This window comes from Phytohabitans sp. LZ39, from assembly GCF_059359075.1.
Window position 1 is genome coordinate 1 of record NZ_JCADBM010000003.1, and the last position, 461,373, is coordinate 461,373.

Consider the following 461,373-nt stretch of genomic DNA (forward strand, 5'->3'; position numbering starts at 1 on the left):
GGTCCGCGTCAGCTGCGGACCGTATGCTCCCGCGGGCACCGCTCCCGGCCGGCGGCTCGCCAGGGCGAGCCGAAATCCCCGGCCGTCCACTGCCAGGCCCGCGGGGCAAGCCCCTACCAACGACATCCCGACGCAGCGTCACCAGCATCGGGGGTCGGGCCTCGAGATCTAGGAGACCGAGGGTTGATATGGCGCCCTAACTCTCCAAGATCTGGCATCGGATCCTGTTCACGCCGCTGCGGCGGTTACCCGTGGTGACAGTGCCTCTGTCCGGTCTGGTGCCGGTCGCCTCGGCAAGGGGCATTGTGGACAAACCGTGCGCGGGGTGAGCGTGACCAGCGGCGGACGGGTCAGGCCACCCGGGCGGCGGTCGGGACCACGACGGACGTCGCGCGGCAGCTCAAGCCTGCTTCGAATCGAGCTTTCGAGACCGCGGCGACCCTGACTCCGAAAGGTCTCTAGATTTCCTGCCTCCACACCCGACAACCTCCCGGTAGCGGCGACCCCAATGCAGGGTGGCCCCTCCAGGGAAGCAGAGCAAACGCATCCCGAGCGTACCCACCCCAGGCCGGGGCCGCATGGCCCGGCGCAGCCGCCGGGGTAACCGTGACCCACGGCGGACGGGTGAGGCCGCGGGAGCAACGGCACGGACCACGACGGGCATCGCGGTAGCTCACATCTTCTGTCCAAGTGGATCCAGAGGCCGAAGCAACCCGACTCCGAAAGCTCTCTCGCAAGGCCCCGACGGCGGCAGTTCTAGTGCCCACAGGGCGGGTCCGCCCCAGACGGCGACGGTGAGCGCGGCGTCGTCGGGTGTGGTGACCGTGGCGGGGGTCAGGTGGCGGGCCGCGCGGCGACGTCAGCCGGGCAGGCCAGGCAGTGGTGCCGAGTAGAGCCAGGCCCGGAACAGCGACGCCAGCGACCGGCCGGCCAGGCGCTCGGCCAGGGCGGTGAACGCCGGGGTGGTGACCGTGCCGTGGCGGTGTTCGGCGACCCAGCCGCGCAGGATCCGGAAGAACCGCTCGTCGCCCACCTCGCGGCGCAGCACGTGTAGGGTGAGCGCGCCGCGCTTGTAGAGCCGTTCGTCGAACATCCGGGCCACGCCCGGGTCGGCGATCCGCAGGTCGGCCGGGCGGGCGGCGAGCCGCGCGTGCCACATCCGGGCCAGCGCGTCCACCGGTGGGCCGCCGGAGACCCCCGACCACAGCCACTCGGCGTACGTCGCGAAGCCCTCGTTGAGCCAGATGTGGCGCCAGTCGGCCACCGTCAGGCTGTTGCCAAACCACTGGTGGGCCAGTTCGTGCGCCACCAGCCGCTCGTGCGTGCGCCGCCCGTCGACGTGGTTGGCGCCGAAGACGGACATGCTCTGCGCCTCGATCGGGTCTTCGAGGTCGTCGTCGGTGACGACGACGGAGTACTCGGCGAACGGGTACGGGCCGAAGAAGCGCTGCATCGCCTCCATCATCTCGCCCTGGCGGCCGAAGTCGTGGGCGAACCGCTGCCGCAGCCGTGCCGGCACCGCCGCCCGCTGCGCCGGTCCGCCACTGTAGAGGTTGACCCGCTCGTACCGTCCTATCTGGACGCTCACCAGGTAGGCGGGGGTCGGCTCCGGCAGCTCGTAGACCCACGCGGTGGTGCTCGCGCTCCGCCGGCGGTCGGCCAGCTTTCCGGTGGCGACGACGGTGTACGGCGTCGGCGCTGTCACCGCGATGCGATAGCTCGCCTTGTCCGCGGGGTGGTCGTTGCACGGAAACCAGGACGGCGCGCCGACCGGCTGGCTGGCGACCAGCACGCCGTCGGTCAGTTCGTCCCACCCGATGTCGCCCCACCGCCCGCGGACCGGGCGGGGGCGCCCGCCATAGCGGACCTCGACCCGGAACTCCGCACCCTCGTCCACCGGGCGGGCCGGCCGCACCCGCAGCTTATGGCCCACCTGGGTGAACCGCGCGGCGACGCCGTCCACGAGCACGTGGCTGACCCGCAGCCCGGCCAGGTCGAGGCTGAACCGGGACAGCGCCTGGGCGGCGACCGCCGTGACGACCGCCCGGCCGGTCAGCCGGTTGGTGACGATCCGGTAGTCGAGGTCGAGGTCGTAGTGGCTGGTGCGGTAGCCGCCGTTGCCGTGTTCCGGGAGGTACGGGTCGCCGGAGCGCTCCGCACCGGGCTGGGCGGCGGCGGTCATTCCCGGGCGCGGGCCGGCCAGGCGGCGATCGGGTTGCCGAGCCAGCGCGTGTCGGCCGGCACGGTGTCACCGCGGGTCACCAGCGAGCCGGGGCCGACCGTGGTCCGCGCGCCGATCGTGGCGCCGGGCAGCACGATCCCGTGCGGGCCCAGCGTGGCGCCGGGCGCCAGCGTCACCTCGTCCATACTCATGATCCGATCATGGAACAGGTGGGTCTGCACGACGCACCCCCGGTTGACGGTCGCCCCGTCGCCGAGGCGCACGAGGTCCATCTCCGGCAGCCAGTACGTCTCCAGCCACACCCCGCGGCCGATCTTCGCGCCCATCGTACGCAGCCAGCCGGTCAGCACGGGAGTGCCGGTCGCCGCCGGGACGAGCCACGGCACCGCGAGCACCTCGACGAACGTGTCGGCGAGCTCGTTGCGCCACACGAACGAGTCCCACAGTGGACGGTCGCCGGCCCGGAACCGCCCGACCAGCAACCACTTCGTCGCGGTGGCTGTCGCGGCGGCCAGCACCGCGGCGGCGAGCAGGACGGCGCCGGAGAGCGCGCCGGCGGCCACCGGGCCGAGCGCCCGCCAGATCGCCGCGAGCGCGCCCAGCACGACCACCGCGAGGGCGCCGGCGCACGCCACCGGTACCAGACGGAAGAGCTCGACCACCGCGCGGGCCGCCTTGAGGCGGACCGGCGGGGCGTAGGTGCGGCTGCTGTCCGCCTCCTCCGGTGCGCGGCGCAGCGGCATGGGCGGCATGCCCAGCCACGACGAGCCTTTCTTGGCCTTGCGCGGCGCCGAGGAGAGCACGCCGACCAGGCCCCGCTTCGGCACCGAGTGTCCGGGCGCGGCCATCCCGGAGTTGCCGAGGAACGCCTGCTTGCCGATCCGGGTGGGTGCCACGTGCAGCCAGCCCTGCCGCAGCTCGTACGTGGCTACCATCGTGTCGTCGGCGAGGAACGCGCCGTCGGCGACGGTGGTCATCTTGGGCAGCGCGAGCACGGTCGAGGCCTCCACGCCGCGCCCGACCTTGGCGCCGAGCAGGCGCAGCCAGGCGGGGGTGAGCACGCTGGCGTACAGCGGGAAGAGCCCGACGCGCGCCATCCCCATCAGCCGCTCGGTGGCCCACACCTGCCAGGCCACCCGGCTGTGCACCGGGTGGTAGCCCGCGCGCAGCCCGATGCTCAACGCCCGCACGGCGACGAGCACCAGCAGCGCGTAACCGGCGACGTAGGCCAGCGCGGCGAGCGGCATGGCGGCGAGCGCGCCGGTGACCGCGCCGCCGAGCGTGGCCGCGCCGGTGGACGCGCGGGCCAGGATCGCGATCCCGGGCAGCGCGGCGAGGGCCGGCAGGATGCCGAGCAGGAACGAGGTCACCCCGTACATCGCGACCCACCGCCGGGAACGGGTCGGGCGGCGGTCCGGCCAGGTGTGCGCGCTCTTGCCGGCGCGGGTGGCCGGGGCGCCAACCCAGCGCTGGCCCGCCGGCACCGAACCGCGCACGGTCGAGCCGGGGCCGATCTCCGCGCCCTTGCCGACCCGCACGCCGGGCAGCAGCGTGCTGCGCGCGCCGATCCGCGCACCGGCGCCGACCCAGGTGTATCCGATGTGGACGGCGTCGCCGTCGACCCAGTAACCGGAGAGGTCCACCTCCGGCTCGACGGCCGCGCCCCGGCCCAGCTTGAGCAGGCCGGTGACCGGCGGCGCCGAGTGCAGGTCGACGTCGCGCCCGATGTCGGCGCCGAGCGCCCGCGCGTACCGGATCATCCAGGACGCGCCGGCCACGCTGGTGGCGCCGCTCAGGTCGGCGAGCCGCTCGGCGGTCCACAGTCGCAGGTGGACACTCCCGCCGCGGGGGTAGCTGCCCGGCCGTACGCCGGACAGCAGCAGCCGTGCCCCGCCGGCCGAGATGGCGATCCGGCCGACCGGGCTGAAGAGCACGAACCAGCCGAGCGCCACCCACCACCAGGAGACGGCCGGCGCCCACGGGGTGCCCAGCAGCTTGGCGACGGCGGCCAGCACGGTCAGCCAGCGCAGGCCGACGATCGTCAGCAGCGGCGCCATGAGCAGGGTCTGGATGGCGCCGGCCCGGCGGGGCGTGGGCGCGATCTCCCGCCTGGTGGTGACGCTCGCGGTCTCGCGCTCGTCGAGCGCGGACGCCAGGTCGTCGAGGCGCGGGCGCTGGTAGAGCTCGCCGACCGACACGTGGGGGTGGCGGGTGCGAATCCAGGCGACGAGCTGTGCCGCGGCAAGGCTGCCGCCGCCGCTGCGGAAGAAGTCGGCGTCCGGCTCGGTGGGGCGCACGCCGAGGATCTCGGCCCACCCCTCGGCGAGCCACTCCTCGGTCGGCGTGAGTGCCGCCGGGTCGGCGTCCACTGTGGGCAGTGGCCAGGGCAGCGCGTCGCGGTCGACCTTCCCGGAGGTACGCGTGGGCAGCGCGTCGACGACCGCGAGCAGCGGCACCAGCGCGGCGGGCAGCTGCTCGCGCAGTCGGGCGGCGGCCGCGCCGGCGTCGAAGGCGGCCCCCTCCAGGACGGTCACGTATCCGACGAGGAGCTGGTTGCCGGCCTTGGTGCGGCGCACCGCCGCGGCCGCGCCGGCGACGTCGGACAGCGCCTGGAGCGCGGCGTCGACCTCGCCCAGCTCGATGCGGCGGCCGCCGAGCTTGATCTGCTCGTCGTTTCGGCCGACGAAGACGAGCCCTTCCGGCTCGGCGCGCACGATGTCGCCGCTGCGGTAGGCGCGCGCCCAGCCGAGCGAGGGCAGCGGGGCGAACCGCTCCGCGTCCTTCGCCTCGTCGAGGTAGCGGGCCAGCCCCACGCCGCCGATCACCAGCTCGCCCGTGGCGCCCATCGGCACCGGCTCGCCGGCCACGTCGACGACCGCCAGCGCCCAGCCCGCGAGTGGCAGCCCGATCCGCACCGGGCCGTCGCCGGTGAGCCGGGCGGCGCAGGCCACCACGGTCGCCTCGGTCGGCCCGTACGTGTTCCAGACCTCGCGGCCGGGGACGGCCAGCCGCTGGGCGAGCTCGGGCGGGCACGCCTCGCCGCCGAAGATGAGCAGCCGCACGCCGTCGAGCGCCTCCGCCGGCCACAACGCGGCGAGCGTCGGCACGGTGGACACCACGCTGATCCGCCGCTCGGCCAACCAGGGGCCGAGGTCGACGCCGCTGCGCACCAGCGAACGCGCGGCCGGCACCAGGCACGCGCCGTGCCGCCAGGCCAGCCACATCTCCTCGCACGAGGCGTCGAACGCCACCGACAGCCCGGCGAGCACGCGGTCGCCCGGCCCGATCGGCGCCGCGGCCAGGAACAGCTCCGCCTCGGCGTCGACGAACGCCGCGGCCGACGCGTGGCTGACCGCGACGCCCTTCGGCTTGCCGGTCGAGCCGGAGGTGAAGATGATCCAGGCGTCGTCGTCGGGGCGCGGCTCGTTGCCGGCCGCCCGGATGCTTACCGCGCCGCCGTCGCCGAGCACCGCGCACACGCCGGCCTCGGTGAACACGAGGTCCGCGCGCTCGTCGGGGTCGTCGGCGTCGACCGGCACGTACGCCGCGCCGGCCGCGAGCACGCCGAGGATCGTGATGTACAGCTCCGCGGTGCCCGAGGAGATCCTGATGCCGACCCGGTCGCCGCTGCCGATGCCCACCGCCGCGAGCTTTTCGGACACGGCCGCGACCTCGGCGGCCAGCCGGCGGTAGTCCAGCACCTCGGTGCCGTCGTCGATGGCCGGCGCGTCCGGGTGCCGGGCGACCGTCTCGGCGAAGATGTCCAGCAGCGTACGGGGGTCGGGCGCACGGTCCGACGCGAACACAGCCGGGGCGGCAACGGGCAGCACGGGAGTCAGGGTCATCGCGCACCTTTCCGGACGGACGCCAGAAGGGGCGCGCGGCCAGCCGATAAGCCTACGGCAGATGAACTGGACGTAACGCCCGTATGGCGCTTTCGTGTTCGCCGCCACACCCGGCGTGTGCTCAGACACGCACCCCGACGACTAGGCCGGAGGCCCACGCGATGGTCGTCGACCGCAGCCTCGGCACCTGCGGCAGGCTGGTCAGGAACGCGGCCACCCGCTCCTCGTGCTCCGCCGGCCAGGTGGGTCGCGAGAGCAGGTCGTCGCCGATGTAGAGCCCGCCGGGCCGCAGCAGGCCGAGCACGTCGTCCATGCGGTGGAACTTGCCCGGGAGGCAGTCGACGAACGCCAGGTCGAACGGTTCACCGTCGTATGTGGACAGCCACCGTTCGGCGTCGGCGGCAACGCGGCCGGCACGCGCGCCGGGGTGTCGTCCATCGTCAGGCTTGGCCCGCGGGGCGCTCGTAGACGATCTCGAGGCCGTCCTCTTCGTCCCACTGGTCGCCGACCTCGACGAAGCCGTACTGCGCGGCCAGCCCGTAGGAGGGCTTGTTGTCGGGCCGGATGCTCACCCGCACGGTGCGCACTCCCGGCTCCCGCGCGGCCCGCGCCAGGAGCGCCTCCAGGGCGGCGCGCGCGTAGCCACGGCGGCGGTAGGCCGGGTCGACGGTGTAGCCGATCTCCACCATCCCGGCGGCGTCCGGCGGCCCGTGATAGCCGGCCCAGCCGACCGCGACCTGCCGCCGCTCGTCCCAGATGATCCCGGTCACCCAGGCGCCGGTGGCCGGGTCCTCCTCGTACTGCCGCAGCCGCATCCCCCACACCGACCGGGCGTCCGGACCGGCGATGAAGGCCGAGAGCGGCACCGGACTGGCCGCGTTCGCGGCGGCGAGGTCACCCTCGACGAGCGCCCGGAACGCCGCCCCGTCCAGGTGCACGATGCGCACCACCGGCCGCGATTCACCATCACCCTGATCAGTCATCACCGCCGAGCATCCCGCACCGGAACGCCCGACGACACCGATTTACGAAGGGCGACCGATTAGCCTCATGCCCGAAGGCCGCCGTCGCGACGTCTCTCAAGCGGATTCGCCCCCGTCCGCGTCACCTGCGGACCGTATGCTCCCGCGGGCGCCGCTCCGGTCGGCGGCTCGCAGCGCTCGCCGAAACCCCCGACCTCCGCTGCCAGGCCCGCGAGACAAGCCCATGTACGGACGGCCTTTCCTGGTCAGCGTTCTGAGGCAGCAAATCCCCGCTTTGTTGGCAACGCTCGCCTCAGAAAGCGGGCGACGCTACCGGCGCGCCATGTCGGGCATCTTCCTCGATCGGTGTGAGAGATCGGGGCACGCCAGCAGATCGTGGTACGCAACTGCCCTCGACTTCGGAGTTTTGAGACGGCGTGTGGCGCAATGCCTTCCCCAGCTCAGAGACCCCGCGCCGAGGCCGCCAGACTTAGCAGGGAACGTCTGCGACCAGGAGTCTTGTGCCGCTCGCACCGTCGCGGCGGTCACTCGCGGCGACGAAGCCCCGGTTGTTGGTGGATCGCCGTTCCGAGAGCAGACATCGTGGACAGGGGTGGGTGCGGCCCGGCGGCGGATGGGGTGAGGCCGCTGGCTGCGGCGGTGCGGATCGCGACGGATGTCGCGGGCCGGTGACGCCATGTAACCGATAGCCCGGTGGCCGGAGCGGACCTTGCCAGCGGGGAGCATACGGTCCACCGCTGACCAGGACCCGGGAAAGGATCTGCCGGCAAGTTGTCGGCGGAAACGGTCATGACCCACGCGGCCAGCCCCGCCCTTGCCGCAGCCAGCGGGCGTAGCCCGAGCCGTGCCGTATGCCGTCGTCCACCCGCACGGGGAGCAGACCAGCGCCGGGGCCGCCACGACCCGCGCACCGTGACAATCAGACGGCGGCTGGCGGCCCCGGCGCTGGCCTGCTCGGCTCAGCCTGGACGACGGCATACGACACGGCTCCCACCGCAACCACCCACCAAGAAGAGTGAACAAGCCGGGGACGGCCCGGCCGGAGCCCGAGACCCCGCCGGAGGCGCAGTAACCGCAACCACAAGCGAGCCGAAACCGCAGAGCAAGCGGACAACCGGCTCAAACTCCGATTTGGGGCCTGCGGCCCGGCTCAGCAAGGCTTCGCAAGCCCCGGCGTCCACCACGACGCCTTCCAGATCCTGACCGATTGTCCCGTCACGTGGGAGATGCGGAACGCGGCGGCCGCATCGCGTGATCGTTAGCCCGATAAGGGCGTGGTCTTCGGCGTGTCGCGCCCTAAACGGGCTAACGATCATGGCGCCGTCCACATGCTGAGCCGCCTCCCCAACCAGTGGGAAGGTGGCCGGCGATCCGCCGGTCATGGTGTTTCGCGGCCAGCGTGCGAAGCCCGAGGCCCCGCCGGAGGCGCACTAACCACCACAAACGAAGAAGCGACGGGCTTGCACCGCGGAGGTGGCAGTGGAGGCCGGGGATCTCGGCGAGCGCTGCGAGCCGCCGGCCGGAGCGGTGCCCGCGGGAGCATACGGTCTACAGGTGACGCGGACATGGGCAAATATGTCTTTGGAAACTTACTAAGTCGACTCCGAGAGATCTCGGGGTGGCCTGGCGGCCTTGGCGGCTATTTCGAGGCCTCGCCGGGGAGGGGGCTGGTGTCGACGTAGCGGACCTCGTAGAGGCGTTCGGCGAAGCGCCAGCCGGCCGGGGTGCGCTCGTAGCGGTCGTGGTACAGGGAGTAGTTGAGGTTGGACCGGCCGTCGTGGAAGCGGCCGAACTCCGCGATGTACGCGCGGCCGGTGGCGGTGTCGCCGTCGAGCTGGATCGTGCCCGGATGGGCGTTCTGCACGAAGTAGGCCCACATGCCGCGCAGGCGTTCGACGCCGGCGCGGATCTCCTCGCGGCTGGCGAGCTCCACGTCGATGTGCGGCATCCGCCAGGCGCCGTCCTCGGTGAACAGCGACGCGAAGCGGTCCCAGTCGTGCGTCATCGACGCGTCGGTGAACTCCGCGCGCAGCGCCTCGATCTCGACGCGGTCAGCGATGGCCTGGAAGTCGTTCATCGGTGTGCTCCTTGTCGAATCGATCGGTTTGAGTCCCACCGGGTACGACGACGCGACGCCTCGTAATGTGAGGTGGGCGCCAACCTCACATTCCCGTGCGGTGTCTCGTCGAACCTGTGAGGGACGGCCGCGACCGAGGGAGAACCACCGATGAGCAGGCAGGACGAGCCGCTCGACCCGACGCTGAGCGCGATCATGAGCGAGCGGCGCCAGCTGATCAGCTTGGCGTACCGGCTGCTCGGCTCGCTGGCCGACGCCGAGGACGTCGTGCAGGAGACGTATGCCCGCTGGTACGCGATGGCGCCGGAGCGGCGGGAGGAGATCGAGACGCCCGGCGCCTGGCTGACCACGGTGGCCAGCCGGATCTGCCTCGACCTGCTCGGCTCGGCGCGGGCCCGGCGCGAGCGCTACGTGGGCGAGTGGCTCCCGGAGCCGGTGCCCGGGCCGGCGGAGCTGGTCAGCGGGCGTGCGGCGGCGATCGGCGCCGACCCGGCCGACCGGGTCACGCTCGACGAGTCGATCAACATGGCGTTTCTCGTCGTGCTGGAGTCGATGACGCCGGCCGAGCGGGTGGCGTTCGTGCTGCACGACGTCTTCCGCTACTCGTTCGCCGAGGTGGCGAAGATCGTCGGCCGTACCCCGGCGGGCTGCCGCCAGCTGGCCTCGTCGGCCCGCCGCCGCATCCAGGCGTCGCAGGCCCCCGCAACCCCGCCGGCCGAGCGGGCCGGCATCGTGCGGGACTTCCGGCAGGCGTGGGAGGCGCAGGACATCCAGGCGCTGATCGACATCCTCGACCCGGACGCCATCGCGGTCGGCGACGGCGGCGGGCTCGTCACCGCCGCGATCGAGCCGATCGTGGGCGGCGAGCGGGTGGCCCGCTACTTCGCCGACCTCGCCGGCCGGGCCACCGGCATGCGGCTCCTGGAGCGTACGGTCAACGGCCAGCCGGGCCTGGTCGGCGAAGTCGACGGCGCGGTGGGAGTGGTGATCGCCTTCGACGTGGTGGACGGCCGGATCAAGCACATATGGGCGGTGCGCAACCCGGAGAAGCTCCGCCCGTGGAGCGCGAGCTGACGCCGGTCACCCGCCCGTGGGGAAGTTGGCGCGGAAGACGCCGTCCGGGTCGTGCCGCCGCTTGATGTCGCGGAGCCGGGCCAGCGCCTCCGGGCCGAACGCGTCCGCCACCGTCTCCTCCGGGTCGAGGAACGTGAAGGGCTTGCGGCCGCTGGTGGGCAGCGACCCGGCCAGTGCGCGCCGCTTCGCGACGACCGCCGCGGGGTCGGTGGGCAGGCCGAAGAGGTAGAGCGCGTACGGCTCGGTGAGCGGGCCGTGCGGGCTGTCCGACGGAGCGGCGAACGCCCCGCCCAGGTGCCGCACCTGCACGCTCAGCAGTGGCGCGATCGGGCTCTCCAGCAGCGCGCCGACCGCGGCGTCGTCCAATGTGGTCAGCAGCTCGGCGTGGGACAGGCCCGCGCTCGGATCGGTCGGCTCGGCGGTGATGGAGCCCAGCTCGGTGACCGGCATGACCTTCCTGCTGTCGGAGAGCGGCGCCGGCAGGCCGTCCAACGGGGACAGCAGGTCGCGCGCCTCGTCTTCGGCGCCGAGGTAGGTGGCGTCGACGGCGACCATCGGCGGCGCGCCCGGGAAGTGCAACAGGTCGAACCAGACGGTCAGCTCGTCCGGGGCGGTCGCGGTGATCCGGCGGTAGGCGTCCGCGACGGCCGGCGCGTGCTCGGCGGTCCACAGTGTCCGGCCACCGTAGAGGGTGGGCGCCGGGTGCAGGGCGATCTCCAGCGCGGTGACGATGGCGAAGTCGCCGCCCCCGCCGCGCAGCGCCCAGAAGAGGTCCGGCTCGGTGTCGGCGGTGACGTGCCGCGGCCGGCCGCCGGCATCGACGACGTCGAAGGCGGTGACGCTGTCGGCGACCCAGCCGTGCTTGCGGCCGAACCAGCTCAGCCCGCCGCCGAGTGCCACGCCGGTGACGCTGACTACCGGCGAGCTGCCGGGGAGCCCGGTCAGGCCGTGCGGCGCGGCGGCGGCTTGGAGCCGGCCGGAGGACACGCCCGCGCCCACGCGGGCGCGGCGGGCCACCGGGTCGACCTCGATCGTGTCCAGCCGGCGGGTGCGCAGCAGGACGGTGCCGCCGGTGCGGCCGGTCGCGCCGTGCCCGTTGGGCTGGGTCGCGATGGCGAACCCGGTGGCGCGGGCGTGGCGGACCAGCGCGGCGACGTCGTCCGCGTCGGCGGCCTCGACGACCGCCGCCACGGGCTGCTCGACAGCGAGATTCCACGGCCGGCGGGCCGCGTCGAAGTCAGGCGTGCCGGGCAGCCAGACCCGGCCGCGAACATTATCCTGGATATCCAACATCTAGAATTGCCCTCCTAAAAACCGCGCAGTGCCGCGAACCTGTTCACCGTGTTGCCGGGCGTGGCGGGATATGCGCGCTCCACGTCGGCCTTGAGGTCGGCCAGGGTCTGCCCGGCCAGCTCGCGCCGCCAGGCCAGGTCGCCCCGCCGCATCGCCCGCGCGACGAGGCACGCCTGGCGGTAGTCGACCGCGGGATCGGCGCCCGGCCCGCGCTTGAGCAGCTCCTCGCAGCGAAACGCCTCCTCCGGGCCCTCGATGGCCACCACCACGTCGAGCAGCGTGATCCGCTCGGGGCTACGGGCCAGCTGGAAGCCGCCGCGCGGGCCGGACGTCGACGAGACGATGCCGGCGCGGGCCAGCGCCTGGAGCTGCTTGTTGAGGTATGCGGCGGGCAGCCCGTAGAAGGCGGCGAGCTTGGCCGCGGGCACGGCCTGACCGGCCGGCAGCCAGCTCATGTTGAGACAGCTGTGCAACGCCCACTCGACGCCCTCGCTCATCCGCATACCTGGACATTACATGTCCAGGATTAGCCGCGCAAGGTGAAACCGATCTGAAGTCACGCGGGTCTATGTTGAGCTGTCATGACAGGGTTTAGCAGGTCGCGTGCCGTCGCGGTGGTGGCCGCGCTCGCCCTGGCCGGGCCGGCGGTGGCAGCACCGCCGGCCGCCGCGCAGGCCGGGCCCGCCGCCGCACCCAACGCCGTCATCACCTGGAACGTCCACGCCCAGACCGCCATCTACGAGGTCGCCCGGCAGTCGCCGACCGCGACCGCGCGCAGCTTCGCCATGGTGCAGGGCGCGGTGTACGACGCGGTCAACGCGATCGCCGGTACCCCGTACGAGCCGTACCTCGTCGCGCCCCGCGGCCGGCCCGGCGACTCGACCGCGGCCGCCGTCGCCGCCGCGTCGTACCGCGTGCTGCTCTCCCTCTTCCCGGCCCAGGCCGACGCGCTGCGCGTGCGGTACGACGAGTCGCTGGCCGCGATCCCGGACGGTCCTTCCGAGCGCGGCGGCGTCGCCGTGGGTGAAGCCGCGGCCGTCGCGATGATCGCCGCCCGGGTCGACGACGGCGCGTTTTCCGACGCGACGTGGCGGGTCGGCACCGAGCCGGGCCAGTGGCGGCCGACCCCGCCCGACTTCCTCCAGGCCGGCGCCTGGTTCGCCACGTTGAAGCCGTTCGTGATCGGCGACCCCGACGACTTCGACACGCCGGGGCCGCCCGCCCTGACCAGCACCGCCTACGCGCGCGACCTCAACGAGGTCAAGGCCGTCGGTTCGGCCACCAGCACGGTACGCACAGCGGACCAGACCGAGGCGGCGATCTGGTGGGACGACTACCGCATGGTGGAGTGGCAGATCACCCGCCAGCTCGCGGCGACCCACCGGCTCAGCGCGCTCCAGACCGCCCGCATGTTCGCGATGGTGGACATGGCCGCCGTCGACACGCTGATCGCCTGCTACAAGGAGAAGAAGTTCTGGAGCTTCTGGCGGCCGGTGACGGCGATCCCGCTCGCGGACACCGACGGCAACCCCGCCACCACCGCCGACCCGGCCTGGACGCCCTTGCGGACCACGGCGCCCTCGACGGAGTACCCCTCGGGGCACGCCTGCTTCACGTCGGCGACGATGACGGCCCTGCGGTCGTTCTTCGGCCGGGACAACCTCTCGTTCAGCGCCTACAGCGCCGACTCCGGCACCACCCGCCACTACGGCAGCCTCGCCGCGGCCGCGGCCGAGCTGGTCGGTGCCCGGGTCTGGGCCGGCGTGCACTACCGCACCGCGTCCGTGGACGGCGATCGGCTCGGCCGGGTCGTCACCCGGGACGTCCTCGGTCAGGCGTTCGGCCCCCGGTGATCGCCCGCGGCTACCCGGGATGACGTGGGAGTCCATCGATCTCCTGCCAGTGTTCGACCGGCCACGTCGAGTCTGGGTTGTCATGGGGCAGATGGTGGTGCGCTTCGCGGGCGAGGGTAGTGGCGTCGCCGGCCTCAGCTGGGGCCAGCTCGAGATCCTGGGCGCGATGAAGCGCCAGCGGGCCTGGCTGGCGCTGTCGCACTGCGAGCCGCTGCCGGCCGGCACCACGCTGGACGACGTGGCCGGCTGGCTGCGCTACCTGATGGGCCGCCACCAGGTGCTCCGCACCCGCCTGCGGTTTCCCACCGGCGGCCCGGCCGTCCAGGAGGTGCACGCCTCGGGCGAGACCACTGTGGACGTCGTCGAGGCGGGCGACGAGGACCCGTCGGACGTCGCCGACCGGATGGCGTACCGGTACGCCGCCCGCGATTTCGACTTCGCCGGCGACTGGCCGATCTTCCTCGCCGCGATCCTGAAGGACGGGGTGCCCGCGTACCGGGTGCTGACCGTCTGCCACGTCGTGTGGGACGCGTTCGGCGCGCTCGCGGTGCTCGCCGACCTGCGGGAGCGGGACGCCCTGGGTGGCGCGCCGCCAAAGCCGGTCACCGCGATGCAGCCGCTGGAGCAGGCCCGCTGGCAGCACTCCCCCGCCGGCCGGCGGCACAGCGAAGCGGTGCTGCGCCAGTGGGCGGACGTGCTGCGCCGGGTGCCCGCCCGGCGGTTTCCGGCGCCGGTCGACCGGGGCGAGCCACGGCACTGGAAGCTCCGGTTCGACTCGCCCGCGGCACACCTGGCGATCCAGGTCATCCGCGGCCGCACCCGGGCGGGGACCGCGCAGGTGATCCTCACGACGTTCCTCGTGGCGCTGGCGCGGGTGACCGGCATCCATCCGCCGGTCACCCGGATCGCGGTCAACAACCGGTTTCGGCGCGGGCTGGCCGACTCGGTCAGCGTCACCACGCAGTACGGCCTGTGCGCGGTCGACGTCGCCGGCGTCAGCTTCGACGAGGCGCTGGCGCGGGTGAGCCGGCGGGTCATCGCCACGTTCAAGAACTCCTACTACGACCCGGTGGAGCTGGCCGCGCTCGTCGACCGGATCAGCCGCGAGCGGGGCGAAGAGGTCGACATCGACTGCTACTACAACGACCGCCGGCTGACCGAAGTGGACGAACCGGTCGCCGAGCCGCCGGCGCCGGCCGACGTGCGCGCGGCGCTGCCGGCGACGACGTTCACCCACGAGCCGCTGACCCGGCGGGGCAGCGAGCGGCTGTTCGCGGCCGTCGAGGAGGCACCTGGATCGTTCCACCTCACGCTGGAGGCGGACACCTGGTACATGCCGCGCGAGGCGATGGTCGACTGTGCCCACGCGATGGAGGAGACCGCGGTGGCGGCCGTCCTCACCCCGGCACCCCTGTCGCTTTCGGAGTCGGGTGGCTTCAACCCCTGAATCCCCTGATCAGACAGAGATTTTGAGCTACCGCGACGTCCGTCGTGGTCCAGACCGCCGCTCCCGCGGCCTCACCCGTCCTTCGTGACGCCCAGCTCGTCGGCGATCATCTGGAGCGAGGTACCCGCGAAGCGGCTTCGGCCACGGCGCCCGGGTGGTCACCGCCGCCGCGATCATCATGATCAGCGTCTTCTCCGGCTTCATCCTCTCGCCGGAGTCGATCGTCAAGTCGATCGGTTTCGCGCTCGGCGTGGCCGTGCTCTTCGACCCGCTGATCGTGCGGATGACGATCGTGCCCGCGGTGATGACGCTGCTCGGCAAGGCCGCCTGGTGGCTGCCCCGCTGGCTCGACAAAACTACTGCCCAATGTGGACGTAGAGGGCGAGAAGCTCCGCCACCAGCTGGACGAGGTGCCCGCACCGGTCGAGCGCGAGCTGGCGACGACTCAAGTCTGATTGATATCGATCAATTTCCGTGTCACGCTGGTCGCATGCGTACCCGCGTGGTTGCCCTTGCCCTGACGACCCTGCTGGCGGCCGGTGCCGTCCTGACCGCACCCACCGCCGCGCAAGCGGCGGTGGGCTGCGGCATCACCTACGAGAAGCAGTGGGACAACGGCACCACCTTCGGCGTCTCCATCATGATCGACAACACCGGCGACGCGATCGACGGGTGGACCCTCGCGTTCACGTTCCCCGGCAACCAGCGGATCACCACCAGCTGGCCGGTGACCTGGTCCCAGGCGGCCGGCAGCCCCCAGGTGACCGCGACAAGCAACGCGCCGTGGAACGCGCGACTGGCACCCGGCCGCCGGATCGCCATCGGCTTCAACGGGACATACACCGGCGCCAACACGATGCCCACCGCGTTCACGCTCAACGGGACGCCGTGCCGGCCCGTCGGCCCGCCCAACACCCAGGTACCGACGGTCGCGCTCACCAGTCCCGTGCCCAACCAGGTGTACCGCTCGACCGACCCCATCCAGCTGGACGCGACGGCGAGCGACGACCACGGCGTGGCCCGCGTCGACTTCCACCTCGACGGCCGGCTCGTGGCCAGCGACACCACCGCGCCGTACACCACCACGCTCACGGGCGTGCCCGCCGGCCAGCACACCGCGCAGGCCACCGCGTACGACGACGGGACACCGCAGCGCGCCGCCGCGACGCAGGTCCGGTTCTGGGTCGACGGGACGCAGCCGCCGGCGGCCAACCCCTATGTGGGCGCCCGCGTGTACGTCAATCCAGAGTGGAGCGCCAGGGCGCTCGCCGAGCCCGGCGGCGAGCGGGTCGCCGACCAGCCGACGGCGGTGTGGCTCGACACCATCGCCGACATCGAGGGCGGCGCGGGCGCGATGGGCCTCGCCGCGCACCTCGACGAGGCGGTCGCCCAGTCCGGCGGGCAGCCGATGGTCGTCCAGCTCGTCCTCTACGACCTGCCCGGCCGCAACTGCGGGCGGATGGCGTCCGAAGGCGAGCTCGGCCCCGACGACCTGCCCCGCTACAAGGCGGAGTTCGTCGACCCGATCGCCGAGATCCTCGGCCGTCCGGCCTACGCCAACCTGCGCGTCGTGACGGTCGTCGAGCCGGACTCGCTGCCCAACCTGGTCATCAGCACCGGCACGCGACCCTTCGCGACCCTGCTCTGCAACGCGATGGCGGCCAACCGCGGCTACGTCGACGGCATCGGCTACGCGCTCGCCAAGCTCGGCGCGGTGCCGAACGTCTACAACTACCTCGACCTGTCGCACCACGGCATGATCGGGTGGGAGGACAACCTGCGGCCCACGATCGACCTGATGGCCCTGGCCGCCCGCGCGTCCGGCAGCACCACGGCCAACGTGCGCGGGTTCGTCACCAACACCGCCAACTACTCGGCGCTGCGCGAGCCCTTCATCCCGATGGTCCCGCCGTACACCTACACGAAGTGGGTGGATTGGAACCAGTTCAACGACGAGCTGACCTTCGCCCAGGCGGTGCGGGTCCCGCTGGTGCAGGCCGGCTTCCCCGCGGGCATCGGCCTCCTGATCGACACCTCCCGCAACGGTTGGGGCGGGCCGACCCGCCCGACCGGCCCGTCGACGTCGACCGACGCCAACTGGTTCGTCGACGAGTCGCGGATCGACCGGCGGATCAGCAAGGGCAACTACTGCAACCAGACCGGTGCCGGCCTCGGGGAGCGCCCCACCGCCGCGCCCGTGGACGGCATCCAGGCCTATGTGTGGATCAAGCCGCCGGGCGAGTCGGACGGCGCGAGCATCCCGATCCCCGGCGCCGCCTTCGACCGGATGTGCGATCCCACGTACGACGGCCCGCCGCGCGGCAGCAGCACACCGTCCGGCGCGCTGCCCGGCGCACCGCCGTTCGGCGCGTGGTTCCCGGCCCAGTTCCGGCAGCTGATGCAAAACGCGTACCCGCCGCTCTAGGCCGGCTTGGGTGCCCGGCGCGGTTGGCCGCCGCACCGGGCCCCAAACGATCGATAAAGTTCAGTACGATCCGTAGACATGACGGATACCCAGCGTCCCGTGCGCGACTACCCGTTCAACGCGCCCGACCGGCTCCGCCTCGATCCCTTCTACGCCGAGCTGCGCCGCACCGAGCCCCTGACCCGGGTGCGGTTGCCGTTCGGTGAGGAGGCGTGGCTGGCCACCCGCTACGCCGACGTCCGCACCGTGCTCGGCGACCCGCGCTTCAGCCGCGCCGCCAGCGTCGGGCGCGACGAGCCGCGGATCACCCCGCGCCAGATCGAGGGCGGCATCCTGTCGATGGACCCGCCCGAGCACACCCGCCTGCGCCGGCTGGTCGCCAAGGCGTTCACCGCGCGGCGGGTCGAGCAGCTGCGCCCCCGGGCCCGGGAGATCGCCGACGGCCTCGTCGACCGCATGGTCGAGGCCGGGCCGCCGGCCGACCTGGTCGAGCGCTTCGCCACTCCCCTGCCGATCACCGTGATCTGCGAGCTGCTCGGCGTCCCGGTCACCGACCAGGACCGCTTCCACGTCTGGTCCGAGGCGATCGTGTCGACCACGTCGCTCACCCCTGAGCAGATCAAGTCCTACCTGGACAGTCTCTGGGCCTACATGGCCGGCTTGATCGCCCAGCGCCGGGACACCCCGACCGACGACCTCATCAGCGCGCTGGTCCGGGTCCGCGACGAAGACAACGACCGCCTGACCGAGCAGGAGATGGTGCGGCTGCTGGCCGGCCTGCTGGCCGCCGGGCACGAGACCACCGTGACGCAGATCCCCAACTTCGTCTACGTGCTGCTCACCCACCCCGACCAGCTGGCACAGCTGCGGGCCGACCCCGACCTGGTGCCCACGGCGGTCGAAGAGCTGATGCGCTACGTCCCGCTCGGCGTGGCGTCCTCGTTCGCCCGCTACGCCCTCGAAGACATCGAGCTGGGCGGCGTGCTCGTCCGCGCCGGCGAGCCGGTCATCGGCTCGGTCGCGTCGGCCAACCGCGACGACGAGGTCTTCGCCGAGCCCGACACGCTCGACCTCACCCGCTCGGCCAACCCGCACATGGGTTTCGGCCACGGCGTGCACCACTGCATCGGCGCACAGCTGGCGAGGATGGAGCTACAGGTCGCGGTCGCCACCCTGATCGACCGCCTGCCCGGCCTGCGTTTCGCCGGCCCCGAGGAGGACCTGGAGTGGAAGAGCGGCCTGCTGGTCCGCGGCCTCAAACGGATGCCCGTCGCATGGTAGCTCCACAGTGGAGGATTTCGGTCGACGCCGCCCGGTGCATCGGCTCAGGCACCTGCGCGGGCACCGCCCCGGAGTGGTTCACGCTGGTCGACGGCGTCTCCACCCCGGCCAGCGACCACGCCGACCCCGACGAGGCCATCACCGACGCGGCCGAGCTCTGCCCGGTGATGGCCATCTCGGTGCACGACTCCACCGACCGCCTGATCGCACCCGAGCCGCTGTAAAGAGCTTCCGAAGTTGGGGTGACGTGGCCTGAGTTCCTATTGGACAGAGATTTGAGCTACCGCGACGTTCGTCGTGGTCCAGACCGCTGCGCGGGGCCCCCGGGAAACCTCACCCGTCCGCCGCTGGTCGCGCTCACCCCTGGCGGCGGTCGACGTTTGTCCACAATGCCCCGCTCCCGGATCGGCGATCCGGGAACGCGACAGGGGTTTCGTCGCCGCGGGTAACCGCCGCGGCGGTGTGAGCGGCGCGAGATTCGAGATCTAGGAGAGTTTAGGCGCTATTTCAACCCGAAGTCTCCTAGATCTCGAAGCCTCGTCCCTTGGCTGGTTACGCTGCGTCAGGATGTCGGAGGTAGGGGCCTGCTACTGGCCGCGAAGACCCCGGGGGGTTGTCGCGCGGACCTGGCAGTGGACGGCCGGGGGTTTCGGCTCGCTCCGCGAGCCGCCGGCCGGGAACGGTGCCCGCGGGAAAGCACCCCAAGAAAACGCTCCGCTGCGCTCCACGTTTCCCCGGGGACCCCGAGCAAACGGTCCGCAGCTGGCGCGGACGTGGGCAAATATGCCCTCGAAGGAAGCTCACGCCGGGCGCCGGCCCTGGATCAGATAGCTCTAGTCGTCGTCGTCATCGTCATCGTCGTCGCCATCGCCGCCGCCGGGGCAGCCGGTGAGCGCGACAAGGCCGGCCAGCGAGCCAGCCGCCAGCAGCGTCCGCCCGAAGAACGCCCGCCGCCCGATCGTCGCGCCCTGGTCTTCGTTCGTCTCGTCCATGCCCGGCATTCTGACAGCGCGAGGAGGTCACCGGAAGCCTCACGCGCTCCGCGGCTCGGGGTTAGCTGACGGCGGTGGCGGCGGCGCGGCCGGCTGTGCGGCCGGAGAAGAGGCAGCCGCCGAGGAAGGTGCCCTCCAGGGAGTTGTAGCCGTGCATGCCGCCGCCGCCGAAGCCCGCCACCTCGCCGGCCGCGTACACGCCGGGCAGCGGCTGGCCGTCGGCGCGCAGGACCCGGCCGGACAGGTCGGTGTGCAGGCCGCCGAGGGTCTTGCGGGTGAGGATGTTGAGGCGGACGGCGATGAGCGGGCCCGCCTTGGGGTCCAGGAGGCGGTGTGGCGTGGCGACCCGGACGAGCCGGTCGCCGCGGTACGAGCGGGCGCCGCGGATCGCGGTCACCTGGGCGTCCTTGCTGAACGGGTTGGAGATCTCGCGGTCGCGGGCCACCATCACGCGCCGCAGCTCCGCGGGGTCGATGGCTGGGCCGCCGGCCCGCTCGGCGAGGTCGTTCATGCCGGCGACGAGCCTGGGCAGCGTGTCGGCCACGACGAAGTCGGCGCCGTGCCGCTTGAACGCCTCGACCGGGCCGGGTGCGCCCGGCCGCACCCGCTGGAGCACCTGCCGGACGCTGCGGTTGGTGAGGTCGGGGTTCTGCTCGGAGCCGGAAAGCGCGAACTCCTTCTCGATGATCTTCTGGGTCAGCACGAACCAGCTGTAGTCGTACCCGGTGGCCATCAGGTGCCGCAGCGTGCCGAGCGTGTCGAAGCCGGGGAACAGCGGCGCGGGCAGCCGCCGGCCGGTGGCGTCGAGCCACAGCGACGACGGGCCGGGCAGGATGCGGATGCCGTGGTTGGGCCAGACCGGGTCCCAGTTTTGCAGGCCCTCGGTGTAGTGCCACATCCGGTCCGGGTTGATGATCTGGCCGCCGGCCGCCTCGGTGATGGCGAGCATGCGGCCGTCGACGTGGGCGGGGACGCCGGCCACCATGCGTTTCGGCGGCGGGCCGAGGCGGGCCGGCCAGGCTTTGCGTACCAGGTCGTGGTCGCCGCCGATGCCGCCGGAGGTGACGATCACGGCCTGCGCGGTGTACTCGAAGTCGCCGGTCTCCACGCGCGAGCTGGTGGTGCCGCGCGGGGCGTCGCTGGGCTCCAGCACGCGGCCGCGCACGCCGGTGACCTCGCCGCCGGTGGTGACCAGGCCGTCGACGCGGTGCCGGAACCGCAGCTCGACAAGCCCGCGCGCCGCCGCCTCGCGCACCCGGCGGGCGAACGGCTCGACCACGCCCGGACCGGTGCCCCACGTGATGTGGAAGCGGGGCACCGAGTTGCCGTGGCCGTCCGCCGCGCCGCCGCCGCGCTCGGCCCAGCCCACCACCGGGAAGAGCCGGTGGCCCATCGCGCGCAGCCAGGCCCGCTTTTCCCCGGCGGCGAAGTTGACGTACGCCTCGGCCCAGCGCCGCGGCCACTCGTCTTCGGGCCGGTCGAAGCCGGCGCTGCCCAGCCAGTCCTGCCAGGCCAGCTCGACCGAGTCGCGGATGCCCATCCGCCGCTGCTCGGGCGAGCCGACCAGGAACAGCCCGCCGAACGACCAGAACGCCTGGCCGCCGAGGCTCTGCTCCGGCTCCTGGTCGAGCAGCACGACCCGGCGGCCCGCGTCGGCGAGCTCCGCGGTGGCGACCAGCCCGGCGAGGCCGGCCCCCACCACGATCACGTCAGCGTCCATGGAGCGTAACCATAGGCTAGGCGATCTGGTACGCCCGCAGCACTGTCTGCTCCAGCGTGTTGCCGGCCGTGTCGGTCACCTTCGCCCGGAGCGCGGCGTGCCCGTCCGCCGGGTGCCGCACGGTGGTCGTCCACTGTGGACCGAAGCGCTTCACCTTCGCCGCCTGCCAGGTGCGGCCGTCGTCGTACGAGACCTCCACGGACAGCTTCCGCACGGCGACGGGTCCGGTCCCCTGCCTTTCCAGGTACACCGGGAAAGTGAACGAGCGGCCGCCCGGGGCCCGGTTGCGGAGGTCGACGGGCGGGGCGAAGCGGGCGGTCAGCAGCGGCAGCGCCGTGCCCTCGTCGGCGGCCGCCGAGCGGAACGTCCAGGCCGCCGACACCTTCGTCCACTGTGGCCACCAGTCCACCGAACGGCTCGTCTCGGCCACGAGGCGGTACCTGCCCGGCTCGGCCGGCACCTCGAACCGGGCCTGGTCGGGCACGTCCGCGGTGCCGACCAGCGCGCCGTCCCGGTACAGGCTGATCGCGCCGGTGTCGGTGCCGTCCTCGCTGAACGGCACGCGGGGGCGGCCGGCACCGTCGCCGTAGAGCGGGAGGATCACGTCGATCGCGCCGCCGTCGCGCCACGCCCACGGCCGCGGTCCGGACTCGGTGCCCGTCTCACCCCGGAACGAAGGGCCGGCGACCGCTCTGTTCCACGCGATCCGGTACGTGCGCCGGGGCGCCAGGGTCACCGTGTCGCCGAGCGAGTCCCGCGGACCCCAGTAGCCGTGGGCACGCAGGTGCCAGGTGCCCGGCGAGAAGTACTCGATCCGCTCCCGCGGCGCCCGCGCCGGCACCGACCAGCCACCGCCGAGGGACGAGCCGAAGAAGTCGGTGTCCGCGACGACGTAGCGGAGCGAGTCGGCGACGTTGTCGTGGTACGCGGTCCGCACCGCGGCCAGTTCTCTGGTGCGCGGGCGGTGCACCTGCGGCGTGGTCACCTTCCCGGTCACGCCGTACGCCAGCTCGTACCGCAGGCTGGGCCACGGGCGGCTGGCGTACTCCACTGTGGTCTGTCCCGCCTTGACCAGCGCGGCGAGCCGCGCCGCCGTCGGGCCGAAGCCGCGCAGCGTGGGCAATGCCGGAGCCGGCTCGTCCGCCGCCAGCGGGACGTCTTCCAGCACGTTCACCATGGCCATCCGCGCGCCGGCGTCGCGGATGTACCCGGTCCGCCGGTACGCCTCCTCGTAGCTCGTGTCGCCGGGGATCTCGAAGAGCACGAGCTTGCCCTTCGCGTCGATCTTCGCCAGGTCTTCGGGTGTGCCCTGGCCGCCGTAGACCATTTGTGGGGTGGCCGCCTCCTCGGGCGTGGGCGAACCGGAAAGCCAGCCGGTGGCGACCTCGAAGCGCTCGCCGTCGTCGGCGAACAGCTCCAGCTCCGGCTCCATGGCCCGCCGCGACTGTCCAAAGGCGAACGTCGCCGAGCTGGTCCCCGGCAGGGTCGCCGCGTACGCCTCGTGGAAGCGCGGGTCGAGGCCGGTGAGGAGGCCGAACGTGCAGTCGCAGTCGGCGATCCGGGTCAGGATGTGCGTCTGCGCGCTCCCGCCGCGGGCGGCCGGGTTGTCCACTGTGGTCGACACCGGCTTGCCGTCGCGGGCGTCGAAGGTCTGCGCGACGTCCCGGTCGAGCACCAGTTCAGGGTGGCTGACGAAGCTGTACGTCGGCTCCCGCCCGGCCCGCGGCGTCTCGATCGTCGTGTGCACCGCGTACCGCCCGGCGGGCAGGCGGATCGTCCCGGACAGTCCCCAGTAGAAGAAGTCGCTGTCGTCGAGGTCGTAGATGGTGACGCTCGGGAAGTCGCCCTCCGGTGGCGCGTTGCCGTCCCGGTCGACGAGCTCGACCGCGAGGTCGAACATCGGCGGCTCCTGGAGCACCGAGACCGCGGTGCGGGTGGCGACGGCACCGCCGGCCTCGCGGGCCACGACGACCCCGCCGTACGTCCCCGCCGCTCCGTCCACGGTGGACACGACCGCGTCGACGGTGGCTGTCCCGCCGGCCGGGACGGTGACGGTGCCGGCCGGCAGCGCGAGCATCCCGGCGGGCGCCGGGGCGCCGTCGCGGCGGGTCAGCGCGGCGCTCAGGGTGAGCGTCACCGGCGCGTCGCCGGTGTTGCGCCAGGTGATCGCCTGCTTGCGGGAGGCTCCCTGGTTGGGCCACCGCAGGTACGTCGAGAAGCTGCCGGTGGCGGTGACCGCGGCGGCGGTGGCCCGGCCGGCGTCGACCCGCCCGGTGCCCACCGTGTACGGGCTGGCGTCCGCGACCTCGTCGGCTGTGCTCATCAGCCCGTCCTTCAGCTCGCCCGGCCCCCACGCCGGGCGCAGCTGGGCCAGCAGCGCCGCCGAACCGGCCACGTGCGGCGTCGCCATCGAGGTGCCGTCGAGCCGGTGGTACGCCTCGCCTTCGGCCGGCCACGCCGCCAGGATCCCCTCACCCGGCGCCGCCAGGTCCGGCTTGACCGCGCCGTCACCCACGCGCGGCCCGCGGTTGGAGAACTCGCTCGGCACGTCGCTCTTGCTCACGCTGCCGACGGCGAGCGCCTCGGTGGCGGCCGCCGGCGCGGAGACCCACTCGTCCGCGCCGTCGTTGCCGGTGGCGGCCACGAACAGCGTGCCGTACTCCCGGGTGAGCGCGCCCACCGCGGCGGAGAGCGGGTCGGTGCCGTCGCTGCCGTACCCGCTGCCCAGGCTCATGTTGACCACGTCGGCGCGCGCCTCCCCCGCCGCCCACTGCATGCCCGCGATGATCGAGTCGAACGTGCCGTTGCCGTCGTCGTCGAGCACCTTGCCGACCGCGAGCGTCGCATCCGGCGCCACGCCCCGGTAGCGGCCGCCGGAGGCGGCACCCGACCCGGCGACCGTCGAGGCGACGTGCGTGCCGTGGCCGTTGCCGTCCTCGACGCTGCCCTTGCCGGAGAAGTCGCGCGCCGCCGCGACCTTGCCCGCGAGGTCCGGATGGTCCGTGTCGACGCCGGTGTCCAGCACCGCGACCCGCACACCCTTGCCGGTCAACCCCTTCGCCCAAGCGGCCGGCGCGCCGATCCGCGGGACGCTCTCGTCGAGGAACGCCTTCGCCTTCCCGTTGAGCCAGACCCGCTCGACACCGCCGCCGCCCGGCGCCAGCTCCCGCCACACGCGGCTCGCGTCGGCCTTGCCCGCGTCGAGGGCCGCCATCCGCACGCCCGGCAGGCCGCGCCGCACGGCCGCACCCCGCGGCGCGGCACGCTTGGCCGCCGCCTGGTCGGTGTACCGGACCAGCAGCGGCAGGCTAGACACCCGCGCGTCGTCGTAGCCCTGCCGGACCAGCCCGGTGACGTTGAACAGCTGCCAGTCCAGCCTTCCGGACCGCACCAGCGCCGCCGCGTCGGACGGCAGCACGTACCGGTCGCCGCGCCGCGTGATCTGCTGGAACTGCACCGGCCGCGCCCGCCGCGCCGGCTCCACCACGACGCCGGCCCGAGCACCCACGCCGCGCACGAGCACGCGGTCTCCGGTGATCAGTGTGACCCACGATCCCCCGCCGTCCGCCGGACTCCGGCCGGCGGCCTCGGCCTCGGCCCGCCCGGCCGGCCCCGCGACCACGCCGCCGCCCACCACCACGGCCAGGAACCCCGCCAAGAACGCGCGTCTTCTCATCGGCCCTCCCCTGTCTTCGGCTGCACTCATCTGTACTTCGCCGAAGGGCCCCTTCGCGTTCCCGACCGCGCCGAGAAGGCTCATACCGTGGGCTTTACGGCACGTCCCCGCCCGCGAGCAGCAGGCTGCGCGCCGACTGGTAGGGGCAGCCGGCGGCGTCGAAGGCGTCGGCCGTGGCGCGCACCCGCTTGGCGTCGCCGTCGAGCAGCGCCTCCGCCCGGTCCACGATGGCGCCGGCGACCGGGTTGCCGGCCACGACGGCCCGCGCGGCGGCCACGCGGTCGGCGGCCTCGGGGCTCCTGGCGAGCACGGCGGCTTCGGCGCGCAGCGCCACGTACCAGTGCAGCCAGATCCAGGTAACCCACCGCCACACCTCGCTCGGCTCGGGCGCGAGCCGCTCCGTCGCCCGCTCAACCTGTCCACTGTGGAGCATCTCGATCGCGTCGAACACCGCACCGTAGCCGTACGTGTACGGCGCGCCGATGTCGAGGCGCTGGAGGACCGCCTGCCACTCCCGCCGGGCGTCGTGGTCGCCACGCAGGCCGTACACCATCGCCACGGCGGACACCGCCGGCGCGAGGTACGACCGGTCGGGGTGTCCGGCCCGCCGCCACGCCTCGAGAAAGCGGGCGGCGACCGCCTCGTCGACCTCGCCGGCGAACGCGTCGGCCACCAGCAGCCAGCTCGTGGCGCGATGCCCGACCTCCGCCAGCAGCGGGTGGTCCGCGAGCTTCCGCGCCCACCGGCGGGCGCCCGGCAGGTCTCCCGCGCCGAGGGTGGCCTCGGCGGCGATGCCGAGCGCGTCGATCAGCTCGTGGGTGCCGGCTGGAGTGTCCGATGTGGACGAGAGCAGCGTGACCCGGCGTCGGGCCGTGGCCGCCGCGCCGAAGGTGTCACCGCCCCAGCACTGCGCGCCCAGCAGCGCGTCGAGCGCGGCCGACTCGGCGAGCGGGTCGCCGGTGCGGCCGGCCAGCTCGACCGCCCGCGTGGCACGCGCGAGCGTCTCCGGCACGTCGTTGTCGGGCGGCCCCTGGACGGCGCCGAACGCGTCGGTGAGCACCCCGGCCTCGGCCAGCGCCACCGCCGCCTGGGCGGCCGGGTCGTCGCCCGCCAGCTCGCGCGCCTCGGCGATGAGCGCCACCGCCTCCTCGCGGGTCGGCACGCGCACGAACCTCCCGGAGAAGCGGTACGCGTTGGCGGCGGCGGTCGCCAGGTCGGTGGCGGCGCCCGCGGTGTCCTCGCCGCGGCGGGCGGCGTCCGCGGCCGCGAGCTGGAGGCGGTGCATGTCGTCGCCGCGCATCCGGCAACCGGCGACGGCCGCGGCCCGCCGGAGCATCGACGCGGCGGCGGCCGGGTCGTCCGCGAGCGCGGCCGCCTGCTCGTAGCGCTGCTGGGACTCGCCGACGAGCTGGCGGGTGAACGTCAGCTCCGCCAGGTCGCGGGCGAGGCGGTGCGCCTCCGCGCGCTGCTCCGGCCGGTCGGCCGCCCACCCGAGCGCGGCGCGCAGCTCGTCCGCCACGGCGTCGAAGCGGGCCCGCCAGTCGTCCCGCACCACGGCGAGCCCGGCGGCGTTGGCCAGGCACCAGCGCAGGTGCCGGGACCGCGTGTCGACGAGCTCACCGGACTCGGCGAGCCGCTCCGCGCCGTACTGGCGGATGGTCTCCAGCGCGCGGTATCCGGCCGTCACCACCAGCAGGCTCTGCTCGGCGAGGCGGGCCAGCCCGTCCGCGGCGGCGCCCACCTCGTACCCGGCGACCTCCGCCGCCGCCGCGACCGTGAACGGCCCCACGAACACCGACACCCGCCGCAGGAGCGCCCGGTCCTCGGGCTCCAGCAGCGCGTGGCTCCAGTCGAGCGCCGCCCGCACCGAGCGGTGCCGCTCGTCGGCGCGGGAGCCGCCGGCCAGCATCCGGAGCGGGTCGGACAGGCCGGCGGTGAGGCCGTCCAGCCCGAGCGTCGACCACCGGGCGGCGGCCAGCTCGATCGCCAGCGCCATGCCGTCGAGTCGCTCGCAGAACGCGGCGATGTGGTGGCGCACCCCGGGGTCGGGCGGCGATCCCACCGCGGCCGCCCGGTCCACGAACAGCGCGACGGCGTCGAGCCCCAGGGACAGCGGCGGCACCTGGTACACGCGCTCGAACGGCACCATCAGCCGGGCCCGGCTGGTCGCCAGCACCGTCAGGCGGGGGCACGCGGCGAGCAGCCGCTCGACGAACGGCGCCACCCCGTCGCGTACCTGCTCGCAGTTGTCGAGCACGAGCAGCGCCCGGCGGTCGGCCAGCGCGGCGACCACCGACTCGTCCAGGCCGCGGCCGGGCTGCTCGCCGAGGCCCAGCGCGCCGGCGACCGCGGCCGCCACCATGCCCGGGTCGCTGATCGGGACAAGATCAACAAACCAGACCCCGTCCGGGTACGCGCCGGCCGCCTCCCCGGCCACCGCCAGCGCGAGCCGGGTCTTGCCCACCCCGCCCGGGCCGAGAGCGGTCACCTGGCGGTGCGCGGCGAGCATCTCGGTCAGCTCGGCCCGCTCCCCCACCCGGCCCACGAAGGACGTCAGCGGCGCCGGCAGCACCGGCGCCGGCGCGGACCGCTTCGCGCCGGCCCGCTCGGCGAGCGCCCGCCGGTCCGGCACCTCCAGCTTGCGCAGCAGCGAGGAGACGTGGCTCTCCACGGTGCGCACCGATATGTACAGCCGCGCACCGATCTCGGCGTTGCTCAGATGGTCTCCGAGCAGCGCCAGGACGTCCGCCTCCCGGGCCGAGATCTCCACGGCCCCATCCTTGCGTACCGGGATTCCGTGGTCGCCTCCGTGGTCAGCACGGATTCGGAGGACCCCCGCCCGCGGCGAAGCTATGAGCACGTCCGATCCATTACCCGAGGAGAAACGATGATCAAGACCGTTTTGCACCCGGTGTCCGACCTCGCCAAGGCCAAGGCCGTGTACGCCGCCCTGCTCGGCGTCGAGCCGCGAACCGACGGCTCCTACTACGTCGGCTTCGACACCGAGGGCCAGCACATCGGCCTGGTGCCCGGCGGCGGCCCGCAGGGCATGACCTCGCCGGTGGCCTACTGGCACGTGACCGACATCGAGGCCACGCTGGCCGAGGTGACCTCCGCCGGCGCCACCACGAAGGAGCCCGTGCGCGACGTCGGCGGCGGCCGCCTGGTGGCCACCTTCACCGACCCCGACGGCAACGTGCTCGGCCTGATCCAGGACCGCTGAGGAGACACCGCCATGACCGCCGTCGCCACCCCCGAGGCACACCAGTCCTACCCCGAGGTGCTGCGCGACCGGCGGGTGGCTGGACTCCTGCTCGGCGACCTGCTCGCCAGCGTCGGCACCGGCATGATCCTCGTGGCCATGCCGGTGCAGACCCTCTCCATCCACGGCGGCGTCCCCAAGGCGATCGCCATCGGCATGGTCGAGGCGGCACCCTTCGTCATCTCCACCATCCTGGCCCTGTCCATCGGGCTGGGACGGGTGCGGATACCGCCGCGCACACTTCTGGTCGCCGACTGCGTGCTGCGATCGCTGACCTTCGCGACCCTCGGCGTCCTCGCGCTGACCGGCCACCTCACGCTGCCGGTGCTCATCGCCGGCCTCCTGATCGGCGCGACATTCCGCATGGCCGGGTCGAGCAGCCGTCGCCTGCTGGCCACGTCGATGGTGGACGAAACGGGCAGGTTCGCCGTCAACGGCCTGCTCGGCCTCAACGCCACCTTCGCCCTGTACATCGTGGGCCCGGTCCTGGGCGGCCTGATCGTCGCCTCGACGAGCCCCGGCGTCGCGCTCATCTGCGACGCCGCCGGCGCGCTGATCCTGCTGGCCGCGGTCGCCGCGGCGGTGCCACGCGCCCGCGCGGCCAAGCAGCCCGACATGCCCCGGCGCCCACCGTCGCACGAGTCCGGCTGGCGCATCCTGCGCCGCCGCCCGGTGGCCGCCCGCCTGCTGTTCGTCGAGTTCTTCTTCAACTTCCTGTACATGCCCGTCGAAATCGCCCTACCCCTCTACGTCCGCGCGAAGCTGGACGCCGACGCGGCCGCGCTCGGCCTGATGTGGGGCGCCCTGGGCGTCGGCGCCTTCGTCGGCGCCGCACTCGTCAACCAGCTGCGCCACCTCCCCCAACGCCACCTGCTCATCGTGATCATCGCCCTCTGGGCCCTCTGCCCGATCGCACTCGCCTCGGTGCAGAGCCTGACCGCCGCGATGGTCGTATTCGGCCTCGGCGGCCTGGTGTGGGCACCGTTCACCCCGGTGGTCTACAGCTTCCTGCAATCCGGCCTGGCGCCCGAAGAACAACAACAGGTGGTCACCCTCTGGACCACCGGCGCCACCGTCGCCGCCCCGCTCGGCCTCGCCGCCGGCGGCCCCCTCATCGAGCTGGCCGGCACCACCGGCGGCCTGGTCCTGTCCGGCGCGCTGACCCTCCTGCTGGTCCCGGTCGCCGCCTTCGCCGTCCTCCGCCGGACCGAACCCAAAAGCCAGATCTGAGCTACCGCGACGCCCGCCGTGGTCCAGACCGTCGCTCCCGCGGCCTCACCCTCCGCCGCTGGTCACGCTAACCCTGCGCGCAACGAGGGGCGGGTGAATGTGAGCTCGCGACACGCGGTGGTCGACGTTTGTCCACAATGCCCGCTCCCGGACCGGCGATCCGGGAAGGCGACAGGGGGCTTGTCCCGCGGACCTGGCAGTGGACGGCCGGGGATCTCGGCTCGCCCTGCGAGCCGCCGGCCGGGAGCGGTGCCCGCGGGAGCAAACGGTCCGCCGCTGACGCGGACGCGGGCAAATATGCTTCGAAAGAAAGCCACGACGGGCGGAGGGGATTGACGTTAGCCTATTGGTATGGGTCGTCGTGTCTTGGCTGTTCTCGCGCTTGTCGTCGGGCTGACGCTTGCCGGTTCCAGTGCCGCGCACGCTGTGGAAACGCGGGTGTTCCGGGGTGAGGGGACGAGCAGCTTCGGCCCCGGGATCGCCTACTACTACGCCCTCGGAGACGCGTTGGGGCAGGCTGGCGACGCGGGCTTCGAGAGCGAGCAGTGCCATGTGGTCGACAGCGAGGACTTCTGGCCGATGGTGGTCTACGTCTACCTGGAGTGCACCCGCTGACGCCCGCCGTCACCGCGCCGCGTAGGTGAGCCGGTAGCGGCCGATGCGGATCTCGTCGCCCGGGGCCAGTGCGGCGGTCTTGACGCGCTCGCCGTTGACGTACGTGCCGTTGAGACTGTCTAGGTCGGACACGGTGTAGCCGGTCTCCTGGCGGTGAAACTCGGCGTGCTTGCGGGAAACGGTGGCGCCGTCGAGCAGGATCTCGTTGCCGCCGTCGCGGCCGCAGGTGACCACGTCGCCGTCGAGCACGAACACCGCGCCCGCCCCTGGGCCCTGGCGGATCTGGAGGACCGCGGCGCCGGCCGGCGCGCCCACGGGCGGTGCCTCGGCCTCGTCGGCCACGCTGAGCTGGATCGCTTCCATCTGCGTGGTCTCGTCGAGGTCGATCACCCGGTACGCGGAGGTGGGCGCCGGGTCGGCGATGTTCCACCGGACGGTGGGGCTCTGCCGCGCGGCGTCCGTGACGCCTTCGGTGGCGAGCACGGCGTCGCCGCAGCGGATCGGGATGCCGGTCTCCTGCGCGAACGCCACCGCCTCCAGCAGCGCCGCGGGCACCCGCACACCGTCGCCGACGACCAGCACCACCTGGGCCGGGGCGGACGAGGCCTCGCCGATCTCCACGTGGCGGGCGGGCGCACCGACCGCGTCCAGGAGGTCACGCACCAGGCCAGCGCTCACGCCCGCGCCCTGGCCGGGGCGCGCCGCCGCCGGGGCGGTGAGCCGCAGGTGGCGGCCGCTCGCCGGGTCTTCGAGCACCACCGTCGCCGGCTCGTGCCAGGACCCCGATCGCACCGTGACAACACTCAACTCCGGCATGCGCATCCCCAACCCGCTCGATCCGACTGCGTCGAGGGTAGGGCCCCCACCGCCGCGGTGCCCACCCGGCCCATATCGGCGCTGGTCTCAGGAGGGCGCGCTGTCGCCGTCGCGGCGGCGTAGCTCCTCCTCGCGGCGGCGCAGGTCGGCCTCCCACTTGCGGAGCAGGTCCTCGTCTTCGCGCCGCTCGCGGGACTTGCTCCGGAGAAACTCCGGGTCATCGTCCGGGGCGAGCGGCCGGGGGCGCTCGGACTCCGGGAAGCCACTGCCCGGGCGCCAGGTGCCGGCCCGGCCCACCCGCCGGTTCTGCGGCCGCCCGGCGACGAACCAGACGATCGGCCCGATCGGCGGGAAGAGCAGGATGATGAAGACCCACGCCACCTTGGGCAGGTTGCGTACCGCCGACTCCTCAGTGGACAGACAGTCGATCAGCGCGATGACGACCAGCACCAGGTCGACGATGAACAGCAGGCCGTAGAGACGAATCACGCCGGACATCATGCCGCGTGAACACGGCGCCGTGTGCCCCGTCCGGCTGGTACGCCGGCCGACCGGGTGAGGCTAGGCGCCGTGCGTCTCCCGCCACGACAAGCTGGCCAGGCGGGCCGCGGTGGGGCATGCGCGGATCCTTCACGCAAGCCGGTCTGATCGAGGGCCGGGGCGCGGAGGCTGAGGCCGCGGGAGCAGCGGTCTGGACCGCGGCGGACATCGCGGTAGCTCGATTCCTAGCTCGTCGCGGCGGCGGCTACCGCCGCGGCGAACTCTCGTGGGGACTCCATCGGGACGAAGTGGCCGGTGTCGCTCAGGCGGTGCAGCCGGAGGTCGGCGAAGTACTGGTCGAGCCGGTCGGACCAGGCTGGCGGAAACAGCGGGTCGTGGTCGGGCCACAGCACCGTGGTCGGGGCGGCGAGACGCTCCGCGGGACGTTCGGCGGCGACCCTGGCGAGCGCCCCGCCGCTGGCCCGATACCACCCGAGCAACGCCGTGAAGGCGCCCGGCTCGGCGTACAGCGAGACGAGGTGGTCGATGTGCTCGTCCGGCACGGTGAAGCCCGGCCCGGCCCAGTGCGTCCAGAAATGCCGGAGGTAGGCGCGCACCGCGTCGGGCCGGCCGTCGATGAGGTCGGCGGCCAGCGGGAGCTGGTTGAAGGCCGGGAACCAGAACTCCCGCTGGGCCGCCGGGCTCAGGATCCGCTCGCCCATCCCGGGCAGCGGCGGCGTCAGCACCAGGGCGCGGACCAGGTCCGGGCGCGTGCGTGCGACCGCCACCGCGACGCGGCTGCCGATGTCGTGCCCGCCCAACACCGGCCGGTCGAGGCCCAGCTCCTCGATCAGGCCGATGACGCCGCGGGCCTGCGCGTCCGGGCCGTAGCAGGCGCCCGACTCGTCGTGGTGCCGGTCCGACTCACCGAAGCCGCGCAGGTCCGGCACCACGACGTCCATTTCGGGCAGGTGGCAGAGGACGGGGCGGTACTCGGTGCGATCGCCCGGCCACCCGTGCAGCAGCACCGCCGCCACGCCGGCACCGCCGCGGTCGTACGACAGCCGGAACCCGTCGACCGCCCTGCTCAGACCCACGGGAGCGCTCACTCGCCGTTGCCGTTGCCGCCGTCGAAGTCGTCGCGGTCGATGACGCGGGTGAAGTCGTCGCGGTCGATGGTCCGGGTGAAGTCGTCCCGGTCCAGGACGTCGTCGCGGTCCACGGTGCCGTCGTCCAACGTGGACACGGCCGGGGCGTCGTGGGGCGCGGCGGGCGCGCTGACGCCCGACAACACCGCCGCGCCGACCGCGGCCGTGACCACTAGTGCCGCTCGAAGCATGGGAATCCTCCTCTGCCGTACCGGAGAACCCAGCATGCGGGGCGGGCTTCATCGAAACCGCATCACCTCGTCCTGTCAGGAGCTCGTGAGGATGACGAGCCGCTGGGTGGCCCGGGTCATCGCGACGTAGCGGTCGACCGCTCCCTCGATGCCCTCGCCGAACGTATCCGGGTCGACGAGGACGACGAGGTCGAACTCCAGCCCCTTCGCCAGCTCCGGGGTCAGCGACCGCACGCGCGCCGTCTCCCGGAACGTGGGGTCGCCGATGACGCAGGCGACGCCCTCCGCGTGCGCGGCGAGCCAGCTGTCGAGGATCTGGTCCCGGTCGGCGACCGATCCGTGTACGACCGGGAGGCCGTTGCCGCGGATCGAGGTGGGCACGTTGGCGTCCGGGAGCACGGCCCGGATGACCGGCTCGGCTTCCGCCATGACCTCCTTCGGCGTGCGGTAGTTGATGGTGAGGGAGGCCAGGTCGATCCGGTCGAGCCCGATCCGCTCCAGCCGCTCCCGCCACGACTCGGTGAACCCGTGCCTCGCCTGTGCGCGGTCCCCGACGATGGTGAAGCTCCGCGACGGGCAGCGCAGCAGCAGCATCTGCCATTCCGCGTCGGTCAGCTCCTGTGCCTCGTCCACCACGATGTGCGCGAACGGGCCGGCGAGCAGGTCCGGCTCGGCGGTGGGTGCCGCCGTCTCGTCGACGAGTTTGTCCCGCATGCCCTGCTGGTTCAGCATGATCAGCACGCCTTCGCCGTCGTCGTAGGTGGTGGACGCGAGCAGTTCGTCGACCACTGTGGACATGCGCTCGCGTTCGGCGGCGAGGGTAGCGTCGGCCCGGCGCCGGCGCCGGGACTCCTCCGGGTCGCCGAGGCGCTGCCGGGCCGCGTCCAGCAGCGGCAGGTCGGACACCGTCCAGGCCTTCGCGTCCGCCCGCTGGAGCTTCCGCACGTCGTCGGTGCTGAGCCAGGGAGCGCACTTGCGCAGGTAGGCGGGCACCGACCAGAGGTCGCCGACGAGCTCGGCCGCGTCGAGCAGCGGCCACGCGCGGTTGAACGCGGCGGCCAGCTCCCGGTTCTGCCGCAGCGACCGGCGGACCAGGTCGGTGGGCTCGCCGCCGTCGTACTTGTCGACGAGGATCGTGAGCAGCTCCTCCCAGACCTCGTCGCGGGCCTCGTTGTGCGGGGTGCCGGGTCCCGGCGCCTCGAACGCCTCGGCCCAGTCGCCGGCGCTCAGCCGGATGTCGGACTCCTGGGTGGTGACCGTCATCCCCTTGGTGGGCGGCTCCTCGTAGAACCGGACCGCCGCCTCGATCGCCTTCACCAGGTCGGCGGAGGACTTCAGCCGGGCCACCTCCGGGTCGGCCTCGACCCCCGCCGCGGCTCCCTCGGCGACGAGGTCCCGCAGGGTACAGGTCTGCACGTCCTCCTCGCCGAGGCTGGGCAGGACGTCGCCGACGTACGCGAGGTAGGGCTCGTGCGGACCGACGAACAGCACGCCGCCGCGCCGGTGCCCGAGGCGGGGGTCGGAGTAGAGCAGGTAGGCGGTGCGGTGCAGCGCGACGACGGTCTTGCCGGTACCCGGACCGCCGTCGACGACGAGCGCGCCGCCGGACCCCGCGCGGATGATGGCGTCCTGGTCGGCCTGGATCGTGCCGAGCACGTCGCGCATCCGGGGCGACCGGGTGCCGCCCAGGCTGGCGATGAAGGCGGACTGGTCGTCGAGCGCGGCGTGCCCCTCGAACCCGTCCGGGGTGAACACCTCGTCCCAGTAGTCGCTGATCCGGCCGAGGTTCCACCGGTAGCGGCGGCGGCTCGCGAGACCCATCGGGTTGGCGTGCGTCGCCGCGAAGAACGGCGCGGCGGCGGGCGAGCGCCAGTCGAGCAGCAGCCGGCGACCCGTGCTGTCGGTGAGCCCCTGCCGTCCGATGTAGACGGGCTCGGGGTCGTCCGCACTGACGATGCGTCCGAGGCACAGGTCCAGGCCGAACCGGCGCAGCGCGCGCAGGCGAGCGGTCAACCGGCGGACCTCCTGGTCGCGGTCGAGCGCCCGGCGACCCTTGCCGGCGGGCGCCCGGCGCTCGGCGTCGAGGCGTTCGGTCAGGTCGGCGAGCGCCTGCTCGAGGCTCTCCGAAATCGCCGCGAAGTGCTGCTCGTCGCGGGCGATCAACGCCGGGTCGGCCTTTGCGGAAAGGCGGTCGGAAAGGTTGAACACGCTGATCGTCAGGTTCACGTAATCGGCCCCCAATTTCACGGATCCCGGCTTCGACCTGCGATTTTGCGCCACAACCGGGGTCTTGCCGCAAGCCCCCGGGTGCGGTATACGTTAAAGAGGGAAAGGAGACGACTCCTTTCCCTTTGTCATTCCCGCCAATCCACGAGCGCCGTGGGCTTGCCCCGCGGAGCCGGCAGTGGAGGCCGGGGATTTCGGCTCGCTCCGCGAGCCGCCGGCCGGAGCGGTGCCCGCGGGAGCAAACGGTCCGCAGGTGACGCGGACGCGGGCAGATCAGGTCTGTGGTGCCGTGCTCGCGCGGACGGTGAGGGTGGTGGCCAGCTCGACGCCGACCCGCGGCACCTTCTCACCGCGGCCGAGCGCGAGGGCGAGCTCGGTCGCGGCCACGGCCATCTCCGTGAGCGGCTGGTGGACCGTGGTCAGCGGCGGGTCGACGAGATAACGTTTGCGCCCGGCCGCGCCGCCGCCCAACCTGGCGCCGCCCCGCGGCGTTTATCCGGGCGAAGGGGGCGCTCATGGACCGGTACGAGGGGTTGCGCGAGTTCGTGGTCGCGCGCGGACCCGCGCTGTCGCGCACCGCGTACCTGCTCACCGGCGACCACACGCTCGCCGAAGACCTGCTCCAGCACGCGCTCGCCAAGACCGCCGCGCACTGGCGGCGGGTGGTCGAGGGCGGCAACCCGGAGGGGTACGTGCGCCGGGTCATGGTCAACGAGCGCACCTCCCGCTGGCGCCGCCGCCGCTACGTCGAGGTCAGCGACGCCGCCGCCGGCGACCTGCCCGGCCCGGCCGACGAGGCGGAGGCCGCCGTCCGGCGGATCAGCCTGCGCCGCGCGCTCGCCGCCCTGCCGCCCCGCCAGCGGGCGGTGGTCGTGCTGCGCTTCTTCGAGGACCTCTCCGAGGCGCAGACCGCCGAGGCGATGGGCTGCTCGGTCGGCACGGTGAAGTCGCAGACCCACGACGCCCTCGCCCGGCTCCGCGCGTTGGCGCCGGACCTGCTCGCCGACCTGGCACCGGAGGTGACCCCGTGACCACCACCCGACTCACCGAGGCGCTCGCCGATCTGGCCGAGGAGGCCGGCACGTACGCGACGGCCGACGGCGTCGTGGCCGCGGCCGGGCGGCGCCGGCGGCGGCGGGCCACCGCTCTGGCCGCGGTGGCGGTCCTCGCCGTCTCGGTCGGTTCCGCCGCCGTGTGGGCGCGGGACTCCGCGCCCGACCGGGTGGTCAGCCCGGAGCCGGGCGTGTGGGTGTCCTGCGCCGAGCAGGCGCCCAAGCCGCCGCCGGGCAACGTGAGGGGCATGATGGACCTCCCGCGCCTGCCGGCCGACTTCGTGCCGGCGTCGGTGGTCATCTGCCGCGGCGAGGGGCGCGGCACCGGTCCCGTCGTGGGAAACGAGTACCGCGGCACGGACATCGCGGCGCTCGTCGCCGCCCTGCGGCTGCCCGATCTTCCCAAGACCCCGGGACGCGACGTCGCGTGCACGTTGGAGGCGATCAGCTGGCCGTGGCTGGCGCTCGTCGACTCGGCGGGCCACTTCGTGCGGCCCAGCCCTCCGCGTACCCCGTGCGGCAAGCCGCGTGCCGAGGTCCAGGAGGCGATCACGGCGCTGAAGCTGACCCGCGTCGACTCGCGCGTCTACGACGCGCACCTGGCACCGGAGCCCGCCGCCGCGCGCTGCGAGGCGACCTGGGGCGACCACGTGTGGATCGAGTCGCGGCGGGCGGCGCGCCCCGGCCCGGCCGGCCGGCCGCTGGCCGGCGCGGCGACGGTCGGGCTCTGCGAGTACCACGTCTCGGCGGACGAGCGGGGCAGGACGTTTCCCACCGGAGACTTCGCGCGCGGCCGGGTGCTGCCGCAGCCGCGGCGCGACCTGATCGAGGCGGCGCTGTCGACCACCGGCCCGGCCGAGCCGTGCACCGGGCCGGCCAGCCGGTTCGCGGTGCTGATGCCGCAAGGCGGCGGGTACGGCGAGGTGCAGGTCGAGCTGGACGGGTGCCGGCGCGTCCTCTCCTACCCCGGCCGGGGCAAGGACCCGGTCGTGTCCCAGGGCGGCCCGGAGCTCACCCGGCTGCTCGACGAGTCGTAGGGCTTCAACCGCCGAGCCATGACGGCAGTGGATGGTCGGCGTAGAACGCCCGCAGCCTCGTGACGGCGGGACCGTCCGCGCGGACGGCGTCGTCCTCGTCCCGGAAACCGAGCCAGCGCAGCGCGTTGTGGCCGAGGAAGTCGTCGCGCGCGCGGGCGCCGAACGCGCTCTCGACCCCGTCGCGGAACCGGGTGAGCGCGTCGTGGTGCCCCGGGCCCAGCGTGTTCATCCAGTAGTCCGAACCGAACATGATCCGCCGGCGGCGCTTGCGGCCGGTCGGGTCCCCGCTGTCCGGACCGCCGAGCGCCCAGCCGAGGAACGCGTCGAACCGCCGCCGGTAGTCGTCGTCGTAGGCGTAGCGGGAGTTGCCGACGTCCGCGTACACGTGTGGATAGCTGTCGATCAGCCGCAGGAAGCGGGCCGGCCAGCTCGTCGCGGTGGGTTTTCCCGGATCGCCCACGCCCTGTAGATGTCCGAAGTGGCCGAAGCAGAGCCGCAGCTCGGGAAACTCGCTCAGCACGCCCGCCCACCCGGCCGGCGACGCCAGCTCGTCGTAGCCCTTGTCGAACCCGTTGCTGCGGGCGGCGTGCGTCAGGATCGGCACCTCTTCGGCGGAGCAGTACGCGTAGAGCGCGCGGAGGGCGGCGTCGAGCTTCAGCCCGACCCGCTCGCCGAAACGGGCCCCGTTTCCCAGCGGCAGGAAGCCGGACGGCGGGTACAGCTTGACGCCGGCGAAGCCGCCCAGCTCGACGGCGTGGCGGACGATGTCGATCGCGCGGGTCACGCCGTCCAGGTCGAGGCGGGCGGAGGACCAGGGCCCGGACGGCACGGTGAGCCGTCGCGCCCGCGCCCGCCGGTAGACGAGGCCGTCGTGGTAGCGGTCGCCGTCCGTCGCCATCGCCGGGTCGGCGTAGGGCACGTACCCGTTCGGTGCGCCGTCGAGGACGTCCCACGTCGCGAGCTCGGAGCACTCGATCTCGCGGTACGGGCAGAACGCCACCAGCGGGTGGATCCGCACCTCCGGCGCTCCCGGGATGCCGCCGGCGACCGAAAGCTTGGACACCAGAGAGTGGATCGTCACCTGATTCGCGACCGGTGTGGAGGGCCGGTCCCGGGCGGTGCGGTCGAAGTCGACGAGGGCGGGCACGAAGAGGCGGGCGCTCGGGTAGGTCGCGGCGACCTCGGCGGCGACGAGGTAGCGGTGCCGGGTGACCAGGCGCAGCGCGGCGACATAGCGGTGGACGGCGTCCTTGACCGACCGGGCCAGCCCGAAGAGGTCGGAGATGCCCTCGAGCCCCTCGTCACCCGGGGCGGGCGGCGGCGCGACGCCCGCGGGTGCGTCGTCCGCGTCCTCCAGCCAGGCCCGCAGCTCGTCCAGCTGCTCCGGTGTCGCGCCGGCCAGCCGGTCCGCGAGCAGCGTCTCGGTATCGGCTGGGACTCCTTCCAGGACGCCGCCGGCGGGCTGTTCGGCGAGCGGCCACATCGACACCAGACGCGCGTCGAGCTCTTCGTCGGAGATGAGCTCCTGGCCGCTCTCCGCCTCCGGGACTTCCGCCAGGCCTTCGAGCCCGCCGGTCCGCGCGGCGATGAGGGCCGCCAGGCGCTCGGCCTCCTTGGAGCCCGGCGCGGCCCAGGCGGTGAGCCGGTCGAGCGGCAGCGAGAGGACGCCGGTGAGCACCGAGGGCAGCGGCGTGAGCCGCCGCTTGACGAACCCGTCGATCGGCAGGTCCTCGGCGTTGAATACGTGGCTGTGGCAGTCGACGACGACGGGTTCCACGGCTACCCCCGGCGGCGAGAAGTGGCAGGCACGAGCGTACGCGGGGTGTGGCTCGATGGTCACCGATTGTCACGAAAGAGACCGTCGCGCCGACTGGGCCGACCCTCGACATCACCCGCACGCCCTTCCTTCAGACCAACATTTCCCGGGTCCGCGTCACCTGCGGACCACCGCTCCCGCCGGAGACCGCGGCGGCCGGCGGCTCGCAGGGCGAGCCGAAATCCCCGACCTCCGCTGCCAGGCCCGCGCGACAAGCCCAGCGAGCTCACCACTCAGACCGACGGCCGGGATTCGGCTCGCCTGGCGAGCCGCCGGCCGCAAGCGGTGCCCGCCCGCCGGTCAGAGGCGGCGGATCTCGACGTTGGCGAACGCGACGCGGAACGGCGGCTCCTCGTCGCCCGCGTCGGGGAAGATGCCCAGCACGACCCGGCCCTGCGTGAAGGTGCTGTCCTCGACGGTGCCGACCCGCTCGCCGTCGCGTTCCACGGCGAGGGTCGTGCCGCGGGCCGAGACGCCGATCCGGGTGGCGGTGTCGAGCGGGATCGGCTCGGTGAGCCGCATGGTGTGCAGCACCGTAACGGTGGCGCCGTCCCCGACGCCGTGGGTGGCGAGCTCGATCTCGTCCGCGCAGACCCGCACCAGGTAGCCGGAGGTCGCGGCGAAGCGGAACCACATCGCGGCGCAGCTGCCCGGCGCCTGGAGCCGCACGTCGACCGCGGCGGCGACGTTCGTGTAGGCACCGGTCGGCCCCGGGCACCGGTACGGCCCGGTGTTCTCGCGGGTCACCACGAGCGCGCCGTCGAACGCGCAGGTCGTGCGCTGCTGCACGTCTTCGCGCGGCTGCCACAGCCCGGCTTTGGTCAGCGGGTCGCGGAGCAGCCGCGGCCCGGGCGAGGCCGACACCGAGGGCGTGGGCGTCGCCGAGGGTGTCGCGGCGGGCGAGCTGGCGGACGGGGTCGGGGTCGCCCCGGCGCTCTGCGACACGGCGGCGGACGGCGTCGGCAGCGCGCCGGTGTCGTCGCGGTCGGGCAGGGGCACCACGCCGGTCACGATGCCGGCGACGGTCAGCGACGTGACGAGCGCCGCCACCGCCAGCACCACGTTGGCGAACCTGCCCCCGCGCCCGCCGGCACGCGCCGGCGGTGCCGCCGACGGCGGTGGCGGAGCCGGTGCCGGCGGCGGTGGTGCCGGTGCCGGTGCCGGTGCCGGGAGCGAAGCCGCTGTGGGAGGCGGAGCCGGGGTGGAAAGCGGAGCCGGGGTGGCGCCCGGTGTGCCACCGGCCAACCGGGTGGTGTCGTGGCCCACCTGCGCCGCGGGCGCCTGCCCCGCGGGCGCTTGTGCCGTGGCCGCCTGCGCCTCGGCCGCGGCGGCGAGCAGTGCCGGCTGCTCGGCGAGCGCCGCCGCGACCGCCGGTGGGCGCTCGCCGCCGGGAGCCAGCAGCATGTCGAGCAGCTGGCGCGAGGTGGGCCGGGCGGCCGGGTCCTTGGCCAGCGCGCGCTCGACGAGGTCGCGCAGCGGCGGCACAAGCCCGGCCAGGTCGGGCGGCTGGGTGACGATGCGCGTGGCCACGATCGGCGGGGAATCCACGCCGAACGGTGGGCGGCCGGTGCCGGCGTACGCGAGCACCGCGCCCCACGCGAAGACGTCCGCGGCCGGGCTGACCAGCTTGGCCGCGTCCGGGCCGAAGCGTTCCGGCGCCATGTATCCGACGGTGCCCAGCAGCTGGTCGGTGCGGGTCTGCTGGCTGGTCGCCTCGACCGCCCGCGCGATGCCGAAGTCGATGACCTTCGGGCTACCCGGCGCGAGCAGGACGTTGCTGGGCTTGAGATCCCGGTGGATCACGCCGGCGCCGTGGATCGCGGTCAGCGCGGTCGCCGTGCCGATCGCCAGCGAATGCAGGTTGGCCGGGCTGAGCGGCCCCCGCTCGGTCACCACGTCGGCGAGGCTGGGACCGTCCACGTACTCCACGACGAGGTAGGGCGTCTCGTGGTCGGGATCGGCGTCGAGCACCTCCGCCGTGCAGAACGGCGGCACCTGCCGCGCCCGTTCGACCTCGCCACGAAACCGGCGGCGAAACTCGTCGTTGGCGGACACGTCGGCCCGGATCACCTTGACGGCGACCGGTTTGCCGGCGTCGAGGGCCAGGTAGACGGTGCCCATGCCGCCCTGGCCGAGCCGACCCACCAGCTCGTACCGGCCCAGCCGGCGCGGGTCGCCGGGGCGCAGGGGCGCCGCCTTTACGGTCATCCGCTCTTCACTCCGCTCACGTCGCCATCCCGCGGGACGGCCCCGATGCTACGGGCGGCGGCAAGGTCCACGGTGTCGCGTCCGGCGGCGCTCAGCGCGACCACCTCCACCGGATCGCCACCGCGCAGGAGTACATCCGGCTCGATGGCCTTGAGCTGCTCGGCGAGGTCGGCCTCCGGGTCGCGGCTGAACCGGGCGAGCACGGGCGCGCCGAGCCCGCGGGCGCGTACCGACTCCGCCAGGCCGGCCAGCTCGCCCATCGCGGTAGTCATCCCGAGCAGCTCCTCGGACAGCCCGCTGCCCACGTCGAGCGGCCGCGCCGGGTAGGGCACGAGGCGGCTGAGCACCACCTCGCCCGGCCCGTGTCCGCCGGCGGCCGCGCCCCGCTCGGCCAGGTCGGCGGCGAGGTCGACCAGCGCGGCGTCGGGCGGCGCGCCGTCGGGCAGCGAGACGAGCACGCGGTAGCCGGCCGGCGGTGCCTGCGGCCGTTGCGCGGCGAGCGCGTCCCGTTCGACCATCCGGCGCGGGTAGACGAGGTTGAGCAGCGGACCCGCCATGGCGGTGGTGACCAGCGCCATCACCACCATCATCGAGAACAGGCGTTCGTCGAGGATGCCGAGGTGCAGCCCGACCGTCAGGATGACGATCTCGGTGAGCCCGCGGGTGTTCATGAGGATGGCGAGCGCGCCGGCCGGCTGGTTGCCCACCCCGTTGAGCCGCGCGCCCGCGTACGCACCGGCGAACTTGCCGCCGATCGCCACCACGAGGATCGCGGCGAGCTCCAGCAGGCCGGCCCCGCCGAGGGTGGACAGGTCGACCCGCAGTCCGGACAGGACGAAGAACGCGGGCAGCAGCAGCAGGACGCTGACTTGTTCCAGCCGTTCGAGGATCTCCACGCGCAGCAGGTCCGCCCGGCGCGGCATGACGGCGCCGAAGAGGAACGCGCCGAAGATGGCGTGCAGGCCCATCCACTCGGTGGCCAGGCAGGAGAGCAGCAGGCCGACCAGCACCACGGCGAGCAGGTCGGGCGTGAGCCGCCCGGCACGCGCCCGCGCGGCGTCGAGGCGGGCCAGCAGCGGACGCACCACGAAGAACATCAGTAACGCGTACGGCACGCAGAGCAGCGGCAGCCACGGGTTGGCGGTGTCCGCGCCGGCGACGGCGACCACGACGGCGAGCAGCGACCACGCGGCGATGTCGTCGACGGCGGCGCTGGCGAGGGCGAGCCCGCCGACGGGTGTGCGCACCATGCCGCGGTCGGTGAGGATCCGGGCCAGGACCGGAAACGCGGTGACCGCCATCGCCGCGCCGATGAAGAGGGCGAACGGCACCGTGTCCGAGACGTCGTGGCGGCCGGCGAGCCAGAAGGCCAGGAGCACGCCCAGCCCGAGCGGCACCGCGATCGACCCGATCGACACCGAGGTGGCGATCCGGCCGCGGCCGCGCAACGAGGCGTGGTCGAGCTCGTAGCCGACGATGAACATGAACAGGACCAGGCCGAGGTTGGCCAGGCCGGACATCGCCGGAAGGATGTCGGCGGGCAGCAGCCAGCCGCTGACCGTGGTGCCGAAGAGCGTCGGTCCGATGAGGACACCGGCGAGCAGCTCGCCGATCACCGGCGGCTGGCCGACGAGCCGGGCCAGAGCGCCGAAGACCCGGGCCAGCACGATGATCGCCGCGACCGCCAGCAGGAAGTGGACGAGGGCGTGCCCGCTCACCCGGAACCCTCCAGGCGCTCGGCCACCGCCGCGGCGGTGGGGCGGTCGGCGCCGAGGCACTCGCGTACCAGGGTGGCGACCGGCTCCGGCAGGTCGTCGCTCAGCCGGGGCGGCGTCGACACCACGCGGCGCAGGACCAGCAGGCCGTCGTCCTGGGGCAGCGTGCCGTAGATGCCGGTGCCGCTCACCACCCGGTGCAGCAGCACACCCAGCGACCAGACGTCATGCTCCGGCCGGGGCCGCTCCCCCAGCAGCAGCGCCGGGTCGACGAACTCCACCGAGTCGAGCGGACCCATGCCGGTGATCGTGACGCCCTCGGCGAAGACGTGCGCGAGCCCGAGGTCGGACAGGCGCGCCCCGCCGCCGTGCAGGAGCACGTTGCCGGGCTTGACATCCCGGTGCACCACGCCGGCCCCGTGCAGGTCGGCGACGGCCCGCGCGGCGTGTGCCACCGCCCGCAGCGCACCGGCCCGGTCGAGCGGCGCGGCCGGCGCCGCCAGCGAGCCGCCCGGCAGGTACTCGGTCGAGTAGTAGAAGACCCCGTCCTGCTGGCCCGCGTCGTACGGCGCGACGAGGTACGCCGAGCGCACCGAGGCGAACGCCCGCAGCTCGCGGGTGGCCCGCCGGAACGCCACCTCCGTCGACTCGGCCGCGAGCACCTTGACCGCCACCTCGGCCGCCTCGACGGGCAGCCGGGCCGGCCGGTGGGCGAGGAAGTACTGGCCGTGGTTGCCCGAGCCCAGCGGCCGGATGAACTCGTAGTCGGCGATGCCGCGCATGTGTTCCCCTGTGGTGTTCATGGGTTTCGGTGCGATTCGTAGCGGAGCCAGCGCAGGCCGAACGCGACCCGCGTGCCGGGCGTGATCTCGGCCGGCACGCCCGGCTCCAGCCGGCGCGGGTGCGGGTCGCGGGGCGGTTCGAGGACCGTGCCGTTGGCCGATCCGAGGTCGACGACGCGGACGGTCCAGCCGGTGAGCGTGATCCGCAGGTGCTGCCGCGAAACGCCGCTCGCCGATCCGGTGACCCGCAGCGGCCGTGCCCCCCGGGCCACCGCCGGGTCGCGGTGTGGCTCGCGGCCCACCACGTAGTCGGCGTCCAGGCGAAACGTGGCGCCGTCGTCGAGCAGCAGCACGCCGAGCGGCGGGCGCGGCCCGAGGACCGTCACGTGGGTCAGCTGCGCCATCGAGATGCCGCACAGCTGGCAGTACGGAACGGCCGGGTCGTTGAAGTGGCCGTTGGCGCAGTGCACGCCCTCGACGAGGAGCTGGGTCGGCTCGTCCCGGGTGGCTATCACGGTGGGCGCGTCCGTGTACGCGGGCAGGAGCAGGACCGCCTCGAAGGGCGCGCTCCGGTCGGGCTGTCTCATATCAACCGTCCACCGTGGAAGCGCCAGCGCGGGAACGGGACCCGCATCGGCCCGTTCGCGACGAGCCAGACGGCCAGCCACACCGCGGCGAAGTGCACCGCGTACGCGGCGAGCGGCGGCGCGGTGTCCACTGTGGGCACCGCGCCGCGGTCGAGCAGCAGCCACAGCAGCACGCCCTCGGGTACCGCGGTCAGCAGCCCGAAGAGCGACGGCCAGTCCTTCTCCCACCGGAACTGCATGAGCAGGTGGTAGAGCAGCTCCCAGCCGACGCCGAGCACCGCCACGGCGGCGAGGACGGCGAACGTGGTGCGGTAGTGGGCACCGACGAGCGGCGTGACGACCGCGGTGACGGCCGAGCCCACCACCAGCAGGAGGATCAGCCGGGTCTGTATCCGGCCGAGCAGCACGGGCACCATCTCTCATCCCTCCCGGACCGGCCGGCCGAACGCCCAGCGCACCCACTGCGCGGTGGAGCGGACCGGGCCAATGCGGCGGCCGAACCCGCGCCGGGCCAGGTCGTCGGCGATCTCCTGGGCACCGATCTGGAGCCCGAGGAACGTGTCGACGCCGGGGAAGTATCCGCCGAGGGTGGCCGCCCCGGTGGCGTACAGGGCGCCGTCGCCGCTGGCCGTCCCCTTGACCTCGAAGTGCCGCTCGACCTCCAGCCGGCCGAGCGGGTTGCGGCCGGCGCCGCCGTTGGTCAGCAGGTCGGCGAGCACGCGGTGCTCGGCGATGTCGGCCTCCAGCCCGGTGCAGTCGATGATGTAGTCGGCGCCGACCTTCCGGGTGCCGGCCTCGCCGGCGACCAGGCTGACCAGGGTGCCGTCGGCGGCCGGCTCGACCCGCTCGACCGTGCCCTGGCTCGCCTCGTACCAGCCGCCTTCGCGGCCGGCGCGCATCTGCTGCTGCCACCGGCGGCGCTTGGGGGTGTTGGTGCCGCCCATCCGCTTGTACTCCGCGGCCCGCTCGGCGCCGTCGAGCCGCCGCATCTTCGCCTTCAGCTGGCCGCCCCACACCGACTTCGGGTAGTTGAAGCCCTGGTACGCCCAGCCGTCGCCGCCCTTGCGCCGCGACCACAGGTGCGGGCCGTGCGCACCGGCGACGAAGGTGCGGAAGATGTGCACGATCTTCGTCTTGAGCCGGTACCGCTCGCGGTCGTCCATCAGCCGCTGCAACACCCGCGAGGCGACGATGCCGCCACCGCGTACCACCACCGTGCCGGGCCGGGTGCGCAGTGCCTCGTAGACGTGCTCGTGCGGCTCGTACGCGTTGACCACGCGGGTGAAGTCGCCGTACTTCTCCCGGAACTCCTGGAGGTCGGGGAGGAAGCGCAGCCCCGGGTACCCGACCGCCAGGTGCACGAACCGGGACCGGTAGACGACCCGGCGCGTCGGGCCGGCTTCGCGGGGCGGCGTCAACACCGTGAAGTACCCACCGCCGGCGCGCCGCCGCACCATCCGGGCCACACCCTTCACCAACATCTCCGGGTACCCGATGCGCGCCGACTCGCGGGCCATGCTCGCGAAGACCGCACCGACCCGCGGCGTCCAGTAGTCCGCGAAGATCGGCTCGCCGAGCACGTGCAGCAGCGGCCGCACGGTCTTCTCCCGCCACGCCTCACTCAACGCGTACGACGGGAAGCCCCAGATGTTGTCCGGCCGCGACGACGAGTCCGACCGGATGCGCTCCGGCCCGGGGATCTGTGAGACCCGCGTCAGGTACTCGTACGTCTGCCACGGATGGTCGATATTGGACAGTGCCCGGATGTCCGCGCTCGGCACGCCCGCGATCCGCAGGTAGTCGACGAGCACGAACGAGCCGATCCCCCCGCCCACCGTGACCAGCGGCACGTCGTGCACCGGGATGCCGGCCTCCGCCACCAGCTCGTCCGACCAGATTGCGTTATCCAGCAACGCTTGCGTGAGGTCACCCCGACCTCTCACATCTTGTTCCGGCATACCCCGTCCCCGTTCCGTCCGCCAGTGCCACGAGCCGCGCGTCGCAAGCGCCGCCAGTCTCGTCCGCCCGGGGTCAAGGCGGTGTGAAGTAGCTCGATCCCGCACAGTCATGCGCCCGACAGTGTCTAATGTTGCCGCTGTGATCGAGGAGGACAGGTGGGCGGTGGGCGCGGGCGGGGTGACCGGCGTTCGGGGTGACCACTGGCTGGACAGCCCGGCCGGGGACGCGATCGCCCGCGGCCTCGCGCGCAACCCCGCGGCGCCGCTCGACCTGCTGCTGCGCCTGCTCGACGCGCACCCCGACGCCGTTCCCGCGGCGTTCCGGCGGCGGGCCGACCTGCCGCCCGCGGTGGTGGAGGCGGCCGCGCGCCATCCGTCGGCGCGGGTGCGGGGGGCGATCGCGTCCAATGTGCACGTCGATCCGGCGGTGCGGCTCCGCCTGCTGGACGATCCTGAGCGTCGCGTCAGCGAGCTCGTCCGTGACGACCGCGTGCTGGTGCTGCCACACCGCGCGTTCCATCGGTGGGTCGACCGGCTGGTGTCGTTCCTGCGGCGCAACATGATCACGCTGGCCGAGCTGCGCGACGAGGTGTTCGAGATGGGGGCCAAGGACGCGCGTGCGGTGCCGGCGCTCGCCGCGCACCCGGAGCCGCTCGTCCGGGCCGCCGCCGTCGAGCTGCTCGACCGGTCCGACGGCGAGTCCGCGAGGTTGCGCCAGGCCCTGTCGCGCGACCCGGCGCCGGAGGTGCGGGCGGCGGTGGCCCGGCTCGACGCGGAGCGGGAGCGGGTGCACGAGGTGGCGGACATCCCGCGCAACGGTCATTTCTTCCGCGCGATGGTCTACCGGCGGCGGCTGTCGCCGGCGCTCGTCGCGCACGTGCTGGCCACCGACCCGGGCGACCTGATGGGCGGCGTGTCGGCGATGGCGGACAACCCGCACCTGCCGCCGGAGACGGTCGAGGAACTGTTCGCCCACCCGGCGGCGGACGTCCGCGCCGGCCTCGCCCGGCGCACCGACCTGACCCGGTCGCAGCTGGCGCGCCTGGCCGCCGACCCCGACGTGTCCGTGCGGACCGCGGTCTCCACGCATCCCGCGTTGAGCGAGGACGAGCGGGCCCGGATCGACATCGACGTCACCACCGCGTCGGAAGGCGAGCCGGATCCCCTGGCGTGGCCGCTGGCGGAGTCGGTGCGGCTGGCCGCGTCGGTCAACCCGCTGCTGCGCCGCCGGGCCGCGGTCGACCCTCGCCTCCCGGCCGAGGTCGTCGCCGCGCTGGCCGACGACCCAGACCTCGGTGTGCGGGCCCTGCTCGCGCAGCACCACCCGGCCGCGCCGCCGGAGCTGCTGCTGCGGGTGTTCCGCGAGTACCGCGAACCGGGCAGGTTTCGGCTGCCGTTGCTGCCGGGGTTCCCGACCGGCGGGCTGGCCGCGCTGGCCGGCGACGACGATCCGGCGGTGCGGCGGCTCGCCGCCCGCGACCCGCTCGCCGATCCGGCGCTGGTCGACCGGCTCACCGGTGACCCCGACGCCGGGGTGCGCAGGGCGATGGCGGCGTGCCCGCGACTGCCCGCCGACCGGATCCTGGCGCTGCTCGACGACGCCGAGCTGGCCGAGTACGCGGCGGCCAACCCGGCCCTGCCGGTCGACGTGATGTACGCGCGGCTCACCTCGTAGCGGCGTTGCTACGATACGCGCGCGCATCCGGCAACGAGCCCTCCTCCGCGGCGCCGCGGGTGCCCCGGCGGCGCCTACTCCGGGCCCGCCTGTGAGGAGACCAGATGACCGAGTACGTCGACATCCGCACCGCCGCCGGCGACGTCGTGCCGTTCGAGGTGGCCGACCCGGACGAGCCGGTGCCGGCCGGCCGCCGCGCGGACCGCTCCGACGAGCTGCTCGAGCAGGGCGTGGCCCGGCTCAAGGCGGTGGCGAGCAGCGTCACCGCCGGGCTCGCCGAGCTGGCGGAGCCGCCGGAGCGGGTCACCGTCGAGATCGGACTCAGCGTCACGGCCGAGGCGACCTTCGTCGTCGCCCGCGCCGCCTCGACCGCCCAGATCCGGGTGGTCGTCGAGTGGGGCCGATCGGACGCGCCGTCGTGATCCAGCTGCGCATGGGTGTCGCCGACGTGGCCCGCACCCGGTTCGGCTACTCGCCGCTCGGCGAGGTGGTGCAGAGCCTGTACCAGCTGTCGTCCCGGCGGGTCTCGCCGCTGCACCGGCCGTGGTGGGAGGCGACCCGCGGCGGCCTGCGGCCCGTCGACATGGAGCTGCTGGCCGCGGTGGTGCCGGCGCGCGCCTACGTCGCGGACTTCCTGTTCCGCGCGGCGAGCCAGGGCGCCGGCGTGGACGGGCAGCTGCGGCTGGTGGCCGAGTCCGACCCGGCCGCCGTCCGCCACGAGCTCGAAGCGGTGTGGCGGGGCCGGCCGATGCCCGAGCCGGCGCGGGCGTTGATCGGCGAGGGTGCGGCCGGCGCCCGGCGGCTGGCCGACGTGCTGTGGGGGTACTGGTCGGCGGCGATCGAGCCGCATTGGCGCCACCTCCACGCGGTGCTCCGCGACGACGTGGCCTACCGGGCGGGTCAGCTGACCGACGGCGGTGTCGACGCGCTGCTGTCCGGCCTGCACCCGGAGGTCAGCGTCCGCGAGGCGGTGCTCCGGATCGACAAGCCCCGCCACTCGGTCGACCACGACCTGGCCGGCGACGGGCTGATGCTGTTCCCGTCGGTGTTCGGCTGGCCCAACCTGATGGTCGACAAGGCTCCCGGCCGGCCCGCGACGCTCGTCTACGCGGCTCGCGGCGTCGGCACGCTGTGGGGGCGCGGTGAGCGGGAGGCCGGCGAGGCGCTGGGCGCGCTGCTCGGCCAGAGCCGCGCGGCGATCCTCGCGCACGTGGCGTCGCCGCGGTCGACCACGGAGATCGCCGGTGAGCTGGGCCAGAGCCCGCCGTCGGTGAGCTTCCACCTGTCGGTGCTGCGGCGCAGCGGCCTGGTGCGCTCGTGGCGGTCCGGGCGGCGGGTGCTCTACCAGCGCACCCAGCTCGCCGAGGGACTGCTCTCGGTCGCCGAGCGCGGGTGATTCCAGCACGGTCGAATCGTTGGTCCCGGAGGCGGCGCCTGGGCACGGTAAGTGCCATGCGAAACCCCACTCGTCGCAACCTCCTCCAGACCGCCGCTGCCGTCGGCGCCGTGGCCGCGCCGCTCGGCTGGGCCGGCGAACCCGCGTCGGCGGCATCCGGCCTCGTGACACCATTTCGGCTGTCGATATCCGACGCCGCCCTGCGCGACCTGCGGCGGCGGCTGGACGCGACCCGGTTTCCGGAGCCGGAGACCGACGTGTCGCAGGGCGCCCCGCTGCGGCGGGTCCGCGACCTCGTCGAGCACTGGCGCACCAGGTACGACTGGCGGCGGGTCGAGGCGCGGCTCAACGGATTCGGCCAGTTCCGCACCCAGATCGACGGGCTGGGCATCCACTTCCTCCACGTACGCTCCCGCCACCGCGACGCCCTCCCGCTGCTGCTGACCCACGGCTGGCCGGGGTCGGTGGTGGAGTTCCTCGACGTGATCGGCCCGCTGACCGACCCCACCGCGTTCGGTGGCAGCGCCGCTGACGCGTTCCACGTGGTGGTGCCGTCGATGCCCGGCTTCGGCTTCTCCGACAAGCCGGCCGCGCCCGGGTGGAACGTTCCACGTATCGCCGGCGCCTGGGGCCAGCTGATGGCCCGCCTCGGCTACCGCCGGTGGCTGGCACAGGGCGGCGACTTCGGCGGCTCGGTGACCCACGAAATGGCCAAGCAGGCGCCCGCCGGGCTGGCCGGCGTCCACCTCAATTTCTTCCCGGTCTTCTCGCCGCCGGTCAGCGACCCGCCAACCGCGGAGGAGCAGCAGGCGCTGGACAAGCTGCGGCGGTTCTTCGACGACGGCGCCGGGTTCGTCTACCAGCAGTCCACCCGCCCGCAGACCCTCGGCTACGGCCTGACCGACTCCCCCGCCGGCCAGGCCGCCTGGATCTTCGAGAAGTTCATGGCGTGGACCGACAGCGACGGCAACCCCGAGCAGGTGCTCGGCCTCGACCGGATGCTCGACGACATCATGCTGTACTGGCTGCCCGGCACCGCCGCCTCCGCCGCGCGCATCTACTGGGAGGACGCGCGCACCGCCGCCACCCCCGACGACTTCCGGGTGCCGGTCGGCTTCACCGTCTTCCCCCACGAGATCGTGCCCACCCCGAAAATCTGGGCCGAACGCATCTACAAGTCCCAGCTGATCTACTTCAACACCGTCGACCGGGGCGGCCACTTCGCCGCCTTCGAACAACCCGCCGTCTTCACCGACGAGGTGCGAAAGTTCGCCCGCCTGCTGCGGTGAGTAAAACGGTTGCGGGCGGTCCCGGCGTTCGGTGATCCTGCCCGCATGGACCTCGCGGACGCGGCGAAAGCCTGGCAGGACGACGGCTTCGTGATCCTGCCAGGCTTCGTCCCGGCCGGCGAGCTGGCGGCCGCGGTCGGCGAGCTCGACCTGCTCTTCCCCTCCGCCGAAGGCTTCCACGACGGCACCGACCCGCGACGCGAGCGCTTCCTCGGCGACGAGTTCGCCGGGATCGACACGTTTCCGTTCGCCAGCACCGAGGTCAGCCTGCTGGCCGTCCACCACCGCATCCTGGCGCTGGCCGAGGCGCTGCTGGGCGGCGGCGACATCCTGCTCCAGTCGGCCGAGGCGTGGGCCAAGTTCACCGGCGCCTGCGACTACGACCAGGACCTGCACCGCGACTACCTCAACCACACCATCCTCGTGCCGAGCACGACGCCGGGCTGCCAGCAGGTGGAGATGTTCGTCTTCCTCCACGACGTGCCCGAGGAGCTCGGCCCGCCGCACCTCGTCTCCCGCCGGCACACCGCCGACCTGCCGGCCGTGCCCAACTGGTATCTGCGCCCGGGCCGGGAGAGCGACTGGCGCTTCGACGACGACAGCGGCAGCCCGCGGCTCTACCGCGCGGAGGTCTCCGGCGCCGGGCCCGCCGGCACGGTCATCGCCTTCGAGCCGGGCACCTTCCACCGCGGCACCCAGCTGACCGCACCCCGCGGCGCCCGATACAGCATGCAGGTCGGCTTCCGCCCGGCGAGCGTCCATTGGGGACAGCGGGTCGCCTGGGCGGCACGGAGCTTCACCAGCGAGTGGTCCGCGTTCGTCGGCCGGGCCAGCCAGCGCCAGCTGGAGGTGTTGGGCTTTCCGCCCCCAGGGCATCCATATTGGACACCGCAGACCCTGGCCGGCGTGGCCCTGCGCTATCCCGACCTCGACCTCACACCGTGGCGCGCCTAGCCGTCCATCGCCGTGACATTTGCCCATGTCCGTGTCAGCGGTAGATCGTATGCTCCCGCGGGCACCGCTCCCGGCCGGCGGCTCGCAGACCGAGCCGAAACCCCCGGCCGTCCACTGCCGGGTCCGCGGTGCAAGCCCACGGGCTCCGGCTTCGGTTGCTGGTGCGGTCAGTGCGGCGCCTCCGGCGGGGCCTCGGGCTTCGCACGCTGGCTGCGGCTTCGGGGGTTGACCCGGCCGCGAAACACAAATGACCGGCGGATCGCCGGGCCCACCTTCCCACTGTTTGGGGATATGGCTCAGCATGTGGGCGGCGTCATGATCGTTAGCCCGATACGGCTGTGACACGCCGACGACCACGCCCCTCTCGGGCTAACGATCATCGAGGGCGGTGGACGCCAGGGCTTGCGGAGCCTTGCTCGCCGGGCCGTCTTGTAGATCGTGGTCATCTGGACCCCCTCCAGGGGGTCTAAACGACCACGATCACCAGGACTTCCCCACCCTCGCCGCCGACCAAGGCCTTGCGACACCACTCTGGACACCCAACCCGGGCCCGCACACAGGCACCCAGACCGCCCTTCCGCGAGGGCACGAATGGGCGACCGCGGGCTTGCGGCGCGGACCTGGCAGTGCGGGTCGGGGATCTCGGCGAGCGCTGCGAGCCGCCGACCCGCGCGTTCTCCGGCGGGAGCGGCGGTCCGCAGCTGACACGGCCCGGGAAATCTGTTTCGAAGGAGCGCTACTTCACTTGGCCGGCCAGTCGGCGTACTTGATGTCGCCGTGCCGCGCGCCCTCGGTGACCGGCACCAGGGACTCCTCGAGGACCTCGGCGCCGAAGTAGTGCGCGTGCGGGTCGGTGACCACCTCGCGCGGGTCGCCCAGCCTGGCCAGGGCGTCGCGGAAGAAGTCGTCCATCCGGACGCGTTCGGGGCCACCCACCTCGACGTGGCCGTTCAACGGCGTGCCCACCGCGACCCGGGCGACCGCCTCGGCGACGTCGTCGCCCGCGATCGGCTGGAAGGCCACCGGCGGGATGACGACCTTGCCGTCCTGGGTGGCCTCGTCGGCGATCCGGCGGACGAACTCGAAGAACTGCGTCGCGTGCACGATCGAGTAGGGCACCCCTGAGTCCTCGATCAGCTTCTCCTGGGCGACCTTCGCCCGGAAGTAGTCGTTGCCCGGTTTCCGGCCCGTGCCTACCACCGAAAGGGCGACGTGGTGGCCGACGCCCGCCACCTTTTCCGCGGCGAGCAGGTTGCCGGTGGAGGTCTCGAAGAACCGCAACACCTCGGCGGCCTCGAACGACGGCGAGTTGGACACGTCGACCACCACCGACGCGCCCGCCAGCGCCTCGGGCAGGCCCGCGCCGGTGAGGGTGTCGACGCCGGTGTTGGGCGACGCCGCCACCGCCTCGTGGCCCTGCTCGGTGAGCTTCGTCACGAGCTTGGACCCGATGAGGCCGGTTCCGCCGATTACCACGATTTTCATGAGTTGCCCTTTCCCTGTGCGCTCTGGTCACCAGCTAAGACAGGGCGGGCCACCGGTCTGTGACAGCCCCGGCGAAGTCATCTCCCGAAGGCGCTGGCCGGTCCCCCCGTGCGGACCGGCCAGCGTGCGTGCCCCCGGTGGTCAGGCGTCGTTGCGGATCCACCTGCGCGGCTTCGACCCCGGCGGCACGGCGATGAGCCCCGACGAGGCGGTGCGCGGCTTCCTGGAGGCGCTGGAGGTGCCGGCGGCGCGGATACCCGTCACCCTGGCCGCGCAGGCCGGCTTGTACCGCAGCCTGCTGGCCGACCGCCGGGCGCTGGTGGTCCTCGACAACGCCCGCGACCCGGAGCAGGTGCGCCCCCTGCTGCCGGCCGCACGCGGCTGCGCCGTGGTGGTGACCAGCCGCGACCAGCTGACCGGCCTGGTGAGCGTCGACGGCGCCCACCCGATCGCGCTGGAGGTGATGAACACCGCCGAGTCGCGGCAGGTGCTCGCCCGGCGCATCGACGGCGCCGGCTGGCCGCCGAGCCGGACGCGGTCGAGCCGATCGTCCGGGCCTGCGCCGGCCTGCCGCTCGCACTGTCCATCGTGGCCGCCCGCGCCGCGACCCGCACGCGGCTCACGCTCGCCTCGCTCGCGGCCGAGCTGCACGACGCCCGCGACCGCCTGGACGCGCTGGCCGGCAGCGACCCGGCGGCGGACGTCCGCGCGCTGTTCTCCTGGTCCTACCGGGCGCTGGACACCGGGACGGCCCGACTCTTCCGCCTGCTCGGCTCCGCCGCCGGCCGGCGTAGCGCCCGAGCCGCTGACCGACTACGCCGGGGCGATGGCGTGGTGCGCGGCGGAGCGGGCCACCCTCGTCGCGCTCATCTGCCAGCCGCACCACGAAGACCGGTACCGGTGGCGGCTGGCCTGGACCATCGCCAACTTCCTCGACCGCCGGGGGCTCTGGCACGACCTCGCCGCGGGCGACCTCGGCGCCGCGCGCGACAGCATGCGCGGCGCGGTCGACATCCTCGACGAGCTCGGCCACCCGGACGCCGACGTGGCGCGCGGGAGGCTGCGCGAGCTGCTCTGAAATTTTGAGCTACCGCGATGTCCGTCGTGGTCCAGACCGTCGCTCCCGCGGCCTCACCCGTCCGCTGTTGGTCACGCTCACCAATGATCGTTAGCCCGGAACCCGTGTGACACGCGGGCGCGAACGCGGGTTTTGGGCTAACGATCACCGACGCGCCGTGGACACCGGGCTTGGCGCGGACGGGGGCATACCGGCAGCTTGACAGCCGCCTTCCGGAAAGCCAGCATGGGAGCGCTTCCATAAATCGTTCTCTATGCATGAGGGGCCCCATGAAGCGTTCTGCCGCACTCCTCCTCGCCGGCGCGGTAGCCGCCGGCCTCACCGCGGCGGTGTTGCCGCAAGCCATCGCCACGGCAGCGGCGGGCTGCCGGGTCGACTACACGATCGTGAGCCAGTGGCAGGGCGGCTTCCAGGGCGACGTGAAGATCACCAACCTGGGCGACCCGATCAGCGGGTGGTCGCTCGGGTTCGACTTCGCCAACGCGGGCCAGCGGGTGACGCAGGGCTGGAACGCCACCTGGACGCAGTCCGGCACCCGGGTCACCGCCGCCAGCTACGGCTGGAACGGGTCGCTCGCCACCAACGCCGCGACGAGCATCGGCTTCACCGGCTCGTGGTCGGGCGCCAACCCGGTGCCGGGCAGCTTCTCGCTCAACGGGACCACCTGCACCGGCACGGTCGGCCCGACGACCGGCGCACCGACCACGCGGCCGCCGACGACCGGCCCGACCACGCCACCGCCGCCGACCGGGACCACGCCGGTCGCGATCAACGGCCAGCTGCGGGTGTGCGGCGTCAACCTGTGCAACCAGTACAACCGGCCGATCCAGCTGCGCGGCATGAGCACGCACGGCATCCAGTGGTTCGGTAGCTGCTACAACAACGCCTCGCTGGACGCGCTGGCCAACGACTGGAAGGCCGACCTCTTCCGGGTCTCCATGTACGTGCAGGAGCAGGGCTACGAGACCAACCCCACCGCGTTCACCAACCAGGTGAACAACCTCGTCGACATGGCCACCGCCCGCGGGCTGTACGTGCTGATCGACTTCCACATCCTCACGCCGGGCGACCCCAACATCAACCTCCAGCACGCGCGGACGTTCTTCGCGAACGTGTCGGCCCGCCACGCCAACAAGAACAACGTCATCTACGAGATCGCCAACGAGCCCAACGGGGTGAGCTGGTCGTCCATCAAGAGCTACGCCGAGCAGGTCATCCCGGTGATCCGCGGCAACGACCCGGACGGCCCCGTCGTCGTCGGCACCCGCGGCTGGTCCTCGCTCGGCGTCTCCGAGGGCGGCAACGAGAACGAGGTCGTCAACAACCCGGTCAACGCGCAGAACGTGATGTACGCCTTCCACTTCTACGCCGCCTCGCACCAGGGCCCGTACCGTGACGCGGTGACCCGCGCGGCGAGCCGCATCCCGCTGTTCGTGACGGAGTTCGGCACGGTCGACTACACCGGCAGCGGCCCGTTCGACCAGGCGAGCAGCACCACCTGGCTCAACCTGCTCGACTCGCTGAAGATCAGCTACGCGAACTGGACCTTCTCCGACCACACCGAGAGCAGCGCGGCGCTGCTGCCCGGCACGTGCAACGGCGGCAACTACAGCGGCAACGGCGTGCTCAAGGCGTCCGGCCAGTTCATCCGCGGCCGCATCATGACCCCGGACAACTTCCCCACCAGCTGAACACCGCCCCTCCGCGAGGGCGCTCCACGAACGTGGGGCGCCCTGTCGCGCGGCTGTCGCGGGGTGAAGCGAGCGTGAAAGCGATCTGAAAGAGCGCGCCACGATGATGGTCGCGGATCCCTGCGCCAGTCACTTCAGACCGAGGAGGCACCCTTGCGGGCCAGAATGACAGCGATCCTGTCCGCCCTGGCGACGACCGTCGCGATGGCGGTGTCCGGCACGCCGGCCGTGGCCGCGCCGGCCACCGAGTACGTCGCCAAGCTCCGGGTGGGCGGCGGTAGCAACACCGAGTTCTTCCGGATCCACCTCGTCGACGCCAACGACATCACGGCCGCGTTCGCGAGCCTCAACAACCAGAGCAACCAGTTTCCGAACGGCCTCATCGTGCGCACCGGGCCGGAGTACAACATCGGGTACAGCTGGCACCTCGACCCGAACGACGTGGAGTTCGTCGACTTCAGCATCGAGGTCTGCGACGGGCTGCCGTCCGATGTGGAGAGTGGCACGCTCACCAGCGACCGCTACTGTCCGTGGTCCGCGCGGGTGGTCAAGATGACCCCGCTGCCCTAGGGAGCTGGCGGCGGCCGTGCCGAGCGAACCCGGCACGGCCGCCGTGACAGCCGGTCAGCTCAGCGGCTCGATCCAGATGTTGCGGTACTGCACGGGGTTTCCGTGGTCCTGGAGGCGGATGGATCCGGTCGCCGGTCCTTCGGGGATGCTACCGCCGGTCGGGCCGGTGATGGCGACGTCGTCGTGCACGCGCACCCCGTTCCAGACCAGGGTCACGCGGGCGTTCTCCGTCTTGTTGCCGGCGCTGTCGTAGCGGGCGGCGCGGTACTCGATGTCGTAGCTCTGCCAGGTCTCCGGCGCGGTCGCGGCGTTGACGTCCGGCGGTTTCTGGAGGTAGATGGCGCCCGCCTCGTTGTTGTCGCGGGTCGGGTCGCCGTACGAGTCGAGGATCTGGATCTCGTACCGTTCCTGGAGGTAGACGCCGCTGTTGCCGCGGTTCTGCCCGGTGACCTCCGGCGGGAGCAGCGGCACCTTGAACTCGACGTGCAGCCGGAAGTCGCCGAAGGCCTGCTTGGTGCGCAGATCGCCGTTGCGGACCTCCATCGCACCGCCCTCGACCCGGGCCCACGACGCCATCCGCCCGTCGGTGTGCTGCCACTCGGACAGGTCGCCGCCGGCGAAGAGCACGAGCCGCTCGCTCGGCTTGCGCACCGAGATCAGGTCGAGGTTGACGTGGCCGGTGTCGGTGGCGTCGACCCGGTACTGGATCGCGTTGACGCCCCGGCGCAGCGTGAGCCGCTCGGTCTTGGTCGCCCACTCCTCCCACGTCACCGTGGACGGCAGCAGGGTCTGCTTGACCTTGCGGCCGTTGACGTACACGCTCACGCTCTTCTCCCCCGAGAACGGGTTCGGCCCGTTGCTGTAGCGCAGCCCCACCTCGTACTCGCCGGCCTCGCTCACCTCGGTGTGGATGGTGGTGGAGGCGTTCAGGTTGCCGTACCCGGCGACGAAGCCGACGCCCGAGTAGCCGCGGTGGTCGGTGGCGAGGCTGGCGCCGCCCTCGCGGTTGCTCTCCTCGGCCTCGTAGAAGACCTGGTCCGGCTGCGGGCCGGGGATGTTGTTGAGGGTGTACCAGGCCTCGGTGTTCCACAGCTCGTCACCGTTGGCGGCGGTGAACGGGCGCGGCGAGCGCAGGTGGACGACGCGGTCGCGCTTGAGGCCGTCGACCGTCAGCGTGACCGTCTTGCGGTCCTGCGAAACGCGCACCCCGGTGACCGCGAGCGTCTCCTCGTCGACCTTCGGGCCGCCGTACTGCGGCGTCGGCGCGTACCGCCACTGCGAGAGCCGGTAGCCCTGCGCGATGTTCTGGATGGTGGCGGTGGAGAGCGGCCGGGTGTACTCGATCTTGAACCCGTCCCGGGTGGCGCTCATCGACTTCATGTCGAAGGCGTTGGTGCCGTTGGGAGTCAGCTTCTGGAGGCCGTGGCGGAGCTTGCCGGCCTGGCCCCAGTTGCCGTCCGAGCCCAGGCCGCCGACGTAGATGGCGCCGTCGGGGCCGATGGTGACCCGGTTGACGCCGGCCTCCAGGCCCTGCGTGTGGCGGAAGACCGCGCCCTGGTACTCGCCGTGCACCTTCTCCAGGTAGGCGCGCTGCAAGCCGCCGTAGGTCACGTCGCCGATGAGCATCTGCCCGCGGAACGGTCCCTTCTTGAGCAGCACCGGCGTGCTCGGCGAGTTGGCGATGTCGTTCTGCGGCAGCCACAGCACCGGCTTGGTGACCGGGTTGGCGTCGAACGGCCCGTCCGGGTTGGTGTAGTGGTTGAAGAAGCGGTCCTGCTGGATGTGCACGAGCTTCGACGAGGGCAGCCAGCCGCCCTGGTTGTCGGTGACGAAGAGCTCGCCGTCCGGGCCCCACCCGAGGCCGTTGGGCGTGCGCAGGCCGCCGGCCACGTACGTCACCTTGCCGGTGCGCTTGTTGACCACGATGCTGGTGCCCCGGTTCTTCGCCGGCTGGGGGTCGGTCGTGGCGCCGCCGAGGTTGATCGAGACCGACAGGTTGAGGTAGAAGTTGCCTCCCTTGTAGAGCATGCCGAAGGCGAACTCGTGGAAGTTGCCGCCGAACGGCCACGTCGCCACCGTGCGGTGCTCGTCGGCGACCTCGTCACCGTTGGTGTCGCGCAGCTCGGTCAGCTCGTGCTTCTGCGAGACGTAGATGGTGCCGTCGACGACGGCGAGGCCCATCGGCTCCTTGAGGCCGCCGGCGACCTTCTTGTACGTGACCTGGCCGGCGCTGGTCTGCCCGGTCACGTTGTCCACTATGTACACCTCGCCGAGCAGCTTGTCGCTGCCGCCCCAGGTGGCGATGACCAGCCGGCCGTCGGCGGTCCAGTCCATCGCGGACACCTGAGGCTCGAAGCCGGCGGGGCGCAGGTCGGTGAGCGTGTAGTCGGGGTGCACCGAGTCGAGCGGGAGGCCGTCTCCCGGCGCGTCGTCGACCCCCTGGCACGCCTTGTAGCCGGGCGCGGTCACCCGCACGACGCCGGCGTCGGTGCTCAGCACGGAGGTGGGCACGACGGCGAACCCGGTGGCGCCCGGCGGTTGCCACGACAGGGTGAGCTGCTGGCCCCCGCCCGCCTCGAAGTGCTCGACGCGCAGGGCGTGATAACCCTGGGTCAGCGTGATCGTGGCGTCCTTCGACGTCGCACCGTGCAGGCCGTCGTGGTCGATCACCAGTGCGTCGTCCAGGTACAGCCGGGAGCCGTCGTCGCTGGTCAGCCGGAACGTGTAGGCGCCGTCGGCGGGGATGTTGACGTTGCCGACGACGTGGGTGAGGAAGTTGTCCTCGAAACCGAAGTCGGCCGCACTGGTCCAGTCGACGACCGGCATCAGCTTGTCGACGTTGGGGGTCTGTCCGGGCTTGAGCGTGCAGATGGTGGAGAGCGGCACCCGTACGTCATACGTACGCAAAGTGACGCCCGGCTCCTGGGGTGGCAGATCCGCGGCCCGGGCGGCGTCCGGCGCGATGCCGGCGGCGGTGAGTGGGCCGAGGAGCGCGAAGCCGAGGAGCGCGGCCAGGCGTCTCACTCTCGCGGGGCGGGGCATTCGGTGGCTCATCGGGAGTGTGCCTCCTTGGACGGTGCTCGGTGGGAGCCGCCGTCGAGCCCCGCGCCGAGGGTGCCAGCCCGGTAGCGGAGAGTGAACCTCGATCGTGGCGGCAGTGGACATCATCGGCCACATTTTTCGACACCGCCAGATCTTTAGAGCGATAATCTCAAACTTTTATCCGTACAGATAAAAGTCGCTACCGATGCCGTCAGGCCAGGAAGTCCAGTGCGGCGTCGCGGTAGCGCTCGACCTTGTGCGGGGCGAGCACGCCGATCCCGTAGTTGGTGTACGGCACCTCGCGATACCCGGGGACGCGGGTCGCGGAGCCGTAGGGCGCGCCGAAGTCGCCCAACGGGTTGTCCGCCCACACCACGTTGGTATGCACGGGATGGTGGCCGTCGTCGAAAACGGGCGGGAGCGGCTCGAAGCCGGCCTGCACGCAGGGGCGCGCGTTGAGCGCGTTCGCCTCGCCGATGACCAGCGCGTCCCGCCCGTGGCGGTCGACGATCAGCGCGTTGGCCAAGAGCATGAGCACCGACGCCACGCTCAGGTCGACGATCGGCTGGAGCTGCTTGCGGTCGATGATGGTGTAGGTGGGTTCCAGCCCCCACGGCCAGACCGCCATGACGAACACGCACATCAGCCGCCCGTCCGGGCCGTTCATCCCGAAGACGTAGTTGCCGCCGGTCGAATACCCGTGGCCGTGCGCCATGTCGCGCGCGGTCCCGGCGTCCAGGTAGAAGAAGTGGGTCAGCAGCCGCACGAACATCGGCACGTCGACGCCGCCGAAACCCCAGTCGCCGAACGGGTCGTTGCACACCAGGCGCAGACCGTGCCCGCGGGCCCGCTCCAGCCGCGCGTGGGCGCGCTCGTGAAAGACGGGTTCCAGTTCCCGCTGGTACATCCGGGCCTGCTGGATCTGCTGGAACACCTCGTCGCGGATCTCCCGTGGCGGCAGCCGGTCCGGCGTGTTCCGGGCGATCCAGAGGCAGGTGAGGCCGCGCCCGTCGACGACCGCGGGCGCCTGGCTGACCTCGATCGCCGTGTCGAACGCCAGCCGGTCGGCCAGCTCCCGCGCGGGCACCGCGCTGTCGACGAGGCCGCGCAGCGACCACCTGCTGCCGCCCGCGCGCCGCGTGTACTCGTCGAGCTCCGCGCAGGCGCGCAGATAACCCTCCACCGTGACCGGCCCGGTCAGGTAGGAGCGGACCCGTCCCATCGCGTCGATGCCCTGGTGGCGCACGTAGCGAAGGGTAGGCGGGCGGGCCTGTCACCACCCTTTCGCCGACCTGTCACACAATGTGCCGGTGACCCGCGTCCGCCTGCTCACCGTCAACGCGCTCATCCGCGGGCACGTCCGGCCCCGGCTGCGCGCGCTCGGCGCGATCCTCGAAGAGTCGGCCTACGACATCGTGTGCCTCCAGGAGGTGCTGCACCCCGGCAGCGTGCGGCTGCTGCGCCGGCTCACGCCCGCCTTCGGCCACGGCTACGCGAGCGGCTTCCCGTTGCTCCACGGTGGACTGTTGCTGCTCTCCCGCTGGCCGCTCGTGCGCCGGCGCTTCGTCCGGTACCCGATGGGCGGCCCGCCGCGCCCGGAGCTGCTGATGCGCAAGGGCGCGCAGGTCGCGGTCGTGGACACCCCGGGCGGCACGCTCGCGGTGGTCAACACCCACCTGTCCGCCAACCGCGACGGCGACTGGGCGCCGGACAACCGGTACACGCGGATCGCTCGTCGCGAGATGGACGCGCTGGCCGGACTTGTCGCGGCGCTTGACCCGGATCTGCCGGTGGTCGTGGCCGGCGACTTCAACGTGCCGCGCGACTCGCCGGTCTTCACCGCCTTCGCCGCGGCGGCCGGCCTGCGCGACGTGCTCGCCGGTGACACGGCGCCCACCTACCGGCCCACAGCACGGTTTCCGGCGCCGCCGGCGCTCGACCAGGTGCTGGTCCGGTCCACACCGGACCGGTCGCTGGACGCGCGGGCGCGGCTCGTCTTCCAGGACGCGGTGGCACTGCCCGGCGGGCGCACGGCGTACCTGTCCGACCACTACGGCATCGAGGCCGACCTGACGATTGCGTGATCTAGCAAGGAAAGTTGTCGATCACGTCGCGGAGGCAGACAGTCACTCCTTCCTGTGCTTGGATCGGTCGGTGTTACGGGGGAGGTGAGTTCGGTGGTGGTTCGAGCCTTGGCGGCCCTGGTCACCGCCGTCGTCGTCGGGGCGCTCACGCCCGGCCCGGCGATGGCGGTGGCAGACGAGCCGGAGTGGCACCGCGCGACGTGCTTCGGCGGGGCCATCGACTCGATCGAGCTGACGGTGCAGGCCACACAGCGGGGCCAGGCGTTTCTGACGCTCAGCGGGCATCTCGACTGCGGCTCCGGCGACAAGCGGGCCAGCTTCGCGTGGGCCCACTACGAAAGCGACGAGCAGGTGGGCACCCTGAGTCGCAACGATCTGCGGCGCTACCGACACGCGTCGCTGACGCCCTTCTCGGAGGGTCGGTACGTCAAGCACGGTGCCGTCAACTTCATGGCCTGCGTGGTCACCGACTACGACGTGGTCATCGACTGCGTGCAGGTGTCGCGTGACCTCTCGGCGCCGGCGGTCGAGGTGACACGGCTGCTCGAGAAGGACGCGACGTACAGCCGCGACGTCACCATGCAGGACGGCGACGTTCGCCCCGCGTGCGGCGGCTGCTGGTAGCTGGCGCGGCGGCGACAAACATCGGCCGGCCCGGGTGAGCGGCTGCCGAAGGCCGTGGGCCACCGCGCTAGTGGGCCGGCTCGATCTGCGCGAGCGGTGCCAGCACCGACTCGGCGGCGCCGGTGACGAAGCCGACCGGATCGGGCTGCGGCACGCGGAGATGGACGTGACGCACGCCGAGCGCGGCGAGCTTTTCGGCGTTGCGGAGAAACTCGTCGCGGTCCTGGATCGGGTCGATGTCGTTTTGCACCGTGATCCGGATGTCGGCGATGTCGCGCCCCTCGCGCTCGCAGTGGCGGCGCAGCACGTCGATCTTGTGGCGCACCTCGTCGATCCCGGTGACGGTGAGGTTGCAGGCGTCGGCGTACTTGGCGACCATCCGGAGCGTCTTCTGCTCGCCGTTGCCGCCGATGAGGATCGGCGGGCGTGGGCGGCGCAGCGACCGCGGCCGGTTGAGCGTCTCGGCGAGCGTGTAGTGCCGGCCGCGGTACGGCCCGTCGTCGTCGCTCCACATCTGGAGGCAGACCTGGACCGCTTCCTCCATCCGCTCGAACCGCTCCGCCAGCGGCGGAAACGGCACGCCGAGCCCGAGGTGCTCGCGTTCGTACCACGCCGCGCCGATGCCGAGCACGGCCCGGCCGCCGGACAGCACGTCGAGCGTCGTCACGGTCTTGGCCAGCAGGCCCGGGTGGCGGTAGGTCACGCCGGTCACGAGCGTCGCCAACTGGATGCGGGAGGTGTGCGCGGCGACGAAGCCGAGCGCGGTGTAGCCCTCCAGCATCGGCTCCTCGGCCGGCCACATCTTCTCCATCTGGAAGAAGTGGTCCATGACCGTGAACAGCGCGAAGCCGGCCTCGTCGGCGACCTTCGCGGTGTCGGCCAGCAAGGGCGCGATCACCGCGTCGCCGCCGGGGTTGGTGAAGTGTCGGAAGTGGATGCCCGCGTCCATGCGGCTCACCCTAATAGAGCTTTCCGGGGGCCGGCGGGCTACGAGCCGAGGAGCACGAAGTCGCCCAGCGCGGGCGGCTCTTCTCCGCCGCCCCAGTACTCGCCGTTGCCGCCGACGAGCTCGATGCCGTGGTTGCCGCCGACCCGGCGCAGCAGGTGGGTAAACGCCCTCTGGCCGGGCTCGTGCCGGAAGAACGCCTGGAACTCCGCGTACCCGCCCACGCCGCCGACGGCCGCGACCTCCTTGCCGTCCTTGCCGTTGATCATCGCGTTGCTCGTCGACGAGCGCGGCGGGTCCTGCCCCGCGCGGCCGCCGTCCACCGAGATCGCCAGCCACCGCCACCCGTCGGGCCCGGTCGGGCCGGACAGGCTCTGCACGCCCGTGATCCGGCGACCGTCCTCGGTGATCCGGTCGAGGTTGGGCACGGCCCGGGGCTGCGAGCCGTCGGGCCTGGCCACGATCACCGCACCGGCCGGCGTGACGAACGCGATGGCGGTGCCGTCGGCGGACCAGACCAGGTGCCGGGCGTCGGGGAGGTTGCGCCGCAGCGGGGTGAAGCGCCCGTCCGACAGGTCGACGACGCCGACCACGGCACGCTTCGCGCCGGCGCCGACGTCGCGGACGATGAGCTGGCGCGCGTCCGGCGACCAGGCCGGGGCGAGCTGGTCGCCATCGACGCCGCGCCGCAGGATCCGGTCGTTCTCCCGCCCGGCCAGGTCGGCTATGTGCAGCGCGCCGTCCCCGGTGACCCAGGTGACCCACTTGCCGTCCGGCGAGACGGTGGCGTTGCGCGCCGCCTCGGGTGGTAGTTCGCAGCGGTAAACCGGTCGGACCATGCCCGGTTGCCAGGAGACGAGCCGATACTTGCCGGTGGCCAGGTCCGGGTGCCGCGCGAGGTAGAAGAGCTCGTCGACGGTCGGCTGCGGTGTGTGGGTGGCCCAGCCCTCCGGGTCGCGCCAGGGGGGCCGCTGCTCGGCGACCGCGCAGCTCGTCGAGGCTTCGACGGTGCCCGGCAGGGGCGCGTCTCCCCCGGCCGGGGCGAACACGCGTGCGGTGGTGAAGATCGTCGCACCGACGAGCACCGCGGCACCGGCACCGGCGGCGGCCGCCCGGCGCATCGCGAGCCGGCGGGCCGTCGCGCGTACCCGGTCGCTCAGGTCGACGAGTTCCACGTCCGAGGCCAGCGTGTCGAGCGCGTGGCGCAGGAGGTCGGTCACTGTTCGCGCCTTTCCGTGAGGGAGCTGAGTTCGGGAGCCACGACGCGCAGGCGCGCCAGCGCCTTCGAGGTCTGCGACTTGACGGTGCCGATCGTCACGCCGAGCAGGGCGGCGGCCTCCGCCTCGGTGCAGTCCTCGAAGAACCGCAGCACGAGGACCGCACGCTGCCGGGCGGAGAGCTTGAGGAGGGCGGCCCGCATGGACAGGCGCAGGTCCGTCGCGGCCATCGCGTCGGTGTACGCGCCGCCCCGCGGCTCGGGCGGCTCGGCGGTCACCCACTCCGGGACGCGGCGGCGCCGCCAGATGGAGATCTGACTGTGGTACATGACCTTGCGCGTGTACGCCTCGAGGAAGGCCGGATCGCGGAGCCGGCGCCACCGGCGGTACGCCTTGGCGAGGCTCGTCTGCACCAGGTCCTCGGCGAGGTGCTGGTCGCCGGTCAGCAGGTAGGCGGCGCGCAGCAGGGCCGGCGTGCGCACCTTGACGAACGCGTCGAAGTCTCGCACCTCCGCCGCCGCAGGCAGCCTGATCTCCTCTTTTGCGGACAGTTCCCAGGTCACGCGGCTCTCCGATGTCCGGCGTCGGGGTGACTCATCTTCTTGCGCCACCCCTGACGCCGGAAAGCCCTTCGACGGTTGCCGCCGACCGGTGCCAAACCGCGCGACCCAGCCGTCACAGTGTTACGCGCATCGACAAACATCGAGAAGACGGCCGCCCCCACCAGCGATGATCGTCCACGATGGACACGTTAACGCGGGCACATTAGACTCCTGGTCTATGGGAGCGCTCCCAAGGCGCGCCCACCACAACGGAATACACGGGGGAGGACGTCGATGCGCGTCGGTAGAAGCGTGCTCGCGGCGGTGGTGTCGCTCGCGCTCGCGTTGGGCGGTGGTGCGGCCGCGCGGGCAGATCCGGCCACACCGGACGGCTGGCGGGTAAAGCGCGGCGACAAAGGGTTCGAGCTGATTTGGCACGCACCGAAGCGGGTGCCGATCGGCGACGCGATGGTCACTTTCCACGCCGGTGACCGACTCTTGGGGCAGCCGGTGGCGGCGCGCGACCAGCGCACGTTCCGCCTCGCCGTCGACGGCGTGGCGGCGCGCGACCTGGCCGGTCTCCAGGTCCGGGCCGGGGGCCGCCGCCTTGACGTGCCGGTCGCCGACCGTCCGGGCGCGGTCGCCGGGAAGGCTTTCGCGGCGGCGCAGCTGCCGCCCAACCCGGTCGACCCGGGCACGCCCGGCTCGTTCGCCACGATCTCCGGCGAGTACACGCTGCCGGACATCCAGCTGCCCGGCTACACCGCGCCGGTGGAGATGCGCGGGCTCGTCGTGGCGCCGCAGGGCGCGTCGGGCCAGCGCCCGCTGGTGCTCTTCCTGCACGGCCGGCACGCCACCTGCTACCAGGGCACGGCGGAGCCGACACTCGACTGGCCGTGCCCGGCCGGCTGGACGCCGGTGCCGAGCTACCGCGGCTACCAGCGGGCCCAGCAGCTGCTCGCCTCGCAGGGGTACGTGACCGTGTCCATCTCCGCCAACGGCGTCAACGCGCAGGACGGTGTCATCGCCGCGCCGCGCGACGGTGGCGCGCAGGCCCGCTCGTCGCTGGTCCGCACCCACCTGGCGCGCTGGGCCGACTGGGCCGGCACCGGCCGCCCGAGCGCGCCCGCCATCGTGCGGTCGGCGCCGGTGACCGACATGACGCGGGTGCTGCTGTTCGGCCACTCGCGCGGTGGCGAGGGCGCCAGCCGGGCCGCGGTCGACAGCCTCACCCCGCCGCCGGCCGGCCAGGACGGGTACACCGGCACGGTGCGCTGGCAGATCCGCGGGCTCGCGCTGGTCGGACCGACTGCCCTTTCGCAGAACCCGGCGCCCGACGTGCCGTCGATGACGATCCTGCCCAGCTGCGACGGTGACGTCGCCGACCTCGAAGGCCAGCAGTACGTGGACGCGACCCGCCGGGTCGGCCGCGGCTTCGCCTTGCACAGCGCGGTCTTCGCGATCGGCGCCAACCACAACTACTTCAACACCGAGTGGACGCCCGGCCTGTCGGCGGCGCCGTCGTTCGACGACTACCCCAGCCCGCACGACCCGGTGTGCCGTTCGGTCTCCCCCACCCGGCTGACGCCCGACCAGCAGCAGAAGGTCGGCGCCACCTACGCCGCCGCCGCGGCCGCGACTTTCGTGGCCGGCAACGACCAGGTGCGGCCGCTGCTCGACGGCTCCGGGTTCCGGGCCCCGTCGGTCGACCCGGCGGTCGTGCTCAGCCACGCGATCGGCGGCAACCGCACGCCGCTCCTGGTGCCTGAAGCGTCCACAGTGGTCAGTGGTACGGGCGGCGTGCTGTGCGAGCAGGTGACGACCTGCGACAACTCGCGAGCCCCGCACTTCGACCAGTTCGGGCCGGTCCGCCCCGAGGCCGGCCGTTACGCGGTGCGGGTGCACTGGACCGCGCCGGGCACCCCGGTCAGCCTCCGGCCCCCGGCGGCGGTCTCGCTGTCCAACGCCCAGGCCGTGGCCCTGCGGGTGGTCGTGCCGGCCGGCTCGCCCGGCACCCAGTTCGACGTCGCGATCACCGACAGCGCCGGCCGGCGGGCCACGCTCGGCACCACCACGCTCGACCCGATGCCGTCGCCGACCCAGACGTCGTACGACTGGGCGCAGGAAGTGCGGATGCCGCTGACCAACGCCACGGCCGCCGGGCTCAACCTCGCCCAGATCGCGACGCTGGAGATCGTGCCACGCGCCGGCGAGACGTGGGCCCGCGTCTGGCTGATCGACGCCTGGGGCTGGCGCCCCGGCCTGCCGGCGCCGCAGGCGGCCTCGCTGCCCCGCGTCGACCTCGGCGAGCTGACCGTCCAAGAAGGAGACTCCGGCACCGTCACCCACCAGGTGCCGGCCCGGGTCACCGGCAGCGGCAACGGCCAGGTACGCGTCTTCGTCGTAGACCCGGTCACGGGCACGGCGACGGCGAGCGTGGTCCCGGTGCCGCCGGGCAGCACCAGCATCGCCATCCCCATCCAGGTCACCGGCAACACCCAGCCGGGCGACGGCCGCACGTACATCGTGGCCGCCAAGGCCATCAGCGGCGCGTCGGCCGGCGACGTCTACGGCGTGCTGACCGTCCAGGACGACGACGCCTAGCCCGCGGGATAGAGATTTTCGGGCGCCCCACACCTTTCGGAGTCGCGGTGGCTTGGATCCACATTCCTGTTAGGACCGAGATTTGAGCTACCGCGACGTCCGTCGTGGTCCAGACCGCTGCTCCCGCGGCCTCACCCGTCCGCCGCTGGTCGCGCCCACCCCGGCGGCTGCGCTGAGCCTTACGGCTCTGGCGCCGTACGCACGACGGCGTGAACGCGGCGGTGCGCTCAGCTGACGCGAACCCGGGAAACCTGTCTCGAAAGGGACCCTGACTCCGAAAGGTCTCTAGATCCGTGGGTAGAGCGGGGTATAGCCGAAAGTACGGCGTGGACCGTCTTTGGCCGCTGTGGAAGGGCGGTGGCACGCCCATAGCTTGAGGTCGTGACTGCCGATCTGCGGACGCCACCAGCGGGACCCACCGCCCCGACCGCGCGGGCGTTGGGTCCCGACCTGGCGCGCGGCTTCATGCTGCTGTTCATCGCGCTGGCCAACTCGCACTACTTCCTGCGCGGCTCCCCGGTGCTGGGCGGCTACCCGCTGGACGGCTCCGCCGTCGACTCGGCGGTCGCGTGGCTGATCTCGACCTTCGTCGACGGCCGGGCGTTTCCGATGTTCGGGCTGCTGTTCGGCTACGGCGTCGCCCACATCGTGCGCCGCCAGGAGGGGCGCCGGCCGCGTGACGTGCGGCGGCTGCTGTGGCGGCGCGGCGCGGTGCTCGTCGTGGTCGGCCTGATCGACGCGATGCTGTTCTTCGTCGGCGACATCCTCACCGCGTACGGCGTGCTGCTGTTCGTCGGCGCCTGGATGGTGCGCTGGAAGGACCGCTGGCTGCTCCTGACCGGCATCCTGTTCTTCGTGCTCGTCTCGCTGCCGGGCGAAGGCTCGCTCGCGATCAGCCGCGAGGGCCCGGACGCGTCGATGCTGGCGAACGCGGACACGATGTTCGCCGACCGGCTGCCGGTGGCGCTGTTCGTCGCCTTGGGCGGACCCATCGGCTTCATGTGCCCGTTCGTGATCGGCCTGCTGGCCGGCCGCCGCCGCGTCCTGGAGGAGCCGGAGCGGCACCGCGCCCTGCTGACCGTCGCCGCCACGGTCGGGATCGGCGCCGCGGTGGTCGGCGCCCAGCCGCTGTCGCTGATCCACGCCGGCGTCCTGAGCATCCCGGACCGGTCGGCACTCGAACTGCTCGGCCCCCTGCACGACAGCACCGGCGTCCTGGGCGGCATCGGCTACGCGGCCCTGCTGTCGCTGATCGCGCTCCGGCTGCGCGACCGCCGCGGCGCGGTGGTCGAGGCGATCGCGGCCACCGGCCAGCGTTCGATGACCTGCTACCTGGCGCAGTCGCTGGTGTGGGCCGCGGTCTTCACGCCGTTTCTGCTTGACATGTCCGGCACGCTCACCGTCGCCGGCACCGCCCTCCTGGCGACCGCGACCTGGACCGTCACCGTCGTCCTCGCCGACCACATGCGCCGCGCCGGATACCGCGGCCCCTTCGAGGTCCTCACCCGCCGCGTCACCTACGGCCGCCGCTAACCACCCACGCCCTCACCGCCCCCAGGCGCCCCCAGCGCCCCAAGAGGGCAGCCCTCTTGGGGCGGGGCGGGTGCGGGGCGGGCGAATCCGCTTTGTAACTAACCTGGTGGCGTGAGTGTCGACCTGGTTCTGCTGCGCGGCGTCTCCTACCGGGGGCAGGAGGTCACCGGGCAGCGGATGCGGGGGCTGCTCGCGCTGCTCGCCGGCGACCTGCGCACCGGGTGCAGCACGAGCCGGCTCGTCGACGGGCTCTGGCCCGAGGAGCCGCCCGCCAACCCGGTCAAGGCGCTCCAGGTCCTCGTGTCGCGGGCGCGCTCGCAGCTCGGTGCGGGGCTGATCGCCAGCACTCCCACGGGATACCGGCTGGCCCTCGCCGAAGACCAGGTGGACAGCGGCGCGCTGCTGGTGCGCGCGGCGGCGGGCGCCCGCCAGCTGCGGGCCGGCGACCACGCGGCCGCGCTCGCGCACGCGGAGGCGGGCCTGGCGCTGTGGGACGGCGCCCTCGCGGACGGCGCCGGGCTCGACGACCCGGTGGGCGCGCTGCGGGTCGAGCGGATGGCGGCGTACCGGTCGCTGGTGCGCGCACGGGCGCTGGCGCTGGCCCGGCTGGGGCGGCACGCCGAGGCGGTCGACGCGCTCGCCGGGCTGGCCGCCGAGCTGCCGCGTGACGAGGAGGTGCTGCTGGAGCTGCTGCGCTGCGAGGCGGCCACCGCCGGGCCGCCGGCGGCGCTGGCCCGGTACGAGGCCTACCGCCGGTCGTTGCGCGACGAGCTGGGCACCGACCCGGGGGCGGCGCTGCGGGAGGCGCATCAGCGGCTGTTGCGGGGCGACGCGCCGGCCGTCCGGCGGGGTGTGGCGGCCGAGCCCAACCAGCTGTTGGGGCGCGACGAAGACCTGGCCGCGGTGGCCGCGATGGTGCGGCGGTCGCGGGTGACGTCGATCGTCGGGCCCGGCGGTCTGGGCAAGACCCGCCTCGCGAACGCGGTCGGCCGGGACGCCGAGCAGCGGGTGGTCCACGTCGTGCCGCTGGCCGGCGTCACCACCGACGACGACGTCGCCCGGCAGGTGGCCTCCGTGCTGGGCGCCGCGGAGCCCGAGCTGGCGTCCGCGCTGGGCACCGGACCCGCCCTGCTGGTCCTCGACAACTGCGAGCACGTGATCCGTGGCGTCGCCGAGCTTGTGCGCGAACTGGTGTCGGCGCTGCCCCAGCTGCACGTGCTGACCACCAGCCGCACGCCGCTGGGCCTGTCGTCGGAGTCGGTGTACGCGCTGCCGGAGCTGAGCCTGCCGGCGATGGTGGAGCTGTTCACGCAGCGGGCCAAGGCGGCCCGCCCCGGCGTCGACCTGCCCGCCGACACGGTGGCCGAGCTGTGCCGCCACCTGGACGGGCTGCCGCTGGCGGTGGAGCTGGCGGCGGCCCGGGTCCGGGTGATGACGGTGGCCGACATCGCCGCCCACCTCGACGACCGGTTCGGCCTGCTGCGCGGCGGCCCGCGGGACGCGCCGTCCCGGCACCGGACGCTGCACGCCGTCGTCGCGTGGAGCTGGGCGCTGCTCGACCCGGCCGGGCAGGCGGCGATGCGCGCGCTGTCGGTCTTCCCCGGCGGGTTCACCGCCGACGCCGGCCGGCACCTGCTCGGCGGCGACGTGCTGGACACGCTCGAAGACCTCGTCGACCAGTCGCTGCTCAAGGTGTTCGACACCGGTTACGGCGCGCGGTTCACGATGCTGGAGACGGTACGGGAGTTCAGCGCGGCGCAGCGGGCCGCGGCCGGCGAGGACGACGGTGTCGCCGCCGGTTTCCTCGACTGGGCGCGGGATTTCGGGTTGGCGCGGCACGACGCGGCGTTCGGGCCCGACCCGGCGTCTACTGTGGAGCAGGTCCGGGCCGAGCGGGACAACCTCCAGCTGGCGCTGCACCAGGCGGTCGCGCGGGCCGACGGCGCCACGGTGGCGGCGACGACCGCGGTCCTCGGCGCCCTGTGGCTGATCGAGTCGGACTACGCCCGGATGCTGGCGCTGACCAGCGAGTCAGCCTGGGTGCTGTCGCACTACCGGCCCGGCCCGGAGCTCGTGGAGGCGACCCGGACGGCGGCGACGCTGTGCACCGGGTTCACGTTCAGCGCCGAGGGGCCGCGGGCGGTCCGTTCGCTGGTGACGCTGCGCCGGCTCCCGCCCGCACCGCCGGACACCCTGGTCCGGGCCGCGGCGCTCGTGCTGGCGGCGGTGCCGGACCTGGTGGCGGCGGACCCGCGGCTCAAGGAGATGTGCGGCAGCGACGAGCCGCTGCTGGCCGGCATCGCCAACGCCGTCGCCGCCTACATGTGGGAGTACGAAGGCGATCCCGACCGCGCGCTGTCCACGGCCGAGCGCGCGCTCGCGGTCCTCCGCGTGCAGCCGGTGCCGTGGGCGCGGCTCGTCGCCCACGCCCGGGTCGCCGACCTGCACATGCAGGCCGGGCGGGGCGCGCTGGCCCTGCCCCACCTCGAGGCCGCGATGCGGATCCTGGACGACGTGGGCATCCAGCACGAGACGCTGGGCATCCGGCTCGGCATCGTGCTGGCCAACCTCCAGCGCGGCGCCATCGACCTGGCCGAGCGGCAGCTGGCCCTGGTCGAGCCGGATCAGCCCGAAGACGCGGTGGAGCTGCGCTCGTTCAACCTCGTCGTGCGCGCCGAGATCATGCTGGTCCGCGGCCAGAGCGAGGCGGGCCTGCGGGTGTGGCGGCGGATCGCCGGGATGGTGCGCGAGGCGGTGGAGCGTGACCACCTGCCCGGCATCGAGAGCTGGGCGCTGGAGGTGGAGGCGGCGGCCGTCATCGCCCACGTCCGGCACGGCAAGGTCGATCTCGTCGCACCGCTCGTCGCCGCGCTGCCGGCGCGGCTGTCCACGCTGCTGGCGGCGCTCGCCGCGAAACGGTCGTCCCTGACCGGCTTTCCGCTCGGCGGCGCGCTGCTGCTCGCACTGGCCACAGTGGACCTGGATCGGGGCGCGACCGCCTCCGGGATACGCCTGACCGCGCTGGCCGAGCGGTTCCACTACCTGCGTGGCTTCCGGCCTGCCATGTCGCCCGAGGAGGCACGCCGGACCGCCGAGCAGGCCGACAAGGCGGCGTACGCGGAAGCTGTCTCCACCTACGCCGCCGTGCCCCCCGACGAGCTGCCCGCGGCCGCCACGGCCGCGCTGCGGGAGCGACCTCAGGCCTGACGGTTGTACAGCCTCTTCGCCCACAGGTAGCTGAGCAGCGCGATCCCGACCGACCAGCCGACCGCGACGGCGGCGCTCGCCCCGATCCCGGTGCCGAGCAGCAGCCCGCGGACCGTCTCGATGTTCGGCGTGAACGGCTGGTACTCGGCGAACCAGCGCAGCCCCACCGGCATCGAGTCGGTGGGCACGAAGCCGCTGCCCAGGAACGGCAGGAACACCAGCGGCTGCGGGGTGTTGCTGGCGCTCTCCACGGTCTTCGCCGCGAGGCCCAGGGCCACCGTGAGCCAGGTGAGGGCGAAGGCGAACATCGCGAGGACGCCGACCGCGGCGAGCCACTCCACCACGGTCGCGTTCGGCCGGAACCCGATCGCGAGCGCGACGCCGACGACCGCCACGACGGCCACGAAGGTCTGCACCATCGCGCCGGCGACGTGGCCGGTCAGCACCGAGACGCGGGCGATGGCCATCGTCTTGAACCGGGCCACGATGCCCTCGGTCATGTCCATCGCCACGGATATCGCGGTGCCCATGGACACGGCGGCGACCGCCATCATGACGATGCCCGGGGTCACGTAGTCGACGTACGCGCCGCGACCGCCCGAACCGGTGCCCAGACCGTTGCCGAGCGTGCCGCCGAAGACGTACACGAACAGCAGCAGGATCAGCACCGGCACGGCCAGCAGCTGGAGGGTCAGCGCCGGATAGCGCCGCATGTGCGTGAGCTGGCGGCGCACCATGGTGGCCGAGTCCGCCAGCGCATAGGACATCGTGCTCATCGAACGGCCTCCATCTTCTTCTCCGTCAGGGACAGGAACACGTCGTCGAGGTCGGGGGTGTGCACGGTCAGCTCCGCCACCTCGATGGAGGCGTCGTCGAGCCGGGCCAGCAGTGCCCGCAGCGAGTGGACCGCCCCGTCGTGCGGCACCTGGAGCAGGAGCGCCTCGTCGTCGCGGCTCACCGCCCCGAGCGTGCGGGCGGCCAGGTCGAGCTCGGTGCGGTCGGCGAAGCGCAGGTTGATGTGCCCGCCGGGGATGCGGCGCTTCAGCTCGTCCGGCGTACCCTCGGCCACCACCCGGCCCTGGTCCAGCACGGCGATCCGGTCGGCGAGCTGGTCGGCCTCCTCCAGGTACTGCGTGGTCAGGAAGATCGTCACCCCGTCGGCCACGAGCTCCCGGATGATCTGCCACAGCTCGCGGCGGCTGCGCGGGTCCAGTCCCGTGGTCGGCTCGTCCAGGAAGATCACCCGCGGCGCGCCCACCAGCGTCATCGCCAGGTCCAGCCGCCGCCGCATGCCGCCGGAGTACGTGGCGGCCAGCTTGCCGCCCGCCTCCACCAGGTCGAGCCGCTCCAGCAGCTCCGCCGCCCGCCGGCGGCCCTCCCGCCGGCCCAGGTGGTGCAGGTCCGCCATCAGCCGCAGGTTCTCCTCGCCGGTCAGCAGCTTGTCGACCGCGGAGAACTGGCCGGTCATGCCGATCGCGGCGCGTACCGCGTCGGGCTCGCGGCGCACGTCGTGGCCGGCGACCTCGAACTCGCCCGCGTCGGCGCCGATGAGCGTGGACAGGATGTGCACGATCGTGGTCTTGCCGGCACCGTTCGGGCCGAGCAGCGAGAAGGTCGTGCCCGCGGCGACGGACAGGTCGATGCCGTCGAGCACCACCTTCTCGCCGTACGACTTGCGCAGCCCGCGCACCGCGATCGCGGGCCGGTTCAGGTTTGCTGTCATGCCCGAACGGTCCCCGGGCCCGGTTTCACCACGGCAACGCGACGGCTACGTCGCGCATATGCGGCGGGGCTGACCGCCAATGACAGGCGGATGCAAGACAAGAGTGCGGTTTCACATCGCAAGTGCGTGTGGCTAGGCTACCGCTGTGACGGTGTTTCGGATCGGTGAGGCCGCCGAGCTGCTCGGGGTCAGCGCGGACACGGTGCGCCGCTGGGTCGACGCGGGCCGGGTCGCCGCGGGCCGCGACGAGCACGGCCACCGGGTGATCGAGGGCGTCGACCTGGCCGCGTTCGTGCGTTCCGGCGCGGACGAGCGGCCCGAGGAGTCGTCGGCGCGCAACCGGCTGCGCGGCATCGTCACCGCCGTGGTCAAGGACACGGTGATGGCGCAGGTCGACATCCAGGCCGGGCCGTTCCGGTTGGTGTCGCTGATGAGCCGGGAGGCGGTCGACGACCTCGACCTGCGGGTCGGGTCGGTGGCCGTCGCGGTGATCAAGTCGACGACGGTCGTGGTGGAGCGCTCCGCCCCCGCCGTCGCACCCAGAGGGAGGACCAGCTCGTGAGGATCCTGTCCGCGCTGACCGCCGTGGCGCTGCTGGGCCTGGCCGGCTGCGGCGACGGTGACGCACCGGCGGCGCCGGCGGCCGCTCCCGGTGTCACGGGCGGCGTCACCGTCTTCGCGGCGGCGTCCCTGACCGAGTCGTTCGACCGGATCGGCGAAGACTTCGAGGCGGCCTATCCGGGGACGAAGGTGACGTTCAGCTACGCCGGCAGCTCGCAGCTGGCCACCCAGATCAACGAGGGCGCACCCGCCGACGTCTTCGCGGCCGCCTCCCCCGCCACCATGAAGACGGTCACCGACGCCGGCAACGGCGACGGCACCCCGGTCACGTTCGTGCGAAACCAGCTCGTCATCGCCGTGCCCGAGGGCAACCCGAAGGGCGTGACCGGCCTGGCCGACCTGACCCGGTCCGGGGTAAAGGTCGCGCTCTGCGCGGAGCAGGTGCCGTGCGGCGCCGCCGCGAAGAAGGCGCTGGACGCGGCCGGCGTCCAGCTCACCCCGGTGACGCTGGAGCAGGACGTCAAGCAGGCACTGTCCAAAGTGAAGCTCGGCGAGGTCGACGCGGCGCTGGTCTACCGCACCGACGCCAAGGCAGCGGCGTCCGATGTGGACGGTATCGAGTTTCCCGAGTCGGCCGGCGCCGTCAACGACTACCCGATGGTGGTGCTCGAAGACGCGCCCAACAAGGCGGCCGCGCAGGCGTTCGTCGCCTACGTGCGGTCGGACGAGGGCATGGCGGTGCTGACCGCGGCGGGGTTCCAGGCGCCGCGATGACCGTCGCCACGCCTCGCCGGGTCGCCGGGCGGGCGCCGCTGCCGCTCGTCGTGCCGGCCGGCCTGGGTCTGCTCTTCCTGGTGCTGCCGCTGGCCGGGCTGCTGATCAGGGCACCGTGGACCACGCTGCCCGAGCGGCTCACCGAGCCGGGCGTGCTCACCGCGCTGCGCCTGTCGCTCCAGACGGCCACGCTGGCCATGTTGCTCTGCCTGGTGCTCGGTGTGCCGCTCGCGTGGCTGCTCGCCCGAGTCGAGTTTCCCGGCCGCCGGGTGGTCCGCGCGCTCGTCACCGTCCCCCTCGTACTGCCACCGGTGGTCGGCGGTGTCGCGCTGCTGCTGGTCTTCGGCCGCCGCGGCATCGTCGGCGGCTGGCTCGACTCCACGTTCGGCGTCACGCTGCCGTTCACCACCACCGGCGTCGTGCTCGCCGAGGCGTTCGTGGCGATGCCGTTTCTCGTCATCGCCGTCGAGGGCGCTCTGCGCGGCGCCGACACCCGCTACGAGGAGGCGGCCGCGACGCTCGGCGCCGGCCGCTGGACCACCTTCACCCACGTCACCCTGCCGCTGGTCGCACCCGGTGTCGCCGCCGGGGCGGTGCTGTGCTGGGCCCGCGCGCTCGGGGAGTTCGGCGCGACCATCACCTTCGCCGGCAACTTCCCCGGCCGCACGCAGACCATGCCCCTCGCCGTCTACCTCGCGCTGGAGACCGACCTCCAGGCGGCGATCGTGCTCAGCCTCATCCTGCTCGCGGTGTCCGTCACCATCCTGGCCAGCCTGCGCGACAAGTGGATCACGAGCCCATGACCACCGGCCCCCTGCTGGACGCGCACCTCGTCGTCGACCGGGGTGGGTTCCGGCTCGACATCCGCCTCGCCATCGACGAGGGCGAGGTGGTCGCGCTGCTCGGCCCCAACGGCGCCGGCAAGACCACCGCACTGCGCGCGCTCGCCGGCCTCCAGCCCCTCACCGCCGGCTACATCACCCTCGAAGGGCTCGACCTCGACCGCCCGGACCGTCGCGTGTGGACACCGACCGAGCGCCGGCCGATCGGCGTCGTCTTCCAGGACTACCTGCTCTTCCCGCATCTGTCCGCATTGGACAATGTCGCGTTCGGCCCGCGCCGGCAGGGTGTCGGCCGCCACGACGCCCGCGCGCGGGCCGCCCGCTGGCTCGACCGCGTCGGCCTGGCCGACCACACCTCCCGCAAGCCCCGCCACCTCTCCGGCGGCCAGGCGCAGCGGGTCGCGCTGGCCCGCGCCCTCGCCGTCGACCCCGCGCTGCTGCTGCTCGACGAGCCGCTCGCCGCCCTCGACGCCCGCACCCGCCTCGACACCCGCGCCGAGCTGCACCGCCACCTGGCCGAACACCCCGGCGCCACCCTCCTGGTCACCCACGACCCGCTCGACGCGCTGGTCCTGGCCGACCGGCTCGTCATCGTCGAGCATGGCCGGGTGGTGCAGGAAGGCGACGCCGCCACCATCACCGCCCAGCCCCGCACCGACTACGTCGCCCGTCTCGTCGGCCTCAACCTCTACCGCGGCACCGCCGACGGGCACACCGTCCACGTCGGCGACGACTTCGCGCTCGCCACCGCCGACCGGCTCGACGGAGACGCCTTCGTCGCGTTCGCACCCGCCGCGGTCGCCCTGCACCCCGAGCGGCCCGACGGCAGCCCGCGCAACGTCTGGCCGGCCACCATCGCCGGCATCCAGCGCCACGGCGACAACCTGCGCATCCAGCTCGACGGCCCGATCGGCGTGGCCGCCGACATCACGCCGGCCGCCGCCGCCCACCTGCGGCTCGTCCCGGGCCAGCCGGTGTGGGTCGCGGTCAAAGCCGCCGAGACGCGCGCGTATCCCGCGGCCGGTTGACGGAGGGCCGTCAGTCCAGCGCCTCGAACATGTCGGTGAGCATCGGCGCCCCGGCCGGCCGCTCGGGCCGGGCGACGACCCACCACTCGCGGCTGACGAGCCGCTTCCAGCGCTCGAGGTCCGCCGGGTCGTCCGACATGACGTGGTGCTGGCTGCGGTGCTCGCCGAGGCCGGCGACGACCCGGTCGGCCACCGGCCGGCAGTCGACGGTGATGCCGATCTCCTCGTCCGGCACGCCGCGCATGTGGTAGGTCCGCGTCGGGTCGAAGACGAACAGCCCCATCGACGCCCGCTGTGCGTTCCACCGCCGGAAGACGGATTCGGGCAGCGCGCCGTGACACAGCCGCCGGAAGCCGCGGTCGGCCCGCGCCGCGAGCCGGTCAAAGGCGGTGTCGGTCGCGGCCCCGATCGCGATGTGGTCGGGATGCCCGAAGATGCCGTCCGGTCCGAACGTGGCCACCACGTCGGGCCGCTCCTCGGCCAGGATGGCGGCGACGCGGTCGGCCAGCTCCTCGGGCGGCACGCCGCTCACCGCCCCGTCCTCATAGCCCAGCCACTCGTGCCGGTCGGGCACCCGGCCGAGCGCCCGCCACGCCGCCTCGTCCTCGCCCCTCCGGATGGCGCCGAGCGTCTCCCGGGTCGCCGCGAACCCTTCCCGGATGTCACCGGCGCCGCCGTCGGTCGCGAGCACCAGCACAAACCTGAAGTCCGGGTCGTCGGCGTGCAGCGCGACCGTGCCGGCGATCCCATAGGCGTCGTCGTCGGGATGGGCGAAAACAGCGACAAGCGTTCGCGGCACCGCCGCATCATCCCACCCAAAACGTCGGATTTAGGCCGCGACACGTTTCCACACATTGACGCCCTCGAGAGATTTGAGCTACCGCGACGTTCGTCGTGGTCGCTGTCCGTTGCTCCCGCGGCCTCACCCGTCCGCTGTTGGTCGCGGTTACCAGTTGCTGTCGAGCTGCCCCGTTCGTGCGCCCGGCGGCGGCCGGTGGGCCGGCCTCGGATGCCCCTGTTTGCGATCTCGCCGCGTATTCGGCAGCGGGCATTGTGGGACAAACACCGCTGCACCGCGGGCCGCGCATCCGCCGAGCAACGGGCGACCGCGGCCAAACCCGAGGGCGAGCCGCGGGAGCGGACCAGACCACGGTCGACCTACGGTGAGTGGCAATGGTCTGGACCACGCAGGCGTCGTGGTAGCGCGGATCCCTTTGTTTTACCGGTGTTGGGGGTGAGCCATCGCCTCGGCCCGGGCGGGGCGGTGCACGGCGCGGGCGGGCAGGACACCTAGCGCGACCACCGCCGCGAAGCCGAACAGCAGGTAGTGGGCGGAGGTCAGCAGGTCTGGCGCGCCGAGGTTGACCAGCACGCCGGCGAGGGCGGCGCTGAAGGCGTTCGCGATGATGAGGACGGTGTTGATGCCGGCCGCGGCCTTGGCGCCCTCCTCCTCGCCGTCCGCGCTCGCCATCGCCGCCACCGTCAGGTGTGGGAAGGCGATGCCGATCCCGGCGCCGGCGGCGAAGAGCGTCGCGACCCATGCCGCTATCACCCAGCCGCCGGGCAGTTCGCGTTGGAGGGCGGCGTATCCGACCAGGCCGGCGGCCAGCAGCAGCGGGCCGGCGACGACGAGGGCGCGCACGGTGGTCGGGCGGGTCGCGTTCGCGGACCAGATCTGGTTGAGCGACCAGCCCAGCGACAGCGCGGCGCCGAGGAAGCCGGCGGCCAGTGGGCCCATGCCGCCCAGCTCCTGGCCGAACAGCGGGATGAACGCCTCGGTGCCGATGCCAAACGCGAGCACGCCGACCGTCACGTACACCCACACCAGGCGCGAGCCGGGCGCGAACGTCACCGCGGGCAGCACGCGCGTGCGCGCCGTGCGTTCGTGCCGCAGGAACCACGCCACCAGGCCGGCACCGGCGGCGAGCGCGGCCGCCGTCGCGAGTCCTTGCGGCAGCACGCTCGCGAGGCTGACCGCGGCGACGGCGGCGGTGAGCAGTGCCAGCGAGGGAACGGGGACCCGCGCGTCGGTGCGGTTGCGGCCGGTGTCCGGGATCACGCGGCGGACCAGCAGCGTCAGTGCGAGGGCGACCACCACGAGTACGACAAACGCCGGCCGCCACGCACCGAACTGACCGAACAGTCCGCCGACGGCCGGGCCGGCGACGTTGCCGACGCCCCACATCGCGGACACGAGCGCGGCACCGCGGGCCCACAGCCGTTCCGGGAGCGCGCGCTGGGTCAGCGCGTAGCCCAGGCCGGCCAGGAGCCCGCCGCCGAGGCCCTGGATCGCGCGCCCGACCAGCAGCACGGCCATCGACGGGCTCAGCGCGCTGACCGCCGATCCGGCCGCGAAGAGCAGGAAAGCCAGCGTGTACGCGGAGACGGCGCCGCGGGTCGTCAGCGTGCGGCTCACCAACATCGACGTGATCACCGAGGCGACCAGGAACGTGGTCATCGTCCAGGCGTAGTAGTCGGCGCCGCCGATGTCGTCGACGATCGTGGGTAGCAGGCTCGTCGTCAGGTAGACGTTGCTCGCCTCGAGCAGCACGCCACCGGCCAGCACGGTCGCGACCGGCGCGAAGCGCGGGCCGAGCAGCTCCCGCCAGCTACCGGGCTGTTCCATCGTCGATCGGGTCACGGCTCTGAACGTAGGACCTCAACCTCGCTTCAGGTCTAGCCGCGCGTTAAATGCCGCGCGTCACACCGCTCGACCGGGTTGAATCCGGATACATGACGCTACCCGCTGGATGGACCATCCGCCGGCCGACGCTCGACGACGTCGCCGAGATCCTGGCTCTGGTGCACGCGAGCGACCTGGCCGCCATGGGCGAGCCCGACTTCAGCGCCGACGACGTGCGGGAAGCCCTGGTGGGCAGCGCCTACATCTCCCCCTCGCGCGACTCCTTGCTCGCGTACGCGCCCGACGGCGCGCTCGGCGGCTGGGCCTACCTGGAAAACGACAACGGGGGCGACCACGAGTTCGTCGAGGTGTACACGCATCCGGAGACCGGGCAGGCGGCGCAGGCGCCGCTACTCGCGCTCACGCTCGCCCGGGTGGCGGAGCGGGCCCGCGAGTTCGGCCACGCCGCGATGACCGTGCGGGCCGGCGCGATCCCTACGGAAAAGGGGTACATCGCGACGCTGCGCGACGCCGGGTTCGAGTTCGTCAAGCGGTACGCGCGGATGCAGCGCTCCCTCGCGGACGTGCCGGCCACGCCGCCGCCCACGCCCGACGGGGTGTCGATCCGGCCGGTCGACCCGGGCGACGACGGCGACATGCGGCTGTTCCACCGGATCCTCGACACCGCGTTCCGGGACACGCCGGACTACCGGCCCCGCACGTACGAGCAGTGGCGCGAATGGGTCGACGGCCAGCCCTCGGTGGCCTGGGACGAATGGCTCGTGGCCACCGCCGACGGCACGCCCGCCGGCATCCTCCAGTCCTCCAACCAGTCCCTTGAGGACGATGAGGGCTGGGTCAAGATGCTGGCCGTGGCGCGCGAGCACCGCCGCCGTGGCATCGGAGAGGCGTTGCTGCGCCGGGCGTTCGCGCTCTACGCGGCCAAGGGCCGGGCGAACGTCGGGCTCGGCGTCGACCTGGAAAACCCCACCGAGGCGGCCCGCCTCTACCACGCGGTGGGCCTGACAGCGGTGTACGAGGCCGACATGTTCGAGCGGACGGTGACCGCGGCCTGAGCCCGGCCTCGGACAGCGCGGCGCCGGGCCCTTGACGGGGGCGGGCGGCGTGGTTGACACTGCCCAAACCGGAAATCGATGTTCACGCTAACAGCAGGACGGTCGACATGCGCGTTCTCGTTGCCACCGTCGTGGCGGCGGCTGCCCTCGTCACGGCGCCGCCCGCCGCTCGGGCCGCCGACGTCACGGACGGTCTCGCGCTCTGGTACAAGCTGGACGCCACCTCCGGCAGTGCCGCAACCGACTCGTCCGGGCACGGCCGGCACGGCACGGTCAACGGCACCGCGGCCTGGGGCGACGGGCTCGGCTTCAACGGCACCGACACCTACGTGCGGCTGCCCGACAACGTCGTGGGCGGGCTCGACTCGATCACCGTCGCGATGGACGTCTTCGTCGACCCGGCTCAGGCCACGCCGTACTTCATCTACGGCTTCGGAAACTCCAGCGGCGCCAACGGCAACGGCTACCTCTTCGCCACCGGCGACCAGCTGCGCACCGCGATCGCCTCCGGAAACTGGTCGACCGAGCAGAACACCCGGCCCGCCGCCGGCCGCAACCTCTTCCGCGGCGCATGGAAACACCTCGCCTACACGCAGACCGGCACCACCGGCGTGCTGTACGAAGACGGCGTGGAGGTCAGCCGCAACTCCAGCGTCACCATCACGCCCGGCTCGATCGGCGCCGGCCTCACCACGGCAAACTACATCGGTCGCTCGCTCTACTCCGGCGACCGCTACTTCCGCGGAAAGGTCCGTGACTTCCGGGTGTACGAGCGGGCCATCAGCGCCACCGAGGTCGACCAGCTCGCCACCCCGGCCAACACCCGCGCGGTCGCCGACGACACCGCGGCCCTGAGCCTGGGCGACACCAGCGGCGTCACCGGCGACCTCGCGCTGCCGGCCACCGGCCGCTACGGGTCGCGCATCACCTGGGCCAGCAGCGACACCTCAGTGGTGTCGGAGACCGGTGCCGTCAGCCGGCCGCCGGCGGGCGGCCAGGACGCGCGGGTCACGCTCACCGCCACGCTGACCCGGGGCGGGGTCAGCGACACCAAGACGTTCGAGGTGACCGTGCTCGCCGACTTCGACGACGCCACGAAGGTCGCCCGCGCCGCCGCGGCGCTCACCGTGCACAACCTCGACGACGTACGCGGAAACCTCACGCTCCCGGCGGGCGGCGACTACGGCACCGCCGTCACGTGGTCGTCGGACCGGCCCGACGTCGTCTCGCCGACCGGCGAGGTGCACCGTCCGGCCGCCGGCGCGCCGGCCGCCTCGGTGCGCCTCGTCGCGACGGTGACGCTCAACGGGGCCGAGACCGCGCGCACGTTCACCGCCGTGGTGCCGCCACTGCCACCCCGGCAGGACCTCAAGGGGTACATGTTCAGCTACTTCACCGGTGAGGGCACGGCCAACGGCGAGCAGGTCTACTTCGGACTGAGCCACGGCAACGACCCGCTGCGCTGGCGTGAGCTCAACGGCGGCGAGCCGGTGCTCACCTCCACCCTCGGCGAGAAGGGGCTGCGCGACCCGTTCATCATCCGCTCGCCGGAGGGCGACAAGTTCTACCAGATCGCCACCGACCTGCGGATCTTCGGTAACGGCGACTGGGACGCGGCGCAGCGGACCGGCAGCAAGTCCATCATGGTGTGGGAGTCGACGGACCTCGTGCACTGGACCGACCAGCGGCTCGTGAAGGTCTCCCCCGACACCGCCGGCAACACGTGGGCGCCGGAGGCATACTACGACGAGAGCCTCGGCGCGTACGTGGTCTTCTGGGCGTCGAAGATCTACGCGGCGAACGACCCGGGCCACACCGGCGACACCTACAACAAGATGATGTACGCGACGACGCGCGACTTCCACACCTTCAGCGAGCCGAAGGTGTGGGTCGACCCGGGATACTCGGTCATCGACTCCACTGTGGTCAAACACGGCGGCACGTACTACAGGTTTACCAAGGACGAGCGAAACAACACCTCCAGCACCCCGTGCAGCAAGTTCGTCCTGGAGGAGAAGTCGACGACGCTGCTCGACCTGAGCTGGAGCTTCGTGGCCGACTGCATCGGCAAGGGCTCGATCAGCCAGGGCGAGGGCCCGACCATCTTCAAGTCCAACACCGAAGACAAGTGGTACCTGTTCGTCGACGAGTTCGGCGGGCGGGGCTACATCCCGTTCGAGTCGACCGACCTGGAGTCCGGGGTCTGGACGATGTCGACGGGCTACAGCCTGCCGTCGCGGCCCCGGCACGGCACGGTGCTGCCGGTGACCCAGGCCGAGTACGACCGGCTCCTGCGCGCCTACGCGGCGGACCAGCTCGTGGAAAGCGTCGAAGACGTGGCCGTGCGGACCAAGGTGGGCACCGCGCCGGTCCTGCCCGCGACCGTGGTGGCCCGGTACGCCGACGGCGTGTCCCGCCCGGCCGCGGTGACCTGGGACGCGGTGCCGCCGGCGGCGTACGCGAAGCCGCGCACGTTCACCGTCGGCGGCGCGGTCGCCGGCAGCGACACGGTGCGCGCCACGGCCACCGTCACGGTGACCCGGCGCGCGCCGGAGACGCCGAACGACCTGGTGGTCCACTACAAGTTCGACGAGACGGACGGGCGCGTCGCGCGTGACTCCTCCGGCCACGGCTACCACGGCACGTACGCCCGCCCGCCCGCGTGGGGCGCCGGTGTCCACGGTGGATCGTTCGTCATGTCAGGTGGAGCCAGCTCGCCGTACGTCAGCATTCCGAACGGCGTGCTGAAGGACGCCGACAGCGTCACGGTCTCCGCGTACGTCAAGTGGCCCGCGTCCACGACCGTCAACCAGTGGCTCTTCGGGCTCGGGCCGGACAGCGACAAGTACCTGTTCGTCTCGCCGTCCAACGGCAGCCGGGCGTTCTACTCCGCCATCACCACCGGCAGCTGGCAGGCCGAGTCGAAGCTGAGCGGGTCGGCGTTCCCGTCCGGCAGCTGGCAGCACGTCGCCGTAGTGGTCGACGGGGCGGCCCGCGCCGCCACCCTGTACCTGAACGGCGTGCCCGTGGCGCGCGCGGCAGACGTGCCGGCGAAGCCCGCCGACCTGTACGACCCGGCCAAGCCGTACTCCGGCTACATCGGACGGTCGCTGTACGGCGCCGACCCGTACTTCGCCGGCGAGGTCGACGACTTCCGGATCTACCGCCGGGCGCTGCCGACGTCGGAGGTGCTGGAGCTGGCCGGCAACACCACCGGGATCGCCGCGGTCACGCTGCCGGAGCTGAAGGTCGACGCGCTCGTCGACGACGCGGCGAGCCGGGTGGTGCTGCCCGTCAAGCCCGGCACCGATCTGCGTGCGCTGGCGCCGCACTTCGTGCTGGCCCGGGGTGCGAAGATCAGCCCCAAGTCGGGGAAGGTGCGCGACTTCCACAAGCCGGTCACGTACACGGTGACCGGCTCCGACGGCCGCAGTCGCACGTGGACAGTGACCGCCACGGTGATGCGCAGCCCGGTGCTGCCGGGCCTCTACGCCGACCCGAACATCGCCTACCTCGACGGCCGCTACTACATCTACCCCACCACGGACGGCTTCGCCGGGTGGAGCGGCACCCAGTACAAGGCGTTCTCCTCGACCGACCTGGTGCACTGGGAGGACCACGGCGTCGTGCTCGACCTCGGCCCGGACGTCACCTGGGCGGACAACAGCGCCTGGGCACCGGCGGTAGCGGCGCGAAACGGCAAGTACTACCTCTACTTCAGCGGCGGCATGGCCACCGGCGACACCCGCAAGCACCTGGGCGTGGCGGTCGCCGACTCCCCCACCGGCCCGTTCCACGACGCGCTGGGACGCCCGCTCGTCCCGGCCGGCACCTACAGCGGCCAGATGATCGACCCCGCGGTCTTCACCGGCCAGGATGGACAGTCCTATCTGTACTGGGGCAACGGCAACTCCTACCAGGTGCCGCTCGACGACGACATGGTGTCGTTCGACCCGGCGCGGGTCCGCACGTACCACCCCGCGAACTACAACGAGGGCTCGTTCGTGGTCGAGCGTGACGGCGTCTACTACTTCATGTGGTCGGAAAACGACACCCGCGACGAGAACTACCAGGTGGCGTACGCGACCGGCGACTCCCCACTCGGCCCGTGGAGCGAACGCAAGGGCGTCATCCTCCAGAAGGACCTCGCGCTCGGCATCAAGGGCACCGGCCACCACTCGATCATCCAGGTGCCGGGCACCGACGAGTGGTACATCGTCTACCACCGCTTCGCGATCCCCGGCGGCGACGGCACGCACCGGGAGACCACGATCGACCGGCTCGAGTTCGACGCGGACGGCGCCATCGAGAAGGTGGTGCCCACACTGGAGAGCATCGACCCGGTGGTCAACCTGGCACCCACCATCACACAGGCGGCCGGACCGGTCGGCCCGGTCGCGCTCGGGGCGGAGGTCACGGTGACCGCGGGCTTCGCCGACGGCAACCGTGCCGACCGGCACGCGTGCACAGTGGACTGGCAGGACGGCCGCGTCTCGGCCGGCACCGTCACCACCGGCACGTGCACGGCGTCCCGCGTCTACGAGACGGCCGGTGTCTACCGCCCGACGGTCACGGTCACCGACGGCCGCGGCGGCACGGCCACCACCGCCGCCGGGTACACCGCCGTCTACGACTCCGGCACGCCACACGTCGCCGCCGCCGGCGTGATCGACCCGCGCGGCTGCGGCGAGGCGTTCGGCCTGGCGGCCGGCACGGCGGCGGGCCCGGCCCCGATCGCGCTCCGGCTAGCCTTCCGCGGCAAGGAGTTCGCCGCCACGTCGTACGACCGGCTCGCACTCACCCGCACCCGCGCGGAGTACCGCGGCACCGGCACGATCGACGGCGCCGGCGGCTACGCCTACACGGTGACGCTCACCGAGGCCGGCCGCGTCACCGTGACCCTCACCGACGCCCGCACCGGCCGCACCGTCCACGAGGCCCGCGGCCCCCTGACGGGAGGCGTCGTCATCGCCCGCTGAAGTCCAGATTTGCCCACGTCCGCGCCAGTTGCGAACGGCATGCGCGGGGTTCCCCGGGGAAACGTGGAGCGCCGCGGAGCGTCTTCTTGGAGTGTTTCCCGCGGGCACCGCTCGCGGACGGGCGAGGTCGTGGCCCCGCTGTCCACTCGCACCACCGACCCCAGCAAGATCTGTCAGCTTCAGGCCGCCGCGGCGACGTGGGATTGAACGGCGGACCCGGCTCCCCTCCGGAAGCTCCGCTAGGGACGGATCCGTGCGGTCTTGATGAACGGCGCCCTGGAAACTGGCCCCGACAACGCAAGGCCAGTCACCTGGAGGCAACATGAGAACACGGGTTTCGCGCCTGCTGTTGGGCTCCGCGGTCGTCGCGGCCGGGGTCCTGGGCACGGCCAGCGCGGCGCACGCGGTGCCCACCGGCTGCTCGTTTCTGACCGGGCAGCCGGCGGACACGGCGGCGGTGCAGTGCACGTCCGGCACGGGGGAAGTGCGCGTGGTGGTCGAGTGCACCATCTTCCCGCCCGGCCGGGATCCGATCAGCACCCTGCACCTCGGTCGGTGGGTCGGCGTCGGCGCGATCTCCAGGGCCGAGTGCCGCGGCGGTCCCGTCCTCACGGACCGCTGGTTCGAGGTGCGCTGAGGATCAGTTGGCGCAGATCAGCTGTGCCCGCACCCACCACGTGCCGGATGTGGCGTTGTTTTCGTACGCCTGCACGTGCGATGTGAGCGGCAGCGCCGGGGTGGTGAGCCGCATCTGGTCGACCACGATGTCGCCGAGGTCGGCGGCGGTGTTGGCGCCGGCCACCATCCCGGCGCCGTGCGCGCGGGTGCCGGTCAGGCACTGGGCGTCCTCGTCCTTCGGCGAGGCGGAGCTCTGCTCGAAGCCCTGCGTCTGGCGCATCGCCATGGTCGGTGCCGGCGGCCCGCAGACGGCGTACGCCGTGATGCCCCAGCCCGCCGCCGGGATGGTGGCGCTCCGGTCGAAGGTGGCCGCCACCGTCACTCCCTTGTGGGCGGTGTCGAGGACGACGCTGTTGACGAACGCGTTGCCCGCCGCGCCGTCGAGGAAGAAGCCGCCGCCGTAGGCCTGGCCGCTCGCGCACTCGACGCGGGCGCTCTGGCTGCGGTTGGTGCTCTTGGCGACCTGCTTGAGCTCGCGGTGCATGCCCTCCACGTGCGGGCCGCAGATCGCCTGCGCGACCACCGACCAGGCCGTGGTGAGGCCCGCGTCGGCGTCGCGGTGGCGGCCAGCAGCGCGAGCGCCCGGCGTCTACTCGGTTTGGGGTTCATCCGTCCATCGTGGATGAGTGGCTTCATCGATCCGGCATGACATCGTTCATCGCCGCCAGGACGGTCCGGGCGCGCTCCTGGAGTATCCGTAACCCGATGCGATCGGCCGCGGTGAGCGCGCGCCGGCCGTACTCGACGGCCTGCTCGCTGCGGCCGAGGCCGTGACTTGCCGCGGCGAGGCCGATGAACGCCTCGATATGTGGGTAGCGTTCCTGGTCCGTGCCTGCCCGCTCCAGTGCCCGCCGGTGCAGCGCGATCGCCTCGCGGTCCTGGTGGAGGCGGTGGTGGACGGAGGCCAGCGTGTTGAGCGCGTCCACCTCGATCCGGATGTCGCCGAGCTCGCGGGCGTGGGTGAGTGCGGCGTGGGCCAGGTCGAGCGCCCGCCGGGGTGCGCCGCGATCGCGGTGCACCTCGGCCAGATCGCGCAGGGTGGTCGCCTCCACGCCGCGGTCGCCGATCTCCCGGGCGATCGTGAGGGCCCGGCTGAGATGGTCGAGCGCCTCGTCGAGCCGGCCGGCGGCGTGGCAGATCAGGCCGAGCGCGTCCAGCGACGCGGCCTCGCCCTCGCGCGATCCGGCCCGCCGGCGCAGGTTTACCGCCTGGGCGGCCGACTCGATGGCCTCGGGGAGCCGGCCGAGGTACCAATAGGTGCGGGCGAGGTGGTGGAGGGTGAGGGCCTCGCCGTTGAGCCAGCCGCCCCGCCGGTAGAGGGCCAGTACCCGCTCGTAGACCTGGGGAGCCTCTTCGATCTTGCCGGAGTCCCGGTACGCCGTGGCGAGTACCCCGAGGGCGGTGGCCTGGCCCTGCACCCAGCCGGCGCGTTCGGCGAGGGTGAGTGCCCTGAGGCAGAGCTCGATCGATTCCGGGTACCGGTACTCGCGGTGTTCGAGGTTGCTGAGGGTCAGCAGCAGGATGGCCCGTGCGCGGAGGTCGTCCTCGGCCTCGGTGGCGCGGAGCCCGGCCCGTGTCGCGCGGGCCAGGTCGACCGAGTGCAGGCGCAGCAGGAAGTAGCCGCGCAGCGTGTCGGCGAGCAGCCAGGCGGTCGGCCGGGGCCCGTGCTCGGCGGTGTACACGATCACGGCGACCAGGTTGGCCCGCTCGGCGTCCAGCCAGGCGAGTGCCGCCTTGTCCGAGGCGAAGTCGGGGCCGGGTACGTCGACGGGCGGCACGGGCAGGCGGAGGCGGTCGGGGTAGAGCAGCTTCGCCGCGGCGTCGGCGCCCGCCAGGTACCAGTCGAAGAGCCGCCGCAGCGCCGCCTGCCGCGCCTCGGCGGTGTCCTCGACCCGCGACCGGCCGGCCGCGTACTGGCGGAGCAGGTCGTGACTGGTGTAGCGGCCGGCCCGGTGCTCGGTGGACAGATGCGCGGCGGCGAGCCGTTCCAGGAGGCGGCCGGCCGCCTCCGCCGTGGTGCCGGCGAGCGCGGCGGCGGCGTCTGCGGTGAGGTCGGGCATCGGCGCCAGGCCGGCGAGCCGGAAGAGGCGCCCCGCGTCCGGCGCCAGCGCCCGGTAGGACAGCTCGAAAGCGGCCCGCACACCGGACTCCTCGTCATCGGCCTCCAGTGTGGACAGCGGGTCGCGGCGCAGCTCGGCGACGAGGTCTTCGACCCGCCACTCTGGATGGTCGAGCAGCGTGGCCGCGGCGAGGCGCAGCGCGAGCGGCAGGTAGGAGCACATCCGGGCCAGCTCGGTGGCGGCGCCGGGCTCGGCCGCCATCCGTTCGCCGCCGACGATCCGCTCCACCAGCAGCTGCGCCTCGTCGGCGCCGAGCACGTCGAGGCTCAGCCGCCGGGCGCCGTCGCGGGCGGACAGGCCGGACAGCCGGTGCCGGCTGGTGACCAGCACCAGGCACCCCGGGCTGGCCGGCAGCAGCGGGCGGACCTGCGCGGGCTCGGCCGCGTTGTCGAGCAACACGAGCACGCGGCGTTCGGCCAGCAACGAGCGGTAGCGGGCGGCCGCGGTGCTCTCCTCCGCCGGGATGTCGCCGGCCGGCACGCCGAGGCCGGTCAGAAACTGCGCCAGCGCGTCGATCGGCCGCACCGGCTCGCTTTCGGCGTGGCCGCGCAGGTCGACGTAGAGCTGCCCGTCCGGGAAGCGTTCGGCGACCCGGTGTCCCCAGTGGACCGCCAGCGCGGTCTTGCCGATGCCGGCCGTGCCGGTGATCGTCGAGATCACCATCGCGGTCTCCCGGCGGTCGCCTCCGGGCAGCAGCTCGTCGAGCTGCTTGAGGTGCTCGCGGCGACCGGTGAACCCGGCCACGTCGGCGGGGAGCTGGCGGGGAGTCGGCGCGGCCGGTGCCGGCGCGACCGTGGTGTCGTTGTTGAGGATCGCGGTGAACTGCCGCTGGAGCGCGGGTGCCGGGTCGAGCCCCAGCTCTTCGGCGAGAAGGGTCCGCAGCTGGTGGTACACCTGAAGGGCGTCGGCCTGCCGGCCGCCGCGGTGCAGCGCGAGCATGAGCTGCCCGACAAGCCGCTCGCGGAGCGGGTTGGCCGCCACGAGCTCGGTGAGGTCGCCGACCACCTCGTCGTGGCGACCGAGCCGCAGCTCCAGCTCGCAGCGCTGCTCGATCGCCGTCAGCCGTTGCTCGTCCAGCCGCGCCGCCGCCGCCTCGACGGCCTGACCGGCCAGGCCCAGCAGCGCCGGCCCCCGCCACAGCCGGAGCGCCGACCGCAGCGCGTCGACCGCCTCGGCGAGCCGGTCGTCGGCGGCCAGCGCCGCCGCCCTCGCGACCCCGTCTTCGAAGACCTGGGAGTCGAGCTCACCGGGCCGCGGCTGGGCCCGGTAGCCACGGCCGTCGGCGACGATCGTGGCGCCGGCCTCCCCCAGCTGGCGGCGCAGCGCCGAGATGTCGTTTTGCACCTGCCGCCGCGCGGTGGCGGGCGGGCGCCCGTCCCAGATGGCGTCGATCAGGTGGTCGAGCGAGACCACCTGATCCGGATGGGTCAGCAACATCGCGAGCAGCGTGCGCGGCCGGCGGCCGCCCAACGCCACCGGGCCCGCTTCGCCGATCACTTGCAGCGGCCCCAGGATGCGGAACTCCACCCACTGCCCTCCGGGTCAGTGCCTGCCGTCCCAATGACGGACATCACTGTACAAGTGGGCGATGGTGAATGGGTAACCCGATCAACAGCCGCCCCGGATGCCGGGCGTTCGGGTGCCCGGCATCCGGCGTCGGTCCACGTCGGTCAGGTCAGCTCACCGCTGATCGGCTCGCCTCCTTCCGGGGTGGGGCAAGCGCACTCGAACTCTTCCGGTTCCGGGATCTGGTCGGCGAGCCATTCGCCGGGCGCGTCCATGATCGAGCCGTCGGCCAGCCCTTCGACCAGCGAGTTGTACATCTCGGGATAGTCCTGCTGTGCGATCCAGGACAGGCCGTTGAGGACGTCGCGGGCCACGCCCGGAGTGGCTCCCCGCTCGGCGATCCAGGTGTTGCCCATCGTGAACCACCAGCCGGCGCCAGGCGGGCCGACGGAGACTCCGGGCAGGATGGCGACCGTGCCGCGGAAACTCAGGACGCCGGTCTCGCGATCCTCGCTCAGGCTCGCGCAGACGGTGACCGAGGCGCCCCCGATGCCGCCGGATCCGCCGCCCAGGCACACCCCGGGGCCTTCCAGCTCCTGGAGGCTCTGCGCGTTGGTGATGAGGCCTTCCAGCGTGAGCGCGTCGCTATTGATCCGGCCGCCGGACAGGGTGACGAGCTGGCCGTAGTTTTCGGCCGTCACGAGGTAGCAGCCGTCGATGGAGGTGCGCAGCAGCCGGGACGCGGCCGTGGCGCAGACGCCGATGCCCGGTACGTCCGTGCCGTTCTTCAGGTCCTCGTACGCCTGCCTGATCGCGTCGAGGACCGAGCCCTCCAGCGGCGGCGTGCCCGCACCCTCCTGGCTCGGCGACGCCTGCATGTCGGCGATCATCGCGCCGACCGCCGCACCGACCTGGCTGGCCGCCGACGTCGCGGACGGAGCGTTGATCCACGTGCCGCCGCTGTTCTGGCACTCGATCTCGCCGGTCGCGCACTCCAGCGGGATGAGCCCGCTCGGGTCGGAGAACGCCGCCGGGTTGTTGAGCCCGTACGCGTACGGGTTGATGGATTGCGGGTTCGCGATCTCGAAGAGCGGGTCCGGCGAGATGAACCGGCCGAGTCCGGGGTCGTAGTAGCGGGCGTTGAGATAGTTGAGACCGGTGGCCTTGTCCTCGACCTGGCCGATGAAGCCGCGATCCGTGGCGGTCGTGTCCGCCGTGCGCGGCCTGCCGTAGGGCTGGTAGGCCCGGACCTTGCTCGGCGCCGCCCCGCCGCTGGGCACGGTGAGCTGCACCGAGCCCTGGTTGTCGGTGGCAAGGTACTCGACCCCGCCGGTGGTCCGGATCGCGGTCTGGTTGCCGCCGAACGCGTACGTGCGCACCGCGCTCGCCGAACCGGAGGACGGCTTGGTGACCTCGTGGTCCTGGATGTACAGGGTCGCGCCCTGCGGGGTGCGGCGCAGCAGCCGCGCCCCGTCCGCGTCGTACACGAAAGAGGAGTCGCCGTCCGGGTCGTCGACCAGGGTCAGCCGCCGCTCGGCGTCCCAGGTGAGCGTCTCGGTCTGGCCGCCGGCCGTCCGGGTGGCGAGGTCGCCGGTGGCGTTCCAGGTGTAGGTGCCCGCGCCGGCGGCGGTGGGCGCGTGCGGCCGGGCCGTGCCGGCGGCCGGGTAGGTGTAGGCGACCGGGGTGGCGCCCTCGACGCGCCTGGTCAGGTTACCGTCCACACTGTACTCGTAGGTGTGGTTGTACGGGTTGGTCCCGGTGCCCGGCGTGCCGGCCGCGCACGTCCCGCTCGTGGTGAACGCGCGGGTCAGCCGTTGCCGGTCGTCGTGGTCGAAGCACTCCCGCCAGGCCTGGGTGTCCAATGTGGTGTTCCGTTCGACGACGTTGCCGAACGCGAGGTCGTAGCGGAACTGGATGTCCTGGATGGTCGTGCTGCCCGCGCCGCTGCGCAGCCGGGCGAGCCGCTGGTCGCCGTCGTAGTCGAAAACCCGGCTGAACGGCGTCGCCCGCGGGCCGGACAGCAACCACACCGGCCGCGCCCGGTCGTCGCGCGCGGCGCCCCAGACGTACTCCTCGGCACCCACCATCGTGCTGGGCAGGCCGGTCGCGCTGTACGTCGTGGTGACCGTCTCGGCCGCCAGCCCGCCCACGGCCGGGTACGTGAGACGGGTGCGATGGTCGGCGGAGTCGTAGCCGTAGCCGACGGTGTAGCCGCCGGACAGGCCGGTGATTCCCGCGGGCACGGTCCAGGTGCGGCCGGTCTCCCGCGACCGGTCGTCGTAGCCCGCGACGTCCACCACCCAGTCGCCGCTGGCGTCGAAGCGGGTGGACCGGTTGAGCAGCCCCTCCTCGCCCGGTGCGTCGTACTCCCATCGGGCCAGCAGCGGCCCGGACGCGGAGTCTCTGCGACGCTCGGTCTTGCGGTCGAGCGCGTCGTAGCGGGTGTGCAGCTGGACGCCGGCCGCGTTGGTGGAGCGGATCTCGTTGCCGACCCCGTCGAAGGCGTACGACCAGGTGCCCATGTCGGGATCGGCCACGCCGACCTTGCGACCCGCCATGTCGTATGTGTTCGTGATGGTGTTTCCGGCCTGGTCGCGTACGGTGGTGAGCCGGTCGGCCGCGTCGTACCCGTAGGCGGTGGTGCGCCACGACGCGCCGTCGAGCTCCTCGGCCCGCACGATGCGGTCGTGGGCGTCCTTTACCGTGCGGACCACTCCCCCGGTGGGCGGGTCCGGCGTCTTCCGGATGGTGTCGTGGGTGTACTCGGTCGCGACCGACCAGCGGTACGCGCCGCCGGCCCGGTGGATCTCCCACACCGGCCGGCGCAGTTCGTCGTAGGCGGTGAGGGTGTCGTTGGCCCATCCGCCGGCCGGCGCCGGAAGTATCCCGGAGCCGGGTGCGCCGGCGACCGCCTGCGGCGGCGACACCACGGAAACGAGGCCGCGGTCGTCGTAGACCGTCTCGGAGACGAGCACCTTGCCGGCCTCCGGCGACTGCTTGTGGGTCTGCCGCTCGCGCAGCATGGTGTCGTACACGACCCAACCGTCGACGTACCGCGGCGAGCCACCGGCGGAGTCGAGCAGCTGGCGGGTGCGCACCACCGGCACCCGCGACTTGTCCATCGCGATGTCGTAGGAGAACTGGAACGAGGCGGGTGCGCCGGCGGCCTGCTCGGTGGGGCGCCGGACGGTCAGCGACCGGCCCAGCGCGTCGTACGTGTGTGTCGTCTTCTTGCCGCGGGCGTCGGTCTCCACGCCGGGCGCGCGCCGCAGGACGAACCAGTCGGTGCGCTTCGTGTGCCCGAGGTGGTTCTTGACGGTCGTCGTCTCCGGGTAGCGGATCGCCGGCGTGTACGTCGTCGTCATGGTGTGACCGTTGGGGTCGGTGACGGTGAGCGGGCGGCCCAGCGCGTCGAACGTCGTCGTGGTCGCCGCCCACGTGGGCGCGGCGGTTATCTTGTCGCGCTTTCCGGTCTGGTTGCCCTTCGTGGGCGCGCCGCCGAAGGCCCCGCCGTCGTAGGCGTACTCGGTGCGCTTGACTTCCGCGCCGGTACACGTGGCGTTGGCGTAGCGGGTCACCGACGCCGGAAAGTCCAGCAGCCACAGGTCGGTGTTGAACGCGGGGACCGTCCGGGTGCACCGTTCGTCGCCGCTGACGTTGGTCCAGCCGTGCTCGACGAGCTGGTCCGGCGTACCCAGCAGGCCGTTGACGACCGTCTGCGTGCGGCGGCGCAGGTAGCCGCCGTCGGCCGGATTTCGACGCCTGTCCACCCTGTCGTTCGGCACCACGAACCAGGCGTCGTCGAGCGGGTCCGGTGTGGCGGTGACGTCGACCGTCCTATGTGCGTGGAACCCTTGCACCACGCCGGACTCGACCGTGCCGTCGGCGCGCAGGGACACCTTGTCGAGGACACCGCCGGCGAGCCAGTTCTCGTCGGGGACGTTGGCGACCGTGCCGTCGATGCTGGAGATCGTGGCCACCCGCGAACCGGGGCCGGGGAACGGGTCTCCGGCCAGCCGGTCGCGGTGCATGCCGCGGTACATGCGGAACCGGGTGCGCGTGCTGCCCTGGCTCACCAGCGCGTCCTGGTAGCCGCGCCACTCCGACCAGCTCTGCACGCTGTTGGGGACGAACTCGTCGCGGTCGTGGTGCCACGCGCCGTTGGGCAGGCCGGCCGCGACCTGGTCGCCGTACCGGTACTCGGTGACCATCGGCGTGCCGCCGCCGAGCGGGTCGCGCTCGTCGATCCTCGTCACGAGGTACTTGTGGAAGACCGCGAAACCGCCGGCGCCGCCCTCGGGTTTGTGCCAGTGCGGGAAGCAGTTGCGCGTGTTGAGATGCCAGTTGGGCGGATCGGGCAGCGGGCTCGGGCAGGGGTGCGGCCGGCCGTAGGTCACGGTGGTCTGCCCGCCGTACTCGTTCGTCACGACACCCACGCGGTAGTGCGGCATCGCCGACAGGCCACCGCCGGTGTCGATCCGGTTGTCCAGCCGCACCGGCGAAAACGTGGTCTCGGGCATCGTCAGGGCGGATGCCGCGGTCAGCCCGGTGCGCTGGACGGCCGTCAGGAAGAGTTTCTGGTCACCGGTGCGGCCCGGGTCGGGGTCGGGCAGGCCGTGCGCCAACCGGAACTTGTCGACGTCGATGAACCTGTCACCGTCGTTCACGCTCGCCACGACTTCGCTGTATCGCAGGGCGGTGAAGAACGTCGGCGTGTGCTCCGCGCAGGGCGCGGCGAAGCACATGAGATCGACGGGCGTGTCGGGAAAGTCGCTCGCCGTCGCCGCCGTGGGCTCCTGACACGTGTGGTCGAGCGCCAGGCACCTGAACCCGGTGTCGAACTTGACCTCCGCCGAAGGCTCGGTCGCCGACAGCGGCGCGCGGCGCTTGCCGTACTTGATCATTTTCAGCACGCCGGACCGCACGTACTCGGTGTGCTCGAACCCGGGCCAGCCGTTGAGGGCGGAGTAGTGGTTGATCTCCTTCTCGTACTCGAACTGCTGCACGTTCTCGTTCGGGTCGATGACGAGGTCGAGGTTCCAGCGCCACGCCTGTGAACACCACGACACCGGTGTGACGGTGCTGCACGGCTCGCCCGCGTCATCGCCGAACACCGGCACCGTCCACGCCGAGTTGGTCTCCACGCCGACGTCGGGATTCTCGCCCCTGCCGAAGAAGTACCGCACGCCGTCGGGGGTGGTGACCTTCCAGTACTCGCCGTCGTTGTCGCCGTTGGGCGCCCCGGTGAGCTGCTCGACCTTCCACCGCTGGTCGTCGCGCATCCGCCACTGCTTGGGGCTGGAGCCGGGCACCGGCACGAGCTCCGAGGCCTTGCCGTTCAACGAGATCGTGGCGTTGTCCGACTTCCAGCACAGGTCGGCGTAGACCTGTCCGTCGTCCAGACAGGAGGTGTAGCGACGCTCCACAAAGGAGTCGGCGAAGTCGCTCCAGCCCAGACCGTTCGGGCCGGGCTGCGTGTTGCGGCCGGAGACCATGCCGTCGACGGCGCCGGACGAGTAGTTGAGCCGCACCTCCGGCGTGGGGCCCGACGGTGCCTCGGCGATCGGGATGTCATAGCGGTACGTGAACTCACCAGACCCCGTCCTGACCTGCCAGTCGCCGGAAAGCTCGAGCGGGGTCGCCTTGAACGATCCCTCTTCGCCTTCCGGCGCGGCGGTCACCGCCAGGACCGGGGCGTCGGCGGCGAGCGCGGTCAAATCGCGGACGTCCGCGACCAGGCGGCGCTGGTCGCGAAGATTTCGGGAGGGCACCGCCGTGCCGCCCCGCGCGCAGCCGCGCGGCGCCTTCGCGGCGACCGCGCACGCCGGCAGGGCGACCACCCGCAGCCGGTCCGCGTAGCCGCCGCCGTAACGCTCGGCGAAGGACGAGTAGTCGACGGAGACCTCGACCGGCAGCGCTCCCGCGCCCAGGGCCGCCCCACCCGGCCCCGAGACGCGGAAGGCGAACCCGGAGACCCCCGCACGGGCCGCGAGCTTGTGGTCGAGCACCTCGACCCGCAGCCGCCGCCCGGCCGCCGCCGCCGACTTCGCGCTCAGCGCGACCGGCGACGTGCCGGCCCGCGTCGCGCGCGCGGTCAGGGAAACCTCACTCGCCCCCGGAGCCGGCAAGGCGGTCGCGGTGGGCGCGGTGCCCGGCCGGCTGCGCACGAGCGGCGCCGAACCCGTCGCCTTCACCGGCGGCGAGCCCGGCTCGCCGCTCCGGGCGTCCGCCGCGGCCGCCCGCCAGTCCAGCCCCGGTGCCGCCGGCCCGGGATCCGGTGCCGCGGACGCGGACGGCGGCGAACCCGCCGTCAGCGAGATCCCCACCACGAGTGCCACTAGGCCGGCTATGAGCGGATTTCGTCGCAGCATCGTGGTCTCCTTCGCGTACGCGGGCGCCAGATGGCTTTCCGGCATTCAAATGCCTCGAACAGTCCCGGACAACGAATCCGCCGTCGACTTTGCACAGATTTAGGCTTCGGCCGCGCGCCACCACTTGTCGGTTCCCCAATGTGCCCGTGATCTGATTGCGGTGCGGGCGGCCGGTTTCGTACCCTCCAACGACCGCGCTCGACGGAAAGGCTCGCCGTTGTTGGAAAGCGACTCGGCCTCAGGCAACACACCGGAGGACGATTCGGGGGGCGTCAAGAAAAAAGAACCATCCGTTTATACGATTCTTCAACGGGTCAGCGTCGTGATCGGCCTGCTCGCGATAGTGCCACTCACGCGTATCTGGGACCGAGCCTGGTGGATACGCGTGCTGGGTGCGCTGCTGGTCCTGGCGTTGGGTGCGGCGTCCGTGCCCATCGTGGTCAGCCGCGTCCCGCCACGCTGACGGCGATCCTCGCCACACTGAGAGGATCAGGCAAGGCGCCGGGAGCATCGTTCTAACGTTTTGCCTGTTCACGGTGATTGCATGGGTTGGTCGATATCCCAGACCTCAGGAGAACAACCCATGACCGTCAAGCATGGCTTCCACGCCACCATGACCGCGCTGCCGGGCAAGGGCGACGAGGTGATCGCGCTGCTGCTCGACGCGCCGTCGCTGGCCAATGTGGACTGTGTCGTCTTCCTCGTCGGCCGCTCGGCCAGCAACCCCGACGTCGTGTACGTCACCGAGGGGTGGACCAGCCCGGAGGCGCACAGCGCCTTCTTCGCCACCGAGCCGGCACAGGCGCTCGTCGCGAAGCTCCAGCCGCTGATGGCCGGCGAATCCCGGTACACCGACGAGCTGCCGGTCGGCGGCAAGCCCGCTTTCTGAGAGAGGCAACCACGATGACGTCGCCACGCCCTGGCTTCGACCCCGAGCTGAGCGCCCTCCTCGCCGGCATGCCGCTCGTGCCGCGGCTCGACACCGAAGCGCTCGCGCAGATCCGCCCCTTCTCGTCGACGCCGGTCGAACCGTTGCTCGACGGCCGCGCCATCGACCGGCGCGAAGTCACCGTCCCCCGCCCGGACGGCGCGCGCGTTCCACTGTCGATCCTCAGCCCCGCCGGCCGCGCCACCCCGGCCCCGTGCGTCTACTGGATCCACGGCGGCGGGATGGTGATGGGAGACCGGTACTCCCAGATCGACATCCCGCTGGAGTGGCTGGACCTGCTCGGCGCGGTCGTAGTCTCGGTGGACTACCGGCTGGCGCCGGAGGTCGGCGGCACCACGCTCGTCGACGACTGCTACGCCGGCCTCCTCTGGGTCGCCGAGCACGCCGCCGAGCTGGGCATCGACCCGGCCCGCGTCGTCGTCGCGGGTGCCAGCGCCGGCGGTGGCCTCGCGGCCGGCGTCACCCTCATGGCCCGCGACCGCGGCACCCCGCCGATCGCCGCCCAGGTCCTGATCGGACCCATGCTCGACCACCGCAACGTCACCACGTCCAGCCGCCAGTACTCGGGCGAGCCAGGGGTCTGGACCCGCGAGATGAACGACTTCGGCTGGCGCTCGGTGCTCGGCGAGGCGACCGGAACGGACGTGCCCGTGTACGTCTCGCCCGCGCTGGCCGACGACCTCACCGGCCTACCCACCACCTACATCGACGCCGGCTCGGCCGAGGTCTTCCGCGACGAGGACGTCACCTACGCCACCCGGATCTGGGCGGCCGGCGGCCAGGCCGAGCTGCACGTGTGGGCCGGCGGCTTCCACGGGTTCGACGCGCTGTATCCCAAGGCGGCGATCTCGGCCGCGGCCCGGCGCGCCCGCACCGACTGGCTCACCCGGACACTGGCGTCCTGACCGCACCGGTGACCGGCCGGCCGGGCCGGTCACCGGTTTCGGGTGTTCGTCGTGATCGCACGACATGGTGCGTCGACCGATAACCGCGCTTGACGGAAACATCGATGTCCGTTAGACCGTTTGGGGAGACTCGCATCGGTCACATGGAGGACAACGTGGTCCCACGCCGCATCGCCGTCACGGTGCTCACCGCCGGCCTGCTCCTCGCCGCCGCCGCCACTCCGGCACACGCCGCCACGACGCCACCCGACGTGACGAAGGGCCCCTGCCAGTACACGAAGACCCCGGACGAGCCCGCGGCGCGACCGGTCCCGCTGCCGCCCGACCCCCGCCACACGCCGGACCGCGGCACGGTCACGACCACGCTGATCACCAACCTCGGCCTCATCCCGCTCACCCTCGACCGCGAGCAGGCGCCGTGCACCGTGCAGAGCTTCCGCCACCTGGTGCGGCACGGCTTCTACAACCGGACGATCTGCCACCGCCTCACCACCTACCCCACGCTGAAGGTGCTTCAGTGCGGCGACCCGTCGGGCACCGGCTCGGGCGGCCCCGGATACCGCTACAAGGACGAGCTGCCCACCGACCTGCCACCCGCGCCCACCGACCCGACCGGCGCGCGCAAGGTCTACGCCCGCGGCGTGCTGGCCATGGCCAACGCCGGCCCGGACACCAACGGCAGCCAGTTCTTCCTGGTCTTCGCCGACTCGGCACTGCGGCCGAACTACACCATCTTCGGCAGCGTGCGCCCGCTCGGCCTGCGCACCCTCGACCGCGTCGCCGCCGGCGGCGTGGCACCCACCCCCGAAGACCCGGCCCCGGTCGACGGCGCCCCCGCCCTCCGCACCGAGATCTGCCTGGCGATCTAGAGACCGCCCGGAGTTGGGGGGTGGCTTCGACCCCTGAATCCCCCTATTTAGACAGAGATTTGAGCTACCGCGATGTCCGTCGTGGTCCGGACCGCTGCTCCCGCAGCCTCACCCGTCCGCCGTTGGTCGCGCTCACCCCTGCGCGCGACCGGCCGGCAGGAAAGGGGGCGGGGTGACGGGGCTCGCGCCGGGCGGTGGTCGACGTTTGTCCACAATGTCTGTTCCCGGATCGGCGATCCGGGAAAGCAACGGGGTTGTCGTCGCCGCGGGTAACCGCCACGAGGGTGTGAGCGGCGCGAGCTTCGAGATCTAGGAGAGTTTGGGCGCTATTTCAACCCTAAGCCTCCTAGATCTCGAAGTCTCGACCCATGAGCTGGTAACGCTGCGTCAGGATGGCGCAGGTAGGCCCCGCGAAGACCCCGGCGGGGCTTGTCCCGCGGAGCTGGCAGTGGACGGCCGGGGATTTCGGCGAGCGCTGCGAGCCGCCGGCCGGGAACGGTGCCCGCGGGAGCATACGGTCCGCCGCTGACGCGGACATGGGCAAATATGCCTCGAAGAAAACGCCACGACGAGCGCGACCCTCACCCCGAAACGGGAGCCCTGCTGCCCTCTTGGGGCGGTGTGGGCGCACGGGTCAGCAGTCGGCGCCGACGCTGACCTCGACGCGTTCGCGGCGTCCGTGTGCCTCGACGACAAGTGGCACGCAGGTCGGCGCGCGCACTGTGTAGCCGCCGGCGAAGGCGAGCCATCCGCTGCCGCTCGGGCACGCGGGCACGTGGACCGCGGTGGCCTCGGGGGCGGGGCTGCCCCAGCCGATCCGGGTGCCGGCGGCCGCCTCCGGCGCGATCGTGATGTCGACCTCGGTGTTGGCGCGGACGACAAGCCCCTGCTTGGCGAAGAGGCGGCCAGGCTCGCCCGACTCCTGCGGGGTGAGCGTGCCGGCCGGCAGCGCGACCGCGTCCAGCACGATCCGATAGGCGTCATCGGTCGGCGGGGTGCCGCCGAGATCGTGGGCGCACGGCACGGCCGGGGGTTTCGGCTCGTCGGCGTCCGAGCAGCCGGTTGTCAACAATCCGCACACCACAACCGCCAGTACCGCCACGTTGTCCACGCATGGACGACACGTGCCTGTTCCAGATGGTTCCGGATCCAAGCAGATGGCAACTCTTCAACCAACGGTTACCGGTTCGACGTCAAGATTCATATAAGGGGGCTCCTAAGATCACCGCGTGCGGTGGCGACGGCTCCTCGTGTATGGCATTGCGGCGGTGCTGGTGGTGGCCTCCGTCACCGCGGGCTACTCCTACGGTGCCTTCTACGGGTGGTGGGCCCAGCCCACCGTGCGCGACGCCCCCAAGGCCGAGCCGGCGTCCGTCGAGACGGTCGCGAGCGGGCTGCGCATGCCGTTCGACATGGCGTTTCTGCCCGACGGGTCGGCGTTGGTCACCGAGCGGGAGAGCGGCCGCCTGCGCAAGGTGACCGCGGACGGGCAGGTCACGGAGGTCCGGACGATCGCCGACCTCGCCCATCCCGTGCAGGGCGGGCTGCAAGGGGTCGCCGTCTCCCCCTCCTACCAGCGGGACGGCTGGATCTACGTCTTCCACACCACCGCGCGGGACAACCGGGTGAGCCGCCTGCGGCTGGACTCGCAGGCTCCCCTCGAGCCGGTCCTGACCGGCATCACTCCCGGCGAGATCCACAATGGAGGACGGATCAGGTTCGGCCCGGACGGCATGCTCTACGTGACCACCGGCGAGGCCGACGACCGCCCCAAGGCGCAGGATCGCAAGGACCTGGGCGGCAAGATCCTCCGGGTCACGCCGGACGGGAAACCCGCGCCGGGCAACCCGGACGAGGGCTCCCCGGTCTACGCGTGGGGCCTGCGCGACCCGCAGGGAATCGCCTGGGATGACAAGGGTGAGCTGTACGCCTCCGAGTTCGGCCACCACAACCTCGACGAGCTCAACCACATCGTGCCCGGGGGCAACTACGGCTGGCCCGAGCTGGAGGGCACGGGTGGCGAGCCCGAGTTCACCGACCCCGTCGCGACCTGGAAACCCGCCGACGCGTCACCCAGCGGCATCACCTACCACGGCGGCAAGATCTGGGTCGCCTGCCTGCGCGGGGAGCGGCTCTACCGGATCAACACCGACGGCTCGTCGGCGGAGCAGCTGCTGACCGGCGAGTACGGCCGGCTGCGGCAGGTGACGCCGGCGCCGGACGGGTCGCTGTGGGTGCTGACCAACGGCCACGCCGCCCCCGACTACGACCTGATCATCCGGGTGACCCCGTAACGTACGAGCCGGGCCCGGCCGAGAACGCGAGCTGTCGCGTCATTGACACCGGAACACGAATTCACCGTCATGATCGCTTGTTTCGGTTCCGCCCGTACCCCCGAGAGGGGGATTGTGGCTGGTCGGGTCATGTCGGAAATGGCGGCCCGGTTTGTATGATTGCCCGCGCCGGATGGGAGACCGGGTGGGCGAAGACGTGGCAGGCAAGGATTTCTTCATCAGCTACGCGCGCGACAATCGCGTATGGGCTGATTGGATCGCCGCGGAGTTGGAGCGGGCCGGGTATTCGACCGTGTACCAGGCGGCGGACATTCGACCGGGTCACGATTTCGTACACGAGATGCAGAAGGCGTCGGAGTCGGCGCGGCGGACGATCGCGGTGTTGTCGCCGGCATACCTGGCCTCGGCGTTCACCTCGGCGGAGTGGCACGCGGCGTTCACCCAGGACCCCACGGGTGACAAGGGTCTGCTCATCCCGGTCCGGGTGCAGCCGTGCGCGCCGCCGCGGCTGCTGGCCGCTCGGGTGTACGTCGACCTCGTCGAGGCCGACGAGGCCGTCGCGCGGGACAGACTGCTCGCCGCGGTCGACCCCGTGCGGCCCCGGCTGGCGCCCGCCGGCTTTCCCGGCCGGCCGGCGGCATCGCCGTTTCCGGGGGCTCCGCCCGGCCCGGCGGAGCCGGCGCGGCGGGACCGGCCGGCGGCGGGATGGCGAGCGCTGAGCCGCCTGTGGCCACTCGCCGTCCTGGTGCCGATCCTCGCCGTGGTCGCCTACCTGGCGCGGGAGTCGGTCCCGAGCGGCTGGCTGGCGGGAGCCGCGATCGGGAGCGTCCTGGCGCTGGCCGTCTTCGCCCGGCTCACGTCCGGCAGGTACGGCCTCCCGTCCGAGGTGCCCTATCCGGCCGCGCGGCTGACGGTGCTCGAGCAGATACCGCGGGACGTGTCCAGGTTCACCGGTCGTGAGGACTACCTGGCGACGCTGGACCGGCTCGTCGAGCACCCCGCCGGCGCGCCGGCGACGACGGTGATCGCGGGGATGGCGGGCGTCGGCAAGACCGCCCTCGCCGTGCACTGGGCGCACCGGATGCGGGCCCGGTTCCCCGACGGCGTGCTCTACCTGGACCTGCACGTTCACGGGTCGGCACCACCCGTCGAGCCGGCGGATGCCCTGGATCGGCTCCTCCGGGACCTGGGCGAGAAGGCCGGCGACATCCCGGCCACAGTGGAGGAACGCGCCGTCTGGTACCGCTCCCGGCTGGCCGGGAGGCGGTTCCTCGTCGTCCTGGACGACGCGGTGAGCGAGGAGCAGGTACGGCCGCTCCTGCCCGGTTCGGGGTCGTGCGCGGTGGTGGTGACCAGCCGCGCGCGCCTCGCGGGGCTCGTCGCCCGGGACGGTGCCACCCGGCTCGACCTGGACCTGCTGTCCCAGGAGGAGGCTGTCACGCTCCTGGAGCGGGTCATCGGAGCCGAGCGGGCGTCGACCGAGCCGGCGGCCGTGGACCGCCTGGCCACGGCCTGTGCCCGGCTCCCGCTCGCACTGAGCATCGCCGGGGCGAGGGTGACCGCCCGTCCCCGAGGCGGACTCGCCGAGCTCGTCGAGGAGCTGGCCCAGGAGGGTCGGCTGGCCGCGCTCGAACTGGCCGGGGACCCCGCCGACCAGATCCGGACCGTCTTCTCCTGGTCGTGTAGCACGCTGCGCCCGGATGTGGCACGGATGTGGCGGCTGCTGGGACTGCACGCCGGCCCGCACATCGGCGTGCCCGCCGCGGCGGCGCTCGGCGACGTCCCGCCGGCCGAGACCCGGCGGCTGCTCGACACCCTCGCCGGCGTGGCCCTGCTGAAAGAGGTCTCCCCCGGTCGGTACGAGATGCACGACCTGCTGGACGCGTACGCCGCCGAACGCGTCGCGACGGAGGAGAGCGCCGAGCAACGCGCGGCCGCCGTGGCCCGGATGCTCAGCTGGTACCTGCACGCCGCCGACGCCGCCGCCGCGACCGTCGCCCCGCACGCGCGGCGCCGTGCCCTGGGGACGCCGGCCCACCCGGTACCGGTCTTCGCCACCCCGGTCGCGGCCCTGGACTGGTGCGAGGCCGAGCGGGAGAACCTTCTCGCCGCCGCCCGTCAGGCGTCCGCGCACGGCCACGACGCGGTGGCGTGCGACCTGGTACCGGTGCTCTGGTGGGCGCTGCACGAGCGGCGGGGTTACTACGGCGACCTGCTGGAGTCCGGCGGGCTGGCCCTCGCCGCGGCCCGGCGGCTGGCGGATCGGGACCGGGAGGCCGCGGCCCTGGACTGCCTCGGCAGGGCCAGCCTGTACCTGGGACACCGCGCGGACGCGACCGTCCACTTGGAACAGGCACTGGCGTTGTACCGGGAGACCGGCGACCCGCACCGCCAGGCCCGCACGCTCAACACCCTCGGGCTCGCCCGCACGGACCGGTCCGCCGTCGGCCTGCACCGGCAAGCGCTGGCGCTGTACCGGGAGACCGGCGACCGGCACGGCGAGGGCGGGACGCTGCTGTACCTGGGCTACGCCTACCGCGACCAGTACCGGCGTGACGAGGCGTTGAAGCACTTCCAGCTGGCCCTGGACGCTTTCCGGGAGGCCGGTGATCCCCACTCGGTGGCGCACGCGCTGGTCAACATCGGGTTTGCCCGTCTGGGCACGGCCCAGACCGAGGCGGTCGCGGCTCTGGAGCAGGCGGCCGACCTCTACCGGGAGTCCGGCGACTGGGCCAGCGAAGCGAACGTGCTGACCTACCTCGGACAGATCCACCGGGACGCCGGCAAGCCACAGGTGATGAACGACCGGCTCCAGCAGGCGCTGGCGAGGTCCGCCATGACCGCCGGCCATGTCGGTGGCGTGGAGATCGCCCGCCGCGGAGTCGGCTACTGGCGGCTGGGTGAGTACGAAGCCGCGGTCACCCACCTCCAACGGGCGTTGCCGCTCCTACGCGACGCCGGCAACACTCGCGACGAGGCCAATACCCTCCTCGTCCTCGGCGTGTCACATCGGGAACTGCACCGGTTCGACGAGGCGGCCGCCGATCTGGAGCGGGCACTGGCGCTGTACGAGGACGCCGGCGACCTGGAAGGCCAAGCCGAAGCGCTGCACAGCCTCGGACGCGTCTGCTTCGACCGGGGCGCGTCCTGGCGCCGGCGCCGCCGGATCGGCCCGGCGATCGACTACTACCAACGGGCCCTGGTCCGCTACCGCCGGATCGGCGACCCGTACCGCGAGGGACTGACCTGGATCCACCTGGCGGCGGCCTGGCGGTCGCGTGGTGACAGCCTCGCCGAGTACTGCCTGCGGCGGGCCATCCCGTTCTACGCCGACGTCCACGACCCGGTGCTCGCCGCCGGGTTCCGGCGGGCGTTCAGGTCGATCAGGCGTTGGCGGTGGGCCGCCGTGGGTGCGCTGCTGGTGCTTCTCGCGGCGGCCAGCACGGCCAGCGCCGCGCCCCCGTCGGCGGGAGGCGCGGCCGGCTTCGTCCGGGCCGAGCTCCCGACCGCGGCCCGGTACCGGCCCGCCGCCTACTACCTCTACAACTCGGCCGCCTCGGGGGACGTGGAGGTCCGCCGCGACGGTGCCGGAAGCTACCGGGTCAGGTTCGGTGGACTCGGTACGGCCGGCGGCATCGCCCACGCGACCGCCTACGGCGACACGAGCAACTTCTGCGCGGTGGCGGGCTGGGCACCGGAAGACGACGCGGAAGTGGTCCGGGTGCGGTGCTACGGCCCGACAGGAGAGCCCGCGGACACGCGGTTTGTGGCCAACTTCGCCGCGGGCCCCGCCGGCACCGGCCGGATGTCCTACCTGCTGGCCGACCGGCCCACGGACGAGCGGCACCAGCCCGACCGCCACCACCGGTACGACTCCACGGGACGGACGGGCTGGGTCGAACGTCGGGCCACCGGCCGGTACGAGGTGTTCGTGCCCGCGTCGGCGGGCCTTCCCGGCGGTTCGCAGTTTTATCAGGTCAGCGCCGTCGGCGCGGCGGCGCACTGCAAGCTGTCCGCCCTGCCGTCCCCTTCTGGTGTACAGGGCGTCGACTGCCGGGATCCGTCGGGCAAGCCGGTCGACGCGCGGTTCGCGTTGAGCTTCTCCTGGCTGACAAGCTTCGTCGGCCGCGCGGATCGACCCTACGAACACCTGCACCTCGGGACGGATCGCGAGAGCCTCGAAACCGGGCTGTTTCGCGACATCTGGTGGCAGCGGAGCGACGACGCCTACCAGGTCGTGGCATATGCGGCCGGCTCCTCCGACGCGCACTGCCACATCGTCGGATGGAGCTCCGTCTACACGATCCCGGTGTCGAGAGTGGGATGCTGGTCCGCCGCTACCGATCGACCGACCGCCTCGGCGTACGTCACCGGGGCGATCTGGTGAGGGCCGCCGCCGCGGTGGGTGGACATCGCGGCGGCGGCCGGGAAGTGGCGCGCGTCAGGTGTTGCGGCTGGCCGGGTCGACCCGCGCGTACGTGAGCAGGTCGGCCATCGTGAACTGCCCGGAAAAGCGGGCCGGGAGCGTGGGGCGCCAGCCCGGCTGCACCTTCAGGTAGCTGCCCGGGTCGAGCTGCGCGATGCCGATGAAGACCTCGGCGCAGATCCGGGCGCCCACGGCGCCGAGCATGCCGCCGCCGGCCTGGAGCTGGGCTTCCTTGAGGATGTAGTAGAACAGCGGCGTGTTGGCGTCCAGGCCGAGGCCGTAGCCGGCCAGCTCGGTGAAGTTGAAGGCGCCGAGCGCCGGCGCGCCGATGGCGGCGGCGATCCGCTGGCCCGACGGGATGCCGAAGGTCAGCTGGCGCAGGAGGTCCCGCGCGATGAGGTTGCCGCCGGGCGAGCCGGCCGGCGGGGGTGGCAGCGGAAAGCCGAAGATCGGCGTGGAGTGGCGCACGTCGATCCACTTGCTCCAGCGGACCTGGCCGTCGAAGAACTGGAACCAGAACTCGTAGTCGAGGTACCGGCGGGCGGCCCGCTTGCCGCCGCGGATGTCCGAGGGGTCGGCGCTGCCGTTCTGTCCCGCGTCGAAGAGCAGGGCGTAGAACGGGTTGCCGCCGCTGTTGCCGGTGCTGTTGACGAGGTACGACGGCCGCGGCTGGCTGTGCCCGTAGCGGTACGCCGCGGCGGCGAACTCGACCGGGATGAAGGTCGGCCCGGGCTCCGGGCGGTAGAACTGGCGGCCGCCGTTGAGGACCGTCGAGACCACGCCCGGACCGGCGATCAGCGGCAGGAACTCGTTGAGCACGATCCACTGGTAGTGCCAGGTGACGAGCTGGCGCGCGGCGGCGAACACTTGCGCGGCCGGTGTGCCCTGCGCGCGCACCAGGTCGACGACGCGATTGTGGAAGAGGATGAACGCCGCCGTGATCTGCCCGATCGCCAGGTTTTCGTCGTTGCGCGGGTCGAAGACGACCGCGGTGCCGTTGGCGTTGCGGGCCAGGTCTTCGAACCGGCCGCCCGACTCGATCCGCAGCTTCGCCGGGTCGGCCGAGTCGTAGAGCTGCGGGCTCCCGGTCGGGCCGTTGCCGTACAGGGCGTCGAGGTCGAGGGCGGGCGTGCGCCTGTTGGGCACGGTGGTCGGGTCGACCGGGGTGCCGAGCGGCGCGCTGTTCTCGAGCGTCAGGTCGTGGTCGACGAACTGCCCGAAGTAGGTCATGCCCTGCGGGATCGAGAAGTTGTCCGGGTTGTTGACGCTGTGCTGCTGGAGGTCGGCGAGCGCCTGGGCGCCCACGCTCATCGGGTCGCGGGCGTCCATCGGACCGCCGACGCGCGCCATGTCGACGAGCGCGTTACGCATCTGCGTGGTCGCCGAACCGAACGGCGGCAGCGACGGGAACATCCGCCCGAACCGATCGGAGAAGGCCGCGGACGCGGGTGACGCGCCGAGCAGGGCTCCCCCGGTGCCGGCCACCAGGGCGCCGGCACCCATGCCGGCGATGAGCCGGCGCCGGCTGATGCCGCTGGTGCTTGGGTTGTGTAAAGCCATGGCGGCAGTGTGGGCCGGCGCCCTCGAGACCCGATGGAGAGCCAACCGCGCGTCAGTGAGCGAGCATCGCGTCGACCAGCGACGTGTCGTGCTTGCCGGTGCGGAACAGCGGGTGGTCGAGCGTCGCCCGCAGGAACGCCCGGGTGGTGTGCACGCCCGCGCCCTCCACCACGCACTCGTCCAGCGCGCGGCCCATCCGGGCCAGCGCCTGCGCCCGGTCGGGCGCCCACACGACCACCTTCGCGAGCAGCGAGTCGTAGTCGGGCGGGACCTGGTAGCCGGGGTACGCGTGGGTGTCGACGCGCACGAACTGGCCGGCCGGCGGCTCGAAGCGGGTGAGCCGCCCCGGCGTCGGCACGAAGCCCCGCTCCGGGTCCTCCACGTTGATCCGGCACTCGATCGCCGCGCCGCGCGGCACCACGCCGGCCTGGGTCAGGGCCAGCCGCTCCCCCGCCGCGACGAGGATCTGCTGGCGTACCAGGTCGACGCCGGTCATCAGCTCGGTGACCGGGTGCTCGACCTGGAGCCGGCAGTTGACCTCCATGAGGTAGAAGTCGCCGTCGCCGACCAGGAACTCGAACGTACCGGCGCCGACGTACCCCACGCCGAGCGCGCCGGTGACCGCGGCGGCGGTCATCCGCTCCACGAGCTGCGGCGGCAGGCCGGGCGCCGGCGACTCCTCGACGAGCTTCTGGTGGCGGCGCTGCACCGAGCAGTCGCGCTCGCCGAGGTGGACGCCGTTGCCGTAGCGGTCGGTGAGCACCTGCACCTCGACGTGGCGGGCCGACTCCAGGTAGCGCTCGATGTAGACCCGGTTGTCGCCGAAGAGCAGCTGTGCCTCGGCCCGGGACGCGGCGAACGCGGCGGGAAACTGGGCCGGGTCGCGGACGATGCGCACGCCCCGGCCCCCGCCGCCCGCGACCGCCTTGATGATCAGCGGGAAGCCGACCTCCCTGGCCACCTCGCGGGCCCGGCCGGTGGACTCCACCGCGTCGGTGGTGCCGGGCAGCACCGGCAGGCCGAGGTCCGCCATGATGCCGCGGGTGCGCGCCTTGTCGCCGAGCGCCGCCATCACCGCGGGCGGCGGCCCGATGAACGTGATGCCGGCCGCCTCGCAGATCTCCGCGAAGTCGGGATCCTCCGAGAGGAAGCCGTATCCGGGATGGATCGCCTCGGCGCCGGTGCGGCGGGCCGCCTCGATAATGGCCGGCGCGCTGAGGTAGCTGCGCCGGCTCGGCGGCGGTCCGATGTGGACGGACTCGTCGGCGAACCGGACGACCGCCGAGTCACGGTCGGCGGTCGAGTAGACCGCGACGGTGCGGATGCCGAGCTCCCGGCAGGTCCGGGCGATCCGCAGCGCGATCTCGCCCCGGTTGGCGATGAGGATCGTCTCGAACACGGCTACACCTCCGCTGGTGCGATGGCGATGAGCCGCTCGCCGTACTCCACCGGGGTCCCGTCGGGCACGAGGATCTTCACGACCTCGCCCGCCTGGTCGGCCTCGACCGGGATCATCATCTTCATCGCTTCGAGGATCGCGACCTGCTGCCCCACCTTGACCCGGTCGCCCTCGCGCACGAACGGCTCGGCGCCCGGCTCGGGCGCGTGGTACAGCGTGGCCACGAGCGAGGAGCGGATGTAGTGGATGCCGGCGTCGTCGTCATCGGCGGCGGGCGCCGGCGGCTCGGCGGCGGTGGGTCCCGCCACCACCGCCGCCGCCTCCGGCCACTCGACCTCGACCACCACGTCGGCGTGCTGCACCCGGACCCGGCGCACCGGCCCGGGCGTCGCGCCGACGAGCCGGGCAACGCTCCGGCAGGCGGCCTCCAGCGGGTGGCTGTCATCCATCCGTCCGTCCCCCCATCCTTCGGAAGCGGGCCCGGCGCTGGGCCAGCAACTCCTCGCGGTCGGCGCCGGCGAGCTCGGCCAGCGCCCCGGTGACCGCCCGGTGTACGGCCGCGGCCGTGCCGCCCGGGTCGGCGGACGCGCCGCCGGCCGGCTCCGGCACGACCCCGTCGACCACGCCGAGCGTGACGAGGTCGCGGGCGCGCAGCCGCAGCTGCACCGCGGCCTCGTCGGCGCGCGCCGCGTCGTTCCAGAGGATCGCCGCGCAACCCTCCGGGCTGATCACCGAGTACGTCGCGTTCGACAGCATCAGCACCCTGTTGCCCACGCCCAGTGCCAGCGCGCCGCCGCTGCCGCCCTCGCCGGTGACCACCGCGACGACCGGCACCGTGAGGCCGGCCATCAGCCGGATGCTCTCGGCGATGGCGATCGCCTGCCCGTTCTCCTCGGCGGAGACGCCGGGGTAGGCGCCGGGCGTGTCGATCAGCGTGACGAGGGGTACGCCGAGCTTGTCGGCCAGGCGCATCAGCCGCATCGCCTTGCGGTAGCCGGCCGGCGTGCCCATCCCGAAGTTGCGGTCGGCGACCTCGGCCACCGTGTGCCCCTTCTGGTGGCCGATCACCACGACCGGCCGGCCGTCGAGGATGCCGACGCCGCCGACGATCGCGTTGCAGTCGTCGGCGAGCCGGTCGCCGTGCAGCTCCACGAAGCCGTCGACGAAGTGTCCGATGTAGTCGAACGTGGTCGGCCGGCCGAGGTCGCGCGACCTCGCCACCACGTCCCAGGCGGCGTCGTCGGGCAGCGCCTCCGCGTCGCGTACCACGTCGTCCGTCACGGCCGCACCAGGCGCGGACCGGTCCGCGGCCGCGAAGGCCAGCAACCGGCCGATGGTGGCCCGCAGGGCCGACCGGGGCACCAGGTCGTCGAGCATGCCCCGGGCGAAGAGGAACTCGGCGGTCTGGAACCCGTCGGGCAGCGGCTGGCGCAGCGTCTGCTGGATGACCCGCGGCCCGGCGAAGCCGAGACGCGCGCGCGGCTCGGCGAGGATGACGTCGCAGAGCGTGGCGTACGACGCGGCGACACCGCCGTAGGTCGGGTCGGTCACCAGCGAGATGGTGAGCACGCCCGCCGCGTCGAGCGCGCCGAGCGCCGCGGACGTCTTGGCCATCTGCATCAGCGACAGCGCACCCTCCTGCATCCGCGCGCCGCCGCTGGCGCTGACCAGCAGCAGCGGAGTGCGGGTGGCGAGCGCCTCCTCGGCGGCGCGGGTGATCCGCTCGCCGACGCCGGCGCCGAGGCTGCCGCCGAGGAACCTGAAGTCCATCACGGCGGCGACCAGGGCGTGCCCCTCCACCGTGCCGCGGACGCAGACCACCGCCTCGTCGAGGCCGGTGCGCTGGCGCGCGCCCTCCATCCGGTGCGGGTACGGCCGGGTGTCGACGAACCCGAGCGGGTCGCCGGACGCGCCGACCGGTGGCAGCTCCTCCACCGAGTCCGTGTCGAAGATCTGCTCGATGCGCTGGTGCGCGGTCACCCGCTCGTGGTGGTTGCACTCCGGGCAGACACCGAGGTTGCGCTCGACCCGCCGGTGGTAGAGCAGCGTCTGGCAGCCCGGGCAGAGTAACCAGCTCTTGCCGACCGGCGCCGTGAGCGTCGCCGTCATGACGGCACGCGTTCCGCCGCGGCGGCCTCGACGATCTCCTTGATGCGCGCCTGCTGCTCGCGGGTCGCGCGGTTGAGGTGGGCGGTCATGCCCTCGTCGTCGGTGTGCGCGCCGGCGCGCAGCTCGAAGTCCTGCACCCACCGCATCCGCACGCCGCCGTCGACCTCGGTGTACTCCCAGAACAGGTTCATGTACTTGAAGGCGCCGGTCTCGATGCGGCGGGCCCGCACGACCCGGTCGGCCAGGTCGGGCACCCGCTCGGAGACCCACGACCACACCCGCCCCTGCGGGTCCGGGTGCATGGTGAGCCGGAAGAGCACCGCACCGTCCTTTTCGGACAGTACCTCGGTGCTGGCGTACTCGCTGAACAGCTTCGGCCAGCCCGGGACGTCGTTGGTCATGTCCCAGACGAGCTCGAAAGGCGCGTTGATGACGACGGCGTTGTCCGTGTGTCCGGCCATGAGGTCACTGCTCCGCGATTCGCTGGTTGATGTAGTCGACGGCGATCCGCGGCGTCTTCATGATCGACACCGCGTCGTCCGGGATCTTGACCTGGTACTCCTGCTGCATCTTGGCGGCCAGTTCGAGCAGGGCGAGCGAGTCGTAGCCGAGGTTTTCGAACGACTCGTCGAGCGTCGCCGGGTCGGACCAGTCGGTCTCCTCCACGACGCCGGCGCTGCTCTCCAGGACGCGGCGAAGGTCTTCGATGCTCAGGGCGCTCATGAGTTTCCTCCCGTCGGTCGCTGCCACCCGTCGCGCACCCCGCCGACCTGGGGTACCGGCGACTCGGGGTGCGGCACCTCCTCGGTGTCGACGTGACCCAGCTCGGGGCGGGGCGCGAGGGGGCTGATCTGGAAGACGATCAGGGCGTCGTGGGAGCCCGGGTTTTCGATGCGGTGCCGCTGGCCGCGGCGCACCATCAGCGCCTCGTCCGCGGCGAGCTTGACCTCGGTGCCGTCGATCCGGATGAGGACCTCTCCCCGCACCAGGTAGCAGAACTTGTCGGAGTACGGGTTGTACTGCTCGGCCAGGAACTCACCCGGCTTGAGCCGCACGGTGCCCATGAAGCCCGCGGTCGCGTCGACGGTCTTCGGGCTGAGCAGGATCCGCACCTCGCCGCCGATGCGGTTGATGCCCGGCACGTCGGTGGCGGCCACTTTGACGATCGGTTGGCGGTGCATGGCTCACTCCTTCTCGGCGACGAGGACGCGGAACGGCAGGTCGGTCGGGTGGACGGTGGCCGGGCCGAAGCCGGCGGCGGAGAGGACCCGGTTGTAGGCGGCCACCGAGTGCGACTCGCCCTCGTGGGTCCAGACCAGCATCAGCACCGAGAACAGGTACGGCGCCGGGTCGAGCGCCGGCGACTCGTCACCGGTGGTGAACCCGACGATGACCAGCCGGCCGCCCGGCTTGACCGCGGTGCCGAGCCGGCCCACCAGCTCGTGCACCCGCTCCTCGGAGAAGTGGTGGGTGACGTTGGTGAGCAGCACGACGTCGTACGGCCCGCCCAGCTCGGCGGTGAACATGTCGCCGGGCAGGAACCGCGCGCGGTCGCGTACGCCGAGGCGCTCGGCGTGCTTTTCGGTCACGGCGAGCACGTTGGGCCAGTCGAGCGAGGTCACGACCGCCTGCGGGTGGTGCTGGGCCAGCGTGTAGCCGTAGACGCCGTGTCCACACGCGACATCCAGCACCTTGAGCTCGGGCTGCTCCTTGGCCCACGGCGCGAGCGCCTCGGCCATCACCTCGGCGGTCGGGTGGGCCACCTTCGTGGCGTAGGCGGCGAAGTCCTCCCAGTACGTGTACTCCGGGGTCTCGGCGTGCACGTCGAGCACGGTGCCGCCGGCGCGGACCGCGGCGCTGAGGTCGCGCAGCGCGTCCCACTCCCAGTCGCTCGACATCACCTTGACCATGCCGCCCAGGTAGTCGGGGCGGTCGCGGACGAGGTGCTCGGCGGCGACGGGGGTCAGCGAGAAGTGCTCGCCGGTCCGGTCGACGAGGCGGATCGCGGTCAGCGCGTCCAGCAGGATGCGGGCGCCGCGCGGGTGGATCCCGAGGGTGCTCGCCAGCGCGCCGGCGGTCGCGGGAGCGGTCGCGAGCGCGTCGAAGACGCCCAGCTCGACGCCGGTCCGAAGCAGGCTCGTCTTCTTGTAGGCCTGCATCATGTCCATGAGATCATGGCGGGCGAGCGCGGTCTTCACGAGATGCTCCCTGTCTCGGGGGTCCAGGTGTAGAAGGGCGTGGCCGTCGAGTCGCGCAGCTCGCTCATCCGCTCCGGCGCGTACCGCTGGAGGTAGGTGGCCAGCCGCCGGTTGACGTCCTGGAAGTCGTCCCGGGCCCGGGCCGCGAGCAGCTTGTCGTAGACGTCGGTGTCGGCCTCGATCAGGTGCATGTAGAGGTCCTGGTAGCGGAAGAGGGTGCGCCGGGAGATGCCGACGACGTGCGGCATGTCGCCCTTGTCGTGCTCGGTGAAGAGCTCGGCGACGGCCCCGGCGTGCTGCGGCTCCATCCGCATCACCATGAGCCCGCGGTACGACATCTCACGCACCCCGCAGGATGCCGGTGAGCACAGTGGAGAGTGCGGCGGCGGGGTCGGCGACCGCGCCCGGGCTACGCCACGCGAGGATGCCGTCCGGCCGCACCAGCAGCGCCCCGTCCGTGGTGACGCCGCAGGCGGCGAGCCAGGAGCCGTCGTCGGCGAGGTCGCCGCCGGGTCCGGCGGTGAACGTCTTGAGCGGCACGCCGCTCTTGGCCGCCGCGTCCAGCCACGCCTGGTTTCCGGGCGCGGTGACCAGGGACCAGCCGTCGGTCAGCACGTCGATCGTGGAGATCTTGGCGCCCTTGTGGGTGACCCACCCGTGCGCGGCCCGGCTGCCCGGCTGGCCCGGGAAGGTGAGGTCGCGGGGCAGCACCTCGCCGTTCTCCGCCGCGCCGACGACCGCCTGGGAGTAGTAGCGGTAGCCCATCGTCACGATGACGAAGTCGCGGTACGCGGCCTTGTCCTCGTCGGCGAGCTGGCCGCGGGTGCGGAAGAGCATCCACGCCTGGTCGGCGGTCGCCGCGCCGACCGGCCGCCGCTCCGCCTCGTAGGTGTCGAGCAGGCTGGCGTCGGCCCGGCCGGCGAGCACGTCGGCCAGCTTCCAGGCCAGGTTGTGCGCGTCCTGGATGCCCGCGTTGACGCCGAAGCCACCGGCCGGCGGGTGCGCGTGGCAGGCGTCGCCGGCGAGGAACACCCGCCCGACCTGGTAGGCGTCGGCCACCATGTGCCGCGCCTCCCAGGGCATGTGCGACTCGACCTCGACGTCGAGCTCCGGGTCGCCGGCGGCGATCCGGGCCAGCTCGACGCAGCGCTCCTCGGTGAAGTCGGCCGGCGACTGCCCGCGCTCCGGGTAGTAGTTGACGCCGAACATCCAGCGGCCCGGCTCGATGAAGAGCAGCAGGCCCTGCGCGAGCCGGTTCATCAGGTAGATGAGCGTGAAGCGGGGTGCGGTCTCGGGCAGGTCGACCTTGGCGCGGAAGATGATGCTGACGAAGTTTCCGGCGGCGCCGTTGCTCCGATTTCCAATGTGGAGCATCTCGCGGGTCGGGCTGTTGACGCCGTCCGCCCCCACGACGTACTTGGCGCGGATCGTCCTCGTCGCGCCCGTCGCGCGGTCCTGGACCGTGGCCGTGACGCCGTCGGCGTCCTGGTCGAGCGCGACCACCTCGGTACCGAAGCGGATCTCCGCGCCGTGCCGCTTCGCCGACTCGTACAGCAGCGGCTCGTAGTGGTCCTGCCCGCACCAGATCGGCCAGCTCGGCGTGAACTGGTCGTAGTCGACGTCGTGCGCCTCCATCACGAACGACTTGTCGAGCTCGGCCAGGGACGACGCGCCGAGCATCACCAGCGGGGTGGCGCGGCCGGAGCGGACCAGCTCGAGGTCCTTGCCCGGACCGACGATCTTCATGCCGACCTCCTGCACGGCCGGCTCCAGGCCGACGGTGCGGAAGATCTCCACGGTGCGGGCGTGCAGGCCGGTGGCCCGCGGGATCGACGACAGTGCGGCGCGGCGCTCGACCACGAGCGGCGCGACGCCGCGGCGGGCCAGGAAGAGTGCCGTGGACAGTCCGACCGGGCCGGCGCCGATGACCAGGACGTCGGTGCTCTCGTCACTCATTTCGCGTCCTCCGTGTAGACGACCTTGTAAAGGTGGCGCTCCGGCGTCGCGATCGCGCGTACCTGGCCGAAGTGCGGGTGAACGTCGGGGTTCTGGTACATCCGGTTGAAGTGCTCTTCGCTCTTCCACTGCGCGTAGTTGACGACACGGGTGCCGTCGAGGCTGGCGTGGATGTTCGCCGAGACGAAACCGTCCACCTTGGACATGACCGACTCGGTGGCCTCGACGAGGATGTCCACGAGCTTCTGCTGGTTGGCGGGATCCACCGTGAAGACGTTGACCATCGTCACGACGGGCTGGTCGATGCTGATGTGTGCCATGGCTCCCCTTCAGATCGGACGGGCTTCGAGCAGCGCCCAGCCGTAGGCCGCGGGCGTGTTGACCAGTTCGAACCCCGCGGCGCCGAAAATCGCCTTCCACTCGCGCAGATCGCGTTCCTTGCCGCCGAAGAGGACGAGCATGTCGATGTCGATGATCTTGGAGTGGTCCCACTGGTTGAGCGGCGGCACGATCTGGTCGATCGCGATCAGGCGCGCGTCGGCCTCGCCGATCGCCGCGCGGATCCGCTTCAACAGGGCGACGCAGGTGTCGTCCGGCCAGTTGTGGACGATCGACTTCAGGATGTACGCGTCGGCGCCGACCGGCAGCGGGCTGCTGAAGAAGTCGCCGCCCACCACCTCGACCCGCTCCGCCACGCCGTGCTCCTTGAGTAGCGGCTCGGCGTCGGCGACGACCTCGGGCAGGTCGAAGAGCACACCGGTGCCGGCCGGGTGGCGCTGGAGCATCTTGGCCAGGAAGTAGCCGTTGCTGCCGCCGATGTCGGCGATCCGCCCGAACCGCTCCGGCGCCAGCTCGGCCGCGAACCGGTCGGCGAGGCGGCGGCTCCAGTGCGCCATGAAGCCCTCGAAGAACCGGTTCACCTCGGGGTGGGTCTGTAGGTAGTCGTAGAAGCCCATGCCGAAGACCTTGTTGAACGCCGGCTCACCGGTGCGGACGCTGTGCATGATCTCCGCGTACGGCAGCCGGTTGAAGTCGTGGAAGCTGAACTGCACCATCGGCCGCAGCCCGCCGATCCGGGCCGACGTCAGGCCCTCGCCGAGCGGCGTTATCGCGAACGTGCCGTCCTCCTGCTCGGCGAAGATGCCGAACGCGGCGGCAGCGCGCAGGATCCGGCGCAGCGCGTCCTCGTGCGTCTCCGTGTCGGCGGCCAGCCGGCCGACCGGCTGCGGGCCGTCGACGAGGCGGTCGGCGATGCCGAGCTCGGTCACCACGTAGATGACGTGGGCGATCTGCTTCGCGCTGCCCAGCACGGCGATCTGCCGTTCACGCAGGTCGAGCGCCTGCTTCTGGTCGAAGTTCGCGACGGCCGCGAGGCTCGCGTCAGTCATCGGGGAGTCCTTTCCGGAGTGTGGCGGCGGACGACCATGGCGGCGTTGAAGCCGCCGTATCCACGGGCGAGTACAAGTGCGGCCCGCACCGGCGCCTCCCGTGGCGCGTCGCGGACCAGGTCGAGGTCGATGCCCTCGGCGAGCCGCTGGACGTTGGTGGTGGGCGGGATGACGCTGTGCCTGATCGACAGCAGCGCGGAGACAAGGTCGAGCGCGGCCCCGCCGGAGTAGAGGCGGCCGGTCATCGTCTTGGGCGCGGTGACCGGCACGCCGAACGGCCCGAAGATCCCGCTGATCGCCTCGGCCTCGATCCGGTCGAGCTCCACGACGCCGGCCGCGTCGGCGAACACCACGTCGACCTCGCGCGGCTCCAGGCCGGCGTCGGCGAGCGCGATCTCCGCGGCGCGCCGCAGCCCGGGCCGCCGTCCCGAACCTGGCCGCGGGTCGAAGGTGGCGCCGTAGCCGGCGATCTCCCCGTAGACCTCGCCGCGGACGGCCGCGGCGTCCTCCAGTACCAGGATCGCTCCGCCCTCGCCCGGCACGTAGCCGGTGGCGCCGGCGTCGAACGGGAGGAAGGCGGCGTCCGGCTCGCGCGAGGTGCTCAGCCGGCCGTTGGGGATCTGCGCGGTCCAGCCCCACGGGCACAGCGACGCGTCCACCCCGCCGGTCACCACGAGCGGGATGCCCTTGCGTACCTGGCGGCGCGCCTGGGCGACCGCGTCGAGCCCGCCGGCCTGCTCGGTGACGAGCACCCCGGTCGGTCCGCGCATGCCGTGCCGGATCGAGATCTGCCCGGTGTTGACCGCGTAGAACCAGGCGAACGACTGGTACGCGCTGACGTGCTCGGAACCCTTGCTCCAGAGCTTCTCCAGCTCGCGGTGGCCGAACTCGAAGCCGCCCGACGCGCTGGCGGTGACCACGCCCATGCCGAACTCGGGCAGCTCCTTGGGGTCGACGCCGGCGTCGGCGAGCGCCCACTCGGCGGCGCTGAGCGCGAGCCGGGTCATGTGGTCGGTCTGCGCGAGCAGCCGGCTCGGAATGTGCGCGGCCGCGTCGTAGCCGGGCACCTCCCCGGCGAGCTGCGCCGGGTAGCTCGACGGGTCGAACCGGGTGATCGGCCCGATCCCGCCGCGCCCTTCGACGGTGGCGGCCCAGAACGCGTCGCGCCCCAACCCGTTGGGAGCCGCGACTCCGACACCGGTGACGACGACAGCGCGAGGTGCGCGCGCCGCTCCTTCGCCGTCGTGGTCGAGGCCCGTAGCCTCGCGACTCCCGCTCATTCGCCACGCGCCAGGATCATCGCGCTCTGGAACCCGCCGAACCCGCTGCCGACGCTCAGCACCACGTCGAGGCGCTTCTCGCGGGCGACGAGGGGCGTGTAGTCGAGGTCGCACTCCGGGTCGCGCTCGTGGAGGTTGGCCGTGGGCGGCACCACGCCGTGCCGGATGGCCAGCGCGGACGCGGCGATCTCGATCGAGCCGATCGCGCCGAGCGAGTGCCCGACCATCGACTTGATGGAACTGACCGGCGTCCGGTAGGCATGGTCGCCGAGGCTCCGCTTGAACGCCGCCGTCTCGTGCCGGTCGTTCTGCTTGGTGCCGGAGCCGTGCGCGTTGACGTAGTCGACCGAGTCGGCGGGCAGCCGCGCGTCGCCGAGCGCGACCCGGATCGCCTCGGCCATCTCCCGCCCGTCGGGCCGCAGGCCGGTCATGTGGAACGCGTTGGAGCGCGAGGCGAACCCGACCAGCTCGGCGTAGATCTGCGCGTTGCGGCGGCGGGCGTGGCCCAGCTCCTCCAGCACGAACATCGCCGCGCCCTCGCCGAGCACGAACCCGTCCCGGCTGTTGTCGAACGGCCGCGACGCGTGCTCGGGGTCGTCGTTGCGGGCGGTCGTCGCCTTGATCGCGTCGAAGCAGGCGAGCGTGATCGGCGAGATCGGTGCGTCGGTGGCGCCGGCGATCATCACGTCGGCGGAGCCCTCCCGGATCAGCTCCATCGCGTGCCCGACCGCGTCGAGGCCGGAGGTGCAGCCAGTGGAGATCACCGTGGCCGGCCCCTCGGCGCCGACCTCCCACGCCACATCGCGGGCGAAGGAGCTCGGCACCAGGTAGTCGTAGAGGTGCGGGCTGGCGTAGCGGTGGTCGGTCAGCCACTGCTGGCCGCCGTCGCTCACCACGACGTACTCCTCCTCGAGGCTCATCGTGGCGCCGACCGCTGTGCCGACGCTGACGCCGACCCGGGTGGGGTCGTGCTCGTCGGTGGCGAAGCCACTGTCCACGAGGCACTCCCGCGTGCAGACGACCGCGAGCTGGGCGGCCCGGTCCATCCGCCGGATCTCCTGCGGCGAAAGGCCTTCGGCGGCCGGGTCGAAGTCGGCCTCCGCCGCCACCCGCGAGCGGAACGGGCTCGGGTCGAAGAACGAGACGGTGCGGGTGGCCGTGCGGCCGCTTGTGAGCAGCTCCCAGAACGCCTTCGCGCCCAGCCCACCGGGCGCGATGACGCCCATTCCGGTGATGACCACCCGACGGTCAGATGTGTTCGGCATTGACGATCCTCCTGGCCGCGATGTCCGCCTCCGCACGGTCCGCGGGACGCGGTCGCGCCCTCATGGCCTGCGTTGCAGGACGCTAGGGACGGGGCGTCGAACGATGCTGGAGCGGCGGTCGAGGCCGCGGTCTCATGAGGCCCGGGTCAGCTGGAGCGGCCTCGGCACGCCGGCGGACAGGACCTCCCGCTGAAGCCGCTGGAGGTCCGGCGAAGGGTCCAGGCCGAGCTCCTCGCTGAGCACGCGCCGGTAGTGGTGGTACGCCTGGAGCGCCTCGCCACGCCGCCCGGACCGGCTCAACGCGATGATCAGCTGGCGGTGAAACCACTCGTTGAGCGGGTACGTGCCCACCAGGTAGCGCAGCTCGCCGATCAGCTCACGGTGGCGGCCGAGCGCGATGTCGGCCTCGATGCGCAGCTCGACCGCGCGGATCCACTCCTCCTCGAGGTGAGTCGCGTGCGCCTCCAGCGCCGGACCGAACTCGACGTTGGCGCCCAGCGGCCCGGTCCACAGCGCGAGCGCCCGGCGCAGCACGGCGGCGCCCTCCTCGTGGCGGCCGGCCTTCATGTGGTTGCGCCCCTCGTCCAGCAGGGCCTCGAAGATCTCGGCGTCGAGCTGGCCGGGCTCCACCTTGAGCAGGTAGCCGCGGGCCCGGCTCTCGAGCAAGGTTCGACCCGGGCCTTCTATACCTTCTCGGGCGAAGAGCTTTCGAAGGTGGTAGATGTACGTCTGAACCGTGGTGGCCGCGCTCCGCGGCGGGTTGTCGCCCCAAAGCTCGCGGATAATCGATTCGCCCAGCACGACCCGGTTGGCGCGCAACACAAGCAAAGCGAGCACAGTGCGAACTTTTGGTGGCGTCGGAGTGCAGATCCGTCCCTCATGGACCAGTTCCAAAGAACCTAGAATCTCGTACTTGACCATGGCGCTCCCCCGCTCTCGTAGCGCTTCTCGACACGCTCTCAAGCTATGGAGATAGCGGGGTCACACGTAACGTTCCCAAGGCGCTACCACCCGCCTCCTTCCGAATCCAGAAGGTGTCGAAAGTTGTACGGCGAATGATCCTTGCGGGGTGTATCAGTGCGGGCTCGGCTTGCTGTTGAGCCGGTCGTGCGGCAGGGTGACCAGCGACGCCGCCACCGCCTTGTTGACCGCGTCGATCCGCGACACCGCACCGAGCTTGGCGAAGATGCGCCGCAGGTGGCTCTTCACCGCCGCCTCGCTCAGCTTGAGCCGGCGGGCGATCTGCGCGTTGGTCATCGCCTCGGCGGCGAGCTGGAGGATGTCCAGCTCGGCCTGGGAGAGGATCGCCGGCTCGGCGTTCTGCACCTGCACCAGGCTCTGGCCGGAGACGGAGAGCAGGATCGAGCCGGTGCCGTCGCGCGCCTTGCGGATCGCGGCGACGAGCTCCTCGCGGCCGACGCTCTTGAGCAGGTAGCCCCGCACCCCCTCCGCGATCAGCCGGCGGAGCAGGTCGGGGCTGTCGTACATGCTGAGGATGACGACGGCGGTGCTCGGCGAGGCCTCGCGGATGCGGCGCACCGTGACCACCGGGTCGTCGCCGGGTATCGCCACGTCGAGCAGCACGACGTCGGGTCGCAGCCGCGCCGCCTTGGCCACCGCGGCGGTCGAGTCGCCGGCCTCGTCGACGACGCCGAGGTCGGGATGCGCGTCGAGCACGGCCCGCAGGCCCTCGCGGACCAGCACATGGTCGTCGACGAGCAGGACGGAGATGGGCCAGAGGGAGGACCCGTCTTCGGACCGCGCCATGGCGACCTCCCCCAACCCGTCTGCTTCGCGGGCCCACGCCGCCGCTGCCACGTTAACGTGCGCCGTGGCGCCCCTCATATCGTTCCCACGACATGAGGGGCGCCACACACCTTTACGTGGCGAATTTCATGCGGGCGGCGCGAGGTGGAGCAGTTCGCCGGTACCCAATCCCTTGTTAGCGATAAAGATGCCACCATCCCGGGCGATCGCAAACGACATAGGACTTTCCAGACCTTCACTGGCGAGCAGGGTCCGGCTGCCATCGCGCTCGATCCGGGTCAGCGCGCCGGTCGGGTCACCGGAGTCCAGACCGTTCTTGGCGATCTCCAGCACGACGAGCCGGCCCCGCTTGTCGAACGCGATGTCGATGATGTTGGTGAACCCGGTCGCGTAGATGGTCGGCGCCGAGCCCGGCTTCAGCCGCCACACCCGGGCCCCACCGCGGGGGAACGGGTGACCGGTCAACTGTCCGATGTAGAACGCACCGTCCGGGCCGCGGGTGATGGTGACCGGCACGAACTGGATCGGCACCGTCGCCCCCGGCGGCAGGCCCCACTCCGGCGGCGCCGGCACCTGCTCCTCCGGCCAGACGTGCTCGGTGGTGACCGAGCCGCCGGGACGGATCCGGAGCACGTCGTTGGCCGCCGCGTCAAGCGCCAGCAGGTCGCAGCCGTCACTCACGACCGCGTACGGCTGGCTCTCCGGGATGACACCGTCGGGGTTGTGGGCGCCCTCGTGCGCGTTGAGGTCGCCGAGGATACGCCAGCGGTTGGGGCCCTGGATCTCCAGGATCGTGCCCATCGCGGCCCCGGCCGGGCCGAGCAGGTCACGGTACTCCGGAGCGGTGCTGAAGCCCATCGCGACGAGCATCTTGCCGGCCCGGTCGAACGCCAGGTCGTGCGCGCCGTAGACCGAGAAGCCCTCGCCGGTGCTGCGCAGCGACGGCAGGCCGGTGACCACCCGCTTCTGGCGGCCGTACCGTACGGCCGTGATCGCCCCCGTCGCGCCGTAGCAGAGGTCGGTCCCGAAGGTGCCCGGAATGCAGACGTCGTCGCCACCGAGTCCGGCCTCGGCGACGAAGACGGTGCCGGCGCGGTCGATCACGACGCCGCGCGGGTTGTCGAGGTTACGGGCGACGACGGTCAGCCGCCCGGATTGAGAGGTGGCCGCGGCGGCGGCGGGCGCGGCCGCGCCGGCGATAAGCACCGCCGGTAGGGCCACCAGCAGCGTGCGCCGCATCGCATTGCGCATGGGTTCTCCTCAGCATGCGGGGTGTGGACGCGAACGACGCTGACGGCGCCGCCTCAAGGGCGGATGGAGGCAGGCTCGACGGGCCAGGGCTCACGCGTCGGCGAGAGCCCCGGCCCGTCCGGCCGCCGTCCGACGTCGGGGGAGCGTGGGACGGCGGCGCTGGGCGGGTGCGGCTACTCCGGCTGGTTCGGCGTGCCGCGGCCCAGCTGGTACGGCGTGGAGACACCCTCGTACATCAGGTGCATCACCATGCCGTTGGCAGCGTGGTCGAGATTGTGACAGTGATCCATCCACATGCCCGGATTGTCCGTACGGAAGGCGATCTCGTACACCTCGCCCGGGATGATGTCCAAACTGTCTATCCACCACGGCGAACCCGTCGCCGCCACCCCGTTGCGGGACAGCACGAGGGCGTGGTGGCCGTGCAGGTGCATCGGGTGGTTCTGGTGGCTCCGGTTGACGATCTTCACCTTCACCAGCTCGCCCTCGCGCACCATCAACGTCGGCGTGTCCGGGAAGCTGTGCCCGTTGATGATCGGCACCAGGTGCAGCCCGCCGTCGAAGAAGGACAGCCGGTCGTCGAGCAGCTGGGTGAAGGTCCGGTCGAAACGCGAGCCGGTGTCGAACGGGCGCTCGCCACCGGAGCCGTACGTGAGCGGGTCGAAGGTCGGGCCGTCGCCGACCACCTCGGGCGTCGACGAGTCGCCCGGCGGGGCGAGCACCAGGCCGCGGTCCTCGCGGGCGAGGTCGGTGACCCGGACGGCGTGCGACGGCATCGTGAACGTCACGTCGTACCGCCCGCCCGCCGCGAGCCCCAGCCGCGGGTCGGTGAGCGGCGTCGGCCCGGACACGTCGACCCCGTCGATCGCGACGACCCGCACCGGGGCGCCGTTGACCACGAGCTGCCGGGGCCGGCTGTCCGTCGCCGGGTTGTTGTCGGTGTTGATCAGCCGCAGCCGCACCGGCGTACCCGGCGCGATCTCCTGCCGCTGGAGCGTGTCACTGGTGCCGAACGCGACGATGTTCTCGTCGGGCGTACGCCACTCGTGCGGCATCACGACGACGTCGCGCTCCCCCGCCGGCGGCCCGGCGGCGGGCTCGACGATCAGCGCCCCGAAGAGCCCACGCCGGACGGCCTCCAGCGGATTCTGGTGCGTGTGGTACCAGAACGTGCCGACCTGCTCGGCCACGAAGCGGTAGGTGTGGCTGCCGCCCATCGCGACCGCGTCCTGCGTGGCGCCGGCCACCCCGTCCTCGCCGTTGGGCACGTCGAGCCCGTGCCAGTGGATGGTGACGTTTTCGTCCGGCATCTCGTTGCGCAGGGTCACCTCGACGAGCTCGCCCTGGCGCACCCGGATCTCCGGGCCCGGCGACTGTCCATTGTAGGTGAGCGCCTCGATCTCGGTGCCCGACGCCAGCCGCACCTTCGCCTTCCGCGCGGTCAACGTGTACGTCTTGTCGGGCGTGCCGGTCTGCGGCCCACGCAGTTCGTCGACCGACACCACCCGCCCGGCCGGTCCCGCGGCCCCGTGGCTGAGCGCGGTGCCGCCGCCGTAGTCGACGTTGCCGTGCGCGTTCATGCTCATCGTGTCGGGCAGCCGGCTGCTGCGCGCGACGAACACCACCGTGCCCACGAGGACGACGAGCACCACCGCGACCTGGACCGCGGCCCGCAGCGCCCGCGCCCCCGGGCCCCGGCGGGCGAAGCCGTCGGCGCGGACCGCGCGCAGGCGGTATCCCTGCCAGATCCACAGGAGCACCGCCGCGAAGACGATCGGCAGCCCGTGGGTGAGAACATCGTCGACATAGGACGGCACCGGCCGCGAGATGTAGGCGAAGTAGACCCCGACGACGGTGGCGACGGCCGTAACCTGGAACGGCACCACGAGCACCGGGTCCGCCGCGGCGGCCCGGACGGCGGCGTCCGGCGCCTCCACGTCAGCCGGCTCGGTGCGGGCCAGCGCCCGCAGCCGCGGCACCGACCAGACAGCCACGGCGAGCATCGGCAGGAGCAGCAGCGGCATCTGCACGATCACCCGGTTGTCCGCGAAGATCCAGTCGACCGACAGCATCAGCCCGATCGCCACACACTTGATCACCAACACCACGAGCGCGGCGATCAGCAGCCGCGAGAGCGCGCGGGCGCTACGCCGCAACGCCCGACGGGACGGCCGCCACGCGAGCCGCGTGGCGAAGATCGCCGCCGGTAGCCAGATCAGGAACAGGACACCAGCAAGGATCCCGTCCAGATTCTCCCCGATTTCGAACACGCGCTTCCCCCATCGAAATAGCCGCAGGGCTACGGTATGGACGCGCGCGGTCAAGGGGCATCCGGCGACGACCGGCAGCCCCATACGGCGATCGCCGTACATACCCAGCTACACCGAAACACCCGCCGTAGCCCCGGTCCGCGCCACCTGCGAGCGCGCCCAGCTCTTTCGCGGCCCCTGCGCCATCCTGACGCAGCGTCACCACCCCAGGGGCGAATCTAGAGACTTTTCGGAGTCGAGGCGGCCGGGCGCTAAGTTCCTTTTAGGACAAAGATTTGAGCTACCGCGATGTCCGTCGTGGTCCAGACCGCTGCTCCCGCGGCCTCACCCGTCCGCCGCTGGTCGCGGTAGCTCAAAATCTCTGTCTAAATAGGGCGGTCGAACCCCGACTCCGAAGCATACGGGCCGCGATCCAAGACGGACGTGGGCAAAAGGGGTGTCAGCCGGGTGCGACCAGGCCCGTCTGGTAGGCGAGCACGACGAGCTGGGCGCGGTCGCGGACCCGGAGCTTGGCCATCGCGCGGTGTACGTGGGTGCGGGCGGTCGCCGGGCTCATCGAGAGCCGCTGCCCGATCTCCTCGTTGGTCAGGCCGCCGGCGACGAGGCTCATCACCTCGCGTTCGCGGTCGGTGAGCACGGCGAGCCGGGCGTGGTCGGCCGGGGCGTGGGGGGCTCGGCTCACCAGGGCGCTGACCAGGCGGCTGGTGATGCGGGGCGAGATCAGCATGTCGCCGCCAGCGACCACGCGCACGGCCTGCCGCAGCTCCTCGGGCTCGATGTCCTTGAGCAGGAAGCCGCTGGCGCCGGCGCGGAGCGCTTCGAAGACGTACTCGTCGAGCTCGAAGGTCGTGAGGACGACCACCCGCGTCGCCGGAAACCTGGCGACGATGGCCGCGGTGGCCTTGACGCCGTCCATGACCGGCATGCGGACGTCCATGAGCACGATGTCGGGACGGGTCGCGGCGACGGTCTCGACCGCCTGCGCGCCGTTGGAGGCCTCGCCGACCACCTCGATGTCGTCGCTGTGGTCGAGCAGCCCGCGGAAGCCCGCCCGGACGAGCGTCTGGTCGTCGGCCAGCACCACGCGGATGGTCACGGTGACTCCTCCTCGATCGGCAGCCGGGCGAACACCCGGAAGCCGCCCGCTTCTCCCGGCGCGGCGGTCAGTGTGCCGCCGGCCGCCTCGGCGCGCTCGCGCATGCCGGCGATGCCGTGGCCGGGCTCGACCAGGGTCGCGCCGACGCCGTCGTCGACCACCTCGACCTCGACGGCGTCCATTGTGTACGCGATGCGGACGTCGGCGGTGGTGGCCTGTGCGTGCTTGACCGTGTTGGTCAGCGACTCCTGCACGATCCGGTACACGGACAGCGCCACCGCGGTCGGCAGCGGGCGCGCCTCGCCGGTGACCACCGGCCGGACCGTGACGCCCGACTGCTCGGCCACCGCGTAGACGCGGGCGAGGTCGGGGACGGTGCCGGCGTCGCGGAGCATGCCGACCACCGAGCGGATCTCGGTCATCGCGTCGCGGGCGGCGCCACGGATGCTGCGCAGCGCGGCGCGCGCGTCGGCGGGACGGCTGTCGAAGACGTCGTCGGCGAGGCTGGCCTGCACACTGATCGCGGCGATCGTGTGACCGAGCAGGTCGTGCACCTCGCGCGCGATGCGCAGCCGCTCCTGGGCGACCTCGTGCTCGCGCTCCTGCCGCATGACGGCGAGCCGGTGCTGCGCCTCGGCGAGGCGCTCCCGGCGGCTGCGGATCGTCTCGGCGAGCAGCACGACGGCGGCGAGCAGCGAACCCTCCTCGGCGGTGGCCGCGAGCACCGGGAAGAGGCCCTGGCCGAGGTAGAAGTATCGCACTATCAACTCGAGCGTGACGAAGAACCCGGCGACGGTGAGCGCCCAGGTGAGCCGTCCCGCCGCGGCGACCGCGTAGAGCGCGGCGGCCAGCGGCAGCGCGGGTGGGATGCCGGGGTACTCGAGCGCGTAGTAGATCATCAGCGCGGCGACGGAGCCGACCAGCACGAACAGCGGCCAGCGCCGGCGCCACAGCAGCAGCAGTCCGATCACCGCGCCGATCGCGTACGCGCGCGCGTCGGGCGGCCGCGCCCCGGGCTCGTCGGCGGTGTGGATCGCGACCGCGACCACCGCCGCCACCACGACCGCGAGGATCGCGTCGACCGCCATCGGGTGGAGGCGACCCGCTCCGACGAACATGACGCAACAGTACGGTCACCGCCCGTGGACCGCGGCCCCGGCGTTCACCGGGAGCCACGGTCCGGGGCGGAGAGCCTCAGCGGCCGAGTTCCAGCAGGGTCTGACCGGACTCGATCACGGTCGTGCCGGTCACCTTCAGGCCGACCTTCTCGCCCAGCTCGGCGTACTCGCGCCAGGTCCGCGCCTTGCCCGCCATCAGCGAGAGCAGCCGCAGGTCCATCTGGGTGATGAACATCAGGCGGGCGGGGTCGTCCGGGAAGTTGTCGTTCTCGTCCGCCACGAGGATCTGGACGACGAGCACCTTGCCGTTGTCGCCGACCGCCTCGGCGACCCGGCCGAGGATCTTCTCGGCGCCCGCGTCGTTCCAGTCGTGCAGCACGTTCGACAGGATGTACACGTCGGCGCCTGCGGGCAGCGGCTCGAAGATGCTGCCCGCGACGGTCTCGACCCGGTCGGAGATCCCCGCGGCCTCGAAGCGGGCCCGGCCCTGCTCCACGACACCGGGCACGTCGACGACGGTGCCGCGCAGGTGCGGGTTGGCCTTGAGGATCTCGGTGAGCAGCGCACCGGTGCCGCCGCCGACGTCGATCACGTGCTTGGCCGCGCTCCAGTCGTAGCCCTCGACGACCTTGCCGAAGTAGCTGGCGTGGGTGGCCATCAGCGCGCCGAACGAGGTGGCGCGGTCCGGGTTGGCGGCCAGGTCGTCCCAGAACGCGATCCCGTAGCGCTCCGGGTAGGCGGCGTCGCCGGTGCGGATCGAGTGGGTCAGCGAGCTGAACGTGCCCTCGATCCGGCCCGCCATCGAGTCGACGTCGAGCCACGGCCGCTGCGCCGCGGGGTGGTCCTTCTTGAGAAACTCGGCCGCTTCGGTCAGCGCGTACACGCGCGGCCCGACCTCTTTGAAGACGCCGCGGACCGCGAGGTAACGCATCAGCCGGTAGAGCGCGTCGGGGTCGGCCTTGGCCGCGACGGCGAGCTCGTCGAGCGTGTTGGTACCGGCGGCGATCAGGTCGGCGAGGCCGAGCGTGGCCGCGGCCCGCACCGCCCACGGCGTGATCGTATCGGTGAGAGCGTAAAGATTGACCCGATATTCCGTCATGGCGGGGAGCCTGGACCGCCGCTCTGGAGCGCCGCTCGAACGCGGGTCCAGACCACCGCGGTGCACCCGGCCTCCATTGGGTTTCGAGCCACGCGGTGCACGCTCCGCCGGTAAACGGTAGCCATGCGGAAAGGGAGACGATGGGCGCAAGCCAGCAGGAGCGCTCGGCGCTCGAAGTAATCATGGACCTGTTGCAGCAGAAGTGGGTCTACGAGCTGTTCGGCGAGATCGGCGCCCGCCAGAAGGCGTCGGCGGCGCACGTCGAGGAGCTGCGCGAGGTGGACGCGGCCGCGCACGTCTTCTGGCCGTTCCAGGCACCGCCGTTTCCGATCATCACGAAGTCGGCGAGCGGCTCCACCCTGACCGACATCGACGGCAACACCTACCTCGACTGCCACATGGGGTACGGCGCGCAGGCCCTGCACGGCCACAACCCGGAGCCGGTCGTCGAGTTCGTCCGCGAGCGCCTCGCCACGGGCACCGGCAACGGGTACACCAGCGAGCTGGAGCTCGAGCTGGCCAACCTGCTGCGCGAGATCACGCCGCACAACGAGAAGTTCGTGTTCCAGCACTCGGGCACCGGCGCGACGCAGGGGGCGATCCGGCTCTGCCGCGCGCACACCGGGCGGCGGATGGTCGCCAAGTTCGAGGGCACGCTGCACGGCTCGCACGACCTCGCCGTGCACAACACGGCACCGTGGTACCACGGGCACCCGGCGCTGCCGTTCCCGAAGATCAACCCGGACGGCACCATGCCGCTGATCTCGGCGTACACCGGCGTCCTGCCGGCCGAGCCGCGCGACCTGCTGATCCTTCCGTACGACACGGCGCAGGCCGTCGCGCTGATCGAACGGCACGCGGACGAGCTGGCCTGCGTGCTCACCGAGCCGGCCGCATCCTCGTTCCCCTTCGAGGAGACGACGATCCCGATGATCCGCGAGGTCGCGATCGCGTCCCGGCGGCTCGGCGTGCCGTTCATCCTGGACGAGGTGCTGACCGGGTTCCGTTCCGGGCTCGGCGGCGCGGCGCAGAAGTGGGACATCCCCACCGACCTGACCACGTACGGCAAGGTGATCAGCGGGCTCGGGCTCCCGCTCTCCGCGATCGGCGGGCGGGCCGACATCCTCGACCACACCCAGACGTCCGGGCAGGCGTTCACCGACTACGGGCAGAAGACCGGCCTCCAGGGCAGCCACACCGGCAACTACCTGTCGGTGGCGGCGTCGATCGCGACGCTGCGGCTCCAGCAGTCGAAGGGGCCGGGCTACTACACCGAGCTGCGGGCGAAGGTCGACCGCGTGCAGGCCCGGCTGGCGGAGTTCCGGAGCCAGCACGGCATCCCGCTGCGGATGGTGGGCTTCGGCGACTACGTCGGCTGCTTCCAGTTCCTGCCGTCCGACTCCTACACGGACTACCGGGTGTACTCGCGGGAGCTCAACCCGGCGACGTTCATGCTCAGCCTGCTGCTGCGCAAGCGCGACATCTACATGCTCGGCATGCCGCTGTGGTTCGCGGGCAGCGCGCACACCGACGCCGACGTCGACCGGATGACCGACGCGGTACTGGAGAGCACGCTGGAGCTCGCCGCCAACGACTTCCCGTTCGACCTGGCCTGGCCGGCGACCGACGGTCCGGCCTGGGAAGACGACGGCTCCTGGTCGTAGAAAGGCAGTTCCGCGTCGAGGGCCCGGGTCGCATCATGACCCGGGCCCTCTTCGTGTGCGGTACACGAGGGTACGTAAATACCCGTACTTGACTAATCGCACGCGACATCGTGTAGTCGAAGAGACGGCTCGCCCCATCTCCTGGAGGACCCGCGATGACACAGAGTTGGACCGACGATCAGGGCGCCGCACCGCCAAATCCGCGCAGGTGGCTGGTCCTGGCCGTCATCCTGGCCGGCGCGTTCATGATCTTGATGGCTACGACGATCGTCAATGTAGCCATCGCGCCGATCCAGCGCGACCTGGAGGCGACCTACACGACGATGGAGTGGGTCATCGCGGGCTACGCGCTCGGGTACGGCCTGCTGCTGGTCCCGGCCGGCCGGCTCGGCGACCGCTACGGCCACCGCAAGCTCTTCCTCATCGGCGTGGCCGGCTTCACCGCCGCCTCCGCCGCGTCCGCCTCCGCGACCAGCCCCGGACAGCTCATCGCCTTCCAGGCCGTGCAGGGCATGATGGCCGGCGTCCTCAACCCGCCGATCCTGGCGCTCATCCAGTCCACGTTCCCGGCGAAGGAGACCGGCAAGGCGTACGGCATCTACGGCGCGATCAGCGGCATCGCCACCGCCAGCGGCCCGCTCCTCGGCGGCCTCCTGATCGCCTGGGACCTCAACGGCTGGGACTGGCGGCCGGTCTTCCTGCTCAACGTGCCGATCGGCATCGCCACGTTCATCGCCGCGGCGGTGCTGGTGCCCGAGTCACGGGGCCGGCGCGGCGGCCTGGACCTCATCGGCATGCTGCTCGTCTCGGCCGCCGTCCTGCTGCTCGCGGTCCCGCTGGTCGAGGGACAGCGGCTCGACTGGCCGGCGTGGACGTTCGTCTCGATGGCCGCCGCGATCCCCGCGCTCGTCGCGTTCGCCGTCTGGGAGCTGCGCCGGGCCAGGCGCGGCCGGGTACCGCTGGTGAGCATGCGGCTGTTCGCGCACCGCTCCTTCACCGCCGGCGTGGCGATCAGCCTCTGCTACTTCGCCGGGTTCATCGGCCTGCTCTTCGCGCTCTCGCTGCACCTTCAGATCGGCCTGGAGAAGTCGGCGCTGATGGCCGGCCTCATCCTGCTGCCGTACTCGTTCGGCACGCTGGTCGGCGCCGCCATCTCCGACAACGTGGCCAAGGCCATGGGCCGCGCGGTGCTGCTGCTCGGCGCCGGCATCGTGATCGTCGGCATGGTGGGCATCATCGCCACGATCCACTGGTGGGGCTCCGACGTCGAGCTGCTACCCGCCCTCCTCTTCGCCGGCTTCGGCTCCGGCCTGGTGATCGCGCCGAGCGTCGAGATCGTGCTCGCCGGCGTGCCCTGGCAGGACGCCGGCGCCGCGAGCGGCGTGCTCGGCGGCGCCCAGCGGCTCGGGCAGGCGATCGGCGTCGCCGTGGCCGGCGTCGTCCTCTTCGGAGCGCTCGGCTCCTACGCGCCGAACGCGGCCGCCGACGCCACCCCGCAACTCCAGACGTCGCTCGTCGCGGCCGGGGCACCGCCGGCACAGGCCGAGGCCGCCACCGCGTCGTTCACCGACTGCTTCGTGCGACAGTCCCGGGCGTCCGACCCCACCGCCACCCCGCCCGGCTGCCCCCAGCCCGACGGCGGTGCCTTCGAGGCCGCGGCGGAGTCGGCCCTGGCCACGAACTTCAACCGCGCCGTGCAGTGGACGGTGGCCGCGGTGCTGGTGGGCGTGATCCTGACGTTCCTGCTGGTCTTCCTGCTCCCCCGCCGCCCCGACCAGCCCTGGGCGGACGCCAGCACCCCGGAGTGGCGAGTCACCCCCGCCGCGGCCGAAGCCACATCCTGACCGCCCGCGGGCGTTTTCGGGTCCGGCCCCGCACGGGGTCGGACCCGAAGCGCTCTTTTGAGACTGCCCCGTTCGTGCGCCCAGGCGGCGGTCGTTTGTCCACAATGTCCCTTGCCGAGGCGATGGGCGCCAGGCCGGACGGTGGCGCAGTCACCGGGAGTCACCGCCCCGATGTTGGTGACGGTGCGTCAGGATGTCGGCGGTGGCCGGGGGCTTGTCCCGCGGAGCTGGCAGTGGACGGCCGGGGATTTCGGCTCGCCCTGGCGAGCCGCCGGCCGGGAACGGTGCCCGCGGGAGCATACGGTCCGCAGCTGACGCGGACCTGGGAAAATCTGCCTCGAATCACCTGCCAGGACCCGCGCGTGCGGTCCGCGGGCGACACGGGCGAAGGCAGCGGCGGTCAGTCTGGGCTGACGGTCATCGGGGTGGCTTTGTCGGCCAGCAGCTCGGGGAGCTGGTCGAGCAGCTCGTCGTGCCACGCCAGCTCGGCCCGCAGGCGCAGCTCGGTGTGGCGAAAGCCGGTCCACTCCAGGCCGCGCAGGTGTGGCGCGGCCTCCTTGCGCAGCTCTTGCCAGGACGCGAGCTGGGCGGCGAGATCTTCGCGGCGCCGGGCGAGGATCGCACGTAGCGCGTCCTCGCCCAGGTCGATCGCGTTTTGCAGGGCCAGGTCGACCGGGTCGGGGCGCAGCCTCGTGTCGCGCAGCGCCTCGTCGCGGTGGCTGATCAGCTCGGCCCGGCCGGACTCGGTGATCGCGTAGATCGTCCGGGCCGGCCGGTTGCCCTCCTGCTCGGTGCGCAGCGCCTCGATGACGCCCTCGACCTGCATCCGGTGCAGCGCGCCGTAGAGCGAGCCAGGCTTGACGTCGCTCCACAGCTCGGTGCGGTCGATCTGGGCCGCGCGGCGGATCTGGTGACCGTGCATCGGGCCACCCCGTGCCAGCGCCCCGAGCACGAATAGGCGAGTACTATTCACGGGAATAGTCCAACACGAGTGCCCGTGTGCGGGCAAGCTCGACGAACGGCCAATCGATCCCTGCTCTATCCACTATGGACGGGCACCCGCGGCGAGATGAGCGACGCCGCGATGGCCTTGTTGACCGCGTCGATGCGGGAGACGGCGCCGAGCTTGGTGAAGATGTTTCGCAGGTGCCGCTTGACGGTCGCCTCGGAGAGGGAGAGCCGGCCGGCGATCTGCGCGTTGCTCATCGCCTGGCCGACCAGCTGGAGCACCTCACGCTCCCGGCCGGAGAGGGCGCCGGCCACTGGGCCCTGCACCTGGGTCAGGCTCTCCCGCGAGACGGCGAGCAGCACCGGGGCGTCGTCGGCCCGGGCGTTGCGGATCGCGGCCACCAGCTCCTGGCGGGTCGAGTTTTTCAGCAGGTAGCCGCAGATGCCGAGGGCCAGCAGCTCGCGGAGCAGCTGGGGGCCGTCGTACATGCTCAGGATGATCACGCGGCTCGCCGGCGCGACCGCCCGCATGCGGCGGACGGTGGTGGTCACCTCGTCGCCCGGGATCTGCACGTCGAGCAGCACGATGTCGGGCTGCCGGTCGCGGACGGCGGCCACGGCGGCGCCGCTGTCGCCGGCCTCGCCGACCACCGCGAGGTCGCGCTGGGCGTCGAGGATCTCGCGCAGGCCGTCGCGGACCACCACGTGGTCGTCGACGAGCACGATGCGGGTCGGTTCGAGCGCGACGGCGGTCACCGGGTGGCCCCTTCGCTGACCATCAGGGGCGCCACGAGCTCCACCGACGTGCCGCCGGTGCCGGCGCTGCCCAGCGCGAGCCGCCCGCCCAGCGCGGCCGCCCGCTCGGCCATCGCGCGCAGGCCGACCCCGCGTACGCGGGCCGTGTCGAACCCGACGCCGTCGTCGACGACGGTGGCCCGCAGCTCGTGTGGCGCGATGTCGACGACCGCGCGGATCGAGGTGGCACCGGCGTGCGCCAGCGCGTTGCGCATGGCCTCGCGGACCACCAGGAACACCTCGTCGAGCGCCGGCGGCGGCACCCACGACTCGTCGCCGTTGATCACCACGTCGACGCGGGTCTCGCCGGCGTCGACAGTGGACAGGAAGTTGGCCAGCGCGGTGTCCAGCGAGCCGAGCGGCTGGGCGAGCTGGAGGTCGGTGGTGAGGGCGCGCAGGTATCCGACCGCGTCGTGCAGGGCCTGGCGGGCGGTGACCACGCGCCGGTCGACCTCCTCGTGGCGGCGCTCGATCGCGAGCTCGTGCGCCTCGAGGTTGCGGTAGGCGGCGCTCAGGCTGTGACCGAGCCGGTCGTGCAGCTCGCGGGCGATGACCGAACGCTCGCCGACCTGCGCCTCGCGCACCTGGTTCATCAACGCGGAGGCGTGGCGGGTGCTCGCGTCGAGCAGGCGGGTCAGCACGACGCGGGTCAGCGCGCCGGCGACGAGCGCGATGAGCGGCGCGGGGTCGGAACGGCTGTCGAGGTCGGCCAGGACCAGGTCGGCGAGCGCGGACACCGCGCGGAAACACTCCCGCGGGTGCAGCTCGGCGCCCTCGGGTAACGGGGGCGGGACCACCGCCAGCGGGTCGGGCGGGGCGTCGCGGAGGTCGACACAGACCTGGCGGATGATCGAGTCGGCGTGGGCGACATAGCGGTCGGTGAGGCCGGTGTCGCCGACCAGGTCGTGGCCGGCCGCGTCGAACCGGCACCGGTACGCCGCCAGTATCGGCTGGCGCCGGTGCCAGAGATAGTCCGCGGCCGTGTCCCGCAGCGTGTCGCTGTGCTTGTCCATTCTGGATCCCCCCGGTTTTCGCTCTTCGCGCACTTCCACTCGCCGCCGCTCAGCTCCGGCACCAGGAACCCGGCAACCGGAACACTCTGATCCGATCAGCCCCCCGAGAGTTGTCTCAACCGAGTACTCGCATGAGTCTACGGCGCCGTCTTAGGCCGCCGAAAGCATCGAACCGTGGCTTCTAGTAATCGACACAGAACGAGAGGTGAACTTAATGAAACATGGTGCAAGTTCGATGGGAATTAGGCCCTATGGGCCCTAATAGCCACCATCTCCGGCAGACGCGACCAGCTCTCGACGGTCCATCGAGGACGCTCCGCGACAGTTCGCCTGACCTTCGACCGGTTAGGAGCTCCATCCATGGTGAGCAGACGCAGCGTCATCACCGTCGGGGCGACCGCGGGTGCGGCCGCCCTCGTCACGACCGCGACGGCCGCCGCCGCCCGCGGCGAAACCCCGCCGCGGGCGGGCGGCCCACACGCCGGGCACGGCGCCGCGGCACACCAGAACACGGCGAGGGGCGCCCACCTGGCGGCCGCCGCCGCACCCTTCACCGTCCGCATGCCGATCCCGGCGGTACAGCAGCCGGTCGCCTCGGTGGGCAATACGGACTTCTACGTCGTCACCACCCGTAGGACCAGCGTCGAGATCCTGCCGGGCACGCGCACCGAGGTGATGACCTACGACGGCAAGTTCCCTGGTCCGACGTTCAAGGTGCGTACCGGCCGGCTGGCCGTCGTCGTGCACACCAACCAGCTCGACATGCCGACCGCGGCGCACCTCCACGGTGGACACGTGCCGTCGAGCAGTGACGGGTTTCCGACAGACGTGCTCGTGCCGGGCCGGAGCCGCGTCTACAACTACCCGAACAAGCAGCGGGCGGCGACCCTCTGGTACCACGACCACGCGCACCACATGGAAGCGGAGCACGTCTACCGCGGCCTCGCCGGCTTCTACCTGATCGAGGACCCGGCCCAGGCCGAGCTGCGGCTCCCGTCCGGCGACTACGACATCCCGATCATGCTGCGCGACGCCCGGTTCGCGGACGACGCGAGCCTCGTCTTCGAGCCCGACGACTTCGAAAACCGCAACACGATCCTCGCGAACGGCAAGCCGCAGCCCTACTTCCGGGTCGCCGCGCGCAAGTACCGGCTCCGCTTCCTCAACGGCTCCAACCTGCGCACGTTCGCGCTGCGGCTCGGCAACGACACCGAGGTGGCGCAGATCGCCAGCGACGGTGGTCTCCTGGCCGCGCCCACGCCGGTGCGCGGGTGGGCGATGTCGCCCGGCGAGCGGGTGGAGGTCGTGGTCGACTTCAGCCAGTTCCCGGTCGGCAGCCAGGTGCTCCTCCAGGACGCCCAGGCCGGCCCGGTGCTGCGCTTCGACGTCACCCGCACCGCCGCCGACCGCAGCAGGGTGCCCGACCGGCTCAGCTCGATCGCGTCCCCGCGGGCCGCGACCAACGAGCGCGCCTTCACCCTCAGCCTCGACCCGCAGACGTTCCAGTTCGTCATCAACGGGCAGGCGTTCGACCCCAACCGGGTCGACACCGAGATCAAGCGGGGTACCACCGAGGTGTGGTCGATCACGAACGGCGACACCATGTTCGGCATCCCGCACAACTTCCACCCGCACCTCGTGCAGTTTCGGGTGCTCGACCGAAACGGTCAGCCGCCGTCGCCCGGCGAGTCCGGCTACAAGGACACGATCGCGGTGGCGCCCGGCGAGACGGTTCGCATACAGGCAACATTCGGCGACTACCTTGGTCGCTATGTCTACCACTGCCACATGATCGACCACTCCGCGGCCGGCATGATGGCGCAGATGTCGATCGTCCCCTGACGCCCACGGAGGGTTCCCGTGCCATCGGCAGAGAAGACTGTGCAGATCAACCAGTCCCCCGACACCGTGTTCGCGTTCCTCGCCCAGGGCGAAAACGACATGCGGTGGCGGCCCAACGTCCTCGACATCAAGCACGTGTCCGGCGACGGCGTCGGCGCCCGCTACAAGCAGGGCCTCCGCGGCCCCGGCGGCACCCGCATCCCGGCCGACTACGAGGTGACCAAGTTCGAGCCGGGCAAGCGGCTCGCGTTCAAGGCCACCGGCTCCGTCCGCACCGAAGGCGAGTACACGCTGACCCCGGCGAACGGCGGCACCTCGCTGACGCTGAAGCTGGCATGGCAGCCGAGCGGCGTGTCCCGCCTCCTGAGCCCGATGGTGAGCAAGTCGTTCGAGGAGGAGATCGCCTCCCTCGAAGGCTTGCGCGAGCTGCTCGAAAAGGAATCCTGAGCGCCGTGTCCCGGAGGGCTCACCCGGCCCTCCGGGACGCGGCCTCACCCTGCGCGCTTTGTCCCGGTCGGCCCTTCGGGTTGGTCCCGTTTCCGCGTGTGGAGCAGGGCCGCGACGGCGAGCGCCGCAAACGCATGTCGTGGGGTCGGCGTCACTCCTCGCCGGCGGTGCGCATCGGGACCACCAGGTAGCGCAGGTCGAGATCGGGCGCGGCGGTGAACGCGGTCGCCCGCATGCCCTCCTGCACCCGCATCGACACCGTGCGCCGGGCGAACGGGCGCAGCGCGTCGGTCAGCAGCCGCGCCTGGTAGGAGCGGGTCAGATGGTCGCCGCGCACCGACGCCTTCACGGTCTCCTCCGCCTCGCCGGTCAGCGGGTCGCTCGCCCGCACGACGAGGATGCCGTCGCGGGCCTCGATCACGACGCGGCTCTGCTCGCCGCCGTATGGCGCGGCCCGGTCGAGCGCGCCGGCCAGCTCGTCGGCCTCGACCTCGATCGTGCACTCCGGGGCGATGTCGAGCAGCCGGTCGAGCTGCGCGTCGGGAAACGGCGTGCCGAGGCTCGGCACCACGACGCTGCCCTGCGCCCACGCCAGCCCGAACATCCGCGCGTCGGCGTGCACCACCACCCGCTCGGCCCGACCCGCCTGCTTGACCATCTCGGCGAGCACCACCGCCGGCACGAGCGCGTCGACCCGGGCACCCTCGGCCGCCGGCCGCCACGGCACGGACGCCGCGGCCATGCGGTAGCGATCGGTGGCCAGCAACGCGATCCGTGTGCCGTCGGAGCGCAGCCGCACACCCGTGAAGATCGGCAGCGCGTGCTCCCGCGAGGCCGCGCCGGCCACCGGCGGTGCCACCTGGCGCAGGTCGGCGCCGCTGACCTCGCCGACCAGGGGCGGTAGGCCGGCACACGGCGGATACTCGCCGCCGACGCGGGGCAGCGCGAAACGGGCGGTGGCGGTGCGCACCGCGAGGCGCGACCCCTCGACGCTCAGCCGCACCTCCGGCGTGGCCAGCGCGGCCAGCGTCTCGGCGAACGCCCGCCGCGACACCACCGCCGAGCCCTCCACGTGCACGGTGGCCGACACGCGGGCGCGCGCGGTCAGCTCTCCGTCGGTGGCGGTGAGCAGCAGCCCCTGCCGGTCGGCGCCCAACAGCACGCCGGCGAGCGCGGGCTGCGACGGCCGGGCGGGCATCAGCCGGGCGATCCGGCCGGCGGCCTCGGCGAGCGAGGCGGCATCCGCGGTCAGGTCGAGCACGTCGGTGGTCACGCCGGGCAACCTACGCCGGGGGTACGACACTCCACTCCGGCAGCGGTTCGCGCTGGGCGAGCCAGCTGAGCGGCACGCCGGTCACGCCCGGCCGATCGCCGACGCCGGTGTGTGCCGCCACGATGCCGCCGGCGATCGCGGCGGTGGTGTCCACGTCTCCCCCGGCCTCCACGCAGGCCGTCACCGCGCCCGGGTAGTCATCCAGGAACGTGGCGGCCACCCACACCGCGAACGGCACCGTGTCCTGCGCCGTGACCCGCGACCCGTTGCCCAACTCGTACGCCGCCTCCGCGACCGAATGGCCCACCAGCCGCCCGGCCCGCGCGACCCCGCGCCGCACCTGGCCGTCGACGAGGAACGGCGTCAACATCTCGACGAACCGGGCCGGCTCCGGCCGCACACCGGACAGCCGGGCGGCCGCGGCGTGCGCTGCGGCGGCCGCCACCACGACCGCGCCCAGAATCCCCTCCGGATGTGCGTGCGTCACCTCCGCCGACCGGATCGCCTCCTCCGCCGCCCGCCGCGGCTTGTCGGCGTAGTACGCACCCAGCGGCGGAACCCGCATCGCGGCACCGTTTCCACACGAGCCCTCGCCGCCGAAGGCCGAGCCCGCCGCCTCCCGCCACGGTCTGCCGTCGCGGATCTCGTGCAGGATGACGACCGCACCGGCGCCGTAACCGCGGTAGGGCTCGCACCGATCCGCGAACACCTCCGCCAGCGCGTCCTGGTCGATGCGCCCGCGATCGTGCAGCTCGGCCACCACGGAGCAGGCCATGTGCGTGTCGTCGGTCCACTCCCACACGCCCTCCGGCGGTCGGCCCGCCTTCAGGTCGGCGAGCGACCGGCCGACCATGAAGAACTGCGCGCCCAGCGCGTCACCGACCGAGAGCCCCTGCAAGCTGTCGAGGCTCAGATGCCGACGCGCGTCGTCGTAAAGGACAGTCACCATATCGCCTCGATCCTTCCTCACTCCCGGCCGCGCGTCAGCATCCCGATCTGGGCTACGGCGATGCGGGAGCGGCGGTAGCTCAAATCTCTTTCCAGGCGGCGGCGACCAACGCGGGAAGGATCTCGGCCGCGGGGCCGCGCAGGTTGACCTCGCAGACGCGGTCCAGGGGCGTCGGCTCGGGGTTCACCTGGATCACGGTGGCGCCGGAGCGGGCCGCGAGGCGCGGGATCTCGGCGGCCGGGTAGACGACGCCGGAGGTGCCGACCGTCAGCAGCAGGTCGCAGGCTACGGCGGCGTCGACGGCCGCGGTCAGCGCCGCCTCGGGCAGCGCCTCGCCGAACCAGACCACGCCGGGACGCACCAGCCACCCGCAGTCGGCGCAGCGGGGCGGTGGGATCCTGCGGCCCTCGCCGACGCCGGCCGCCAGCTCGGGGACGGGTGCCGGGTGGGCCGCCTCCGCGACGCACCGGGGCGCGAACAGGCTGCCGTGCAGGTGGACCGGGGCCCGCGAACCGGCTCGCTCGTGCAGGTCGTCGACGTTCTGGGTGATGACCACGGTGCCTGGGACGCGGGCCTCGATCGCCGCGGCCGCCAGGTGTCCGGGGTTGGGCTCGGTGTGGAGGACCCGTGCGCGCCGCCACTCGTACCAGCCCCAGACCAGGTCGGGATCGGCGTGGAACGCCTCCGGGGTGGCCAGCCGCTGCGCGTCGAACTGAGCCCACAGCCCGGTGAGGTCGTCGCGAAACGTGGGCACGCCGCTCTCGGCCGAGATCCCCGCACCGGTGAAGACCACGATCCGACGGGCGTCGCGGAGGAGCCCGGCGGCGGAGGGATTCAGTAGGCTCACGCCGTGAGGATAGGTGTGCTGGGTGCCGCCCGCATCGCCCCGGCGGCGCTCGTCAGGCCCGCGCGTGTGGTCGACGGCGTCGAGGTCGCCGCCGTCGCGGCGCGGGATCGGGGCCGGGCCGAGGCGTTCGCCGCGCGGCACGGCGTGCCCGTCGTGCACGACTCCTACGCCGACCTCGTGGCGGATCCCTCGCTCGACGCGGTCTACGTCCCGCTCCCCAACGGCCTGCACGCACAGTGGACACTCGCCGCGATGGAGGCCGGCAAGCACGTGCTGTGCGAAAAGCCGTTCACCTCCAACGCCGCGCAGGCCCGCGAGGTGGCGACCCTCGCTGATTCGTCCACTGTGGAGGTGATGGAGGCTTTCCACTACCGCTACCATCCGGTCGCGCGGCGCATGCACGAGATCGTCCACAGTGGTGAGCTGGGTCCGGTCCGGCGCGTCGAGACGGCGATGTGCTTTCCACTCCCCCGCTTCTCCGACATCCGGTACGACTTCGCGCTGGCCGGCGGCGCGCTCATGGACGCCGGCTGCTACGCCGTCCACTGCCTGCGCCTGCTCGCCCCGGGCCAGCCGGCGGTCACCGCCGCGAAAGCCGTGACTCTCCGGCGCGACCCGCGCGTCGACCGCGCGATGACCGCGGAGCTCAGCCTTCCCGGCGGGGCGACGGCCCAGGTGCGTACGTCGATGTGGTCGGCGCGGCTGCTGCGCATCACGGCCAAGGTCTTCGGCGAGCGCGGCACGCTGACCGTCGTCAACTTCGCCGCCCCGCACATGTGGTCACGCTTCACGGTGACCGTCGAGGGCCGGCGCCGCCGCGAGCGTTTTCAGGGCGAGGCGACGTACGTGCACCAGTTGCGCGCCTTCGCCGCCGCCGTGCGCGGCGAGCCGACCAACCTCACGCCGCCGGCCGACTCCGTCGCCACCATGGCGCTGATCGACGACATCTACACGGCGGCGGGGCTTCCGCTTCGCGCCTAGCGGGCTCCTTCCGCACCGGCGCGGTCCATCACGCCGTGGCCAGTCCGAAGGTGGCGACCGCGCCGGCGACCAGGCAGGCCACCCCGGCGGCGAGGATCCAGCCCGGCTCGGCGAGCAGGGTCATGGCGAGGCCGGCGAGCACCGTCACACCGGCGAACGCGGCCAGCGGAAACCGGCGCCGCGGCGCGTGCACCGGCGCCACCGGAAGGTCGGCCGCCGCCTCCGCGGGGTCGAGGTGGCCGCGGAGGAAGAGCCGGAAGAGCAGGATCAGCGAGGGCACCAGCACCACCGCCCCCACGGCCACCGCGGTGACGACGGCCTCCAATGTGGAACGGCTCGCGGCGGCCTGCTCGATGGTGAGGCCGGGCAGGAAGCGGGGCCGCTGCGCGAAGGCCCAGCCGGCGACGATGGCCGCGACGGCGAGCGCGGCCGAGGCGCGGGCGGCCTCGAAGCGGGCGCGCCAGACCAGCGCCAGCGTGGCCACCCCCGCCGCGACCGAGATGGCGACCATCAGGGCGCCGCCGCCGCGGGTGAGGCCGTGGTACAGCTCGGGCGCGTCCTGCCGGACGACGACGAGCCCGCCGAGCGCCAGCGCGCCGGCGCAGAGCCCGGAGACAAGTGCCCGGGCGCGAAAGTCGCGTTCGAGCGTGCCTTCGCGGAGGCGGTGCGCGTCGGCGGCCAGGTAGACCGCGGCCAGGTACGCGCCGGTGGCCACGGCGAGGGCCCCGACGAGGATCGACGTGGGGTTGAGCCAGCTGGTCACCAGGTCGCCCGCCGCGTTGCCGACCGGCACCCGCCCGGAGGCGATGCCGCCCACGACGGTGCCGAGCGCGAACGGCGTGAGGATCGACGAGACCGCGAAGAGGTTTTCGATCGGGCGGCGGCCGGGGGCGTCTTCGAGCTGGCCGCGCAGCGCGTACGAGGCGCCGCGCAGGATGATGCCGACCGCGGCGATGAACAGCGGCACCGCGAGCGTGGACGTGATCGAGCCGAACGCGACCGGGTACGCGGTCCAGCACACCACGAGCACGAAGACGAGCCACACGTGGTTGGCCTCCCACACCGGTCCCATCGCGTGGCGGGCGTGGTCGCGGGTGGCGGAGGGGCTGGCCCGGCCGGCGCCGGCGAGCAGCCCCCACAGCCCGGCCCCGAAGTCGGCGCCGGCCAGCACCGTGTACGCGGCCAGGCCGGCGAGGATGAACACCGCGGGCAGCTCAGCCATCCCAGTCAGCCTCCAGCGGCACCTTGCTGAACCGGTGCAACATCCACCCGACGCCGGCAGCGAGTCCGATGTAGACGATGACGAGCGTGGCGTATCCGACGGGGATGCCGGACGCGCCGGTCACCGCTTCGGAGGTGCGCATCACCCCGTACACGATCCAGGGCTGCCGCCCGACCTCGGTGGTGATCCAGCCGGCGATGAGCGCGACCACCGACAAGGGTCCGGCGGCCACGACGGCCCAGTAGAACCAGCGCGGCCTGGGCAGCCGCCGGCGTCTGAGGCGGACGTAGAGGTAGACGGCGCTGATCAGCGCGAGCAGCAGGCCGATCCCCACCATGACCTGGAACGAGTACCGCACCACGTTGACCGGCGGCTGGTCCTCGACCGGCACGGCGTCGAGCCCTTGCACCGTCGCGCCGGGGTCGTGGTACGCGAGCAGGGACAGCAGCCGCGGGATCGCGACGCCGTACACCACCTCGTTGCCGTTGTACCAGCCGAGGACGTGCACCGGCGCGCCGCTCCTGGTTTCGCCGAGCCCCTCCATGGCGGCCAGCTTCACCGGCTGGTGGTGGGACACCTCGCGGGCCGCCCAGTCGCCGATCACCACCTGGAGCGGCGCGGCGACCGCGGCCGCGGAGAGCGCGACGGTCAGCGCGGTGCGGTGGTAGCGGTCGCGGCGCCCGCGCAGCCATCCCCAGGCGTACGGGGTGGCGAGCAGGAAGCCGGTGACGATGTAGCCGGCGAAGTACATGTGGACGAACTCGTGCCAGAAGAACGTGTTGCCGAACAGCGCCTCCCACGGATCCGCGGCGACCGCCCGGCCGTCGCGGAGCGTGAAGCCTTCGGGGTGGTTCATCCAGCCGTTGACCGCGATGACGAACAGCGAGCCGGCGACCCCGGCGAGGGCGATCGGGATGCCGGACAGGAAGTGCAGGCGCGGCCCCAGCCGGTCCCACCCGTACACGTAGATGCCGATGAAGATCGCCTCGGTGAAGAACGAGAACCCTTCGAGGGTGAACCCGAGCCCGAACACGTTGGCGAAGCGGGCCATGAACTCCGGCCACAGCAGCCCGAGCTCGAAGCTGAGGATCGTGCCGGTCACCACACCGACGGCGAACAGCCCCAGCATCACCTTCGACCAGCGCCGCGCGAGCGTGCGGTACAGCCGGTCGCCGGTGCGCAGGTAGCGCCACTCGCAGAAGAGCACCAGCGCGGGGAGCGCGATGCCGAAACAGACCAGCGGGATGTGCACCGCCAGCGACAGCGCCTGCATCTGCCGTGCTTCGAGCAGGTAGTCCTCGATGCTCACACCCCCAAGCGTCCGGCTCCCGGCCACGCTAACGCCGCGGCACGCCACCCGCGCGGTGAACGGACGAACTGCCGATGGACACCTTGGACAGGCGAGTGCGGGGTGAGACCGTGTGTGGCATGAAATTCGACGTGTACCGGTTGGTGCTTCCACTGGTGCCCGAGGCGGTCGCGCTCGTGGCCGGCCTGTTCGTCTTGATCGCATTCCGGCGCCGGCTCGGCGCGGCGGCTGCCCCGGCGTTCGGCGGTGTCGGCCTGCTCGCGCTGGCCACCGCCGGCGAGGTCGTCTGGACCTACTGGGTGCTGTCCCGCGAGTGGGCGCCGGTCAACGTCGCCCCCGAGGACGGCTCGATCCCGATGCCCACCGGCCTCCAACTCGCCCGAGACCTCGACGAGCCGGTGCGCGTCGCGCTGCTGATGATCTACCTGGTCGGGCTGGTGCTGCTCGCCTCGGCCCTCTTCGCGGGCCGCCGTGCCGCGACGATGGCGGGCAGAGCCCGATGACCGATCAGCTACCCCTCCTGCACGCCCTCACCACGGCGGCCGTCTGCGCGGTCGGCCTGGCGGCGGCGGTATTGCTGCGGCGCCGGCTCGGCCGCGCGGCCCTGCTGGCGACGGCGGGCTTCGTCGTGCTGGCGGTGGCCCAGGTCGCCTCCTACCTGTGGATCGACCACCTCGCCGGCACCTTGCCCGGCGCCGCCCCGGAAGAGCTAGAAGACATCGTCAACCGCGCGGCGTGGGTGCGCGCGGTGTCCGGCGCCGTCTCCGCCGCCGCCCTGGCACTGCTGCTCACGGCCCTCCTGACCGGCCGCCAACCCGCCCCCGAAGAGAGCGCCGTCGGAGGTCGCCGCTGATCGACGTCGCCGCCGCACACCAGAAGGTCACTGCTGCACCGGGCGGCCCGGGGCCATCCCGGCGCCGCGGAGACCGCCGCGCTCCTCGCCGCCGCCATCGACAACCCGCGCCTCCACCTTTCGGTGGCCGAGCTTGTGTAGCGCCGCGGCGGCGAGCCCGAGGGCGACGGTGGAGGCGATCGCGCGGACCAGGTTCCAGGTCACCCACGGTCCCTCGTACGCGGCGCGTACCCGGGCCGGGTCGGCGATGGCGTCGGGTGCACCGGCGGCGGCGAGCTCCTCGTTGAGTGGCACGCTGACGCCCATCGTCAGGGCGAGGCCGCCGACGCCGTAAGTGACCGCGGCGAGGACGAGCAGGATCGTGGCCGGGCTGCGCCACCGTCGCAGGCCCAGCAACGCCGCGAGCGCCGTCACCGCGAGCGCGCCGAAGAAGCTGACGGCGAAGCCGGCGTTGCGGACGTTGGCGTTGATCGCCTGCATGGTGGCGATGAACGTGCGGTCGTCGGTCTCGGCGAGCCCGACCATGACCGAGCAGGCGTACGCGTAGAAGAAGCCGGCGATCAGCCCGAGCAGGACGACGGCCACCCAGGTGACGGCAAGTTGTTTCCGCATATCCGAACCGTACGGTACGGTTCGGCTATGACGGCATCCGGTGAACCCCCGAGAACGCCCCCGAGATCCACGCGCGGGGACGGGCTCGACTCGGAGCCGGCCGCCCGGGGCGGCCAGCGAGCGCGACCAGCAGAGTCCCGCGGCGAGGCCCGGCGGCAGGCCATCCTGGACGCGGCCGCGCGGATCCTCGAACGGGACGGCATCGCGGCGCTGTCCACCCGGCGGATCGCCGAGCAGGCGCACGCGTCGAAGGAGACAATCTACGCCCACTTCGGCGGCCGGCGCGGCCTGCTGGCGGCGCTCGTGCTGCGCCAGTCGACCGACACCAACGAGCTGCTGCGCGCGGCCCTGGACACGCCACCGGCGCGGCCGGTGCGCCCGGCCCTGGAAGCGGCGGTCCGCGCCCTGCTGGCCCTGCTGACCGGCGAGCGCTCACTGGCCCTCAACCGCGCCGCGATCGCCGGCGTGCCGGGCGATCCCGAGCTGGCCCAGGTGCTGCACGCCAACGGCCGGGCGACCACCGGGCCGCTGTTCGAGGCGGTCCTCGCCGAGGCCACGAGACGCGGCGAGATCGCCTGCCCCGACCCGGCCGAGGCGTTCGGCGTGCTCTTCGGCCTGGCCGTCCGCGACACGCAGATCGCCGCCTTGCTTGGCGCCAGCACCCCGCGAGTCGTCGACGGGCGCGCCGCCGACGCCGTCGACCTCTTCTACCGCCTGTACGGCACGGGTCAGACGGCGGCGAGCAGCGCGTCGAGCGGGCGGGGCAAGGCATCCCGGTCGACCGCGGCCTCGACGAGGAGGCGGGCGTAGCGCGACTTGCGCCGCGCGCCGCTGCCGAAGAAGCGCCGCATCTGCGCGTCGAGCTCCCGGCCGCGCCAGGCGGGCTGGCTCTGCAACGAGCGGAACGAACCCAGGTCGCCCTGCGACTCGAACAGCTCCTCGACGTCCGCGGTGCCCACGGCCCGGATCAGCTCGTCTTCGAGGTCCTGGACGCAGACGTGGAAACCGAGGTGCTCGACGTCGCGAAGCCCGCGCCGGAAGATCTCCTCCTCGTGCAGGTCGCACAGGCCCGCGAGCCGCATCCCGGCACGCAAGCCGGTCAGGAATCGGCCGATCGCGTGCGCCCCGCCGATCGGCACGACGACGATCCGCTCCGCCTCCAGATCCCGGCCACGGCGCGCCGCCGCCGTCTCCACCGCGATCTGGTCGCTGATGCCCTCGACGAGTACGGCGGTGGTGGCGTCGCCGAGCTTCGCCACGGCGCGGGCCGTCGCCTCGATCGGGGCGGTCGGACCACTCACGTAGCCTTCGAGCGCCCGGCGGGCGAGCTCACGGCGGTCGGCGACGTCCATGCCGCATGATGGTCGACCCGCGCGGCGGCCGACAAGCCATTAACGCGGTGTCAGAGCCATCCCTGGTCGCGCGCGAAGATGATGGCCTCGGTGCGGTTGCCGACGTCGAGCCGCCCGTAGAGGGCGCGCAGCATCCGAAACATCATCCGCTCGGAGTAGCCCGCCCGGCTCGCGACCTGGGCCATCGTCTCGCCGCGGGCGAGCTCCCGCAGCCACTCGATCTCACGCTCCAAGGGCACCTCGCGGCGCTGTCGCCGGCCCGGGTCGAGACACGCCCGCAGTACGGCGATCGGCAGTACGGTGCGGCCGTCCGCCACCGCCGCGCACACCTCACGGATCTCGTCCGCCGCCGCGTGCCGTGGCACGGCACCGACCGCACCGGCGTTGAGGGCGCGAAGGTACGCCGGGACGGTTGGGTCGTCCAGCACCGCGATGACGGCCACCCGCGACCGGGACTGGCACGTCTCTTCCAGCAACGTCCAGTCCGCGGCGTGGCGCAGGGTCAGCAGGACGAGGTCACCGGCACCCGCGCGCACCCAGGCCGCGAGGTCGTCGGGGGCGTCGTGGGCGAAGCCGGCGCGCTCCAGGACGTCGCTGAGCCCACCGCGAAACATCGGTAGCGGATCGACGATGGCGATCCGGACCGACATGACCTTCATGCCCCCAAGGGAGTCGACGCCGAACGCTGCACATGCTCGCTGCCGTCTGATCGGGTGGCAACACAACGCACCGTCACGTGCGGACTTCGGTCATGAATCCGACCATCATGGCAGCTCCCTGCCACGACATGCGTCATAGACCGGCGCGATGGACGCCACGTAGCGTCACTGTCACACGATGTCGTCGGTCGGCTCGGTTTCCCTCGCCGGGAGGGCTGCGATGGTCAACGACGGTGGCGACGTTTGGCGTCCCCGGATCCGGCGCAAGGCCCGCAAGCCGCGTCGCGGTTCCTCGCTGGGCCCTCTAATCGTTCTTGTGATCGTCGTCCTGGTGCTGATCATGCTGTCGAAGGAATCAGGCGGCTAGGCCTTCGTTCGCCCGGCGGACGCCGGCCAGGATCTCGGGGTCGCCGAGCAGCCGCAGCATCAGCCGGATGCGGCTGATGCTGCCCCGTGCCCGCCCGCCCGAGATCTCCCGGGCCAGTCGGACCGCCTCGACCGCGGCGCCGGCGTGGCCGGGGTTGTCGGTGAGTGCCAGGCCGCACAGGGCCAGACCGTGTTGCTCGTGGACGGCGTAGTCCCGGCCGTCGTGCCGGAGCCGCGAGCTGGCGCTGACGTAGGCCCGCGAGAACGCGACGTAGGCCCGGTCCGGGTCTCCCTGCCGCAGCGCGACGATGCCCTGGAGGCTCAGCGCGCCGACCGCCCTCGGCGGGCCGGCGTACAGGCGACTCGCGGCGTTGACCGCAGCGGCGGCGTCGTCCGTCCGCTCCAGCACCGCGTACGCCAACGCGAGGTTGAGGTACGCGCTCCGGGTCAGCTTCGGGTTCCGGGTCTGTATGCCGATCTCGGCCGCCGCGACCGCCGGCGCGACCGCCCGGTCGGGATCGCAGTCGTCGACGAACGCCGCAGCCTCCTGGTCCAGGCACTGCCCTTCACGGAGGACCTCGCCGGCGGCGTTCGCCAGCGACCGTCCTTCCCGCGCGGCGGCCAGCGCTTCGGTCCACTCGCCGAGCTGGGCGTGCGTGAGGGCCCGGTCGAGGCAGAGCAACGACCGCAACGGTCCGCTCTCCCTGGCCGGCAGTCGATCGATCGCGCGCTGAGCCTCGGTGTACTGCCGCAGCGCCGCCGGGAACTCGCCGATCTTGGCCAGGCACAGGCCGAGGCTCAGCCGGGCGCCCACCTCCTCGACCCCCATCCGGCGCAGCCGGCACTGCCGTACGGTCCGCCGATACAGGTGCAGCGCGCGGGATATCCGGCCTTCGTCGTACCAGGCGCTCGCGAGCTGAAGGCGCAGCACGATCCGATCGCCGCTCAGCCGGCCCTTCAGCCGCATGGCGGTGGTCAGCTCCTCGACCACCAGCGCGTAGTCCTCCTGCTGCTGGCGGGCCGCGACGAGGTACGACAGGTTGTGCGCCTGGTCGTCCGGGTCGGTCAGCAGATGCTTGAGCTCCGTGCGCCACCGGATCAGCACGTCGCTGTTGCCGGACGGGATGAGGTGCTCGTCGTCGAGCTCGGTCATGAGGTCGAGCGCGCGGTCGTAGTCGCCGGCGCGGATCCGCAGGTGCACTTCGGCGAGCCGCGGCCGCAGGTCCTCCACGCCGGTGACCCGGCCGATCGAGGTGTGTGCGAAGTAGTCGGCGGCGCGTAGCCGCAGCGCCGGCACGCGCTCGCCCGGCGGCATCGTCGACAGGACCAGGCGCTGGTCCGGCTCCGGCGGCAGGAAGTACTGGCCGTCGTCGTGCCGCACGACACCGCGCCGGTGCAGGTCGCCCAGGACCGCGCGGCTGTCCGGAACCGGCCCATAGGGACGCAGCAGATAGGCGACGGCCGCCGGCTCGACGGCACGTTCGTAGACGGCCAGCGCCTCCACGACCCCGCGCTCCACCTCGCTCAGTCCTTTGTAGATCCGCTCGAACAGCACCTCACCGGGAGGCTGCTGGTCCTCGCGGAGCCGCCGATCCAGCTCGGACACGAGGTCGCGCACGGACCCGGACGGCGCCTTACGGCAGACCGCGGCGAAGAGCTCCAGCACGCGCGGTACGCCGCCGGTCAGGTCGTGCACGGCGCGCAGCAGGTCGTCGGGCGCGTCCGCGATGCCCAGCGACCGCAACAGGTCCATCGCGAACGGCGCGGGAAGCCCGTCGCCGAGCGGGACCTCGGCCGCCCGGTTGCCCAGGGCGCGCAGCAACGCCTCCGGACGCTGCCTGGCCACGACGACGAACTGGAACCCGGGCCGCTCGGCGTGCAGCAGGCCGAGCAGCGTCTCCCGCAACTCCCGGTCGCGCAGGTCACCGTCGCGGTCGAGCTGTTCGTCGGCGTCGTCGAGGATCACGACGACCCGCTGGCCGGACAGAGCCGACATCACGTGGTCGAGCTTGCCCACCCACGGCACCGGATCTTTCAGCCGCAACCGCAGGCGCGCCTGTGCCTCCGGGTCCTCGACGAGCGCCGCCAGCTTGTCGAGCAGCACGCCGGCTCCGATGTCCTGGTATCCCGCGCCGGACAGGTAGAAGAAGCCGTCGACGGCGTGGGGCGACTTGTCGCGGGCGAGCTGCTGCCGCAACCGGTAGATCAACGCCGTCTTGCCCGAGCCCGGCCCGCCGACGACCGCCACCAGGCCCTTCGTAGTATCCGCGACCGCGTCCTCGAGGCGTTTCAGCTCGACGTCGCGATCCCGGAAGCCGGTCGCGATCACGACCGGTACCTCGTCCACGTACCGCAGCGCGGCACCGACCGCCGGGCGCGACGGCATGTCGGTCGGGCTCGCCGCGGCGCCAACCACGGGCGGCGCCTTCGGCTCGACGGCGGGCGGCGTCACGCGCGGCTCCCGCTCGCCGGGCGGCACGTCCGGGACGTCGCGCAGCCGGAGGAACTCCCGGACGGCGTGCCCGGCGACCTGGAAGAACCACCGCTTGTCCGCCGGATCCACGCTGTCGTACGTGAGGTACGCCAGCGCCGCGGCGGCGAGTGAGAGCAGGCGCTGATGCCGCCACTCCAGCCGCACACCGTCCGAAATGGACCCGCAGCCCCGGTGGATCTCCCGCAGCGCGTCGGCGACCCAGATGTTCAGCGCCGCCGGCCGGTCCGCCCGTGGGTCGAGCACGAACCGGCGGAGGCTCTCGCGTGTCGCGGGGTCGCCCGGCGCGCGTTCGAGCTCCTTCGCCGCGACCGACATCGTCAGCGTCGCGATGTCTCTGGTCAGCGGCGCGTCCAGGGAGAAGGCGGAGAGGTCGATCAGCTTCATCGCCGTGAAGAGCGGCGGTTCGGGTGGGTCGACCGGCACCAGCGCGTTGTCGAGGTGCAGGTCGCCGTGTGCGCGGCCGGCCAGGTACTCCATGCGGAAGTCGTGCAGCTGGGAATCCGGCTCGGCCATCCGGATCGGGTTGGGGATCAGTCCGGTGCCCATGTCGATCCAGCGAGCCACACCCACGTCGAGGCCGGGCCACAGCGCCTCGGCGACGGCCCGGATCTTCACGAGCGAATCGCGCAGCTCGATCCGGAGGTACTCGTCCGCGACCGTTGCCAGGATGAACGGCGCGTTGGCGTTGGGCCAGAGCGGCACGTTCCACTCGTCGATCAGGATGCGCGTGAGGTGCCCGCACGCCTCCGCCCGAAACTCCTCCGAGACCTTCGCCAGAGTCGTCGCGCCGTCCAGGCTCCCGGCGGGATCCTGGAACATGATGTGGCGGCCGTCGTCCACCGGCTGACGCGTGCCGTACTGCTGGACGAGTCGACGGCGGGCGAAGTCTCGGGCCGCCGGGTCCGTCAGCGCCCGCCGGTGCCGCCCCGTCTCCCCGCTGTACGGCCCGGCCGGCAACACCTTGGCGATGAGCTTTTGGCCGTGCGGGTTCGGCTCGCTGCCGGCGAGCATCAGCCAGATCGCGATCAGGCGGGAGCCGGAGTAGCCCCGCGCCTCCCAGCGGAAGCTCGGCAGGCGCACCCAGCCGTCCTGGCCGGCCGCCCACCGCCGCAACGCGTTCGCGACGGCGTCGTCGTCGACGAAGGCCCGGACCTCCGCGAACTCGGCGTCACGCTGTGCCGGATCCATCGGCCGCGGCTCACGGTGCGGCGGGCGTGAAGCGGGCCTCCAGCTGCTCCTTCCGGTACTGGAAGTCCGCCTCGTCACGGTCGTGGTAGCGAAGGAAGAACCACCTCGGCGTGCGCGGCTGCTGGCGGCGCATCTGGAAAAGCAGATCCTGCACCCGCCGGGCGAACTCGGTCCACTCCGGACCCGGCGCGAGCGGCTTCTTGGCGTGCTCGGTCACGAGCGCGTGCACGCGGGTCCGCTCCCGGGTGTTCGTGATCTGCGACCGGTAGCTGTCGAGGCACACGAGGAGGAGGCCGAGCGACGGGACGAACCAGTTGCTCATCAGCTCGGTGATGCTCAGCTGGGCGACGATGCCGACGGTGATCCCGGCGACGCTCCAGAGCACCGCGAGCGCCAGCAGCAGCCGCGCATAGCGCCGCCGGACCCGCGACGCCCACGCCAGGTCCTGCTCAAGGCAGAACAACGTGTCGTAAGGCGGTGGGACGTCGGCCACGATGTAGTACGTCCGGTAGCGGTTTTCGTCGCCGCGGTACTGCCGGCTGAGCTCGCTCACCTCGTCTTCGGTCACCGGGTCGCCCACCGCCACCTGGTTCCACGGGAGGTCGAACAGCTCCTCGGCCAGCATCTCCTGGAGGGTCGCGCTGGTGCGCTGGTGTCGCGCGGCCCACGGCGCGACGGCCGTCGCGTAGACCACGACCCAGACCGCGCCGAAGACGGCGACCGTCGGCGCCGCCTCGGGCACGATCCGCGCGACGACGCCGAGGCTCGCGGCCAGCGCCGACACGGCGAGGCTGGCGGTGTGGGCCCGTTGCGCCCGCTGGTGGGAGGCGGCGATGGCCCGATGCAGGACGATGGCGCGCCGCCGCTGCTGCCGCTCGACGAGCCGCTGGGTGTTCGCCATGCGAAAAGTGTCCACGAGGACACCGACGGTATTGAATGCCTACAAGGCTGAAGGAATACGGCCGATCATCCGGTACGCGATTCGCGGATCATCCCCGACCGGAGTGGCAACGCCACCGTGACCAGCAGGGCCGCCGCGAGGGCGCCGAGCAACGTGTACCCGCCGGCGGCGAACGCGGCGGTCGAGCTGAGGGCGGCCACGGCGGCCAGTCCCCACACGGCCGCGTCGACGGCGCCTTCCACGCCGGACCGGTCCGCCGCCGCGAAGCCGTCGGCGAGGCTGCCGCTGCCGCCGACGAAGCAGAGGTTCCACCCGTACCCGAGCTGGAAGAGCGCCGCGACGCGCAGGCCCTCGTCGCCGGGCGCGATCGTGAGCTGCACGGTCGCGACAAGCATGGTGAGGAGCCCGGCGAGCATGATCGGGCGGGCGCCGAACCGGTCGAGCAGCCAACCGGTCAGCGGTGACAGCGCGAACATGCCCAGCGCGTGCGCGGACAGCGCGGTGCCGACCGAGCCGAGCGGGGCGTGGTGCTGGTGCATGCCGAGCGGTGCCGCGGTCATGAGGCCGCCCATCACGACCTGGGCGGTGGCCATCACGGCCAGGGCCGAGCGGGCGGTCGGGGTACGGGTCAGCACGCGCAGCGGCACGCGGGTCCTCGTCTCCTCGGGCCGTGCGCGCGGCAGCGCGAGCGTCGCCGCGGCGGCGAGGGTGGCGGCCAGCGCCGCGAAGAGGAACGCGTCCGCGAGAGCCAACCAGCCGAGCAGCAGCGGCCCGCCCACCGCGCCGAGCGCGCCCGCCCACACGACGACGCCGATCGCGAAGCCGTGCCGGCCCGCCGGCTGGTGCTCGGCGGCGGCGTAGCGGGACAGCAGCGCGGCCGCGTTGCCGAGCCCGATCAGGAGCATGGCGGCGCACAACGCGACGACGTGGCCGCCGCTCACCGCGGGGACGGCGAGCAACCCACCCGCGGCGGCGGCCGCGTAGCCCCAGGTGAGGCTCGTCCGCCAGGCCCAGCGCCGGCGCGCCCGGGTCAGCAGCATCGCGCCGAAGCCGGTGCCGAGGATGGCCGCCGTGTTGGGCAGGGCGGCCAGGGCACCGCCGACCTGGTCCGCCGCGACGATCGTGCTCACCGGGCTGGCCGTCGCCAGCGCGGCGTTCATCAGCGCGGCGGCGACGAAGAGGATTACGGTCATGGATTTACGGTAGGAAGGACCATGGTTCGCCTACAGAGGCTGTGGACACCCATGCGGCCCCGCCGCCTCTTGATTGGAAGGCGGATTCGCGGGACGCTTTCCACATGAAGGAGCTGGACCAGACCGACTGGCGCATCCTCGCCGAGCTACAGCGCGACGGCCGCCTGTCCTACAACCAGCTCGGCCGCCTGGTAAACATGTCGTCGCCCGCGGTGGCCGAGCGCGTCCGCCGGCTCGAAGAGTCCGGCGTGATCGCCGGCTACCAGGCCCGCGTCGACCCGGCCAAGGCCGGGCTGCCGCTGACCGCGTTCGTCCAGCTCCGCTGCGAGCACGGGCGCTGCCTGCTCAAGACCACCACCGCCGGCGACTTTCCCGAGGTCGTCGAGATCCACAAGCTGAGCGGCGGCTTCTGCTCGATGCTCAAGGTGCGCGTCGCGTCCATGTCCCACCTCGAAGGGCTGCTGGAGCGGCTCGGCGAGCACCGCGAGATGCACTCGCACGTCGTGCTCTCCACCCAGTACGAAAACCGCCCCGTGCAACGCCCCGCCGAGGAGCGGCCAACCACCCAATCGGCCGGCTGGAGCCACTAGACGTCCGGCAGGATGCCTCTATGGATGATCCGACAGAGGCGCTGGCCGACCGGCTGTTTCGCGACGCGCTCGGCGCGCTCGAGCTCTACACCGTCTACCTCGGCGACCGGCTGGGGCTCTACCGGGCCCTGCACGAGGGCGGTCCGGCCACCTCGACCGAGCTCGCCGACCGCACCGGCACCGCCGAGCGGTACATCCGGGAGTGGCTGGAGCACCACGCCGCCAGCGGCCTGCTGGAGGTCGACGACGTCGCCGCCGGCCCGCTCGACCGCCGCTACCACCTGCCGGCCGCGCACGTCCCGGTGCTGGCCGACCGCGACGACGTGCGGTTCGCCGCGCACCGGGCCATCGACATCGTCCGCGGCGGTCGCCCGCTGCCCGACCTTGTCGAGGCGTTCCGGACCGGCGGCGCTCCCCCGCGCCTGCCCTGGGAGCCCGAAGGGCGGGCCGCCGACAACCGCCCGACCTACCTCGCCCACCTCGGCGCCGAGTGGCTGCCCGCCATCGCGGACGTCGACCGCCGGCTCCGCGCCCAACCGCCGGCGCGCGTGGCCGACCTGGCGTGCGGCATGGGATGGTCGAGCATCGCCATCGCCCGTGCCTACCCACTGGTCACAGTGGACGGTTTCGACCTCGACGCGGCCGCGATCGCCGACGCCGGGCGCAACGCCGCCGCCGAAGGGCTGGCCGACCGGGTGTCGTTCTCCGTCGCGGACGCCGCCGCCCCCGCGCTGTCCGGCCGCTACGACCTCGTCACGATCCTGGAGGGCTTCCACGACATGGCCCGCCCCGTCGACGTCCTGCGGGCGGTGCGCTCCATGCTCGCCGACGGCGGCTCGGTCGTGATGATCGACGAGAAGGTCGCGGACGAGTTCACCGCGCCCGCGCCCGACCTGGAGCGCTACCACTACGGCTGGAGCGTGGTCACCTGCCTGCCCGGCGCCATGGGCGACCCGGAGACCGCGGCCACCGGCGCCGTGATGCGCACCGCCACCCTGCGCCGCTACGCCGGGGAGGCCGGCTTCCACTCCGTCGAGGTGCTCCCCATCGAGACGGCGACATGGCGTTTTTACCGGCTGTTCCCCTAGCCAGGACACCTCGTCTGGCTAGACTCCGGCCGGGAAGAAGGGGGAACGCCGTGTCGATCCGTGCCCGCGCCGTCCGTCTGGCCACCGCCGCCGTCCTCGTCGTCGCCGCGCTGCCGATCGCCACGGCGGAGGCGTCCGCGCACGGGCGGGGTGACTCGGTGCGGTTCGCGACGTTCAACGCCTCGCTCAACAGGGGCGCCGCGGGCGCGCTGCGGGCCGACCTGTCCACCCCCGGTAACGCGCAGGCCGGCGCGGTCGCCGAGGTCATACAGCGGATCCGGCCGGACGTGCTGCTGATCAACGAGTTCGACTACGACCCGGAGGCCGCGCGGCTGTTCCAGGACAACTACCTGTCCGTCGGCCGCAACGGCTCGACCCCGATCCGCTACCCGTACCGGTTCATCGCGCCGAGCAACACCGGCGTCGCGTCCGGGTTCGACCTCAACAACGACGGGCGTGCGGTCACCGACCCGGCCGTGGCGGGCTACGGCGACGACGCGCTCGGCTTCGGCGCGTTCCCCGGCCAGTTCGGGATGGTCGTCTACTCGCGATACCCGATCGAGTCGCGCGACGTGCGGACGTTCCAGACGTTCCGGTGGAAGGACATGCCGGGCGCGCTGCTGCCGGACGACCCGGCCACCGCCGGACCCGCCGACTGGTACTCCCCTGCGGAGCAAGCCGTCTTCCGGCTCTCCTCGAAGAGCCACTGGGACCTGCCGGTGCGGGTCGGCAAGCGCACCGTGCACTTCCTGGTCAGCCACCCCACGCCGCCGGTCTTCGACGGTGCCGAAGACCGCAACGGCCGCCGCAACTTCGACGAGATCCGCTTCTGGGCCGACTACGTGCGGCCCGGCCACGGCCGCTACATCTACGACGACAAGGGCCGCCGCGGCGGGCTGCGGCCGGGGTCGCGGTTCGTCATCGCCGGCGACCTGAACTCCGACCCGCGTGACGGCGACAGCATGCCGGGCGCGGCCCAGCAGCTGCTCGACAACCCGCGGGTCAACGCCTCGTTCGTCCCGACGAGCGGCGGGGCGGCCGAGGCCAGCGCGCTACAGGGCGGCGCCAACACCACGCACCGGAGCGACCCGGCGCAGGACACCGCCGACTTCGCCGACGTGCCCGGGCCGGGCAACCTGCGCGCCGACTACGTGCTGCCGTCGCGCGGGCTGCGGATCCGCGGCGGCGGAGTCTTCTGGCCGGTCGCCAGCGACCCGCTGTCCCGCCTGACCGGCACGTTCCCCTTCCCGACGTCGGACCACCGCCTGGTCTGGCTCGACGTCACCCGGTGAGCCCGGCCTCTGGATCCCTGACCAGAAGAGGATTCGAGCTACCGCGACGTCCGTCGTGGTCCAGACCGCTGCTCCCGCGGCCTCACCCGTCCGCCGCCGGTCGCGCTCACCCCGCGCGCAACCGGCGGGGAGAAAGGGGGTCCGCGAAGACCCCCTTCCGGGCTTGTCTCGCGGACCCGGCAGTGGACGGCCGGGGATTTCGGCGAGCGCTGCGAGCCGCCGGCCGGGAACGGTGCCCGCGGGAAAGCACCCCAAGAAAACGCTCCGCTGCGCTCCACGTTTCCCCGGGGACCCCGCGCAAACGGTCCGCAGCTGACGCGGACGTGGGCAAATATGCCTCGAAGCCACGCCACGACGGGCGGCGACCCTGACCCTGAAAGGTCTGCTAGCGCAGGGCGTCTTCGAGGCTTTCGGTGAGGGCCTGGAGATCCTGGGCGGTCACCCGGTGGAGCCGGCGGCTGGTGCGGGCGCGGAAGGCCGTCAGGATCTCGTCGACCCGGGTCAGGGCCGCGGTGTCGACGGCCTCGGCGGCGAAGTGGTCCTCCAGTCGTCCGACCGTCGCGGTCAGCTCGTCCAGCGCGTCCGCGAAGGCGACGTCGCCTTCGACGAGTCGGGGTTCGAGCTTGTCCCGGACCGTCTCCTTGAGCGTCTTGAGGCGCTTGCGGGTCTCGAGTAGTCCCTTGTGGAGCGTCGCGCCCTTCGCGCGGACCTGCCGGCCCAGCGCCTCGCCGAGGGTGGCGCCCGGATCGACGGTGATGAACCGGTCGAGGACCTCTTGGGAGGCGATCACGTCGGGCCCGGTGGGCACCTGCACGGCCGCGTCACCCACCCCCTTGGCGGGGTCCATCCGCACGGTGAACTCGACCAGGTCGTGCATCTCCCCGTCGGCGATCGCGCTGACCCGGTAGACCCGCTCCTGGAGGGCCATGCCCCGCTTGACGGTCATGGTGGTGTAGACGTACTGGACACCGGGCGCGGCGTTGGCCTGGAGCTTCGGCAGCCACGCCTCCAGCGACTTCTCGTAGCGCTGGTTGACGAGGAACGGGGCGTGCACCACCCCGTACGGTGCGTCGAAGCCCAGACCGGGTGAGCCGGCCCCGTGTGCCCGCTCGGTCTTCGCGGCGGCGAACTCGGGCCCCATGTCGGTGGCGCCGTGGATCGAGTCCTCGCCCTGGCTGACGGCCCGCGAGGCGGTGACGGACTCCGAGACCGCCATCTCCTCGACGATGGCTTTGCTGCCCGGATCCCGCCACACCCGGTAGCCGGACGGGAAGACGAGCACCTCGCCCTCCTTCAGCTCGGGGAACTGCCAGCCCGGTCCGTCGACGGCGTCTTCGATCGGCTTGATCTCGTCGGCCTTCACCGCGCGGTGCGTCCACGCCTTCCCGGTCGTACCGACCGGACTGCCCTCGAGCGGAGCGCTGGACACCCTGTTCGCGAGCTCGGGGCGGATCCCGGGGTACACGCGGCTCGCGGCCTGCGCCGCGGACTCGGCGGACAGGCGGACGCCGGCTTCCTCGGCGGCGCGGAGCATCTCGTCGGGGGTGTACCCGGGCGGCATGGCCTCGCTGATCGCCCGCTCTCTGGCCGCCGCCGGCAGTCCGGCGTCGCCGAGCTGCTGGTCGAGCGCCTTGAGGGCGTCGGCCAGTTCGTCCGACGTGGTCGCCGCGCGGGCCGCGGCGCGGCTCGCGACGGCGGCGCGGAAGGTGCGGGCCGTCCCCGCCGCACCCACCCCGGTCGCCACGATCTGCACCGCCAGCCACAGGGCGGAGGGCTCCACACTGGACACCGCCTTCGCGATGTCGAGGTCGGATCCGGCCGCGGCCTTGTCCAGCTGGTACTCCGACCACGCCTCGCTGAGCAGGTAGATGTCGATGCCGATCGCCAGCGCGTCGGCGGTCAGGATCGCCGCGGCGACCACCAGGCTCTGGCCTCCCGTGGGGATGGCGGCGAGCAGCGACAGCCCGATCCCGACCACGGTGAGCGCCGTCTTCCACCACGGGTCGTCGTCCGCGGCGGCGATCGCCTCGTCGAACAGCCTGGCGCGCATCGAGCCGGGCGGGATGGACTGGAGCTGGCGAAGGAGCCCGACGATGGCGTCCTGTTTCCAGATCGAGGTGTCGCCCGCGAGCAGCGCCTCCTTCACGTCCAGGATGTTGCCGAGGGTTTCCCGGATCCGGACGCCGTACTCCCAGTCGGTCGGATCCTCGGCCAGGTCGCGCAGGTCGTCCCACTCGTTGCGGGAGACGTACGCGGACAGGACCGGAAACTGCTGGGTCTGCGCCAGCTCGGCGTTCAGGAGGTCGGCCCGCGCCTGCGCCTGTTGCGCTTGCAGCGCGCTGATCCGCGCACCGAGGTTTTCGGCGAGCATGGGGTCGGACTCGGCGGTGTTCAACCGGGACTCCAGCGCGCCGATCTCCCCCGCCACCTGGAGAAGGCGGTCACGCTTGGCGACCAGGTCCGCCGCGGCCCGCCCGAGCCGCTGCTCCTCTTGGAGGTGGTCCTGCCGGGTGTCCCGCAGCGTGTAGTGGCGGTTGGACACCCAGCCGTACCGCTGGCTCTCCTGCTCGGTCTGGGCGAGGCTCGTGGCCAGCGCCTGGAGCATCAGCGCCTTGCCGACCTGCTCCGCCTGCCTGACGATCGTCTCGTTTTCCGCCTTGAGGATCTGCCACTGCTGGGACACCAGCCGGGCCAACGCGGGCGACGGAAACACCGGCGGGATCTGCGGCTGCCCGCCCATCGGGTACGCGCCCGCGGACGCACCCTGGCCCATCCAGTACAGGGCCTTGCCGAAGGTGGTGGACATCAGGTCGACGTCGTCGACGACGCGCTCGGTGTAGGCGGTGCCGCGCGTGGTCACCAGCGTCTCCAGGACGTACCGCACGTGCTGGGCGTCCTCGGTGAGCTCCATCCCGGCGGTGGCGTACGGGCGCGGCCCGGGGGTCGGGGTGTCCCGGGGCAGGTCGCGCGCCATCGCCTGCGTTTCCAGCAGGTCCCGGTTGGCTCGTACGGTGTCGCGGTTGGCCAGGTCGGGCCGTGACAGTGCGGCGTCGGCGGCGGCGAGCTCGGCTCGCAGCTCCTCGTCCGGCAGGCTCTCCGCCGCCGTGGCGGTCATCGACGAGTTGAGCGCCATCGGCTCGTAGCGCTCGATCCACTCGTACCCGGCCGCGGTCTGCGCGCGGACGTGCCGCAGCTCGTGCGCGAGCACCCGGTTGCGAAGCGGCGGCGCGGCACCGGCGACGACCGACGACAGCACGACATGCGGACCGAAGGCGAAGGCCAGGGCACCCACCGCGGCCGCCGCCTGGTCGGCCACCCCACCGGTGTGCACGATCGGCGGCGCCGCCTGCCGGCTCGCCTCCGGCGGCGGGGGCGTGGCCCGCTCGGCCTGACGGTCGGTGCCCACCGGAAGAGGGCCGGGGCGATCGACGAGCCGGGCCACGGCGCTGTTGCTGACCCAGGACACCGGCGGGGCGGCGGGCCCGGGCGCCGGCGTCTCGTCGACGGGCCGGTCGCGGGCGTGCTCCGCGCGTCCGCCCCTCATCACCTCACGGTACCGGCGCCCTTCGGGAAGCGGTGGTACCTGCGGGCAGCCATAGGGGCACGGTCCGGCGGACGGATCTTCGGGGTTCAATCCGGGCGAACCCGGATATACAGCAAGCACCTGCTTCCTCGATCATCGACGGTACGGGCGTCTATGTCAGGGGAGGCACGGGAGATGCGCGTGACGGGGATCGGTGGGCGGGTTGTCGCGGCGGCGATGGGCCTGGCCCTGCTAGGGGTGAGTGCGGCGTGCGGCGACGACGCGGGCGACGCCCCGGCCGCTCCGGCTGACACGACACACAGCACGCACGGCTCGGGTTCGCCACCTGCACCGCCGGCGCCGGCGCGGGACGGCGAGCGCTTCGTGACGCTGAAGATGCCGCGGCCGTACACGCCAGCCGCGCCGAACGGCGGCACCGACGAGTACCGCTGCTTCATCGTCGATCCTGGACTGTCCACGAAGAGCTACCTGACGGGCAGCCAGTTCCTGCCGCAAAACTCGGCCATCGTGCACCACGCCATCTTCTTCCGGATCACGCCGGAGCACGTGCGAGAGGCCAACGAGCTCGACAAACGCACGCCCGGCGAGGGCTGGCAGTGCTTCGGCGACTCCGGCGTCGACGACGACGCGTGGGTGGCCCACTGGGCGCCCGGCGCCAACGAGGTGCTGCTGGACGAGGGCCTGGGCTACGAGATGCCGCCGGGCAGCCAGATGGTCATGCAGGTGCATTACAACCTGCTCGCGATCGACGAGAAGACCGGCGACACCGACCAGTCGAGCATCAGGTTGCGCGTCGCCGACGGCAGCAGCCCGATGACGCCGCTGGCCACGCTCCAGGTGCCGGCGCCGATCGAGCTGCCGTGCACCGCGCAGGAGAGCGGCCCGCTGTGCGACCGCGACGAGGCGATCAAAGACGTGACCCGCCGCTTCGGCGAAGACGTCGGCTCCACCGCCGCGCAGCTCGTCGAGTGGTGCAGCAAGGGCAAGCCGGTGCCCGGGCCGACCCAGCACTGCGACATCCCGATGGAGGCCGGTGCCACCATCCACGCCACCGCCGGGCATATGCACCTGCTCGGCCGGTCCATCAAGATGGAGCTCAACCCGGGTACCGCCGGCGCGAAGACCCTGCTCGACGTGCCCCAGTACAACTTCGACGACCAGGCGATCCGGCCCCTGGCCAGCCCGGTCGAGGTGAAGAAGGGCGACGTCGTGCGGGTCACCTGCACCCACGACGCCGGCCTGCGCAAGATGCTGCCCCAGCTCAAGCAGCTGCCGCCCCGGTACGTCGTGTGGGGCGACGGCACCAGCGACGAAATGTGTTTGGGCCTGTTGATCGGCACGCGATCATAGGCGGCATGGATCTTTTGCCCGTAGCGCCGCTGGCCGAACTGCGCCAGCGGCGCAGCGAGAAGTGGCTGCGATACCCGCCGGACGTGGTGCCGCTGTTCGTCGCCGAGATGGACTTCGCGCTGGCGCCACCGGTCACGGCCGTCCTGCACGAGGCGATCGACTGCGGCGACACCGGCTATCCGGTGGCCGAGCCGGTGCTCGGCGAGGCGCTGGCCGGGTTCGCCGCCGACCGGTGGGGCTGGCGGGTCGACCCGGCGTCGGTGACCGCGGTGGCCGACGTCGGAGTCGGTGTCGTGGAGGTGCTGCGGGCGCTGCGCCGTCCCGGCGACGACGTCGTGTTCTGCCCACCGGTGTACCCGCCGTTCTACGACTGGGTGCCCGAGGCCGGCGGCCGCATCGTGGAGGTGCCGCTGGCCCGCGAGGCCGCCGGTTGGCGGCTCGACCTTCCCGCCCTGGAGCGCGCGTTCGCGGCCGGCCCGGCGGCGTTCGTGCTGTGCAACCCGCACAACCCGGTCGGCCGCGCGCACGCCCCCGACGAGCTGGCCGAGGTGGTGCGGCTCGCCACCGCGTACGGCGTCACGGTGGTCAGCGACGAGATCCACGCGCCGCTCGCGCTGCCCGGCGCGGCGTTCACCCCGCTGCTCACCCTGCCGGGCGCCGCGGAGGTCGCGGTCAGCGTGGTCTCCGCCAGCAAGGCGTGGAACCTCGCCGGTCTCAAATGCGCCTCCGTCGTGACCGCGGCGCCGGCGATGGCGGCCGTGGTCGACCGCTTCCCGGCGGAGACCTCCGCGCGGGTCGGCCACCTGGGCGTGCTGGCGTCGGTGGCCGCGTACACCGAGGGCGTCGCCTGGCTCGACCGACTGCTCGCCACGCTCGACGACCGGCGCACCCTGCTCGGCCGGCTACTGGTCGAGCGGCTGCCGATGCTCTCCTGGTGCCGACCGGAGGCGACCTACCTGGCCTGGCTCGACTGCACCGCTCTCGGCGGCGGCGACAAGGCGTGCGAGCTGTTTCTCGACAAGGGCCGCGTGGCGCTGGAGCGGGGCAGCCGGTTCGGCGCCGCCGGCGCCGACTTCGCCCGCTTCAACCTCGCCACCAGCCCGGAGATCCTCGACGAGGTCACCGCCCGCATGGCAGCCGCCGCCCGCTAGCGCCGGCCCGTCCCCAAGAGGGCTGCCCTCTTGGGGAGGGAGAGGAGGGCGGGCGGGTGCGGTGGGCTGGATCCGCGGACCTGGCAGCGGAGGCCGGGGAAGTCGGCGAGCCCTGGCGAGCCGCCGGACGGAGCGGTCTCCGGCGGGAGCGACGGTCCGCGGGTGACGCGGACCCGGGCAAGAAATATGTGTAAAGAAAGCAGGCTAATCGATGTTTACCGCGGCTATACACGTTGCGTAAAGTCGCCCGCATGTGGAGTCGGGTCAGCGTCGCCGCCGCCACGGTGGGTGTGCTGGTGGTCTCGGCCGCCTCGCCGTCGGCCGCCACGGGCAAGCCAGTCGATCGGCTCATCCGGCACATGAGCCTGGAGGAGAAGGTCGGGCAGCTCTTCGTGGTCGAGGTGTTCGGGCAGGACGCCGACACCGTGAGCGCGGCCGCCGCCGCCAACAACCAGCGGCTGTATGGCGTGAGCACGCCGGCGCAGGTCATCGACAAGTACCAGCCGGGCGGGGTCATCTACTTCACCGCGGCCCGCGGCCCGGACAACCTCCAGAGCCCGCGGCAGATCGCCACGCTGTCCAACGGGCTCCAGGCGGCCGCCACGCGGCAGCGCACGGGCATCCCGCTGCTGATCTCCACCGACCAGGAGGGCGGCGCGGTCGTCACCCGGCTCTCCGCACCGGCCACCGCGATGCCGGGCAACATGGCGCTCGGCGCCGGGCGGTCGCGGGCCGACGCGCGCCGCTCGGCCGAGGTGATCGGCACCGAGCTCGACGCCGTCGGCATCAACCAAAACTACGCGCCGGTGGCCGATGTCAACGTCAACCCGGCCAACCCGGTCATCGGCGTGCGGTCGGTCGGCGAGGACCCGGGCCTGGTGGCCGACCTTGTCGCCGCGCAGGTCGACGGCTACCACGACGGCGGTGTGGCCGCGGTGGCGAAGCACTTCCCGGGGCACGGTGACACCACAGTAGACAGTCACTTCGGCCTGCCCGAGGTGACGCACACCCGCGCGCAGCTCAAGGCGATCGACCTGCCGCCGTTCCGGGCCGCCATCCGCCGCGGCGTCGACACGATCATGACGGCGCACGTGGTGCTCCGCTCGATCGACCCCAGCGGCGCGCCCGCGACGATGTCCAAGCCCATCCTCACCGGGCTGCTCCGCGGCGACCTGCGCTACGACGGGCTCATCGTCACCGACGCGCTCGACATGGGCGGGGCGACGGGCACCTACCCGCCCGAGGTGGCGCCGGTCGAGGCGTTCAAGGCCGGCGCCGACCAGCTCGTGCTCGCGCCGCAGATGGACGTCGCGTACAACGCGGTGCTCGACGCCGTGCGGAGCGGCGAGATCTCCAAGCGCCGGCTCGACGACTCGGTGCGCCGGATCCTGCGGCTGAAGACCAAGCGCGGCCTGTTCGCCGACCCGTTCGTCGACGCCGCCCTCGCGGAGAAGGTCGTGGGCGCGCCCGACCACCTCCTCGACGCGCAGGCCATCTCCGACCGCACGACCACCCTCGTCAAGAACGACGCCGGCCTGCTGCCGCTCGCGCCGGACCCGCGCGACGTTCTCGTGACGGGTTGGGGCGTGACGACGACCGCGACCATCGGGGCCGCCATCAGCCGCCGCGGCCAGACCGTCACGGTGGTGGAGACGGGTCTGACACCGACCCAGGCGAGGATCGACGCGGCGGTGGCGGCGGCCGCGGCCACCGACCTCGTGGTCGTGTCGACCAACAACGCGGCGAACGTCGACGCCACAACCGGGCTACCCACCGCGTCCGCGGCCGCCCAGCAGGCCCTTGTCGCGGCGCTGCTCGCGACCGGCAAGCCGGTGGTGGTCTCCGGGATGCGCAACCCGTACGACATCTCCCGCCTCACCACGGTGCCCACCTACCTGGCGACCTACGGCTACACGGCCGGCTCGATCGAGGCGTTGGTACGGGTGCTCTTCGGCGAGGTAAACCCGCGCGGGCGGCTGCCGGTCACGATCCCGCGGGCGGACGGGACGGGCGCGCTCTATCCGTTCGGACACGGCCTCAGCTACGGCTGACCGGCCCGGATCTTGCCGTCGAGGCGGGGTCGGGCGGCGCCGTCGACCGCGGTGCAGATGCCGTACACGCGGGCGTAGGTCGTCCAGCCGTTGACCCGGCCGCGGTTGTTGCTGATCTGCACGCGGCCCGCGCCGGCGTCGAGGGCCGAGACGAGATGCAGGTAGACCGTCCCGGCGACCTTGGCCAGCACGATGTCGCCGACGGCGAGCTTGGCCGGGTCGACCGGCGCGACCGTTACCAGCTGTCGGCTGTGGATCAGCGGCACCATCGACGACCCGGTCGGCCGAAACTGGACGGTCGCACCCTGCGCGACCCGGCTCGCCATGCTCTCCAGCATCCCCATCACCCGGTAGCGTGCCCGATCGCCATGAGGACGACCACCGGTTTACGCGGCGCGCCGCCCCACGCGTCGCGCCGCCTTGCGCGGCCCGCTGCTCTGCACGGTGCGCGGCCCCACGCGGCGCGCCGCCCCACGCGGCCCGCCGCCAAGATCGCATAGCATGTGCGGGTGCGTTTCGAGGTCTGTGTCGACAGCGCTGACGGGGTGCTCGCGGCACAGGCGGCCGGCGCCCACCGGGTCGAACTGTGCGCCGCTCTCTCCGAGGGTGGCGTGACCCCCAGCGCCGGCGCGATCGCCACCGCCCTCGACGTCGCGACCATCGACGTCAACGTGCTCGTCCGCCCGCGCGGCGGCGACTTCGTCTACGACCGCCACGAGATCCGGGCGATGCGCCGCGACATCGAGGCCGTCGCGGCGGCCGGTGCGCACGGCGTCGTCATCGGCGCGCTCACCGCGGACGGCGACGTGGACCTGGCCGCCTGCCGGGAGCTGCTGTCCGATGTGGACGGCCTGTCGGTGACGTTCCACCGCGCCTTCGACATGGCCCGGCGTCCCCGCGAGGCGCTCGCCGCGGTCGCCGACCTCGGCGCCGACCGGCTGCTGACATCCGGCCAGGAGGCGACCGCGCTCGACGGCGCCGCGCTGATCGCCGAGCTTGTCACGGCCGCCGGGGACCGCCTGGTCGTGATGCCGGGCGGCGGCGTGACGGCCGGCAACGTGCGGCGCCTGATCGACCTGACCGGGGTGCGCGAGGTGCACTTCACCGCACGTACCACTGTGGACAGCCCGGCCCGCCACCGCAACCCGCGGGTCGCGATGGGCAGCGCGTCCGGCGCGGACGAGTACACCCGCCGCCGCACGAGCCGGGCGGCGATCGAGGCGCTGATCCGAGCCGCCGGCGTCGAACGGTAGAGCAAACCCACGAACAGTTTCGCGGTTTCTGTTATCCGCGGAGGTCCCGGGGCGTCTACCAAGTACTCGCGCACATACCGACGATTGACTATATGGTCATATGTCAGTATCTTGGAAAGCGCTTTCCCGCCTGACGCCACACCAGGTCGCCGTACCGCCGGGCTGCGGCGCGACGCGCGTCCCGGCGGGAGAAGGCCCGCCTCCACACCGGCCAGGGCAACCGGCGCCGGAGGCGCACCAGACCTAAGGAGAGCACCATGCACAACAGACGGCGCCGTGCGGCGCTGTGGATTTCCACGGGCACGGCGGCGGCGCTCGCGGCCGCCACGGTCGTGGTCACCGCCGGCGCGGCCCAGGCGGCACCCGGTTGCCGGGTCGCGTACTCGGTGGGCTCGCAATGGCCCGGCGGCTTCAGCGCGAACGTCAGCCTCACCAACGTCGGCGACCCACTCACCTCGTGGACCGTCACCTGGTCGTTCGCGGCCGGGCAGACCGTCAGCCAGGGCTGGAACGCCACCTTCACCCAGAGCGGCGGCAGCGTGCAGGCGGCGAACGTGACCTGGAACGGCTCGCTCGCCACCAACGCCACGACCTCGTTCGGATTCAACGGCACGTGGAACAACAGCAGCAACCCGGTCCCGGCGAGCTTCGCCGTCAACGGTGTGGCGTGCACGGGAGGCGTAAACCCAACGACGCCGGGCACCACTCCGCCCACCACACCGCCGACGACGCCGCCCACCACTCCCCCGACCACGCCGCCGCCGTCGGGCAACACGCTCTACGTCTCGGCGAACGGCAGCGCCAGCGCACCCGGCACCGAGGCCAGCCCGACCACGCTCGCCTCGGCGATCACGCGCATCCCGGCGGGCGGCACGATCTACGTACGGGGCGGCACGTACAACCTCGCGCAGACGGTGACCATCGCACCGGGCAACAACGGCACCGCCAGCGCCCGCAAGACGCTCTCCGCCTACCCCGGTGAGCGGCCGGTGCTCAACTTCTCCGCGCAGGCCGAAGACACCGCCGCCCGCGGGCTCGCCGTCAACGGCAACTACTGGCGCGTCTACGGCCTGGTCGTCGAGCGCGCCGGCGACAACGGCATCTTCGTCGGCGGCAGCAACAACATCATCGAGCGCACGGTGACGCGCTTCAACCGCGACAGCGGGCTCCAGCTCTCCCGCATCGCGTCGGACACGCCGCGCGACCAGTGGCCGGCCAACAACCTGATCCTGAGCGCCGAGTCGCACGACAACGCCGACTCCGACGGCGAGGACGCGGACGGCTTCGCGCCCAAGCTCACGGTCGGCTCCGGCAACGTGTTCCGGTACACGGTGTCGCACAACAACATCGACGACGGCTACGACCTGTACACCAAGTCGGACACCGGCGCGATCGGCGCGGTCACCATCGAGGACTCGATCGCGTACGACAACGGCACGCTCAGCAACGGCGGCCAGGCCGGCAACGGCGACCGCAACGGCTTCAAGCTCGGCGGCGAGGACATCGCGGTCAACCACGTCGTGCGGCGCACCATCGCCGTGGGCAACGGCAAGCACGGCTTCACGTACAACCGCAACCTCGGCAGCATCACGATGTCGAACAACCTCGGCGTCGACAACACCGAGCGCAACTTCAACTTCGACGGCGGCACCTCGGTCTTCCGCAACAACACGTCGTGCGACAGCGGTTCGAACGACCGGATCATCGGCAACAGCGACAGCTCCAACCAGTTCTACGCCGGCTCGAACGGGTCCCGCTGCTCCTCGTACACGGGCGCGCTCGGCTGGTCCTTCGCCGCGGACGGCCGCCTCATCGTCACGTTCGGCGGCAGGCCGGTAACGCTCTAACCCACTCCCACGGAGACGTAGCCATGCGCATGAAATCGACGATCGCCTCCGCCGGCCTGGTGGCCGCGGCGGTGCTTGTCCTGCCACCGACCGCGGCCAGCGCCGCACCGACGCGGTACGAGGCCGAGACCTCCCCGGCCGTCTGCTCCGGCACCATCGACTCCAACTGGGCCGGCTACTCCGGTAGCGGCTTCTGCAACGGCACCAACTCCACCGCCGGGTACGCGCAGTTCACCGTCAACGCCGCCAGTGCCGGCACGGCGACGCTGGGCGTGCGGTTCGCGAACGGCACCACCGGCGCCCGCCCGGCCAACCTGCTCGTCAACGGCACGACCGTGCAGAGCCCGTCCTTCGAGGGCACCGGCGCCTGGTCGACGTGGGTCACCAAGACCCTCACCGTTTCGGTCAACGCGGGCAGCAACACCATCCGGCTCAACCCGACCGCCGCGGCCGGTCTGCCCAATGTGGACTATCTCGACTTCGAGGTGGGCGGCACCCCGCAGCCGACCGGCGCGCTGTACGTGGCGACCAACGGCAACGACGGCAACGCCGGCACGCTGGCGGCGCCGCTGCTGACCATCCAGCGGGCGGTCGACCTGGTCCAGCCCGGCCAGACCATCTACATCCGCGGCGGCACGTACGCGCCGAGCACGAACATCCAGATCCTCAAGAACGGCACGTCGAGCCAGCCCATCACGATGCGCAACTACAACAACGAGCGCGTCGTCCTGGACGGCGAGAACATGCCGTACACGCCCGGCGCGGTCGACTCCTCCATCCCCCGGCCCGAGCGCGGCGCCATCCACATCGAGGGCGACTGGTGGCGGCTGATCGGCCTGGAGATCATCCACGGACCGTACGGCGTCTTCGGCCTCGACTCCAGCAACAACTACTACGAGCGCCTGGTCACCCGCGACAACTACGAGTCGGGCTTCCACCTCTTCCTGACGTCGAACAACAACCAGATCATCAACCTCGACTCGTACGGCAACTTCGACCCGCGCAGCAACGGGGAGAGCGCCGACGGCCTGGCCATCAAGGAAGGCTCCGGCACCGGCAACGTGGTGCGCGGCGCCCGCCTGTGGAACAACTCCGACGACGGCCTCGACTGGTGGATGTTCTCCTCGCCGATCCTGGTCGAAAACAGCCTGGCGTGGGGCAACGGCTTCAACCGGTGGAACCTGCCGGACTACGTCGGTGACGGCAACGGCTTCAAGCTGGGCGGCAACGGCGTCGCCGGCAACCACACCGTGCGCAACAGCATGGCGTGGGACAACGCCCGCAGCGGCTTCATCGACAACAACAACCCGGGGCAGCACCGGATCGAGCGGTGCACGGCGTGGGACCACCCGTCGGGCGGCTTCTTGTTCGACCGGTCGGACAGCACGCTGACCAACAACCTCGCCGTGGCCAACGGCACCAACGTCAACCTGGGGTCCAACTCCAGCGGCAGCGGCAACTCCTGGGACATCGGCGGCACCTGGTCGCTGGCCAACACCAACCCGAGCACCATCACCGGGCCGCGCAACGCGGACGGCTCGATCCCGTCCTCCACGTTCCTGCGCCCGTCGAACGGCGCGGACGTGGGAGCACGCTTCTGAACCGACCCTGAAACGGCGGGACCGGGCACCGGCCCGGTCCCGCCGCCGCGTTCAGCGCTCGGTCCACTCGTCCGGCAGGTCTTCGGGCCGGAGCGTGGTCAGGTCTTCGGCGGTCGGCGTCGCCGCGCCGGCCAGACGGTTCGCGTGCTCGGCCACCATGATCTCGAACGTGCGCCGCGCCGTACGCCCGTTGCCGAAGCCCTCGCCCCGGCTCATGGCCGAGTAGTAGCCGAGCAGGTCCTTGCGGGTCTCGTCGGACAGCGCGTAGTCGTGCGTGTTCGCCTGCATCTCGGTGATCCGCACGAGCTCCTCCGGGCTGTAGTCCGGAAACTCGATGACCTGGCCGAAGCGCGACCGCAGCCCCGGGTTCGCGGCCGTGAACCGGGCCATCTCCCCGGTGTATCCCGCGGCGATGACGACCACCTCGTCACGGTGGTCCTCCATCAGCTTCACCAGCGTGTCGATGGCCTCCCGGCCGAAGTCGCGGCCACTGTCCTCAGGGGACAGCGCGTACGCCTCGTCGATGAACAGCACGCCGCCACGGGCCTTGTCGAACGCCGCCTTCGTCTTCACCGCCGTGCCGCCGACGTGCTCGGCGACGAGGTCGACCCGGGCCACCTCGACAAGGTGCCCCTTGGCGAGCAGGCCCAGCGCCGCGAGGATCCGACCGTACAGCCGGGCGACCGTGGTCTTCCCCGTGCCCGGGTTGCCGGTGAGGACGAGGTGGCGGCTGAGCGGCGGCGTCTTGAGGCCGGCCGCGCTGCGGCGCTGCCCGACGACGATGATGTCGACGAGCGTGCGCACCTCGGCCTTGACCGCGGCCAACCCGATCAGCCGCTCAAGCTCGCCGAGCAGCTCGTCCACAGTGGCCGGTTCGCCAGGGAGCGGGCGGCCCTCCAGCAGCCCTTCCAGGGCGTCGTGGCGCTCGCGGATCTCGCCCACCACCGCGAGGGCCTTCGCCTTGTCGGCCGGGTCGGTCAGGGGCGCGCCGGGCACCGTGGCCGCGAGGTCGCGCAGCGCCTCGACGCGGTCCTCGATCTCGGCCAGCAGCCGCGCGGCGGCCACCCGCGCGTCCGGATCGGACAGTTCGGCGTCGCGCTTGAGGTCGACCAGGGCACGCACCTCGTCCAGGCCGTCTTCGAGCCCGTCGACCATCTCGTCGAACGGCTGCGGCGCGTCCTCGTCGTCCGCCACCTGGACGGCGACGTCGGCGGACACCGGCGCGCCCGCCTGGATCCCGACGTCGTCCGGCTCGCCGTTGGCGTACGAGGCGCAGGCGGTCAGCTTGGCGTCGGCGTAGATCTGGAAGCCCTGCTCGGCGTTGTCGTGCGCCACGCAGCCGGTCAGCACCGTGTCGCCGCCTTCGACGTAGAAGCCCGAGCTGCGGCCGCCGCTGACCTCGCACCCTTCGAGGAAGGCGCGACCGCCGTCCACCCAGAAGCCGGGCCGCTCGGGCCCGGTGACCCGGCACCGGGTGAAGCGGCCTTCCCCGCCGGTCACCTCGAACCCCGTGTTGTCGCCGTCTTCGATCGTCACGTCCTCGGCGACGAGCGTGGCCCGATCCGACACCATGAGGTGCCCCGCCCCGCGACGCACCGCGACACCGGTGAGCGTCACCCGCGACTTGTCCGCACAGTCGACCGCGCCGTAGTCGACATCCTCGATGCGCCCGCCGGTGACCGTCGCGGTCGCGCCCCGGCCGAGCGTCTTGACCGCCCAGTCCAGGCCCGTGATCGTGCAGTCGGTCAGGGTCGCCGCCGCATGGGCGCGGATGTCCAGGCCGTCGCCGCCCTCGCCGCTGATCGTGCAGCTGGTCAGCTCGACGCTGGACTCGCGGTCGCTGACCGAGACGGCGACCAGGTCCATGTCGCGCAGCGTCGTGCCCGTGAGCACGACCCGGCCACCTCCCGTGACCTCGATCCCGTAGCCGGCGGCCTGCTCGACCAGGCAGTCACGCAGGGTCACCACCGTCCCGGCGTCAGAGGACAGCAACCCGTTGTTTCGAGGCTGCGACACGGTGCAGCCGACGAACTCCGGTGCGGCGCCACGGCTCGCGACGACCGCGTCGGAGGAGGACTCGACGAACTCGCACCCCTCGTACCGCCCGCCCGCGCCCTCGATCTCCAACGCCCGGTAGGACCCCTCGACCCGGCAGCCCCGGAATGTGGGAGCGGCGCCCGCCGCGACCTTGACCGCGGCCGCGCTGCCCGACCCGATCAGGCACCCCTCGACGAGTGGGGACACACCCGGACCCTCAACCACCAGGGCGTTGCCCCACCCGTCGTCGCCGACGGCGATCGTGATGCCACGCACGGCGGCATTGGCGCGCACGGTAAGCGGCCCGTCGTTGTTGGCCAGGCCCACGGTGCCCGTGCCCTCGACCGGCCGCAGCTCGATGGCCCTGTCGACGACCACCTGCTCGATGTAGGTGCCACCGACGACCTCGACGACGTCACCGTCCCGGGCGTCCCGGACCGCCGCGCCGATCGCCGAGTAACGGCGCCCGTCGACCCGCAGCACCCGGGGACCGGCCTCTTCTTTACCGCGCAACCATGCCACGGGCCGGGAGTCTACTGTCCACGATCAACTTCCCGCAGACCCGAGTACCTATGGGCCGCGCGGATGACCGCGCCCGACAATCTAGAGCCCTTTCGGAGTCGGGGTTACGCGCGTGGCGGCGCCCCGGCAGATTTTCCCCCGTCCGCGTCAGCTGGAGACCGTACGCTCCCGCGGGCACCGCTCCCGGCCGGCGGCTCGCAGCGCTCGCCGAAACCCCCGGCCGTCCACTGCCAGGTCCGCGAGACAAGCCCCGAAGGGGGCCTTCGCGGGGCCTACCTCCGCCATCCTGACGCAGCGTCACCAGCCAAAGGGGACGAGACTTCGAGATCTAGGAGACGTGGGGTTGAAATAGCGCCCTAACTCTCCGAGATCTCGAATCTCGCGCCGCTCACCCCGTCGCGGCGGTTACCGGCGGCGACGAAAATCCGCAGCTTTCCCAGAGCGCCGATCCGGGAACGGACATTGTGGACGAACAGCGACCGTCGCGGCGGCCCAACAGGGGTGAGCGCGACCAGCGGCGGACGGGTGAGGCCGCGGGAGCGGCGGTCTGGACCACGACGGACATCGCGGTAGCTCATATCTTTGTCCTAAAGGAACTTAGCGCCCCGCCACCTCGACTCCGAAAAGGCTCTAGATCGCGCGGGATGGGCGGTGGGTGCGCCGCCCATCCCGGGCGGGGTGGTCAGGGTGTGGTGCAGGTGGGGGTCAGGCCGGCGGCGCTGCCGCTGCCCTGGAAGCCGAACTCCACGGACTGGCCGGCGGCGACGCTGCCGTTCCAGCTGACGTTGGCGAACTGGACGGTGCCGCTGCTGGCGGACGCAGTGGCGCCCCAGGTGTTGGTGACCGACGCGCCGGCCGGGAGGGCGGCCGTGACCCGCCAGCCGGTGAGCGGGGTCGAGCCGGCGCTCACGCGGACGGTGGCGACGAAGCCGCCGGTCCACGAGTTCAGCGACACCGACGCGGTACAGCCGGAGGGGTTGGGTGGCGGCGAGGTCGTCGGTGGCGTCGTCGCGGGGGTGGTGGGCGGTGGGGTGGTGTTGCCCGGTGGCAGCAGCGTGATGGTGAAGGCGTCGTCGGCGACGGTGTGCGGCAGGTTGACCGTGGTGCCGTTGTTGGAGAGGGTCACGACGGTGTCCTGGATGACGACCGGGCCGCCCGGCACGGCGGCGCCGCCGTTGTAGGGGATGCGTTCGGCGACCACGCGCACCCGGTTGTCCTGCACGACGCCGCTCGTGGTGTCCAGGCGCTGGAGGTTGACGGCGATGTTGCCGGTGGTGCCGCCCCCGCCGACCAGGATCTTCGCGTTGCCCGCGGTCTTGGTGGCGAACGCGTCGTAGGCGGCGCTGGGCGTGACCGAGGCGATCGTGCCGGTCTGTCCACCGTAGAAGCGGTAGGCCCACCACTCGCCCTTCGGCTGGTGCACGCCGGCGGAGTTGTGGACCAGCAGGTTGCCGAGGTCGTTGTGCAGGTTGCCGCCGCTGGCCCAGTTGGCGCGCAGGCCGTCGGCGCCGGCCCGTTCCAGGCGGGCGATGTACCAGGCGCCGTCACCGGGGTTCTGCTCGTTGGACGCGCCGTACTCGTTGATCTGGTACGGCCGCGGGTGCGGGATGCCGCGGGCGTCCAGTGTGGAGTTCGCCGTCGCCACGTTGGCCACCGGGTCGCTCGGCAGCGCGTGCCAGCTGAAGATGTCCGGGATCGTGTTGGTCGACTTGACGAAGTCGAGGTATTGGACCCACCAGCCGCCGGTCGACGGCACGCCGGCGATGCTCGGCCCGACGATCAGGTGGCTGGGAAACGCGGCGCGGATGCGCGGGTACGTGCGACGCCACAGCTCGAAGTACTGCGACTGCGGGCGGTTCCAGAACAGGCCGAGGTTGGGCTCGTTCCAGATGTCCCACTGCACGGGCGCGCCGGTCGCCCGCACGTCGTTGATGAGCCGGGTGAGGAAGGCGTCGTAGTCCGCCCAGTTGCCGTTGTCGCCGGGGAAGCGGGAGATCGGGTAGCCGTCGGCGCCCCACAGGTCGTGCGGCAGGATGATGAACTCGCCACCCAGCGAGCGGGTGCGCAGCAGCTGGGCGCGGGTCGCGTTCCACCGGCGGTCGTACTTGCCGGACACCCAGCCGCCCGGGCTGTCCAGCTGGGCGCCGCCGGCGCGCATGTAGCGGAACTTCACCTCCCGGTAGAAGTTGTCGGCGGGCGCCGCCGCGTTTTCGGTCATGCCGTAGATCCAGCCTGAGGCGCGGTAGGTCGGTGCGCCGCCGGCGTTGGCGAAGTTGACGGATATGGACTCGTCCGCGGCCTGCGCCGTCGGGGAGGCGGCGACGGTGGCGGCGGCGGCAAGCGCCCCGATCGCCAGCGAGGCGGCCAGTAGGCGGCGCACGGACCGCCGCCGGAATGCGATATTCACAGATGACTCCCGTCGAATCGGTTCGCAAAAAGCCTAGGCCTGACGATGACAGACGTCAATATCGTCAGGCCTAGGCTATTTAGAAGCGTCGAACCGATTCTGCTACTGGGCGTAGGGCGTAATGCCGATCTTGTCGATGTGCGGCGCGTAGCGGGAGCCGCCGGCCGCGTTCGCCGGCACCTGGAGTCCGAAGAGGACGGTGGCGACGGTGAGCGCCGCGGCGGCCAACTTTCTATTCATGTCGTTGGACCCCTCTGTACGGAGGCGGCGGCGAGGATGAGGTAGCTGCTGGCGGTCCAGGTGTAGGCACGGTCACGCAGGCCGGTGCCGGACTCGGCGTCGAAGTTCTCCGCGAAGCCGGACTTCTCGCACAGGGCGCGAAACCGCTGGCTGATCTCGTCGGCGAGGTCGGTGTGGCCGGCGCGGCGCAGCCCGTCCTCGATGAGCACTGTGGACGGTGCCCAGATGGGACCGCGCCAGTAGCCGTCGGCGGCGTAGTGTGGTGAGTCGACCGGTTCGGTGGCGAGGCCGTGCGCGGTCAGGTGGGTCTCGATCCGGCGGGCGAGCGCCGCGCTGACGTCCGCGGGCAGGCCTTCGCCGAGGGCGATCGGCATGAGGCCGAGGAGGCTCGTGCTGGCCCGGCGGAGGCCCGTCTCCGGGCTGCGGGCGTCGAAGCGTTCCCCGTTCCACAGCTGGTCGAGCATCGCGGCACGGACCCGATCCGCCTCGGCGGACCAGCGGCGGGCGCGGGGCTCACCCAGCTCCATCGCCAGGTCGGCCAGGCAGCGCAGCTGCATGACCAGGAAGGCCGCGAGGTCGGCGGTCTCGACGACCCGGCCGCCGTCGAAGGTGGTGGCGTTATCCCAGCCGCTGTCGTTGCCGTGCTGGTAGTGCGGCAGCTCGTGGCCCGGCACCCGGCGGGCTTCCAGCCAGAACTCGGTCCACCGGGCCAGCCGCTCGTACGTCTCGGTCAGGGCCGCACGGTCCACCGGCAGGTCGAGCCGCCGCCGCAGGTGCCGCAGGGCCCAGCCGTGGATGGGTGGCTTGACGTAGTTGTAGAGGATCTCCGAGTGCGTGACCGAGTCGGGCAGCGCGCCGCTGCCGTCCTGGTGGTCGAACGGGAGCTGGAACTGGTGCCAGGCCAGCTCCGGATCCCCGGCGGCGAGCGCGATGGCGTTGAAACAGTGGTCCCAGCTCCAGACCTTGTCCATCCAGTGCTTGGACATCAGCACCGCGGGCCGGGCGAGGAAGCCGGCCGGGTCGACGGTGGCCGACCACAGCACGTACGCGGCCAGCTCGGCGGCGGGCGTCTCGGGGCCGCGCCACGGTGCGACCGCGTCGACGAAACCGGCGAACGCGGCCGCCGCCGCACGGTGCACCTCCTCGAAGGGGACCGTCGCCGCGTACGGGCGCCGGGCCGCCTCGTACTCCTCGACGACAATCTCCCACGGCTCGTCCGCCGGCAGGGTCACGGACCTCTCGGCCTCCCCCAGGGCCTCGATGCCGGTGGAGGCCACCGGCGAGCCGGCGAGGAGGACCGTGAGACGGTAGCGGCGGCCGGTCTCGTACGAGGTGAAGACGTGCGAGCCGTCGACCGGGTCGCGATAGAGGTAGGTGCCGCTGAACGGGGTCAGCGTGGCCGCGGCCGCCCCGACCCGCATGCCGAGGCCGTCGCCGCGCAGCCGGATCGTGTCCGGGCTCTCGTAGGCGAGCTGGACCCGGCCGCCGTCGTGCCGCCAGGTCAGCAGCGCGGGCGTGGCGACCACCTCCGCGGACGTGGACGGCGTGAACCGCAGCACGGCGTGCAGGCCGGTCTGGTGCGAGACGAGGTGCAGATCTTCGGCGTACGTCTTCTCGGCCACCACCGGTGAGAGGTCGAGCCAGGATCCGCGGTAGCTGAACGGGATGTCCTGGATGGAGAACATAGGTGGCAGCTCACTTTCTTAGTCCTTGACCGCACCGGCCGTCACCCCCGCGGCGACGTAGCGCTGGGCGAGCACGAGCAGGATGGTGGCCGGGATGGAGGCGATCACGGCGGTGGCCATGATGGCGTTCCACTGCTGGTTGTTGTTGCCGATGTACTGGTAGATGCCGAGCGTGATCGGCTGGTGGTCACCGCCGCCGTCCAGAGTGGACGCGAAGATGAAGTCCGACCACGCCCACAGGAACGCGAACAGTGACACGGTGACGACGGAGTTGCGGCTGACCGGCAGCACCACCGACCAGAAGGTGCGCAGCCGGCCGGCACCGTCGACCACGGCCGCCTGCATCAGCTCCTCCGGTATCCCGGACATGAAGGCGGTGAAGATGAGCACGCCGAACGGCACCGCGATCGTCGAGTCGGCCAGGATCAGGCCGGGGACGGAGTTGAGCACGCCGAGGTTGAGGTAGATGGCGTAGAAGCCCATCGCCATGATGATCCCGGGGATCATCTGCGCGATCAGCAGCACGAAGCTGAGCGCTCCCCCGCCGGGCGGGCGGAGCTTGGCCAGCGCGTACCCGGCCGGCGCGGCCAGCGCCACGGTCAGTGCCACCGTGCCGAGCCCGACCAGCAGGCTGGTGCCGAGGTACGGCAGCTGCTGGTCCAGTACCGCCCGATAGCCCTCCAGCGTGCCGTTCACCGGAAACAGGTGTGGCGGATCGGCCCGCATGTCCTGGTCGCGGGTGAACGACACGTTGACCATCCAGTAGACCGGGAACAGCATGACCGCGGTCAACACCAGCCCCACGACTGTCCTGAGGAGACGCTTCATGCCCGCTGCCTCCGCTGGATCCGGATGTAGATCAGCCCGAAGACCAGGGCCATGACGATCAGCAGGTTGCCGACGGCCGCGCCAGGCCCGAACGAGGGCAGCAGGTTGCCGAACCCGAGCCGGTACGACCAGGTCGCGAACGTCGTCGAGGAGTCGGTGGGACCGCCCCTGGTCATGATCCAGATGATGTCGAAGACCTTGAGCGTGTAGATCAGCCCGAGCAGCAGGGTGATCGCCGACACCGGGCGCAGCAGCGGAAACGTGATCCGCCAGAACCGCTGCCACCCGGTCGCCCCGTCCAGTGACGCCGCCTCGTACAGGGTGGCCGGCACGGCCTGGAGCCCGCTGTAGAGCACCACGAGGTTGAACGGGATACCGATCCAGATGTTCGCGATGATCACCGAGACCAGCGACCAGTCCGGCGAGGTGAGCCAGTTGACCGGGCCGACGCCGACCACGCCGAGGGCGGCGTTGACCACGCCGGCGTCGCTGTTGAGCATCCACGACCAGGTGGACGCCGACACGATCAGCGGCAGCAGCCACGGCACCAGGAACAGCGCCCGCAGTGTGCGGGACAGCGGGAAGTGCTGGTGGAAGAAGACCGCGAGCGCCATGCCGATGCTGAACTGGAAGGCCAGCGACGCGAGCGTGAACACGACGGTGTGCAGCAGCGCGGGCCCGAAGGTCGGGTCTTCCAGGATCTTCCGGTAGTTGTCCAGCCCGGCGAACGGCGCTCCACCTTGGACGAACGAGCGGACCGTGTACTCGCGCAGGCTCAGCTCCACGTTGCGATAGAGCGGGTAGGCGTAGAAGGCCAGGAGGTACAGGACCACCGGAGCCAGGAACGCCCACGCCGCCCAATCGCCGGTCTTACTTCGTCGCACCGGCAGCCGTCGCCTGCGCGGCGGACAGTGCCTCCTGCGGCGTCTTCGCGCCGCTGAGCGCGGCCTGCATCGCCGTCCACAGTGGCTCGGAGATCTTCGGGTACTTGGTGCCGAGGTTGTCACCGGTGCGGCCCTTGGCGGCCTTCACCGCCTCGACCCAGACCTTCAGCTTCGCGTCGGCGGCGACCTGCTTGTCCTGCACGGCCGCGACCGGGGCGATGTACGACAGGGTGGTGTCGGTGGTGAGCAGGTTGTCCGCGTTGGTCAGGCAGGACACCAGCTTCTGCGAGGTGGCGTACCGGTCCGTCTTGCTCTGCACCGGGATCGAGACGAACTCGCCGCCGGTCGGCGCCGGCGCCGTCCCGCCCGAGCTCGCCGGGATCGGGATGATGCCGTACTCGAAGTCGAGCTTCTCGGCGTTGGCCAGCTGCCAGGTGCCGTTCTCGCTGAACGCGTAGTCGCCGCTGGCGAACTCCTGCCAGCTGGTGGTCTGAGTGTTGTTGATGACCGAGTTCGGCGCGTATCCGTTGCGCAGCCACTCGGTCCACAGGGTCAGCGCGGAGACCGCCTGCGGCGAGTCGAGCGCGGTCAGCTGCGCGCCCGAGCCCCAGAACCACGGCAGGAACTGGAAGCTGCCCTCCTCGGTGCCGATCGCGGAGAACGTGATGCCTTTCTTCCCCGCCCCCTTCACCTTCGCCAACGCGACGGTCAGCGACGTCCAGTCCTTGACCGACGCCACGTCCACGCCCGCCTTGGCCAGCAGGTCCTTGTTGTAGTACAGGGCGAGCGTGTTGGCGCCGATCGGGACGCCGTAGGTCTTGCCGCCGCTCTGCCCAGCGCCGAGCAGGTTGGGCTCCATCGCCGACGTGTCGAGCTTCGTCTCCTCCGTGGTGGTGAGCGCGCCCGCCTCGGCGAGCGTGGAGATCACCGGGTTGTCGATGATCAGTACGTCCGGCGAGTTGTCCTGCTGCGCGGCGAGCAGGGCCTTGTTGGTCAGGTCGGTGGTGTCGTAGCCGGTGCGCTCGACGGTCACGCCGGCCGAGGTGCCGCAGCTCTTGAGCAGCTTGACCCAGGCGGAGTCGTCGTTGAACTGCGGGTACGGGTCCCAGATGGCGTACGTGCCGCCCCCGGATCCTCCGGTCGAGCCGTCGCCGTCGTCCGAGGATGAGCAGGCTACCGCGCCACCGGCGATGGCGACGGCGACCAGAGCGGCGCCCAGGCCGCGCCATGTCTTCATATGGATGCCCCTAGCGAATCGGTTCGCGGAATCGGTTCGCCAGAACATAGGCCTGCCGTCAGGCGACCGTCAAGAGCCCGTTGACACTCACGGCCGATCGGCCGTACGCTCCGCAGCGAACCGATTCGCTACGTGCTCTAAGCTGCTGGTCGTGAGGAGTACGCCATGAACATCGGCGAGATCGCCCGGCGGGCCGGAGTGTCCCGCAGCACCGTCTCGTACGCGCTCAGCGGCAAGCGAGTCGTGTCCGAAGAGACCCGCCAGCGCATCCAGGCCGTCATCGACGAGCTTGACTACCGGCCCAACGCCGCGGCCCGCGCCCTGAAGGAGGGGCGCACCCGCACCCTCGGCCTGGTCATCCCCCCGGCCAGCCTGCGCCTCACCGACATGCAGCTCGGCTTCGTCGCCAGCGTGGTCGAGGCCGCCGCCCGCGTCGACCTCGACGTGCTGCTATCCCCGTCCGGCGGCGACCACGACCGCTCTTTCGAACGGATCGTCAGCGGCCGGCGGGTCGACGGCGTCATCCTGATGGAGATCCGCCTGGAGGACGAGCGGGTCACCCGGCTACAGCAGACCGGCCTGCCGTTCGTCACCATCGGCCACACCGCCCACCCGCACGGCACGTGCTGGGTCGACGTCGACTACGCCACCCTGATCGCCCGGTGCGTACACCACCTCGCCGACCTCGGCCACCGCCACATCGCTCTGGTCAACCGCTCCGCCGAGCTCGTCGCCGCCGGCTACGGACCGGCACAGCGCGCGCTGACCGGGTTCACCGAGGCGATCGCCCAACGTGGACTGACCGGCGTCGACCTCTGCTGCGCCGACGACGCGGCCGGCGGCGAGGCCTGCCTCGAACAGCTGCGCGACGAACACCCCGACGTCACCGCCATCGCCACCATCAACGAGGCCGCGCTGCCGGGCATACAGCGCGCCCTGGAACGCGCCCGCGTCGTCGTCCCCCGGGACATGTCCATCGCGGGCGTCGCAGCCCGGCACTGGGCCGAGGACTTCCGCCCGCCGCTGACCGCGGCGGACGTGCCCACCGAAATGGGCAACCACGCCGTCGACCTGCTGCTGGAACGCATCGCCACCCCCGACGCACCACCCCGGCACCTGCTGCTCACCCCGCCGATCTCGCTGCGCGCGAGCACCGGCCCGGCACCCACCAGGTAAGCCACCGCCCCCACTCCGGGACGAGCAGTTCTCCGCTCGTCCCGCGATCCCTCCTGGAGTTCGCCATGCGACGTGCCCTCCTCACGACCCTCGCCCTCGCCGCCGCCCTCCTCACCAACGCCGCGCCCGCACAGGCCGCGGACGAGTCCATCGCCGTCAACTTCTCCGTGGCCGGCGGCTCCCCCACGTACCGCGCCTCCGGCTGGATCTACGGCATGACCGAGAACGCCTCCGGCCCCGCCGACCACTTCTACCGCGACGTCAAGTTCCGCTACATGCGGGCCGGCGGCGCCCAGCTCGGCCAGCCCGGCGGCTGGGTCGCCGGCACGTACGACCGGCGCTGGAACTCGACCCTCGCCCAGGCCCGCCGCACCATCGCGCTCGGCGGGCAGTTCGTCATCCTCCCGCACGACCTGTGGGGCGCCGACGGCTACCCGATCTCCCGCTTCCCCGGCGACAACGGCAACTGGAGCGACTACGACGCCTTCCTCACCAGGCTGATCGGCGACGTGCGGGCCGCCGGGATCGCCGTGCAGTGGGACATCTGGAACGAGCCGAACCTCGGTCTATTTTGGAACCGCCCGCAGGCGCAGTACTTCGAGCTGTGGCGGCGCACGTACCAGCGCCTGCGCGCCGAGTTTCCCAGCCACCTGATCGTCGGACCGAGCTGCGCCTGCGTGCCGTCGACCGGCGGCTGGTGGGTGCAGTACCTCGACTTCGTCCGCGCCAACAACGTCGTGCCGGACATCGTCAGCTGGCACAGCCTGCCCGGCGACCCGGTCGCGAACGTGGGCGTGGCCAACTCCACATTGAACTCCCGGGGCATCCCACACCCGCGCCCGTACCAGATCAACGAGTACGGCTCCACGAGCGAGCAGAACCCCGGCGACGGCTCCTGGTACATCGCCCGCCTCGAGCGTGCCGGCGCCGACGGGCTGCGCGCCAACTGGGCCAGCACCAACAACCTGCACAACGACCTCGGCAACCTCCTGACCCGCAACTCAGCCGGCCAGCACCTGCCCAAGGGCGAGTGGTGGGCGTACCGGTTCTACGGTGGACAGACCGGCACGATCGCGTCCGTCACGCCGAGTACCGCGTACGACGCCTTCGCGACCAAGGCTTCCGGCGTGGCCAAGGTGCTCGTCGGCGGTGGCGGCACCACCGGCAACATCGCCGTCAACCTCCAGCGCCTCGACACCACCAGCGGCATCGTGCAGAACAACCAGGTGCGCGTCGTCGCCCAGCGCATCCCGTACAACGGCGGCGGCGCCGTGCAGGGCCCGATCACCATCGCCAACACGGTCGTGACGCTGTCGGGCAACGCCACCACGGTCAACCTGCCGCACTCCAACGCCGACGACACGTTCAGCATCACGCTGCTGCCGCCCTCGGACGGCGGCTTCCAGTCGGTGGCGGTCGCCCAGCACTCCCAGCAGTGCCTCGACAACACCAACCTCGGCACCGCGGACGGCAACCAGCAGCAGCAGTACTACTGCGAGGGTGGCGACCAGCAGCTGTGGAACTTCCGCCCGGTCGCCGGTGTCGCCAACACCTACACCGTCGTCAACCAGCAGAGCGGCAAGTGCCTCGACGTCAACGGCGCGTCCACAGCGGACGGTGCAGCGGTGCAGCAGTGGACCTGCGGCAGCGGCACCAACCAGCAGTTCACCCTGCGGAAGGTGACCTACGGCGGCAACGACGCCCACGACTACCAGCTCGTCGCCCGGCACAGCGGCAAGTGCGTCGACGTCAGCGCCATCTCGACCGCCGCGAACGCCCGCGTCCACCAGTGGACCTGCAACCCTGCCGGCCAAGGCAGCCCCCTCAACCAGACCTGGCGCCTCTGGGGCCGCTGAAGGCAATTGCCGGCTGCCGCGACGCTTGGCCTATCGGGCTTGCACCGCGGAGATGGCAGCGGAGGCCGGGGATTTCGGCTCGCGCCAGCGAGCCGCCGGCCTCCGCGGTCTCCGGCGGGAGCGGCGGTCCGCCGGTGACGCGACCCGGGACCTGAACTGGTTCTTTTAGCCGTAAAGGGCAAAGGATGGTCGATCAGGCCCAGCCGTTTCGGGCGGCGACCCAGCCGAGCTGCATGCGGGACTCGACGCCGGCGAGGTCGAGCAGGTGGCGCACCCGCCGCTGGAGTGTGCGCAGCGACAGGTCGAGCTGGGTCGCCACGGCCTGGTCGGTGAGCCCGGCCAGCAGCAGCGCGAGGATTTTGCGGTCGAGCTCGCTGGGCCCGTCGCGGTCCCGTTCGGCGAGGCCGTCGCCGGTCGGCTCCAGCGGGTACGCGCGCCGCCACACGTTCTCGAAAAGGGCGTCCAGTGCGGAAAGCAGGCCGCTGCGGTGCAGCAGGACCGCGCCCGGCTCGCCGCCGGGCTCGGCGGCCAGCGGCACCAGGCCGAGGTCGTCGTCGGCCAGCACGAGCTTTATCGGCAGCGCGTCGACCACGCGTACCTCGACGCCGTTGCGCAGCGAGGACACCGTCTCGCCGACCGCGCCGGGCTGGGCGAGCACCGAGCGTTCCGCGACGACGCGAAACCGTACGCCGCGGCCAACCGCCGCGTCCTCGGCCGGGTTCTCGCCGGGCGGCACCGCCACGAACGGTGCGGTGACGAAGGTCCGGATCTGGGTGCGGGCGGCCGCCTGCACCTGGAGGAACCGGTGGCGGATGGCGTCGACGCCGCTGACCACCTCGATGAGCTCGTCGAGGCTGCGCCCCGCCACCGCCGCCCGATGCTCCTCGGCGAGCGTGACGAGGGCCCGTTCGGCCGCCCGCAGCTCGTCGCGGCGGGCGCCGAGCAGCGCGCCGAGCGCCATCGCGGGCGGCGCGGCGGCGTACGCGTCGACACCGGTGGGGATCGCCAGGCCGAGGTCGACAAGGCGGGCCAGCGCCGCCTCCGCACCCGGCCCGCCGAGGTCCGCGGCCGTCGCGGTGGGCACGCCCAGCAGCGCGCGGTAGGCGGACTCCTCCTCCTGGCTCAGCCCCAGCGCGGCGAGCATCGGCGCGCCCGCCCACCCGTCGAACGGCCTCATCGCAGCCCGTACGCCCGGACGATCTCCTGACTGATCCGCCAGCCAGTGCCGGTGGCCGCGGACGCGCGCAGGGAGATGTAGCCGTGCTTCGGCGGCTTGAGGGTGCCGACTCCGTTGTGGAGGGTGACCTTCCGCCACGTGGCGCCGTCGTCGTACGAGACGTCGAGGGACAGCGAGGTGACCCGGCCGGTGCCGGTGCCGCCGGGCTGCGGGCCCGCCGTCACGCCGATCCGCTGGGTGGTGCCGCCCTTCACGTCGCCGCGCAGGTCGGTCTCCAGCCGGTAGTCGAGTTGGAGCAGCGCGAGCGGGACGAAGTCGTCGGCGTCGTTGGAGCTGGAGACGAAGTCCCACTCGGTGTGGGTGCGCGTCGACAGCCGCCACCGCTCGGCCGGGCGGGACGCGTCGAGCACCAGGCGGTACGGCAGCGTGCCGGCGGGCACCTCCGCCCACTGGAGGTCGGCGCCTTGCGTGTTCTCGTGCAGCAGTTTGCCGCCCTGGTACAGCTTCAGGTGCGTCGGCAGCTCGCCCCACTCCATGTAGCCGCCGTGCTCCAGCGTCTCCCCGGACGGGCTCCACGCCTGCGCGTTGACCGTCAGGTAGTCCCGGTACCGTCCATTCTGGACGCCGAAGGTGCGGCTGAAGGCGGGGCGGGTGGCCGGGGCGAACCAGTCCAGCCGCGTCGTGGTGCCCTTGCGGTAGGCGTCGTGGTACGAGGTGTCCGTCCAGATGCCCTGCTGGTGCGACTCGTGCCAGACCTGGTCGGGCGTGACCCACTCGGTGCGGGTGCCGGCGTACCACTCCCGCTCGCGGAAGCCGACGCTCGGCGTGAACGTCATGTCGTACCGGAAGCCGGCCCCTTCGCCGTCCTCGACCGCGTGGTAGCGCGCGTCGATCCGAGCCAGGTCCCGATGGCTCGGCTCGTAGGTCAGGGGCCGGTCCGGCACCGCGCCCGCGTAGTTGCGGGTCAGGTCGTAGACCGTCGTGGTGTACGGCCGCTGGGTGACGCCGAGGGTCAGCCGCTCCGTCTTGGCCAGGGCGACAAGCGCGGCGCCCGCGTCCCGGTGCACCGAGGCGACCGGGATCGGCCGCTCGCCGACGTACTCGCTGAGGACGCCGGGAGCGTCGTTGACGACGAGCAGCACCGCGGCACCGGCGGCGACCGCGTTGGCGGCGCGCTCCTCCGGGCCGACCGCGTCGCTGCGGGTGACCACGACGATCTTGCCCTTCGCGTCGACGCCGGCGAAGTCCGCGCCGGTCCCCGCGTAGACCACCTTGTGCCGGCCCGAGCCGCCGGTCAGCGTGGAGCCGGGCTGCACGGTGGTGTCGCCGAACCAGCTCACGGTCAGCGGCGGCTCGCCCTTGCGCCAGCGGGTGGCCAGTGTGAACGCCGACCGGGTGCCTTTCTTCGTCGGCAGCACGTAGAGGTCGTCGTACCGTACCGGGATCATGTACGCGTCCCGGAACTCGCCGCCGTCCGCGTACTCGACGGAGAAGTCGAGCTTGACCTGGCGGTCCTCGGTGCGGCCGGGCGCGGCGGTGTCCAGCAGGCGGGCCCGGCGAGCGTCCAGCACCACCTGCGCCGGTCCATCCAGGACGGTCTCGGGCGCCACGAGCAGCGCCAGGCCGAGCGCGTCCGGCCGCTCGCCGCGAACGTCCAGATAGGACGCCGCCGAGTACGTGCCGGGCGGCAGCCGCAGGGTCAGCGCGCCGTCCACGTCGTAGGCCGAGGGCCAGAAGTCGCCGGCCCGGTTGAGGACCACCCGCGCCTTGGCCGGCCGGCCGTCCCGGTCGACGAGCTTGACGGTCAGGTCGTAGCGCTCGTCTTCCTTGACCAGACCGAGGGCGGTACGCGTGACCGGCTCGCCGGTGGCGGCGTCGGTGCCGGCGAGGTAGCCGGTGTGGCGCCCCGGGTCCGCCGCGGTGGGGTCGCCGGTGACGGTGACGTCCACGGCGCCCCCGGCCGGCACGGTCACCTCGCCGGGTGCGGTGAAGGGCGCCGCGGCCGACAGCCGCAGCGTGCGCGCGGCCGCCCCGTCGTTGGTGAACGTGACCGTCCTGGCCACCGGTCCGTCGCCCGGCTCGTGCGGCCAGTCGAACGCTCCGAAGTAGACGGACCCGGTCGCCGTCACCGCGCTGGTGACCGCGGCCGCCACGTCGAGCCGGCCGGCGCCCACCTCGTACGGCGTGTGGTCCACGCCCTTCGCGGTGCTCATCAGCGCGTCCTTGAGGCGCTGGCCGGACCAGTCCGGGTGCCGCTGCGCCAGGATCGCCGCCGCGCCAGAGACGTGCGGCGTCGCCATCGACGTGCCGCTGATCGACCGGTACATCCCGGTGCCCTCGGGCATCTGCTGCGAGCGGGCGGCGTTGATGTCGACGCCCGGCGCGGCGATGTCCGGCTTGACGGCGCCGGTGCGGAAGACGGGGCCGGTGCTGGAGAAGTACGCCAGCGCGTCCTGCTTGTCGACCGCGCCGACGGTGAGCGCGCTCGCGGCGGCGGCGGGCGCGCCGATCGTCTCCGGCCCGGAGTTGCCGGCCGCGACGACGAAGAGCGTGCCGTACCTGGCGGAGAGTGCGTCCACCGCGGCCGACATCGGGTCGCTGCCGTCCGTGGGAGCGGCGTCGCCCAGGCTCATGCTGACCACGTCGGCGCCGGACTCGGCGGCCCACTGCATGCCGGCCAGCACCCACGAGTCCGCGCCGTAGCCGTCGTTGCCGAGCACCTTGCCGACGATCAGGTCGGCGCCGGGCGCCACGCCCTTGAGCGCGCCACCGGACGCCGCGCCGGTGCCGGCGATCGTCGAGGCGACGTGGGTGCCGTGCCCGTCGACGTCCGAGGTGTCCTCGCCCGGCACGAAGCTGACCTTCTCGCCGACCTGGCCGGCCAGGTCCGGGTGGGTGGCGTCCACGCCGGTGTCGAGCACCGCCACGGTCACGCCGGTCCCGTCGTACCCGGCCGCCCACGCCTGCGGCGCGCCCACCTGCGGCACGCTCTCGGACAGCGCCGCCTCGACCCGGCCGTCGAGCCACAGCTTCGTGATGCCGCCACCGCCGGCCGCGGCGGTCCAGAAGTCGCGGGCCCGCTTCTTGTCCGCGGTGAGCGCGGCGCCGCCGACGCTGGGCAGCTGGCGCACCACCCGGCCGCCGGCGGGTGTCGCGGCCCGCTTCCGGGGGTCGAACGTGGCGATGAGCGGGACGGTCGCGGTCTTCGCGTCGTCGTACCCCATCTCGACGAGGTCGGTGACGTTGAAGAGCCGCCGGTCCAGCCGGTCGGCGGAGAGCAGCGGCAGCACCTCGTCGGGCAGGACGTAGAGGTCGCCGCCGCTCTCCTGGACGTGCACCCCGCCGGTCGCCTCGTCGGGCCGGTCCACCTCGGCGGTCTGCTCACCGCCCGCGTGGGTGGTGACGGTGACGACGTCGCCGGTGACCAGCGTGACGGTGTGGGTGGCCGTCGTCGCCTGGCCCACGGGTGTGCGCGGCGCCGCCTGGGCGGGCGCACCTCCAGCGCTTCCCGTCGCGGCGAGGGTCAGCGCGACGAGGCAGGTGAGGATCTTCGTGCGGGGCATGGCAGAGGTCTACCGTGCCGCCGGCCACCGCGTGAATAGTCCGCTCGTGGCGGAGTTGCGCCATGGCGCGATCCCGCCACCGGCGCCGCCCGGCCCGGTCAGCACCGCCGCGGGTTGAGCCGCCGCGGCGCCGGGGACGTAGAGAGAAACGTGGGTAGAGCGCTGGCACGACGGGTGGTCCTCGTCGCCGTGGCGGCCGGGCTGGTCGCGATGCACCAGCTCGCCGGCGGGCCAGCCGCACACACCCGGCCGGCGCCCGCGGCGCACGCGGCGCTGGTGGCACCCGGTCACTGCCCGCACGCGGAGGGCGACGACTGCCCCGATCCATCGCACAGCCATCCGGGCCAGGTATGCCAGCCCCACCAGGGGTCGAACGGCCCCGATGGCATCCCGGCCCTGGCCGTGGCGCCCGCGCCGCCGGTCGAGCCGCCGTTGCTGAGCGCGCGGACGGCCGCGTCCGAAGCCGGGGACGGCAGCGGTCGCGGGCCGCCGGGTCTGGCAGAGCTCTCGCTGCTACGCGTATAAGCCGACTCCCCGCCGACCACCGACACGCCACATCGGGTGCTCGGTCGTCGGCCGCTGCCCATGACATCGCGACGATGACCTACAAGGAGTCGATCAACTATGCGTGACAACGCAGCCATTCGCCGCGCGGGCGGCCTCGTCTCGGCGACCGCCCTGCTCGTGTTCGCCGCCGCCTGCGGCGGTGACGCGGACGGCGAGAGCGGTCACACCGGCCAGCGGCAGCCGGGCGCCGACGCCAGCGCGTCGGCGGGCGTGGCCGGACACAACGACGCGGACGTCCGGTTCGCGCAGGGGATGATCCCGCACCACCAGCAGGCCGTGGAGATGGCCGAACTCGCCGGCACCCGCGCGGCCAACCAGCAGGTGAAGGCGCTCGCCGCCAAGATCGCGGGGGCGCAGGCGCCGGAGATCAGCGTGATGACCGGGTGGTTGGCCACCTGGGGCGCACCGATGCCGTCGACCACCGAAGGCGGTCACGACATGGGAGGCAGCCACGCGGGAATGATGAGCGACGCCGACATGGCCGGTCTGGAGAAGGCCAGCGGCGGCGAGTTCGACCGGATGTTTCTGGACATGATGATCCGCCACCACGAGGGGGCACTGTCGATGGCCACCGCTGAGCAACAGCAGGGCCAACAGCCGGACGCCAAGGCCCTGGCGAAGAAGATCGAGGCTGACCAGACCGCCGAGATTCAGCAGATGAAGACCCTGCTCGGCACCCTCTGACCGGCCCGGGTGGTCCCGGCGTCCACCGCGGGCGCCGGGACCACCCCAGCATTCACACATGTGAATTGAATATGTACGATCGGCGCGGGAGCCGCCAAGCCGGCGCGGGCAGTCTTCCCCTACCCGCTCACTCGACGCTGGAGCGTTTCATGCAGGCTTCGAAGCGGGCCAAACAGCTCGCGCTCGGCGCGGTCGCCATCGTGGCGGCCGCGTTCACGATGATCGTCATCGCCCAGGCCAACCCGGCCTCGGCGCACGGCTCCACCACCGACCCGCCGTCGCGTAACTACGGATGTTGGGAGCGCTGGGGTGACGACCACCTCAACCCCACCATGGCACAGACCGACCCGATGTGCGCCCAGGCCTGGCAGGCCAACCCCAACACCATGTGGAACTGGAACGGGCTGTTCCGCGAGGGCGTGGGCGGCAACCACCAGGCCGCGGTGCCGGACGGCCAGCTGTGCAGCGGCGGCCGCACCCAGGGCGGGCTGTACGCCTCGCTGGACGCGGTTGGCGAGTGGGTGGCCAAGCCGATACCGAACAACTTCACGCTGACCATCACGGACCAGGCGAAGCACGGTGCCGACTACCTGCTGATCTACATCACCAAGCAGGGCTACAACCCGGGCACGCCGCTCACCTGGGGCAGCCTGGACCTGATCCAGCGCACCGGCAGCTACCCGACCACCGGGCTCTACCAGGCCCAGGTCAACGCGGGCAACCGCACCGGCCGGCACGTCGTCTACACGATCTGGCAGGCGAGCCACCTCGACCAGCCGTACTACCTGTGCAGCGACGTCACCTTCGGCGGCGGCACCAGCACCACGCCGCCCGTGACGACTCCGCCCGTGACCACGCCGCCGGTCACCACCCCGCCGGTCACGACACCGCCGCCGGGCAACGGCGCGTGCACGGCGGCGTACGCCAAGAGCAGTGAGTGGAGCGGCGGCTTCAACGCCACCGTGACGGTCACCGCGGGCAGCGCCGCGATCAGTGGTTGGACGGTCCGGTGGACCTGGGCCAACGGCCAGAGCATCACCAGCTCGTGGAACGCGACGCTGACCGCGAGCGGCGCGGCGATAACCGCCGCCAACGCCAACTACAACGGGCGGTTGAACGCCGGCCAGAGCACGAGTTTCGGGTTCAACGGCACCTGGAACGGCACGAACACCGCGCCGACGCTGACCTGTACGGCCAGCTGACGTAGGGCGGCGGGGCGGCACCCACCGTGCCGCCCCGCCGCAACGGCACCGCGCCCGCGGCTCCCGCGGCCTGCCTAGTCGAGGAGTACGCCCGGGTTGAGCAGGCCGGCCGGGTCGAGGGCGGCCTTGATCCGGCGCATGGCGGCGATCTCCTCCGGTGCTCGGGAGAGCGAGAGCCAGGGCGCCTTGGCCCGGCCCACGCCGTGCTCGGAGCTGATGCTGCCCCGGTGCGCGGCCACGAGGCGCAGCACGGCGTCGGTGACCTCCTCGGCGCGCTCTCCGGCGTCGAGCACGTTGACGTGCAGGTTGCCCTCGTTGAGGTGGCCGAACAGGATCGCGCGGGCGGCGGGCGCGACCGCCGCCACCGTGGCGGGCAGCTCGGCGACCAGCGCGGACAGCTCGCCCAGGGGGACGCACACGTCGAGCTTCGTCGGCACGCCGGCGGTGCTGATCGCCTCGGTGTGCGACTCGCGGTAGGACCACAGCCGTTCGAGGCCGGCGCGGTCGGACGCCACCGTGGCGTCGTCGACGGCCTCGCAGGTGGAGAGCATCTCCAGCACGTCGTCGGTCGGGTCGGTGCGGGCGGCGCACTCCAGCACCACGTAGGCGCCGGCGGCGTCGGCGAACGGGGCGGGCAGCTTGGCGTACGAGCGGACCAGGTCGAGGCCGTCGGGGTAGAAGATCTCGGCCGCCGACAGGCTGGGCAGTCGCGCCCGGGCGGCCGCGAGCAGATCCAGGGCCGCGTCGGTGCCGGCCACCGCGACGAGGGCCACCGCCCGCGCCGGCAGCAGGGGTACCAGCCGGAGCCGCGCCCGCGTCACGATGGCGAGCGTGCCCTCGCTGCCGGCCAGCAGCTGGGTCAGGTCGTAGCCGGTGTTGTCCTTGGCCAGCCCGGTCAGCCTGGTCAGCACGGTGCCGTCGGCCAGCACGGCCTCGAGGCCGGCGACCTGGGCGCGCATGCTGCCGTGCTGGAGCACGCGGATGCCGCCCGCGTTGGTGGCGATCATGCCGCCAACCGTGGCGGCCGAGCGGGCGGCCAGGTCGACGCCGAAGTCGAGCCCGGCGGCCCGCGCGTGGCCTTGGAGCTTCTCCAGGGTCACGCCGGCGCCCGCCGTCACCTGGGCCTCGACCGGGTCCACCGGGTCCAGCTGGCTAAGCCGGGTGAGGCTGACCAGCACTTCGCCGCCGGCCGGTACGCCCGCACCGACGAGGCCGGTGTTGCCGCCCTGCACCACGATCGGGGCGCCGGCGGCCGCGCAGGCGCGCACCACCGCCGCCACCTCAGCGGTGCTGGCCGGCCGCACGACGCAGCGGGCGCCGCCGGTGAAGCGTCGGGTCCAGTCCGTCTCGTACGGCGCGCGCAGGTCTCCGTCGACAAGCACGTGCGCCGGGCCGACCACCGCCCGCAGCTCGTCCTCCAGGTCGCTCACGAGAGGACTCGCAGGCGGATGGTCTGCTCCATCTCGCGCAGCCGGGTGAGCACGTCTTCGGAGTAGTCGACGCCGACGTCGGTCAGCAGGTAGCCGTGCTCGCCGCGGGTGGCCAGCAGCTGACCCTCGATGTTGACCGCGTGCTCGGCCAGGATGCTGTTGACCTGCGCCAGCACGCCCGGCGTGTTGCGGTGCACGTGGGCGATGCGGTGGGTGCGCGGCTGCTGCGGCAGCGCGATGGTCGGCAGGTTGACACTCAGCGTGGTGTTGCCCTCGCTGACGTACTGGGCCAGCTTGTTGGCCACGAACCCGCCGATGTCGGCCTGTGCCTCCTCGGTCGAGCCGCCGATGTGCGGGGTGAGGATCACGTTGGGCAGGCCGCGCAGCTCCGACTTGAACTCGTCGCCCCGACCCTTCGGCTCCTCCGGGAAGACGTCGACGGCCGCGCCCGCGATGTGGCCGCTCTGGAGGTGTCGCCGCAGCGCCGGGTAGTCGATGACGAAGCCGCGGGACAGGTTGAGGAACAGGCTCCGCGGCCGCATCTTGGCGAACTGCTCCTCGCCGAAGAAGCCGCTGTTGCCGGGGCGGCCGTCGACGTGCAGGGTGACCGTCTCGGCCACCTCCAGCAGCTCGTCGAGCGTGTCGCAGCGCTTGGCGTTGCCCAGCGCGAGCTTGTCGGCGGTGTCGTAGAAGTACACCCGCATGCCGAGGTTTTCCGCCAGCACGGACAGCTGGGTGCCGATGTTGCCGTACCCGACGATGCCGAGCGTCCGCCCGCGGACCTCGTGGCTGCCGGTGGCGGCCTTGTCCCACACACCCTCGTGCATGGAGTTGTTCTTCTCGACCACCCGGCGGGCGAGCATGACGATCTCGGCGAGGGCCAGCTCCACCACGCTGCGGGTGTTGGAGAACGGCGCGTTGAAGACCGCGATGCCGGACCGCGCGGCCGCCGCGAGGTCGATCTGGTCGGTGCCGATGCAGAAGGCGCCGACCCCGAGCAGGTGCGGGCTCGCCGCCAGGACCCGCTCGGTCACCTGCGTCTTGGACCGCACACCCAGCAGGTGTACGCCCCGCACGCGCTCGATCAACTCCTCCTCGTCGAGGGCGGAGGAAACTGTCTCGACGGCGCATCCCGCGGCACGCAGCCGGGAGACGGCGTCGGGGTGGATGCTCTCCAGGAGCAGTGCGCGCAGCGTTTCGTGGCCGGCCATGACGTCCAATCCAGTCGCGGATCTCGGCTAAAAGCCCAGGTCCAGATCGTAGTCAACGGCGGTGCCAGCCCCGCAGCTTGGTGGGGTTGAGGGTGATCCAGAGGACAGCGACACGCGCGCCGACCTGCTCGACCGCGACCACCGCCACGGCGTGTCCGGCGCGGCGGAGCGCCAGCCCGGCACGGCCGTTGACGGACTCGACGGTCAGCTCGGTGCCCGGCCGCCCGCACAGCAGCACGGCGACGAGCCGCGCCACCTCCTCCGCGCCGTGGACCGGCCGCCGGGGTGCGGGCACCACGCCGCCGCCGTCGCACACGGCGACGGCGGCGGCGTCCAGGGCGGCCCGGAGCGCGACGACGTCGCCTACCCGGCAGGCATCGGCGAACCCGCGCACGACATCCTCATGCGGCTCGCGCATACTCGCGCCGGGCACCCTGCTCCGTTTCGCCACCGGTCACGAACGCCTCCCGCGGCTCCTGCACCGCGGCCAGCGAGACGATGTCGCGGCCGAACACCGCGGCGGTCAGCCAGATCGCCAGCACCCGGACCTTCCGCTCCCAGCTCGGCACGGCCAGCACGTGGTACCCCCGGTGCATCAGCCAGGCCGGCAGCCCCTTGATCACGATGCGGCGGTACTGGAAGATGCCCCGGCCGAGGCCGAGCGTGGCGACCGTGCCGAGGCTGTGGTGCAGGTAAGGCTTGGTCTTGCGCCCGCGGAGGCTGGCCACGATGTTTCTGGCCAGGAGCTTGCCCTGCCGCACGGCGTGCTGGGCGTTCGGCACCGTGGCGACGCCGGGCCGGCCCGCGGCCAGGTCCGGCACGGCCGCGTCGTCACCCGCGCCCCAGGCGTCCGGCACCGGGTCGCTCTCGGTGCCGACCCGCAGGTCGGCCCGCACCGTCAGCATCCCGCGCTCGTCGATGGGCAGGTCGGTGTGGCTGCGCACCATCGGGTTGGCGGCGTTGCCGACGGTCCAGACGATCAGGTCGGAGTCGAACTCCACGCCGGTCGAGAGCACCACGTGGCCGTCGCGCGCGGAGACGACCTGGGCGTTGAGGTGCACCTGTCCCCCGCGCTTCTCCAGCGACCGCACTACCCACCGGCCGGGCTCGTCGGTGACCTCGGGAAGGATCCGGTCCCGCGCCTCCACCAGGTGGAACCGCAGCTCGGCCGGGTCCACCTCGGGGTACCTGCGCAGCAGCGACCTCGCCAGGGACAGCAGCTCGCCGAAGCCCTCGACGCCGGAGAAACCACCGCCCACGAACGTCACGGTGAGCAACTTTCGGCGCAGCGGCCCCGGCTCGAGCGTCGCGGCCCGGTCGAAGGCGGTCAGCAGCCGGTCGCGGATCGCCACCGCCTCCTCCACGTGCTTCATGCCGATCGCCTGCTCCGCCACGCCGGGAACGGCCAGCTTGCGGGTGACCGCGCCGGCGGTGACGACGATGATGTCGTAGCCGAGCGCGAACTCGGGACCGTCGGCCGGCCGCACGGTGGCGGTCCGGTGCGCGTGGTCGACGGCCACGACGGTACCCGTGACGAGCTTGGTCTTGTGGAGGTGGCGGCGCAGCGACACCGCGGCGTGCCGGGCCTCGACCGACCCGGCCAGCACCTCCGGGAGGAAAGGCTGGTAGGTCATGTAGGGCCTCGGGTCGACCACGATGACCCGCGCCTCGTCCCGCCGGAGCTTCTTCTCCAACTTCCACGCCGTGTAGAAGCCGGCGTATCCGCCACCGACCACCAGGATCGTCCGCATCTCGTCCTCACTTCTCTCGTGTCACCAGCTATGACCGGACAGCACGCTGGTTTGTGACACGGGAGCGGTCAGGCCGGCAGGGACACCCCCGCGATCTTGGTCGGGTTGAACATCCACATCACCTGGTCGATGCCGTCGGCGGACGCGTTGACGGTGAGGACCGCGAACACCTTGCCGTCGCGGCGCAGCACGGCGGAGGTCTGCCCGTTGGTGCTCGCCCACTCGACATCGACGCCGATCCAGAACCAGCCCGCGACGGCGGTGACGAACTTCGCCACCCGCCCGACGCCGACCACCGGGCGCCGGGACACGCGCGCCGCGCCATCGCCGTCCGAGTAGCTCGTCACGTCCGCCGCGAACAGCCGTTCCAACCCGCTCATGTCGCCGGTGCGGGCGGCCTCGACGAACGAGGTGAGCAACTCCCGTTGGGCCGCGGCCGTGGCGGGGGCGCGCTTTTCGCCGGCCATGTGTTTGCGGGCCCGGCTGACCAGCTGGCGTACCGCCGGCTCGGTGGCCTGGAGGATGTCGGCGATCTGGGCGTACGGGTAGTCGAACGCCTCACGCAGCACGTAGGCGGCGCGCTCGTTGGGGGTGAGCCGCTCCATCAGCAGCAGGGCGGCGAACTCCAGGGCCTCCCCGCGCTCGGCGCCGAGGTAGGGGTCGGCGCTGGTGTCGACCGGCTCGGGCAGCCACGGGCCGATGTACGTCTCGCGGCGTACGCGGGCCGACTGGAGCGCGTTGATGGCCAGCCGGGTCGTGGTGGTGGCCAGGAACGCGGCCGGGTTGACCACCGCGTCACGGTCGGTCGCCTGCCACCGCAGCCAGACGTCCTGCACGACGTCTTCGGCCTCGGCGACGCTGCTGAGCATCCGGTACGCGATGCCGAACAAGCGCGGCCGCAGGCTGGTGAAGACGGCTGCCGCCTCGTCCAGATCCGCCACGCGACCAAGATTACTGGCCGCGCCCCGCTCAACCGGCGCCGTGCGCTTGATCTCTCACCGCGCCGAGCCGCAGGTGCGAGAGCACGACCGGGTCGATCCGGCCCGGCACGAGTCGCTCCTCCAGGTTTTCCACGCCGGCCCACGCGGCGAGCGCGGCGTCCAGGCCGTCGCCGCCCGGTGGGTGGCCGGTGGCGGCCAGCAGCGCGGCGACCTCCTCGGCGAGCGGGCCGTCGAGGTCGAGCAGGTCCGCCGGATCGGACCGCCCGAACAGCAGGCCGTGGATGTCGAGCAGCCGGCGCAACTCCGCGACCGGGTCCGGGTGGTCGTCGACCCGCAGGTCGATCAGGACGTCGCTGCCGCCGCCGTACCCGCCACCCTTGGTGACCACGAGCAGCGCGGCGCTCTGCCGCCCGCGCCGGTCGCCGCCGGCCCGGTCCCCGGCGCCCAGCGCGGCGACGAGCCGGGCCGGGAAGGGCTCGGCGGCGGCGCCGAGCCACGCGTCCCGCATCGCGTCGACCACCTCCGGGCCCACGAGGATGTTGCCCTGCGCCGCCCATCCGGGCCCGGCCGCACCGCCCGCCCAGTCGTGGCATCCGCCGCCGGTGAAGGTCGCGCCGTCCCCCTCGGCACCGACCACCCCGACCTGCCGCTGCGCCCGCCCCGGGTCCGCGGCGACGAGCCCGGCGACCACGTCGGCGGCCGCCACCCCGGTGCGCAGCAGGGCGAGGCCTTGCGGGCGGTACGCGAGGTTGGCGTACGCCTGGGTGGCGAGCGCGCCGACCTCGGCCTCGGCGGCCGGCACGACGGCGCCGACCGCGAGGAACTTGCTCGCCACGGCCACCCCGTGCGTCCGCCCGTCGTCGGAGCGGGCAACGATCGAGAACGTCACCCTCGCGAGGCTAGCTAACGGCGTGGGCCCAGGCTACGGCGACAGATCGTGGTATTTGGGTGCCCCTATGGGGGCGGTTGCGTACCACGATCGTTGGGGCTTGGCGCGCGGGGCTGGCAGCGCGGGCCGGGGATTTCGGCTCGCCCCGCGAGCCGCCGGCCCGCGCGGTCTCCGGCGGGAGCGGCGGCCCGCCGCTGACGCGGACCCGGGACAAAAGACGACGACGCACGCCCGATCGTTGATCGGTCTGGACCACCGCGGACATCACAAAGGGCGACGGCCCCCTCGCCGGCTTGGGCGAGAGGGCCGTCACCGGCGCGGGGAGCTGCCTAGATCGGCTGCGGCTCCGCGTAGAGGAAGTCGTCCATCACGACGACGTCCCAGCTACCCCCGTCGTTGTTGCTCGCGCCGAGCGGGCGGTTGCCGGTGGTGATCCGGACCTCGTAGATGTCGGCGTCCGTCTTCACGCCGAGGAACGACAGGCTCTTGTTGGCCTGCTGCCCCTTCGGCACGTTCTGCCACCAGATCAGGCCGCCCCACTGGTCGTACAGCTCGATCTTCGTGCTGTTGGCCAGGTCGACGTCGGTGAAGACCGCACCGAACCCCTTCACCGTCGCCGGCCAGGTGCTGCCGGGCTGGAAGAAGTTGATCCGCATCTGGTTGGTACCCACCGGAGTGAAGAGCCGCTCCGGGCTGAACGTGCCGAAGATGTTCGGGTACTGCGGGTTGATGTTCCCGAAGCGCACCGGCGTGTTGGTCGGGTTGGCGCTGTCCGCGCTGACCTGGAACTTGTTGTTGCCGCTGGCGAAGACCGCACCCCGCGGGACTGTCGTGTTGAAGAAGTCCCGCGGCAGCGCGTTGGGCGACGACTGCGCGTCCGGCGTGCCGTCCCAGTTGATCTCCCGGCGACCGGCGGGCTGGCTGCCCAGGGTGCTGCCGTTGTTGGGGTCGCCGAGCAGGGTGCGGTAGAGGTTGACGGTCGGCGCGAGACCCGCGGCGTCGGCGGCCGTACCCTCGATCTTGGTCACCGCGGCGGACGCCGGCGGCGCCAGCGCCACGACCCCGACCGACGCGGCCGCGGCGGTGGCGGCTGCCAGCCCGAGGATGCGCCGGCGGAGTACACGGGTGTTCTGTCGCATGGAGATGTTCCCCCCGAAAGTTTGGACGTGCCCGGACTGTCCAGGCCGGTAAAGCCTCGGCCAGCGGTGCTGGGTGAGGTGCGGGGTGCCGCGGGGGGAAACGCTGGAGACGCTGGTCAGGGCCGTGGATACGCAGCGGCGATAAACCGACAAATCCATTGACCCCCGACGCTGGCCGCGCCGATGCTGGGCGGACGCCCCTCAGCCGCCGAGCGCGTGAGAGGAATCGTGCCCGTCCAGACGCAAGCAGACCGGCCATCGGTGAGCGACGGCGCGGCCGCGCCGCTGACCCGCTTCGTCGGCCGGGTCAACGAGGTCGCGTCCCTGACCCGGCTGCTGGACGAGGTCCGGCTGGTGACGCTGATCGGGCCGGGCGGCAGCGGCAAGACAAGGCTGGCCCGCGCCGTGTGTGACCGGCTGCGCGCCAGCCAGCCGGGACTGTCCTGGGTGGAGCTCGCCGAGCTCGACGCACCGGCGCTGCTGGCGCAGACCGTCGCGACAGCCGTCGGTGTGAGCGACGCGCCGAACCTCGCGCCGGACCGCGCGCTGGTCCGCCACTTCCAGGAGCGCGCGGCCGTGCTCGTGCTCGACAACTGCGAGCACCTGATCGACGCGGCCGCCGGGCTGGTCGGGCGCCTGCTCCGGGCCTGTCCGGGACTGCGCGTGCTGGCCACCAGCCGCGAGCCGCTCGCCGTCGCGGGCGAGACGACCTGGGCGGTCGGCGGGCTGTCGCTGCCGTCCGCCGGCGAGGCCGTGTCGGCGGCCGACCTGGCCGGCAGCGAGGCGGTGCAGCTGTTCGTGGACCGCGCCCGCCTGGTCCACCCGACGTTCGACGTCACCGACCGCAACGCCGGGACGATCGCCCAGCTCTGCCGCGGGCTCGACGGGATGCCGCTGGCGCTGGAGCTGGCCGCGGCCCGGCTGCGGGTCCTGCCGCTCCAGCAGGTCGTCGACCGGCTCGACGACGCGTTCAGCCTCCTGGTGACGAGCGTGCGGGACGCCTCGCCGCGCCACCAGACCATGCGGGCGACGCTCGACTGGAGCTACCACCTGCTGCCCCCGCCGGAACAGGCGCTGTTCGCCACGCTGTCGGTGTTCCGCGGCGGCTTCACCGCCCAGGCCGCCGAGGCGGTCGCCGCCCCGGCCGAACGCGGCCAGGCGTTCGAGCTGCTCGCCCGGCTCGTCGAGAAATCGCTGGTACAGGTGCACAGCGAGGGCGGCGACGAGCGCTACCGGCTGCTCGACGTCGTCCGCCAGTACGCCGAGCAGCGGCTGGACCCCGGCGGGCCCGGCGCCGCCGGTCGGCACGCGGCCTGGTACCTCCAGGTCGCGGAGCGGGCCGACGCGCTGCTCGCCACCGACGACCAGGCTCTCTGGCTCGACCGGCTGCACCGCGATCAGGACAACCTGCGGGCGGCGCTGGTCTGGGCCCGGCGGCACGATCCGCCGCTCGGCGTCCGCCTCGCCGCCGCCCTCGGCCGGTACTGCCGGGTCCGCGGCAACTACGCCGAGGGGCACGAGTGGCTCCAGGCCGCCGTCGCCGCGGTCGACGACCGCACACCCCCGGCGGTACAGGCCAAGGCCCTGCTCGGTCTGGGGATGCTCGAGTTCCTGCTGTGCGAGTACGACCGCGCGGCGGCGCGCCTGCGGCGGGCACTCGACCTCTACGACCCGGCCGAGGAGCCACGCGTCGTCGCCTCGGCGCTCCAGGTGCTCGGCAGCATCGCCCGCGAGCAGGGACAGTACGCGGCCGCGCGGGCCCGGCACGAGGAGTGCCTCGCGACGTGGCGGAGGCTGGACGACCCGGCCGGCGTCGCCCGCTCGCTCAAGTCGCTGGGCTTTACGGCCTGGCTGGAGGCGGACTACGCGCGCGCCCACCGGCTCACCAGCGAGGCCCTGCGCGGTTTTCGCGACCTCGGCGACGGCGAGGGCATCGTCGGCGCGCTGGTCGACCTCGGCGCGACCACCTACCGCCAAGGCGATCACGCGAAGGCCCGGCTGCTGCTGCGGGAGAGCCTGGCCCTCTCCGAGCGGCTCGGCTCCCGCGAGGGCACGGCCTGGTCGATGGAGCAGCTGGGTCTGCTCGCCGCCGCGGAAGCCGACCATCCCACGGCGGTCCGCCTGCTGCGCGGCAGCCTCGTCGCCCACTACGAGCTCGGCGACCGGTGCCGCACCGCCAGCGTGCTGGAGGAGCTGGCCGGCGAGCTGGCCCGCGGACCGGACGCTCGCACGGCGGCACGCCTGTTCGCCGCGGCGACGGAGCTGCGCGCCGCCATCGGCACGCCGGTACCCCCGTGCGACCACGACGACCACGAACGCCGGCGCCGCGCGATCGAGGCCGCCGGCGGACCGTCCATAGTGGAGACCGCCGCAGTGGCCGGGCAGGCGATGCCCTTCGACCAGGCGGTCGCGGAGGCCGTGGCGGCGGCCGACGAGCTCCTGCGCGCCCCCGCCCGCACGGCACCGGCCGCGCCCTTCGGGCTGCGGGTCCACGCGCTCGGCCGGGCCCGCGTCGAGGTGGGCGGCCGCACGCTGTCGAGCGAAGACTGGACGTACGGCAAGCCGCGCGAGCTGTTCTACCACCTGCTGACCCGGCCCGGCGCCACCAAGGCCGAGGTCGGCCTCGCGCTGTGGCCGGACGCCTCCGCGAAGGAGCTGCGCAACAGCTTCCACACCGGCATGAAGCACCTGCGCCGCGCCCTCGGTGACCACCGGTGGGTCCGCTTCGTCGACGGCGGCTACCTCATCGACCGCACGGGCGGCCTCTGGTACGACGTCGACGAGTTCGAACGGGCCGCGGACCAGGCCCTGACCGCCGGCACCATCCCGGCACTCACCGCCGCGGCCGGCCGCTACCCCGGCGACTTCCTCGTCGACCTGGCCGTGGGCGGCTGGGCCGACGCCCGCCGCGAGCGGCTACGCCGCCGTTTCGAGCAGGTGATGCTCACCCTCGGCAGCCTTCAGGGCCAGGACCGCCGGTACGTGGACGCGGCCGAGACCTTCGCCCGGCTGGTGGCGCACGACCCGTTTCTGGAGGCCGCGCACCGCGGCCTGATGCGCTGCCATGTGGCCCTGGGCAACCGGGCCCGCGCCATCCGGCAGTACCAGGAACTCGTCGAGCTGCTCGACACCGGCCTCGGCACGGCGCCCGCCCCGGAAACCGCGGCTCTGTACGCGAAACTCCGCGCGCCCGTGCCCTCCGCCCGCTGAGCCATGAGTCACAGGCACGATCCTGCTCCACGTCCGACTCACGTCACAACGAGACGTCGAATCACTGACGGCCATAACGATGTCAGTCAAGGCGGACATCGACTCCGTCGTCAAGACGATCGGTCGCCACTGGCCGGGATCGATAATCGAGTGATCGACACTCCAGCACGGCGGCGGCCCGGTCAAGGGCGGAAGCTGGCCCGGTACTCCGTGGGTGTGCGCCCCGTCAGCTCGCGAAACGCGGCGTTGAAGGCCGACAGCGAGCCGTAACCAACCGAGAACGCGACCTTCGTGACCGGGGTGTCCCCCGCCGCCAGCTCCTCGATCGCGCGCAACACCCGCATACGGCGCAGCACCGCGCGCCACGTCATGCCGGTCTCGTCCTCGAAGCGCCGGGCCAGCGACCGCGGCGTGAGGCCGACATCGTCCGCCACGTCTTCGAACCGGACCTCGCCGTCGAGGCGCTCCTCCGTGATCCGCAACGCCTGGCGCAGCTCCGGCGACCGCCCCGACGGCACCACGACCGGGCTCGGCCGCTCGGCGAGCCGCCAAGTGACCGCGGCGAGCGCCGCGAACAGCGTCCTGCCATAGGCCGGCAGCGGGGCGTCTGACTGGCCCCACGCGCCGCACTCGGTCAGCAGCGCGCGGGCCAGCGGGCTGAGATCGAAAACGGTGAGCGGTGCCGGCGGCGCCGGCGTGAAGCCGGTGTCGAACAGCGCCGACGCGGTCGTGACCGGTTGCGGGATGCTCACCTGGATCGGGCGGCCCGCCTCGATCAGCGCGGCGCGGGCCGGTGGCAGCAGCCAGGCCTGGCCCTCCGCCGCCAGCCGCAGGGCACCGGCGGAGGCGCAGAGCAGATAGTGGCGGTCCACGCGTAGCTCGCGAGCGGGCTCCGGCGGAAACGTCCGCACGAAGCTGTACGCCTCCCGAGTCATCGAACGATCGTAGGGGCGGTCAGCGCACCGTCTCCAGCAGCTCGGCCTGGAAACGCCGGCTCACCGGTGCGCCGACCATGAGCGGTCGGATCGCCTCGCCCGAGCGCCTGAACGCGTCCGAGCCCACGTAAGCGGCGAACGACGCCTCGTCGTCCCACTCGTGCACGATGGTGACCGCTGTCTCGTCGTCGCGTGAGGCGTAGACGCGGAAGGCGACGTTGCCCGGCATGGCGCGCACGGCGTCACGCTCGCCGTCGAGCTGGGCCAGGGCGGTGGGGCGGTCGGTGGCCGCGGTCTTGAAGTCGACGATCGCGATAAGCAAAAGGAACCTCCTGGATCGGAACGGATACCCCGATCCTCACCCACCGCTCGCCGGCCGGCCTCCGTGAGCCGGACGCGTTTGCGCTCCCAGCGGACAGGCGCCCTACGAAGGGCAGACGTGGCCGTCGTGGAGCTGCTCCGCCCCGACGGCGGAGCTTGCCTATCTGGGCGAGCGGACGACGGCCTCCGCGATCCGCAGGGCGGCCTGGGCGGGCGTGAGGTGCGTGGTGTCGACGACCTCGGCCTCGCGGTGCAGCCAGGTGCGGGCCGCCTCGGCGTAGGGCTCAAGGTATTTGAGGCGAAACGCGGAGGGGACGGGATGTTCTCCCTCGATGCGCCTGCGAAGGGTGTCTTGGTCGGCGTGGAGGACGAAGTGCCTTACCGGGATGGCATGTTCGTCGAGGCCCGCGCTGATCTCGCGCCAGTACTGCTCGACCAGGACCGTCATGGGCATCACCAGAGTGCCGCCGGCGTAGTCGAGTACGCGGCGGGCGGTATCGACGACGAGTTGGCGCCACGGTGGCCAGTGCTGGAAGTTGTCCGTCCGGGGTAGTCCAGGCGTGATGTCCATGAGTGTCTCGCCGACCTTCTCGGCGTCGAACACCCGTGAGTCCGGGATCAGTCGCTGCACGAGGGCACTGGTTGTCGTCTTACCCGCGCCATGGGTGCCGTTGATCCATACGATCATGGGACCCGATGCTAGCGCCGCGGGCCGCGGAAGCGCGCACCGCGAGCCAGCGGAGCGGCCACAAGCACGCAAGGCCGGAGTGGAGCCGCCGCTATGCGAAGCGGTGGCGCCCGGCAGTACACCGGGCGCCACCAGAGGGGAGTGTCAGGCTCCGTACGGCGCGTCGACCTCCATTGTCGACGGTGCGCCGTCGACCGTGCCGGTGGCCTTGACGGTCACGGTGCCGGCCGGCACCGTCGCGCGCCGGGTGTTGAACGACTGGTAGGCGGATTTGCCCGGGGCGACGTCGGGCACCGTCCGCGAGCCGTAGGGGGTGGCGATCTCGATGGTGAGTGGCACGTCGTCGGCGTTGCGCACGCTGACCGACAGGTAGGTGTTGCCGCCGATGACCTGCGTGCGGACCTGTACCTCGACGGCCCACGTCGCCGGCGGCCGGAGCTCCCGGTCCGCCTGGGCGGCGCGGGAGACGACGAGGTCCTTCTCGGCCGCGGTGAAGACACCCGCCGCCACGAACGCCTCGGCGGTGTGGGTGACCGCCGCGACGAAGGCACCGTGGGTGGCGAACGGCGCGTGGTCCCACACCAGGTCGAGGAACGTCGGACCGTCGGTGCCGGGCGACGGGATGCCCGTCACTGGTACGTCGTAGCGTGGCAGGCCGTCGTCGCGCTTGCGGTTGGGCACGCCGGTGTCGATGGAGCCGAACACGATCGCCGGCTCGACCCGCCGGAAGTACGACGAGACGGGTTGCGTGTCGCTGATGTAGTACGGCCGCACGGTGAACCCCTGCGCCGTGAAGACCGGGTCGCCCGCCGCCGTGGTGCTCGCGAGCGTGACCGCCGCCCGGGAGTAGTCGCCGTCGCGCTTGAGGTGGCGGTAGAGGGTCAGCTCGCGGAAGTTGCCGCCGCCCGGGTTTCCGACGATCTGGAGCAGCACCGGCCCCCAGAAGACGGCCTGGGTGTCGGGGCGGTCGAGCGCCCGCTCGATCCTGATGCTGAACGGCATCCGGACCTCGATAGTGTCGCCGGCCTCCCAGGTGCGGCTCAGCGTCAGGTAGGTGCCCGGCTCGGCGTCGACGGCCTGCGCGACGCCGTTGACCGTGACCGAAAAGCCCTTCTCCACCCAGCCCGGCACGCGCAGCTTGATGTCGAGCGGCCCGTCGCCGTCGATCGTCAGCTTCGTGCGGTCCTCCCGGGGGTACGACGTCTGCTGGGTCACCGTGAAGCCCTTTTCGGCCCAGGTGAGCGTCGACGGCGCGTAGAGGTTGACCCACAGCGTGCTGCCGTCGGCCGACTTGAGGTAGATCGTCTCCTGGTACTTGGTGTGGTTTTCCAGGCCGGTGCCGCCGCAGCAGGTGCCGGTGTTGCCGTAGCTGCGGGCGGTGCCGGGCGTCAGCGGCTGGAAGTAGGTGAGCTGCGGGTCGCTGGTGCTCGTGGTGTCCGCCCGCGACCCGGTGATCATGTTGAGCAGGCCACGCTCGTAGTAGTCCATGTACGCCGGGTCGTGCTCGTGCAGGAAGAGCTCGCGCGCCAGCTTGAGCAGGTTGTACGTCGTGCACGTCTCCGCGCCGCCCTGCGCGATCGCGTTGGCGATGTTGTCGCGGTTTTGGAACAGCTCGACGTTGTTGTTGGAGCCCGGGTAGTTGCCGCCCGTCCCGCCGCTGGCGAACATCCGATGTGGAACGACCATGCCGTAGAAGTTCTTGGCGGCCGCGAGGTACTCCTGGTCGCCGGTGTGCTCGAAGATGCGCATGTAGCCGATGAACTGCGGCACGTGCGTGTTGGCGTGCAGGCGCTCGGGGCGGCGCCGGCCGGGCCGGTTTTGCGGGGTGACCACGAGGATGTCGCGGTTTTCCACGCAGGCGCCGAAGAGCGACTCCCGGTTGTCGAAGCACTTGGCGGTCTCCAGGTGCTTCGCCTCGCCGGTGAGCGCGTAGATCTCGGGGAAGACCTCGTTGGCACCGCCGAACTCGCCGGCGATGTAGAGGTCCCACATGTAGTTGAGGTTGTCGCGGGTGATGGGGCCGGTGTAGTCGGGGTGGTTCTTGTCGCCGACAGTCAGCGCGAGGTGGGCCCAGTCGGCCATCTTGACGACGACGTCGCGGGCCAGCGTGTTGCCGGTGTGGTAGTAGGCGTCGAGCAGGCCGCGCATGATCTTGTGCTGGGTGTACCAGGGCGCCCACGTGTTGGTGTCCGCGTTGCCGCCGTAGACCGCCCAGCGCGGCGGGCCGAGCCGCAGCACCGCGTCTTCCGGGATCGCGCCGACGTATCCGGGGTGGGTCGGCACCCAGTCGGCCGCCCCGCCCTCGCGGGCCGCCACGACGCCGCCGTCGCGGCCGTTGGGCGAGGCGTCCTTGAGGGTGGTGCCGCCCTCTTCGTCGAACCGGTACCAGGCGATGCTCCCGCCGGTGGTGCTGCCCGCCGGGGAGTCCTGCATGGACAGCAGCTCCTGCTGACTGAGCGCCCGGTCGAAGATGTGAAACTCGTCGATGGTCGCGTCGAGGAACGGGTCGCCGTACTGCGACCGCCCGATCCACCGGTTGCCCGGGTTGCCCAGGCTCGACGGGTTGAGCGTCATGCTCGTGTTGGTGCCCACCGGCTGACCGTCGACCCACAGCGTGCCGGTGGTCTGCGACAGCGTGACGGCCAGGTGCACCCACTGGTTGGTCGGCAGCGCGGCGGTGCCGTTGATCCGCTGCTCCTGGCCCGATCCGCCGACGGTGATGGCGAAGCGGGGCACGTTGCCGGTCACGCCGGCCCGCGGGGTGAGGAACATGTTGACCGTGGTGTTCTGTCCGAAGTCGAACAACCGGGTCCAGCTCTGCGTGGACGCCAGGTTGACCCAGGTCGCGATCGTGAAGTCGGTGAGCTGGTTGATCGCCTCCTGGGGCAGCGTCACGTACTGCGCCTTGCTCGGCCCGTTGAGGCGCAGCGCGCTGCCGTAGCGGCCCGGCACCCGCTCGATCACCGGCTCCGGCGGCTCCTCACCGCCCGGCCCGCCGCCGTCCATCCGGGCGGTGATCGCGGCCTGGCAGGCGGCGAGCTCGGTGACCATCCAGTCGAGCTTGCCCTTGAAGACGGCCTCGCCCTGGTCGGCGTACGCCTGCGCGAGCGCCGTCATGTAGTGGCCGGCCCAGTGACCGCTCAGTAGCCCGCCGTCTTCCCAGCCGCCCGGCACCGACACGCCCGCCGGGTTGGGCCGGCCGGCCTGGTTGTTGAACAGGACCAGGAAGCGGCGCTCGTCGTAGGACCGGAGGAAGTTCTTGACGCGGTCACGCTTTTCCTGGAGCAGACCGCTGCCGAGCCGCACCTGCGCCAGCGAGAAAGGGCGGACCGGCGCGGTGCCGCCCGGACCGGGATCGGCGGCCAGCGCGAACGCCGCGCCCGCGGCGGGCGCCGCCTCGGCGGCGGACACCCCCAACATGCTAGTGCCGGCCACCGCTCCCGCGCCGAGAGCGGATGCCTGAAGAAGTTGACGTCGGTTGAATCTGACCTCGTCCAATGAAGGTCCTTCCGCGCGACGGATGCCCGGTCTCCGAAAACCTTTTCGGGAATGGTGGCAGTGTGTTACGTCCATGTCAACAGTTGACCTTGGGACGCCAATCTGAGCAGGGGCATTGCCACCCGAGCGACTGGACCTCTGCGCCGAAAAGTTTTCGGTGCCTAGGCGTACACGGCGCGCACGGCGTCGACGAACTGCTGCCCGCGCGCCGAGGCCGGGCCGTCCTTCGCCGGAAACAGCTCGGTGCGCAGGCCGTAGGTCAGCTCCAGCTGCACGCCGGCCCCGTCGGCGTCCTTGTTGACGAAGTTGTCCGGCGACGTGCCGGCGATGTCGGCCGGCGCGGGCCGCACGACCGTGAAACCGGCCGCCCGCAACGCGGTGGCGAGCGCGACGCCGGTCTCGGTGTCCCGTCCTCCGATGTAGACGACGCTGCCCGCCTTGGACGTGCCGTGTACCGACAGCGCGTGGGTCCGCTGTCCGATCAGGATCAGGCACTCCTCGACGTCCCAGTGCTCGCTCGTCACATGCAGCCGCGGATAGTTCTGCCCCGCGGGCAGCTTGCCCTTGAACTGGCACTGGGTGTGCTCGCTGCCCGCGATCGCACTCGCGATCTCACTGGTGCGCGGCTCGATCGACCCGCCGTGCGGCGCGACCACGACGAGCGGCGAGTCGGTGACCGTCCACGTTAGATCGAACGCGACCCCCTCCTGCTCCACCTTGCGCAGCGCGGTCATCGACGGGTACTCCGCGACGGTGCCCGGCGTGGCGACCGCCTGCCGCACCGGCGGGCGGCCCGCCTGCGCGCCGCCGTATCCGATCAGGAGCACGAGCGATCCGGCGATGGTGCCGAGGACCAGGCGCGTGAGTCGGTCCATTGTGGTCTCCTCACGAGGTGACAGGGTTGGCGCGCAGGCCGCCCTCGGCGCCCGTCCAGGGGCCGGTGGCGGGGCCGGGCAGGTCGGAGCGGGCGATCGACAGGACGGCCGAACCGGTCGCCGCCGGGCGGTCGTCGCGGGTGACGAACGCGAGCAGGCCACCGTCGAGCAGGAGCATGCCGTCGACGCCGCCGCGCCCCGGCAGAGCGAGGTGGGTGGTGACGGTCAGGTCCGGCGCCGCCGACTGGAGGCGCCCGTCGCGGAGGAAAGCGACGCGGCCGTCGGCGGCCAGCACCGGCCCGACGGTGTAGTAGCCGGGCAGGACCGGGCCGTCGGTCATCGTGCCGTCGGGATGCAGCAGCCGGAGGCGGCACCGCGAAGGCGTGCTGTTTTCCAGCTCTACGACGCGGATCACGCCGTCGGTGCCGACCAGCGCCCGCCCGTGGCTCGGCCACTCGGCCACGACCGCGCCGTCGCCGTCGAGCAGCCGCGTGCCGAACGCGCCGTATCCCTGCTCCCCGACCAGGAAGCGCCCGCTCCCGGCGATGGCGCGGTCACCGGACGGCGCCGGCGCGGTGCTCCACAGTAGACGGCCGGTGTGCAGGTCGACGCAGAAGCTGACGCCCAGCCCGCCGGCGACCTCGAAGAACGTGGCCAGCACCCGGTCACCGCTGACCAGCACCGGCTCCCACCGGGTCGTGCGGAACGTCTCGGCCTTGTACGCGGATATCGGGCGGGGCTGCCAGCCGGTGGCCACGCCCACCTCGGTGATCCCCGGGTACGCCATGTCGGGCGCCGGCAGGTCGGTGACCCAGCGGCGGCGGCCGCGGTCGTCGAGCAGCTCCAGCCGGGCGGGCGCGGCCCCCGGGGCGTTGCTCCCCCACACGACGAGCGCGCCGCCGGCGAGCAGCACGAACGCGTCGATGGCACGGTCGCTGTGCCCACCGTCGAGAGTGAACCGGCGGCCCGACTCGCCGCCCGGAAGTGTCTCCTCGAGCACCGCGCCGCCGCCGACCCAGACCCCGCCGTCATCGGCGACCCGCGGGCCGCGGTGGCCGTCGACCGGACGCGCCCAGAGCAGCCGGCCCGCCAGGTCGACCGCACACAGGCGCGTGCCCTCGGCACCGCCGGTGACGGCGTAGACCGGCCCGCCCGGCCCGGCCGCGGCGATCGATCCGGGCTGGCCCGGCAGCTCGACGGACTCGACCGCCCAGTCGCTGACCGCGTCGCTCATCGCCTGCATACTAGCGGCCGTCGATGGCAGCTCCACCTTCTCGGCCCGAAACCCGATTCATCGAGATTTGGGCTACCGCGACGTCCGCCGTGGTCCCGACCGCTGCTCCCGCGGCCTCACCCGTCCGCTGCCGGTCACGGTCACCCTTTGCGGCCTCCGGCCCGTCGCGGGGCCATATCGGTGGTCGCGCCGGGCCCATGGGCCGGATTGGATTTGCGAACCCGCGGAGGGTGAGGCCGCGGGAGCAGCGGTCCGGACCCAATGCCACCCACCCTAAGTCGATCAAGGGGCTGACCTGGACATTCCGGGGCGCGCGGGTGACAGGACCGGCAAGCGCCCACGGCCCCCCATGGATTTCCCGCCCGCACAGGCTGGGCCGGCCTCGCCGGCCACCGTCTGTGACGCAGCGTCGGCGGGCTCGGTTGAGAAACGTCAAGATCTAGGAGAGTTAGGGTTGAAATAGCGCCCTAACTCTCCGAGATCCCCCTAGATCCCGAATCTTGGGCCGCGTGTACGGCGGCGACGGTTACTCAGGGCTACGAAGCTCCTGCTTCAAGGCTCCCGCCGCCTGGTCGGCGACAGGCATCGTGGACAAACATCCCGGACCGCGGGCCGCGCATCCGCACAGGCAAAGCGTGACCGCGACCAAACGCGAGGGTGAGCCGCAAGCAACAGCGGACGGGTGAGGCCGGCGGGAGCAGCGGTCTGGACCACGACGGACATCGCGGTAGCTCACATCTCTCGAATCGGGCCCTTGACGCCGCGCACGCCGAAGCCGCCGGCGGGCCGGACCCAACCGGGGCGTGGGGTGCCGGGGTATACCGGGGTATGAGACCGCCGATCCCGATTGCCCGGTTGGCAGCCGACCAGCCGGCCGACGCGGGTGAGTTCACCGAGTGGGTGCGGCCGCACCTGCCGGCGATGGCCCGGTTGGCGGCGCGCCTCGCGCCGCGGGCCGATCGGGACGACGTGGTGCAGGAGGCGCTGGCGCGGGCCTGGACGAAGCGGCGCAGCTACCGTCCAGACCGGGGTTCGCCGGCGACCTGGCTCCTCGCGATCACCGCGGACCAGGCGGCGAAGGCGCGGCGGCGGGCGGACTCGGTCGGCCGGATCGCGGCCGCGCTCGCCTCGCTGCGCGGGACGAAGGTCGAGGCCAACACCGGGCAGGTCGACCTGGAACGCGCGCTGGCGCAGCTGACCGCCCGGCAGCGGCTCGCGATCGACTGCGTGTACTTCGTCGGGCTGACCGTGGCCGAGACCGCCGCGTTGATGCGCTGCTCGCCGGGCACGGTGAAGTCGACGCTCTTCGACGCCCGGGCCCGGCTGCGGGTGCTGCTGGCGGTGACGGGATGAGGAGGCACCGGTGAACGAGGACGTCGACCAGATCCTCACCGACGCGGCGGAGCGCTGGCAGGCCGCGCAGCCGCCCCCGCCCGAGCCGGACCAGGCCCGGTGGGCCACCGAGCGGACGTCGCTGTGGCGGCCGCGCGCGGCGCGGTTCCTCACGGTCGGGGTGGTGGCCGCGGCGGTCGCGGCGACCATCGTCGGCAGCATGGCGCTCTGGCCCGAGGCGGCCGGCGGGCCCGAGCAGGTCCCGGGGTCGACCACCGCGGCGCCCACCGGCAGGCCCGATCCGGCCACGCTGGTAGTCCGGGACGGCGACGTGGTGGAGGCGGCGGGCGAGGTCGAGGTCGACGAGGGGAAGCCAGTCCGGTTCTGCCCGCCCGCCGTGCGGGCGCTGCCGGTGCGGGCGCTGCCGGCGCCATGCCCGTTCGCACTCACCGCGACGGGTGTCGACCTCGACCGGCTGGCCAACCGGAAGGTCGGCGCCGAGGGCCGGCTCAGCGGATGGGCACGCCTGCGGGGTGTCTACCGCGCCGGCACGTTGGCGGTGACCGAGCAGTGGGCGGAGCTCCCGGAGAACAAGCCGCCGCGGCGCCCCACACCGGCGGCGTGCCAGCCACCGTCCGGGGGCTGGCGCACCGGAGACCGCGCGAACTCGGACCGGCTCGGGCAGTTCGTCAGCCGCCACCGCGATCGCTTCTCCGGACTCGACATCACGCATCCCGCCGGTGCTCCCGCATCGACCATGGTGATAGTCGTCGGCGTCGTGGGCGAGGATCCGGCGACGGTCCAGGCGGAGTTGGCCCGGCTCTACGACGGAAACGTCTGCGTCGTGGCCGCGCGAAACACCCTCGCCACGCTGGACCGGGTCAGGTGGGCCGCGGCCGACGTGATGGGCGACCGGCGGTCGACCATCCACTCCGTCATGACCGGCGACGACGACGCCGGCGACGCCCGGGTCGCCGTCGGAATGGTGCGGCTCGACGCCGCCACCTACGACAGGCTCCGCCCGATCGGCTTCGACCGGCTCAGCCTGAACCCGTGGCTGAGGCCGGTCCGCTAGGACCGTTCCTCACCGCCGTCACCGGGGTGGCCGCCGGCCACCCGCTCGGTGCCGTCGCCTTGACCAACAGATCGAGGGACGTCAAAATGATGCTCGCGTGTTGAACGTTCAACCCGAGGAGCACACATGAGGTCTCGATATGCCGCCATCTCGGCGGTGGCCGCCCTGGTCGTCGCGGTCGGCGCCGCCGTCGTGGGGGGCCCGAGCGCTCCGGCGCAGGCGCTCGACAACGGGGTGGCGCGCACCCCACCGATGGGCTGGAACTCGTGGAACACCTTCGGGTGCAACATCAGCGAAGGCCTGATCCGGCAGATGGCCGACGCCATCGTGAGCACCGGGATGCGTGACCGCGGCTACCAGTACGTGGTCGTCGACGACTGCTGGTTCAACCCCAACCGCGACTCGGCGGGCAACCTACAGGGCGACCCCTCGCGCTTCCCTTCCGGCATGAAGGCGCTCGGCGACTACATCCACAGCAAGGGGCTCAAGTTCGGCATCTACCAGGTGCCGGTCGACAAGACCTGCGCGCAGTACTTCGGCAGCTACCCGGGCGCCACCGGCAGCCAGGGCCACGAGGCGCAGGACGCCCGCCAGTTCGCCGCGTGGGGCGTCGACTTCCTGAAGTACGACTGGTGCTCCCCCAACGGCACCATCAACGACCAGGTCGCGACGTTCGCCAAGATGCGTGACGCGCTGGCCGCCACCGGACGGCCGATCGTGTACAGCATCAACCCCAACAGCATCCACGAGAAGACCGGGCCGCTGCGCAACTGGAGCGACGTCGCGAACATGTGGCGCACCACCGAGGACATCACCAACGCGTGGAACACCGGCCAGACCAACGGCTACCCGATGGGCATCCAGAACATCGTCAACGTCAACGTGCCGCTGGCCTCCTACGCCGCGCCCGGCGGCTTCAACGACCCGGACATGATGGAGGTCGGCCGCAGCGGCCTGACCGACACCGAGCAGCGGTCCCACTTCGCGCTGTGGGCCATCATGGCGTCACCGCTCATCGCCGGCAACGACGTCCGCGGCTCCAGCGCGGCCACGCTCGCCATCCTCAACAACGCCGACCTCATCGCGGTCAACCAGGACTCCCTCGGGCTGCAAGCGACTCAGGTGTCCAACGACGGCACCCGCCGCGTGCTCGCCAAGCGGCTGGCCAACGGGGACGTGGCGGTGGCGCTGTTCAACCAGGGGGGCTCGACCACCACGGTCTCGACCACCGCGGCCGCGATCGGCAAGAGCGGCTCGTCGTTCACCCTGCGCGACCTGTGGACCGGCGCCACGTCGAGCAGCACCGGCGCGATCTCGGCCAGCGTGCCCGCGCACGGCACCGCCGTCTACCGGGTCAGCGGCGGCGGCACCACGAACCCGCCGACGACCTTCCGGCTGCGCGGCGAGGCCTCGGGCCGCTGCCTGGACGTCAACCTGGGCGGGTCCGCCAACGGCACGCAGATGCTGATCTGGGACTGCCACACCGCAGCCAACCAGCAGTTCACCCAGAACGGGCAGGCGTTGCAGGTGCTCGGCAAGTGCCTGGAGACGCCCAGCAACGCCACCTCCGGCACCCGGGCCCAGATCTGGGACTGCAACGGCGGCGCGAACCAGCGATGGACCTTCAACAGCAACGGCACGATCAGCAATGCCCAAAATGGACTGTGCCTGGACGTCAACGGCGCCAGCACGGCCAACGGCACCGGCGTGATCGTGTGGAGCTGCCACACCGGAGCCAACCAACGCTGGTCCCGCGCGTAGTCACGCCATTGGGGGGTCGTGGTGCTGGTGCCACGATCCCCCTCAGGCGCTGCCGCCGACCGTGAGCTCGGTGGGGACGATCAGGCCGGGACGGCCGGTGGGGCCCGAGGCGATCTCCGCCAGGCAGCGGGCGACGAGCTCGCGGGCGATCCGCTCGACCGGGATCCGCACGCTGGTCAGCACCGGCTCGGTCAGCAGCCCGACCGCACCGCCGTCGAAGCCGGTGACCGCGATGTCCTGGCCGACCCGCAGCCCGGCGGCCTGGCAGGAGTTGACCACCACGACGGCGACGGCGTCGCTGCTGGTCACGATCGCGGTCGGCCGCTGGCGGCGAAACAGGGCGCGGACCCAGCCGCGGATCTCGTCGTCGCTGCCCCGAAACACCCGGTCCGCGCCGATGCCGAGCCCGTGCCTCGCCAGCCCCAGGCGGAGGCCGTCGAGGCGCTCGCCCTTCCAGTACTCGTCGCCGCCGGCGCCCACGTAGGCGTAGTCGCGGTGTCCCGCCGCCACGAGGTGGTCGACGAGCTGAAGCATGCCGGCGACGTTGTCCACATCGACCCATTGCTGCGGCAGGCCTGGCGCGGTGCGCCCGAAGCACGCGAACGGGATCCCCTCCTCCGCGAGGAGGCGCACGCGCGAGTCGTCCACACTGGACTCGTCCAGCACGAAGGCGTCGACACCGCGGCGGGCGATCAGGTCGCGAAAGGCCGGGGCGGGGTCGTCGCCGTGGTGGGTGAACACCACGATCTGGTGCTCCTCCCGCGCCGCCGCCTTGACCAGCGCCTGCACGAAGCCCAGCGTGAAGCCGCTCACCACCTCGAGCTGCGCACCGGACATGTGGTATCCGAGCTGGCGCGTGCGGCGGGAGCGCATGGTCTGCGCGGCGCGGCTCGGCTTGTAGGCCAACGCCTCCATCGCCGCCACGACACGAGACTCGGTCTCGCGGCTGAAGGCCGCGCGCCCATTGAGCACATTGGAGACCGTCTGCCGCGAGACGCCCGCCAGCCGCGCCACGTCGACGATGCTCGGCCGGCCGGGACGCCGCGGCCGCGGAGCGGAAACCTCATGCTGATCGATCGGTACAGGATACTGCCACCGGCCGCACTTGTTTTAAAAGGAAAGTTTCCTAATGGTATCCCTTGGGGGTGGGGACCTCGGCCGCCCGAGCGCCTAAGAATGGTCAGCCATGGGCACCCCACATCAGGTTTCTCGCCGTAGATTCATCTCGGGCGTCAGCGCGACGGCGGCGGGTGCGGTGGCCGGCGCGGCCGCTCCGGCGTTCGCCGGACACGGCGCCGCCGAGGCCGCCACGCCCTCCGACCGGTTCGGGCGCATGTTTCCCGGCCTGCCGCCGTTCGTCGCCGCCGACAGCCGCAGCCGCGCGGCACTCACCGACATCGGCCGGGCCGGCGGTCCCCTGGACGCCCGCGACCCGCTGCACGAGGGCCCGATCCGGCTGATCACCAACCCGGAGCTGAGCCCCCGAAACCGCGACAACCCCTTCCACACCGCGGGAACGACCTTCCTCGGCCAGTTTCTCGACCACGACATGACGTTCGACACGACGTCGCGCCTGGCGGTGCCGACACCGCCGGAGACGACGCCCAACGTCCGCACCCCCGCGCTCGACCTCGACTCGGTCTACGGCGGCGGCCCGGTCGCCAGCCCGTCGCTCTACCAGCCGGACCGCGTCAAGCTGCGCATCGAGTCGGGCGGCCTCTTCGAGGACGTGCCACGCACCGCCAGCGGGACGGCCATCATCGCCGACCCGCGCAACGACGAGAACGTCATCATCTCCGGCCTCCAGGCGGCGATGATCCTGTCGCACAACCGGGCCGTCGACCAGCTGCGCGGCCAGGGCGTGCCGACCAACCAGCTGTTTGACCAGGCCCGCCAGCTCATCACCTGGCATTACCAGTGGATCATCGTGAACGAGTTTCTGCCCCAGGTGGCCGGCCACGGCATCACCCAGGACATCCTCGCCCACGGCCGCCGCTTCTACCGCCCCGAGCCGGGGCCGGCGTTCATCCCGGTCGAGTTTCAGGGCGCCGCGTACCGCTTCGGCCACAGCATGGTCCGTCCCTCGTACCGGGTCAACCTGGCCGGCAACCCGGACGGCACCCCGTTCTTCGGCTTCATCTTCGACCCCGCCGGCGAAGGCCAGGCCGACCCGGTCGACCTGCGCGGCGGCCGGCGGGCCCGGCGGCGGTTCATCGGCTGGCAGACGTTCTTCAACTTCGGCGACGGGCAGGTGCGGCCCAACAAGCGCATCGACCGCACCATCTCCACGCCCCTGTTCAACCTCCCGCTGGGCGCCATCGCCAGCGGCGACCCACCGACCTCGCTCCCCCAGCGCAACCTGTTGCGCCACCTCACCTGGAGCCTGCCCTCCGGCCAGCGCGTCGCGAACACCATGGGCTGGGGCGCGCTGACCCTCGACGAGCTGGCCCACTACGGACTCGGCCTGGAACGCAACACTCCACTGTGGTATTACATCCTCGCCGAGGCCGAGCTGATCGGCGACGGCATCGTGCTCGGCCCCACCGGCGGCCGCCTCGTCGGCGAGGTCTTCATCGGCCTGCTACAGCTCGACTCCCGCTCCTACCTGCGGGCCGCCCCGCCCAACTGGCGCCCCACGCTGCCGGCGCAGACCCCCGGCACCTTCAAGATGACCGACCTGCTCCGCTGGGCCCGCGTAGACCCGGCCAGCCGCGGCCAGTAACCGAGCGTCGAGCCGGCCGACGTTAGTATGTCGATCATGAGACCGCTCACCGGCGGAGGCCTTCGCGGGGTCTGGGGCACCGTGCTGCTGCCGCTGCGCGACGACGACACCATCGACTTCGGCCGGCTGGGTGAGCAGCTCGACCGGCTGGCCGCGGCCGGGTTGAACGGCATCTACGCGCACGGGACGGCGGGCGAGTTCAACACGCTCGACGGCGACGAGTACGACCGGATCAACGAGCTTGTCGCGGCCAGCGGGGTGCCGTTCCAGATCGGGGCGAGCCACCCCGGCGCGCAGGCGACCCTGGACCGGGTGCGCCGGGCCAAGCACCTGGCGCCCGGCGCCTTCCAGGTGATCCTGCCGGATTGGGTGCGGCTCCACGACGACGAGGCCGTGGCGTTTCTGACGCGGGTGGCCGAGGAGGCGGACCCGGTGCCGCTGGTGCTGTACAACCCGCCGCACGCCAAGACTCCGGTGCCGCCGGCGCTGCTGAGCCGCCTCGCGGCCGCGGTGCCGAGCCTTGTGGGCACCAAGACGGCCGGCGGTGACCGCGACTGGTTTCGGGCCATGCGCGACGCCGCGCCCGACCGCGCCATCTTCGTGCCCGGCCACACCCTCGCTTCGGGGCTGGCCCTCGGCGCGCACGGCAGTTACTCCAATGTGGCCGCGATGTCGCCGGCCGGTGCCGTCCGCTGGTACGAGACCGCGTTGCGGGCCCGGCCGCCGGCCTGGAGATCGAGCGGCGCGTCAACGCGTTCTTCGCCGCGCACGTCGCCCCGCTGCAAGCGGACGGACTGTCCAATCCGGCCCTCGACCGCTTTCTGGCCGCGGTCGGCGGCTGGACGGACGCCGGTACCCGTCCACGATGGCCACTTCGCGGCGCCCCCGACGGCGCCGTCGAGGTGGCCCGCCGCGCCGCTCGCGACATCGTCCCGGAGCTGTTTCAGGACTGATCCCGTGCCCCGGGGCAGCGCGCCGCCGCGGTTGTGGCTAGTATCCCGTCCGCTACATCACCAGAAGTGATAACTCCTCGAAGGGATACCCGTGAGCACCACGACCACAAGCGCTACCGGGCAGAAGACCTGGCTGGTCGCCCTGCTGCTCTGCTTCTTCCTCGGCATGCTCGGCGCACACCGCTTCTACGTCGGCAAGGTCGGCACCGCCATCCTCCAGATCGTGACGTTCGGCGGGCTGGGCATCTGGGTCCTGATCGACCTCATCATGATCATCGTCGGCAAGTTCACCGACAAGCAGGGCCAGGCCCTGGCCCGCTGACACCGGGTCACCACGCGGATCGGGGCTGGCCCTTCACCGGGCCAGCCCCGCCGCCGTCATACGGACGGGTCGGAGGCCTGGACGGCGGGACGCGCGGACGCGCCGCCCTCGGCGCTTCGAGGACGCACCAGGTAGCCGAATCCGGCCGCGGTGAAGAACATGACGAGACTGTAGACAGCCGCCGGTATCGCGATCTCGGTGCTGTCGAGCAGCGTCGTCGCGATGACGATGGCCAGCGTTCCATTGTGGATGCCGACCTCCATGGCCGCCGCCACCGACTCGGCGCGGCCGACCTTCGCCAGTCGCGGCGCGAGATAGCCGACGGTGAGGCTGATCAGGTTGAACGCCAGGGCGGCCACCCCGGCCGCCTCGAAGGAGTCGGCCAGGTTGTCCCGCTCCTGGAAGATCGCGCCGGCGATCACCAGCACCAGCACGGCGACCGACAGGATCCGCACGGGGCGATGCATCCGCTCGGCGAACTGACGCCAGCGCGACCTGACGAGCATGCCCAGCCCGACCGGCACCAGCACGATCGCGAAGACCTGGAGCACCTTGTCGAACTGGAGGCCGACCTGGCCCGTTCCCGACAGGAAGTAGTCCAGGGAAAGGTTGACCACGAGGGGCAGCGTAAAGACCGCGAGCACTGAGTTGACCGCGGTGAGGGTGACGTTGAGTGCCACGTTGCCGCCGAAGAGGTGGCTGTAGAGGTTGGCGGTCGTGCCGCCGGGCGAGGCGGCCAGCAACATCATGCCCACCGCGAGCGCGGGTGGCAGATCCAACGCCAACACCAGACCGAAGCACACCGCCGGGAGCAGCACCACCTGGCAGACCAACGCCACGAGCACCGCCTTGGGGAACGCCACGACGCGCCGGAAGTCGGCCACGACGAGGCCGAGCCCCAGCCCGAGCATGACGATCCCGAGGGCGACGGGCAGGAACACCTGGGTCAGGATCGAATCCATGCCCGAGGATTCTTCACGTCTCCTGGTCGCGCTGCCCATCGGCCGAAGGGATCAAGCGCGGCCACGACCTCGATCGGCGGCTCACCGCCAGATCTTGGTACCTGGTGGCCCCTGTGGGTTTGCGATCTGATCGCGGTGTTTCACCGCCTGCGTGGGGCGACCGGGTGCCACGCTCATTGGCTGTCGACCTAGCGCACAGACGGGGCAGCTCGACAGCTCGGCGTGAGCGCGGGCCGGCGGCGGGACCGGTCAGGCCGCGCGAGCGGCGGTCTGGACCACGAAGGTAGGGCTCTGCGACGGCGCGAAACACCCTCGGGCTTGTCCCGCGGACCCGGCAGTGGACGGCCGGGGATTTCGGCGAGCGCTGCGAGCCGCCGGCCGGGAGCGGTGCCCGCGGGAGCATACGGTCCGCAGCTGACGCGGACGTGGGCAAAATATGCCTCGAAGCAACGCCACGACAAGCGGCGACCCTGACCCCGAAAGGTCGCTACAGTGGGCGCTCGGGGAGCGGCTGGGTGGCGGGGCCGTGCAGCACGGAGCCGTCCGGGTCGAAGCGGGAGCCGTGGCAGGGGCAGTCCCAGCTGCGTTCCGCGTCGTTGAAGGCGACCGTGCAGCCCAGGTGCGTGCAGGTGGCGGAGACCGCGTGCAGCGTGCCGGTGGTGTCACGGTAGACGGCGCACCGTTCGCCGTGCAGGCGGATGACGGCGCCCTGCCCGGCGGCCAGCTCGTCGGGTGAGTCCACATGCGACGTACGGAGGCGGTCGCCGATGAAGTGGCGGGCGACGGCCAGGTTGGCCTTGAGGAACGTGCCCGCCTCGGCCTTGACGTGGATCCGGCGGGGGTCGTAGACGCCGGCCCACTCCGGCTTGGCACCGCCGATGAGCGCGGCGAGGAGCCGGCCCGCCATGACGCCGCTGGTCATGCCCCAGGCGTTGAAGCCGGTGGCCACGTACACGTGGTCGGCGCCGGGATGGAACGGTCCGACGAACGGCACGCGGTCGGGGGTGGTGTTGTCCTGCGCGGCCCAGTGGTAGGCGAGGGCGTCCACTTTGAACCTTTCGCGCGTCCACGTGGCCAGGCGGTGCCAGCGATCCTCGACCCCCTCCGTGCCGGGTTTGAAGTGCTCGCCGGTGACGATCAGCAGCCGCTGACCGTCGCGGTAGGGCGCGGTGCGCACCGAGCGGGTGTTGTCCTCTGTGGTCAGATACATGCCCGCGGGGTCGTCGGCGGCCGCGATGGGCGCCGCGACCACCAGCTCGCGGCGCGGCACCAGCCGGGTGAAGAGGCTGGCGCGGTCGAAGATCGGATAGTGGGTGGCCACCACGACGTCGCGGGCGCTGACGGTGGCGCCTGACTCGGTGGTCAGCCGGCACGGCTCGCCCTCGTCCAGGTCGGTGATCCGGGTGCGTTCGAAGATCTGTCCACCCTGGTGGGTCAGGTCGTCGGCCAGCGCCAGCAGGTAGCGGCGCGGATGGAACTGCGCCTGGTCCTCCACGCGGATCGCCGCCGCCACCTCGAACGGCAGCCCGGTCTCGGTCACCAGCGACGCCGGCAGCCCCGCCGCCGAGGCCGCCTCGACCTCGGCGCGCACCTGCTCGGCCCCGTCCGCGGAGGTGGCGTACGTGAAGGCGGGCAGCCGCTCCAGGTCGCAGTCGATGCCCAGTTCCGCCGCGACGGCGGCGACCCGTTCGATCGCGTCGAGCTGCGAGCGCGCGTACCAGCGGGCGGTGTCGGCGCCGAGCGACGAGCGCAGCCGGTCGTAGATCAGGCCGTGCTGGGCGGTCAGCTTCGCGGTGGTGTACCCGGTCGTGCCGGCGACGATCCGGTCCGCCTCGAACACAGCCACCCGCCGCCCGGCCCGGGCCAGCTCCCACGCGGCGCACAGGCCCGCGATCCCACCGCCGACGACGGCGACGTCCACCTCGACGTCGCCGTCGACCGGCGGGTACGCGGTCGGCGCGGTCGAATCCATCCAGTACGACTCGGCACGGTCGGAGACGCTCGCCATACCCCGGTCGTACCCAGTCCCGACCCGGCTCAAGCCTGTTCGGGCGGGCCCTCGACGTGCAGCTGCGGCAGCCTCCGCTCCAGCGACGCGGGCAGCCACCAGTTGGCCCGGCCGAGCAGGTGCATGGTGGCCGGCACGAGCAGCATCCGCACCACGGTCACGTCGATGAGGATGGCGACCGCCATGCCGAAGCCGAGCACCTTCACCGCGACGTCGGAGCTGGGCACGAAGGCGGCGAACACCGCGATCATGATGGCCGCCGCCGCGGTGATCACCCGGCTGGTGCTGGCCAGGCCGTGGGTCACCGCGCGGGCGTTGTCCCCGGTGCGGACCCATGACTCGCGCATCCGGCTGAGCAGGAACACCTGGTAGTCCATGGACAGTCCGAAGAGGATCGCGAACATCAGCACCGGTGCGAAGGCGGCGAGCGGCGTAGCGGTGTCGACGCCGATCAGCTGACCGAGCCAGCCGCCCTCCAGCGCGAGGGCCACGACGCCGTACGCCGCCGCGACCGAGAGCAGGTTGAGCGCCGCCGCGGTCAGCGGTATCACCACGCTCCGGAACGCGAGCATCAGCAGGAGCATCGAGAGCAGCACCACGCCGCCGATGAGCAGCGGCAGCCGATTGGCGATGTCGGTGTTGGTGTCGATCGCGGTCGCGGTCACCCCGCCCACGTGCGCCTCGGCGCCGGTGCCGGCGGTGGCGGCCGGTATCACGCGGTCGCGGATGGTGCGTACGAGGTCCTTGGTGGCGGCGTCCTGCGGTCCCGTCGTCGGCACCACGGTCAGTACCGCCGCGTCGCCGGCCGGGTTGAGCTGCACCGGCGACACCGCCGCGACGCCCGCCGTGCCGGCGAGCTCGGCGGCCAGGCGGGGCGCGACGGCCGGGTCGGCGACAAGCAGCAGCGGCCCGTTGGCGCCCGGACCGAAGCCCTCGGCCACCGCGTCGTACGCCCGCCGGCTGGATGTGCCCTCGGGGTCGTTGCCGGCGTCCGGGAAGCCGACGTTGACACCGAGGAACGGCGTGGCCAGAGCGAGCAACGCCGCCACGCCGGCGAACATCGCCAGCACGCGGTGCCGGCGCACGAACCGGCCCCACCCCACACCGCGGGCCGATGCGGTGCGCCGCCGCACCATCGGCAGGCGGAGCCGGTCGATCCACTTGCCCAGGTAGCCGAGCAGCGCCGGGAAGAGCGTGACGGCCGCGGCCAGCACGACGAAGACGGCCACCATCGTGACGGCGGCGGCCCCGCTCATGAAGGACAGCCCCATCGCGAACAACCCGAGCATGCTCACCATCACCGTGCCGCCGGCCACGAGCACCGCGCGGCCGGCGGTGTCCATTGTGGCCACCGTGGCCGCCTCCGGGTCCAGGCCCGCCGCGCGCCACTCGCGGAAGCGCGTCACCATCAGCAGCGCGTAGTCGATGCCGAGCGCGATCCCCAGCATCGAGCCCAGCACCGGCGCCCAGTCGGGTACGTCGAGCAGCGCGGCGACGAGTCCAGTGAGGACACCGCTGACCGCCAACCCCGCGATCGCCACGCCGAGCGGCAGCCCCGCGGCGACCACGGTGCCGAACATGACCAGCAGGATGACGGCCGCCACCAGCAGGCCGATGCCCTCCGAGCCGACCTCGTTTCCCTCGGCCAGCTGGACCGCCTGCCCGCCGAGTGTCACCTCGAGCCCCGGCCGGCTGGCCGCCTCGGCCGCACCGAGCAGGCGTTCGGTGTCGGCGACCGGCATGTCCGCCGGGTTTGTCACGTCGAGGTTGAGCCGGGCCAGCAGCGTCCGGCCGTCCTGCGACACGCCGCCCGGTGACGCGTACGGGTCGTCGACGGCGGCCACGTGCGGCAGGCCGGCGAGGTCGTCGAGGAGCGCGCTCACCGCACCACGTACCGCCGGGTCGGTCACCGGGGCGTCCGCGCGCACCACGACGTCGACGCTGTCGCCGGCACGCGCGGGGAACCGCTGTGCCAGCACGTCCTGGGCCTGCTTGGAGTCCGAGCCGGGCGCCGAGTAGTCGGCCGCGAAGTCGCCGCCGAACGCGGACGACAGCCCGAAGGCGATCACGAGTGCCGCGAGCCAGGCGAGCAGCACGGTCCCGCGCCGGCGGAAGGCCAGCCCACCGAGCCGGCCGAGCACGCCCGGCCGGACGCGGGCCGGCGCGCCGCGCTCACCGGTCCTGGTCAGGGTAACCGTCATCGGATCCTCCCTTGGTGGATGACTGATCCGATGCTTCCGGCGGGGCGGCGCCGGGTCGTCCGCCGAGGCGCGGCAGCGCCTACGTCATCGCGCGTGGCGGGACGGGGGCCGGATACGCCTCTCGACGTACGCCGCTACGCCGATCCGCGTGCCGGGAAGGGCCACCAGCTCCGACCACGGGTCAGCGGCGCTCCAGAGCCTAGCCATCCTCGAGCGGGCCGGGTACGAGGGGCGGTACGTTGTCCACAGAGGAGGGTGGCGCATGGGTGACTGGTCACAAGTCCGTGAAACCAGGACGATCCGTGCCGGCCACAGCCCCGGCACCGCCGTCCGGTGCGGCCTGATGGACACTATGCTGGCCGACCTCCCGGTCTCCGTCGTGTTCTTCTTCGCGCGCACCCTCGACGAGACCCGCCTGGCCGACGGCCTCACCCGCGCACTCGCCCACCTGCCCGTCTTCGCCGGCCGCCTGCGCACCCGGGACGAGACGCTGGAGATCGTCTGCGACGACGCCGGCGTACCGATGACGTTCGTCGACGTCGACGAGCCACTGAGTAGTGCGATCGGCCGGGTGACCCTGCCCGCGTCGGGCTTCGTCACCCACGTCGACGCGCCCGCCGCCGGGCTGGGCGAGCGGCCGCTGCTGACCGTGCAGGTCAGCCGCATGGCCGGCGGCGGCACCGCGCTGGGCTGCTCGTGGCACCACGCGGTCGGCGACATCACCACCTTCATGCTGCTGATGCGCGCCTGGTCCGCGTCGGTGGAGGGCATGTCGCCGCCGCCCGTACAGGTGGTCGAAGACCGCGACGCCTACCTGAACAAGGTGCTCCCGGCCGAAGACTCCGGGCACCCCGCCTTCCGCCTGCTGGACCCCGCCGAAGCCGCCGAGCTGCGGGGCCAGGTCGAGCTGGCCGCCAGGTCCAGCCGCACCGTACAGGCCTACTTCGGCGACGCGGAGGTGGGCAGGATGCGCGCGGAGCTCAGCGCCGCCGCCGGCCAGCGGCTGTCCAGAAACGACGCGCTCTGCGCCCACCTCGTGAGCACGATCCGCCACCTCGACGGCGACGCACAGACCCGCGCGCTCACGCTGCCGGTCGACATGCGCCGCCGCTACGACCTGCCACCCGGCCTCGTCGGCAACCTGCTGAGCGAGATCAGCCTCGCCTGGCCGCCGCACACCGGCCCGGGAGCGCTGGCGGCCGGCATCCGGGCCGCGGTCGACGACTTCACCCGCGCACACCTGAGCTACCGGTCCAACCACGCGTTCCTCGACACGGTCGGCCGCTCCCGCGTGCGCGACTGCGTGCCCAACGGCTTCGACCCCGCCAACCGCGCCATCTCCATCTCCAACTGGAGCCGGCTCGGCGCGTACGGCGTCACGTTCGAGGGCCAGCGCCCGGCCGCCTTCAGCCCGGCCACGACCTTCCAGCTGCCGTGGGTCTCCTGGCTGGTGGAAGGCTTCGACGACAGCGGCTTCCTCTACACGATCGCCCTGCCGTCCACGCTCGTCGGCCGGCTGCGCGCCCCCGGCGGCCGCGCGGCCCTGCACCGCTTCCGCCACCCCGGCGACCCGCTGCCACGCCTAGCCACCGAGGCCCGCAAGCTTCTCTGAGCCGGAAACTTCGCCCTTTCTCCCCGACTGAGCGCGTGGCAAGCTGACCGAGGGCGACCAACGCGGGGCTGTGGGTGATCACGTGGCGACGCAGCAGATGGTGCGGTCCACGGCACCGGGGCCTACCGGGCACCCGGTGCTGGGCATGGCGCCGGCGTTCAGGCGCGACATGTTGGGCACGATGCTGGCCGGCTTCGGTCGCTACGGCGACGTCGTCGCCTACCGCTTCGGGCCGAGATGGGGACCGCTCACCCAGCGCGTGGTCATGGCGCACCACCCGGACAGCATCCACGAGGTGTTCACCACGCCGCGGCTCTACAGCCGCCGCACGACGGCGTTCCAGGTGCTCACCGAGCTGATCGGCACCGGGCTGCTGACCAGCGACGGCGAGGTGTGGCTGCGCCAGCGACGCACGCTACAGCCGCTGTTCACGCCGCGCCGCGTCGCCGGCTACGCCGAGCTGATGACCGAGGAGGCGGCGCGCATCGCCGACACGTCCCCGGTCGCGGACGGCGCCACTGTGGACCTGCACGAGCTGATGCAGCGGTACGCGCTGCGGGTGGTCAGCCGGGCCCTGTTCGGCCACGACGTCGACGAGGCCGTGCCGCGGATGCAGCGGCTCATGCCGGTGTTGAGCGACCTCGCCCTGGCGCGGACCCTCCAGATCGTCCGGGCGCCGCTGGCCTGGCCGACCCCGCGGGCCCGCCGGATCAGCCGGGAGCGCGCGGCGCAGTACGCGATCGTCGACGGCATCATCGCCCGCCACGCCGAGCGCGGCGCGGGCGACGACATGCTCAGCCGGTTGCACTCCGCCACCGATCCGGAGACCGGGCAGCCACTGTCCACTGAGGAGATACGCGACCAGGTGCTGGTGTTTCTGCTGGCCGGGCACGAGACGACGGCGGGCGCGCTGACGTTCACCCTCCAGGAGCTGGGGCGGCAGCCCGAGCTACAGGCGCGGGTCGCGGGCGGTGACGCCGAGCTGGCGCGGGCGGCGCTGCTGGAGGGCATGCGGCTGTACCCGCCGGCGTACACCACCGAGCGCCTCGCCGACGTCGACGCCACGATCGCCGGCTACCACGTGCCGGCCGGCACCCGGGTGATGCTCTCGGCGTACGTCACGCACCGGCACCCGGAGTTCTGGCCCGACCCGGAGCGCTTCGATCCGAGCCGGTTCACCGGCCAGCACGAGCGGCCGCGTTACGCGTACTTCCCGTTCGGCGGCGGGCCGCGCAGCTGCATCGGCGAGCACTTCGCGATGCTCGAAGGGACGATCCTGCTGCGGGCGCTGCTCGCGCGCTACCGCGTCGAGGCGCTCGACGAGCGGGTGCGCCTCGCGCCGATGGTCACGCTGCGTCCCGCCGGCGAGGTCCGTGCGACTCTTAGGGTTCGATGAAAGTTTTTGCCAAGCCCGCGATCTAGCCTGTAGATTCCGTTCATCCGCGTTGGTGAATGGAATGGAGCTGGGCATGACCGGTCGGACAAGACGATGGGTCCTCTCGCGTGGTGCGGTGGTCACGGCGGCCGCCGCGGGCGCGAGTTCGCTGCTCTCCACGGAGGCGCTCGCGCTGCCAGCCGTCGACATGGAGCTGGTCCTCCTCGCCGCTCAGGTCGACCCACCCAAGGCCGACACCGGCCTCACTCCCGGGGCCTCCACCCACGTCATCGAGGTGGAGCGCGCCCTGAACGCCAAGGGCCTGCTCGCCTCCGGCGCCGTCGACGGGCACTTCGGCACGTCGACCGTCTCCGCCTACGCCGCGTGGCAGCGGTCGCTCGGCTACTCGGGCCTCGACGCCAACGGCATCCCCGGACCTACGTCCCTGACCCGGCTCGGCGAGGGCAGGTTCACCGTCTCCAGGCCGGTGTCCACCGGCTCACGCACCGACACGTACGGCGGTCGGCGGGTGAACACCCGCACCCGCAACATGCTCGCCGCCGCCGACGGCATGCTCTCCTGGAGCCTGACGCTCTCCCAGGGCTCGTACACGTCCTCCAACCCCAGCTCCGCCGGCACCCACGACGGCGGCGGAGTCGTCGACATCTCGGTGACGAGCCTGACCACGACCCAGCGCTGGGAGACGGTGCGCGCGCTGCGCACGGTCGGCTTCGCCGCCTGGCTGCGCAACCCGTCCCAGGGAGACTGGCCCTACCACATCCACGCCGCCGCCGTCTCCGACCCGGACATGGCACAGGCCGCCCGCAACCAGACCCACGACTACTACTTCGGCAGAAACGGTCTGGCCAGCCACGCCGCGGACGACACCCCGTCGGCGTACCGGGTGGCCTTCACCTGGTGGGAGAAGTACCAAAGGGGTTAGTGCCGCACACGTCGCACGACCACACGCGTGCCGTGCCGTCGGCATGGAGGGTGACCACCCGCGACGCGTCGCGGTCGAAGGCGGCGGAGACGACCGGCGGCCCGAAGCTGTCGAAGACGATCGGCTCGGTGGGCGTGGTGGCCTTCCAGATCCGGAGGGTCTCGTCGGTGCCGGTGCTGACCAGCCATCGGCCGTCGCCGGAGTAACGTACCGTCCTGGCGCCGCCGGGATGGCCGGGAAGGGTAAACGCGGTGGTGCCGTCCGCGTTCCACACGCGGATGGTGCCATCCTGGCTCGCGGTGGCCAGGCGCCGACCGTCCGGGCTGAACGCGATGCCGTAGACCGGCCCCTGGTGTCCACGAAGGACGATCCGGCCGCCCGCGGTGTCGACGATCTCGACGGTGCCGTCCTGCTTGGCCAGCGCGACGCGGAACGTGCCGGACCCGACCCCGTACCCGTCGACGTCGTACGTGGCGACCGGCGAACCGGTGGTGGAGTTCCACACGCGCAGCTGGGTGTCGAGGTCGTTGCGAGCGTCCACTGTGGTCGCGGCCAACCACCCGACGGTGTCGAGCCCGATCGGTCGCACCGGGCCCCCACTCGAGATGACGGCCGCCTGCCGCATGCGGGTGAGGTCCCAGATCCGGAGGGTGCCGTCGTCGCCGCCGGTCGCGAGGCGGGTGCCGTCCGGGTGGAACACGACGCCGAGCACCCGCCCGCGGTGGCCGCTCAGCACGGCGGGTTCACGGGTGTCCTTTGTGTCCCAGACACGGACCGTGCCGTCCGCGGCGGCGGTCGCCACGCGGCGGCCGTCCGGGCTGAGCGCCACGTCGCGCACGACCGTTCCCGGTATCCGGAGGATCGCGGGGTTGGCCCACCCGCCGGTGTCCCAGACCCGGGCGGTGCCGTCGGCGGCGGCCGTCACCAGCCGGCGCCCGTCCGGCGTGAAGCTCACGGAGAGCGCGCTGTGGGTGTGGCCGCGCAGTTCGAGGGGACGACCCACGCCCGCCTGATCCCACAGGTGGATGGCTCCCCCACTGGCGGTGGTGGCGATCCGCTGCCCGTCCGGGCTGAATGCGACGCCGCGAACGAGCCGGGTCGAGGTGCGAAACACCGTGGGCTGGCCGGCGTGCCAGACGCGTGCGCCACCATCGTTGTGCCCGCTGACCACCTGCCGCCCGTCCGGGCTGAACGCCACGCTCCACACCGCGCCGCCGTGGCCGTCGAGCAGGACCGGGGGCGGGTGACCGGTCACGCCCCTTATCAACAGGACGCCGTCGTCGCCGCCGCTGGCGACCCGCTCGCCGTCCGGGCTGAACGCGACGGCGCGCACCCGCCCCCGGTGTCCGGTGAGGACGGCCGGTGCGGCGCGCCCCGCGACGGCCCAGATCCTTACGGTGCCGTCCACGCCGCCGGTGGCCACGCGGCGGCCGTCGGGGCTGAACGCCACGCTCTCCGCGGCGCCGGTCTGCGCGCCGACGGTGACCGGGCCGGTGCCGGCGGATAGGTCCCACATCCGCACCTGGCCGTCCTTCGCACCCGCCGCGAGGTGCCGGCCGTCCGGGCTGAACGCCAGCGCGAGCACCGACCCGCCGGTCAGCTCCGCCGTCCGGGTGCCGCGCGCCAGGTCCCACACCGCGACCGGCGACGTGCCGACGGCCAGGCGCGTGCCGTCGCGGCTGACCGCCACGGGTGCGAACCCGCCCGGCGAGACGGTCAGCGCCGCGTGCGTCCGGTCCACGAGGACCGCCTGGCGCAGCACCGCCTCGGCCTCCTCGGACGGCCGCGCCTCGTACGCCTGGCGGGCCAGCTCCAGGCCGCGCCGCGGGTCGACCTGGAGCTGGGTGCGCGCCTCGGCCACCAACTGGCGGGAGTAGGCCAGGTCGCGCTCGTCGCGGGCGCGGCCGGCCTGCACCATCGCGGTGGCGGCCAGCACGCTCACCACGGCCACGGCGGCCGCGAGACCCGCCACGGCGAGCCGGACGCGGCGGCGGCCGGCGCGCTGCTCCCAGGCCCGGCGGGCCCGGCTGGCGGCCAGGAAGTCGCGCTCCACGCCGTTGAGCCGGTGCAGGTCGCGGTCGTCCCAGGCGGCGAGCCGCTGCCCCCGGTAGAGGGCGCCGGTGTCCATGTCGTGCGAGCGCCAGATGTCGCTGGCGTCGGTCAGCTGCCGGTGCAGGCGCAGCGCCTCGCGGTCGGCGTGGAGCCAGCCGTGCAGCCGCGGCCACGCCCGGATCAGCGCCTCGTGGGCGATCTCGACGGTGTCGCGCCCGAGCACGACCAGCCGGGCGTCGGCCAGCTGGCGCAGCACCGCGTCGGCGTCCGGTAGGTCCAGCTCGGCGCGGTCGACCCTTCGGCGCGTGTCCTCCACCCCGTCGCCGAGCGCCACGAGCCGGGTCAGCAGCCGCTCGGCCGTCTCCCGCCGCACCGGCTCGAACCCTTGGTACACCGCCTCGGCGGTCTGCGCGATGGCACCGGCGACGCCGCCCGTCGCCTCGTACCCGGCCAGGGTGAGCACGTCGCCGCGGCGCTGCCGCCACGTCTCCAGCAGCGCGTGGGACACCAGCGGCAGGGCGCCCGGCTGGCCGGCCGCGTCGGCGAGCAGCTTGGTCACCAGCGCCCGCTCCACGCTGCCGCCGGCTCGCCGCGCCGGCTCGGTGACCGCCTCCCGCAGCTCGTCGTCCTCCAGCGGGCCCACCGGTACGGTCGCCCCGGCGAGCAGGCGCGCCAGCGTGGGCAGTTCGGTGCAGCGGCCGTAGAAGTCCGCGCGTATCCCGATCACGACCCGCGCCCGCTCCGCCACGGCCGCCAGCTCGGTCACGAACGCGGCGCGCTCGGCGGCGTCCGGGCAGAGGGTGAACAGCTCCTCGAACTGGTCCACGACGAGCAGGCCGTCCTCGGCGGGCGGCGTCAGCAGCGCCAGGCCGGGCGTCGTCACCACCGGCGCGGCGGCGGCCAGCGCCGGCACCAGCCCGGCGCGCAGCAGCGACGACTTGCCGCTGCCGGACACACCGACCACCGCCAGGAACCGGTGCTCGGCGAGCATCTCCACGATGCGCGCCACCAGCCGCTGCCGGCCGAAGAACCGGTCGGCGTCCGCGACGTCGTACGCCACGAGGCCCCGGTACGGCGCGTCCGCCGGCGCCGTGGCCGTGGCCGCCTCGCGCCACCGCCGCTCCCAGGCGACCGGGTCGCCGCCGCACGCCCGTACGAAGGCCAGCGTCACCGCCAGGCTGGGCAGCCGGCGCCCGCCGGCGGCGTTCGCCAGCGCCGCCACCGAGTAACCGGCCCGCCCGGCCAGCTCCCGGTAGCCCGGATTTCCCGCCTGCCGCCGCAGGTCACGCAGCTCAGCCGCCAGCGCCTGCACCGGACCGTCGTCCGGATCCACGGCGCGCTCCGGTCGCGGCACTCATCCCCCTTTATGCCCGATTTATTGCCGTTGTTTACCGCAGGTACCCGCTACCAGACAACCCTGGCCGATGCTGACCTGGAAAGATGGCAGACCTTGAAAGGCACACTGACCGCCGGCGGCTGTTGCGGCGCGCCGGCACGCTGGCCGCGGGCGTGGCGGGCGCCGGCGTCGCGGGTGCGGTGGTCGCGACGCCCGCACGGGCGGAGTCCACCCTCGCCGCCAACACCACCGTGCCGATCGTCCCGACGCGCGTGGTGGACACCCGCAACGCCGACCTGCGGTGGCGGATCGTCAACCCGTCGGTCCTGGACAGCGCCGGCCGGCTCCCGAAAAACCAGATCATGGACGTCAACCTCAACGACCTCGCGTCGTTCCCTGACGCGGTGTTCCTCAACGCCACGGTGACCGGCCAGACCGTGGCCGGTTACCTGAGCGTGTTCGCATACCTCCACGGACCCCCTCGGGCCTCGAGCCTCAACTACTCCCCCAACCAGAACCTCACCAACCTCGTGCTCACCGCCACCGGCGCGAACGAGGGGAACGAGGTGCACACCGGCATCTCGGTCTTCACCAGCCAGCTGACTCATGTGATCCTCGACGTGGTCGGCTTCGTGATCAGCTCCGGATCGGTCAACCCGGCCGTGGTACCGGGCGCGCTGGCCGCCGCCGGCGGCGGGGCCCTGACCGAGGCCGCGAAGCGGCGCGCGGAGGCCATCCGGAAGACCAAGCCGGTCTGGGAGTAGTTCCACGGGGGAGGTGCCCGCCGTGGCCGCGGCGGGCACCGCTACTTCGCCTCGGCCCGCCAGACCCGTTCGCCGTCGACCTCCTCGGTGGTCGCGGTGAGGCCGGCTCGGGCCGCGACGGCCGCGGAGGCGTGGTGGTCGCGATGGATGTTGGCGGTGATGACGTCCGCGCCGCGCTCGCGCAGCCACGCCACCATCGCCCGCGCGGCCTCGGTGGCGAAGCCCTGTCCCTGCCAGCGCGTGCCGACGACCCAGGCGATCGCGGCCGACCACCGGTCGCCGTCGCGGGTCACGGTGGCCTGCACCGTGCCGACCGGTTGGTCGTCGGTGCCGCGGCGCACGATCCAGTTGAGCCAGACCTGGTCCGGGTCTCCCGAGCCGGCGGCGAGCCGCTCGTAGCGCCGGCGCAGATCCGCGCGGCCGGCCGGCTGCCCGCCGATGAACTCGTGGAGTCGCACGTCGCCGAGCACGTCGACCATCGCGTCGGCGTCCGCCGGGCGCAGCGGCGTCAGGACGAGCCGCTCGGTGTCGATCGGCGCCGCTTCGAACGCGCCCACGTCAGTCGACCAGCCGCAGCGACCGCTCCCAGTCGACGGCCACCCGCTGCGGATCCCGCTCGTCCACCTTCACCTGGAGCACCCGGCCGGGCGCGACGGATCCGGCCGACGCGGCGGTCAGGAACTCACCCGTCTTCACGACGTAGGACTCCTGGCCCGGACGGCTGACCTCCAACTCCATGTACACGAGCTGCCGGAACTGGTTGGCCCGCCCGCCGTCGGCCAGAAACCGCACGACGGCGGTGGCCTCGCCGCCCGACCGCAGGACGGCCTTCTTGTGCTTGGTGGCCCGGTACGCGAGGCGGGACCGCTCGACCGGCTCCGCGACGGCCTCCTGCTTCGCCGCCAGCTCCGCCAGCGCGCGCCGCCGGGCCTCGGGCGTACGGTGACGCAACCGGAACCTGGCCCACATGGCCGTCCACAGCCCGCAGACGAGCGCGAGCGGCACGCCGACGAGCCACCACCACAGCGGCGGGTCGTCGACCGCGACGGCGGCCACGACAAGCACCAGCCCGACCACGGCTCCGCCCCACGCCACCAGGCGAAAAGCCCACCTGCTGGCCTTTACCGGTTCGTCCACCATGCCAGCAGACTCTAGAGATCTTTTAGGGGCGAGGTCACTGTCGGATCCCCGGCATCCCAGATATTTCGACCTCCGGCTGCCCCCGGCGCGCCCACCCCACCTCTTCCGCTCCATCGATGTACATTGATGGTCTACTCGTCTGAACGGAGTGAGCATGACGCGGCGACAGGTGCTCTTCGCGCTGGCTGGCGTGGTGACGGTGACGGCTTCGCTGCTCACGGCGGGCGCCGCGGGCGCCGAAAACCAGCCGGCCGCGTGCGTGCCGGGTGACGTCTACGGCGACCCGCTGCCGTCGCCGAGCGTGTCCGCCGTCCGGGTGCCGGGCCGGTTCAACTTCCTGGAGGGTCCGGTCTGGATCGCGGACCAGGGCCGGCTGCTGGTGTCGGACATGCAGCCGGCGGCCGGGCCTGAGGGCGTGCAGCCGTCCGTCATTAGGGCGCTGACGCCGCCGGACCGGTTCGACGTGTTCGTGGCCAGCGGCGGCAGCAACGGGCTCGCGCTCGGCACGGACGGCACGCACGTCCTCGCCGCGACGCACGACCAGCGGAGCGTCTCCTCCTACAACCTGGCCGACGGCACCCGCGGCACGGTGGCGCAGACGTTCCAGGGCCGCAGGTTCAACTCCCCCAACGACCTGACCGTCCGCGGCGACGGCACCGTCTACTTCACCGACCCGAACTTCCAGCGCGGCAACCGGCCGGACGAGATGGCCGGCCGCACCGGCGTGTACCGGGTCAGCGGCGGCGTGGTGTCCCTCGTCGACGACACGATCGCCCAACCGAACGGCGTCGTGCTCGCGCCGGACGGCAACACGCTCTACGTCGGCGGCAACAGCGCCGGCAAAATCTACAAGTACCCGGTGCTCCCGGACGGCAGCACCGGACCGCGCACCGAGTTCGCCAGCATGAGCGGCCCGGACGGGGCGACCATCGACTGCGCGGGCAACCTCTACTGGGCGTCCTATTCGGACGGCAAGGTACACGTCTTCGCCCCCGACGGCAGGGCGCTGGGCACCATCTCCGCCGGCACCAACACCACCAACGCGGCATTCGGCGGCGCGGACGGCCGCACCCTCTTCGTCACCTCGGGCACCTGGGGCAACTTCGGCGTCTACCAGATCCACCTGAACGTCCCCGGCTGGCCCCACTGAGCCAGCCGACCCCAGTCCGCCCGCCACTCCCGCGTCTCAACCTCCACGGTCTGACCCCGTCGCTATGGCGTGGCGGCATTCAGGCAGATTTTCCCCCGTCCGCGTCAGCTGGAGACCGTACGCTCCCGCGGGCACCGCTCCCGGCCGGCGGCTCGCAGCGCTCGCCGAAACCCCCGCCCGTCCACTGCCAGCTCCGCGAGACAAGCCCCCCTCGCGACAGGTTTCCCTTGATCGAGGTAACGAGGGCAGGTGACGCTGGCGATCGTGGTACACAACTGCCCCTGGAGGGGCAGTAAACGTCCACGATCCGTTCACCGGCCGCAAAGATCGACGCCGATCAAGGCATTGTGGACAGAGCCAACCTCGATAACGAAAGGTCTCCTAGAGGCCTTCGGGGTCAGGGTCGCCGCCCGTCGAGGCGTTGCTTCAAGGCGGCTTTTCCCACGTCCGGACGGGTGAGGCCGCGGGAGCAGCGGTCTGGACCACGACGGACGTCGCGGTAGCTCACATCTTTGTCCTAAAAGGAACTCAGCCCGGCCACCTCGACTCCGAAAGGGCGCGCTAGACCTTCTTGCCCACGGCGGCGGCGACCTTGAGGGCGGTCGGTGGCTGGTCCTCGTCCGGCCACCAGTCCTGGACGTCCACGAGGCCGGGCGGCAGCATCTCGAAGCCGTCGAAGAAGGGCAGGATCTCGTCGCGGCGGCGGAAGCACATCGGTGCCGGGGAGTTGACCGAGATCTCTTCGAGCTTGGCCTTGGCGGCCGGGTCGCTGCCGTCGGTGCAGAACTGGGACAGGCACATGTAGCTGCCGGGCGCCATGCGGTCGCGGAAGCGGGCGATCAGCGCGGCCGGGTGGTCTTGGTCGCCGACCAGGTGAAACAGGCCGATGAAGAGCAGCAGCATCGGCTTGTCGAAGTCGATCAGCGACCGCACCTTGGGGTCGTCGAAGATCCGCTGCGGCTCGCGGACGTCCTCCTGGATGGAGACGACGCCCTCCACTGTGGCCAGCAGGGCGTTGTTGTGCACGAACACGGTCCGGTCGTTGTCCACATAGACCACACGGGCGTCCGGATTGATGGCGCGGGCGGTGCCGTGCACGTTGGGCGCGGTCGGGATGCCGGTGCCGATGTCGAGAAACTGGTCGATGCCTTCCTTGGCGCACATCTGCACGACCCTGAGCAGAAACCGTCGCTGCGCCCGGCCCAGCGCGGGGAGGTCCGGCGCGAGGTCGATGACGGCCTGCGCGGCTTGGCGGTCGACCTCGAAGTTGTCCTTTCCACCTAGGACGTAGTCGTATGCCCGAGCGTGGCTCATGACGGTGGGGTCAGGGTACGAAGGCTCGGTCACGATCGCGACTCCCCTGTGGACGCGGGCTGGAGGGCTGGGGGCAGCCTAATGCCCCGCCCCGTCGCGCCCAAAGCCGGCTATCGATCTCGAACCCGACGAGCCGGGCTGCCCCCACACCGCAGCCCGCCCGTCCGTCACTCGCGAGTCACGCACCCGGCGGCTAATACCAGTAGCGGCGGCCGAGCACGGGGCGGTTGACCGAGCCGAGCAGCATGAGGACGGCTCCGACCACGAGCAGGATGATGCCGATCGTCGTAAGGATGCCGATGCCGGTCAGCCATCCGACCAGCGTGAGGATCAAACCCAGTACCAACATCTCTGGCTCCGCGGGGGTAGGGGATATGTGGACCCGCTCCCAATACCCCGGCGGCGTACCGCGGAAAACCCTTCAGCACCGCAGGTGCCGGCCGGTCTCCGGTCTCGTGGCTGGCCTGGCCACGGATCCGACGGCCGCTGAGAGGTCCCCGGCTCGGCCGCCGAGGTCACCTATTTGGCTCATCCCGTTTATAATTTGAGCCACGAGGGGCGCTATTGGCATGGTCGTCCGGCGTCAACGATCGCTTTTGGGACGATTCTCGTTGGAAATTGGCCCTACTATGCACAGGTGACCCACCCCACCAGCGCTGGCGAGCGGCTCGTCCTCGCCGCGCTCGCCGGCGGCGTCGTCGCCAGCCGGGCAGAGCTGAGCGCGGCGACCGGGCTACCGAAGACCACGGTGACCGGGATCGTCGCGCGGCTGCTGCGCCGCGGTGCGCTGGTCGAGCAGCCGGCCGAGGCCGCACCGGGCCGCGGGCGCGGTCGGCCCGCCGGCGCGGTCGCGCTCGCCGGGTCCGGCGGGATGGTCGCCGTGCTGGCGCTGAGCCACGCCGCGATCCGGGCCGCGGTCGTCGGCTGGGACGGGACCGTGGCGGCCGTCCGACACAGCCCCATCGAGGGTCCGCGCGAGGAGTCGAAGATCATCGGGCGCGGGCTGGAAATGGTCGAGCAGGCGCTGTCCGACGCCGGCCTCGGCCACGGGCAGGCGGACCGTGCCGTGGTCGGCATTCCCGGCGCGTACCAGCCGGGTGTGGGTGTGGTGGTCGGGCGCGTCCCCGACGCGGTCCGCGCGGCCGTCCCGGAGCTGGCGCGGACCTATGGCTGGCTGCGCTCCGATCCGGTGCCGGCCGTCCGGCAGCGGCTGGGCGTGCCGGTGGTCGCGGAAAACTACGCCAACCTCGCGGCGCTGGGCGAGCTGACCCGTGGCGCGGGCCAGGGCCTGACCGACGTCGTCTTCGTCCGGGTGGTCGAGGGGCTCGGCGCCGGGCTCGTCCTCGGCGGGCGGCTGCACCGCGGCGCTCGCGGGCTGGCCGGCGAGCTCGCCCACGTGCAGGTGGTCGACGACGGGGCATGGTGCGCCTGCGGGAGCCGCGGCTGCCTCGCGGTCACCAACAGCAGCCAGATCCACGGGTTCCTCAGCACGGCCTACCCGACGCCGGTCACCCTCGAGGACATCCAGGCCCTCCTGGCCGCCGGCGAACGGGGTACGCGGCGCGTCATGACCGACGCGGGCCGCCGGATCGGGCGGGTCCTGGCCGACCTCTGCGTGATGCTGAGCCCGGAGGCGATCGTGCTCGACGGGATGCTCGGCCCGGCGGCGGAGCCGATGCTGGAGGGCATCCGCGAGATGATCGACCGGCACACCCCCGGCGACGTGGCGGAGTTCGTGGGGCTGCGCGTCGGGACGCTCGGTGACCGGGCCGAGCTGCTCGGGGCGGTCGCGCTGGCGCGTGCGGAGGACCCGCGTTACGGCTGAGTTGGCGTGTACTGCACAACCGCCAGGTAGGGGATATGTTCTCGGCCACAACAAAGTCTTCCCCCGCCTCGGCCGGCCAGCGAAGGCGCCGGCGCCGCGACCGTTCCACCCGGGTTTCCGCCCGGCGTACTCGCCTGAACCGTCGCCAGCCAGCACGCTCTCGCCCCACCTCTCCCGTTCGGCTCCACCGCGGTTTCCGCGCACCCATTCCCCGTGGGCGTGCCCATCCGTCCACTCCCGTCGCCGATGGCGCGTCCAAGGTGGGCGGAGCGTCCCTACCGAAGTCGTTCGCGGAGGCGTATGCCGGCGGGAGCTGGAACGCGGTCCCCATCATGACCGGCAGCACCAGGTCGGAAAAGTGTCCAACGGGCACAGCGCCGAGCTCGCGTACATGTTCGACTTCACGCTCGGCGAACGGCCGCTGACCGCACAGCAGGAGCGCCTTCGCGCACCGCGGCGACCCCAACTTCCGCGGCGCTCCACAGTGGCCGGTGTACGGCTCCGGCCAGAACGTCATGCGGCTCCGCACCGGCGGAGCGAGCAAGGTGACCACGTCCCTCGCGGCCGAGCACAACTGCGCCTTCTGGCTCGGCTGAACCCCACCACTCGCCAGGTCCGCCCTATTTAGACAGAGGTTTGAGCTACCGCGACGTCGTCGTGGTCCAGACCGCTGCGCGGGGCCCCGGGGAAACGTGGAGCGCGGCGGAGCGTTTTCTTGGGGTGCGTTTCCCGCGGCCTCACCCGTCCGCCGCTGGTCGCGCTCACCCCTGCGCGCAACCGGCGGGGGCGGATCGAGCTCGCGCCAGCCGGTGGTCGACGTCTGTCCACAATGCCTGCTCCCGGATCGGCGATCCTGAAAACAACACAGGTTTCGTCGCCGCGAGTACCCGCGCGGCGGTGTGAGCCGCGTGAGATCCGAGATCTAGGAGAGTTAGGGCGCTATTTCAACCCTAGGTCTCCTAGATCTCGAAGTCTCGTCCACTTGACCGGGTTACGCCGCGTCAGGATGGCGCAGGTAGGCCCCGCGAAGACCCGTCGGGGCTTGTCGCGCGGACCTGGCAGTGGACGGCCGGGGATTTCGGCGAGCGCTGCGAGCCGCCGGCCGGGAACGGTGCCCGCGGGAGCATACGGTCCGCAGCTGACGCGAACGTGGGCAAATATGCCTCGAAGAAACGGTCGGCGACCCCGAAAGCTCTCTACGCCGACCGGCCGGCGTCAGTGTCCGAAGGCGTCGGAGTCGGCGCCGGCGGCGTCGCCCTGGTCGAGCGCGGAGATGGCGGCCACCTCGTCGGTGGAGAGCGTGAAGTCGAAGATGTCGAGGTTTTGCGCGAGCCGCTCCGGGTCGCTGGACTTGGGGATGGTCGTCAGGCCCAGCTCCATGTGCCAGCGGAGCACGACCTGTGCCGGCGTGCGGCCGTGGCGCTCGGCGACGTCGACCACGACCGGCTCGCGCAGCACGTCGTTGCTCGAACCGCCGATCGGCGACCACGACTGGGTGACGATCCCGTGCTGGGTGTGGTAGGCGCGGGCCGACTCGCGGGTCACGGTCGGGCTCAGCTGGATCTGGTTGACGTCCGGCACGACACCGGTCTCGGCGATGACCCGGTCCAGGTGGGCGGGCTTGAAGTTCGACGTGCCGATCGCGCGCAGGCGGCCGGCCTCCAGCAGCCGGACCAGGCCTTGGAAAGCCTCGACGTATCGGTCCTGCTGAGGGTTGGGCCAGTGGATGAGCAGCAGGTCGATGTACTCCAGCCCGAGCCGGTCGGCGCCGCGTTCGAACGCCTCGGCGGCCAGCTCCACGCCGTGCCACCGCTTGTTGAACTTGGTCGTGACGAACAGCTCCTCGCGCGGCACACCCGAGGCCTTCAGCCCGCGCCCGACGCCGCGCTCGTTGCCGTAGTTTTCCGCGGTGTCGACGAGCCGGTAGCCCAGCTCGATCGCGGCGGCCACCGTCGTCTCGGCGGCGGCGTCGTCCATCGGCCAGGTGCCCAATCCCAGGCGCGGCATCTCGGCGCCGTGCGGAAGGGTGACGGTGGGTGCGGTAGTCGACGTCATCTGTCCATCCAACCTTGCCGGCCACCGCACCGCGCGGTCGGGGGTCGGCCGCGGCGAGTCAGGTGGACGCGCCGCGGAGGGTGTCGGACACGGGACGGCGGCCGCCGAGGCCGGCGGGGACGGCGGTGAGCGCCGCCACCACGAGCACCGTCGCCACCACCAGGGCGAGCAGCTGCCAGGACGACGGAAGCGTGGCCCTGGCGCGCTCGCCGCCGGTGATCGCGTTGATGGCGGCGAAGAGCGCGTAGCCGCCCGGGAAGACGCCGAGGATGGCGCCGGCTAGTGCGGGGAGCACCTGCGCGGCCGCCAGCGCCACGCTCACCTCGCGCGGGGTGGCGCCGAGCGCGCGCGCCAGCGCCGACGAACGCCTGTTGTCGAGCACGGTCGCCCAGGTGACGACGACGGCGTTGACCGCCGCCAGGGAGAGCAGGATGACCATCCAGACGAGGATCACGTGGCGCAGCACCGCCAGCTGGGCCTCGCCGTATCCGCCGGCGGCCGCTTGGGTGTCGAGGAAAGCGTCGAGTACGAGCAGGACGTAGATCCCGCTGACCGTAACCGCGATGCTGGCCACACCCAGCACGACCCGTCGTGGGCGGCGGGCGGCGACCCGGGAGGCGAGCAGCAGCGGCACGGGCAGGCGCGCCGAGACCGCGATCAGCCAGCCGACGCGGCGGGGTGGGCGGGGCGAGTCGGCCAGCGCGTCGACGGTGCTGGAGCGGGCGGCGCGCAGGGCCGGCACGGCGGTCGCCACCACCGCGACGGCCACCGCCACGGCGGCGACGAGACCGATGGTCGACAGGTTCATCGGCGGTGTGCCCGCACCGCCGACGAGGCCGGCGCTCGACTCGGCGAGCAGAGGCGCGGCCAGCCATCCGACCACCAGCCCGGCCGCGGCGGCGACGAGGGCCACGAGGATGTACTCCGCGAGCAGCACGGCGGCGACGAGGCCCGGTGTGCCACCGACCGCCTTGAGGAGCCCGACGCGCCTTGTCTGGTCGGCCATCCGGCCTCCGACGAGGACGGAAAGGCTTGCCACGGCGAGCAGGCCGAGCAGCCAGGCGCCGATCAGCAGGAGGATCTGGGAGTCTCGGGCCACCTCGGTGGCGTCTTCGACGATCTCCTGCCAGGAGCGCATGGGTGTCGTGCCGGCGCGGTCGCCGGTGTGCGTGTCGACGAACGTCTGGGCGGCGTCGGGGTCGGCCAGCTTCAGGGGCATCACGTACCCCAGGGAGGCTGGATCCGGCGTGAGGCTCCGCACATCCGCCTGGGTGAGCCAGACCAGGCCGGGGTTGTGCAGCAGCCCGGCGGGCACGGCCTCGCCGGCGGGCACGGCACCGTTGAGGCAGGGGAAGTAGCAGGAGCTCTTTGGATAGGGCGGCATGGCGGCGGTGACCGCGACGCCGACCACCTCGAACGACCGGCCGTCCACAGTGACCGGATCGCCGACCCGCACGTCGAGCGCGCTGGCGAAGGCGGCCTCGAGCACCACGCCGCCATCGCTCACCCACCGGCCGTTTACCACCTCGGGCTGGTCGACCGGCGCGGTGGCGGTGTCGCGCCCGACGACCTGGACGTCGGATGTCCGGCCGGATACCTGAAGCCGCGCGTGCGTGACCGGGAACGGTCCACTGTGGTCGGTGACGCCGGGAGCGGTGGCCAGTGCGTCCAGGTCGGAAAGGCCGCCGGCCCGGGCGACGCTGGCGACGACGTCGGGGCCGTTGGTGGCCTCGCGGGTGCTCTGGTACGGATCGCTGGCGGCGTCGCGCAGCACGAGCCCGAGCGTCAGCGTCGTCGTGGCCGCCATGACGGCCAGCAGCAGGAGCACGGCCTCGGTGCGGCGCCGCCGGAGGTCGCGCAGGGCGAGGCGGCCCACGAGGAGGATGCGGCCCATAGCCGTCAGTCCTCCAGACCGACGAGGGCGCCGAGCCGCCCGGTGGTGCCGCCGGTCAGCCTTGTCTCGTCGACGAACGCGCCGTCGCGCATCGTGATCAGCCGGTCGGCGGTGGCCGCGATCCGCGCGTCGTGGGTGACGATGACCAGCGTCTGACCGGATCCGTGCAGGCTCTCGAAGAGCTGGAGCACGTCGAGTGTGGCGGCGCTGTCGAGGTTTCCGGTCGGCTCGTCGGCGAGCACGACGAGCGGCTCGTTGCTCAACGCACGGGCGACCGCGACCCGCTGCCGCTGGCCGCCGGAGAGCGCGGAAGGCAGGAAACGCGCGCGGTCGGCGAGCCCGACCCGCTCCAGCAGCTCCTCGGCACGCCGCCTCGCGGCTCGCGGCGAGCGCCCGGCCAGCAGAGCGGACAGCTCGACGTTTTCGACGGCGGTGAGCTCCTCCATCAGGTGGAAGGACTGGAAGACGAACCCGACGGCGGTGCGTCGCATCCGGGCCAGGGCCCGCTCGCTGATGTCGTCGATGCGGCGGCCGTCGAGCGACACCTCGCCACCCGAGGGCCGGTCGAGGCCGCCGAGCAGATGCAGCAATGTGGACTTTCCGCAGCCGCTGGGCCCCATCACCGCGACGGTCTCGCCCCTACGGACGTCGAGATCGACGCCGTCGACGGCGCGCACCAGACCATCGCCCCTGCCGTAATGCTTCAGCAGCCCGCGGGCACGAAGCACGTCGCTCACGATCCGCTCCTTCGGTGGGTCCAGTTGTGCTCGCACGCCTCGAGCCAGCGCAGGTCGGCCTGGAGCCGGAGCACGACGCCCTCCAGCAACAGCGCCGCGTCCGAACGGTGCGGCTCGGCCATGGCGGCGCGCTGGGCGTCACGCAGCCGGCGCAGCAGCTCGCGGCGCTGGGTGTCGACGACGGTGAGCGGGTCGGCCAGCCCGGCCGACGCGGCCGCGATCAGCTTGAGGTGGAACTCGGCGAGGTCGGGGCGTGGCCAGCTCACCTCGGCGATCCACTCGGCGACCCGCTGCTGGCCGTCGGCGGTGAGCGCGTACACCTTGCGATCCGACTGGTCGCCTCCGTCGGCGGACCTTTCGACCGCCAGCAGGCCGGCCTTTTCCAGCCGGGTCAGCGTGACGTAGATCTGCCCGGCGTTCATCGTGTCGCCGAGCGGGCCGAGCGCGTCGCGCAGCCGCGCGCGCAGCTCGTAGCCATGCGAGGGCTCCTTGGCCAGCATGGCGAGCACCACTTCCTGCCGCATCGACCCTCCGGATAACCGTTAGCCAGATAACCGTTATCCACTATGTAACGGTTATCCCCGCCCGTCAAGCCCTCCGCGGTATCGTCGGCGCACCGCTACGGGAGGCGTAGATTGATGCCGCATGATGTCTGAGCGCAGGTACCGGGCCGCGATCGTCGGCACCGGAGCGATCGCCACCATCCACGCGGAAGCCCTGCGACGCCTGCCGGGCCGGGCCGATCTGGTCGCCGTCGCCGACGTCGACCTGACCCGGGCCAAGACCTTCGCGGAACGCTGGGACGTGCCGCACACCTACGACGGCGTCGCCGAGCTGCTCGACGCGCACGAGTTGGACCTGGTGCACCTGTGCACGCCACCGGAGCAGCACGCCCCGCTGGCCCTGCGGTGCCTGCGGGCCGGCGCCACGGTGCTGGTGGAGAAGCCGCCCACGCTCTCGCTCGCCGAGTTCGACACGCTCGCCGCGGCCGAGGCGGACTCCGGTGGCCACGTGGCCACCGTGTTCCAGCACCGCTTCGGCTCCGCGGCCGTACGCCTCCGGCGGATGGCCGCCGCCGGCGACCTCGGCCGGCCGCTGCTGGCCACCTGCGCCACCCAGTGGTACCGGGACGACGAGTACTTCGCCGCACCCTGGCGCGGCACGTGGGAGTCCGAGGGCGGCGGGCCCACGATGGGCCACGGGATCCACCAGTTCGACCTGCTGCTGTCGGTGCTCGGGCCGTGGCGGGAGGTCACCGCGGTGGCCGCCCGCCAGGCCCGGCCCACCGACACCGAAGACCTGTCGATGGCCCTGGTCACCTTCGACAACGGCGCGGTGGCCTCGGTCGTCAACTCGGTCATCTCGCCGCGGCAGACGTCGGCCCTGCGCTTCGACTACGAGCACGCCACCGTCGAGGTCGAGCACCTCTACGGGTACGACGACCGGGACTGGACCTTCACCCCGGCACCCGGGCAGGCCACCCTCCTGACCGGGTGGAACGCGCCGGCCGACAACGTGCCGAGCGGGCATTCCGCCCAGCTGGCCGCGGTGTTCGACGCCCTCGACCGGGGCGAGGCGCCACCGGTCACCGTGTCCGACACCCGGCCGACGATGGAGTTCGTCGCCGCGCTCTACGCGTCCGCGTTCACCGGGCAGCGCGTCCGCAGTGGACAGATCGGTCCGGACCACCCGTTCGCCGCGCGGATGGACGGCACCGGCGCACCCTGGAAGGAAACCAGCGCCCCGTGAAAGTGACCCACGTCGTCGACGAGTCGATCACCGTCACCGCCGGCGGCGTCGACCTGTTCACCTACGTCTACCGGCCGGACACGCCGGTCCTGGAGTCACCCAAGCCCTACCTGCACCCGATCCGCACGCTCGCCGGCGACGAGGTCAGCCTGTTTCGCCCGCACGACCACGTGTGGCACAAGGGCATCGCCTGGTCGCTCCCCCACGTCGGCGAGCACAACTTCTGGGGCGGTCCCACCTACGTGCACGGCAGCTCCTACGTGCAGCGGGACAACAACGGCAGCGCCACGCACCGCGAGCTCACCGCACTGTCCACCCAGGACGGCCAGGCGCGGATCGGGCACCGGCTCGACTGGACCTCCCAGGCCGGCGCGCCGGTCGTCGAGGAAGAGCGCGCCCTGACCGCCACGCTCGTCGACGAGACCGCCTGGGTCCTGACCTTCGAGACCGCGATGACGAACGTCTCCGGCGCCACCCTCCACATCGGATCGCCGACGACGAAAGGGCGGCCCAACGCCGGGTACGGCGGCCTGTTCTGGCGCGGGCCGAGGTCGTTCACCGGCGGCACCGTGCAGGCGCCGAGCGGCACCGGCAGCGGCAACGACCTGCGCGGCGTGCGCGCCGAGTGGTTCGCCTTCCGCGGCCGGCACGACGGGACCGGGCGGTGGTCGACGATCGTCATGGTCGACGACACCGCCAACCCGCGGCACCCGCCGCAGTGGTTCACCCGCACCGAGGAGTTCGCCTGCCTGTGCCCCGCTCCGTTCTTCAGCGAGGAGCTGGCCCTGCCCGACCGCGACACGCTCCGGTTCCGGTACGCGGTCGTCGTGTCGGCCGGCGACCACGGCGACGAGGGGACGGCCCGGCTCGCGAAGCTCGGCCGGTCGGTGGTGGTGTCGCCGTGACCCGCGCCTTCCCCGGCGGCACCTCCGTCACCCGCCTCGACGTCTACACCAGCACCTGCCCCGACGGGCTGGCCGGCGGCACGCCGCACCTGCACACCGCCTCGACCGAGGCCTACGTCGTCATCGAGGGCCGCGGCGCCCTGCACACCCTCGACCTCGGCGGGTCGCGCGAGACCCCGCTCGAAGCGGGCAGCACCGTGTGGTTCACGCCCGGCACCATCCACCGCGCGGTCAACGACGGCGGCCTCCGCGTGGTCGTGGTGATGGCCAACGCCGGCCTCCCCGAGGCCGGCGACGCCGTCATGACGTTCCCGACCGACATCGTCGCCGACCCGGACCGCTATCGGAAGCACGCGACGCTGCCCGACGGGGCGGCGGAGGCGGACCTCGACGCGGCTGCGCGCCGCCGGCGCGACCTCGCGGTCGAGGGCTTCCACCAGCTCGCGCACAGCCTGCGAGCCGGTGACCCGAAACCACTCGAACGCTTCTACGACGCCGCGGCCGCCCTCGTCCGGCCCCGCGTGGCCGGCTGGCGCCGCACCTGGGAACGGACCGTCGCGCGGGAGACGAGCCACACCGCCGCGGTACTCGACGCGCTCGAACGCGGCGACGCCAGCCATTTGCGCGGCGCCGCATTGCTCCAGGCGCCGCCCAGCGAGACCCGCCGCTTCGGCATGTGCGGCCGCCTGCGCACATACGACGTACACGTTCACGCCCGCGAGTGACGCCAGCTCCCATCCCGCCATGCCGGCCTGGGTCGTCCCGGTCCGCGAATCATTCCACAATAGACTTGAGCTGCCGCGACGTCCGTCGTGGTCCAGACCGTCGCTCCCGCGGCCTCGCCCCTCCGCCGCTGGTCACGCGCACCCCACCGGCCGCGCCGGCCCAGGTGGGTCCGGCGAGGTAGCTGCGCGCGGGCGCCTTTGCTCTGCTTCCCCATAGTGGTCACCGCCCAGCCGCCTCCCATAGGGGAGCAGAGCAAAGGCGAGAAGAACGCCAGGGCGTGGAAACCGGCGTAAGCCGGGTTACCCTTCCCGTACTGGCAACCGGAGGGCCGCGGGGTGCGTTACTTCAGTTTGAGCGGCGAGGACCCCTCCTCCCGCGTCGACATCCTCGACGAGGCGGCCCGCCACTGCTCGGTGGCGTTCCGGGCGCGGCCGGCCGACCCTGGCCGCGCGGTCAGCTTCGAGCACCTTGACCGCTACTTCGGCGGGGTCAACGTCACCGAGACCACGCTCGACAACTTCCAGGGCTTCCGGTCCGCGAAGCTCGCGCGGCGCGACCCCACACCCCGGCTGGTCGTGACGCTCTCCTCCGGGCCGTACACGATCGAGCAGAACGACCGCCTGGACCGCCGGCGATCCGGGTCCATGGTGGCGTACTGGAGCCGGGACCCGCTCCGGCTCCAGGCGGACGTGCCGGTCCGGGCCCGGTCGGTCACCGTGACCATGGAGGAGCTGGGTCTGCCCTACCTGTTCCTGCGCGGTGTGATGGTGCGCGACATCGGTGGCAGCCCGCTCGGGCAGATGGTCGCCACCTACCTGGCCGAGCTGGCCACGCTTCCCCCGCTCTCGGAGGCGGAGGCGGCCTCGCTCGCGTACCCGACGATCGAGCTGCTCCGCGCCTTGCTGACCAGCGCGGGCGGCGAACGCGGTGGTCATCTCGGCCAGACGATCGGCATGCGGATCATGCTGCATCTGCGGGCCGCCGCGGGAGACCCGGAGCTGAGCGCCGACACGATCGCCGCGCACTTCGGCATCTCGAAGCGGTACCTCTACGCGGTGCTCGCCCGGATGGACGTCTCGCTCGGCGATTGGATCAGGACCGAGCGGCTCGGCCGGGCCGCGGGCGAGCTGACCGACCCCGCGAACGCGCGCGTGTCGATCGCCGCGATCGGTCGGAGGTGCGGGTTCTCCGACCACTCGACGTTCTCGCGCGCGTTCAAGCGGCGGTACGGGCACAGCCCGTCGGAGTGGCGGCGACTCACCGAGGCCGAGCGGGAGACCGGCGATCGGCTCAGCGGAAGGCCGGGACGCCCCCACCTGCTACTCCCGCAGTCCGATGTTCTCGATCGGTGAGGCGCGGAGCAGCCGGCCGATCGGGAGCACCGTCGTGGTCAGGGCGAGCAGCGACGCCCCGCCGAGCACGGCCGCCCAGCCGAGCGGCGGCACGTACGGGATCGGGTCGCCGGTCAGCGCGTTCACGACCGCGGCCAGGGTCACGGCGGCGATCGCCGCGCCGATGGCCAGCGCGACGCCGAGCAGGCCGCTCTGTTCGGCGTGGACCATGTTCTTGATCTGGCGGCGGGTGACGCCGGCGAGGCGGAGCACGGCCAGCTCGCGGCGGCGGGCCAGCGCGGCGACGACCATGGTGTTCGCGGCCGCCAGGGCGGCGTAGCCGACCATGACGCCGATCAGCAGCTTGTTGAGCCAGGCGCTGATCGCCAGGTCCTCGGCGAGCCGGCCGGTGAGGTCGGCGGCGGGGACCACCCTGCTGGTCGGGTAGCGGGCGGCCAGGTCGGCGAGTGGGGCGCCGGCGTCGGCCCGGATCAGGATCTCGTCGTCGAGGTTTCGGGACGTGTGCCCGGCGACGGTCTCCCGGTCGAGGAGGATGTCGCCGAAGCCCAGCCCGCGCCGGTAGATCGCGGCGACCCGCAGCGTGGCCGGGGTGCCGTCGCCGAGCCACACGTCGACATGTTCGCCGAGCTCCCAGCCCTGTCCCGAGGCGCGGACCGACGACACCGCGATGGTCGCGCCCCTCAGGTCGGCCAGGCTGCCCGCGGTCACGTCGAGATCCATGGTCGCGGCGGCGCCGTCCGGGTCGATCGCGCGGGCCGCGACCGACTCCGCCCCGTCGAAGACCTTCACGATCACACTGGTACGGCGAACGGGGGTCGCGGCCCGCACACCCTGGATCTGCCTGGCCTGGTCGGCCGCGGTGGCGGGCAACCCGGCCGCGGAGACCAGCGCGTGCTCGGCGAGTGTCCCGTCGCGGCTCTGCGCGACCGTCTGCCGTTCCAGGTTGTCCTGGAGAAACCACACCGAGCCGCCGAACCCGACGGCCAGCACCAGCGCGGTCAGGACGGTGGCCATGCCCTGGGCGTTGGCCCGCAGGTTGGCCGAGGCGAGGTAGCCGCTGGCGCCCCAGACCCGGCGCAGCACCGGGGCCAGCAGCCGGGCCGCCGCCCGGTTGATCCACGGCGCCAGCAGCGCGACCGCGGTGACGAACAGGTACAGCATGCCGATCGCGCCGGCCAGCGCGGCCTGCCCGCTCGTGCCGACCGTGAACGCGCTGGACGACGTCGCGCCGACCAGCGCCGCCACCCCGAAGCCGAGGCGAACCCGGCCGCTGCGAGCCGGCTCGACGGCCACCTCACCGAGGGCCTCGGTGGGGCGGATGGCGGTCACCCGGCGCGCGGCGATCAGCGCCGAGAGCACCGCGACGAGCGTCGTGGCGACGACCGCCGCGACGCCGGACAGCACACCGCTGGCCATCGGGAACGCCTCGGGGACGAACCCCCGCGCGACGAGCTCGCCGTGCAGCCAGTGGCTGGCGACGGCACCGGCCGGTACGCCCAGCACCGCGGCGACGCCGCTCAGCAGCGCCGCCTCCGCCATGATCATCCGGCGTACCTGGCCGGGCGTCGCGGCGATGGCGCGCAGCAGTGCGAGGTCGCGGCGCCGGTGCCGGACGGACAGGCCGATCGTGCCGGCGACGACGGCGAGGATGAGCATCGCGACGTACCCGCCGAACGACGCGCCGACGATGACCAGCAACTCCTGGGCGTCCGCGCTGTCCGACCGCTCGGCCAGCCCGCGGTCGGCGCCGGTGTACACCTTCGCTCCGGCGGCCTCGGCCAGCCGTTCCACCGCCGGGGTGAGCGCGGCCCGGTCGACGGCGATGAGGCCGACGGCGTCGACGCGTCCGGGGTGCGGGTTGAGCGCCGCGGCATGGTCGTCGGTGAAGAACACCGCGGCGGGCCCGCTCCCCTGGGCGATCCCGCTGATCCGGTATCGCCGTGGGCTGCCGCCGACCAGCAGGTCGACCTGCTGTCCAGAGTGGAGTGCGCCGGCCGCCCGCGCGTCGAGCACGACCTCGCCGTCGGCGCGTGGCGCCACCCCGGCCAGCAGCCGGTAGGGCGTCAGGGCGGCGCTGCTCCACCCGTGGCCCGTGACCGGCACGGACGCGGCCGCCAGCGGTACCACCGGGATCGAGGTGTCCGCGACGGCGGCGGTGACGCCCGGGAGCTGGCGGATCTGGTCCGCCAGCGTGTCCGGGACGGTGCCGCCCTCGGGCAGCGCCACCGTCGTGCGCTCGGTCTCGCCGTCGAAAGTCTTGCTGGTGAAGGTAATGTCGCGGTGCGCCACGACGATGTCGGCGGCCGCGTACCGCTGGGGCTGCGGCCGGAACAGCAGCCCGGACTCGGTCAGCGTGCCCATGCTCATCAGGATCATGACGCCAGCGGCGAGGGCGACCAGCGTGGCGGCGACGCTGCCGGCACGGTGGCGCAGCATGCGAAGGGCCAGGGCGGTCACCGCTCAGCCCACCCGTCCGGCGCGGCCCAGCGACGCCAGGTGCTCCGCGATGCGGTCGGCGCCGGGCTGCGGCATGTCGGCCACGATCCGTCCGTCCGCGAGGACCACCACCCGGTCGGCGTACGAGGCGGCGACCGGGTCGTGGGTGACCATCACGACGGTCTGCGCGTGCTCGTCCACGATCGCCCGCAGCAGGGCGAGCACCTCCGCCGCCGTCCCGGTGTCGAGGGCGCCGGTCGGCTCGTCGGCGAAGATGACGTCGGGTCGCATGGCCAGCGCCCGGGCGATCGCCACCCGCTGCTGCTGACCGCCGGAAAGCTGCGCCGGCCGGTGCCGCAACCGTGCGCCCAGCCCCACCCGCTCGACGACGTGCGCCAGCCACCGCCGGTCGGGGCGGGCACCGGACAGCCGCATCGGCAGCACGATGTTCTCCTCGACGGTGAGCGCGTTGATGAAGTTGTACGCCTGGAAGACGAAGCCGATCCGGTCGCGCCGCAGCTTCGTCAGCGCGGTCTCGGAGAGCCGGGAAAGCTCGGTGTCGCCGATCCAGGCCCGGCCGGCCGTCGGGCGGTCGAGTCCGGCGGCCGCCTGGAGCAGCGTGCTCTTGCCGGAGCCGGACGGCCCCATCACCGCGGTGAACGTGCCACGCGCGAACGTCGCGTCGACGCCGGCCAGCGCGGTCACCGTCTGGTCGCCGGCAGCGTAGGTGCGGGTGAGCCCTTCGACCCGCACCGCGGGCTGTTCCATGTAGACGGACATCGTGTCTCGCCTTTCCGTGTATTCACTGGTTGACAGCACACGGAAAACGCTATGGCGACTGTGGACGGACAGCCATGCAGCCTACGGGCCAGCGATGGTATAGCAGGCACTACCTCCCTCCAGGGAAGCAGAGCAAACGCATCCCGCGCGCACCTACCTACCCCGGCCGCAAGGCCCGGCGCAGCCGCCGGGGTGAGCGTGACCAGCGGCGAACGGGCGACGCCGCGGGAGCAACGGCCTGGACCACGACGCAAATCGCGGTAGCCCAAATTTTTCCCTCAGGTCTGCGTTTCCTCCAGGTAGCGCAGCACGGCCGTGACCCGCCGGTCGGCGCGGTCGTCCGGCGCCAGGTCGAGCTTGGCGAAGATGCTGCGGATGTGCTTGTGCACGGCGCCTTCGGTGACGAACAGGCGCTCGGCGATGGCGGTGTTGCCGAGCCCTTCGGCCATCAGCGCGAGCACGTCGCGCTCGCGCGGGCTCAGCCGGCTCAGCGTGCTGTCGGGGCGGCTGCGCGACAGCAGCTGGCCGACCACCTCGGGGTCGACCGCGGTGCCGCCCCCGGCCACCCGGTGCAGCGCGGTGAGAAACTCGTCGACCCGGCCCACGCGTTCCTTCAGCAGGTAGCCCAGCCGGGCCGCGCCGCCGGCGAGCAGCTCGGTCGCGAAGGTCTGCTCGACGTACGCCGACAGCACGAGCACGGCCAGGCCGGGGCGCCGGCGCCGTGCCTCGACGGCGGCGACGATCCCCTCGTCGGTGTGGGTGGGCGGCATCCGGACGTCCACGATGGCCACGTCCGGCGCGTAGGCGTCCACGGCGGACAGGAACGCGCCGGGCGAATCCGTGGTGGCGACCACGTCGAGCGACTCGGCGCGCAGCAGCAGGGCCAACCCCTCGCGCAGCAGTGGATCGTCTTCGGCGATCACGATCCGCATGGCAGCTCCACCTGTAGAGTCGTCGGCCCACCGGGTGGGCTGGTCAGCGAAAAGCGGCCGTCGTACGCCTCGACCCGCCGGCGGATGCCGGCGATCCCGGAGCCGTCGGCCTCCGCGGCGCCGCCGTGCCCGTCGTCGTCCACCCGCAGCAGCAGCCGGTCGCCGGCGCGGCGCACCGTGACGGTGGCGGTGGCGGCGCCGCTGTGCTTGGCCACGTTGGACAGTGCCTCGGCCACCACGAAGTAGGCGGTGGCCTCGACCGAGACGGCACACCGGCCGGTCACGTCGACGTCGACCCGGCAGGGCACGCCGCTGCCGCCGGCCAGGCCGGTCAGGGCGGCGGCGAGCCCGCGGTCGGCCAGGACCGGCGGCAGGATGCCGCGCACGACGGTGCGCAGCTCCGCGAGGGCCTGCTCGGCGGCGTCCTGCGCCCGCTCCAGCACGTCCGCGGCGACCGCCGGATCCCGAGCCAGTGCCCGCCGGGCGGCGCCGAGCAGGACGTTGACCGCCACCAGCCGGTTTTGGGTGCCGTCGTGCAGGGAACGCTCGATGCGGCGCAGCTCGGCGGCGTGGGCGTCGAGGGCCGCCGCGCGCGTGGCGGTCAGCTGCGCCACCCGCAGCGACAGGTCGGTGCCGGCGGACGGTGGCAGCAGGCGGCGCCCCGGCCAGGCCTGCAACCGCGCCAAACCCGGCCCGAGGCCGACGACGACGGCCAGCCACCCGACGCCCATCAGCCCTACCGCGAGCGCGTCCACCAGCCCGTCGATCCGCCAGTACACGATGCCCGGCCCACCTGCCTCGGGCGGCAGCAGCCAGTACCACAACGGGAACGTGAGGAACTGCAACGCGTACAGCGGCAGCGCGAGGCCCAGCAGGCCGATGACGAACCCGCACGTGGCGTGCACGGCCACCCACCCGAGCTCACGGCGCACGCCCGCGTCGCGCAGGGCGGCGCGCAGCCGCTCCGGCACCGGTGCCGGGCCGATCACCTCCGGACCCCACCGGGTCAGGCGGGCGCGCTCCCGGTCGGCGATCGCCCGCACCATCCGCAGCGCGGACGGCGCCAGCAGAAGCCCGACGCCCGCGGCGCAGGAGACGGCGACCGCGACAAGCGCCACCAGCGCGGCCAGCGCGAGCAGCGCCGTGCCCAGCCCGCCGACCAGATGCTCCAGGGCGTCGACGGAGACGTGCGCGCGGTGCCGCAGATAGCGCCGGATCGTCATCCCACCTCCCGGCCAGTGACCTTAGGGCACCGGTCGCGCTCCAGGCGAGATTTCCGGCCGAGAAGTACAGCCTGCTATACCCCGGTCCGCGTGCTGGCTGGATCGTCCCCCGGCCCGGTGTGTCCCTAGCGTCAGTCACATGAACGATCCGTATCGCATCTCTCCCGCATCCGAGCACCGCCGCGACCGAGGGCTGCTGCGCCCCGTGCTGTGGCTGCTCCTCATCGTCAGCGCCGCGGCCAACGCGGTCACCTCGGCCAGCGGGCTGAGCCCGGTCGCGGGCGTCGCCTTCGGCGTCGTCACGCTCGCCTGCGTCACCGCGCTGACCGTGCACCACTACCGGAATCGTCCATAGAGGAGAGTGGAATGTCGTCGAAAGTACGCGTCATCGGAGTGGCGGCCGCCGTCGCCGCGCTGCTCGGCGTGGGCGTCCCGGTCGCACAGGCCCAGACGCCGGCCGGCGCCGCGTCGGGCTGGGCCGGCATCGTCCGCGAACCCGTGTCGATCCGCATGGAGAAGGGCTGGACGTCGAAGGGCGAGCTGACCTACCCGCGCGGCTCGGGTGGCCGCCTGCCGCTGGTGGTGCTGCTGCACGGCAGCGGCGACAACGACATGAACGAGACGCTGCCGGAAGGGGCGGGCTCGATCTTCGTGCCGGTCGCCCAGGCCGCCAACCGCGAAGGGTACGCCGTCCTGCGCTTCAACAAGCGCGGCGTCACCGACGTCGGGCCGGTGCTGTCCGACGACGAGGCACAGCTCAACCCGCCGAAGCCGTACGAGCAGATCCTGCGTGACGCGGCGTCGGTCGTGCGCTTCGCCACCACGCTGTCCAAGGTGGACCCCGCGCGGATCGTCCTGCTCGGACACAGCGAGGGCACGCAGGTCGCCAGCAACCTCGCCGCGAACCCGGCGGCCGCCGGCATCCCCGAGCCGGCCGCGGTGGTCGCGATGGGCGTGGTCGGCTCCAACATCCGCGAGCTGATCACCTATCAGCTCTTCGGCCGCCAGCTCGCCCAGCTGCACGAGGAGTTCGACGTCGACGGCGACGGGCAGCTCACCGACAGGGAGTCCACCGACGGTCTCGTCGGGCAGCCGGACGAGGTCGTCACGCTCTACCGCGAGGTGCTCACCCGCGGCGCCGACCGCAACCGGGACGGTAGGCTCGCCATCGACGCGGAGGTCGGCCCGATCCTGCGTAAGAAGAGCGGCATCGACAACTATCCGAACGCGACGGGCATCCCGCCGGACATCGCCGCCTACCTCGTCGACATCGACCGGTTCTCCGACGTGTCCGAGGACCTGCCCAGGTTCGACGGACCCACGCTGCTGCTCAACGGTGAGAACGACGTGCAGACCCCGGCGCGTTCGGCGCTGATCGCGGACGCGGCCATCGCCAAGGCCGGGCGCACCGACCACACGGTCATCACGTACCCGGGGGTCGGCCACGCCATGAACGTGACGTCCAAGTTCAACGGCGCGTACGGCGAGCCCGACGCGGCCGTGCTGAAGGACATCCGGCACTGGCTGCGCGACCACGACTGAGCACCCGGTCCTGGGTGGACGGCCGTCAGCAGAGCAGGCGGGCGTCCGCCCAGTCGGCGTGGTCGTAGTCCTTGCCGTCGCCCGCGTCGGCCACGACAAGGCGCAGCGTCGTGCGGCCCGCGACGTCGACGTCGACGAGGACCGGCGACGCCGCGGTCACGGTCGGGCTCGTGTAGACGGTCGTGCCGTCGGCCACCAGGGAGAACACGGCACTGCCCCGGCCGGCGGTCTCCGCGTCGATGCCGGCCACCGCGGTGAAGCGGCTGCACCCGGCCACCCCGATCGCCAGGTCGGCGGCGGCGTGTACGCCGATGCCCTTTGGATAGAAGGCGCCGTTGACCGCCTGCACGCCGCCGTCGGAGGTGAGCTGCTCGCCGTTGGACTGGTCGCGCTCGGCACTGCCCCAACCGTTCGTGGACGACGACCAGGCGCGGTCGGAGGCGAACGAGCCGGCGCCCGAACCGCCGCAGACGAGCGTCGGGCTGCCCCAGTCGGCATGGTCGTAGTCGATGCTGTCGCGCGCGTCGGTCGCGCGTAACTCCAGGGCCAGATAGCCGCCGGTGGAGACCGCGAGTGTCGTCGGCGCCTGTCCCCCGCCCTTCACGACGGTGTGTCCGAGCAGCCGCCCGTCGCCGTAGACGGCGAAGCGCACCGAGCCGTTGCCGCCGCTCTCGGCGTCGACACCGACCCGCGTGCTGAAGGTGCGGCACGCACGGCCCAGGAAGACGTGGACGGCGGAGTCGGCGTGGGCTCCGATCCCCTTGGCGAACGTCGTGCCGCCGACGCTGATCGGGCCGCCGTCGCCCGCGCCCTGCTCCCCGTTGGACCGGTCGCGCTCGACCGGACCCCACCCGTTCGACGACGCGAGCCAGCTCATGTCGCCGACCTGGAGCGTGCCGGACGCCGGCGGCGCGGCCAGCGAGCCGGCGCGGGTCACCCGGTACATCACCACGCCGTGCGCGGGCACCGTCGCCGAGATGGCGCCGGCCGAGGTCGACGTGGCCTTCGACCACAGGTCCTTCACCGTGTACTGGCTGGAACCGCCGATCCCGACGCCGGCCGCCGTCGTCGCGACCGTGGCCGGCGCGCCGGTCCGGTTGAACAGCACCACGGCGGCTGACCCGTCGCTCATCGGCTTGGCCCACACCTCGGTCTCGCCGAAGTCGGCCACCCGGCGCCCTTGCGAGCCACCCCAGTCCTGGTTGACCGCCAGCACGTCGCGGTTGGCCACGATGGAAAGTGTGCTCGCGGACATCGAACGCAGGTCGTTGCCGAGCAGCATCGGCGAGGAGAGCAGCGCCCACAGCGAGAAGTGCGCCGTGTACTCCGCCTGCGTCATGCCGCCGTTGCCCACCTCGAGCATGTCGGGGTCGTTGTAGAAACCCTTGCGGGCGAACACTTCGAGCCCCGCCTGCTGGTCGAGGATCGAGGTCACGCTGCCCCACGAGTCGCTGATGTCGCCGGTCGTGCGCCAGGCCACCCCGCCGACCGTCGGGCCGAACAGCCACGGGTCGGCGAGGCCCCAATTGCAGATGCTGTACACAATGGAGCGTCCGGTGGCCCGCAGCGCCTCGCCCATGGCCCGGTAGCGTTCGGCGTCGGGCCTGTTCTGGTGGTTGCAGTTGTCGTACTTGAGGTAGTCGACCTCCCAGGAGGCGAAGGTCTGCGCGTCGACGGTCTCGTGGTCGAGGCTGCCCGGCAGACCCTGGCAGGTGGCCGTGCCGGCCGACTCGTAGATGCCGAGCTTGAGCCCGCGCGCGTGCACGTAGTCGGCGAGCGCCTTGATGCCGCCCGGAAAGCGGGTCGGATGTGGCTGGAGGCGCCCCTGCGCGTCGCGGGTGCTGGCCATCCAGCAGTCGTCGATGTTGACGTAGGTGTAGCCGGCCTCGCGCAGCCCGCTGCTGACCAGCGCGTCGGCGGTGGCCTTGATCAGGTTTTCGTCGATGTCGCAGCCGAACCGGTTCCAGCTGTTCCAGCCCATTGGCGGCGCGGCGATCGGACCCGGTGGCGGGGTCACCGCGGTGGCGCCTCCGGTGCCGGTCGGACCGGCGACGGCGGTGAGACTGGCGGCCGCCACGAGGATGGCGAGCGTTGCGGCGCGGCGTACGAACATCCGGACCCCCAGGACAAGAGAGCGCTCTCACACAGAGAGAACACTAAATAAAGTTAACCGTCAATACCTCCTTGCCCGAGCCGGTATCGTGGCCGGGGGACGACGGGGAGGCGAGGTGAGGTTTCTCATCCTGGGGCCGGTGAAAGTGGTGGATGGCGATCGCTCGATCGTCCCGACCGGCCGGCGACAGGCGACGGTCCTGGCGCTACTGCTAGCCAACGCCGGCCAGGTGATCCCGCTGGAGCGCCTGGTGGACGCGGTCTGGGATGACGACCCGCCGGCGACCGCTCGACGCCAGATCCAAAACGACGTATCGGCGCTGCGCCGCGCGCTGTCCGGCGGCGGCGCACGGGATTCCACCATCGTCAGCGACGGTCGCGGATACCGGATCGTGCCGCGCCCCGGCGAGCTGGACGCCCAGGTCTTCACCGACCTCGTGGCCGAAGCTCTCGACCAGGCCGGCCGGGCGGAGTCCACGGCGGCGGCCGCGAAGCTGAGATCCGCGTTGCGGCTGTGGCGCGGGCCCGCCCTGTCCGGCCTTTCCGGGCCGGCGATCGACGCGGTCGTGCTGCGCCTGGAGGAGCAGCGGCTCACCGCCGTCGAAGAGTGCTTCGACCTGGAGCTCGGCCTCGGCAGGGCTCGGGAGCTGGTGGGTGAGATCGCCGAGCTGGTCGCCGCGCACCCGCTCCGCGAGCGCCTGGTCGGGCAGCTCATGCTCGCCCTGCACGGCTCCGGCCGGCAGTCCGAGGCCCTGGCGGCGTACGACCGGCTGCGCGTCCGGCTCGCGGACGAGCTGGGCCTGACCCCGGGCTCGCCGCTCCAGCGGCTGCACACCGCGATCCTGCGCAACGAGTCCGAGGTGTGGCCGCGGTCCGAGACGCCCACCCCCGCCGGCGACGACGGCCCCGCACCGGAGATCCCCGCACAGCTGCCCGCCGACGTGCCCGGCTTCACCGGACGGGCCGACCACCTGCGCACGCTCGACGAGCTGCTGCCGGGACACCCGGGGCGAGCGGCGAGCACGGTGGTCATCTCGGCCATCGCGGGCACGGCCGGCGTCGGCAAGACCGCTCTCGCGGTGCACTGGGGCCACCGGGTCCGCGGCCGGTTCCCCGACGGGCAGCTGTACCTCAACCTGCGCGGCTTCGCCGGCGAAGCGCCGGTACGCCCGATCGAGGCGCTGGCACACATGCTGCGTTCACTCGGCGAGCCGGCCGAGCAGATCCCGGTCGACGTGCAGACGGCGGCCGGCCGATACCGGTCGCTGCTGGCCGACCGCCAGATGCTGGTGGTGCTCGACAACGCCGCCAACGCCGACCAGGTCCGCCCGCTGCTGCCGGGCAGCCCCGGCTGCCTGGTGCTGGTCACCAGCCGGGACAGGCTGACCGGTCTGCTCGCCCGTGACGGCGCCGAAAGCCTGCCCCTCGACGTGCTCAGCCCGGACGAGGCGCACGCCCTCCTGGCCGCGGTCCTCGGGCCGGACCGGGTGGCGGCCGAGCCGGCGGCCGTCGAGGAGCTGGCCCGCACCTGCTCCTACTTGCCGCTGGCGTTGCGGGTGGCCGCCGCCAACCTGATCTGCCACCCGTGGCCGAGCGTCGCCGACTACGTCACCGCGCTGCGTGAAGGCGACCGGCTGAGCGCGCTGGACGTCGACGGCGACGAGCAGACCGAGGTACGCCGCGCCTTCGACCTGTCGTACCGGACGCTGCACCCCGACGCCCGGCGGGCGTTCCGGCTGCTCGGGCTCGCTCCCGGGCCGGACATCACCGTCGAGGCGGCGGCGGCGCTCGCCGGCACCGACACGGCGCAGGCCCGCCGCCAGCTCGACAGTCTGGTCGCCGTCCACCTCGTCAACCATCCGGTCCTGGGCCGGTACAGCTGCCACGACCTGCTGCGCCACTACGCCGCCGAACGCGCCCACGCCGAAGACTCCGGCCACGACCGCCAGGCGGCGCTGCGGCGCCTGCACGACTGGTACCTGAACGGAGCCGACAGCGCGGCACGCATGCTGTACGGGCAGAGCATGCGGCTGCCGATGCCGGCCGTCGACGTGCCGACCCCGGCCGCCATGGCCGACGAGGCCGCCGCGCTCGCCTGGCTGGACGCCGAACGCGCCAACCTCGTCGCCGCGATCCGGCACGCCGCCGCGCACGGGCCCCGGTCCGGCGCCTGGCTGCTGGCCGACGCGCTGCGCGGCTACTTCTGGCTGGGCATGCACATCGTCGACTGGCAGGACGCGGCGAAGACCGCGCTGACCGCCGCCGAGGCGGAGGGCGACCTGCGCGCCCAGGCCGCCCTGCACCTCAGCCTCGGCGACTCCCACTACCGGCAGGGCCGGCGCGAGCTGGCCATCGCGCTGTACGAGCCCGCGCTGGCCCTCGCCGAACGGATCGGTTGGGCGCAGTGCGAGGCCGCCGCCACCTGCCAGCTGGGCGTCATGCACCGTGACTCGGGGCGGCTGCGGGACGCCGTCGACTACCTCGAACAGGGTCTGAAGCTGTGCCGCGCGAATGGGTGGCGGTTTGGCGAGGGGGTCACGCTGATCCATCTCGGACGCGCCTACCTGCACATGGGTCGGCTGGAGCGGGCGAGCGAGTGCTGCGCCACGGCGCTGACCATCAACCGCGCGATCGGATCGAGGCTCGGCGAGGCCACCGACCTCGGCTACCTCGGCGAGATCCGGCACGCCCAGGGCCGCCTCGACGAGGCGATGGAGTACCTCACCGAGGCACTGCCGCTTTTCCAGGAGCTGGGCGACCGCACCAACGAGGCGACCACCTTGCGCGTCCTGGCCGCGGTGCGGTGCGACGTCGGCGCCGTCGACGAGGCGGCACGGCTCGGCCAGAGCGCGCTGGCGTTGACCCGCGAGCTCGGCGAGCGCCGGATCGAAGCCGAGATCCTCAACACCCTCGGCGCCCTCGCCCACCGCACCGGCCGGCATGACGACGCGGCGCGACACCACGAACGGGCGCTGGCGCTCGCCCGCGAAACCGGAGACCGGCACCCGGAGGCGCTGGCCCTCGTCGGCCTCGCCGGTGCGTTCCGCGCGCTCGGCCGGCACGACGAGGCTCTCGACCACGCCTCGCGCGCCCTGGCGATCGCCCGCCAGCTCGAGTACGGGCTCGTCGAAGAACAGGCCCAAGCGCTCGTCGACGGGTGACCGCCCTCCCGCGTACCGGCGAGCCGGCACTCGGGAGGGCGACCACGATCAGGTGGCGAAGACCCGCCGCCGCGGGGTCTTCCTAGAGTCCACAGTAGAGGCCTCGCGACGACGTGATCACGACCTCCGACGTGTCGAACAGACCGACCAGGTCCACGTCGACGATGCTGCATCCTTCTGAGACGCGACATCCCGATCTTCCTCCTCAGTGGACGGACAGACTCTCAGCATCCGCGCGGAGGTTCACGAAACCGAATCATGCCGAACCTGTGAACGCCGCCGCCTACCGTGCGAGAAAGCGGAGGGCCCGGCCGGCTGCGCTCAGCCGGCCGGGCCCGTCAACGCGACAATCCGCGTCGGCGGTGGTCACCAGGTCAGTGGGAGGGTGGCGATGAAGGTGCCGAGCTGGTTGGCGATGACCTGGTGGTCCTGGCGCGACGGGTGCCAGTGGCAGCCGAGCAGGTCCAGGCCGGACTCGCCGTACGAGAAGTGGCGCACCCGGCTGTCGCCCTGGGTGTTGCGCTCGCGGACGACCTGCTGGGTGGCGTCGCTGAACGCGGTGGTGTTGCTCATGTAGGCGGAGACCACGACGATCACGGCGTTGGCGCCGTACCGGGCCCGTAGCTTGTCGATGAAGCCGTGGTACGCGGTGCGGTACGCGGCGATCAGGCTGTCCGGCGTCCACGGCTCGCCGGAGTTGATGGCGGTGGAGAAGTCGTTGATGCCGAGGCCTACCACGACGAGCTGTGGCCGCCAGCTGGCCGGCACGGGCCAGACGTCGCCGTCGACGGCGAGCAGCGCGCGGTCGTAGTAGGTGCGGTAGCTGGTCCCCGGTTCGCCGCCGTTGTAGTTGCGGACCATGCCGCGGCCGGAGAAGGCGTTGAGCTGGTAGTCGGCGTTGAGGCGTTTGGCGGTGATGGCGCCGAAGGTCTGGTCGGCGTTGGTGGTGCGGTTGACCTGGTCGCCGGTGCAGTCGCGGGTGGTCGACATGTTGCCGTAGCCGGCCGTGTGCGAGTCGCCGATGAACTCGATCTGCCGGGTACGCGCGGCGGGCTTGGCCAGGACCGCGCCGCCGGGTGCCGCGACGAAGCCGCCGAACGCGCTGGTGGCCCACGGGCTCTCGCCGCGCTTGACCAGGCGCACGGAGTGTTCGGTGTTGCCGAGGCCGTTGACCCAATGGGTGCCCTGGGCGGGGGTCACGAGCGTCGCGGCGGTCGCGCCGTCGACCTGGATCTCGTAGTCGCTGTTGGGGTCGTTGAGCACGACGCCGACACCGGTGCCGCGGACCCGACCCTCGAAGTAGACGCCCGGCCAACTGAACTGCGCGGTGTCGCCGGCCACCTTGACCCGGCCCGCCGTGTGCACCGAGGCGAGGCCGGTGGGAGGCGCGGTCGTCGGCGGCGCGCTCGTCGGCGGTGCCGAGGTCGGCGCGGAGGCGGTGGGGGTGACCGGGCCGTTGCAGGTCACGCCGTTGACCGTGAAGCCGGTGGCGAGCGGGTTGGTGGACGTCCAGGCGCCGATGAAGCCGATCGAGACCGTCGCGTTGGTGGCCAGGTTGCCGTTCCAGGACATGCTGGCGGCCGTGACGTGGCCGCCGGACTGGGTCCAGGTCGCGTTCCAGCCCTGGGTGAGCCGCTGACCGGCGGCCGGGAAGTCGAAGCCGAGCGTCCAACCGGCGAGCGGGTCGCCGAGGTTGGTGATCTTGACGTCACCCTGGAACCCGCCCTGCCACTGGCTGGTCACCGAGTAGTTCACCCGGCAGCCCGCGGCCGCGGCGGACGCGCTCGGCAGCACGGCCGCCGCGAGCCCGACCGCCACCGTGCCGGCCGCCAAGGCGGCGATGGAGCGCTTCATCCCGTCTCCTCGCATTGAAGATCTTTGCTGGAAGCGCTCCCAGTTTCACCGTTCGTGTTAACGCCTGTCAATGCGCTGAGTCGAGACCCACTCGCAGCGCCGTGGCGACCTCACCCGCGGCGGCGAGCTGCTCCGGTGTGAGCGCGTCGACGAAAAGCTCGCGAACGGCGCGCAGATGCGGATAGGTCGCGGCCCGGAACGCCTCACCGCCGGCCGGGTTGAGCACCACCTCCGCTCCCCTGCTGTCGGTGACGCAGTCTTCGCGGCGGATGAGCCCGCGCCGCTCCATCCGGCCGAGGTGGTGGGACAGGCGGCTGCGCTCCCAGCCGATGGCCGCCGCCAGGTCGGAGGAGCGCATCCGCGTGCCCGGCGCCTCGCTGAGCGCGAGCATCACCGCGTAGTCGCCGGGCGACAGCGAGGTCTCGCTCTGTAGCCGGGACGCTATCTCCGACCGCAGCGTCTCGGCGGTCTCGATGAACTCTCGCCAGACGCGCAGCTGCTCCTTCGTCGGCAGCTGGCGTCCCCTCCGGCGGGGTGTGTCCTGCGCCATGGGTCCTCCTTGTTGACGCGTCAACCACATGATACATAATTGACGTGTCATCTACTTGCGAGGAGCTTCTCATGTCCGACCTGGAGTTCGGCCTCGACACCTTCGGCGACGTGCCGGAGGACGACGCCGGCACCCTGCTGTCGCACGCCGCCGCGATCCGCCAGGTCGTCGACGAGGCGGTGCTGGCCGACGAGCTCGGCGTCGACGTCATCGCGCTGGGCGAGCACCACCGGCCGGAGTACTCGATCTCCACCCCGGAGACCGTGCTGGCCGGGATCGCCACCCGCACCGAGCGGATCCGGCTCGCGTCCGGCGTCACCGTGCTCAGCTCGGACGACCCGGTCCGGGTGTTCCAGCGCTTCGCCACAGTGGACGCGCTGTCCCGTGGCCGCGCCGAGGTCATCCTCGGGCGCGGCTCGTTCACCGAGTCGTTCCCGCTGTTCGGGTACGACCTGCGCGACTACGACAAGCTGTTCGAGGAGAAGATCGAGCTCTTCGTGAAGCTGCTGGACGAGAAGCCGGTCACCTGGAGCGGCACCGTGCGCCCCGCGCTCGACGCCGCCGACGTCTTCCCCAAGACGGAGTCGGGGCGGCTGAGCACGTGGGTGGGCGTCGGCGGCTCGCCGCAGTCGGTCATCCGCACCGCCCACTATGGACTGCCGCTCATGCTCGCCATCATCGGTGGCCCGCCCAAGCGCTTCGCCGGATACGTCGACCTGTACCGGCGCGCCGCCGAGCAGTTCGGCACCACCGCGCACCCGGTCGGCATGCACTCCCCCGGCTTCGTCGCCGACACCGACGAGGAGGCCAAGGAGGTGTTCTGGCCGCGCTACCGGGTCATCCGCGACCGCATCGGACGCCTGCGCGGCTGGCCGCCGGTCCGCCGCGAGGAGTTCGACGCGGACGTCGAGCACGGCTCCCTCTACATAGGATCGCCCGACACCGTGGCCCGCAGGATCGCCCGCACCGTCAAGGATCTCGGCGTCGGCCGGTTCGACCTCATCTACACCGCGGGAACGCAGCCGGCCGGCGCCCGCATGCGCGCCGTCGAGCTCTACGGCGGCAAGGTGATCCCGATGGTCCGCGACATCCTTGGCGGATGACGTGACGACCATCGGCATCCTCGGCGCCGGCAAGATGGGCACGGTGTTGGCCAGGCTCGCGCTGGCGGCCGGCTACCGGGTGCTGGTAGCCGGCTCCGGCGACCCGGCGAAGATCGCCCTCACCGTCGAGGTGCTCACGCCCGGCGCGGTCGCCACCACGGCCGCCGACGCCGCGGCGCGCGCGGACATCGTCGTGCTCGCTCTGCCGCTCGGCAAGTACCGGGGCCTTCCCGTGGAGGCGTTGCGCGGCAAGCTCGTCCTCGACGCCATGAACTACTGGTGGGAGGTCGACGGCATCCGCGACGACCTCACCGACCCGCGTACCTCGTCGAGCGAGACGGTCCAGGCGTTCCTGCGCGGCGCACGCGTGGTCAAGGCGTTCAACCACGTCGGCTACCACGACGTCGAGGACAAGGCCCGCCCCGCGGGACAGCCGGGGCGCGTGGCCGTCGCGATCGCCGGCGACGACCCGGACGACCTCGCCACGGTCGCCGACCTCGTCGACAGGTTCGGCTTCGACCCGGTCGTCGCCGGCCCGCTTTCCGCGGGCGTCCGATTCGAACCGGGTACCGAGCTGTTCGGCGCCGACGTGGACGCCGAGGAGGTGCGCGCCCGGCTCGACCGCTTCCCGAGCTCCGCGCGCGGGCGGACCGTCGTCCGCGCCCGCATGTCGCCTATCTCACGCCGCGCCACATGATCCGCCGGGCGTAGGCTCGGATCGGCGTAGTTGATACGTCAACTTCAATGGACGGAAGGGGCCACGACCATGGCTACCGTCAGGTTCGAAAAGGCCACCCGGGTGTACCCGGGCACCACCCGGCCGGCCGTCGACGCGCTCGACCTGGACATCGCGGATGGCGAGTTTCTTGTGCTGGTGGGTCCGTCCGGCTCCGGCAAGTCGACCGCGCTCCGGATGCTCGCCGGGCTGGAAGACGTCGACGAGGGCGCCATCTTCATCGACGACCGCGACGTCACCAACCTGCCACCCAAAGATCGGGACATCGCCATGGTGTTCCAGAACTACGCCCTCTACCCGCACATGACGGTGTACGAGAACATGGCGTTCGCGCTCAAGCTCCGCCACACGCCCAAGCACGAGATCGCGGAGCGGGTGAAGAAGGCCGCGGCGCTGCTCCAGCTGGAGGAGTACCTGGACCGCAAGCCCAAGGCGCTCTCCGGCGGCCAGCGCCAGCGGGTGGCGATGGGACGAGCGATCGTGCGGCAGCCGCAGGTCTTCCTGATGGACGAGCCACTGTCCAACTTGGACGCCAAGCTGCGCGTGCAGACCCGCACGCAGATCGCGACGCTCCAAGCCGACCTCGGCATCACCACTGTGTACGTCACGCACGACCAGGTCGAGGCGATGACCATGGGACACCGGGTGGCTGTGCTGGACGGCGGCGTGCTCCAGCAGGTCGACACCCCGCGGGCGCTGTACGACCGGCCGGTCAACGTGTTCGTCGCCGGGTTCATCGGCTCGCCGGCCATGAACATCAAGGCGGTGCCGCTGACCGACGAAGGTGGCGTGTTCGGCGGCATGGTGGTGCCGCTGACCGCCGAGCAGGTCGCCGCCGCCCGCGCCGACGGGGCCGCGCACGTGCGGGTCGGGTTCCGGCCGGAACACACCGAGCTGGTCGGCGCCGACGACGGCGGCATGCCGATCAAGGTGGAGCTCGTCGAGGAGCTCGGCTCGGATGCATACGTATACGGCACCGTGGCGCTCGAGGGACACGACGAGCGGTTCGTGGTCCGGGTCGAGCCGCGACGGGCACCGCAGATGGGCGAGGTCGTCTACGTCAAGCCTCGCGTCGGCTCACACCACGCTTTCCACGCCACCACCGGCGAACGGCTGTAACTAAAGACCTTTCACCGAAACCCCCGGCCGTCCACTGCCAGCTCCGCGAGACAAGCCCCGCCGGGGTCTTCGCGAGCCCTACCTCCCGCGATCCTGACGCAGGGTAGCCACCCAAAGGGGGCCAGACTCGAGATCTAGGAGACTTAGGGCTGAAATAGCGCCCCAACTCTCCTAGATCTCGAACGTCGCGCCGCGCACACCGCCGCAGCGGTTACCCGCCGCGACGAAACCCCTGTTGCTTTCCGGATCGCCGATCCGGGAATAGACATTGTGGACAAACGTCGACCACCGGCGCGACCAACAGCGGACGGGTGAGGCCGCGGGAGCAACGGCACGGACCACGACGCACATCGCCGTAGCTCAAACCTCTGTCTAAATAGGGCCGAAGCCACCCTGACCCCGAAAGGTCTCCAGAGCCTTGAGGACCGCTCGAAACGGGTATCCCGGATTCGCGTCAGCCGCGGACCGCCGCTCCCGCCGGAGACCGCTGCGGCCGGCGGCTCGCAGCACTCGCCGAAACCCCCGCCCTCCGCTGCCACGCCCGCGCGGCAAGCCCTAGTGAGGACACGACTGGTGGAAGCCTTCACGGACCGGCTGCGGCTGGTCCGTCGGGAAGGCTGTCGACTAAACGGCGCAAGGGCCCGGCGCAGCCGCCGGGGTAAGCGTGACCAGCGGCGGACGGGTGAGGCCGCGGGAGCAACGGCACGGACCACGACGGGCATCGCGGTAGCTCACATCTTTTGTCCAAAGAGGGATCCAGAGGCCAGAGCAACCCCGACTCCGAAAGCTCTCTAGTGCGTCGGCCGGCTTCGCCGGCTCGGGTGAGCGTTGGTGGCCACCGCGCTAAAGACCGGCCTGGACCCGCACGGTCTGGATGGCCTCCGCGATCTCCGCGTCGGTCAGCTCGACCCCGGGCCCGGGCCGCACCACCCAGCGCACCTCGCCTTCACCGCCGGCCGGCCGCCGCGCCGTCAGCCACCCGACCCGCACGAGCGTGGTCGCCCTGATCCGCTCGCGCGCGAGGTCGAGCAGCCGGCGGGCGCCCGGCGAGCGCAGCACCAGGTCGGGCGCCGCCGCCAGGCTTACCAGGTGGAGCTCGCCGCGGTCGGCGTCCCAGTCGGCCCGCTCGACCTCGTCCCAGCCGAGCCGGTGCCAGGCCGCGAACCCGCGATCGAGGTCCTGGTAGTGGACCGCGCCGGCGGTGGCGACCACCCGCCGCCTGGTCCCGGCGTCGCGCTCGCTCAACAGCACCCGCTCGCCCTTGGACAGCGCGGGACGCCGCCGACCGGCGGCTGCCGTGGTCACGCCCCACAGCCGGATGGAGGGCAGGTACGCGCGCATCGTCAGAGAACCCATGGTGACCTCCACCGAGAGGTGTTTGATGCTTCAACTACCTGGCGTCAACTCCGCCGCGTCCGTACGCATTCCCCCACTGCGGTTCAGTGGCCGGTTCCGTGGTGAACACGGATGTGGATCCGCGCCGCCCGACGAGAAGCTGATCTCATCAGCCACTCGTTAGGAGACAAGCCATGCACTCGCTCGCGGATGTCAGCGTGAACCCCGTCGCCGTCGAGAACCAGCGGCGTGAGCTGCGGTTGACCCTCAACGGCGTACTCTGGGCGCTCCAGATCCTCTGGGGCTTCTTCTTCGCCGGCAGCGGCTTCGGCAAGGTACTGCTCTACGACGCGGTCCTGTACGCGGAAGCGCCTCGGGCCGCCGCCTGGTACGCCGCGGTGCCGCAGCCGCTCATCGTCCTCATCGGGGTCTGCGAGGTGCTCGGCGGCATCGGCCTGATCCTGCCGGCCATCACCAGGGTCAAGCCGAAGCTGGCTCCGCTCGCCGCCGCCGGTCTGGCGCTGACGATGGTCCTGGCCGCCGGCTTCCACATCACGCGCGGCGAGTACGCGCTGGTGCCGGCGAACCTCGTCCTGGGAGCGGTCGCCGCGTTCATCGCGGTGGGACGGTCTGGCCACCGGCCCATCGCGCCGGCGCCGCCCACGACCCGGCGCGTGCTCACGTCGCTCGCGGTGCTCGTGGTAATGGTGCTGACCACGATCGTTCCGACCTGGTACACGATGACCCACGCCCAGTTCTGAGCCGTCTCGCTCCACGGCGCCGGCACGTCGATGGTCTCGACGTGCCGGCGGCTTCGCCGGCGCGGATCCCGGCTCAGACGACGTCGTACGTGAGGTGGGTCGCCGTCGTGGTGGCGGTAACGCTCCGCCGCACCAGCGTGCGCGGCGCGCCGCCGGTGAACAGCGGCGTCCCGGCCCCCAGCACGACGGGCGCGAGGTGCAGCGTCAGCACGTCGACAAGTCCAGCCGCGATCGCCGAGCCGATGACGGCGCCACCGCCCATCAGGACGACGTCGAGGTCCTGGCCGCTGGCCGACGACGCCTCCTCCGCACGCCGGCGCGCCACACCGATGGCGTCGGACAGACCGGTGGTGACGAACGTCCAGTCGAGGTTGGTGAGCCGCACCGACTCCGGCGGCGCGCTCGTCACGACGACGAACGCGGGCTTGCCGACCTCGCCGGCGCCGTAGCCGACCTCGTCGTCCCAGCCGCCCGGCCCGTCGACCACATCGAAGAGCCGCCGGCCGAGGACGACCGCGCCCGAACGGGCCGTCGCCTCGCGCAGGACCCGGCGATCGTCGGGGTCGTCGGAGAACGCCCAGGTGTGCAGCGCCTCACCCCCGGTACCCAGACCGTTGTCCGGGCCCGGGTCGGGCCCGGTGACGAAGCCGTCGAGGGAGACCGAGATGTCCGCGATGATTCGAGTCATGTCGGGTAAGACGCGATCCGCCAGGCGGACTCATCGCTCGCGGTGGTCATCTCACCCGCACCGAGAACTCGTTACCGTCGGGATCGGCCAGCCACACGGCGCCGTCCGGACCGGCTGGGAGGCGGGTGGCCCCCAGCGACACCAAGCGGTCGACCTCGGCCTGCTGGTCGTCACCGCCTGCGACGAGGTCGAAGCACTGCCGGTTTTTCCCGACCTTCGGGGCCACGGGCGGGCCTCCCCACGCGACCTTGGTGCCGCCGTGCGGTGACTGGATCGCGGTCTCCTGGTCCTGGTCCCACACCAGGGGCCAGCCCAGCGCCTCGCTCCAGAACAGGCCGACCTGCCGGGTGCCGTCGCAGGCCAGCTCACCGAGCAGCCCGCACCCGGCGAGGAAGGCGTTGCCCGCTTCGATCACGCAGAACTCGTTGCCCTCGGGATCGGCCAGCACGACGTGGCCCTCCTCGGGGAGCTGTCCGACATCGAGGTGGGCGCCGCCGAGCCCCAGCGCCGCCGCCACCTTGTCCTGCTGGTCGGCGTCGGTGTCGCTGGTCAGGTGGAGATGCATACGGTTCGGCCCGGCGTTCTCACCGCGGCTCGGGACGAACCGGAGGCCGAGCTGGGTGTCGTCGCCGGGCAGGAGCGCACCACCGGCGTCCTCGACGACCTCCCGGCCGAGCATGCCGGCCCAGAACTCCGCCAGCCGAGCCGGGTCGTGCGCGTCGAAGGTCACCGCCAGCAGTCGCGAAATCATCACCGCACCGTAGACAAGGGACAGCCAGACGACAAGGAACCGAGCCGGCGCCTGCGGTATCCAGAAAGGCGCGGCCGCGCCCGGGGCTGGTCGCGCCGTGACGCTACCGTCGAGGTCATGGCACAGGTGATCCACGACCGACGTGAGCAGCTACGCCAGATCCGGAGCGGCCTCCTCGACGGCGAGGAGGTCATCGCCGTCTACGACGCGATCGGTGCCGGCACCGGCTTCATCGGCCTCACCACGCGGCGCGTCATCATCCAGGACAAATCGTTCGTGGGCAAACGCGTCGCGATCACCAGCATCCCGTACCAGAAGGTCACGAGCGTGAGCGTCGTGAGCAACAAGTCATGGGGCGGCGAGTTCTTCTCCACCGGCTCCATCGCGATCAACGTGGGCACCCACACGTACGAGGTGGAGTTTCGCGGCGCGCAGAAGGCCCACCACGTACACAACGTGATCCTGCATTACATTTCCTAACAGTGCGTCCAGAACGTGTGCGGCAACGCCTCGAGGTCCGTGGCGGCCGACTCGAAATAGCGCGCGACAAACAACAGTCTGGCCGCAGCCTGGTCCCCTTCGTCGGCCATCCGGCGGATCGCCGCGGCTTGACGGCGGGCCCGCCGCACGATCACCGCTCCGAACGCCGCCCGGTCTCCCTGGTACCCGTACGCGTCCAGCAACAGATGCAGGCGTCGGGACCGGCCTGCGAAGTCGTGGAAGCCCAGCGGCTCGACCGCCTCCGGCGGGCACAGCGGCACCCACCACAACGCGGACAGCGCCAGATCGAACTCCCGTGAGGACGGGCCCGCCGCACCCCAGTCGCAGAAGCCGACCAGCCGGTCACCGTCCACCACCGCGTTGTACGGCGCGGCGTCCTGATGGCCGACGATCAGGCCCGGCCGCACCGCCTCACCGATGAACCACCGCTCCCCCGCCGGCGGCACGAAGCTCGCCGTCGCGTCGTGCAGCCGCCGCAGCCAGCGACCGACCTGGACCAGGATCGACTCCGCGGAGACCCACCGCGGCCACGGAATCCCTTCACCGACCGTGTCGCCGGGCAGATAGGTGACCATCTCCCGGCCCTGGTCGTCGAAGCCGAGCGCCCGCGGAGCGCCGTCGAACCCGACACCCTCCAGGTGTCGCAGCAGCGCGTGCACCGTCGCCGTCGACGGCGCGGCAGGCTTGTGGACCACATCGCCGATCAGCACGGCGCCCGTGGTGTGACCGCCCGACAGCCGCACCTCACCCATCCGTCGTGTCTACGCCAGACGCCCCGACGATCGGAACCGATTTTCCGCCGGGCGCCGCCGCACCTCGGGCTCGGCGGTCACGGCTTGTGGTAGGCGGTCCAGCTGTTTCCGTCGTCGCCCACGTAGTAGTACACCAGGTATACGACACCTTCCCGGCGCTTCGCGGTCAGCTCCGGCCCGTCGCCCTGCGTCTGCCTGCCGCCGAACTCCTCGAAGCGCATCGTCACACCGGACGCCGCCTCGCGGACCGTCTCGATCTCCCAGGTACCGCTGCCGTCGAGCCGGTCGCGCGCGGGGTCGAAACCGTCGGGCACCATGGACGCGAACGCCTCGCGCGGGAGGTCGGCCGCGGAAAACCTGCCGTCCTCGGCGAAGGTGATCGTCCGCGACGCGCCGCTCTGCCAGGTGCCCACCACGTCGGCCGGCTTCAGGACCACCGACTCGCCGTAGTCGGTCAGCGCCTCGCCAAGGCCGCAGGCACCCACAAAGACCACGAGCACCGTGTACAACAGAACCCGCCGCATGGCCGCCCATTATCGCGGGCCCTCGGAGGCGGACGCGACCGCTCAGAGGCGGTCCAGGACAAGCTCGTGGATCGCGTCGAGGAGGTCGTTGTCGCGCTCGGAGTGTGCGGTGACGGTGACCGCGGCGCGGCGGCGCGGGCTGATCACGGCGTACCCGGTCGTCCGACCGAAACCGATGTACGGCATCCGGCACACCCTCCCGATGGACCACGATGCCGTACGTCGAGGCGGCGTTCCCGATCGGCCTCGACGAACTCCCGCAGAAGATCATTTCCCACCCCGGAAGGATACGAGCGCCCACCCTGCGCCTGAGTGGCCGGTCAGCCCATCTGGGACTTGACGTGGTCGATCACCTTCTTGAACTCTTCGGTCGGCGAGAAGTCCACGTACTCGCAATCCTCGAGGGCCTCCGGCACGTGACCGGGGGGCCAGTAGAACGCCTGCCCCTCCTCGTAGATCTGGTCTCCTTCTTTCGTCCGCATCCGCAGCCGGCCCTTGAACAGGTATCCCCAGTGCGGGCATTGACACATGTCATCGGGCAGCCCTTTGACGGCCGGCGTCATGTCGGTGCCCTGCGGGAGCCGGACGAACGCGACGGTCAGGTCGCCGCCGACCTCGCGCATACGCAGTTCCACACCGCCACCCTCGATCGCCAAGGGCGTCTCGTTTCGGGTCATCGCAGTCATGGTTCCTCCACAACCCATCCGCGCGGCAGCCTGGTTCGCGCGGCTACCTTCCACGCTAGGTACGAAGCGGCCGGCGGTCTGAAGATCGCCAAGATTGCCGAGGCCTAAGCTGCGTGGCGTGGACGGTCTGACGGTTCCGGCGGATTTCAGCGGCGTGATCTCGGTGGACCGCGCCGGCGGGCCGTCGTCGCGGCGGGCCTACGGTCTGGCCAACCGGGCGTACGGGGTGCCAAACCGGGACGACACCCGCTTCGCGCTCGCCAGCGGTTCCAAGGGTTTCGTCGCGGTCGCCGTCGCGAGCCTGATCGAGTCGGGCGACCTGCGGCTGGACACGACCGCCCGGTCGATTCTGGGCGTGGACCTGCCGCTCGTCGCCGCCGACGTCACCGTCGAGCAGTTGCTGGCGCACCGGTCGGGCATCGGCGACTACCTCGACGAGGACGGCGACTTCGAGCTCACCGACTACGTCCTGAGCGAGCCGGTGCACCGCCTGGACCGCACCGAAGCGTTCCTGCCCATGCTCGACGGCCGTCCCACGGTGTTTCCGGCCGGCGAGCGGTTCAAGTACTGCAACAGCGGATACCTGGTGCTCGCTCTCGTCCTCGAACGCGTGAGCGGCATGCCCTTCCACGACGTGGTCGCCGCGCGGGTGTTCGGTCCGGGCGGCATGGCCGACACCGCCTACCCGCGCTCCGACGAGCTGCCGCCGAACACCGCTACCGGCTACCTGTACGCCGACGGCTTGCGCAGCAACGTGCTGCACCTACCGGTACGAGGCAACGGCGACGGCGGGGCGTACAGCACGGTGGCGGACATCAGCACGTTCTGGCGCGCGCTGTTCGCCGGCGCGATCGTGTCACCGGCGTCCGTGGCCGACCTGGTCCGCCCGCGCACCGAACGGGCCCACAAGGATTTCGGGTACGGGCTCGGCTTCTGGCTGCGGCCGGACGGGCGCGTGCAGCTCGACGGCCACGACGCCGGGGTGTCGTTCCGCTCTGTCCACGACCCGGACACCGCCACCACCTGGACCGTGGTCTCCAACTGGTCGGGCGGCGCCTGGCCGGTCGCGCGCCAGCTCATCCGGTGACGCGCCGTCAGGTTTGCCGGGTGTGGACGAGGCCGGCGGGCGCTGAGGAGCCGCGGTCACGAAGGACCGGAGCGGGCGAAGCCCGTCTGGTAGGCCAGGACGACGAGCTGGGCGCGGTCGCGCGCGCCCAGCTTGGCCATGATCCGGTTGACGTGCGTCTTCGCGGTCAGCGGGGAGACGTAGAGGCGTTCGGCGATGGCGTCGTTGGAGAGTCCGGCGGCGACGAGGGTGAGCACCTCGCGCTCGCGTTCGGTCAGGGCGGCCAGCTCGGCGGGTGCGGCGCCGGTGGTGGGTTCAGGGCTGGCGAGGTACCGGGCGATGAGGGCTTTGGTGGCTTTCGGCGACAGCAGCGCCTCGCCGCCGGCGACGACCCGGATCGCGTCGAGCAGGTCGGCCGGCTCGACACCTTTGCCGAGAAAGCCGCTGGCCCCGCCGCGCAGGGCTTGGAAGACGTACTCGTCGGCCTCGAACGTGGTCAGGATCAGCACCCGTACCCCGGCCAGGGCGTCGTCGGCGGTGATGGCCCGGGTCGCGGCGAGGCCGTCCAGGTCGGGCATGCGGATGTCCATCAGGATGACGTCGGCGCGGGTTTCGCGGGCCAGCCGCACCGCCTCGTGCCCGTTCGTCGCCTCGCCCACGACGTCGAGGTCGGGCGCGTTCTGGATCAGCATGCGGAAGCCGGCCCGGATGAGGGCCTGGTCGTCGGCGAGCAGGACGCGGATGGTCATCCGGCGGTCTCCATCACGGCGACGTGGCCGTCGGTCGGCAGGTCGGGCAGGGGCAGCCGGGCCTCGAGGCGGAAGGTGCCGTCCGGGTCGAGCCCGGCGTCCAGGGTGCCACCGACGGCGTGGGCGCGTTCGCGCATGCCGGTCAGCCCGTTTCCGGTGCCGGCGGCCGCGGACGGGCGGCTGCTCACGGCGTTGCGAATCTCGATGCGCAGCGCGTCCGGCCGGTAGTCGACCAGCAGCCGGGCCCCGCCCGCGCCGTGTTTCTGGGCGTTGGTCAGCCCTTCCTGGATGATCCGGTACGCGGCGATGTCGACGGCGATCGGCACCGGCCGCGGCTGGCCGGCCTGCCGGTGCTGGACCCGCAGCCCGGCGGCGGTCAGCGACTCCACGAGGTGCCCGAGGCGGGAAAGGCCCGGGACGGGCTCGGTGGGTTGCGCCTCGTCCCCGGACTGGCGCAGCACGTACAGCAGGGAGCCCAGCTCGTCCAGGACCGTGCGGCCGGCCTCACGGATGTGGCCGAGCGCCTCGTCGGCCTGGTCGGGCTGGCTGCGCAGGACGTGGCTGGCAACACCGGCCTGGATGTTGATCAAGGCGATGTGGTGCGCGATCACGTCGTGCAGCTCCCGGGCGATGCGCAGTCGCTCCTCGGCGACCCGGCGGCGGGCCTCCTCCTCCTTGGTCGCCTCCGCACGGATCGCCCGCTCCTCGGTCGCGGCGAGGTAGTCGCGCCAGGTGCGGACGGTGCCGCCGATGGCGGCCGCCATGCCGGTCCAGGCGATCGCACCCAGGCTCTCGGGGTCGGTGAGCGAACCGATCGTGACGGCGTTGATCGCGTACAGGCTGACGGCGGCGACGAGCGCGGCGACGAGCGCGACCCGCCGGCTGGCGGTCCGGGTGACGGTGTAGACCGCGATGATCGCGGTGACCTCGAGTATCGGCGTCCGGTCGCCGGACGCGGCGGTGACCGCGATCTCACCGAGGATCGCGAGCGCCAGCACGGCCAGCGGCGCCCGGCGCCGGGCCAGCAGGAGTACGAACGCGAACACCGCGGCCACCGCGTCGGCGCCGGTCGGCTGGCGGTCGTCGGGGCCGAAGCCGAGCACGAACGGCAGCGCGCCAACCCCCGCCACCAGGGTGGCGAGGGCGGCGTCGAGCAGGTGTGGGTGCTTGCGGTTCAACCGCCGCAGCCACGCCAGGCCGATCATGTGTTCACCGTACTGTCACGCGTCGCGGCGCCGGAGCAGGACGGCGGCGCCGGCCAGGAGTACCACCACGTAGCCGGCGAAGACCGCCAACCCGGGCCAGGCCGACAGCGACGGGCTTGCCGCCTCCACGGCCATGAACGACCCGGCGGCGTTCGAGGGCAGGTAGGGCGAGATGGCGTCGTTCCAGCTGGCCGGCAGGAGCTGGATGAGAATGGGCGCCACGAACAGCGCGCCGACCACGGTCGTGATCGCGCCGGCGGTGTTGCGCAGCAGCGCGCCCACGGCCAGACCGATCAGCCCGGCACCGGTCAGGTAGACCGCCGCGCCGACGACCGCGCGGAACACCCCGGGATCGGCGAGCGTGACGCTGTCGAAGCCGCGGGAGGAGAGGATCGCCTGGCCGGCCAGGAAAGCCACCATCGACGTGGCGAACATCAGCACGAAGCTCACCGCGGCGAAGACGATCGCCTTGGCCCACAGCACCGGCAGGCGGGCCGGTACCGCCGCCAGCGTTGCCCGGATCATCCCGGAGGCGTACTCGCTGGTGCTCATGAGCACGCCCAGTGCCGCGATGGAGAGCGCGGCGAGCATCACCCCGTTGAGGCTGATCGCGGCCGGGTCGCTGAAGTCGTCCTGGCCGGGACCGTCGTCCGCGGCGCTGATGACGCTGGTGATGAGCGTCCCGATCCCGATCGTGAGCAGCGCCGTGATCGCCAACGTGTAGATCGTGGAACGCAGCGACCAGAACTTGATCCACTCCATGCGGACTACCCGCGGCGGTGTGACCCGCAGGTCGGTGGTGGTCATCAGTTCGTCCTTCCGGCGCTGGCCAGCGCGTCGGTGCTGGCGTGGTACTCGACGGAGTCGCGGGTGAGCTCCATGAACGCCTCCTCCAGCGAGGCCTCCCGCGGCGACAGCTCGTGCAGGACCACGCCGGCGGCGGCCGCGCGCTCACCGATCTCCGCGGCGTCCAGCCCGGTGACCTCAAGGACGCCTGGTTCAGCGTTGGTGACCGTGACGCCGTCGCCCAGCAGCACGCCGCGCAGGCTCGCGGCCTGCGGCGAACGCACCCGGACGCTGCGGCTGGACGCTTGGCCGATGAAGTCGGCGATCGGCCCGGCGGACAGCAGCCGCCCCCGGCCGATCACGATGAGGTCCTCGGCGATCAGCGCCATCTCGCTCATCAGGTGTGAGGAGACGAAGACCGTCCGGCCCTGCCCGGCCAGGCTCTTGAGCAGGTTGCGGATCCACAGCACGCCCTCGGGGTCCAGCCCGTTGACCGGCTCGTCCAGCATGACGATCCGCGGGTCGCCGAGCAGCGCCGAGGCGATGCCCAGCCGCTGCCCCATGCCGAGCGAGAAGCCGCCGGCCCGCTTGCGGGCCACGTCGGTCAGCCCGACCATGTCGATGACGTCGAGCACCCGGCTCTTGCCGATGCCGTTGCTCGCCGCCAGGGCCAGCAGATGGTGGTACGCCGAGCGCCCCGGGTGGATCGCCTTCGCCTCCAGCAGCGCCCCGATCTCCCGCAGCGGCGCCTTCAGCTGCGCGTACTGGCGGCCGTTGACCCGCACCTGACCCGCCGTGGGCCGGTCCAGGCCCATGATCACACGCATCGTCGTCGACTTGCCCGCCCCGTTGGGGCCGAGAAAGCCGGTGACCACGCCCGGCCGTACGGCGAAGCTCAACGAGTCGACCGCGAGCTTCTCGCCGTACCGTTTGCTGAGCTCGTTCACCTCGATCATGTGCCACCCTCCAGCTGTCTCACTCGATGTGGCTCAAGATTCGTCGCAAGATCGGGCGGCGGCATCGTCCAGCCGCAGACACTCCGGCGTACTGCGATCGCGGTACACCCCCTACGGGTGGGGGTTCCGATTCAGTAGTCAGCTGCCATCAGCCGCAGGACGACAGGCACGGGTCGTCACGGAGATCGTGATGTCTTCCGACACTTCAGATGGAGACGTCCTGTGGCAACGTTATTGGCTCGGCTCGGCCGGTTCGCTTTCAGGCGCCGCGGCCCGGTGGTGCTCGTGTGGCTGGCCATCCTGGCCGGCACTCTCTTCGCCGGCCTGACGGCGGCGGCAGCGCCCGACGACGACTTCTCGGTGCCGGGCATCGAGTCGCAGACCGCCTTCGACCTGATGCGGCAGCGGTTCCCCGGCCTCACCGCCGACGCCGGCGACGCGACCGTCGTGTTCGTGGCCCCGGCGGGCGCGACGGTGACCTCGGCGCCGTACAAGTCGGCGATCGAGTCGGCCGTCCGGCAGCTCGCCGGCGGCGGTCAGGTCGCCATGGTGGACGACCCGTTCCAGGCCGGCGCGGTCAGCGGCGACGGATCGGCGGCGTACGCGAGCATCAGGTTCGCCGTGAAGGCCAGCGCGGTCACCGACGCCAGCGTCGCGGAGATCGAAGCCGCCGCCGATGCCGCGAGGAAGGCGGGGCTGACCGTCGAGGCCGGCGGCAGCGCGATGGAGCCCGGTGGCGGTGGTGGCGTCGCGGAGATCATCGCCATCGGTCTCGCCGCGGTGATCCTGCTGATCACGTTCGGCTCGCTTGTCGCAGCGGGGCTGCCGCTGCTGACCGCGCTGCTCGGGGTCGCGGTGAGCATGATGTCGATCCTCGCGGTCGGCAACGCGCTCGGCCTGTCCGCCACCACCGGCACGATGGCGCTGATGCTGGGTCTCGCCGTGGGGATCGACTACGCCCTGTTCGTGGTCTCCCGATACCGCGAGGAGCGGGCCCGCGGCCTTTCCGCCATCGACGCGGTCTCCCTCGCGGTGGGCACCGCCGGCTCCGCCGTGGCGTTCGCCGGCCTGACCGTGGTGATCGCGCTGGCCGGCATGGCGGTGATCGGCATCCCGATGCTGACCAAGATGGGGCTGGCCGCGGTCGCCGCGGTGGTGGTGGCCGTCCTTGTCGCGCTGACCCTGGTACCGGCGGTGCTCGGGTTCGTGCCCGACAAGGTGCTGTCCCGCTCCGCCCGCCGCGGTCAGGTGGCCGCCGGCGACAAGGCTCCGGGTCGCGGCGGCACCCGGTGGGCGCGGCTTGTGCTTCGCCGGCCGATCGCCGTCCTGGGCCTGGGTGTGGCGTTGCTCGGCGCGCTCGCGATCCCCGCCGCGTCGCTGGAGCTGGGTATGCCGGGGGACGAGTCCAGGCCGACCTCGACGACGCAGCGTCGGGCCTACGACGCGCTGGCCAAGGCGTTCGGCCCCGGCTTCAACGGCCCACTGATGATCGTGGTCGATGCCAAGGGCGCGGCCGACCGGGAGAAGGCGGTCGAGTCCATCGCCGGCGGGATGGCCGGGACGAGCGGGGTGGTGTCGGTCTCCCCACCGATCTTCAACGACGCCAAGGACACCGCGCTCTTCCAGGTCGTCCCCTCCACCAGCCCCACCGACGAGGCGACCAAGGACCTGGTCCGCGACCTGCGCGACGCGCGAGCCGAGCTCACCGGCGGTACGGGTGCGACGTTCAAGGTCACCGGGACGACGGCGGTCAACATCGACCTGGCCGGCAAGCTCCAGGACGCGCTGCTGCCCTACCTGGCCACGGTGGTCGGGCTCGCCGTGTTGCTGTTGCTGCTGGTGTTCCGCTCGATCCTGATCCCGGTCAAGGCGGCTCTCGGTTTCCTGCTGTCGGCGGTGGCCGCGCTGGGGGCGATGGTGCTGGTGTTCCAGGAGGGGTTCGCCGCCGGCCTGCTGGGGGTCGAGCAGACCGGTCCGATCATGAGCGCGGTGCCGATCTTCATGATCGGGATCGTGTTCGGGCTGGCCATGGACTACCAGGTGTTCCTCGTGTCGCGGATGCGCGAGGACTACGTCCAGGGCGAAAAGCCGCGCGGGGCGATCGAAGCCGGTTTCCGGCACAGCGCGCGTGTCGTCGTCGCGGCCGCTCTGATCATGATGGCCGTCTTCGCCGGGTTCATCGCCGAGCACGACGCCTTCATCAAGATGATCGGCTTCAGCCTCGCCGCCGCGGTGTTCCTGGACGCGTTCGTGGTCCGGATGGCCATCGTCCCGGCGGTCATGGCGCTCCTCGACCGCCGCGCCTGGTGGCTGCCGGGTTGGCTTGACAGGATCCTGCCGAGGGTCGACGTCGAGGGCGCGAGCCTGAGCCGCGATCCGCTGGGCGCGCCGGACCGCGAGCTGGTCCGTTCGGGAAACAATTGACGCCAGCACAGCGGCGCACAGGAGGAGCACCATGGCCAGCCTGGAGGAGTACGTCGAGCGGTACCCGCGGCTGACCGACGTGGTCATCGTGGTCGCCCTGCTCGGTGGCGCGGTGATCGGGGCAAACCTCTTCGGGCCGGGCGAGAGCCGTCCGCAGGGTGTCTGGATCGCCGAGGTGGCGACGGGGATCGCCTGCCTGGCGCTCTTCAAGGCACGCGAGCGCCCGCGGATCACGGTCGTGGTGGCCACCGTCTGCGCCGTCGTCACGGGCGGACTCGGTTTTGTCCTCTCCCCGCTCCTGCTCGCCCCGCTGATGGTCGCGCTGTACTGGCTGGCCGCCGCGACCGACTCCCGGACGACCTGGGCCTACGGCGGCGTCGCGACCACGCTCGTGGTCGCCGCCGCCGTAGGCGTCACCCTCGACAAGATGGTGGCGCTGCGCGCGATCGGGCCCGCGCTGTGGCTGTTGCTGCCGCTGGCGATGGGCAGCCGGAGCCGGCTGCGACACGCCTGGCTCGAGGCCGTACAGGCCCGCGCCGAGCACGCCGAGCGGACCCGCGAGGAGGAGGCGCGGCTGCGGGTCACCGAGGAGCGGATGCGCATCGCGCGCGACCTGCACGACGTCGTGGCACACCACATGGCCGTGGCCAACGCCCAGGCCGGCACGGCCGCCCACCTGCTGGAGTCCAATCCGCAGCTCACCAAGAAGATCCTTACCGACCTCAAAGCCACCACCTCCTCGGTCATGCTCGAGCTGCGCGACACCGTCGGCGTCCTGCGCAAGACCGGCGCCGGCGCGGACACCCTCGAACCCGCGCCGGGGCTCGCCCAACTCCCCACCCTGCTGGAGTCGTGCCGATCCGCGGGCCTGGCGGTCGACGTCGCCGTCGAGGGAGAGCCCCGGGATCTGCCGCCCGGGGTGGATCTGACCGCCTACCGCATCATCCAGGAGGCGCTGACCAACGCCACCAAGTACTCCGCGTCGGCGACCGCCTCGGTGTGCCTTCGGTACAGCGGCACCAAGCTCACCATCACGGTGACCAACGACCGGCGCGCCGACGACCAACCAAGGCGCGGCTCCCCCGGCTACGGCATCATCGGGATGCGCGAACGCGCCCACGCGGTCGGCGGCGACCTGCGGGTCAGCGACAGCGGCGACGCCGCCTTCGAGGTCGTCACCGCCCTGCCGCTGCATCCGCACGCGCCCGCACCCCAGGCCGCGCCGTGACGATCCGCGTCCTGCTCGCCGACGACCAGGCGCTGCTGCGCGGGACGTTCCAGCTGCTGATCGACTCGTGCGACGACCTCGAAGTCGTCGCCGAGGCCGCCGACGGCGCCCAGGCCGTCGACCTCGCCCGCAGACACCACCCCGACGTCATCGTGATGGACGTGCGGATGCCCGGCACGGACGGACTGACCGCCACCGAGACCATCTGCGCCGACCCCGCTCTGGCCGGCACCCGGGTACTCATCCTCACCACCTTCGAAAACGACGAGCACGTCGCCCGCGCCCTCCGCGCCGGCGCCAGCGGCTTCCTCGGCAAGTACGTCACCACCGACGCCCTACTCGAAGCCATCCGCGTCGTCGCCGCCGGTGAAAGCCTGCTCTCCCCCGGCGCCACCAAGGCCCTCATCGCCCAGTTCCTCGCCACCCCACCACCCGGCACCGCCGCCCTGCCGCCCACCACGCCGGGGATCCGCGAACTGACCAACCGCGAGCTGGAGGCCATGAAGCTTGCGGCCGACGGCAAGTCGAACGACGAGATCGCCCGGGAGCTCCACCTCAGCGTGCTCACCGTGCGCACCCACATCCAGCGAGCCATGTCGAAGGTCGGCGCCCGCGACCGCGCCCAACTCGTCGTCCTGGCCTACAAGAACGGCCTCGTCACACCGGACCCAGGCACGATCTAAAGCTTGATCTGCCCACGTCCGCGCCAGTTGCGGACCGCATGCTCCCGCGGGCACCGCTCCGGCCGGCGGCGAGCTGGCGCTCGCCGAAACCCCCGGCCTCCGCTGCCGGGCCCGCGCGGCAAGCCCGACGCACCCGCGTCCTGCGGCACTGCTTGGCCCGGCCGCGCAGCGCATACGACGGCATACGGCACGGCTCCCACCGCAACCACCCACCGACAAAGCAAACAAGCCGGGGACGGCCCCGCCGGAGCCCGAGGCCCGCGCCGGAGGCGCCGAACCAACCGCAACCACGCACGCGGCCGCCACCTGGGCGCACGAACGGGGCAGCTCGACAGCAACTGGTGCGCGACCAACAGCGGACGGGTGAGGCCGCGGGAGCAGCGGTCTGGACCACGACGGACATCGCGGTAGCTCGAATCTTCTTTCGGCCCAAGGTTTTGAGGCCACGGAGGCAGCGCCCCCTGACTCCGGGAGCTCGCCGTCAGCCCTTGAACGCGCCTTCCATGATCCCCTGCACCAGGCGGCGGCCGACGAAGACGAACAGCACCAGCAGCGGCAGCGTGGCCAGGAACGAGCCGGACATGGCCAGGCCCAGGTCGATGTCCCGGCTGCTCTGAAGCGCCTTGATGGCGATCTGGACGGTGTATCTGTCCGGTGACTTCAGCACGATGAACGGCCACAGGAAGTCGTTCCAGGCGGTGACGAACCCGAACAGTCCCAGGACGAACGCCGCCGGGCGGACCAGTGGGAAGGCGATACGCCAGAAGATCTGCCAGGTGGTCGCGCCGTCCACGCGGGCGGCGTGCATCAGCTCGTCGTCGATGGTGCTGGCGATGTGCTGACGCATCCAGAAGATGCCGAACGCGCTCGCCAGCCCGGGGACGATCACCGCCTGCAGGGTGTCCACCCAGTTGAGCTGCGACATGATCAGGTACTGCGGGACGATGGAGAGCTGGGCCGGCACGGTCATGGTCAGCACGACGATGAGGAACAGCGTGTTGCGGCCGGGGAAGTGCAGCTTGGCGAAGGCGAAGCCGGCCAGCGCGCACAGCACCGCCTGGCCCACACCGATCGCGGTGGAGATGAAGAGGCTGTTGAGGAGCGCTTGCACGAACGGCACGATGTCGAAGACCAGGCGCGCCAGGTGCAGGAAGTTGCCGCCGGGCACGATGTGCGGTGGAAGGCTGTGCGCGGTGGCCGAGTCCGTCGTGGCCACCACGAACATCCAGTAGAGCGGAAACACGCTGAGGAACACCATGGCGCAGAGCGCCGCGTACACGGCGACGGGGAGCCGGTTGATCTTGCGCCGACCGCGCTTTGCCCGCCCGGTGGTGGAGGATGCGGTGTTCATGGACGCTCCGAGCGAATGCGGGTGACCAGCAGATAGTTGATCGCGGCGATGATCACGACCACGACGAAGAGCGCGACGCCGATGGCAGCGCCGTAACCGAAGTGGAACCGGGTGAAAGCCTGCTCGTAGAGGAACAGGGTGAGGGTCTGGCACTGCCGTGCCGCTCCACAGGTCTCTTGATTTACCGGGCTGAGCAGCAGCGGCTCGGTGAAGATCTGCAGCCCGCCGATCGTCGACGTGACGACGGTGAACACGATGATCGGCCGCAGCGCGGGGATGGTGATGTGGCGAAACTGCTTCCAGCTGTTGGCGCCGTCCACGGCGGCGGCCTCGTACAGATCGCGGGGCACCGACTGAAGCGAGGCGAGATACAGCAAGGTGTTGTATCCGGTCCACCGCCAGGCAACCATCGTGGCGACCATGATGTGGCTGCCCCACACCGACGCGGTGAAGTCGATGTGCTCGAAACCGAGCAACCCGAGGAACCAGTTGAGCATGCCGTAGTCGCGGTCGAAGAGCTGGGCGAAGATGATGGTCGTCGCCGCCACGGAGGTGACGTAGGGAACCAGCACCGACATCCGAAACAAGGTGGCCGCCCGCAGCCGTACGTGGTTGAGCACGTGCGCCATGCCGAGCGCGAGCAGCAACTGCGGCACCGTCGACAGCACCCAGATGCTGAACGTGTTGCGCAGCGCGCCCCAGAACCGCGGATCGTCGAGGAGCTGGGAGAAGTTGGCCAGCCCCACATAGCGATGCTCGCCGATGGGATCCCAGTCGAACAGGGAGACGTAGAACGTGAACAGCAGCGGGAACAGCCCGAAGATGAAGAAGAGCAGGAAGAACGGCGCGATGTACGCGTACGGCGCCACTCGCTCGCGCACGCCCATCTGGATGTGGCGGTAGCGGGTCGGCCGGGCAGTGCCCTTCGGGGCCGTGGCTGGGCTGAGCGTGGTGGTCAAGCGGTCACCTTCCGGACGTGGCGGCCGGCTGGGCGCCGGCCGCCGTCACGTCGTCGTCCATTCAGCCGCGGATGGCGTTCTTGACGTTGGCCAGCGCGGTGCTCCACGCCTTGTCCGGGGCGAGCTTGCCCTGCTCGACGCTGGTGACGGCGTTGAGCAGCTCGGTGCCGATGGCGGCGTCATCCACACCGATGTAGAACGGCTTGATATTCAAGACGGAGTCGGTGTAGATCTTGCCGATCGGTGCGTTGGAGAAGAACGGCTCGGTCCTCCCGACGAGCTGCGGGTCCGAGTAGACCGACGGCGTCGTCGGCAATGCCCCCTGCACCAGGAAGTGCTCGAGCTGGCCGGCCGGCGACTGCATTTCGGCGATGTAGTTCCAGGCTGCCTGCGGGTTCTTCGCCCGCTTGGGGATGGCGAGATAGCTGCCGCCCCAGTTTCCCGAGCCGCCGGGAATAGCGGCGATATCCCACTTACCGGATGTTTTCGGGGCATTGGTACGGATCGCGTTGAGCATCCACGACGGCGCGGACATGGCCGCGAAGTCACCCTTGGTCATGCCCGCGGTCCAGCCTTCCGTCCACGACTGTTGCTTGGCGGAGATGCCCGCCGCGTGGATCTTCAGGGTCTGGTCGAACGCGGCCTTGACCTGTGGGTTCTTGTCGTAGGACAGATTGCGGTTGGCGTCGTAGTAGCGCTCCGAACCCTGGTTGACCGCCTGGAAGAAGACGCTCGTCGGGATGTTGTCGATGAACGGCTTGCCGGTCGCCTTGACGTACTGCTTGCCGACCTCCGTGAACGCGTCCCAGGTCGGCCACAGCTTGGACACCTGCTCCCGATCCGTGGGCAGACCTGCGGCCTTGAACAGGTCGGTTCGGTACGCGATCGCCATGCCGCCGACATCCGTCGGTATCCCGATGATCTTGCCGTCCTCGGTGACCGACTGTTTGATCACCCAGTCGAGATAGTCCCCCTTCACCTTGTCGGCGCCGAGCGTGGCCAGGTCCACGAAGTTTTCCGGGGACTCCATGAACTTCGGCAGGTTGTCACCCTGGATCAGCACGAGGTCGGGCACCTTGCCACCGGCCAGCCCCGCGGTGAGTGCCTGTGCCGTCTCGGTCGTGCTACCCACCTCGGTGAGCTTGACGTCCACGTCTGGGTGCTTCTTCTTGTACCTATCGACCTGGATCTTCTGGTTGATCTGGGTGAACGACCAGAACTCGAACGCCTTCGAGTCGGACGATCCGGAGTCGCTGTTGGATCCTGGCGTACAGCCGACGACCAGGAGCACGGCTGTGGCGAAGGTAGCTGCGGTGGTGACGACGCGCTTCACGCGGCCCTCCAGACAATGGTCGTGAGCTGCGGCGGCCGGAAGTGACCGCTCAGGAAGAGCCATGCCCCCGTCGGCGGCTCTGTTTCCGGAAGACTTCCGGTATTCATATTCTCGTATGACGTATGACCATACTCAGCACCATGAATCCCGTCAATGATCGCCGCGGCCCCAGGGATCGACGGATCGATAGACCCTTTCGGCTCGGACCCGAAACTTTCGGCGGCTGCGGCTCGACTCGAACTGCCCGTCCCGGAGGCGCTTCGCCGCCGACCCGCCGCCGACCCGCCGCCGGCCGGCCGCCAGGTAGGCTGACCGTCGCCAGACCAAGGCAGAAGTGGACGTCGATGTCTCGCACGGACGAAGTCATCAACAGCATCAAGCGGATGATTCTCGAAGGGGTGTTTCGCCCCGGAGACCGGCTGCCGGTCGAGAAGGACCTCGCCGAGTCGCTCGGCGTCTCGCGCGGCTCCCTCCGGGAAGGGATCTCCGCCCTGTCGATCCTCGGCGTCGTCGACACGCGGCAGGGCGACGGCACGTACATCACCAACCTGGATGTGACGAAGCTGCTCGCCCCGATGGGCTTCGTCGTCGACCTCGAAGGGCGCGGCAACGCCCGCCACCTCCACGCGGTCCGCCGCCTGCTCGAGTGCGAAGCGGCCAGGTTGGCCGCCACAAGGATCACCGACGCGGCCTTGGCCGAGGCCCGGGCATTGCTCGACGAGGCGGTCCGGATCGCCGGCGAGGTGCCACACGACCACGAGCGCGTCATCGAGATAGACATCAAGTTCCACCGCATCATCGCCGCCCACACCGGCAATCCGGTACTGGTCGGCCTCGTCGAGGCGTTCGCCGGCCGCACGGTGCGCGCACGGCTGTGGCGGAGCCTGCACGAGGAGGGTGCCGACCAGCGCACCCACGAGGAACATCTGGCGATCTGGAAGGCGCTGGCCGCGCGCGACCCGGAACGGGCCCGGATCCGGATGGCCAACCACCTGATCGGCGTGGAGGAAGCCCTGTCCGGGCTGTCCGACGACGAAGCGGCGCCGCCCAAAGACTAGGTGCCGGTGCGTCGAAGGCCGGCGGTGCTCGCCCGCACCACCAGGTCGGGTGGCAGCCGCGCGTGTTCCACGGGCAGCTCCCCGCTCCGGTCGATCCAGTCGAGCAGGACCGCGAGGCTGCGCCGGCCGAGCTCGGCGAAGTCCTGGTGGACCGTCGTCAGGGGAGGCAGGAAGTAGCCCGAGTCCGGAGTGTCGTCGAAGCCGACGACGCTGACGTCTCTCGGCACCCGCCGGCCGGCCTCCTGTAATGCGCGGAGTACGCCGAGCGCGATCTGGTCGCTGCCGCAGAAGATGGCGGTTACGGACGGATCGTGGGCGAGCGCCAGGCCTCGCTCGTACCCGGACCTGGCGCTCCACTCGCCGGGCCAGATGGCGGGTATCGGCGCCTCGGCCGTGAGGAGCGTGCTGCGCCATCCCGAGATGCGCTCGCGGGCCTCGGGCCAGTCGGACGGGCCCGCGACATGATGGACGGTGGTGTGACCGAGATCGAGCAGGTGCTGGGTGGCGAGGCGGGCGCCGGCCACGTTGTCGATGCGCACCGTGGGCGTGGTGCCGCTGATGCCGCCGCCCACGCCGACCGTGGGTAGACCTGGTGGCACGAGCAGGAGGGCGTCCGTCAGCGCGGGCTTCGGCGCGATCGCGATGATCCCCTCGACCACGTGCTGGCAGAGGCGGTCGACGGCCTCCAATATGGACCGCCGGTCGATGGCGTGTACGTTCGCGACGGTGACCAGGTAGCCCGCCGCGCGGGCGGCCTCCTCGATCCCGTACAGCATCGAGGACGGGCCGAAGAGGGTGGTCTCGACTCCCAGCACACCCAGGATCCCGGAGCGGCGCGTGACAAGCGCGCGGGCGGCGAGGTTGCGCCGATAGTTGAGTTGTCGCATGGCCGCCAGCACCCGCTGCCGGGTCCCCTCCCCCACGCCGGGACGCTTGTTCAACACCCGGGACACCGTCTGGTTGGAAACGCCGGCAGCCAGCGCCACGTCCCGCATGATCGATCGCGGCCGCCCACCTTTGTCCGGCTCGGATCGCGGCACCGGATCGGCGTACCACCGTTCGTGCTCATCGTCCATCAAGGACCGACCGCACCTCCTTCATGTGGTCGTACAGGTGACGTTGGTCGGAGGGTTGTTCGCCCCGCTCGTGGAGGCGACGAACCCGAACGTGGTGGAGCCACCGGCGGGGAGCGCGCCGTTGTAGGCCACATTGGACACGGTCACGTTCGCGCCGCTCTGCGTGTGCGTACCGCTCCAGATCTGGTTGATGACCTGTCCACTGGGGAACGTCCAGGAGACGGTCCAGCCCTGGATGGGCACCGAGCCGGCGGTCACGGTCACCTCGCCCTGGAAGCCGCCCTGCCAGGAGCCCTTCACGGCGTACACCGCCCGTGCGCCGGAGGGCGGGGGCGAGCTGGGCGGGCTCGTGGTCGGGGATATCGAGGCAGTCGGGCTCACCGACGCGGTGGCGCTCAAGGTCGGTGACGGTGTCACGCCCGGCCGCGCCGCCCGGTAGGTGTGTCCCGCCCGGACGGCGAGCTGGACGACGTCGGTCTCGGGTCGCGTGGTGGCCGGTGTGGTGCCGTCGGTGGCGTCGACGAGGGTGAAGCTGCCGGTGAACAGCCGCGCACGCAGTTTGACGGTGCCGTCGCGGTCGGCCCGGACGACGAGCTCGTCGGCCTGGCCACTGGTCCACGCCATGCCGACGGTGTATCCGCCGCGCCCGCGGAGGCCGCTGACGCTGCCGGTGGGCCAGGCGGAGGGCAGGGCGGGCAGCAGGTGCAGCTCGTTGTTGTGGCTGTGCAGGAGCATCTCGGCGATGCCGGAGGTGGCGCCGAAGTTGCCGTCGATCTGGAAAGGCGGGTGCAGGTCGAACATGTTCGGCGCCAGCCGATCGGTGCGCACCAGGTCACGCAGGAGCTTGTGCGCACGGGCGGCGTCCTCCAGCCGGGCCCAGTAGTTGATTTTCCAGGCCAGCGACCAGCCGGTGCCGTCGTCGCCACGCAGCTCCAGGGTCTGCCGGGCGGCGGTGTGCAGCTGCGGCGTCCCTCGCCTGGTGATCTGGTTACTGGGATGCAACCCGTACAGGTGCGAGACGTGCCGGTGGGTGCGTTCGGTCTCCACCCAGTCGGCCAGCCACTCCTGGATATTGCCCCGCGACCCGACCCGGGTCGGTGGCAACCGATCCCGGGCGGTCAACACCTGAGTGCGGAAAGTCGCGTCCACGCCAAGGATCTCCGCCGCTCGGGCACAGCCGTTGAACAGGTCACGCAGGATCTGGTTGTCCATCGTCGGCCCGGCACACACGCTGGCGTTGCTGTGGTGCGGCAGCTCCGGCGAGTTCGACGGGTTGGTGACCAGGTAGCCGAGCGTGGGGTGGGCGACGAGCGTGTCGAGGAAGAACTGCGCCGCGCCTTTCATCGCCGGGTAGTTCGCGCGCAGGAACTCGACGTCGCCGGTGAACAGGTAGTGGTCCCAGATCATCGTGGCCAGCCAGGCACCGCCGGTCTGCCACATCCCCCACACCGCACCGTCGACGACCGAGGCGCCGCGCCAGGCGTCGGTGTTGTGGTGGGTGACCCAACCACCGGCCCCGTACTGGGCTTGCGCGACCCGGGCACCGGTCACCGTCAAGTCTTTGATCATGTCGAAGACCGGCAGGTAGCACTCGGCCAGGTTGGTGCTGTCGGCCGGCCAGTAGTTCATCGGCAGGTTCGCGTTGATCGTGTACTTCGAGTCCCACGACGGCGCCATCTGGTCGTTCCAGATGCCCTGGAGATTGGCTGGTTGGCTGCCCGGCCGGGACGAGCAGATCAGCAGGTAGCGGCCGTACTGGAACAGCAACGCCGAAAACTGCGGATCGTTGCTGCTGGCGTGCTGGGCGATCCGCACATCCGTGGTCTGGTCCGCCGCGGCGGTCCGCCCCAGGTCGATCGACACCCGGCCGAACAGGGCCTGGTAGTCCGCCACATGCCGGCTACGCAACTGGTCGAAGGCGACCGTGCGGGCCGCGTTCAACCGACCGCGGGCGATGCCCTGGTAGTCACCGTTGACGGTGCGGTAGTTGACATAACTGGAACCGATCGACACCAGCACGGTGACGCTCGTGGCGCCGTTCACCCGCAGGGTGCCACCGGAGCTGGTGACCGTGCCGCCGGTCGCGACGGCATTGGCCAGGGCCAGGAAACGGACCTGCCCGGTGATGCCCTCCATGCTTCCGGAGACCCCGTCCAGGCCGATCGTCGCACCATCAGGGCTCGATACGGTGGTCCGCTGTGGACTGTCGAACGTCGCGGTGAACGTGATCGCGTTGGCCCGATCCGCGGTCAACCGGACCACGATCACCTGATCCGGCGCACTGGCGAACACCTCCCGCTGAAACCGCACCCCGTTCAACACATACGTGGTGATAGCTGTGGCGGTGGTCAGGTCGAGGGTCCGGTTGTACTGCGACGCGCCGCTGGCGCTGCCGAAGGCCAGCCGCAGGTTTCCGACCGGCTGGTAGGCCAACTGCCCCACCGGGCTGCCCAGCATCGTCTGGTTGATCAGATCCTGCGCCTGCGTCCACTGATCGGCGAACACCCGCCGCCGAATCTCCGCCAGATTGGCCGCGCCACGGGTGTTGGCCGAGTCGTACGGGCCACCGGCCCACACGGTGTCCTCGTTGAGCTGAAGGCGTTCGGTGTCGACGTTGCCGAACACCATGGCGCCTAGCCGGCCGTTACCGATCGGCAACGCCCGCAACCAATCCGTTCCCGCCGACTCGTCGTACCAGAGCGCCAGGTCGTTGGCGGCCAACACCTGCGGCGGCGCCACCGAGTCGGCCTTCGCCACCGCCGACCAACCCGCCGGCAACAGCGCGGCACCGGCACCGGCCGCCCCGACCCCGAGAAGCTTCCTTCGAGTCACTTCAGACATGGTGATTTCTCCCGCGGCGCGATCGTCAAGGGCTGGTGCAGGTGAGTGAGGGCATCGATGACGTACCGCCGGCGGTGAAGCCGAACGACGTCGAGGCTCCCTCGCCGAGCGAGCCGTTCCAGGCGACATTTCGAACGGTCGCGGTGGAGCCACTGGTGGTGAGAGTTCCGTTCCAGACCTGGCTGATCGTCTGTCCACTGGCGAGAGTCCAGCGCACCGTCCAGCCGTCGATGGCGGAGGATCCGGCGGTCACCGTGACGTCGCCCTGGAACCCGCCGGACCACGAGCTGGTGGTGCGGTAGGTCGCGGCGCACGCACCGCTCGGCGGCGGGCTGGAGGGAGGCGGCGTCGTCGGGGGCGGGGTGGTCGGGTCGCCCGTGTTGAACTGCCACCAGTTGAGGTTGAACAGGTCGCCACCGCCGCCGGTGAAGCGCAGGTAGAGATCGTGGGTGCCGGTGGCGCCGCCGACCGGGCAGGTGACTGTGGTCCAGGTCTGCCAGCCGCCCGTCCCCGACACGCCGCAGGTGCCCACGACCGGACCGCTTGTGCCGTCCAGGCGCAGCTCGATGCGGCCGCCGCTGGTGGCGGAGGCGACCCGGGCGTTGAACGACGTGGCGCCGCTGCCGAACGCCACGCCCTTGACCTTGATGTAGTCGCCGTTGCTGATGTGGGCGACGTTCATCCCGCCTTCGCTGGCCGGTTCGGTCTCCACACCGGCTTCCCAGGCGATCGTCTCGGCTTCCTGCCGCACGTACGGGTTCAACGTGCCGATCTGCGGCGGACCGGCGGTGGTCATGTTGATGGTGGGGATGGTGCCGTTGGCGTTGTAGGTGAACTTCTCGACGGCCACCGAGCGGGTGTATCCGCCACCGCCGGGCAGGGCGCCGTTGTGGTAGAAGAAGTACGAGCCGCCGTTGAAGTCCACGATCCCGGGGTGGTTGGTAAAGCTGCTGCCCTGGCGCGGCATGATCGTCCCGCGGTAGGTCCACGGACCGGTCGGGCCGGGGGCGGTGGAGTAGGCGATGAACTCACCGCAGCACTCGGCCGCGAAAATCATGTAGTAGAGGCCGCCGCGCTTGTAGACCCACGGCCCCTCCTCGTACAGCGTCGGCCGGCTGGGGTTGCCCGACCTGGCACCGAAGCCGGCCGTGGTCAACGGGATCTGCGTCGGCGCGCCGGAGTACGAGATCATGTCGCTGTTCAGCCGCACGTACCACAGCCGCGGATTGCCCCAGTACAAGTAGGCCTGGCCGTCGTCGTCGATGAACACGTTCGGATCGATCTCGCCGTTGCCCACCAACGGTCGACCGATCGCGTCCCGAAACGGCCCGGTCGGGCTGTCCGAAACGCCGACCCCGATCGCCATGGAGCCGTTGGACCGCTGCTTCACCGGCACGTACCAGTAGAACTTGCCGTTGCGCTGGATCGTGTGTCCCGCCCACGCGTCCGCCGACGCCCACGCGAACGTGGAAAGGCTCATCGGCGAGCCGTGGTCGGTCCAGTTCACCATGTCGGCCGACGACCACACCCGCCACTCCCGCATGGTGAAGTACGTCGACCCGTCCTCGTCGTGACCGGTGTACAGGTAGACGCGGCCGTTGTGCACCAAGGGCGCCGGGTCGGCCGTGTAGATGGTCTGCACGATCGGGTTGTCCGCCCGGGCGGGCAACGCCACGGCGGACAGCACCCCGACACACAGCAAACCGACGGCCGCCGCCAGGGCGCGCTTGAATGTCGCGGCGTGGAGGAACGAAAGTGTCTTTCTCACGGCGCTCCCTCGGGAGTGTGGCCGGCACGCGGTCGGCGTATCCGGCCCGATGTGACGCATACGCAGGTATGGGATCGACGCCACGCGGCACGCTCTCGCCCGACGACCCTGCCCACGATCGCCCGGTGCGCACGGCGCCGGCTCAGCCACCATGCCTTCCATCGAGGGCTGTCAGTGCGGACAGTAGGCCAATGATCTGATGAATGTCAACGTTTCCGTGGCAGTGCGGCCTGGATGGCGAACAGGCCCAACATTGATCTGATGATTGCCTCGCGTTCACCCGGATCAAGACCTACAATGTGAGCGCTAACATCGACGACCACCTACGAGCACGCCTTTCGTCAAACGTCACGACCTCGGCAAGGAGCTCGATGGATCTACCGATGGGCCGTAGGCGATTCGTCACGGCCGCGGCGCTGACCGCCGGCGCCGCCGCCCTGCCCTCGGCGATGGCGGCCCGACCGGCCGCCGCCGCGGTCCCTCCTCAGGTCACGCTCCCCGACCGGGGCATCTACGACACCGCCCCCGCGACGGACTGGACTCACGGTTTCCTGAGCGGCAACGGCGAATACGGCGCGGTGCTCTACGGTGCGCCGGCGCTAGAGAAGGTGATCTTCAGCCACCATCGCTTCGTCCTGCCCAACGGCACCCGAAACGTGTCCCCGCCGGTCATCTCGGGCCGGCTCGCCGGTGTCCGCGACAAGGCGCTGGCCGGTGACTACAACGGCGCGAGGAGCGACTTCACCTCCGGCTGGAGCTTGCGCTGGACCCAGACCTTCCACCCCGGTTACGAAGTGCAAATCAGCACCCCGGGCGTGACCACCGTCAACGACTACGTCCGGATCACCGACTTCCGTACCGGCGAGGTCATCACCGCCTGGACCGACGCCAGCGGCACCTGGACCCGGCGCGCCTTCGTCTCCCGGGCCGACAAGGTGATCGTCCACGAACTCACCCCCGCGCCGGGCCGGACGATCGCCGCCACGCTGAGCGTCAACCCGGCGCTCAGCGGCGTCCCCGGCTCGGTCCGTTTCGCCGCCCTCGCCGCGGTCGACAACGGTTCGGGCTACCTGAACCTGCGCGGCACGTACCCGTCCGGACAGGGTGCGTTTGGCTACGAGGGTGTCACCCGGGTCGTGCCGACCGGAGGCACGGCCACCGCGAACGGAACGACAATCGTCGTCGCCGGCGCGGCCAAGCTCGTGCTGCTGACCAAGCTCGACCGGTACGAGTCCTCCACCGCCTGGGACGCCAAACCACTGCACGCCACGCTGGCCGCGCTGAGTGCCGACTACTCCTGGCTGCGTGGCCGGCACGTCACGGTGCATTCCGCCATGTACGACCGTTCCCGCCTCGACCTGAACGTCTCCGCCGCCGACCGGCAGCTGCCGACCGGCGAACTGATCGCCCGGCAGAACGCCAACCGCAACGTCATCGACGTCGCCCTGTTGGAGCGGCTGTACGACTCCGGCCGCTATCTGTTCATCAGCTCCAGCGGGGTCCTGCCGCCGCGGCTGACGGGAATCTGGACCGGGTCGTGGAACGCCGCCTGGGCCGACGACTTCACCACCGACGCCAACGTCAACCTCCAGGTCGCCGGCGGCAACATCCTCGACCTCACGGACGCCATGCGGGGCTACTTCGACCTGATCCTGGGCCAGCTCGCCCATTGGCGCACCAACGCGCGAAACCTGTACGGCGCCCGCGGTTTCCTCGCCCCGTCCCGCACCGACGGCGAGTACGGCCACATGCTGCACTTCGACGGAGGCTTTCCGGGCCACTGCTGGACCGGTGGCGCCGACTGGCTGGTCTACCCGCTGCTGGAGTACTACCAGGTCACCGGCGACCAGGCCTTCCTCAGGGACAAGCTCGGCCCCGCCCTGATGGAGCTGGCGTTGTTCTACGAGGACTTCCTTACCCGCACCGACTCGAGCGGCGACGTGGTGTTCGTGCCGTCGTTCTCGATGGAGAACTCACCGGCCAGCACCGGCGTCCATCTGGCCGTCAACGCCACCGGCGACATCCAGGCCGGCAAGCACGCCCTGCAGGCCGCCATCGACGCCGCCAACGCCCTCGGCCTCGAACAGGGCAGCGGCCAAGGCGTCCAACGCTGGACCGCGCTTCTGGGCAAGCTGCCGCCCTACACCGTCAACGGTGACGGTGCCCTCGCCGAATGGTCCTGGCCCGGGCTGACCGACCGCTACAACCACCGCCACGTCCACCATTTGTACGGGGTCTGGCCGTTGCACGAGATCAATCCGGAGGACGAGCCCGCTCTCGTCGCCGCCTCGCTGCGGGCGCTGGCGCTGCGCGGCGACGAGAACGTCTCCGCACACGGCAGCCTGCACCGGGCCCTGGCGGCCGCCCGGCTGAAGGACGGCAACCTCGTCTACGGCAACCTTCGCAAGATCCTCGGCAACGACATGGTCTTCAGGTCACTGATGACCTCACACAACCCCAACCTCGACATCTACAACGCCGACGCGGCCAACGCGCTGCCGGGCGTGCTCGGCGAAGCACTCGTCAACACCAGACCCGGCATCATCGAGCTGCTGCCCGCCCTGCCCGACCAACTCGCCAAGGGCGGCATCACCGGCGTACTCGGCCGCAACCGGGTCCGCGTCGACAACCTCACCTGGGACCTGACCGCCCGCACCGCGAGCGTGGCGCTCACCTCGGCGATCACCCAGAACATCACGCTCATCAGCCGCCGCGGGATGACCTCCATCTCCACCACCGCGACGGTCGCCTCCTCCCCGCTGGGCGCGCACGCCCGCGTGGTTTCGCTGACCGCTGGGCAACAGGCGCAGATCACCGTGGAGCTGCCCGACCGGCAACTGCCCGCCGGCTATCACCGCCTGGTAAACCGGCGCAGCGGAAAGGTACTCGACGTCTCCGGCGCCTCCACCGCCAACGGCGCCAAGATAATCCAGTGGTCGTGGACCGGCGCCACCAACCAGCAATGGCGCTTGGAGCCCAACGCCGACCAGTCGTTCAGGCTGGTCAGCCGCGGCAGCGGCAAGGTGCTCGAAAGCCCCGGCGGCTCGACCGCACAGGGCACCCAGCTCGACCAGTGGTCCGACACCGCCGGCACCCACCAGTGGTGGCGGCTTGTCGCTACCGGCGACGGCTACCACCGCCTGGTCAACGTCCGCAGTGGACACGTCGCCGACGTGTCCGGCGGATCGCTCGACGACGGCGCTCAAGTGATCCAGTGGGCCGCCGCCGGCGGCACCAACCAGCAGTGGCAACTCGTCGCTGTCTAACCCCTCGCAAACATCCACCCGGCCGCGCAGAAGTGAAAGGAACCGTACGTGAACGCAGCCGTTTCCACCGCTGCACGGTCGCTGGTGGCGGTCGCGGTGCTCGCCGCCGTCGCCTTGACGGCCACGGCGACCCACCAAACGCCCGCCTCGGCCGCGGTCCAGGCGACCTACTACGTCGCTCCGGACGGCAACGACACCAACGCGGGCACGATGGCGTCGCCGTTCAAGACCCTGCAACGCGCGCGAGACGCCGTCCGCACGATCAACGCGAACATGACCGGCGACATCCAGGTGTATCTTCGCGGCGGGACGTATCCGGTCAGCAGCACGATCGAGCTCGGGCCAAGTGACTCCGGCACCAACGGCTACCGGGTGGTGTACGCCGCCCACGCCAACGAGACGCCGGTCCTCGACGGCGGCGTCCCGGTGACCGGATGGACCCAGCACAGCGGCAACATCTGGAAGGCACCGCTCGACCGCGCCAACAAGCTGCGCACGCTCTACGTCAACGGCAAGCGGGCGTTTATGGCCTCGAAGACGATCAACTCGGCGGGCTGCCACGGGACGTACAACGTCACGGCCGGCCAAGCCGCGTGGGCCTGGGAGTCCGGATCGCAGTGCGAAGGCGCCAGATACAGCCTCTCCGACTTTCCCGCCATCCCCCGCAACCAGGACGACATCGAGATCGAAACGGGTACCACCTGGACCACGGCCATCGTGGGAGTCCGCCAGGTGACGACCACAGCCGACGGCGCCAGCCGGGTAGCGCTGTTCCAGCAACCGGGCGCGGCCATCGCCCAGGGCGCCTTCAACGGCAACGCCCAGGTCGGCGGCAGCCACAAGGTCATGAACGCCTACGAGTTCCTGGACACGCCGGGCGAGTTCTACTTCGACAAGACCAGCCGGACGCTGTACTACTACAAGGCCAGCGCGGAAAACATGGCGACCGCGGCGGTCGTCGCGCCGAACAACGTGTCGACCGTGCTAAAGATCGCCGGCACCTCGACGAGCGGCCACGCCCGCAACATCACGGTGTCGGGCCTGACGGTGCAGCACTCCGACTGGAACCTGTTCAACGTAGCCGGCTCCGCGTTCAAGCAGGCGCAGCAGGGCAACCTCGGCGCTCTCGCGTACGCGAAGGGCAACTTCCACGTCTACTACTACCGGAACGTCGACGTCACCCCCGGCATCATCCAGGTCGAAAACGCCGACGGGCTGGTCTTCCAGCGCAACCGGATCCAGCACACCGGCGCCGACGGCATAAACATGGTCAACGACGTGCAGGGCACCCAGCTGATCGGAAACTTCACCAACGACATCGCCGGATCGGCGATCACCGTGGGTCATCCGCAGCACGTCTACATCGGAGACCACACGGCCACCAACCGCGAGAAGTACCCGGCTCAGGTCGAAGGGCTGCCGAAGAACATCGAGATCAAGAACAACTACCTCTACGACAGCGCCGTGCTGTTCAACGGGCACAGCCCCATCTCGGCGTACTTCGCCGACACACTCACGATCCAGCGCAACCGGATCGAGAAGACGCCGTGGTCGGGCATCACGCTCGGCTGGGGCTGGTGGAACTTCGACGGGTCGTCCGGCTCGATCGCGCCCAACAGGCCGACCACGACGGCGAGAAACAACACCATCAGCCACAACCACATCATCGACACGGTGCAACGCCTCAGCGACACCGCCCCGATCTACACGCTGGGCAGCCAGCCCGGGACCACGGTGCACAGCAACTATCTCCAAGGCGTCCCGGCCGGCCACAAGTACGGACTTCACCCGGACGAGGGCTCGGCGTACATGACCTTCCGCGACAACGTGCTGAGCGTGGACAAGAACGTCACCTGGCTCATCAACTCCGACGACTTCGGGCGCAAGCACGACCTGAGCATCACGCAGATCTACGGGCCCATCAACAAGGTCTCCAACAAGAACCTGCCGAACAGCACCATCCACGACATCCTCGTCTCCTCCGACTACGTCTGGCCGGCGGCGGCATACGCCATCGCGGTGAGCTCGGGGCTGGAGGACGCGTTCCGCGACGTCATCCCGCCGAGCAACCTTTCCGTGCCGGACTACGTGCTGCCGGCCAGCACGTTTGTCAGCGGCGCCAGCGCGTCGATTCCGGTCCGTAGCACCGGCGACGCGAGCAGGACGATCTGGTTGGCTCCCGCCGGCACCACCACCTTCGCCGCCGGCCCGACGATGACGAGGGCGAGCGGCACGGCCACGTCCATCGCCGTACCGACGACGCAGGGCGAGTACCGGCTCTACGTCCTCGACGCCCAGGGCAACCGATCCGCCGAGTCCAAGTCGATCGTCAGGCAGCAGAGCGGCGGCAGCCAGCAGGGCGGCCAACTCGTGGGCGGCCAGTCCGGCCGCTGCGTCGACGTGCCCAACTCCGCCACCGCCAACGGCACTCAGATGCAGCTGTGGGACTGCGCCGCGGGCACGAACCAGCGGTGGACACACACCGCCACCAAGCAGCTGACCGTGTACGGCAACAAGTGCCTGGACGCGTCCGGCTCCGGGACGGCCAACGGCACCGCCGTCATCATCTGGGACTGCCACGGCGGGCTCAACCAGCAGTGGAACCTCAACGCCAACGGCACCGTCACGAACGTCCAATCCGGACTGTGCATGGACGCCAACGGCGCCGCTTCCGCCAACGGTACGAGGATCATCCTTTGGTCCTGCAACGGCGGCGCGAACCAGCAGTGGAGCCTTCGCAACTGACCGACCACACAGGCCGGGGACGGCGGTCACCGCCGTCCCCGGCACGGGGCGCCTATTCCTGGGCTTTGCCGCCGGTGATGCGGGAGACGACCAGGGCGATGAGGATGATGGCTCCGTTGAGCGCGCCGATCCACTGTGCCGGTACGCCGGCCAGGGTCAGCACGTTTTGGATCATGAAGAGCAGCAGGATGCCGGTGAAGGCGCCGAACATGGTGCCCCTGCCGCCGTTGAGGCTGACGCCCCCGATGACGGCGGCGGCGAAGACGGTGAAGATGGCGCCGTTGCCTTGGGAGGCGGCGACGGAGGCGAGCCGGCCGGAGAGCATCAGACCGCCGAGCGCGGCGAGGACGCTGGCGCCGGTCAAGGCGATCCACAGCACGCGGTCGGTGCGGATGCCGGCCGCCTTCGCCGCGTCGACGTTGCCGCCGATCGCGTACAGGGAGCGGCCGAAGCCGGTGTAGCCGAGCAGCACGATGCCGCCGGCGAACAGGACGACGCAGATCCAGATCGACGCGGGGACACCGAGCCATACCGCGGTGCCCAGGTACATCATCGACTCGGGCAGGTTGAAGAACGTCTGGCCGCCGGAGATCCCGGTCAGCAGTCCACGTAGGACGATGAGCATGCCGAGCGTCACGATGAACCCGTGGAGTCCGAACCGGACGATCAGCGCGGCGTTGGCGACGCCGACGAGGGCGCCCACGGCCAGCGTGATCGGGATGGCCCAGGCGCCCGGCAGCAGGCCGGTGCCGTGCCCGGCGCCGACCGCGACGGTCATCCAGGCCGCGACTCCTGGGGCGAGGCCGAACGTGGATTCCAGTGACAGGTCCATCTTGCCGGCGACCAGGACGACGGTCTGCGCCAGCACGAGCAGCGCGATCTCCGACATGGTCTGGGCGATGTTGATGAGGTTGTCGGGCTGGAGGAAGACCGGGTTGACGATCTGACCGACGACGGCGATGAGTGCGATCGCCGGCACCAGGGCCAGGTCCCGGAGTCGCGCGATGGCGAGCTTTCCGACCGGCCGGCGAGGTGGCGGTCCGGCGGCCACCGCGGAGCCGTCGGCGGCGCTCGCCGCGGTCATGGTCTTAGGCATCGACGGTCAGTCCTTCCATCGCGGCCACGAGGTCGTGGTCGCGCCAGCCGCTTGGCATTTCGGCGACGATCCGGCCCTGGAACATCACCAGGACGCGATCGCAGATACGTAGGTCGTCGAGCTCGTCGGAGGCGACGATCGCGCCGGTGCCGGCGGTCGCCACCTCGTCGATCTTGTCGAGGAGGAACTCCTTGGACCGCACGTCCACGCCCGCGGTGGGCGTGATGAGCACGAGCACCTTGGGGTCGTTGGCGAGGGCGCGAGCCATGACGACCTTCTGCTGGTTGCCGCCGGAGAGTCCGGAGACCGGCAGGTCCGGCCCCGGGGTCTTGATGGCCAGGGCGTCGATCAGCGTGCCGGCGATGGCGTCGCGGCGGCGGGTGCTGAGGAATCCGGCCGTCCCGAGCCGTTCCGGGATGGTCATGGTGGTGTTGTCCGCGACCGACATGCCCGCTACCAGGCCTTGATGATGGCGGTCCTGGGGCACGAAGCCGACACCACAGGCGAGCGCGGCGCCGACATGGCCGGCACGTGGCGTGCGGCCGTCGACGATGATCGCGCCGGCGTCCGGGGCACGGAGCCCGACGATGGCCTCGGCCACCTCGGTCTTGCCGCTGCCGCCGGCGCCCGCCAACCCGACGATCTCTCCGGCACCCACCTGGAACGTGATGTCCTCGAACAGGCCGTCCAGCCGCAGTCCGGCCACGTCCAGGACCACGCCCGCCTCGCCCGCCGGCGCGGTGCGCGAGCGGGGAACGTCGAGCGCGGTGGCCTCGCCGGTCATCGCGGCGACCAGCTCGCCGCGCGGGAGGTCGGCGACCGGCGCGGTGACCACGTGCCGGGCGTCGCGGAAGACCGTCACCATGTCGCAGATCTCGTAGACCTCCTGTAGGTGGTGGCTGATGAACAGGAAGGTGACGCCCTGCGTTTGCAGGTCGCGGATGTGGCCGAAGAGCCGGGCGATCGCGGCGGCGTCGAGCTGCGCGGTCGGTTCGTCGAGGATGATGAACCTGGCGCCGAACGACAGCGCCCGAGCGATCTCCACGAACTGGCGCTGCTCGACGCTCAGGTCCTTTGCCTTGGCGTCGACGTCCACATCGACCGACCAGACGGCCAGCAGATCCCGCGCGCGCTGGCGCAGCGAGCGCCAGCTGATCAGCCCGCTACGGCCCCGGTCGTACCGGTTGAGCATCAGGTTTTCGGCCACGGTCAGCTGCGGGATGATGGTGGACTTCTGGTAGACGCAGGCCACGTGTCGCCGCCACGCGTCCCGGTCGGACAGCCGGGGTGCCGCCGCGCCGGCGAAGAGGACCTGCCCGGTGTCGGGCGCCTGGAGTCCGGTCAGGATCGACACGAGAGTGGACTTGCCGGCGCCGTTGCGGCCGACGAGGGCGTGTGTCTCCCCCGGCAGCACACGGATGTGCGCCTGGTCGAGTGCCACGGTCGAGCCGTACCGCTTGGTGATGTCGATGGCCTCCACGGCGGGCGGATCCGCACGGACCCGCCCGCCGTCGCTGTCGTTCATCTCGGTGTCTTCTCCCTCGCCGATCAGCCGATGTTGTTGCCCCACAGGGACTTGTCATCCGGCTTGAGGCTCGTCACGCCGCCGTAGCTGCCGCCGTCCGCGGTGACCAGCGGGGCGGAGAGCTGGTCCTCGAGCACCCCGTCGCGCACCTGGATGATCGTGCTGTCGTGGTCGGTGGGGCCGGGCTGGAAGGTCTTGCCCTCGATGGCCGCCTTGACGTAGAAGAGGGCGTACTTGGCGTAGAGGTCGGCGGGCTGGGAGACGGTGGCGTCGATGTTGCCGGCGGCGATGTCCTGGAGCTCCTTGGGGATGCCGTCGTTGGAGACCACGAAGACGTGCTTCGGGTCGTCCGGCGCGGTGAGCAGACCGCGCTGCTTGAGCAGTTGGAGCGTGCCGGCCAGGGCGAAGCTCGACTGCATGTAGACGCCCTTGATGTCCGGGTGCTCGGTGAGGCGGATCTGGAGCTTCTGCGAGGCGAGCGCGCCGTCCCAGTTGGTCGCCTCCCCGAAGACCGTGATGCCGGGGTAGTTCTTCTTCATGCAGTCGTTGAACGCCTCGGTGCGGTCGCGGCCGTTGATCGAGGCCAGGTCGCCCTGGAGCATCACGACCTTGCCGGCTCCCTTGAGCTTGGTGCCGAGGAACTGGCAGGCCTTCTCGCCGTAGGCGCGGTTGTCGGCGCGCACCACCATGAAGACCTCACCGGAGTCGGGCCGGGTGTCGATGGTCACGACCGGGATCTTCTTGGCGGCGAGCGACTGCAACGCCGGGGCGATCGCGGCGGTGTCCTGCGGTGCCATCGCGATGCCCTTGACGCCCTGGCTGATGAACGACTGCACGTTGGAGGTCAGCTTCGCCACGTCGTTCTGCGAGTTGGTGGTCTTCAGGTCGAGCCCGAGCTCGCCGGCGAACTGGGGCGTGTACTTGATGTACGAGTTCCAGAAGTCGGTGTCCGACCGCGGGTAGTCGACGCCGACGACCACCGGTTTGGTGCCACCGTCCCCGCTCGTCGAATCGTCGCCGCCGCATGCGCTGAGCAACGCGGCGGCGGACGTCAGGACTGCTGCTGTCGCGGCGATGCCTCTCAGGTTCATTGATACTCCTATGTGGAAGGTGCCCGGACATGACTCCACTGCGGACCGTCGGGAAACGTGTACGCGGCGACCGACTCCGGGTGCATCCGCGCTCCGATGCCGGGAGCCTCGGGCGCCACGTAGTGCCCCTCCCGGATGACGACCGGATCGGCGAAGTGCTGGTGCAGGTGGTCGACGTACTCGATGACCCGGCCTTCGGTGCTGCCGCTGACCGCCACGTAGTCGAACATCGCCAGGTGCTGCACCATCTCGCACAGGCCGACACCCCCGGCGTGCGGGCAGACCGGCACGCCGAACTTGGCGGCCAGGAGGAGGATCGCGATGTTCTCGTTCACACCGGCGACACGCGTGGCGTCCAGTTGCAGGACGTCGATCGCGCCGGCTTGGAGCAGTTGCTTGAACATGACCTGGTTGTGGCAGTGCTCGCCGGTGGCCACCTTGATCGGCATCACGGCTCGGCGGATGGCGGCGTGGCCGAGGATGTCGTCGGGTGAGGTCGGCTCCTCGATCCAGTACGGGTCGTACGGTGCCAGTGACCTCAGCCAGGCGATCGCCTGCTCGACGCCCCACGCCTGGTTGGCGTCGATCGCGATCCGGGTGCCGGCACCCACCGCCTCCCGGGCCAGGGCCACCCGCCGGATGTCGACGTCGTTGTCGGCGCCGACCTTGAGCTTTATCAAGCCGAACCCGTCGGCCACCGCCTCCCTGGCCAACCGGACCAGCTTCTCGTCGGTGTAGCCCAGCCAGCCGGGCGTGGTCGTGTACGCCGGGTAGCCGCGCGCGAGCAGCTCCTTCTGCCGCTGCTCCCGCCCGGGTGCCGCCCGGCGAAGGATGTCCAGCGCCTCCTCCGGGGTGAGCGCGTCGCGCAGGTACCGGAAGTCGACGAGGCCGACGAGTTGGGCTGGCGGCATCTCGGCCAGCAACCGCCACAACGGCTTGCCCTCCCGCCGGGCGTACAGGTCCCAGGCCGCGTTCACGATCGCGCCGGCGGCCATGTGGATGGCGCCTTTGTGTGGACCGAGCCAGCGCAGCTGGCTGTCACCGGTCAGCCGCTCGGAGAACCCGCGCAGGTCGCCCAGGACGTCGGCGACCGGCAGCCCCACCACCAGCGGCGCCAGCGCACGGATCGCGGCGACCTGGACGTCGTTGCCGCGCCCGACCGTGAACGCGAGCCCGAACCCCTCCTCGCCGCCGCTCGTCCGGATCGCCACGTACGCGGCGGAGTAGTCCGGCTCCGGGTTCATCGCATCCGACCCGTCCAACTCGCGGGAGGTCGGGAACCGGACGTCGATCGCGTCCACCGCGACGATTAATCCACCGTGCGCCATGGGATGTCTTTATAGCCGCCGGCAAGGCGTACGTCTAGAGACAGGCGATCTAGCTGGGATTTCGTATCAGCAAGCTCATCAATGGGTGATCGCTACGATACGTAAGGTGCCGAGACATGGGATCACCTGCTAGCGTTTGGACCGCGTACCTCACCCCGTCCAGCTGGCTGCTAACGTGCGGGGCCCAGTCCGAAGGACCCACGAATGTCGCTGACCGACAAGGCGATGACACGCCTCCGGGAGATGATCCAGTCCGGTGAGCTCCCGCCGGGCTCGAAGCTGCCCCCGGAGCAGCAGCTCGCCTCGGAGCTGGGCGTCGGACGAAACATCATGCGCGAGGCCGTGCGCGCGTTGGTGGCCGCCAGGGTGCTGGAGGTCCGGCGGGGCAACGGCACCTTCGTCACCAGCCTCGAGCCACGCGTCCTCCTCGAAGGCATCAGCGGCGCGGTCGAGCTGCTGCGCGGCGAGACGATGCTCGAGCTCACCGAGGTGCGCCGCCTGTTCGAGAGCGCCGCCACCGGCCTGGCCGCCACCCGCATCTCACCCCGGCAGCTCGCCGAGGTAAAGGGCCACCTGGAGGCGATGCGCGCCGCGGCCGACGACGTCGAGCTGCTCAACCAGCACGACGCCGCCTTCCACCGCGCGGTGGTCGCCGCCACCGGCAACGAGACCCTGTCGACGGTCCTGGAAGGGATCTCCAGCCGGACCTTGCGGGCACGGGTGTGGCGCGGCCTTGTCGACGCGGACGCCGCCGACCGCACCCTTCGCGAACACGAGGCGATCTACATGGCGCTGGCGGCGGGCGACGCCATCCAGGCGCAGGCGGCCGCCCTGATGCACATCACCACCACCGAGAACTGGCTGCGCGCCCACCATCGCGAAAATCCGGACGGACCCTGAGCTATGCCACCGCGGCGTTCGACACCTGCCATTTCTGGTTGTCACCGCCCCAGCAGGTCCAGAGCTGGACCTTGAAGGTGCTGGTGTTCACGTCCAGGCAAAGGCCTGATTGGACACTCCGGACGGTGCCGTCGGCGCCGATCGTCCATCGCTGGTTGTCGCCGCCGTTGCAGGCGTACGTGCCGACCACCGTGCCGTTCGCGGTCCCCCGGTTGTAGGCGTCCAGGCACTTCTGGCCGCCGAGCGCGGTGAGCTGTCCTCCGGTCGTCGGCGTCCACCGCTGCGCGGCCGTGCTACCGCAGGTGGACACCTGGACCTGGGTGTTGGTGGTGGTGGCACCGGGGATGTCCAGGCAGCGCGCGGTGCCGACGTTGCGCAGCAGTTTGGCCGGGGCCGGATCGCCACCGCCGTCGCCCAGGCCCCAGCCGTACTTGAGCCGTTCGAGACCGCTGGCGTTGGGGGTGCTGAGCGTGAGGTTGGCACCGGTGCCGTGCAGCTTCTGCATGGCGTACCAGTCGTCGGCCTGGCCGGCGGTCACCTTGCCGCCGAGACCCGGCCAGTAGATCGAGCCCATCCGAAGCTCGCGCAGGATCGTGGTGGTCGCGCGGAAGTAGCGCACGAAGTTGTCGCCGCTGGCGGCGTCGTTGTAGTCGAGTCCGGTGTCCATCGGTGCGCCGAACTCGTCGATCACGGTGCGGTCGGCGCAGGAGCCGATCGCGTCCCGCAGGAAGGCCACCCACTGGTCGTAGTTCTTGGCACCGCTGAAGAACGTGTAGTGGTGCAGCGACAGGAAGGTCCCGTCGAGGCGGCGGTCGGCGCACATCGACTTGATGTCGGTGTTCAGGCCGGCGCCGCTGACGAAGATCCGGTTTCGTGGGATCGACGGGCGCGCGCTGATCCAGTTGCTGACCACGTTCGCCCAGTCGCTGGCGCTGTGCCCGCCCGGCTCGTTCATCGGCTCGAAGTAGACAAGGTTGTTGGTGCCGTACCTTGCGACCACGGTGTTCCACATCGTGTCGAACGCGGTCGGGTTGACGATGCGGCCGCCGCTGGCGGCCACCCCGTCGTCCCAATAGGACAGCACGACCTTGAAACCCTTGTCCGTGGCCGCGTCGATCGCACCGGTGTACGCGTTCCACCAGTTCGTACCGACGGTGTACGTGTTGATCGGCAACCGGACGGTGTTGGCGTCGAGGTTGTTCTGAAAGCCGGTGTAGATCGCGTTGGCCTTGGCCACGACCGTCGCGTAGCTGTCGGAGCTACTCAGTCCGTACAGCACCAGTGGACCGCCGTGGAAGTTGTCACCCAGTCGGGCCCAGTTGACACCTCGAAACTGGGAGGTGTCGGCCGGAGCCGGCGACGCACCGCCGAGCACCGCGACGGGCACCGCGGCAACAACAGCCAAGGCGCGGGCGAGGTGGCGCCGGAGGTGGGGGCGGGGCATAGCCGTTCCTTTCCATGGGGCATCACGGTGGAGCCGGACCAGAGCGAGGCGGGCTCGGCGCAAGGCCGAGCCCGCCGTCGGTAAGTGTTTAGCGTTGCAGGGTCAAAAGACCGGGTCGGTAGGGCAGCAGGCCGTATTCGGTGCCGTCGGAGCTGGGCGAACGACCCTGGTAGAGCAGTTGCAGGTTGCACGGGTCGACGGTCATCGTCTGGTCGGCGTTGCTACGGATCAGCTCGCCGTGACTGATGTCGTTGGTCCACGTCGCGCCGCTGTTGGCCTTACCCGCGAACGGGTTGCTCTCACTGGCCGCCTGCGGCGTCCACGTCCCACCCAGACTTGTCGAGGTGAACGAACGGAAGTAACGGCCCTGCGCACCGATCGCCTCGACGATCATCAGATACAGGTTCTGCCCCTGGATCTTGTAAACCTGGACCGCCTCGAACAGGTTGTTGGTACTGTCCGTCATGATCACCGTAGCCTGGTTGCCGAAACTGCCCGGGAAGTTCCCGATCGGCATGCTGGCCCGGTAGATCCGGCCGTTGTCGCCGGCGAAGAACAGGTACATGTTGCTGCTGTCACCGATCAGCGCCTGGTCGATCGGCCCGGTGTTGGAGTTGGAGATGCTCGCCGTGGACAGCACCTGCTGCGACGACCAGCCATTCGGATTGGTCGGATCGCTGGACGTGCGGTAGGAGAACGCGGTCCCACCCCACTGGTAGGCCAGCACCCAGATGTTTCTGGGGGCGAAGTAGAACAGCGACGGCGCGACGGTGCCCGACGACATCGTGTTCTGGCTCGCCGAGGCCATCTGCGACCAGTCGGAGAAGAGACTGAAGTTCATCGAACCCCACGACGTACCGAAATCGTGCGTGGTCGCGTAGACAAGATGCCGCCCGTTGTACGGAGCATAGGTGAAGTCCTTCAACGACACCCACCCCGACTTCGGGTTCGCCAACGGACCCGTCGACGACCAGCTGTACCTCGACGGAAGTGAGCACGTGCCGGTCGGTGGCGGCGACGTCGGCGGGGTGGTCGGCGTCCCGCCGATGCGGACGAGTTGCCACTGCTGGTTGCTGCCACCCACGTCGGTGTACTGCACCACGTTGCCGCCGTCGTTGGTCGCGGCACCCTGCACCTCGACCGCCTTGTTGCTGTTCCGGTTGATCAACCGGACGTAGCCGCCGTCCGAGTCGGCCAGCCGAAACTGCTGGTTCGCCCCGTTGTGGTCGGACCATTGCACGATCGCGGCACCGTCCGCGGTGGAGACGTTGGAGACGTCCAGCACCTTGCCCGAGTGTCGCGACCTGATCCGGTAGTAGCCGCCACCACTGTCCACGAACTGCCACTGCTGGTTGGCTTGGTCATGACGCGACCACTGAATGATCCGCGCACCGTCGGTGGTAGCGGCGCCGTTGACGTCCACGGCCTTACCGCTGTTTCGGTTTACCAGCACGTACCAGGCCGTGGTGTCCACTGTGGCCGCAGACGCCGACGTGGCGACGACCGTGACCAGCGCACCACCCACGACCACCGCGGCGGCCGCGGCGGCCAACACACGACGCCACCTCACGGTGCGCGCCGACACATCCGACATGGCTTCACTCCTTTTCGATCAAACCCAGACCGTTGCGATAGCCGCTGGGCCGGCGCGGAGTTTGCCCTCTCCGCGCCGGCCCTCCGCGTCCCCCGGTGAGCAGGTGGAATTACCGACACTCGTTCGTCTTCAGGCTCTCGCCCAGCGTTGGTTGGCGCCGCCGTGGCAGCTCCACACGATCACCGCTGAGCCATTGGCGGTCGCTGCGCCGTTGACGTCCAGGCACAAGCCGCTCTGGGCGTTGCTGATCGTGCCGTTGCCGTTGAGGACCCACTGCTGGTTCGTGGCGCCGCTACAGTCCCAGATCTGCACCCGGGTGCCGTTGCCGGCGTTGGCGGGGACGTCCAGGCACTTGCCCATCACTTGCAGCGCCCGCCCGTTCTGGGTGAACTGCTGGTTCGCGTTGCTGTGGCAGTCCCAGATGATCATCTGTCCGCCGTTGGCCGAGCTGGCGCCGTTGACGTCCAGGCACCGGCCGGATCCTTCGTTGCGCAGCCGGTTTCCGGTCGGGTTCGGGGTCGTCGGGTTCGGGTTGGTCCCGCCGTTGAGCGTGTCGAGGACGGCGTTGTACGCGGCCTTCTTGTTGCCCGCGCAGTCGAACAGCAGGGCGTTGTCGGAGCCGCGCCAGGAGTCGCAGTCCCGCACACCCCACACCGTGATGCCGGTACACCGGGAGACCGCCAGGCAGGCCCGGGTGACGGTGGCGTAGATGTTCGCCTGGTTGCCGCCCTGGGTCACGTCGAGCTCGGTGATCTGCACGTCGACGCCGAGGTCGGCGAAGCGCTGGAGGTTGGCCTGGTAGTCACCGGGGATCGAGGTGCCCAGGTGCGACTGGAAGCCGACGCAGTCGATCGGCACGCCGCGGGCCTTGAAGTCGCGGACCATGTTGTAGATCCCGGTCGACTTCGCGTTGACGCCGTCGGTGTTGTAGTCGTTGTAGCAGAGCTTCGCGCCCGGGTCGGCGGCGCGGGCGGCACGGAACGCCGCCTCGATCCAGTCGTTGCCGGTGCGCTGGAGGTTGGAGTCTCGCCGGCCGCCGCTGCCGCCGTCGGCGAACGCCTCGTTGACCACGTCCCACGAGTGGATCTGCCCCCGGAAGTGGGTGGCCACCTGGGTGACGTGGTTGATGGCGGCGTTGCGCAGGTCGCCGCCGGACAGGTTCTGAGCCCATCCGGGCTGCTGCGCGTGCCACAGCAGGGTGTGGCCGCGCACGCTCATCCCGTTGGCCCGGGCGTGGCTGACGATGCGGTCGCCGGCGCCGTAGTTGAACCCTCCACGCTGCGGCTCGGTCGCGTCCCACTTCATCTCGTTCTCCGCGACGAGACTGTTGAACTCGCGGTTGAGCACGGACATGTAGGTGCCGTCGTTGAACTTGTACGTCCCGACGGCGGCGCCGTAGTAGCGGCCTTTCTCGGCCGCCGAGGCACCGAGCGTGGTGCCCGCGTTGGCGGTCCCGGTGGACACGAACGCCAATCCGGTGGCCAGCAACGAGGCCAGCGCCAGTGGCAGTATCACTTTGGTCCGCCGTCGCCGTCGCGGACGGCCCGCGTGGAGGAGCTCGCTCATCGTCAGTACCTTTCAAAGTCGGTCGCTTCGCGGCGTTAGCGCTAACATCGCTATTCCCTTTGGACTTCGCCCGGGTCGAGCGGAAGTGGATGAACACGCAACGCATCGATGCGTGTGAGATTGCCAGATTGTTTCAAAGCGTTCAAGAGGGAAACGTCGATGCGCGACCGGACTTTCGACAGTCCCCACCGATAACACATTTTCGATACCGATTAGAACCGGCGAGCGCATAAAAGCGCCGCGCGTTTCTGTTATCGGCACCGGTGCCGGACGGTCGCGGGCGGCTACCCCGCCGACGGCGGCCGGGGCCGGAAGGACGCGTCGGCGCGAAACGCCGCGCTGCCGTCGGAGGGATCCACCCACAGCTCGGTGCCGCGGTGGCGCAGAAAAGCACCGGGGTAGTTGGACGACTCCAGCGACACCGAACCGGGGACGGAGCCCGCGCGCACACAAAACGTCGCGTCGCCGCGAAACAGCTCGGTGCCGTCGTCCGCGCTCAGCCGCAGCCGCCAGGACGAATGGCGCAGGTAACGGCCGTCCGGGACGCGAAGCGAGACGCAGCCGGGATCCGCCAGACCGTGTACCACCTCGAACGTCGCGCGTTGCCGGGAGGCGGCCGCGTCGGCCCGCTCCAGGACCCCGAGGTCGTTGCCGGTCGTGACGAAAAGCCCTACCGCGTTGACCGACTCCAGCGTGGCGCGGCCCGACGTGAACGGCGGCGTGCCCGAAGGGCTTGCCACGGTCGGGTTCGCGCGCGTCGAGGACGGAGCGACCCGCTCGGAAGTCGACGGCGCCGGCGCCACCGCGGGGGCCGACCCCACCGGCCGCGGAGCGGAAGCCGATGTCGGCGCCCCGAACGCCTGCCGGCCCGGTGGCGCGGGTGCCGACCAGGTGGCCGTCGTCACGGCGGCGCCGGCGACCAGCGTGCCGGCCATCACCGCCGTCGCGACGGGGTGCGCCCCCGCCGCCTGGGCGAGCTGGCCGAGAAACCCCGCTTTGACACCGGCGGTGACCGCGCTCTTGAGGAGCACCGCGGCCGACAGCGCCACGGGGACGGAAAGCAGCGCCAGGCCCGCGACGAGCCGCTCCAGGGGCACCAGTTCGCCGGCGGCGCGGGTGCAGACCGGACATGACCGGGTATGCCGCGTGATGCGTTTGCGCCACAGTGGACCCGGCACGCCGTTCCAGTCCTCCACGACAGCGGTCAGCTGCGCGCACCGCGGGTGGGCTTCCAGCGCCGCGACAAGTGACCGGCTCAGCTCGAGCTGCTGGCGCATCCGCTGGACACGCACACCGGCGTGCGCCGCGCTCGTCCCCGACGCCGCCGCGAGCTCGGCCCTGGTGAGCTGGCCGGCGGTTTCCAGCCACCACAGCGACAGCAGGGCCCGGTCGTCGGGGTCGAGCCATCGGCTGGCGCGGACCGCCTGCCTGCGGTGGCTCGACAGCTCCACGTGCGTCAGTGCCAGGCTCTCCGCGTCGGCGTCCGGCAGGTCGATCACCTCGTCCAGGGGGGCCGTCCGCCGCGCGTCGGCCTGCCGCCGGTGGAGGTGGGTGCTGATCTGGCGGGTCGCGATCGTCGCCAGCCAGGGCCGGAAGCTCTCCGGGGTACGCAGCGTGCGCAGCTCCCGCAGGGCGCGCAGCATGGTCTCCTGCACGACGTCGTCGACGTCCGCGAGCCCGCCCAGCGCCCGGCGCACGATGGTGTACACCAGCGGCAGGTAGGCGGTGACGAGCTCGTCGAGTGCCCGCCGGTCCCCCGCCTGCGCGGCGACGACCAGGCTCGTCTCGTCGACCCGGCTGGCCGGCATCACACGCTCCGCGCCGCCGGCGACGTCTCGACGAGGCCCGCCGGCCCGCGCCGCGGCGCCCTGGCGTTCACGAGGACTCCAGCCGGTAGACCCGCCGCGCGGTCCGCCGCCAGATCGCGTCGTGTTGCCGCTCGTCGCACTCGACGAGCAGCTCGGACAGGGTGTCGATCCACCGCTGGTACGTGGTGGCGAGCAGGCACACCGGCCAGTCCGAACCGAACATCAGCCGATCGGGCCCGAACACGTCCAACGCGTGCGCCACCGCGGGTTTCAGGTCCGCCGGTGTCCAGGACGCCCAGCCGGCCTCGGTGGCCAGGCCGGAGAGTTTGGCCGACACGTTCGGCTGCCGCGCCAGCGTCCACATGTCGCGGGCCCACTCGAACATGTCGCCGCCGGCCACTGCCGGTTTGCCGAGATGGTCCAGGACGAACCGCACGTGCGGCAGCGCGGCCGCCAGGCGGATCGCGGCGGGGATCTGGTGCTGGCGGATGACCAGGTCGAACACGAGGCCCGCCGCGCCGACGGCGCCGATTCCCCGGCGGATGTCCGCGCGGTCGAGGAAGGCCGGATCGGGCTCGCCCTGGACGAGGTGGCGGATGCCGACCAGCCGGTCGCCGCCGGTACCCGCCCGCAACCGGTCGATGCGGTCTGCGACGTCCGCTGCGGTGAGGTCCACCCAGCCGACGACGCCCCGGATCAGGTCGCTGCCCGCGGCGACGCTCAGCAGGTCCACCGTCTCCGCTTCGGAGCTGATCGACTGCACGACGACGGTCTGCGAGACGCCCGCGGCCGCGGCGAGCGGGGCCAGGTCGGACGGTTCGAAGTCGGCGTCGATCGCGGCCATCGTGTACGGGTCGATCCAGTGCTGCGGGTGGCGGGCACGGTTCCACAGGTGGTGGTGGGCGTCCACGAGGCCGGCGGGTGCGTACGGGTGACCGTTCATCAGCGTCCCAGCCAGCCGCCGTCGACGGGCAGGACGGCGCCGTTGACGTAGTCCGACGCCGGGGAGGCCAGGAACACGGTGGCTCCGGCGATGTCGTCGGGCCGTCCCCAGCGACCGGCCGGGACGCGGTCGAGGATCGCCTGGTTGCGCCGCGGGTCGGCGCGCAACGCCTGGGTGTTGTCGGTGTCGATGTAGCCCGGCGCGATGGCGTTGACGTTGACACCGTGCGCCGCCCACTCGTTCGCGAGGGCCTTGGTGAGCCCGGCGACGCCGGACTTGGAGGCGGTGTAGCCCGGAACGTTGATGCCGCCCTGGAAGCTCAGTAGCGACGCCGTGAAGATGATCTTGCCGTGCCCTCGGCTGACCATGCCGCGGCCGATCTCCCGGCTGAGCACGAACTGGCTGCTCAGGTTGACCTCCATGACCTGGTCCCACATCTCGTCGGAGTGGTCGGCCGCCGGCTGGCGGGCGATCGTGCCGCCGTTGTTCACGAGGATGTCGATCGGTCCGCGGGTGTTGAGGTTCGCGGCGAGCCGGTGCACGGCCGTCCGGTCGGCCAGGTCGGCGCGCAGGGCGGTGAACCGCCGTCCGGCCGCCAGCACCCGCTGCTCGACCGCGCTGCCGCTGGGTTCGAGGTGGGCCGATACGCCGATGATGTCGGCGCCGGCGTCCGCCAGCGCCGCGGCCATCGCCAGTCCGATCCCGCGGCGGGCACCGGTCACGACGGCGGTGCGTCCGGTCAGGTCGAAGAGCGCGCTCATCGCGCGGTTCCCCGCCAGTCCAGGAGGACCTTCATGACCCCGCCGCCGCGTTCGAGAACGGCGAAGGCGGCCTCGACGGCGTGGACGGGCATGGTCCCCGAGATGAGCTGCGTGGTCGGGATCGCCCCGGCGGCGACCAGCCGGATCGCTTCGGCCACGTCGTCGCGCTGGTAGAGGCGAGCGCCGAACAGTTCCAGCTCGCGCCAGAAGAACCGGTGCAGGTTGACCGGACGGGGCTGGGTGTGGATCCCGACCAGGACGAGCCGGCCCCGGGTGGTCAGGACGTCGACCGCCGTCTCCACGCCGGCGGCGGAGCCGGACACCTCGAACGCGACGTCGGCGCCCGCGCCGCCGGTGCGTTCGTTCACCAGCGCGACCGCGTCGACCATCTGGGGGTCGACGGCTTCGAGGCCGACCTGTCGGGCCACCGAACGCCGGAACGGGTTGGGCTCGACGAGCACCACCTTCGCGCCGGCGTGTTGGGCCACCAGGGCGATGAGCACACCCACCGGTCCGCCACCGACCACGACGGCGTAGTCGTCCGCGCCGAGACCCGAGCGCCGCACGTCGTGCACCGCGACCGCGACCGGCTCGACGAGTGCCGCGTCGTGTAGCGGCAGAGCGTCGGGAAGCGCCAGTACCAGATCCGCCGGGACGTTCCAGATGGACTGCATGGCGCCGGGCGAGTCGATGCCGAGGAAGTTCATGGCGTGGCAGACGTGGGAGTTGCCGCGCTGGCACGCGGCACACCGGCCGCAGGACCGGGTCGGCATGACGGTGACGGGCTCGCCGACGGACCAGCCGGTCACGTCCTGGCCGATGGCGGCGACGCGTCCGGACATCTCGTGGCCGATGATCGCGGACGGGCCGACCCGGGCGTCCATGTCGCCGTGGTAGATGTGCAGGTCGGTGCCGCAGATTCCGGTGTAGGCCACCTCGATCGCCAGCTGGCCGGGCTCCGGCGGTTCGGCGGCCCGGTCCTCGACCTCGAACTTTCGGGCGCCGCGGTAGACGACCGCCTCCATCGCGCCTCCCTCCTATGTAGACAAAATTGGTCGCGGAGGGCACCGGGTGCCGCGATGCCCTCCGCAGTCCGTTGTGTTCAGGGGGTGACGGTGAAGTCGCTGAAGCTGAACTGGCCGGTCACTCCGGCGGCGTGCGAGGTGGCGATCAGGCCGGCGTCCTGGGTCGCGGCGACGCCGGCCAGGTTGACGGTGGGACCGACCTTGGTCCACGTGCTGCCGTCGCTGGAGTAGTAGCCGCTGACCTCGTCGCCGGCGCGGACCAGCCGCACCCACACGGGCGCCCGCACGCCGCCGGCGCCGCTGAACGAGTCGAGGTAGCCGTTGCCGTCGGCGTCCCACTGGAAGGCCACCCCGTTGCCCGGCGTGGCGACGACGACCGCGTACCCGGGCGACGTCCCGGCGCCGGTGAGGTCGTTGCGGATGGCCACGCCGGCTTTGGCCCACGGGTTGGTGCCGTCCATCGCGGTGACCCGGGCCGTCACCGTCGACGAGGCGCCGACCGCGCCGTCGCGGTAGATGGCGCCGTACTCGTCGAACGCACCGCCGCCGTCCTGCCAGATGTCCGTCCCGGCGGTCAGGATCGCGTAGGCGCCGCCGGCCTCACCGAACTGGCTCGGCACCGACCCGTAGCCGGGCAGTGAGGTGAGCGGGTTGATGGCCGCCACGTTCACCGTCCTGGTCAGCTCGTACCCGGTCTGGCCGGCCCGCAGGTCCACCGTGGCGGTGACGGCCGCGCGGGCCACCGGGACGGTGACCGACGCCGGTGCGGTGACCTGCCACGAGACGGTCTGCGAGGCACCCGGGGCGAGGCGTGGCCGCGGGGCGGGTCCGGTGCGGACGGCCCGCCAGCCCTCCGGCACCGCGATGGCGGCGGTCAGCTCGGCCACCGCTTTGTCGCTGATGTTCTCCAGCGTGGCGGTGACGGTGGTGGTGCCACCCGCGCCGAGACTGGCCGGCTCCGCCGACAGCACCGCGCCGACCGGCGGGCGCTCGGGGTCGGCCGGGCCCCGATATCTCCCGGTCGGGCCGGCGTTGTAGATGATCCGGCTGGCCTCGATGGCCGGGTTCGCGGCGCTCATGGTGACGTTGCCGCGGGTGACGTTGCCGCGGCTGCCGTTGACGATGCCGGTGATGGCCGGGTTGGTGGTGTAGTTGTCGACAAGGGTGAGGTCGCCGGTGCGGTTGCCGTTCTGGTTGTTCGCGTGCGCCCACTGTCCGGCGGTGTCGACGAACACGTTGCGGCTGGCGGTCAGGTATCGGGAGCCCTCGTCGAAGTAGAGGCCGAGCTGGCCGCTGTTTTCGCAGAAGTTTTCCTCGATGGTGCTGCGCGGCATCGCCGAGAGGGTGTAGATGCAGCCGGCGTCGAACATGGTCTGCACGACGTTGCGCACGTAGTTCCCGACGATCCGCACGTCGCTCAGCGTCGTCGGCGTCTGGTAGATCGGCTGGAAGTCGTACAGCCCGCGGTTGACGTACTCGGGGCTGCCGCCCGGGTCGTTGGCACCCCATCCGTAGCCGAGCCCGATGCCGGTGTACGGCGCGTCGCTGATGTAGTTGTGCGCGATGGTGAGCCGGGTGACGTAGGTGGCGAAGATCGGGTCCTGGTCGAGGTACTCCAGCAGCGACGCGTAGAGCCGGTTGTCGCTGACGAGGATGTCGCTGTTGACCATGCGGGGATCCGAGGGGTGGTGCGCGTCGGGGCGTACGCCGCCGATCACGACGCCGCCGCCGGCGCTCGCGGTGAACGTGTTGCCGACGACCGAGACGTCGCGGGCGCCCAGCCCGACGCCGGTGGCGTGGGCGTTGGCGTCGTTGCCGATCCCGAGCCCGATCGAGCCGAGGTTGACGAACGCGTTGTCGTGGAAGCTGATGCCGTGTGCGGCGGACACCTGCACGGCGGCGGGCGCCTGCGCCCAGCCGTTGCGCGATCCTTCGAACCCGCGGCAGCCGACCGCGCAGGAGGTGAACGCGTCGGCGGGCCGGTCGGGCTGGACACCGGTGATGAACACGCCGGTCTGCTGGTTGGCGTACCCGTTGGGCGAGCTGGGGTGCAGCCAGGTAGTGCCGGTGAACGTCAGCCCTTCGAACCGGAGGTTGCGCGCCGGCGCGTCGTAGGTGCCGCCCACCTGGACAAGTGACTCCAGCCGCGGCAGCTCGACCCGCGCCTGCCGGATGTCCTGCCCCGGCAGCGGCTTGTAGTACAGCGTCCCGGCCGTCGGGTCCAGGTACCACTCGCCGGGCTCGTCGAGGAAGCGCCTGGCGTTCAGCAGGAAGTAGGTCGGTGTCCGGAACGGGGACTGGAGCGCGTCGTACCCGTAGGTGTTGTTGTCCCACGCGGGCTGCTGCATGACCACGGTCGTGCCGGAGATGCTCTGCACCGGCGCGAACCGGTTGGTGAAGGACTGCATCGCCTGGAAGTCGATGCGCCGCTGGTCCGGCAGCGTGGCCAGGTACGCCAGGTCGGGGTTGTTCAGCGTGAAGCCGGTGGCGTTGAGCGTGATGTCGGTGCGCGCGAGCGGGATCCGGGCGCGCTGCGCCAGGGCGCCGTCCACGTAGAGCTGGCGGGTGTCGAAGCCGGCGCCGACGTGTGCTTTGTAGACGCCCGTCGCGGCGTCGTCGAGCTCCCACCCGGTGACCGGCTGTGCTCCACTGAGGACACTCGTGCCGCGCGCGCCCCGCCAGGTCACGATGCGGCCGCCGCGTCCGGAGTCGGCGGCGTCGAAGCGCAGCGGCTCGGTCAGCCGGTAGGTGCCGCTCTGTAGATGGACGGTGACGTCGCGGTTGCCTTTGGCCGCCTCGAGGCGCGCCCGCCGTTGCGCCTCGCCCAGGGTGGCGAGGGGGCGGGCGAAGGTGCCCGGGCCGCTGTCCCTGGCGTTCGCGGTGCCGGGCGGCGCGACCACGATGACGTGTTCGGGGGGAGCCGCCTGCGCGGCGGGGCTAGACACAATGGACACTCCTACCGCGGCCAAGGCCACGACTGCTCTTCGGGCCGACGAGGGGCGCACAGCGACTTCCTTTCCTGCCGGGCCGCGGCGCGGCGCGGGGTGCGGGCTGGTCTAGTGGACGTCCACCGGATGCGGCTGGTGCGCGGCGCCGGCGCGGCTGGTGACGGCGAGCAGCCGCCGGCCGGCCTGCTCGGGCCGTACGTGCGGTCCGGCGGGTGCGGGTGCGGTCCGCTGGTACACCGAGGCGATCGTGTCCTCGTCGACGCGGATGCCCAGGCCCGCCGAGTCGCCGAGGATGTAGGCGCCGTCCTCCACCTGGAGGTCGATCGTCACGCCGATCGGCGACCGCAGGTCCTGGAGTTCGCTGGCGATGTGGTTGGGCACCGAGGTCGCGGCGTGCAGCAGGGCGACGGGCGTGTTGCCGATCGGGCTGACCGGCAGGTCATGGGCGTGCGCCAGCGCGGATACCCGCAGGAAGTGGGTGACGCCCCAGACCGCGGCCGTCTGGACGATGTCGAGGCCGCCGGCGGCGATCAGCGGCCGAAACTGCTCCAGCCCGGTCAGGTTCTCGCCGCTGGCGACCGAGGTACGCACGCCGCGGCTGACAGCGGCCAGCCCGTCCGCGTCCCAGCGTCGGACCGGCTCCTCGATCCAGGCCAGGTCCAGGGTGCGTTCGAGTTCGCAGACGTGGCGGACCGCCTGCTTGCGGGTCCAGGACTCGTTCGCGTCCAGCATCAGCCCCGGCCGCATGCCGCGCGCGGCCTCGGTCAGCACCTGCCGCACCAGCGTCAGGCGATGCCGGTCCCGCTCGATGTCCAGGCCACCTTTGAGCTTCGCGGCGCGGAGCCCGTGTTCCGCGTACACCTCGTAGGTGGCGACGAGCTCCTCGTCGGTCAGGCCGATGTCGAGGCCGGAGGCGTAGGCGTTGACCCGGCGGTCCCGGCCGCCCAGCAGCCGCCACAGCGGCTCGCCAGCGGCCTGCGCCTTGATGTCCCACAGCGCCGTGTCGAAGGCGCCGATCGTGCCGAACACCACGCCGGCGTGGCCGGCCTTGAAGGTCTGCCGCAGCATCCGGTCGTAGAGCGCCGTCACCGCGCGCGGGTCCTGACCCTCCAGGGCCTGGAAGATGGCTTCGGCCTCCACGTGCGACCCCAGGCCGACTCCGGTGATCCCCTCGTCGGTCTCGACCAGGATGATCGGCACGGTCATGACGCCGTCGGCGTAGACGCCGTTGGCGTCGCCGACCGGCCGGCCCCAATGCTGTGCCGTCGTCAGGGTCCGGTATCCGGTGATCCGCATGTCAGCCCTTCGTCGCACCGGCGGTCACGCCGTCGGCAATCTGGCGCTGGAGGAACAGGTAGGTCACCAACACCGGCACCGCGGCGATCAGGACGCCGGCCGCGAAGGTGGGGATGTCGTCGGAGTACTGGCCGCGCAGCGAGGTGACGCCCACCATGAGCGTGCGGTTTTCGGCCGACGGCATCATCAGCAGCGAGATGAGCACGTCGTTCCAGCAGAACAACGTGTTGAGGATGCCCACCGACAGCAGTGCCGGCACGCCCATCGGCAGCATGATCCGCCGGTAGACGCCGTACACGGTGTTTCCGTCGATCCGGGCCGCGTCGATGATTTCGGCTGGCACCGCCCGGTAGTAGCTCGTCATCAGAAAGACGGTGAACGGCAGCCACTGCGCGACGTAGGCGAGGATCAGTCCCGGATAGGTGTCGATGAGACCGATGTCTGCCATGATCCTGGCCAGCGGCACCATGATGACCTGGAAAGGGATGAACAGCGCCGCGAGGCAGACCAGGAACAGCGCGGACGAGCCGCGAAACCGCAACTGGCTCAGCGCGAACCCGGCCATCGACCCGAGCAGCAGTAGCAGCACCACGGCGCAGGTCACCACGATGAGCGAGTTGAGGAAGTACCGCGCCATGCCGGCGCTGTTCCACGCGGTCGTGATGTTCTGCCAGTGCAGTGTGCTGGTCAGGGAAAAGCGGTCGAGGATGTACTCGCGGCGGGTCTTCATCGCGACGTTGGCGGTGAACAGCAGCGGGTAGATCGTGGCCAGGGCGAGGAGCGCCATCGGCACCGCGACGAACCATCGGCCCAGCCGGATGCGCGACATCAGTTTTCCCTTCCCGCGCGGCGCAGCACGCTGATCTGGAGCAGGCCGACGACCAGCATGATCACGAACAAAGCCGTGGACGCGGCCGAGGCGAGGGCCGGGCGGTTCATCTGTCCCTGCTGGAACCAGATGTAGAACTCGGGCAAGTAGGTCGAGCCTTCCGGGCCACCACCGGTCATGATGTAGAGCAACCCGAACATGGAGGTCAGCATCCCGATCATGGTGGTGACGAAGACGAACTGGATGGTGCGGGACAGCCCAGGGATGATGACGTGCCAGATGGTCTGCGGCAGCGATGCGCCGTCGACCCGCGCGGCGTCCAGGAGCGCGGCGTCCAGGGTCGCGAACCCGGCCAGGAAGACGACCAGTGCCATGCCGAACGTGGCCCAGATGTGCACGCCGGCGACGGCGAAGATGGCCACGTTCGGATTGCCCAGCCAGTCCACCGGGCCGACGCCGATGCCGCCGAGCACGGCGTTGAGCGGGCCGTCGAAGGCCAGCAGCAGGTTGAAGATCGCGCCGACGATCACCGGTGAGAGCACGGCCGGGAAGAAGTAGACGCTGCGGTAGACCCGGTGTCCCGGCACGCGCAGGTAGATGAAGGTGGCGAGCAGTCCCGGTATCGCGACGGCGACCGGGAGCAGCAGCACCAGCAGCCCCACGTTGCGCAGCGCGGTGCGAAACAGCGGGTCGCCGAGCAGGTCGGTGTAGTTGTCGAGCCCGACCGTGGTGCCGTTGCGCTCACCGTCGCCGGTGAAGGAGAAGTTGACACCGAGCAGCAGGGGCCACAGCCGCAGCACGACGATGATCAGGACAGCCGGTGCGACAAGCACGTACGGGGCGAGGCGTTCGGCGCGCCGCCCGTCCCGGGCCCGCCGGCGGCTGGGCGCCGCCGGCTGCTCGACCTTCGTCGCCGCGGCCCGCCCCGCTTCGGCGGCAGGGCGGACCGACGACGAACTACCCAGTGGCACGAGATCAGCCCGTCTTGTCCGACGCGGCGAGCTGAGTCACCGCCTTGTCGACCGTGACCGATCCACTGATCAACTGCTGGGACAGCCGCCCCATCAGCTCGATCGTCTTGGAAGACAGGGCCACGTGGAGAGCCGGCTTACCGGCCTTGGTCTCCGACACGATCGTGGCGACGGCGGGGCCGGCGCTGGACACGTCGATCGTGGTGTCCGCGGCGATGGCGCCCGCGTCGGCGTAGAACGCCTTGAGCGCGTCGGTCGAGGTCAACGACCGCACCAGGTCGGCGGCGACCTTCGGGTCCTTGGTCCATTTCGCGACCGCGTAGCCGATGCCGCCGTCGTAGGGAACGCTCGGCGTGGTGCCGGCGGTCACGACCGGCGACTTCATGACACCGACGTTGTCCGCCTCCAGGAACTCGGCGAAGTCCTTCCAGTGCCCGATGTCCGACATCAACCCGATGACGTGCGAAGCCTTGGCGGATTGGAATACCGCGAACGCGTCGTTGAACATCGCCGTCGAGTTGGCGCCCTCGTTGTTGAGGCCCTTGTCGTTGACCTCTTTCCAGAGCGAGAAGACCCGCTTGACGTTGGGCGAGTTCCAGTTTCGCTTGCCGGCGATCCAGTCGTCGTACTCCTGCGCGGTGAGGATCCCCGAGCCGAGGCCGGACAGGAAGAACTGGATGCCGATGCCTTCCTTGTTGCCCTGCGCGAAGCACTTGGCCTTGGTCGCCTTCGTGATGGCCGCGCAGTTGCTCACGAACTCGTCCCAGGTGGTGGCCGGCCGCTCGGGGTCGAGCCCGGCCTGCTTGTAGAGCGCCTTGTTGTAGTAGATGGGGTGCCCCTGAAGCGTCACCGGGGCGGCGTACGTCTTGCTGTCCTTGGCGAATGCGTCCCAGCCGGCCAGCCGCTGCCTGTCCGCGCCGACGTACTCGTCCAGCGGCAGGAGCGAGTCCGCCCGGTCGCGGATCTGCCCGCCGCCGTTGAACAGCATGACGTCGGGCCCCTTGCCGGCCTGGATGGCCCCACCCAGCAGGGTGTAGTACTGCTCGAACGGCTGCGCGACGAACTCGACCGTCACGCCGGAGTGCTTCTTGGCGAAGTCGGCCTTCGCCTTTTCGATATATGAGGCCGCGGTCGCGTCACCGGACTTCCAGTCCCAGACGACGAGCTTGCCGGTCGATCCACCGGACGGCGAATTGGATTCCGAGGCGCTGCCGCAGCCGGCCAAGGCCAGCCCGGCAACCAGGACCGCCGACCACAGTGCTCGCTGCTTCATTGCTGCTCACTCTCCATAGGTGGCCGGGGGCCGGCCGTTGGCGGAGGATTACACGGGAACGTAACTCGTATGACGTATGACGTCAATACAGTGCCGTATAGTGAATCGGTGCTCGCGGTAGCCGCGGGCCACGGAGGGTGATATGACGGCAGCAGCGCGCTCGGCCGCGGACGTCTCCGCGCCGCCCGGCTGGACCCGGCGACCGGCCAACCTCGCCACCGCGGTCACCGCGGAGCTGGTGGAGCGGATCGTCCGCGGTGTCCACCCATCGGGCTCGCCGCTTCCGCCCGAGCCCGTGCTCTGCGCGACCTTCTCGGTCAGCCGCACCGTAGTCCGCGAGGCGGTGAAGATTCTTCAAGAGAAGGGTCTGGTCCAGGTCCGCCAGGGCACCGGCACCATGGTCACCCCACCCGCGATGTGGAACATGCTCGACGAGCTCGTCCTGGGCGCCACCATCGCGGAAGACGACAGCCTGGCCATCCTCGACGACCTCGTCGTCACCCGCCGCGTGCTGGAGTCCGACATGGCCAACGTCGCCGCCCGCGTGGCCGACGACGAGGCCATCGAGCGGCTGCGCGCGCTGGTCGACCGGATGGACGAGCTCGTCGACGATCCGGACTCCTACCATGACCACGACCGGACGTTCCACGACACCGTCATGCAGGCCTCCGGAAACCGCCTCGCCCGCGCCGTCGTCCGCGCGCTGGAAAGCCAGGTGCTCAACACCGCCCGCTACATGGGTCGCACCGAGCGCGCGCTGTGCGTCGCCTCCAACCGCGGCCACCGGCGCATCTACGAGCTGATCGCCGCCCACGACCCCGAGGGCGCCGCGGAGGCGATGTTCACCCACATCACCGAAGCGTGGGTGGTACGCCGCAGCGGGCCGGACGAGCCGACCCGACTGCGGCGATAGCCCAGATACGGATTGGGGCGGCGGGGCCTGTGCCGCGCGTGGCAGGCCCCGCCGCCGGCTCATCACCTACAGGGGTGGGTAGGCGTTCTGCATCAACTGGGTCACCTGCGCCGGGAAGAAGGCGCCGGAGATCGGAGCGCCGGCCAGCGCACCCGACATGTTGTGGCCGTTGAGGTCGTTGCCCTCATAGGTCGGGTCGCACATGCGGTCGAAGCCCTTGCCCTCGTTGTTCGGGATCTCGGTGCTCGAACCGTCCGACTCACCCGGAGGCTTGACCCACACGTAGGCGTCGATGCCAGCCGGGCCGGGGTTGGCCCGCGGACGCTCGCCGAGGCCGGCGCCGCTCTGGTTGCACCAGTTGCCCTTGTGGATACGGCGGTCGATCCGCGAGCCGTTGATCTGCTCGTCGAGCGTGCCCGTGGTACGCGGGCCGGTCGGGCGGGCCGAGCCGCCCCAGCCGTTGCGCGAGGTGTCGATGATCATGCCGATACCCGAGGGCATGCCCTGGGTGATCAGCTCCTGGCGGAACGCCTGGACGTAGCTCGTCTCGTCGTTGTACCGGTTCCAGTCGATCCACTTCGACGGGCGGGTCTGGTCGTTCACCGTGATGTACGGCTCCACCAGCGCCGAGTAGTTGGACGTGTTGCTGATGAAGCCGGCGACGTTGTTGACGCTGCCCGACCGCCGCACGGTGTCGACGATCAGCTGGGCGGTGGGCCGGAAGTTGTCGTCCCAGCCGACCCAGCCGTGGTGGGCTACGTCGATGTAGTTGTACACGTTCGGGATCGCGCTGAACTTCTGGAGCGCGTACGCGATGCCGTTGACGTAGTTGCCGTTGGTCTTCATCGTGTCGCACATCGGCTTCGCCGACGGACGGCCCGACACATTCGTGATCAGGTTCGGCAGCGAGTCGATCTCGACGATGTTGATGATCCGCAGGCTGCGGAACCGCGCGTCGTTCTGGTACGCGGCGATCGGGTCGATGTACGCCGTCTTGTACCGGTCGATCTCGGTCGGGCCGAGCTCACCGTTGGACGCCAGCGCCGAGCAGTCCCGGCCGGGCAGGTTGTAGATCACGAACTGGATGTACGAGGCGCCCTGGCGGACCGCTTCGAGCAGGTGGTCCTCGACGCCCATGGGGCCGTTGGACTGGCTGTTCGGGCTGCCTTCGATGGCCGCGATGCGGTCGATCCACACCGCGGTCGGGTTGCTGGAGATCCGGCTACCGCCCGAGACACCCTCGACCTTGGCCTTCCACTCCGGGTTGACGTAGCCGCGACCGCCCGCGTACGGGTTGTCCGCCCGCTCTCCGGGCGGACCCGTGGTCGGGTTGGACGTGGGCGGCGTGGTGGGCGGTGTCGTCGGCGGCGTGGTGGGCGGAGTGGTGGGTGGCGTCGTCGGCGGGGTGGTGACCGGGACACCGGTGCACGCCACGCCGTTGACCGAGAACGACGTGGGCGCGCCGTTCGTGCCGCTCCAGTTGGCGATGAAGCCCGGGTTGACCGTGCCGCCGTTGGGCACGCTGCCGTTCCATCCCTCGTTGGCCACCGTCACGGCGGTGCCGCTCTGCGTGAACCGGCCGTTCCAACCCTGCGTCACTCGCTGGCCGTTGGCGAACGAGAACTGGAGCGTCCACGACGTCCACGCATCGCCCACGTTGCGGACGGCGATGCTGCCCTGGAAAGCGTTGTTCCACTGACTGGCGACCGTATACGTCACACTGCAACCGGCGGCGGCGCTGGCTGGCAAGGCCTGCACCACCGATAGGCCGCCCAATCCGAGCGCCGCGACGGCGGCCATCGCCAGGCGCTGTTTCCGGGTACGACTCGACACGAGTCTCACTGCTGTTTCTCCTAGTTCGTCGCGGCGCGCACGCCTGACGGGCAGCTCGCCGGCCCGGATGGCGAGCATGATGGTGTCGTCTCCCCGGCCCGAAGGCCAGGGCCGGTGCCTCGCCAGATGGGCCGGCTCGCACCAGCCCATCTGCCCTTGGCGAGGCACACTCGCGTCGGCTCCCGTTGTGCTATGTCATCGGAGGGTCCATTGCTGGTTCGTCCCGCCGTGGCAGGCCCAAAGGTGGATCCTGGTGCCGTTCGCGGTGCCCGTACCGCTGGCGTCCAGGCACAGTCCTGAGTGGACGCCGGTGATGGTGCCGTTGGCGTTGACGTTCCACTGCTGGTTGGTCTGGCCGTTGCAGTCCCAGATAATGGCGGCGGTGCCGTTGCTGGTGCCCTGCCCGTTGGCGTCCAGGCACTTCGTACCGCCAAAGGCGGTCAGCTGCTTGCCGGACGTGTAGGTCCAGGTCTGGCCGGCCGCGCCGGTGCAGTCCCACAGCTGGGTCTGCGCGCCGTTGGTCGCCGCGCCGCCCGTCACGTCGACACACCGGCCGGACGGCGTCCCGACGATCCGCGATCCCGTCGGGGTGGGGGTGCTGCCGCCCGGTCCGGCGGCGGCCATCACGGCCTGGGCACCCGACGGCCAGTTGCCGTTGGTCACCGTGACGTTGCCGGAGACGACGTTGCCGCGATCGCCGTTGGTCACGTTGGTACTGCCGTTGGTCGACCAGTTGTTGGTGACGGTCCAGTTCCCCATGTTCTCGCCACCCCAGTAGTTGGCGGTGGCCCAGGTGCCGGTGTTGGAGAAGACGTTGTTTCGCACGGTGTAGTAGCGCGAGCCCTCGTCGAAGTAGACCCCGAAGTAGCCGTTGGTCCGCAGGCAGTAGTTGTCGCTGATCAACGCGCTCGGGTTCCAGGAGAGCGTGTAGATGCATCCACCGTCGTTCATCTGTTGCATGACGTCGTGCACGTAGTTGCCGATGAGCCGGTTGTTGGACGCCGTGGTCGGCGTCGTGTACCGCGGCTGGTAGTTGTACAGCCCGCGGTTGGCGTAGTTGTTGTTGCCGCCCGCGTCGTTGGCGCCCCAGCCGTAGCCCAGCGAGATGCCGGAGTACGGCATGTTGTAGACCTCGTTGTGCGAGACGGTGGCGTTGGTGACATAGGTGTTCAGGACCGAGACGATGCCCCGGTAGTCCGCACCGAGGTCGTGGATGCGGTTGTTGCTGACGGTGATGTCCCGGTTGACCATGCGCTGGTCGCTGGGATGGTGCGCGTCCGCGCGCACGCCGCCGACCACGATGCCGCCGCCGGAGCTGCGCGCGATCTCCGACCGGGTGACCGTGATGTTGCTGGCCCCGAGGCCGACGCCGCTGGCGTGGGCGTTGGCGTCGTTGCCGATGCCGATGGCCGTCTGGCCCAGGTTGACGAACTGGGAGTCGCTGAACGTGACGTTGTTGGCGGCGGAGATCTGCACCGCGGCCGGCATCTGGAACCAGTTCGGACGGGCCGCCTCGAACTGCGTGCAGCCGTTGTGGCAGGAGGTGAAGCCCGGCCAGCTCCAGTTTCCGGCGATGTACGCGCCGGTCTGCTGGTCGATGTAGCCCTGGTTGCTGCTGGGCCCCAGCCAGCTCGTGCCGGTGAACGTGACCCCGGTGAACGTGATGTGGTGCGCGGGCGCGTCGTAGGTGCCCCCGATGTTCACCAAGGACTGCAACGCCGGCAGCTCCACGCTCGCGGTGCTCATGTTCTGGCCCGCGCGCGGGATGTAGGACAGCACGCCGGTCCCGGGGTTGAGGTACCACTCGCCGGCCGAGTCGAGGAACTCGTACGCGTTCGCCAGGTACAGCGGACCGGCCCGGTGCGGGCTGGTGAAGGTGTCGTAGCCGAAGTTGTTGTTGTTCCAGGCCGGTTGCTGCATCGTGATGAGGTTGCCGCTGATGCTCTGCACCGGCGAGTACCGGTCGGTGAAGGAGTTGACGCTCTCCATCTCGACCCTGTTCTGGTTGGCCAGGTTGTTCAGGTAGCTCAGGGCGCCGTTGGTAAACCTCATCCCGGTGCTGGAGGCGGTGAAGTCCGCCCGATTCACCTGCGTACGCGCCCGGGTGGCGACGGCCCCGTCGACGTAGAGCTGCCGGGTGTCGATCCCGGTGCCGACGTTGGCCCGCCAGATGTTTCGGCCCGCGTCCGCCAGCGTCCACCCGGTGACCGCGCGGGCGCCGCTGATCACCGGCCGCGCGGAGGGCGCCGCCTGCCAGACGACCGTGCGGCCGTTGGTGCCGGAGTCCTCCGCGGTCAACCGCAACGGTGCCGACAGCCGGTACACCCCGTCGGCCAGCTGCACCACGATGTCGTCGGACATGGCGTCGTTCAGCGCCCGGACGGCGGCCTGCGCGCCCGCCAGGGAGCAGGGCTGGGCGCTGGAACAGGCGGTGCCGCTGCCGGACGGGGACGCGTAAAGGGTGGTGGGAGCCGCCACGGCGGGCGCGGGCGCGGCGACGACGCCGACCACGGCGGCCAACCCCGCCACGGCGACGCCGGCCAGTAGCTGCTTCCGCAGCGCCGAAGGTGCGAACACGGGTGCTCCTATGCGTGGGGGTTGCGCCAATGCTCACCAGGACCGGTCCGGTGGGGGTGCCGGCCGGTCCTCGATACGGCAGGGCTCTATACGGATGACGCCCGGCCGGAGCGACGGTCCACCGGCGTCTGGAGAATCGGTTTAGCATTGGGTGATGCGGCACCGATCACCGGACGGGTCGGCGAAACCATCCGACGATCGGTGCCGGGCGCGGCGTGGGGATCACCTCCGGAGAGACAGCGGCGGTATGACGTATGACGTCAGACAGCCGTCACGTTAAGCGCCCGTTACGTTCATGTCAAGTGACTCCCGTCGATCCGCGTAGGCCCCGTCCGTCCGCCGTTGGTTGCGCCTCCTTCGGCGCCAGGCAGGAGGCCACGAGGCGGTCGCCGCGTCCGGGCGGCGGATGGGCTTTTGCGTGCCGATGTGGCCGATTCATCGGATGACCGTTCGCAGGTATGCCAAGCCCTCCTGGGCGAGCAGGTCCTGCGACGGTGCGAGCGGGCGCCAGATCGACGCGGCGGTCGCGATGGTCTCGTTCTGTGCGGTGAACGACTCGATGCAGACGGCGCCCCCGTAGCCGGTCACCGCCAGCGCGGCGAAGAAGCGGGGCCAGTCGAAGTGGTCCGCGCCGGGCGCGCCGCGGTGGGTGCCACTGACCTGGACGTGTTTGACGCGGGGGCCGGCCGTGACGAGGGCGGCGTAGGGGTCGGCCTCCTCGATGTTCATGTGGTACGTGTCGATCATAATGCCGACGTTCGGGGGCAGTCCGTCGACGAGGTCGAGGGTCTGCTCCACGGTGTTGACGACGCTTGTCTCGTAGCGGTTGAGCGCCTCGACGCCGATGCTCACACCGCGCTCGCCCGCGTGGTCGGCCACCGGTGCGAGCGCGCGGCGAAAGTCCGTGTAGCAGGCCGTGCGGGCCGCCGCCGTCATGCGCCAGGTCCGGCCGACCGCGGCGTAGACCGGGCCGCCGACACACGGTGCTCCGACGGCGGCCGCCTTGTCCACACAGGTCTTCAGGTACGCCACTGTGGACTCCACAGTGGCCGGTGCGGTGTTCACGAGGTCCCGTCCGGGTGGCGTGACCGCGCAGACGGCGGCCGCGGCGAGGCCGTGCGAGTCGAGCAGGTCGCGGATGCGGGCGGGATCCCAGTCGCCGGGCTGCTCCAGCGGCAGCTCGACCGCGTCGAAGCCGAACGCGGCGATCCGCGGGATCAGGCCGGCGAGGGCCTCGTCGTCGACCGGCGAGGCCCACACCCACGGGTTGACACCGATGGCGCGCACGCCACCTACTTCCAGCGCTGCGGATAGCCGGGCAGGTCGGTGCAGCCGCACATCGCGTAGTGCAGCGGCGGCATGTCCGGGTCGATGTACTCGCCTAGGTTGTCCTGGGTGATCGTCGGCTGCGGTAGCTTCCACGGGTTGGACACCGGCTCGCCGCCGAGGATCTTCAGCGCGGCGATGATCGGGGTGCGCCACTGGTAGGTGGGGTAGGTGGGTGCGATCGCGGTGAGCTTCTTGTCCTGCCACAGCTTGAGGAAGTCGAGCTGGTCCTCGCCGTTGATCGGTGGCACGGCCGCGCCCGCGTCCTGGAACGCCTCGACGGCGGCGACGGCGACCGCGCCGGCGTCCATCCAGACACCGTCGATCGTGCCGTACCGCTGGATGTAGTCGCCGACGATCTTCTTGGTCTTGGCCGGGTCGCCGTCGGTGAACTCGACGCCGACGACGTCGACGCCCGCCTTGTCGAACGCGACCTTCGCCGCGGACCAGCGCGTCTCCAGTACGTCGACGCCGGGCAGGATGCGCAGGGCGAGCAGCTTGCCGCCGGGCTTCATCTTCTGGCTGACGAACTCCGCGGCGACGTGGCCGAAGCCGTAGCCGCCGATCGGGTTGATGAACGTGACCGGGCAGGTGGTGTCGACGCCGCGGTCGAACACGATGACCGGCAGACCCTTCTGGCACGCCGCCTCGACGGCCGGGGTGAGCGTGGCGGTCGTGTTCGGCGAGACGATCAGCGCGTGGCAGCCCTTGCCGAGCAGGTCGTTGATGTCCGCGATCTGCTTCTGGTCCTTGCCTTCGGCGTCGACGTGCACGAACTCCTTGATCTGGCCCCGGTGCGTGTCCACCTCGGCCTGCATGGTCTTGAAGCCGACCTGCCGCCACGGGTTGTTCAGACCCGCGTTGGAGAAGCAGAGCTTGTACGGCCCCGGCTTCTTGAACTTCGCGGTCTCCACCATCTTCGGGTTGAGCACCTGCTCCCACGGCTTGCCGGACGGCCCGGTGGCGGTGGCGCCGAGCAGTGCGAGCTCGTTGTCGTAGTCGGCCTGCACGAAGAACTTCGACTGCTCCCCCGTGCCCGACCCGGCGGCCGCCGAGGCGGTGCTGGACGCGGTCGGTGCCGGTTCGTCGGTGGCGCAGCCGGCGAGCGCCAGCAGGGTGGCGACCGCCAGTACCGCTATGGAACGCCTCACTTGTGTCCCCTTTACCTGGAGGAGGAACGCACGGACGAGACCGCCACGGCGAGCAGGATGATCGCGCCCTGGACGGTCGACTTGAGGGCGCCGGAAACGCCGTAGAAGTTCATGAGCGCGAAGAGTGTCTCGAGGGTCAGCGCGCCGAGCATCGCGCCGGCGACAGAGCCCCGACCGCCGCCGAGCGCGACGCCGCCGAGGACCACCGCGGTGATCGCACCGAACTCGAGGCCGGCACCGGCCTGGAACGAGACGCCGCTGAATCCGCCGAGCAGGATCGCGGCGACCGCCGCCGAAAGTCCACTGAGGACGAACGCGAGGGTCTTGGCGCGCCAGACCCGCACGCCGCTCAGCTCGGCGGTCCGCGGGTTGCCGCCGACGGCGACCAGCGTCCGGCCGAAGTCGGCGCGGGTCAGCAGCGCGGCGAGCCCGGCCACCGCCAGCAGGACGAGCAGCGCATACGGTATGCGCCCCAACCCGGGCACGTCTTCGAACGCCCGCCGGCCGAACCGCCGGAACTCCTCGGAGAGCCCGCCCTTCGGTGCGCCGTCCGACCACAGGTACACGGCGCCGACGAGGATCAGGAACATGCCGAGGGTGGTGATGAAGGACGGCACCCGGAGGCGGGTGGTGACCAGGCCGTTGACGAGGCCGACGGCGGCGCCGAACGCGAGCAGCAGCAGGACGACCGGCCAGGTGCGGGCGGGGTCGTTGTCGATGAGCCGGGCGGCCACGACGACCTGCGCGGTGACGAGCGAGCCGACGGAGAGGTCGTACTCGCCGGAGACGATCACGAAGTACTGCCCCGCGGCGAGCACGATGATCGGCGCGGAGCGGCCGAGGAACGACATGAGCGACGGCGGGGCGAGAAAGTCGGGCTGCCGGACGGCGATCAGGACCAGCAGCACCGCGAGGATCACGACGATCGGCAGGACGCCGCCGGCGCGGAGGCGCGGTGGGCGAAGCTCGGCGATCCGCATGGCTAGGACGCCGCCTTCCGCAGGGCCCGGCGGGCGTAGATGGCCACGGCCGCGATGATGATCACGCCACGGATCACCTGTTTGAAGAACGCGTCCACCTCGAGCTGGTTGAAGATGGCGTCGATGCTGGCCAGCAGCAGCACGCCGCCGACCGTGCCGGCGACGCCGCCGCGCCCGCCGGCCAGGGCCGTGCCGCCGAGGACCACCGCGGCGATCGACTCCAGGTCGTACAGGCCCTCGGTGCCGACCCGCGGCGCACCCGAGCCGAGCCGGCTGGCGAGGTAGATCCCGGCGAGGCCGGCGCAGAGCGAGCACAGCACGTGCGCGGTGACGAGCACCCGGTCGTTGCGCACACCGGAGAGCCGGGCGACCGCGGGGTCACCGCCGACGGCGATCAGGTGGTGGCCGAAGCGGGTGCGCGCGAGCGCGAACCAGGCCGCGGCGGCGACGGCGAGCAGCAGCAGAAACGCCACGGGCACCGGCCCGACGCGCTGGTACCCGAGGCTCTGCACGAGGGCGGGCGCGGTCTTGCCGGCCGGGCCGTCGTAGCCGTTGTCGAGGTATCCCTTCAGCAGCAGCCCGACGCCGACGGTGGCGATGAACGCGTTGATCCGCGCCTTGGTGACGAGCACGCCGTTGAGGAGCCCGATCCCGGCGCTGACCACGAGCGTCAGGCCGACCGCCGGCAGCAGCGCTCCGTCGCCGCCGTTCATGGTCTGCGCCGCCACGAGGGTGCTGAGGCTGACCACGTAGGCCACGGAAAGGTCCAGCGATCCGCCGATGATGACCAGCGTCTGGCCGACGGCGACGAGACCGAGAGCGGTGGCCACGTGCAACAGGCTCACCGTTGTCGGCTGGGTGAACAGCTGGCCGCCGTCGATGGCGACGACAAGCCAGCCGATCGCCAGCGTGAGGGCCAGGGCCACGAAGACGCCCGGCGCGGTCCGCCTGGCCGGCAGGCGCAGCGCGGTGCTCATCGGGCCGGCTCCCGCTCCGTGCCGAGGGCGAGGGCGAGGACGTCCTCTTCGGTGGCGCCGGCGGGTAGTTCGCCGGCGATCCGGCCCTCGCGCATGACGACGACGCGGTCGCTCATCCCGAGCAGTTCCGGCAGCTCGGACGAGATCATGAGTACGGCCGCGCCGTCCCGGGCGAGGCGGCGGACGAGGTCGTGGATGGCCGACTTCGCGCCCACGTCGATGCCTCGGGTCGGCTCGTCGAACAGCAGGACCTTGGGGCCGAGGGCGAGCCAGCGGGCCAGCATGACCTTCTGCTGGTTGCCGCCGGACAGGAAGCGGATCTCCTGGTCCTCGCCGGCGGCGCGCACGTCGACGGCGGCGAGCAGGTCGCGGACCCGGGCGGCGCGGGCGCCGCGGCTGGGCCGGGCGGGGAGGACGGCGCGACTGGCCAGGAGCGCGTTGTCGAGCACCGACTGGCCGGCGACGATGCCCTCGCCCTTGCGGTCCTCGGTGATGTAGGCGATGCCGGCGCGCATCGCGGCGCGGGGCGAGCGCAGCCGTACCGGCGCGCCGTCGAGCGTGACCTCGCCGGTGGTGAACGGCGCGGCGCCGAACAGGGCGCGGGCCAGCGCCGACCGCCCGGAGCCCTGGAGTCCGCCGACGCCGACCACCTCGCCGGGACGCAACGACAGGTCGACGCCGCGCAGCTTCCGGTTGCCTCCACCGCGGACGGTGAGCCGGACCGGTCCGAGCTCGTCCGGCCGCCCCCGGTCGGGGTAGTAGCTGGACAGCTCCCGGCCGACCATGTGCCGCACCAGCTCGTCGGGCCCGGTGGCCGCGCTGTCCAATGTGGTCACTTTCCGGCCGTCCTTGAGCACGGTGATCCGGCTGGCCAGGTCGAAGACCTCCTTGAGGCGGTGCGAGACGTACAGCACGCCGATCCCCTGCCGTTGCAGCCGCCGCACGAGCGCGTACAGCTGCTCGACCTCGTGGTCGGCGAGGGCCGCGGTGGGCTCGTCCATGATGAGCAGCCGCGCGTCGAGCGCCAGCGCCTTGACGATCTCGACGACCTGCTGCCGCGCCACACCGAGCTGCCCCACCCGGGCTCCGGGTGGCAACGCGCTCTCCCCGATGGAGGCCAGCAGCGCCGCGGTCTTGCCGAGCATCGCCTTGCGGTCGACGAGCCCGCGGCGTAGCGGTTCGTGGCCCAGATACACGTTTTCCGCGACGCTGCGCTCGGGTAGCAGGTTGAACTCCTGGTGGACGATGCCGATGCCGGCCCGCTGGGCGTCACGCGGCCCGTGAAACGCCCGCCGGGCGCCGGCGAACTCGACCGTCCCCTCGTCGGGTGTGTACACCCCGGACACGATCTTCATGAGCGTGGACTTGCCGGCGCCGTTCTCACCGACGACGGCGTGCACCTCCCCCGGCGCGACGTCGAGGTCGACTCCGTCGAGCACCCGCACGCCGAGGAACGACTTGCCGATGCCCCGGAGAGCGAGGAGAGCGTCGGACATCACACAGGCCCCTACGATGCGTAGTCGGGAGAGATAAGTCGAATCGTTTGCGCACGGCGCGGAACGAGAGCGTAGATGCTTCGGGGAGCGCTGACAATCCCGGTGATCTCGCGCGGATCAATGCGAAAACTCGCACCGCGAAATGTGTTATGGAATCGATCCCACCAGGGTCGTATTGACTTACTGCGATGTCCGCCGGCATGCTGGCCCCGCAGACCACGGGACGCGGCGGCATTTGATGTAACGCTGCGTTACGTCCCGTAGGGACCTGACTGCCCGTCGCGGCGGACGGCATGACGATCTGATCGGCACACGCACGCTTTCGGCACGCCTGGCGCGCCGGAGGTGTGACGCCGCGTGCCCGTGGTCGCAGCCTCGTTGCCCCCCGCCGAAATAGGAGACGGCATGCGTCGCAGCACATTGATCATCGGGGCGATCGCGGGACTGTTGCTGTCACTCGCGATCGTCGTCCAGCCAGCGTCAGCGGCACCAGCGTTTCGCGCTCTGCTGTTTACCAAAACCACCGGCTACCGCCACGACTCGATCCCCGCCGGCGTCACGATGTTCCAGGAACAGGCCGCCGCCAACAACTTCGAGGTCGTGCATTCCGAGGACGCGAACGTATTCACTCCGGCCAACCTGGCCACGTTCGACGTGCTCATCATGTTCCAGACCTCCGGCATGGTGTGGACCACCGCGGCCCAACGCCAGGCGGTAGAGGGATACCTGGCCAGCGGCAAAGGCATCGTCGCCGTCCACAACGCCACGGACATGGGCATCGAGAACGAGTACCCGTGGTGGGACCAGACCATCAACGCCGGCGCGCACATGCCGGAACACTCCCCCGGCGTGCTGCCCGGCACCGCCATCGTCGCCGACAAGAAGCACCCGTCGACGGCCAGCCTGCCGGACCGCTGGAACCGCAGCGAGGAGTGGTACAACTTCGACCGCAACCCGCGCGGCAACGTGCACGTCCTGGTAACGGCCGACGAGCGCACCTACAACCCCGGCTCCCGCGCGATGGGCCCGGACCACCCGATCTCCTGGTGCCGCAACACCGGTGGCGGCCGGGTGTGGGCCACCGCGATGGGCCACGCGATCGCGTCCTACAGCGAGACCAACTTCCGCAACCACGTGCTCGGCGGCGTCAAGTGGGCCGCCGGCAACGAGCCCGGCGACTGCGGCGGCACCGTATGGAGCAACTTCGAGAAGCGCACGCTCGACGACAACACCGCCGACCCGATGGCCCTCGCGGTCGCACCGGACGGGCGGGTCATCTACGTCCAGCGCGGCGGCCAGGTGAAGATCTTCCGGCCGGCCACGAGCTCGACCGTCACCGCCGGCACCCTCAGCGTCTACACCGGCGGTGAGGACGGCCTGACCGGCATCGCGCTCGATCCCAACTTCGCCAGCAACGGCTACGTGTACCTGTACCACTCGCCGGCCAGCAGCACGACAGACGTCAACCGGGTCTCCCGCTTCACGCTCACCGGCGACACCCTCAACACGTCGAGCGGCGTCACCATCATCGACATCCCCGCGTACCGGGACCGCACGTTCCCGGAACCGGGACACACCGGTGGGTACATCGAGTTCGGGCCGGACGGAAACCTCTACATCGGCACCGGTGACGACACGCCGCCCAACCTGGACGCCAACTGGCAGGGCTACGCCCCGCTGGACTGGCGGTCGGGCAAGGCCAACCTCGACGCCGCCCGCACCGCCGGCAACACCAACGACCTGCGGGGCAAGCTGCTGCGGATCCGGCCCTCGGCCGGCGGCGGGTACACCATCCCGGCCGGCAACCTCTATCCACAAGGGACGGCGCAGACCAAGCCGGAGGTCTACGCGATGGGCTTCCGCAACCCGTTCCGGTTCTCGATCGACCCGGCCAACGGGTGGGTCTACCTCGCCGACTACGGCCCGGACCGGGGCGGTCCGACAACCAACCGCGGCCCTGAGGGGCTCGTCGAGCTCAACGTCATCAAGACGGCGGGCAACTACGGCTGGCCGTTCTGCCATGGCGACAACCAGCCGTACGCGCCGTTCAACCCGGACACGGGCGCGGTGGGCGCGAAGTTCAACTGCAACTCACCGGTCAACAACTCGCCCAACAACACCGGCCTGACGAGTCTCAAGCCGATCGTCGCCCCGAACATGTGGTACGGCTACGGCACCTCGCCGACCTTCCCCGAGCTCGGCGCCAACGGCGCGGGCCCGATGGGCGGACCGGTCTACCGGTACAACGCGGCCAACCCGTCGGCTACGAAGTTCCCGCCGTACTACGACGGCGTCCACTTCTTCTACGAGTGGACCCGCAACTACATCAAGGAAGTGCACTTCGACTCGGCGACGGCCGTCACGCGCACCAACCCGTTCCTGCCCGCGGGCAACTTCATCAAGCCGATGGACATGGAGTTCGGCCCGGACGGCTCGCTGTACCTGCTCGAATGGGGCTCCAACTTCGGCGGCGGCAACAACGACTCCGGCCTCTACCGCATCGACTACATCCACGGTGGACGGTCGCCGATCGCCAAGGCCACCGGCACACCGATCAGTGGCAACGCGCCATTGACCGTGCAGTTCAGCAGCGCCGGCACCACCGACCCGGACGCGGGCAGCACGCTCAGCTACCAGTGGACGTTCGGCGACGGCGGCACGTCGACGGCGGCCAACCCGTCGCACACCTACACCGCCAACGGCAACTACACCGCCCAGCTGAAGGTCACCGACAACACCGCCCGGACGGCGTTCGCCAACGTGCAGATCACCGTCGGAAACTCCGCGCCGGTGGTCACCATCACCGTCCCGTCCAGTGGCGGCATGCTCAACTTCGGCGACCGCGTCTCGTACACCGTCAGCGTCACCGACCCGGACGGCGGGACGATCGACTGCACCAAGGTCTTCGTCAACCCCGCCCTCGGCCACGACGACCACCAGCACGAGACGACCGACTACCCGGGCTGCTCGGGCACCATCTCCACCGAGCTGCTCGGCGGGCACCCGGACGGCGCCAACCTGTACTACGTCCTCAACGCCCGCTACACCGACGCCGGCGGCGCCGGTGGCGCGGCCCCGCTGACGGGGTACGCCAACGCGGTGCTTCAGCCGAAGCACAAGCAGGCCGAGTTCTACACCAACCAGTCCGGGGTACGGGTCGTCGACCAGGCCGGCGCGGAGAGCGGCAAGCGGGTCGGTGACATCTCCAACAACGACTGGGTGGCGTTCAGCCCGATGAGCCTGTCGGGCATCACCAGCGTGAGCTACCGGCTGTCGTCGCCGAGCGGCGGCGGCGGATCGATCGAGCTGCGCGCCGACTCACCGACCGGCACGCTGCTGGCCACCACACCGGTGTCCAGCACCGGCGGCTGGGACAACTACCAGTCCACGCCGGCCGTCAACACCGCCGCCCTGTCCGGAACCCACACGCTGTACATGGTGTTCAAGGGCTCTTCCGCCAGCCTGTTCGACCTCGACTCGTTCACCTTCGGCGGAGCCGGCGTGGGCGTCGGCGTGCCCAACCCCGGCGGCATAGCCGGCCGGACCTGGACCGTCGCGGCCCAGCACAGCAACAAGCTCATGGACGTCAACGGAGTGTCCACCGCGGACGGTGCTCAGGTCGTCCAGTGGGCGGCCACCGGCGGCAACAACCAGAAGTGGCAGGCCGTCGACGCCGGCGGCGGCGCCGTCTACCTCAAGCCGCTGCACAGCAACAAGTGCCTCGACGTGACCGGCGGCTCCACGGCACAGGGCGCGTTCCTCCAGCAGTTCACCTGTAACAACAGCAACCAGCAGAAGTTCCTCGTCACGGCGACGGCCACGTCCGGTGTCTACACCGTCAAGAGCGTCCCCAGTGGACTGTGCATCGACGTCAACGGGGCGGCCACCACCGACGGCGCGCGCCTGCTCCAGTGGAGCTGCCACGGCGCCAGCAACCAGCAGTGGCGGTTCACCGCCGCGTAGCCCATCAGCTGGGATGTTCCGGCGCGCCGGGCGCGTGCCGGAGCATCCCTCCCCCACCACATCCGAGGAACCGCCATGGTCGTTCCGAAATCTCGGCGCCGCGCGTACAGGCGACTGTTCGTCGCGGGCGCCGCATCCGTCCTCGCCCTCGTCGCCGGCACCGCGGTGGCGGCGACCATCCAGCCGGGGCAGAGCGCCCCGATCACGGGCGTCCAGTCAGGACGGTGCCTGGCCGTCCCCAACTCCAGCACCAACAACGGCACGCAGACCCAGCTGTGGGACTGCGCCGGGACCGCCAACCAGACCTGGACGTACACGTCGTCGAAGCAGCTGACGGTGTACGGCAACAAGTGCCTGGACGCCAACGGCAGGGGCACCGCCAACGGCACCGCGGTCATCATCTGGGACTGCAACGGGCAGAACAACCAGCAGTGGAACGTCAACTCCAACGGCACTATCACCGGCGTGCAGTCCGGCCGCTGCCTGGACGCCAACGCACAGGGCACGACGAACGGCACGAACGTCATCCTCTGGGACTGCCACGGCCAGACCAACCAGCAGTGGAACTCGCCGGCGCCGACTCCGCCGACGACCCCACCGACCACCCCACCGACGAGCCCGCCACCGACCGGTGCCGGCCCGTGCGACATCTACGCCTCCGGTGGCACGCCCTGCGTCGCCGCACACAGCACGACGCGCGCGCTGTACGGCTCGTACAACGGCAACCTCTACCAGGTGCGGCGTTCGTCCGACAACACGACCCGCGACGTCGCCGTCCTGAACGCGGGCGGCGCGGCGAACGCGTCGACCCAGGACTCGTTCTGCGCCGGCACCACGTGCGTCATCACCGTCGTCTACGACCAGTCCGGCCGCGGCAACGACCTGTGGTACCAGGGATCGAGCGTCGTCCCCGGCTCGACACAGAGCCGCCCGGCGATCGCCACGTCCGAGTCGCTGACCGTCGGTGGCAGCAAGGCCTACTCGCTCTACATCAACCCCGGCAACAGCTACTGGCGCGACGGCCACCTGACCGGCGTGCCGACCGGCAGCGCCCCCGAGGGCATGTACATGGTGACCAGCGGCACCCACGTCAACAACGGCTGCTGCTTCGACTACGGCAACAGCGAGACGACCCGGTCCGCGGACGCCGCCGGCGCGATGGACGCCATCAACTTCAGCACCCAATGCTGGTTCGGCGGATGCTCCGGCACCGGCCCCTGGGTGCAGGCCGACCTCGAGTGGGGCCTCTACCCCGGCGGCAGCCAGACCTGGAACCCGAACCAGCGGGCGTTCACCAGCAAGTTCGTCACCGCGACGCTCAAGAACAACGGGACGACCCGCTTTGCCATCAAGGGCAGCAACGCCCAGTCGGGCAACCTCTTCACGCTCTGGGACGGCGCGCTGCCGCCCGGCTACAGCCCGATGAAGAAGCAGGGCGCCATCATCCTGGGCAGCGGCGGCGACTGCTGCAAGCCCGGCGGCGGCGCCAACCTCAGCGCCGGCACCTTCTACGAAGGCGCCATGGTCGCCGGCTACCCGTCCGACGCGACCGAGAACGCGGTACAGGCCAACATCGTCGCGGCCGGGTACCGCTGACCGCACCCCCGAGAGAACGGAGTACCTCCATGCCCCACGGCATCAATCGGCACCGATGGCGCGCACTGCTCGCCGTCGCCGGCACGGTCGTGCTGGCCGGTGCCGGCCTCGTCGGCATCCGGCTCGCGTCGGCGGCCGCGGACGTCGTCCCCCTCGCCGCGACGGCCGGATGTGGCAAGGCCCCGGGTCTGAACAGTGGCACGCACACGATCCAGAGCGGCGGCCAGAACCGCAGCTTCATCCTGCGGGTCCCGGCCAACTACAACAACAACAACCCGTACCGGTTGATCTTCGCGTTCCACTGGCGCGGTGGCACCATGAACGACGTCTCCTCGGGCGGGAGCAGCGGAAGCACCTGGTCCTACTACGGGATGCAGGAGCAGTCGAACAACAGCGCGATCCTCGTCGCGCCACAGGGCAACGGCAACGGCTGGGCCAACCCCGGTGGTCAGGACATCACGTTCGTCGACGACATGATCAGGCGAATCGACGACGCCCTCTGTGTCGACACGACACAGCGCTTCGCCCTCGGCTTCAGCTACGGCGGCGGCATGAGCTACGCGATCGCGTGCGCCCGGGCCAACGTCTTCCGGGCGGTCGCGGCCTACTCCGGCGCGCAGCTGAGCGGATGCAGCGGCGGCACCCAGCCGATCGCCTACTTCGGCCTGCATGGCATCTCGGACAACGTCCTGAACATCTCTCAGGGACGTTCGCTGCGGGACACGTTCGTGCGCAACAACGGCTGCGCGGCCCAGAGCCCGCGCGAACCGTCGCAGGGCAGCGGGCAGCACGTCACCACGCTGTACTCGTGCCGGGCCGGGTACCCGGTGCAGTGGGCCGCGTACGACAGCGGGCACGGACCGGCTCCGGTGGACGGCTGCTCCGGCTGCGAGGACGGCGCCCGTACCTGGACCAAGGGCGAGGTGTGGCGGTTCTTCGCGCAGTTCCAGGGGACGACCCCGACCACCAGCCCGACCGTGAGCCCCACGTCGTCGACGACGCCGAACCCGACCGGGTCCCGGCTCCGGGGTGAGGCCTCCGGCCGTTGCCTCGACATCAGCGGGGCGAACTCGGCCAACGGCACGCAGGCGCAGATCTGGGACTGCCACAACAACGCCAACCAGCAGTTCAGCCAGAACGGGCAGGAACTCAGGGTGATGGGCAAGTGCCTGGACGTGCCGTCCAACGCCGCGGCCGGCACCCGGGTGCAGATCTGGGACTGCCACGGCGGCGCCAACCAGCAGTGGACCCACAACGCCAACGGGACGATCAGCAGCGGCCAGACCGGCCTGTGCCTGGACGTCAACGGCGCCGGCACCGCGAACGGCGCAGCCGTGATCGTGTGGAACTGCCACAGCGGCGCCAACCAGCGCTGGGCCCGCGCCTAGCGAAAGTAGCCGGCTGAAGGCGGTCCCGCGGTGGCGGGGCCGCCTTCAGTCATCAGAACTTTGGTCACATTTTTGACGGCCGCCACCGATCTGACTAATGTGTTCAGCGACAGGTATCAATGGGCGGGCTGGGCGACGCCGACAATCGCAGAGGAGGAGAGTTGGCCAGAAAGCAGTGGCAGAGACGTCATCGCGCCGCGCTGGCGTTCTCATGCGTCGCAGCCGCGGGTGTGTTGACGTTGGCGGCGACCGCGATGCCGACGGGCGCCGCCCCGGTGCCCGGTGCCGATCCAGGCGTCGGCGTCCTTGCCGCCAGCGCCGGATGCGGCAAGAGTCCGACGCTGACCAGCGGCACCCACACGATCCAGAGCGGCGGCCAGAACCGCAGCTTCATCCTGAGGCTGCCCAGCGGCTACGACAGCAACCGTCAGTACCGTTTGATCTTCGGCTTCCACTGGCTGGGCGGCAACGCCAACAACGTCGCCAGCGGCGACTACTACGGCCTCGGCAGCCTGTCGGCCAACAGCGCGATCTTCGTGGCGCCCGAGGGCCTCAACAACGGCTGGGCCAACTCCGGCGGCGCGGACGTCACCTTCACCGACAATATGATCACCAGGATCACGAACGACCTCTGCGTAGACACGAGCCAGCTCTTCTCGCTGGGCTTCAGCTACGGCGGCGGCATGAGCTACGCGCTGGCCTGCGCCCGGGCGAATGTCTTCCGCGCGGTCGCGATCTACGCCGGCGGGGTGATCAGCGGATGCAGCGGTGGCACCCAGCCCATCGCGTACATGCAGGCGCACGGGCTGAGCGACAACGTGCTGAGCATCTCCGGCGGGCGGTCGATGCGGGACAGGTTCGTCGGTAACAACGGCTGCACGCCGGCGAACCCACCGGAGCCGACGCAGGGCAGTGGCCGGCACACCAGCTTCACCTACTCGGGCTGCCGGGCGGGGTATCCGGTCGTCTGGCACGCGTTCGACGGCGGCCACATCTTCGATCCGCGGGACGCCGGCTCCTCGACCTCCTGGCTGCCCGGAGAGACCTGGCGCTTCTTCTCCCAGTTCTCCAGCACCACCACCACTCCGCCCACGACGTCCTCGCCGCCGGTCACCACCTCGCCGCCGCCGGTGACCACCTCGCCGCCGCCGGCCGGTTCCGGCTGCACCGCCACCTACGCGGTCACCGGGCAGTGGGGCGGCGGCTTCCAGGCCGAGGTACGGGTGACCGCCGGCTCCTCCGCCATCCGCGGCTGGACGGTGACCTGGACCTACGCCAATGGACAGCGGGTAACCCAATCCTGGAACGCGACGGTGACGACGAGCGGGTCGACCGTGACCGCCCGCAACGTCGACTACAACGGCACGCTCGCCGCCGGAGCCACAGCCACGTTCGGCTTCCTCGGCTCCTGGACCGGCAGCAACCCGGTGCCGGCCGCGACCTGTACGGCCACGTAGCACCTGGGCGGGCGAAGGCGGCCGTGGACAACCACGGCCGCCTTCGCTTGTCACCGCCTCGGACGCGTTGCGGCGTTACGGCAGGGTCCAGCGCTGGTTGGTGCCGCCGTGGCAGGTCCAGATGATCAGCTGGGTCCCATCGGCGGAGCTGCCGCCGTTGGCGTCGAGGCACCTGCCCGACTGCGGGTTGACCAGCGAGCCGTTGGCTCCGGGGGTCCAGTTCTGCCCGCCGCTGCCATTGCAGGTCGACAGCTGCACCAGGCCGCCGTTCGCGGTGCCGCCGCCGGCGACGCCCATGCACTTGTCGAACGCGCGCAGCGTGTTGCCGTTGACCGTCCATCGCTGGTTGGTGCCGCCGTGGCAGCTCCACAGCTGGATCTTCGTGCCGTCGGCGGAGCCGGACCCGCTGACGTCGACACACTTGCCGGAGGCGCCGGTGATCGGGCCGACCCGGGGCGTGGTGCCGCCCAACTCCTTGATCCGGATGTTGCGGAACGACACGTCGTCGCCGGTGCCGTGGTTCTGGATGCCGATGTAGCCGGAGGTCAGCGACCGCACCGGATCCGCGTTCGTGAAGTCGTTTATCTTGGCACCGTTCAGGAAGACTTGCAGCCGCTCACCTTCGACCAGCAGCTCGTAGGTGTTCCACTCGCCGGGCGGGTTCAGCGCGGCGTCGCGGGCCGCGATGTCCGCCGACTTGACCCCGTATATCGCGCCGGTCGTCTTGTCCGCGGTGTCGGTGGCGTCGATCTGCACCTCGTACCCGTTGCTCATGGCCGAGTTCGGGTCGCTGCTGGCCGGAAACCCGACGAGCACGCCGGAGTTGTCGTCGCCCGGCACCATCCAGTCGAGCTTCAGCGAGTACGCGCGAAACTCCTTGGTGTTGTACCAGAGCATGCCCAGCCCGCCGGTGGAGGTCAGCGTGCCGTTGCTGTTGTTGAACCCGCCGGGCCCGGCCTGGGACCAGCCCGTGGTGGCGCCGTTGTAGAGGGTGGTGTAGCCGGTTTCCGGGCGGCAGTCCGCCTTCGTCCGGTTGGCCGCGTACCTGATCCCGCCGAGCACCAGCGACCGGAACCCCGCCTCGGTGTAGCTGCTCTGCGTGTGGCCGCTGCCGGTGTAGAACGAGCGTCCGCCCTGGAGGGTCTTGCACCAGGTGTGCGGGTGGTCGGCTCCCATCCCGCCGCCGGAGTACGTCGACTCGTCCAGTGTGGACAGCACCCGGGCCGACGACCGCGGGTTGGTCCGGAAGTTGTACCACTCGTCGGTGCGCACCCACGCCGGGTTGAGCCCGGCGGTCGCCGCGTGCGCCCGGTTTTCCACCCGGATGGTGGCCTGCTGGATAGCCGGGTGCGAGGAGAAGTACGCGCCGACCAGTTCGCCGTAGAAGGGCCAGTCGTACTCGGTGTCCGAGGCCGAATGCACGCCCACGTACCCGCCGCCGGCCCGGATGTAGTTTTCGAACGCGGTTTGCTGGGTGGCGTTCAGCACGTCACCGGTGGTGTTGAGGAAGACGACGGCCTCGAACTGGGCGAGGTTGGTGGCGTTGAACTGGTTCGAGTCCTCGGTCGCGGTCACCGTGAAGCTGTTGGCCGCGCCCAGGTCCCGAAACATCTGGATGCCGGCCGGGATCGAGTCGTGCCGGAAGCCGGCGGTCTTGGAGAACACCAGCACGTCGTACGGCGCGTCCGCGGCACTGGCCGGCGTCACGTTGGTAACCAGGAGGAGGGCGGCCGCGGTCGCCGCCATCGCGAGTGTTCTCATAGGACGGTCATACCTTTCGTCGTCGGCTTTGGGGAGAGGCGCGCGGCGACGTCGGGATCGGGGCGCGGGGTACGACGTGCCATCGAACGCCCCCGCGCCCCGTCCCCTACTGGGCGAGGGCTGGCACGGCCGGTCGCTGGCACAGGGTGGGACCCAGCGTGGCCGTCAGTGGTGGGCAGCCCTCACGCAGAGCATTCATAAGACGTCATACGTTATACGAAAAGATAGGGCCCAGTCAATATAGCCATCGCGCCGTCCTTCCCCGCGGAGGGCGGGCGTAGGCGTGGGTCAGGCGGTGGGGAACGCGCGTGCGGCGCCGCGCACGGAGACGGTGACCGAGTCGCCGACCGCGAGGGGCGGGGTGGAGTCGAGGATGCGGGCGGTCACCTGGGTGCCGTCGGCGAGCCGGAGCAGCACGAGCGCGTCGTGGCCGTGGAAGTCGTGCCGCACGACCGTGGCGGTGGCGCCGTCGCCGTTCGCGGACACGTGCATCTGCTCGGGGCGGAGCAGCACCGTGACCGCTCCCCCGCCGGTGGTGCCGCGCAGCGGGAGGCGGCCCAGCGGGGTCAGCGCCACCCGTCCGTCCACTGTGGCCGGCAGCAGCACCGCCTCGCCGACGAAACCGGCCACCCACTCGGTGGCGGGCTCGCGGTACACAGTGGACGGCGCGCCACTCTGCACGATGCGGCCGTCGCGCATCACCGCCACCTGGTCGGCCATCGAGAGCGCCTCACCCTGGTCGTGGGTGACGAGTACGGCGGTGGCGCCGTCCGCCCGCAACGCCTCGCGCACGTCGCGGCGCAGCTCGCCGCGCAGGCCGGCGTCGAGTGCGCTGAACGGCTCGTCGAGCAGTACCAGCGGCGGCCGCGGGGCCAGCGCGCGGGCCACCGCGACCCGCTGCTGCTGGCCGCCGGAGAGCTGGTGGGGCATGCGGTCGCCGTATCCGGGAAGCCCGACCAGGGCGAGGACCTCCTCGACCCGCCCGGAACGGCGGGCGGCGCGGTCGAGGCCGTAGCCCACGTTGCCGGCGACCGACAGGTGCGGGAAGAGCGCGCCCTCCTGCGGCACCACCGCGACGCGGCGGCGGTGCGGCGGCACGTGGGTGCCGGGCCCGGCGACGGTCCGCCCGGCGAGGCTGACCGTGCCACTGTGGACCCGCTCGAAACCCGCGACGCACCGCAGCAGTGTCGTCTTGCCGCACCCGGACGGGCCGAGCACGGCCGCGAGCGTGCCGGCCTCGACCTCCAGGTCGGCGCCGTCCAGGGCGGTGACGGGGCCGTACGCCTTGCGCAGGCCGGTGACCGACAGCATCACAGCCCTCCCCGCACGGTGAGGAACCAGGTGGGCACCGCGGCGAGGCCGACCAGAAGCGCGGCGTACGGGGCGGCGGCGGCGTACGAGGCGGTGCTTGTGTGTGTCCACAGCTCGGTGGCGAGCGTGTCCATGCCGGTCGGCCGGAGCAGCAGCGTGGCCGGCAGCTCCTTCATGCAGGTGAGGAAGACCAGCGCGGCGCCCGCGGCGATGCCGGGCAGGGTCAGCGGCAGCGTGACCGTACGGAACACGGCGACCGGTCCCCGGCCCAGCGCGCGGCCGGCCTCCTCCAGCGCCGGCGGCGACTGCGCGGCGGCACCCGCCACCGCGCCGACGGCGAGCGGGAGAAAGAGCGTCGCGTAGGCGAGGGCGAGCAGCCACACGCTCTGGTAGAGCGGGTACGCCACGTTGATGCCGAAGAACACGAGGGACAGTCCGATGACGACACCCGGCAGGGCGTGCGCCACGTAGGTGAGGCGGTCGAGCGCCGTGGCCAGCGCGCCCGGCGCCCGCGCGGTGAGCAGGCCGACCGGCAGGGCGAGCAACATGGTGAGCGCCGCACCGGCGACGGAGACCGCGAGGGAGCTGCCCGCGGCCGCGGCGACCTCGCCGAGCGAGCCGGGGCGGGAGACGCCCTCGGCAAGCCATCGCACGAGGCTCGCGAACGGCACCCCGAGCGCGAGCACGGCGACCGCGGTGAGCGCGGCGGCGGCCGGCCAGCGCGCGGCACGCAGACGCAGCCGGGTGGGTGGGCGGCCGGCACCGCCGACCCGCGCGTAGCGCGCGCCGCGGGCGCGGGTGAGCAGCTCGCCGCCGATCAGCAGCACGGTGAGCACCACCAGCACGGTGGAGAGCACGAGCGCCCCGGTGCGGTCGAAGCCCAGGTTGAAGGCGGTGAAGATGGCTCGGGTGAACGTGTCCACGCGCAGGATCGAGATCGCACCGAAGTCGGAGAGCACGTACAGGGCGACGAGCAGCGCGCCGGCCGCGACCGCCGGCCGTACCTGCCGCAGCGTCACGTCGGTGAACGTGCGCCAGGCGCCCCGCCCCAGCGAGCGGGAGACCTCCTCCTGCGCCGGGTCCGCGCCGGCGAGGGCGGCGGCGACGGGGAGGAAGACGTACGGCGAGGAGCAGAGCGTCAGCACGAGCGCGGCCGCCCAGAAGCCGGCGAACGAGTCCACAGTGGATATCCAAGCGAACCCCGCCACGTAGGTCGGCACGGCCAGCGGCAGCGCGGCGAGCACGCCGAAGGCCCGCCGCCCGGGCAGGTCGGTGCGGGTCACCAGGAACGCGCCCGCCACTCCCAGCGCGGTGCACGCGGCGGTCACCACCGCGGCGAGGGCGATGCTGCGCCCGGCGAGCACCGCCACGCGTCGCGTGAACAACTCGCCCACGATCCGCGACCAGCCAGCCTCCCCGGTCCGTACCCCCAGATAGATGAGGGGGATGAGGGCGACCGCCACCGCGGCGGCCGACGCCACCGCGAGCGCCGGGCGGGGCGCGACCCGCCGCACCGCCCAGCGGGCGGGCGCGGCGACCGGTCGCGTGCTCAGGCCAGCCCCGCTTCCTTGATCATCGCCACCGTCGCGTCGAGCGTGTCGAGGTCGTTGAGGTCGATCTTCGGCGCGGCGAGGCTGTCGAGCGCGGGGAGGCCGGCCGCGGTGGGTACGCCGGAGACCAGCGGGTACTCGAACGTCTCCTCGGCGAAGTACGTCTGCCCCTCGGTGCTGAGCAGGAAGTCGACGAGCGCCTTCGCGTCCGGGTCGGTGGCGGCCTTCGACAGCAGGCCGACGCCCGCGACGTTGACGAGCGCGCCGGTGTCGCCGTTCGGGAAGAAGTGCAGCTTCGCGGTCATCTGGTCGGCCGTGATGCCCTTCTCCTTGGCCTGTTCGAAGACGTAGTAGTGGTTGACGAGGCCGGAGGCGAGCTTGCCGTCGTTGACCTCCTGGACGATCTGGATGTTGCTCTCCCGGATCTGGGCGTCGTTGGCCTTCAGCCCGGTGAGGAACTCCTTCGCCTTGGCGTCGCCGTGCTGCACGCGCAGCGCCGTCACGAACGCCTGGAACGAGCCGTTGGTCGGCGCGACGCCGACCTTGCCCCGCCACTGCGGGCCGGTGAGGTCGAAGACCGACGCCGGCAGGTCGTCCTTCGGCACGGCGGCGGGGTTGTACGCGAACACCCGCGACCGCCCGGTCACGCCGACCCACTCGCCGGCGCGCGACTGGTAGATCGCCGGCACCTTGCCTAGCACGTCGGCGGGGAGCTTGGCGAACAGGCCGCGCTTGGCGACCTGGCCGAGCGCACCCGCGTCCTGGGCGAAGAAGACGTCGGCGGGGCTCTTGTCGCCCTCTTCCTCGATCTGCGCGGCCATCTGGGCGGTGCTGCCGTACCGCACCTTGACCGTGATCCCGGACTGCTGCTCGAACTTTTCGAGCGCGGGCTTCACGAGCGACTCGCTCCGGCCACTGTAGACGGTGATGGTCTTGTCGCCGGGGTCACCGCTGTCGAACTCGTCGCCGCCGCAGGCGGCCGCCGCCACGAGGACGGCACTCACGGGCAGCAGGGTCCAGATTCTACGCAGATACACAGGTAAGGCATACCTTACTGAGGGTAGCCTTGGCAATCATTCTCCCAGCTCAGTATGAGGGAACTCCCAGCTAGGTCCGATCTTAGGGCAGCCTTGCTTAAGCTCTCGACGTGACGTCCGCGCTCCATGCTGTCCCTTTTGTGCAGAACTTAGCGTCGTTCGGCGACCGGCCGGCCTTGATCACGACTGACGGGTCGGTGTCGTACGCCGATCTCGCCGCGCGGGCGGAAGAGGTGGCGCGGCGACTCGGGCCGGCGCGGCGGCTCGTCCAGGTCGAAGGGGGCAACTCGGTCGACGCGCTGGTGGCGTATCTGGGTGCCCTGGCCGGCGATCACCCGGTCCTGCTCGTGCCGCCCGGTCCGTCGGGCGCCGCCGTGGCCGCCGCCTACGACCCGGACGTCGTGATCGGCCCGTCGGGCCCGCGCGAGGTGCGGCCGGGGTCCGCGCACGACCTCCACCCCGACCTGGCGCTGCTGCTGAGTACCTCCGGCTCGACCGGCTCCCCCAAGCTCGTCCGCCTCTCCCACGACAACCTGCGCGCGAACGCCGCCTCGATCGCCGAGTACCTCGACATCCGCGCCGAGGACCGGGCCGCGACGACGCTGCCCATGCACTACTGCTACGGGCTGTCGGTCGTCAACAGCCACCTGCTGCGCGGCGCCGGCCTGATCCTCACCGACCTGTCGGTGGCCGACGCCGCGTTCTGGGACCACTTCCGGTCCGCGAGGGGGACGGCGTTCGCGGGCGTGCCGTACACGTTCGACCTGCTCGACCGCACCGGCTTCGCCAGCATGCGGCTGCCGTCGCTGCGCTACGTGACGCAGGCCGGCGGCCGGCTCGCACCCGACCGCGTCGCGCGGTACGCCGCGCAGGGACGCCGGGACGGCTGGAAGTTCTTCGTCATGTACGGGCAGACGGAGGCGACCGCGCGGATGGCGTACCTGCCGCCGGAGCTCGCCGAGTCACGGCCGTCGGCGATCGGGGTGCCGATCCCGGGCGGGTCGTTCCGCCTCGACGCTTCCGGCGAGCTCGTCTACTCGGGGCCGAACGTCATGCTCGGCTACGCCGAGGGCCCGGCCGACCTCGCGCTCGGCCGGACGGTCGACGAGCTGCACACCGGCGACCTCGCCCGGCGGGGCACCGACGGGCTGTACGAGATCGTGGGGCGGCGCAGCCGGTTCGCGAAGATCCTTGGCCTGAGGATCGACCCGCAGGGCGTGGAGGCGCTGCTGGAGCGGGAGGGCGTGCGCTCCTTCTGCGCGGCCGGCGACGACCTGCTGATCGTGGCCGCGCAGGCCCCGGCGGACCCGGCGTCGGTGCGGCGGCTCGTCGCGCGGGCATGCCGGCTGCCGGCGGGCGCCGTCGGCGTGCACGTGCTGGACGAGCTGCCCCGCCTGCCCTCCGGAAAGCCGGACTACGAGACGGTCCGGTCGCTGGCCGCGGCTGCTCCGGAGGCACCGACCGACGACCTGTGCCGCCTCTTCGAGAAGGTCCTCGACACCACCGGTGTCACGCCGGACCACAGCTTCGTGACGCTCGGCGGCGACTCCCTGTCCTATGTGGACATGTCGTTGCGGCTGGAGAAGGCGATCGGCCACCTGCCGCCCCAGTGGCACACCCTGCCCATCCGCGAGCTGCGCCCCGCGGTGGACGGTGGCGGCCGCCGCTCGCTCGAGACGAGCGTCGCCCTGCGCGCCATCGCGATCGTGCTGATCGTGGGCACCCACGCGACGCTCTTCAACGTCTCCGGCGGCGCCCACCTGCTGCTCGGCGTGGCCGGTTTCAACTTCGCCCGCTTCCACCTCACCGACGCCCGCCGCACCGAACGCCTCCGCCACATCACCACCGCCGCCACCCGCGTCGCCGTGCCCAGCATCGCCTGGATCGGCGCGGCGATCGTGCTGCTCGGCGCCTACGAGTGGCCCAGCCTCCTGCTGGTCAACAGCGTCGCCGGCCGGCGCGAGGGCGGCACGGGCTGGCACTTCTGGTTCATCGAGGCGCTCGTCTACATCCTGCTCGCCGCGGCCGCGCTGCTGGCCGTGCCCGCGGTCGACCGGCTCGAACGCCGGCGGCCGTTCGCGTTGCCGCTGGCCGTCATGGCGCTCGGCCTGGTCACCCGCTACGACCTGCTCGACCTGCATCCCGAACACCACCTGCCGTCGGCGGTGCGGGTCTTCTGGCTGTTCGCCATCGGCTGGGCCACCGCCAAGGCCACGACAAAATGGCAACGCCTCGCCGTGACGGCGGCGATCGTGGGCACGGTGCCCGGCTACTTCGGCGACCCGTCCCGCGAAGCGGTGGTGGTCGCCGGCCTCGTGCTGCTGGTGTGGGTGCCGAGCCTGCCCAGCACCGGCGCGGTCAACCGGGTGACCGCGGTACTGGCCGGCGCGTCGCTGTACATCTACCTCACGCACTGGCAGGTGTATCCGCGGCTGGACCACCACAACGCCCTGCTCGCGGTGGTCGCCTCCCTGGCGGTGGGCATCGGGTACGCGGCGCTCGCCGGCCGTGTCCCCGGTTGGTACCGCAGGTGGCGCGCCCGGCCCGGGGGACGGGAAATTGGCGTGTAACCGTGGACGCTCCTGGCCGGTCAGCCTGATGACGGCGTGGAAGGGAGCTCCATGGATGGCACGGCGGCCGTGCACGACGCTTACCAGGCGTACTACCGGCGGCTGGTCGGCGCGGTCTACACCCTGACCCGGGACCTGGCCGAGGCCCAGGACGTGGTGCACGAGGCGTTCGCCCGGGCGCTGGCCCACCCGGCTCGCTTCGTCGAGGTGCGCGACCCGCAGGCGTGGCTGCTGACCGTCGCCATGAACATGGCCCGCAACCGGTACCGGCGCCACCGGTCGCCATCGGCCGCGACGCCTTCCTGCTCAGAAACGACCACGCGATCTGGCTGTCCTCCGACGGCCGCACCTGGCAGGCCACCACTCCCCCGTGGCAGCGGTAGGAGCGCACTTGCCACCGAGACGGGGTTGTGCCCAAGGTAGGGCGGTGAGTGATGTTCTCGGTGGCGCCGGGCGGATCCTCGACGACGACGCGGTCCGGGCCTACGTCGCCGGGCGGCTGGCCGCGGCCGACCTCGACGGGCGCAGCGTCTGCGTCATCGTCCCGGACGGCACCCGCAGCTGCCCGCTGCCGCTGCTGCTCGGCGCGCTCCACCGCGCGCTGGAGGGGCGGGCCAGCCGGGTGACCGTCCTCGTCGCGCTGGGCACCCACGCCCCGATGGACGAGGCTCACCTGCTGGCACACCTCGGCGGCCCGTACCCCGGCTGGACCGTCCGCAACCACGAGTGGTGGGATCCCGACGCCCTTGTGTCGCTCGGCTACATCGACGCCGACCGGGTCGCGGAGCTGGCCGAGGGCCGCATGAAACGCCCGGTCGAGGTGGTGCTCAACAGGGCCGTCGTCGAGCATGACGTGTGCCTGGTGGTCGGGCCGGTGTTTCCGCACGAGGTGGTCGGGTTCTCCGGCGGCAACAAGTACCTCTTTCCCGGCGTGGCGGGGCAGGAGATCATCGACTTCTCGCACTGGCTCGGCGCCCTGATCACCAGCGCGGCCATCATCGGCACCCGCGGCACCACGCCGGTACGCGCGCTCATCGACGAGGCCGCCGCCCTGGTCCCGAGCCACCGGCTGGCGCTGTGCCTGGTCGTGCGGTCCGGCACCGGCGCACTGCACGCCGCCTCCTTCGGCACACCGGAAGAGGCATGGGCGGCGTGCGCCGACGTTTCCGCCAAGACACACGTGTCCTACCTGGACACTCCGGTGACCCGGGTGCTGTCCGTCGTCCCGGCCAAGTACGACGACATGTGGACCGGCGCCAAAGGCTTCTACAAGGTGGAGCCGATCGTGGCCGACGGCGGCGAGGTCGTGCTCTACGCCCCGCACATCACCCGGCTGTCGGCCACGCACCCGGAGATCGAGGAGATCGGGTACCACTGCCGCGACTACTTCCTCGGCCAGTGGGACCGGTTCTCCCACCACCACTGGGGCGTGCTGGCCCACTCCACCCACCTGCGCGGCGCCGGCACGTGGACACCCCAGGACGGCGAGCGCGGCCGGGTCACGGTCACACTCGCCACCGGCATCCCGGAAGACGTGGTACGCCGCGCGAACCTCAACTACCGGGACGCCGGCACGGTCGACCTCGACGACTTCGCCGCCGACCCCGGCACGCTCGTCGTCCCCCAAGCCGGCGAGGTCCTCTACCGCCTCCGGTGATCTGCGAATGGGGCCTGGCCTGCCACGGTTGACAGTCGACACTTAGCTCAGCAATCATTGACTCAATGAGTACTGAGCTGGATCGGCTGACGGCGCGGGCGCGGGTGCACGCCGCGCTCGGTGACCCGTCGCGGTTGGCGATCGTCGACACCCTGACCCTGGGTGACGCGTCACCTGGTGAGGTCGGCGCGGCGCTGGGCCTGCCGACCAACCTGGTCGCCCACCACCTCAAGGTGCTCACCGACGCCGGCCTGGTGATCCGCGGCCGCTCGGAGGGCGACCGGCGCCGCACCTACCTGCGGCTCGTGCCCGAGACCCTCGCCGCGATCGCCACCCCCGCCTTGCCGGCACCGGAGCGGGTGGTGTTCGTCTGCACCCACAATTCGGCCCGCTCCCAGCTCGCGGCGGCGCTCTGGGGGCGGCGCAGCCGGATCCCGACCGCCTCCGCCGGCACCGAGCCGGCCCGCCGGGTGCACCCCCGCGCGGTCCGCGTGGCCAAGGCACACGGCCTGCGCATCGACCCCCGCGCGACGGCACACGTGTCCGACGTGGTGCGCGCCGACGACCTGGTGATCGCCGTGTGCGACAACGCCCACGAGCACCTGACCGGCGACGCGGGGCGCCGGCTGCACTGGTCGGTCCCCGACCCGGCGCCGGCCGACACCGACGAGGCGTTCGAGGCCGCGTTCACGCAGATCGCCGCCCGGATCGACCGCCTCGCCCCAGTCCTGGACCACACCACGCCACACACCGAGGATGGCCGCCACCATGACTGACCTGACCAGCCACCACCGCGACGACCTGTCCGTCGACCAGCAGCTCGCGCTGCGCACCGCCGCCGGCCGGCTCGGTGAGGAGTTCACCGGCGTGTTCGGCACCGAGACGATCGAGCGGTTTCTGCACACCAGCTACGACCAGTTCGCCACCCGCAGCACCGTGCCAAACTTCCTGCCGCTGCTGGCCGAGCGGTTCGCCCGCCAGCGGCTGACCGCACTAGCCCGCGTGGAAGGGCTGCGCACCGACGCCCGCCCGGTCGTGCTGTTCCTGTGCGTACACAACGCCGGCCGTTCCCAGATGGCATTGGGCTTCTTCCAGCACCTGGCCGGCGACCAGGCGATCGCCTGGTCCGGCGGCTCGGAGCCCGGCTTCGAGGTCAACCCGGCCGCGATCGCCGCCATGGCCGAGCGCGGCATCGACATCTCCGCCGAGTACCCCAAGCCCTGGACCGACGAGGTCGTGCAAGCGGCCGACGTCGTCGTCACCATGGGCTGCGGCGACGCCTGTCCGATCTTCCCCGGCAAGCGGTACGAGGACTGGACCTTCGCCGACCCCGCCGGCCTCACCGTCGAGGACGTCCGGCCGATCCGCGACGCGGTCGAGCAACGCGTCCGCCACCTGCTCGACGAGCTCGGCGTCTCCGTCACCGCATAGCGCCGGCACCCGGTCAGGTCAACAGGCGCACCCACCGCCCGCCCGGCTGTCGCTTGTGGACAGATCGACGGCGGGCAGCAGGGGCAGCAGCCCGCGACCCGCTGAGGCCCCGGCTTCGATCCGGTCGCTGTCGCACACGCCGGTCTCCGGCAGGTCCAGCCGGACGTCCCGGGCCGCGGACCAGTCGCCGGCGAGGGCGGCCACGACCGAGCGGGCCTGCAAGTAGCCGGTGGCCATCAGGAACGTCGGCGCCCGGCCGTAGCTCTTGACCCCGACGGCGTAGAACCCGGGCTCGGGGTGGGCGAGCTCGTCGACGCCGTGCGGTGGGACCGTGCCGCACGAGTGCAGGTTTGGGTCGATCAACGGGGCCAGCGCCCGGGTGGAGCCGAGGATCGGGTCGAGGTCCAGGCGCAGCTCGCCGGTGAGGCCGTGGTCGGGACGGAATCCGGTGGCCGAGACCACCCGATGGACCGTGATCGTGCGCGTGCCGTCGGACACGGCCACCTGGTCGCCGTGTGGTGTGAGGGTGTGTACGCCGAAGCCGGTGACCAGCTCGATCCTGCCCGACTCCACGTGCGCCCGCAGCCGGCTGCCGATCGCGCCCCGGGCCGGGAGGGCGTCGGCGGCCTCCCCGCCGTAGGTGCGGGCCGGGCTGGCCGACCGGATCGCCCACAGCACCGCGGTCCCCGGCGCCTGGACCGCGAGGTCGGCCAACGCCAGGAGAGTGTTGGCGGCCGAGTGACCGGCACCGACCACGAGCGTGCGGCGGCCGGCGAACCGGCCCCGGTCGGCGCCGAGCACATCGGGCAACGCCGTCTCGACGAATCGGGCGGTCGCGGTTTCGCCGTGTGCGGGTATGCCGGAGGCGCCGAGCACGTTCGGCGTGTGCCACGTGCCGGAGGCGTCGATCACCGCTCGGGCCAGCAACTCCCGGCCGCCGGCGAGCCGCACCAGAAACGGCGCGCTTTCGCGGCCGGCGGTGCGGAGCCGGTCGACCCCGCGGCGGGTCACCGCCACGACGCGGGCGCGGTAGCGGATGTGTGGCTTGAGTGCCGGGAGGTCGGCCAGCGGCTGGAGGTAGTCGGCGACAAGTTGCGCGCCGGTGGGCAGCGCCTCCTGGTCCGGCTCCACCCAGCCGGCGCCCGCCAGCAGGCGGCGGGCGGCGGCGTCGACGTTGTGCCGCCACGGGGAGAACAGCCGCACGTGCCCCCACGCCCGCACCGCGGCGGCCGGGCCGTCCCCGGCCTCCACCACCGTGAAGGGCAGATCGCGTTCGTGCAGGTGGGCGGCGGCGGCCAGACCGACCGGGCCGGCACCGACGACCACGACCGGCGGCGCGTCAATGTCCATAGTGGAACTCCTGTCTCAGGCGATGTGCGGGCTGCGGCGCTCGACGAACACGACATCGCGCCACCAGCCGCCGTGCATGGCGTGCCGGCCGATCCGCTCGCGCACGCCGAGCACGCGGAAGCCGGCGTTCGTGTGCAGAGCGAGGCTGGCCGTGTTTTCCGGGAAGATCCCGGACTGGATGGTCCAGATCCCGGCCGCCTCGGTGGAGGCGATCAACGCATCCAGCAGCGCCCGGCCCGCACCCCGGCGTCGAGCGGCCGGGTCGACGTACACCGAGTGCTCGACCACCCCCGCGTACACCGGCCGGCTCGACACCCGCGACACGGAGACCCAGCCGAGCACCGCGTCGTGGTCGTCGACCGCGACGTACCGGTGGTCGGGCAGCTTGCTCGCGTCGAAGGCCGCCCACGACGGCGCCGCCGACTCGAAGGAGGCGTGGCCGCCGTCGATGCCGGCCTGGTAGATCCGCAGCACCGCGTCCGCGTCGGCGAAGTGCATGGGCCGGATCCTCATCAGCACACCTCCGGCGGGGCGGGGGCGGGCTGACCCATGACCACGTCGGCGGCGGACGGGAAGCACTGGACGCAGTTGCGGTTGATCCGGTAGTGCCGGGCGGTGCCGACCGGCTCCACGAGCACGAACCGCACGTCGGCGAGGATCTTCAGGTGCTGCGACACGGTCGACTGCGCCAACCCCACCGCGGCGACGATCTCGCCGACCGGCATCGGCCGGTCCTGACGGGCCAGGTAGGCCACGATCTGCACCCGGCTCGGGTCGGCCAAGGCCCGGAACCACGACGCGTACGTCTCCGCGACCCCGCGGTCCAACAACTCACTCATCCACTCGAACCTTCATCGTCAATCGCCGATCAACGATGAAGTGTAGCGACCGGCCAACCCGCTCCGCATCCGGACTCCTTGTTTAGACGTCCCTCTAAGCAGGGTTGCACCCCGCCTCGATGATCGCCTCAGCGCCCGGCGGAGAGATGCGCCGCGGCACCTGGGTCTACTACCGCCCCCCGCCGCGGCCTGATGAGCCAGCTCGGCGCACTGCTCGCCACGCCCCGAGCCGGCCACCGTCTAGAGACCTTTCGAAGTCGGGGTCGCCGCCCGCCCTGGCGTTACGTCAAGAGCAGATTTGCCCACGTCCGCGTCAGCGGCAGACCGTATGCGCGGGGTCCCCGGGGAAACGTGGAGCGCAGCGGAGCGTTTTCTTGGGGTGCTTTCCCGCGGGCACCGCTCCCGGCCGGCGGCTCGCCGATCGACCGCGACCAACCGCGGCCTTCCACCCGGGAGTCGGTGACGCTGGGGACGCGGTCGTGGTTTAGTCGGCCGACGAGGGGCGCCGGGGTGGGGGACGAATTGCGGATCGAGGTCGAGCGCGAAGCCGTGTTGCGGTTCGGGGGTGGTGCGCCGGTGCGGGCGGCGTCGGCGATCGCTCCGTTCGGCGGTGGCTGGCTTGTCGCGCAGGACGATGCGACCCACGCGGCGTGGCTGCGGCCGGATGGCACGGCGCCGGTGCGGGTGCTGGACGCGGTGGGCGGCCATGACGTGTTCAGTGCCGCCGCGGGGACGAAGCACCTCAAGCCGGACTTCGAGGCCGCGTGCGAAGTGCGGGTGGGCGACGGCCTCGGTGTGCTGCTGCTGGGTTCCGGCTCGACCCGGGCGCGGATGCGGTCGTCGCTGGTGGGGCTTGCCGCACACGGCACGGACTTCGCCGTGGCGGACCTGACCGGGCTCTACCTCGCCGTGGCGGACGCGCTCGGTACGCCGGACGGCCAGCTCAACCTCGAGGGTGCCTGCCGGCTCGGTGACCGGCTGCGCTGGTTTCAACGCGGCAACCCCGCGGCCGGGGTGCCGTCGGCGAGCGTCGACGTGGACCTGCACGGGTTGCTGGCGGCGGCGACCGGCCGGCTGCCGCCCGAGGCGGTCTCCGTCGACGGGGTTCGCCGCTACGAGCTCGGCGCGGACGGCGGGTTCGCGCTTTCGGTGACCGACGCGGTGGCGCTGCCGGACGGCCGCGTCCTGCTCAGCGCCGCGGCCGAGGAGACGACCAACCCGGTCGACGACGGACCGGTGGTGGCCGCGGCCCTGGCTCTGCTCGACGGCGACCGCGTCGAGGCCGTGACGACGCTGCCCCGGCGCGGCGGCGCGGTCCAGAAGATCGAAGGACTCGCCCTGGACGGCATCGACCACGACGGTGTCCGGCTGATCGCGGTCGCCGACGCCGACGACCCGGACACCCCGTCGACGATCCTGCGGCTGCGCGTGCTCTGGTAACCCGGCGAGTCGCCTCAGCCGCGCCGGGCGGTGACGATCCAGGCTCGGGAGCCGATGTACACACCGCTTCCCGTGTCGTGCGCGGCCAGGGCGGAGTGGAGCCGCCGGTGAGCGCGTTCGACGGTCGCCGCGTCGGCGTGCGCGAGGGCCTCCTGAGGGTGGCGCATGCTGGTGACGAAGTCGTAGGCGGCGGCGGTGTCCGGGCCGTAGTAGACCGGCTCGCGTACATCCGTGAAGTCGATACCGGTGAAGCCCCCGGCCGCCAGGATTTCCGTCGTGGTGGCCGGGTCGGCGAACGCGAACGGGTCGGCGGACACACGTGCCGTCGCGTCGGCGCCGACCGCGTCGCGGATCAGGGTGTACCACTCGTTGCGTTCGGGGCTATGCCAGACCATCAGCACCAGACGCGCGCCGGGGCGCAACGCCCGCCCGATGTTGGTGAACGCCGCCGCCGGGTCGGTGAAGAACATCGCGCCGAACCGGCTGACGCACAGGTCGTAGTGGCCCGGCGGAAACCGGTGGACCTGCGCGTCGGCCGCCAGATACGAGACGTTGTGGAGCCCGGCCCGCTCGGTGAGGTGTCGGGCCCGTTCGAGCACCGGTGCCGAGACGTCGACGCCCAGCACGCTCCCGGCCACGGCGACCCGGCCGGCGTCCCTTGTGGACTCACCGCTGCCGCAGCCGATGTCGAGCACCCGGTCGCGCTCGCCGACACCGGTGGCGGCGCGGAAGCGGTCGTTCAGGTGGCGCAGCTCGTCGGCCATCCGGTCGGCGTGCCTGACGTCTCGCTCGGCCTCGGTCCGCGCGGGCCGCGTCCAGGCCTCGGCCGCCACGGGGGAGCTGTTCACCGCTTGGCCCCCGCGTAGCCCTCCAGGATGTCGGCCACCTCTTTGGGGCGGCTGAGCGCGACGCAGTGGCTGCCGGGGATCTCGTCGGGGACGATGCCCAGGCGGTCGGCTACCAGCCGGCGAAAGAAGTCGGGTGGGAAGAAGCGGTCCTCGCCGCAGAGCACGAACCTGGTGGGCACGTCGGGCCACGCGTCCAACGGCCACGGAGCGGCGGTCGCGGTGCTCGACGGATGCGCGCGCTCCCTGCGCATCGCCTCCTCGGCCAGCTCCCGGGGTACATCGTGGTAGAAGCTCACGAGCGGATCGGGGTTGCCGGTCAAGCCGCCGTCGCGCGCGGCCTGCTCCGCCACCGCGTCGCCGTAGCCGGTGTTGGCCCACCACTCGTCCGGCGACTCACCCGGCGCCGGGACCATGCCGGCCAGCAGGACCAGCACGTCGACCGGCAGCCGATCGGCGACCAGCGGTGCCGTGAAACCACCGAACGAGTGGCCCACGACGACCAGGTCCCGCTTCGCGCCGACGGCCTCGACCACGGCGTCGGCGTAGTCCGCCAGGGTCTTCGACTCGTCGTCGCCGGGAAGGTCGGGAGCCACCACGTCGTGCCCGCGGGCTCGCAGCTCGGCTTCGACAAGGTGCCAGTACCATCCGACGTCTCCGCCGCCATGGATCAACACGAACGTGCTCATCGCGTACCCCCCGCTTCGTCCATGCCAGCCACGCTAGCCGCCGAGACGCCATCACGAAAAGCGATGGTTTGCGATCGATACGATCGTGAGCGCTAATGGTTGGTCCGGGCGAAGAGCTACACCGCCAACGCCTGGCGTACGTCGCTTTCGGCGTCCTGGCCGCCGGAGCCCGACGAGGTGACGCGCCCCGACTCCAGGACGTAGTAGCGTGCCGCCGCCCGCAGCGCGAAACCCACGTGCTGCTCCACCAGCAGCACCGACAGCCCGCCGCGGCGGGTGAGCGACAGGATGGTCTCCTGGATCTCGGCGACCACCGACGGCTGGATGCCCTCGGTCGGCTCGTCGAGCAGCAGCAGCCGCGGCGACGTGATCAGCGCCCGCGCGATCGCCAGCTGCTGCCGCTGGCCGCCGGAGAGCAGGCCCGCCCGCCGGCCCATCAGGCCGCGCAGCGCCGGGAAGAGCTCCAGCGCGTCGGCCATCGCCACCTTGCCGTTGGGCCGGGAGTCCGCGATGAGCTGGAGATTTTCCGCCGTGGTGAGGTGCGGGAAGCACTGCTGGCCCTGCGGCACGTACGCCATCCCGCGGGCCACCCGATCGTGCGGCGCCAGCCGGGTCACGTCCTCGCCGGCGAGCAGCACCCGCCCGCTACGCGGCTTGAGGAGCCCGATCGCCGCGCGCAGCAGCGTGCTCTTGCCGGCCCCGTTGTGCCCCATCACCGCGGCCACGCCGTCCTCCGGCACGGACAGCGACACCCCGTGCAGCACGAGGCTGCGGCCGTAGCCGACCTCGATGCCGTCGACCTCCAACATCAGGACACCCCCAGGTACACCTGCTGTACCGCCGGATCGGCCTGCACCTGGGCGACCGTGCCCTCGCTGAGCACCTTGCCGGCGTGCAGCACCGTCACGGTGTTGGCGAAGCTGCGCATGAAGTCCATGTCGTGCTCGATCACCACCACCGTGCGGTCGGCGGCCACCACCCGCAGCAGCTCGCCGGTGGCGTCGCGCTCGTCGTGGCTCATGCCGGCGACCGGCTCGTCGAGCAGCAGCAGCTTGACGTCCTGGACGAGCAGCATGCCGATCTCCAGCCACTGCTTCTGCCCGTGGGCCAGCGCGCCCGCGGGCTTGTCGCGGAGGCCGGCCAGCCCGATCGTCTCCAGCGCCTCCTCGACCGCCGGCGGGACGCCGCGCCGCCGGCGGGCGAGCGTCCACAAAGAACGGCCCGCTCCCGCCGCGATGTCCAGGTTTTGCAGCACGGTCAGCTCCTCGAAGACCGTCGCGGTCTGGAACGTGCGCCCCACGCCCATCCGCGCGATCCGGTGCACCTGCCGCCCCAGCAGCTCCTCGTCGCCGAAGCGGACCGAGCCGGTCGCGCGCACGAGGCCGGTCACCGCGTCGACGAGCGTGGTCTTGCCGGCGCCGTTGGGCCCGATGAGGAACCGGATGTCGCCCGGCGCCACCTCGAAGTCCACACCGTCCACCGCCGCGAACCCGTCGAACACCACGCGCAGGTCGCGAACGAGCAGGCCGCTCATGCCGTCACCTCCTGCGGGGCCACCGCGGGTGCGGGCGACACGGGTGCCGGATCGGGAGGTGGACGTCGTCGGCGGACCAGGCGCACGACCGAGGACAGGCCGCCCGGCAGGAACGCCACGACCAGCACGAACAACAATCCCTGGAGGTACGTCCACGCGGCCGGGAACTCCTCGGACAGCGTCGTCTTCGCCCAGGCCACCGCGACCGCGCCGAGCACCGGCCCGAGCAGCGAGGCCCGGCCGCCGACCGCGACGCCGATCACGAACTCGATCGACGGCACGATCCCGATCAGTGCCGGGTTGATGATGCCCACTGCCGGCACGAACAGCGCGCCCGCGAGCCCGGCCATGCCGGCGGCGGTCACGTACGCGACGAGCTTGACGTTCGCCGGGTCGTACCCGAGGAAGCGCACCCGCTCCTCGCTGTCGCGCACGGCCACGAGCAGCTCGCCGTAGCGGGACAGCATCAGCTGCCGCGCGATCGCCAGCAGCAGGAGCAGCACGCCGGCGACGACGAAGTACACCATCCGCTGGTTGACCGGGTCGTCCAGGTCGTACCCGAAGAAGCCCTGGAAGTCGGTGAGACCGTTGGTGCCGCCGGTGGTGCCCTGCTGTCCGATGAGGAGGATCGCCATCGCGGCGGCGAGCGCCTGGCTGAGGATCGCGAAGTACGCGCCCCGCACCCGCCGCCGGAAGACCAGCGACCCGAGCAGGAACGCGACGAGCATCGGCAGCAGCACGGTCGCCGGCAGCGCGAACCACGGGCTGGCGAACGGCCGCCACCACCACGGCAACGCGTCGAGCTGGCCGTACAGCTGCATGAAGTCGGGCATCTCGCCGGGGCCCGCGTCCGACAGCTTCATGTGCATGGCCATCGCGTAGCCGCCGAGCCCGAAGAACACGCCCTGGCCGAGCGTGAGCAGCCCGCCGCGCCCCCAGGCCAGCCCGATGCCGACCGCGACCATGGCCAGGCACAGGTACTTGGCCAGCAGGCTGAGCCGGAAGTCGGACAATGCGATGGGCGCTACGGCGAAGAGCACCACCGCGCCGGCGGCGAACCCGGCACCCACGCGCCAAGAAGATCTCATGCCAGGCTCCGCGTGCGCAGCGTGAACAGCCCTTGCGGGCGCCACTGGAGGAAGGCCACTATCGCCACGAAGACGAGCACCTTCGCGACGCTGACCGTGGTGGAGTACTCGACCAGGGACTGGAGCGTGCCCAGCGCGAACGCGACGATCACGCTGCCCTTGAGGTGTCCGATGCCGCCGGCCACCACGACGAGGAAGGCGTCGATGATGACGTTGGTGCCCATCGTCGGGCCGATCGGGCCGAGCAGGGTGAGCGCGACGCCGGCCACCCCGGCCAGCCCGGAGCCGATGAAGAACGTGAGCCGGTCGACCCGCCCGGTCGGGATGCCCGAGACGGCGGCGAGGTCGCGGTTTTGCACCACGGCCCGGATCCGCCGCCCCAGCGAGGTAAACCGCAACACCAGCGTCAGCGCCACCACCGCGAGCGCGGCGAGCGTGAGGATGAACAGGCGGTTGTTGCTCAGTACCAAGTCGTCTGTGATCTTGACGTTGCCGGTGAGGAGGTCCGGCGCGCGCGTCTGCACGTTGGGCGCCCCGAAGATGTCCCGGGCGAGCTGCTGGAGGATCAGCGAGACGCCCCAGGTGACCAGGAGCGTGTCCAGCGGCCGCGCGTAGAGGCGCCGGATGAGCAGAAACTCCAGCAGCACGCCCATCAGCCCGGCCACCGCGAACGCCAACGGCAGCGCCACGAGCAGCGACCAGCCGGCACCCGTGATCACCTTCTGGAGGACGTACACCGTGTAGGCGCCGGCCATGATGAACTCGCCGTGCGCCATGTTGATGACGCCCATCTGGCCGAAGGTGAGCGACAGGCCGAGCGCGATGAGCAGCAGCACCGCGCCGATGCTCACGCCGGTGAAGAGCTGGCTGACGAGGACAGTCATGTCAGCTCAGGCCCGTGGCCCACGGGTAGCCCTTGAGGTACGGGTCGGGCTTGACGGGTTCGCCGGAGTTCCACACCTCGGTGATCAGGCCGTCGGAACCGACCTTGCCGATGCGCGCGGTCTTGTAGATGTGTTGCGTCGCGCCGTCGATCGTGACCAGCCCTTCGGGCGCCTCGAAGGTGACGCCGTCGGACGCGGCCTTGACCTTGTCGACCTCGAACCCGCCGGCCTTCTCGACCATCGCCTTCCACAAGTAGACCGACACGTACGCGGCCTCCATCGGGTCGCTGGTCGGCTTGTCCTGCCCGTACTTCGCCTTGTAGGCCTTCACGAACTTGTCGTTGGCCGCGCCGGGCGTGGTCTGGTAGTAGTTCCAGGCGGTGAGCTGGCCGTCGAGGTACTGCGTGCCGATGCTCTTGACCTCTTCCTCGGCGATCGACACGGACACCACCGGCATCGAGGCGGCGGTGAGCCCGGCCGACTTGTACTCCTTGAAGAAGGCCACATTGCTGTCGCCGTTCAACGTATTGAAGACCGCCGACGCCTTCGACGCCTTGACCTTGTTGACGATCGTGCCGAACTCGGTCGAGCCGAGCGGTGCGTAGTCTTCACCGAGCACGGTCATCCCGTTCGCCTGCGCATAGGCCTTTATGATCTTGTTCGCGGTACGCGGGAAGACGTAGTCGCTGCCGACCAGGTAGACCGACGTCTTGCCCTGCGACTTGAGGTAGTCGAGGCCGGGCACGATCTGCTGGTTGGTGGTGGCGCCGGTGTAGAAGATGTACGGCGACTGCTCCAGCCCTTCGTACTGCACCGGGTAGAAAAGCAGCGACTTGTTCTCCTCGAAGACCGGCTTGACCGCCTTGCGGCTGGCCGAGGTCCAGCAGCCGAAGACGGCGGCGACCTTGTCCTCCCGGATGAGCTTCTCGGCCTTCTCGGCGAACGTGGGCCAGTCCGAGGCACCGTCCTCGCTGATCGGCTCGATCTTCTTGCCGAGCACGCCGCCGGCGGCGTTGATCTCCTCCACCGCGAGCTTGATGGAGTCGCGCACGGTGACCTCGCTGATCGCCATCGTGCCGGACAGCGAGTTGAGCAGGCCGACCTTGACGGTGTCGCCGGACGTGTCGGCGACCGCGCCGCTCGTCGTCTCGTTCTCACCGGTCTTGCTGCCACAAGCGCTCAACGCGACCACCGCGGCGAGCGGCAAAAGGGCTGCTTTCCAGCGCCCACGAATATCGAACATCGGAACCTCCACACCAGGGGATTCGGCGCCACGACACCGGGGCCCGGAATGGCAGTCAGCGTCTGCGAGGTTCATTGCGGTGACATTTCCCGGCCCTTAAGAAGATGTTTCCGAAAAAGCACTTTCCCTGCACGACAAAAAGCCCGCGCTAAGGCCTCTCAGGCCTTGGCACGGGCAATTACAAATCGCGGTTACTTCCCACAGGAAGTATCACGACGGGCGTCCACAGTGTCAAGAGGTGAGCTCGGCGACCACCGTGAAGTCGAGCGCGTCCGCCTCCGCCAGGTAGATCCGCTGCCGCAGGTGGCGGTCGCGCATCCACAGCCGGCCGCGCGGGCCTTCGTACGACACCGACTCGGCGCTCGCCCCGATCGCCCGCACGTCGAGCGTGCCGGCCCGCCCGATGAGCGCGGCCAGCAGCCGCACCCCCTCGTAGCAGGACTCCCCCAGGCTGCCCAGCGGTGGCGCCTCCACACCGAAGCGCCGGGCGTACCGCCCGTGGAAGTCGAGGTTTTCCCGCGTCACCAGCCCGGCGAAGAACCCAGCCGTGCTGTAGAGGCCGGCGGTCGCCCGCGCCCCGCTGGCCAGCAGCATGTTTTCGTCCATGAGCGTGGACAGGCGCAGGCAGCGGGCGTCCAAATTGGACCGGGCGAACGCGCGGTTGAACCGGACCGCGTCGCTGCCCACCAGCAGCATCACCACCGCGTCCGCGCCGGTCTGCTCGACGCGGCGCAGCACGTCGCGGTAGTCGTGGGTGCCCAGCGGCAGGTACGTCTCGCCGACCACCCGCCCGCCGCAGCCGACCGCGTAACGCCGGGCCTGGCGGGCGGTGCGGCGCGGCCAGACGTAGTCGTTGCCCACCACGTACCACCGGCGGACCGAGCGCTCCCGCGCGAGCAGCCGCATCGCCGGAAAGAGCTGGTCGGCGGGCGTCTCGCTGGTCATGAAGACGCCCTCGGTGCGCTCGCCGCCCTCGTACAGCGCGGTGTACACGTACGGCACCAGGTGGGCGATCCGCGGCGCGAGCGCCTGCCGCACCGACGAGATGTGCCAGCCGGTGACCCCGTCGACCGCTCCCATGTGGACGAGCGCCTCGACCTCGGCCGCCACCCGCTCGGGCGGCGCACCGCCGTCGACCGGCCACAGCCGCAGCTCGCGGCCGAGTACCCCGCCCGCCTCGTTGACCTCCTCGGCGGCCAGCCGGGCGCACATCTCGCAGGTCGGCCCGAAGATGCCGGCCGGCCCGCACATCGGGTAGACCAGCGCGACGTTGACCGCCGCGCGGTCGACAATCGACATGCCCGCATGATTCCCGGCACCCGCCCGCGAAGCCAGAGCCTGCCGGGAGCTGCGGCCGATCTGTAGCATGAGCCGATGCCGGTGCCCCCCGCGCACACCCGGGCGCTCGCGCCCGAGGAGCTCGCCCTGCTGGTGACCCGCGCCGAGCGGCTCCTGGCCAAGCGGCTGCGCGACGTCCTCGACCGGCTCGGTCGCACCCCCGACGAGTGGCGCGTGCTCGCCATCCTGGCCGACGGCGCCGGCCACCCGATGACCGAGATCTCCGAGCGCGCGTTCCTGCCGCCGGGCTCGCTCACCAAGCTCGTCGACCACCTCGTCGACGAAAACCTCGTGTACCGCCGCATCGACCCGATCGACCGCCGGCGCATCCGCGCCTATCTCGCCCCGCGTGGCCGCACCACCCACGACCGCATCTCGCGCGCCATCCGTGCCGCCTGGGACGAGCTCCCCATCGGGTACGAGGACAGCGAGCGCCTCGCCGACCTGCTGCGACTGCTCGCCGGAGCGTTAGACCGGCCGACCCAATGAACACGGGCGGCTGCTCGGCCGGCGAGGCCGCGCCGGGCCGAGCCGCACAGGGTATGCGCCGGGTCGACGGGCCGCCGCGGACTGTCGGCAGCACGACGGCCGGGCCGGCCGGTGGAACCCGGGCCCAGGCCGGCCGCGTCCGACGGTCCATGACATTTGGCCGTATGACGGTTCGCATCGCCGCGGTGGTGGCTCTCGCCCTCACGATGGTGGGGCTCAATCCCGCGATATCCGGCGCCTGTGCCTGCGGGGCCTTCGTCGCCAACGACACGTTGCGGGCGCAGCGGGAAACCGCACTGGTCGAGTTGGCCGGCCGCACCGAGTCGATCACGCTCTCGGTACAGGCGCGGTCCACGGCGACCCAGGCGGCGTTCCTGATGCCGGTCCCCGCCCGCGCCCGCTTCGAGGTGGCCGACGGAGAACTGTTCACCGAGCTCGACCGGATCAGCCGCCCGGCGGTCAAGGTCCGGCGCGTGACGGCGGACGGGGACGGCGCCGGTGGGGCGCCGCAGTCCGGTGGTGGCGCGACCGTGGTCGACCACGTCGAGATCGGGCCTTACGAGGTCGCCCAACTCTCCGGCACCGACGCCACCGCCGTCACGCGATGGCTTGCCGGCAACGACTTCACCTTGCCCACCGCCCTCGGTGCCGCGCTCGTGCCGTACCTGGCGGAGGGCTGGCTCGTCGTCGCGGTGCGCCTGGCCCCCACGTCCGGCAGCCTCTCCGCCGGCCTCCCGCCGATGCGCCTGGCATTCGAGACCGACACGCCGGTCTACCCGATGCGGCTGTCGGCCACCGCTGAGCACAGGCAGCCGCTGCGCCTGTACGTGCTGGCCGACCACCGGATGGACATCAGTAATCCAGCACCCGCGGGCAGCACACCCGACCTGACGTTCGCTGGCCAGGTGAAGCCGGACCCGCACTACCCCACACTGTCCGCGGCGTTGACCGGCCCACGATTCCTGACCCGCTACGACGGCGACTTCTCGCCGGCGCAGATCACTGAGGACATCCGCATCACCCGCTCCGCGACCGACGAACCCCACCGCGCGGTCGTGACCGTCACGGAGTACGTCCGCTCGCCGTGGCCGATGCTCGCGATACCGCTGGTCGCACTGATCTCGGCGCTCGCCGTCGCCACCGTCGTGATCCTGCGCCGCTGGCGCAGGATCAGGGCCTGAGGCGGCCAGCGCTGCGGCCACGCGCTCGACCTCTACGCGGACCTTGGCACGCCGGAGGCCGATCAGGTGCGCGCGGCCCTTGCCGCGCTGGAGGACGACGCGTCCCGGGCCCCCTAGGCGGCTGACCGCCCGAACCACGCCAGTCGGGCCGGAGGTCGGGGAACTCGGCGGGCGCTGTGCTCGCGCGGGTCGGATAAGGTGCGCGAAAGACGGCTGGAGGGACAGCGGTGGCGGACGGGGCGCCCGTGGGTCGCAGGAGCATGCGGGAGGTCGCGCGGGCGGCGGGTGTTTCGGTCTCCACCGTCGCCAACGTGCTGAGCCGGCCCTCGATCGTCGCGCCGGAGACCCGCCGGCGGGTGGAGGAGGCGATCGACGGCGTCGGCTACGTGCCGCACGGGCCGGCCCGCCAGCTGCGCGGCCTGCCCAGCCCGATCGTCGGCAGCATCACCCTCGACCTCGCCAACCCGTTCTACGCCGAGGTCAACAGGGGCGCCGAAGACAAGCTCGCCGAAGCGGGCTGCCTGCTGCTCACGTGCAGCACCGACCTTCGCGCGGCGAAGGAGAAGCAGCTGCTCGACCTGCTGCAAACGCAGGCGGTGCGCGGCATCATCATCTCGCCGCTCGAGCCCGACCCGCGGGAGCTGCTGCGGGTGGTCGAGCGCGGCACGCCGGTCGTGTCATGCGGGACAACGCGCAGACGATCCTCAACGCCGACAGCCAGCGCAACACCGTGCTGTCCATCCACATGTACGCGGTGTTCAACACCGCGGCGTCCATCGTGGACTACCTCAACCGGTTCCAGGCCAACGGCTGGCCGCTGGTGATCGGCGAGTTCGGCTGGCGGTTCAACTCCGGTGAGGTCGACCACGACACGATCCTGTCCGAGGCGCAGGCCCGCGGGCTCGGCTACCTCGCCTGGTCGTGGAGCGGCAACACCGACCCGATCCTGGACATGGCGACGAACTTCAACCCGGCCCAGCTGACCACGTGGGGTGAGCGCATCTTCAACGGCGCCAACGGCATCAAGGCGACCTCCCGCGAGGCCACCATCTTCGGCGGCGGCAACCCGACCACCACTCCCCCGGTCACGACACCGCCGGTGACCACGCCGCCCGTCACCACGCCGCCGGTCACGACGCCGCCGCCCGGCTCCGGGGCCTGCGCGGCGACGTACGCGATCGTCGGCCAGTGGCCCGGCGGGTTCCAGGGCGACGTGCGCGTGACGGCCGGCGGCTCGGCCATCAGAGGCTGGACGGTGACCTGGACGTTCGCCAACGGCCAGAGCGTCAACCAGGCCTGGAACGCGACCGTCACCGCCAGCGGCTCGCAGGTGACGGCCCGCAACGTGAGCTACAACGGCGCACTCGGCGCCGGGGCCAGCGCCACCTTCGGGTTCATCGGCAGCTGGACCGGCAGCAACGGCGCGCCCGCGCTGTCCTGCACCGCCAGTTGACCGAGGACCGACACGTCGGGCCGGGTGCGCACGCACCCGGCCCGCTTTCCGATCACCGATGAAGCAGACTTGGCGGAATGACTGTGGAGTTTGACCCCGACAGCCGGACGTTCCTGCTGAGCACGCCGCGCACCAGCTACGCGGTACGGGTCGTGGACGGATCCGTACGGCAGGTGCACTGGGGCGCGCCGCTCGGCATCGGCGCGGCGGCCTCGATACCGCTGCGGCCCGACGGCGGTGACGGCGAGGTGCTCGGCGAGGAGTTTCCGGGTGAGGGCGGGCTGCGCTTCGGGCCGCCCGCGCTGGTGGTCGACTTCGGCGACGGGGCGCGTTCGGTGTCCTGGCGGTACGAGTCGCACTCGTCCGACGGCCCGGGCCTCACGATCACGCTCGTCGACGACCACTATCCGGTCGCGCTCGAGCTCCACTACCGCGTGCACGGCGACTGCGACGTCGTCGAGCGGTGGGCGGTGCTACTCAACCGCGGCGACGCGCCGGTGACCGTCGAGGCGCTCCAGTCGGGCGCGTGGACGTTGCCGAGGCGGGCCGGCTACCGGTTGAGCCGCGTCGCCGGCGAGTGGGGCGCGGAGTTTCAGCTGTCGCGCGTGCCGCTGCCGCACGGCGAATCCACCGTGACCTCCCGGCGCGGCACCCACCGGCACCAGACCAACCCGTGGCTGATGGTCGACCCGGGTGACGCGACCGAGGAGCACGGCGAGGTGTGGACGGTCGCGCTCGCGTACAGCGGCGGGTTCACGTTGACCGCGTCGCGCGGCTACGGCGACCACGTCTCGGTCCTCGCCGGACCCGACCACGACACCGCTCCGCCGCGGACCCTGGGGCCGGGCGAGCGGCTGGACACCCCGATGACGCTCGGCCTGTACACCGGCGGCGGGTTCGGCGGCGCCAGCCACCAGTGGCACGCCTACGCCCGGCGGCATGTGCTGCCCGCGCCGACCGAGGAGCGGCCGGTGCTCTACAACTCGTGGGAGGGCACCTGGTTCGACGTCGACGAGGCCGGCCAGATCGAGACCGCGCGGATCGCGGCCGACCTCGGTGTCGAGCTGTACGTGATGGACGACGGCTGGTTCGGCGCGCGCCTGTCCGACCGCGCCGGGTTGGGCGACTGGTCGCCCAACCCGGACCGGTTCCCGTCCGGCCTCGGCCCGCTCGTCAAGGAGGTGCACCGGCTGGGGATGCGCTTCGGGCTGTGGGTCGAGCCGGAGATGGTCAACCCCGACTCCGACCTCTACCGCGCGCACCCGGACTGGGTCGTGCACCAGCCGCACCGGCGGCGCACCGAGGTGCGCCACCAGCTGACCCTCGACTTCGGACGGTCCGATGTGGCCGAATGGGCGTACGAGTGGCTGTCCCGGCTGCTGACCGACAACGCGATCGACTTCCTGAAGTGGGACATGAACCGGCCGTTCACCGAGCCGGGTCCGCCGTCGACCGCCGCGCACACCCGTAACGTGTACGACGTCGTCGACCGGCTGCGGGCCCGCTTTCCGCACCTGCGCATCGAGAGCTGCGCCAGCGGCGGCGGCCGGGTCGACTTCGGCATCCTGCGCCGCACCGACCAGGTGTGGACGTCGGACAACACCGACCCGGTCGACCGCATCGCCATCCAGTCCGGCTACAGCCAGGTGTACCCGGCCGCGGCGATGGGCGCGTGGGCGAGCGAGAGTCCCAACCCGATCAACGGCCGCGCCACGCCGCTTCGGTTCCGGTTTCACGTGGCCATGGCCGGCGCGCTCGGCGTGAGCGGAAACCTGCGCGAGTGGTCGCCGGCCGAACGCGACGAGGCCCGCGCGCTCATCGCGGAGTACAAGCGGGTCCGTCACGTGATCGCGCACGGCGAGCTGTACCGCCTGACGCCGCCCGACGCGCAGACCGTCGTGGTGCAGTACGTCCTGGGCGGCGAGAGCGTGGTGCTGGCCTGGCGGGTTCGGGGCCGGATCGGCCGGCCCGAGTTGCCGGTGCGGCTGCGCGGCCTCGACCCGGACGCGACGTACGAGGCCGGCGAGCGCCCCTACCCCGGCGGCCTGCTGCTGGCCCACGGCCTCGACCTCGACCTGCCCCGCGGCGACCACGCGAGCACGCTCGTCCACCTGCGCCGGCGCTAAGGCCGGGCGTGGCGTGGCGCGAGTTTCAGGCCAGCCAGGTTACCGGCTTCATCGGCTGGCAAACCCTGTGCGCGCGGTGCCCGGCGGCCCTTTGCGCCTGCCGGAGGGCGCGACCGCCACCCGCTGGGCGGACGCCCTCACCGTCGTCGACGCCGACGTGCTCGTCCAGTACGACCACCCGCACTTCGGTCGCTGGCCGGCGGTCACCACCCGCCGCCGCGGCGAGGGCCGGGTCACGTACGTCGGCACGGTGCCCGGCCACGCCCTGGCCCAGGCGTTGGCGAGGTGGCTGGCAGCCGCACCGGTCAGCGGATGGCGTGACACGGCGCGCTCGGTCACCGCCACGACCGCGACATCCCCGGACGGCCAGCGCGTCCACTTCGTACACAACTGGAGCTGGGGGCCGGCCGCGCGACGGCTCCGGCGCACCTGTCCGACGTCCTCGACGGCACCGACGTCCCCGCCGTCCCCGCCGGCACGGCACTCGACCTCGACCCCTGGGACGTACGCGTCCTCGTCCAACCGCCGGAAAGATGAGCGGTCGTTCGAACAGCTCCGCCGCTAGCCGTGACGAGCTCACGTGTCGACGCTGAACATCTCCGGGGGCAGACCGGCCAGCTCGATCTGGCGCCAGATCGAGCGCCACCGCGGGAGCTCGTGGTAGCGCCGCAGCGCGGCGAGGCCGGCCAGCCAGCCGGTCCAGCCCGCGTACGGCGGGTTGGTGGGGTCGAACCCGCTCTCCACCACGGTGAGTCGGGTCTTGCCGTCCGAGCCTTCCAGCTCCCAGCTGTCGGTCATGCCGTCGGCGAACCGCAGCGTCGCCTTGCGGTCCGGCTCGAACTCGACGAACCTGGCTCCGCCCGGATCCAGGTCGAACCCACCCATCGCGAAGCGGCCGCCCACGTATGGCTCGATGTCCACATTGGCGCCGAACCAGCGGCGGAACTGCTCGGGCTGGACCATCGACTCGAACACCGCGTCCGGCGGCGCGTCGATCACCACGGAAGCACGCAAGTCGCTCGACGTGAAGTCGCACTTGGGCGTCAGCGCACGGCCGGCCAGATAGTCGGCCAGGTTGGCGATCGCCAGTGACCAGAACGTCTGGAGCGCGCCACGGGCACCGGCCTTGTCGGCCAGCACCTCCGCGAAGGTCGGCAGGTCGCTCTGGCTCAGCGTCACCAGCGTGCCGCCCTCGTCCGCGGCCAGCTCGAACTCGACTGTGGACTCAACACCCTCGACGGTCCAGGCGAACCGGAGGGTGCGCTCGTCGACGTGCAGCACGCGCTGGTGCGGCTCAGCCCCGTCGGGCGTGTAGCGGCCCCAGAACTGGTACATGCCGGGCAGGTCGACCTCGGCGTGCTCGGCCAGCCACACACGCAGCGCGGCCGGGTCGGTCAGCGCCTCGTACACGACCTTCGGCGGGGCCGGAACGACCGCGCGCAGGCGCAGATCAGGCTCGGTCATCGGGATCTCCCTTCGGATAGCAGGCGACGGCCAGGCGAAACGCGTCGCCCTCGGCACCGCCGTAGCGGGTGAACAGGTCCTGGAGCGTCCGCTGGAGCTCGTCGAGAAACGCCTTGCGCTGCTCCGGGCGCACCCGGATGTCTCCGGAAACGCCGATCGACGGCAGGTCCGGCCGAGTGAGGTCGAGCGCGGCGACCTCCGCCTGGACGTCCTCCATCAGGTCGACCAGGTAGCCCAGACTGAGCCGGTCGCGCGACTGGCGCAGCCCGATCCGGCCCACCAGGCCCGGGGACAGCCAGTAGGACCGGCCGGCCGCCTGATAGATCCCCTCGTGGATCCCGCGCACCCGACGCTCGGCCACCTGCCGCACGAGGCTGGCCTCCAGCAGGCGTTTTACGTGGTAGTAGACCCGCTGCGGCGTCTGGTCGAGCTCGACCGCCACCTCGGTGCACGACCGGGGCTCGGCGAGCTGCCGCAGCACCTCGATCCGCTGCGGCTTGAGCAGGGCCTCAGCCTGCTGGATCTGGTCGAGGTAGACGACATCTCTCATGGCGAAAACCATCCTTTACGTAAAAGAATTTTTTGTCAATAGGCTCCCGCCGGGATACGGGAGCGGGCCGCGCTCGTCGCGCGGCCCGCTCTTTCGTGCGGTGAAAGGTCTCTAGCTGGTCGGGAAGTTGTCCGGGGTGCGGACGCGGTCGCGTACCCAGGCGCCGGCGGGCTTGAGCCGGCTGGTGCCGGTAAACGTGCCGTTGGGGCAGGTGCCCGCGGTGAAGACGGCGCCGGACCGTCCGTCGTCGGAGAAGTTCCAGTTGACCCAGCTGATCTTCTTCTGGGCCATCAGGTCGAGGTACGCCTGCGACTGGGTGAAGTTGTTGCCGCCGTCGCCGGACGCGGTCTGCGTGCCGAACTCGGTGACGAACATGGGGATCCGGTCGGCGGCGCGGGACAGCGTGTTCAGGTAGGAGCTGCCGTGCGAGGCCGCGTAGAAGTGGAACGTGTACATGATGTTGGTGGCGTTGACCGGGTTGTTGACGACCTCGGTCTCGCTGGCGCCGTCCGACACGCCCAGCGACGACCACGCCCTCGTGCCGAGCAGGACGACCGCGTCGGGGTCCTGCGCCCGGATCACCGGGATGATCTGGTGGTGGTAGTTGCGGATGGTCGACCACGAGACGCCGTTGGGCTCGTTCGCGACCTCGTAGATGACGTTGGTCTTGCTGTTGTGCCGGCTGGCGATCTCGGTGAAGAACGTCTTCGCCCGCGCGAGGTTGAAGTGGGGGTCACCGGGGTCCAGCATGTGCCAGTCCACAATGGCGTACATGCCGCGTGCGGTCGCCATCTCGATGAGGTTGTGCACGCGGTCGGTGAAGAGCCGCGGGTTGGTCTCGTACCCGTCCTCCTGGATGTACATGGAGATGCGCAGCACGTCCGCCTTCCAGTCGTTGGCGAGCGCGTCCAGCGAGGCGCCGTTCAGGCACTGGTAGTACCACTGGAGCCCGTGCGAAGACATGCCGCGCAGCTGGATCGGCCGGTTGTACTGGTTGCACAGGTTGACGCCGCACACGTGCAGCTGGCCGTTGACCGCCACCGGGGTGCCGCCGCTGGGCGGGGTGCCGGCGTCCACGTCGACGTAGTCGATGTTCGCCGGGCCGTTCGCCGTCGTCGCCGCGACGCGGATCGTGTTGGTGCCCGCGGTCAGGTTGGCCGTCAACGTCTTGGTGGCCCACGCCGTCCAGGCGCCGGTGCCGTTGAACGCGCTGGCCGACTGCACCACCGACCCGTTCACGCTGATGTCCGCCGGCCGGTTGGCCGTCGTGCCGTTCGCGTACCGGATGCCGATCGTCGCGGTGCCGGCGCTCGCCGCGTCCACAGTGAACTGGGCGAACGCTCCGACCGCGTTGGTCGCGTTGCAGAACCCGCTGCCGGAAAACCCGGCGTGGTTGGCGTCGATCGTGCCGCCGCACTGTGCCGGAGCGCTTTCCGCCTCGTAGCGCGTCGGCGCGGCGTACGCCGCGGACTGTACAGCTACGGCCAGCAGCAGGGCTGCACCCAGCAGGGCCGCACCTCTCTTCCCGTTCACGGACCACTCTCCTTATTGGATGTTGGAACGGCGGATGGCGTCGGGGCTGCCGTCGCCGTTGTTGTCCTCGTTGGTGGTGCCAAACCAGATCGCGTTCGCGCCGGGCACCTTCTCGACCGCGCGTAGGCGGCCGTAGGTGCTCACGAAGTAGGCCGAGGTGGTCCCGGCGCTGGTGCCGTTGAGCTCGACACGCCACAGCCGCTGGCCGCGCAGCGCCGCCATGTACACGGTGTCGTTGACGATCGCGATGCCGCTCGGCGAGGCCTGCGCGACGCCCCACGTCTTCTTGGGGTTCTCCATCCCGGCGGTGCCGCAGCTGCCCTCGCAGTCGGGCCAGCCGTAGTTGCGGCCGGACAGGATCAGGTTGAGCTCGTCGGCGCTGCTGTTGCCGAGCTCCGACGACCACAGCCGCCCGGCGGAGTCCCAGGCGAGACCCTGCGGGTTGCGGTGGCCGTACGAGTAGACGCGGGTGCCGAACGGGTTGCCCGGCGCCGCCGCACCGGTCTTGGTGATCCGCAGGATCTTGCCGTTGAGCGAGTTGCGGTCCTGGGCGAGGCTGGGCTGCTGCGCCTCGCCGGTGGTGACGTAGAGGAACCCGTCCGGTCCGAACTTGATCCGGCCGCCGTTGTGATAGCGGTTGCTGCGGATCGTGCCGCCCAGGTCGAGCACCGCGCGGCTGGACAGGGTACTGCCGTTGAACGCCATCCGCACGACGCGGTTGGCCGTGGTGCCGCCGTCGTTGGCGGTGTGCATGAAGAAGACGTCCTGGTCGGTGGTGCCGTTCCAGGTCGGCGACAGAGCCACGCCCATGAGGCCGCCCTCGCCGTCGGTGGTGACGCTGTTGGGCACGGTGCCGACCTGGGTCCTGGTGCCGGTCGGCGTGAGCTTGAAGACGCGGAACGTGTCCCGCTCGGTCACCAGGGCGGCGGAGCCGTCGGGATACCAGGAGATGTCCCACGGAATGTCCCAGTTGGACGGTCCGACAGTCGTGGGTGACTGCGGGGTGCCGCGGCTGCACGCGCCGGTCGTGAACGTCACCGCGTTGCTCGGGTTGGAGCGGTTGCCGGCCGCGTCTCTGGCCCGGACCCGCAGGGTGTACGCCGTGTCGCAGGTGAGGCCGGTGACCGTGGTGCTGGTCGCCGTGCCGCTCACCGTGTGGATGACGGTGCCGCTGGCGTCGACCACCTCGTACCCCGTGACGGCACGGTTGTCGGTGGCGGCTCCCCAGGTCAGGTTCACGGAGGTCTGGGTGACCGTGGCGGAGGTGAGGTTGGTCGGCGCGGTCGGCGGTGTCGGGTCGTCGATCGCCAGGGTCTTGCACAGCACCTCGGGGCTGGTGTCCGAGACGTTGCCGGCGGCGTCGCGGGCGAAGACCGAGATCTGGTACTGGAAGTTGGGCTGGAGCCCGGTCAGGTGGAACGGCGGCGCGGGCGGCGACGGGGCGGTGGCGATCTGCGTGCCCAGGTTGAAGATGTCGTAGGCGACGACGCCGGTGTCGTCGCTCGACGCCGGCCAGGCCAGGTCCATTTCGGACTCACCTATCCCGCTGCACGTCGGCTGGCCGGGAGCCGTCGGCCGCTGCGTGTCGACCGGGGCGGCCACCCGCAGGCGGTCCAGGTTGGGCCCGCCGCCGGCGGTGGTCGACGCGAGGGCGATCGTGTTGCCGCCGCTGGCGAGGTTGACGTTGACGGTCTGGGTGCCCCAGGTCGTCCAGGCGCCCGTGCCTTCGAACTGGATGGTCGCCGCGGTGCTGCCGTTGACGGTCAGGGTCATCGGGCGCACCGCCGCCGTGCCGTTGGCGTAGCGCACCTCGACGCCGTACGAGCCGGCCGTGCCCGGATTGCCGACCGTGCACGTGATGCCGCTGCCGGACACGTTGTCGCCGTTGACGAAGCCGGTGCCGGTGAAGCCGGCGTGGTTGGACTCGACGACGCCCTGGTTGATCGTGCAGCTCTCCGCCTGGTACTCGGTGAACTGCTGGGGCGGGGCGACTTCGAAGTCGACGTAGTCGAGGTTTGGCGGTCCGTTGGCCGTCGTGCCCTGGATCCGGATGGTGTTGCCGCCCGAGCTGACCTGGGCCGTCACGGTCTTGGTGGCCCAGGTGCTCCACGCCCCGGTCGACGGAAACGACGACGCGCCCTGCACCACCGTGCCGTTGACGAGGACGTCGGCGCCGCGGTCCGCCGTCGTGCCGTTCGCGTACCGGATCTGGATGGTCGCCGTGCCCGCGTTGGGCGCGCTCACGGTGAACTGCGCGAACCCGCCGACCGCGTTGGCGGCGTTGCAGAAGCCGCTGCCCGAGAAGCCGGCGTGGTTGGAGTCGATGGTGCCGTCACACTGTGCCGGCGCGCTTTCCGCCTCGTACCGGCTCGGTGCCGCCTGCGCGGCGCTCACCGGCGCGACGACGATCAGCGCCACCGAGGCGACGAGTGCGGCGGCCTTGCGTCGTTTCATGATTCTCCTATAGTTAGGAAAGCTGACTAACAGATCGAGGTTAACAAATCCCATTAAAAGATGGAAGATTATGATTCTGCCTCCGTGACCCGCACCGACATCGATGCGGGCCACGGAGCCGGGCGACGCCCTGGGCGGCCATGGTCACGTCCAGGCGGTCGAGATCAGGCGGATGGCGTCCACGCTCGCTACCGTTGCCCGGTGCGACAGAGATCGGATTAGTAAGGAAGCTGGTCCGTTACGGGAGCCTACATATAGGTCCTCATCTACGGAAGGCTCGGCAATAGATGGGATCTCTAATCAGTTGCCGCCTGGTTGACGTCAGGGATCGTAATCGATACGTTCACGTGGACTGCCGCCGGCAGGGCGACAGCCTTCCACATATGTGTACGGGGTAGGAGGGCACATGCCACGTCGCTTCCCGATCGCCGTCGTCGCCGCGCTCGCGGTCGCCCTCGCCGGCTGCTCGTCCACCGGAGAGTCGTCCGCACAGGACCCGGACGCGCCGATCGAGATCTGGATCCGCCAGGCGCCCGGCTCCGACTCGGAGAAGACCGCGCAGCGCCTCGCCGAGGCGTTCACCGCGTCCACCAAGATCCCGTCGAAGGTGGTGGCCATCTTCGACGACTTCGAGACCAAGCTCCAGCAGCAGGCGGCCCAGCGCCAGCTCCCCGACATCGTCATCAACGACACCGCCCAGCTGGGCAACATGCAGCAGCAGGGCTGGCTGCGCGAGGTCGACCGGGGCACCATCGGCGGCGGCGACAAGCTCGCCGACCGGGCGTGGAAGGCCGCACAGGCCGCCGACGGCAAGTACTATGCGATGCCGTTCTCGGCCCAGTCGTTCGCGCTGCTGGTCCGGGCCGACTGGCGGGCGAAGCTGAAGCTTCCGGCGCCGAAGACCTGGGCCGAGCTGGCCGACCTCGGCACCGCCTTCACCGAGCGCGACCCCGACGGCAACGGCAAGAAGGACACGTACGGCTTCGTCGTGCCCGGCACCACCCAGCGCGGCTACATGTCCTGGTACTTCTCCTCGTACCTGTGGGCCAACGGTGGCGACTTCGTCGAAGCGGCCGGCGAGGGCAAGTGGCGACCGGCCATCAACAACGCCAAGTCGGTGGAGGCCGCGACCTGGCTCAAGGAGCAGTTCTGCACCCGCAAGACGGTCAACCCCGGCGCGGTCAACCTCAACACCACCAGCTCGCACGAGGTCTTCGAGAAGGGCCAGGCCGGCATCTACCTGGTCGGCCCGTACGTGCTGGCCCGGTTCGTGAAGAGCATGGGCACCGAGAAGATCGAGGCGATCGAGGTGCCCAAGGGTCCGTCCGGCGGGCCGGGCACGCTCGCCGAGGGTGAGAACGTGTACCTGATGGCCGGCTCGGACAACGAGGCGGGACAGGTCAAGTTCGCCGAGTTCGCCGCCTCCGTCGAGGGCCAGACGATCGGCATGAACGCCGACAACCCCGGCGCCATCGTCCGCCTGCCGGCGAACACCACAGTGGACATGGCCACCGTCCGCAAGGACGAGCGCTGGGGCGTCTTCCAGAAGGCGTACGACACCGCCGGCGTCTACACGCCGAACGTGCCCAACTGGGCGCCGTTCCGCCAGGTCGCGGCCGACGGGCTCAACGCCGTGATGGCCGACTGCGCCTCCGACGTCAGGCAGTCGATGGACCGTCTCGCCGGGCAGCTCGGTGCGGAGTTGTCCAAACAGGACGTCCAGGCCGCCTGATCCGGCCGGTCGGGGGTCCGCGCGCGGCGTGGTGGGCGCCGTTCGCGGGTCCCTGACCGAGCGTTTGGAAGGAGGACACCGGATGGCGGTGACCACACCTACCGAGGTCGACAAGGGCGGACCGCCCGCGCCGCATCCGCCCACGGCCCGCCGGCGGCGCCGCCGCCACGGCAGCGCCGCCGTGCCGTGGCTGTTTCTCGCACCCGCCCTGATCCTCTTCCTGTACTTCAAGTTCATCCCCATGGCACAGGGCGTGCGGATGAGCTTCTTCGAGGTGCGCACCTACCTCGGCGACCGGTGGGTGGGCGGCGACAACTACACCACCATCGTCTCGGACGACGCGTTCACCAGCGCCATCTGGCACACGGTCCTGCTGGCGGCCGGCACCACCGCCGGTTCCCTCCTCTTAGGACTGCTGCTCGCGCTGCTCGTCGAGGGCACGGCCCGGCATCTGTGGCTGGTCCGCACCGCCGCGTTTCTGCCGGTGGTCACCACCATGGCGGTCATCGCCGAGGTGTGGCGCATCATGTACCACCCGGCGGCCGACGGACCGCTCAACAGCCTCATCGGCTGGATCGGCGTCGGCCCCCAGCCGTACCTCGCCGACGAGGACACGTCCCTGGCCTCCATCATGGCCGTCGGCATCTGGCGCGGCGCGCCGTACGACATGATGATCTTCCTGGCCGGCCTGGCGGGCGTGGACCGCACGCTGTACGAGTCGGCCGCGGTCGACGGCGCCTCGACGTGGCGGCGCTTCCGCCACGTGACCGTGCCGGCGCTGCGGCCGGTGTTCGCGATCCTCTTCACGCTCGCCGCGATCCGCGGGCTGCGCGTCTTCACCGAGGTCTTCCTGCTCACCAACGGCGCGCCCAACGGCTCGACCGAGGTGCTGATGACCCTCATCTACAAGCTCGGCCTCCAGCGCGGCGAGCTCGGCGTCGCCGCCGCCGGGTCGGTCGTGCTCTTCCTGGCCACGGCCGCGCTTACCGTCGCCGTCCGCCTCATGCGACGCAGAGGAGAGACATGAGCCAGCGGTACGACAGCGTGCTGGGCCTGGACGCCCGCCGCGGTCCACTCGCGACGGTCGGCAAGGTGGTGCTGTTCGGCGCCATGGTGATGGTGTTCGCCGGCCCGCTGGTGGCCCTGCTCATCGGGGCGTTCAGCCGGGTGGTCGACCCGACCAAGTTCTCGCTCGTGCCCGAGGGCGGGTTCACAGTGGACAACTTCGTACGCGCCGAGCAGCGCGGCGTGTACCGGTACCTGTTCAACTCGCTCGTGGTCGTGGGCCTCGGCCTGCTGCTCCAGATAGCCGTGAGCGTCTTCGCCGCCTACGCCCTGGCCCGCAAGCGGATGCGCGGCGCGGCCGTGGTGATGCTGCTGATCCTGGCGACGATGATGCTGCCGGAGGAGGTCATCGCGATCCCGCTCTCGGTCGTGCTGGCCGACCTGCCGCCCTTCCACCTCAACCTCATCGGCTCGTACGCCGGCATGATCCTGCCGGTCGCCGCGTGGGGCTTCTCCATCCTCGTGATGACCGAGTTCATGAAGGAGGTGCCGGTGGAGCTCGAGGAGGCGGCGCGCATCGATGGTGCGGGCGAGCTGCGCACGTTCTTCTCGGTGGTCCTGCCGCTGTGCCGCCCGGCGCTCGGCGTCATCGGCGTCTTCGGCTTCACGATGATCTGGGACCAGTACCTGCTCCCCCTGATCGTCGCGACCGAGCCGTCGCAGTACACGCTGCCCATCGCGTTGCGGACGCTGCGTTCCGACGAGGAGGTGGGCATCGGCGTGCTGCTCGCCGCCGCCATGCTCGCGCTGCTGCCGTCGGTGCTGGCGTTCCTGGCGTTCCAGCGGCAGTTCGTCCGCGGCCTGACGAGCGGCGCCATCAAGGGCTGACGAGCGGCGTTACCGGGACGCCCGGTCCGCGGTCAGCCCGGCTCGGCATCGCGGCGAGCAAGGTGTCGAGCGCCTGCTGCGCCGACCCAAGCCTCCCGTAACCGGGTCGAGGTGACCAGGTCGAGGCTGATCGGCCAAGATCGTCGGATGGACATCCAACAGGACGGGGAGGCGCGGCGGATGCCGGCCGGGTTGGTCGCGCTCGCGCTGGGCAGCTTCGGGATCGGGCTGACCGAGTTCGTCATCGCGGGCCTGCTGCCACAGGTGAGCGGCGACCTGGGCGTCTCGGAGGCCGCGGCCGGGTGGCTCATCTCGGGATACGCCCTCAGCGTCGCGGTCGGAGCGATCCTGCTGACCGCCGCCACCACCCGCTTGCACCGCAAGGCCGTCCTCGTCGGGTTGGTGGCGTTGTTCGTGCTCGGCAACCTGCTCTCCGCCGTCGCGCCCAACTACGTCGTGGCGCTGTTCGGCCGGATCGTCGCCGCGTTGTGCCACGGCTCGTTCTTCGGCATCGGCTCGCTCGTCGCCCGCCGCATGGTGCCGCCGGAGCGGGCCTCACGCGCGGTCGCCGTGATGTTCGCCGGGCTGACGGTCGCCAACGTGCTGGGCGTGCCGTTCGGCGCCCTGGTCGGCGAACGCTGGGGTTGGCGCGCCACCTTCTGGGCGATCACCGGGATCGGCGTGCTGGCCGTGGCCGCCATCGCGGTGTGGGTGCCGGCCTGGGCGGGCGCGGTCAACGAGGCGCACCGGCCGGCCGGGCTTCGCCGCCAGCTGCGCGCCTTCCGCTCCGGGCAGGTCTGGCTCACCCTCGCCGCGACCGCGCTCGGCTACGGCGGCATGTTCGGCGCGTTCAGCTACATCGCGTACACCTTCACCGAGGTCACCGGCTTCTCCAGCGCCGACGTCGCCTGGCTGCTCGTCGTGTACGGCACCGGCCTGGTGATCGGCAACGTCGCCGGTGGGAGGGCGGCCGACCGTGACCGCGATCGCACGCTGATCGTGTCGCTGGCCGGACTTGCCGCCACGCTCGCGGCGTTCGGGCTGCTGGCCGGCAGCCGGGTCGCGTCGGTGGTCCTGATATTCCTGATGGGCGTCTTCGGCTTCGCGAGCGTCCCCGGCATGATCACCCGCGTCACGGACGCCGCCGGCGGCGCCCCGCTCGCCGCCAGCGCCAACGTATCGGCCTCCAACGTCGGCAACGCCCTGGGCGCCTGGCTCGGCGGCCTCGCCATCACCGCCGGCCTCGGCTACACCGCACCGCTGTACGTAGGCGCCGCGGTCGTCGCGCTCGGCCTCGCCGTCATGGTGGTCACCGCGGCCTCCGCGGCCGCCAAACCCATGGCGAACACAAAGGTGTGAGCTAGATAGCTTCGGAGTCGGGTGGCGTCAACCCCTATTTAGACAGAGATTTGAGCTACCGCGGCGTCCGTCGTGGTCCAGACCGCTGCTCCCGCGGCCTCACCCATCCGCCGCTGGTCACGCTCACCCCTGCGCGCCACCGGCGGGGCGTGGACGGCCGGGGAACTCGGCTCGCCCTGGCGAGCCGCCGGCCGGGAGCGGTGCCCGCGGGAGCATACGGTCCGCGGCTGACGCGGACATGGGCAAAATATGCCTGAAGCAACGCCACGGCGAGCGGCGATCCTGGCCCCGAAAGGTCTCTAGCGCGACGGCCGGCGTGGTGCGGTGGCGCCGGTCAGTCGCGGTAGCGGGGCGCCGGCGGTGGCGGGGCGGGTCCGAGGCCGGACAGCCAGCGCCGGTGCATGGCCTGCCAGGTGCCGTCCTGGCGGATCCGCTCCAGCACCCGGTTGACCGCCCGGACCAGGTCGGTGGCGGCCGGTGCGGTGGCGACGCCGTACGGCTGGACGGCCAGAGACGGGCCCACCACGACCGTGGTGGGGTCCTGGGCGGCGAGGCCGGCGAGCAGGACGTCCGATGTGGACACCGCGGCGATCTGGTACTGCTGGAGCAGCACCAGGCAGTCGATGACCTCGGTCGTCGCGACGGGGACGACTCCGGGGTACCCGGCGATGTTGCGTATGGAGGTGCTGCCGGCCGCGGCGCAGACCTTCCGCCCGACGAGGTCGTCCATCGTGGCGATGCCGGCGCCGCGCGGCACGAGCAGGCGCTGGGCCGCGCTGAAGTACTCGGTGGAGAACGCCACCTGCCGCCAGTCACGGCAGGTCATGGTCATCGTGCGGGCGACGAGGTCGACGGAGCCGTCGGCGAGGCTGGGGACCCGGTCGGCGGCACCCAGCGCCACGAACCGGACCTTGTCGCGGCTGCCGAGCAGGTCGAGGGCGATCTCGCGGACCAGGTCGATCTCGAAGCCGGCCAGCTCCCCGGTGGTCGGGTCACGGAAGCCCATCTGGTACGCGTTCTGGCTGACACCCGCGACAAGGCGGCCACGGGCCCGGATCTTCGCGACCGTGGAGCCGCCGCCGGCGGCGGGGCGCAGGCTGGCCCGAGGGTCGCATCGCTCCGCCGGCTCCTCGGAGGGCGGCGGCGAGGCCGGATCCTGAACCCCGGCCGGCCGGGGAGCCTGCGCCGCCGCCGCTGACGGCTCGACGGCGGCCGGCCGCCCGGCCGCACACCCGCCGGCCCCGACCAGGGCCAGCACGGCGGTCACCGCTGCCGCTCTACCCGACAACCACGTCATCAGGCGGAACGGTAACGACAGCCGTCAACAACGGCCCGACGTGGTCAGCCAGGCTTCGGCCGGCGGCGGCGCCGTCCCATCGTCAGCAAATCCCGAACGTCCGGAGCGATGCGGGGAATCGCCCTCCCCAGGTAGGCCGCGACGAACGCGTCCGCTATGGCGGCCTTCCACTCGCCCGTGCAGAGCAGAACGACGGCCCACACGGCGGCGGCCACCGCGCCGGCGGCGATCGGGTAACCGAGGATCCGGTCGAGGAGATCGGGGGGTTCAGCTTTCACCGCTCTGCCCTCCGAGTCCCGCGCGACCACTCCAACCAGTGTCCCCGTGTGGCGGCCGCCGGAGTGTCAGGGAGCTGACGCGGAGGCATGAATCCGTGACCGCGAGCCCGCCAGCCGGCGCACAGCCGCCCCCGCCGGGCAAAAACATTGACAGTCGACTATCTCGACGTGGACGCTTACCGTATCGGTCCCGGTGTGGAAGGTGCGTTGTCATGGGTGTATCGAGGCGGTCGACCCTGGCCGTGTGCGGCATCGTCGCGGCGGCCGGCCTGCTCGTCGCGGCCGCGATGACGTCGGCCGGCGCGGCGGCGTCCCTGCCCGGCGAAGGCGGATGCCGGGCCACCGCGCGCGTCGACGCCCAATGGGGCACCGGGGCGACCGGCGGGCAGATCGTCAGCCTCACCGTCACCAACACCTCGGCGACGACCGCGACGAGATGGAACGTGGCGTGGACCCTCGGCGCGGGCCAGCGGGTCCTGTCGGCGTGGAACGCCACCCTCACCACGACCGGCACCACCGTGACGGCGGTCAACGCCGGGCACAACGGGGTCCTCGCCCCCGCGGCGTCGACCACCTTCGGGGCGCAGCTGTCCGGCGTCGCACCGGCTCCCGCCCCGAGCTGCGGCAACGACACGGTGACGCCGCCCACCACCACGCCACCCAGCGGGGTCGACGTCGCGGTCACGCAGGCCGACAACCAGCGCACCGTGACCTTGCTCGTCGGGCAGACGCTCGGCGTGGCCCTGGGAGCCGACTTCCTCCCGCCAACGGTCAGCGGCCCCGCCCTCACCCGGCTCTCCACGAGCGGCGGCTATCCCACCGGGCAACCGCTCGCCGCGTCCTACCGCGCCGTGGCGGCTGGCTCTGTCGACATCACGACACAAACCGACTACGCCTGCCTGCACACCTCGCCGCCGTGCGCGCTCCCCACCACACTGTGGACACTGCACGTCAATGTCGTCGACGTGCCATCCACCGGTCAGACCGTCACCGTCTCCACAGTCGACAATCAGAGCACCGTGCGGCTGCGCGTCGGCGACACGCTCGTGGTGAGCCTGCCCAGCGCCTACCTGCCACCGACCCTGAGCGCCAGCGGGGTCGTCGCACGGCGCGACGTCGCCGGTGGCTATCCCACCGGCCAGCCGCTCCTGGCCCGCTACGTCGCGATGGCACCGGGACAGACCGACGTGTCCACCTTCACGGACGACCCGTGCAACCACCTGCCGACACCCTGCCCGTCACCGTCGGTGCGCTGGACCGTCCACATCGCTGTCACCGCCTGAGCACACCGACGGCCCCTTCCGGGTCACCCGTATCAGTGAGGGTGCGGTCGTATCCGCCTCGGTAGGCTGGCACCGTGCCGGTTTCGGCCTCGCCGCGGGGGAGCATCCGATGAGTGTCGGTGGCGCGCGTGCGTCCGTGCGGGCGCAGCTAGGCCTGGCGGGTGTGTCGGATCTGGCCGACGTGAGCACCGCGGTGCCAAATGACCATTGGCACCCTGGGCTGACCAATTCCTTGAAGGCGTTGGCCGATGCCCAGTGGGCCGACGGCCAGCATGCGGCGGCGGTGCGCACGCTCCAGGACCGTGTGCGGGTCTTCGAGCGGCTGGAGAAGGTCGACGCCGCCAGCCATTCCGCACATCTGGCGGCCGCGTTGGTGGATCTGTGCGCGTATCGGCGGGTGGAGGACATCCCGCTGCCGGAGCGGGCCGGTGAGCGGGCGGTCTCGATCTTTCAGCGCCTGGCCGGCATCAGCGACTACGACGCGCTCGGCCGGCAGCCGCCCAACGAGATGTGGGCCAAGCTCGCCGGGGCTCTGCTGATGCTCGCGCACGCACAGTGGATGTCCGCCCATCGTGGGCCCGCGGTGCGCACTCTGCTCGACCGGGTGAAAATCTACGATCGCCTCGCCGCGGTCGACTCCGATCAGCGGGCCGCGCTGGCGACCGCGCTGACCGACGTGTGTGCCTTCCGGCGGCCGGAGGACCATCCGATCCCGCAGCAGGCCGGTGAACGGGCTGTGGCGATCTTCCAGGAGCTCGCCGGCATCCGCGACTATCCCACCGTCGACGTGCTGGCGCCCAACCAGCACTGGCACAGCCCGGGGCTCGGTGGCTCGCTCTACCTGCTGGCGCACGCGTACGACCTGGCCGGTGACCGGTTCCGGTCGGCATTGTCCATGGCCAAGCGTGCCGTGGTCTACCGGCGCCTGGCACACCAGGACCCGACGGGCTTCCAGGAGGTCTCGGCGGCGGCCGACGACGACGCGGCCAACCGCATGCACGGTGCGATCGCCACCAGGGCCTTCGCCGGGCATGTCCTGCGCGGCACGCTGGCGGATCCGCCCGGCACGCCGGTGACCGGCACCGTCCACGACGCCGCGACCGGCGCCGGCGGCGTGTTCGTCGCGGGCTACCTGAGCAACGGCAGGTTCTTCGGCGCCGACATCACCGGTCCGGCGCTCGACGGGTTCGCGGTGACCACCCCCGCGCTGATGTCACCGCCGGTCGCCGGGGTGGTCACCGCCCTGGTGACCGGCGTCGGCGGCACGAGCCACGACGGCTTCCCGGTAACCGGCACGCTGAGCCCCTCCGGCGCGCCCGTCACCGGCACCGTCCACATCACCGGTGGGCTTTCGGCCGACGGCGTCCCAGTCACCGGCACAGTCAGCGGCACCACCGCCGACGGGTCGACCGTCACCGCGACCGCCACCGGCTCGCTCGGCACGGACGGCCACGTCAGCGCCACCGTGACGGGCACGACCTCCACCGGCGCCCCGCTCGTCGGCACCTTCGACGGCACCGCGACGGCGCCGTCCGTCTCCCCATCGGTCACACCGGCGTCGCCGGCCTCGACCGCGACCACCTCACCACCCGGAGGTTCCCCGATGCCGGAGCTGCCCAACTCGACGCGCACCTTCCTGAAGGCGACCTACGACCGAGTGGGTCTGGCCACCGGGACAGCGGCGGCCGGGCTCCGGAGCGAACCGACCGCGTTCGAAAAGCTGGCCTTCGCCCGCGATGTGGCGGCCACTCCGGCGGAGGCGCGAGCGCTGGCCGACGAGGCCGGCGACGGTCGGCCCGACCTGCGGCAGGCCGCCCAGGCCCTCGCGGCGGCGGCCACCGCACCGGCGCGCGCACCGCAGGCCGCGCAGCTGCTCGCGACGGTGGGTGCCGACGACCTGATCGACGCGGCACGGCGGATCGACGCGCTGCGCGAGCGACAGTCGGCGTCGTCCGGCCTCGAAATGATGATCAGTCGCTTCGTCGAACGTCGCCGGGTCGAGCCGGTCGCCTGGTTGCATCTGGAGCGCGTCGAGATGACGCCGGTCGGCGTCGAACGCGGTGAGCTCGTAGCCACCGTGCCGATGGCGCCCGGCGAGAAGGTGTTCGTCAGCCACAAGGAATGGGCGACGCACAGCTCCGAGCTCGAAGACATCGTCACCGACGAGCTGGAGACCTACAGCGAGCAGGGCGTGGCCGAAAAGAGCGACGCCGCGATGAGCAACGAGTCGGAGACCAAGCGGGAGACCGCCACCAACTTCGGTGTCAGCGCCACCGGCGGCTACGGTCCGGTCACGCTCACCACGTCGCTGGACGTGAAGGCCGCCGACTCCGAACGTGGCGCGCGTACCGCGAGCGTCAAGCAGTCGCTGGAGCAGACGCGCAAGGCCTCGGCCCGGGTGCGCAAGGAACACAAGGTTTCCATGCGCATCGAGACCCACACCGGCACCGAAGACACCGCCGCCAAGGAGATCCGCAACGAGACCGGCCGGCCGATCCGGATCGACTACTACCGGATGATGCGCAAGTGGCGGGTCGACCTTATCCGGTACGGCATCCGGATGACGTACGACCTCGTGGTGCCCGACCCGGGTGCGAGCCTGCGCCGCGTCTACGCCCAGATCCTGGAGCTGAGGTCCAAGCTCGGGCCCTTCGTCTTCGACGTGCCCTACGGCGACGTCACGCCGGCCAACTACCGCAGGCTCGCCGACCGGTTCGGCGCACAGGTGGACGACCCGCCCGGCGAGCGGGCGCCGCTGCACCTCACGATCAGCAACGCCCCCGGCCTCGGCATCGGGCACCACAACGTGTCGATGCCGATCGACGTGCCCGACGGCTACCAGATCGCCGAGGTCGAGTTCACCGCCCGGGTGACGAGCCCGCCCGGTGTGCACTTCGGGCTACGGATCCTCGGCACCACCTACGAAAAGCCGGAGCCACAGGGCGACCAGACCTATCCGCCGACGGTGCTGCGTACGCCGGCCGGCGGTCCCTACCTCGAGACGGCCACCGGGCGGGTCAACGTGGTGTTGCTGCTGCACGACGCCGAAACCGTCGCCGCCGAGCTCGTCGTGAAGATCAAACCGGCGACGGCCGGGCTGGCGTCCTGGCAGAAGGCCACCTGGAACTCCCTCTTCAACGCCGCACAGTCGCAGCACTACGCGCTACAGCAGGACATCGCCGGCCGGATAGCCGAGCTCGAAGCGTCCGTCGACCGCGACGACACGTTGAGCCTGCGCCGCGCCGAGCGTGAGGAGATCATGAAACGGACCCTTCAGTGGCTGTTCGGGCCGACCTTCGACGTCAGCCCCGACTGGGTCGTACAGGCGATGAACGACGCCAGCCGCGACGACACCCAGCTGCTGCTCGAACGTGCCGCCTGGCAAGGCGTCCGTGAGTTCGGCGAGTTCGTCAAGTTTCTGCACCACGCCGTCGAGTGGGAAAACATCCTCTACTTCCTGTACCCGTACTTCTGGGGCTCCCGCACCGACACGGACCCCGCGGCGACCACGCCGGCCGATTCCAGCCAGATGAAACAGTTCGCCTGGCACCCCGACTCCACCCGCCGCGAGTTCATGCGCGCGGGCGCGGCCCGGGTGGTGCTGCCGATCCGCACCGGATACGAAGCCGAGTTCGCGCGCTTCATGGAGCTGGGCATCCTGGAGGGCGGCGCCGGTGGTGGCGCTGACGTCATCCCGCAGCCCGGCGCGGAGCCGTTGACCACTCCCTACCTGTCGATCGCCACCGAGATGCAAAACTTCGCCCGGACCAACTACGCGGGCATCCCGGCGGCCAACCCCGACGTGAAGGCTCGCACCAGGCCACTGGTGAGCGTGCAGCAGCAGAAGGCGTGGGACGACATCCAGCGCCTCACGGGTGAGGTCGAGAGGTACGCCGCGCAGCGCAAAGCCCAGGACGTGCCGGGTTGGGTCGGCGCGCCGGTGGAGTACAGGTACTATCCGACCACCGCCCAAGGCTTTCAGGTCCTGCCGGCCCCGGCGACCGGTCCGCTGCCGTTGACCGACCCGTGGGGTAACAAGTACCGCTACGAGTCGCCGGGCAAGACCGCGCCCTTCGTCATCTACAGCCTCGGCGCGCGAAACCAGCCGGGCGGCGACGGCGAAGACGCCGATGTCAGCACGGACGCCGAAGGCAACCTGATCGCCACCTGGCACGAGTACACACCCACGAGCGGCGTCGACATCCAGGTCGACACGCCACTGACCGGCACCGCCTGACCGGCGTCTGTCCACGCAGGAGGATCGGTGCCACCTCGCGCCCGCCGACCCGCCGGCCCGCGCCGCGACACGGTGCCGGCCGCGTTCGTCGGCGTCGACCGGATCTCCCTGCCGATCGTCGGCACGGGCCGGCGCCGGACCTTCTCCGTGGCGTGGATGGAGTGGCTCTACGATCATTCCAACATCCGATGGACGGCCGCCTACCTGTTCGGAGACCGCGATCGGGGCTGGATCAGCAACGCCCGTGACGTACAGCGAATCGGCTACGGGATCCTGCCGATCTGGATGCCCGCCAGCAAGGGCCACGTCCACGATGGACACGCGCGCGTCGGTGCCAACGACGCCGCGACCGAGGCGAACGCCCGCGCCGACGCGCTGGAAGCCAAGCAGGCGGCGGTCGCCGCCGGCATGCCGGCCGGTGCGGTCATATACATCGACTCCGAAGACCAGAACAACCCCCGGGGCGCGGCACTTTCCGCCCCCGCGATCCGCTACTTCACCACCTGGCTCGATGCCATGAGCGCACCCGGCCCGGGCCCGCTACCCGTATTTCGGGCCGGCCTGTACTCCCGGGACCAGCCCGTCGCGGAGGTCCTCGCGGAGCGCCCCTTCGTCTTCAGCTGGCCGATCGACCGCCAGCTCCAGGTGTCTCATGTGGCACCGTTCACCCAGACGGCCAGCGCGATAAGCGTCCAGCATCCCTCCGTCGCGGCGGTCGCCATCGCGCCCGGAGGGCTCGCCTGGCCGGTGGCCCGGCAAAACTACTACTACCGCAACAACACTCCGCGCCGGCGCAGCGAGCCGAATGCGGAGATCCCCGCGCCCGCGAGCCCGGCTCCCGCCGGCGCCCCAGGTGGCGCGCAACGCGAATGGGACTTCTCCTCGTCCCTCGTACGGGACCCGTCGTTTCCCGCCGGCGAACCACGCCTGGCGGCAGCCGTCGTCAACAACCGCCCGCTGCTCGTCACGCTGACGCCGGTCGAACCCCAGCCGGGCAGGACACCGCGGCAGCGGACCGGAGCGGTGCGGATCCACTGGCCGGCGAGGACCGCCCGACCCATCGACGTCCCGGTCGACGCCGCCACGCCCGTCGACCCCGAACGGACGGTCGTCGCCGCGAGCGGCATCGCCGGCACGGTCCACTTCGCGATGGTCGGCATACGCGGCGGCGGCGGGCCACCGCGCACCGTCCTCACCGGACAGATCGCCGCCGCGGGTGTCGTCGCACCCGCGCCGCTGCCCGGCACCGTTCCCGAGCCCCGGCGGCTCGACGGGATGGCCATCGCCACAGCCGGAAACACCGCCAACCTCGTCTACATCGACCGCGACAACCGGATCGTCTACGCCCACCACGACACTCGCCGGTGGCTTGTCGAGACGCCGCGGCTGCCCAGCGCGCATCCGCTGAGCCGGCTCGCCGTCACCACCGACGGCACCACCGTCACGTGGGTCTACATCGGACCGGGCAACGCACTCACCGTCTGCGACCGGCAGGCGGCCCCGGTCCTCGCGGCCACCGTCACCGCGACGGTAGCGCTCCCGCCGGGGACGGGACCGGCGAACAGCCTCGCCGCGGTGACCGCCGGCGTCGGCCGCTCCCTCGTACTCGTGACCGGACCCGACCGCCGGCTCTGGGCGGCCACAAAGCTCCGCGGGCAGTGGAGCCCACTCCAGCCGCTGCAGGGCGACAACCAGCCAAGCACCGTCGACGCGCACGCTCCGCTGGCCGCCGTCGCGACGGGTGCCGGCACACCCGTCGTGGTGGCGCTGGGCACGGACGGCCTCGTCCACAGGTACGACCTGTCGCCGGCCGCGGGCTCCGCCACCGAATGGACGGCCACCCGGGCAGACGCTCTCGGCGGCACGACCGGCCCCGCCGTCAACCCGTTCGGCGATCTCCAGGTGATCCAACCGGCGGGTCAGCCGGCGCTCCTGGCCGCCGACATCCTCACCGCACAAGGATCCCGTGGGCAGCTCGTCGCTCTCGACAGCGGCGTCTTTCTCCTCGGCGAACCCACCCGGTAGGTTGCCGGGATGCATCGCAGCCGACTTTCGACCATCCTGATCGACGCGCCGACCGGCGAGGCCGCCGCGGCCGCTGACTTCTGGTCGCGGGCGCTGGGCGTGCCCGCGCGGCCGGTGCCGGACGAGGAGCAGTTCACCTCCCTACCCGGCGCCCTGCCCGGCCTCAGCCTGGCGGTACAGGCCGTCGACGACAAGGCCCGCTACCACGTAGACATCGAAAGCGACGACGTCGAGGCCGAGGCCGCGCGGCTCGTCGCGCTGGGCGCCGTCGAGGTCGACCGGTGGCTGGAGTGCCGGATCCTGCGGGCTCCTGGCGGACATCTGCTGTGTGTAATACCGCGACACAGCGACCCCGAGACCTTCGAACGCCACGCGCACACCTGGCCGTAGCCGTACCCCGACAAGGTCATAGCAAAGGGATTCGGCCGGTCTTGGCGATCGCGGCGAAGGCGTGCGCGCTGGGTTTCGGGACACGGGTGAAGTCTTCGCCAACGGCGATGAGGCCGAACGTGGGCCGGTAGCCTTCGCTCCACTCGAAGTTGTCGAACGCGGACCAGTGCAGGTAGCCGCGCACGTCGACACCCTCGGCCCGGGCCTGGGCCAGCGCGGCGACATGGGTGTGCAGATAGTCGACCCGCTCGGTGTCGTCCGCGGTGGCGATGCCGTTCTCGGTGACGTAGAGCGGCAAGCCGGTCTCGGCGGCCCGGTGCAACACCTTCCGCAGCCCGTCGGGGTAGGTCGCCCATCCCATCTGGGTGAGGCGGTGGCCGGGCGGTGGTTCGGCGAAGAACGTGGGTGACGCGGGGTCGACCCACTGCTTGCGGTAGTACTGGACGCCGAGCCAGTCGCCGCGGTCGGGTCCGGTGAGGCCGTCGAGGTAGAGGTCGACGATCTCGTGCCGCATGAGGCGGTGGAAGGCGTGGCAGGCGTCGTCGTCGCGGATGGGGGCGAGCAGCGGCAGGTTGACCGCGAGGCCGGCGCGCGAGCGTGGTGCGGCGTGGTGGACGGCGCGGACGGCGGCGTGGTGCGCGTTCAACAGGACCCGGCCGGCGCGTTTCCAGAGGGTGGGGTTGGTGATGCCGGGCGGATGGTAGCCCTCGAGGTAGCCGTGCAGGGCGACCATCTGCGGTTCGTTGACGGTGCAGACATAGGGCATCAGGTCGCCGAGCTCGGCCGCCACCCGGTGGCAGTAGTCGGCGAACACGTCGACCGCGTCCGGTGCGAGCCAGCCGCCGGCGGCGGCGAACCAGCGCGGCAGCGTGAAGTGGTGCAGCGTGACGAAGGCGGTCATGCCGGTGTCGGCGAGCGCGGTCAGCACCCGCCGGTAGTGGTCGATCGCGGCGCGGCTGAACTCGCCGGGCGCGGGCTGGATCCGCGCCCACTCCACGGAGAGCCGGTGGGCGTTGTGGCCGAGCGAGGCCAGGAGGGCGAAGTCCTCGGCGTACCGGTGATAGTGGTCGATCGCGTCGCCGGAGGACTCGCGGGCGGCGGTGCGCGGGTCGTGTTCGAAGTCCCACCAGTCGCTGTTGACGTTGCCGCCTTCGACTTGATGGGCCGACGTGGCCGCCCCCCAGAGGAAGGCGGCCGGAAAGTCGGTCTGACTCATCGTGTGACGGTGAAGGTGTACGAACCGGAGGCGACGCGGTAGACCGCGTAGCCGCCGTCGACGCGGACGAAGTCGGCCCGGTCCGGCTTGCCGGTGACCCGGCCGCCCTGGAGGGGTACCCAGACCTCGGCGCTGGTGTTGGTGGGCACGGTGACCGAGAGCCGCAGCCAGTCGTCGCCCTTGCGCCACTCGGCGCGTGCCTCGCCTGCCGGGGTGCGGTAGCTGCCCTTGGCGAAGGTGAGGTCACCGACGATCTTCGGCTGGAAGACCAGCTTCCGATACGCGAGCGAGTCGGAGCGGATGCCCGCAATTCCACTGTGGAACCACTCCTCGATCTGGGCGAGGATCATGTGGTTCTTGGAGTCGCCGCGGGTCCAGCGCTCCCCGATGGTGGTCATGCCGCCGGGGTTGGCGACGGTGGACTGCATGAAGTAGCCGTAGCTGGGTTGCTCGTCCTCCTGGAGCAGGTCCCACAGCACGTCGTCGCGGCCGGCCGCGGCCAGGGCCCGGACGGTCGGTGCCATGCCGATGGTGCCGCCGCTGAAGTGCGGGCCGTCACCGTTGGGGTGGAAGGCGTAGACGAGCTCGACGAGCGCGTCGAGTACGGCGCCGCGCTCGCTGTCGGGCACGAGGCCGGCGTCGAGGGCGAGCGCCTGCGCCGCCTGGGTGGCGCCGGCGTTGCCCGCGGCGGTGTAGCGCCGCAACTCCGTGTTGTAGAAGTGGGCGTTGAACGCCTCCTTGATGTCGGCCGCCAGGGCGTCGTAGCGATCGGCGTCCGCTGCGTGACCGGTCAGCCGCGCCATCATGGCGAGCTTGGCGATCATGACGTAGTAACCCCACGTACCGGTGATCCGGCCGGAGGTCTGTTCGGCGGAGACCCAGTCGGCCAGTGCCGCGTCGACGATGTGCGCGTCGGGGCCGGTGAGCACCTTCTGCCGCTGGATGTAGTCGGCGAAGTCGACCATCTGGTCGTAGTAGCGGGCCATCGTCTGGGTGTCGCCGTACAGCTCGTACAGCATCGCGGGTACGAGGATGATGGCGTTGCCCCAGTTGATCTCGTCGCCGAAGCGGCCGGTGTAGCCCCAGTCGTAGACCGGCGTCTTCAGCGCCACGTTGCCGAACATCGGGGTGTCCGCTTTGGACTGTCCCTCGACGAGGTGGTGCATGCTGGTCCGCATGTAGGCGGCCAGCTGGTGGTTGCGGTGGATGGCGCCCATCGGCATGGTGTAGTCCGCCGGGTAGGACAGCTTCTCCCGGCCGGGGCAGTCGGTGAAGACGGACATGACGTTGGCGGCGAACGAGTAGCGGACCATCTTGTTGACACGGTTGACCCGGGCGTTGGAGGTGGTCACCTCGCCGGCGACCGGCGTGGTGGCCTGTAGCCGCAGACCCTTGATCGTGTCCGCGGTGGGCACGTACCCCTCCGGCAGGCCGGTGACCTGCACCCACTGCATGCCGAAGTAGTTGAAGTCGGGGTGCCAGGTCTCGCCGCCGGGCAGGCCGGCGGTGGTGTACGTGTTGAACAGGTCGACGCCGCGGCTGCCGCCGCCACCGCGCAGCGACGCCTGGTCGACGGTGCCGTCCGCGGCCAGGGACTCCGCCGGTGACATGCGGATGGTGGTGCCGGCCGGTATCCCGGGCTTGAGGCGCAGCTCGGGCCAGCCGACGATGTTCTGCCCGAAGTCGAAGACCCACGTGCCCGGGACCAGGTTGGTCACCGACACCGGTGTGAAGGTCTCCACGACCTCGACGGGCTCGGCGGCGCGGGCGACGAGCTTCGTGGCCAGGTTGGGCGGCGGTGCGATGCCGGCGTCGATCCAGCCGGTCGGTGTGCCGTCGCGACGTGTCGCGGTGGCGGTCAGGTTCGAGCCGGGCCGGTCCCAGCCGGGCTGTTCGCGGCGGGCGTCGTGGTCGGCGCCGGAGTACCAGGCGTCGGTCACCAGCGGGCCGAGGGCGGTGCGCCAGCGGCGGTCGGAGACGATGACCTCGCTGCCGCCGTTGCTGTAGGAGATTTCCAGCCGGGCGATCAGGCGCGGGGTGACGGCGGCACCGGCGCTGGGGTCGCTGGCGGCGATGTTGTTGCCGGAGCCGGTCACCAGCGCTCCGGCGGTGTGCGGCTTGGCCAGTCCGGGGGTGAAGGTGATGTCCGTGGTGCCGATCGCGGTGATGACCCGCGACTCGAGGCTGTCGCCGCCGTTGCCGGTGTCGACGTTGACGGTGCCGCCGACGTGGTAGCCGGTGACGCCGCTGAGGGTGACGGTGGTGGCGCCGGCCTCGACGTCGGCGGTGAGCGTGCCGCTGCCCTTGAGCTGGCTCTGCCACCACGAGTAGGGCGCGGTGCGGCCGACGGCGGGGTTGGTGACGCTGCGCCGTACGTAGGCGGGGCCGTTGCCGAGCGCCACGCCGAGGGTGTTGCCGCCGCCGCGCAGCCGCTCGGTGACGTCGTAGGTGCGGTACTCGCTGGAGAGCTGGTAGTTGGAGTTGCCGGGGGCGAGAACCTCGTCGGTCAGGGTCCGCCCGTTCAACGTCGGCTTGTGCAAGCCCACGCCGGACAGGTACAGGCGAGCCTCGGCCACCTTGCGGTGACGGTTCACAGTGAACTGGCGGGCGAAGATCGGCATGGCCTGGTTCTCGACACGGCCCGGATACTCGATCCACCGGGCCGATCCCCAGTCGGACTGGTCGAGCAGGCCCATCTCCCAGCCGGACGGCGCGCTCCAGTCGGAGACCCGGCGGTCGGCGTCCCACACGCGCACCTGCCACAGCGCCTGCTGCCGGGAGGCGAGGGGCTTGCCGGCGTACGCGACGCCGGTCTGCCGGTCCGAGCTGACCTTGCCCGAGTCCCAGATCAGCCGGCCGCGCCTGAGGTCCGACTCGCTGCGCGCGGCCTGGATCTGGTAGGCGGTCTGCCGGTCACCCGGGCACGCCGCGTGGGAGTGCCGGCGGTAGCACGCGTGTGACGTGGCCCGGCGCGTCTCGGTGATCTGCCAGCCGAACGTCGGTGTGGTGTTGTCGATGCCCAACGGCTCGTCGAAGCGGCCGTCGACCTGGAGGTTGACGACCTGGACGTTGGGTTGCCCGCTGCCGTGGCCGGAAGCGGGCGCGGAGGTCAGCGCCTGCGACGCGAGCAGGGTCACGCACGCCCCTACTCCCGCCAGCACACGCCGGCGTTGCCTGGTTTCTGACACCTGTGCCCTCCTTCGGGTGCCCCGCCGGTGGTGCGGTCACCGGCGGGGTGGTTTGGGGTTACTCGCCGGCCTTGTAGTCGGCGTCCATGGCGCCGAGGACCTTCGCCGGCGTGGACTGGTTGCTGAAGACCTCCTGGAGGCCGGACAGCATGGTCTGCTGCACCTTCGCGTTGGGCCACAGCTGGTCCATGAACGGCACCGTGCGGTTGCCCTGGATGAACGTGGTGAGGTCGGTGAACGCCGGGTCCACGGTGGAGCCGGAGTCGGGCAGCGACGGAAGGCTGCCCTGCTTGCCGTTGAACACCTTCATGCCCTCGGGCGACATGACGAAGTTGACGAACTTCAGCGCCAGATCCTTGTTCTTCGCCTTCGCGTTCACCCCGTAGCCGGCGCCCGCCGCGGCCGGCATGAAGAACGAGGCCGGGTCGTCGGTGGCCGGCAGCGGCTTGAGGATGTAGCTGCTGGCCGCGTTCTTGCCCTTCAGCAGCGCGACCACCCAGTTGCCCTGGATGATGCCGAGCGTCTTGCCGGTCGCGGCGAGCTCCTGGCTGGCCTCGTAGCTGGTGCCCAGCGGGTTCTTCTGGAAGCAGCCGTTGCTGTTCATCTCCTGGTACTTGGCCATCGCCGTGGTCCACGGGGAGTTGGCGAACGTGGCCTGGCCGGCCTGCATCTTCTTGTCGAAGTCACGGTCGCCGCTGTAGACGGTCGTGGCGACGAGCGCGTACAGCACGAGCTGGGTTACCCAGTTGTCCTGGATGCCGAGCGCGAACGCCGGAGTGCCCTTGCCCGCCGCCGCCTTGCAGAACGCCAGCAGCTCGGTCCAGGTGCCCGGCGGCTGCAACCCCGCCTTGGTCATGGCCTCCTGGTTGTAGATGGCACCGATGCCGTTGAGGCCGAACAGCGCGTTGTACGTCTTGCCCTCGTACTGCGCGACGCTCTTGACCGCTTCGGGCAGCTTGGACGCCCACGCCTGGTCGGACAGGTCGAGCAGGTAGCCGGGCTTGGCCAGCACGTAGGTGGCGCCGGGGTTGCCGTTGCCCGGCCACACCGTCATCACGTCAGGTGCCGTACCGGAGGAGAGCTGGGTGCGGATCTGCTGCTGGTACTGGTCGGCGCCACTGGTGGTGAAGTTGACCTTGACGCCCGGGTTGGCCGCCTCGAACGCCTTGACGACGTCCTCGATGGAGCCCTGGTCGACCGAGGCGAGGGTCAGGGTCTTGTTGTCGCCGCCGCCGGAGCCGGAGTTGGTCCCGCCGCTACACGCGGCCAGCAACGTCGCGGCGACCGCCAGGCTCAAGAATCCTTTTATCTCCATGGCATCTCCAAAATCGACTCAAGACAGTGCGCTGAAGGTGTAGCGGCCGGACGCCAGCCGCAGGGCGACCCCTGTGGCGGACGGCTCGGCCCCATGAGCTCCCGGCCCGCCGTCCTCCCGAACGCTGTCCGGGTCGCAGGTGGGGATCTCCAGTAGTGCGGTGCATCCAGGCGGCACCGTGGCCGTCACGGTGATCCGGCCGTCCTCGATGGACCAGCCGCAGGCGACCCGCCCCCGCACCGTCTCCTGCTCCGCCCGCGCCCAGGACAGGCGCCCGCCGGGCAATGGACGCAGCAGCAGTTCGCGATAGCCGACCGACCGCGGTGTCTGGTCGATGCCGGCGACGCGGCCGTAGAGCCAGTCGCCGACGCTGCCGAGGCTGTAGTGGTTGAACGAGTTCATCGCCGGGGACTGGAAGCCGGCGTGGTCGGTCCAGCCGTCCCACCGCTCCCAGATGGTGGTGGCGCCGTGCCGGATCGAGTAACCCCACGACGGGTACTCGTCCTGGTGCAGCAGCGCGTAGGCGAGGTCGGCACGGCCGTGGTCGGCCAGCACCGGGCACAGCAGGGCCACGCCGACGAACCCGGTGGTGAGCCGGTAGTCCCGCTTTTCTATGTCCGCGGCGAGGTGGCCGACCGCCGCCGGCACCAGCCGCTCCGGCAGCAGGTCGAACGCCAACGCCAGCAGGTAGCCGGTCTGCGTGTCGCCCTCGACCCGGCCGTCCTCGTCCACATAGGAGTCGACGAACGCGGCCCGGACGCCGCTGTGCAGGGTCCATAGGTCGTTGGCCTCGTCGTACCGGCCGAGCACCTCCGCCGCCTGCGCGACGAGCTGGGTGCTGCGGGCGAAGTACGCGGTGGCGAGCACGTCCCGCGGTGTGCTGGCGTCGAGCTGGAGCCAGTCGCCGTACGAGTTGCCGGTGCGGTGCCGCCACCGCAGGTCCGGGTTGTGCCGGTGGATGTGCAGGATCCAGGCGAGCATCGCGTCGAAGCTGTCCTCCAGGACCCGGCGGTCGCCGTACGTGCGCCACAGGTGCCAGGGGATGATCACGCCGGCGTCGCCCCAGGCCGGCGCGGCCTCCCGGTTGACCGAGATGACCGGGGCGACGTCCCGGAACGCGCCGTCCCCGTCCTGCCCGTCGAGGACGTCGCGCATCCAGCGGGCGAAGAACGTGGAAACGTCGGCGTTGCGGCTGGCGGTCGGTGCGAAGATCTGCGCGTCGGCGAGCCAGCCCAGCCGCTCGTCCCGTTGCGGGCAGTCGGTCGGCACCGCGACGAAGTTGCCCCGCTGTCCCCAGGTGATGTTGGCGTGCAGCTTGTTGACGGTCGGGTCGGAGCACTCGAAGCGGCCGGTGAACGGGGTGTCGTTGTGCAGCACCCGCGCGGTCACGTCCGATGTGGACAGCTCGCCGGGATAGCCGTCGATCTCGACGTAGCGGAAGCCGTGGAAGGTGAACCGCGGCTCGAACACCTCGACCGCCTCCCCCGCCGCGACGTAGACGTCGGTGGCCGCGGCGCGGCGCAGGTTGGCCACGTACAGCTCGCCGCCGTCCAGGATCTCGGCGTGCCGCAGCACGATCGGCTCGCCCCGCGCGGCGCCCCGGACGGCCAAGGACACCCGCCCGACCAGGTTCTGTCCGAAGTCGACGACGAATCGAGCCGGGCCGCGCCGCTCCACGGAGACCGCGGGAAGGTCGCGGGTGACCCGGATCGGTTCGTCCGGCTCGGCCACCAGCGGCCCGGGCTCGGTGTCGAGCACCGCCACCGGGACGAACCCGTCGACCGACCCGGCGTCGTCCCAGCCGGGCACGTGCCGGCGGGCGTCGACGTGCTCTCCCATCAGCAGGTCTGCGGCGCGGGTCGCGCCCGGCTGCTCGGTCCAGTGGCGGTCGGTGGCGACGACCTGGTGGGAGCCGTCGGCGAAGTCGACCACGAGCTGGGCCAGGAACGCCGGCTGCTCGCCGTAGTGGCGGGCCGGGCGGTGGGCGTCGAAGCCGACGAACCCGCACCACCAGCCGTCCGCCACCGTGGCCGCGAGCACGTTGTCACCTTCGCGCACCTGGTCGGTGACGTCGTACGTCTGGTACTGAAGCCGGTGGTGGTACTCGGTCCACCCGGGGGCGAGCTCCAGGTCGCCGACCCGCACGCCGTTGAGCCGCGGCTCGTAGACACCCCGGGCCGTCGCGTAGAGCCGGGCCCGCACCGGCCGCCGCGCCAGGTGGAACTCGCGGCGCAGGCACAGCGGCGGCGCGACGAGCGACGACTCGGTCGTCACGTCCTCGCCCGGCGGCTCGGCGTGCGGCACCGACAGCGGGTCGCGGCCCACCCAGACGCCGGCCCACTCGTCGGCGTGCAGCAGGCCGGTCTCGAACCACGTCTGTGCCTGGCCGGCCGGCGCACCGGTCTCGTCCCACACCTCGACCCGCCAGTGGTACCGGGTCGCCGACCGGAGCACCGGACCGTCCCACGGGACGCCGGTCGTGTCGGCGGAGGTCACCCGGCCGCTGTCCCAGACAAGGCGGCCGTCCGGGTGCTCGGCGGCCGTGATCCGGTACGCCGTCTGCGCCGCACCGCGCCGCGCCGACTCCAGCTTCCAGGACAGCCTGGGGTGCCGCTCCCCCAGACCGAGCGGCTCGTGCCGCCCTTCGGTCCGCAACCCGTACGGTGTCATCCCTTCAGCCCTCCGGCGAAGCCGTTGATGATGCTGCGCTGTAGCGCGAAGTAGACGGCCAGGATCGGCACGATGCTGATCACCAGCGCGGCGAAGATGAGGTTCCAGTCGGAGACGAACTGGCCGACGAACCCGGCCAGGGCGACCGGCATGGTCTGCTGGTCGCTGCCGGACAGGTACAGCAGCGGGGTGAAGAAGTCGTTCCACACCGAGATCGCGTTGAGCACCAGGGCGGTGACCGTGATCGGCTTGAGCATCGGGAAGACCACGTACCGGAAGACCTCCAGCGGCCGGCACCCGTCGATGGCCGCGGCGTCCTCGAAGTCGCGGGGCAGCGCCCGCATGAATCCGATGTAGAGGAAGGTGGTGAACGGCACCTGGAGCCCGGAGTAGAACAGGATCAGCGCCCACACGCTGCCCAGCAGCCCGAGGTCGCGCATCGTCTGGTAGAGCGGCAACGCGGCCAGCTGGAACGGCAGGATCAGCCCGAGCATGATCAGCAGGAACATGCCACGCGACCATTTCGCGGTCGCCCGGGCGAGCGGGTAGGCGGCCAGCGACGACACGGCCAGCACGATCAGCACGCTCACCGCGGTCACCACCACGCTGTTGAACAGCGCGCCGCCGAGCCCGCCCTCCTGCCACGCCTGGCGGAAGTTCTCCAGGGTCGGGTTGGTGGTCGGGCGGATCGGCGAGGAGGTGTCCGAGGTCGGCCGGATCGCGAGGTTGACGAGCACGTACACCGGGAAGGCGACGACCAGGCCGACCGCGACCATCACCATTTCCAGGCCGAACGTGCGAGCGCGGTAGCGGTTCACGAGGCCGCCCTCTCGTTGCGGGCCAGCACGAAGTACTGGCTTGTCGAAGCGACCGCGACGATGATCGTCAGCACCACGGCGAGGGCGATGCTGTAGCCGAACTCTCCGAGCGTGAACGCGTCCTTGTAGATCAGCGTGGAGATCGTGTCGGTGGCGTGCCCGGGCCCGCCGCCGGTCAGCGCGTACACCTGGTCGAAGAGCTTGATCCCGCCGATGATCGACAACATCAGGTTGATCGTGAACGCCGGCGCGAGCAGTGGCCGGATCACCGACCAGAACCGCCGCACCGGGCCGGTGCCGTCGATCGCGGCCGCCTCGTAGATCTCCTTGGGCACCGACTGGAGGCCGGCCAGGAAGATCACCATCGAGTAGCCGCCGAACTGCCACACGATCACGCCGACGATCGACCAGAGCGCGAGCTGCGGGTCACCGAGCCAGTCCTGCTGCCAGGAGTCCAGGCCGACCGCGCCGAGCAGGCTGTTGACCGCGCCGTCCGGGCCGAGCAGGTTGCGCCACAGGTACGCGGTCACGATCGGGGTGACCACCGCCGGCGCGAACAGCAGCACCCGCAGCACGTTTCGCGACTTGATCATCGTGTTGACGCCGAGCGCGAGCAGGAGCCCGAACCCGTTCTGGATGATCGTGATGGCCACCGCGATGACCAGGGTGTGCCAGATCGCCTGCCGGGCGTCCGGGTCGTCGAGCATGTCGCTGAAGTTGCCGAGCCCGACCCAGGAGAAGTCCGGGCTCAGCCCGTCCCAGTCGGTGAAGGCGTAGTACACGCCCCGCGCGCTCGGGATCAACACCACGAAGGCGAACAGCAGCATCGCCGGCGCCGCGAACCACCACGGCGGCGTCGTACCGGAGCGCACTTGGCGGCCCGGTTTGCGCCTGTTCGGGATAGTTGTCATCCGTACGGTCTACTTCCTTGGAACGTTTCATCCGGGCCGGCGCACCGAGGGTTCCAGTCGCAACGACCACGAAGCGAGTGCCTCAAAGACGATGGGTAACGTTTTCCAAAATGTTTCGCCTGACCCTAGGAGGTCATCGGTTGGACGTCAAGAGGTCGCCCTGACCACCAGGGAGGAAACCGATTACACTGCCCAGACAACGTTCCCTGCGCGACTGTGGGAGGAGGCCTGATGAAGAGGCCCTTGGCGCCGTCCCGGCGGGTCACCATCATCGACGTGGCGCAGCACGCGCAGGTCTCCACGACCGCGGTCTCCAAGGTGCTGCGCAACGCGTACGGGGTCAGCCCGGCCATGCAGGCCAAGGTGCGCCAGGCCATCGCCGAGCTCGGCTACCGGCCCAACGCGGCGGCCCGCGGCATGCGCGGCCAGACCTACACCATCGGCGTGATGCTGCCCAACATCATCAACCCGTTCTTCTCGCAGATCCTCGACGGCCTTACCGAGCACCTGGCCAGCACCGACTACCAGGTGCTGCTCGGGCCGGGCTGCAACGGCGAGGAGGCCGAAGCGAAGGTCACCCACGCCATGATCGACCGCAGCATGGACGGGCTGATCCTCATCGCACCGGTCTCGTCACGCGCCCACCTCGACTACGTCGCCGGCACCGTGCCGACCGTGATCGTCGGCCGGCATGGCCGCTCCCGCGCCTACGACACCGTGGCCGACGACGACTTCACCGGCGCCGCGCTCGTCGTCGACCACCTCGCCGACCTCGGCCACCGGCGGATCGGGCACATCGACCACGGCGAGACCGACCCCGACCGCATCGCCGAGATGCCCAACGCCATCCGCGCCGCCGGCTACCGGCACGCGATGCAGGCGCGCGGCCTGGCCGACCACATCGACATCGCCTCCACCACCTACACCCAGGAAGGCGGCTACCTTGGTGCCCAGCAGCTGCTGGCCCGTCCGGTGCGGCCGACGGCGATCTTCGCCGGGGCCGACATCGTCGCGATGGGTGCCCTCGACGCGATCGACGAGGCGGGGCTGCGCGTGCCGGAGGACATCTCGGTCGCCGGATACGACAACACGACCTTCGCGGCCTTCCGCCCCATCTCGCTGACCAGCGTCGACCAGGCCGGCTACCAGATCGGCGCCAACGCCGCCCGCCTGCTGCTCGACCGGATCGTCGACCGGACTCGGCCGGCCGCGCAGGTCAAGCTCTCCCCCACCCTCGTCCCCCGCCGCACGACCGCACCACCCGCCGCCTGACCAGCCCGAGCCCCGCCGCACGATCGGCCCGCCGCCGGCGCACGGTACCGGCCGGCGGCGGGCCCCTTCAGCGCGCGGTCACCTCGCACAGCGCGTTCTGGATCAGGGCGGTGGCGGCCATGGCCTGCCGCAGCGCGGGGCTGTCGTCGGGTGGTGGAGCGCCGAAGGCGAGCGCGGTGGACATCGAAGCGGCGATGCTGTGCCGGCCGTCGCCCGTGACGCCGTTGTCGGTGACGAACCCCTCCTGGCTGCCGTTGTGCGTCCAATAGGTGCCGCCACAGGGCAGCGGGATCTCGAAGATGCCCAACCCGTACCGGGCTCCGGGCCAGAGGGACGCGAGCTGCTCGTCGACCGGGCGGGTCTGTTTCATGAGGGCCAGCTCCGCCGGCTTGAGCAGCCGGCCGCCCAGCAGGGCTCGGAAGAACGTGTTGAGGTCGGCGGTGGTGGACAGCAGGCCGCCGGAGGCGTCCGCGTCCACGAGCAGGGTGACGTCCACCAGCGGGCCTCCCGGCTCGTACTGCTGGTAGCCGTTGGCGTGCGGCCGCGGCAGGTCGGGGCGGGTCCCCGGCCAGAACGTGTGCCGCAGCCCCAGCGGACCGATGACGCGCTTGCGGACCTGCCGGTGCCAGGGTTGACCGGTGACCTTCTCGATCACCATGCCGAGGAGCACGTACCCGGTGTTGGAGTACCCCCACGCGGTGCCCGGTGCGAAGTCGGGCCGGTGCGCCATCGCGGCCGCGACGATTTGCTCTGGCGTGTGGACGTCGAACCGGTGCTGGTAATAGTCCTCGGCCGACTCGAAGTATGGATAGTCGTCGTGGATGCCGCTGGTGTGCTGGAGCAGGTGCCGGATCGTCATCCGGCTGCCGTCGTTGCCGTTGCCGCGCACGAGGCCGGGCAGCCACCGCTCGACGCTGTCGTCGAGGGAGAGCCTGCGCTCGCCCACGAGCTGGAGGACCACGGTGGCCACGAACGTCTTCGTGGCGCTGCCGATCCGGAAGTAGCCGTCGGGTGACACGGGGCGGCCGGTGCCGGTGTCCGCGACACCGCCGGTCACCACGGCCGTCCGGCCGGGAGTGACCAGCCGGGCCTGGACCCCGGTCACGCCGAGCGCGGTGATGGCCCGCACATCGCGATCCAGCCGCTCCCGTACCGGGTCGGTCACCGGCCCCGCCGCGGCCGTGCTCGCGCCGGTCGTCGTCGCGAGGACGGCGGCGACCGCGAGGGCTGGCAAGAAGGTCTTCTTCATGCCTCGACGCTAGGTTCGCGGCCGGGGTCCACGCCCTAGCACTGTCCATACTCTTCGGGGTATGGCTATCTATACCCGCGGGTCATCCGCGTAGGTAGGCGATCACGGCCAGCACCCGGCGATGCTCGGGTCTGAACGAATCTGAACTCTTCGGTTCGGGTCCTGGCGCTCCGGCGGCGGTCTGCGGTATCGCTATCAATGGATGCCTTTGCGGCGTGCCCAAGGCCGCCTCCGTGACCAGACGTCGACTGGAGTTTTGATGACCGACCGCCGATCCGTCCGGCGTAGTGCGGGCACTATGCTGGCGTTCCTCGTCGTGGCGGTGGCGAGTGTGGCCGCCGCGCCGGCCAGGCAGGTGCCGGTGAGCCTGGCCGCGGACTCGGGCACGGTCTTCGTCACGATCGGCAACCGGGCCACCGGCAAGCTCGTCGACGGCATGGGCCGCACCAACGACGGTGCCAACGTCGGCCAGCAGGACGGCCCGGCCACCGCCAGCCAGCAGTGGCTGCTGGTGCCGGCCGGTGACTTCATCCGGCTCAAGAACAGGGCGACCGGCCTCTACATGGACGGCATGGGCCGCGCGACGAGCGGGGCGATCTGCGGGCAGTGGCGCGAGTCCAGCAGCGTCAACCAGCAGTGGAGCAGGGAAGCCGCCGGCGACCACGTGAAGCTGAGAAACCGCGCCTCCGGGCTCTACCTGGACGGCGGTGACGGCACCGACCTGCGGCAGAGCACCGGCGTCGACGGCCCCGAGCAGCAATGGTTGATCACCGAGCTCGGCACCACGATCGTCGTGGACGGCGACGACATCCGCGCCGGCAACGTCAACGGCCTCACGTTCAAGGGTTTCGGGCTCCTGAGCGCCAACAGCACCAGCGAGCTGCTGATGGACTACAAGGCGCAGAGCCCGAAGAAGTACGCGGAGCTGCTGCGCGTCCTGTTCGGCGGCGAACGGCCCGTCATCACCAACGTGAAGCTCGAAATGGGCAACGACCGCAACAACTCCACCGGGCCGGATCCGGCGACCATGCGACTGGAGACCGAGGCGCCGAACGTCAAGCGCAGCCAAGGCTTTCAGCTCGCGGCCGACGCCAAGAAGGTCAACCCACGGCTCAAGGTGAGCTTCCTGCGCTGGAACGCGCCCGCGTGGGCCGACACCAACGACAAGATCTACTCCTGGTAAAAGGCGACGATCCTGGCGGCGTACCGCACCTACGGCTTCATGATCGACTACGTCAACCCGGGGTTCAACGAGCGTGCCGCGGACTTCGCGTGGACCAAGCGATACGCCGACCTGGTCCGGACCGACGGTGAAGGGTTCGCCAGCGCCACCGAGCGCGCGCTGTACAACCGCATCGGTGTGGTGATCTCCGACGAGGTGTCGGTCGGAGGGTTCGGCGACGACATGGTGAGCGACGTCAGCCTGCGCGACGCGGTGGCCGTCGCCGCGTACCACTACAACCCGGACGACGACGGCGCCGGCAGCTTCAAGCGCCTGGCGCAGGAGTTCGACAAGGAGGTGTGGAACAGCGAGGCGCAGGCGACCTTCAGCAACTCGGCCTTCCGCCCCAACAACAACATGCGCCAACCCACGGTCGCCGGCACCGGCATCGGCGGCACCGGCAGCGCGCTGGAGATGGGAAACACCGTCATCAAGGGCTTCGTCAACTCGCGCCGCACCAACTTCGTGTACCAACCGGCGGTCGGCGCCTTCTACGAAGGTGGGCAGTACGCCTTCAAAGAGCTGCTCAGCGCGCGTGACCCGTGGTCCGGCTGGCTGCACTACGACGTGGCCATCGACGTGCTGCGGCACTTCAGCTGGTTCGCCAAGACCGGCTGGGAGGACGCGGGCAACACGGCGGGGATCTGGCGGGCCGTGCCGGAGGCGAGCTTCACCGGGGCCACCGGCACCAACCCGATCGTGGGGCGCAACGGCTCGCCCAGCTACCTGACGCTCGCCGCTCCCGACAAGCGGCACTTCTCCACGGTCTTCATGAACGACAGCGAGTACGCGCAGGCGTACCGGCTCCAGGCCGTCGACATGGCGTACACCCGCGCGCCCGCCGTGGAGGTGTGGGAGACCCGCGCGGCAGAGCCCGGCCAGGCCTTCAACGCCAACTACATGAAGTATCTCGGCAAGCTCTCCCCCGACGCGGACGGCGCCTACTCGGTGGCCGTGAAGCCCAACTCGGTCGTCACCGTGACCACTTTGGACAACCGCCGGAACCCCGAGTTTCGGGTCCCGCTGCCGGTCGAGGGCGAGCGCACCGTGCTCGACACGAAGGGGCCCCTGCTTTACGCCGATGACTTCGACTACACCGGTAAGCGCGTCCCGGTGATCGGCCGCGGCGGCCGCATCGTCGGCACCGAAGACTTCATCGCCTCGCGCGGCGGCTCCAAGAGCGCGATCCCGCTGTACGCCAGCGATCGCAACGGCGCGTTCGAGGCCTACCTGCCGGACGGCTCCCGCGACTACGTGCTGCGCCAGCAGCTCGACCAGTCCATCATGGGGCTCGGCGCCGCGTGGAACGGTGGCGACGCCCTGACGAGGATCGGCGACAGCCGCTGGCTCGACTACACGGCGAGCGTCGACGTGTCCTTCGAAAACAGCGGCACCGAAGGCAACTACGCCCTCATCGGCGTACGCGAACAGCACGGCGACGTCGGCGCGCCGTACAAGCTGAGGTTCACCTTCGACGGTGGCTGGCAGCTGCTCGTCAACAACAGCGCCGTGGCGAGCGGCAACGTGGTGTCCGGCGAGGGCGGCGTGACGATCCCCGGCTTCGACACCGCCCACGACGCGTGGCACAACATCGCGATGAAAGCCGCCGGCGACACGGTCACCGCGCTGCTGGACGGCGTGCCGCTCGCCTCCTACACCGACCCGGCGCCGAAGGCCTCCGGCCGGATCAACCTCGGCAGCGGCTACTACCACACGAGGTTCGACAACCTCCGGGTGGAGCCCGTCGCCGGCTTCCCCGCGTACTACGCGGAGTTCCTCGACAACCTGGAGATGAACGACCTGGCCGCCAGGCCCGCCACCAAGCTCGTCTACGGCGGCACGTGGGCCCACGAAAACGGCAAGGGCATGTACAACGTGCAGCGAAGCCTGTCCACCAGCCAGGGCGCGGGTTCGACACTGACCTACACGTTCACCGGCACGGGTCTGGACATCGTGGGGCCCAACAACGGCTCGGCCGTGCTGGAGGTCGCCGTCGACGGCACCGTCGTCGACGCCGCGGCCGGCACGATCGCCTCGCCGGAGTTCTACCAGACCTACACGCTGCGAGACCTCCGCCCCGGCAGGCACACCGTGCGGATCACGGTGCGCGACGGCACCCTCGTGGTGGATGCCGTCGGCATCGTGCCCGGCGGCCGGCGATGAGGAGTCACACGACGGCGACCGCGTCGATCTCGACGAGGACACCGGGGCCCAGCGCGGAGACGAACTGCACGGTGATGGCCGGCGGCGCGTCGGCCGGATCCCACGCCTCCTGGAAGGCGGCCAGACCCTCCTCGAAACCCTGACCCTCCACCGCGGCGATCCGCCAGTGCACGACGTTCGCCAGGGTGCCGCCCTCGCTCTCCAGGATGGTGGCGAGGTTGCGGAAGACCTGCCTGGACTGCTCCAGCAGCGTCGGACCGACGACCTTGCCGTCGGCGTCCACGCCGTTCTGCCCGCCGATGTAGATGGTCTTTGTCGGCTGCTCGACCACGACCGCCTGGCTGAAGGCCGGGCTGCGGTGGAGTCCTTCGGGGTTGATGTGCCTGACGCTCATGTCCTGCCCCTTCAGTGAGTAACCGGTTATAGCGGTGTCGCTACAACACCAGTTATACTGGTTTCATGCTGGCGAACGCAAGTGGGCGTGTGCTTCACGACCCCAAGGGCGGGTCGTTCCATTTCGACGCGGGCGCCGCCTGCCTCGACTTCGCGCACAGCGGCGGCGAAGGGCCGTACGCGAAGTTCGAGTCCCTCCACGAGCCCGCCGACCTGGCCGAGTGGCTGGCCCAGCCGCCGCTCGGCATCGTCGTGACGGTCCCCGTGACGGCCCGCGAGCTGACCGAGGCCAAGTCGCTGCGCCAGGCCATCTGGGAGGCGGCGCACGCCCAGGCGGACGGCCGCCCGCTCCCCGCCGCGGCGATCGCGACCATCAACAAGGCCGCCGCCGCCCCGCCGCTGGTCCCGACGCTGGCGGCCGGCGGCACGACCGCGGGTTGGGCGCCGCCGGTGCGGACGTCGCAGGTGATGTCCACGTTCGCGCGAGAGATGATCGAGCTGCTGTCCGGGCCGCTCTCCGGCCGCATCCGCGAGTGCGCCAGCGACACCTGCCCGCTGGTGTTCGTCGACTCGTCCCGCCCCGGCACGCGGCGCTGGTGCGCGATGGAGCGCTGCGGCAACAGGCACAAGCTCCGCGCCCTGCGCGCCCGCCAGGCACCGTGAAACGGATTTGAAGCCGGCGGGTGATGCACTGGTCCGCATGAACCTGAAGCGGGGGATGGCACACCTGGTCGGCTCCGCGGCGCTGGCCGCCGGGGCGCTGCTGCTCGCGCCGGCCACGGCCGCGCCGGCGGCGACCTACCCGGGCAGCTGCTACGTCTGGGACAACGAGGCCAACATGCCCGGCGCCTGCGACGACCAGTACACCACCTTCAGCCAGTCCGATGTGGACATCTGGGACGACCCGTTCCAGCCGACTACGGTGCTCGGCACCGGCGGCGACGGCCAGGTCTTCGCCACCATGGGCTTCGTCTCCGACGGTGTGGCCTGGTCGTGCGACAGCGGGGTGACCACCCGCTTCTGGTACTACGGCGACCACAAGGGACACGGCGTCGTCGGGTGGGTGCCCGACTGCTATCTCAACGGCCGACCGACCTGATTTCCCGGGTCCGCCGTGGGCACGGCCGTCGCTCCCGCCGGAGACCGGTCGGCCGTGGCCGGCCTCCCTGCCACCTCCGCGTCACACACCCGCGACGACGGTGAACAACGTGAGCGTCGCCAGGAACGGGCCGCTGACCGTACGGTGCGCCCAGTCCTCCGCGGCCCGCTGGCCCAGCACGCCCGCCTGGACCGCGCGGATCACGTTGCGCCGCAGGCCCAGCACCTGATCGGCGGTCCCGAAGTCACGAAACACCACCACGCTCGCGTCCACATCGAACACGGCGAGGCCGGCGGCGGCGGCGAGCCGCGGGAGCTGCCGGCCTACCACGGCGTTGCGCACCCGGCCGGCCATGAACCGGGAGACCGCGCGGCTCGTCTCCACATCGGAGTCATCGACCGCCAGCGTGTCCCAATCCAGCTCGGCCATCCCCGCCAACCCGCCGGGCCGCAACACACGCCGCAGCTCCGCGACCGCCCGAGCCGGATCCTCCACATGCTGGAGCACCCGGTCGGTGCGTACCCGGTCGGCGCAGGCGTCCGCGCACGGCAACGCGTGCACGTCGCCGCGACGTACCTCGACGTTGCGGTGGCCGGACGCCCGGCGGCGTGCGTGCTCGACCATCGCCGGATCGCGGTCGACCCCGACGACCGAGCCGGCCTCGCCGACCGCGCCCGACAGGCGGACGAGATCGGTGCCCGGACCGCAGCCGACGTCGAGCACGACCTGACCAGGCCGCACGTCGAGCGCCTCGAGAAACCGCCGCTTGTAGCCGCGCCCGGCCGCGGTGGCCGCCGCGGCGTCGAGGTACTCCACGTGGTCCGGCGCGGCCGGCACGGCGGTGAAATCCATCATCCCCGGATCCAACCACGCGCCCGCGGAGGCTCTGTGCGGGAAATGTGGTGAGGTCGTGTCCGTCCACAGCGGACTCCGTCCACAGCGGACAAAGAAAAAGGGCAAGGAGTCAAACTCTCCCTGCCACTCTTAACGTATACCGCACCGGGGGCCTTGTGGCAAGACCCGGGTCGTGGTGCAGAATCGCCGAACCGAAAGCCATGGGGGTTTCATGATTGACGTGATCATCGCCGGCGGCGGACCGACCGGCGTGATGCTCGCCGCCGAGCTGCGACTGCACGGCCTGCACGTGCTCGTGCTGGAGAAGGACACCGAGCCGACCAAGATCGGACGCTCGCTCGGCCTGCACGCGCGCAGCATCGAGGTGCTCGACCAGCGGGGCCTGCTGGAGCGCTTCCTGGCACTCGCCCAGCGGTATCCGATCCACGCGGCCTTCGCCGGCATCGTCAAGCCGCCGCCGGACGGGCTGGACACCGCGCACCCGTACCTGCTCGGCATCCCGCAGCCCGTCACCGACCGCCTGCTGACCGAGCACGCCATCGAGGTCGGCACGGAGATCCGGCGCGGTCACGAGCTCGTCGGGCTGAGCCAGGACGGCGACGGCGTGACCGTGGAGCTCGCCGACGGCACGCGGCTGCGCTCGCGCTACCTGGTCGGCTGCGACGGCGGTCGCAGCACCGTCCGCAAGCGGCTCGGCGTCGACTTCCCCGGCGAGCCCGCCAGGATCGAGTGGCTGCTGGGCGAGGTGGAGGTGACCACGCCGCTGGAGGAGCTGACGGCGGTGGTGGCCAAGGTCCGCGAGACAGATCTGGGGTTCGGCGTCGGGCCGGCCGGTAACGGGCTGTTCCGCGCCGTCGTCCGCGCCGAACGGGTGGCCGAGGACGGCGCCGCCCCGCCCACCCTCGATGAGCTGAGGCAGCGGATGCGAGCGGTCGCCGGCACCGACTTCGGCGTGCACTCGCCACGCTGGCTGTCCCGCTTCGGCGACGCCACCCGGCTGGCCGAGCGCTACCGCGTCGACCGGGTGCTGCTGGCCGGCGACGCGGCGCACATCCACCCGCCGCTCGGCGGGCAGGGCCTCAACCTCGGCATCCAGGACGCGTTCAACCTAGGCTGGAAACTGGCCGCCGCGGTCCGCGGCTGGGCGCCGGACGGGCTGCTGGACACCTACCAGGCAGAGCGGCACCCGGTGGCCGCCGACGTGCTCGACAACACCCGCGCGCAGGCCGAGCTGATGTCCCTGGAGCCGGGCCCCCAGGCCGCGCGCCGGCTTGTGTCGCAGCTGATGGACTTCCAGGACGTGACCCGCTACCTGGTCGAGAAGGTCTCCGCGATCGGCATCCGCTACGACTTCGGCGAGGGCCACGAGCTGCTCGGCCGCCGGCTGCGCGACGTGCGGTTGACGCGCGGCCGCCTCTACGAGCTGACCCGCGGCGGCCGCGGCCTGCTGCTGGACCAGACCGGCCGCCTGTCCATGGCGGGCTGGGCCGACCGGGTCGACCACGTGGTCGACACCAGCGAAGAGCTGGACGTGCCCGCGGTGCTGCTGCGCCCCGACGGTCACGTCGCCTGGGCCGGCGACGACCAGCGGGACCTGCTCACCCACCTACCCACCTGGTTCGGCAGCCCGGCCGGCTGAGCCGACGCTTCAGAGGCCCATGTCCTGGCGGAGGGCGGCGACCATCTTGACGTTACGGACGTACTCGTCGGCGGACGTGGCCTCGCTGGCCTGGTTGAGCCCGTGTGGCCAGAAGTGGGCGCCGTCCGCGTAGAGCACCGCCGAGGAGTTGCCGTCGAGCGTACGCAGCTGGTTGATCGCGTTGGTGCCGGTCCACCGTCCACCGGAGACGCGGGAGGCCCAGCCGCCGTAGGTGCCGACGCCGAGGGTGTGCGCGATCTCGTGCATGGCGGTGGCTTGCACCATTGTGGACTTCGCCCCGAAGCGGATGGTGCCGTTGTAGTTGCCGTCGGCCGTCGGCACGCTCGGCTCGTAGTAGATGGACAGCGACTTGCGGACGCTGAGGTAGCAGTTGTAGACCGTCAGGGCCAGGTTCATGGCCTCGGTGATCCGGTTGTACGAGTCGGTCTGGTCGGCGGTCGGCGACGAAGCCCGGTGGAGCGTGTAGGTGATGCCGCCGGAGCCGGGGCAGCCGGCGCCGCCGGCCGTGCTGTTCCACCGCTGGTTGGCACCGCCGTTGCAGGTCCACAGGATGATCGCCGTGCCGTTGCCGGTGCCGCCGCCGTTGGCGTCGAGGCAGAGCCCGGACAGGGCGCTGGTGATGGTGCCGTTGCTGTTGACGCTCCACTGCTGGTTGGTGCCGCCGGTGCAGTCCCAGATGACCACCTGGGTGCCGGCCGTGGTGCCGTTGTTGTACGCGTCGAGGCACTTGGTGCCCGCGTACGCGGCCAGCTGCCGGCCGGAGTTGTAGTTCCACTGCTGGTTGCTTCCGCCGTTGCAGTCGTAGAGCTTCACCTGCGTGCCGTTCGTCTTGCTCGCGCTGGGCACGTCGACACAGCGGCCGGACGGGACGCCGCGGACCGCGCCGACGGCCGCCGAGGCCGGGTCGGCGACGGCGACCGCGAGCAGGAAGCCGGCGAGCGCGGTGGCGGCCGCGGTGACCACGGCGACGGCAGGGCGGAGGTTTGGCATCCGTTGCTCCTCAGGGAGGTTAGCGTGAACCTACCCATCCATACATTTGGATGCAAGGGTCGCTGAGGCGCGGGTCAGTACGTGGCCCGGCCGCCGCTGATGTCGTACACGGCGCCGGTGGAGAAGCTGACCCGGTCCGAGGCGAGCCAGGCGATGAGCTCGGCGACCTCCTCGGGCCGGCCGAGCCGCTTCATCGGGATGAGGCCGGTGATGTGCGCCAGTGCGTCGGGCGCGGTGGCGGCGTTCATCGGCGTCTCGATCACCGCGGGCGCGATGGCGTTGGCGAGCACGCCACTGGTGGCGAGCTCCTTGCCCAGCGACTTGGTCAGGGCGATGACGGCGGCCTTGGACGCCGAGTAGGGCGACATGTTGGGGTTGCCGTCCTTGCCGGCCATGCTGGCGATGTTGACGACGCGGCCCCAGCCGCGCTCCCGCATGCCGGGCACGAACGCCTGGCAGGTGTTGAACGTTCCACGGACGTTGACCGCGAACGTCCGCTCCCAGCCGTCCAGCGGTATCTCCCACAGCGGCGCGTTCGGCCCGACGATGCCGGCGGAGTTGACGAGGATGTCGACCGGCCCGACCCGATCGGCGGCCGCGCGGACGGCATCGGCGTCGGTGACGTCGACCCGCAGGTCGGCTCCCTCGGCGATGTCGAGCGTGCGGACCGTGACGCCGTCCTGCGCCAGGCGGGCGGCGGCCGCCGCACCCAGACCGCTCATGCCACCGGTCACCACGGCGGTACGGGAAGCGCTCATCGGGGCCTCTTTCCAAATACCGGAATGGCTTTTGTTTTGGTGGAAATCAGCCTAGCATCGGGGCGTGACCGAGCCGCCGGACAGCAAGCTCGTCGGCGCCGACCGGGTCCTCGCCGTGCTCACCGAGCTCGCCCGGCACCCCGGCGGCGTCGGGCTGGATGACATGGCGCGGGCGATGGCCAGCCCGAAGCCGACCGTGCACCGCGCGCTCGCCGCGCTGCGCCGGGCCGGGTTCGCGGCACAGGACGGCTATGGGCGCTACGTGCTCGGCGACGAGTTCCTGCGGCTGGCGTTCGCCCACCACGAGGCGCGCCCCGACCACGTGCGGGTGTCGCCGATCCTCACCGCGCTGTGCGAGCGATACGGCGAGACGGTCCACTACGCCACGCTCGACCGCCGCCACGTGGTCTATCGCTCCAAGTTGGACCCGCCGGTCGGCGCTATCCGCCTCAGCTCGGTCATCGGCGGCCGCAACCCGGCCCACTGCACCGCCGTGGGCAAGATGCTGCTCGCCGCGGCGCTGCGGACCGAGCAGGAGGTGCGCGACTGGGCCGGCGAGCGGCCGCTGGAGGCGCCCACCGAGCGGTCCATCGCCTCGGTCGAGGCCCTGCACGCCGAGCTGGTCCGCACCCGCGAGCGCGGTTACGCCGTCGACGACCAGGAAAGCGAGCCGGGTGTCAACTGTGTCGCCGTGCTGGCCTACCTCACCTCGCCCACGGTGCCCAGCGGCGCGGTCAGCGTCAGCGCCCTGGCATACCGGACGCCGTTGCCAAAGCTCGTCGAGGACGTGGCCGCCATCCGCGCGGTCGTCGCCGGACAGATTCCCTGAGGTACGCCCTCACTGAGATACGGAGAGAAGCATCATGCGCCTCATGCGTGTCGGCGCCGCCGGCGCCGAAAAGCCGGCCGTGCGGGTCGACGATTCCTCCTATGTGGACGTCTCCGACCTCGCCGCCGACTTCGACGAGCGGTTCTTCGGCTCCGGCGGCATCGCCCGGCTGGCCGGCCCGGTCGCCGAGCGGATCGCCGCCGGCCAGGTGCGCCAGTTGGGCGACGAGCGGATCGGCGCGCCGATCGCCCGCCCGCACCAGATCCTCTGCATCGGTCTCAACTACAGCGACCACGCCGCCGAGACCGGCCAGGCCGTGCCTGCGGAGCCGATCCTGTTCACCAAGAGCCCCAACACGCTCGTCGGGCCGTACGACGACGTCCGCATCCCGCGCGGCGCCACGAAGACCGACTGGGAGGTCGAGCTCGGCATCGTGATCGGCACCCGCACCTCCTATCTGGACGATGTGGCGGACGCCGCGGCGGCCATCGCCGGCTACGTGCTCGTCAACGACGTGAGCGAGCGGGCGTTCCAGATGGAGCGCGGCGGGCAGTGGAGCAAGGGCAAGTCGGCCGAGACCTTCAACCCGGCCGGTCCGTGGCTGGTCACCCCCGACGAGATCCCCGACGTGCGCGAGCTGTCCATGTGGCTCGACGTCAACGGGGTGCGGCGGCAGACCGGCTCGACCAAGACCATGATCTTCGACCCGTACACGATCGTGCACCACCTGAGCCAGTTCATGGTCCTGGAGCCCGGCGACCTCGTCAACACCGGCACCCCGCCAGGCGTCGGGATGGGCCACAAGCCGCCCATCTGGCTACACCCGGGTGACGTCATCGAGCTGGGCATCGACCACCTCGGCGTCGCGCGGCAGCGCGTCGTGGCCCCCCGATAGCCGTGCGCGCGCTGGTCCTGACCGGGCCACACCGGGCGGAGGTGCGGGAGGTCCCGGACCCGGTCGCCGCCGCCGACCAGGTGGTCGTCGACGTGGAACGGGTCGGCATCTGCGGCACCGACGTCGAGCTGTTCACCGGCGAGATGAGCTACCTGCACAACGGCGCGTCCTCGTACCCGTTGCGGCCCGGCCACGAGTGGTGCGGCACCGTCACCGCGGTCGGCCCGGGTGTGGAGCCCGGCTGGCTCGGCCGCCGCGTCACCGGCGACACGATGATCGGATGCGGGCGCTGCGACCGCTGCCGCCGCGGCCGCCACCACGTCTGCGCCGACCGTCACGAGCTGGGCATCCGCGACGGCCTGCCGGGCGCCCTCGCCGAGCGGCTCGCGGTGCCGGCCAGGTCCCTGCACGCCCTTCCGGACACAGTGGACGCCGCCTTGGGCGCGCTCGTCGAGCCGGGCGGCAACGCGCTGCGCAGCGTGCGCGCCGCCGACCTCGCGGCCGGCGAGCGGTTGCTGGTGCTCGGCACCGGCACGATCGGCCTGCTCACCGCGATGTTCGCGCGCGCCCGCGGTGTCGAGACGCACCTGATGGGCCGCGACGACGTCCAGCTGGAGCTGGCCCGCGGCCTCGGGCTCGACAACGCCTGGACCCGCGACAGCCTGCCGCGGCTGTCCTGGGACGGGATCGTCGACGCGTCCACCGCCCCGGCGCTGCCCGCGCTCGCCGTGGAGCTGGTCGAGCCGGGCCGCCGAGTCGTCTACATCGGACTCTCCAGCACACCGAGCACAGTGGACAGCCGCGACCTCGTCTTCAAGGACGTCACCGCCGTCGGCATCCTCGGCGCCTCCGCCGGCCTGGCCGGTGCCATCGACGCGTACGCGAGCGGCGCCGTCGACCCGCGGCCCCTGGTCGCCGCCACGGTGGGCCTCGCCGGCGCCGCCGAGGTCCTGGCCGGGCGCCGCCCCGGCGGGCCCGGCCCGAAGGTCCACGTCGACCCCCGCCGGTAACGGGTCAGGTCCAGAGCCGGCGTGAGGCGATCTGGGCGCCGCGCACCAGCGACTCCAGCTTGGCCCACGCGATCTGCGGGTGTACCCGGCCGCCCAGGCCGCAGTCGGTGGAGGCGATGACGTTTTCCCGGCCGACGGCCTCCGCGAACCGGCCGATCCGATCGGCGACCAGCTCGGGGTGCTCGACGAGGTTTGTCGCGTGGCTCACCACCCCCGGCATGACGACCTTGCCATCCGGCAGCTTGACGTCGTGCCACACCCGCCACTCGTGCTCGTGGCGTACGTTGCCGGCCTCGAAGAGATATCCGCCCGCGTTGACCCGCAGCATCACCTCGACGATGTCGCGCATCGGGATGTCGGTCGTGTGCGGCCCGTGCCAGCTCCCCCAGCACAGGTGAAAGCGGATCCGCTCAGCCGGCAGCCCCCGGATCGCGTGGTTGAGCGCCTCGACGCGGACCATCGTGAACCGCTGGTAGTCCTCGACGCTGGGTTCCGGGTTGACCTGGTCCCAGTTTTCCGCGATGCACGGGTCGTCGAGCTGGAGGATCAGGCCGGCGTCGACGATGGCCTGGTACTCCTCCCGCATCACGTCGGCGGCGGCCCACAGAAACTCCTCGTCGGTGCCGTAGTACTCGTTGTCGAAGCGGGCGCAGCTGCCCGGCGCCACCGCGTTGAGGAAGCCCTCCGTGGCGCCGGTCGCCGCCATCGCCGCCTTGACGTTCGCGATGTCGCGCGCCACCGCCTCCTGGCCGGTGTACGTCAGCGGCCGCCGGCACACCGGAAACGCCTCGATCCGCGGGCCGAGCGTGATCCCGGACGTCGGATCCTGGTACGCCTCGGCGAAGCGGACCCAGTCGCGGCGGTCACCCCAGCTCGTCAGCACCACCCGGCCCGGCTCGGACAGCCGCGGCGGCGCGGCGAACGGGTCGACGGGCGCCAACTCCACCCCACCGAGCCGCTCGAACACGTAGGTCCACCAGGCCCCGTAGTTGACCGAGGAGGTCATCGCGTGCCCGCACTCGCCGTCGTTCGGCACGTCGATCCCCAGGTCGACCTGGCGGCGCACCACGTCGCCGACCGCGTCCCGCAACCGCGCTGGGAACGCCTCGGCGTCCGCCGCCTCCCCGGTCAGCCGGACCCGGTTGGCCTCGATCAGCTCGGCCGGGCGCGGCAGGCTGCCGGCGTGGGTGGTCAGGATCCGGCTAGCGCTTCGCTCCATCGATCCGCCTCCATCCGTTTCCGCCGAGGCTACCGCCTACCCCGCTCGGGCCAAGCCTCTAGAGACCTTTCGGTCCAAGGTCGCCGCCCGTCGTGGCACTACGTCGAGGCATATTTGCCCACGCCCGCGTCACCTGCGGACCGCATGCGCGGGCACCGCTCCCGGCCAGCCGCTCGCAGCACTCGCCGAACCCCCCGCCCGTCCCCTGCCAGATCCACGGGCCAAGCCCTCCTCGCGACAGGTTTCCCTTGATCGAGCTAACGAGGGGGGGTGACGCTGGCGATCGTGGTACACAACTGCCCCTGGAGGGGCAGTAAACGTCCACGATCCGTTCACCGGCCGCCAAGATCGCCGCCGATCAAGGCATTGTGGACAGAAGCCGAAACCCGGCCGCGCACCGCCAGACAAACCCCGTAGGAGTCTTCGCGGCCCCACCTCCGCCATCCTGACGCAGCGTCACGAGCCAAAGGGGGAGATTCGAGATTTAGGAGACCTAGGGTTGCTCGACTTTCGGAGTCGCTTCTCTGCTCGTTTCGGGTTTGTTTGTGGTTGCGGTTAGTTCGGCGCCTCCGGCGGGGCCTCGGGCTCCGGCCGGGCCGCCTCCGGCTTGGTTCGGTCTGTCGGTGGGTGGTTGCGGCGGGAGCCGTGCGGGTGGACGGCGGCATACGGCACGGCTCGGGCGCTGGCTGCGGCTTGGGGATGGCTGGCCGTGGTGGAGGGCATGATCGCCGGCCCACCTTCCCAATGTTTGGGGATGTGGCTCAGCATGTGGGGCGGCGTCATGATCGTTCGCCCGAAATGGGCGTGACACGCCGAAGAGCACGCCCTTATCGGGCTAACGATCATGCGATGCACCCGCCGCGGTCCCGCGTCTCCCGCGTGACGGCACCATCGGGTCAGGATCTGAAGGTGTGGTGATCGTTAGCCCGGAACCTGTGTGACACGCGGGCGAGAACGCTGGTTTCGGGCTAACGATCACCACGCGCGGTGGACGCCGGAGCTTGCGGAGCATTGTTGGCCGGGCCTCAAGCCCGGCCAAACCGCGAGCGCCCTAATTCTCCTAGATCTCGAATCTCGTGCCGCGCACACCTCCGGCGGTTACCCGGCGGCGAAGCCCCTGTTGTTTCCCAGATCGCCGGTCCCGTGAACAAACACCGCCTGGCGCGAGCGCGATTAGTGGAAGCATCCTTCCGGTTAGCTGTCGTGGGCCGCCCGTGCGGCCCACGACGGACGCGTCACTGTCTCGCCGGCACCGACGATGGCGATCGTAGGCATGGGAACGTCCTTCAGTCGACGGTGACGGCGAACTTGCCGACCGCGCCGGCGCCGAAGTCGGCGAGGGCCTGCGGCACCTCGCCCAGTGCGTACGTGCGGGTCACCGGCACCCGCAGCCGGCCGGAAGCGGCGTCCGCGGCCAGGCGGTCCAACGTGGACCGGTCGGGGCTGGCCATGACGGCTGTCGCCGTGGCGTCGGCGCGGCCGAGCGTGTCCGGGCCGAAGCCGAGCGTCGAGGCGATCCGGCCTCCCGGCGCCAGCAGGTCGGCCAGCCGCGCGCCGTCGCCCGCGAGATGCAGGGCGGCGGACACCCCGCCGGGCGCGATGGCGCGCACCTGACCGGGCAGGTCGCCGGTGTAGTCCACGACGTGGGCCGCGCCCAGCTCCCGCACCAGGGCGGCTTCCGCACCGGGCTTGGCGGTCGCGATGACCCGGACGCCGCGCGCGGCGGCGAGCTGGATCGCGAACGCGCCAACTCCCCCGCTGGCGCCGCCGACCAGCAGCGTCTCCCCGTCGGCGGGAGCGACCGCGTCGACCGCGTTGAGCGCCGCCGTGCCGGCCAGGCCCAGGGCGCCGGCGGCCGCGTGGGACAGCGTGGCGGGGATGTGCGCCAGCCCGTAGCCCTCGCCCACGACGACGTACTCACCCAGGCCGCCGTCGCCCAGGAACGGTTTCATCACCACGCCGAAGACCTCGTCGCCGGCCGCGAACGAGGTCACCTGGTCGCCGACGGCCTCCACCGTGCCGGCGAAGTCCTTGCCGAGCACGACCGGAAACCGGTGCTCCATCATGCCTTTGAGCATCCCGGCGGCGGTCGCCGCGTCGAACCCGTTGAGCGAGGAGGCTCGCACCCGCACCAGCACCTCCCCCGCGTCCGGCTTGGGCTGGGGCAGGTCGGTCACCGTGGCGCCGGCTCCGAAGTCCTTGATGACGATGGCACGCATGCTGGTACTCCTTCTCGATAGCGAGTCGTACCCAACGTAGCGCGCTAACTGGAGGATCTATTCCAGATACCGTCGCTAGGATGTGACCATGACCGCGAAACCTGGCGCCGGGCGACGCCGGCCCGGCCTGCGCGCCGACGCCGAGCGCAACAGGCAGCTCCTGCTGTCGGCCGCCCGCGAGGTCTTCGCCGAACGCGGCCTGAACGTGCCCATCGAAGACATCGCCCGGCACGCCGGTGTCGGTGTCGCCACCCTCTACCGCCGCTTCCCCACCCGCGCCGACCTCGTCGCCGGTGCCTTCGAGGCCAAGATGGCCGGGTACGCGGATGCCGCCGACCACGCCCTCGCGGAGCCGGACCCGTGGCTCGGGTTCTGCGGCTTCATCGAGCGGATCTGCGCAATGCAGGCCGACGACCGCGGCTTCGCCAACGTCCTGACCATGACGTTTCCCACCGTGAAGCCGTTCGAGGCCGAGCGCGACCGGGCGTACCACGCGCTGGTCGAGCTGATCGGCCGGGCGAAGGCGGCCGGCCGGCTACGCGACGACTTCAGCCCCGAAGACGTGGTGATGCTGCTCATGGCCAACGCGGGCGTCGTCGCCGCGACCGGCGACGCCGCGCCGGAAGCCTGGCGGCGCTTCGCCGCCTACATGATCCAGGCGTTCAGCGCGGCCAACGCCGCACCGCTGCCGCCCCCGCCGACACCCACCGCGATGTACCGGGCGCTGATGCGCCTGCGCCACGCGCCAGTCCCCTGAGCCGGGGCCTCAGGGGACGAGTGCGACCTTTCCGCCCGGGTGTCCGGTGCGCACGAGTTCGAGGGCGGCGCGCGCCTCGTCGAGCGGGAAGGTCCGGGCGATCGGCACGACGAGCCGGCCGTCGGCGGCCATGGCGAGGACTCGGGCCCGGGCGGCGTCGCGAAACGCCGCGCTGGCCGGCAGGGCGCCGGCGATCGCGGTGATGCCGGCGGCCCGGTTACGGTCGGTGCCGACGATCGTCACGGCGCGGCTCACGTCGACGAGCAGCTCACGCGTGGCGTCCAGCGCCTCGTCGGTGCCCACCGTGTCGATGGCCGCGGCGACACCGTGCGGCGCGATCGCCCGCATCCGCTCGACGAGCCCCGGCCCGTACCCGACCGGCTCGGCGCCGAAGCCGCGCAGCAGCGCGAAGTTGTGCTCGCTCGCGGTGCCGACGACCCTCGCACCGACAAGCCGCGCCTGCTGCACCACGCTGACGCCCACCGCGCCGGACGCGCCGTGCACCAGCACGGTCTCGCCCGCCGCCACCTTCGTGACGTGCAGCGCCTCGGCGGCGGTGGTGCCGGCCAGCAGCAGGTTGGCGGCGGCCGGAAAGTCGAGCGCGTCGGGCTTGGCGAAGACGTCCCGCGCCGGCACGGTCACCTGCGACGCGTAGCCGCCACTGATCCGGAACGCCACCACCGCGTCGCCCACCAGACCACCACCGGACGCGATCGTCGTGTCCGGCCCGATCGCGCTGATCACACCGGCGACCTCGTAGCCGACGCCGAGCGGCAACGACCGGTCCGACCCCCGCGCGGCGGCCAGGTGCTTGTAGTCGGCCGGGTTGACCCCGGCGGCCCGCACGTCGATCGTCACCTCACCCGCGGCGGGCGACCGGACCTCGGTCTCGACCAACGTGAGCACTTCCGGCCCACCGAACTCGGGCGCGATCCACCGCACTGCCATCCTGTATTCCTACCCCGCTAGGCCGGCCAACGGACGCGGTTGCCGGAGGGACTTCGGAGTGGGGGTCACCGCGTCTTCGACAATTTCCAAGCGGATTTTCCCCGGTCCGCGTCACCTGCGGACCGCTGCTCCCGCCGGAGACCGCTCCGGTCGGCGGCGAGCTGGCGCTCGCCGAAAGCCCCGACCTCCGCTGCCAGGCCCGCGAGACAAGCCCCACGGCAACCCGATCCGGGAAAGCAACAGGGGTTTCGTCGCCGCGGGCAACCGTCGCGACGGTGTGCGCGGCGCGAGATTCGAGATCTAGGAGAGTTAGGGCGCTATTTCAACCCTCAGTCTCCTAGATCTCGAAGTCCCGGTCCCTGGGCTGGTGACGCTGCGTCAGGATGGCGGAGGTAGGTCCCGCGAAGACCCTCTCGGGGCTTGCACCGCGGAGCTGGCAGCGCGGGTCGGGGATCTCGGCGAGCGCCAGCTCGCCGCCGACCCGCGCGGTCTCCGGCGGGAGCAGCGGTCCGCAGCTGACACGGACCCGGGCAATCCAGCTCCAGGCACCACACCACGACGGGTCTCTAGGCAGCCGGTTCCCAGACGGCGTTGTCGTGGGCGAAGACGACCCGTGCCGGGTCGAGGCGCTGGAGCCGGTCGATCCAGGCGGGGGCCGCCGGCAGGGGCGCGTCGTGGTGGTCTCGGGTGGCGCGCCGGGCCAGTGCGTCCGCGCCGTACCCGGCGGCGGTGTCGTGGCTCTGCCCGGCCACGACCACGGTGCCGTCCCGGCGGCGCACGACCAGTGATTGGTGGCCGGCCGTATGGCCGGGCGTCGGCACCACGAGCACGCCGGGCAGGATCTCCACCTCACCGTCGAGCACCTCGTAGCGGAGGCCCGGCGGATCGATCAGCTCGGGCAGCGTGTAGTCCGGCGTGTGCCGGGCGGCGTCTAGCTCGGCGCGCTGGGTGAAGACCGGACGGCCAGCCAGAGCGGGGTTGCCGCCGCAGTGGTCGAAGTGCAGGTGGCAGTTGACCACGAACCGGATGTCGTCGACGCCGGTGCCCGCGGCGGCGAGCGCGGACGCCAGGGCGACGCGGCGCGGGCGGTAGTGCGCGTCGACCTCCGGGTGGCTACCCATCCCGGTGTCGACGAGCAGCAGCCCGTCCGGATGCGCGACGAGGTAGCCCAGGCAGGGCTCCACCCTCGGCTCGCCGGTGCCGGTCTCGGTGGCCGGCCGCACGAAGTAGCCGAAGTCCACCCGCCGCACCGCGAGGTCTGCCATCACCTCAGCCCTTCGAGGCCGTCGAGGAACGCGGCGGTGACCGCGTGGATGTCCGGCCGGTCGAGTGGGAGCGCGTGGCCGCCGTGGGTGACCAGGGCGTGGACCGGATGCCCGGCCCGCAGCAGAGCCGACGCCAGCGCGACGGTCTGGCTGGCCGGCACGGCGGCGTCCTGGGCACCGTGGACGAGCAGCACGGGCACCCGGCCGTTGACGTGGGTCGACGGGGTGGCGTCCAATGTCGACGGATCGGCGGCCGCCGGCTCGTGGCCGAGCAGGTCGCGCCACGGGTTGTCGCCGTGGCGGGTGGTGCGCAGCAGCTGGAGCCAGTCGTCGGCGAGCGGGTCGAGCGGTGGCCAGAAGGCCAGCACCCCGTCGACGTCGCCCGGCTCGGCGACCCCGCGCAACCCGAGCTGCAAGGCCAGGTGGCCGCCGGCCGAGTCGCCGGCCACGAGGAACGGCACGCCCGCGGCCCGCGCCTGGGTGAGTGGCTCGCGCGCCGCCGCCCGTACGTCGGCGAGCTGCGCGGGCCAGGTCGCCTCGTGGCTGAGCCGGTAGCGGCCCGGCACCACCGTCAGGCCGTGCCCGGCCAGCGCCGTGCCGTCTTCGTCGGACCATCCGCGCCAGCCGCCGCCCGGCAGCCACAGCGCCACACCTCGTTTCGCCACCGGCCCAGCATGACCCGTGCGGCCGGCCGCCGCCCGCATACTCTGCTGACGGCGTAACGGGAAGCGTGCATGATCTCGTCATGGGTGACACGCGCTTGGACCTGGTTCGGATCCGTGCCGCTCGGCAGGTGATCGACCCGCTCTTCCTCGACACACCGCTCTACACGTGCGGGCCGCTCGGGCGCACGCTGGGTTGCACGGTCAGCGTGAAGCTGGAGACGGCCAACCCGGTCCGCAGTTTCAAGGCCCGGGGCACCGAGCTGGTGACGAGCCTGCTGGCCGAGCGCGGCGCGACCGGGGTCGTGTGCGCCAGTGCCGGAAACCTCGGACAGGCGCTCGCCTGGTCGGCCGGCCGTCGCGGGATCCGCGCCACCGTCGTGGCCTCCCGCCGGGCACCCACCGCGAAGCTCGACGGAATCCGCGCGCTCTGCGCCGAGCTGGAGCTCGTCGACGGCGACATCGAGGACGCGCGCGAACGGGCCGCGGCGATCGCGCGCCAGCGCGAGATCCGGCTCGTGGAAGACAGCCTGGACATCGAAACGTGCGAGGGCGCCGCGACGATCGGCCTCGAGCTGGCCGCCGGCCCGCCGTTCGACGCGGTGCTGATCGCCCTGGGCGGCGGCGCGATGGCCACCGGCGTCGGTCACGTCCTCAAGGCTCTGCGGCCCGGGGCCGAGGTCGTCTGCGTGCAGCCCGCGGGCGCGCCGGCGATGACCCGCTCCTGGCACGCGCGCCAGGTCGTCACCACCGAGTCGATCGACACGATCGCGGACGGCGTGGCCGGGCGCCACCCCATCCCCGAGGTCCTCGACGACCTGCTCGCGGTGGCGGACGACGCCGTCCTGGTCGAGGAACGGTCGATCCTCGCGGGCATGCGACACCTGCTCGACCTGGCCGGGCTTGTCGTCGAGCCCTCGGCCGCGCTCGGCGTCGCCGCCGTCCTGGAAGACCCCGCGCGGTTCGCCGGCCGCCACGTGGTCACCGTCATCTGCGGCAGCAACGTCGACCCGCTTCCCTACCGCGGCTGGATCCGCCCGTAGCGCTCAGGCCACCAGCAGCCCGACGCCCCACGTCGCGGCGATCGCGAGCGCGGCGGCCAACTCGATCAGCATCGAGAGGCCGGCGGCCTTGAGCGCGTGCACAGTGGACGGCCAGGCCTGCCGGTGGTCGCCCAGCCGCGCCCGCTCGGCCAGCCAGACGCCCAGGATGAAACCCAGGACCAGACCCACGATGGGTATCACGAAGAAGCCGACCAGGCCGAGCGCCCCGCCCACCAGCAGCGTGCTGTTGGGCACGCCGGAGCGTTTGAGGTTGCGGCCCGGCCACAGGTACTTGACGACGGTGCCGGCCACCGCGAACACGGTGACGACGGCCAGGACCAGCCATTTTACCCAGCCGCCGTCGCCGAAGACCGCCCACGCCAGCACGCCGAGCCAGCACAGCAGCAGCCCGGGCAGGATCGGCACCACAACGCCCACGATGCCGGCGGCGATGGCCAGCCCGCACAGCACCGTCACCGTCGTGTTGTCGACCGTGAGCTCCACGCCATCCATCCTGCGCCATGAAGGCCGGCCGCGCTATCGACGACCGCCCTTACTGAGCGGCGGCTCACTGATGGGCCGCGTCGAGCCCGAAGCTGCGGACGGCCGTCACCGTCTGAAGTAGATAGTCGGCGACGAGGTACCCGATGGTGGCGCGGCGCGTGCCCATAACGCGGGCAAGGACGCGGTTTTGGGCTGACGATCACCGCACGCGGTAGCCACTGGGGCTATGCCAGCGGTCCGAAGAACGTCCGCAGGTCCGCCGCCAACTGGGTGGGGTCAACGACCGGCGGCGCTGGTACCTGGTGGCCTGGGACGTGGCCCGGGACGACTGGCGCACCTTCCGCGCCGACCGGATCGCGCTGCGGACGCCCAACGGGCCGCGCTTCACGCCCCGCGCGCTGCCGCCCGACCGGGAGATCGCGGCGCGGCTGGCCCGCGGGATCGGCGAGGCGACGTGGCGATACCGGGCCCGCGTCATCGTGCACGCGCCCGCGGCACACGTACGCGACCGGCTGCCGATCCCGGTCGACGTCGAGCCGCTCGGCGACGACCGTTGCGCCTTCGAGCCCGGCTCGGACCACCCTCGGATGCTCGCGCTCTACCTGGGCATGCTGGACGCGGACTTCGAGGTCGTGGACTCGCCGGAGCTGGTGGACGCGCTACGCGAGCTCGCGGAGCGCTACCAGCGGGCGGGCATCAGCGAAACCAGGCCTGCTTCTCCACAAGCGCCAGCTCCAGGCAGCGCGCCTGCCGCGCGTCCAGCTCCGGACCCTCCCCCGGAGGAAACCAGGCCACCTCGACCGACTCGTCGTCGTTGACCCGGGCCTCTCCCCCGACGGCACGGCACCGGAACGCCATGTCGAGCCACCACACCTGGTCGCCGTTGGGCAACACCGCGAGGTCCAACGCCTCCACGCCGAGCAGCCGCTCGACCGCCACCTCGACCGCGGTCTCCTCCAGCACCTCCCGGACCGCGCCGTCGGCCGGCTGTTCGCCCGGATCGAGGCAGCCGGTCACCAGCGCCCACCGGTGGTCGTCCGCCCGCCGCACGTGCAGTACCCGCCCGGCCTCGTCGAAAACCACGGCCGTCACGGCCGGCAGCGTCAGGGGTGCGTGGCCGACGCGAGCGCGCAGCTCGACGATGAAGTCCGGAATCGCCATGCCACCGACCCTAGAGGCCGGAATTGTGTGGGCGCGGCGGCGGCCGCGCGGTAGCCTCCGAAAGGCCGTGACATCGGCATCGTGCGAGGAGGTGAGACCCATGAGCGTTGTATCGAGGTGGGTGCTCCTCGCTTCGTCACGGTCGGGCGATTGACGTAGGGGTCGCCGGGAGCGCCTGAGGCACTCCGAAAGGCGACACCCATGCATTCTCTGCACTTCACCGGCGAGACATTCTCGAACGGTCTCCGCGAACGCGACTTCACGGTGGGCGGCGTGCCCGGCGTGCTCTGGTCGCCGGCATCCGGGGCCGGTCGCGCGCCCCTGGTCCTGATGGGTCACGGTGGCGGCACGCACAAGAAGGCGCCGGCGATGCTGGGCCGCGCGCACCTGCTCGTGACCGGCGCCGGCCTCAACGTCGCCGTCATCGACGCTCCCGGACACGGCGACCGGCCGCGCACGGCGTACGACGAGCGGCAGATCGACGCCATGCAGCGGGCCATGGCGGCGGGTGAGCCGGTCGGCCCGATCGTCGTGCGGTACAACGGCGAGCTGGCGCGCCGCGCCGTGCCGGAGTGGCGGGCGACCCTGGACGCACTCCAGCGGCTGCCGGAGATCGGCGCCGGCGGACCGGTCGGCTACTACGGCATCAACATGGGCACCGCGATCGGGGTGCCGTTGACCGCGGCCGACACCCGGATCAGCGCCGCGGTCTTCGGTCAGTTCTGGCCCGAGTCCCTGGTCGAGCTGGCGAGGCGGATCACCGTGCCGATCGAGTTCGTGCTCCAGTGGGACGACGAGCACATCCCGCGCCAGGCCGGCCTCGAGCTGTTCGACGCCTTCGCCTCGACGCGGAAGACGTTGCACGCCAACGCGGGCAGGCACAAGGAGGTGCCGAGGTTCGAGGCCGACAGCGCGGTTCGGTTCTTCGCTCGGACCCTCAGCTCGGCAGGACCCACTACTTAGTGATACCGTGTACTGGTACTTAGTAATACGCAGTACCAGGACCGAAGAGGCCCGCTATGGACGACCTGACGGAGATGCTGAAGGGCACGCTCGAGGGCTGCGTGCTCCAGATCATCGGCAGCGAGGAGACCTACGGATACGCGATCACGCGTCGGCTCGACGAGCTCGGCTTCGCCGACGTCGTCGAGGGGACCGTGTACACCATCCTGCTGCGCCTGGAGAAGAACGGACTCGTCCAGGTGACGAAACGGCCGTCCGGGGTGGGCCCGCCGCGCAAGTTCTACGCGCTCAACGACGCGGGGCGCGAAGAGCTCGCGAGGTTCTGGGCGAAATGGGCGTACCTCTCCACACGAATCGACAAGCTCAAGGAGGGCGGGAGATGAGCTTCTGGGCGACCATCACGAACGTCGCGAGGAAATTGGCCCAGCTAGGAGGCTGACGTAGGCATCCAGGACATCGTCGAGGGCAAGAAGCAGTGGCGGGCGCACATGGCGCGGGTCAAGGCGCTGCCGCCGGACTACCAGATCGTCTACAAGGAGATGCAGAGGTACCTGTTCAAGGTCGGACCGGTCGACCTGCCGGACGGGCCGTTGCTGCCGGGGATCGTCGACTTCTTCGAGGAGGGCGTCGCGGCCGGCAGGGGCGTCCTGGAGCTCACTGGCACCGACGTCGCCGCCTTCTGCGACGGCCTGATCACGGACTCGCCCACCTACGCGGACATCTACCAGCAGTCCATCAGCGGAAAGCCCGGCACGCCCGAGAGGTGACCACACGGGAGCCTCTATAGTGGACCGATGCTGGGGGTCATCGCGGCCGCGCTCGGCGGGCCTGAGGTGCTACAAGTGACCGAGCTGCCCGAGCCTGAGGCGCAGCCTGGGCAAGTCGTCGTCCGGGTCCGCGCGGTGTGCGTTCACCCCGCCGACGTCGCCGCCACGACCGGACAGATCCCGCGCGGGCCGGTGATGCCACCGTTCCTGCCCGGGTGGGACATCGCCGGCGAGGTGGCCTCGGTCGGTGCGGACACGACAAACTTCCGGGTGGGTGACCGCGTCGTCGGGATGATCCCGTGGTATCTGACGCGGGGTGCGCCCGGTGGCTACGCCGAGTTCGTGGCCGCCGACGCCGACTGGCTGGTGCCGCTGCCGGACGAGCTCGACTTCGCGGCCGCCGCCACGGTCCCGCTCAACGCGCAGACCGCACACCAAGGGCTGGAGCTGCTGTCGTTGAGCCTGCCGCCGGCCGGCAGCAGCATCCTGGTCACCGGCGCCAGCGGCGGTGTCGGCGGCTTCGCCGCCCAGCTCGCCCTCCAGGGCGGCTACCGCGTCCTGGCGCAGGCCAGCGACGGCGACGAGGAGTGGGTGCGCGGTCTCGGCGCACAGGAGGTGATTCCCCGCTCCACCGACCTGGCCACGCTGAGGCCGGTGACCGCGCTGTTCGACGCGGTCCCCCTCGGCGAGGAGGCGGCCGCCGCGGTCGAAAACCGGGGCGTGGTGGTCACCACCCGCCCCACGCCGGCCATCAACCCGGCCCGCGGCGTGCGCCAGGACCTCCAGCTCATCAAGCTCGACCGCAAGCTGCTGGCCGAGCTTGTCGAGCAGGTGGCGACGGGCCGGCTCCGCACCCGCGTGGCGGCCACCATGCCGCTCGCCGAGGCGGCCGACGCACACCGGCGGGTGCTGGCCGGCGGCCTGCGCGGAAAGGTCGTGCTGACGCCGGGCTGAGCCGAGCCGGCAGCGGGCTGTGGCAGGATTGCGCGCGTGTCGCAGCCCCTCGACCGGTTCCGCACCCGCCGCGAGCAACTGCTGGCCGGGGTCTACACCCGGCTGCGCGACCTGGGCATCGAAGCCGTCTTCGGCGTACTGGTGCCGTACTACGACTTCTACGGCGCGATACCCGACGGCCTGACCGGCCTTTCCGTCCGCGACGCGGCCGCCACCGGGCGGATGCAGGTCACGGTCCTGGCCGCACGCCGCGACGGCGACACCTGGGTGCGCGACACCGACCTGGAGTACGACCTCGACAGCGACTTCGTCTTCGAGGTCAGCACCCTCGAGGGGCGCGGCGACGGCCCCGGCGACCCGCCCGCCATCTGGGCGCCGCGGCGACTGGTCCGCGCCGAGGAGGCGGTGGTCGACGCGATCCGGCTGTGGCACGGCTACCGGGACACGCTGCGCGCCAGCCCACCCGCCGCCGACCCGGCCCGCCGCCGCACCGAGCTCACCCGCCAGGTCGACGCCCGGCGCACGGCCGCCGCGGCCGCCCGGGTCCGCCTCGCGGCCGACCCGACGGCCGTCCCACCCCAGCAGCGCGAGGCCCTGGCCCGCCACCTGGGCGAGCTCGACCACGCCCAGCTCTGCTTCCACTTCCCCCGCGACAGGTTCGGCCGCTACGCCAAGGCCGCCGTCGTCGCACTCACTGGCTACGAGGCCGGCCTGAGCAAGCGCGGGCCGTGGCTCGCCGTGCGGGCCGACGGCGACGAGCTGGCCGTCAGCGTCGAGGCGCTGATCGGGGCAAACCAGGACCACCGATGGGACCAGCTGCCCTGGCTGTGGAGTACGACCCACCGCGACGCCACCCCCGAGCGGCGATGGCAGGTGCCCGACGCCGACACGGCCCGCCCCATCGCCGACCTGCTCGACCAGCACGCGCTCGCGGACGCACTCATCCGCTGCGGCGTCGAGGTCGACACCGACCTGGCCGCGCTGCTCGACGGCTACCCGATCAGTTACGAATACGCCCGCTACACCGACACCTGGGTCAAGACGCTGTACGAGCAGCTGCGAAACTGCGCACCGTGGCGGCTGGCCACCGCCTATCAGGTCTGGCGGCAGGAGCGGCAGGCCGCCCGCCGCCCGGTGACCGAGCCGATCGCCTTGTTCGGCCTGAAAGGGCTGAACCAGTCGACCAAACCCATGGTCGCCCTCTACGCGCCCGACGGCAGCCCCCGCCTCACGATGGCCTGGAGCGGCAGCAACGCCCGCCTCCCCCGCGCCCTCTGGGAGTGCCCCGCCGACCTGAGCGCCGCGCTCCTCACCAGCGCCTGACCGGAGGGCAGCATGGACCTCAGCATCATCCGGCGATGCCGCGTCGCCCTCGCGGCCGCCAGCCTGCCCGCCGCCTTGCTGGTCGGCGGATGCACGTTCCAGGACGCCATCTGCGGCTCCGGCGACTATCCGGTCCAACAAGTCGGCAGCACCGGCCGCCAGTGCGTCCCCGAGGACGAAGAGCCGCCAGCCGGCTGGACCCGCTATCCGGAGGGCAAGGAGCCGAGGCACGTGGACGACGAATGGGACGTCTACTGGCGGACCCACACCATCGACCAGAGCGGCAACATCATCCAATCCCAATGAAAGGGCTCGATGAGTACGACGTGGCGGCACCTGCCCGCTCCCGCCCAGGCGATCGCCGTCGCCGCCTCGGACGCTGTCGCCGCCGCGCGGGAGCGTGACCGGGACGCGCTCGCGGCAGCCGCCGGGCCGCTCGCCGCCGCCGAGGGTTCCGGACTCGTGCTGGGTGCGGTGGTCCGGCTGCTTCTGGAGGAGGCGCACCCGGACGGGCTGGGCGGTGACGACATCCGCCGGGTGCTCGAGGAGTGTGTGCGCGGCGCCGCCGCGTGGGAGCCGGCCGTCGATCCGCATGTGGTGCTCGTCCTGCTGGCCGGCGCGTTGGGCGTCCACGGCCAGGACGACGAGGCGCCCCGCCCGGCGGCCGATTCGGTGGCGCGGCATTCGGCGCTGCTGGTGGCCCACCTGCTGCACGCGACTCCGCGTCCGCTCGTGGGATACCTCACGGCGGCGTTCGCCGAGATCGAGCGCACCGAGCTGCACGACTGACCCACCGGGTAACGGGCAACCTTATTCATTCATTAAGGTAAATTGCCCCCGGTCGGTCCCGTCCATATGATCGGTCGCCGCGACGATCTACGGACAGGAGACAGCGACATGCGCCAACGACGACTCCGTGCTGTGGTGCTGGCGGCGGCCAGCGCCGCCGCGGTGGCTGCCGGTACGACGGCGGCCGTGGTGGCGCACGCCGCCTCGACCGGCTGCTCGGTCAGCTACGGCATCGGGTCGCAGTGGAGCACCGGGTTCACCGCGAACGTCGCTGTCACCAACCTCGGCGATCCGGTCAGCGGCTGGACGCTGCGCTGGTCCTATCCGGCCGGACAGACGGTGACCCAGGCGTGGAGCGCGTCGGTCTCGCAGAGTGGCGACGCGGTGACCGCGACAAACGCGGCGTGGAACGCCCGCATCGCCACGGGCGCCACGGTTTCGTTCGGGCTCAACGGCGCGTGGAGTGCCGCCGGCAACCCGGTTCCGGCGAGCTTCTCGCTGAACGGGGTGACCTGCACCGGCCAGGTCACCGCCACGTCGGAGCCCAGCGCGACACCGAGCGCCACCGCGTCGCCGAGCCCGACCGCCTCCCCCTCGCCGTCCGGTACCCCGAGTGCGACGCCGACCACGACGGCGCCGCCGGCGGCGGACTGCGCGAGGCCGGCCGGCGCCGCGCCCGTGGTGACCGTCACCCAGGTCGACGTCGGCGTGCCCGTCACCGGCTACGGGCGGGAAGGCGACACCGAGCCGCTGCCCATGGCGATCGCGGCGACGCCGTCCGGTGGGTCCTGGCTGGCGTGGCTGGGCACCGACAGCCGGGTGTACCTGGGCAAGCTCGACTGCGACGACCGCCTCGTCGGGACGCCCACCAGCTTCGCGGGCATCGACCTACAGGACGTGCAGGCGGACAGCAATGGTGGCGTGCTGCTGCTCACCCGGCGGGGCGAGTGCGGCGACGGACCGCTGTGCGGCGGCTCGTCCAGCCCGTGCAACACGATGCACATGGTCCGCTTCGACAACTCCGGCCAGCTCGTGTGGGAGCGGCAGGTCACCAACCTGAGCGAAACCCGCTCCGGCTACGACAACGGCGCCCGCTTCGTGTGGTGGTACCAGCACCACGGCCGGCTCGCGTCCGACGGCGCCAACTACGCGGCCTACTTCGGCGTCGCCATCACCGTCCAAAATGGAAGCTGCGTCGACGTCCACCAGGGCGACCGCATGCAGGTGGTCGGCGCCAACGGATCGCTGGTCTCCGGGCATCGGGACAGCTTCGAGGTGGGGTGCAGCCACAGCTGGGGCACCCGGATCGTGTGGGATCCGCGCACAAGCAGGTTCGCGATGGTGTGCGCCACCGACAACGCGTGCCGCATCGCGCAGCCGAATCCATATCGGACGGTGGCCGCCGGCACCTGCGACGGCACCCTCTTCGGTGGTGACCTGGTGCTGGCGAGCACGTCGGGCTACTGGACCGCGTGGAGCCAGGGCGGGCAGGCGCGCCTGGAACACTTCACCACCGGCGCGTCCGACACCACCGTGAACACCGCCGCGAGAACGAGCCATCCGCACCTGGTGAGCTACGGGACGGGCCGGATGCTGCTGGCCTGGGAGTCGGGTTCCGCGATGGCCGCGCAGGTGTACGACGCCGGCAGCGGCACGACCGTGGGCGCGCAGTTCACCGTTGGCGTGCGCGACCACAACTTCCAGGCCTTCAAGGCGTACGCCGACGGGAGCGCCGCCTACCCGGCCGCCGGCGGCAACAGCACGTCGATCCGGATCGCGCGCGTGCTGCCGATGAGCGGCTGATCCAAGGGTCTTCCCGGGGGTTGCATCCCCGATGTACCGGGCGGGGCGGCCCGGTCCACCATGGATCGGCAACGCGTCCGCGACCTCTGGGAGGACCACAATGGACATACGACTGACGAGGCGGCACGCGCTTCGCGCGACAGGCGTCACGGCCGTGGCCGCCGCGGGCCTGGGCAGCGCGCCGGCCTCCGCCGCGGGCGGCACCGCGCGGTCGGCGGGCGGGCGGATCGACACGCACCACCACGCGGTGCCCGAGGTCATCCGGCAGTGGGCCATCTCGCGCGGGCTGCTACCGGCCGAGGGCGGGCCGTCCTGGGCGTACTGGACCGAGGACGACGCGCTCCGCCTCATGGCCGACAACCAGATCGCGGCCGCCGTGGTTTCCGCGCCGGTGCCCTCGATCGCCTTCGCCGACCGGGCTCTGGCCGAGGAGGGCGTGCGGGTGTGCAACGAGGCGTACGCCGCCCTCGTCGCCAGGTACCCGGGCCGCTTCGGCTTCTTCGCCAACGTGGCGCCGCTGCATCTCGACCTCGCGCTCGAGCAGGTCAGGCACGCGTTCGACGACCTCGGTGCGGACGGCGTGCTCGTCATGGCCAGCGCCGGCGGCAAGTACGTCGGCGACCCCGCCTTCGACCCCCTCTTCGCCGAGCTGCACCGCCGCCGCGCGGTCGTGTTCATCCACCCCGACGGGCTGCCGGACACCGAGCTCGAACTTCCCGGCGTCTCCAACTCCCTGGCCGACTTCCTGCTCGACACCACCCGGGCGGCGCTCAACCTGATCGCTTCGGGCACGCTGGAGCGCTATCCCGACCTGAAGATCATCCTGTCGCACGCCGGCGGTTTCCTGCCGTACCTCGCCGGACGTGCCGAGTCGCAGGGGCGGCAGGGCGAGTTCGTCGACCCGGCCGTCTTCCGGCGGGCGCTGCGCGCGTTCTACTACGACACCGCCATGCCGGCCTCGCCGTATGCCATGCCCACCCTGCTCAAGGCGGTGGGACCGAGCCAGATCCTCTACGGCACCGACTTCGCGGCCCGGCCGGCGACGGAGGTCGGCGTGATCACCCGCGACCTCGACGGCGACACCGCCCTCGACAGGCACACCCGGCGCGCCGTCAACCGCGCCAACGCCCTGCGCCTGTTCCCCCGGCTCGGCGGCTGACCCCAGCCGGGTCCGATTGCGCATCTGAGCAACGGGCTGTCGCGGCGGTCTGGTGCCGGCGAGCCGCGAGTGGTCTAGTCAGGCGCCATGGGGGAACGAGGGTTGATTGCCGTGGACACGGGGGCCACGTCGACAGCGGTGCCGTCGCTGGGCAGGTGGGGCCTGTCAGCACACGCCGACCTCGTCTACCGGACGCTCACCGTGTGTCACTCGGCCACGTGCCGGGAGCTGGCTCGCCACCTGGATGTCCAGGTGAGACGGATCGCCGAGGCGCTGGACGAGCTGGCCGCGGTGGGCGCGGTACGCCGGTACTCCCAGGGTCGCGACTGGCGGTGGACCGCGGTCGCGGTCGACCGGGTGCTGTCGCTGCTGCACCGGCGCCGGGCGCCGATCGTGCTGGAAGATCGGCACCGCCGCCACCTCGCCACGGTGGCCGGCCTGTCCCTCGACCGGATCCCCGCCGACGCGATCCGGCGGATGCCGACCCGCGCGTCCGCCCGCGCGCGGATCGCCGAGCTGGCGACGCTGGAGCGGCACGAACACCTGGCGATCAACACCGAAGACCCGATCACCGCCGATGCGGCCGCGGCGGCCGCCCCGCTCGACCGGGCGCTGCTGGCCCGGGGCGTCAGGATGCGGACCATCGGCCGACCGCCCCAGGACGGCGGCCGGCGCGCGGTCCCGCCGGCCGGCAGCGAACACCGCGAGGCGGACGACCTGCCGCTCAAGCTCATGGTGTTCGACCGGCAGGCGGCGCTGTTTCCCGCGGACCCCACCGATTTCAACGCCGGCGCCGTCGAGCTCAGCGATCCGGACGCCGTCGCACACCTGACCCAGCTCTTCTATCGGATCTGGAGTATGGCCGACGACCCGCGCCGACAGGAGACGCCGCACGTCATGCTGACCATTCGAGAGCAGGCAATCGTGGCGCTGCTGAGCGCGGGAGTGAGCGAGGAGGAGGCCGCCTCCCGGCTGGGCCTGAGCCGCCGCACCGTGGTCTACGCCCTCCGCGCCCTGATGGACCGCCTCGGCGTCGAAAACCGGTTCCAACTCGCGCTGGTCCTCGGAGCCGCCCACGCTGTGCCCATCCCCACGAGCGAATCGACCGCTCCCGCTACGCCGGAGGAGCCCTGATGCCCGCACGCGGCCTTCGTGCCACGCTGCTCACCGCGGCACTCACCACCGCCGCGACACTCGCCGCCGCCGCGCCAGCCCACGCGGCCGATCCGATCGCGTGGAACATGGCTCCCTGCGCCACAGCGATCCTGTCCGAGGCGCAGTGGGACCAGGGCGCCCGGATGTTCGTCGTCAACGGCGTCGCCACCCAGTGCGCGCCGGTGGCCAGCTCCGGCGGCGTCCGCATCGCCACCTACAAGCCCACCGCGGCCAGCGCGAGCGCTCCCGGCTACAACGTCCGCCTCTTCCCCGACGCCACCCCGGGCGCCACCCGCCCCTTCGGCGTCGCCGCGGTCCCACCCACGGTCGGCGAGTACGGCGTCTGCGTCCTGGCCGGCGCCCAGGAGCGCGTGGTCTGCGCGCTGGTCACGGTGTCGTCCTACCAGGGCCGTCTTGTGGCGCCCATGTCACCCCTTCCTGTCGACGCGCCGCTCGTCGACAAACCGGTCGTCACCACGCCGTACACCGGCGCGCTCGCCCCACCCGCCAAAGACGGCGGCCCCGGCGGCACCTGCGGCACCTGCTTCTAGGGGGCGCCCGTCCCGTATACCCGCCCAGACAGTGACAGGGCTGCCCTCTTGAGGACAGGGGCGGGAGGGGTGAGCGCGACCAGCGGTGGACGGGTGAGGCCGCGGGAGCAGCGGTCCGGACCACGACGGACGCCGCGGTAGCTCAAATCTCTGTCTAATAAGGGCTGACGCGGATGTGGGCGAATAGGCTCGGCGAACGTGACGACGTGGGGAGGAGCCGGACTGGTGCGGCACGGCGACGGTGAGTATGTGTCCACGCCGCTCGGCCCGCTGTACGTCGAGGTGGAGGGCAGCGGTCCGCCCGTCGTGTTGGTGTCCGGTGGGCCGGGGGTGAGCCACGTCCATTACCACCCGTGGTTTTCGCGGCTGGCGGGCGAGCACACGGTGGTGTATTACGACCATCCCGGCGTCGGCCGGTCCGGTCGCCAGGCGGGCCGCGGGGTGTACACGGTCGCGGCGTACGCGGCGGCGATCGAGTCCGTCCGCGTGCACCTGGGCGCCGACACCGTCGCGTTGGTGGGCCTGTCGTTCGGCGGGCTGCCGGCCATCGAGTACACCCGCACGCATCCGGGGCGGGTGCGGCGCCTGGTGATGAGCAACGCCGTCCACAGTGCACAGGCGTGGCAGCGCGGCAACATCGACAGCGTCAACCACGAGATCTCCACCCGCTATCCCGAGGTGTGGGGCCAGATCCTGGCGCTGCGCGAGCGCGGGGTGCTGTCGCTCGCGGACGAGTACCAGGAGCTGATCGGTGGCGTGCTGCCCGAGCTGGAGTGGGCCGATCGCCTTTCCCATCCGGCGCTGACCAAGCCGGCGGAGCCGGTCGACCGCTACAACCCCGGCGCGTACGCGGCGTTCCTCGGGCCCGATCCAGAGTGGACCGTCGGCGGCAGCCTGGCAGGCTACGACCCGGGCGCGGGTCTGGCCGGGCTCGACGTCCCGGTCCTGATCGTCTCGGGGCGGCACGACCGGGTGACGCCGGTGGCCGTCGCGCACATGCTTCGCGAGCAGCTCCCGGCCGGCACGACCCGTTGGAAGGTCTTCGAAAACGGCGCCCATCGGCCCTGGGCGGAGGAGCCGGACCCCTACTTCGCCGAGCTCGCCGCGTTTCTGGCTCCGTGACTACGGCGTCGGCAGGGCCGCGCCCAGGTGATACGCCGCGTGCCGGTAGGGCTGCCGGCCTGGGACGGTCATCGCCCGCTGCACCACCGCGCCCGGACCCGCCCGCCAGGACTGCTCGTCGTAGCGCGAAAGCTCGTCGAGCATCGACCGGTGGATCGTGTCGAACCGGCTCAGCAGCAGTGCCACCGGCAGCGTCCGGCCGGCCGCCACCCCGCCGGTGTTGAGCAGGCGGCCGACCTCCGGCTCGTCCCACGCGGCGTCGAGACTCCAATGTCGACGGCCGCGCGCCATCTCGGTCAGTACCGCGAGGTTGATCTCGTCCCACATCAGCACGTGCGCCACCAGGTCGCGTAACGACTCGCAGGAGTCGCCGAGTGGACGGCCGTCCACCTTGTACAGAGCGGTCAGCTCGTCGTCGGTGCGCTCCTCGACCCGCGCGGCCAGCAGCCCACGGTCGGCGGCGACGAGCCGGCGCGCCTCGTCGATCGGAAGGACGGTCATGCCGGCCACCGTAGATCGGGCCGGCGCCGAAACTGCCAAGCCTGCCGAACCTCGGCAGTCTTAGCGGCGCAGCGCTTCCAGCAGGTCCGCGCCGAGGGCCTGGATGGCTGAGTCGTTCAGCGAGTACCGGACGAAGTGGCCCACCCGCTCAGCTCGCACGAGGTCGGCGGCGCGCAGGACGGACAGGTGCTTGGTGACGGCCGACTCGGTGAATCGCCACAGCCGCGCGATCTCGCGTGCGGATCGGGGCTCCACCGCGATGGCGCGGCACACCTCCAGCCGCGCGGGGTGGGCCAGGGCGCCGAGGCGGCGCACCGTCAACCGCCGGTCGGCGGCACGCGGCGGCACCGGGACGGGATAGTGCACGACGACCGGCCGGTCGGGCTCGTCCGCGACGTACAGGTGCTGGCCGCCGAACCGGGTGGGCACCAGCACGAGCCCGCGCCCGGCGACCGGCACCGTCTTGTTCTGAAACTTGTCGACTACCAGGCGGCCGGACCCGTCGCCGGTGCTGACGGCCGGTGACAGGTCGCGCAGACTGGCCGGCCACCCACCGCGGCGGGTGCGGGCGCGTACCTCGGCGCGCAGTGTCGGTGCCGACCGGCGCCACTCGTCCCGGAAACACAGGTGCCAGAAGCGTTCCAGCACGGCGGCGAGTGTGTCTCGCGCCCTCTCCGGGTCGTCGAGGACGAGCTGGACCGCGCGGGTCGCGGCCGGCCCGCGGGCGCGGGACAGTGCGACGACCTCGGCCCGCTGGTCGGCGATGCGACCGGACCGGCCCCGCACCCGCAGCAGCGGGCGGAGGGTCAGCTCCGCGAACCGGGCCGGGGCGAGGGCGCGGAGCCAGGCCGGCCAGCCCTCCCCCGGCGCGAAGGTCGGATCGACGAGCCACACCGGCCGGATCGCGCTGACCGTGAACGACCACGCCTCCAGCGCGGCGGTGAGGTCGGCCGGCAGCGCGCTGCGCGTGGCGGCCGCCCAGTCGGCCCGGTCGGTATGGTGGCCCTCCGCCACGAGCACGTGCCACGCCGACGCCAGCTCCACCAGAGGTGAGACCGCGAAGCTCACCTCGGTGGAGTCCTCCGGTACGAGCAGCGAGATCGGCATACCTGCGAAGCTAGCGGCACACCCGGAAGCAGGCTGTGCCCCACCGCCTGATCCCCACGAAAGCACCCAATCCGGACAACCAGGTGAACACATCGATCAACAGGGGTATTGGGGGTTGAGAGTTTCCGGGAGGGAGATGCCGATGACCGCTGACGGCGAGGAACAGCGCACCGTGATGGACGAGGTCGTCACGCGCGCGAGCCTGACCCAGTTGAGACACCATGTGCTACGCCTGGCCGATCGCGCCGGCCTGGAGGTCGAACGCGGCGAGGCATTCGCGGTCGCCGTCAACGAGGCGGTCAGCAACGCCATCCGGCACGCGGGTGGCAGCGGCGAGGTCACGGTCGTCCAGGACGACGAGCGCCGGTTGATCGCCGAGGTCAGCGACGCCGGGCCGGGAATCCCGTGCTCGGTCACCCTCAGCCTGCCACCGCCGCAGGCGATCGGCGGTCGTGGCATGTGGCTCGCGGACAAGCTGGCCGATCACGTCGAGGTCCACAGTGGTCCTGGCGGGACCACGGTCCGTCTCGAAATGGCCCTCGACCAGCCGCCGCTATCGGGGTAGCTCGAATAGGACATGTCGGGACACCAGCATCTCCGTCATGAGCGGTGGCTGGTCCATGAACCGATTCGGTCATCTTCCCAGCCTTGATGTGGCAGCGCGAATGCCCCGGGCCGCGGAGGTACCGTGTCCTTCCGCCGCTACATGCGGCGCCGCGAAACTGAGTCACGGGGGTCGCATGGTGGAGACGTTGGGCGTCGCGGTCGTCGGGTTCGGCTGGATGGGACGGGTGCACACCCAGGCGTACACGCGCCTGCCGCACCACTACCCCGAGCTGCCGCTGACCGTGGCGCTCGTCGCGGTCGCCGACGAGGTGCCCGGCCGGGCCGCCGAGGCCGTGTCCCGCTACGGCTTCGACACCGCCACCCGCGACTGGCGGGAGGTCGCCGCCGACCCACGGGTCCACGCCGTCAGCATCACCGCGCCCAACTTCCTGCACCGCCAGATCGGCGTCGCGATGGCGGAGGCGGGCAAGCACATCTGGATCGAAAAGCCGGTCGGGCTGACCGCCGAGGACGCCCGCGCGGTCGCCGGCGCCGCCGCGGCGGCCGGGGTACAGGGCACGGTCGGCTTCAACTACCGCAACGCACCCGCCGTCGAGGTGGCCCGCGACCTCATCGCCGCCGGCGAGATCGGCGACGTCACCCACGCGCGGGTGCAGTTGCTCAACGACTACGCCGCCCATCCCGAGGGCGCGCTCACCTGGCGGTACCGGCGGGAGCTCGGCGGCAACGGCGTCCTGGGCGACTTGGCCTCGCACGGCGTCGACCTGCTCCGCTTCCTCGTCGGCGAGATCGACGCGCTCACCGCCGACACCGCCGTCTTCGTGCCCGAACGCGCCCGCCCCACCGGCGCCACCGCCGGCCACGCGCGCGCCACGGGCGGCGAGAAGGGCCCGGTGGAAAACGAGGACTACGTGTCCTGCCTGCTGCGCTTCGCCTGCGGCGCGCGGGGCGTGCTGGAGGCCAGCCGCACGTCGGTCGGCGAGCAAAACAGCTACACCTTCGAGGTACACGGCACGACCGGCGCCGTCGCCTGGGACTTCCGCCGGATGGGTGAGCTGCGGGTCAGCACCGGCACCGCCTACCAGGACCAGCCATTTAGCACTGTCTACGCTGGACCGTTGCACGGCGAGTACGCGGCGTTCCAGCCCGGCCCCGGCATCAGCATGGGCTACGACGACCTCAAAGTCATCGAAGCCGCCCGCTTCGTCCGCTCCATCGCCCGCGGCACCCCGCTCGGCACCGTCCTCGACGACGCCGTACGCAGCGCCGAGGCCCTCGACGCCATGGTCCGCTCCGCCGCCGCCGGCACCTGGGAACGCCCAGCTCAGCGTGGATAGAGTGCGAGACTGTGCGGACACCCGAGATCACCGTCGCCACCCCCGCGGACCGCGAGGCGGTCGTCGGCAGCATGGTCGCCGCGTTCGGCGACGACCCGGTCCTGCGATACCTCTTCCCCGAGGAGGCGACCTACTCGCGGTACGCCGCCGCCTTCTTCGGGCACCTCTTCGACAAGCGCGTGCGAAAGCAGACGATCTGGACCATCGAGGGCGGCGCGTCGACCGCGATCTGGGAGCCTCCCCGCGCGCCCGACGACTCCCCCGGCGGCGACCTGTCCGCTCAGCTGCCCGCCGGCCCGCTCGCCCGCGTCCTCGCCTACGACAAGGCCGTGCACGCCGCGCTGCCCGACGCGCCGTTCTGGTACCTCGGCGTCCTGGCCACCCACCCAGCCAGCGCCGGCCGCGGCTGGGGCCGCGCGGTCATGCGCGCCGGGCTGAGCCGGGCCGCCACGGACGGCCTCCCGGCGGTCCTGGAGACCAGCAACCCGGCCAACGTCGAGATGTACCGCCGCGCCGGATGGCAGGTGGTGCGCACGATGACCGAGCCGCTGCCGATCTGGGTCATGCGGGTGCCCGGGGGCGCCTGAACCGGGGGTGTCGCACACCGGACCCGGTGACATCTCCTCCCAGCCGCCCCCCACGTTTCCACCGCTGCGAGGAATCCGTGTCGCTGTTTCGCCGCGTCTACGCCATAAAGCCGCTCCGCCCGGTGCTGTTCGTCCTCCTCATGGGAGTCGTCTTCGGCGGGGCCTAAGGCGGCCACTACCTTCTCGGCTCCCCCGACGTGGCCAAGGTCGGCCAGTGCATGAACGACGGCAACCCCGTCTCCATGCGCACGACGGACTGCGACAAGGACAAGGCCCAGTGGGTGATCGTCGGCCGCGTCGAGGGCGAGGACCTCGAACCCGAAAAAGCCTGCGCCGCGTACCCGGAGACCGCGACGTGGCTCGAAAAACGCGGCCGCGGCGAAGACTACGTACTCTGCCTCGCCGAAAACCGCCGCGACCGGGCGGCAGTCGCACTCGCCGCCCAGTAATCTCTGAGAATGAGCGCGGAGTTCGCCGTAATCTTGCGGGGGCTGATGGACAATCGCCGGCTGTCCCCGAGAGCCATGAGCCGGGCATCGGCACGGGCCGAAGCGACAATCAATCAACTACTCACCGGAGCGGTCCCACCGACCGCGGACATCCTCGAAGACATCGCGCCGGTGTTGCAGCTGGACCTTGCCGATTTACTGGTCATCGCCGGCCTATCGACGGTCCCCACACCTGGGCGGCCCAAGCCTTACAAAGCGACCATGGAGATCGGGTCGCTGGTGGCGGCCGCGAGCGCCCTGACGCCCGAGCAGGTTGGCGGTCTGGTGGAGACCGCGCGCAGCCTGAAGCAGGATCGAGGGTGACGACGTGCGGAGCTTCCGCCCGATCAACGAGCGGGATGACGAACTATTCGATCCTGAGGGTCGTATGAGGTCAGCCCGTATTTCGCTGCCAGTTCTACCAACATCGGTGCGACTTCTCTATGGCGGGACCATGCGATGTTGGCGATGACGCATTCTTCGTTTCGATACAACGGCGATGTCCAAGGTGATTCTTCGGCGTTCTCCTCGGTAAGGTCACCGAAAATGCCGACTACTTCGTCGTAGAACTCGCCCACCGCCGGATTGCGATCACACACACACCTAACTCACCATCGGTAAGCCGATCGTATATCTGCGCCGCCTCCTCCGCGGTAGATGACTTGCTTTCGAACCAGAAAGTCAGGTCGAAACTCACTGCTCCCCCTGCGCTCGGACGGCCGGAACCACTGTCGGTTGGTCGATCATACTATCATCGCCCCAAGCCCCTATCGGTCGACCCAAACGTCGAAGACTCCGACCAGCGTTCTACCATCTTTTGTCGTGACCGAATTCCCCGGCTCGTTCAACCAGTCGTCGAATGCCTTTTGGGCAGGGCTTCGTTTGGCGGTGCCGCCCTTCGTCTCGATCCCGTACCATTGGCCGTTGATTTCGACGGTGCCGTCGTACTTACGGACTGGAAAGCCAGGTGCCGTGACTGGAGTCTCGGCACGTATGACGGTCGCCCCGTCAAGTTCAAGTTGATCCCAGGCAGTGACCTCATCATTGGCCCCATCGCGGCAACCACCCGGACGAGCCCGGCTACACGGATCCAGCCCGCGCGACCGGTGCGACGGAAAGGTCACGCGCCGAGGTGGCCGCGGTGGCCAGGTCGGCCGTTGCCTTGCCCGGCGCCGGCCAGGCCACCGTCGGCGGCGCCTTGACCTCACGGCCGGCAGCTGTCCATGTTGGACGCTGCTTGGCCTTGACCGGGGTCACCGCTACCCCGGTGACATCCTTCGGCTTCGGCGGCTGCCACGACGGCGGTGCGGCCACCGCGACCGCGTTGAGCGCGACCGTAGCGGCCACGACGGCGGCGACGACTCCCGCCGCGCGTCGCGCGAACCGGCCCGCCACGGTCATCGCCGTTCCCGCGAACGGACGTGACCTTCGCACAGCGCCCACGGCGCCTCCCCATCTCGCGAACCGCACCGACCTGCTACCGGGTGGAACCGCTACTGCGAAGCGAACTGCTGGATCTCGTTGTCGTCCCACATCTGCTGGGCGGCGTACACGTGGTCGACGTCGCCGATCCACAGGTCGCCCGCGCCGGCCAGGTGCATCGCCCGGCCGATCGTGAACGGGCCGGTAGCCGCCCAGGTGCCGTTGACGGCCGCTTCGGCGTAGGCGCCGGAGACCGCCGGGATGCCGTTCACGTACAGCTTGATCTTGAGGTTGATCGGGTCGTAGACGCCGACGAGGCTCACCCAGTCGCCGGGTACGACGTAGTCGGTGGTGCACGCGGCGTCCGAACTCGCACCGGACGAGTCCGTCTGCTTGAGGCTGAAACACCACGCCGGATCCGCGACGCTGTCGCCGTCGAGGTCGCGGTCGTCGCGGAACCCGAGCCGGAACCGGGACGTGTCAGTCCCGTCCTGCCCCACCGCGGTGCGCCAGCTCGTCGGGTCCGTCAGCCGCACCCACGCCGCCACCGTGTACCCGCCGGTGTGTGTGGTGTTCACGACCGGTGACGCGGTCTGTAGCGCGCCCGTACCGGCCAGCGTGACCGCGGAGTCCCCGACGTACCCGGTATCGGCCCATGTCACGCCCGTCCCGGAGACGGTCGCGGGGCGGGTGTTCGGCACGGACGCGGCGGTGGTGCCGGTGCCCTCGTCCAGCGCCCAGTGCCAGACATCGGTGTTCGGCGTGACCAGGAACTGGTAGACCCTCGGGTCGGACGTGAACCCGGCGGTGTTACGGGACTGCACGGACAGCACGTTCAGCCCGTCTTTCGGCGGGGTGACCGAGGCGACCGTCGTGCTGCCGGTCACCTCCCGCAGCGACAGATCGTCCCAGTACACCGCCTTGTTCGAGCCAGGCGGCCAGCCGTTGTAGATGCGCACGAACACCTCGGTCGCGTTCGACGGGAGCGACACCGCGACCGAAACGAAGTTCCAGGCCTCGGTCGCGGTCGCCTTCGGCGACGGCAGCTCGAACTGGGCACCGCCCGAGCGGTAGAACAACACGATCCGCTGCCCGCGACTCGTCCCCAAGGTGCCTGGAGGGTTGAGCCCGGTCGTCGCCGGCACCCAGATCCACCCGCTCATCAGGTACCGCTTGCCCGGCTGCATGCCCAGCCGCAGGCCGCCGTTGTCGCCGCCGACCGTCGCGTAGGTGTCGCCCTGGGGGCCGTAGACGTTGGCCGACGTCGTCGCGACGCTCACCTTGAGAGCACCGATGCCACCGTGCCCGAGATTCGGGCTGCGCCAGATGGTCGCGTTTGCGCCTGCCGTGAATCCCGTCTCGTCCGTGGACACCTGCTGCTGGTTCGCCGTCAACTTCTGGGTCTGCGGGGTACCCGCGGGCACGGTCACCGCGTTGGCGCCGTTGAGGCTGTAGACGTACTCCTCCACGTCGGCCGCGCCGTTCGGGCCGAACGTGAACGATCCCGCCTGTCCGGGGCCTCCGTTCCAGGTGCCGGTCTGCTTCTCCGCGTATGGGGTGCCCGACACCGACGGCAGGGACGGGTCCTGGGTGTTGACGGTGAAGGTGAACCAGCCGGAGAAGTCACCGCACGTGTTGCTGTCGCAGCCACGCGCCTTGAAGTGGTACGTGCCGTCCGGCAGCGCGGGCGTCACCCGCCAGGGCCGGGAGGTGCCCGATGCCACGCCGGTCACCGCCGTGCCGGACGCCGCCTTCCGCGTCGTCTTCGCGTTGTCCCACACTTCGTACTCAGCCCGCAGCGTCCCACCGTCCGGATCGGACATGACCGCCGCCACCTGCGGTGCGCCCGACCGCACGACCGCGGGCGACGCGCATGCCGAGTAGCAGGAGTCGACGGCCAAGCCGGTCGGTATCCGCGGCTCGCGGTTGTAGACGAGCTGGACGTACGGCGAGTGGGTGCCCTCGGAGGAGTCGAACTTCTTCCACCCGTTGTGGTTCGTCTCGCTCGTCGCCCGGATACCCACCGTCGCGGTGCTGCCGCTGTTGTTGAACACGTACTGGAAGACATCCTTCACCGACGAGGACACCCACCCGTCGCCGCAGCCGGAGTTGTAGCCCTTGGTACCCGTCGACGTGCCGGCGCGGGCGGCCCACGAGGGTTGGCTGCCCCATCGCGTGCTGCTGCTCACCGAGGTGGTACGCCACGTCTCCCACTGCATCGCGGTGCACGACCACGAGTGGAAGTTCCAGAGGAACAGCTCCGCCGACAGCACCGTCGCGCCGGCGTAGCCGCTCATGCCGCCGAACGCCAGGAACGAGCGGGCCGTGCAACCGGACCCGCAGCCCTCGTCCGCGTCGTCGCTGAATCCCAGCCGCAGCTGGGTATCGCCGGACTTGTCGGTGTTGACGATGGTGTCCTGCACGTACGCGTCGAAGGCGGGCTCGAGGTTGACCGACGGGTCGATCGTGACCGGGTAAACCACCTGCGGGTCGGCCAGGAATGCCGGATCGGGTGTCACCACCAGTTCCGTGTTCTCCCCGGCGCCGGTGGTGGACAGCCCCACCTCCGCCCGGCGCACCGGCTCCCCCGACGGTGAGCGCCGCGCGTCCCACATCTCCGCCGGTGGCACCTGAACCACCGCACCCGAGGTAGTCCGCAGCTCCAGACCACCGGCGGGGCGCCGCGCCACCGCCAGGTCGCCCGTGTCCCACGGCATCGCGACCGAGGCCACGTGGGCTGCCGCCTGGCGGTCCCGCACGATGAGGAAGTACTCGAAACCCGTCGGTCGTGCCTCGACGACGAGGTCGACGCCCGGCTTGACGTCGGCGTAGGTCGCTTTGCGGCCGTCCAGGACCGGCTCGGGCAACGCTCCCGACCAGCCGAGCGTCGTGCGCTTGCTTCCTTCGCCCAAGCCCACCAGGGCGCCCTCGCCGGCCGCACGGGCGCCCGACAGCCAGAGCCGGCGCGGATGTGCCTTCGGCGCCACGCTCCCGTCCGGCCGCCGTGCCAACGTCAGGTCGACGTCGACCCAGGAGCCGGCGTCGTCGCGCGTCCGGACCGGCGCCATATGCCTGGTCGTCTCGAACGTGCCGTCGGGACGGGCCACGGTCCGCGACGTCTCCGACGTCAAGCTGGTCACGACCACCGGGCGGCGTTTGCGGTATGCCAACAAAGCCGCCGACTCCTCGTCGAACGCCGTCAACGGCTCGGCTGCTGGCGCGGGCGCCGGCGCGGCACCCGCCGATGCCGGCGGCAGCACCGGCGCCAGTGCGGCCACCAAAGCGATCGCCAGGCCGACCGCGAGGCGGCGGCCAGTCGACTGTCCCCTTCGGACCATCGAAGCCCAAGACACGAACGGCCAAGCCCGCACGGCAACCCCCGTGGTCCGATAGATAAGCGGACTTCAACGTAAGGGCGAAGCCACGGGCCGTAAAGACTTCGGCGGATTTCCAATCTCGAACGCAGTATGCAAAAGCTACCCGATCGATCCAAGATCCTCGCATCACCCAGCGGGCGCCAACCGATCCCTATTCGCCCAGCGAGCGCCATACGCTACACACCGGCTCGAAGCGGCCACGCGCTCCGGAGTCAAGCCCCGGACAGTGCGGTCCGTTCGGATCGGGGATGGCGTCGGACGGTCAACCTGGACTGTCCACATGCGATGGCGAAGCCAAGGTACCGTCGCCTCCGCGTAACTGACCACTCGGGTGTCAGCGGACGGCCGGAGCGGCTGTACTCTCCCGCACGATGAGCGTCGCCGGCAGCTCGACCCGAGGCGTCGCTTCGCGACGGCCTTTGTCCTATGGTGTAGGGAGGCATCGAAGGAGGGCGAAGTGACCTCGTCACAGCCGGGCGCGATGACACTGCCGATGGAGCGCGACCACCCCTTCGATCCGCCCGCGGAGCTGCGGCGCCTGCGCGCGGGTCGACCGATCAACAGGCTGGCTTTTCCGGACGGTCACCTGGGCTGGTTGGTGACCGGTCACGCCGCGGCCCGGCAGGTGTTGAGTGATCCGCGGTTCAGCGCCCGCCAGGACCTGCGCCACTTCCCGGTCAAGCTGCCGTTCATCACCGAGCAGCGGGGGCCGGCGCGGCCCGGCTGGTTCGTGCGGATGGATCCGCCTGACCACACCCGGCTCCGGCGGCTGCTGACCGGCCAGTTCACGGTCCGCCGGATGCAGCAGCTCACGCCGAGGATCGAGGCGATCGCGCGGGATCACCTCGACGGCATGGAGCGGCAAGGCCCGCCGGCCGACCTCGTCCAGGCCTACGCGCTGCCCATCCCTTCGCTGGTCATCTGCGAGCTGCTCGGCGTGCCGTATGGCGAACGCGAGCAGTTCCAGCGTCACACCTCGACGATGATGCGCCTGGGTGCGACCAAAGAGGAGTTCATGGGCGCCCTCGGGGAGCTGAGCCAGTACCTGTACAAGCTGGTGCTGGCCAAGCGCGCCGCGCCGACCGACGACCTGCTGGGCGGCCTGGCGGCGGGCGGCGAGCTGACCGACGAGGAGCTGGCCGGCGTCGCGATGCTGCTGCTGATCGCGGGTCACGAGACCACCGCCAACATGCTCGCCCTGGGCGTCTACGCCCTGCTGCACCACCCGGACCAGCTCGCCGCGCTGCGCGCCGATCCCGAGCTCATGCAGGGCGCCGTCGAGGAGCTGATGCGCTACCTGTCCATCATCCACACAGGACTGACGAGGACCGCGCTCGAAGACGTGACCGTCGAGGGCGAGCGGGTCGCCGAGGGCGAGACCGTGGTCGTCTCGGTGGCCGAGGCAAACCGCGACGGCGGGCAATACAGCGCACCGGACACATTGGACGTCACCCGCTCGGCGACCGGACACATCGGGTTCGGCCACGGCGTGCACCAGTGCCTCGGCCAGCAGCTGGCCCGGATCGAGATGCGGATCGCCTACTCGGCTCTTTTCGCGCGCTTTCCCGGGCTGCGCCTGGCCGCGCCACCCGACCAGGTGCCGATGCGCAGCGACATGGCCGTATATGGCGTGCACCGGCTCCCGGTGTCCTGGTAGGAGCGACGCGGTGCGGGTCACGGTCGACCGGGAGCGCTGCGCCGCCGCCGGCATGTGCGCCCTCACCGCACCCGACGTCTTCGACCAGGACGAAGAGGACGGGCGGGTGCTGCTGCTCGACGCCGATCCACCCGCGGCGCGGCACGCCAAGGTCCGCGAAGCGGTCACCTTGTGCCCGGCACAGGCGATCGGCCTGCCCGACCGGTCCTGAGCGGGGTATGGCTAGCGGTACCTTTCGTTCGGGGGTTCGCGGTATCGGATCGGCCACCGCACCCTGCCTAGCATGCCGTCATGCGGACTTTCCTGACCCGAATCGCGTTCGCGGGCACCGCGTTGGTGGCCCTGACGGCCGCGGCCGGCGCCTCGTCGCCACCCGGTGAGCTCCAGCGGCACGCCGATGCCGTCCATGCGCTCGGCATCACGGGTGTGCAGGCCCGCCTCGTCACCGCCGACGGCCGCCACCACGTGGCCACCAGCGGCGTCGCCGACCTGCGCACCGGGCGGCCGGTGCCGCCGGACGGCCACTTCCGCATCGCCAGCACCGGCAAGGCGCTCTCGGCCACCGTGGCCCTGCAACTCGTCGGCGAGGGCCGGCTGCGCCTGGAAGACACCGTGGAGCGCTGGCTGCCCGGCGTCGTGCGCGGCAAGGGCAACGACGGCCGGCGGATCACGGTACGCCACCTGCTTCAACACACCAGCGGCATCCACGACGACATTCCCGACTACGCCACCGAGGCCGACTTCCAGCGCCACCGGTACGACATCTACACGCCCGAACGGCTTGTGGCGCGGGCGATGGCACACCGGCCGGACTTCAAGCCGGGCAAGGGCTGGGGCTACTCCACCACCGGCTACATCCTCGTCGACATGATCATCGAACGGGTCACCGGCCGCCACTGGTACGACGAGGTCGACCGCCGCATCGTCCGGCCGCTCGGCCTCGCCCAGACCTCCTGGCCGGGATACTCGCCCGCGATGCCGCGGCCGCACGCCCGGGCGTACCAGCCGTTCGAGACCGGCGCGCTCGTCGACGCCACCGAGCAGGTCATCCCCGACGGAGGCTCCGCCATCATCTCCACGACGCGCGACATCAACACGTTCTTCCGGGCCCTGCTCGGCGGCCGGCTGCTGCGCCCGGCACAGCTCGCCGAGATGACGAGTACCCGGGAGATTAGCCCGGAGATGGCGGAGGTCCTCCCCGGCGCCCGCTACGGCCTGGGCCTCTTCGAGCGCCCGCTGCCGTGCGGCGGCACGTACTGGAGCCACCCCGGCGGCTGGTCCGGGTACATCACCGACAACGGCGTCACCGCCGACGGCCGGCGCAGCGTGGTGCTGTCAGTCTCGAGCGTGCTCGGCCCGGATGGCTACCTCCAGCAGCAACGAGCCGCCGACACGCTGGTCGAGTCCGCCCTGTGCGGCCCGCGCACCGAGCGCTAGCATCGATGGCCGTGCAGACGACACATACGCCGCCGGTCGACGGGATCCCCACTGTGGATGGTCGACCGGCGCCTGGCCGCCGCCGGCGGCGGGTCGTCCTGGCCGCCGGCGGCGCCGTCGTCGTCCTGGCCGCCGCGGTCTTTGTCGGCTATCTGACTGGCGGTTTGAACGACGACGGTCGGTTCAGCGCGGAGCCGCCGGCCTGCGAAACGATCGCCCCGAGCGTCGCGCTGCTCGGCGTCGCTTACACCACGCGGCAGAGCGAGTCCAACAGCTGCGACCTGCTGCTGCCGCAGGACCATCCCGACTACATCGCCGCACCAAAGATCACCGTCTCGTACGGTGTGGCCGCCCCGCGCCGCAAGGACGCGCCGGAGACCGCGAGCGAGATGTTGCGGCCGATGAGCCGGGAGGCGCGGCCGTTGCCCGGCGTGGGTGACGAGGCCTACCTGCGCGGCCGCGACGTGTTCCTTCGGGTCAGCAACCTCGTCGTCGCGATCGTGGTGTTTCCGCGGCAGGCCAGCACCCAGGAGCAGGTGCTGGCCTTCGCCACCGACATTGCCAACCGCCTAGGAGAAGGATGATTTAGCCAGAGATTTGAGCTACCGCGATGTGCGTCGTGGTCCAGACCGCCGCTCCCGCGGCCTCACCCGTCCGCCGCTGGTCGCGCTCACCCCGTTGGGCCGCCGCGACGGTCGCTGTTCGTCCACAATGTCTGCTCCCGGACCGGCGCTCTGGGAAAGCAACAGGGGTCTCGTCGCCGCGGGTAACCGCCGCGGCGGTGTGAGCGCGCGAGATTCCAGATCTCGGAGAGTTAGGGCGCTATTTCAACCCTAAGCCTCCTAGATCTCGAAGTCCCGATCCCTGGGCTGGTGACGCTGCGTCAGGATGGGCGGAGGTAGGCCCCGCGAAGAACCCCCTTCGGGGCTTGTCTCGCGGAGCTGGCAGTGGACGGCCGGGGGTTTTGGCGAGCGCTGCGAGCAGCCGGCCGCGGCGGTCTCCTGCGGGAGCAGCGGTCCGGACGGCGTCAGTTCGCGTAGATGGAGATTTTGAAGTTGCTCTTCGTCGACGGGCCGAACGTGCTGGGCCAGGTGCCGAACGTCTGGGAGTTGTTGCTCCAGGCGCCTGACCCGGCCGCGGCCGTGTCGTAGCTGACGTTGTTGTCGCCGTTGGTGTTGTACATCAACCAGTAAGCCGTGTTCGCCGCCAACGTCGCCGTGATCGGCCGGGAGTTCCACGAGTTGGCGGTCAGCGAACCGGACGTGGTCGACGCGACGAGCGCACCCGGCGAACCGTTGACGTCGGTGTAGACGGCCAGCTGGTACTGGTTGTTCGGCGCCGGCCGCACCGTCTTCATGTAGACGGACATCGACGTTACGGTGTGCGGTGCCGCCCCGGTGACGAAGCGCGAGCCGTTCATGAAGTTCATGTCGCCCGAGTCGAGCAGGGCGCCGATCTGCTGGTATCCGAAGATGGTGGGCGGTGGCTGGCTGCTCGTGGTGAAGGAGAACTGGTGGTCGGCGGCGAGCGGGTTTCCGACGGCGTCCACGACGCCTGAGCTTCCGCCCTTGACGGTGACGGTGTATGTCGCTCCGAGGGCCAGCGCGGCCGCGGGAGTGACCACCGCCGAGGCTGTGGCCGCGTCGTAGGTGACCGTGCGGTTGACGAGGCTGCCCCCGGCGGTGCGCAGCTCGATGTTCGTGGTGTTGATGCGGGCCGGGTCCATCGCCTCGCTGAACGTCACGCGGGCCGGCGCGGTCGTCGACACGTTGGTGGCGCCCGGTGTGGGGACGGTGGACGCGACCGTGGGCGGGTCGGTGTCGCTGCCGCCCGTGGCGTAGATGGAGATTTTGAAGTTGCTCTTCGTCGACGCGCCGAAGGTGCTCGGCCAGGTGCCGAACGTCTGGGAGTTGTTGCTCCAGGCGCCTGACCCGGCCGCGGCCGTGTCGTAGCTGACGTTGTTGTCGCCGTTGGTGTTGTACATCAACCAGTAAGCCGTGTTCGCCGCCAACGTCGCCGTGATCGGCCGGGAGTTCCACGAGTTCGCGGTCAGCGAACCGGACGTGGTCGACGCGACGAGCGCACCCGGCGAACCGTTGACGTCGGTGTAGATCGCCAGCTGGTACTGGTTGCTCGGCGCCGGCCGCACCGTCTTCATGTAGACGGACATCGACGTTACGGCGTGCGATGCCGCCCCGGTGACGAAGCGCGAGCCGTTCATGAAGTTCATGTCGCCCGAGTCGAGCAGCGTGCCGACCTGGTCATGGCCGAGGACCGGCGCCGTCACGGCGTCGTACGTCGCGGTGTACGTGGTGGGTGCCGCCGGCGCGGTGATCAGATGTGTCTGCGCGCCGCCGTCCGACCAGCTGTCGAAGGTGTACGACGCGGCGCCGCCGGTCTGCGGCGTCGGCGCGCTCACCGTCGTGGTCGAGCCCTGGATGGCGGTCACGGTGAACGGTGCGGTCCGGGTCACCGAGCCGACGCTGAGCGTACGGCCGCTCGGGTTGCTGGCGAAGGTCAGCGCGACGGTCTTGGGATCGAGGCGCCGTACGACGGTGTGGGTGAGGCCGTCGCTGTCGGCGGCCGTCAGGACGAGCTCCAGATAGGCCGGGTATTCGTGGTCCGGAGCGATGAACGACCCGCTCGCCACCCCCGCCCAGTCCTGTATGACGTGGGTGTGGCAGTTGTCGGCCGTGTAGCAGTGTTGGAGCCGGAGCTGCCAGGTCAGCGCCGAAGCCGGCAGGGCACCCTGCTGCGGGTCGGTGGCGTGGCCGGTGAAGCTGACCTGCTCCCCCGCGCTCCAGGTCAGCGACGCGGCTGGCGTGTCGATGACGGCGGTCGGTCCGTTGTTGCCCGGACTGATCGTCACCGTCTCGCTGTCGGCGACCCCCAGCGTGTCGGTCACCGTCAGCTTGGCGGTGTACGTGCCGGCCGTGGGGTACGTGAACGTCGCGGTCGCCGCCGTCGAGTCGACGGTGCCGTCGTTCGTGAAGTCCCACTGGTAGGTGAGTCGCCCCGCGTCGGCGAGGTCGGGATCGGTCGACGCCGTGCCGTCGAAAGCTACGGTCAGCGGCGGCGTACCGGTCGTGGGTTGCGCGTTGACGACCGCGGTCGGCGGCTGGTTGCCGGGGAAGTACCGGATCCGCCGCACGGTGCCGCCGCCGAGGTCGGCGTAGTAGAGCTCGTCGCCCGGCCCGACCGCGAGGTCCACCGGGTTCGCCGCGCCGGAGGCGAAGGTTTCGATGTTTGCCGCACTGGGCAGGCCGCCCGCCGTGGCCGGCTTCATCGCCCAGATGCAGTTGCGGGCGTAGTCGGCGAAGAACAGCGCACCCTGGTACTGGGCGGGGTACGGGCCGCCGCTGGTCGGGTAGAACGCCGCACCGGACACGGCGGAGCCGCCCGACGGGCAGGCCTCACCGGCGACGACCTTGGCGCTGTGTGAGTAGGCGAAGTGCGGCGCGGTCTGGCCCGCGCCGTAGAGACTCTCGCACAGGTTGAGGTTGGCGCTGTCGTAGCTGCCCATCCGACCGCCGCCCTCGTAGCACGGCCAGCCGAAGTTGGTGACCGCCGCGGTCGGGTTGGTCACCCGGTTGACTTCCTCCCAGTTGTTCCACCCCACGTCGCCGGTCCACACCTCGTTGGTGCCGGGCCGGATGGTGAAACGGAACGGGTTGCGCAGACCCTGCGCGACGATCCGCCGGGCGTTGAGGTCGGCCGAGCCGATCAGCGGGTTGCCGCCGGCCGCCGCCCCGGTCGCCGGATCCAGCCGCAGCACCGTGCCGTCGAGGCCGGTCGGGTCGCCGGTGGTGCGGACGTCTTGTGAGCGCAGCGCGCCGCCCTCGGCGCCGGGCGGGGTCATCGTGCCGCCCGGCGGGTCGGCGCACGGGTTGGCCGGGTTGCCGAGCTGGCCGTAGTCGACGGAGACGAAGCTCGCGCCGTCGCCGCTGGTGGCGTAGAGCATGCCGTCGGCACCGAAGTGCAGATCGCCGACGGAGTGGCTGGGGTACTGCTGGCACCAGTCGTGGATCAGGACCTGCTCGGTGCCGGTCATCACGTTGCCGGCGGCCTGAAGCTTCGACAGCCGCCCGGTGACCACGCACCGTCCGCCGTTGTCGCCACCGACCGAGTTGCAGTTGTCGTTCCAGAACGGCGCGGTCTGCCCGGGCGGCGCGTCGTACGTGTAGAGCACGTACACCGACGGGTTGGTCGGAAAGCCGGGGGCCAGGGCGAGCCCGAGGAGGCCACGGTCGGCGAGGTTGTGCACGACCGGGGCGAGGTTGGCGAAGAGCGTGGGCGTGGGGTCGGCCAGGTTGTCGAAAACCTTGATGGCGCCGCCCTTCTCGGCGACGAAGACCCGGCCGTCGGGCGCGAACTCTATGTTGGTGGGCTGGCTGAGTCCACTGAAGACAATCTGCTCCTGGAAGCCGGTGGGCACCGCGGCCGCGCCGGCCGGTGCCACGCTCAACGGCAGCACGACGCTGCCGACCAAGGCGGCGGCCATCGCTCCCCGCAGAAGACGCGTTTTCAGTGCCATCTCGGCCCTTTCCACACATGACAGAGAGACGCACGTCGCACACGGCGCCGGCGTCATCGCAGAGCGAAGTCAGGGCCAGAGCGTATGGCCGGACGCGACGTACCAACATCGCCGTACCGACTGGCATCCGCCGAGCGCGGTCGGCCCCGCGACCGCCACCAGGACAGCCGGAAGGGGCCGAACGGCCGGGTGGCGTGAGCTGGGCGGAGATGCTTGTGTTCGCCTTTTGGAGTACACCGCGCTTTGGAGGTCGCCCGCGTGTTCGCAGCCCTTGGCCGAGCCACCGCCCGCTGGCGCTGGCCGGTGCTCGGCACCTGGCTCGTGCTCGCCGTCGCCGGCCTCGCGCTCGGCGGGCAGGTCTTCGACCGGCTCGACAGCGTCGACGAGCTACGCCATGACGCCGAGTCCGTACGAGCTGAGCGGCGGGTCAGCGAGCTGCTCCCCGAGGGCCCGATCGTGGTCGCGGTCGTCGGCGGCCGGGACCTCTACGAGCAGCCGCTCGTCGACAGCGTGGCCAAGGCGGCCGCCGAGATCCGGGCGATGGAGGGGGTCAAGGAGGTCGCCGACCTCTACAGCGGCGGCGGTCGGATCGGCGCCGACAACCGCAGTTCGCTGGTCCGCGTCGAGCTCGACGAAGGACTGACCGAGCAGCGCCGGGTCCAGGTGGAGGAGGACGTCTCGGCGGCACTTCACCGGATCGACGCTCCGGAGGTGCTCGTCGGCGGGGAGACCATCGCCGAGCGCGCGTTCGCCGACCAGGCGATCCGCGACGCCGCGGTCGGCGAGACCGTCGCGATCGCCGTGCTCCTCGTCGTGCTCATGGTGATTCTGGGCGGTTTCGTCGCGGGCGCCATCCCGCTCGCCGCGGCGATCGGCGCGGTCTCCGTGGCGCTGCTCGGCCTGCTCGGGCTGACCGCGCTCACCGAGGTCAGCGAGTTCACCGCGAACGTGGTCACGCTGCTCGGGATCGGCCTCGCCGTGGACTACGCGCTGCTCATGGTCGCCCGGTTTCGGGAGGAGCGCGACGCGGACCCGGAGGCGGCGCCGGCGGACCTCGTCGCCCGGACGACCGCGACCGCGGGCCGCACTGTGCTGGTCGCCGGTCTCGCGGTCGCCGCGCCGATGCTCACCTTGTCCGTGTTCGCCGGGCCACTGCTGGCGGCGATGGCGCTCGGCGGTGCGGTCGTCGTGCTGCTGGCCACGGCGGCCGGCCTCACGTTGGTGCCCGCGCTGATCGCCGTCGGGCACGCCCGCATCCGCCCCGCGACCCGGCCGCGCCGATCCGCGCTCCTGCCCAGACTCGCGGCGTACGCCCAGAGCCGCCCGGGTCCGGTCGCGCTCGCGGTGGCCGCCGGGCTGCTGGTGCTCGCCCTGCCGTTCGTCTTCGCGGCGAACCTGGAGAACTCCGACGCCCGTGCGCTGCCCGCCTCGGCCGAAGCCCGCCGTCTACATGAGACGGTGCTGCGCGACTTCGACGCCGGACGCGCGGCACCGGTGGTCGTGGTCGTCGAGGCCGACCCGGCGTCCGCCGCGGTCCGCGACCTGATGAACCAACTCAACGCCCTGCCCGGCGTCGTGCGCATGCAGCCGCGGCCGGACGTCACCGGGCCGGCCGCCGTGATAGACGTGACCGCGGCGGGCGGGACCGCCGGGCCGGCCTCACGCGATGTGGTGCGGCGGATCCGGGCCCTGGAGTCACCGTTTCCGGTGCTCGTCGGCGGCCCCGCGGCGGAGCTCGTCGACTACCAGGGCTCGCTGGCGCGGCGGCTGCCGCTTGTCGTGCTGACGTTGCTGCTGTCCAGCGCGGTGCTGTTGTTCGCGCTCACCGGCTCGCTCGTGGCGCCGGTGAAGGCGTTGCTGATGAACGCCCTGACGTTGCTCGCGACGCTGGGAGTGCTGGTGGTGGTGTTCCAGTGGGGGTGGGGCGCGCCGCTGCTCGGCTTCGAGTCCTGGGGCGCGATCGACCTCACCACACCGGTGCTCCTGTTCGTCTTCGTCTTCGGGCTGTCGATGGACTACGAGGTCTTCCTGCTCGCCCGGATCAAAGAGGAGTGGGACCGCACCGCCGACCCGGCGGCGAACGACCGGGCCGTCCTCGCCGGAATCACCAAGTCCGGCCCGGTCGTCACCGCCGCCGCGCTGTGCATCTCGGTGGTGTTCCTCGGGTTCCTCCTGGGTGACCTGGTCGCCTTGAAGGAAATCGGCTTCGGGATGGCGGTGGCGCTGCTGCTGGACGTGACGGTCGTACGCGGCCTGCTCATGCCGGCCTTGATGAGCCTGCTCGGCGGATGGAACTGGTGGACACCGGGACCGCTGCGCGGGCTGACCGCTCAGCCGAGGTCGTCCAGCACGGCGGCGGCTGCCGCGTCCTGACCGCGCAGCAGGCCCTGCCACTCGCTCAGCGCGGTCGGTTCGGGTCCGAGCTCGCGTCGCTGGGCGTCGGCCAGGCTGGCGTACGCGTCGGCGAGGTAGCCGGGGTCCTCTTTGCACTCCAGGTCGGCCCGGATGCGCGGGTCGGTGGGCGGATCGGCGTCGGCCGGCAGGTCCCGCTGCACCTCCAGCGGGTTGGCCCAGGTGAAACCGTGCTCGTGCACGCACGCGCGCCACCGGTCGGTCGCGGCCCGGAAGCGTGCGTCGTCCGGCAGGCTCCGCAGCGCGCGTTCCTGGATCTGGAAGAGCTGGATCTGCGCCCGCATCCACCGCGCGCGCCGGTCCCCGAGCAGCCGGCGCTTGGCCTCGGCGATGCATCCGTCGCCGGGTCCGGAGACGCGCATGCCGCCAGCCTCCACGACCAGCCGCTTCGCGGGGTCGCCGTGGAGCGCGCGCCCGTACCCCGGATCCTCCGGGCCTGGCTCGCCCGCGGGCGTCGCCGGCGCCGCCACGGCCGCCGGGAGCGCTTCGTAGCCGAACGGGGTGGGCACCACGGCCGTCTGCTCGGCGGTCGGCGGCGCGGCCCGGTACTCGTACCCCCGTCTTGCCATGCAGCCGGCGGTGACGCGGTGCTCGGCCAGCGCGATCCGGTGCGTCGCGGGGGTGGCTTCGTAGATGACGTTGATCGGCGGTGGCCGGTGCTGCCGGCCGGCCGGTGGCGTGCTCGGCACGGCGACGGCGGCGACCGCCACCACCAGCGCGAGCACGCCGACCGCCCGGAACGACGACCGCCTTAGGAGAAGCATGCCGCCTGCGCCCCGACGACCATGAGCAGCGAACCGGACTCGTCGGCCTGCCCGACGTAGTCTCCGCGCACGCCGTTGTTGGTGAGCTCCCACGACTCGACGCGGCCGCCCGGGTTGACGCAGAAGTTGTAGTTGGAGTAGTTGTAGCCCTTGTAGTAGACGCTGCGGTAGTTGCCGCTGGTGGAGTTGCTGGCGGACTGGATGTTGTTGTCCACCGTCACGCCGCTGGGGAAGTAGTTGTCCCGGAAGTCCGGGTCGCTGTTGAAGAACGGGTACGCGTCGCTGCCGATCCCCAGGATGAATCCACAGTGGTGGCGGTATGGGCAGGATGGATCCGCGGCGGCCGGCGCCGCCGGCCACAGGGCCGCCGCCAGCACGGCCGCGGCGGTGGCGACGAGAAATCGGCGCGTCTTACCCATGTCGGTCTCCTCCGGTGGATCGCGTGAGGCGCCGCGCCGGCCGGCCCCCGTACTCCGGCCGGTGCGCACGCTTGTCGACTCATCGACACCAGCAGCGTGCGGTGGAGGGCTAGGCCGGATACTCAACATATTCTTAACGGCCGATCGACGGAGGGGCCAGTCGGTGGAGATCCGGTTGCTGGGGCCGGTGGAGGTGTACACCGAGGCACGGCTCCTCCCACCCGGCCCACCTCAGCAGCGGCGGCTGCTCGCGGCGTTGGCGGCGGACGCCGGGCGGCTGGTCACCGTGCCGGCGCTGATCGACCGGGTGTGGGACGAGGCGCCGCGCGGCGCCCGCCACACCCTCCACGTGCTGATCACCCGGCTGCGCGCGGTCCTGCGCGACGGCGACGAGACCTTGGCGCCGATCGTGCACCGCTCCGGCGGGTACGTGCTGGACGTCGACCCGCTGCGGGTGGACGTCCACCGGTTTCTCGCCCTGGTCGCCTCGGCCCGCGGCACCGACTGTCCCAGCCAGGACCGGGTCGAGATGCTCCGGCGGGCCCGCGCGCTGTGGCGCGGCGACCCGCTGGCGGACGTGCCCGGCCAGTGGGCGGCGCGCACCCGCGACGCGTGGCGGCAGCAGCACCTGGACGCGGTGCTCGCGTGGGCGCGGGCCGAGCTGTCGCTCGGCAACCCCGGCGCCGTCATCGGCCCGTTGACCGAGCTGGCCGGCGACCATCCGCTCGTCGAGCCGCTGGCCGCGGCGCTGATGCGGGCGCTGGCCGGCGCCGGGCGCGCCGCCGACGCACTTCAGCACTACACCACGATCCGCGAACGCCTGCGGGAGCAGCTCGGCGTCGACCCGGGCCAGGAGCTGCAAGCCACGCACCGGTCGATCCTTCGCGGCGAACCGCACCAGCCGCCGCCCCCGATCCCGGCGCCGCCCCGGGCGGTGCCGACCCAACTTCCCGCGGACGTGCCGGCGTTCACCGGGCGCGGTGACGAGGTGGCCCAGGTCGACGCGCTCCTGGCCGGCGACCTCGAGCCCACCGCGGTGGTGATCACGGCGGTGTCCGGCACACCGGGCGTGGGCAAGACCGCCCTCGCGGTCCGCTGCGCCCACCGGTCGGCCGGCCGCTTTCCGGACGGCCAGCTCTACCTGAACCTGCGCGGCTACGACCCCGACCAGCCGGTGAGCCCTGAAGATGCGCTGGCCAGGTTCCTGGGCGCCCTGGGCGTCGCCGGCGCCGACATCCCGCTGGAGGTAGACGAGCGGGCCGCCATCTACCGCACGCGGATCGCCGGCCGGCGGATGCTGATCGTGCTCGACAACGCCGCCACCGTGGAGCAGGTGCGTCCGCTTTTGCCCGGTACGCCCACGTGCGCGGTGCTGGTGACCAGCCGCGACTCCCTCGCCGGGCTCGTCGCCGTACACGGCGCCCACCGCATCAGCCTCGACCCGCTCCCCACCGGCGACGCCATCGCGCTGCTACGCCGGCTCATCGGCACGCGGGTGGACACCGAAGCCGGAGCCGCGGCCACCCTGATCGAGCAGTGCGCCCGGCTGCCGCTCGCCCTGCGGGTGGCCGCCGAGATGGCCGTCTCCCGTCCCACCGCCGCGCTGTCCGAGCTGGTGGCCGAGCTCGCCGACCGGCAGCAGCGGCTCCACCTGCTCAACGCGGGCGGTGACCCGCGCGCCGCGGTGACCGCGGTGTTCTCCTGGTCGGTCCGGCACCTGCCGCCGGACGCCGCCGCCGCGTTCGCCCTGCTCGGGCTGCATCCCGGCGGCGACTTCGACGCGTACGCGGGGGCCGCGCTGGCCGGCACCGACCTCGACCACGCGCGCCGCGTCCAGGGCGTGCTCGCCCGCGCCCACCTGGTACACCCGACCGGACCCGGCCGGTGCGGCATGCACGACCTGCTGCGCGCCTACGCCACCGGCCTCGCCGACGATCCCCGGGCGGCGCTGGGCCGGCTGTTCGACTACTACCTCGCCACCGCCGCGGCGGCGATGCGCCCGCTGTACCCGGCCGAGGCGCACTACCGGCCGCGCATCCCGGCGGCGGCGACACCCGTCCCGTCCCTCGCCGACCCGGACACCGCCCGCACCTGGCTGGACACCGAGCTGCCCAACCTCGTCGCGGTCGCCGCACACGCCGCCGCCCACGGCTGGACCACCCACGCGACCCGGCTGGCCGCGACCCTGTTCAGCTACCTCGACAGCGGCCACCATACCGAGGCGCTGGCCATCCACGCACACGCCCGCCAGGCCGCGCGGAGCGCCGGCGACGCCGCCGGTGAGGCCCACGCGCTGCTCGGCGTCGGCACCGCACACCGGCGGTTGGGCCACTACGGTCCGGCGATCGCGCACTACGAGCAGGCGCTGGCCGCGTTTCGGCTGGCCGGCGACCGGCACGGCCAGGCCCGCGCGCTGAACGGCATCGGCATCGTCGAGCGGCGCCTCGGCCAGTACGTGCCGGCCGCCGACCACCACGAGCAGGCCCTCGCCCTGTTTCGGCAGACCGGGGACGAGCACGGCCAGGCCAACGCGCTGAACAACCTCGGCCTCCTGCGGCGGCGGCTCGGCGACTACGGGCTGGCGGCCGACCACCACCGGCAGGCCCTGACCTTGTACCGGCAGACCGGCGACCAGGACGGCGAGGCGCACACGCTCAACAACCTCGGCCTCGTCGAGCAGCAGCTGGGCGAGCACCGGCCGGCCGCCGCGCACCACCAGCAGGCCCTGGCCCAGTTTCGGGCGCTGGGCCACCGGGACGGCGAAGCGAGCGCGCTGGACAACCTCGGCATCGTCCACACCCGCCTCGGCCAGCCCGAGGAGGCGATCGGATACTTCCAGCGGGCCCTCGCCATCGTCCGCGACATCGGCGAGCGGGGCGGTGAGGCGTGGGTGCTCAACGGGCTCGGCGAGGCGAGCCACACCGCCGGCCGCGCCGCCGACGCCCTCACCCATCACACCGCCGCGCTGAGCCTCGCCACCCAGCTCAGCGCCGGTGACCAGCTGGCCCGCGCCCACGCCGGCCTCGGCCGCGCGCACCACACCCTCGGCGCGCACGGCACCGCCCGCGCGCACTACGAGCAGGCCCTGGCCACCTACACCCGCCTGGGCATGCCCGACGCCGAGGTCATGCGCGAGGTCATCCGCGCGACCTGGCCGGATTGAGTTCGATACTCGTCTATGCTCATCCTTTGGCAGACCGCGGCAGCCGGTCGCCGACCGGTGCCGCTCTCGACGTCCTGGGAGGGGTCATGACCGAGATTCAGCGATACCTCGCCGAAGAAGTCGCCGAGGACCTGGCCGACGGCATCATCTCGCGCCGCGAGGCGTTACGCCGCCTGGGTTTGCTCGGAGTGACGGGGGCGGCCGCGACCGGGCTCCTGGCCACGTTCGCGGCGGGCGAGGCGGCGGCCGCCACCCCGGCCGGTCACGACAGCCGGCGCGGCGGCGCGTCGGAAACGACCTGGGCGCCCGTCGCCCGCGAATCGATCACCTTCGCCGGACCCCGCGGCCCGCTGATGGCCGCCTGGGCACCCGCCACCCGCCCGCGCGGCGGCGTGCTCGTCATCCACGAAAACCGCGGCCTGACCGAACACATCCGCACGGTCGCCGGCCGGCTCGCCGCCAGCGGCTACTCCGCGCTGGCGCTGGACCTGCTCTCCGAGGAGGGCGGCACGGGTGCGTTCCCCGGCGAGGCCGAGGTGGCGGCGGCGCTGGCACAGATCCCACCGGAACGCTTCGTCGCCGACATGAAGGCCAGCGTGACCGAGCTCGACCGCCGGGTCCGCAGCCGGAGGCTCGCCGCGATCGGGTTCTGCTTCGGCGGCGCCATGGTGTGGCGCCTGCTCGCCTCCAGCGAGCCGCGCCTCGCCGCCGCGGCCCCCTTCTACGGACCATTTCCCGAGGGCGGCGACCTCACCGGCTCCCGCGCCGCGGTCCTGGGCGTCTACGGCGGCCTCGACGCACGCGTCAACGCCACGTTGCCCACCGCCAAGGCGGCACTCGAAGCGGCCGGCCGCAAGTACGAGCTGCTCACGTTCACCGAGGCCGACCACGCCTTCTTCAACGACACCGGCGCCCGCTTCAACCCACACGCCGCGACCGAGGCCTGGCGCCGCACCCTGAACTGGTTCGACGCCGCCCACCACGGCTAGCCCCCAACCCCCAAACCCCAATAGATTCCGAGCTACCGCGACGCCCGTCGTGGTCCCTGCCGTTGCTCCCGCGGCCTCACCCGTCCGCCGCTGGTCACGGTCTCCTCGACCCACGGCGAAAGCACCGCGCCGGGCCACTCCCCCGGCAACCGTCACATCGTCCGAAAGCGAGGAACGCCGCCGCCGAGGCAACCGCAAGGTCTTCTCGTGCCCGCGAGGCCTTGAGCGGCGACAAGGCCGGGCGAGATCCTTGTGATCGTGGTCGTTTAGACCCCCTGGAGGGGGTCCAGATGACCACGATCCACAAGGCGACCCCGGCCCACCATCTGCGACAGCGTCAGCATGCTCACCGGGCTTGAGGCCCGGCCAACAATGCCCCGCAAGCCCCGGCGTCCACCGCGCGGTGATCGTTAGCCCGATAAGGGCGTGCTCTTCGGCGTGTCACGCCCATTTCGGGCGAACGATCATGACGCTGCCCACATGCTGAGCCACCTCCCCAAACATTGGGAAGGTGGGCCGGTGATCCGCCGATCATGACCACCATGGCCAGCCACCCCCCAAGCCGCAGCCAGCGCGCGAAACCCGAGCCGTGCCGTATGCCGTCGTCCACCCGCCAGGGAAGCAGACCAGCGCCGGGGCCGCCACGCCCAGCGCAGGGTGACGATCAGAGAAAAGGGGCCGGAGTCCGAGGCCCGCCGGAGGCGCCCTAACCGCAACCACAAACAAACCCGAAACGAGCGGAGAAGCGACTCCGAAAGTCGAGCCGCCCTTTCGATCTCCCGCCGGCTGTTTGGCAACAGGCATTGTGGACAAACACCGTCGCACCGCGTGGCGCGAGCCGCGCATCCGCCGGAGGCAAAGGGTGACCGCGACCAACGGCGGACGGGTGAGGCCGCGGGAGCAGCGGTCTGGACCACCGCGGACATCGCGGTAGCTCGCGTCTTTGTATTCAGGCGTTCGGCGTCAGGGCGGGTGAGTCGGGCTCAGCCCTTGAGTGAGCCCTGGAGCAGGGCCTTGATGAACTGGCGCTGGAAGATGAGGAACACGATGAGCGTCGGCGTCAGGATGAGCAGCGAGCCGGCGCAGAGCAGGACCTGGTCGGTGCCCCACTGTCCTTGGAAGGCGCCAAGCGCGCCGGCCATGGTGCGTTTGGTGGGGTCGTCGACGAGCACGATGGCGAGCAGGAACTGGTTCCAGGTCCACAGAAACAGCAGGATCGTCAGCGAGGCGATCGCGGGTCGGGCGAGGGGCACCTGTACGCGCCAGAAGAGTTGCCAGGTGGTGCTGCCGTCGACGCGGGCGGCGTCGGCGAGCTCTTGCGGCACGTTGACGAAGTGGGCGCGCATCCAGAAGACGGCGAAGGGCATGTAGAGGCCGATCAGCGGTAGGATGATCGCCCACCGGGTGTTGAGCAGGCCGAAGTCGCGCACCTGGTAGTAGAGCGGCGTGATCACCGCCTCGAACGGGAGGGTGAGGCCGAGCAGCAGCAGGCCGAAGGCGAACCGGCCGCCGGGCACGCGCAGGTGGCCGAGGCCGAAGCCGGCCATCGTCGCGATGAGCACGGAGACGGGTACCACGCCGGCGACGATGAGCAGGCTGGAGCGGAGCAGCGCGGACATGTTGGCGACGGTGAACGCGTCGGCGAAGTTGCTCCACTGTGGATCTGATGGCCAGGTCAGGCCGGTGGGCACCGTGCCGCGCGGCTGTAGCGCGGCCGACAGCATGCTGACGAACGGCAGCAGGGTGACCAGCACGAGCGCGACGAGAAACAGTCGCCCGGTGAGCTGTTCGCGCCGGCTGAGGTTCATCCCTTGTCCTCTCTGGTGAGCCGCTGGATCGGCAGGACGCACACGAGCACCAGCGCCATCAGCACCACCGCGAGCGCCGAGGCGAGGCCGACCTGGCGCTGGGCGAAGGCCAGGCGGTAGATCTCCAGGCCGGGCACGGTGGTCTGTAGACCGGGGCCGCCGCCGGTGGAGATGTAGACGATGTCGAAGCTGGCCAGCGCGGCGATGACGGTGACGGTGAGGCAGACGCCGATCTCCTGGCGGAGGCTGGGCAGGGTGACGGCGAGAAACTCGCGGATCGGGCCGGCGCCGTCGATGCGGGCCGCCTCGTACAGCGCGGGGTCGATCTTGCTCATGCCGGTGACGAGCAGGATCGTGCACAGTCCTAACAGGACCCAGGCGCCGATGACGCCGACGGACGGCAGGGCGGTGTCGAACTCGCCGAGCCAGGCCCGGGTCAGCCCGCCGAGGCCGACCCCGCGGAGCACCTGGTTGACCAGCCCGGTGGTGGACAGCAGCCAGCTCCACGCGATGCCGGCCGCGACCAGCGGGATGACCTGGGGCAGGAAGAGGATGGTGCGCACCGCCGTGCCGAACGGGCCGCTGGTGATCCGCCGGACCAGTGTGGCGACCAGCAGGCCGAGGCCGACCGGGATGAGGCTGAAGAAGATGATCAGGATGAACGCGTTCCCGATGATCTTCAGGAGGTCGCGGTCGGTGAAGACCGTGGTGTAGTTGGACAGGCCGGCCCAGCGGGCCACGCCGATGCCGTTCCAGTGGTAGAGCGAGTACTGGAACGTCAGCACGAGCGGGCGCAGCACGAAGACGGCGTACACGAGCAGGGCGGGCAGCACGTAGAGCCAGCCGCTCCACCGGGCCGTGCGGGCCCACCGGCGTCGGTGGGCCCGCACAGCGGGTGCGGTCACTGGGACAGTTCCTTCTCGTACTCGGTCTGTACTGCCTTCACGTACCCCTCGGGGGTCTGCTGCCCGGCGACGAGCTTCTGCATCTCCGGTGTGATGGCGGAGGCGAAGATGGCGCCGGTGGCGTTGGCGGTGAAGTCGACCGCGCCGTTTTCCGCGCCGAGCTGCTGCGACGCCTTGAGCGTCTCGGCCAGCACGGTGCCGTCGGCGGCCGGCGGCACGGTCAGGTCGGACGGGCCGCCGGGGCTGGAGCCGCCGACCTTCACCGTGATCTCGCGGGCCTTGTCGTTGGTGTGCACCCAGTTGAGGAAGAACGCGGCCGCGTCCGGGTGCTTGGCCTTGGCGCCGACGCCGAACGTGTTGGGCGCGGACATCGCCACGTGCTTGGCGCCGGCGGCCTCGCCGGGGAAGAGGAAGAAGCCGACGTTGCCCGGCATGCTCTTGTCCAGGTTGGCCGACTCCCAGTCGCCGTTGAACATGAACAGGCCGCCGCCCTTCTGGAACTGGCCCATCATCGCGGTGTAGTCGATCGCGTTGGCGTCCTTGGGGAAGTAGCCGGCCTGTGCCCACTTCTGGATCGTCTGGGTGGCCTTGAGCGCGGCCGGTGTGTCGAACGTGGCGCCCGGCTTCTGGAAGATCCAGTCCGCGATCTGGGCGGGGTCGCCGAACTGGTTCTGGAGCGCCTGGTGCGGGAAGTTGATGCCGGCGGTGTTCTTGTTGAACTGCATGATGGGTTGCACGTTGGCGGCCTTCGCCTTGGCCAGCAACGCTTCGAAGTCCGCGACGGTCGCCGGCGGCTGGGTCATGCCCACCTTCCGCGCCAGCTGCTTGTTGTAGAAGACGCCGGTGACGCTGTAGCCCAGACCCATCGCGTACAGCGAGCCGCTGCCGCGCGGCCGGCCGCCCTCGGCGACGCGCAGCTGCACCAGCTGGGAGGCGGGAAACTTGTCCCACCCGTACGCGGTGAAGTAGGGGTCGAGGTTTTTCAGCAGGCCGTCCTTGACCAGGTCGACCATCGTGGGCAGCCGGATGATGTCCGGCGCGTTGTCCGAGGCGAGCACTCGCGGCGCGTTTTCCACGATGACCGTGAACTGGTCCTCGCGCACGTTGAACGTCACCTGCGGGTGCTGCTTGGTGAACTCGTCGGCCAGTGCCTTGGCGAGCGGGAAGCCGGTCTCGGCGTACATCTCCAAGGTGATCGGCGCGCTGCCGAGGTCGGTGCTGACCGCGGCGCTGGCCTGGTCCGACGGGGACTCCTCGGCACCGGGCGCACTGCACGCGGCCGCCATCGCGACCGCCATCAAGGGTGCGGCCAGCACGAGGCCGCGACGGGGGAACGTTCTCGTGGGGTATCCAGGCATCTGTGGCTCCTCGCGGCGCCGCCCCCGACAAGGGGCGGATGCCTTGCTAAACTGATTTAGCACGAGCATGCGCGCGTTGGTCGGCGGTGTCAAGGACCCAAAGGTCGGGTGCGCCGCACGGGCGGGCACGCGCGTGCCGCATGATGATGGTCGAGGCGGCCTCGCGCCGACCGCCGATACGGAGGACCGATGGGGCACAATCGAGCGACCCTGGCCGACGTGGCCCGCCGCGCCGGCCTGTCCAAGACGGCCGCGTCGATGGTCCTCAACGGGCGCGAGGGCACCCGCCTGTCCGCCGACGCACACCAGCGCGTGTTCGCCGCCGCCGAAGAGCTCGGCTACCGGCCCAACGTCGCCGCCCGCAGCCTGCGCACCCGCAAGACCGCCACCATCGCCTTCGTCTCCGACATCGTGGCCACCACCCGCTTCGCCGGCGACCTCATCCGGGGCGCGCTCGACGCCGCCCGCGAGCGCGACCACGTGCTGCTCATCGCCGAGACGCAGGGCGACGCCGCGTTCGAGCAGTACGCCATCGACGCCATGCTCGACCGCCAGGTCGACGGCGTCGTCTACGCCGCGATGGCCACCCGCCGGCTCACCGTGCCGCCCGCGCTGCTCGCCGGACCGGTCGTGCTGCTCAACGCGACCACCCCGGACGGCCTGCCCTGCGTGCTGCCCGACGACGAGCGGGCCGGCCGCACCGTCACCACCGCACTGCTCGACAAGGGTCACCTCGACCGGATCGCGGTCATCGGCCGCAACCGCCTCAAGGAGACCGATCCGGAGGTCTCCCTCGCCGCCGGGGCGCGGCTGCGCGGCATCCGGAGCGCCCTGGCGGAGGCCGGCGCCAAGGTGCGTCACGAAGCGTTCTGCCACGACTGGCTGCCCGAGCACGGGTTCAAGGCCATGCGGTCCCTGCTGCGCAAGGCCGACCGGCCCACGGCGGTCATCTGCATGAACGACCGGCTCGCCTTCGGCGTCTACCAGGCGCTCGCCGAGGCCGGTCTCGGCGTGCCCGACGACGTCTCGGTCGTCTCGTTCGACGACGACCCGATCGCGGCGTGGCTGCGCCCCGGGCTGACCACCGTCGCGCTCCCGCACGGCCAGATGGGCCGCCGCGCGGTCGAGCTGCTCCTCGACGGCGAGACCGCCGCCGCGCCCACGCTGGTGCCGATGGCGCTGCGGCGACGCAAGTCCGTAGCCCCGCCGGCCTGACGCCGTCACCGGGACACGTACGCCGCCGCCGGCGCGGCCGGCACTCTCGGGCGGGCGCGGACGCCGCCGCCAGCACTCTCGGGCTGGCGCGAACGCCGCCGCCAGCACTCTCGGGCTGGCGCGAACGCCGCCGCCAGCACTCTCGGGCTGGCGCGAACGCCGCCGCCAGCACTCTCGGGCTGGCGCGAACGCCGCCGCCAGCACTCTCGGGCTGGCGCGAACGCCGCCGCCAGCACTCTCGGGCGGGCACGGACGCCGTCGCGCTAAACCGATTTAACTGGTACCTTTCGCGCATGCTTCGACTGCCGGACCACTGGGTGTGGGACAGCTGGTACGCCCGCGACGACGACGGCGTCTGGCATGCCTTCTTCCTGCGCGCCTCGCGGGCGCTGCTCGACCCGGAGCGGCGGCACCACCGCGCCACGATCGGCCACGCCGTCTCCACCGACCTGCGCGACTGGCGCCTGCTGCCGGATGCGCTCGTCGCCGCCGACACCCCGGCCTGGGACGACCTGGCACTGTGGACCGGCAGCACCGTGCGTGGCCCGGACGGCCGGTGGTACATGTTCTACACCGGGGTCAGCCGCGCCGAGCGGGGCCTGGTGCAGCGCGTCGGCCTGGCCATCTCCGACGACCTGACCACCTGGCACCGGCACGGCACCGGCCCCGTCGTCGAGGCCGACCCGACCTGGTACGAGCTGCTCGACCCGGCCGCCTGGTACGAGCAGGCCTGGCGCGACCCGTGGGTCTTCCCCGACCCGGACGGCGGCGGCTGGCACATGCTCCTCACCGCCCGGCTCGGCACCGGACCGGCCGCCAGCCGCGGTGTCGTCGGCCACGCCACCTCCCCCGACCTTCTGCATTGGACAGTCCGGCCACCACTGTCCGATCCGGCCGGCTTCGGGCACCTCGAGGTGCTCCAGGCGGCGGTCGTCGACGGCCAGCCGCTGCTGCTGTTCTGCACCAACGCCCACGCCGGCGGCCACCGTATCTGGGTGGTGCCCGGCCGCTCCGTCACCGGCCCGTGGGACCTCGGCGCGGCGCGACCGTTTCCGCACCCGCACCTCTACGCGCCCCGTCTCGTGCCGGACGGTGACGCCTGGGTGGTGATCGGCTTCCTCGACCGGGTCGACGGCGCCTTCGTCGGCGAGCTGTGCGACCCGATCCCCGTCCGCTACCACCCGGCGGCGGGCCTGGTCGCCCGCACGCCGGATGGCGCACTGTCCACGCCCGACGGTCGGGCCCGGTGAGCGGTCAGGTCGCCGGCTTGCGCTGGGCCAGCAGCCACCGCGGGATCGATTCGTCCTCGTAGGTCGGCCCGAAAGCCGCGTGGTAGTCGGGCAGCGCGAACGCCGCGTCCTCGTACTCGGTGTAGTGCAGCAGAGCGTCGATCTGCTCGGGCGTCTTGCCCCGCGCGGCGTACGCGGCCCGCAACAGCGTCCGGGTGTTCCGCGCCAGGGAAATGTTCAGCAGGTGGTCGTGCACGCCGTGGGTGACCCACAGCGGGATCTCGGCCGCCGCGATCGCCGCGGCCTGGTCGGCGTTGACCGCGAAGCCGCCGGTCACCAGTCCGGCCGCGAAGAGGTCCGGCCGCTTGGCGTACGCGTTCCAGAGCAACTGTGAGCCGTACGAGACCGTGGTCGCGTAGATCCGCCGCTGGTCGACCGCGTAGTCCTTGACGAACTGGTCCAGCATCTTGACCAGCAGGTCCGCCTCGGCGGCGCCGCCGACCCGCTGGTGCTGGGGTGCGAGCACGATGACGTCCTCGGTGCCGCCGGTCCACCTCGGCTGGAGCCAGGCCGTGGCGGGGATGTCGGCGGCCACCTGGACCAGCAGGTTGTCGCCGTCCCAGCCCATGCCGTGTCCGGGCAGCACGACCATCAGCGGGTACTTCCTGGCCGGGTCGTAGCGCTTGGGCAGGTGGTAGTGGTACGGCAGGACCATCCCGCCGCTGAGGTAGGAGCCGTACCTGAACTCGTCGACGAGCTGGTCGACCGGCTCGGCGGTCATCTCGCGGGAGGTGTTCGGGGTCGCCCTGGCCAGCACCGGGCCCCGTCCGGCGCCGAACCGCGGCTGGCCGTAGACCGCCTTGCGCTGCACCACCCGGGTCGGCGGGTCCGGGTTGACCTTGACCGTGCAGAAGAAGGTCGGGCACTTGGAGACGATGACGGTCCAGCCCGCGTTCTGGTCCGGGTCGAGCTCGACGATGACGTACCGGCCGGGCACCGACCGGTGGTCCGCGCGGGTCGCGGGCGCGTTGTTGACGTAGGTGCGCGTGACCCTGCGGTCGGTCAGCTTGGGCAGGTCGCCGATCGGGTTGAAGCGGAAGTTGTAGAGCGTGTCCTGTACCGAGAACGTGGAGTTGTCCAGCTCCCTCGGGTTGACCGCGTCGCCGTACTCGACCGCGACCGCGGAAACCTTCTGACCGTACGTGTACACCGTCGTGATCGGTGTGATGCTCCGGATCCCGCCGTCCGCGCCGCCGCCACCCCCGCCGTGACCGCCGTACGCGAGACCCGACGCCGCCAGTGCCAGGGTCGAGGCGACCGCCACGGCCCGTCTGCCTATCCGCATCCAGGTGTTCCTTCCCCGGCCACGCGCCGCCGCGCGGTACGCGACGGTCGCTAAATGGATTTAGCAAGCAGCATGTGCCGCGCGTTCGGGAGTGTCAAGGGCTGGCTCGGCGCTATACGGGATCGGCGGCGAGTTGAGTGCGCACCAGCCGGGCGAAGCGCCCGCCCCGGGCGAGCAGGTCGTCCGGCCGTCCCTCCTCGACGATCCGGCCCTGTTCGAGCATGACCACCCGGTCGGCGGTGCGGATGGTGGTCAGGCGGTGCGCGATGACCAGCGTGGTGCGGCCGCCGCGGGTGGCGGCGATCGCGGCCGAGAGGTGCCGCTCGCTCTCGGTGTCCAAGTTGGACACGGCCTCGTCGAGCACGAGCACCGGCGTGTCCGCGAGCAGGGCGCGGGCGATCGCGAGGCGCTGGCGCTGTCCACCGGAGAGCAGGTTGCCGAGTTCGCCGGCGATGGTCTCGTATCCGGCGGGCAGGTCGGTGACGAAGTCGTGTGCCTGCGCCGTCCGCGCGGCCGCCTCCACCTCCGCCTGGGTGGCGCCGGGCCGGCCGAGGCGCAGGTTGTCGGCGATGGAGATGTTGAACAGGTGCACGTCCTGCGGCACGTACGCGACCAGGCGGCGCAGGTCGGTGTCGGCGATGGTTCGCAGGTCGTGGCCGCCGATGGTGATGGCGCCGTCGCCGACGTCCCACAGCCGCAGCAGCAGGTGCGCGGAGGTGGACTTGCCGGCGCCGGAGTGGCCGACCAGGGCGACGGTCTCCCCCGGCTCGACGGCGAAGTCGAGGTCTCGCACCGCCGGCGGCAGGTCGGGGCCGTAGCGGAAGGTGACCCGGCGGTACTCGACGCGCGGCGACACGTCGCGCACGTCGGCCGGCTGCTCCGGGTCGGGCACCGCGCGGGCGACGGCGAGCAGGTCGAGCACCCGCACCGCGGCGGCCGAGACGATGCCGACCTCGCGGGCGACGTCGACCACGGCGGTCACCGGGGCCAGGGAGAACGCGGCCAGCACCACCGCGGCCGGCAGCAGGTCGGCGGGAAGGTCGCCGGCGGCGACGAGCGAGCCGCCGGCGACGAGTGCGGCGAGGACGCCGAGCGTGACGATCGCGTCGGTGGCGGCCAGCTCGACGCCGGCCCGCCGGGCGTGCGCGGTACGGGCGCCGTCGAGCGCGCGGGCCCGGTCCCGCAGGCGCCGCGCCTGTGCCCGCCCGGCGCCGAAGGTGAGCACCTCGCGCAGGCCCTGGAGAGCGTCGACGGCCTCGGCGTTGAGCGCGCCGGCGGCGGCCCGTACCGCGGTGCCGTCCGCTTCGGCACGGCGGCGCAGCCAGATCGGGATGCTGGCGAGCGCGACAAGCACGGGCAGCAGGGCGAGGGCGAGGGTCGGATCGAGAAAGGCGAGTGCGACGAGCGCGCCGGCCGGTACCACGGCGGCGGAGACCAGCGGGCTGAGCGTGTGCGCGAAGAACGTCTCGAGCAGCTCCACGTCGCTGATCGCGGTCGAGCCGAGCTCGCCGGACCGGCGGGACAGCAGGTCGCCGGGAGACATGCGGGCGAACGAGTCGTAGACGCGACCGCGCACGTCGACGAGTACCCGGAATGCGACGACGTGGGCGAGCTGGGTCTCCGCCCACGGTGCCACGACGAGCGGGACGACGAGGGCGAGCAGCAGCAGGAAGCCGCCGCGCAGGTCGCCGGGGGCGGTGCCGGTCAGCGCCCGGCCGACAAGGAGCGCGCCGAGCACCGCGCTGGCGATCGTGAAGACGTGGTTGGCGACGCCGGACAGGATCGCGACCGCGATGATGCGCCGGTGGCCGCGCAGCAGGCGCAGCAGCGGGAACAGGCGGGTCATGACGGGGTCTCCTCCGGTGTCGTGCCCGCCGCCACGAGACGGGCGAAGGCGCCGGGCCGGGCGAGCAGCTCGTCGTGGCGGCCGCTCTCGGTGATCGCGCCCCGGTCGAGCACCACGATGCGGTCGGCGGCCCGGACGGTGGAGAGCCGGTGCGCGATGGTGAGCGTCGTGCGTCCGGTGGCGGCGCGGCGCAGCGCTTCGGCGATGGCGCGCTCGTTCGCACTGTCCACACTGGAGGTCGCCTCGTCCAGGACGAGTACCGGC

Annotated in this window: 363 protein-coding genes and 2 pseudogenes (1 of these 365 only partly in view); 155 read left to right on the forward strand and 210 right to left on the reverse strand. The window is 71.6% G+C overall.

Going from position 1 to position 461,373, the window contains the following annotated elements:
- Positions 1-859: 859 nt before the first annotated feature.
- The 5 genes from AC5L36_RS06700 to AC5L36_RS06720 form a co-directional block, all read right to left on the reverse strand.
- Positions 860-2,182, reverse strand: coding sequence for a M1 family metallopeptidase (locus tag AC5L36_RS06700; protein ID WP_441220664.1), 1,323 nt, complete (start codon positions 2,180-2,182; stop codon positions 860-862).
- Entirely contained in the window at positions 2,179-6,027 is a 3,849-nt protein-coding gene (locus AC5L36_RS06705; protein WP_441220666.1) for a Pls/PosA family non-ribosomal peptide synthetase, read from the reverse strand. The genes AC5L36_RS06700 and AC5L36_RS06705 overlap by 4 nt, the downstream gene beginning before the upstream one ends.
- 121 nt (positions 6,028-6,148) lie before the next feature.
- A complete protein-coding gene (locus tag AC5L36_RS06710) occupies positions 6,149-6,340 on the reverse strand; it encodes an O-methyltransferase (protein WP_441220668.1) in 192 nt (63 codons plus the stop codon).
- 127 nt (positions 6,341-6,467) lie between these two features.
- Positions 6,468-7,010, reverse strand: coding sequence for a GNAT family N-acetyltransferase (locus AC5L36_RS06715; protein WP_441220670.1), 543 nt, complete (start codon positions 7,008-7,010; stop codon positions 6,468-6,470).
- 1,639 nt (positions 7,011-8,649) lie between these two features.
- Positions 8,650-9,087: a nuclear transport factor 2 family protein gene (locus AC5L36_RS06720; protein WP_441220671.1), complete on the reverse strand. Its 438-nt coding sequence runs from the start codon at positions 9,085-9,087 to the stop codon at positions 8,650-8,652.
- A gap of 150 nt (positions 9,088-9,237) precedes the next feature.
- Here AC5L36_RS06720 and sigJ point away from each other — a divergent pair, with 150 nt between their 5' ends.
- The gene (gene sigJ / locus AC5L36_RS06725; RefSeq protein ID WP_441220673.1) at positions 9,238-10,161 is read left to right on the forward strand and encodes an RNA polymerase sigma factor SigJ; all 924 of its coding nucleotides are present in this window, start codon (positions 9,238-9,240) and stop codon (positions 10,159-10,161) included.
- 6 nt (positions 10,162-10,167) lie between these two features.
- On the opposite strand, the gene AC5L36_RS06730 is transcribed toward sigJ, so the two are convergent.
- On the reverse strand, positions 10,168-11,454 hold the full coding sequence (locus AC5L36_RS06730) for an FAD-binding oxidoreductase (RefSeq protein ID WP_441220675.1): 1,287 nt from the start codon (positions 11,452-11,454) through the stop codon (positions 10,168-10,170).
- A gap of 14 nt (positions 11,455-11,468) precedes the next feature.
- Positions 11,469-11,957, reverse strand: a complete 489-nt coding sequence (locus AC5L36_RS06735; protein WP_441220677.1) for an RrF2 family transcriptional regulator — start codon at positions 11,955-11,957, stop codon at positions 11,469-11,471.
- A gap of 78 nt (positions 11,958-12,035) precedes the next feature.
- Here AC5L36_RS06735 and AC5L36_RS06740 point away from each other — a divergent pair, with 78 nt between their 5' ends.
- From AC5L36_RS06740 to AC5L36_RS06760, 5 genes are all read left to right on the forward strand, one after another.
- Positions 12,036-13,307, forward strand: coding sequence for a vanadium-dependent haloperoxidase (locus tag AC5L36_RS06740; protein WP_441220679.1), 1,272 nt, complete (start codon positions 12,036-12,038; stop codon positions 13,305-13,307).
- Positions 13,308-13,389: 82 nt separating this feature from the next.
- The gene (locus AC5L36_RS06745; protein WP_441220681.1) at positions 13,390-14,754 is read left to right on the forward strand and encodes a condensation domain-containing protein; all 1,365 of its coding nucleotides are present in this window, start codon (positions 13,390-13,392) and stop codon (positions 14,752-14,754) included.
- Between the two features lie 154 nt (positions 14,755-14,908).
- Entirely contained in the window at positions 14,909-17,179 is a 2,271-nt protein-coding gene (locus AC5L36_RS06750) for a glycoside hydrolase family 6 protein (RefSeq protein WP_441220683.1), read from the forward strand.
- Between the two features lie 78 nt (positions 17,180-17,257).
- The gene (locus AC5L36_RS06755; protein ID WP_441220685.1) at positions 17,258-18,460 is read left to right on the forward strand and encodes a cytochrome P450; all 1,203 of its coding nucleotides are present in this window, start codon (positions 17,258-17,260) and stop codon (positions 18,458-18,460) included.
- Positions 18,454-18,684 (forward strand): ferredoxin, encoded by a 231-nt coding sequence (locus tag AC5L36_RS06760; RefSeq protein WP_441220687.1) that lies wholly within the window; start codon positions 18,454-18,456, stop codon positions 18,682-18,684. Before AC5L36_RS06755 ends, AC5L36_RS06760 begins: the two co-directional genes overlap by 7 nt.
- Before the next feature lie 609 nt (positions 18,685-19,293).
- Here AC5L36_RS06760 and AC5L36_RS06765 read toward each other — a convergent pair.
- The 4 genes from AC5L36_RS06765 to AC5L36_RS06780 form a co-directional block, all read right to left on the reverse strand.
- Positions 19,294-19,452, reverse strand: a complete 159-nt coding sequence (locus AC5L36_RS06765) for a hypothetical protein (RefSeq protein WP_441220689.1) — start codon at positions 19,450-19,452, stop codon at positions 19,294-19,296.
- Between the two features lie 61 nt (positions 19,453-19,513).
- Positions 19,514-21,172, reverse strand: coding sequence for an FAD-binding dehydrogenase (locus tag AC5L36_RS06770; protein ID WP_441220691.1), 1,659 nt, complete (start codon positions 21,170-21,172; stop codon positions 19,514-19,516).
- Positions 21,173-21,188: 16 nt separating this feature from the next.
- Entirely contained in the window at positions 21,189-24,848 is a 3,660-nt protein-coding gene (locus AC5L36_RS06775; protein WP_441220693.1) for a S8 family peptidase, read from the reverse strand.
- 94 nt (positions 24,849-24,942) lie between these two features.
- The gene (locus AC5L36_RS06780) at positions 24,943-27,618 is read right to left on the reverse strand and encodes an ATP-binding protein (RefSeq protein WP_441220695.1); all 2,676 of its coding nucleotides are present in this window, start codon (positions 27,616-27,618) and stop codon (positions 24,943-24,945) included.
- 117 nt (positions 27,619-27,735) lie between these two features.
- Here AC5L36_RS06780 and AC5L36_RS06785 point away from each other — a divergent pair, with 117 nt between their 5' ends.
- The 3 genes from AC5L36_RS06785 to AC5L36_RS06795 all read left to right on the forward strand — a co-directional run bounded on the left by AC5L36_RS06785 (position 27,736) and on the right by AC5L36_RS06795 (position 29,955).
- Entirely contained in the window at positions 27,736-28,071 is a 336-nt protein-coding gene (locus AC5L36_RS06785; protein ID WP_441220697.1) for a VOC family protein, read from the forward strand.
- Between the two features lie 12 nt (positions 28,072-28,083).
- Positions 28,084-29,340 (forward strand): MFS transporter, encoded by a 1,257-nt coding sequence (locus AC5L36_RS06790; RefSeq protein ID WP_441220698.1) that lies wholly within the window; start codon positions 28,084-28,086, stop codon positions 29,338-29,340.
- Positions 29,341-29,691: 351 nt separating this feature from the next.
- Positions 29,692-29,955 (forward strand): hypothetical protein, encoded by a 264-nt coding sequence (locus AC5L36_RS06795; RefSeq protein WP_441220700.1) that lies wholly within the window; start codon positions 29,692-29,694, stop codon positions 29,953-29,955.
- 9 nt (positions 29,956-29,964) lie between these two features.
- Here AC5L36_RS06795 and AC5L36_RS06800 read toward each other — a convergent pair whose 3' ends face one another.
- The 6 genes from AC5L36_RS06800 to AC5L36_RS06825 form a co-directional block, all read right to left on the reverse strand.
- Positions 29,965-30,747: an FHA domain-containing protein gene (locus AC5L36_RS06800; RefSeq protein ID WP_441220702.1), complete on the reverse strand. Its 783-nt coding sequence runs from the start codon at positions 30,745-30,747 to the stop codon at positions 29,965-29,967.
- Between the two features lie 111 nt (positions 30,748-30,858).
- On the reverse strand, positions 30,859-31,260 hold the full coding sequence (locus AC5L36_RS06805) for a PLD nuclease N-terminal domain-containing protein (protein WP_441220704.1): 402 nt from the start codon (positions 31,258-31,260) through the stop codon (positions 30,859-30,861).
- 236 nt (positions 31,261-31,496) lie between these two features.
- Complete coding sequence (locus AC5L36_RS06810; protein ID WP_441220706.1) at positions 31,497-32,348, reverse strand: alpha/beta fold hydrolase; 852 nt, start codon at positions 32,346-32,348, stop codon at positions 31,497-31,499.
- Positions 32,349-32,356: 8 nt separating this feature from the next.
- A complete protein-coding gene (locus AC5L36_RS06815) occupies positions 32,357-32,590 on the reverse strand; it encodes a hypothetical protein (RefSeq protein WP_441220707.1) in 234 nt (77 codons plus the stop codon).
- Positions 32,591-32,665: 75 nt separating this feature from the next.
- A complete protein-coding gene (helR, locus tag AC5L36_RS06820) occupies positions 32,666-34,810 on the reverse strand; it encodes an RNA polymerase recycling motor ATPase HelR (RefSeq protein WP_441220979.1) in 2,145 nt (714 codons plus the stop codon).
- A gap of 279 nt (positions 34,811-35,089) precedes the next feature.
- On the reverse strand, positions 35,090-35,287 hold the full coding sequence (locus tag AC5L36_RS06825; RefSeq protein WP_441220709.1) for a substrate-binding domain-containing protein: 198 nt from the start codon (positions 35,285-35,287) through the stop codon (positions 35,090-35,092).
- Between the two features lie 44 nt (positions 35,288-35,331).
- Between AC5L36_RS06825 and AC5L36_RS06830 the strand changes: the two genes are divergently transcribed.
- Both AC5L36_RS06830 and AC5L36_RS06835 read left to right on the forward strand, forming a co-directional pair.
- Positions 35,332-35,847: a SigE family RNA polymerase sigma factor gene (locus tag AC5L36_RS06830; protein ID WP_441220711.1), complete on the forward strand. Its 516-nt coding sequence runs from the start codon at positions 35,332-35,334 to the stop codon at positions 35,845-35,847.
- The gene (locus AC5L36_RS06835; protein WP_441220712.1) at positions 35,844-36,905 is read left to right on the forward strand and encodes a hypothetical protein; all 1,062 of its coding nucleotides are present in this window, start codon (positions 35,844-35,846) and stop codon (positions 36,903-36,905) included. The genes AC5L36_RS06830 and AC5L36_RS06835 overlap by 4 nt, the downstream gene beginning before the upstream one ends.
- Before the next feature lie 4 nt (positions 36,906-36,909).
- On the opposite strand, the gene AC5L36_RS06840 is transcribed toward AC5L36_RS06835, so the two are convergent.
- From AC5L36_RS06840 to AC5L36_RS06870, 7 genes are all read right to left on the reverse strand, one after another.
- Positions 36,910-38,745 carry an amidohydrolase family protein gene (locus AC5L36_RS06840; RefSeq protein ID WP_441220714.1) on the reverse strand — a complete coding sequence of 612 codons (1,836 nt, stop codon included), beginning with the start codon at positions 38,743-38,745 and terminating at the stop codon, positions 36,910-36,912.
- Between the two features lie 276 nt (positions 38,746-39,021).
- A complete protein-coding gene (locus AC5L36_RS06845) occupies positions 39,022-40,929 on the reverse strand; it encodes a serine/threonine-protein kinase (protein WP_441220716.1) in 1,908 nt (635 codons plus the stop codon).
- Positions 40,926-42,647, reverse strand: a complete 1,722-nt coding sequence (locus AC5L36_RS06850) for a cation:proton antiporter (RefSeq protein ID WP_441220718.1) — start codon at positions 42,645-42,647, stop codon at positions 40,926-40,928. The genes AC5L36_RS06845 and AC5L36_RS06850 overlap by 4 nt, the downstream gene beginning before the upstream one ends.
- The gene (locus AC5L36_RS06855) at positions 42,644-43,447 is read right to left on the reverse strand and encodes a protein kinase domain-containing protein (protein WP_441220720.1); all 804 of its coding nucleotides are present in this window, start codon (positions 43,445-43,447) and stop codon (positions 42,644-42,646) included. The genes AC5L36_RS06850 and AC5L36_RS06855 overlap by 4 nt, the downstream gene beginning before the upstream one ends.
- Positions 43,444-44,013, reverse strand: coding sequence for an FHA domain-containing protein (locus AC5L36_RS06860; protein ID WP_441220722.1), 570 nt, complete (start codon positions 44,011-44,013; stop codon positions 43,444-43,446). The genes AC5L36_RS06855 and AC5L36_RS06860 overlap by 4 nt, the downstream gene beginning before the upstream one ends.
- Positions 44,010-44,429, reverse strand: coding sequence for a hypothetical protein (locus AC5L36_RS06865; RefSeq protein ID WP_441220724.1), 420 nt, complete (start codon positions 44,427-44,429; stop codon positions 44,010-44,012). The genes AC5L36_RS06860 and AC5L36_RS06865 overlap by 4 nt, the downstream gene beginning before the upstream one ends.
- Positions 44,430-44,432: 3 nt before the next feature.
- Complete coding sequence (locus AC5L36_RS06870) at positions 44,433-45,926, reverse strand: hypothetical protein (RefSeq protein WP_441220726.1); 1,494 nt, start codon at positions 45,924-45,926, stop codon at positions 44,433-44,435.
- Between the two features lie 184 nt (positions 45,927-46,110).
- Between AC5L36_RS06870 and AC5L36_RS06875 the strand changes: the two genes are divergently transcribed.
- From AC5L36_RS06875 to AC5L36_RS06895, 5 genes are all read left to right on the forward strand, one after another.
- Positions 46,111-47,646 carry a hypothetical protein gene (locus AC5L36_RS06875; RefSeq protein ID WP_441220728.1) on the forward strand — a complete coding sequence of 512 codons (1,536 nt, stop codon included), beginning with the start codon at positions 46,111-46,113 and terminating at the stop codon, positions 47,644-47,646.
- A gap of 104 nt (positions 47,647-47,750) precedes the next feature.
- Positions 47,751-48,068, forward strand: coding sequence for a CU044_2847 family protein (locus AC5L36_RS06880; RefSeq protein WP_441220731.1), 318 nt, complete (start codon positions 47,751-47,753; stop codon positions 48,066-48,068).
- Positions 48,041-49,042: an ArsR/SmtB family transcription factor gene (locus AC5L36_RS06885; protein ID WP_441220733.1), complete on the forward strand. Its 1,002-nt coding sequence runs from the start codon at positions 48,041-48,043 to the stop codon at positions 49,040-49,042. Before AC5L36_RS06880 ends, AC5L36_RS06885 begins: the two co-directional genes overlap by 28 nt.
- Positions 49,043-49,098: 56 nt before the next feature.
- On the forward strand, positions 49,099-50,331 hold the full coding sequence (locus AC5L36_RS06890) for an epoxide hydrolase family protein (protein WP_441220735.1): 1,233 nt from the start codon (positions 49,099-49,101) through the stop codon (positions 50,329-50,331).
- 45 nt (positions 50,332-50,376) lie between these two features.
- Positions 50,377-51,285 carry a phytanoyl-CoA dioxygenase family protein gene (locus AC5L36_RS06895; RefSeq protein ID WP_441220737.1) on the forward strand — a complete coding sequence of 303 codons (909 nt, stop codon included), beginning with the start codon at positions 50,377-50,379 and terminating at the stop codon, positions 51,283-51,285.
- Positions 51,286-52,026: 741 nt separating this feature from the next.
- On the opposite strand, the gene AC5L36_RS06900 is transcribed toward AC5L36_RS06895, so the two are convergent.
- Positions 52,027-52,770: an SDR family oxidoreductase gene (locus AC5L36_RS06900; RefSeq protein WP_441220739.1), complete on the reverse strand. Its 744-nt coding sequence runs from the start codon at positions 52,768-52,770 to the stop codon at positions 52,027-52,029.
- A gap of 124 nt (positions 52,771-52,894) precedes the next feature.
- Between AC5L36_RS06900 and AC5L36_RS06905 the strand changes: the two genes are divergently transcribed.
- From AC5L36_RS06905 to AC5L36_RS06915, 3 genes are all read left to right on the forward strand, one after another.
- Positions 52,895-53,848, forward strand: coding sequence for a hypothetical protein (locus AC5L36_RS06905; RefSeq protein WP_441220741.1), 954 nt, complete (start codon positions 52,895-52,897; stop codon positions 53,846-53,848).
- Positions 53,849-54,117: 269 nt separating this feature from the next.
- Positions 54,118-55,539 carry a cellulase family glycosylhydrolase gene (locus AC5L36_RS06910; protein WP_441220743.1) on the forward strand — a complete coding sequence of 474 codons (1,422 nt, stop codon included), beginning with the start codon at positions 54,118-54,120 and terminating at the stop codon, positions 55,537-55,539.
- Between the two features lie 153 nt (positions 55,540-55,692).
- Positions 55,693-56,109: a BP74-related protein gene (locus AC5L36_RS06915; RefSeq protein WP_441220745.1), complete on the forward strand. Its 417-nt coding sequence runs from the start codon at positions 55,693-55,695 to the stop codon at positions 56,107-56,109.
- A gap of 54 nt (positions 56,110-56,163) precedes the next feature.
- Here AC5L36_RS06915 and AC5L36_RS06920 read toward each other — a convergent pair whose 3' ends face one another.
- Together AC5L36_RS06920 and AC5L36_RS06925 are read right to left on the reverse strand one after the other, a co-directional pair.
- Positions 56,164-59,163 (reverse strand): 3-keto-alpha-glucoside-1,2-lyase-like domain-containing protein, encoded by a 3,000-nt coding sequence (locus tag AC5L36_RS06920; RefSeq protein ID WP_441220747.1) that lies wholly within the window; start codon positions 59,161-59,163, stop codon positions 56,164-56,166.
- A 199-nt stretch (positions 59,164-59,362) separates the two neighbouring features.
- Positions 59,363-60,397, reverse strand: coding sequence for a hypothetical protein (locus AC5L36_RS06925; protein WP_441220749.1), 1,035 nt, complete (start codon positions 60,395-60,397; stop codon positions 59,363-59,365).
- A 64-nt stretch (positions 60,398-60,461) separates the two neighbouring features.
- Here AC5L36_RS06925 and AC5L36_RS06930 point away from each other — a divergent pair, with 64 nt between their 5' ends.
- Both AC5L36_RS06930 and AC5L36_RS06935 read left to right on the forward strand, forming a co-directional pair.
- Positions 60,462-61,235 carry an endonuclease/exonuclease/phosphatase family protein gene (locus tag AC5L36_RS06930; RefSeq protein ID WP_441220751.1) on the forward strand — a complete coding sequence of 258 codons (774 nt, stop codon included), beginning with the start codon at positions 60,462-60,464 and terminating at the stop codon, positions 61,233-61,235.
- Between the two features lie 93 nt (positions 61,236-61,328).
- Entirely contained in the window at positions 61,329-61,859 is a 531-nt protein-coding gene (locus AC5L36_RS06935) for a hypothetical protein (RefSeq protein WP_441220753.1), read from the forward strand.
- 67 nt (positions 61,860-61,926) lie between these two features.
- Here the strand turns inward: AC5L36_RS06935 and AC5L36_RS06940 are convergent, their stop codons facing one another.
- Genes AC5L36_RS06940 through AC5L36_RS06950 form a run of 3 tightly spaced genes read right to left on the reverse strand, consistent with a single transcriptional unit; the run spans position 61,927 to position 64,585 of the window.
- Positions 61,927-62,808 (reverse strand): LLM class F420-dependent oxidoreductase, encoded by an 882-nt coding sequence (locus tag AC5L36_RS06940; RefSeq protein WP_441220755.1) that lies wholly within the window; start codon positions 62,806-62,808, stop codon positions 61,927-61,929.
- Positions 62,809-62,846: 38 nt separating this feature from the next.
- On the reverse strand, positions 62,847-64,025 hold the full coding sequence (locus AC5L36_RS06945) for a TolB-like translocation protein (protein WP_441220757.1): 1,179 nt from the start codon (positions 64,023-64,025) through the stop codon (positions 62,847-62,849).
- The gene (locus AC5L36_RS06950; protein WP_441220759.1) at positions 64,022-64,585 is read right to left on the reverse strand and encodes a SigE family RNA polymerase sigma factor; all 564 of its coding nucleotides are present in this window, start codon (positions 64,583-64,585) and stop codon (positions 64,022-64,024) included. The genes AC5L36_RS06945 and AC5L36_RS06950 overlap by 4 nt, the downstream gene beginning before the upstream one ends.
- A 273-nt stretch (positions 64,586-64,858) precedes the next feature.
- On the opposite strand from AC5L36_RS06950, the gene AC5L36_RS06955 reads away from it, so the two are divergent.
- From AC5L36_RS06955 to AC5L36_RS06965, 3 genes are all read left to right on the forward strand, one after another.
- Positions 64,859-67,168 (forward strand): alpha/beta hydrolase family protein, encoded by a 2,310-nt coding sequence (locus tag AC5L36_RS06955; RefSeq protein WP_441220761.1) that lies wholly within the window; start codon positions 64,859-64,861, stop codon positions 67,166-67,168.
- 381 nt (positions 67,169-67,549) lie between these two features.
- Positions 67,550-68,701, forward strand: coding sequence for a DUF418 domain-containing protein (locus tag AC5L36_RS06960; RefSeq protein ID WP_441220763.1), 1,152 nt, complete (start codon positions 67,550-67,552; stop codon positions 68,699-68,701).
- A gap of 111 nt (positions 68,702-68,812) precedes the next feature.
- Positions 68,813-71,908 (forward strand): ATP-binding protein, encoded by a 3,096-nt coding sequence (locus AC5L36_RS06965; protein ID WP_441220764.1) that lies wholly within the window; start codon positions 68,813-68,815, stop codon positions 71,906-71,908.
- On the opposite strand, the gene AC5L36_RS06970 is transcribed toward AC5L36_RS06965, so the two are convergent.
- Complete coding sequence (locus AC5L36_RS06970; RefSeq protein ID WP_441220766.1) at positions 71,899-72,684, reverse strand: ABC transporter permease; 786 nt, start codon at positions 72,682-72,684, stop codon at positions 71,899-71,901. The genes AC5L36_RS06965 and AC5L36_RS06970 overlap by 10 nt on opposite strands.
- Positions 72,681-73,631: an ATP-binding cassette domain-containing protein gene (locus AC5L36_RS06975; RefSeq protein ID WP_441220768.1), complete on the reverse strand. Its 951-nt coding sequence runs from the start codon at positions 73,629-73,631 to the stop codon at positions 72,681-72,683. Before AC5L36_RS06975 ends, AC5L36_RS06970 begins: the two co-directional genes overlap by 4 nt.
- Positions 73,632-73,776: 145 nt before the next feature.
- Between AC5L36_RS06975 and AC5L36_RS06980 the strand changes: the two genes are divergently transcribed.
- From AC5L36_RS06980 to AC5L36_RS06995, 4 genes are read left to right on the forward strand one after another with little or no spacing between them, the layout of a single operon-like run.
- Positions 73,777-74,193 (forward strand): TOBE domain-containing protein, encoded by a 417-nt coding sequence (locus tag AC5L36_RS06980; RefSeq protein ID WP_441220770.1) that lies wholly within the window; start codon positions 73,777-73,779, stop codon positions 74,191-74,193.
- Positions 74,190-74,966 (forward strand): molybdate ABC transporter substrate-binding protein, encoded by a 777-nt coding sequence (gene modA / locus AC5L36_RS06985; protein WP_441220772.1) that lies wholly within the window; start codon positions 74,190-74,192, stop codon positions 74,964-74,966. Before AC5L36_RS06980 ends, modA begins: the two co-directional genes overlap by 4 nt.
- Positions 74,963-75,769, forward strand: coding sequence for an ABC transporter permease (locus tag AC5L36_RS06990; RefSeq protein WP_441220774.1), 807 nt, complete (start codon positions 74,963-74,965; stop codon positions 75,767-75,769). Before modA ends, AC5L36_RS06990 begins: the two co-directional genes overlap by 4 nt.
- Positions 75,766-76,836, forward strand: coding sequence for an ABC transporter ATP-binding protein (locus AC5L36_RS06995; RefSeq protein ID WP_441220776.1), 1,071 nt, complete (start codon positions 75,766-75,768; stop codon positions 76,834-76,836). The genes AC5L36_RS06990 and AC5L36_RS06995 overlap by 4 nt, the downstream gene beginning before the upstream one ends.
- Positions 76,837-76,846: 10 nt before the next feature.
- Here AC5L36_RS06995 and AC5L36_RS07000 read toward each other — a convergent pair whose 3' ends face one another.
- Positions 76,847-77,635, reverse strand: coding sequence for a PIG-L deacetylase family protein (locus AC5L36_RS07000; protein WP_441220778.1), 789 nt, complete (start codon positions 77,633-77,635; stop codon positions 76,847-76,849).
- A gap of 420 nt (positions 77,636-78,055) precedes the next feature.
- Positions 78,056-79,477, reverse strand: coding sequence for an MFS transporter (locus tag AC5L36_RS07005; protein WP_441220780.1), 1,422 nt, complete (start codon positions 79,475-79,477; stop codon positions 78,056-78,058).
- Positions 79,478-79,569: 92 nt separating this feature from the next.
- Here AC5L36_RS07005 and AC5L36_RS07010 point away from each other — a divergent pair, with 92 nt between their 5' ends.
- The 3 genes from AC5L36_RS07010 (at position 79,570) to AC5L36_RS07020 (ending at position 86,151) form a co-directional block, all read left to right on the forward strand.
- Complete coding sequence (locus AC5L36_RS07010; protein ID WP_441220782.1) at positions 79,570-80,535, forward strand: GNAT family N-acetyltransferase; 966 nt, start codon at positions 79,570-79,572, stop codon at positions 80,533-80,535.
- Positions 80,536-80,642: 107 nt separating this feature from the next.
- Positions 80,643-85,514, forward strand: coding sequence for a family 43 glycosylhydrolase (locus AC5L36_RS07015; RefSeq protein WP_441220784.1), 4,872 nt, complete (start codon positions 80,643-80,645; stop codon positions 85,512-85,514).
- A 322-nt stretch (positions 85,515-85,836) separates the two neighbouring features.
- Entirely contained in the window at positions 85,837-86,151 is a 315-nt protein-coding gene (locus AC5L36_RS07020) for a hypothetical protein (protein ID WP_441220786.1), read from the forward strand.
- Positions 86,152-86,154: 3 nt separating this feature from the next.
- Here the strand turns inward: AC5L36_RS07020 and AC5L36_RS07025 are convergent, their stop codons facing one another.
- From AC5L36_RS07025 to AC5L36_RS07035, 3 genes are all read right to left on the reverse strand, one after another.
- On the reverse strand, positions 86,155-86,715 hold the full coding sequence (locus AC5L36_RS07025; protein WP_441220787.1) for a hypothetical protein: 561 nt from the start codon (positions 86,713-86,715) through the stop codon (positions 86,155-86,157).
- A 109-nt stretch (positions 86,716-86,824) separates the two neighbouring features.
- Complete coding sequence (locus tag AC5L36_RS07030) at positions 86,825-89,839, reverse strand: AfsR/SARP family transcriptional regulator (RefSeq protein WP_441220789.1); 3,015 nt, start codon at positions 89,837-89,839, stop codon at positions 86,825-86,827.
- Positions 89,840-89,982: 143 nt separating this feature from the next.
- Complete coding sequence (locus AC5L36_RS07035) at positions 89,983-96,189, reverse strand: RHS repeat domain-containing protein (RefSeq protein WP_441220791.1); 6,207 nt, start codon at positions 96,187-96,189, stop codon at positions 89,983-89,985.
- Positions 96,190-96,511: 322 nt separating this feature from the next.
- Between AC5L36_RS07035 and AC5L36_RS07040 the strand changes: the two genes are divergently transcribed.
- From AC5L36_RS07040 to AC5L36_RS07055, 4 genes are all read left to right on the forward strand, one after another.
- Entirely contained in the window at positions 96,512-96,652 is a 141-nt protein-coding gene (locus AC5L36_RS07040) for a hypothetical protein (protein ID WP_441220793.1), read from the forward strand.
- A 120-nt stretch (positions 96,653-96,772) separates the two neighbouring features.
- Complete coding sequence (locus AC5L36_RS07045) at positions 96,773-97,078, forward strand: putative quinol monooxygenase (RefSeq protein WP_441220795.1); 306 nt, start codon at positions 96,773-96,775, stop codon at positions 97,076-97,078.
- 14 nt (positions 97,079-97,092) lie between these two features.
- On the forward strand, positions 97,093-98,043 hold the full coding sequence (locus AC5L36_RS07050) for an alpha/beta hydrolase (protein WP_441220797.1): 951 nt from the start codon (positions 97,093-97,095) through the stop codon (positions 98,041-98,043).
- A gap of 143 nt (positions 98,044-98,186) precedes the next feature.
- Positions 98,187-98,912: a peptidylprolyl isomerase gene (locus tag AC5L36_RS07055; protein ID WP_441220799.1), complete on the forward strand. Its 726-nt coding sequence runs from the start codon at positions 98,187-98,189 to the stop codon at positions 98,910-98,912.
- Positions 98,913-99,546: 634 nt separating this feature from the next.
- On the opposite strand, the gene AC5L36_RS07060 is transcribed toward AC5L36_RS07055, so the two are convergent.
- On the reverse strand, positions 99,547-100,023 hold the full coding sequence (locus AC5L36_RS07060; RefSeq protein WP_441220801.1) for a hypothetical protein: 477 nt from the start codon (positions 100,021-100,023) through the stop codon (positions 99,547-99,549).
- Between the two features lie 118 nt (positions 100,024-100,141).
- Between AC5L36_RS07060 and AC5L36_RS07065 the strand changes: the two genes are divergently transcribed.
- Positions 100,142-101,206, forward strand: a complete 1,065-nt coding sequence (locus tag AC5L36_RS07065) for a PQQ-dependent sugar dehydrogenase (RefSeq protein WP_441220803.1) — start codon at positions 100,142-100,144, stop codon at positions 101,204-101,206.
- A gap of 196 nt (positions 101,207-101,402) precedes the next feature.
- On the forward strand, positions 101,403-105,593 hold the full coding sequence (locus tag AC5L36_RS07070; RefSeq protein WP_441220804.1) for a TIR domain-containing protein: 4,191 nt from the start codon (positions 101,403-101,405) through the stop codon (positions 105,591-105,593).
- Positions 105,594-105,647: 54 nt separating this feature from the next.
- On the opposite strand, the gene AC5L36_RS07075 is transcribed toward AC5L36_RS07070, so the two are convergent.
- The 21 genes from AC5L36_RS07075 to AC5L36_RS07175 form a co-directional block, all read right to left on the reverse strand.
- The gene (locus AC5L36_RS07075) at positions 105,648-107,192 is read right to left on the reverse strand and encodes a peroxidase family protein (RefSeq protein WP_441220805.1); all 1,545 of its coding nucleotides are present in this window, start codon (positions 107,190-107,192) and stop codon (positions 105,648-105,650) included.
- Positions 107,193-107,244: 52 nt separating this feature from the next.
- Positions 107,245-108,591, reverse strand: coding sequence for an acetyl-CoA carboxylase biotin carboxylase subunit (locus AC5L36_RS07080; RefSeq protein ID WP_441220807.1), 1,347 nt, complete (start codon positions 108,589-108,591; stop codon positions 107,245-107,247).
- Positions 108,592-108,593: 2 nt separating this feature from the next.
- Positions 108,594-109,040, reverse strand: a complete 447-nt coding sequence (locus AC5L36_RS07085; RefSeq protein WP_441220809.1) for an acetyl-CoA carboxylase biotin carboxyl carrier protein — start codon at positions 109,038-109,040, stop codon at positions 108,594-108,596.
- Positions 109,033-110,700: an acetyl-CoA carboxylase carboxyltransferase subunit alpha gene (locus AC5L36_RS07090; RefSeq protein WP_441220811.1), complete on the reverse strand. Its 1,668-nt coding sequence runs from the start codon at positions 110,698-110,700 to the stop codon at positions 109,033-109,035. The genes AC5L36_RS07085 and AC5L36_RS07090 overlap by 8 nt, the downstream gene beginning before the upstream one ends.
- Positions 110,697-111,161, reverse strand: coding sequence for an SRPBCC family protein (locus AC5L36_RS07095; RefSeq protein WP_441220813.1), 465 nt, complete (start codon positions 111,159-111,161; stop codon positions 110,697-110,699). The genes AC5L36_RS07090 and AC5L36_RS07095 overlap by 4 nt, the downstream gene beginning before the upstream one ends.
- A 4-nt stretch (positions 111,162-111,165) precedes the next feature.
- Positions 111,166-111,423, reverse strand: coding sequence for an acyl carrier protein (locus AC5L36_RS07100; RefSeq protein ID WP_441220815.1), 258 nt, complete (start codon positions 111,421-111,423; stop codon positions 111,166-111,168).
- Complete coding sequence (locus AC5L36_RS07105; RefSeq protein WP_441220817.1) at positions 111,420-111,881, reverse strand: cupin domain-containing protein; 462 nt, start codon at positions 111,879-111,881, stop codon at positions 111,420-111,422. Before AC5L36_RS07105 ends, AC5L36_RS07100 begins: the two co-directional genes overlap by 4 nt.
- A gap of 3 nt (positions 111,882-111,884) precedes the next feature.
- The gene (locus AC5L36_RS07110) at positions 111,885-112,898 is read right to left on the reverse strand and encodes a class I SAM-dependent methyltransferase (protein ID WP_441220819.1); all 1,014 of its coding nucleotides are present in this window, start codon (positions 112,896-112,898) and stop codon (positions 111,885-111,887) included.
- Positions 112,895-113,236 carry a TcmI family type II polyketide cyclase gene (locus AC5L36_RS07115; protein WP_441220820.1) on the reverse strand — a complete coding sequence of 114 codons (342 nt, stop codon included), beginning with the start codon at positions 113,234-113,236 and terminating at the stop codon, positions 112,895-112,897. Before AC5L36_RS07115 ends, AC5L36_RS07110 begins: the two co-directional genes overlap by 4 nt.
- A 1-nt stretch (position 113,237) precedes the next feature.
- A complete protein-coding gene (locus AC5L36_RS07120) occupies positions 113,238-114,854 on the reverse strand; it encodes an FAD-dependent oxidoreductase (RefSeq protein WP_441220822.1) in 1,617 nt (538 codons plus the stop codon).
- The gene (locus tag AC5L36_RS07125; protein ID WP_441220824.1) at positions 114,851-115,174 is read right to left on the reverse strand and encodes an antibiotic biosynthesis monooxygenase family protein; all 324 of its coding nucleotides are present in this window, start codon (positions 115,172-115,174) and stop codon (positions 114,851-114,853) included. The genes AC5L36_RS07120 and AC5L36_RS07125 overlap by 4 nt, the downstream gene beginning before the upstream one ends.
- Positions 115,175-115,183: 9 nt before the next feature.
- Positions 115,184-116,242, reverse strand: coding sequence for a methyltransferase (locus AC5L36_RS07130; RefSeq protein ID WP_441220826.1), 1,059 nt, complete (start codon positions 116,240-116,242; stop codon positions 115,184-115,186).
- Positions 116,239-117,522: a ketosynthase chain-length factor gene (locus tag AC5L36_RS07135; RefSeq protein ID WP_441220828.1), complete on the reverse strand. Its 1,284-nt coding sequence runs from the start codon at positions 117,520-117,522 to the stop codon at positions 116,239-116,241. Before AC5L36_RS07135 ends, AC5L36_RS07130 begins: the two co-directional genes overlap by 4 nt.
- Positions 117,519-118,787: a beta-ketoacyl-[acyl-carrier-protein] synthase family protein gene (locus tag AC5L36_RS07140; protein WP_441220830.1), complete on the reverse strand. Its 1,269-nt coding sequence runs from the start codon at positions 118,785-118,787 to the stop codon at positions 117,519-117,521. Before AC5L36_RS07140 ends, AC5L36_RS07135 begins: the two co-directional genes overlap by 4 nt.
- Positions 118,788-118,919: 132 nt before the next feature.
- Positions 118,920-119,708, reverse strand: coding sequence for an AfsR/SARP family transcriptional regulator (locus tag AC5L36_RS07145; protein WP_441220832.1), 789 nt, complete (start codon positions 119,706-119,708; stop codon positions 118,920-118,922).
- Positions 119,709-119,861: 153 nt separating this feature from the next.
- Positions 119,862-120,554, reverse strand: coding sequence for a response regulator transcription factor (locus AC5L36_RS07150; protein ID WP_441220833.1), 693 nt, complete (start codon positions 120,552-120,554; stop codon positions 119,862-119,864).
- Between the two features lie 126 nt (positions 120,555-120,680).
- On the reverse strand, positions 120,681-121,805 hold the full coding sequence (locus AC5L36_RS07155; protein ID WP_441220835.1) for a ScyD/ScyE family protein: 1,125 nt from the start codon (positions 121,803-121,805) through the stop codon (positions 120,681-120,683).
- Between the two features lie 173 nt (positions 121,806-121,978).
- A complete protein-coding gene (locus AC5L36_RS07160) occupies positions 121,979-124,075 on the reverse strand; it encodes a multicopper oxidase family protein (protein WP_441220837.1) in 2,097 nt (698 codons plus the stop codon).
- Between the two features lie 439 nt (positions 124,076-124,514).
- Entirely contained in the window at positions 124,515-125,171 is a 657-nt protein-coding gene (locus AC5L36_RS07165) for a response regulator (protein ID WP_441220839.1), read from the reverse strand.
- Complete coding sequence (locus AC5L36_RS07170) at positions 125,168-126,289, reverse strand: sensor histidine kinase (RefSeq protein ID WP_441220841.1); 1,122 nt, start codon at positions 126,287-126,289, stop codon at positions 125,168-125,170. Before AC5L36_RS07170 ends, AC5L36_RS07165 begins: the two co-directional genes overlap by 4 nt.
- A 76-nt stretch (positions 126,290-126,365) precedes the next feature.
- Positions 126,366-127,388, reverse strand: a complete 1,023-nt coding sequence (locus AC5L36_RS07175; protein WP_441220843.1) for a methyltransferase — start codon at positions 127,386-127,388, stop codon at positions 126,366-126,368.
- A gap of 140 nt (positions 127,389-127,528) precedes the next feature.
- On the opposite strand from AC5L36_RS07175, the gene AC5L36_RS07180 reads away from it, so the two are divergent.
- Both AC5L36_RS07180 and AC5L36_RS07185 read left to right on the forward strand, forming a co-directional pair.
- Positions 127,529-129,052 carry an aminotransferase class III-fold pyridoxal phosphate-dependent enzyme gene (locus AC5L36_RS07180; RefSeq protein WP_441220844.1) on the forward strand — a complete coding sequence of 508 codons (1,524 nt, stop codon included), beginning with the start codon at positions 127,529-127,531 and terminating at the stop codon, positions 129,050-129,052.
- A 155-nt stretch (positions 129,053-129,207) separates the two neighbouring features.
- Positions 129,208-130,896, forward strand: coding sequence for an MFS transporter (locus tag AC5L36_RS07185; protein ID WP_441220846.1), 1,689 nt, complete (start codon positions 129,208-129,210; stop codon positions 130,894-130,896).
- Between the two features lie 400 nt (positions 130,897-131,296).
- On the opposite strand, the gene AC5L36_RS07190 is transcribed toward AC5L36_RS07185, so the two are convergent.
- The 3 genes from AC5L36_RS07190 to AC5L36_RS07200 form a co-directional block, all read right to left on the reverse strand.
- Complete coding sequence (locus tag AC5L36_RS07190; protein WP_441220848.1) at positions 131,297-131,869, reverse strand: PadR family transcriptional regulator; 573 nt, start codon at positions 131,867-131,869, stop codon at positions 131,297-131,299.
- A 65-nt stretch (positions 131,870-131,934) separates the two neighbouring features.
- Positions 131,935-132,600: a response regulator gene (locus AC5L36_RS07195; protein WP_441220850.1), complete on the reverse strand. Its 666-nt coding sequence runs from the start codon at positions 132,598-132,600 to the stop codon at positions 131,935-131,937.
- Positions 132,597-133,652 carry a sensor histidine kinase gene (locus AC5L36_RS07200; RefSeq protein ID WP_441220852.1) on the reverse strand — a complete coding sequence of 352 codons (1,056 nt, stop codon included), beginning with the start codon at positions 133,650-133,652 and terminating at the stop codon, positions 132,597-132,599. The genes AC5L36_RS07195 and AC5L36_RS07200 overlap by 4 nt, the downstream gene beginning before the upstream one ends.
- A gap of 360 nt (positions 133,653-134,012) precedes the next feature.
- Between AC5L36_RS07200 and AC5L36_RS07205 the strand changes: the two genes are divergently transcribed.
- Positions 134,013-135,494: a multicopper oxidase family protein gene (locus AC5L36_RS07205; RefSeq protein WP_441220854.1), complete on the forward strand. Its 1,482-nt coding sequence runs from the start codon at positions 134,013-134,015 to the stop codon at positions 135,492-135,494.
- Between the two features lie 18 nt (positions 135,495-135,512).
- Complete coding sequence (locus AC5L36_RS07210; protein WP_441220856.1) at positions 135,513-135,941, forward strand: SRPBCC family protein; 429 nt, start codon at positions 135,513-135,515, stop codon at positions 135,939-135,941.
- 151 nt (positions 135,942-136,092) lie between these two features.
- Here the strand turns inward: AC5L36_RS07210 and AC5L36_RS07215 are convergent, their stop codons facing one another.
- From AC5L36_RS07215 to AC5L36_RS07225, 3 genes are all read right to left on the reverse strand, one after another.
- Positions 136,093-137,214 (reverse strand): DNA polymerase III subunit beta, encoded by a 1,122-nt coding sequence (locus AC5L36_RS07215; RefSeq protein WP_441220858.1) that lies wholly within the window; start codon positions 137,212-137,214, stop codon positions 136,093-136,095.
- Between the two features lie 10 nt (positions 137,215-137,224).
- Entirely contained in the window at positions 137,225-138,163 is a 939-nt protein-coding gene (locus AC5L36_RS07220; protein WP_441220860.1) for an ADP-ribosylglycohydrolase family protein, read from the reverse strand.
- A 79-nt stretch (positions 138,164-138,242) separates the two neighbouring features.
- Positions 138,243-139,010, reverse strand: coding sequence for an SIR2 family NAD-dependent protein deacylase (locus AC5L36_RS07225; RefSeq protein ID WP_441220862.1), 768 nt, complete (start codon positions 139,008-139,010; stop codon positions 138,243-138,245).
- A 3-nt stretch (positions 139,011-139,013) separates the two neighbouring features.
- On the opposite strand from AC5L36_RS07225, the gene AC5L36_RS07230 reads away from it, so the two are divergent.
- Positions 139,014-139,991, forward strand: coding sequence for a Gfo/Idh/MocA family protein (locus tag AC5L36_RS07230; protein ID WP_441220864.1), 978 nt, complete (start codon positions 139,014-139,016; stop codon positions 139,989-139,991).
- A 28-nt stretch (positions 139,992-140,019) separates the two neighbouring features.
- On the opposite strand, the gene AC5L36_RS07235 is transcribed toward AC5L36_RS07230, so the two are convergent.
- Together AC5L36_RS07235 and AC5L36_RS07240 are read right to left on the reverse strand one after the other, a co-directional pair.
- The gene (locus tag AC5L36_RS07235) at positions 140,020-141,213 is read right to left on the reverse strand and encodes a cytochrome d ubiquinol oxidase subunit II (protein WP_441220866.1); all 1,194 of its coding nucleotides are present in this window, start codon (positions 141,211-141,213) and stop codon (positions 140,020-140,022) included.
- Entirely contained in the window at positions 141,206-142,522 is a 1,317-nt protein-coding gene (locus AC5L36_RS07240) for a cytochrome ubiquinol oxidase subunit I (protein WP_441220868.1), read from the reverse strand. The genes AC5L36_RS07235 and AC5L36_RS07240 overlap by 8 nt, the downstream gene beginning before the upstream one ends.
- A 119-nt stretch (positions 142,523-142,641) precedes the next feature.
- Between AC5L36_RS07240 and AC5L36_RS07245 the strand changes: the two genes are divergently transcribed.
- Both AC5L36_RS07245 and AC5L36_RS07250 read left to right on the forward strand, forming a co-directional pair.
- Positions 142,642-143,025, forward strand: coding sequence for a hypothetical protein (locus tag AC5L36_RS07245; protein WP_441220870.1), 384 nt, complete (start codon positions 142,642-142,644; stop codon positions 143,023-143,025).
- Complete coding sequence (locus AC5L36_RS07250; RefSeq protein ID WP_441220872.1) at positions 143,022-143,375, forward strand: hypothetical protein; 354 nt, start codon at positions 143,022-143,024, stop codon at positions 143,373-143,375. Before AC5L36_RS07245 ends, AC5L36_RS07250 begins: the two co-directional genes overlap by 4 nt.
- 27 nt (positions 143,376-143,402) lie before the next feature.
- On the opposite strand, the gene AC5L36_RS07255 is transcribed toward AC5L36_RS07250, so the two are convergent.
- A complete protein-coding gene (locus AC5L36_RS07255; protein ID WP_441220874.1) occupies positions 143,403-143,987 on the reverse strand; it encodes an anthrone oxygenase family protein in 585 nt (194 codons plus the stop codon).
- A gap of 27 nt (positions 143,988-144,014) precedes the next feature.
- Between AC5L36_RS07255 and AC5L36_RS07260 the strand changes: the two genes are divergently transcribed.
- The gene (locus tag AC5L36_RS07260; RefSeq protein ID WP_441220876.1) at positions 144,015-144,797 is read left to right on the forward strand and encodes a TetR/AcrR family transcriptional regulator; all 783 of its coding nucleotides are present in this window, start codon (positions 144,015-144,017) and stop codon (positions 144,795-144,797) included.
- Here AC5L36_RS07260 and AC5L36_RS07265 read toward each other — a convergent pair.
- Positions 144,716-145,339: a TOPRIM nucleotidyl transferase/hydrolase domain-containing protein gene (locus AC5L36_RS07265; RefSeq protein ID WP_441220878.1), complete on the reverse strand. Its 624-nt coding sequence runs from the start codon at positions 145,337-145,339 to the stop codon at positions 144,716-144,718. The two genes, AC5L36_RS07260 and AC5L36_RS07265, sit on opposite strands and share 82 nt — an antisense overlap.
- Positions 145,340-145,389: 50 nt before the next feature.
- Positions 145,390-145,998, reverse strand: a complete 609-nt coding sequence (locus AC5L36_RS07270) for a response regulator transcription factor (RefSeq protein WP_441220880.1) — start codon at positions 145,996-145,998, stop codon at positions 145,390-145,392.
- 178 nt (positions 145,999-146,176) lie between these two features.
- Here AC5L36_RS07270 and AC5L36_RS07275 point away from each other — a divergent pair, with 178 nt between their 5' ends.
- Complete coding sequence (locus tag AC5L36_RS07275; RefSeq protein WP_441220882.1) at positions 146,177-146,365, forward strand: hypothetical protein; 189 nt, start codon at positions 146,177-146,179, stop codon at positions 146,363-146,365.
- Here AC5L36_RS07275 and AC5L36_RS07280 read toward each other — a convergent pair.
- The 3 genes from AC5L36_RS07280 to AC5L36_RS07290 are packed head-to-tail and all read right to left on the reverse strand — an operon-like array spanning position 146,354 to position 152,140.
- Positions 146,354-150,046, reverse strand: a complete 3,693-nt coding sequence (locus tag AC5L36_RS07280) for an NACHT domain-containing protein (protein ID WP_441220884.1) — start codon at positions 150,044-150,046, stop codon at positions 146,354-146,356. The genes AC5L36_RS07275 and AC5L36_RS07280 overlap by 12 nt on opposite strands.
- A gap of 10 nt (positions 150,047-150,056) precedes the next feature.
- Positions 150,057-150,962: an S-4TM family putative pore-forming effector gene (locus tag AC5L36_RS07285; protein ID WP_494907689.1), complete on the reverse strand. Its 906-nt coding sequence runs from the start codon at positions 150,960-150,962 to the stop codon at positions 150,057-150,059.
- Positions 150,963-151,012: 50 nt separating this feature from the next.
- Positions 151,013-152,140 (reverse strand): MFS transporter, encoded by a 1,128-nt coding sequence (locus AC5L36_RS07290; RefSeq protein WP_441220888.1) that lies wholly within the window; start codon positions 152,138-152,140, stop codon positions 151,013-151,015.
- Positions 152,141-152,244: 104 nt separating this feature from the next.
- On the opposite strand from AC5L36_RS07290, the gene AC5L36_RS07295 reads away from it, so the two are divergent.
- The 3 genes from AC5L36_RS07295 to AC5L36_RS07305 are packed head-to-tail and all read left to right on the forward strand — an operon-like array spanning position 152,245 to position 155,110.
- Positions 152,245-152,730, forward strand: coding sequence for an Lrp/AsnC family transcriptional regulator (locus AC5L36_RS07295; RefSeq protein WP_441220890.1), 486 nt, complete (start codon positions 152,245-152,247; stop codon positions 152,728-152,730).
- 20 nt (positions 152,731-152,750) lie between these two features.
- The gene (locus AC5L36_RS07300; RefSeq protein WP_441220892.1) at positions 152,751-153,818 is read left to right on the forward strand and encodes an SAM-dependent methyltransferase; all 1,068 of its coding nucleotides are present in this window, start codon (positions 152,751-152,753) and stop codon (positions 153,816-153,818) included.
- 50 nt (positions 153,819-153,868) lie between these two features.
- Complete coding sequence (locus AC5L36_RS07305) at positions 153,869-155,110, forward strand: endonuclease/exonuclease/phosphatase family protein (protein WP_441220894.1); 1,242 nt, start codon at positions 153,869-153,871, stop codon at positions 155,108-155,110.
- 385 nt (positions 155,111-155,495) lie between these two features.
- Here AC5L36_RS07305 and AC5L36_RS07310 read toward each other — a convergent pair whose 3' ends face one another.
- The gene (locus tag AC5L36_RS07310) at positions 155,496-158,654 is read right to left on the reverse strand and encodes an eCIS core domain-containing protein (RefSeq protein WP_441220896.1); all 3,159 of its coding nucleotides are present in this window, start codon (positions 158,652-158,654) and stop codon (positions 155,496-155,498) included.
- Between the two features lie 180 nt (positions 158,655-158,834).
- Here AC5L36_RS07310 and AC5L36_RS07315 point away from each other — a divergent pair, with 180 nt between their 5' ends.
- The 3 genes from AC5L36_RS07315 to AC5L36_RS07325 all read left to right on the forward strand — a co-directional run bounded on the left by AC5L36_RS07315 (position 158,835) and on the right by AC5L36_RS07325 (position 163,206).
- Positions 158,835-160,004, forward strand: coding sequence for a monooxygenase (locus AC5L36_RS07315; RefSeq protein ID WP_441220898.1), 1,170 nt, complete (start codon positions 158,835-158,837; stop codon positions 160,002-160,004).
- 5 nt (positions 160,005-160,009) lie between these two features.
- Positions 160,010-161,155 carry a MalY/PatB family protein gene (locus AC5L36_RS07320; protein WP_441220900.1) on the forward strand — a complete coding sequence of 382 codons (1,146 nt, stop codon included), beginning with the start codon at positions 160,010-160,012 and terminating at the stop codon, positions 161,153-161,155.
- Between the two features lie 251 nt (positions 161,156-161,406).
- Positions 161,407-163,206, forward strand: a complete 1,800-nt coding sequence (locus tag AC5L36_RS07325; RefSeq protein ID WP_441220902.1) for a glycoside hydrolase family 3 protein — start codon at positions 161,407-161,409, stop codon at positions 163,204-163,206.
- Here the strand turns inward: AC5L36_RS07325 and AC5L36_RS07330 are convergent.
- Positions 163,197-163,550 carry a S24/S26 family peptidase gene (locus AC5L36_RS07330; protein ID WP_441220904.1) on the reverse strand — a complete coding sequence of 118 codons (354 nt, stop codon included), beginning with the start codon at positions 163,548-163,550 and terminating at the stop codon, positions 163,197-163,199. The two genes, AC5L36_RS07325 and AC5L36_RS07330, sit on opposite strands and share 10 nt — an antisense overlap.
- A 165-nt stretch (positions 163,551-163,715) precedes the next feature.
- On the opposite strand from AC5L36_RS07330, the gene AC5L36_RS07335 reads away from it, so the two are divergent.
- The 3 genes from AC5L36_RS07335 to AC5L36_RS07345 all read left to right on the forward strand — a co-directional run bounded on the left by AC5L36_RS07335 (position 163,716) and on the right by AC5L36_RS07345 (position 167,907).
- A complete protein-coding gene (locus AC5L36_RS07335) occupies positions 163,716-164,459 on the forward strand; it encodes a copper homeostasis protein CutC (RefSeq protein ID WP_441220906.1) in 744 nt (247 codons plus the stop codon).
- A 257-nt stretch (positions 164,460-164,716) separates the two neighbouring features.
- Complete coding sequence (locus tag AC5L36_RS07340; RefSeq protein ID WP_441220908.1) at positions 164,717-166,306, forward strand: right-handed parallel beta-helix repeat-containing protein; 1,590 nt, start codon at positions 164,717-164,719, stop codon at positions 166,304-166,306.
- Positions 166,307-166,329: 23 nt separating this feature from the next.
- Positions 166,330-167,907, forward strand: coding sequence for a right-handed parallel beta-helix repeat-containing protein (locus tag AC5L36_RS07345; RefSeq protein ID WP_441220910.1), 1,578 nt, complete (start codon positions 166,330-166,332; stop codon positions 167,905-167,907).
- A gap of 51 nt (positions 167,908-167,958) precedes the next feature.
- Here AC5L36_RS07345 and AC5L36_RS07350 read toward each other — a convergent pair whose 3' ends face one another.
- The 7 genes from AC5L36_RS07350 to AC5L36_RS07380 all read right to left on the reverse strand — a co-directional run bounded on the left by AC5L36_RS07350 (position 167,959) and on the right by AC5L36_RS07380 (position 177,747).
- Positions 167,959-170,466 carry a right-handed parallel beta-helix repeat-containing protein gene (locus AC5L36_RS07350; RefSeq protein ID WP_441220912.1) on the reverse strand — a complete coding sequence of 836 codons (2,508 nt, stop codon included), beginning with the start codon at positions 170,464-170,466 and terminating at the stop codon, positions 167,959-167,961.
- A gap of 682 nt (positions 170,467-171,148) precedes the next feature.
- Complete coding sequence (locus AC5L36_RS07355; RefSeq protein ID WP_441220913.1) at positions 171,149-172,873, reverse strand: cellulose binding domain-containing protein; 1,725 nt, start codon at positions 172,871-172,873, stop codon at positions 171,149-171,151.
- A gap of 102 nt (positions 172,874-172,975) precedes the next feature.
- The gene (locus AC5L36_RS07360) at positions 172,976-173,113 is read right to left on the reverse strand and encodes a hypothetical protein (protein WP_441220915.1); all 138 of its coding nucleotides are present in this window, start codon (positions 173,111-173,113) and stop codon (positions 172,976-172,978) included.
- Positions 173,110-174,798 (reverse strand): amylo-alpha-1,6-glucosidase, encoded by a 1,689-nt coding sequence (locus AC5L36_RS07365; protein ID WP_441220917.1) that lies wholly within the window; start codon positions 174,796-174,798, stop codon positions 173,110-173,112. Before AC5L36_RS07365 ends, AC5L36_RS07360 begins: the two co-directional genes overlap by 4 nt.
- An 18-nt stretch (positions 174,799-174,816) precedes the next feature.
- A complete protein-coding gene (locus AC5L36_RS07370) occupies positions 174,817-175,626 on the reverse strand; it encodes a carbohydrate ABC transporter permease (RefSeq protein ID WP_441220919.1) in 810 nt (269 codons plus the stop codon).
- A complete protein-coding gene (locus tag AC5L36_RS07375) occupies positions 175,623-176,510 on the reverse strand; it encodes a carbohydrate ABC transporter permease (protein WP_441220920.1) in 888 nt (295 codons plus the stop codon). The genes AC5L36_RS07370 and AC5L36_RS07375 overlap by 4 nt, the downstream gene beginning before the upstream one ends.
- Positions 176,497-177,747, reverse strand: a complete 1,251-nt coding sequence (locus AC5L36_RS07380; protein WP_441220921.1) for a sugar ABC transporter substrate-binding protein — start codon at positions 177,745-177,747, stop codon at positions 176,497-176,499. Before AC5L36_RS07380 ends, AC5L36_RS07375 begins: the two co-directional genes overlap by 14 nt.
- A 165-nt stretch (positions 177,748-177,912) precedes the next feature.
- Here AC5L36_RS07380 and AC5L36_RS07385 point away from each other — a divergent pair, with 165 nt between their 5' ends.
- The gene (locus tag AC5L36_RS07385) at positions 177,913-178,923 is read left to right on the forward strand and encodes a LacI family DNA-binding transcriptional regulator (RefSeq protein ID WP_441220923.1); all 1,011 of its coding nucleotides are present in this window, start codon (positions 177,913-177,915) and stop codon (positions 178,921-178,923) included.
- A 65-nt stretch (positions 178,924-178,988) separates the two neighbouring features.
- Positions 178,989-180,779 (forward strand): RICIN domain-containing protein, encoded by a 1,791-nt coding sequence (locus tag AC5L36_RS07390; RefSeq protein WP_441220925.1) that lies wholly within the window; start codon positions 178,989-178,991, stop codon positions 180,777-180,779.
- A 193-nt stretch (positions 180,780-180,972) separates the two neighbouring features.
- Here AC5L36_RS07390 and AC5L36_RS07395 read toward each other — a convergent pair whose 3' ends face one another.
- The gene (locus tag AC5L36_RS07395; protein WP_441220927.1) at positions 180,973-181,956 is read right to left on the reverse strand and encodes a transcriptional regulator TrmB; all 984 of its coding nucleotides are present in this window, start codon (positions 181,954-181,956) and stop codon (positions 180,973-180,975) included.
- The gene (locus tag AC5L36_RS07400; protein ID WP_441220929.1) at positions 181,953-185,519 is read right to left on the reverse strand and encodes a S8 family peptidase; all 3,567 of its coding nucleotides are present in this window, start codon (positions 185,517-185,519) and stop codon (positions 181,953-181,955) included. Before AC5L36_RS07400 ends, AC5L36_RS07395 begins: the two co-directional genes overlap by 4 nt.
- Before the next feature lie 150 nt (positions 185,520-185,669).
- Here AC5L36_RS07400 and AC5L36_RS07405 point away from each other — a divergent pair, with 150 nt between their 5' ends.
- From AC5L36_RS07405 to AC5L36_RS07415, 3 genes are all read left to right on the forward strand, one after another.
- Positions 185,670-186,044: a DUF6153 family protein gene (locus tag AC5L36_RS07405; RefSeq protein ID WP_441220931.1), complete on the forward strand. Its 375-nt coding sequence runs from the start codon at positions 185,670-185,672 to the stop codon at positions 186,042-186,044.
- A gap of 99 nt (positions 186,045-186,143) precedes the next feature.
- Complete coding sequence (locus AC5L36_RS07410) at positions 186,144-186,770, forward strand: DUF305 domain-containing protein (RefSeq protein WP_441220933.1); 627 nt, start codon at positions 186,144-186,146, stop codon at positions 186,768-186,770.
- Positions 186,771-186,919: 149 nt separating this feature from the next.
- Positions 186,920-187,972 carry a lytic polysaccharide monooxygenase auxiliary activity family 9 protein gene (locus tag AC5L36_RS07415; RefSeq protein ID WP_441220935.1) on the forward strand — a complete coding sequence of 351 codons (1,053 nt, stop codon included), beginning with the start codon at positions 186,920-186,922 and terminating at the stop codon, positions 187,970-187,972.
- Positions 187,973-188,046: 74 nt separating this feature from the next.
- On the opposite strand, the gene AC5L36_RS07420 is transcribed toward AC5L36_RS07415, so the two are convergent.
- From AC5L36_RS07420 to AC5L36_RS07450, 7 genes are all read right to left on the reverse strand, one after another.
- Complete coding sequence (locus AC5L36_RS07420) at positions 188,047-189,402, reverse strand: FAD-binding oxidoreductase (RefSeq protein WP_441220937.1); 1,356 nt, start codon at positions 189,400-189,402, stop codon at positions 188,047-188,049.
- Positions 189,399-190,613 carry a phosphoglycerate dehydrogenase gene (gene serA, locus AC5L36_RS07425; RefSeq protein WP_441220938.1) on the reverse strand — a complete coding sequence of 405 codons (1,215 nt, stop codon included), beginning with the start codon at positions 190,611-190,613 and terminating at the stop codon, positions 189,399-189,401. The genes AC5L36_RS07420 and serA overlap by 4 nt, the downstream gene beginning before the upstream one ends.
- Before the next feature lie 52 nt (positions 190,614-190,665).
- Positions 190,666-191,031, reverse strand: coding sequence for a sigma-70 family RNA polymerase sigma factor family protein (locus AC5L36_RS07430; RefSeq protein ID WP_441220940.1), 366 nt, complete (start codon positions 191,029-191,031; stop codon positions 190,666-190,668).
- Entirely contained in the window at positions 191,015-192,364 is a 1,350-nt protein-coding gene (locus tag AC5L36_RS07435) for an NAD(P)/FAD-dependent oxidoreductase (RefSeq protein WP_441220942.1), read from the reverse strand. Before AC5L36_RS07435 ends, AC5L36_RS07430 begins: the two co-directional genes overlap by 17 nt.
- 68 nt (positions 192,365-192,432) lie before the next feature.
- Entirely contained in the window at positions 192,433-193,305 is an 873-nt protein-coding gene (locus tag AC5L36_RS07440) for an RNA polymerase sigma-70 factor (RefSeq protein ID WP_441220944.1), read from the reverse strand.
- Between the two features lie 28 nt (positions 193,306-193,333).
- Entirely contained in the window at positions 193,334-194,194 is an 861-nt protein-coding gene (locus AC5L36_RS07445) for a DUF1028 domain-containing protein (protein ID WP_441220946.1), read from the reverse strand.
- Positions 194,195-194,523: 329 nt separating this feature from the next.
- Positions 194,524-195,333 (reverse strand): hypothetical protein, encoded by an 810-nt coding sequence (locus AC5L36_RS07450; RefSeq protein WP_441220948.1) that lies wholly within the window; start codon positions 195,331-195,333, stop codon positions 194,524-194,526.
- 261 nt (positions 195,334-195,594) lie between these two features.
- Between AC5L36_RS07450 and AC5L36_RS07455 the strand changes: the two genes are divergently transcribed.
- Positions 195,595-198,543 carry a tetratricopeptide repeat protein gene (locus tag AC5L36_RS07455; protein WP_441220949.1) on the forward strand — a complete coding sequence of 983 codons (2,949 nt, stop codon included), beginning with the start codon at positions 195,595-195,597 and terminating at the stop codon, positions 198,541-198,543.
- Positions 198,544-198,725: 182 nt separating this feature from the next.
- Here AC5L36_RS07455 and AC5L36_RS07460 read toward each other — a convergent pair whose 3' ends face one another.
- The 6 genes from AC5L36_RS07460 to AC5L36_RS07485 all read right to left on the reverse strand — a co-directional run bounded on the left by AC5L36_RS07460 (position 198,726) and on the right by AC5L36_RS07485 (position 206,094).
- Positions 198,726-199,478, reverse strand: a complete 753-nt coding sequence (locus AC5L36_RS07460; RefSeq protein ID WP_441220951.1) for a helix-turn-helix transcriptional regulator — start codon at positions 199,476-199,478, stop codon at positions 198,726-198,728.
- 19 nt (positions 199,479-199,497) lie between these two features.
- Complete coding sequence (locus AC5L36_RS07465; protein WP_441220953.1) at positions 199,498-199,800, reverse strand: putative quinol monooxygenase; 303 nt, start codon at positions 199,798-199,800, stop codon at positions 199,498-199,500.
- A 159-nt stretch (positions 199,801-199,959) separates the two neighbouring features.
- A complete protein-coding gene (locus AC5L36_RS07470) occupies positions 199,960-200,487 on the reverse strand; it encodes an AAA family ATPase (protein WP_441220955.1) in 528 nt (175 codons plus the stop codon).
- 144 nt (positions 200,488-200,631) lie between these two features.
- Positions 200,632-203,898, reverse strand: coding sequence for a beta-L-arabinofuranosidase domain-containing protein (locus AC5L36_RS07475; protein WP_441220957.1), 3,267 nt, complete (start codon positions 203,896-203,898; stop codon positions 200,632-200,634).
- A gap of 248 nt (positions 203,899-204,146) precedes the next feature.
- Positions 204,147-204,860 (reverse strand): poly-gamma-glutamate hydrolase family protein, encoded by a 714-nt coding sequence (locus tag AC5L36_RS07480; RefSeq protein WP_441220959.1) that lies wholly within the window; start codon positions 204,858-204,860, stop codon positions 204,147-204,149.
- A 10-nt stretch (positions 204,861-204,870) separates the two neighbouring features.
- The gene (locus AC5L36_RS07485; protein ID WP_441220961.1) at positions 204,871-206,094 is read right to left on the reverse strand and encodes a hypothetical protein; all 1,224 of its coding nucleotides are present in this window, start codon (positions 206,092-206,094) and stop codon (positions 204,871-204,873) included.
- An 855-nt stretch (positions 206,095-206,949) separates the two neighbouring features.
- On the opposite strand from AC5L36_RS07485, the gene AC5L36_RS07490 reads away from it, so the two are divergent.
- The 3 genes from AC5L36_RS07490 to AC5L36_RS07500 all read left to right on the forward strand — a co-directional run bounded on the left by AC5L36_RS07490 (position 206,950) and on the right by AC5L36_RS07500 (position 210,262).
- Positions 206,950-207,447: an RNA polymerase sigma factor gene (locus tag AC5L36_RS07490; protein ID WP_441220962.1), complete on the forward strand. Its 498-nt coding sequence runs from the start codon at positions 206,950-206,952 to the stop codon at positions 207,445-207,447.
- 10 nt (positions 207,448-207,457) lie between these two features.
- A complete protein-coding gene (locus tag AC5L36_RS07495; protein ID WP_441220964.1) occupies positions 207,458-208,501 on the forward strand; it encodes a hypothetical protein in 1,044 nt (347 codons plus the stop codon).
- 126 nt (positions 208,502-208,627) lie between these two features.
- Positions 208,628-210,262 (forward strand): glycoside hydrolase family 27 protein, encoded by a 1,635-nt coding sequence (locus tag AC5L36_RS07500; RefSeq protein WP_441220966.1) that lies wholly within the window; start codon positions 208,628-208,630, stop codon positions 210,260-210,262.
- 42 nt (positions 210,263-210,304) lie between these two features.
- On the opposite strand, the gene AC5L36_RS07505 is transcribed toward AC5L36_RS07500, so the two are convergent.
- Entirely contained in the window at positions 210,305-211,276 is a 972-nt protein-coding gene (locus AC5L36_RS07505) for a LacI family DNA-binding transcriptional regulator (RefSeq protein ID WP_441220968.1), read from the reverse strand.
- Positions 211,277-211,448: 172 nt separating this feature from the next.
- On the opposite strand from AC5L36_RS07505, the gene AC5L36_RS07510 reads away from it, so the two are divergent.
- From AC5L36_RS07510 to AC5L36_RS07520, 3 genes are read left to right on the forward strand one after another with little or no spacing between them, the layout of a single operon-like run.
- Positions 211,449-212,984, forward strand: coding sequence for a peroxidase family protein (locus tag AC5L36_RS07510; protein ID WP_441220970.1), 1,536 nt, complete (start codon positions 211,449-211,451; stop codon positions 212,982-212,984).
- A 36-nt stretch (positions 212,985-213,020) separates the two neighbouring features.
- On the forward strand, positions 213,021-214,007 hold the full coding sequence (locus AC5L36_RS07515) for a dihydrodipicolinate synthase family protein (protein ID WP_441220972.1): 987 nt from the start codon (positions 213,021-213,023) through the stop codon (positions 214,005-214,007).
- Between the two features lie 21 nt (positions 214,008-214,028).
- The gene (locus tag AC5L36_RS07520; protein WP_441220973.1) at positions 214,029-214,259 is read left to right on the forward strand and encodes a TM2 domain-containing protein; all 231 of its coding nucleotides are present in this window, start codon (positions 214,029-214,031) and stop codon (positions 214,257-214,259) included.
- A 56-nt stretch (positions 214,260-214,315) separates the two neighbouring features.
- Here AC5L36_RS07520 and AC5L36_RS07525 read toward each other — a convergent pair whose 3' ends face one another.
- The 3 genes from AC5L36_RS07525 to AC5L36_RS07535 all read right to left on the reverse strand — a co-directional run bounded on the left by AC5L36_RS07525 (position 214,316) and on the right by AC5L36_RS07535 (position 219,430).
- Positions 214,316-215,221, reverse strand: a complete 906-nt coding sequence (locus AC5L36_RS07525; RefSeq protein WP_441220975.1) for a bile acid:sodium symporter family protein — start codon at positions 215,219-215,221, stop codon at positions 214,316-214,318.
- Positions 215,222-215,708: 487 nt separating this feature from the next.
- Complete coding sequence (locus tag AC5L36_RS07530) at positions 215,709-217,229, reverse strand: FAD-dependent oxidoreductase (RefSeq protein ID WP_441216857.1); 1,521 nt, start codon at positions 217,227-217,229, stop codon at positions 215,709-215,711.
- 29 nt (positions 217,230-217,258) lie between these two features.
- Entirely contained in the window at positions 217,259-219,430 is a 2,172-nt protein-coding gene (locus AC5L36_RS07535; protein ID WP_441216858.1) for an MMPL family transporter, read from the reverse strand.
- A gap of 343 nt (positions 219,431-219,773) precedes the next feature.
- On the opposite strand from AC5L36_RS07535, the gene AC5L36_RS07540 reads away from it, so the two are divergent.
- The 3 genes from AC5L36_RS07540 to AC5L36_RS07550 all read left to right on the forward strand — a co-directional run bounded on the left by AC5L36_RS07540 (position 219,774) and on the right by AC5L36_RS07550 (position 223,360).
- A complete protein-coding gene (locus tag AC5L36_RS07540; protein WP_441216859.1) occupies positions 219,774-221,042 on the forward strand; it encodes an acyltransferase in 1,269 nt (422 codons plus the stop codon).
- Between the two features lie 82 nt (positions 221,043-221,124).
- Complete coding sequence (locus AC5L36_RS07545; RefSeq protein ID WP_441216860.1) at positions 221,125-222,438, forward strand: cytochrome P450; 1,314 nt, start codon at positions 221,125-221,127, stop codon at positions 222,436-222,438.
- A 73-nt stretch (positions 222,439-222,511) separates the two neighbouring features.
- A complete protein-coding gene (locus tag AC5L36_RS07550) occupies positions 222,512-223,360 on the forward strand; it encodes a peptidoglycan-binding protein (protein ID WP_441216861.1) in 849 nt (282 codons plus the stop codon).
- Here AC5L36_RS07550 and AC5L36_RS07555 read toward each other — a convergent pair.
- Positions 223,329-226,745: an nSTAND1 domain-containing NTPase gene (locus AC5L36_RS07555; RefSeq protein ID WP_441216862.1), complete on the reverse strand. Its 3,417-nt coding sequence runs from the start codon at positions 226,743-226,745 to the stop codon at positions 223,329-223,331. The genes AC5L36_RS07550 and AC5L36_RS07555 overlap by 32 nt on opposite strands.
- Before the next feature lie 107 nt (positions 226,746-226,852).
- Here AC5L36_RS07555 and AC5L36_RS07560 point away from each other — a divergent pair, with 107 nt between their 5' ends.
- Positions 226,853-227,512, forward strand: coding sequence for a hypothetical protein (locus tag AC5L36_RS07560; protein WP_441216863.1), 660 nt, complete (start codon positions 226,853-226,855; stop codon positions 227,510-227,512).
- Positions 227,513-227,553: 41 nt separating this feature from the next.
- Here the strand turns inward: AC5L36_RS07560 and AC5L36_RS07565 are convergent, their stop codons facing one another.
- Together AC5L36_RS07565 and AC5L36_RS07570 are read right to left on the reverse strand one after the other, a co-directional pair.
- Entirely contained in the window at positions 227,554-228,069 is a 516-nt protein-coding gene (locus AC5L36_RS07565; protein WP_441216864.1) for a GNAT family N-acetyltransferase, read from the reverse strand.
- 1 nt (position 228,070) lies between these two features.
- Positions 228,071-228,652 carry a hypothetical protein gene (locus AC5L36_RS07570; protein ID WP_441216865.1) on the reverse strand — a complete coding sequence of 194 codons (582 nt, stop codon included), beginning with the start codon at positions 228,650-228,652 and terminating at the stop codon, positions 228,071-228,073.
- A gap of 154 nt (positions 228,653-228,806) precedes the next feature.
- On the opposite strand from AC5L36_RS07570, the gene AC5L36_RS07575 reads away from it, so the two are divergent.
- Complete coding sequence (locus AC5L36_RS07575) at positions 228,807-229,802, forward strand: SMP-30/gluconolactonase/LRE family protein (RefSeq protein ID WP_441216866.1); 996 nt, start codon at positions 228,807-228,809, stop codon at positions 229,800-229,802.
- 561 nt (positions 229,803-230,363) lie between these two features.
- On the opposite strand, the gene AC5L36_RS07580 is transcribed toward AC5L36_RS07575, so the two are convergent.
- Positions 230,364-231,149: an SAM-dependent methyltransferase gene (locus AC5L36_RS07580; RefSeq protein WP_441216867.1), complete on the reverse strand. Its 786-nt coding sequence runs from the start codon at positions 231,147-231,149 to the stop codon at positions 230,364-230,366.
- A 160-nt stretch (positions 231,150-231,309) separates the two neighbouring features.
- Positions 231,310-231,465, reverse strand: coding sequence for a hypothetical protein (locus AC5L36_RS07585; protein WP_441216868.1), 156 nt, complete (start codon positions 231,463-231,465; stop codon positions 231,310-231,312).
- A gap of 288 nt (positions 231,466-231,753) precedes the next feature.
- On the opposite strand from AC5L36_RS07585, the gene AC5L36_RS07590 reads away from it, so the two are divergent.
- Positions 231,754-232,941: an ROK family transcriptional regulator gene (locus AC5L36_RS07590; RefSeq protein ID WP_441216869.1), complete on the forward strand. Its 1,188-nt coding sequence runs from the start codon at positions 231,754-231,756 to the stop codon at positions 232,939-232,941.
- Positions 232,942-234,156: 1,215 nt separating this feature from the next.
- On the opposite strand, the gene AC5L36_RS07595 is transcribed toward AC5L36_RS07590, so the two are convergent.
- From AC5L36_RS07595 to AC5L36_RS07610, 4 genes are read right to left on the reverse strand one after another with little or no spacing between them, the layout of a single operon-like run.
- Positions 234,157-234,996, reverse strand: coding sequence for an aldo/keto reductase (locus tag AC5L36_RS07595; RefSeq protein WP_441216870.1), 840 nt, complete (start codon positions 234,994-234,996; stop codon positions 234,157-234,159).
- 58 nt (positions 234,997-235,054) lie between these two features.
- Positions 235,055-236,890: an FtsX-like permease family protein gene (locus AC5L36_RS07600; RefSeq protein WP_441216871.1), complete on the reverse strand. Its 1,836-nt coding sequence runs from the start codon at positions 236,888-236,890 to the stop codon at positions 235,055-235,057.
- A 5-nt stretch (positions 236,891-236,895) separates the two neighbouring features.
- Positions 236,896-237,627, reverse strand: a complete 732-nt coding sequence (locus tag AC5L36_RS07605) for an ABC transporter ATP-binding protein (protein WP_441216872.1) — start codon at positions 237,625-237,627, stop codon at positions 236,896-236,898.
- Positions 237,624-238,151 carry a PadR family transcriptional regulator gene (locus tag AC5L36_RS07610; protein ID WP_441216873.1) on the reverse strand — a complete coding sequence of 176 codons (528 nt, stop codon included), beginning with the start codon at positions 238,149-238,151 and terminating at the stop codon, positions 237,624-237,626. Before AC5L36_RS07610 ends, AC5L36_RS07605 begins: the two co-directional genes overlap by 4 nt.
- Before the next feature lie 121 nt (positions 238,152-238,272).
- Between AC5L36_RS07610 and AC5L36_RS07615 the strand changes: the two genes are divergently transcribed.
- The 4 genes from AC5L36_RS07615 (at position 238,273) to AC5L36_RS07630 (ending at position 242,359) form a co-directional block, all read left to right on the forward strand.
- The gene (locus tag AC5L36_RS07615) at positions 238,273-239,376 is read left to right on the forward strand and encodes a Gfo/Idh/MocA family protein (RefSeq protein WP_441216874.1); all 1,104 of its coding nucleotides are present in this window, start codon (positions 238,273-238,275) and stop codon (positions 239,374-239,376) included.
- Positions 239,373-240,281 (forward strand): DUF6807 domain-containing protein, encoded by a 909-nt coding sequence (locus AC5L36_RS07620; RefSeq protein ID WP_441216875.1) that lies wholly within the window; start codon positions 239,373-239,375, stop codon positions 240,279-240,281. The genes AC5L36_RS07615 and AC5L36_RS07620 overlap by 4 nt, the downstream gene beginning before the upstream one ends.
- Positions 240,278-241,006, forward strand: coding sequence for a cupin domain-containing protein (locus tag AC5L36_RS07625; RefSeq protein ID WP_441216876.1), 729 nt, complete (start codon positions 240,278-240,280; stop codon positions 241,004-241,006). Before AC5L36_RS07620 ends, AC5L36_RS07625 begins: the two co-directional genes overlap by 4 nt.
- Positions 241,007-241,342: 336 nt before the next feature.
- Entirely contained in the window at positions 241,343-242,359 is a 1,017-nt protein-coding gene (locus AC5L36_RS07630) for a helix-turn-helix domain-containing protein (protein WP_441216877.1), read from the forward strand.
- On the opposite strand, the gene AC5L36_RS07635 is transcribed toward AC5L36_RS07630, so the two are convergent.
- The 4 genes from AC5L36_RS07635 to AC5L36_RS07650 all read right to left on the reverse strand — a co-directional run bounded on the left by AC5L36_RS07635 (position 242,327) and on the right by AC5L36_RS07650 (position 247,730).
- Positions 242,327-244,816 (reverse strand): FtsX-like permease family protein, encoded by a 2,490-nt coding sequence (locus AC5L36_RS07635; protein WP_441216878.1) that lies wholly within the window; start codon positions 244,814-244,816, stop codon positions 242,327-242,329. The two genes, AC5L36_RS07630 and AC5L36_RS07635, sit on opposite strands and share 33 nt — an antisense overlap.
- A 3-nt stretch (positions 244,817-244,819) precedes the next feature.
- Positions 244,820-245,575: an ABC transporter ATP-binding protein gene (locus tag AC5L36_RS07640; RefSeq protein ID WP_441216879.1), complete on the reverse strand. Its 756-nt coding sequence runs from the start codon at positions 245,573-245,575 to the stop codon at positions 244,820-244,822.
- 278 nt (positions 245,576-245,853) lie between these two features.
- On the reverse strand, positions 245,854-246,507 hold the full coding sequence (locus AC5L36_RS07645) for a response regulator (RefSeq protein ID WP_441216880.1): 654 nt from the start codon (positions 246,505-246,507) through the stop codon (positions 245,854-245,856).
- Positions 246,495-247,730 carry a sensor histidine kinase gene (locus AC5L36_RS07650; RefSeq protein ID WP_441216881.1) on the reverse strand — a complete coding sequence of 412 codons (1,236 nt, stop codon included), beginning with the start codon at positions 247,728-247,730 and terminating at the stop codon, positions 246,495-246,497. Before AC5L36_RS07650 ends, AC5L36_RS07645 begins: the two co-directional genes overlap by 13 nt.
- A gap of 139 nt (positions 247,731-247,869) precedes the next feature.
- On the opposite strand from AC5L36_RS07650, the gene AC5L36_RS07655 reads away from it, so the two are divergent.
- Both AC5L36_RS07655 and AC5L36_RS07660 read left to right on the forward strand, forming a co-directional pair.
- A complete protein-coding gene (locus AC5L36_RS07655) occupies positions 247,870-248,085 on the forward strand; it encodes a hypothetical protein (RefSeq protein WP_441216882.1) in 216 nt (71 codons plus the stop codon).
- An 11-nt stretch (positions 248,086-248,096) separates the two neighbouring features.
- A complete protein-coding gene (locus tag AC5L36_RS07660; protein WP_441216883.1) occupies positions 248,097-249,272 on the forward strand; it encodes an alpha/beta hydrolase family protein in 1,176 nt (391 codons plus the stop codon).
- A gap of 25 nt (positions 249,273-249,297) precedes the next feature.
- On the opposite strand, the gene AC5L36_RS07665 is transcribed toward AC5L36_RS07660, so the two are convergent.
- Positions 249,298-251,385 (reverse strand): NPCBM/NEW2 domain-containing protein, encoded by a 2,088-nt coding sequence (locus tag AC5L36_RS07665; protein ID WP_441216884.1) that lies wholly within the window; start codon positions 251,383-251,385, stop codon positions 249,298-249,300.
- Positions 251,386-251,524: 139 nt separating this feature from the next.
- Here AC5L36_RS07665 and AC5L36_RS07670 point away from each other — a divergent pair, with 139 nt between their 5' ends.
- A complete protein-coding gene (locus tag AC5L36_RS07670; RefSeq protein ID WP_441216885.1) occupies positions 251,525-254,545 on the forward strand; it encodes an AfsR/SARP family transcriptional regulator in 3,021 nt (1,006 codons plus the stop codon).
- Positions 254,546-254,911: 366 nt separating this feature from the next.
- On the opposite strand, the gene AC5L36_RS07675 is transcribed toward AC5L36_RS07670, so the two are convergent.
- Positions 254,912-256,399, reverse strand: coding sequence for a cellulose binding domain-containing protein (locus tag AC5L36_RS07675; RefSeq protein WP_441216886.1), 1,488 nt, complete (start codon positions 256,397-256,399; stop codon positions 254,912-254,914).
- 67 nt (positions 256,400-256,466) lie between these two features.
- Positions 256,467-256,949, reverse strand: a complete 483-nt coding sequence (locus AC5L36_RS07680) for a MarR family winged helix-turn-helix transcriptional regulator (RefSeq protein WP_441216887.1) — start codon at positions 256,947-256,949, stop codon at positions 256,467-256,469.
- A 71-nt stretch (positions 256,950-257,020) separates the two neighbouring features.
- On the opposite strand from AC5L36_RS07680, the gene AC5L36_RS07685 reads away from it, so the two are divergent.
- The 3 genes from AC5L36_RS07685 (at position 257,021) to AC5L36_RS07695 (ending at position 259,907) form a co-directional block, all read left to right on the forward strand.
- Positions 257,021-258,052, forward strand: a complete 1,032-nt coding sequence (locus tag AC5L36_RS07685) for an LLM class flavin-dependent oxidoreductase (protein ID WP_441216888.1) — start codon at positions 257,021-257,023, stop codon at positions 258,050-258,052.
- A gap of 1 nt (position 258,053) precedes the next feature.
- Positions 258,054-258,749 carry an NADPH-dependent F420 reductase gene (locus tag AC5L36_RS07690; protein ID WP_441216889.1) on the forward strand — a complete coding sequence of 232 codons (696 nt, stop codon included), beginning with the start codon at positions 258,054-258,056 and terminating at the stop codon, positions 258,747-258,749.
- Between the two features lie 69 nt (positions 258,750-258,818).
- The gene (locus AC5L36_RS07695) at positions 258,819-259,907 is read left to right on the forward strand and encodes an ABC transporter ATP-binding protein (protein ID WP_441216890.1); all 1,089 of its coding nucleotides are present in this window, start codon (positions 258,819-258,821) and stop codon (positions 259,905-259,907) included.
- Positions 259,908-260,750: 843 nt separating this feature from the next.
- Here AC5L36_RS07695 and AC5L36_RS07700 read toward each other — a convergent pair.
- Entirely contained in the window at positions 260,751-261,263 is a 513-nt protein-coding gene (locus AC5L36_RS07700) for a hypothetical protein (RefSeq protein ID WP_441216891.1), read from the reverse strand.
- Positions 261,264-261,436: 173 nt separating this feature from the next.
- Here AC5L36_RS07700 and AC5L36_RS07705 point away from each other — a divergent pair, with 173 nt between their 5' ends.
- Positions 261,437-262,003 carry a DoxX family protein gene (locus AC5L36_RS07705; RefSeq protein ID WP_441216892.1) on the forward strand — a complete coding sequence of 189 codons (567 nt, stop codon included), beginning with the start codon at positions 261,437-261,439 and terminating at the stop codon, positions 262,001-262,003.
- A gap of 73 nt (positions 262,004-262,076) precedes the next feature.
- Here the strand turns inward: AC5L36_RS07705 and AC5L36_RS07710 are convergent, their stop codons facing one another.
- The gene (locus AC5L36_RS07710; RefSeq protein ID WP_441216893.1) at positions 262,077-262,691 is read right to left on the reverse strand and encodes a dihydrofolate reductase family protein; all 615 of its coding nucleotides are present in this window, start codon (positions 262,689-262,691) and stop codon (positions 262,077-262,079) included.
- 46 nt (positions 262,692-262,737) lie between these two features.
- Complete coding sequence (locus tag AC5L36_RS07715) at positions 262,738-263,442, reverse strand: VOC family protein (RefSeq protein WP_441216894.1); 705 nt, start codon at positions 263,440-263,442, stop codon at positions 262,738-262,740.
- Between the two features lie 117 nt (positions 263,443-263,559).
- Here AC5L36_RS07715 and AC5L36_RS07720 point away from each other — a divergent pair, with 117 nt between their 5' ends.
- Positions 263,560-263,922 (forward strand): PH domain-containing protein, encoded by a 363-nt coding sequence (locus AC5L36_RS07720; protein ID WP_441216895.1) that lies wholly within the window; start codon positions 263,560-263,562, stop codon positions 263,920-263,922.
- On the opposite strand, the gene AC5L36_RS07725 is transcribed toward AC5L36_RS07720, so the two are convergent.
- The 4 genes from AC5L36_RS07725 to AC5L36_RS07740 form a co-directional block, all read right to left on the reverse strand.
- Positions 263,919-264,695, reverse strand: a complete 777-nt coding sequence (locus AC5L36_RS07725; protein ID WP_441216896.1) for a phosphotransferase — start codon at positions 264,693-264,695, stop codon at positions 263,919-263,921. The two genes, AC5L36_RS07720 and AC5L36_RS07725, sit on opposite strands and share 4 nt — an antisense overlap.
- Before the next feature lie 77 nt (positions 264,696-264,772).
- The gene (locus AC5L36_RS07730; RefSeq protein ID WP_441216897.1) at positions 264,773-265,219 is read right to left on the reverse strand and encodes a hypothetical protein; all 447 of its coding nucleotides are present in this window, start codon (positions 265,217-265,219) and stop codon (positions 264,773-264,775) included.
- Between the two features lie 42 nt (positions 265,220-265,261).
- On the reverse strand, positions 265,262-265,405 hold the full coding sequence (locus AC5L36_RS07735) for a hypothetical protein (protein ID WP_441216898.1): 144 nt from the start codon (positions 265,403-265,405) through the stop codon (positions 265,262-265,264).
- A gap of 134 nt (positions 265,406-265,539) precedes the next feature.
- The gene (locus AC5L36_RS07740; RefSeq protein ID WP_441216899.1) at positions 265,540-265,896 is read right to left on the reverse strand and encodes a cupin domain-containing protein; all 357 of its coding nucleotides are present in this window, start codon (positions 265,894-265,896) and stop codon (positions 265,540-265,542) included.
- A 127-nt stretch (positions 265,897-266,023) separates the two neighbouring features.
- Here AC5L36_RS07740 and AC5L36_RS07745 point away from each other — a divergent pair, with 127 nt between their 5' ends.
- Complete coding sequence (locus AC5L36_RS07745; protein ID WP_441216900.1) at positions 266,024-266,992, forward strand: serine hydrolase domain-containing protein; 969 nt, start codon at positions 266,024-266,026, stop codon at positions 266,990-266,992.
- Between the two features lie 56 nt (positions 266,993-267,048).
- Here the strand turns inward: AC5L36_RS07745 and AC5L36_RS07750 are convergent, their stop codons facing one another.
- From AC5L36_RS07750 to AC5L36_RS07765, 4 genes are read right to left on the reverse strand one after another with little or no spacing between them, the layout of a single operon-like run.
- Positions 267,049-267,720, reverse strand: a complete 672-nt coding sequence (locus AC5L36_RS07750) for a response regulator (protein ID WP_441216901.1) — start codon at positions 267,718-267,720, stop codon at positions 267,049-267,051.
- On the reverse strand, positions 267,717-268,925 hold the full coding sequence (locus tag AC5L36_RS07755) for a sensor histidine kinase (RefSeq protein WP_441216902.1): 1,209 nt from the start codon (positions 268,923-268,925) through the stop codon (positions 267,717-267,719). Before AC5L36_RS07755 ends, AC5L36_RS07750 begins: the two co-directional genes overlap by 4 nt.
- Before the next feature lie 15 nt (positions 268,926-268,940).
- Positions 268,941-269,732: an ABC-2 transporter permease gene (locus AC5L36_RS07760; RefSeq protein WP_441216903.1), complete on the reverse strand. Its 792-nt coding sequence runs from the start codon at positions 269,730-269,732 to the stop codon at positions 268,941-268,943.
- The gene (locus AC5L36_RS07765; protein WP_441216904.1) at positions 269,732-270,667 is read right to left on the reverse strand and encodes an ATP-binding cassette domain-containing protein; all 936 of its coding nucleotides are present in this window, start codon (positions 270,665-270,667) and stop codon (positions 269,732-269,734) included. The genes AC5L36_RS07760 and AC5L36_RS07765 overlap by 1 nt, the downstream gene beginning before the upstream one ends.
- Positions 270,668-270,889: 222 nt before the next feature.
- Between AC5L36_RS07765 and AC5L36_RS07770 the strand changes: the two genes are divergently transcribed.
- Genes AC5L36_RS07770 through AC5L36_RS07780 form a run of 3 tightly spaced genes read left to right on the forward strand, consistent with a single transcriptional unit; the run spans position 270,890 to position 275,002 of the window.
- A complete protein-coding gene (locus AC5L36_RS07770) occupies positions 270,890-273,091 on the forward strand; it encodes an MMPL family transporter (RefSeq protein WP_441216905.1) in 2,202 nt (733 codons plus the stop codon).
- 31 nt (positions 273,092-273,122) lie between these two features.
- Complete coding sequence (locus tag AC5L36_RS07775) at positions 273,123-274,319, forward strand: sensor histidine kinase (protein WP_441216906.1); 1,197 nt, start codon at positions 273,123-273,125, stop codon at positions 274,317-274,319.
- The gene (locus AC5L36_RS07780; protein WP_441216907.1) at positions 274,316-275,002 is read left to right on the forward strand and encodes a response regulator; all 687 of its coding nucleotides are present in this window, start codon (positions 274,316-274,318) and stop codon (positions 275,000-275,002) included. Before AC5L36_RS07775 ends, AC5L36_RS07780 begins: the two co-directional genes overlap by 4 nt.
- A 481-nt stretch (positions 275,003-275,483) precedes the next feature.
- On the opposite strand, the gene AC5L36_RS07785 is transcribed toward AC5L36_RS07780, so the two are convergent.
- The 3 genes from AC5L36_RS07785 to AC5L36_RS07795 form a co-directional block, all read right to left on the reverse strand.
- Entirely contained in the window at positions 275,484-276,353 is an 870-nt protein-coding gene (locus tag AC5L36_RS07785) for a carbohydrate ABC transporter permease (protein ID WP_441216908.1), read from the reverse strand.
- On the reverse strand, positions 276,350-277,240 hold the full coding sequence (locus AC5L36_RS07790) for a carbohydrate ABC transporter permease (protein ID WP_441217162.1): 891 nt from the start codon (positions 277,238-277,240) through the stop codon (positions 276,350-276,352). Before AC5L36_RS07790 ends, AC5L36_RS07785 begins: the two co-directional genes overlap by 4 nt.
- 133 nt (positions 277,241-277,373) lie before the next feature.
- Positions 277,374-278,645 (reverse strand): ABC transporter substrate-binding protein, encoded by a 1,272-nt coding sequence (locus tag AC5L36_RS07795; protein WP_441216909.1) that lies wholly within the window; start codon positions 278,643-278,645, stop codon positions 277,374-277,376.
- Positions 278,646-278,989: 344 nt separating this feature from the next.
- Between AC5L36_RS07795 and AC5L36_RS07800 the strand changes: the two genes are divergently transcribed.
- Complete coding sequence (locus AC5L36_RS07800; RefSeq protein ID WP_441216910.1) at positions 278,990-279,703, forward strand: FadR/GntR family transcriptional regulator; 714 nt, start codon at positions 278,990-278,992, stop codon at positions 279,701-279,703.
- Here the strand turns inward: AC5L36_RS07800 and AC5L36_RS07805 are convergent.
- From AC5L36_RS07805 to AC5L36_RS07815, 3 genes are all read right to left on the reverse strand, one after another.
- Positions 279,700-280,698: a LacI family DNA-binding transcriptional regulator gene (locus tag AC5L36_RS07805; RefSeq protein ID WP_441217163.1), complete on the reverse strand. Its 999-nt coding sequence runs from the start codon at positions 280,696-280,698 to the stop codon at positions 279,700-279,702. The genes AC5L36_RS07800 and AC5L36_RS07805 overlap by 4 nt on opposite strands.
- Before the next feature lie 102 nt (positions 280,699-280,800).
- Positions 280,801-283,620 (reverse strand): glycosyl hydrolase family 95 catalytic domain-containing protein, encoded by a 2,820-nt coding sequence (locus tag AC5L36_RS07810; protein WP_441216911.1) that lies wholly within the window; start codon positions 283,618-283,620, stop codon positions 280,801-280,803.
- A gap of 25 nt (positions 283,621-283,645) precedes the next feature.
- Positions 283,646-285,448, reverse strand: coding sequence for a family 43 glycosylhydrolase (locus tag AC5L36_RS07815; protein WP_441216912.1), 1,803 nt, complete (start codon positions 285,446-285,448; stop codon positions 283,646-283,648).
- A 323-nt stretch (positions 285,449-285,771) separates the two neighbouring features.
- On the opposite strand from AC5L36_RS07815, the gene AC5L36_RS07820 reads away from it, so the two are divergent.
- Together AC5L36_RS07820 and AC5L36_RS07825 are read left to right on the forward strand one after the other, a co-directional pair.
- Positions 285,772-288,654 (forward strand): glycosyl hydrolase family 95 catalytic domain-containing protein, encoded by a 2,883-nt coding sequence (locus tag AC5L36_RS07820; protein ID WP_441216913.1) that lies wholly within the window; start codon positions 285,772-285,774, stop codon positions 288,652-288,654.
- Between the two features lie 48 nt (positions 288,655-288,702).
- Positions 288,703-291,399: an RICIN domain-containing protein gene (locus tag AC5L36_RS07825; protein ID WP_441216914.1), complete on the forward strand. Its 2,697-nt coding sequence runs from the start codon at positions 288,703-288,705 to the stop codon at positions 291,397-291,399.
- A 52-nt stretch (positions 291,400-291,451) separates the two neighbouring features.
- Here the strand turns inward: AC5L36_RS07825 and AC5L36_RS07830 are convergent, their stop codons facing one another.
- From AC5L36_RS07830 to AC5L36_RS07845, 4 genes are read right to left on the reverse strand one after another with little or no spacing between them, the layout of a single operon-like run.
- Positions 291,452-292,495, reverse strand: coding sequence for an ABC transporter permease (locus AC5L36_RS07830; protein WP_441216915.1), 1,044 nt, complete (start codon positions 292,493-292,495; stop codon positions 291,452-291,454).
- Positions 292,488-294,020: a sugar ABC transporter ATP-binding protein gene (locus AC5L36_RS07835; protein WP_441216916.1), complete on the reverse strand. Its 1,533-nt coding sequence runs from the start codon at positions 294,018-294,020 to the stop codon at positions 292,488-292,490. The genes AC5L36_RS07830 and AC5L36_RS07835 overlap by 8 nt, the downstream gene beginning before the upstream one ends.
- 23 nt (positions 294,021-294,043) lie before the next feature.
- The gene (locus tag AC5L36_RS07840; protein WP_441216917.1) at positions 294,044-295,111 is read right to left on the reverse strand and encodes a sugar ABC transporter substrate-binding protein; all 1,068 of its coding nucleotides are present in this window, start codon (positions 295,109-295,111) and stop codon (positions 294,044-294,046) included.
- An 8-nt stretch (positions 295,112-295,119) separates the two neighbouring features.
- On the reverse strand, positions 295,120-296,439 hold the full coding sequence (locus AC5L36_RS07845; protein ID WP_441216918.1) for an enolase C-terminal domain-like protein: 1,320 nt from the start codon (positions 296,437-296,439) through the stop codon (positions 295,120-295,122).
- Between the two features lie 204 nt (positions 296,440-296,643).
- Here AC5L36_RS07845 and AC5L36_RS07850 point away from each other — a divergent pair, with 204 nt between their 5' ends.
- Positions 296,644-297,339: a FadR/GntR family transcriptional regulator gene (locus AC5L36_RS07850; RefSeq protein WP_441216919.1), complete on the forward strand. Its 696-nt coding sequence runs from the start codon at positions 296,644-296,646 to the stop codon at positions 297,337-297,339.
- A gap of 1 nt (position 297,340) precedes the next feature.
- Here the strand turns inward: AC5L36_RS07850 and AC5L36_RS07855 are convergent, their stop codons facing one another.
- From AC5L36_RS07855 to AC5L36_RS07910, 12 genes are all read right to left on the reverse strand, one after another.
- The gene (locus AC5L36_RS07855; protein WP_441216920.1) at positions 297,341-298,783 is read right to left on the reverse strand and encodes a ricin-type beta-trefoil lectin domain protein; all 1,443 of its coding nucleotides are present in this window, start codon (positions 298,781-298,783) and stop codon (positions 297,341-297,343) included.
- An 88-nt stretch (positions 298,784-298,871) separates the two neighbouring features.
- Positions 298,872-300,377 carry a non-reducing end alpha-L-arabinofuranosidase family hydrolase gene (locus tag AC5L36_RS07860; RefSeq protein WP_441216921.1) on the reverse strand — a complete coding sequence of 502 codons (1,506 nt, stop codon included), beginning with the start codon at positions 300,375-300,377 and terminating at the stop codon, positions 298,872-298,874.
- A 129-nt stretch (positions 300,378-300,506) separates the two neighbouring features.
- Positions 300,507-301,943 carry an endo-1,4-beta-xylanase gene (locus AC5L36_RS07865; protein WP_441216922.1) on the reverse strand — a complete coding sequence of 479 codons (1,437 nt, stop codon included), beginning with the start codon at positions 301,941-301,943 and terminating at the stop codon, positions 300,507-300,509.
- 284 nt (positions 301,944-302,227) lie between these two features.
- Positions 302,228-303,751: a sigma-70 family RNA polymerase sigma factor gene (locus AC5L36_RS07870; RefSeq protein ID WP_441216923.1), complete on the reverse strand. Its 1,524-nt coding sequence runs from the start codon at positions 303,749-303,751 to the stop codon at positions 302,228-302,230.
- A gap of 67 nt (positions 303,752-303,818) precedes the next feature.
- Positions 303,819-304,694 (reverse strand): amidohydrolase family protein, encoded by an 876-nt coding sequence (locus AC5L36_RS07875; RefSeq protein WP_441216924.1) that lies wholly within the window; start codon positions 304,692-304,694, stop codon positions 303,819-303,821.
- Complete coding sequence (gene kduD / locus AC5L36_RS07880) at positions 304,694-305,455, reverse strand: 2-dehydro-3-deoxy-D-gluconate 5-dehydrogenase KduD (RefSeq protein WP_441216925.1); 762 nt, start codon at positions 305,453-305,455, stop codon at positions 304,694-304,696. Before kduD ends, AC5L36_RS07875 begins: the two co-directional genes overlap by 1 nt.
- Complete coding sequence (locus AC5L36_RS07885) at positions 305,452-306,480, reverse strand: zinc-dependent alcohol dehydrogenase (RefSeq protein WP_441216926.1); 1,029 nt, start codon at positions 306,478-306,480, stop codon at positions 305,452-305,454. The genes kduD and AC5L36_RS07885 overlap by 4 nt, the downstream gene beginning before the upstream one ends.
- 77 nt (positions 306,481-306,557) lie before the next feature.
- Positions 306,558-309,425, reverse strand: a complete 2,868-nt coding sequence (locus tag AC5L36_RS07890) for an NEW3 domain-containing protein (RefSeq protein WP_441216927.1) — start codon at positions 309,423-309,425, stop codon at positions 306,558-306,560.
- 111 nt (positions 309,426-309,536) lie between these two features.
- Positions 309,537-310,724, reverse strand: a complete 1,188-nt coding sequence (locus AC5L36_RS07895; RefSeq protein WP_441216928.1) for a mandelate racemase/muconate lactonizing enzyme family protein — start codon at positions 310,722-310,724, stop codon at positions 309,537-309,539.
- Position 310,725: 1 nt separating this feature from the next.
- Positions 310,726-311,553: a carbohydrate ABC transporter permease gene (locus AC5L36_RS07900; RefSeq protein WP_441216929.1), complete on the reverse strand. Its 828-nt coding sequence runs from the start codon at positions 311,551-311,553 to the stop codon at positions 310,726-310,728.
- Positions 311,553-312,524, reverse strand: coding sequence for a carbohydrate ABC transporter permease (locus AC5L36_RS07905; RefSeq protein ID WP_441216930.1), 972 nt, complete (start codon positions 312,522-312,524; stop codon positions 311,553-311,555). Before AC5L36_RS07905 ends, AC5L36_RS07900 begins: the two co-directional genes overlap by 1 nt.
- A gap of 4 nt (positions 312,525-312,528) precedes the next feature.
- The gene (locus AC5L36_RS07910; protein ID WP_441216931.1) at positions 312,529-313,797 is read right to left on the reverse strand and encodes an ABC transporter substrate-binding protein; all 1,269 of its coding nucleotides are present in this window, start codon (positions 313,795-313,797) and stop codon (positions 312,529-312,531) included.
- Between the two features lie 142 nt (positions 313,798-313,939).
- Between AC5L36_RS07910 and AC5L36_RS07915 the strand changes: the two genes are divergently transcribed.
- A complete protein-coding gene (locus AC5L36_RS07915) occupies positions 313,940-314,710 on the forward strand; it encodes a FadR/GntR family transcriptional regulator (protein ID WP_441216932.1) in 771 nt (256 codons plus the stop codon).
- Positions 314,711-314,776: 66 nt separating this feature from the next.
- On the opposite strand, the gene AC5L36_RS07920 is transcribed toward AC5L36_RS07915, so the two are convergent.
- From AC5L36_RS07920 to AC5L36_RS07950, 7 genes are all read right to left on the reverse strand, one after another.
- Complete coding sequence (locus AC5L36_RS07920) at positions 314,777-316,510, reverse strand: glycoside hydrolase family 6 protein (RefSeq protein WP_441217164.1); 1,734 nt, start codon at positions 316,508-316,510, stop codon at positions 314,777-314,779.
- 228 nt (positions 316,511-316,738) lie between these two features.
- A complete protein-coding gene (locus AC5L36_RS07925; RefSeq protein WP_441216933.1) occupies positions 316,739-319,120 on the reverse strand; it encodes an RICIN domain-containing protein in 2,382 nt (793 codons plus the stop codon).
- Between the two features lie 435 nt (positions 319,121-319,555).
- The gene (locus AC5L36_RS07930) at positions 319,556-320,407 is read right to left on the reverse strand and encodes a sugar phosphate isomerase/epimerase family protein (RefSeq protein ID WP_441216934.1); all 852 of its coding nucleotides are present in this window, start codon (positions 320,405-320,407) and stop codon (positions 319,556-319,558) included.
- A 5-nt stretch (positions 320,408-320,412) separates the two neighbouring features.
- Complete coding sequence (locus AC5L36_RS07935; RefSeq protein ID WP_441216935.1) at positions 320,413-321,597, reverse strand: substrate-binding domain-containing protein; 1,185 nt, start codon at positions 321,595-321,597, stop codon at positions 320,413-320,415.
- 11 nt (positions 321,598-321,608) lie between these two features.
- Positions 321,609-322,577, reverse strand: a complete 969-nt coding sequence (locus AC5L36_RS07940) for an ABC transporter permease (protein WP_441216936.1) — start codon at positions 322,575-322,577, stop codon at positions 321,609-321,611.
- A gap of 2 nt (positions 322,578-322,579) precedes the next feature.
- Positions 322,580-323,554: an ABC transporter permease gene (locus tag AC5L36_RS07945; protein WP_441216937.1), complete on the reverse strand. Its 975-nt coding sequence runs from the start codon at positions 323,552-323,554 to the stop codon at positions 322,580-322,582.
- A complete protein-coding gene (locus AC5L36_RS07950) occupies positions 323,551-325,050 on the reverse strand; it encodes a sugar ABC transporter ATP-binding protein (protein ID WP_441216938.1) in 1,500 nt (499 codons plus the stop codon). Before AC5L36_RS07950 ends, AC5L36_RS07945 begins: the two co-directional genes overlap by 4 nt.
- Before the next feature lie 405 nt (positions 325,051-325,455).
- Here AC5L36_RS07950 and AC5L36_RS07955 point away from each other — a divergent pair, with 405 nt between their 5' ends.
- The 4 genes from AC5L36_RS07955 to AC5L36_RS07970 all read left to right on the forward strand — a co-directional run bounded on the left by AC5L36_RS07955 (position 325,456) and on the right by AC5L36_RS07970 (position 333,454).
- Positions 325,456-329,013 (forward strand): ThuA domain-containing protein, encoded by a 3,558-nt coding sequence (locus AC5L36_RS07955; RefSeq protein ID WP_441216939.1) that lies wholly within the window; start codon positions 325,456-325,458, stop codon positions 329,011-329,013.
- A gap of 75 nt (positions 329,014-329,088) precedes the next feature.
- Positions 329,089-330,609: an arabinofuranosidase catalytic domain-containing protein gene (locus AC5L36_RS07960; RefSeq protein ID WP_441216940.1), complete on the forward strand. Its 1,521-nt coding sequence runs from the start codon at positions 329,089-329,091 to the stop codon at positions 330,607-330,609.
- A gap of 29 nt (positions 330,610-330,638) precedes the next feature.
- Entirely contained in the window at positions 330,639-331,997 is a 1,359-nt protein-coding gene (locus tag AC5L36_RS07965; RefSeq protein WP_441216941.1) for a ricin-type beta-trefoil lectin domain protein, read from the forward strand.
- A 230-nt stretch (positions 331,998-332,227) separates the two neighbouring features.
- Positions 332,228-333,454 carry a CE1 family esterase gene (locus AC5L36_RS07970; protein ID WP_441216942.1) on the forward strand — a complete coding sequence of 409 codons (1,227 nt, stop codon included), beginning with the start codon at positions 332,228-332,230 and terminating at the stop codon, positions 333,452-333,454.
- Between the two features lie 75 nt (positions 333,455-333,529).
- Here AC5L36_RS07970 and AC5L36_RS07975 read toward each other — a convergent pair whose 3' ends face one another.
- The 4 genes from AC5L36_RS07975 to AC5L36_RS07990 form a co-directional block, all read right to left on the reverse strand.
- Positions 333,530-335,215, reverse strand: a complete 1,686-nt coding sequence (locus AC5L36_RS07975; protein WP_441216943.1) for a ThuA domain-containing protein — start codon at positions 335,213-335,215, stop codon at positions 333,530-333,532.
- 288 nt (positions 335,216-335,503) lie between these two features.
- Entirely contained in the window at positions 335,504-336,526 is a 1,023-nt protein-coding gene (locus AC5L36_RS07980; RefSeq protein ID WP_441216944.1) for an ABC transporter ATP-binding protein, read from the reverse strand.
- Positions 336,526-338,040, reverse strand: coding sequence for an ABC transporter permease (locus AC5L36_RS07985; RefSeq protein WP_441216945.1), 1,515 nt, complete (start codon positions 338,038-338,040; stop codon positions 336,526-336,528). Before AC5L36_RS07985 ends, AC5L36_RS07980 begins: the two co-directional genes overlap by 1 nt.
- Positions 338,041-338,075: 35 nt before the next feature.
- Positions 338,076-339,113, reverse strand: a complete 1,038-nt coding sequence (locus AC5L36_RS07990) for an iron ABC transporter substrate-binding protein (protein ID WP_441216946.1) — start codon at positions 339,111-339,113, stop codon at positions 338,076-338,078.
- A 110-nt stretch (positions 339,114-339,223) separates the two neighbouring features.
- Between AC5L36_RS07990 and AC5L36_RS07995 the strand changes: the two genes are divergently transcribed.
- The 5 genes from AC5L36_RS07995 to AC5L36_RS08015 all read left to right on the forward strand — a co-directional run bounded on the left by AC5L36_RS07995 (position 339,224) and on the right by AC5L36_RS08015 (position 344,771).
- A complete protein-coding gene (locus AC5L36_RS07995) occupies positions 339,224-341,683 on the forward strand; it encodes an AMP-binding protein (protein WP_441216947.1) in 2,460 nt (819 codons plus the stop codon).
- 51 nt (positions 341,684-341,734) lie between these two features.
- Positions 341,735-342,106, forward strand: coding sequence for an RNA polymerase sigma factor (locus AC5L36_RS08000; protein ID WP_441216948.1), 372 nt, complete (start codon positions 341,735-341,737; stop codon positions 342,104-342,106).
- Between the two features lie 4 nt (positions 342,107-342,110).
- Positions 342,111-343,340, forward strand: a complete 1,230-nt coding sequence (locus AC5L36_RS08005; RefSeq protein ID WP_441216949.1) for a lactate racemase domain-containing protein — start codon at positions 342,111-342,113, stop codon at positions 343,338-343,340.
- Between the two features lie 65 nt (positions 343,341-343,405).
- Complete coding sequence (locus AC5L36_RS08010) at positions 343,406-344,116, forward strand: arsenate reductase/protein-tyrosine-phosphatase family protein (RefSeq protein ID WP_441216950.1); 711 nt, start codon at positions 343,406-343,408, stop codon at positions 344,114-344,116.
- Positions 344,109-344,771: an arsenate reductase ArsC gene (locus AC5L36_RS08015; RefSeq protein WP_441216951.1), complete on the forward strand. Its 663-nt coding sequence runs from the start codon at positions 344,109-344,111 to the stop codon at positions 344,769-344,771. Before AC5L36_RS08010 ends, AC5L36_RS08015 begins: the two co-directional genes overlap by 8 nt.
- 18 nt (positions 344,772-344,789) lie before the next feature.
- Here the strand turns inward: AC5L36_RS08015 and AC5L36_RS08020 are convergent, their stop codons facing one another.
- The 3 genes from AC5L36_RS08020 to AC5L36_RS08030 are packed head-to-tail and all read right to left on the reverse strand — an operon-like array spanning position 344,790 to position 346,960.
- Positions 344,790-346,121, reverse strand: coding sequence for an NAD(P)-binding domain-containing protein (locus AC5L36_RS08020; protein ID WP_441216952.1), 1,332 nt, complete (start codon positions 346,119-346,121; stop codon positions 344,790-344,792).
- A 15-nt stretch (positions 346,122-346,136) separates the two neighbouring features.
- Positions 346,137-346,634 (reverse strand): GNAT family N-acetyltransferase, encoded by a 498-nt coding sequence (locus AC5L36_RS08025; protein ID WP_441216953.1) that lies wholly within the window; start codon positions 346,632-346,634, stop codon positions 346,137-346,139.
- Positions 346,634-346,960, reverse strand: a complete 327-nt coding sequence (locus AC5L36_RS08030; protein WP_441216954.1) for an ArsR/SmtB family transcription factor — start codon at positions 346,958-346,960, stop codon at positions 346,634-346,636. Before AC5L36_RS08030 ends, AC5L36_RS08025 begins: the two co-directional genes overlap by 1 nt.
- Before the next feature lie 510 nt (positions 346,961-347,470).
- On the opposite strand from AC5L36_RS08030, the gene AC5L36_RS08035 reads away from it, so the two are divergent.
- On the forward strand, positions 347,471-348,400 hold the full coding sequence (locus AC5L36_RS08035; RefSeq protein ID WP_441216955.1) for a DUF6910 family protein: 930 nt from the start codon (positions 347,471-347,473) through the stop codon (positions 348,398-348,400).
- A gap of 14 nt (positions 348,401-348,414) precedes the next feature.
- On the opposite strand, the gene AC5L36_RS08040 is transcribed toward AC5L36_RS08035, so the two are convergent.
- From AC5L36_RS08040 to AC5L36_RS08075, 8 genes are all read right to left on the reverse strand, one after another.
- Positions 348,415-349,248: a class I SAM-dependent methyltransferase gene (locus AC5L36_RS08040; RefSeq protein ID WP_441216956.1), complete on the reverse strand. Its 834-nt coding sequence runs from the start codon at positions 349,246-349,248 to the stop codon at positions 348,415-348,417.
- Positions 349,245-349,934 carry an alpha/beta fold hydrolase gene (locus tag AC5L36_RS08045; protein ID WP_441216957.1) on the reverse strand — a complete coding sequence of 230 codons (690 nt, stop codon included), beginning with the start codon at positions 349,932-349,934 and terminating at the stop codon, positions 349,245-349,247. Before AC5L36_RS08045 ends, AC5L36_RS08040 begins: the two co-directional genes overlap by 4 nt.
- Positions 349,935-350,050: 116 nt before the next feature.
- Positions 350,051-350,743, reverse strand: a complete 693-nt coding sequence (urtE, locus tag AC5L36_RS08050) for an urea ABC transporter ATP-binding subunit UrtE (RefSeq protein ID WP_441216958.1) — start codon at positions 350,741-350,743, stop codon at positions 350,051-350,053.
- Positions 350,743-351,468, reverse strand: coding sequence for an urea ABC transporter ATP-binding protein UrtD (gene urtD / locus AC5L36_RS08055; protein ID WP_441216959.1), 726 nt, complete (start codon positions 351,466-351,468; stop codon positions 350,743-350,745). Before urtD ends, urtE begins: the two co-directional genes overlap by 1 nt.
- Positions 351,465-352,556, reverse strand: a complete 1,092-nt coding sequence (gene urtC / locus AC5L36_RS08060; RefSeq protein ID WP_441216960.1) for an urea ABC transporter permease subunit UrtC — start codon at positions 352,554-352,556, stop codon at positions 351,465-351,467. The genes urtD and urtC overlap by 4 nt, the downstream gene beginning before the upstream one ends.
- Complete coding sequence (urtB, locus tag AC5L36_RS08065) at positions 352,553-353,440, reverse strand: urea ABC transporter permease subunit UrtB (protein ID WP_441216961.1); 888 nt, start codon at positions 353,438-353,440, stop codon at positions 352,553-352,555. Before urtB ends, urtC begins: the two co-directional genes overlap by 4 nt.
- A gap of 1 nt (position 353,441) precedes the next feature.
- Positions 353,442-354,683 (reverse strand): urea ABC transporter substrate-binding protein, encoded by a 1,242-nt coding sequence (urtA, locus tag AC5L36_RS08070; protein ID WP_441216962.1) that lies wholly within the window; start codon positions 354,681-354,683, stop codon positions 353,442-353,444.
- Between the two features lie 231 nt (positions 354,684-354,914).
- Positions 354,915-355,982 (reverse strand): substrate-binding domain-containing protein, encoded by a 1,068-nt coding sequence (locus tag AC5L36_RS08075; protein WP_441216963.1) that lies wholly within the window; start codon positions 355,980-355,982, stop codon positions 354,915-354,917.
- Positions 355,983-356,057: 75 nt separating this feature from the next.
- Here AC5L36_RS08075 and AC5L36_RS08080 point away from each other — a divergent pair, with 75 nt between their 5' ends.
- The 6 genes from AC5L36_RS08080 (at position 356,058) to AC5L36_RS08105 (ending at position 361,835) form a co-directional block, all read left to right on the forward strand.
- Positions 356,058-356,510, forward strand: a complete 453-nt coding sequence (locus AC5L36_RS08080; protein ID WP_441216964.1) for a MarR family winged helix-turn-helix transcriptional regulator — start codon at positions 356,058-356,060, stop codon at positions 356,508-356,510.
- 164 nt (positions 356,511-356,674) lie between these two features.
- A complete protein-coding gene (locus AC5L36_RS08085; RefSeq protein ID WP_441216965.1) occupies positions 356,675-357,691 on the forward strand; it encodes a DUF2330 domain-containing protein in 1,017 nt (338 codons plus the stop codon).
- 260 nt (positions 357,692-357,951) lie between these two features.
- On the forward strand, positions 357,952-358,515 hold the full coding sequence (locus AC5L36_RS08090) for a LacI family DNA-binding transcriptional regulator (RefSeq protein WP_441216966.1): 564 nt from the start codon (positions 357,952-357,954) through the stop codon (positions 358,513-358,515).
- Entirely contained in the window at positions 358,437-359,144 is a 708-nt protein-coding gene (locus AC5L36_RS08095; protein ID WP_441217165.1) for a cellulose binding domain-containing protein, read from the forward strand. The genes AC5L36_RS08090 and AC5L36_RS08095 overlap by 79 nt, the downstream gene beginning before the upstream one ends.
- Positions 359,145-359,221: 77 nt before the next feature.
- Positions 359,222-361,270 (forward strand): alpha-galactosidase, encoded by a 2,049-nt coding sequence (locus tag AC5L36_RS08100; RefSeq protein WP_441216967.1) that lies wholly within the window; start codon positions 359,222-359,224, stop codon positions 361,268-361,270.
- A gap of 67 nt (positions 361,271-361,337) precedes the next feature.
- Positions 361,338-361,835 carry a beta-galactosidase trimerization domain-containing protein gene (locus AC5L36_RS08105; RefSeq protein WP_441216968.1) on the forward strand — a complete coding sequence of 166 codons (498 nt, stop codon included), beginning with the start codon at positions 361,338-361,340 and terminating at the stop codon, positions 361,833-361,835.
- A gap of 11 nt (positions 361,836-361,846) precedes the next feature.
- Here AC5L36_RS08105 and AC5L36_RS08110 read toward each other — a convergent pair whose 3' ends face one another.
- The 4 genes from AC5L36_RS08110 to AC5L36_RS08125 all read right to left on the reverse strand — a co-directional run bounded on the left by AC5L36_RS08110 (position 361,847) and on the right by AC5L36_RS08125 (position 367,271).
- On the reverse strand, positions 361,847-362,734 hold the full coding sequence (locus tag AC5L36_RS08110) for an SRPBCC family protein (RefSeq protein ID WP_441216969.1): 888 nt from the start codon (positions 362,732-362,734) through the stop codon (positions 361,847-361,849).
- Positions 362,721-363,284 (reverse strand): helix-turn-helix domain-containing protein, encoded by a 564-nt coding sequence (locus AC5L36_RS08115; RefSeq protein ID WP_441216970.1) that lies wholly within the window; start codon positions 363,282-363,284, stop codon positions 362,721-362,723. Before AC5L36_RS08115 ends, AC5L36_RS08110 begins: the two co-directional genes overlap by 14 nt.
- Positions 363,285-363,395: 111 nt before the next feature.
- Complete coding sequence (locus AC5L36_RS08120) at positions 363,396-364,817, reverse strand: cellulase family glycosylhydrolase (protein WP_441216971.1); 1,422 nt, start codon at positions 364,815-364,817, stop codon at positions 363,396-363,398.
- 12 nt (positions 364,818-364,829) lie between these two features.
- A complete protein-coding gene (locus AC5L36_RS08125) occupies positions 364,830-367,271 on the reverse strand; it encodes a PQQ-dependent sugar dehydrogenase (protein WP_441216972.1) in 2,442 nt (813 codons plus the stop codon).
- A 406-nt stretch (positions 367,272-367,677) separates the two neighbouring features.
- Between AC5L36_RS08125 and AC5L36_RS08130 the strand changes: the two genes are divergently transcribed.
- The 4 genes from AC5L36_RS08130 to AC5L36_RS08145 all read left to right on the forward strand — a co-directional run bounded on the left by AC5L36_RS08130 (position 367,678) and on the right by AC5L36_RS08145 (position 372,255).
- A complete protein-coding gene (locus tag AC5L36_RS08130; protein ID WP_441216973.1) occupies positions 367,678-369,003 on the forward strand; it encodes a sugar ABC transporter substrate-binding protein in 1,326 nt (441 codons plus the stop codon).
- Between the two features lie 82 nt (positions 369,004-369,085).
- A complete protein-coding gene (locus AC5L36_RS08135) occupies positions 369,086-370,030 on the forward strand; it encodes a carbohydrate ABC transporter permease (protein WP_441216974.1) in 945 nt (314 codons plus the stop codon).
- Positions 370,027-370,896, forward strand: a complete 870-nt coding sequence (locus tag AC5L36_RS08140; protein WP_441216975.1) for a carbohydrate ABC transporter permease — start codon at positions 370,027-370,029, stop codon at positions 370,894-370,896. Before AC5L36_RS08135 ends, AC5L36_RS08140 begins: the two co-directional genes overlap by 4 nt.
- A gap of 147 nt (positions 370,897-371,043) precedes the next feature.
- A complete protein-coding gene (locus AC5L36_RS08145; protein ID WP_441216976.1) occupies positions 371,044-372,255 on the forward strand; it encodes an MFS transporter in 1,212 nt (403 codons plus the stop codon).
- A 334-nt stretch (positions 372,256-372,589) separates the two neighbouring features.
- Here AC5L36_RS08145 and AC5L36_RS08150 read toward each other — a convergent pair whose 3' ends face one another.
- Both AC5L36_RS08150 and AC5L36_RS08155 read right to left on the reverse strand, forming a co-directional pair.
- Entirely contained in the window at positions 372,590-373,552 is a 963-nt protein-coding gene (locus AC5L36_RS08150) for a glutamate ABC transporter substrate-binding protein (protein ID WP_441216977.1), read from the reverse strand.
- A 44-nt stretch (positions 373,553-373,596) separates the two neighbouring features.
- Complete coding sequence (locus tag AC5L36_RS08155) at positions 373,597-373,830, reverse strand: hypothetical protein (RefSeq protein ID WP_441216978.1); 234 nt, start codon at positions 373,828-373,830, stop codon at positions 373,597-373,599.
- A 212-nt stretch (positions 373,831-374,042) separates the two neighbouring features.
- On the opposite strand from AC5L36_RS08155, the gene AC5L36_RS08160 reads away from it, so the two are divergent.
- From AC5L36_RS08160 to AC5L36_RS08175, 4 genes are all read left to right on the forward strand, one after another.
- On the forward strand, positions 374,043-375,113 hold the full coding sequence (locus AC5L36_RS08160) for a cellulose binding domain-containing protein (RefSeq protein WP_441216979.1): 1,071 nt from the start codon (positions 374,043-374,045) through the stop codon (positions 375,111-375,113).
- A gap of 109 nt (positions 375,114-375,222) precedes the next feature.
- The gene (locus AC5L36_RS08165; RefSeq protein WP_441216980.1) at positions 375,223-379,350 is read left to right on the forward strand and encodes a type II secretion system protein GspG; all 4,128 of its coding nucleotides are present in this window, start codon (positions 375,223-375,225) and stop codon (positions 379,348-379,350) included.
- A 27-nt stretch (positions 379,351-379,377) separates the two neighbouring features.
- On the forward strand, positions 379,378-381,375 hold the full coding sequence (locus AC5L36_RS08170; RefSeq protein ID WP_441216981.1) for a glycoside hydrolase domain-containing protein: 1,998 nt from the start codon (positions 379,378-379,380) through the stop codon (positions 381,373-381,375).
- 9 nt (positions 381,376-381,384) lie between these two features.
- On the forward strand, positions 381,385-381,765 hold the full coding sequence (locus AC5L36_RS08175; protein ID WP_441216982.1) for a VOC family protein: 381 nt from the start codon (positions 381,385-381,387) through the stop codon (positions 381,763-381,765).
- Positions 381,766-381,781: 16 nt separating this feature from the next.
- Here the strand turns inward: AC5L36_RS08175 and AC5L36_RS08180 are convergent, their stop codons facing one another.
- From AC5L36_RS08180 to AC5L36_RS08205, 6 genes are all read right to left on the reverse strand, one after another.
- Positions 381,782-382,981, reverse strand: a complete 1,200-nt coding sequence (locus tag AC5L36_RS08180) for a glycoside hydrolase family 1 protein (protein ID WP_441216983.1) — start codon at positions 382,979-382,981, stop codon at positions 381,782-381,784.
- The gene (locus tag AC5L36_RS08185) at positions 382,978-386,118 is read right to left on the reverse strand and encodes a family 78 glycoside hydrolase catalytic domain (protein WP_441216984.1); all 3,141 of its coding nucleotides are present in this window, start codon (positions 386,116-386,118) and stop codon (positions 382,978-382,980) included. The genes AC5L36_RS08180 and AC5L36_RS08185 overlap by 4 nt, the downstream gene beginning before the upstream one ends.
- A 109-nt stretch (positions 386,119-386,227) precedes the next feature.
- A complete protein-coding gene (locus tag AC5L36_RS08190; protein WP_441216985.1) occupies positions 386,228-387,484 on the reverse strand; it encodes an ABC transporter substrate-binding protein in 1,257 nt (418 codons plus the stop codon).
- A gap of 18 nt (positions 387,485-387,502) precedes the next feature.
- Positions 387,503-390,154, reverse strand: coding sequence for an alpha-L-rhamnosidase (locus AC5L36_RS08195; protein ID WP_441216986.1), 2,652 nt, complete (start codon positions 390,152-390,154; stop codon positions 387,503-387,505).
- Positions 390,151-390,972 carry a carbohydrate ABC transporter permease gene (locus tag AC5L36_RS08200; protein ID WP_441216987.1) on the reverse strand — a complete coding sequence of 274 codons (822 nt, stop codon included), beginning with the start codon at positions 390,970-390,972 and terminating at the stop codon, positions 390,151-390,153. The genes AC5L36_RS08195 and AC5L36_RS08200 overlap by 4 nt, the downstream gene beginning before the upstream one ends.
- The gene (locus AC5L36_RS08205) at positions 390,969-391,883 is read right to left on the reverse strand and encodes a carbohydrate ABC transporter permease (RefSeq protein ID WP_441216988.1); all 915 of its coding nucleotides are present in this window, start codon (positions 391,881-391,883) and stop codon (positions 390,969-390,971) included. Before AC5L36_RS08205 ends, AC5L36_RS08200 begins: the two co-directional genes overlap by 4 nt.
- 231 nt (positions 391,884-392,114) lie before the next feature.
- On the opposite strand from AC5L36_RS08205, the gene AC5L36_RS08210 reads away from it, so the two are divergent.
- Positions 392,115-393,155, forward strand: a complete 1,041-nt coding sequence (locus AC5L36_RS08210; protein WP_441216989.1) for a LacI family DNA-binding transcriptional regulator — start codon at positions 392,115-392,117, stop codon at positions 393,153-393,155.
- 67 nt (positions 393,156-393,222) lie between these two features.
- Here AC5L36_RS08210 and AC5L36_RS08215 read toward each other — a convergent pair whose 3' ends face one another.
- Positions 393,223-394,404 carry a serine hydrolase domain-containing protein gene (locus AC5L36_RS08215; protein WP_441216990.1) on the reverse strand — a complete coding sequence of 394 codons (1,182 nt, stop codon included), beginning with the start codon at positions 394,402-394,404 and terminating at the stop codon, positions 393,223-393,225.
- A 298-nt stretch (positions 394,405-394,702) separates the two neighbouring features.
- On the opposite strand from AC5L36_RS08215, the pseudogene AC5L36_RS08220 reads away from it, so the two are divergent.
- Positions 394,703-397,789, forward strand: a pseudogene (locus tag AC5L36_RS08220) (RICIN domain-containing protein).
- A 4-nt stretch (positions 397,790-397,793) separates the two neighbouring features.
- Here the strand turns inward: AC5L36_RS08220 and AC5L36_RS08225 are convergent.
- On the reverse strand, positions 397,794-398,183 hold the full coding sequence (locus tag AC5L36_RS08225) for a RidA family protein (RefSeq protein ID WP_441216991.1): 390 nt from the start codon (positions 398,181-398,183) through the stop codon (positions 397,794-397,796).
- A 65-nt stretch (positions 398,184-398,248) separates the two neighbouring features.
- Between AC5L36_RS08225 and AC5L36_RS08230 the strand changes: the two genes are divergently transcribed.
- Both AC5L36_RS08230 and AC5L36_RS08235 read left to right on the forward strand, forming a co-directional pair.
- Entirely contained in the window at positions 398,249-398,845 is a 597-nt protein-coding gene (locus AC5L36_RS08230) for a CGNR zinc finger domain-containing protein (RefSeq protein WP_441216992.1), read from the forward strand.
- A 37-nt stretch (positions 398,846-398,882) separates the two neighbouring features.
- Positions 398,883-399,281, forward strand: a complete 399-nt coding sequence (locus tag AC5L36_RS08235; RefSeq protein WP_441216993.1) for a hypothetical protein — start codon at positions 398,883-398,885, stop codon at positions 399,279-399,281.
- Positions 399,282-399,362: 81 nt separating this feature from the next.
- Here AC5L36_RS08235 and AC5L36_RS08240 read toward each other — a convergent pair whose 3' ends face one another.
- Complete coding sequence (locus tag AC5L36_RS08240) at positions 399,363-400,136, reverse strand: methyltransferase domain-containing protein (protein ID WP_441216994.1); 774 nt, start codon at positions 400,134-400,136, stop codon at positions 399,363-399,365.
- Positions 400,137-400,347: 211 nt separating this feature from the next.
- Between AC5L36_RS08240 and rox the strand changes: the two genes are divergently transcribed.
- Positions 400,348-401,775 carry a rifampin monooxygenase gene (gene rox, locus AC5L36_RS08245; RefSeq protein ID WP_441216995.1) on the forward strand — a complete coding sequence of 476 codons (1,428 nt, stop codon included), beginning with the start codon at positions 400,348-400,350 and terminating at the stop codon, positions 401,773-401,775.
- A 9-nt stretch (positions 401,776-401,784) separates the two neighbouring features.
- Here the strand turns inward: rox and AC5L36_RS08250 are convergent, their stop codons facing one another.
- Both AC5L36_RS08250 and AC5L36_RS08255 read right to left on the reverse strand, forming a co-directional pair.
- Positions 401,785-402,786 (reverse strand): RICIN domain-containing protein, encoded by a 1,002-nt coding sequence (locus tag AC5L36_RS08250; RefSeq protein WP_441216996.1) that lies wholly within the window; start codon positions 402,784-402,786, stop codon positions 401,785-401,787.
- 74 nt (positions 402,787-402,860) lie between these two features.
- Complete coding sequence (locus AC5L36_RS08255; protein ID WP_441216997.1) at positions 402,861-403,544, reverse strand: SDR family NAD(P)-dependent oxidoreductase; 684 nt, start codon at positions 403,542-403,544, stop codon at positions 402,861-402,863.
- A gap of 64 nt (positions 403,545-403,608) precedes the next feature.
- Between AC5L36_RS08255 and AC5L36_RS08260 the strand changes: the two genes are divergently transcribed.
- The 3 genes from AC5L36_RS08260 to AC5L36_RS08270 are packed head-to-tail and all read left to right on the forward strand — an operon-like array spanning position 403,609 to position 406,278.
- Positions 403,609-404,373 carry an IclR family transcriptional regulator gene (locus AC5L36_RS08260; protein ID WP_441216998.1) on the forward strand — a complete coding sequence of 255 codons (765 nt, stop codon included), beginning with the start codon at positions 403,609-403,611 and terminating at the stop codon, positions 404,371-404,373.
- 43 nt (positions 404,374-404,416) lie between these two features.
- Entirely contained in the window at positions 404,417-405,268 is an 852-nt protein-coding gene (locus tag AC5L36_RS08265; RefSeq protein WP_441216999.1) for a fumarylacetoacetate hydrolase family protein, read from the forward strand.
- 2 nt (positions 405,269-405,270) lie between these two features.
- Entirely contained in the window at positions 405,271-406,278 is a 1,008-nt protein-coding gene (locus AC5L36_RS08270) for a zinc-dependent alcohol dehydrogenase (RefSeq protein ID WP_441217000.1), read from the forward strand.
- A gap of 4 nt (positions 406,279-406,282) precedes the next feature.
- On the opposite strand, the gene AC5L36_RS08275 is transcribed toward AC5L36_RS08270, so the two are convergent.
- Both AC5L36_RS08275 and AC5L36_RS08280 read right to left on the reverse strand, forming a co-directional pair.
- Complete coding sequence (locus tag AC5L36_RS08275; RefSeq protein ID WP_441217001.1) at positions 406,283-407,497, reverse strand: cobalamin-independent methionine synthase II family protein; 1,215 nt, start codon at positions 407,495-407,497, stop codon at positions 406,283-406,285.
- 1,286 nt (positions 407,498-408,783) lie between these two features.
- Positions 408,784-409,716, reverse strand: coding sequence for an NADP-dependent oxidoreductase (locus tag AC5L36_RS08280; RefSeq protein WP_441217002.1), 933 nt, complete (start codon positions 409,714-409,716; stop codon positions 408,784-408,786).
- An 88-nt stretch (positions 409,717-409,804) separates the two neighbouring features.
- On the opposite strand from AC5L36_RS08280, the gene AC5L36_RS08285 reads away from it, so the two are divergent.
- A complete protein-coding gene (locus tag AC5L36_RS08285; RefSeq protein WP_441217003.1) occupies positions 409,805-410,473 on the forward strand; it encodes a TetR/AcrR family transcriptional regulator in 669 nt (222 codons plus the stop codon).
- Between the two features lie 9 nt (positions 410,474-410,482).
- On the opposite strand, the gene AC5L36_RS08290 is transcribed toward AC5L36_RS08285, so the two are convergent.
- The 3 genes from AC5L36_RS08290 to AC5L36_RS08300 form a co-directional block, all read right to left on the reverse strand.
- Complete coding sequence (locus AC5L36_RS08290; protein WP_441217004.1) at positions 410,483-411,421, reverse strand: NADP-dependent oxidoreductase; 939 nt, start codon at positions 411,419-411,421, stop codon at positions 410,483-410,485.
- Positions 411,422-411,987: 566 nt separating this feature from the next.
- Entirely contained in the window at positions 411,988-412,686 is a 699-nt protein-coding gene (locus AC5L36_RS08295) for an N-acyl homoserine lactonase family protein (RefSeq protein WP_441217005.1), read from the reverse strand.
- Positions 412,686-413,351 carry an alpha/beta hydrolase gene (locus tag AC5L36_RS08300; protein ID WP_441217006.1) on the reverse strand — a complete coding sequence of 222 codons (666 nt, stop codon included), beginning with the start codon at positions 413,349-413,351 and terminating at the stop codon, positions 412,686-412,688. Before AC5L36_RS08300 ends, AC5L36_RS08295 begins: the two co-directional genes overlap by 1 nt.
- A gap of 80 nt (positions 413,352-413,431) precedes the next feature.
- On the opposite strand from AC5L36_RS08300, the gene AC5L36_RS08305 reads away from it, so the two are divergent.
- The gene (locus AC5L36_RS08305; RefSeq protein WP_441217007.1) at positions 413,432-414,391 is read left to right on the forward strand and encodes a threonine ammonia-lyase; all 960 of its coding nucleotides are present in this window, start codon (positions 413,432-413,434) and stop codon (positions 414,389-414,391) included.
- Between the two features lie 3 nt (positions 414,392-414,394).
- Here AC5L36_RS08305 and AC5L36_RS08310 read toward each other — a convergent pair whose 3' ends face one another.
- Positions 414,395-414,895 carry a DUF456 domain-containing protein gene (locus tag AC5L36_RS08310; RefSeq protein WP_441217008.1) on the reverse strand — a complete coding sequence of 167 codons (501 nt, stop codon included), beginning with the start codon at positions 414,893-414,895 and terminating at the stop codon, positions 414,395-414,397.
- Positions 414,896-415,161: 266 nt separating this feature from the next.
- On the opposite strand from AC5L36_RS08310, the pseudogene AC5L36_RS08315 reads away from it, so the two are divergent.
- Positions 415,162-415,566: pseudogene (locus tag AC5L36_RS08315) on the forward strand (helix-turn-helix transcriptional regulator); the annotation flags it as partial.
- Positions 415,567-415,591: 25 nt separating this feature from the next.
- On the opposite strand, the gene AC5L36_RS08320 reads toward AC5L36_RS08315, so the two are convergent.
- Complete coding sequence (locus AC5L36_RS08320; protein WP_441217009.1) at positions 415,592-416,056, reverse strand: NUDIX hydrolase; 465 nt, start codon at positions 416,054-416,056, stop codon at positions 415,592-415,594.
- 201 nt (positions 416,057-416,257) lie between these two features.
- Between AC5L36_RS08320 and AC5L36_RS08325 the strand changes: the two genes are divergently transcribed.
- The 12 genes from AC5L36_RS08325 (at position 416,258) to AC5L36_RS08380 (ending at position 426,642) form a co-directional block, all read left to right on the forward strand.
- Complete coding sequence (locus tag AC5L36_RS08325) at positions 416,258-417,019, forward strand: alpha/beta hydrolase family protein (protein ID WP_441217010.1); 762 nt, start codon at positions 416,258-416,260, stop codon at positions 417,017-417,019.
- A 56-nt stretch (positions 417,020-417,075) separates the two neighbouring features.
- Positions 417,076-417,402, forward strand: a complete 327-nt coding sequence (locus AC5L36_RS08330; protein WP_441217011.1) for a PadR family transcriptional regulator — start codon at positions 417,076-417,078, stop codon at positions 417,400-417,402.
- 72 nt (positions 417,403-417,474) lie between these two features.
- On the forward strand, positions 417,475-417,786 hold the full coding sequence (locus AC5L36_RS08335; RefSeq protein WP_441217166.1) for a DUF1048 domain-containing protein: 312 nt from the start codon (positions 417,475-417,477) through the stop codon (positions 417,784-417,786).
- Between the two features lie 27 nt (positions 417,787-417,813).
- Positions 417,814-418,740, forward strand: a complete 927-nt coding sequence (locus AC5L36_RS08340) for an NADP-dependent oxidoreductase (protein ID WP_441217012.1) — start codon at positions 417,814-417,816, stop codon at positions 418,738-418,740.
- A 36-nt stretch (positions 418,741-418,776) separates the two neighbouring features.
- Positions 418,777-420,063, forward strand: a complete 1,287-nt coding sequence (locus AC5L36_RS08345) for a hypothetical protein (protein WP_441217013.1) — start codon at positions 418,777-418,779, stop codon at positions 420,061-420,063.
- A gap of 12 nt (positions 420,064-420,075) precedes the next feature.
- Entirely contained in the window at positions 420,076-420,369 is a 294-nt protein-coding gene (locus AC5L36_RS08350; protein WP_441217014.1) for an SCO0607 family lipoprotein, read from the forward strand.
- A 9-nt stretch (positions 420,370-420,378) separates the two neighbouring features.
- Positions 420,379-420,852 (forward strand): hypothetical protein, encoded by a 474-nt coding sequence (locus tag AC5L36_RS08355; RefSeq protein WP_441217015.1) that lies wholly within the window; start codon positions 420,379-420,381, stop codon positions 420,850-420,852.
- Positions 420,853-420,960: 108 nt separating this feature from the next.
- A complete protein-coding gene (locus tag AC5L36_RS08360; protein WP_441217016.1) occupies positions 420,961-422,655 on the forward strand; it encodes a cellulose-binding domain-containing protein in 1,695 nt (564 codons plus the stop codon).
- 100 nt (positions 422,656-422,755) lie between these two features.
- Positions 422,756-423,814, forward strand: a complete 1,059-nt coding sequence (locus AC5L36_RS08365; protein ID WP_441217017.1) for an amidohydrolase family protein — start codon at positions 422,756-422,758, stop codon at positions 423,812-423,814.
- 111 nt (positions 423,815-423,925) lie between these two features.
- Positions 423,926-424,948, forward strand: a complete 1,023-nt coding sequence (locus tag AC5L36_RS08370) for a LuxR C-terminal-related transcriptional regulator (RefSeq protein WP_441217018.1) — start codon at positions 423,926-423,928, stop codon at positions 424,946-424,948.
- Entirely contained in the window at positions 424,948-425,520 is a 573-nt protein-coding gene (locus AC5L36_RS08375) for a hypothetical protein (RefSeq protein ID WP_441217019.1), read from the forward strand. Before AC5L36_RS08370 ends, AC5L36_RS08375 begins: the two co-directional genes overlap by 1 nt.
- A 198-nt stretch (positions 425,521-425,718) precedes the next feature.
- Positions 425,719-426,642, forward strand: a complete 924-nt coding sequence (locus AC5L36_RS08380; RefSeq protein WP_441217020.1) for an alpha/beta fold hydrolase — start codon at positions 425,719-425,721, stop codon at positions 426,640-426,642.
- Here the strand turns inward: AC5L36_RS08380 and AC5L36_RS08385 are convergent, their stop codons facing one another.
- Complete coding sequence (locus AC5L36_RS08385; RefSeq protein ID WP_441217021.1) at positions 426,643-427,143, reverse strand: hypothetical protein; 501 nt, start codon at positions 427,141-427,143, stop codon at positions 426,643-426,645. It lies immediately after the preceding gene.
- A gap of 60 nt (positions 427,144-427,203) precedes the next feature.
- Entirely contained in the window at positions 427,204-428,250 is a 1,047-nt protein-coding gene (locus tag AC5L36_RS08390; RefSeq protein WP_441217022.1) for an ArsR/SmtB family transcription factor, read from the reverse strand.
- 142 nt (positions 428,251-428,392) lie between these two features.
- On the opposite strand from AC5L36_RS08390, the gene AC5L36_RS08395 reads away from it, so the two are divergent.
- The 5 genes from AC5L36_RS08395 to AC5L36_RS08415 all read left to right on the forward strand — a co-directional run bounded on the left by AC5L36_RS08395 (position 428,393) and on the right by AC5L36_RS08415 (position 431,553).
- Positions 428,393-428,815 (forward strand): ATP-binding protein, encoded by a 423-nt coding sequence (locus AC5L36_RS08395; protein ID WP_441217023.1) that lies wholly within the window; start codon positions 428,393-428,395, stop codon positions 428,813-428,815.
- Positions 428,816-428,990: 175 nt separating this feature from the next.
- Positions 428,991-430,154 (forward strand): Gfo/Idh/MocA family protein, encoded by a 1,164-nt coding sequence (locus tag AC5L36_RS08400; RefSeq protein ID WP_441217024.1) that lies wholly within the window; start codon positions 428,991-428,993, stop codon positions 430,152-430,154.
- An 11-nt stretch (positions 430,155-430,165) separates the two neighbouring features.
- Entirely contained in the window at positions 430,166-430,741 is a 576-nt protein-coding gene (locus tag AC5L36_RS08405; protein ID WP_441217025.1) for a GNAT family N-acetyltransferase, read from the forward strand.
- Positions 430,742-430,959: 218 nt separating this feature from the next.
- Entirely contained in the window at positions 430,960-431,190 is a 231-nt protein-coding gene (locus AC5L36_RS08410) for an LppU/SCO3897 family protein (protein ID WP_441217026.1), read from the forward strand.
- A gap of 9 nt (positions 431,191-431,199) precedes the next feature.
- Positions 431,200-431,553, forward strand: a complete 354-nt coding sequence (locus tag AC5L36_RS08415; protein ID WP_441217027.1) for a helix-turn-helix domain-containing protein — start codon at positions 431,200-431,202, stop codon at positions 431,551-431,553.
- Between the two features lie 23 nt (positions 431,554-431,576).
- Here the strand turns inward: AC5L36_RS08415 and AC5L36_RS08420 are convergent, their stop codons facing one another.
- From AC5L36_RS08420 to AC5L36_RS08430, 3 genes are all read right to left on the reverse strand, one after another.
- Complete coding sequence (locus tag AC5L36_RS08420; RefSeq protein ID WP_441217028.1) at positions 431,577-431,807, reverse strand: hypothetical protein; 231 nt, start codon at positions 431,805-431,807, stop codon at positions 431,577-431,579.
- 502 nt (positions 431,808-432,309) lie between these two features.
- Positions 432,310-432,630, reverse strand: a complete 321-nt coding sequence (locus tag AC5L36_RS08425; protein WP_441217029.1) for a hypothetical protein — start codon at positions 432,628-432,630, stop codon at positions 432,310-432,312.
- A 92-nt stretch (positions 432,631-432,722) separates the two neighbouring features.
- Positions 432,723-435,989 (reverse strand): DNRLRE domain-containing protein, encoded by a 3,267-nt coding sequence (locus AC5L36_RS08430; protein ID WP_441217030.1) that lies wholly within the window; start codon positions 435,987-435,989, stop codon positions 432,723-432,725.
- A 496-nt stretch (positions 435,990-436,485) separates the two neighbouring features.
- On the opposite strand from AC5L36_RS08430, the gene AC5L36_RS08435 reads away from it, so the two are divergent.
- From AC5L36_RS08435 to AC5L36_RS08450, 4 genes are all read left to right on the forward strand, one after another.
- Positions 436,486-437,685, forward strand: a complete 1,200-nt coding sequence (locus AC5L36_RS08435; protein ID WP_441217031.1) for a cytochrome P450 — start codon at positions 436,486-436,488, stop codon at positions 437,683-437,685.
- Between the two features lie 10 nt (positions 437,686-437,695).
- Complete coding sequence (locus tag AC5L36_RS08440) at positions 437,696-437,896, forward strand: ferredoxin (protein WP_441217032.1); 201 nt, start codon at positions 437,696-437,698, stop codon at positions 437,894-437,896.
- Positions 437,897-437,976: 80 nt separating this feature from the next.
- Positions 437,977-439,122 (forward strand): serine hydrolase domain-containing protein, encoded by a 1,146-nt coding sequence (locus tag AC5L36_RS08445; protein WP_441217033.1) that lies wholly within the window; start codon positions 437,977-437,979, stop codon positions 439,120-439,122.
- A gap of 11 nt (positions 439,123-439,133) precedes the next feature.
- Positions 439,134-439,706, forward strand: coding sequence for a hypothetical protein (locus tag AC5L36_RS08450; RefSeq protein WP_441217034.1), 573 nt, complete (start codon positions 439,134-439,136; stop codon positions 439,704-439,706).
- Positions 439,707-440,149: 443 nt separating this feature from the next.
- Here the strand turns inward: AC5L36_RS08450 and AC5L36_RS08455 are convergent, their stop codons facing one another.
- Entirely contained in the window at positions 440,150-443,623 is a 3,474-nt protein-coding gene (locus AC5L36_RS08455) for a PQQ-dependent sugar dehydrogenase (protein WP_441217035.1), read from the reverse strand.
- A gap of 291 nt (positions 443,624-443,914) precedes the next feature.
- Here AC5L36_RS08455 and AC5L36_RS08460 point away from each other — a divergent pair, with 291 nt between their 5' ends.
- The gene (locus AC5L36_RS08460; RefSeq protein ID WP_441217036.1) at positions 443,915-446,029 is read left to right on the forward strand and encodes an MMPL family transporter; all 2,115 of its coding nucleotides are present in this window, start codon (positions 443,915-443,917) and stop codon (positions 446,027-446,029) included.
- Here AC5L36_RS08460 and AC5L36_RS08465 read toward each other — a convergent pair.
- Together AC5L36_RS08465 and AC5L36_RS08470 are read right to left on the reverse strand one after the other, a co-directional pair.
- A complete protein-coding gene (locus AC5L36_RS08465) occupies positions 445,987-446,832 on the reverse strand; it encodes a hypothetical protein (RefSeq protein ID WP_441217037.1) in 846 nt (281 codons plus the stop codon). The two genes, AC5L36_RS08460 and AC5L36_RS08465, sit on opposite strands and share 43 nt — an antisense overlap.
- Positions 446,820-447,251 (reverse strand): hypothetical protein, encoded by a 432-nt coding sequence (locus AC5L36_RS08470; RefSeq protein WP_441217038.1) that lies wholly within the window; start codon positions 447,249-447,251, stop codon positions 446,820-446,822. The genes AC5L36_RS08465 and AC5L36_RS08470 overlap by 13 nt, the downstream gene beginning before the upstream one ends.
- Positions 447,252-447,414: 163 nt before the next feature.
- Between AC5L36_RS08470 and AC5L36_RS08475 the strand changes: the two genes are divergently transcribed.
- The gene (locus AC5L36_RS08475; protein WP_441217039.1) at positions 447,415-450,414 is read left to right on the forward strand and encodes an AfsR/SARP family transcriptional regulator; all 3,000 of its coding nucleotides are present in this window, start codon (positions 447,415-447,417) and stop codon (positions 450,412-450,414) included.
- An 86-nt stretch (positions 450,415-450,500) separates the two neighbouring features.
- On the forward strand, positions 450,501-451,403 hold the full coding sequence (locus AC5L36_RS08480) for a dienelactone hydrolase family protein (protein ID WP_441217040.1): 903 nt from the start codon (positions 450,501-450,503) through the stop codon (positions 451,401-451,403).
- Between the two features lie 983 nt (positions 451,404-452,386).
- Here AC5L36_RS08480 and AC5L36_RS08485 read toward each other — a convergent pair.
- From AC5L36_RS08485 to AC5L36_RS08495, 3 genes are read right to left on the reverse strand one after another with little or no spacing between them, the layout of a single operon-like run.
- Complete coding sequence (locus AC5L36_RS08485) at positions 452,387-453,211, reverse strand: carbohydrate ABC transporter permease (RefSeq protein ID WP_441217041.1); 825 nt, start codon at positions 453,209-453,211, stop codon at positions 452,387-452,389.
- Positions 453,208-454,116 (reverse strand): carbohydrate ABC transporter permease, encoded by a 909-nt coding sequence (locus AC5L36_RS08490; RefSeq protein WP_441217042.1) that lies wholly within the window; start codon positions 454,114-454,116, stop codon positions 453,208-453,210. Before AC5L36_RS08490 ends, AC5L36_RS08485 begins: the two co-directional genes overlap by 4 nt.
- Positions 454,113-455,474 (reverse strand): ABC transporter substrate-binding protein, encoded by a 1,362-nt coding sequence (locus AC5L36_RS08495; protein WP_441217043.1) that lies wholly within the window; start codon positions 455,472-455,474, stop codon positions 454,113-454,115. Before AC5L36_RS08495 ends, AC5L36_RS08490 begins: the two co-directional genes overlap by 4 nt.
- Positions 455,475-455,663: 189 nt before the next feature.
- Between AC5L36_RS08495 and AC5L36_RS08500 the strand changes: the two genes are divergently transcribed.
- Entirely contained in the window at positions 455,664-456,689 is a 1,026-nt protein-coding gene (locus AC5L36_RS08500; RefSeq protein WP_441217044.1) for a LacI family DNA-binding transcriptional regulator, read from the forward strand.
- Positions 456,690-456,982: 293 nt separating this feature from the next.
- Positions 456,983-457,939 carry a glycoside hydrolase family 68 protein gene (locus tag AC5L36_RS08505; protein WP_441217045.1) on the forward strand — a complete coding sequence of 319 codons (957 nt, stop codon included), beginning with the start codon at positions 456,983-456,985 and terminating at the stop codon, positions 457,937-457,939.
- Between the two features lie 4 nt (positions 457,940-457,943).
- On the opposite strand, the gene AC5L36_RS08510 is transcribed toward AC5L36_RS08505, so the two are convergent.
- From AC5L36_RS08510 to AC5L36_RS08520, 3 genes are all read right to left on the reverse strand, one after another.
- Positions 457,944-459,263: a hypothetical protein gene (locus AC5L36_RS08510; RefSeq protein WP_441217046.1), complete on the reverse strand. Its 1,320-nt coding sequence runs from the start codon at positions 459,261-459,263 to the stop codon at positions 457,944-457,946.
- 112 nt (positions 459,264-459,375) lie between these two features.
- The gene (locus tag AC5L36_RS08515) at positions 459,376-461,109 is read right to left on the reverse strand and encodes an ABC transporter ATP-binding protein (RefSeq protein WP_441217047.1); all 1,734 of its coding nucleotides are present in this window, start codon (positions 461,107-461,109) and stop codon (positions 459,376-459,378) included.
- Positions 461,106-461,373 carry the end of an ABC transporter ATP-binding protein gene (locus AC5L36_RS08520; RefSeq protein WP_441217048.1) on the reverse strand. Its footprint extends 1,472 nt past the window's final position, so the window shows 268 of its 1,740 coding nt (coding positions 1,473-1,740); its start codon lies off the right edge, out of view; the stop codon is at positions 461,106-461,108. Before AC5L36_RS08520 ends, AC5L36_RS08515 begins: the two co-directional genes overlap by 4 nt.

Coding starts and splice junctions, on each gene's coding strand:
- AC5L36_RS06700 (WP_441220664.1), bottom strand. CDS start 2,182: ATGACCGCCGCCGCCCAGCCCGGTGCGGAGCGCTCCGGCGACCCGTAC.
- AC5L36_RS06705 (WP_441220666.1), bottom strand. CDS start 6,027: ATGACCCTGACTCCCGTGCTGCCCGTTGCCGCCCCGGCTGTGTTCGCG.
- AC5L36_RS06710 (WP_441220668.1), bottom strand. CDS start 6,340: ATGGACGACGTGCTCGGCCTGCTGCGGCCCGGCGGGCTCTACATCGGC.
- AC5L36_RS06715 (WP_441220670.1), bottom strand. CDS start 7,010: ATGACTGATCAGGGTGATGGTGAATCGCGGCCGGTGGTGCGCATCGTG.
- AC5L36_RS06720 (WP_441220671.1), bottom strand. CDS start 9,087: ATGAACGACTTCCAGGCCATCGCTGACCGCGTCGAGATCGAGGCGCTG.
- sigJ (WP_441220673.1), top strand. CDS start 9,238: ATGAGCAGGCAGGACGAGCCGCTCGACCCGACGCTGAGCGCGATCATG.
- AC5L36_RS06730 (WP_441220675.1), bottom strand. CDS start 11,454: ATGTTGGATATCCAGGATAATGTTCGCGGCCGGGTCTGGCTGCCCGGC.
- AC5L36_RS06735 (WP_441220677.1), bottom strand. CDS start 11,957: ATGCGGATGAGCGAGGGCGTCGAGTGGGCGTTGCACAGCTGTCTCAAC.
- AC5L36_RS06740 (WP_441220679.1), top strand. CDS start 12,036: ATGACAGGGTTTAGCAGGTCGCGTGCCGTCGCGGTGGTGGCCGCGCTC.
- AC5L36_RS06745 (WP_441220681.1), top strand. CDS start 13,390: ATGGGGCAGATGGTGGTGCGCTTCGCGGGCGAGGGTAGTGGCGTCGCC.
- AC5L36_RS06755 (WP_441220685.1), top strand. CDS start 17,258: ATGACGGATACCCAGCGTCCCGTGCGCGACTACCCGTTCAACGCGCCC.
- AC5L36_RS06760 (WP_441220687.1), top strand. CDS start 18,454: ATGGTAGCTCCACAGTGGAGGATTTCGGTCGACGCCGCCCGGTGCATC.
- AC5L36_RS06765 (WP_441220689.1), bottom strand. CDS start 19,452: ATGGACGAGACGAACGAAGACCAGGGCGCGACGATCGGGCGGCGGGCG.
- AC5L36_RS06770 (WP_441220691.1), bottom strand. CDS start 21,172: ATGGACGCTGACGTGATCGTGGTGGGGGCCGGCCTCGCCGGGCTGGTC.
- AC5L36_RS06775 (WP_441220693.1), bottom strand. CDS start 24,848: ATGAGAAGACGCGCGTTCTTGGCGGGGTTCCTGGCCGTGGTGGTGGGC.
- AC5L36_RS06785 (WP_441220697.1), top strand. CDS start 27,736: ATGATCAAGACCGTTTTGCACCCGGTGTCCGACCTCGCCAAGGCCAAG.
- AC5L36_RS06790 (WP_441220698.1), top strand. CDS start 28,084: ATGACCGCCGTCGCCACCCCCGAGGCACACCAGTCCTACCCCGAGGTG.
- AC5L36_RS06795 (WP_441220700.1), top strand. CDS start 29,692: ATGGGTCGTCGTGTCTTGGCTGTTCTCGCGCTTGTCGTCGGGCTGACG.
- AC5L36_RS06815 (WP_441220707.1), bottom strand. CDS start 32,590: ATGCTTCGAGCGGCACTAGTGGTCACGGCCGCGGTCGGCGCGGCGGTG.
- AC5L36_RS06830 (WP_441220711.1), top strand. CDS start 35,332: ATGGACCGGTACGAGGGGTTGCGCGAGTTCGTGGTCGCGCGCGGACCC.
- AC5L36_RS06845 (WP_441220716.1), bottom strand. CDS start 40,929: ATGACCGTAAAGGCGGCGCCCCTGCGCCCCGGCGACCCGCGCCGGCTG.
- AC5L36_RS06855 (WP_441220720.1), bottom strand. CDS start 43,447: ATGAACACCACAGGGGAACACATGCGCGGCATCGCCGACTACGAGTTC.
- AC5L36_RS06860 (WP_441220722.1), bottom strand. CDS start 44,013: ATGAGACAGCCCGACCGGAGCGCGCCCTTCGAGGCGGTCCTGCTCCTG.
- AC5L36_RS06865 (WP_441220724.1), bottom strand. CDS start 44,429: ATGGTGCCCGTGCTGCTCGGCCGGATACAGACCCGGCTGATCCTCCTG.
- AC5L36_RS06880 (WP_441220731.1), top strand. CDS start 47,751: ATGACCGAGTACGTCGACATCCGCACCGCCGCCGGCGACGTCGTGCCG.
- AC5L36_RS06890 (WP_441220735.1), top strand. CDS start 49,099: ATGCGAAACCCCACTCGTCGCAACCTCCTCCAGACCGCCGCTGCCGTC.
- AC5L36_RS06895 (WP_441220737.1), top strand. CDS start 50,377: ATGGACCTCGCGGACGCGGCGAAAGCCTGGCAGGACGACGGCTTCGTG.
- AC5L36_RS06900 (WP_441220739.1), bottom strand. CDS start 52,770: ATGAAAATCGTGGTAATCGGCGGAACCGGCCTCATCGGGTCCAAGCTC.
- AC5L36_RS06910 (WP_441220743.1), top strand. CDS start 54,118: ATGAAGCGTTCTGCCGCACTCCTCCTCGCCGGCGCGGTAGCCGCCGGC.
- AC5L36_RS06920 (WP_441220747.1), bottom strand. CDS start 59,163: ATGAGCCACCGAATGCCCCGCCCCGCGAGAGTGAGACGCCTGGCCGCG.
- AC5L36_RS06940 (WP_441220755.1), bottom strand. CDS start 62,808: ATGGACGCGGGCATCCACTTCCGACACTTCACCAACCCCGGCGGCGAC.
- AC5L36_RS06955 (WP_441220761.1), top strand. CDS start 64,859: ATGCGCGTCGGTAGAAGCGTGCTCGCGGCGGTGGTGTCGCTCGCGCTC.
- AC5L36_RS06970 (WP_441220766.1), bottom strand. CDS start 72,684: ATGAGCACGATGTCCTATGCGCTGGCGGACTCGGCCACCATGGTGCGC.
- AC5L36_RS06975 (WP_441220768.1), bottom strand. CDS start 73,631: ATGACAGCAAACCTGAACCGGCCCGCGATCGCGGTGCGCGGGCTGCGC.
- AC5L36_RS06990 (WP_441220774.1), top strand. CDS start 74,963: ATGACCGTCGCCACGCCTCGCCGGGTCGCCGGGCGGGCGCCGCTGCCG.
- AC5L36_RS06995 (WP_441220776.1), top strand. CDS start 75,766: ATGACCACCGGCCCCCTGCTGGACGCGCACCTCGTCGTCGACCGGGGT.
- AC5L36_RS07010 (WP_441220782.1), top strand. CDS start 79,570: ATGACGCTACCCGCTGGATGGACCATCCGCCGGCCGACGCTCGACGAC.
- AC5L36_RS07015 (WP_441220784.1), top strand. CDS start 80,643: ATGCGCGTTCTCGTTGCCACCGTCGTGGCGGCGGCTGCCCTCGTCACG.
- AC5L36_RS07020 (WP_441220786.1), top strand. CDS start 85,837: ATGAGAACACGGGTTTCGCGCCTGCTGTTGGGCTCCGCGGTCGTCGCG.
- AC5L36_RS07035 (WP_441220791.1), bottom strand. CDS start 96,189: ATGCTGCGACGAAATCCGCTCATAGCCGGCCTAGTGGCACTCGTGGTG.
- AC5L36_RS07045 (WP_441220795.1), top strand. CDS start 96,773: ATGACCGTCAAGCATGGCTTCCACGCCACCATGACCGCGCTGCCGGGC.
- AC5L36_RS07050 (WP_441220797.1), top strand. CDS start 97,093: ATGACGTCGCCACGCCCTGGCTTCGACCCCGAGCTGAGCGCCCTCCTC.
- AC5L36_RS07055 (WP_441220799.1), top strand. CDS start 98,187: ATGGAGGACAACGTGGTCCCACGCCGCATCGCCGTCACGGTGCTCACC.
- AC5L36_RS07075 (WP_441220805.1), bottom strand. CDS start 107,192: ATGGCTTTACACAACCCAAGCACCAGCGGCATCAGCCGGCGCCGGCTC.
- AC5L36_RS07085 (WP_441220809.1), bottom strand. CDS start 109,040: ATGGATGACAGCCACCCGCTGGAGGCCGCCTGCCGGAGCGTTGCCCGG.
- AC5L36_RS07090 (WP_441220811.1), bottom strand. CDS start 110,700: ATGACGGCGACGCTCACGGCGCCGGTCGGCAAGAGCTGGTTACTCTGC.
- AC5L36_RS07095 (WP_441220813.1), bottom strand. CDS start 111,161: ATGGCCGGACACACGGACAACGCCGTCGTCATCAACGCGCCTTTCGAG.
- AC5L36_RS07100 (WP_441220815.1), bottom strand. CDS start 111,423: ATGAGCGCCCTGAGCATCGAAGACCTTCGCCGCGTCCTGGAGAGCAGC.
- AC5L36_RS07105 (WP_441220817.1), bottom strand. CDS start 111,881: ATGCACCGCCAACCGATCGTCAAAGTGGCCGCCACCGACGTGCCGGGC.
- AC5L36_RS07115 (WP_441220820.1), bottom strand. CDS start 113,236: ATGTCGTACCGCGGGCTCATGGTGATGCGGATGGAGCCGCAGCACGCC.
- AC5L36_RS07120 (WP_441220822.1), bottom strand. CDS start 114,854: ATGAGTGACGAGAGCACCGACGTCCTGGTCATCGGCGCCGGCCCGGTC.
- AC5L36_RS07125 (WP_441220824.1), bottom strand. CDS start 115,174: ATGGCACACATCAGCATCGACCAGCCCGTCGTGACGATGGTCAACGTC.
- AC5L36_RS07130 (WP_441220826.1), bottom strand. CDS start 116,242: ATGACTGACGCGAGCCTCGCGGCCGTCGCGAACTTCGACCAGAAGCAG.
- AC5L36_RS07135 (WP_441220828.1), bottom strand. CDS start 117,522: ATGAGCGGGAGTCGCGAGGCTACGGGCCTCGACCACGACGGCGAAGGA.
- AC5L36_RS07140 (WP_441220830.1), bottom strand. CDS start 118,787: ATGCCGAACACATCTGACCGTCGGGTGGTCATCACCGGAATGGGCGTC.
- AC5L36_RS07145 (WP_441220832.1), bottom strand. CDS start 119,708: ATGGTCAAGTACGAGATTCTAGGTTCTTTGGAACTGGTCCATGAGGGA.
- AC5L36_RS07150 (WP_441220833.1), bottom strand. CDS start 120,554: ATGGCGCGGTCCGAAGACGGGTCCTCCCTCTGGCCCATCTCCGTCCTG.
- AC5L36_RS07155 (WP_441220835.1), bottom strand. CDS start 121,805: ATGCGCAATGCGATGCGGCGCACGCTGCTGGTGGCCCTACCGGCGGTG.
- AC5L36_RS07170 (WP_441220841.1), bottom strand. CDS start 126,289: ATGTTCGTCGGAGCGGGTCGCCTCCACCCGATGGCGGTCGACGCGATC.
- AC5L36_RS07175 (WP_441220843.1), bottom strand. CDS start 127,388: ATGACGGAATATCGGGTCAATCTTTACGCTCTCACCGATACGATCACG.
- AC5L36_RS07180 (WP_441220844.1), top strand. CDS start 127,529: ATGGGCGCAAGCCAGCAGGAGCGCTCGGCGCTCGAAGTAATCATGGAC.
- AC5L36_RS07185 (WP_441220846.1), top strand. CDS start 129,208: ATGACACAGAGTTGGACCGACGATCAGGGCGCCGCACCGCCAAATCCG.
- AC5L36_RS07200 (WP_441220852.1), bottom strand. CDS start 133,652: ATGGACAAGCACAGCGACACGCTGCGGGACACGGCCGCGGACTATCTC.
- AC5L36_RS07205 (WP_441220854.1), top strand. CDS start 134,013: ATGGTGAGCAGACGCAGCGTCATCACCGTCGGGGCGACCGCGGGTGCG.
- AC5L36_RS07220 (WP_441220860.1), bottom strand. CDS start 138,163: ATGGTGACTGTCCTTTACGACGACGCGCGTCGGCATCTGAGCCTCGAC.
- AC5L36_RS07235 (WP_441220866.1), bottom strand. CDS start 141,213: ATGGCTGAGCTGCCCGCGGTGTTCATCCTCGCCGGCCTGGCCGCGTAC.
- AC5L36_RS07245 (WP_441220870.1), top strand. CDS start 142,642: ATGAAATTCGACGTGTACCGGTTGGTGCTTCCACTGGTGCCCGAGGCG.
- AC5L36_RS07250 (WP_441220872.1), top strand. CDS start 143,022: ATGACCGATCAGCTACCCCTCCTGCACGCCCTCACCACGGCGGCCGTC.
- AC5L36_RS07255 (WP_441220874.1), bottom strand. CDS start 143,987: ATGCGGAAACAACTTGCCGTCACCTGGGTGGCCGTCGTCCTGCTCGGG.
- AC5L36_RS07260 (WP_441220876.1), top strand. CDS start 144,015: ATGACGGCATCCGGTGAACCCCCGAGAACGCCCCCGAGATCCACGCGC.
- AC5L36_RS07265 (WP_441220878.1), bottom strand. CDS start 145,339: ATGGACGTCGCCGACCGCCGTGAGCTCGCCCGCCGGGCGCTCGAAGGC.
- AC5L36_RS07270 (WP_441220880.1), bottom strand. CDS start 145,998: ATGAAGGTCATGTCGGTCCGGATCGCCATCGTCGATCCGCTACCGATG.
- AC5L36_RS07275 (WP_441220882.1), top strand. CDS start 146,177: ATGTCGTCGGTCGGCTCGGTTTCCCTCGCCGGGAGGGCTGCGATGGTC.
- AC5L36_RS07280 (WP_441220884.1), bottom strand. CDS start 150,046: ATGGATCCGGCACAGCGTGACGCCGAGTTCGCGGAGGTCCGGGCCTTC.
- AC5L36_RS07290 (WP_441220888.1), bottom strand. CDS start 152,140: ATGACCGTAATCCTCTTCGTCGCCGCCGCGCTGATGAACGCCGCGCTG.
- AC5L36_RS07295 (WP_441220890.1), top strand. CDS start 152,245: ATGAAGGAGCTGGACCAGACCGACTGGCGCATCCTCGCCGAGCTACAG.
- AC5L36_RS07300 (WP_441220892.1), top strand. CDS start 152,751: ATGGATGATCCGACAGAGGCGCTGGCCGACCGGCTGTTTCGCGACGCG.
- AC5L36_RS07310 (WP_441220896.1), bottom strand. CDS start 158,654: ATGAGGGGCGGACGCGCGGAGCACGCCCGCGACCGGCCCGTCGACGAG.
- AC5L36_RS07320 (WP_441220900.1), top strand. CDS start 160,010: ATGGATCTTTTGCCCGTAGCGCCGCTGGCCGAACTGCGCCAGCGGCGC.
- AC5L36_RS07325 (WP_441220902.1), top strand. CDS start 161,407: ATGTGGAGTCGGGTCAGCGTCGCCGCCGCCACGGTGGGTGTGCTGGTG.
- AC5L36_RS07330 (WP_441220904.1), bottom strand. CDS start 163,550: ATGGGGATGCTGGAGAGCATGGCGAGCCGGGTCGCGCAGGGTGCGACC.
- AC5L36_RS07340 (WP_441220908.1), top strand. CDS start 164,717: ATGCACAACAGACGGCGCCGTGCGGCGCTGTGGATTTCCACGGGCACG.
- AC5L36_RS07345 (WP_441220910.1), top strand. CDS start 166,330: ATGCGCATGAAATCGACGATCGCCTCCGCCGGCCTGGTGGCCGCGGCG.
- AC5L36_RS07360 (WP_441220915.1), bottom strand. CDS start 173,113: ATGAATAGAAAGTTGGCCGCCGCGGCGCTCACCGTCGCCACCGTCCTC.
- AC5L36_RS07365 (WP_441220917.1), bottom strand. CDS start 174,798: ATGTTCTCCATCCAGGACATCCCGTTCAGCTACCGCGGATCCTGGCTC.
- AC5L36_RS07370 (WP_441220919.1), bottom strand. CDS start 175,626: ATGAAGCGTCTCCTCAGGACAGTCGTGGGGCTGGTGTTGACCGCGGTC.
- AC5L36_RS07380 (WP_441220921.1), bottom strand. CDS start 177,747: ATGAAGACATGGCGCGGCCTGGGCGCCGCTCTGGTCGCCGTCGCCATC.
- AC5L36_RS07385 (WP_441220923.1), top strand. CDS start 177,913: ATGAACATCGGCGAGATCGCCCGGCGGGCCGGAGTGTCCCGCAGCACC.
- AC5L36_RS07390 (WP_441220925.1), top strand. CDS start 178,989: ATGCGACGTGCCCTCCTCACGACCCTCGCCCTCGCCGCCGCCCTCCTC.
- AC5L36_RS07395 (WP_441220927.1), bottom strand. CDS start 181,956: ATGAGGCCGTTCGACGGGTGGGCGGGCGCGCCGATGCTCGCCGCGCTG.
- AC5L36_RS07400 (WP_441220929.1), bottom strand. CDS start 185,519: ATGCCCCGCACGAAGATCCTCACCTGCCTCGTCGCGCTGACCCTCGCC.
- AC5L36_RS07410 (WP_441220933.1), top strand. CDS start 186,144: ATGCGTGACAACGCAGCCATTCGCCGCGCGGGCGGCCTCGTCTCGGCG.
- AC5L36_RS07415 (WP_441220935.1), top strand. CDS start 186,920: ATGCAGGCTTCGAAGCGGGCCAAACAGCTCGCGCTCGGCGCGGTCGCC.
- serA (WP_441220938.1), bottom strand. CDS start 190,613: ATGGCCGGCCACGAAACGCTGCGCGCACTGCTCCTGGAGAGCATCCAC.
- AC5L36_RS07430 (WP_441220940.1), bottom strand. CDS start 191,031: ATGCGCGAGCCGCATGAGGATGTCGTGCGCGGGTTCGCCGATGCCTGC.
- AC5L36_RS07435 (WP_441220942.1), bottom strand. CDS start 192,364: ATGCGGACGATCCTGGTGGTCGGTGGCGGATACGCCGGCTTCTACACG.
- AC5L36_RS07450 (WP_441220948.1), bottom strand. CDS start 195,333: ATGCGACAGAACACCCGTGTACTCCGCCGGCGCATCCTCGGGCTGGCA.
- AC5L36_RS07460 (WP_441220951.1), bottom strand. CDS start 199,478: ATGACTCGGGAGGCGTACAGCTTCGTGCGGACGTTTCCGCCGGAGCCC.
- AC5L36_RS07470 (WP_441220955.1), bottom strand. CDS start 200,487: ATGATCGTATGGATCAACGGCACCCATGGCGCGGGTAAGACGACAACC.
- AC5L36_RS07480 (WP_441220959.1), bottom strand. CDS start 204,860: ATGGACCGACTCACGCGCCTGGTCCTCGGCACCATCGCCGGATCGCTC.
- AC5L36_RS07485 (WP_441220961.1), bottom strand. CDS start 206,094: ATGAGCGACGCGGTCAGCGACTGGGCGGTCGAGTCCGTCGAGCTGCCG.
- AC5L36_RS07500 (WP_441220966.1), top strand. CDS start 208,628: ATGAGGTCTCGATATGCCGCCATCTCGGCGGTGGCCGCCCTGGTCGTC.
- AC5L36_RS07510 (WP_441220970.1), top strand. CDS start 211,449: ATGGGCACCCCACATCAGGTTTCTCGCCGTAGATTCATCTCGGGCGTC.
- AC5L36_RS07515 (WP_441220972.1), top strand. CDS start 213,021: ATGAGACCGCTCACCGGCGGAGGCCTTCGCGGGGTCTGGGGCACCGTG.
- AC5L36_RS07525 (WP_441220975.1), bottom strand. CDS start 215,221: ATGGATTCGATCCTGACCCAGGTGTTCCTGCCCGTCGCCCTCGGGATC.
- AC5L36_RS07530 (WP_441216857.1), bottom strand. CDS start 217,229: ATGGCGAGCGTCTCCGACCGTGCCGAGTCGTACTGGATGGATTCGACC.
- AC5L36_RS07535 (WP_441216858.1), bottom strand. CDS start 219,430: ATGACGGTTACCCTGACCAGGACCGGTGAGCGCGGCGCGCCGGCCCGC.
- AC5L36_RS07540 (WP_441216859.1), top strand. CDS start 219,774: ATGGACACTATGCTGGCCGACCTCCCGGTCTCCGTCGTGTTCTTCTTC.
- AC5L36_RS07550 (WP_441216861.1), top strand. CDS start 222,512: ATGACCGGTCGGACAAGACGATGGGTCCTCTCGCGTGGTGCGGTGGTC.
- AC5L36_RS07560 (WP_441216863.1), top strand. CDS start 226,853: ATGGCAGACCTTGAAAGGCACACTGACCGCCGGCGGCTGTTGCGGCGC.
- AC5L36_RS07570 (WP_441216865.1), bottom strand. CDS start 228,652: ATGGTGGACGAACCGGTAAAGGCCAGCAGGTGGGCTTTTCGCCTGGTG.
- AC5L36_RS07575 (WP_441216866.1), top strand. CDS start 228,807: ATGACGCGGCGACAGGTGCTCTTCGCGCTGGCTGGCGTGGTGACGGTG.
- AC5L36_RS07585 (WP_441216868.1), bottom strand. CDS start 231,465: ATGTTGGTACTGGGTTTGATCCTCACGCTGGTCGGATGGCTGACCGGC.
- AC5L36_RS07595 (WP_441216870.1), bottom strand. CDS start 234,996: ATGACGTCGACTACCGCACCCACCGTCACCCTTCCGCACGGCGCCGAG.
- AC5L36_RS07600 (WP_441216871.1), bottom strand. CDS start 236,890: ATGGGCCGCATCCTCCTCGTGGGCCGCCTCGCCCTGCGCGACCTCCGG.
- AC5L36_RS07610 (WP_441216873.1), bottom strand. CDS start 238,151: ATGCGGCAGGAAGTGGTGCTCGCCATGCTGGCCAAGGAGCCCTCGCAT.
- AC5L36_RS07615 (WP_441216874.1), top strand. CDS start 238,273: ATGATGTCTGAGCGCAGGTACCGGGCCGCGATCGTCGGCACCGGAGCG.
- AC5L36_RS07640 (WP_441216879.1), bottom strand. CDS start 245,575: ATGTCCGTCTACATGGAACAGCCCGCGGTGCGGGTCGAAGGGCTCACC.
- AC5L36_RS07645 (WP_441216880.1), bottom strand. CDS start 246,507: ATGCGGATCGTGATCGCCGAAGACGATCCACTGCTGCGCGAGGGGTTG.
- AC5L36_RS07650 (WP_441216881.1), bottom strand. CDS start 247,730: ATGACGATCCGGCGCTATCTGCGGCACCGCGCGCACGTCTCCGTCGAC.
- AC5L36_RS07655 (WP_441216882.1), top strand. CDS start 247,870: ATGAACGATCCGTATCGCATCTCTCCCGCATCCGAGCACCGCCGCGAC.
- AC5L36_RS07660 (WP_441216883.1), top strand. CDS start 248,097: ATGTCGTCGAAAGTACGCGTCATCGGAGTGGCGGCCGCCGTCGCCGCG.
- AC5L36_RS07665 (WP_441216884.1), bottom strand. CDS start 251,385: ATGTTCGTACGCCGCGCCGCAACGCTCGCCATCCTCGTGGCGGCCGCC.
- AC5L36_RS07675 (WP_441216886.1), bottom strand. CDS start 256,399: ATGAAGCGCTCCATCGCCGCCTTGGCGGCCGGCACGGTGGCGGTCGGG.
- AC5L36_RS07680 (WP_441216887.1), bottom strand. CDS start 256,949: ATGGCGCAGGACACACCCCGCCGGAGGGGACGCCAGCTGCCGACGAAG.
- AC5L36_RS07685 (WP_441216888.1), top strand. CDS start 257,021: ATGTCCGACCTGGAGTTCGGCCTCGACACCTTCGGCGACGTGCCGGAG.
- AC5L36_RS07695 (WP_441216890.1), top strand. CDS start 258,819: ATGGCTACCGTCAGGTTCGAAAAGGCCACCCGGGTGTACCCGGGCACC.
- AC5L36_RS07700 (WP_441216891.1), bottom strand. CDS start 261,263: ATGGGTTCTCTGACGATGCGCGCGTACCTGCCCTCCATCCGGCTGTGG.
- AC5L36_RS07705 (WP_441216892.1), top strand. CDS start 261,437: ATGCACTCGCTCGCGGATGTCAGCGTGAACCCCGTCGCCGTCGAGAAC.
- AC5L36_RS07710 (WP_441216893.1), bottom strand. CDS start 262,691: ATGACTCGAATCATCGCGGACATCTCGGTCTCCCTCGACGGCTTCGTC.
- AC5L36_RS07715 (WP_441216894.1), bottom strand. CDS start 263,442: ATGATTTCGCGACTGCTGGCGGTGACCTTCGACGCGCACGACCCGGCT.
- AC5L36_RS07720 (WP_441216895.1), top strand. CDS start 263,560: ATGGCACAGGTGATCCACGACCGACGTGAGCAGCTACGCCAGATCCGG.
- AC5L36_RS07725 (WP_441216896.1), bottom strand. CDS start 264,695: ATGGGTGAGGTGCGGCTGTCGGGCGGTCACACCACGGGCGCCGTGCTG.
- AC5L36_RS07730 (WP_441216897.1), bottom strand. CDS start 265,219: ATGCGGCGGGTTCTGTTGTACACGGTGCTCGTGGTCTTTGTGGGTGCC.
- AC5L36_RS07735 (WP_441216898.1), bottom strand. CDS start 265,405: ATGCCGTACATCGGTTTCGGTCGGACGACCGGGTACGCCGTGATCAGC.
- AC5L36_RS07740 (WP_441216899.1), bottom strand. CDS start 265,896: ATGACCCGAAACGAGACGCCCTTGGCGATCGAGGGTGGCGGTGTGGAA.
- AC5L36_RS07750 (WP_441216901.1), bottom strand. CDS start 267,720: ATGACCATCCGCGTCCTGCTCGCCGACGACCAGGCCCTCATCCGGGCC.
- AC5L36_RS07755 (WP_441216902.1), bottom strand. CDS start 268,925: ATGATCGGCCTGGCGTGGCTGCGGCGGTTGAACCGCAAGCACCCACAC.
- AC5L36_RS07760 (WP_441216903.1), bottom strand. CDS start 269,732: ATGACCACCACCGACCTGCGGGTCACACCGCCGCGGGTAGTCCGCATG.
- AC5L36_RS07765 (WP_441216904.1), bottom strand. CDS start 270,667: ATGATCGAGGTGAACGAGCTCAGCAAACGGTACGGCGAGAAGCTCGCG.
- AC5L36_RS07775 (WP_441216906.1), top strand. CDS start 273,123: ATGGCCAGCCTGGAGGAGTACGTCGAGCGGTACCCGCGGCTGACCGAC.
- AC5L36_RS07785 (WP_441216908.1), bottom strand. CDS start 276,353: ATGAACACCGCATCCTCCACCACCGGGCGGGCAAAGCGCGGTCGGCGC.
- AC5L36_RS07790 (WP_441217162.1), bottom strand. CDS start 277,240: ATGGGCGTGCGCGAGCGAGTGGCGCCGTACGCGTACATCGCGCCGTTC.
- AC5L36_RS07800 (WP_441216910.1), top strand. CDS start 278,990: ATGTCTCGCACGGACGAAGTCATCAACAGCATCAAGCGGATGATTCTC.
- AC5L36_RS07805 (WP_441217163.1), bottom strand. CDS start 280,698: ATGCGGGACGTGGCGCTGGCTGCCGGCGTTTCCAACCAGACGGTGTCC.
- AC5L36_RS07810 (WP_441216911.1), bottom strand. CDS start 283,620: ATGTCTGAAGTGACTCGAAGGAAGCTTCTCGGGGTCGGGGCGGCCGGT.
- AC5L36_RS07815 (WP_441216912.1), bottom strand. CDS start 285,448: ATGCGTCACATCGGGCCGGATACGCCGACCGCGTGCCGGCCACACTCC.
- AC5L36_RS07820 (WP_441216913.1), top strand. CDS start 285,772: ATGGGCCGTAGGCGATTCGTCACGGCCGCGGCGCTGACCGCCGGCGCC.
- AC5L36_RS07830 (WP_441216915.1), bottom strand. CDS start 292,495: ATGCCTAAGACCATGACCGCGGCGAGCGCCGCCGACGGCTCCGCGGTG.
- AC5L36_RS07835 (WP_441216916.1), bottom strand. CDS start 294,020: ATGAACGACAGCGACGGCGGGCGGGTCCGTGCGGATCCGCCCGCCGTG.
- AC5L36_RS07840 (WP_441216917.1), bottom strand. CDS start 295,111: ATGAACCTGAGAGGCATCGCCGCGACAGCAGCAGTCCTGACGTCCGCC.
- AC5L36_RS07845 (WP_441216918.1), bottom strand. CDS start 296,439: ATGGCGCACGGTGGATTAATCGTCGCGGTGGACGCGATCGACGTCCGG.
- AC5L36_RS07850 (WP_441216919.1), top strand. CDS start 296,644: ATGTCGCTGACCGACAAGGCGATGACACGCCTCCGGGAGATGATCCAG.
- AC5L36_RS07855 (WP_441216920.1), bottom strand. CDS start 298,783: ATGCCCCGCCCCCACCTCCGGCGCCACCTCGCCCGCGCCTTGGCTGTT.
- AC5L36_RS07860 (WP_441216921.1), bottom strand. CDS start 300,377: ATGTCGGATGTGTCGGCGCGCACCGTGAGGTGGCGTCGTGTGTTGGCC.
- AC5L36_RS07865 (WP_441216922.1), bottom strand. CDS start 301,943: ATGAGCGAGCTCCTCCACGCGGGCCGTCCGCGACGGCGACGGCGGACC.
- AC5L36_RS07870 (WP_441216923.1), bottom strand. CDS start 303,751: ATGCCGGCCAGCCGGGTCGACGAGACGAGCCTGGTCGTCGCCGCGCAG.
- AC5L36_RS07875 (WP_441216924.1), bottom strand. CDS start 304,694: ATGAACGGTCACCCGTACGCACCCGCCGGCCTCGTGGACGCCCACCAC.
- kduD (WP_441216925.1), bottom strand. CDS start 305,455: ATGAGCGCGCTCTTCGACCTGACCGGACGCACCGCCGTCGTGACCGGT.
- AC5L36_RS07885 (WP_441216926.1), bottom strand. CDS start 306,480: ATGGAGGCGGTCGTCTACCGCGGCGCCCGAAAGTTCGAGGTCGAGGAC.
- AC5L36_RS07895 (WP_441216928.1), bottom strand. CDS start 310,724: ATGCGGATCACCGGATACCGGACCCTGACGACGGCACAGCATTGGGGC.
- AC5L36_RS07900 (WP_441216929.1), bottom strand. CDS start 311,553: ATGTCGCGCATCCGGCTGGGCCGATGGTTCGTCGCGGTGCCGATGGCG.
- AC5L36_RS07910 (WP_441216931.1), bottom strand. CDS start 313,797: ATGAAGCAGCGAGCACTGTGGTCGGCGGTCCTGGTTGCCGGGCTGGCC.
- AC5L36_RS07915 (WP_441216932.1), top strand. CDS start 313,940: ATGACGGCAGCAGCGCGCTCGGCCGCGGACGTCTCCGCGCCGCCCGGC.
- AC5L36_RS07920 (WP_441217164.1), bottom strand. CDS start 316,510: ATGGCCGCCGTCGCGGCGCTCGGATTGGGCGGCCTATCGGTGGTGCAG.
- AC5L36_RS07940 (WP_441216936.1), bottom strand. CDS start 322,577: ATGCGGATCGCCGAGCTTCGCCCACCGCGCCTCCGCGCCGGCGGCGTC.
- AC5L36_RS07945 (WP_441216937.1), bottom strand. CDS start 323,554: ATGAGCACCGCGCTGCGCCTGCCGGCCAGGCGGACCGCGCCGGGCGTC.
- AC5L36_RS07950 (WP_441216938.1), bottom strand. CDS start 325,050: ATGTCCGACGCTCTCCTCGCTCTCCGGGGCATCGGCAAGTCGTTCCTC.
- AC5L36_RS07955 (WP_441216939.1), top strand. CDS start 325,456: ATGCGTCGCAGCACATTGATCATCGGGGCGATCGCGGGACTGTTGCTG.
- AC5L36_RS07960 (WP_441216940.1), top strand. CDS start 329,089: ATGGTCGTTCCGAAATCTCGGCGCCGCGCGTACAGGCGACTGTTCGTC.
- AC5L36_RS07965 (WP_441216941.1), top strand. CDS start 330,639: ATGCCCCACGGCATCAATCGGCACCGATGGCGCGCACTGCTCGCCGTC.
- AC5L36_RS07975 (WP_441216943.1), bottom strand. CDS start 335,215: ATGAGAACACTCGCGATGGCGGCGACCGCGGCCGCCCTCCTCCTGGTT.
- AC5L36_RS07980 (WP_441216944.1), bottom strand. CDS start 336,526: ATGCTGTCGGTCACCGGCCTGCGCAAGGCGTACGGCCCCGTCACCGCC.
- AC5L36_RS08000 (WP_441216948.1), top strand. CDS start 341,735: ATGGATGGCACGGCGGCCGTGCACGACGCTTACCAGGCGTACTACCGG.
- AC5L36_RS08010 (WP_441216950.1), top strand. CDS start 343,406: ATGAGTACTGAGCTGGATCGGCTGACGGCGCGGGCGCGGGTGCACGCC.
- AC5L36_RS08015 (WP_441216951.1), top strand. CDS start 344,109: ATGACTGACCTGACCAGCCACCACCGCGACGACCTGTCCGTCGACCAG.
- AC5L36_RS08020 (WP_441216952.1), bottom strand. CDS start 346,121: ATGGACATTGACGCGCCGCCGGTCGTGGTCGTCGGTGCCGGCCCGGTC.
- AC5L36_RS08025 (WP_441216953.1), bottom strand. CDS start 346,634: ATGAGGATCCGGCCCATGCACTTCGCCGACGCGGACGCGGTGCTGCGG.
- AC5L36_RS08030 (WP_441216954.1), bottom strand. CDS start 346,960: ATGAGTGAGTTGTTGGACCGCGGGGTCGCGGAGACGTACGCGTCGTGG.
- AC5L36_RS08045 (WP_441216957.1), bottom strand. CDS start 349,934: ATGAGCACGTTCGTGTTGATCCATGGCGGCGGAGACGTCGGATGGTAC.
- urtE (WP_441216958.1), bottom strand. CDS start 350,743: ATGTTGGAGGTCGACGGCATCGAGGTCGGCTACGGCCGCAGCCTCGTG.
- urtD (WP_441216959.1), bottom strand. CDS start 351,468: ATGAGCGGCCTGCTCGTTCGCGACCTGCGCGTGGTGTTCGACGGGTTC.
- urtC (WP_441216960.1), bottom strand. CDS start 352,556: ATGAGATCTTCTTGGCGCGTGGGTGCCGGGTTCGCCGCCGGCGCGGTG.
- urtB (WP_441216961.1), bottom strand. CDS start 353,440: ATGACTGTCCTCGTCAGCCAGCTCTTCACCGGCGTGAGCATCGGCGCG.
- urtA (WP_441216962.1), bottom strand. CDS start 354,683: ATGTTCGATATTCGTGGGCGCTGGAAAGCAGCCCTTTTGCCGCTCGCC.
- AC5L36_RS08075 (WP_441216963.1), bottom strand. CDS start 355,982: ATGTCGATTGTCGACCGCGCGGCGGTCAACGTCGCGCTGGTCTACCCG.
- AC5L36_RS08080 (WP_441216964.1), top strand. CDS start 356,058: ATGCCGGTGCCCCCCGCGCACACCCGGGCGCTCGCGCCCGAGGAGCTC.
- AC5L36_RS08085 (WP_441216965.1), top strand. CDS start 356,675: ATGACGGTTCGCATCGCCGCGGTGGTGGCTCTCGCCCTCACGATGGTG.
- AC5L36_RS08090 (WP_441216966.1), top strand. CDS start 357,952: ATGCGGGAGGTCGCGCGGGCGGCGGGTGTTTCGGTCTCCACCGTCGCC.
- AC5L36_RS08095 (WP_441217165.1), top strand. CDS start 358,437: ATGTACGCGGTGTTCAACACCGCGGCGTCCATCGTGGACTACCTCAAC.
- AC5L36_RS08100 (WP_441216967.1), top strand. CDS start 359,222: ATGACTGTGGAGTTTGACCCCGACAGCCGGACGTTCCTGCTGAGCACG.
- AC5L36_RS08110 (WP_441216969.1), bottom strand. CDS start 362,734: ATGACCGAGCCTGATCTGCGCCTGCGCGCGGTCGTTCCGGCCCCGCCG.
- AC5L36_RS08115 (WP_441216970.1), bottom strand. CDS start 363,284: ATGAGAGATGTCGTCTACCTCGACCAGATCCAGCAGGCTGAGGCCCTG.
- AC5L36_RS08125 (WP_441216972.1), bottom strand. CDS start 367,271: ATGAAACGACGCAAGGCCGCCGCACTCGTCGCCTCGGTGGCGCTGATC.
- AC5L36_RS08130 (WP_441216973.1), top strand. CDS start 367,678: ATGCCACGTCGCTTCCCGATCGCCGTCGTCGCCGCGCTCGCGGTCGCC.
- AC5L36_RS08135 (WP_441216974.1), top strand. CDS start 369,086: ATGGCGGTGACCACACCTACCGAGGTCGACAAGGGCGGACCGCCCGCG.
- AC5L36_RS08140 (WP_441216975.1), top strand. CDS start 370,027: ATGAGCCAGCGGTACGACAGCGTGCTGGGCCTGGACGCCCGCCGCGGT.
- AC5L36_RS08145 (WP_441216976.1), top strand. CDS start 371,044: ATGGACATCCAACAGGACGGGGAGGCGCGGCGGATGCCGGCCGGGTTG.
- AC5L36_RS08150 (WP_441216977.1), bottom strand. CDS start 373,552: ATGACGTGGTTGTCGGGTAGAGCGGCAGCGGTGACCGCCGTGCTGGCC.
- AC5L36_RS08160 (WP_441216979.1), top strand. CDS start 374,043: ATGGGTGTATCGAGGCGGTCGACCCTGGCCGTGTGCGGCATCGTCGCG.
- AC5L36_RS08165 (WP_441216980.1), top strand. CDS start 375,223: ATGAGTGTCGGTGGCGCGCGTGCGTCCGTGCGGGCGCAGCTAGGCCTG.
- AC5L36_RS08175 (WP_441216982.1), top strand. CDS start 381,385: ATGCATCGCAGCCGACTTTCGACCATCCTGATCGACGCGCCGACCGGC.
- AC5L36_RS08180 (WP_441216983.1), bottom strand. CDS start 382,981: ATGAGTCAGACCGACTTTCCGGCCGCCTTCCTCTGGGGGGCGGCCACG.
- AC5L36_RS08190 (WP_441216985.1), bottom strand. CDS start 387,484: ATGGAGATAAAAGGATTCTTGAGCCTGGCGGTCGCCGCGACGTTGCTG.
- AC5L36_RS08195 (WP_441216986.1), bottom strand. CDS start 390,154: ATGACACCGTACGGGTTGCGGACCGAAGGGCGGCACGAGCCGCTCGGT.
- AC5L36_RS08205 (WP_441216988.1), bottom strand. CDS start 391,883: ATGACAACTATCCCGAACAGGCGCAAACCGGGCCGCCAAGTGCGCTCC.
- AC5L36_RS08210 (WP_441216989.1), top strand. CDS start 392,115: ATGAAGAGGCCCTTGGCGCCGTCCCGGCGGGTCACCATCATCGACGTG.
- AC5L36_RS08215 (WP_441216990.1), bottom strand. CDS start 394,404: ATGAAGAAGACCTTCTTGCCAGCCCTCGCGGTCGCCGCCGTCCTCGCG.
- AC5L36_RS08225 (WP_441216991.1), bottom strand. CDS start 398,183: ATGAGCGTCAGGCACATCAACCCCGAAGGACTCCACCGCAGCCCGGCC.
- AC5L36_RS08230 (WP_441216992.1), top strand. CDS start 398,249: ATGCTGGCGAACGCAAGTGGGCGTGTGCTTCACGACCCCAAGGGCGGG.
- AC5L36_RS08235 (WP_441216993.1), top strand. CDS start 398,883: ATGAACCTGAAGCGGGGGATGGCACACCTGGTCGGCTCCGCGGCGCTG.
- AC5L36_RS08240 (WP_441216994.1), bottom strand. CDS start 400,136: ATGATGGATTTCACCGCCGTGCCGGCCGCGCCGGACCACGTGGAGTAC.
- rox (WP_441216995.1), top strand. CDS start 400,348: ATGATTGACGTGATCATCGCCGGCGGCGGACCGACCGGCGTGATGCTC.
- AC5L36_RS08250 (WP_441216996.1), bottom strand. CDS start 402,786: ATGCCAAACCTCCGCCCTGCCGTCGCCGTGGTCACCGCGGCCGCCACC.
- AC5L36_RS08255 (WP_441216997.1), bottom strand. CDS start 403,544: ATGAGCGCTTCCCGTACCGCCGTGGTGACCGGTGGCATGAGCGGTCTG.
- AC5L36_RS08265 (WP_441216999.1), top strand. CDS start 404,417: ATGCGTGTCGGCGCCGCCGGCGCCGAAAAGCCGGCCGTGCGGGTCGAC.
- AC5L36_RS08275 (WP_441217001.1), bottom strand. CDS start 407,497: ATGGAGCGAAGCGCTAGCCGGATCCTGACCACCCACGCCGGCAGCCTG.
- AC5L36_RS08280 (WP_441217002.1), bottom strand. CDS start 409,716: ATGCGTGCCATCGTCATCAAGGACTTCGGAGCCGGCGCCACGGTGACC.
- AC5L36_RS08285 (WP_441217003.1), top strand. CDS start 409,805: ATGACCGCGAAACCTGGCGCCGGGCGACGCCGGCCCGGCCTGCGCGCC.
- AC5L36_RS08290 (WP_441217004.1), bottom strand. CDS start 411,421: ATGGCAGTGCGGTGGATCGCGCCCGAGTTCGGTGGGCCGGAAGTGCTC.
- AC5L36_RS08295 (WP_441217005.1), bottom strand. CDS start 412,686: ATGGCAGACCTCGCGGTGCGGCGGGTGGACTTCGGCTACTTCGTGCGG.
- AC5L36_RS08305 (WP_441217007.1), top strand. CDS start 413,432: ATGGGTGACACGCGCTTGGACCTGGTTCGGATCCGTGCCGCTCGGCAG.
- AC5L36_RS08320 (WP_441217009.1), bottom strand. CDS start 416,056: ATGGCGATTCCGGACTTCATCGTCGAGCTGCGCGCTCGCGTCGGCCAC.
- AC5L36_RS08325 (WP_441217010.1), top strand. CDS start 416,258: ATGCATTCTCTGCACTTCACCGGCGAGACATTCTCGAACGGTCTCCGC.
- AC5L36_RS08330 (WP_441217011.1), top strand. CDS start 417,076: ATGGACGACCTGACGGAGATGCTGAAGGGCACGCTCGAGGGCTGCGTG.
- AC5L36_RS08340 (WP_441217012.1), top strand. CDS start 417,814: ATGCTGGGGGTCATCGCGGCCGCGCTCGGCGGGCCTGAGGTGCTACAA.
- AC5L36_RS08350 (WP_441217014.1), top strand. CDS start 420,076: ATGGACCTCAGCATCATCCGGCGATGCCGCGTCGCCCTCGCGGCCGCC.
- AC5L36_RS08355 (WP_441217015.1), top strand. CDS start 420,379: ATGAGTACGACGTGGCGGCACCTGCCCGCTCCCGCCCAGGCGATCGCC.
- AC5L36_RS08360 (WP_441217016.1), top strand. CDS start 420,961: ATGCGCCAACGACGACTCCGTGCTGTGGTGCTGGCGGCGGCCAGCGCC.
- AC5L36_RS08365 (WP_441217017.1), top strand. CDS start 422,756: ATGGACATACGACTGACGAGGCGGCACGCGCTTCGCGCGACAGGCGTC.
- AC5L36_RS08375 (WP_441217019.1), top strand. CDS start 424,948: ATGCCCGCACGCGGCCTTCGTGCCACGCTGCTCACCGCGGCACTCACC.
- AC5L36_RS08385 (WP_441217021.1), bottom strand. CDS start 427,143: ATGACCGTCCTTCCGATCGACGAGGCGCGCCGGCTCGTCGCCGCCGAC.
- AC5L36_RS08390 (WP_441217022.1), bottom strand. CDS start 428,250: ATGCCGATCTCGCTGCTCGTACCGGAGGACTCCACCGAGGTGAGCTTC.
- AC5L36_RS08395 (WP_441217023.1), top strand. CDS start 428,393: ATGACCGCTGACGGCGAGGAACAGCGCACCGTGATGGACGAGGTCGTC.
- AC5L36_RS08400 (WP_441217024.1), top strand. CDS start 428,991: ATGGTGGAGACGTTGGGCGTCGCGGTCGTCGGGTTCGGCTGGATGGGA.
- AC5L36_RS08410 (WP_441217026.1), top strand. CDS start 430,960: ATGAACGACGGCAACCCCGTCTCCATGCGCACGACGGACTGCGACAAG.
- AC5L36_RS08415 (WP_441217027.1), top strand. CDS start 431,200: ATGAGCGCGGAGTTCGCCGTAATCTTGCGGGGGCTGATGGACAATCGC.
- AC5L36_RS08425 (WP_441217029.1), bottom strand. CDS start 432,630: ATGACCGTGGCGGGCCGGTTCGCGCGACGCGCGGCGGGAGTCGTCGCC.
- AC5L36_RS08430 (WP_441217030.1), bottom strand. CDS start 435,989: ATGGTCCGAAGGGGACAGTCGACTGGCCGCCGCCTCGCGGTCGGCCTG.
- AC5L36_RS08445 (WP_441217033.1), top strand. CDS start 437,977: ATGCGGACTTTCCTGACCCGAATCGCGTTCGCGGGCACCGCGTTGGTG.
- AC5L36_RS08455 (WP_441217035.1), bottom strand. CDS start 443,623: ATGGCCGCCGCCTTGGTCGGCAGCGTCGTGCTGCCGTTGAGCGTGGCA.
- AC5L36_RS08465 (WP_441217037.1), bottom strand. CDS start 446,832: ATGCTTCTCCTAAGGCGGTCGTCGTTCCGGGCGGTCGGCGTGCTCGCG.
- AC5L36_RS08470 (WP_441217038.1), bottom strand. CDS start 447,251: ATGGGTAAGACGCGCCGATTTCTCGTCGCCACCGCCGCGGCCGTGCTG.
- AC5L36_RS08480 (WP_441217040.1), top strand. CDS start 450,501: ATGACCGAGATTCAGCGATACCTCGCCGAAGAAGTCGCCGAGGACCTG.
- AC5L36_RS08485 (WP_441217041.1), bottom strand. CDS start 453,211: ATGAACCTCAGCCGGCGCGAACAGCTCACCGGGCGACTGTTTCTCGTC.
- AC5L36_RS08495 (WP_441217043.1), bottom strand. CDS start 455,474: ATGCCTGGATACCCCACGAGAACGTTCCCCCGTCGCGGCCTCGTGCTG.
- AC5L36_RS08500 (WP_441217044.1), top strand. CDS start 455,664: ATGGGGCACAATCGAGCGACCCTGGCCGACGTGGCCCGCCGCGCCGGC.
- AC5L36_RS08505 (WP_441217045.1), top strand. CDS start 456,983: ATGCTTCGACTGCCGGACCACTGGGTGTGGGACAGCTGGTACGCCCGC.
- AC5L36_RS08510 (WP_441217046.1), bottom strand. CDS start 459,263: ATGCGGATAGGCAGACGGGCCGTGGCGGTCGCCTCGACCCTGGCACTG.
- AC5L36_RS08515 (WP_441217047.1), bottom strand. CDS start 461,109: ATGACCCGCCTGTTCCCGCTGCTGCGCCTGCTGCGCGGCCACCGGCGC.